Origin of the sequence: Nocardia sp. XZ_19_231 (assembly GCF_015355705.1) — a bacterium.
Lineage (GTDB): Bacteria > Actinomycetota > Actinomycetes > Mycobacteriales > Mycobacteriaceae > Nocardia > Nocardia salmonicida.
The window spans coordinates 863,099-1,320,125 of sequence record NZ_JACUZI010000001.1 but is presented as its reverse complement, the minus strand read 5'-3'; the positions used below and the strand labels follow the sequence as shown (position 1 = coordinate 1,320,125).

The 457,027-nt window shown below is 67.9% G+C and carries 429 protein-coding genes and 7 pseudogenes (1 of these 436 only partly in view); 181 read left to right on the top strand and 255 right to left on the bottom strand.

The genetic code is table 11. The features are described from left to right. Window positions 1–770, bottom strand: partial view of an NAD-dependent protein deacetylase gene (locus IBJ82_RS05950; protein WP_194824864.1) — the 5' portion only. Its footprint begins 73 nt before the window's first position; only the first 770 of its 843 coding nucleotides appear in the window; the start codon lies at window positions 768–770; its stop codon lies off the left edge, out of view. 133 nt (window positions 771–903) lie between these two features. Here IBJ82_RS05950 and IBJ82_RS05945 point away from each other — a divergent pair, with 133 nt between their 5' ends. Beyond that, window positions 904–1,359, top strand: a complete 456-nt coding sequence (locus tag IBJ82_RS05945) for a hypothetical protein (RefSeq protein ID WP_194824863.1) — start codon at window positions 904–906, stop codon at window positions 1,357–1,359. 78 nt (window positions 1,360–1,437) lie between these two features. Here the strand turns inward: IBJ82_RS05945 and IBJ82_RS05940 are convergent, their stop codons facing one another. The 5 genes from IBJ82_RS05940 to IBJ82_RS05920 form a co-directional block, all read right to left on the bottom strand. After that, window positions 1,438–2,280 carry an acyl-CoA thioesterase domain-containing protein gene (locus tag IBJ82_RS05940; RefSeq protein ID WP_228536455.1) on the bottom strand — a complete coding sequence of 281 codons (843 nt, stop codon included), beginning with the start codon at window positions 2,278–2,280 and terminating at the stop codon, window positions 1,438–1,440. A gap of 91 nt (window positions 2,281–2,371) precedes the next feature. Beyond that, window positions 2,372–6,010 (bottom strand): cobaltochelatase subunit CobN, encoded by a 3,639-nt coding sequence (gene cobN / locus IBJ82_RS05935; RefSeq protein WP_194824862.1) that lies wholly within the window; start codon window positions 6,008–6,010, stop codon window positions 2,372–2,374. Between the two features lie 250 nt (window positions 6,011–6,260). Next, the gene (locus IBJ82_RS05930; protein ID WP_194824861.1) at window positions 6,261–6,743 is read right to left on the bottom strand and encodes a hypothetical protein; all 483 of its coding nucleotides are present in this window, start codon (window positions 6,741–6,743) and stop codon (window positions 6,261–6,263) included. After that, window positions 6,740–8,131: a MerR family transcriptional regulator gene (locus tag IBJ82_RS05925; protein WP_194824860.1), complete on the bottom strand. Its 1,392-nt coding sequence runs from the start codon at window positions 8,129–8,131 to the stop codon at window positions 6,740–6,742. The genes IBJ82_RS05930 and IBJ82_RS05925 overlap by 4 nt, the downstream gene beginning before the upstream one ends. Window positions 8,132–8,176: 45 nt before the next feature. Then, window positions 8,177–8,839 (bottom strand): hypothetical protein, encoded by a 663-nt coding sequence (locus IBJ82_RS05920; RefSeq protein ID WP_194824859.1) that lies wholly within the window; start codon window positions 8,837–8,839, stop codon window positions 8,177–8,179. 207 nt (window positions 8,840–9,046) lie between these two features. Here IBJ82_RS05920 and cobG point away from each other — a divergent pair, with 207 nt between their 5' ends. Then, a complete protein-coding gene (cobG, locus tag IBJ82_RS05915) occupies window positions 9,047–10,276 on the top strand; it encodes a precorrin-3B synthase (protein ID WP_194824858.1) in 1,230 nt (409 codons plus the stop codon). A gap of 83 nt (window positions 10,277–10,359) precedes the next feature. Continuing rightward, window positions 10,360–11,451, top strand: a complete 1,092-nt coding sequence (locus tag IBJ82_RS05910; RefSeq protein WP_194824857.1) for an RNA ligase (ATP) — start codon at window positions 10,360–10,362, stop codon at window positions 11,449–11,451. 17 nt (window positions 11,452–11,468) lie between these two features. Here the strand turns inward: IBJ82_RS05910 and ddaH are convergent, their stop codons facing one another. Beyond that, entirely contained in the window at window positions 11,469–12,332 is an 864-nt protein-coding gene (gene ddaH, locus IBJ82_RS05905) for a dimethylargininase (protein ID WP_194824856.1), read from the bottom strand. Between the two features lie 95 nt (window positions 12,333–12,427). On the opposite strand from ddaH, the gene IBJ82_RS05900 reads away from it, so the two are divergent. The 5 genes from IBJ82_RS05900 to IBJ82_RS05880 all read left to right on the top strand — a co-directional run bounded on the left by IBJ82_RS05900 (window position 12,428) and on the right by IBJ82_RS05880 (window position 16,629). Next, window positions 12,428–12,901: an Lrp/AsnC family transcriptional regulator gene (locus tag IBJ82_RS05900; RefSeq protein ID WP_370585163.1), complete on the top strand. Its 474-nt coding sequence runs from the start codon at window positions 12,428–12,430 to the stop codon at window positions 12,899–12,901. Between the two features lie 43 nt (window positions 12,902–12,944). Continuing rightward, complete coding sequence (locus tag IBJ82_RS05895) at window positions 12,945–13,580, top strand: precorrin-8X methylmutase (RefSeq protein WP_194824854.1); 636 nt, start codon at window positions 12,945–12,947, stop codon at window positions 13,578–13,580. 5 nt (window positions 13,581–13,585) lie between these two features. Continuing rightward, entirely contained in the window at window positions 13,586–15,163 is a 1,578-nt protein-coding gene (cobJ, locus tag IBJ82_RS05890) for a precorrin-3B C(17)-methyltransferase (protein WP_194825201.1), read from the top strand. Window positions 15,164–15,439: 276 nt separating this feature from the next. Then, window positions 15,440–15,928 (top strand): ubiquitin-like domain-containing protein, encoded by a 489-nt coding sequence (locus IBJ82_RS05885; RefSeq protein WP_194824853.1) that lies wholly within the window; start codon window positions 15,440–15,442, stop codon window positions 15,926–15,928. Between the two features lie 158 nt (window positions 15,929–16,086). Next, a complete protein-coding gene (locus IBJ82_RS05880) occupies window positions 16,087–16,629 on the top strand; it encodes a PadR family transcriptional regulator (protein ID WP_056809840.1) in 543 nt (180 codons plus the stop codon). Window positions 16,630–16,635: 6 nt separating this feature from the next. Here IBJ82_RS05880 and IBJ82_RS05875 read toward each other — a convergent pair whose 3' ends face one another. The 3 genes from IBJ82_RS05875 to IBJ82_RS05865 all read right to left on the bottom strand — a co-directional run bounded on the left by IBJ82_RS05875 (window position 16,636) and on the right by IBJ82_RS05865 (window position 19,621). Further along, on the bottom strand, window positions 16,636–17,388 hold the full coding sequence (locus IBJ82_RS05875; RefSeq protein WP_194825200.1) for a cobalt-precorrin-6A reductase: 753 nt from the start codon (window positions 17,386–17,388) through the stop codon (window positions 16,636–16,638). 221 nt (window positions 17,389–17,609) lie between these two features. Further along, on the bottom strand, window positions 17,610–18,890 hold the full coding sequence (gene cbiE / locus IBJ82_RS05870) for a precorrin-6y C5,15-methyltransferase (decarboxylating) subunit CbiE (protein ID WP_194825199.1): 1,281 nt from the start codon (window positions 18,888–18,890) through the stop codon (window positions 17,610–17,612). After that, window positions 18,869–19,621 (bottom strand): SDR family NAD(P)-dependent oxidoreductase, encoded by a 753-nt coding sequence (locus IBJ82_RS05865; RefSeq protein ID WP_194824852.1) that lies wholly within the window; start codon window positions 19,619–19,621, stop codon window positions 18,869–18,871. The genes cbiE and IBJ82_RS05865 overlap by 22 nt, the downstream gene beginning before the upstream one ends. A gap of 119 nt (window positions 19,622–19,740) precedes the next feature. On the opposite strand from IBJ82_RS05865, the gene IBJ82_RS05860 reads away from it, so the two are divergent. After that, window positions 19,741–20,139 carry a TIGR03618 family F420-dependent PPOX class oxidoreductase gene (locus IBJ82_RS05860; protein WP_194824851.1) on the top strand — a complete coding sequence of 133 codons (399 nt, stop codon included), beginning with the start codon at window positions 19,741–19,743 and terminating at the stop codon, window positions 20,137–20,139. A 10-nt stretch (window positions 20,140–20,149) separates the two neighbouring features. Here the strand turns inward: IBJ82_RS05860 and IBJ82_RS05855 are convergent, their stop codons facing one another. Then, a complete protein-coding gene (locus tag IBJ82_RS05855) occupies window positions 20,150–21,277 on the bottom strand; it encodes a Xaa-Pro peptidase family protein (protein ID WP_194824850.1) in 1,128 nt (375 codons plus the stop codon). Window positions 21,278–21,374: 97 nt separating this feature from the next. Between IBJ82_RS05855 and IBJ82_RS05850 the strand changes: the two genes are divergently transcribed. Next, window positions 21,375–22,349: a 5'-3' exonuclease gene (locus IBJ82_RS05850; RefSeq protein ID WP_194824849.1), complete on the top strand. Its 975-nt coding sequence runs from the start codon at window positions 21,375–21,377 to the stop codon at window positions 22,347–22,349. Window positions 22,350–22,436: 87 nt separating this feature from the next. Here the strand turns inward: IBJ82_RS05850 and IBJ82_RS05845 are convergent, their stop codons facing one another. The 7 genes from IBJ82_RS05845 to IBJ82_RS05815 form a co-directional block, all read right to left on the bottom strand. Further along, a complete protein-coding gene (locus tag IBJ82_RS05845; RefSeq protein WP_194824848.1) occupies window positions 22,437–23,198 on the bottom strand; it encodes a DUF4333 domain-containing protein in 762 nt (253 codons plus the stop codon). Window positions 23,199–23,318: 120 nt separating this feature from the next. Beyond that, entirely contained in the window at window positions 23,319–26,018 is a 2,700-nt protein-coding gene (locus IBJ82_RS05840) for an RNA helicase (protein ID WP_194824847.1), read from the bottom strand. A 3-nt stretch (window positions 26,019–26,021) separates the two neighbouring features. Further along, window positions 26,022–26,975, bottom strand: coding sequence for a twin-arginine translocase subunit TatC (gene tatC / locus IBJ82_RS05835; protein ID WP_194824846.1), 954 nt, complete (start codon window positions 26,973–26,975; stop codon window positions 26,022–26,024). A 110-nt stretch (window positions 26,976–27,085) separates the two neighbouring features. After that, complete coding sequence (tatA, locus tag IBJ82_RS05830; RefSeq protein WP_062983426.1) at window positions 27,086–27,358, bottom strand: Sec-independent protein translocase subunit TatA; 273 nt, start codon at window positions 27,356–27,358, stop codon at window positions 27,086–27,088. Between the two features lie 92 nt (window positions 27,359–27,450). Beyond that, window positions 27,451–28,479 carry a 2-dehydropantoate 2-reductase gene (locus IBJ82_RS05825; protein ID WP_194824845.1) on the bottom strand — a complete coding sequence of 343 codons (1,029 nt, stop codon included), beginning with the start codon at window positions 28,477–28,479 and terminating at the stop codon, window positions 27,451–27,453. Continuing rightward, complete coding sequence (locus IBJ82_RS05820; protein WP_194824844.1) at window positions 28,476–29,459, bottom strand: YafY family protein; 984 nt, start codon at window positions 29,457–29,459, stop codon at window positions 28,476–28,478. Before IBJ82_RS05820 ends, IBJ82_RS05825 begins: the two co-directional genes overlap by 4 nt. Beyond that, window positions 29,456–30,451 (bottom strand): YafY family protein, encoded by a 996-nt coding sequence (locus tag IBJ82_RS05815; RefSeq protein ID WP_194824843.1) that lies wholly within the window; start codon window positions 30,449–30,451, stop codon window positions 29,456–29,458. Before IBJ82_RS05815 ends, IBJ82_RS05820 begins: the two co-directional genes overlap by 4 nt. A 100-nt stretch (window positions 30,452–30,551) precedes the next feature. Here IBJ82_RS05815 and IBJ82_RS05810 point away from each other — a divergent pair, with 100 nt between their 5' ends. The 3 genes from IBJ82_RS05810 to IBJ82_RS05800 are packed head-to-tail and all read left to right on the top strand — an operon-like array spanning window position 30,552 to window position 32,084. Next, window positions 30,552–30,857, top strand: coding sequence for a thiamine-binding protein (locus IBJ82_RS05810; protein ID WP_194824842.1), 306 nt, complete (start codon window positions 30,552–30,554; stop codon window positions 30,855–30,857). A gap of 29 nt (window positions 30,858–30,886) precedes the next feature. Beyond that, a complete protein-coding gene (locus IBJ82_RS05805) occupies window positions 30,887–31,687 on the top strand; it encodes an AraC family transcriptional regulator (protein WP_194824841.1) in 801 nt (266 codons plus the stop codon). A gap of 10 nt (window positions 31,688–31,697) precedes the next feature. Beyond that, complete coding sequence (locus IBJ82_RS05800; RefSeq protein WP_194824840.1) at window positions 31,698–32,084, top strand: VOC family protein; 387 nt, start codon at window positions 31,698–31,700, stop codon at window positions 32,082–32,084. Here IBJ82_RS05800 and IBJ82_RS05795 read toward each other — a convergent pair whose 3' ends face one another. Genes IBJ82_RS05795 through IBJ82_RS35310 form a run of 6 tightly spaced genes read right to left on the bottom strand, consistent with a single transcriptional unit; the run spans window position 32,085 to window position 38,337 of the window. After that, the gene (locus tag IBJ82_RS05795; RefSeq protein WP_194824839.1) at window positions 32,085–32,540 is read right to left on the bottom strand and encodes a MaoC family dehydratase; all 456 of its coding nucleotides are present in this window, start codon (window positions 32,538–32,540) and stop codon (window positions 32,085–32,087) included. After that, window positions 32,537–34,030: a long-chain fatty acid--CoA ligase gene (locus tag IBJ82_RS05790; RefSeq protein WP_194824838.1), complete on the bottom strand. Its 1,494-nt coding sequence runs from the start codon at window positions 34,028–34,030 to the stop codon at window positions 32,537–32,539. Before IBJ82_RS05790 ends, IBJ82_RS05795 begins: the two co-directional genes overlap by 4 nt. A 7-nt stretch (window positions 34,031–34,037) precedes the next feature. Then, window positions 34,038–35,246 (bottom strand): 3-oxoadipyl-CoA thiolase, encoded by a 1,209-nt coding sequence (gene pcaF / locus IBJ82_RS05785; RefSeq protein ID WP_194824837.1) that lies wholly within the window; start codon window positions 35,244–35,246, stop codon window positions 34,038–34,040. Beyond that, window positions 35,243–36,400 (bottom strand): acyl-CoA dehydrogenase family protein, encoded by a 1,158-nt coding sequence (locus IBJ82_RS05780; protein ID WP_194824836.1) that lies wholly within the window; start codon window positions 36,398–36,400, stop codon window positions 35,243–35,245. Before IBJ82_RS05780 ends, pcaF begins: the two co-directional genes overlap by 4 nt. Before the next feature lie 16 nt (window positions 36,401–36,416). Further along, complete coding sequence (gene fabG / locus IBJ82_RS05775) at window positions 36,417–37,169, bottom strand: 3-oxoacyl-ACP reductase FabG (RefSeq protein WP_194824835.1); 753 nt, start codon at window positions 37,167–37,169, stop codon at window positions 36,417–36,419. A 16-nt stretch (window positions 37,170–37,185) separates the two neighbouring features. Continuing rightward, window positions 37,186–38,337, bottom strand: coding sequence for an acyl-CoA dehydrogenase family protein (locus tag IBJ82_RS35310; RefSeq protein WP_194824834.1), 1,152 nt, complete (start codon window positions 38,335–38,337; stop codon window positions 37,186–37,188). Between the two features lie 129 nt (window positions 38,338–38,466). Between IBJ82_RS35310 and IBJ82_RS05765 the strand changes: the two genes are divergently transcribed. Further along, window positions 38,467–39,102 (top strand): TetR/AcrR family transcriptional regulator, encoded by a 636-nt coding sequence (locus IBJ82_RS05765; protein WP_194824833.1) that lies wholly within the window; start codon window positions 38,467–38,469, stop codon window positions 39,100–39,102. Between the two features lie 92 nt (window positions 39,103–39,194). On the opposite strand, the gene pafA is transcribed toward IBJ82_RS05765, so the two are convergent. From pafA to dop, 5 genes are all read right to left on the bottom strand, one after another. Beyond that, window positions 39,195–40,553, bottom strand: coding sequence for a Pup--protein ligase (gene pafA, locus IBJ82_RS05760; protein WP_194824832.1), 1,359 nt, complete (start codon window positions 40,551–40,553; stop codon window positions 39,195–39,197). A gap of 165 nt (window positions 40,554–40,718) precedes the next feature. After that, window positions 40,719–41,492: a proteasome subunit alpha gene (gene prcA / locus IBJ82_RS05755; RefSeq protein WP_194824831.1), complete on the bottom strand. Its 774-nt coding sequence runs from the start codon at window positions 41,490–41,492 to the stop codon at window positions 40,719–40,721. Further along, window positions 41,489–42,334, bottom strand: coding sequence for a proteasome subunit beta (gene prcB, locus IBJ82_RS05750; protein ID WP_194824830.1), 846 nt, complete (start codon window positions 42,332–42,334; stop codon window positions 41,489–41,491). The genes prcA and prcB overlap by 4 nt, the downstream gene beginning before the upstream one ends. Next, complete coding sequence (locus IBJ82_RS05745) at window positions 42,331–42,525, bottom strand: ubiquitin-like protein Pup (protein WP_019047503.1); 195 nt, start codon at window positions 42,523–42,525, stop codon at window positions 42,331–42,333. The genes prcB and IBJ82_RS05745 overlap by 4 nt, the downstream gene beginning before the upstream one ends. A gap of 119 nt (window positions 42,526–42,644) precedes the next feature. Continuing rightward, the gene (gene dop, locus IBJ82_RS05740; RefSeq protein WP_194824829.1) at window positions 42,645–44,144 is read right to left on the bottom strand and encodes a depupylase/deamidase Dop; all 1,500 of its coding nucleotides are present in this window, start codon (window positions 44,142–44,144) and stop codon (window positions 42,645–42,647) included. 149 nt (window positions 44,145–44,293) lie between these two features. Between dop and IBJ82_RS05735 the strand changes: the two genes are divergently transcribed. Beyond that, window positions 44,294–45,475: a DUF418 domain-containing protein gene (locus tag IBJ82_RS05735; RefSeq protein WP_194824828.1), complete on the top strand. Its 1,182-nt coding sequence runs from the start codon at window positions 44,294–44,296 to the stop codon at window positions 45,473–45,475. Window position 45,476: 1 nt separating this feature from the next. Here IBJ82_RS05735 and IBJ82_RS05730 read toward each other — a convergent pair whose 3' ends face one another. After that, window positions 45,477–46,202 carry a TetR/AcrR family transcriptional regulator gene (locus IBJ82_RS05730; protein WP_370585162.1) on the bottom strand — a complete coding sequence of 242 codons (726 nt, stop codon included), beginning with the start codon at window positions 46,200–46,202 and terminating at the stop codon, window positions 45,477–45,479. Window positions 46,203–46,312: 110 nt separating this feature from the next. On the opposite strand from IBJ82_RS05730, the gene IBJ82_RS05725 reads away from it, so the two are divergent. From IBJ82_RS05725 to IBJ82_RS05705, 5 genes are all read left to right on the top strand, one after another. Continuing rightward, the gene (locus IBJ82_RS05725) at window positions 46,313–47,206 is read left to right on the top strand and encodes a diiron oxygenase (protein WP_194824827.1); all 894 of its coding nucleotides are present in this window, start codon (window positions 46,313–46,315) and stop codon (window positions 47,204–47,206) included. Further along, entirely contained in the window at window positions 47,203–48,207 is a 1,005-nt protein-coding gene (locus IBJ82_RS35305; protein WP_194824826.1) for a DUF4873 domain-containing protein, read from the top strand. The genes IBJ82_RS05725 and IBJ82_RS35305 overlap by 4 nt, the downstream gene beginning before the upstream one ends. 38 nt (window positions 48,208–48,245) lie before the next feature. Continuing rightward, complete coding sequence (locus tag IBJ82_RS05715) at window positions 48,246–48,545, top strand: DUF6412 domain-containing protein (RefSeq protein ID WP_228536452.1); 300 nt, start codon at window positions 48,246–48,248, stop codon at window positions 48,543–48,545. 94 nt (window positions 48,546–48,639) lie between these two features. Continuing rightward, window positions 48,640–49,524, top strand: coding sequence for a membrane protein insertase YidC (gene yidC / locus IBJ82_RS05710; RefSeq protein ID WP_194824824.1), 885 nt, complete (start codon window positions 48,640–48,642; stop codon window positions 49,522–49,524). 39 nt (window positions 49,525–49,563) lie between these two features. Continuing rightward, window positions 49,564–50,124, top strand: a complete 561-nt coding sequence (locus IBJ82_RS05705; protein ID WP_194824823.1) for an NUDIX domain-containing protein — start codon at window positions 49,564–49,566, stop codon at window positions 50,122–50,124. Window positions 50,125–50,160: 36 nt separating this feature from the next. Here the strand turns inward: IBJ82_RS05705 and IBJ82_RS05700 are convergent, their stop codons facing one another. Continuing rightward, a complete protein-coding gene (locus IBJ82_RS05700) occupies window positions 50,161–50,529 on the bottom strand; it encodes an arsenate reductase family protein (RefSeq protein WP_194824822.1) in 369 nt (122 codons plus the stop codon). A gap of 58 nt (window positions 50,530–50,587) precedes the next feature. Between IBJ82_RS05700 and IBJ82_RS05695 the strand changes: the two genes are divergently transcribed. After that, complete coding sequence (locus tag IBJ82_RS05695) at window positions 50,588–51,091, top strand: nitroreductase/quinone reductase family protein (RefSeq protein ID WP_194824821.1); 504 nt, start codon at window positions 50,588–50,590, stop codon at window positions 51,089–51,091. A 2-nt stretch (window positions 51,092–51,093) separates the two neighbouring features. On the opposite strand, the gene IBJ82_RS05690 is transcribed toward IBJ82_RS05695, so the two are convergent. The 7 genes from IBJ82_RS05690 to IBJ82_RS05660 form a co-directional block, all read right to left on the bottom strand. Beyond that, entirely contained in the window at window positions 51,094–52,236 is a 1,143-nt protein-coding gene (locus IBJ82_RS05690; protein ID WP_194824820.1) for an ABC transporter substrate-binding protein, read from the bottom strand. 13 nt (window positions 52,237–52,249) lie between these two features. After that, the gene (locus IBJ82_RS05685; protein ID WP_194824819.1) at window positions 52,250–53,014 is read right to left on the bottom strand and encodes an ABC transporter permease; all 765 of its coding nucleotides are present in this window, start codon (window positions 53,012–53,014) and stop codon (window positions 52,250–52,252) included. After that, window positions 53,011–53,865: an ABC transporter ATP-binding protein gene (locus tag IBJ82_RS05680; protein WP_228536451.1), complete on the bottom strand. Its 855-nt coding sequence runs from the start codon at window positions 53,863–53,865 to the stop codon at window positions 53,011–53,013. The genes IBJ82_RS05685 and IBJ82_RS05680 overlap by 4 nt, the downstream gene beginning before the upstream one ends. Further along, window positions 53,865–54,806, bottom strand: a complete 942-nt coding sequence (locus IBJ82_RS05675; protein ID WP_370585161.1) for an ABC transporter permease — start codon at window positions 54,804–54,806, stop codon at window positions 53,865–53,867. The genes IBJ82_RS05680 and IBJ82_RS05675 overlap by 1 nt, the downstream gene beginning before the upstream one ends. Window positions 54,807–54,885: 79 nt before the next feature. Next, window positions 54,886–55,929, bottom strand: a complete 1,044-nt coding sequence (locus tag IBJ82_RS05670) for a TIGR03842 family LLM class F420-dependent oxidoreductase (RefSeq protein WP_194824817.1) — start codon at window positions 55,927–55,929, stop codon at window positions 54,886–54,888. Between the two features lie 28 nt (window positions 55,930–55,957). Further along, window positions 55,958–57,376 (bottom strand): dihydropyrimidinase, encoded by a 1,419-nt coding sequence (hydA, locus tag IBJ82_RS05665; RefSeq protein WP_370585160.1) that lies wholly within the window; start codon window positions 57,374–57,376, stop codon window positions 55,958–55,960. Further along, window positions 57,376–58,215 carry a nitrilase-related carbon-nitrogen hydrolase gene (locus tag IBJ82_RS05660; RefSeq protein ID WP_194824816.1) on the bottom strand — a complete coding sequence of 280 codons (840 nt, stop codon included), beginning with the start codon at window positions 58,213–58,215 and terminating at the stop codon, window positions 57,376–57,378. Before IBJ82_RS05660 ends, hydA begins: the two co-directional genes overlap by 1 nt. Window positions 58,216–58,337: 122 nt before the next feature. Between IBJ82_RS05660 and IBJ82_RS05655 the strand changes: the two genes are divergently transcribed. Beyond that, window positions 58,338–59,732: a PLP-dependent aminotransferase family protein gene (locus tag IBJ82_RS05655; RefSeq protein ID WP_194824815.1), complete on the top strand. Its 1,395-nt coding sequence runs from the start codon at window positions 58,338–58,340 to the stop codon at window positions 59,730–59,732. 14 nt (window positions 59,733–59,746) lie between these two features. On the opposite strand, the gene IBJ82_RS05650 is transcribed toward IBJ82_RS05655, so the two are convergent. Together IBJ82_RS05650 and IBJ82_RS05645 are read right to left on the bottom strand one after the other, a co-directional pair. Next, on the bottom strand, window positions 59,747–61,252 hold the full coding sequence (locus IBJ82_RS05650; RefSeq protein WP_194824814.1) for a glycosyltransferase family 39 protein: 1,506 nt from the start codon (window positions 61,250–61,252) through the stop codon (window positions 59,747–59,749). Continuing rightward, the gene (locus IBJ82_RS05645) at window positions 61,249–61,887 is read right to left on the bottom strand and encodes a TetR/AcrR family transcriptional regulator (protein WP_194824813.1); all 639 of its coding nucleotides are present in this window, start codon (window positions 61,885–61,887) and stop codon (window positions 61,249–61,251) included. Before IBJ82_RS05645 ends, IBJ82_RS05650 begins: the two co-directional genes overlap by 4 nt. A gap of 233 nt (window positions 61,888–62,120) precedes the next feature. Between IBJ82_RS05645 and IBJ82_RS05640 the strand changes: the two genes are divergently transcribed. Continuing rightward, window positions 62,121–63,242 carry a class I SAM-dependent methyltransferase gene (locus IBJ82_RS05640; protein WP_194824812.1) on the top strand — a complete coding sequence of 374 codons (1,122 nt, stop codon included), beginning with the start codon at window positions 62,121–62,123 and terminating at the stop codon, window positions 63,240–63,242. 164 nt (window positions 63,243–63,406) lie between these two features. Further along, window positions 63,407–64,087 carry a peptidylprolyl isomerase gene (locus tag IBJ82_RS05635; RefSeq protein ID WP_370585159.1) on the top strand — a complete coding sequence of 227 codons (681 nt, stop codon included), beginning with the start codon at window positions 63,407–63,409 and terminating at the stop codon, window positions 64,085–64,087. 295 nt (window positions 64,088–64,382) lie between these two features. On the opposite strand, the gene arc is transcribed toward IBJ82_RS05635, so the two are convergent. After that, the gene (arc, locus tag IBJ82_RS05630; RefSeq protein WP_194824810.1) at window positions 64,383–66,143 is read right to left on the bottom strand and encodes a proteasome ATPase; all 1,761 of its coding nucleotides are present in this window, start codon (window positions 66,141–66,143) and stop codon (window positions 64,383–64,385) included. Between the two features lie 186 nt (window positions 66,144–66,329). On the opposite strand from arc, the gene IBJ82_RS05625 reads away from it, so the two are divergent. Then, the gene (locus IBJ82_RS05625) at window positions 66,330–66,860 is read left to right on the top strand and encodes a hypothetical protein (RefSeq protein WP_194824809.1); all 531 of its coding nucleotides are present in this window, start codon (window positions 66,330–66,332) and stop codon (window positions 66,858–66,860) included. 202 nt (window positions 66,861–67,062) lie between these two features. Then, window positions 67,063–68,382, top strand: a complete 1,320-nt coding sequence (locus IBJ82_RS05620; protein WP_194824808.1) for an acyltransferase family protein — start codon at window positions 67,063–67,065, stop codon at window positions 68,380–68,382. On the opposite strand, the gene IBJ82_RS05615 is transcribed toward IBJ82_RS05620, so the two are convergent. Together IBJ82_RS05615 and IBJ82_RS05610 are read right to left on the bottom strand one after the other, a co-directional pair. Continuing rightward, window positions 68,345–69,178 carry a tRNA (adenine-N1)-methyltransferase gene (locus IBJ82_RS05615; RefSeq protein ID WP_194824807.1) on the bottom strand — a complete coding sequence of 278 codons (834 nt, stop codon included), beginning with the start codon at window positions 69,176–69,178 and terminating at the stop codon, window positions 68,345–68,347. The two genes, IBJ82_RS05620 and IBJ82_RS05615, sit on opposite strands and share 38 nt — an antisense overlap. A 77-nt stretch (window positions 69,179–69,255) precedes the next feature. Next, entirely contained in the window at window positions 69,256–70,431 is a 1,176-nt protein-coding gene (locus IBJ82_RS05610; protein ID WP_194824806.1) for a hypothetical protein, read from the bottom strand. 107 nt (window positions 70,432–70,538) lie between these two features. Between IBJ82_RS05610 and IBJ82_RS05605 the strand changes: the two genes are divergently transcribed. Next, window positions 70,539–71,438, top strand: coding sequence for a PD-(D/E)XK nuclease family protein (locus IBJ82_RS05605; protein ID WP_194824805.1), 900 nt, complete (start codon window positions 70,539–70,541; stop codon window positions 71,436–71,438). 85 nt (window positions 71,439–71,523) lie between these two features. After that, on the top strand, window positions 71,524–71,925 hold the full coding sequence (locus IBJ82_RS05600; RefSeq protein ID WP_194824804.1) for a nuclear transport factor 2 family protein: 402 nt from the start codon (window positions 71,524–71,526) through the stop codon (window positions 71,923–71,925). A gap of 19 nt (window positions 71,926–71,944) precedes the next feature. Here the strand turns inward: IBJ82_RS05600 and IBJ82_RS05595 are convergent, their stop codons facing one another. Both IBJ82_RS05595 and IBJ82_RS35030 read right to left on the bottom strand, forming a co-directional pair. Beyond that, window positions 71,945–73,072, bottom strand: coding sequence for a YeiH family protein (locus IBJ82_RS05595; RefSeq protein WP_194824803.1), 1,128 nt, complete (start codon window positions 73,070–73,072; stop codon window positions 71,945–71,947). After that, window positions 73,072–73,206 carry a hypothetical protein gene (locus IBJ82_RS35030; protein WP_255532827.1) on the bottom strand — a complete coding sequence of 45 codons (135 nt, stop codon included), beginning with the start codon at window positions 73,204–73,206 and terminating at the stop codon, window positions 73,072–73,074. The genes IBJ82_RS05595 and IBJ82_RS35030 overlap by 1 nt, the downstream gene beginning before the upstream one ends. A 332-nt stretch (window positions 73,207–73,538) precedes the next feature. Between IBJ82_RS35030 and IBJ82_RS05590 the strand changes: the two genes are divergently transcribed. From IBJ82_RS05590 to IBJ82_RS35300, 4 genes and pseudogenes are all read left to right on the top strand, one after another. Next, on the top strand, window positions 73,539–73,742 hold the full coding sequence (locus IBJ82_RS05590) for a hypothetical protein (RefSeq protein ID WP_194824802.1): 204 nt from the start codon (window positions 73,539–73,541) through the stop codon (window positions 73,740–73,742). A gap of 107 nt (window positions 73,743–73,849) precedes the next feature. Then, the gene (locus IBJ82_RS05585) at window positions 73,850–74,236 is read left to right on the top strand and encodes a hypothetical protein (RefSeq protein WP_194824801.1); all 387 of its coding nucleotides are present in this window, start codon (window positions 73,850–73,852) and stop codon (window positions 74,234–74,236) included. A gap of 24 nt (window positions 74,237–74,260) precedes the next feature. Beyond that, entirely contained in the window at window positions 74,261–74,878 is a 618-nt protein-coding gene (locus IBJ82_RS05580; RefSeq protein WP_194824800.1) for a hypothetical protein, read from the top strand. A gap of 3 nt (window positions 74,879–74,881) precedes the next feature. Beyond that, a pseudogene (locus tag IBJ82_RS35300) lies at window positions 74,882–77,959 on the top strand (putative T7SS-secreted protein); the annotation flags it as partial. 33 nt (window positions 77,960–77,992) lie between these two features. Here IBJ82_RS35300 and IBJ82_RS35295 read toward each other — a convergent pair. Continuing rightward, window positions 77,993–78,145, bottom strand: a pseudogene (locus IBJ82_RS35295) (hypothetical protein); the annotation flags it as partial. Between the two features lie 171 nt (window positions 78,146–78,316). On the opposite strand from IBJ82_RS35295, the gene IBJ82_RS35290 reads away from it, so the two are divergent. Together IBJ82_RS35290 and IBJ82_RS05570 are read left to right on the top strand one after the other, a co-directional pair. Continuing rightward, window positions 78,317–81,424, top strand: coding sequence for an RHS repeat-associated core domain-containing protein (locus tag IBJ82_RS35290; RefSeq protein WP_370585205.1), 3,108 nt, complete (start codon window positions 78,317–78,319; stop codon window positions 81,422–81,424). Next, entirely contained in the window at window positions 81,421–81,843 is a 423-nt protein-coding gene (locus tag IBJ82_RS05570) for a hypothetical protein (protein ID WP_194824798.1), read from the top strand. The genes IBJ82_RS35290 and IBJ82_RS05570 overlap by 4 nt, the downstream gene beginning before the upstream one ends. A 60-nt stretch (window positions 81,844–81,903) precedes the next feature. Here the strand turns inward: IBJ82_RS05570 and hisG are convergent, their stop codons facing one another. The 8 genes from hisG to metH form a co-directional block, all read right to left on the bottom strand. Then, window positions 81,904–82,755 (bottom strand): ATP phosphoribosyltransferase, encoded by an 852-nt coding sequence (gene hisG, locus IBJ82_RS05565; RefSeq protein WP_194824797.1) that lies wholly within the window; start codon window positions 82,753–82,755, stop codon window positions 81,904–81,906. 55 nt (window positions 82,756–82,810) lie between these two features. Further along, window positions 82,811–83,092, bottom strand: a complete 282-nt coding sequence (locus IBJ82_RS05560) for a phosphoribosyl-ATP diphosphatase (RefSeq protein ID WP_194824796.1) — start codon at window positions 83,090–83,092, stop codon at window positions 82,811–82,813. 55 nt (window positions 83,093–83,147) lie between these two features. Further along, the gene (locus tag IBJ82_RS05555) at window positions 83,148–84,968 is read right to left on the bottom strand and encodes a choline/carnitine O-acyltransferase (RefSeq protein WP_194824795.1); all 1,821 of its coding nucleotides are present in this window, start codon (window positions 84,966–84,968) and stop codon (window positions 83,148–83,150) included. Between the two features lie 9 nt (window positions 84,969–84,977). Next, window positions 84,978–85,793 (bottom strand): class I SAM-dependent methyltransferase, encoded by an 816-nt coding sequence (locus tag IBJ82_RS05550; RefSeq protein WP_194824794.1) that lies wholly within the window; start codon window positions 85,791–85,793, stop codon window positions 84,978–84,980. 12 nt (window positions 85,794–85,805) lie between these two features. After that, window positions 85,806–86,669, bottom strand: a complete 864-nt coding sequence (locus IBJ82_RS05545; RefSeq protein ID WP_194824793.1) for an arpA protein — start codon at window positions 86,667–86,669, stop codon at window positions 85,806–85,808. A 180-nt stretch (window positions 86,670–86,849) separates the two neighbouring features. Beyond that, the gene (locus tag IBJ82_RS05540) at window positions 86,850–87,521 is read right to left on the bottom strand and encodes an HAD family hydrolase (protein WP_370585158.1); all 672 of its coding nucleotides are present in this window, start codon (window positions 87,519–87,521) and stop codon (window positions 86,850–86,852) included. Between the two features lie 80 nt (window positions 87,522–87,601). After that, entirely contained in the window at window positions 87,602–89,548 is a 1,947-nt protein-coding gene (locus tag IBJ82_RS05535; protein WP_194824792.1) for a serine/threonine-protein kinase, read from the bottom strand. A gap of 230 nt (window positions 89,549–89,778) precedes the next feature. Continuing rightward, window positions 89,779–93,375: a methionine synthase gene (gene metH, locus IBJ82_RS05530; protein ID WP_194824791.1), complete on the bottom strand. Its 3,597-nt coding sequence runs from the start codon at window positions 93,373–93,375 to the stop codon at window positions 89,779–89,781. A 192-nt stretch (window positions 93,376–93,567) separates the two neighbouring features. Here metH and IBJ82_RS05525 point away from each other — a divergent pair, with 192 nt between their 5' ends. Beyond that, window positions 93,568–94,398, top strand: coding sequence for a PAC2 family protein (locus IBJ82_RS05525; RefSeq protein WP_228536731.1), 831 nt, complete (start codon window positions 93,568–93,570; stop codon window positions 94,396–94,398). Window positions 94,399–94,722: 324 nt separating this feature from the next. On the opposite strand, the gene IBJ82_RS05520 is transcribed toward IBJ82_RS05525, so the two are convergent. Further along, on the bottom strand, window positions 94,723–95,028 hold the full coding sequence (locus tag IBJ82_RS05520; RefSeq protein ID WP_056809962.1) for a hypothetical protein: 306 nt from the start codon (window positions 95,026–95,028) through the stop codon (window positions 94,723–94,725). 348 nt (window positions 95,029–95,376) lie between these two features. Here IBJ82_RS05520 and IBJ82_RS05515 point away from each other — a divergent pair, with 348 nt between their 5' ends. The 4 genes from IBJ82_RS05515 (at window position 95,377) to IBJ82_RS05500 (ending at window position 103,891) form a co-directional block, all read left to right on the top strand. Further along, window positions 95,377–96,516 (top strand): XRE family transcriptional regulator, encoded by a 1,140-nt coding sequence (locus IBJ82_RS05515; protein ID WP_194824789.1) that lies wholly within the window; start codon window positions 95,377–95,379, stop codon window positions 96,514–96,516. A gap of 132 nt (window positions 96,517–96,648) precedes the next feature. Further along, window positions 96,649–98,154 carry a TIGR02677 family protein gene (locus IBJ82_RS05510; RefSeq protein WP_194825195.1) on the top strand — a complete coding sequence of 502 codons (1,506 nt, stop codon included), beginning with the start codon at window positions 96,649–96,651 and terminating at the stop codon, window positions 98,152–98,154. Then, complete coding sequence (locus tag IBJ82_RS05505) at window positions 98,151–99,530, top strand: DUF2398 family protein (RefSeq protein WP_194824788.1); 1,380 nt, start codon at window positions 98,151–98,153, stop codon at window positions 99,528–99,530. The genes IBJ82_RS05510 and IBJ82_RS05505 overlap by 4 nt, the downstream gene beginning before the upstream one ends. A 2-nt stretch (window positions 99,531–99,532) precedes the next feature. Further along, a complete protein-coding gene (locus IBJ82_RS05500) occupies window positions 99,533–103,891 on the top strand; it encodes a TIGR02680 family protein (RefSeq protein ID WP_194824787.1) in 4,359 nt (1,452 codons plus the stop codon). A gap of 11 nt (window positions 103,892–103,902) precedes the next feature. On the opposite strand, the gene IBJ82_RS05495 is transcribed toward IBJ82_RS05500, so the two are convergent. Further along, window positions 103,903–104,883, bottom strand: a complete 981-nt coding sequence (locus tag IBJ82_RS05495; RefSeq protein ID WP_194824786.1) for a YafY family protein — start codon at window positions 104,881–104,883, stop codon at window positions 103,903–103,905. A gap of 63 nt (window positions 104,884–104,946) precedes the next feature. On the opposite strand from IBJ82_RS05495, the gene IBJ82_RS05490 reads away from it, so the two are divergent. Continuing rightward, on the top strand, window positions 104,947–105,375 hold the full coding sequence (locus tag IBJ82_RS05490; RefSeq protein WP_194824785.1) for a RidA family protein: 429 nt from the start codon (window positions 104,947–104,949) through the stop codon (window positions 105,373–105,375). 86 nt (window positions 105,376–105,461) lie between these two features. Here IBJ82_RS05490 and IBJ82_RS05485 read toward each other — a convergent pair whose 3' ends face one another. Both IBJ82_RS05485 and IBJ82_RS05480 read right to left on the bottom strand, forming a co-directional pair. Further along, window positions 105,462–106,241: a hypothetical protein gene (locus tag IBJ82_RS05485; RefSeq protein ID WP_194824784.1), complete on the bottom strand. Its 780-nt coding sequence runs from the start codon at window positions 106,239–106,241 to the stop codon at window positions 105,462–105,464. Between the two features lie 142 nt (window positions 106,242–106,383). Beyond that, window positions 106,384–107,349 carry a YafY family protein gene (locus IBJ82_RS05480; RefSeq protein ID WP_194824783.1) on the bottom strand — a complete coding sequence of 322 codons (966 nt, stop codon included), beginning with the start codon at window positions 107,347–107,349 and terminating at the stop codon, window positions 106,384–106,386. Between the two features lie 85 nt (window positions 107,350–107,434). On the opposite strand from IBJ82_RS05480, the gene IBJ82_RS05475 reads away from it, so the two are divergent. Next, complete coding sequence (locus IBJ82_RS05475) at window positions 107,435–108,574, top strand: epoxide hydrolase family protein (protein WP_194824782.1); 1,140 nt, start codon at window positions 107,435–107,437, stop codon at window positions 108,572–108,574. A gap of 11 nt (window positions 108,575–108,585) precedes the next feature. Here the strand turns inward: IBJ82_RS05475 and IBJ82_RS05470 are convergent, their stop codons facing one another. From IBJ82_RS05470 to IBJ82_RS05460, 3 genes are all read right to left on the bottom strand, one after another. After that, complete coding sequence (locus IBJ82_RS05470; protein ID WP_228536449.1) at window positions 108,586–109,095, bottom strand: M15 family metallopeptidase; 510 nt, start codon at window positions 109,093–109,095, stop codon at window positions 108,586–108,588. Between the two features lie 9 nt (window positions 109,096–109,104). After that, a complete protein-coding gene (locus IBJ82_RS05465; RefSeq protein ID WP_194825193.1) occupies window positions 109,105–110,421 on the bottom strand; it encodes an AarF/ABC1/UbiB kinase family protein in 1,317 nt (438 codons plus the stop codon). Between the two features lie 203 nt (window positions 110,422–110,624). Then, window positions 110,625–112,301 carry a fumarate hydratase gene (locus IBJ82_RS05460; protein WP_194824781.1) on the bottom strand — a complete coding sequence of 559 codons (1,677 nt, stop codon included), beginning with the start codon at window positions 112,299–112,301 and terminating at the stop codon, window positions 110,625–110,627. 257 nt (window positions 112,302–112,558) lie between these two features. Between IBJ82_RS05460 and IBJ82_RS05455 the strand changes: the two genes are divergently transcribed. Further along, window positions 112,559–113,068, top strand: coding sequence for a MarR family winged helix-turn-helix transcriptional regulator (locus IBJ82_RS05455; RefSeq protein WP_194824780.1), 510 nt, complete (start codon window positions 112,559–112,561; stop codon window positions 113,066–113,068). On the opposite strand, the gene IBJ82_RS05450 is transcribed toward IBJ82_RS05455, so the two are convergent. Continuing rightward, window positions 113,065–113,334, bottom strand: a complete 270-nt coding sequence (locus IBJ82_RS05450) for a hypothetical protein (RefSeq protein WP_194824779.1) — start codon at window positions 113,332–113,334, stop codon at window positions 113,065–113,067. The genes IBJ82_RS05455 and IBJ82_RS05450 overlap by 4 nt on opposite strands. On the opposite strand from IBJ82_RS05450, the gene IBJ82_RS05445 reads away from it, so the two are divergent. After that, window positions 113,327–113,521: a hypothetical protein gene (locus IBJ82_RS05445; RefSeq protein ID WP_194824778.1), complete on the top strand. Its 195-nt coding sequence runs from the start codon at window positions 113,327–113,329 to the stop codon at window positions 113,519–113,521. The two genes, IBJ82_RS05450 and IBJ82_RS05445, sit on opposite strands and share 8 nt — an antisense overlap. A gap of 99 nt (window positions 113,522–113,620) precedes the next feature. Here IBJ82_RS05445 and mftD read toward each other — a convergent pair whose 3' ends face one another. Next, complete coding sequence (mftD, locus tag IBJ82_RS05440) at window positions 113,621–114,865, bottom strand: pre-mycofactocin synthase MftD (RefSeq protein ID WP_228536448.1); 1,245 nt, start codon at window positions 114,863–114,865, stop codon at window positions 113,621–113,623. Continuing rightward, window positions 114,862–115,563, bottom strand: a complete 702-nt coding sequence (gene mftE / locus IBJ82_RS05435) for a mycofactocin biosynthesis peptidyl-dipeptidase MftE (RefSeq protein ID WP_194824777.1) — start codon at window positions 115,561–115,563, stop codon at window positions 114,862–114,864. The genes mftD and mftE overlap by 4 nt, the downstream gene beginning before the upstream one ends. A gap of 81 nt (window positions 115,564–115,644) precedes the next feature. Between mftE and mftR the strand changes: the two genes are divergently transcribed. The 6 genes from mftR (at window position 115,645) to IBJ82_RS05405 (ending at window position 121,158) form a co-directional block, all read left to right on the top strand. Continuing rightward, window positions 115,645–116,271 carry a mycofactocin system transcriptional regulator gene (mftR, locus tag IBJ82_RS05430; protein WP_228536447.1) on the top strand — a complete coding sequence of 209 codons (627 nt, stop codon included), beginning with the start codon at window positions 115,645–115,647 and terminating at the stop codon, window positions 116,269–116,271. Window positions 116,272–116,381: 110 nt separating this feature from the next. Beyond that, entirely contained in the window at window positions 116,382–117,287 is a 906-nt protein-coding gene (locus IBJ82_RS05425) for an STAS domain-containing protein (RefSeq protein WP_056809988.1), read from the top strand. A gap of 10 nt (window positions 117,288–117,297) precedes the next feature. Then, the gene (locus IBJ82_RS05420; protein WP_056809990.1) at window positions 117,298–117,678 is read left to right on the top strand and encodes an STAS domain-containing protein; all 381 of its coding nucleotides are present in this window, start codon (window positions 117,298–117,300) and stop codon (window positions 117,676–117,678) included. Continuing rightward, window positions 117,668–118,081, top strand: coding sequence for an ATP-binding protein (locus IBJ82_RS05415; protein ID WP_056809992.1), 414 nt, complete (start codon window positions 117,668–117,670; stop codon window positions 118,079–118,081). Before IBJ82_RS05420 ends, IBJ82_RS05415 begins: the two co-directional genes overlap by 11 nt. Window positions 118,082–118,100: 19 nt before the next feature. Further along, a complete protein-coding gene (locus IBJ82_RS05410; RefSeq protein ID WP_165610319.1) occupies window positions 118,101–118,694 on the top strand; it encodes a SpoIIE family protein phosphatase in 594 nt (197 codons plus the stop codon). A gap of 106 nt (window positions 118,695–118,800) precedes the next feature. Further along, on the top strand, window positions 118,801–121,158 hold the full coding sequence (locus IBJ82_RS05405) for a SpoIIE family protein phosphatase (protein ID WP_194824776.1): 2,358 nt from the start codon (window positions 118,801–118,803) through the stop codon (window positions 121,156–121,158). On the opposite strand, the gene IBJ82_RS05400 is transcribed toward IBJ82_RS05405, so the two are convergent. From IBJ82_RS05400 to hutC, 15 genes are all read right to left on the bottom strand, one after another. After that, complete coding sequence (locus IBJ82_RS05400) at window positions 121,150–122,622, bottom strand: NAD(P)/FAD-dependent oxidoreductase (RefSeq protein WP_194824775.1); 1,473 nt, start codon at window positions 122,620–122,622, stop codon at window positions 121,150–121,152. The two genes, IBJ82_RS05405 and IBJ82_RS05400, sit on opposite strands and share 9 nt — an antisense overlap. Continuing rightward, a complete protein-coding gene (locus IBJ82_RS05395) occupies window positions 122,619–124,100 on the bottom strand; it encodes an NAD(P)/FAD-dependent oxidoreductase (RefSeq protein WP_194824774.1) in 1,482 nt (493 codons plus the stop codon). Before IBJ82_RS05395 ends, IBJ82_RS05400 begins: the two co-directional genes overlap by 4 nt. A gap of 9 nt (window positions 124,101–124,109) precedes the next feature. Then, complete coding sequence (locus IBJ82_RS05390; protein WP_194824773.1) at window positions 124,110–125,282, bottom strand: hydroxymethylglutaryl-CoA synthase; 1,173 nt, start codon at window positions 125,280–125,282, stop codon at window positions 124,110–124,112. Next, the gene (locus tag IBJ82_RS05385) at window positions 125,279–126,337 is read right to left on the bottom strand and encodes a hydroxymethylglutaryl-CoA reductase (protein WP_228536446.1); all 1,059 of its coding nucleotides are present in this window, start codon (window positions 126,335–126,337) and stop codon (window positions 125,279–125,281) included. The genes IBJ82_RS05390 and IBJ82_RS05385 overlap by 4 nt, the downstream gene beginning before the upstream one ends. Then, complete coding sequence (gene fni, locus IBJ82_RS05380; protein WP_194824772.1) at window positions 126,330–127,427, bottom strand: type 2 isopentenyl-diphosphate Delta-isomerase; 1,098 nt, start codon at window positions 127,425–127,427, stop codon at window positions 126,330–126,332. Before fni ends, IBJ82_RS05385 begins: the two co-directional genes overlap by 8 nt. After that, window positions 127,424–128,506 carry a phosphomevalonate kinase gene (locus IBJ82_RS05375; RefSeq protein ID WP_194824771.1) on the bottom strand — a complete coding sequence of 361 codons (1,083 nt, stop codon included), beginning with the start codon at window positions 128,504–128,506 and terminating at the stop codon, window positions 127,424–127,426. The genes fni and IBJ82_RS05375 overlap by 4 nt, the downstream gene beginning before the upstream one ends. Then, a complete protein-coding gene (gene mvaD, locus IBJ82_RS05370; protein WP_194824770.1) occupies window positions 128,503–129,558 on the bottom strand; it encodes a diphosphomevalonate decarboxylase in 1,056 nt (351 codons plus the stop codon). The genes IBJ82_RS05375 and mvaD overlap by 4 nt, the downstream gene beginning before the upstream one ends. Then, window positions 129,555–130,601 carry a mevalonate kinase gene (mvk, locus tag IBJ82_RS05365; RefSeq protein WP_194824769.1) on the bottom strand — a complete coding sequence of 349 codons (1,047 nt, stop codon included), beginning with the start codon at window positions 130,599–130,601 and terminating at the stop codon, window positions 129,555–129,557. The genes mvaD and mvk overlap by 4 nt, the downstream gene beginning before the upstream one ends. Window positions 130,602–130,637: 36 nt before the next feature. Next, window positions 130,638–131,435 (bottom strand): isoprenylcysteine carboxylmethyltransferase family protein, encoded by a 798-nt coding sequence (locus IBJ82_RS05360; RefSeq protein ID WP_194824768.1) that lies wholly within the window; start codon window positions 131,433–131,435, stop codon window positions 130,638–130,640. After that, window positions 131,426–132,421, bottom strand: coding sequence for a fatty acid desaturase (locus IBJ82_RS05355; RefSeq protein ID WP_194824767.1), 996 nt, complete (start codon window positions 132,419–132,421; stop codon window positions 131,426–131,428). Before IBJ82_RS05355 ends, IBJ82_RS05360 begins: the two co-directional genes overlap by 10 nt. Window positions 132,422–132,471: 50 nt before the next feature. Beyond that, on the bottom strand, window positions 132,472–133,734 hold the full coding sequence (locus IBJ82_RS05350; RefSeq protein WP_194824766.1) for a hypothetical protein: 1,263 nt from the start codon (window positions 133,732–133,734) through the stop codon (window positions 132,472–132,474). Further along, window positions 133,731–134,780: a polyprenyl synthetase family protein gene (locus tag IBJ82_RS05345; RefSeq protein WP_228536445.1), complete on the bottom strand. Its 1,050-nt coding sequence runs from the start codon at window positions 134,778–134,780 to the stop codon at window positions 133,731–133,733. The genes IBJ82_RS05350 and IBJ82_RS05345 overlap by 4 nt, the downstream gene beginning before the upstream one ends. A gap of 751 nt (window positions 134,781–135,531) precedes the next feature. Continuing rightward, window positions 135,532–136,128 carry a hypothetical protein gene (locus IBJ82_RS05340; protein WP_194824764.1) on the bottom strand — a complete coding sequence of 199 codons (597 nt, stop codon included), beginning with the start codon at window positions 136,126–136,128 and terminating at the stop codon, window positions 135,532–135,534. Between the two features lie 11 nt (window positions 136,129–136,139). Beyond that, on the bottom strand, window positions 136,140–136,472 hold the full coding sequence (locus tag IBJ82_RS05335) for a hypothetical protein (RefSeq protein WP_194824763.1): 333 nt from the start codon (window positions 136,470–136,472) through the stop codon (window positions 136,140–136,142). 456 nt (window positions 136,473–136,928) lie between these two features. Further along, window positions 136,929–137,684, bottom strand: a complete 756-nt coding sequence (gene hutC / locus IBJ82_RS05330) for a histidine utilization repressor (RefSeq protein WP_194824762.1) — start codon at window positions 137,682–137,684, stop codon at window positions 136,929–136,931. 85 nt (window positions 137,685–137,769) lie between these two features. Here hutC and hutU point away from each other — a divergent pair, with 85 nt between their 5' ends. Further along, a complete protein-coding gene (gene hutU, locus IBJ82_RS05325) occupies window positions 137,770–139,446 on the top strand; it encodes a urocanate hydratase (protein WP_194824761.1) in 1,677 nt (558 codons plus the stop codon). A 141-nt stretch (window positions 139,447–139,587) separates the two neighbouring features. Continuing rightward, window positions 139,588–141,780 carry an RNA polymerase recycling motor ATPase HelR gene (helR, locus tag IBJ82_RS05320; RefSeq protein ID WP_194824760.1) on the top strand — a complete coding sequence of 731 codons (2,193 nt, stop codon included), beginning with the start codon at window positions 139,588–139,590 and terminating at the stop codon, window positions 141,778–141,780. Between the two features lie 31 nt (window positions 141,781–141,811). On the opposite strand, the gene hutH is transcribed toward helR, so the two are convergent. Next, entirely contained in the window at window positions 141,812–143,371 is a 1,560-nt protein-coding gene (hutH, locus tag IBJ82_RS05315; RefSeq protein ID WP_370585157.1) for a histidine ammonia-lyase, read from the bottom strand. Window positions 143,372–143,576: 205 nt separating this feature from the next. Between hutH and hutI the strand changes: the two genes are divergently transcribed. Both hutI and hutG read left to right on the top strand, forming a co-directional pair. Continuing rightward, entirely contained in the window at window positions 143,577–144,767 is a 1,191-nt protein-coding gene (gene hutI, locus IBJ82_RS05310) for an imidazolonepropionase (protein WP_194824759.1), read from the top strand. Beyond that, entirely contained in the window at window positions 144,764–145,717 is a 954-nt protein-coding gene (gene hutG, locus IBJ82_RS05305; RefSeq protein WP_370585156.1) for a formimidoylglutamase, read from the top strand. The genes hutI and hutG overlap by 4 nt, the downstream gene beginning before the upstream one ends. A gap of 74 nt (window positions 145,718–145,791) precedes the next feature. On the opposite strand, the pseudogene IBJ82_RS05300 reads toward hutG, so the two are convergent. Then, window positions 145,792–146,025, bottom strand: a pseudogene (locus tag IBJ82_RS05300) (SLC13 family permease); the annotation flags it as partial. Between IBJ82_RS05300 and IBJ82_RS34515 the strand changes: the two are divergent. Then, window positions 145,991–146,098, top strand: a pseudogene (locus tag IBJ82_RS34515) (LuxR C-terminal-related transcriptional regulator); the annotation flags it as partial. The pseudogenes IBJ82_RS05300 and IBJ82_RS34515 overlap by 35 nt on opposite strands. 47 nt (window positions 146,099–146,145) lie before the next feature. Here the strand turns inward: IBJ82_RS34515 and IBJ82_RS05295 are convergent. From IBJ82_RS05295 to IBJ82_RS05285, 3 genes are read right to left on the bottom strand one after another with little or no spacing between them, the layout of a single operon-like run. After that, window positions 146,146–147,339, bottom strand: a complete 1,194-nt coding sequence (locus IBJ82_RS05295) for a cation:proton antiporter (RefSeq protein ID WP_194825189.1) — start codon at window positions 147,337–147,339, stop codon at window positions 146,146–146,148. A 10-nt stretch (window positions 147,340–147,349) separates the two neighbouring features. Beyond that, a complete protein-coding gene (locus tag IBJ82_RS05290) occupies window positions 147,350–147,832 on the bottom strand; it encodes a cation:proton antiporter regulatory subunit (protein WP_194824757.1) in 483 nt (160 codons plus the stop codon). 59 nt (window positions 147,833–147,891) lie between these two features. Beyond that, complete coding sequence (locus IBJ82_RS05285; protein WP_370585155.1) at window positions 147,892–148,371, bottom strand: cation:proton antiporter regulatory subunit; 480 nt, start codon at window positions 148,369–148,371, stop codon at window positions 147,892–147,894. Between the two features lie 143 nt (window positions 148,372–148,514). On the opposite strand from IBJ82_RS05285, the gene IBJ82_RS05280 reads away from it, so the two are divergent. Both IBJ82_RS05280 and IBJ82_RS05275 read left to right on the top strand, forming a co-directional pair. Further along, the gene (locus IBJ82_RS05280) at window positions 148,515–150,014 is read left to right on the top strand and encodes a SulP family inorganic anion transporter (protein WP_194824755.1); all 1,500 of its coding nucleotides are present in this window, start codon (window positions 148,515–148,517) and stop codon (window positions 150,012–150,014) included. A 123-nt stretch (window positions 150,015–150,137) separates the two neighbouring features. Next, window positions 150,138–150,473 (top strand): STAS domain-containing protein, encoded by a 336-nt coding sequence (locus IBJ82_RS05275; RefSeq protein ID WP_062983277.1) that lies wholly within the window; start codon window positions 150,138–150,140, stop codon window positions 150,471–150,473. A 64-nt stretch (window positions 150,474–150,537) separates the two neighbouring features. On the opposite strand, the gene IBJ82_RS05270 is transcribed toward IBJ82_RS05275, so the two are convergent. Beyond that, on the bottom strand, window positions 150,538–151,575 hold the full coding sequence (locus IBJ82_RS05270) for an LLM class F420-dependent oxidoreductase (RefSeq protein ID WP_194824754.1): 1,038 nt from the start codon (window positions 151,573–151,575) through the stop codon (window positions 150,538–150,540). A 149-nt stretch (window positions 151,576–151,724) separates the two neighbouring features. On the opposite strand from IBJ82_RS05270, the gene IBJ82_RS05265 reads away from it, so the two are divergent. Next, window positions 151,725–152,384, top strand: coding sequence for a cyclodeaminase/cyclohydrolase family protein (locus IBJ82_RS05265; RefSeq protein ID WP_194824753.1), 660 nt, complete (start codon window positions 151,725–151,727; stop codon window positions 152,382–152,384). A gap of 1 nt (window position 152,385) precedes the next feature. On the opposite strand, the gene IBJ82_RS05260 is transcribed toward IBJ82_RS05265, so the two are convergent. After that, window positions 152,386–153,270 (bottom strand): NADP-dependent oxidoreductase, encoded by an 885-nt coding sequence (locus tag IBJ82_RS05260; protein ID WP_228536444.1) that lies wholly within the window; start codon window positions 153,268–153,270, stop codon window positions 152,386–152,388. Window positions 153,271–153,345: 75 nt separating this feature from the next. On the opposite strand from IBJ82_RS05260, the gene IBJ82_RS05255 reads away from it, so the two are divergent. The 3 genes and pseudogenes from IBJ82_RS05255 (at window position 153,346) to IBJ82_RS05245 (ending at window position 155,808) form a co-directional block, all read left to right on the top strand. Continuing rightward, entirely contained in the window at window positions 153,346–153,786 is a 441-nt protein-coding gene (locus IBJ82_RS05255) for a helix-turn-helix domain-containing protein (protein ID WP_194824751.1), read from the top strand. 231 nt (window positions 153,787–154,017) lie between these two features. Further along, window positions 154,018–154,434 (top strand): annotated as a pseudogene (locus tag IBJ82_RS05250) (L,D-transpeptidase); the annotation flags it as partial. Between the two features lie 111 nt (window positions 154,435–154,545). Continuing rightward, window positions 154,546–155,808, top strand: coding sequence for a hypothetical protein (locus IBJ82_RS05245; RefSeq protein WP_194824749.1), 1,263 nt, complete (start codon window positions 154,546–154,548; stop codon window positions 155,806–155,808). Window positions 155,809–156,004: 196 nt separating this feature from the next. Here IBJ82_RS05245 and IBJ82_RS05240 read toward each other — a convergent pair whose 3' ends face one another. Beyond that, a complete protein-coding gene (locus IBJ82_RS05240) occupies window positions 156,005–156,856 on the bottom strand; it encodes a bifunctional 5,10-methylenetetrahydrofolate dehydrogenase/5,10-methenyltetrahydrofolate cyclohydrolase (RefSeq protein WP_194824748.1) in 852 nt (283 codons plus the stop codon). A gap of 163 nt (window positions 156,857–157,019) precedes the next feature. On the opposite strand from IBJ82_RS05240, the gene IBJ82_RS05235 reads away from it, so the two are divergent. Beyond that, window positions 157,020–157,892 (top strand): YdcF family protein, encoded by an 873-nt coding sequence (locus IBJ82_RS05235; protein WP_194824747.1) that lies wholly within the window; start codon window positions 157,020–157,022, stop codon window positions 157,890–157,892. Window positions 157,893–157,956: 64 nt separating this feature from the next. After that, window positions 157,957–158,763: a putative protein N(5)-glutamine methyltransferase gene (locus IBJ82_RS05230; protein ID WP_194824746.1), complete on the top strand. Its 807-nt coding sequence runs from the start codon at window positions 157,957–157,959 to the stop codon at window positions 158,761–158,763. An 89-nt stretch (window positions 158,764–158,852) separates the two neighbouring features. Here IBJ82_RS05230 and IBJ82_RS05225 read toward each other — a convergent pair whose 3' ends face one another. Beyond that, on the bottom strand, window positions 158,853–159,680 hold the full coding sequence (locus tag IBJ82_RS05225; protein ID WP_194824745.1) for an SDR family NAD(P)-dependent oxidoreductase: 828 nt from the start codon (window positions 159,678–159,680) through the stop codon (window positions 158,853–158,855). Between the two features lie 29 nt (window positions 159,681–159,709). Further along, window positions 159,710–161,284 (bottom strand): succinic semialdehyde dehydrogenase, encoded by a 1,575-nt coding sequence (locus IBJ82_RS05220; protein ID WP_194824744.1) that lies wholly within the window; start codon window positions 161,282–161,284, stop codon window positions 159,710–159,712. A 147-nt stretch (window positions 161,285–161,431) separates the two neighbouring features. Between IBJ82_RS05220 and IBJ82_RS05215 the strand changes: the two genes are divergently transcribed. The 4 genes from IBJ82_RS05215 (at window position 161,432) to IBJ82_RS05200 (ending at window position 166,327) form a co-directional block, all read left to right on the top strand. After that, window positions 161,432–162,112, top strand: a complete 681-nt coding sequence (locus IBJ82_RS05215; protein WP_194824743.1) for a TetR/AcrR family transcriptional regulator — start codon at window positions 161,432–161,434, stop codon at window positions 162,110–162,112. Between the two features lie 91 nt (window positions 162,113–162,203). Further along, window positions 162,204–162,905 (top strand): response regulator transcription factor, encoded by a 702-nt coding sequence (locus IBJ82_RS05210; RefSeq protein WP_194824742.1) that lies wholly within the window; start codon window positions 162,204–162,206, stop codon window positions 162,903–162,905. Beyond that, window positions 162,902–163,939: an ATP-binding protein gene (locus IBJ82_RS05205; protein WP_194824741.1), complete on the top strand. Its 1,038-nt coding sequence runs from the start codon at window positions 162,902–162,904 to the stop codon at window positions 163,937–163,939. The genes IBJ82_RS05210 and IBJ82_RS05205 overlap by 4 nt, the downstream gene beginning before the upstream one ends. A gap of 72 nt (window positions 163,940–164,011) precedes the next feature. Then, on the top strand, window positions 164,012–166,327 hold the full coding sequence (locus IBJ82_RS05200) for a DUF4153 domain-containing protein (protein WP_228536443.1): 2,316 nt from the start codon (window positions 164,012–164,014) through the stop codon (window positions 166,325–166,327). Window positions 166,328–166,408: 81 nt separating this feature from the next. Here IBJ82_RS05200 and recD read toward each other — a convergent pair whose 3' ends face one another. From recD to recC, 3 genes are read right to left on the bottom strand one after another with little or no spacing between them, the layout of a single operon-like run. Continuing rightward, complete coding sequence (recD, locus tag IBJ82_RS05195; RefSeq protein WP_194824740.1) at window positions 166,409–168,340, bottom strand: exodeoxyribonuclease V subunit alpha; 1,932 nt, start codon at window positions 168,338–168,340, stop codon at window positions 166,409–166,411. Beyond that, complete coding sequence (locus IBJ82_RS05190; protein WP_370585154.1) at window positions 168,337–171,699, bottom strand: UvrD-helicase domain-containing protein; 3,363 nt, start codon at window positions 171,697–171,699, stop codon at window positions 168,337–168,339. The genes recD and IBJ82_RS05190 overlap by 4 nt, the downstream gene beginning before the upstream one ends. Beyond that, window positions 171,696–175,085 (bottom strand): exodeoxyribonuclease V subunit gamma, encoded by a 3,390-nt coding sequence (gene recC, locus IBJ82_RS05185; RefSeq protein ID WP_194824738.1) that lies wholly within the window; start codon window positions 175,083–175,085, stop codon window positions 171,696–171,698. Before recC ends, IBJ82_RS05190 begins: the two co-directional genes overlap by 4 nt. Window positions 175,086–175,274: 189 nt before the next feature. On the opposite strand from recC, the gene IBJ82_RS05180 reads away from it, so the two are divergent. From IBJ82_RS05180 to IBJ82_RS05165, 4 genes are all read left to right on the top strand, one after another. After that, window positions 175,275–175,481, top strand: coding sequence for a hypothetical protein (locus IBJ82_RS05180; protein WP_056810106.1), 207 nt, complete (start codon window positions 175,275–175,277; stop codon window positions 175,479–175,481). A gap of 265 nt (window positions 175,482–175,746) precedes the next feature. Further along, window positions 175,747–176,463: a tat pathway signal sequence gene (locus tag IBJ82_RS05175; RefSeq protein ID WP_228536716.1), complete on the top strand. Its 717-nt coding sequence runs from the start codon at window positions 175,747–175,749 to the stop codon at window positions 176,461–176,463. A 157-nt stretch (window positions 176,464–176,620) separates the two neighbouring features. After that, complete coding sequence (locus IBJ82_RS05170) at window positions 176,621–178,042, top strand: NAD(P)/FAD-dependent oxidoreductase (protein WP_194824737.1); 1,422 nt, start codon at window positions 176,621–176,623, stop codon at window positions 178,040–178,042. A 209-nt stretch (window positions 178,043–178,251) separates the two neighbouring features. Then, window positions 178,252–179,031 (top strand): hypothetical protein, encoded by a 780-nt coding sequence (locus tag IBJ82_RS05165; RefSeq protein WP_228536442.1) that lies wholly within the window; start codon window positions 178,252–178,254, stop codon window positions 179,029–179,031. 59 nt (window positions 179,032–179,090) lie between these two features. On the opposite strand, the gene IBJ82_RS05160 is transcribed toward IBJ82_RS05165, so the two are convergent. The 4 genes from IBJ82_RS05160 to IBJ82_RS05145 form a co-directional block, all read right to left on the bottom strand. Continuing rightward, window positions 179,091–179,759 (bottom strand): urease accessory protein UreD, encoded by a 669-nt coding sequence (locus IBJ82_RS05160; RefSeq protein ID WP_194824736.1) that lies wholly within the window; start codon window positions 179,757–179,759, stop codon window positions 179,091–179,093. Further along, entirely contained in the window at window positions 179,749–180,456 is a 708-nt protein-coding gene (gene ureG, locus IBJ82_RS05155) for an urease accessory protein UreG (protein ID WP_194824735.1), read from the bottom strand. The genes IBJ82_RS05160 and ureG overlap by 11 nt, the downstream gene beginning before the upstream one ends. Window positions 180,457–180,480: 24 nt before the next feature. Then, entirely contained in the window at window positions 180,481–181,131 is a 651-nt protein-coding gene (locus IBJ82_RS05150) for an urease accessory protein UreF (RefSeq protein WP_194824734.1), read from the bottom strand. Window positions 181,132–181,253: 122 nt separating this feature from the next. Beyond that, window positions 181,254–182,741, bottom strand: a complete 1,488-nt coding sequence (locus tag IBJ82_RS05145) for an MFS transporter (protein ID WP_194824733.1) — start codon at window positions 182,739–182,741, stop codon at window positions 181,254–181,256. Between the two features lie 91 nt (window positions 182,742–182,832). Here IBJ82_RS05145 and IBJ82_RS05140 point away from each other — a divergent pair, with 91 nt between their 5' ends. The 3 genes from IBJ82_RS05140 (at window position 182,833) to IBJ82_RS05130 (ending at window position 185,388) form a co-directional block, all read left to right on the top strand. Next, window positions 182,833–183,540: a TetR/AcrR family transcriptional regulator gene (locus IBJ82_RS05140; RefSeq protein ID WP_194824732.1), complete on the top strand. Its 708-nt coding sequence runs from the start codon at window positions 182,833–182,835 to the stop codon at window positions 183,538–183,540. A gap of 60 nt (window positions 183,541–183,600) precedes the next feature. Continuing rightward, window positions 183,601–184,572, top strand: coding sequence for a zinc-binding dehydrogenase (locus tag IBJ82_RS05135; protein ID WP_194824731.1), 972 nt, complete (start codon window positions 183,601–183,603; stop codon window positions 184,570–184,572). 141 nt (window positions 184,573–184,713) lie between these two features. Beyond that, window positions 184,714–185,388, top strand: a complete 675-nt coding sequence (locus IBJ82_RS05130; RefSeq protein WP_194824730.1) for a bifunctional 2-polyprenyl-6-hydroxyphenol methylase/3-demethylubiquinol 3-O-methyltransferase UbiG — start codon at window positions 184,714–184,716, stop codon at window positions 185,386–185,388. On the opposite strand, the gene IBJ82_RS35285 is transcribed toward IBJ82_RS05130, so the two are convergent. Both IBJ82_RS35285 and IBJ82_RS05120 read right to left on the bottom strand, forming a co-directional pair. After that, window positions 185,339–186,529, bottom strand: coding sequence for a DUF418 domain-containing protein (locus IBJ82_RS35285; protein ID WP_194824729.1), 1,191 nt, complete (start codon window positions 186,527–186,529; stop codon window positions 185,339–185,341). The two genes, IBJ82_RS05130 and IBJ82_RS35285, sit on opposite strands and share 50 nt — an antisense overlap. Window positions 186,530–186,583: 54 nt before the next feature. Next, window positions 186,584–187,777, bottom strand: a complete 1,194-nt coding sequence (locus IBJ82_RS05120) for a DUF418 domain-containing protein (RefSeq protein ID WP_194824728.1) — start codon at window positions 187,775–187,777, stop codon at window positions 186,584–186,586. A gap of 241 nt (window positions 187,778–188,018) precedes the next feature. On the opposite strand from IBJ82_RS05120, the gene IBJ82_RS05115 reads away from it, so the two are divergent. From IBJ82_RS05115 to IBJ82_RS05075, 9 genes are all read left to right on the top strand, one after another. Beyond that, complete coding sequence (locus IBJ82_RS05115) at window positions 188,019–189,005, top strand: zinc-binding dehydrogenase (RefSeq protein ID WP_194824727.1); 987 nt, start codon at window positions 188,019–188,021, stop codon at window positions 189,003–189,005. A gap of 181 nt (window positions 189,006–189,186) precedes the next feature. Continuing rightward, window positions 189,187–189,630 (top strand): PaaI family thioesterase, encoded by a 444-nt coding sequence (locus IBJ82_RS05110; protein WP_194824726.1) that lies wholly within the window; start codon window positions 189,187–189,189, stop codon window positions 189,628–189,630. Between the two features lie 21 nt (window positions 189,631–189,651). Then, complete coding sequence (locus IBJ82_RS05105; protein WP_194824725.1) at window positions 189,652–190,503, top strand: alpha/beta fold hydrolase; 852 nt, start codon at window positions 189,652–189,654, stop codon at window positions 190,501–190,503. Between the two features lie 102 nt (window positions 190,504–190,605). After that, complete coding sequence (locus IBJ82_RS05100; protein ID WP_194824724.1) at window positions 190,606–191,829, top strand: cytochrome P450; 1,224 nt, start codon at window positions 190,606–190,608, stop codon at window positions 191,827–191,829. Between the two features lie 139 nt (window positions 191,830–191,968). Next, complete coding sequence (locus IBJ82_RS05095; RefSeq protein ID WP_194824723.1) at window positions 191,969–193,090, top strand: ABC transporter ATP-binding protein; 1,122 nt, start codon at window positions 191,969–191,971, stop codon at window positions 193,088–193,090. A gap of 31 nt (window positions 193,091–193,121) precedes the next feature. Beyond that, entirely contained in the window at window positions 193,122–194,492 is a 1,371-nt protein-coding gene (locus IBJ82_RS05090) for an ABC transporter substrate-binding protein (protein WP_194824722.1), read from the top strand. Then, window positions 194,489–195,346, top strand: a complete 858-nt coding sequence (locus tag IBJ82_RS05085; protein ID WP_194824721.1) for a metallophosphoesterase — start codon at window positions 194,489–194,491, stop codon at window positions 195,344–195,346. The genes IBJ82_RS05090 and IBJ82_RS05085 overlap by 4 nt, the downstream gene beginning before the upstream one ends. Continuing rightward, on the top strand, window positions 195,347–196,294 hold the full coding sequence (locus IBJ82_RS05080) for a carbohydrate ABC transporter permease (protein WP_194824720.1): 948 nt from the start codon (window positions 195,347–195,349) through the stop codon (window positions 196,292–196,294). Then, a complete protein-coding gene (locus IBJ82_RS05075; RefSeq protein ID WP_194824719.1) occupies window positions 196,284–197,096 on the top strand; it encodes a carbohydrate ABC transporter permease in 813 nt (270 codons plus the stop codon). The genes IBJ82_RS05080 and IBJ82_RS05075 overlap by 11 nt, the downstream gene beginning before the upstream one ends. Before the next feature lie 9 nt (window positions 197,097–197,105). On the opposite strand, the gene IBJ82_RS05070 is transcribed toward IBJ82_RS05075, so the two are convergent. The 8 genes from IBJ82_RS05070 to IBJ82_RS05035 form a co-directional block, all read right to left on the bottom strand. Beyond that, window positions 197,106–198,035: a LysR family transcriptional regulator gene (locus tag IBJ82_RS05070; protein WP_194824718.1), complete on the bottom strand. Its 930-nt coding sequence runs from the start codon at window positions 198,033–198,035 to the stop codon at window positions 197,106–197,108. Between the two features lie 107 nt (window positions 198,036–198,142). Continuing rightward, complete coding sequence (locus IBJ82_RS05065) at window positions 198,143–198,814, bottom strand: O-methyltransferase (protein ID WP_194824717.1); 672 nt, start codon at window positions 198,812–198,814, stop codon at window positions 198,143–198,145. 57 nt (window positions 198,815–198,871) lie between these two features. Further along, entirely contained in the window at window positions 198,872–199,852 is a 981-nt protein-coding gene (locus IBJ82_RS05060) for a WXG100 family type VII secretion target (RefSeq protein WP_194824716.1), read from the bottom strand. Between the two features lie 2 nt (window positions 199,853–199,854). After that, complete coding sequence (locus IBJ82_RS05055) at window positions 199,855–200,184, bottom strand: type VII secretion target (protein ID WP_194824715.1); 330 nt, start codon at window positions 200,182–200,184, stop codon at window positions 199,855–199,857. Between the two features lie 108 nt (window positions 200,185–200,292). After that, the gene (locus tag IBJ82_RS05050) at window positions 200,293–200,838 is read right to left on the bottom strand and encodes a YbaB/EbfC family nucleoid-associated protein (protein ID WP_194824714.1); all 546 of its coding nucleotides are present in this window, start codon (window positions 200,836–200,838) and stop codon (window positions 200,293–200,295) included. Between the two features lie 102 nt (window positions 200,839–200,940). Continuing rightward, window positions 200,941–202,662 (bottom strand): urease subunit alpha, encoded by a 1,722-nt coding sequence (locus IBJ82_RS05045; protein ID WP_194824713.1) that lies wholly within the window; start codon window positions 202,660–202,662, stop codon window positions 200,941–200,943. Continuing rightward, window positions 202,659–203,003: an urease subunit beta gene (locus IBJ82_RS05040; protein WP_056810174.1), complete on the bottom strand. Its 345-nt coding sequence runs from the start codon at window positions 203,001–203,003 to the stop codon at window positions 202,659–202,661. Before IBJ82_RS05040 ends, IBJ82_RS05045 begins: the two co-directional genes overlap by 4 nt. A gap of 9 nt (window positions 203,004–203,012) precedes the next feature. Beyond that, window positions 203,013–203,315 carry an urease subunit gamma gene (locus tag IBJ82_RS05035; RefSeq protein ID WP_194824712.1) on the bottom strand — a complete coding sequence of 101 codons (303 nt, stop codon included), beginning with the start codon at window positions 203,313–203,315 and terminating at the stop codon, window positions 203,013–203,015. A gap of 238 nt (window positions 203,316–203,553) precedes the next feature. On the opposite strand from IBJ82_RS05035, the gene IBJ82_RS05030 reads away from it, so the two are divergent. Then, on the top strand, window positions 203,554–204,126 hold the full coding sequence (locus IBJ82_RS05030; protein WP_194824711.1) for a 3'-5' exonuclease: 573 nt from the start codon (window positions 203,554–203,556) through the stop codon (window positions 204,124–204,126). A 30-nt stretch (window positions 204,127–204,156) separates the two neighbouring features. On the opposite strand, the gene IBJ82_RS05025 is transcribed toward IBJ82_RS05030, so the two are convergent. Further along, window positions 204,157–204,540, bottom strand: a complete 384-nt coding sequence (locus IBJ82_RS05025; RefSeq protein ID WP_228536713.1) for a PaaI family thioesterase — start codon at window positions 204,538–204,540, stop codon at window positions 204,157–204,159. A 504-nt stretch (window positions 204,541–205,044) separates the two neighbouring features. Between IBJ82_RS05025 and IBJ82_RS05020 the strand changes: the two genes are divergently transcribed. Further along, window positions 205,045–205,557, top strand: a complete 513-nt coding sequence (locus tag IBJ82_RS05020; protein WP_370585153.1) for a L,D-transpeptidase — start codon at window positions 205,045–205,047, stop codon at window positions 205,555–205,557. On the opposite strand, the gene IBJ82_RS05015 is transcribed toward IBJ82_RS05020, so the two are convergent. Further along, the gene (locus IBJ82_RS05015; protein ID WP_194824709.1) at window positions 205,512–206,507 is read right to left on the bottom strand and encodes a MerR family transcriptional regulator; all 996 of its coding nucleotides are present in this window, start codon (window positions 206,505–206,507) and stop codon (window positions 205,512–205,514) included. The two genes, IBJ82_RS05020 and IBJ82_RS05015, sit on opposite strands and share 46 nt — an antisense overlap. Window positions 206,508–206,577: 70 nt before the next feature. Here IBJ82_RS05015 and IBJ82_RS05010 point away from each other — a divergent pair, with 70 nt between their 5' ends. Next, a complete protein-coding gene (locus tag IBJ82_RS05010; protein WP_194824708.1) occupies window positions 206,578–207,192 on the top strand; it encodes a maleylpyruvate isomerase family mycothiol-dependent enzyme in 615 nt (204 codons plus the stop codon). A 95-nt stretch (window positions 207,193–207,287) separates the two neighbouring features. Here IBJ82_RS05010 and IBJ82_RS05005 read toward each other — a convergent pair whose 3' ends face one another. Further along, window positions 207,288–208,865, bottom strand: coding sequence for an MFS transporter (locus tag IBJ82_RS05005; protein ID WP_194824707.1), 1,578 nt, complete (start codon window positions 208,863–208,865; stop codon window positions 207,288–207,290). A 182-nt stretch (window positions 208,866–209,047) separates the two neighbouring features. Here IBJ82_RS05005 and IBJ82_RS05000 point away from each other — a divergent pair, with 182 nt between their 5' ends. From IBJ82_RS05000 to IBJ82_RS04985, 4 genes are all read left to right on the top strand, one after another. Then, window positions 209,048–212,272 carry a BTAD domain-containing putative transcriptional regulator gene (locus IBJ82_RS05000; protein ID WP_194824706.1) on the top strand — a complete coding sequence of 1,075 codons (3,225 nt, stop codon included), beginning with the start codon at window positions 209,048–209,050 and terminating at the stop codon, window positions 212,270–212,272. Window positions 212,273–212,306: 34 nt separating this feature from the next. Next, entirely contained in the window at window positions 212,307–212,525 is a 219-nt protein-coding gene (locus IBJ82_RS04995) for a hypothetical protein (protein ID WP_228536441.1), read from the top strand. Beyond that, on the top strand, window positions 212,522–213,037 hold the full coding sequence (locus IBJ82_RS04990; RefSeq protein ID WP_194824705.1) for a pyridoxamine 5'-phosphate oxidase family protein: 516 nt from the start codon (window positions 212,522–212,524) through the stop codon (window positions 213,035–213,037). The genes IBJ82_RS04995 and IBJ82_RS04990 overlap by 4 nt, the downstream gene beginning before the upstream one ends. A gap of 175 nt (window positions 213,038–213,212) precedes the next feature. Continuing rightward, on the top strand, window positions 213,213–214,241 hold the full coding sequence (locus IBJ82_RS04985) for an alpha/beta hydrolase family protein (protein ID WP_228536440.1): 1,029 nt from the start codon (window positions 213,213–213,215) through the stop codon (window positions 214,239–214,241). A 35-nt stretch (window positions 214,242–214,276) separates the two neighbouring features. On the opposite strand, the gene IBJ82_RS04980 is transcribed toward IBJ82_RS04985, so the two are convergent. After that, window positions 214,277–214,975: a hypothetical protein gene (locus tag IBJ82_RS04980; RefSeq protein WP_194824704.1), complete on the bottom strand. Its 699-nt coding sequence runs from the start codon at window positions 214,973–214,975 to the stop codon at window positions 214,277–214,279. Window positions 214,976–215,085: 110 nt separating this feature from the next. Between IBJ82_RS04980 and IBJ82_RS04975 the strand changes: the two genes are divergently transcribed. From IBJ82_RS04975 to IBJ82_RS04920, 12 genes are all read left to right on the top strand, one after another. Further along, window positions 215,086–216,132: an iron ABC transporter permease gene (locus IBJ82_RS04975; protein WP_194824703.1), complete on the top strand. Its 1,047-nt coding sequence runs from the start codon at window positions 215,086–215,088 to the stop codon at window positions 216,130–216,132. Next, window positions 216,129–217,289 (top strand): FecCD family ABC transporter permease, encoded by a 1,161-nt coding sequence (locus IBJ82_RS04970; protein WP_370585151.1) that lies wholly within the window; start codon window positions 216,129–216,131, stop codon window positions 217,287–217,289. The genes IBJ82_RS04975 and IBJ82_RS04970 overlap by 4 nt, the downstream gene beginning before the upstream one ends. Before the next feature lie 52 nt (window positions 217,290–217,341). Beyond that, a complete protein-coding gene (locus IBJ82_RS04965) occupies window positions 217,342–218,166 on the top strand; it encodes an ABC transporter ATP-binding protein (protein WP_194824702.1) in 825 nt (274 codons plus the stop codon). A gap of 62 nt (window positions 218,167–218,228) precedes the next feature. Continuing rightward, window positions 218,229–218,618, top strand: coding sequence for a BlaI/MecI/CopY family transcriptional regulator (locus IBJ82_RS04960; RefSeq protein WP_281220972.1), 390 nt, complete (start codon window positions 218,229–218,231; stop codon window positions 218,616–218,618). A 64-nt stretch (window positions 218,619–218,682) separates the two neighbouring features. Next, window positions 218,683–219,621 (top strand): M56 family metallopeptidase, encoded by a 939-nt coding sequence (locus IBJ82_RS04955; protein ID WP_194824701.1) that lies wholly within the window; start codon window positions 218,683–218,685, stop codon window positions 219,619–219,621. Between the two features lie 255 nt (window positions 219,622–219,876). After that, entirely contained in the window at window positions 219,877–221,340 is a 1,464-nt protein-coding gene (locus IBJ82_RS04950; protein WP_370585150.1) for a DEAD/DEAH box helicase, read from the top strand. 121 nt (window positions 221,341–221,461) lie between these two features. Continuing rightward, a complete protein-coding gene (locus IBJ82_RS04945; protein ID WP_194824700.1) occupies window positions 221,462–222,322 on the top strand; it encodes a DMT family transporter in 861 nt (286 codons plus the stop codon). Window positions 222,323–222,374: 52 nt separating this feature from the next. After that, complete coding sequence (locus tag IBJ82_RS04940) at window positions 222,375–223,811, top strand: GuaB1 family IMP dehydrogenase-related protein (RefSeq protein ID WP_194824699.1); 1,437 nt, start codon at window positions 222,375–222,377, stop codon at window positions 223,809–223,811. 280 nt (window positions 223,812–224,091) lie between these two features. Continuing rightward, the gene (locus IBJ82_RS04935) at window positions 224,092–225,447 is read left to right on the top strand and encodes a hemolysin family protein (protein ID WP_194824698.1); all 1,356 of its coding nucleotides are present in this window, start codon (window positions 224,092–224,094) and stop codon (window positions 225,445–225,447) included. Further along, window positions 225,440–226,504: a hemolysin family protein gene (locus IBJ82_RS04930; RefSeq protein WP_194824697.1), complete on the top strand. Its 1,065-nt coding sequence runs from the start codon at window positions 225,440–225,442 to the stop codon at window positions 226,502–226,504. The genes IBJ82_RS04935 and IBJ82_RS04930 overlap by 8 nt, the downstream gene beginning before the upstream one ends. Before the next feature lie 169 nt (window positions 226,505–226,673). Beyond that, window positions 226,674–227,039 carry a helix-turn-helix transcriptional regulator gene (locus IBJ82_RS04925; protein ID WP_194824696.1) on the top strand — a complete coding sequence of 122 codons (366 nt, stop codon included), beginning with the start codon at window positions 226,674–226,676 and terminating at the stop codon, window positions 227,037–227,039. After that, window positions 227,036–227,560 carry an SRPBCC family protein gene (locus IBJ82_RS04920; protein ID WP_194824695.1) on the top strand — a complete coding sequence of 175 codons (525 nt, stop codon included), beginning with the start codon at window positions 227,036–227,038 and terminating at the stop codon, window positions 227,558–227,560. The genes IBJ82_RS04925 and IBJ82_RS04920 overlap by 4 nt, the downstream gene beginning before the upstream one ends. 31 nt (window positions 227,561–227,591) lie before the next feature. On the opposite strand, the gene IBJ82_RS04915 is transcribed toward IBJ82_RS04920, so the two are convergent. The 3 genes from IBJ82_RS04915 to IBJ82_RS04905 all read right to left on the bottom strand — a co-directional run bounded on the left by IBJ82_RS04915 (window position 227,592) and on the right by IBJ82_RS04905 (window position 230,342). Further along, a complete protein-coding gene (locus tag IBJ82_RS04915) occupies window positions 227,592–228,242 on the bottom strand; it encodes a TetR/AcrR family transcriptional regulator (RefSeq protein ID WP_194824694.1) in 651 nt (216 codons plus the stop codon). Window positions 228,243–228,348: 106 nt separating this feature from the next. Then, a complete protein-coding gene (locus tag IBJ82_RS04910) occupies window positions 228,349–229,458 on the bottom strand; it encodes a hypothetical protein (protein WP_194824693.1) in 1,110 nt (369 codons plus the stop codon). Next, window positions 229,455–230,342, bottom strand: coding sequence for an SDR family oxidoreductase (locus IBJ82_RS04905; protein WP_194824692.1), 888 nt, complete (start codon window positions 230,340–230,342; stop codon window positions 229,455–229,457). The genes IBJ82_RS04910 and IBJ82_RS04905 overlap by 4 nt, the downstream gene beginning before the upstream one ends. A gap of 86 nt (window positions 230,343–230,428) precedes the next feature. On the opposite strand from IBJ82_RS04905, the gene IBJ82_RS04900 reads away from it, so the two are divergent. Next, a complete protein-coding gene (locus IBJ82_RS04900; protein WP_194824691.1) occupies window positions 230,429–231,403 on the top strand; it encodes an alpha/beta hydrolase in 975 nt (324 codons plus the stop codon). Window positions 231,404–231,425: 22 nt separating this feature from the next. Here IBJ82_RS04900 and IBJ82_RS04895 read toward each other — a convergent pair whose 3' ends face one another. From IBJ82_RS04895 to IBJ82_RS04885, 3 genes are all read right to left on the bottom strand, one after another. Next, window positions 231,426–233,078, bottom strand: a complete 1,653-nt coding sequence (locus IBJ82_RS04895; RefSeq protein ID WP_194824690.1) for an FAD-binding protein — start codon at window positions 233,076–233,078, stop codon at window positions 231,426–231,428. An 84-nt stretch (window positions 233,079–233,162) separates the two neighbouring features. Then, window positions 233,163–234,224, bottom strand: coding sequence for a diacylglycerol kinase (locus tag IBJ82_RS04890; protein WP_194824689.1), 1,062 nt, complete (start codon window positions 234,222–234,224; stop codon window positions 233,163–233,165). A 25-nt stretch (window positions 234,225–234,249) separates the two neighbouring features. Next, entirely contained in the window at window positions 234,250–235,038 is a 789-nt protein-coding gene (locus IBJ82_RS04885) for an SDR family oxidoreductase (RefSeq protein ID WP_194824688.1), read from the bottom strand. 121 nt (window positions 235,039–235,159) lie between these two features. On the opposite strand from IBJ82_RS04885, the gene IBJ82_RS35280 reads away from it, so the two are divergent. After that, window positions 235,160–235,828 carry a TetR/AcrR family transcriptional regulator gene (locus IBJ82_RS35280; RefSeq protein ID WP_194824687.1) on the top strand — a complete coding sequence of 223 codons (669 nt, stop codon included), beginning with the start codon at window positions 235,160–235,162 and terminating at the stop codon, window positions 235,826–235,828. Beyond that, window positions 235,813–236,241, top strand: coding sequence for an alternative ribosome rescue aminoacyl-tRNA hydrolase ArfB (gene arfB, locus IBJ82_RS04875; RefSeq protein WP_194824686.1), 429 nt, complete (start codon window positions 235,813–235,815; stop codon window positions 236,239–236,241). The genes IBJ82_RS35280 and arfB overlap by 16 nt, the downstream gene beginning before the upstream one ends. 37 nt (window positions 236,242–236,278) lie before the next feature. On the opposite strand, the gene IBJ82_RS04870 is transcribed toward arfB, so the two are convergent. Beyond that, window positions 236,279–237,088 carry an ABC transporter permease gene (locus IBJ82_RS04870; RefSeq protein WP_194824685.1) on the bottom strand — a complete coding sequence of 270 codons (810 nt, stop codon included), beginning with the start codon at window positions 237,086–237,088 and terminating at the stop codon, window positions 236,279–236,281. Next, a complete protein-coding gene (locus IBJ82_RS04865; RefSeq protein WP_194824684.1) occupies window positions 237,085–238,041 on the bottom strand; it encodes an ATP-binding cassette domain-containing protein in 957 nt (318 codons plus the stop codon). The genes IBJ82_RS04870 and IBJ82_RS04865 overlap by 4 nt, the downstream gene beginning before the upstream one ends. A 95-nt stretch (window positions 238,042–238,136) precedes the next feature. Here IBJ82_RS04865 and IBJ82_RS04860 point away from each other — a divergent pair, with 95 nt between their 5' ends. Next, a complete protein-coding gene (locus IBJ82_RS04860) occupies window positions 238,137–238,817 on the top strand; it encodes a TetR/AcrR family transcriptional regulator (RefSeq protein WP_228536439.1) in 681 nt (226 codons plus the stop codon). Window positions 238,818–238,883: 66 nt separating this feature from the next. On the opposite strand, the gene IBJ82_RS04855 is transcribed toward IBJ82_RS04860, so the two are convergent. From IBJ82_RS04855 to IBJ82_RS04840, 4 genes are all read right to left on the bottom strand, one after another. Continuing rightward, on the bottom strand, window positions 238,884–239,366 hold the full coding sequence (locus tag IBJ82_RS04855; protein ID WP_194824682.1) for a hypothetical protein: 483 nt from the start codon (window positions 239,364–239,366) through the stop codon (window positions 238,884–238,886). A gap of 100 nt (window positions 239,367–239,466) precedes the next feature. Next, the gene (locus IBJ82_RS04850) at window positions 239,467–239,919 is read right to left on the bottom strand and encodes a MarR family winged helix-turn-helix transcriptional regulator (protein WP_194824681.1); all 453 of its coding nucleotides are present in this window, start codon (window positions 239,917–239,919) and stop codon (window positions 239,467–239,469) included. Between the two features lie 189 nt (window positions 239,920–240,108). Then, on the bottom strand, window positions 240,109–240,600 hold the full coding sequence (locus tag IBJ82_RS04845) for a hypothetical protein (protein WP_194824680.1): 492 nt from the start codon (window positions 240,598–240,600) through the stop codon (window positions 240,109–240,111). After that, complete coding sequence (locus IBJ82_RS04840) at window positions 240,600–242,351, bottom strand: GMC family oxidoreductase (RefSeq protein WP_194824679.1); 1,752 nt, start codon at window positions 242,349–242,351, stop codon at window positions 240,600–240,602. The genes IBJ82_RS04845 and IBJ82_RS04840 overlap by 1 nt, the downstream gene beginning before the upstream one ends. Before the next feature lie 124 nt (window positions 242,352–242,475). Here IBJ82_RS04840 and IBJ82_RS04835 point away from each other — a divergent pair, with 124 nt between their 5' ends. Further along, a complete protein-coding gene (locus IBJ82_RS04835; protein WP_194824678.1) occupies window positions 242,476–243,516 on the top strand; it encodes an AraC family transcriptional regulator in 1,041 nt (346 codons plus the stop codon). Between the two features lie 90 nt (window positions 243,517–243,606). Further along, on the top strand, window positions 243,607–244,527 hold the full coding sequence (locus IBJ82_RS04830) for a 3-methyladenine DNA glycosylase (protein ID WP_370585149.1): 921 nt from the start codon (window positions 243,607–243,609) through the stop codon (window positions 244,525–244,527). Here the strand turns inward: IBJ82_RS04830 and IBJ82_RS04825 are convergent. Next, complete coding sequence (locus tag IBJ82_RS04825) at window positions 244,524–246,272, bottom strand: BCCT family transporter (protein ID WP_194824677.1); 1,749 nt, start codon at window positions 246,270–246,272, stop codon at window positions 244,524–244,526. The two genes, IBJ82_RS04830 and IBJ82_RS04825, sit on opposite strands and share 4 nt — an antisense overlap. A gap of 230 nt (window positions 246,273–246,502) precedes the next feature. Here IBJ82_RS04825 and IBJ82_RS04820 point away from each other — a divergent pair, with 230 nt between their 5' ends. Together IBJ82_RS04820 and IBJ82_RS04815 are read left to right on the top strand one after the other, a co-directional pair. Next, window positions 246,503–248,158 carry an LVIVD repeat-containing protein gene (locus IBJ82_RS04820; protein ID WP_228536438.1) on the top strand — a complete coding sequence of 552 codons (1,656 nt, stop codon included), beginning with the start codon at window positions 246,503–246,505 and terminating at the stop codon, window positions 248,156–248,158. Continuing rightward, the gene (locus tag IBJ82_RS04815) at window positions 248,155–248,781 is read left to right on the top strand and encodes a DUF305 domain-containing protein (protein ID WP_194824676.1); all 627 of its coding nucleotides are present in this window, start codon (window positions 248,155–248,157) and stop codon (window positions 248,779–248,781) included. Before IBJ82_RS04820 ends, IBJ82_RS04815 begins: the two co-directional genes overlap by 4 nt. A gap of 27 nt (window positions 248,782–248,808) precedes the next feature. Here IBJ82_RS04815 and IBJ82_RS04810 read toward each other — a convergent pair whose 3' ends face one another. The 4 genes from IBJ82_RS04810 to IBJ82_RS04795 all read right to left on the bottom strand — a co-directional run bounded on the left by IBJ82_RS04810 (window position 248,809) and on the right by IBJ82_RS04795 (window position 251,880). Next, window positions 248,809–249,663, bottom strand: coding sequence for an isocitrate lyase/phosphoenolpyruvate mutase family protein (locus tag IBJ82_RS04810; protein ID WP_370585148.1), 855 nt, complete (start codon window positions 249,661–249,663; stop codon window positions 248,809–248,811). Between the two features lie 73 nt (window positions 249,664–249,736). After that, on the bottom strand, window positions 249,737–250,393 hold the full coding sequence (locus tag IBJ82_RS04805) for a GntR family transcriptional regulator (protein ID WP_194824674.1): 657 nt from the start codon (window positions 250,391–250,393) through the stop codon (window positions 249,737–249,739). Next, window positions 250,380–251,111 carry an aspartate/glutamate racemase family protein gene (locus tag IBJ82_RS04800; RefSeq protein WP_194824673.1) on the bottom strand — a complete coding sequence of 244 codons (732 nt, stop codon included), beginning with the start codon at window positions 251,109–251,111 and terminating at the stop codon, window positions 250,380–250,382. The genes IBJ82_RS04805 and IBJ82_RS04800 overlap by 14 nt, the downstream gene beginning before the upstream one ends. A 28-nt stretch (window positions 251,112–251,139) precedes the next feature. Further along, entirely contained in the window at window positions 251,140–251,880 is a 741-nt protein-coding gene (locus IBJ82_RS04795) for an Asp/Glu/hydantoin racemase (protein WP_194824672.1), read from the bottom strand. 86 nt (window positions 251,881–251,966) lie between these two features. Here IBJ82_RS04795 and IBJ82_RS04790 point away from each other — a divergent pair, with 86 nt between their 5' ends. Together IBJ82_RS04790 and IBJ82_RS04785 are read left to right on the top strand one after the other, a co-directional pair. Beyond that, window positions 251,967–252,932, top strand: coding sequence for a D-2-hydroxyacid dehydrogenase (locus tag IBJ82_RS04790; protein ID WP_194824671.1), 966 nt, complete (start codon window positions 251,967–251,969; stop codon window positions 252,930–252,932). A gap of 12 nt (window positions 252,933–252,944) precedes the next feature. Next, a complete protein-coding gene (locus IBJ82_RS04785; protein ID WP_194824670.1) occupies window positions 252,945–254,345 on the top strand; it encodes an amidase in 1,401 nt (466 codons plus the stop codon). A gap of 77 nt (window positions 254,346–254,422) precedes the next feature. Here IBJ82_RS04785 and IBJ82_RS04780 read toward each other — a convergent pair whose 3' ends face one another. Next, window positions 254,423–254,917, bottom strand: coding sequence for a DUF3830 family protein (locus IBJ82_RS04780; RefSeq protein WP_194824669.1), 495 nt, complete (start codon window positions 254,915–254,917; stop codon window positions 254,423–254,425). A gap of 80 nt (window positions 254,918–254,997) precedes the next feature. After that, window positions 254,998–256,239, bottom strand: coding sequence for an aspartate aminotransferase family protein (locus IBJ82_RS04775; RefSeq protein WP_194824668.1), 1,242 nt, complete (start codon window positions 256,237–256,239; stop codon window positions 254,998–255,000). 107 nt (window positions 256,240–256,346) lie between these two features. Here IBJ82_RS04775 and IBJ82_RS04770 point away from each other — a divergent pair, with 107 nt between their 5' ends. The 3 genes from IBJ82_RS04770 to IBJ82_RS04760 all read left to right on the top strand — a co-directional run bounded on the left by IBJ82_RS04770 (window position 256,347) and on the right by IBJ82_RS04760 (window position 260,423). Further along, window positions 256,347–257,864, top strand: coding sequence for an NAD-dependent succinate-semialdehyde dehydrogenase (locus IBJ82_RS04770; RefSeq protein WP_194824667.1), 1,518 nt, complete (start codon window positions 256,347–256,349; stop codon window positions 257,862–257,864). A 9-nt stretch (window positions 257,865–257,873) separates the two neighbouring features. After that, window positions 257,874–258,947: a tartrate dehydrogenase gene (locus IBJ82_RS04765; RefSeq protein ID WP_194824666.1), complete on the top strand. Its 1,074-nt coding sequence runs from the start codon at window positions 257,874–257,876 to the stop codon at window positions 258,945–258,947. A 267-nt stretch (window positions 258,948–259,214) separates the two neighbouring features. Next, on the top strand, window positions 259,215–260,423 hold the full coding sequence (locus tag IBJ82_RS04760; RefSeq protein ID WP_370585147.1) for a molybdopterin-binding protein: 1,209 nt from the start codon (window positions 259,215–259,217) through the stop codon (window positions 260,421–260,423). Between the two features lie 67 nt (window positions 260,424–260,490). Here the strand turns inward: IBJ82_RS04760 and IBJ82_RS04755 are convergent, their stop codons facing one another. Together IBJ82_RS04755 and IBJ82_RS04750 are read right to left on the bottom strand one after the other, a co-directional pair. Then, window positions 260,491–261,735: an SPFH domain-containing protein gene (locus tag IBJ82_RS04755; RefSeq protein WP_194824664.1), complete on the bottom strand. Its 1,245-nt coding sequence runs from the start codon at window positions 261,733–261,735 to the stop codon at window positions 260,491–260,493. Window positions 261,736–261,738: 3 nt separating this feature from the next. Continuing rightward, a complete protein-coding gene (locus IBJ82_RS04750; RefSeq protein ID WP_194824663.1) occupies window positions 261,739–262,170 on the bottom strand; it encodes an NfeD family protein in 432 nt (143 codons plus the stop codon). A gap of 106 nt (window positions 262,171–262,276) precedes the next feature. Between IBJ82_RS04750 and IBJ82_RS04745 the strand changes: the two genes are divergently transcribed. Both IBJ82_RS04745 and IBJ82_RS04740 read left to right on the top strand, forming a co-directional pair. Next, window positions 262,277–263,101 (top strand): DUF3097 domain-containing protein, encoded by an 825-nt coding sequence (locus IBJ82_RS04745; RefSeq protein ID WP_194824662.1) that lies wholly within the window; start codon window positions 262,277–262,279, stop codon window positions 263,099–263,101. A gap of 112 nt (window positions 263,102–263,213) precedes the next feature. Further along, window positions 263,214–264,026, top strand: coding sequence for a hypothetical protein (locus tag IBJ82_RS04740; RefSeq protein ID WP_194824661.1), 813 nt, complete (start codon window positions 263,214–263,216; stop codon window positions 264,024–264,026). Between the two features lie 39 nt (window positions 264,027–264,065). On the opposite strand, the gene IBJ82_RS04735 is transcribed toward IBJ82_RS04740, so the two are convergent. The 10 genes from IBJ82_RS04735 to IBJ82_RS04690 all read right to left on the bottom strand — a co-directional run bounded on the left by IBJ82_RS04735 (window position 264,066) and on the right by IBJ82_RS04690 (window position 273,510). After that, window positions 264,066–264,566 (bottom strand): hypothetical protein, encoded by a 501-nt coding sequence (locus IBJ82_RS04735; RefSeq protein WP_194824660.1) that lies wholly within the window; start codon window positions 264,564–264,566, stop codon window positions 264,066–264,068. Between the two features lie 90 nt (window positions 264,567–264,656). Continuing rightward, window positions 264,657–265,052, bottom strand: coding sequence for a hypothetical protein (locus IBJ82_RS04730; protein WP_194824659.1), 396 nt, complete (start codon window positions 265,050–265,052; stop codon window positions 264,657–264,659). 86 nt (window positions 265,053–265,138) lie between these two features. Next, a complete protein-coding gene (locus IBJ82_RS04725) occupies window positions 265,139–266,188 on the bottom strand; it encodes a ferrochelatase (protein ID WP_194824658.1) in 1,050 nt (349 codons plus the stop codon). Further along, entirely contained in the window at window positions 266,188–267,024 is an 837-nt protein-coding gene (gene inhA, locus IBJ82_RS04720; RefSeq protein WP_056810305.1) for an NADH-dependent enoyl-ACP reductase InhA, read from the bottom strand. Before inhA ends, IBJ82_RS04725 begins: the two co-directional genes overlap by 1 nt. A 127-nt stretch (window positions 267,025–267,151) precedes the next feature. Then, complete coding sequence (gene fabG1, locus IBJ82_RS04715; RefSeq protein ID WP_194824657.1) at window positions 267,152–267,868, bottom strand: 3-oxoacyl-ACP reductase FabG1; 717 nt, start codon at window positions 267,866–267,868, stop codon at window positions 267,152–267,154. Window positions 267,869–267,953: 85 nt separating this feature from the next. Further along, on the bottom strand, window positions 267,954–268,958 hold the full coding sequence (locus IBJ82_RS04710; RefSeq protein WP_062983157.1) for a VWA domain-containing protein: 1,005 nt from the start codon (window positions 268,956–268,958) through the stop codon (window positions 267,954–267,956). Next, entirely contained in the window at window positions 268,955–269,911 is a 957-nt protein-coding gene (locus tag IBJ82_RS04705) for a DUF58 domain-containing protein (protein ID WP_056810314.1), read from the bottom strand. The genes IBJ82_RS04710 and IBJ82_RS04705 overlap by 4 nt, the downstream gene beginning before the upstream one ends. 23 nt (window positions 269,912–269,934) lie before the next feature. Continuing rightward, complete coding sequence (locus tag IBJ82_RS04700; RefSeq protein WP_194824656.1) at window positions 269,935–271,095, bottom strand: MoxR family ATPase; 1,161 nt, start codon at window positions 271,093–271,095, stop codon at window positions 269,935–269,937. 176 nt (window positions 271,096–271,271) lie between these two features. Beyond that, on the bottom strand, window positions 271,272–272,711 hold the full coding sequence (locus IBJ82_RS04695; RefSeq protein WP_194824655.1) for an NlpC/P60 family protein: 1,440 nt from the start codon (window positions 272,709–272,711) through the stop codon (window positions 271,272–271,274). 250 nt (window positions 272,712–272,961) lie between these two features. Beyond that, complete coding sequence (locus tag IBJ82_RS04690) at window positions 272,962–273,510, bottom strand: DUF6676 family protein (protein ID WP_194824654.1); 549 nt, start codon at window positions 273,508–273,510, stop codon at window positions 272,962–272,964. Between the two features lie 298 nt (window positions 273,511–273,808). Between IBJ82_RS04690 and acnA the strand changes: the two genes are divergently transcribed. Then, window positions 273,809–276,607, top strand: a complete 2,799-nt coding sequence (gene acnA, locus IBJ82_RS04685; RefSeq protein ID WP_370585146.1) for an aconitate hydratase AcnA — start codon at window positions 273,809–273,811, stop codon at window positions 276,605–276,607. Window positions 276,608–276,738: 131 nt separating this feature from the next. Then, window positions 276,739–277,308, top strand: a complete 570-nt coding sequence (locus IBJ82_RS04680) for a TetR/AcrR family transcriptional regulator (RefSeq protein WP_056810327.1) — start codon at window positions 276,739–276,741, stop codon at window positions 277,306–277,308. A 106-nt stretch (window positions 277,309–277,414) separates the two neighbouring features. On the opposite strand, the gene IBJ82_RS04675 is transcribed toward IBJ82_RS04680, so the two are convergent. Continuing rightward, complete coding sequence (locus IBJ82_RS04675) at window positions 277,415–277,915, bottom strand: MarR family winged helix-turn-helix transcriptional regulator (protein WP_194824652.1); 501 nt, start codon at window positions 277,913–277,915, stop codon at window positions 277,415–277,417. Between the two features lie 65 nt (window positions 277,916–277,980). On the opposite strand from IBJ82_RS04675, the gene IBJ82_RS04670 reads away from it, so the two are divergent. The 4 genes from IBJ82_RS04670 (at window position 277,981) to IBJ82_RS04655 (ending at window position 280,665) form a co-directional block, all read left to right on the top strand. After that, window positions 277,981–278,475: a cupin domain-containing protein gene (locus IBJ82_RS04670; RefSeq protein ID WP_370585145.1), complete on the top strand. Its 495-nt coding sequence runs from the start codon at window positions 277,981–277,983 to the stop codon at window positions 278,473–278,475. Between the two features lie 86 nt (window positions 278,476–278,561). Next, window positions 278,562–278,981, top strand: a complete 420-nt coding sequence (locus tag IBJ82_RS04665; protein ID WP_194824651.1) for a thioesterase family protein — start codon at window positions 278,562–278,564, stop codon at window positions 278,979–278,981. A gap of 289 nt (window positions 278,982–279,270) precedes the next feature. Continuing rightward, complete coding sequence (locus tag IBJ82_RS04660; RefSeq protein WP_194824650.1) at window positions 279,271–279,690, top strand: hypothetical protein; 420 nt, start codon at window positions 279,271–279,273, stop codon at window positions 279,688–279,690. Window positions 279,691–279,705: 15 nt separating this feature from the next. After that, window positions 279,706–280,665, top strand: coding sequence for an MvdC/MvdD family ATP grasp protein (locus IBJ82_RS04655; RefSeq protein ID WP_194824649.1), 960 nt, complete (start codon window positions 279,706–279,708; stop codon window positions 280,663–280,665). A 23-nt stretch (window positions 280,666–280,688) separates the two neighbouring features. On the opposite strand, the gene IBJ82_RS04650 is transcribed toward IBJ82_RS04655, so the two are convergent. Together IBJ82_RS04650 and IBJ82_RS04645 are read right to left on the bottom strand one after the other, a co-directional pair. Continuing rightward, a complete protein-coding gene (locus tag IBJ82_RS04650; RefSeq protein WP_056815384.1) occupies window positions 280,689–280,961 on the bottom strand; it encodes a helix-turn-helix domain-containing protein in 273 nt (90 codons plus the stop codon). Between the two features lie 211 nt (window positions 280,962–281,172). Further along, window positions 281,173–282,804, bottom strand: coding sequence for an ABC-F family ATP-binding cassette domain-containing protein (locus IBJ82_RS04645; RefSeq protein ID WP_194824648.1), 1,632 nt, complete (start codon window positions 282,802–282,804; stop codon window positions 281,173–281,175). Window positions 282,805–282,927: 123 nt separating this feature from the next. Here IBJ82_RS04645 and IBJ82_RS04640 point away from each other — a divergent pair, with 123 nt between their 5' ends. Then, window positions 282,928–283,692, top strand: a complete 765-nt coding sequence (locus IBJ82_RS04640; protein WP_194824647.1) for an SDR family oxidoreductase — start codon at window positions 282,928–282,930, stop codon at window positions 283,690–283,692. 68 nt (window positions 283,693–283,760) lie between these two features. On the opposite strand, the gene IBJ82_RS04635 is transcribed toward IBJ82_RS04640, so the two are convergent. Both IBJ82_RS04635 and IBJ82_RS04630 read right to left on the bottom strand, forming a co-directional pair. Beyond that, window positions 283,761–286,145: an MMPL family transporter gene (locus IBJ82_RS04635; RefSeq protein ID WP_194824646.1), complete on the bottom strand. Its 2,385-nt coding sequence runs from the start codon at window positions 286,143–286,145 to the stop codon at window positions 283,761–283,763. A 247-nt stretch (window positions 286,146–286,392) separates the two neighbouring features. After that, window positions 286,393–287,460, bottom strand: coding sequence for a lycopene cyclase family protein (locus tag IBJ82_RS04630; protein ID WP_370585143.1), 1,068 nt, complete (start codon window positions 287,458–287,460; stop codon window positions 286,393–286,395). Between the two features lie 110 nt (window positions 287,461–287,570). Here IBJ82_RS04630 and IBJ82_RS04625 point away from each other — a divergent pair, with 110 nt between their 5' ends. The 5 genes from IBJ82_RS04625 to IBJ82_RS04605 all read left to right on the top strand — a co-directional run bounded on the left by IBJ82_RS04625 (window position 287,571) and on the right by IBJ82_RS04605 (window position 291,736). Further along, window positions 287,571–288,482: a Ku protein gene (locus IBJ82_RS04625; RefSeq protein WP_194824645.1), complete on the top strand. Its 912-nt coding sequence runs from the start codon at window positions 287,571–287,573 to the stop codon at window positions 288,480–288,482. Between the two features lie 15 nt (window positions 288,483–288,497). Further along, window positions 288,498–289,031 (top strand): GNAT family N-acetyltransferase, encoded by a 534-nt coding sequence (locus tag IBJ82_RS04620; RefSeq protein ID WP_194824644.1) that lies wholly within the window; start codon window positions 288,498–288,500, stop codon window positions 289,029–289,031. 163 nt (window positions 289,032–289,194) lie between these two features. Next, window positions 289,195–290,064: a MetQ/NlpA family ABC transporter substrate-binding protein gene (locus IBJ82_RS04615; RefSeq protein ID WP_194824643.1), complete on the top strand. Its 870-nt coding sequence runs from the start codon at window positions 289,195–289,197 to the stop codon at window positions 290,062–290,064. Then, the gene (locus tag IBJ82_RS04610; RefSeq protein WP_194824642.1) at window positions 290,061–291,074 is read left to right on the top strand and encodes a methionine ABC transporter ATP-binding protein; all 1,014 of its coding nucleotides are present in this window, start codon (window positions 290,061–290,063) and stop codon (window positions 291,072–291,074) included. The genes IBJ82_RS04615 and IBJ82_RS04610 overlap by 4 nt, the downstream gene beginning before the upstream one ends. Then, window positions 291,074–291,736, top strand: coding sequence for a methionine ABC transporter permease (locus IBJ82_RS04605; protein WP_194824641.1), 663 nt, complete (start codon window positions 291,074–291,076; stop codon window positions 291,734–291,736). Before IBJ82_RS04610 ends, IBJ82_RS04605 begins: the two co-directional genes overlap by 1 nt. A 53-nt stretch (window positions 291,737–291,789) precedes the next feature. Here IBJ82_RS04605 and IBJ82_RS04600 read toward each other — a convergent pair whose 3' ends face one another. The 3 genes from IBJ82_RS04600 to IBJ82_RS04590 form a co-directional block, all read right to left on the bottom strand. Continuing rightward, on the bottom strand, window positions 291,790–292,281 hold the full coding sequence (locus IBJ82_RS04600) for a DUF4189 domain-containing protein (RefSeq protein WP_194824640.1): 492 nt from the start codon (window positions 292,279–292,281) through the stop codon (window positions 291,790–291,792). Window positions 292,282–292,525: 244 nt separating this feature from the next. Then, window positions 292,526–293,080 (bottom strand): NADAR family protein, encoded by a 555-nt coding sequence (locus IBJ82_RS04595; RefSeq protein WP_194824639.1) that lies wholly within the window; start codon window positions 293,078–293,080, stop codon window positions 292,526–292,528. Between the two features lie 68 nt (window positions 293,081–293,148). Next, window positions 293,149–294,435, bottom strand: a complete 1,287-nt coding sequence (locus IBJ82_RS04590) for a CdaR family transcriptional regulator (RefSeq protein ID WP_194824638.1) — start codon at window positions 294,433–294,435, stop codon at window positions 293,149–293,151. Between the two features lie 156 nt (window positions 294,436–294,591). Between IBJ82_RS04590 and IBJ82_RS04585 the strand changes: the two genes are divergently transcribed. Then, window positions 294,592–295,215 (top strand): TetR/AcrR family transcriptional regulator, encoded by a 624-nt coding sequence (locus tag IBJ82_RS04585; RefSeq protein ID WP_194824637.1) that lies wholly within the window; start codon window positions 294,592–294,594, stop codon window positions 295,213–295,215. A 60-nt stretch (window positions 295,216–295,275) separates the two neighbouring features. Here the strand turns inward: IBJ82_RS04585 and IBJ82_RS04580 are convergent, their stop codons facing one another. The 9 genes from IBJ82_RS04580 to IBJ82_RS04540 form a co-directional block, all read right to left on the bottom strand. Further along, window positions 295,276–295,752: a DUF4189 domain-containing protein gene (locus IBJ82_RS04580; protein WP_228536435.1), complete on the bottom strand. Its 477-nt coding sequence runs from the start codon at window positions 295,750–295,752 to the stop codon at window positions 295,276–295,278. Window positions 295,753–295,885: 133 nt separating this feature from the next. Further along, complete coding sequence (locus tag IBJ82_RS04575) at window positions 295,886–296,434, bottom strand: DUF4189 domain-containing protein (protein WP_370585204.1); 549 nt, start codon at window positions 296,432–296,434, stop codon at window positions 295,886–295,888. Window positions 296,435–296,489: 55 nt separating this feature from the next. Further along, window positions 296,490–296,906 (bottom strand): metal-sulfur cluster assembly factor, encoded by a 417-nt coding sequence (locus IBJ82_RS04570; protein WP_228536433.1) that lies wholly within the window; start codon window positions 296,904–296,906, stop codon window positions 296,490–296,492. Then, window positions 296,903–297,385: a Fe-S cluster assembly sulfur transfer protein SufU gene (sufU, locus tag IBJ82_RS04565; RefSeq protein WP_056810385.1), complete on the bottom strand. Its 483-nt coding sequence runs from the start codon at window positions 297,383–297,385 to the stop codon at window positions 296,903–296,905. Before sufU ends, IBJ82_RS04570 begins: the two co-directional genes overlap by 4 nt. Before the next feature lie 3 nt (window positions 297,386–297,388). Next, a complete protein-coding gene (locus IBJ82_RS04560; RefSeq protein WP_194824636.1) occupies window positions 297,389–298,642 on the bottom strand; it encodes a cysteine desulfurase in 1,254 nt (417 codons plus the stop codon). 1 nt (window position 298,643) lies between these two features. Beyond that, window positions 298,644–299,411 (bottom strand): Fe-S cluster assembly ATPase SufC, encoded by a 768-nt coding sequence (sufC, locus tag IBJ82_RS04555; RefSeq protein WP_194824635.1) that lies wholly within the window; start codon window positions 299,409–299,411, stop codon window positions 298,644–298,646. Window positions 299,412–299,443: 32 nt separating this feature from the next. Then, window positions 299,444–300,622, bottom strand: a complete 1,179-nt coding sequence (gene sufD / locus IBJ82_RS04550) for a Fe-S cluster assembly protein SufD (protein ID WP_194824634.1) — start codon at window positions 300,620–300,622, stop codon at window positions 299,444–299,446. After that, entirely contained in the window at window positions 300,622–302,058 is a 1,437-nt protein-coding gene (sufB, locus tag IBJ82_RS04545; protein ID WP_194824633.1) for a Fe-S cluster assembly protein SufB, read from the bottom strand. The genes sufD and sufB overlap by 1 nt, the downstream gene beginning before the upstream one ends. Further along, window positions 302,055–302,849, bottom strand: coding sequence for a metalloregulator ArsR/SmtB family transcription factor (locus IBJ82_RS04540; protein ID WP_194824632.1), 795 nt, complete (start codon window positions 302,847–302,849; stop codon window positions 302,055–302,057). The genes sufB and IBJ82_RS04540 overlap by 4 nt, the downstream gene beginning before the upstream one ends. A gap of 315 nt (window positions 302,850–303,164) precedes the next feature. On the opposite strand from IBJ82_RS04540, the gene IBJ82_RS04535 reads away from it, so the two are divergent. The 5 genes from IBJ82_RS04535 (at window position 303,165) to IBJ82_RS04515 (ending at window position 308,651) form a co-directional block, all read left to right on the top strand. Then, complete coding sequence (locus IBJ82_RS04535; RefSeq protein ID WP_194824631.1) at window positions 303,165–304,115, top strand: rhomboid family intramembrane serine protease; 951 nt, start codon at window positions 303,165–303,167, stop codon at window positions 304,113–304,115. A gap of 69 nt (window positions 304,116–304,184) precedes the next feature. Next, entirely contained in the window at window positions 304,185–305,903 is a 1,719-nt protein-coding gene (mptB, locus tag IBJ82_RS04530; RefSeq protein ID WP_194824630.1) for a polyprenol phosphomannose-dependent alpha 1,6 mannosyltransferase MptB, read from the top strand. Further along, window positions 305,900–306,832, top strand: a complete 933-nt coding sequence (locus IBJ82_RS04525; protein ID WP_194824629.1) for an ABC transporter ATP-binding protein — start codon at window positions 305,900–305,902, stop codon at window positions 306,830–306,832. Before mptB ends, IBJ82_RS04525 begins: the two co-directional genes overlap by 4 nt. Further along, window positions 306,829–307,611 carry an ABC transporter permease gene (locus tag IBJ82_RS04520; protein WP_194824628.1) on the top strand — a complete coding sequence of 261 codons (783 nt, stop codon included), beginning with the start codon at window positions 306,829–306,831 and terminating at the stop codon, window positions 307,609–307,611. The genes IBJ82_RS04525 and IBJ82_RS04520 overlap by 4 nt, the downstream gene beginning before the upstream one ends. 68 nt (window positions 307,612–307,679) lie before the next feature. After that, window positions 307,680–308,651, top strand: coding sequence for a heme A synthase (locus tag IBJ82_RS04515; RefSeq protein ID WP_194824627.1), 972 nt, complete (start codon window positions 307,680–307,682; stop codon window positions 308,649–308,651). Window positions 308,652–308,723: 72 nt separating this feature from the next. Here the strand turns inward: IBJ82_RS04515 and IBJ82_RS04510 are convergent, their stop codons facing one another. After that, window positions 308,724–309,089, bottom strand: a complete 366-nt coding sequence (locus tag IBJ82_RS04510; RefSeq protein WP_194824626.1) for a hypothetical protein — start codon at window positions 309,087–309,089, stop codon at window positions 308,724–308,726. A gap of 76 nt (window positions 309,090–309,165) precedes the next feature. Between IBJ82_RS04510 and IBJ82_RS04505 the strand changes: the two genes are divergently transcribed. Continuing rightward, a complete protein-coding gene (locus IBJ82_RS04505; RefSeq protein ID WP_194824625.1) occupies window positions 309,166–310,131 on the top strand; it encodes a quinone oxidoreductase in 966 nt (321 codons plus the stop codon). A 42-nt stretch (window positions 310,132–310,173) separates the two neighbouring features. Here IBJ82_RS04505 and IBJ82_RS04500 read toward each other — a convergent pair whose 3' ends face one another. After that, window positions 310,174–310,776, bottom strand: coding sequence for a TetR/AcrR family transcriptional regulator (locus IBJ82_RS04500; RefSeq protein ID WP_194824624.1), 603 nt, complete (start codon window positions 310,774–310,776; stop codon window positions 310,174–310,176). 96 nt (window positions 310,777–310,872) lie between these two features. Here IBJ82_RS04500 and IBJ82_RS34505 point away from each other — a divergent pair, with 96 nt between their 5' ends. Together IBJ82_RS34505 and IBJ82_RS34500 are read left to right on the top strand one after the other, a co-directional pair. Further along, window positions 310,873–311,511 (top strand): FAD-dependent monooxygenase, encoded by a 639-nt coding sequence (locus tag IBJ82_RS34505; protein ID WP_228536431.1) that lies wholly within the window; start codon window positions 310,873–310,875, stop codon window positions 311,509–311,511. Then, window positions 311,508–312,353, top strand: a complete 846-nt coding sequence (locus tag IBJ82_RS34500) for an FAD-dependent monooxygenase (RefSeq protein ID WP_228536430.1) — start codon at window positions 311,508–311,510, stop codon at window positions 312,351–312,353. The genes IBJ82_RS34505 and IBJ82_RS34500 overlap by 4 nt, the downstream gene beginning before the upstream one ends. A 103-nt stretch (window positions 312,354–312,456) precedes the next feature. Here IBJ82_RS34500 and IBJ82_RS04490 read toward each other — a convergent pair whose 3' ends face one another. After that, window positions 312,457–313,392, bottom strand: coding sequence for a heme o synthase (locus IBJ82_RS04490; protein WP_228536685.1), 936 nt, complete (start codon window positions 313,390–313,392; stop codon window positions 312,457–312,459). A gap of 503 nt (window positions 313,393–313,895) precedes the next feature. Here IBJ82_RS04490 and tkt point away from each other — a divergent pair. The 5 genes from tkt to pgl are packed head-to-tail and all read left to right on the top strand — an operon-like array spanning window position 313,896 to window position 320,434. Next, a complete protein-coding gene (tkt, locus tag IBJ82_RS04485) occupies window positions 313,896–316,037 on the top strand; it encodes a transketolase (protein ID WP_194824622.1) in 2,142 nt (713 codons plus the stop codon). Window positions 316,038–316,041: 4 nt separating this feature from the next. Further along, window positions 316,042–317,175, top strand: a complete 1,134-nt coding sequence (gene tal / locus IBJ82_RS04480) for a transaldolase (protein WP_194824621.1) — start codon at window positions 316,042–316,044, stop codon at window positions 317,173–317,175. Window positions 317,176–317,179: 4 nt separating this feature from the next. Further along, the gene (gene zwf, locus IBJ82_RS04475; RefSeq protein WP_194824620.1) at window positions 317,180–318,751 is read left to right on the top strand and encodes a glucose-6-phosphate dehydrogenase; all 1,572 of its coding nucleotides are present in this window, start codon (window positions 317,180–317,182) and stop codon (window positions 318,749–318,751) included. After that, entirely contained in the window at window positions 318,748–319,656 is a 909-nt protein-coding gene (gene opcA, locus IBJ82_RS04470; protein ID WP_174555374.1) for a glucose-6-phosphate dehydrogenase assembly protein OpcA, read from the top strand. Before zwf ends, opcA begins: the two co-directional genes overlap by 4 nt. Next, a complete protein-coding gene (pgl, locus tag IBJ82_RS04465) occupies window positions 319,649–320,434 on the top strand; it encodes a 6-phosphogluconolactonase (RefSeq protein ID WP_194824619.1) in 786 nt (261 codons plus the stop codon). The genes opcA and pgl overlap by 8 nt, the downstream gene beginning before the upstream one ends. A gap of 132 nt (window positions 320,435–320,566) precedes the next feature. On the opposite strand, the gene IBJ82_RS04460 is transcribed toward pgl, so the two are convergent. Genes IBJ82_RS04460 through IBJ82_RS04450 form a run of 3 tightly spaced genes read right to left on the bottom strand, consistent with a single transcriptional unit; the run spans window position 320,567 to window position 322,338 of the window. Next, window positions 320,567–320,962 carry a hypothetical protein gene (locus IBJ82_RS04460; protein WP_194824618.1) on the bottom strand — a complete coding sequence of 132 codons (396 nt, stop codon included), beginning with the start codon at window positions 320,960–320,962 and terminating at the stop codon, window positions 320,567–320,569. A 30-nt stretch (window positions 320,963–320,992) separates the two neighbouring features. Further along, window positions 320,993–322,030, bottom strand: a complete 1,038-nt coding sequence (locus tag IBJ82_RS04455; RefSeq protein WP_194824617.1) for a WXG100 family type VII secretion target — start codon at window positions 322,028–322,030, stop codon at window positions 320,993–320,995. Beyond that, the gene (locus IBJ82_RS04450; protein WP_194824616.1) at window positions 322,027–322,338 is read right to left on the bottom strand and encodes a hypothetical protein; all 312 of its coding nucleotides are present in this window, start codon (window positions 322,336–322,338) and stop codon (window positions 322,027–322,029) included. The genes IBJ82_RS04455 and IBJ82_RS04450 overlap by 4 nt, the downstream gene beginning before the upstream one ends. Window positions 322,339–322,542: 204 nt before the next feature. Here IBJ82_RS04450 and IBJ82_RS04445 point away from each other — a divergent pair, with 204 nt between their 5' ends. Continuing rightward, on the top strand, window positions 322,543–323,334 hold the full coding sequence (locus IBJ82_RS04445) for a YbaB/EbfC family nucleoid-associated protein (RefSeq protein WP_194824615.1): 792 nt from the start codon (window positions 322,543–322,545) through the stop codon (window positions 323,332–323,334). A gap of 19 nt (window positions 323,335–323,353) precedes the next feature. Here the strand turns inward: IBJ82_RS04445 and IBJ82_RS04440 are convergent, their stop codons facing one another. From IBJ82_RS04440 to IBJ82_RS04430, 3 genes are read right to left on the bottom strand one after another with little or no spacing between them, the layout of a single operon-like run. Continuing rightward, on the bottom strand, window positions 323,354–325,063 hold the full coding sequence (locus tag IBJ82_RS04440; RefSeq protein ID WP_194824614.1) for an ABC transporter ATP-binding protein: 1,710 nt from the start codon (window positions 325,061–325,063) through the stop codon (window positions 323,354–323,356). Then, window positions 325,060–326,832 carry an ABC transporter ATP-binding protein gene (locus IBJ82_RS04435; protein WP_194824613.1) on the bottom strand — a complete coding sequence of 591 codons (1,773 nt, stop codon included), beginning with the start codon at window positions 326,830–326,832 and terminating at the stop codon, window positions 325,060–325,062. Before IBJ82_RS04435 ends, IBJ82_RS04440 begins: the two co-directional genes overlap by 4 nt. Then, window positions 326,829–327,794 (bottom strand): alpha/beta hydrolase, encoded by a 966-nt coding sequence (locus IBJ82_RS04430; protein ID WP_194824612.1) that lies wholly within the window; start codon window positions 327,792–327,794, stop codon window positions 326,829–326,831. The genes IBJ82_RS04435 and IBJ82_RS04430 overlap by 4 nt, the downstream gene beginning before the upstream one ends. 317 nt (window positions 327,795–328,111) lie before the next feature. On the opposite strand from IBJ82_RS04430, the gene IBJ82_RS04425 reads away from it, so the two are divergent. Both IBJ82_RS04425 and IBJ82_RS04420 read left to right on the top strand, forming a co-directional pair. After that, complete coding sequence (locus tag IBJ82_RS04425) at window positions 328,112–328,831, top strand: hypothetical protein (RefSeq protein ID WP_194824611.1); 720 nt, start codon at window positions 328,112–328,114, stop codon at window positions 328,829–328,831. A 246-nt stretch (window positions 328,832–329,077) separates the two neighbouring features. Beyond that, complete coding sequence (locus IBJ82_RS04420) at window positions 329,078–331,246, top strand: thiamine pyrophosphate-dependent enzyme (RefSeq protein WP_228536683.1); 2,169 nt, start codon at window positions 329,078–329,080, stop codon at window positions 331,244–331,246. On the opposite strand, the gene IBJ82_RS04415 is transcribed toward IBJ82_RS04420, so the two are convergent. From IBJ82_RS04415 to IBJ82_RS04405, 3 genes are read right to left on the bottom strand one after another with little or no spacing between them, the layout of a single operon-like run. Beyond that, complete coding sequence (locus tag IBJ82_RS04415) at window positions 331,243–331,824, bottom strand: hypothetical protein (RefSeq protein ID WP_194824609.1); 582 nt, start codon at window positions 331,822–331,824, stop codon at window positions 331,243–331,245. The two genes, IBJ82_RS04420 and IBJ82_RS04415, sit on opposite strands and share 4 nt — an antisense overlap. A 57-nt stretch (window positions 331,825–331,881) precedes the next feature. Next, window positions 331,882–332,115 (bottom strand): preprotein translocase subunit SecG, encoded by a 234-nt coding sequence (gene secG, locus IBJ82_RS04410; protein WP_056815392.1) that lies wholly within the window; start codon window positions 332,113–332,115, stop codon window positions 331,882–331,884. A 34-nt stretch (window positions 332,116–332,149) separates the two neighbouring features. Next, window positions 332,150–333,745, bottom strand: a complete 1,596-nt coding sequence (locus IBJ82_RS04405; RefSeq protein WP_370585142.1) for an MFS transporter — start codon at window positions 333,743–333,745, stop codon at window positions 332,150–332,152. Between the two features lie 234 nt (window positions 333,746–333,979). On the opposite strand from IBJ82_RS04405, the gene IBJ82_RS04400 reads away from it, so the two are divergent. Together IBJ82_RS04400 and IBJ82_RS04395 are read left to right on the top strand one after the other, a co-directional pair. Continuing rightward, on the top strand, window positions 333,980–334,495 hold the full coding sequence (locus IBJ82_RS04400; protein ID WP_194824608.1) for an MmpS family transport accessory protein: 516 nt from the start codon (window positions 333,980–333,982) through the stop codon (window positions 334,493–334,495). 68 nt (window positions 334,496–334,563) lie between these two features. Further along, a complete protein-coding gene (locus IBJ82_RS04395) occupies window positions 334,564–335,349 on the top strand; it encodes an META domain-containing protein (RefSeq protein WP_194824607.1) in 786 nt (261 codons plus the stop codon). A gap of 70 nt (window positions 335,350–335,419) precedes the next feature. Here IBJ82_RS04395 and tpiA read toward each other — a convergent pair whose 3' ends face one another. The 7 genes from tpiA to uvrC form a co-directional block, all read right to left on the bottom strand. Continuing rightward, window positions 335,420–336,208 carry a triose-phosphate isomerase gene (tpiA, locus tag IBJ82_RS04390; RefSeq protein WP_194824606.1) on the bottom strand — a complete coding sequence of 263 codons (789 nt, stop codon included), beginning with the start codon at window positions 336,206–336,208 and terminating at the stop codon, window positions 335,420–335,422. 3 nt (window positions 336,209–336,211) lie between these two features. Then, window positions 336,212–337,426, bottom strand: a complete 1,215-nt coding sequence (gene pgk / locus IBJ82_RS04385) for a phosphoglycerate kinase (RefSeq protein ID WP_194824605.1) — start codon at window positions 337,424–337,426, stop codon at window positions 336,212–336,214. A gap of 5 nt (window positions 337,427–337,431) precedes the next feature. Further along, complete coding sequence (gap, locus tag IBJ82_RS04380; protein WP_056810475.1) at window positions 337,432–338,448, bottom strand: type I glyceraldehyde-3-phosphate dehydrogenase; 1,017 nt, start codon at window positions 338,446–338,448, stop codon at window positions 337,432–337,434. 218 nt (window positions 338,449–338,666) lie between these two features. Next, complete coding sequence (whiA, locus tag IBJ82_RS04375; RefSeq protein WP_056810477.1) at window positions 338,667–339,650, bottom strand: DNA-binding protein WhiA; 984 nt, start codon at window positions 339,648–339,650, stop codon at window positions 338,667–338,669. Continuing rightward, window positions 339,641–340,687, bottom strand: a complete 1,047-nt coding sequence (gene yvcK / locus IBJ82_RS04370) for a uridine diphosphate-N-acetylglucosamine-binding protein YvcK (RefSeq protein WP_194824604.1) — start codon at window positions 340,685–340,687, stop codon at window positions 339,641–339,643. The genes whiA and yvcK overlap by 10 nt, the downstream gene beginning before the upstream one ends. Next, a complete protein-coding gene (rapZ, locus tag IBJ82_RS04365) occupies window positions 340,684–341,640 on the bottom strand; it encodes an RNase adapter RapZ (RefSeq protein WP_228536429.1) in 957 nt (318 codons plus the stop codon). Before rapZ ends, yvcK begins: the two co-directional genes overlap by 4 nt. 119 nt (window positions 341,641–341,759) lie before the next feature. Next, window positions 341,760–343,745 carry an excinuclease ABC subunit UvrC gene (gene uvrC, locus IBJ82_RS04360; protein ID WP_194824603.1) on the bottom strand — a complete coding sequence of 662 codons (1,986 nt, stop codon included), beginning with the start codon at window positions 343,743–343,745 and terminating at the stop codon, window positions 341,760–341,762. 374 nt (window positions 343,746–344,119) lie between these two features. Between uvrC and IBJ82_RS04355 the strand changes: the two genes are divergently transcribed. Beyond that, complete coding sequence (locus IBJ82_RS04355) at window positions 344,120–344,533, top strand: hypothetical protein (RefSeq protein ID WP_194824602.1); 414 nt, start codon at window positions 344,120–344,122, stop codon at window positions 344,531–344,533. Between the two features lie 109 nt (window positions 344,534–344,642). Here IBJ82_RS04355 and IBJ82_RS04350 read toward each other — a convergent pair whose 3' ends face one another. Further along, window positions 344,643–345,335, bottom strand: coding sequence for an HAD family hydrolase (locus IBJ82_RS04350; protein ID WP_194824601.1), 693 nt, complete (start codon window positions 345,333–345,335; stop codon window positions 344,643–344,645). Between the two features lie 83 nt (window positions 345,336–345,418). On the opposite strand from IBJ82_RS04350, the gene ggt reads away from it, so the two are divergent. Continuing rightward, a complete protein-coding gene (gene ggt / locus IBJ82_RS04345; RefSeq protein WP_194824600.1) occupies window positions 345,419–347,371 on the top strand; it encodes a gamma-glutamyltransferase in 1,953 nt (650 codons plus the stop codon). A 71-nt stretch (window positions 347,372–347,442) separates the two neighbouring features. On the opposite strand, the gene IBJ82_RS04340 is transcribed toward ggt, so the two are convergent. The 4 genes from IBJ82_RS04340 to IBJ82_RS04325 all read right to left on the bottom strand — a co-directional run bounded on the left by IBJ82_RS04340 (window position 347,443) and on the right by IBJ82_RS04325 (window position 350,506). Continuing rightward, window positions 347,443–347,928 carry a PH domain-containing protein gene (locus IBJ82_RS04340; RefSeq protein ID WP_370585203.1) on the bottom strand — a complete coding sequence of 162 codons (486 nt, stop codon included), beginning with the start codon at window positions 347,926–347,928 and terminating at the stop codon, window positions 347,443–347,445. A 2-nt stretch (window positions 347,929–347,930) separates the two neighbouring features. Further along, the gene (ribH, locus tag IBJ82_RS04335; RefSeq protein ID WP_194824598.1) at window positions 347,931–348,407 is read right to left on the bottom strand and encodes a 6,7-dimethyl-8-ribityllumazine synthase; all 477 of its coding nucleotides are present in this window, start codon (window positions 348,405–348,407) and stop codon (window positions 347,931–347,933) included. A gap of 25 nt (window positions 348,408–348,432) precedes the next feature. Next, the gene (locus tag IBJ82_RS04330; protein ID WP_194824597.1) at window positions 348,433–349,677 is read right to left on the bottom strand and encodes a bifunctional 3,4-dihydroxy-2-butanone-4-phosphate synthase/GTP cyclohydrolase II; all 1,245 of its coding nucleotides are present in this window, start codon (window positions 349,675–349,677) and stop codon (window positions 348,433–348,435) included. Between the two features lie 205 nt (window positions 349,678–349,882). After that, entirely contained in the window at window positions 349,883–350,506 is a 624-nt protein-coding gene (locus IBJ82_RS04325) for a riboflavin synthase (protein WP_194824596.1), read from the bottom strand. Window positions 350,507–351,058: 552 nt separating this feature from the next. Here IBJ82_RS04325 and IBJ82_RS04320 point away from each other — a divergent pair. Continuing rightward, window positions 351,059–351,529 (top strand): hypothetical protein, encoded by a 471-nt coding sequence (locus tag IBJ82_RS04320; RefSeq protein WP_194824595.1) that lies wholly within the window; start codon window positions 351,059–351,061, stop codon window positions 351,527–351,529. On the opposite strand, the gene rpe is transcribed toward IBJ82_RS04320, so the two are convergent. After that, complete coding sequence (gene rpe, locus IBJ82_RS04315; protein WP_194825172.1) at window positions 351,530–352,186, bottom strand: ribulose-phosphate 3-epimerase; 657 nt, start codon at window positions 352,184–352,186, stop codon at window positions 351,530–351,532. A gap of 99 nt (window positions 352,187–352,285) precedes the next feature. Here rpe and IBJ82_RS04310 point away from each other — a divergent pair, with 99 nt between their 5' ends. Then, window positions 352,286–352,708 carry an anti-sigma factor gene (locus IBJ82_RS04310; RefSeq protein WP_056810513.1) on the top strand — a complete coding sequence of 141 codons (423 nt, stop codon included), beginning with the start codon at window positions 352,286–352,288 and terminating at the stop codon, window positions 352,706–352,708. Further along, window positions 352,708–353,616: an RNA polymerase sigma factor SigF gene (locus tag IBJ82_RS04305; protein ID WP_194824594.1), complete on the top strand. Its 909-nt coding sequence runs from the start codon at window positions 352,708–352,710 to the stop codon at window positions 353,614–353,616. The genes IBJ82_RS04310 and IBJ82_RS04305 overlap by 1 nt, the downstream gene beginning before the upstream one ends. Before the next feature lie 23 nt (window positions 353,617–353,639). Here the strand turns inward: IBJ82_RS04305 and IBJ82_RS04300 are convergent, their stop codons facing one another. From IBJ82_RS04300 to IBJ82_RS04275, 6 genes are all read right to left on the bottom strand, one after another. Further along, window positions 353,640–353,984 (bottom strand): MmcQ/YjbR family DNA-binding protein, encoded by a 345-nt coding sequence (locus tag IBJ82_RS04300; protein WP_194824593.1) that lies wholly within the window; start codon window positions 353,982–353,984, stop codon window positions 353,640–353,642. 94 nt (window positions 353,985–354,078) lie between these two features. Then, a complete protein-coding gene (locus IBJ82_RS04295; protein WP_370585202.1) occupies window positions 354,079–355,404 on the bottom strand; it encodes an RsmB/NOP family class I SAM-dependent RNA methyltransferase in 1,326 nt (441 codons plus the stop codon). 761 nt (window positions 355,405–356,165) lie between these two features. Beyond that, complete coding sequence (gene fmt, locus IBJ82_RS04290) at window positions 356,166–357,089, bottom strand: methionyl-tRNA formyltransferase (protein ID WP_194824592.1); 924 nt, start codon at window positions 357,087–357,089, stop codon at window positions 356,166–356,168. Continuing rightward, window positions 357,089–357,628, bottom strand: a complete 540-nt coding sequence (gene def / locus IBJ82_RS04285; RefSeq protein WP_194824591.1) for a peptide deformylase — start codon at window positions 357,626–357,628, stop codon at window positions 357,089–357,091. Before def ends, fmt begins: the two co-directional genes overlap by 1 nt. A gap of 75 nt (window positions 357,629–357,703) precedes the next feature. After that, window positions 357,704–358,723 carry an esterase/lipase family protein gene (locus IBJ82_RS04280; protein WP_370585141.1) on the bottom strand — a complete coding sequence of 340 codons (1,020 nt, stop codon included), beginning with the start codon at window positions 358,721–358,723 and terminating at the stop codon, window positions 357,704–357,706. A 62-nt stretch (window positions 358,724–358,785) separates the two neighbouring features. Continuing rightward, window positions 358,786–359,463, bottom strand: coding sequence for a PadR family transcriptional regulator (locus IBJ82_RS04275; RefSeq protein WP_194824590.1), 678 nt, complete (start codon window positions 359,461–359,463; stop codon window positions 358,786–358,788). Between the two features lie 89 nt (window positions 359,464–359,552). On the opposite strand from IBJ82_RS04275, the gene IBJ82_RS04270 reads away from it, so the two are divergent. Then, a complete protein-coding gene (locus IBJ82_RS04270) occupies window positions 359,553–361,127 on the top strand; it encodes an HD domain-containing phosphohydrolase (protein WP_194824589.1) in 1,575 nt (524 codons plus the stop codon). A gap of 42 nt (window positions 361,128–361,169) precedes the next feature. Beyond that, window positions 361,170–361,571 (top strand): nuclear transport factor 2 family protein, encoded by a 402-nt coding sequence (locus tag IBJ82_RS04265; protein ID WP_194824588.1) that lies wholly within the window; start codon window positions 361,170–361,172, stop codon window positions 361,569–361,571. 64 nt (window positions 361,572–361,635) lie between these two features. Here IBJ82_RS04265 and IBJ82_RS04260 read toward each other — a convergent pair whose 3' ends face one another. After that, on the bottom strand, window positions 361,636–362,223 hold the full coding sequence (locus IBJ82_RS04260; protein ID WP_194824587.1) for a TetR/AcrR family transcriptional regulator: 588 nt from the start codon (window positions 362,221–362,223) through the stop codon (window positions 361,636–361,638). Window positions 362,224–362,303: 80 nt separating this feature from the next. Here IBJ82_RS04260 and IBJ82_RS04255 point away from each other — a divergent pair, with 80 nt between their 5' ends. Further along, window positions 362,304–363,149 (top strand): SDR family oxidoreductase, encoded by an 846-nt coding sequence (locus IBJ82_RS04255; protein WP_194824586.1) that lies wholly within the window; start codon window positions 362,304–362,306, stop codon window positions 363,147–363,149. 21 nt (window positions 363,150–363,170) lie between these two features. Here the strand turns inward: IBJ82_RS04255 and IBJ82_RS04250 are convergent, their stop codons facing one another. From IBJ82_RS04250 to IBJ82_RS04220, 7 genes are all read right to left on the bottom strand, one after another. Beyond that, complete coding sequence (locus IBJ82_RS04250) at window positions 363,171–365,363, bottom strand: primosomal protein N' (RefSeq protein ID WP_370585140.1); 2,193 nt, start codon at window positions 365,361–365,363, stop codon at window positions 363,171–363,173. Between the two features lie 14 nt (window positions 365,364–365,377). Further along, window positions 365,378–366,589, bottom strand: coding sequence for a methionine adenosyltransferase (gene metK / locus IBJ82_RS04245; RefSeq protein WP_082844160.1), 1,212 nt, complete (start codon window positions 366,587–366,589; stop codon window positions 365,378–365,380). A 215-nt stretch (window positions 366,590–366,804) separates the two neighbouring features. Beyond that, entirely contained in the window at window positions 366,805–368,022 is a 1,218-nt protein-coding gene (gene coaBC / locus IBJ82_RS04240; RefSeq protein WP_194824585.1) for a bifunctional phosphopantothenoylcysteine decarboxylase/phosphopantothenate--cysteine ligase CoaBC, read from the bottom strand. A 28-nt stretch (window positions 368,023–368,050) separates the two neighbouring features. Beyond that, window positions 368,051–368,329, bottom strand: coding sequence for a DNA-directed RNA polymerase subunit omega (rpoZ, locus tag IBJ82_RS04235; RefSeq protein ID WP_056810542.1), 279 nt, complete (start codon window positions 368,327–368,329; stop codon window positions 368,051–368,053). Window positions 368,330–368,356: 27 nt separating this feature from the next. Continuing rightward, window positions 368,357–368,941 carry a guanylate kinase gene (gene gmk, locus IBJ82_RS04230; protein WP_056810544.1) on the bottom strand — a complete coding sequence of 195 codons (585 nt, stop codon included), beginning with the start codon at window positions 368,939–368,941 and terminating at the stop codon, window positions 368,357–368,359. Between the two features lie 6 nt (window positions 368,942–368,947). Then, on the bottom strand, window positions 368,948–369,268 hold the full coding sequence (gene mihF, locus IBJ82_RS04225; RefSeq protein WP_194825168.1) for an integration host factor, actinobacterial type: 321 nt from the start codon (window positions 369,266–369,268) through the stop codon (window positions 368,948–368,950). 348 nt (window positions 369,269–369,616) lie between these two features. After that, window positions 369,617–370,207: a TetR/AcrR family transcriptional regulator gene (locus IBJ82_RS04220; protein WP_194824584.1), complete on the bottom strand. Its 591-nt coding sequence runs from the start codon at window positions 370,205–370,207 to the stop codon at window positions 369,617–369,619. A 30-nt stretch (window positions 370,208–370,237) separates the two neighbouring features. Here IBJ82_RS04220 and IBJ82_RS04215 point away from each other — a divergent pair, with 30 nt between their 5' ends. After that, window positions 370,238–370,582: a DUF6463 family protein gene (locus IBJ82_RS04215; RefSeq protein ID WP_228536427.1), complete on the top strand. Its 345-nt coding sequence runs from the start codon at window positions 370,238–370,240 to the stop codon at window positions 370,580–370,582. A gap of 4 nt (window positions 370,583–370,586) precedes the next feature. Here IBJ82_RS04215 and IBJ82_RS04210 read toward each other — a convergent pair whose 3' ends face one another. After that, a complete protein-coding gene (locus IBJ82_RS04210) occupies window positions 370,587–370,727 on the bottom strand; it encodes a hypothetical protein (protein WP_194824582.1) in 141 nt (46 codons plus the stop codon). Between the two features lie 300 nt (window positions 370,728–371,027). Here IBJ82_RS04210 and IBJ82_RS35275 point away from each other — a divergent pair, with 300 nt between their 5' ends. Next, a complete protein-coding gene (locus IBJ82_RS35275) occupies window positions 371,028–371,351 on the top strand; it encodes a serine hydrolase (protein ID WP_370585139.1) in 324 nt (107 codons plus the stop codon). Window positions 371,352–371,502: 151 nt separating this feature from the next. Here the strand turns inward: IBJ82_RS35275 and pyrF are convergent, their stop codons facing one another. The 8 genes from pyrF to IBJ82_RS04165 all read right to left on the bottom strand — a co-directional run bounded on the left by pyrF (window position 371,503) and on the right by IBJ82_RS04165 (window position 381,513). Next, entirely contained in the window at window positions 371,503–372,324 is an 822-nt protein-coding gene (pyrF, locus tag IBJ82_RS04200; protein WP_056810566.1) for an orotidine-5'-phosphate decarboxylase, read from the bottom strand. A gap of 1 nt (window position 372,325) precedes the next feature. Further along, window positions 372,326–375,688 (bottom strand): carbamoyl-phosphate synthase large subunit, encoded by a 3,363-nt coding sequence (gene carB, locus IBJ82_RS04195; RefSeq protein ID WP_194824581.1) that lies wholly within the window; start codon window positions 375,686–375,688, stop codon window positions 372,326–372,328. Continuing rightward, a complete protein-coding gene (gene carA, locus IBJ82_RS04190; RefSeq protein ID WP_194824580.1) occupies window positions 375,688–376,803 on the bottom strand; it encodes a glutamine-hydrolyzing carbamoyl-phosphate synthase small subunit in 1,116 nt (371 codons plus the stop codon). Before carA ends, carB begins: the two co-directional genes overlap by 1 nt. After that, on the bottom strand, window positions 376,800–377,306 hold the full coding sequence (locus tag IBJ82_RS04185) for a transporter (protein WP_194824579.1): 507 nt from the start codon (window positions 377,304–377,306) through the stop codon (window positions 376,800–376,802). The genes carA and IBJ82_RS04185 overlap by 4 nt, the downstream gene beginning before the upstream one ends. A 12-nt stretch (window positions 377,307–377,318) precedes the next feature. Continuing rightward, on the bottom strand, window positions 377,319–378,617 hold the full coding sequence (locus IBJ82_RS04180) for a dihydroorotase (RefSeq protein WP_194824578.1): 1,299 nt from the start codon (window positions 378,615–378,617) through the stop codon (window positions 377,319–377,321). Next, window positions 378,614–379,567: an aspartate carbamoyltransferase catalytic subunit gene (locus tag IBJ82_RS04175; RefSeq protein WP_194824577.1), complete on the bottom strand. Its 954-nt coding sequence runs from the start codon at window positions 379,565–379,567 to the stop codon at window positions 378,614–378,616. Before IBJ82_RS04175 ends, IBJ82_RS04180 begins: the two co-directional genes overlap by 4 nt. Window positions 379,568–379,643: 76 nt before the next feature. Next, entirely contained in the window at window positions 379,644–380,246 is a 603-nt protein-coding gene (gene pyrR, locus IBJ82_RS04170; protein WP_228536426.1) for a bifunctional pyr operon transcriptional regulator/uracil phosphoribosyltransferase PyrR, read from the bottom strand. A gap of 418 nt (window positions 380,247–380,664) precedes the next feature. Further along, a complete protein-coding gene (locus tag IBJ82_RS04165; protein WP_194824576.1) occupies window positions 380,665–381,513 on the bottom strand; it encodes an SAM-dependent methyltransferase in 849 nt (282 codons plus the stop codon). A 100-nt stretch (window positions 381,514–381,613) separates the two neighbouring features. Between IBJ82_RS04165 and IBJ82_RS04160 the strand changes: the two genes are divergently transcribed. The 3 genes from IBJ82_RS04160 to IBJ82_RS04150 all read left to right on the top strand — a co-directional run bounded on the left by IBJ82_RS04160 (window position 381,614) and on the right by IBJ82_RS04150 (window position 383,308). Continuing rightward, complete coding sequence (locus tag IBJ82_RS04160; protein WP_370585138.1) at window positions 381,614–382,171, top strand: TetR/AcrR family transcriptional regulator; 558 nt, start codon at window positions 381,614–381,616, stop codon at window positions 382,169–382,171. Window positions 382,172–382,224: 53 nt separating this feature from the next. After that, window positions 382,225–382,860 (top strand): GNAT family N-acetyltransferase, encoded by a 636-nt coding sequence (locus tag IBJ82_RS04155; protein ID WP_194824575.1) that lies wholly within the window; start codon window positions 382,225–382,227, stop codon window positions 382,858–382,860. Between the two features lie 157 nt (window positions 382,861–383,017). Continuing rightward, window positions 383,018–383,308: a hypothetical protein gene (locus tag IBJ82_RS04150; RefSeq protein WP_194824574.1), complete on the top strand. Its 291-nt coding sequence runs from the start codon at window positions 383,018–383,020 to the stop codon at window positions 383,306–383,308. Between the two features lies 1 nt (window position 383,309). On the opposite strand, the gene IBJ82_RS04145 is transcribed toward IBJ82_RS04150, so the two are convergent. The 5 genes from IBJ82_RS04145 to IBJ82_RS04125 all read right to left on the bottom strand — a co-directional run bounded on the left by IBJ82_RS04145 (window position 383,310) and on the right by IBJ82_RS04125 (window position 388,308). Beyond that, window positions 383,310–383,774, bottom strand: a complete 465-nt coding sequence (locus tag IBJ82_RS04145; RefSeq protein ID WP_228536425.1) for an HIT family protein — start codon at window positions 383,772–383,774, stop codon at window positions 383,310–383,312. 101 nt (window positions 383,775–383,875) lie between these two features. Then, window positions 383,876–384,811, bottom strand: coding sequence for a MerR family transcriptional regulator (locus IBJ82_RS04140; protein WP_194824573.1), 936 nt, complete (start codon window positions 384,809–384,811; stop codon window positions 383,876–383,878). Between the two features lie 100 nt (window positions 384,812–384,911). Continuing rightward, the gene (locus IBJ82_RS04135; RefSeq protein ID WP_194824572.1) at window positions 384,912–385,823 is read right to left on the bottom strand and encodes a DMT family transporter; all 912 of its coding nucleotides are present in this window, start codon (window positions 385,821–385,823) and stop codon (window positions 384,912–384,914) included. A gap of 177 nt (window positions 385,824–386,000) precedes the next feature. Further along, complete coding sequence (locus IBJ82_RS04130) at window positions 386,001–387,521, bottom strand: FAD-dependent monooxygenase (RefSeq protein ID WP_194824571.1); 1,521 nt, start codon at window positions 387,519–387,521, stop codon at window positions 386,001–386,003. Window positions 387,522–387,672: 151 nt separating this feature from the next. Continuing rightward, on the bottom strand, window positions 387,673–388,308 hold the full coding sequence (locus IBJ82_RS04125; RefSeq protein ID WP_194824570.1) for a LysE family translocator: 636 nt from the start codon (window positions 388,306–388,308) through the stop codon (window positions 387,673–387,675). A 285-nt stretch (window positions 388,309–388,593) separates the two neighbouring features. Between IBJ82_RS04125 and IBJ82_RS04120 the strand changes: the two genes are divergently transcribed. Further along, window positions 388,594–389,265: an HD domain-containing protein gene (locus tag IBJ82_RS04120; protein WP_194824569.1), complete on the top strand. Its 672-nt coding sequence runs from the start codon at window positions 388,594–388,596 to the stop codon at window positions 389,263–389,265. A 45-nt stretch (window positions 389,266–389,310) separates the two neighbouring features. Here IBJ82_RS04120 and IBJ82_RS04115 read toward each other — a convergent pair whose 3' ends face one another. Next, a complete protein-coding gene (locus IBJ82_RS04115) occupies window positions 389,311–389,718 on the bottom strand; it encodes a DUF4440 domain-containing protein (protein ID WP_194824568.1) in 408 nt (135 codons plus the stop codon). A 39-nt stretch (window positions 389,719–389,757) separates the two neighbouring features. Here IBJ82_RS04115 and IBJ82_RS04110 point away from each other — a divergent pair, with 39 nt between their 5' ends. Then, window positions 389,758–390,138 (top strand): winged helix-turn-helix transcriptional regulator, encoded by a 381-nt coding sequence (locus IBJ82_RS04110; protein WP_370585137.1) that lies wholly within the window; start codon window positions 389,758–389,760, stop codon window positions 390,136–390,138. Window positions 390,139–390,189: 51 nt separating this feature from the next. Then, entirely contained in the window at window positions 390,190–390,813 is a 624-nt protein-coding gene (locus IBJ82_RS04105; protein ID WP_194824566.1) for an alpha-ketoglutarate-dependent dioxygenase AlkB, read from the top strand. 16 nt (window positions 390,814–390,829) lie between these two features. Here the strand turns inward: IBJ82_RS04105 and IBJ82_RS04100 are convergent, their stop codons facing one another. Both IBJ82_RS04100 and IBJ82_RS35270 read right to left on the bottom strand, forming a co-directional pair. Continuing rightward, complete coding sequence (locus IBJ82_RS04100) at window positions 390,830–391,216, bottom strand: DUF6817 domain-containing protein (RefSeq protein ID WP_194825235.1); 387 nt, start codon at window positions 391,214–391,216, stop codon at window positions 390,830–390,832. Next, window positions 391,098–392,063: an alpha/beta hydrolase family protein gene (locus tag IBJ82_RS35270; RefSeq protein WP_194824565.1), complete on the bottom strand. Its 966-nt coding sequence runs from the start codon at window positions 392,061–392,063 to the stop codon at window positions 391,098–391,100. Before IBJ82_RS35270 ends, IBJ82_RS04100 begins: the two co-directional genes overlap by 119 nt. A 698-nt stretch (window positions 392,064–392,761) precedes the next feature. On the opposite strand from IBJ82_RS35270, the gene IBJ82_RS04090 reads away from it, so the two are divergent. Then, window positions 392,762–395,008 (top strand): nuclease-related domain-containing protein, encoded by a 2,247-nt coding sequence (locus IBJ82_RS04090; RefSeq protein WP_194824564.1) that lies wholly within the window; start codon window positions 392,762–392,764, stop codon window positions 395,006–395,008. Between the two features lie 187 nt (window positions 395,009–395,195). Continuing rightward, the gene (locus tag IBJ82_RS04085) at window positions 395,196–395,855 is read left to right on the top strand and encodes a hypothetical protein (protein WP_194824563.1); all 660 of its coding nucleotides are present in this window, start codon (window positions 395,196–395,198) and stop codon (window positions 395,853–395,855) included. Between the two features lie 80 nt (window positions 395,856–395,935). Here the strand turns inward: IBJ82_RS04085 and IBJ82_RS04080 are convergent, their stop codons facing one another. From IBJ82_RS04080 to IBJ82_RS04065, 4 genes are all read right to left on the bottom strand, one after another. After that, window positions 395,936–396,202: a YciI family protein gene (locus IBJ82_RS04080; RefSeq protein ID WP_056810614.1), complete on the bottom strand. Its 267-nt coding sequence runs from the start codon at window positions 396,200–396,202 to the stop codon at window positions 395,936–395,938. 2 nt (window positions 396,203–396,204) lie between these two features. Further along, window positions 396,205–396,723 carry a transcription antitermination factor NusB gene (gene nusB / locus IBJ82_RS04075; protein WP_056810618.1) on the bottom strand — a complete coding sequence of 173 codons (519 nt, stop codon included), beginning with the start codon at window positions 396,721–396,723 and terminating at the stop codon, window positions 396,205–396,207. A gap of 2 nt (window positions 396,724–396,725) precedes the next feature. Continuing rightward, the gene (gene efp / locus IBJ82_RS04070; protein WP_056810621.1) at window positions 396,726–397,289 is read right to left on the bottom strand and encodes an elongation factor P; all 564 of its coding nucleotides are present in this window, start codon (window positions 397,287–397,289) and stop codon (window positions 396,726–396,728) included. Window positions 397,290–397,353: 64 nt separating this feature from the next. Further along, entirely contained in the window at window positions 397,354–398,475 is a 1,122-nt protein-coding gene (locus IBJ82_RS04065) for a Xaa-Pro peptidase family protein (protein WP_056810624.1), read from the bottom strand. Window positions 398,476–398,634: 159 nt separating this feature from the next. Between IBJ82_RS04065 and IBJ82_RS04060 the strand changes: the two genes are divergently transcribed. The 4 genes and pseudogenes from IBJ82_RS04060 (at window position 398,635) to aroB (ending at window position 403,074) form a co-directional block, all read left to right on the top strand. Next, on the top strand, window positions 398,635–399,108 hold the full coding sequence (locus IBJ82_RS04060; protein WP_194824562.1) for an A24 family peptidase: 474 nt from the start codon (window positions 398,635–398,637) through the stop codon (window positions 399,106–399,108). Window positions 399,109–399,290: 182 nt separating this feature from the next. After that, the gene (gene aroC / locus IBJ82_RS04055) at window positions 399,291–400,499 is read left to right on the top strand and encodes a chorismate synthase (protein ID WP_194825164.1); all 1,209 of its coding nucleotides are present in this window, start codon (window positions 399,291–399,293) and stop codon (window positions 400,497–400,499) included. Window positions 400,500–400,597: 98 nt separating this feature from the next. Continuing rightward, window positions 400,598–401,107 (top strand): annotated as a pseudogene (locus tag IBJ82_RS34485) (shikimate kinase); the annotation flags it as partial. Window positions 401,108–401,955: 848 nt separating this feature from the next. Then, window positions 401,956–403,074, top strand: a complete 1,119-nt coding sequence (gene aroB / locus IBJ82_RS04045; RefSeq protein WP_194824561.1) for a 3-dehydroquinate synthase — start codon at window positions 401,956–401,958, stop codon at window positions 403,072–403,074. A 79-nt stretch (window positions 403,075–403,153) separates the two neighbouring features. On the opposite strand, the gene IBJ82_RS04040 is transcribed toward aroB, so the two are convergent. From IBJ82_RS04040 to IBJ82_RS04015, 6 genes are all read right to left on the bottom strand, one after another. Beyond that, entirely contained in the window at window positions 403,154–403,597 is a 444-nt protein-coding gene (locus IBJ82_RS04040; protein WP_228536423.1) for a B-4DMT family transporter, read from the bottom strand. Window positions 403,598–403,677: 80 nt separating this feature from the next. Continuing rightward, window positions 403,678–404,484: a shikimate dehydrogenase gene (locus IBJ82_RS04035; protein ID WP_194824559.1), complete on the bottom strand. Its 807-nt coding sequence runs from the start codon at window positions 404,482–404,484 to the stop codon at window positions 403,678–403,680. Then, window positions 404,477–405,982 (bottom strand): endolytic transglycosylase MltG, encoded by a 1,506-nt coding sequence (gene mltG / locus IBJ82_RS04030; protein ID WP_194824558.1) that lies wholly within the window; start codon window positions 405,980–405,982, stop codon window positions 404,477–404,479. Before mltG ends, IBJ82_RS04035 begins: the two co-directional genes overlap by 8 nt. Further along, window positions 405,979–406,530 carry a Holliday junction resolvase RuvX gene (gene ruvX / locus IBJ82_RS04025; RefSeq protein WP_056810643.1) on the bottom strand — a complete coding sequence of 184 codons (552 nt, stop codon included), beginning with the start codon at window positions 406,528–406,530 and terminating at the stop codon, window positions 405,979–405,981. Before ruvX ends, mltG begins: the two co-directional genes overlap by 4 nt. Further along, window positions 406,530–409,193, bottom strand: a complete 2,664-nt coding sequence (alaS, locus tag IBJ82_RS04020) for an alanine--tRNA ligase (RefSeq protein ID WP_194824557.1) — start codon at window positions 409,191–409,193, stop codon at window positions 406,530–406,532. Before alaS ends, ruvX begins: the two co-directional genes overlap by 1 nt. Before the next feature lie 83 nt (window positions 409,194–409,276). Next, on the bottom strand, window positions 409,277–410,623 hold the full coding sequence (locus IBJ82_RS04015) for a replication-associated recombination protein A (protein WP_370585136.1): 1,347 nt from the start codon (window positions 410,621–410,623) through the stop codon (window positions 409,277–409,279). 164 nt (window positions 410,624–410,787) lie between these two features. Here IBJ82_RS04015 and IBJ82_RS04010 point away from each other — a divergent pair, with 164 nt between their 5' ends. The 3 genes from IBJ82_RS04010 to IBJ82_RS04000 all read left to right on the top strand — a co-directional run bounded on the left by IBJ82_RS04010 (window position 410,788) and on the right by IBJ82_RS04000 (window position 414,189). Beyond that, a complete protein-coding gene (locus IBJ82_RS04010) occupies window positions 410,788–412,452 on the top strand; it encodes an alkaline phosphatase (protein WP_370585135.1) in 1,665 nt (554 codons plus the stop codon). A gap of 133 nt (window positions 412,453–412,585) precedes the next feature. After that, on the top strand, window positions 412,586–412,939 hold the full coding sequence (locus tag IBJ82_RS04005; protein WP_194824555.1) for a YciI family protein: 354 nt from the start codon (window positions 412,586–412,588) through the stop codon (window positions 412,937–412,939). After that, window positions 412,936–414,189 (top strand): sigma-70 family RNA polymerase sigma factor, encoded by a 1,254-nt coding sequence (locus IBJ82_RS04000; RefSeq protein ID WP_194824554.1) that lies wholly within the window; start codon window positions 412,936–412,938, stop codon window positions 414,187–414,189. Before IBJ82_RS04005 ends, IBJ82_RS04000 begins: the two co-directional genes overlap by 4 nt. 6 nt (window positions 414,190–414,195) lie before the next feature. On the opposite strand, the gene IBJ82_RS03995 is transcribed toward IBJ82_RS04000, so the two are convergent. Further along, on the bottom strand, window positions 414,196–415,017 hold the full coding sequence (locus tag IBJ82_RS03995; protein WP_194824553.1) for a siderophore-interacting protein: 822 nt from the start codon (window positions 415,015–415,017) through the stop codon (window positions 414,196–414,198). A 76-nt stretch (window positions 415,018–415,093) separates the two neighbouring features. After that, window positions 415,094–416,263: a kinase gene (locus IBJ82_RS03990; protein WP_194824552.1), complete on the bottom strand. Its 1,170-nt coding sequence runs from the start codon at window positions 416,261–416,263 to the stop codon at window positions 415,094–415,096. A 340-nt stretch (window positions 416,264–416,603) separates the two neighbouring features. Between IBJ82_RS03990 and IBJ82_RS03985 the strand changes: the two genes are divergently transcribed. After that, complete coding sequence (locus IBJ82_RS03985; RefSeq protein WP_228536422.1) at window positions 416,604–417,476, top strand: hypothetical protein; 873 nt, start codon at window positions 416,604–416,606, stop codon at window positions 417,474–417,476. Between the two features lie 3 nt (window positions 417,477–417,479). Here the strand turns inward: IBJ82_RS03985 and IBJ82_RS03980 are convergent, their stop codons facing one another. Both IBJ82_RS03980 and aspS read right to left on the bottom strand, forming a co-directional pair. After that, window positions 417,480–418,448, bottom strand: a complete 969-nt coding sequence (locus IBJ82_RS03980) for a DUF389 domain-containing protein (protein ID WP_194824550.1) — start codon at window positions 418,446–418,448, stop codon at window positions 417,480–417,482. Between the two features lie 74 nt (window positions 418,449–418,522). Further along, window positions 418,523–420,337: an aspartate--tRNA ligase gene (gene aspS, locus IBJ82_RS03975; protein WP_194824549.1), complete on the bottom strand. Its 1,815-nt coding sequence runs from the start codon at window positions 420,335–420,337 to the stop codon at window positions 418,523–418,525. 210 nt (window positions 420,338–420,547) lie between these two features. On the opposite strand from aspS, the gene IBJ82_RS03970 reads away from it, so the two are divergent. Beyond that, window positions 420,548–421,474 (top strand): neutral zinc metallopeptidase, encoded by a 927-nt coding sequence (locus IBJ82_RS03970; RefSeq protein WP_194824548.1) that lies wholly within the window; start codon window positions 420,548–420,550, stop codon window positions 421,472–421,474. Between the two features lie 48 nt (window positions 421,475–421,522). Next, window positions 421,523–422,017, top strand: coding sequence for a hypothetical protein (locus IBJ82_RS03965; RefSeq protein WP_194824547.1), 495 nt, complete (start codon window positions 421,523–421,525; stop codon window positions 422,015–422,017). A gap of 57 nt (window positions 422,018–422,074) precedes the next feature. On the opposite strand, the gene IBJ82_RS03960 is transcribed toward IBJ82_RS03965, so the two are convergent. Then, window positions 422,075–423,709 carry a hypothetical protein gene (locus tag IBJ82_RS03960; RefSeq protein ID WP_194824546.1) on the bottom strand — a complete coding sequence of 545 codons (1,635 nt, stop codon included), beginning with the start codon at window positions 423,707–423,709 and terminating at the stop codon, window positions 422,075–422,077. Continuing rightward, window positions 423,706–424,035 carry a type VII secretion target gene (locus tag IBJ82_RS03955; RefSeq protein ID WP_056810684.1) on the bottom strand — a complete coding sequence of 110 codons (330 nt, stop codon included), beginning with the start codon at window positions 424,033–424,035 and terminating at the stop codon, window positions 423,706–423,708. The genes IBJ82_RS03960 and IBJ82_RS03955 overlap by 4 nt, the downstream gene beginning before the upstream one ends. A gap of 192 nt (window positions 424,036–424,227) precedes the next feature. Between IBJ82_RS03955 and IBJ82_RS03950 the strand changes: the two genes are divergently transcribed. Next, window positions 424,228–425,202 carry an NAD-dependent epimerase/dehydratase family protein gene (locus IBJ82_RS03950; RefSeq protein ID WP_194824545.1) on the top strand — a complete coding sequence of 325 codons (975 nt, stop codon included), beginning with the start codon at window positions 424,228–424,230 and terminating at the stop codon, window positions 425,200–425,202. Window positions 425,203–425,233: 31 nt separating this feature from the next. Then, window positions 425,234–426,247, top strand: a complete 1,014-nt coding sequence (locus IBJ82_RS03945; RefSeq protein WP_194824544.1) for an Rv2578c family radical SAM protein — start codon at window positions 425,234–425,236, stop codon at window positions 426,245–426,247. Between the two features lie 42 nt (window positions 426,248–426,289). Here IBJ82_RS03945 and IBJ82_RS03940 read toward each other — a convergent pair whose 3' ends face one another. Both IBJ82_RS03940 and hisS read right to left on the bottom strand, forming a co-directional pair. After that, the gene (locus IBJ82_RS03940; protein ID WP_370585134.1) at window positions 426,290–426,937 is read right to left on the bottom strand and encodes a hypothetical protein; all 648 of its coding nucleotides are present in this window, start codon (window positions 426,935–426,937) and stop codon (window positions 426,290–426,292) included. A 79-nt stretch (window positions 426,938–427,016) separates the two neighbouring features. Continuing rightward, complete coding sequence (gene hisS / locus IBJ82_RS03935; protein WP_194824542.1) at window positions 427,017–428,288, bottom strand: histidine--tRNA ligase; 1,272 nt, start codon at window positions 428,286–428,288, stop codon at window positions 427,017–427,019. Between the two features lie 85 nt (window positions 428,289–428,373). Between hisS and IBJ82_RS03930 the strand changes: the two genes are divergently transcribed. Both IBJ82_RS03930 and IBJ82_RS03925 read left to right on the top strand, forming a co-directional pair. Next, a complete protein-coding gene (locus IBJ82_RS03930) occupies window positions 428,374–429,270 on the top strand; it encodes a peptidylprolyl isomerase (RefSeq protein WP_194824541.1) in 897 nt (298 codons plus the stop codon). 241 nt (window positions 429,271–429,511) lie between these two features. Next, a complete protein-coding gene (locus tag IBJ82_RS03925) occupies window positions 429,512–430,099 on the top strand; it encodes a hypothetical protein (RefSeq protein WP_194824540.1) in 588 nt (195 codons plus the stop codon). A gap of 44 nt (window positions 430,100–430,143) precedes the next feature. Here the strand turns inward: IBJ82_RS03925 and IBJ82_RS03920 are convergent, their stop codons facing one another. The 18 genes from IBJ82_RS03920 to IBJ82_RS03835 all read right to left on the bottom strand — a co-directional run bounded on the left by IBJ82_RS03920 (window position 430,144) and on the right by IBJ82_RS03835 (window position 450,839). Beyond that, the gene (locus IBJ82_RS03920) at window positions 430,144–430,560 is read right to left on the bottom strand and encodes a DUF4913 domain-containing protein (protein ID WP_056810698.1); all 417 of its coding nucleotides are present in this window, start codon (window positions 430,558–430,560) and stop codon (window positions 430,144–430,146) included. Beyond that, complete coding sequence (locus IBJ82_RS03915; protein WP_194824539.1) at window positions 430,557–432,383, bottom strand: type IV secretory system conjugative DNA transfer family protein; 1,827 nt, start codon at window positions 432,381–432,383, stop codon at window positions 430,557–430,559. Before IBJ82_RS03915 ends, IBJ82_RS03920 begins: the two co-directional genes overlap by 4 nt. A gap of 31 nt (window positions 432,384–432,414) precedes the next feature. Then, entirely contained in the window at window positions 432,415–432,981 is a 567-nt protein-coding gene (locus tag IBJ82_RS03910) for a hypothetical protein (protein ID WP_370585133.1), read from the bottom strand. Next, a complete protein-coding gene (locus IBJ82_RS03905) occupies window positions 432,978–434,633 on the bottom strand; it encodes a peptidoglycan DD-metalloendopeptidase family protein (protein WP_194824538.1) in 1,656 nt (551 codons plus the stop codon). The genes IBJ82_RS03910 and IBJ82_RS03905 overlap by 4 nt, the downstream gene beginning before the upstream one ends. A gap of 61 nt (window positions 434,634–434,694) precedes the next feature. Continuing rightward, window positions 434,695–435,003, bottom strand: a complete 309-nt coding sequence (locus tag IBJ82_RS03900) for a transposase (protein ID WP_062982964.1) — start codon at window positions 435,001–435,003, stop codon at window positions 434,695–434,697. Beyond that, entirely contained in the window at window positions 435,000–437,357 is a 2,358-nt protein-coding gene (locus tag IBJ82_RS03895) for a hypothetical protein (protein WP_194824537.1), read from the bottom strand. The genes IBJ82_RS03900 and IBJ82_RS03895 overlap by 4 nt, the downstream gene beginning before the upstream one ends. Before the next feature lie 7 nt (window positions 437,358–437,364). Further along, on the bottom strand, window positions 437,365–438,861 hold the full coding sequence (locus tag IBJ82_RS03890; protein WP_194824536.1) for an SCO6880 family protein: 1,497 nt from the start codon (window positions 438,859–438,861) through the stop codon (window positions 437,365–437,367). After that, window positions 438,858–440,315: a hypothetical protein gene (locus IBJ82_RS03885; RefSeq protein WP_194825160.1), complete on the bottom strand. Its 1,458-nt coding sequence runs from the start codon at window positions 440,313–440,315 to the stop codon at window positions 438,858–438,860. Before IBJ82_RS03885 ends, IBJ82_RS03890 begins: the two co-directional genes overlap by 4 nt. A gap of 56 nt (window positions 440,316–440,371) precedes the next feature. Continuing rightward, a complete protein-coding gene (locus IBJ82_RS03880; RefSeq protein WP_194824535.1) occupies window positions 440,372–441,187 on the bottom strand; it encodes a hypothetical protein in 816 nt (271 codons plus the stop codon). Then, entirely contained in the window at window positions 441,184–441,780 is a 597-nt protein-coding gene (locus IBJ82_RS03875; RefSeq protein WP_194824534.1) for a hypothetical protein, read from the bottom strand. The genes IBJ82_RS03880 and IBJ82_RS03875 overlap by 4 nt, the downstream gene beginning before the upstream one ends. Window positions 441,781–441,788: 8 nt before the next feature. Continuing rightward, window positions 441,789–442,043, bottom strand: a complete 255-nt coding sequence (locus IBJ82_RS03870) for a hypothetical protein (RefSeq protein WP_056810720.1) — start codon at window positions 442,041–442,043, stop codon at window positions 441,789–441,791. After that, window positions 442,043–442,336: a hypothetical protein gene (locus IBJ82_RS03865; RefSeq protein ID WP_056815437.1), complete on the bottom strand. Its 294-nt coding sequence runs from the start codon at window positions 442,334–442,336 to the stop codon at window positions 442,043–442,045. The genes IBJ82_RS03870 and IBJ82_RS03865 overlap by 1 nt, the downstream gene beginning before the upstream one ends. 94 nt (window positions 442,337–442,430) lie before the next feature. Beyond that, entirely contained in the window at window positions 442,431–443,072 is a 642-nt protein-coding gene (locus IBJ82_RS03860; protein ID WP_194824533.1) for a hypothetical protein, read from the bottom strand. Then, window positions 443,069–443,923: a hypothetical protein gene (locus IBJ82_RS03855; RefSeq protein ID WP_194824532.1), complete on the bottom strand. Its 855-nt coding sequence runs from the start codon at window positions 443,921–443,923 to the stop codon at window positions 443,069–443,071. The genes IBJ82_RS03860 and IBJ82_RS03855 overlap by 4 nt, the downstream gene beginning before the upstream one ends. A 9-nt stretch (window positions 443,924–443,932) precedes the next feature. Beyond that, window positions 443,933–445,231 (bottom strand): hypothetical protein, encoded by a 1,299-nt coding sequence (locus IBJ82_RS03850; protein ID WP_194824531.1) that lies wholly within the window; start codon window positions 445,229–445,231, stop codon window positions 443,933–443,935. 55 nt (window positions 445,232–445,286) lie between these two features. Further along, window positions 445,287–446,936 carry a cutinase family protein gene (locus IBJ82_RS03845; RefSeq protein ID WP_228536419.1) on the bottom strand — a complete coding sequence of 550 codons (1,650 nt, stop codon included), beginning with the start codon at window positions 446,934–446,936 and terminating at the stop codon, window positions 445,287–445,289. Between the two features lie 201 nt (window positions 446,937–447,137). Next, complete coding sequence (locus IBJ82_RS03840; protein WP_194824530.1) at window positions 447,138–449,510, bottom strand: bifunctional (p)ppGpp synthetase/guanosine-3',5'-bis(diphosphate) 3'-pyrophosphohydrolase; 2,373 nt, start codon at window positions 449,508–449,510, stop codon at window positions 447,138–447,140. A gap of 312 nt (window positions 449,511–449,822) precedes the next feature. Continuing rightward, the gene (locus IBJ82_RS03835; RefSeq protein WP_194824529.1) at window positions 449,823–450,839 is read right to left on the bottom strand and encodes an alkaline phosphatase family protein; all 1,017 of its coding nucleotides are present in this window, start codon (window positions 450,837–450,839) and stop codon (window positions 449,823–449,825) included. Between the two features lie 124 nt (window positions 450,840–450,963). Between IBJ82_RS03835 and IBJ82_RS34480 the strand changes: the two are divergent. After that, window positions 450,964–451,107: pseudogene (locus IBJ82_RS34480) on the top strand (metallophosphoesterase); the annotation flags it as partial. Between the two features lie 18 nt (window positions 451,108–451,125). Here IBJ82_RS34480 and IBJ82_RS03830 read toward each other — a convergent pair. The 4 genes from IBJ82_RS03830 to IBJ82_RS03815 all read right to left on the bottom strand — a co-directional run bounded on the left by IBJ82_RS03830 (window position 451,126) and on the right by IBJ82_RS03815 (window position 454,696). Continuing rightward, window positions 451,126–451,755, bottom strand: coding sequence for an NUDIX hydrolase (locus tag IBJ82_RS03830; RefSeq protein WP_194824528.1), 630 nt, complete (start codon window positions 451,753–451,755; stop codon window positions 451,126–451,128). A 68-nt stretch (window positions 451,756–451,823) separates the two neighbouring features. Further along, on the bottom strand, window positions 451,824–453,140 hold the full coding sequence (locus tag IBJ82_RS03825) for an adenylosuccinate synthetase (protein WP_194824527.1): 1,317 nt from the start codon (window positions 453,138–453,140) through the stop codon (window positions 451,824–451,826). Beyond that, on the bottom strand, window positions 453,137–454,084 hold the full coding sequence (locus tag IBJ82_RS03820) for a hypothetical protein (RefSeq protein WP_194824526.1): 948 nt from the start codon (window positions 454,082–454,084) through the stop codon (window positions 453,137–453,139). The genes IBJ82_RS03825 and IBJ82_RS03820 overlap by 4 nt, the downstream gene beginning before the upstream one ends. 96 nt (window positions 454,085–454,180) lie before the next feature. Further along, a complete protein-coding gene (locus IBJ82_RS03815) occupies window positions 454,181–454,696 on the bottom strand; it encodes a helix-turn-helix domain-containing protein (protein WP_194824525.1) in 516 nt (171 codons plus the stop codon). A 71-nt stretch (window positions 454,697–454,767) separates the two neighbouring features. Between IBJ82_RS03815 and IBJ82_RS03810 the strand changes: the two genes are divergently transcribed. Continuing rightward, the gene (locus IBJ82_RS03810; protein WP_228536418.1) at window positions 454,768–455,232 is read left to right on the top strand and encodes a nuclear transport factor 2 family protein; all 465 of its coding nucleotides are present in this window, start codon (window positions 454,768–454,770) and stop codon (window positions 455,230–455,232) included. Here the strand turns inward: IBJ82_RS03810 and IBJ82_RS03805 are convergent. After that, the gene (locus IBJ82_RS03805; protein ID WP_194824524.1) at window positions 455,150–456,820 is read right to left on the bottom strand and encodes an ABC-F family ATP-binding cassette domain-containing protein; all 1,671 of its coding nucleotides are present in this window, start codon (window positions 456,818–456,820) and stop codon (window positions 455,150–455,152) included. The two genes, IBJ82_RS03810 and IBJ82_RS03805, sit on opposite strands and share 83 nt — an antisense overlap. Between the last annotated feature and the right edge of the window lie 207 nt (window positions 456,821–457,027).

The window sequence follows — 457,027 nt, the reverse complement described above, 5'->3', positions numbered from 1 at the left end:
TCGCCGCGAGTGCGCCCGCGATTCACGATCACCACTGGCACACCGTTTTTCGCGGCTCTGCGCACGAACCGCAGGCCCGACATCACCGTCAGCGAGGAACCGGCCACCAGTATCGCCCGAGCCTGTTCGACCATATCGAAAGCGGCTTCCACCCGGTCGGGCGGAACGTTCTCGCCGAAATACACGATGTCGGGTTTCAGCATTCCGCCACACGCCATACAGTCGACCATCCGGAATCGGTCGGTATCGGTCACCACGGCGTCCGCGTCGGGTGCCACTTCGATACCGGTCGCCCCCGCCGAAACATTCTCCGCGAAACCGGGATTGGCGGCTTCGAGGTGTTGCGCGAGCGTCATTCGCGAGATCAGATTCGCACAATTCAGGCACCGCACTCGCGCGTAAGTTCCGTGCAGATCGATCACCCGCCGCGCCCCCGCCTTCATGTGTAGCAGGTCCACATTCTGGGTGATCACTCCCGACACCGCACCTGCCCGCTCCAACCGCGCGAGGGCGTGATGACCGGGGTTGGGCCGAGCGGCGTCCATCCGCCGCCAGCCGATGTGGTTGCGTGCCCAATACCGTTGCCGAAAGACTGGGTCACCGACGAACTGCTGATAGGTCATCGGCGTACGCGGTGGCGAGTCGGGGCCGCGGTAGTCGGGAATACCGCTGTCGGTGCTCAGGCCGGCTCCGGAGATCACCACGGTGCGGCGCCCGCTCAGTAGCTCGGCCGCGCGTTCCACCGCGTCGGTGGTGTCGTCGTCCACCATGGGATCCACTCTACGAGCGGGGCGGCGCCGTGTTGCGCGGGGGACGAACACGCCGGGGCCGAGTTGCGTGTGGTGGGCGCGCGGCGACATGATGTTTCATCCGCCCGGCATCGACCGCTGCAGAGGAAAACCTATGTCCGACACCGATGAGTACGACCGCACCGCGCTCAATGCCGCGGTCGACGGGACCATCGTCACCGTCCGCCGGATGTTCTATGTCCTGGGTGACGAGGTCGACCGCACCGAGGGTCCGATCGAATTCACCTTCCACAACGGTTCGACTCTGCTCTTCGACGCCGGTACCGACGGTGCGGAACTACGCATCGGTGGAGCGCCGTGGCGGGACCCGTTCGAGCCGCTGGTGGATCCGGTCAATATCGAATACGTCGCCAACTCCGGCAAGTACACCGCCTTCGACGTCACCGACGAGGCACCCTACGACGAGCTCGCGGGCCGCCGCGTCGACGCGGTCTCGGTCGTGCCACTGGCCGACGGCCGCCCCCGTGCGGCAACCCTGTACCTGGGCACGGGCATGGTGAAGGCGGAGTCGATCGCCGACGAACTCATCGTGACATTGATTTCCGCGTGAGCGCCTCGCCGAGCCATCTACCGACGTCGAGCGAGGAGGCCACGTCGTTCGAGCCTCGGACACGACCGCCCGCCGTGCCTACTGCCTGACCGCCTCCGCCACGAACGACTCCGACAGCTCGTCGATGACGTCGCCGCGGATCTGCCTGCGCTCGTTGGCGAGCGCGGTGGTCGTGCAGATGCCGAACGCGCCCTGCTCGTCGTAGAGCACCGCGGCACCCGCCGCGATCCCGTCGTCGCTGAGGTGACTCTCCGCCTCGATCCCCATCTCGCCACCGACGGGCATGCGCGAGAACGTGATCGACACATCGGTGTTGATGAAACCGATTCCCTCGGTGCCCCAGTTGGTGACCAGGCTGGTCTGCTCGCCGGTCATCGCGGCATAGCAGAACGGGGACGACTCCTCCCCCGCGACAACGGGGATATTGCGTACCCACTTGCGTTTGCGGGTGTCGTTCTGATGTTCGGTCATATTCGCCGACCAGCCCTGCCCGTCACTGCCGAACAGGTGCATCACCTCGTCGAGGGTGGCGAGCACGTTCGGCGGCGGCACCGGGCGATCGCGGTCGTGGCGCCATACCTCGCCCGGCGGCTGGGTCGAACGCTTCAGCAGCAGCGCGCTTCCGCGGGCGACGATCTCGCCGTCGGCACGGGCGACGATCGTCGCCGAACGGACCCGGTTCCCGTCGCGCACCAGTTCGCTGGCGACCGTCAACGGCACGGCGGGCACCGCACGGTGCAGGTCGATGGTCAGGCGCGCCGGGACGAACCCCTCGGAGCAGTAGCGCGCTTCCACTTCGCGCGCCATCAACCCGCACACCGGTGGCCCGGACAGCGTGCTGGACGACCACAGGCTCAGCGAGTACCGCATCGGCGTGTAGACGCCGTCCGCGTGCGTGAAATAGCCAGGGGAGGTACTCATCGTGCCCCTTTCCTCCGCGGGCGCCGGGCGGGATCGCGGCGGCACACCATGCCTCAGACTAGAACGTGTTGCAGTTTTGCGGCAAGTCGCGTCACTCCAGCTCGCCCTCGGTTTCCAGGTAGACCTGGCGCAGCTTGTCCAGCGTTTCCTGTTCGGGGTGCTCCCACAGCTTGCGCTCGGCCGCTTCCAGGAGCCGTTCGGCGATGCCGTGCAGGGCCCATGGGTTGGACTGCTCCATGAACTTGCGGTTCACGTCGTCGAAAACGTAACTCTCGGAGAGCTTTTCGTACATCCAGTCGGCGACCACATTGGTGGTGGCGTCGTAGCCGAACAGGTAGTCGACCGTGGCGGCCATCTCGAAGGCGCCCTTGTAGCCGTGGCGACGCATCGCCTCGAGCCAGCGCGGGTTCACCACGCGGGCGCGGAAGACGCGGGCGGTCTCCTCCGAGAGCGTGCGGGTGCGCACGGCGTCGGGGCGGGTGGAGTCGCCGATGTAGGCCTCGGGGTTCTTGCCGGTCAGCGCGCGGACGGTGGCGACCATGCCGCCGTGGTACTGGAAGTAGTCGTCGGAGTCGGCGATGTCGTGTTCGCGGGTGTCGGTGTTCTTGGCGGCGACCGCGATGCGCTTGTAGGCGGTGCGCATGTCGTCGGCCGCGGGGGCACCGTCGAGGTCGCGGCCGTAGGCGTAGCCGCCCCACGTGGTGTAGACCTGCGCGAGGTCGTCGTCGGTGCGCCAGCTCTTGGAGTCGATGAGCTGCAGCAGGCCCGCGCCGTAGGTGCCGGGCTTGGAACCGAAGATGCGGGTGGTGGCGCGGCGGGTGTCGCCGTGTTCGGCCAGATCCGACTGGGCGTGTGCGCGAATGTAATTCGACTCGGCCGGCTCGTCGAGATCGGCGACGAGGCGGACCGCGTCGTCGAGCAGGGCCAGCACGTGCGGGAACGCGTCACGGAAGAAGCCGGAGATACGGACGGTGACGTCGATGCGCGGGCGGGCGAGTTCGTCGAGGGAGATCACCTCGAGCGACGTGACGCGCCGGCTCGCCTCGTCCCACACCGGCCGAACACCCAGCAGGGCGAAGACTTCGGCGATGTCGTCGCCGGAGGTGCGCATCGCCGAGGTGCCCCACACCGACAGACCGACCGACTTCGGGTACTCGCCGTGGTCGGCCAGATACCGGGCGAGCAGCGATTCCGCCATCGCCTGACCGGTCTCCCAGGCCAGCCGCGAGGGCACGGCCTTGGGGTCGACGGAGTAGAAGTTGCGACCGGTGGGCAGCACATTGATCAGACCGCGCAGCGGCGACCCACTGGGGCCCGCGGGAATGAAACCGCCGTTGAGGGCGTGCAGGACACGGGCGATCTCGATGCGAGTTTCACGCAGGCGCGGCACTACTTCGGTCGCCGCGAATCGAAGGACGGTCGTCACCGCGTCGAGGCGGGCGGCTTCGTCGGCCGCATCGCTCACTCCCCCGGCGAGAATCGCGGTGGCGAAGTCCTTCACCAGTGTCTCGACCGCGTCCGCCGACCAGTCCGTCGCCTGCAGTGCGCCGAGGAGTTCGCGGGCGCGGGCTTCCACCACGTCGACGCGTTCACGGGATTCGTCCCCGGCTTCGCTCAGGCCCAACGCTTCTCGCAGGCCGGGCACGTTCTGTTCCCCGCCCCACAACTGGCGGGCACGCAGCATGGCCAGCACCAGGTCGAGTTCCATGTCGCCGGCGGGGGCCTGGCCGAGGATGTGCAGACCGTCGCGGATCTGGACGTCCTTGATCTCGCACAGCCAGCCGTCGACATGCAGGAGCATGTCGTCGAAGACGTCTTCCTCGGGGCGTTCGGCGAGGCCGAGGTCGTGGTCCATCTTGGCCGCGCGCATCAGGGTCCAGATCTGCTGGCGGATGGCGGGCAGTTTGGCCGGGTCGAGGGCGGAGATGTTGGCGTGCTCGTCGAGCAGTTGTTCCAGCCGGGAGATGTCGCCGTAGGTCTCGGCACGCGCCATCGGCGGGATCAGGTGATCGACGAGGGTGGCGTGGGCGCGGCGCTTGGCCTGGGTGCCCTCGCCGGGGTCGTTGACCAGGAAGGGGTAGATCAGCGGCAGATCGCCCAGCGCCGCGTCGGTGCCACAGGAGGCGGACATGCCGAGGGTCTTGCCGGGCAGCCACTCCAGGTTGCCGTGCTTGCCCAGGTGCACCATCGCGTCGGCGCCGAAACCGTCGGGCGCGGACAACCAGCGGTAGGCGGCGAGATAGTGGTGGCTGGGCGGCAGGTCGGGATCGTGATAGATGGCGACGGGGTTCTCGCCGAACCCGCGAGGCGGCTGCACCATCAGCACCACATTGCCGAAACGCAGTGCGGCGATGACGATTTCACCCTTGGGGTCGGCCGACCGGTCGACGTAGAGTTCGCCCGGCGGGGGCCCCCACGCCTCGACCACGGCCTCGCGCAGATCCTCGGGCAGGGACTCGAACCAGCGGGTGTAGGTGGTGGCGCCGATGCGAATCGGATTGCCTTCCAACTGTTCCGCGCTCAGCCACTCCGGGTCCTGGCCGCCTGCGGCGATGAGCGCGTGGATCAGCGCATCGCCGTCGCGTTCCACCAGGCCGGGGATCTCGTCGATATCGCCGAGATCGTAACCGGCGGTGTGCAATTCGGTGAGCAGGCGGATCGCGCTCGCGGGGGTGTCGAGGCCGACGGCGTTGCCGATGCGGGCGTGCTTGGTGGGATAGGCCGAGAGCATGATCACGATCCGCTTGTCGGCGGCGGGGATGTGGCGCAGGCGGGCGTGGCGCACGGCGATCCCCGCCACGCGCGCGCAGCGTTCGGGATCGGGGACGTAGGCGGACAGCCCGTCGGCGTCGAATTCCTTGAAGGAGAACGGCACCGTGATGATGCGCCCGTCGAATTCGGGCACCGCGACCTGCGTGGCCACATCGAGCGGTGACAGGCCGTCGTCGTTGGCCTCCCACTGCGCGCGGCCGCTGGTCAGGCACAGGCCCTGCAGGATCGGCACGTCGAGGGCGGCGAGCGCGGAGACGTCCCAGGCTTCGTCGCCACCACCGGCCGAGGCGGTCGCGGGCTTGCTGCCGCCCGCCGCGAGAACGGTCACCACGAGAGCGTCGGCGCGGCCGAGCAGGGTGAGGAGTTCGGGTTCGGCGGTGCGCAGCGAGGCCGCGTACACCGGCAGCGGGCGTGCGCCTTTGGACTCGATCGCCTTGCACAGCGCCTCGATGTAGGCGGTGTTGCCCGCGAGGTGTTGGGCGCGGTAGTAGACGACGGCCACGGTCGGGGCGTGCGGTTCGAGGATCCGTGGGGACCGGTCGAGTTCGCCCCAGGTGGGCAGTTGTGCGGGAGGTTCGAAGCCGTGGCCGGTCAGCAACACCGTGTCGGACAGGAAGTTGTGCAGCTGGAGCAGGTTCTCGGCCCCGCCCGCGGCGAGGTAGTTGTGCGCGTCGGCCGCGACACCGACCGGCACCGTCGAGCATTCCATCAGCTCGGCGTCGGGCGCGATCTCGCCGCCGAGCGCCACCATCGGCACCCCGCTCGCCCGAATCGCGTCGAGGCCCTCTTCCCAGGCGCGCTTGCCGCCGAGGATTCGCACGATCACCAGGTCCGCGCCGTCGAGCAGGTCCGGCAGATCCTCGACCAGCAGCCGGGCGGGATTGCCCCAGCGGTACTCGGCGCCGCTCGCGCGGGCACTCAGCAGGTCGGTGTCGGAGGTGGACAGCAGCAGGATCACAGGGTGAGACCTTCCTCGGGTTACGCGCCCATCGGGTTGCGGTGCTCGCCGGAGAGGGTCTGGCTGTTCACAGTGGCGCGACCGCACCGGATTTCCACCGGTTTCCTCGACGCCCGCCGAGCAAGACGATGCTACTGGGCCCGCCCCACCCACAACTTTCCAGGCCGCCCCCTGACGCTGGACGATTGATCAGCAGGCGATGGCGCGAGCATCGTCCGAGAGCGTTGCCGCGGTGTGATGGAGGCTGGTGTCAGTGCGTGGGTCGGCGGGTGGTGTCCTCGGCCGCGATCGCCGCCGCGACCCCCGCGCAGGCGCCTCGGATCAGCGCGCCGTAGTCGTCGTCCGGGAGGATGTCGAGGCGTTCGCGGGCTGCTTCGATGTGGCGGGTGGCGGCGGGGAACGCGCCGAGGCGGCGGAAGTTGTCGGCGAGGTTCAGATGCAGCGAGGGGTAGAAACCGGCGACCTGGAGGCCCGTGTGGAAGTCGTTCAGACGGGTGTCGGTGAGGGTGTCGGCGGCGTCGAGGGCCCGGACATCCCAGACGAGCGCTTCGGCCGGGTCGTCGTAGGTGTCGGCCAGGTAGTGGGCCAGGCTGCAACGGTGCAGGGGGTCACCGGCGGGGCCGATGTCTGCCCAGACCTCGAGCAGGCCGGCGCGGGCGCGATCGGGGTCGCCGGTGCGGAAGTCGCTGACGCCCTGGGTGATTCGGGTCATGATCGGGTCGGCGGTGGTCATCGGGAGATCTCCTCGGTGGGTTCGGGTTTGCACGGCATGGCCAAGGTCGACAGGTCTCCGTCGTCGGCGGAGCGGATCAGAACGGGCTGGTCGGGGGCGATGAGGTCGAGCATCACGTCGGGTCCGATGGCGGTGGCGACGGCCGGGTAGAGGGTGGTAACGGCGAAATGGATCGTCATGGCAGGGCCGGTGGCTATCGCGTGCGGGATGTGCCGCACCGCGCCCCGTTCCGATGCCTCGCGCGCAGCGGCCGCGGCGCTCGAACTCGCTTGCGCGACAGGGTCACCCGTCGTGGGCGTGCCTGTCGGTGGGGCGTGCTCCGTCCGCAAGCTAGAGGTCGTCACGGAGACGGCGCCGGTGGAGGTCGTGTGCAGGACCACGGTGGGCGAGTCGAGGTGTTCCATGGCGTCGAGCAGCGCCGCACGAGTGAGCACGACGCGGGTTCGCACCGGGGCAAGCGCGGCCAGCATCGCTCGGTAGTCGGGGAAGTCGTGCGTCGATCGGCGGCAGCTGCGTCGCGTGTCGTCCGGTCGGGCAGCGGGCCATACCGTCGGCTCGCCGCCTGCCTCGGCGTGGGCATCGTCGATCGAATCCGTTGTAGCCATGTGGAATTCGATGCGTTCGTGATGTGGGCGGATCGCGACAGCGTGTTGGCGACGCAACCAGGACGCCGCTGCACGGAGGTCGGCGGCGTCAACCGTGGCATCCCACACCGCGGTACCGACTCGCGTCGGACGGACGGTGCGGGTGGCCAGGCGGAAGCGGTCCGTCGCGGTGAGGATCAGCTGCTGCCCGTCGGTCTCGAACAGGATCGTGTCGAGTACCGCCAGATCTGAATCGGCGACAGTGGCCGTCGCGACCTGGTCGATCGCCGCCGCCAGCACCGGTCCGCTCACCCACACGTCGTCGCGGGTCCCGGGCGAACCTCGCTCCGACTCCGGGCCTTGCCCGGTGCCGAGCGGCGATCGAGCGCTGCCTCGATCGCCGCTCGGCACCGAGACCTGGTCGCGATGCCCGTCCCCGCTGAATCCGGACGCCGATCCGTGGGTGGCCAGAAGGACGCCGAGGGCGGCCGCGGCGGCGGCGCGGACCTCGCCCTGGTGCCGGTCCAGGTCCGCGAGGTGCTCGTCGAGGAGGGTGAGCGCGCGGGCGGGGTCGGGCTCGGCGAGCAGGGCGGTCACGGCAGGCAGCGGCATGTCGATAGCGCGCAGGTGACGCAGCAGGCGGGCGGGAGCGGACTGCTCCGGGGCGTAGTAGCGGTAGCCGGTGACCTCGTCGACGACGACGGGGGCGAGGACGCCCGCGTCGGCGTAGAAGCGCAGGGCGCTGGTGCTCAGGCCGCAGGCGCGGGCGAAGGCTCCGATGGTGATCAGTTCGGTGTCGGGCACCGATTCATGATCGGGGTTCGAGTGAGTCGAAGGTCAAGTCGTCGATCAGTCGGTGCCCGCGGCGACCATTTCCGGGGAGCCGGTGCCGAGATGGCGGTACACGTTCGCGATCACCAGTTGACCGAGTGCGTTGTTGCCGACGCCACCGATGACCGCGCCGATACCCGCGGGGACAAGGGTGCCGAACAGCAGCAGAGTGCGTTTGACCAGGTAGTTGACGATGAAGCGTTTGGCCGGGGAATCAGGCATGCTCGCCAGACCGGGAATGTGGTCGGTGACGACCGCGAGCCACTGGCCCTTCTTGTGGCCTGCGGTCTGGTCGAGCACCTTCGTGCCCGCCTCGCCGAGCACGACCTTCGACACCAGATGCGCCTGCCGCGAGTCGTCCGGATCGAGGCCGTACGCCGCGGCGGCGCCGACGGACAGCACCGACGACGCCTCGAGGAACACGAGCGTGTCCACACCGGTCGCGGCGAGTCCGATCAGGGTGCCCACCCCGGGCACCGCGGCGGTGAGCCCGACGGCGACGCCGCTGGCGGTGACAACGACCAGGTACTGGCGCGACAACCGCTGCACGGTCTCCACCGGCGCGTCCTCGGGGTGTCGGCGGCCCATCCAGTCGACGTAACGGTGCACCACGGGCGCCTGTGCCTGCGCGACTCTGTCGAGTGCGGGAACGACACGCTTGTCCACGAATTCACGCAACATGTGGCGGCTCTCCTGTCAGTGCTCGGCTGGCGAAGGATCCGCCACTCACCCTAGGCGAATACCCCCGAACCGCCCCGTCACGCGGGTCGGCCTCGTCACACCGACGAAGCCCGGCCGGGGCCGGTCGACAGCGACGCTCGGCGCAGGGAGGGGGCCGATCACGGGCGAGGTTCGGGGCACAGTCGGCGCGTCGTAGGCTGGAACATCATGACCAGGAGCGCACCCGATTCTTGTCCAGGGGTTCTGCGGTTGCATCAGGCTGCCGACGGGCCACTGGCGCGGATTCGTGTGCCGGGCGGACGGTTGGAATCAGCGCAGTTGCAGGCGCTGGCCGATGCGGCACGCGATCTCGGCAACGGGAACCTCGAGCTGACCTCGCGGGGAAACATTCAGCTGCGCCAGGTCCGTGACGCCTCCGAACTCGCGCTGCGATTGGGTGCGGCGGGACTGCTGCCCAGCGAGACCCATGAACGGGTACGCAATATCGTGGCCTCGCCGCTGTCCGGACGAGTCGGCGGGTTCGCCGACGTCCACGGGCTCGCCGTCGACCTCGACACGGGATTGCTGAGCGACCCGCTGCTGGCGGAGCTGCCGGGGCGAGTGCTGTTCACCCTCGACGACGGACGCGGCGATGTGAGCACGCTGCACGGCGACATCGGCATTCACGCGGTGGGTGAGGACGAGTTCGCCCTGCTGCTGGCGGGCGCCGACACCGGACTTCGGGTCACCGCGGGCGAGGCGGTCGACGTGATGCTCGACGCCGCGCGCGGCTTCCTCGATCTGCGGGGAACCGCCGATTCGGGACAGTGGCGACTGCACGAGATTCCGGGCGGGGTCGAATCGGTGGTCGAGACGCTGGACCGCTCCCCCGTCGGCGAACCTCTCGAACTCGGTGCGACACACGCTATTCCGATCGGATGGCTCGACCAGGAGAACGGCCTCGTCACGCTCGGCGCCGGGGTACCGCTGGGCACCTTGTCGGCCAGAACCACCGAATTCCTGGCCGCCATCGAACGGCCCGTCTTCGTCACCCCGTGGCGCAGCCTGGTGATCACCGACCTCGACGAGGGGCCCGCCGAGACCGTGGTGCGGGTGCTCGCGCCGATGGGGCTGATCTTCGACGCGAATTCCCCGTGGCTGCAGGTCAGTGCCTGCGCCGGACGCCCCGGCTGCGCGAAATCACGCACCGACGTCCGCGCCGACTTGGCCGCCGCCATCGAATCCGATCGCGTCCTGCCCGCCGCAGCCGAGGCTTCCGAGCATCGGCCGCTCGTGCGGAACGAACTCGTCGCGGCCGAAGCCGTCACCGTGGCGGGTCGCCAGCACTGGTCCGGATGCGACCGTTGCTGCGGTCGCCCGCGCGGACCCGTGACCGATGTCGTGGCCACCGACCACGGCTATCGCATCGAGGTCGACGACGCGGCAACCGCTCCCTGAGTCGCTTCGGCGGCCGAGCGAAACTCGATCGACGATCCCGAAACCTTCTCGTACCCTTGCCTTCTCACTATGAGGGGGTTCCCATGTCCACACTGCAGGTGACGGCCGAGCGGCTCGTCGTCGTCGCACATCCGAATGCCGATCGGCTCGAGTTGGCCCAGGTCGGGTTGTACCGGGCCGTGGTCGCCAAGGGTCAGTTCTCGACGGGGGATCACGCGGTCTACATTCCGGAACAGTCGGTGCTGCCCGACGAGCTGATCGCCGAGCTCGGCTTGACCGGGAAACTCGCGGGCTCGCTGCGCAATCGGGTGAAGGCGGTGCGGTTGCGTGGCGAGGTGTCGCAGGGCATCGTGTGCACGCCGACCACGCTGGGCGGAGTGGACCTCGCGACGGCCGCGCGCGAGCGGACCGACTTCGCCGAGTCGCTGGGGATCGTGAAATGGGTTCCACCGGTACCGGTCTCGATGTCGGGACAGGTCGAGTCGGCGCCGGATCTGCTGCCATGGGTCGATGTCGAGAACATCAAACGCTTTCCCGACATCTTCACCGCCGGGGAGCCGGTGGTGGCGACGGAGAAGATCCACGGCACCGCCTGCCTGCTCACCCACGTTCGAGACGGTGACCGAATCCTGGTGTCGTCCAAGGGTGTCGGTAGTCGGGCACTGTCACTGACCGAGGCCGACGGCAACCTGTACTGGCGCGCCATTCGCGCCCACAAGCTCGACGAGGCCGCTCGCAAGCTCGCCGCCGTGCTCGACGCCGACCGGATCGGTCTGTTCGGTGAGGTGTACGGCGCGGGCGTGCAGGACCTGCACTACGGCGCGTCCGCCGCGCACGACGAATCGCTCGGCTTCGGCCTGTTCGATATCGCGGTGGACACTGGCGCGGCGCCGGTTCGCTGGCTCGACCATCACGAGATCGGCGCCCTGTTCGACGATCTCGGCCTCACCGTGCCGCGGGTGCCGGTCCTCTACGAGGGCGCCTACGACGCCGAGTTGCTGCTGGAAACGGCCGAGGGCGGCGAAACCGTCAGCGGCGCCGGCGCCAATATTCGCGAGGGTCTGGTGGTGCGGCCTGCCGTCGAGCGGCAGTCGCCGATTCTCGGTGGCCGGGCGATCGGCAAGATCATCTCCGCCGCGTACCTGCTGCGCGACGGCGGCACCGAGTACGAGTGAGCCCGGCGCCCGCTCGGCTAGCCCACGGTCGTGTCGCGGCGGGTGTGCAGCTCGAGCACGCAGCACTTCACGCCGCCGCCGCCCTTGCGCAGTTCGGACATGTCGACCGGGACCGGAACGAATCCGCGCTCGCGCAGCTGGGCGATGAGTCCGGTGGCGCCGGGGTCGAGGAAGACGTGTTCACCGTCGCTGAGTCCGTTCAAACCGAAGCAGAGCGCGTCGTTGTCGTCGGCGAGGATCGCGGCCGGGTAGAGCGCGGTCAGCACATCGCGAGCGGCGGGGCTGAACGCGGCCGGGTAGTAGGCGATGGTGGTGTCGTCTAGAACCATCAGTGCGGTGTCGAGGTGATAGAAGCGCGGGTCGACCAGTTCGAGGGACACCACCGGCACATCGAAATACCGCTCCACCTCCGCGTGCGCGGACAACGAACAGCGGTACCCGACGCCGGCCAGAATCCGCTGCCCGGCGAACGCGAAGTCGCCCTCTCCCTCATTGGTTTCGGCCGCGGCGGCCAGTGCACGCAGTTCGCGGGCGGCGAACCACTGATGGAAGGCAGGGCCCTCGGCGGCACGTTCGGGGTGGGCGAATCGTGCCGAGAGTGCGTGTCCACCGATCACGATGCCGCTGTTGGCCGCGAAGACCATATCCGGCAGGCCGGGTTCGCCGGGCACTGTTTCCACCGTGTGCCCGTGTGCTTCCAGCCTCGCGCGCAGGATCTCCCACTGGGCGAGTGCGCGTGCCCGATCGACCGGGGCGGCCGGGTCCATCCACGGGTTGATCGCGTAGGTGACCTCGAAATGGTCGGGGCGGCACAGCACGTAGCGGCGCGGCGAGGCGGTCCGCGCCGGTGCTGATACACGAAGGGGGCTAGCGGCGGTCATCAGGACTCCTGGTGGCTGCGCGGATGGTTTCTACGACCGTAATCGCCGTTCCGTTGCGCGGGGAACACCGTTTCGTTGTGCATATCAGTGCAAGAATGGGGAATCGTTGCGTGAACAATCGAAGGAGCGACGTGAACGATATCGATCGGCGCATTCTCGCGGAGCTGCTCGTCCACGCCCGCGCCTCGTTCCAGGAAATCGGTTCGGTGGTCGGCCTCTCGGCGCCCGCCGTGAAGCGACGGGTGGACAAGATGGTCGCGAGCGGGCAGATCACGGGGTTCACCGCCCAGGTCAACCCGGCCGCACTCGGCTGGAAGACCGAGGCATACGTCGAGGTCTACTACCGCGACAACATCTCCCCGGCCGAGCTGCGCCGCACCCTGGAACCGATTCCGCAGGTCGTCGGGGTGTGGACGATCGCGGGCGAGGCCGACGCGCTCGTGCACGTGATGGCCACCGATATGGCCGAGATCGAGGTGACGGTCGAACGGATCAGGGAGAACGCGCGCGTCGGGCGCACCCGCAGCTCGCTGGTGATGTCACGCATTCTCGAACGCCCCCGCACCTGAGCCGCCGGACACCACGTCAGACCCAGGTTCTAGGGTTACCGGCATGTCCGACGTGCGTGCCAACTACCTCACCGACGGGGCCGAGATCTATCGGCGCTCGTTCGCGACGATCCGCGCCGAGGCCGATCTCGCCGGTTTCCCCGCCGATGTCGAGCGGGTGGCGGTGCGGATGATCCACGGCTGCGGGCAGGTCGACCTGGCTCCCGACATCGCCTACTCCCCCGGCGTGGTCGCCGCCGCGCGCGCCGCGCTGCACGCGGGTAAGCCGATCATCTGCGATGCCAATATGGTGGCCTCGGGGGTGACCCGTAAGCGCCTGCCCGCCGACAACGCGGTGCTGTGCCACCTCACCGATCCTCGGGTGCCCGCACTCGCCGCGCGACTGGACAACACCCGCTCGGTGGCGGCCCTGGAACTCCTGCGCGACCAGCTCGACGGCGCGGTGGTGGCCATCGGCAACGCACCGACCGCGCTGTTCCACCTGCTCGACATGCTCGACGCCGGTGCGCCGCGACCCGCCGCGATCATCGGCATTCCGGTGGGGTTCATCGGGGCCGCCGAATCCAAGCAGGCGCTGATCGACTTCGGCGGTATCGAATATCTGACCGTGCGCGGTAGGCGGGGCGGCAGCGCGATCACCGCATCGGCACTGAATGCGATTGCGAGCGAACAGGAGTGAGTGAGATCAGCACCGGCAAATTGTGGGGTATCGGCCTCGGCCCCGGCGACCCGGAACTGGTGACGGTGAAGGCCGCCCGGCTCATCGCCGAAGCCGATGTGGTCGCGTTCCACAGCGCCAAGCACGGGCGCAGCATCTCCCGCGCCATCGCGGCGCCGTACCTGCGCGCCGGACAGATCGAGGAGCACCTCGTCTACCCGGTGACGGTGGAGACCACCGATCATCCCGGTGGGTATCAGGGCGCGATCGACGAGTTCTACGAGCAGGCGGCCGCACGGCTGGCCGCCCACCTGGACGCGGGGCGCACCGTCGCGCTACTCGCCGCCGGTGATCCGCTGTTCTACTCCTCCTATATGCACATGCACCGGCGGCTGGCCGATCGGTTCGATGCCGAGATCGTTCCCGGCATCACCTCGGTCAGTGCGGCGTCGGCGGCGCTGGGCACTCCTCTCGTAGAGGGCGAGCAGGTGCTCACGGTGCTGCCCGGCACGATGCCCGTCGACGAGCTGACCCAGCGCCTGCGCGAGACCGACGCCGCCGCGATCATGAAGCTGGGTCGCACGTTTCCCGGTGTGCGCCAGGCGCTGTCGGATTCCGGTCGTCTGAAGGACGCGTACTACGTCGAACGCGCGAGCAGCACCCGTCAGCGGGTACTCGCCGCGGCCGATGTCGACGAGGCGGACGTGCCGTACTTCTCGATCACGCTCGTCCCCGGTCCGACACCCACCACCCCGATTCCCGCTCGCGGCGCGAATTTCCACGAGCGGCCCGTGGCCATCGATGCGGCCGCGGCGTCCGATGGCGCTACTACTGCGCCCGATGTCGAAGCCGGCGAAGTGGTGGTCGTCGGCCTCGGTCCAGGTGATGCCGATTGGACGACGCCGCAGGTCAGCGCCGCGTTGGCCGCGGCGACCGACCTCGTCGGGTACACCACCTACATCAATCGGGTGCCCGAGCGAGCCGGTCAGCGCAGGCACGCCAGCGACAACAAGGTCGAATCCGAGCGGGCCGCGATGGCACTCGACCTCGCCAAGCGCGGCGCTCGCGTCGCTGTCGTCTCCTCCGGCGACCCCGGCGTCTTCGCCATGGCGGCGGCCGTGCTCGAGGTATCGGCCGAACCACAGTTCAAGGATGTCCCCGTGCGGGTGCTGCCCGGACTGACAGCCGCCAACGCGGTGGCGAGCCGCGTCGGCGCCCCGCTCGGGCACGACTACGCCATGATCTCGCTGTCGGACCGACTCAAGCCGTGGGAGGTTGTCGCACAACGCCTTTCGGCGGTAGCCGCGGCCGACATGGCCATCGCGATCTACAACCCGGCCTCCTCGCAACGCCGCTGGCAGGTCGGCGCCATGCGCGAGGTGCTGCTCGAACATCGCCCGCCGCAGACGCCGGTGGTGCTCGGCCGCGATGTCGGCGGGCCGACCGAATCGGTTCGGGTGACCACCCTGGGCGAGCTCGACCCGGACGAGGTGGACATGCGCACCTTGCTGATCATCGGATCGTCGACCACCACCACCTTCGACACGCCGGAAGGCACCCGCGTTTTCACCTCACGCAGGTACGGGTCGGTAGAGAGCCGGTAGTCCGCACCGGACAATCAGCAAACCGCACGGTCGGTACCCCGCACCACCCGCGCCGAGCAGCCGACGAATCCGCACGGCGGCCACTCCGGCGACCCCACGGCCGACCGCGACCACCGCGATCCTCGGCGACCCGCTCGGTCTGCGAGGCCAGACGAGACGCACGTGCGATGGCACACTGGTTCCGCGGGCTTGCCCGTAAGCACAAGAGTATGACAGCTCGTTTCCTGGTTCGATTCCCCAACGCGTCCCCCGTGGACGATGAAAGGATTCACCACGATGAGAGTTCAGCACCACGCACAGAACGCCCTCGGTACCCGATTACGACGCGGCGTGACGGTCGGCCTGATAGCCGCCGCCATGGCGGTTCCCGTCGCCGGGATCGCGTCGGCCCAGCCGGCCCCACCGGCCCCGCCCGCTGCGCCCGCGGCACCCGCCGCTCCCGAAGCGCCGGCCGCACCTGCGGCACCCGCCGCACCCGCGGCGCCCGGATTGCCCGGCCTGCCGGGTCTGCCAGGGCTTCCGCTCGCCGAGAACGCGACCAGCATCACTTTGACGGTCAACGGCCTGGACGGCGAGCCCATCGCGGTCGATGTCGACACCACGGCGACCGTCAAGGACCTGAAGGCGCTCATCCAGGAACAGACCGGTGTTCCGGCGGCCGAGCAGCAGCTCGTCACCGAGAGCGAGGTCAAGCTCGAGGACTCCAATACCCTGGCGTCCTACGAACTGGCCGACGGTGACGTCGTGAACCTCGCTTTGGCCTGAGCCTGACGGGTCGATCACCGCGGCGGTGGTGCTCAGCGCGCGAGCACCACCGCCGCGCCCCCGGTCCGGCGAACACACCGCAACACCGGCACTATTGGTGGACCGCCCACTCAGGCGTAACATTCCACTTAGGAATGTAGTTCGAAGGGAGTTGACCGTTGACCGACATCGCGACACGACGCCGCCCGCTGAACTCCACCGCGGCCTCGCTACTCGGGTTCCTGCACGAGGGTCCGAAGTCGGGCTGGGATCTCGCCACGCAGGCCCAGCAACGCATCGGCGACTTCTGGACGATCACGCAGAGCCAGGTCTACCGCGAACTGTCCACGATGGACGCCGCAGGCCTGGTGACCAAGGGCGAACGCGGCGCCAGGGAACGCACGCCGTACCGGATCACCGATATCGGGCGCGACGCGTTCGCCGAGTGGATCGGGCGCGATCCGGGCGCCGAGACCATCCGGGTGCCGCTGCTGCTCACGCTGTCCTTCGGTGAGCACCTGGATCCGGCTCATCGCGATCGAATCATCGCGGCCAACAAGAACATTCATCAGGATCGCCTCGACCGCTACCTCGACGAGGACGAAACCGCCCTGGCACCGCACCAGCGAGCGACCCTCGAGTTCGGTATCGCCTACGAGCGAGCGGTTCTGCACTGGTTCGACCAGTTGCCGACGATCTTCACACCGCCCCAGCCCCACTGACCGGGTTCAGCGCACCCGGTGCGAGGCGGACTGGCGCAACCACTCGACGGCGTCCCCGACCTCGGCCACGGTGGCCGCGCCCGAGGGCAGCGGCGGCCGGTCGACCATGATCACCGGTAGACCCGCGGTACGGGCGGCGAAGATCTTCGCCTCGGTCTGCTCACCACCACTGTTCTTGGTGACCAGCACATCGATGCGATGACGCGACATCAGCACGAGTTCTTCATCGAAAGTGAACGGCCCACGCGCCAGCAGCAGTTTGGAGCGCGGCGGCAGCGGGACTTGGGGGGCGTCGATGGAGCGGATGACGAAGCCGTGCCCCGTGCACCCGACGAACGCGCCGACCCCCTGGCGGCCGATGGTCAGCAGCACCTGTTCGTCGCGGGCGGTCAGCGCCGCGGCCGCCGACGCGAGATCGGGCACTCTGGTCCACAGGTCACCGCGCCGCTGCACCCACTCCGGGCGGCGCAGATGCAGCGCGGGGATGTCCAGGTCGGCCGCGGCCGTGGCCGCGTGCGCGCTCACCTGCGCGGCGAAGGGATGGGTGGCGTCCACGACAGCGTCGATCGCATTCTCGCGTAGCCACGTTCGGAGGCCCTCGACACCACCGAACCCACCCACACGGACCGCTCCGACCGGCAGCCGCGGGTTGGCGACACGACCCGCGAGGGAGGACACGATGTCGAGTCCACGCTCGCCGGACGCTCTGCGCGCCAACTCCCTGGCCTCACCGGTGCCGCCGAGGATCAGAACTCTCAGGACAACCCTCCGAAATCATCGGCACCTGCATCGCCATCGAACTTCGAGTACTTCATGTAACTCTCCATCGTGGAAAAGCGAACCGGGGGGATTACCCGGAACGGCAACGACCCTACCCCCGAGCCGAGGGTTCTACACGTTCGGTCCGAAACTTTTACGGCGCGCGGACCCTGCGACAACGGATTCATCGTGATCTGCGCGTGATCTGATCGTGATCGGGACTACGGGTCCACACTCCGGCGACCAGCGGGTTTTCGGACAATCCACTGGGCGACCGGCAGGTGTGGTCGCCAGGCCGTGAACCCGCCGAGCGGTTCGCCTCGATAGATCTGGAATTTGCGCAGGGTCCCGCCGAACCCGGCAGACCAGTCGAGCAGCAGCGCTTCCGATTCCGCGGTGACCGCGTTGGCGACCAGGCGGCCGCCGGGGCGCAGGTATTGCCAGCACCGCTCGAACATGCCGTCCTGGGTGAGGCCGCCACCGAGAAATATGGCGTCGGGCGTCGTGATCGTTTCTTCGGCTAACTCTGAGCGCACTTCGCCGCGGATCGTTATTCCCGGCACCCCGAGGGCATCGATATTGGTCGCGATTTGTTCGCGACGAGCAGGCAGTCGTTCGAACGTGACCGCGCGGCACAGTGGATGCGTGCGACACCATTCGATGGCGATGCTGCCCGAGCCGCCGCCGATATCCCACAGCATTTCCCCCGGTGCGGGGGCGAGAGCGGTGACGGTGAGCGCGCGGACCTCGGATTTGGTGAGTTGGCCGTCACCGGCGAAGGCAGTGTCGGCCAAGCCGGGCAGGCGCGTGTCGCGGCGTGTGTCGGGATCGGCACGGCAGTCGATGGCGACGATGTTGAGTGAGTCGCCGCAGGAGTGTGGCCACGCGGCCGCGGGACCGGCGCGCAGGTGCTCGGCGGGGCCGCCGAGTTGTTCGAGGACGGTCAACGTCGAGGCGCCGAACCCGTTGTCGCGCAGCAATTCCGCGATTCTGCTCGGCGTGGTCTCGTCTTCGCTCAGGACGAGAATCCTTCGACCTTCGGACAATTCGGGCAGGACGGTGGGCAATGGCCGGGCAACCACGCTCACCACCGGAGTTTCGGCCAGTGGCCACCCGAGCCGGGCGCACGCCAGCGAGGCCGAGGACGGCTGCGGGAACACACGCAGTGCCGCCGGGCCGAACCGGCGGGCCAGGGTGACGCCGATACCGTAGAACATGGGATCACCGCTGGCCAGGACGCCGATGCGTCGATCCACGTTGCGCGCGAACAACTCCGGTAGCGCGGGCAACAGGGGCGTCGGCCACGGCACGCGTTCGATATCGCTCGCCGGGAGCAGCGCCAGTTGACGTGGGGATCCCAACACCACGTCGCAGTCGCTGACCGCCTGTCGGGCCGCCTGCCCCAGCCCGGACCAGCCATCGGCGCCGATGCCGGCCACGATGATCGGCTCGCCGGTCCAGCCGACGGCTTCCGTCTCGGTCACCGTGGCATCCGGCGCCAGACGGATTGCGGGATCAGGCCCATCACGAAGAATGCCAGCGACAGCCGACCGGGTACCACCACTCGGGTCGCACCCTTGCCGAGGCCGCGGACGACGGCGTCGGCGACCTGGCCGGGAGTGCTGGACATGGGGGCGGGGTCCATGCCGGTGGTCATTCGGCCGATCACGAAGCCCGAGCGCACCAGCAGCAGTTGCACACCGGTGCCGTGCAGGGCGTCACCGAGGCCGCCGGCGAAGCCGTGCAGGCCCGCTTTGGCCGAACCGTAGACGTAGTTCGCCCGGCGCACGCGGACGCCCGCGATGGAGCCGAAGACGACGATCTGGCCGGATCCCTGCGCGCGCATCAGGTTGGCAAGGGTGGTCAGGACGCTGACCTGGGCGACGTAGTCGGTGTGCACGACGGCCACCGCGTGCGCCGGGTCGTGTTCGGCACGGTCCTGATCGCCGAGAACGCCGAACGCGAGCACCGCGGTCGCGATGCCGCCGTGCTCGGCCGCGAGCTTGTCGAGCAGCGGCGCGTGGGTGGCCGTCTCGTCGGCGTCGAATTCCACAGTGTGCACGGCGGTCGCGCCCGCCGCGCGCACCTGCTCGGTCTCGGCGTCCAACGCGTCGGCGCGACGGGCCGCCAGGATCACCACCCGTCCGGGTGCCAGCCTGGTCGCCACCTCGAGGCCGATCTCACTGCGCCCGCCCAGGACCAGCACCGGCCCATCGTTCTGCTGCATTCCCATGGCGCCAGTCTGTCATCCGGCCGAGGTTGTCGGATTCGGCCCGCCCCGATGGCGCGCAGATGCCCGACGGCCGAAACCCGAGGGGGTCACCGCTGGTCGGCCCGGCTACCGTTTCCGGTATGCCGACCACCACCGCACAGCTGTCCCCCGCCGCCATCGAGTTCGTCACCGAGCGGCACCTGGCCACGCTCACCACGCTGCGCGCCAACGGCACCCCCCACGTGGTCGCGGTGGGATTCACCTGGGATCCCGAGAGCGGGATCGCCCGCGTGATCACCGACGGCGCGTCGGTGAAGGCGCGCAATGCCGGACGCAACGGCTACGCGGCGGTGAGCCAGGTCGAGGGGCCGCGCTGGCTCACCCTCGAAGGACCGGCGACGGTGCTCGACGACAGCGCCGACGTCGCCGAGGCCGTGCGCCGCTACACCGAGCGCTACCGGGTGCCGCGCGAGAATCCGACGCGCGTCGTCGTCGCGATCCAGGTGCGCCGGGTGCTGTCGTCGAGCACGCTGAAATAGCCGGTGCCGCTTACAACACCGTCAGACCGTGCGGCCGGTTGTTCATCGACTCCACACCGTTGTCGGTGACGACCACGATGTCCTCGATCCGCGCGCCCCATTCGCCGCGGAAGTAGATGCCCGGTTCGATGCTGAACGCCATGCCCGGTTCGAGCACCAGGTCGTTGCCCGCCACGATGTAGGGCTCCTCGTGCACCGACAGGCCGATGCCGTGCCCGGTGCGGTGGATGAAGGCCTCGGCGAGGCCCGCGTCGGCGAGCACGGCGCGGGCGGCGGCGTCGATGGACTCCGCGCTCACCCCTGGCCGCACCGCCGCCACCGCCGCGGCCTGGGCGGCCTCGAGGACCGCCATCTGCTCGACGATCCGCGGGCTCGGGGTTCCGAGCACGTAGGTGCGGGTCGAGTCGGAGTAGTAGCCGGGCTCGACCGGGCCGCCGATATCGATGACGACCACGTCGCCCTGTTCGATGACGCGTTCGGATACCTCGTGGTGCGGGTCGGCGCCGTGCGGGCCACTGCCGACGATGACGAAGGCCGCCTCGGTATGGCCTTCCTCGACGATCGCGGCGGTGATGTCGGCACTCACCTCGGCCTCGGTGCGACCCGCCCGCAGGAATTCGCCCATCCGCGCGTGCACGCGGTCGATGGCCGCGCCCGCTCGGCGCAGCGCGTCGATCTCGGCCTCGTCCTTGATCATTCGTGACTCACGCAGCACCGGCGTCGCCGAGGCGGGCAGCCCGGTCGTCGATTCGGCGAGCGGGATCAGGTGCAGTGCGGGCATGGCATCGGCGACCGCGATGCGGGAGCCGGCGTGCAGGATCGAGCGGACCAGTTGATACGGGTCGACGCCGTCGACCCAGTCGAGCACCCGCAGGCCGAGTTCGCCCGCGGCGGAATCGCCGAGGGAGGCCAACTCGAGTTTCGGGATGACCACCGACGGTGTCGAGCCGTCGGCCGGGATCACCAGGCAGGTGAGTCGCTCGAAGGATTCCGCGGCCGAACCGATCAGGTAGCGCAGATCGGGCCCCGGGGTGATCAGCAGGGCGTCCAGATGCGCCGCACGCATCAACTCGACCGCCCGCTCCAGACGCTGACCGTAGACCTTCGCCGCGAACCTGGCATCCGTGTGCGCGCTCATAGGATCCGACGTTACCCGCCCCGAGCCGACGCCAGCCACCGAAGCCCGTCGGCACGGCTACGGGCACGGTGTCGGTGGTTCGGGGCACAATCAGCGGGTGACCGCTGACGAGAGCACCCGTGGACCCCTGTTGATCCTCGACGGCGCCAGCCTCTGGTTCCGCGCCTATTACGCCATCCCCGACAAGCTCAGGGGCGCGGACGGCCGCTCGGTGAACGCGCTGCGCGGATTCACCGACATGGTGGCCTCGCTGGTCACCAAGCATCGCCCGAGCAGGCTCGTCGTCGGGCTCGATCTCGATTGGCGGCCCCCGTTCCGGGTGGCTCTCGTGCCCTCGTACAAGGCGCATCGGCTCGATACGAGCACCAGTGCGGCGCCCGGCGCGGAGGAGGTGCCCGACACCCTCACCCCGCAGGTCGAGATGATCCTCGAGGTGCTGGCTGCGGCGGGCATCGCCACCGGCGGCGCGGAAGGCCTCGAAGCCGACGATGTACTCGGCACGCTCGCGAGCAGGGAGCGCACCGATCCGGTTGTCGTCGTCAGCGGTGACCGCGATCTGCTGCAGTTGGTGCGCGACGAGCCCGCCCCACCGGTTCGTGTGCTCTACGTCGGCCGCGGCCTGGCCAAGGCCGAACTGTTCGGCCCCGCGGAGTTGTCGGCGAGATACGGTGTGCCCGAACAGAATGCGGGCCCGGCCTACGCCGACATGGCGACGTTGCGCGGCGACGCCTCCGACGGCCTGCCCGGAGTGGCGGGCATCGGTGACAAGTCCGCCGCCCAACTGATCACGAAGTTCGGTTCGCTCGACGCGCTCATGGATGCCGTCGCCGATCCGGGTTCCGATATCGCCAAGGGTGTGCGCGCGAAACTCGTTGCCGCGCAGGATTATCTGAAGGTCGCCGCACCGGTGGTGCGGGTGGTCCGCGACGCCGAGGTCAACCTGTCGCGTCCGGATGTGTTGCCCGCCACCCCCGTCGACCCCGACCGGCTGCTCGCGTTGGCTACCGAGTACAACGCCGAGAGCCCCATCACCCGCCTGGTCACCGCCTTGACCGCGGCACACGCCGACTGACCCGGCGGCGGAACCACCGTCGACCCTGTCAACGACACCGGGCCGCCCGCGTAGTCGCGGACGGCCCGGAAAACGTAGTGCGAGCGCCTAGTTCGGGCGGCCGACCTCGTAGGTGCCATCGTCCTTGGTGATCTTGACGGTGACCTTCTTCGCCTCACCGCTGACCTTCAGGTCGCAGGTGAAGGTCGCGTCGACCTCCACCGCCTGACCGGAGGGGCAGCTGACATCGGAGACGTCGGCGATGCCGTAGGAATCCTTCAGCACGCGCGAGACACCGTCCTGCACGGCCACGTTGTCGAGTTCGTCGGAGGAGAACACGACCAGGAGCAGGCCGATGACCGCGGCGACCACGAGCACGCCCGCGATCACGAGCCCGATGATCAGACCCTTGCTCTTGCCACCGGAGGACTGCTGCGGCTGCTGGCCCCACGGCTGCTGCGGTGCCGGCTGCTGCCCCCACTGCTGCTGCGGCGGGGGCTGCTGGCCCCACTGCTGCTGCGGGTTGGCGGCGGGGTTGTTCCAGTCCTGCGGAGGCGGCTGGGTCTGACCCCACTGCTGCTGCGGTCCGGTCGGTTGCTGCGGCGGCACGCCACCCTGCTGCGGCTGCTGACCCCACGGCTGCTGCGGCTGCTGGGGCTGTTGTCCCCACTGCTGCTGCGGCTGCTGGGGCTGCTGCTGGCTCGGGTCTCCCCACTGCTGGGTGGGCTGGGCGCCCTGTTGCGGCGGCTGTTGCGCGCCACCCCAGTGCTGAGTGGGACCGGCGCCACCGGCCCCCTGCTGACCCCCCCAGTGCTGGGTGGGATCGTTATTCCCCTCCCCGGGGTTGTTCGGTCCGTAAGGGCCGCTCATCCACTCGCCTCCACTCGCATTATTAGTCCATACGGTAGCCCCCCGCGCCGGGCCTGCCGCATTCGCACGACATCCGCCTCACGGTCGGTACGCGAAGAAATCAAATCACAGACGTCCCGACTACGCGGCGTCCACGGCGACGACACCCCGCCGCACGGCGCGCACCGCCTTGGCCGCGGTGGACGCGACCTCGGGGTCGTCGGCGGTGTTGTGGATCTGATCGAGCAGGTCGATCACCTGCCTGCACCACCGCACGAAATCGCCCGCCGACATCGTGGTGCCCTGGTCGCCACTGGCCAGCAACGCCTCGGCCAACGCGTCACCACGCGCCCATTTGTACACCCCGGTGACGAACCCCAGATCGGGTTCGCGGGTGGGCGGAAGTTTGTGCCGCGCCTCGTCGGAGCGCAGGTCCGACCACACTTCGATGGTGGCCGCGATCGCCCGGCGGATCGGATCGGTCGGCCCCGCAGGCGTCAGCAGGCCGGCCTCCTGGCGCGATTCGTAGACCAGCGTCGATACCACCGCGGCGAGCTCGGCCGGCCCGAGTCCGCGCCACAGACCCTGACGCAAGGCCTCGGCGACCACGAGATCGCTTTCGGCATAGATCCGGGCCAGTCGTCTGCCGTCGGCGGTCACCTCACCGTGGGCGACGAACCCGCGTTCCTCGAGCAGCCCGACGATCCGATCGAAGGTGCGCGCCAGCGAGTTCGTGGTGGCGGCAACCTTCTGGCGCATCGTCTCGGTTTCGCGGGCGAGCCGCGAATACCGCTCGCCGGTGCGGCTCAGTTGCTCGCGATCGGGACGATCGTGCGCGGGATGGGATCGCAGGCTGCGGCGCAGCGTCGAGAGTTGACGATCTTCGCCGCCACGAACACGATCGTTGCGCTTACCCCTGCGCGGAGCTGAGATACCGGTGCCGCGCAACGCCGAGGCCAGATCGCGGCGGATGCGGGCGGTTCGGTGGTCGACCCGGCGCGGCAGATCCATCCGCCCGAGCGCTTCGGCGGGCTCCGGGAAATCGGCCGCGGACACGCGCCCGGCCCAATGGTCCTCGGTCAGCACCAGTGGACGCGGGTCGCCGGGCGTCTGGTCGGGTTCGAGGATCACCGCGAGCCCGGAACGTTTGCCCACCGGGATCGACACCACGTCGCCGCGACGCAAGCCGATCAGCGCTTTCACCGCCGCGCCGCGCCGATCGGCTCGGCCCTGCTGCTGGATATCGCGCTCACGCTGCTTGATCCGGTCGCGCAGCGACAGGTACTCCATGAAATCGCCGCCGACACCCCCGAGCTGACTCTCCAGCTTGCGCAGCGCGCCCTCATTGCGTTCGATGCCACGGACCAGCCCCACCACCGACCGGTCGGCCTGGAACTGGGCGAACGACCGTTCGAGCAGGGTTCGAGCCTCCTGGGCGCCCATGCGATCGATCAGGTTGATCGACATGTTGTAGCCGGGTCGGAACGAGCTGCGCAGCGGAAAGGTGCGGGTGGAGGCGAGGCCCGCGACCGCACTGGTGTCGACCTCGGGCTGCCACAGCACTACCGCGTGGCCCTCGACGTCGATGCCGCGCCGGCCCGCGCGACCGGTGAGCTGGGTGTATTCGCCGGGGGTGAGCTCGGCGTGGGTTTCACCGTTGAACTTCACCAGGCGCTCGAGGACCACGGTGCGGGCGGGCATATTGATGCCGAGCGCCAGGGTTTCGGTGGCGAACACCGCGCGCACCATTCCCTTGACGAACAGTTCCTCGACGGTGTGCCGGAAGGCGGGCAGCATGCCGGCGTGATGGGCGGCAAGGCCGCGGTGCAGCGCCTCGCGCCACTCCCAGTAGCCGAGCACCTCCAGATCGCCCTTGGGCAGATCGCCGGTGTGCTTCTCGATGATCTCGTCGATCTGCGCGATCTCACCGCGGCGACTCAGATCGAGCCGGGCGCGCAGGCACTGGGCCAGCGCGCCGTCACAGCCCGCGCGGCTGAAGATGAACGTGATCGCGGGCAGGAGATTTTCCTCGTCGAGTCGAGCGAGGACGTCCGGTCGGGGCAGCGGACGGAAGTTGCCACCGCGACCGCCACGACCGCGTGGCCCGCCGTAGCCGTGCATCCGGTCGGCGCTCTCCCGCTGACGGATGAACCGTACGAGGTCTTCGTCGACGACGACCTTGCGATCGCTGGACTTGGTGTCGAACAGGTCGAACATCCGCCTGCCGACCATCACGTGCTGCCACAGCGGCACCGGCCTGGTCTCGTCGACCACCACCGCGGTGTCGCCGCGCACGGTTTCCATCCACGCGCCGAATTCCTCGGCATTGGACACCGTCGCCGACAGGCTCACCAGTCGCACGTCCGGCGGCAGGTGCAGGATCACTTCCTCCCACACCGCGCCGCGGAATCGGTCGGCCAGGTAGTGCACCTCGTCCATCACCACATAGGACAGTCCGTGCAGCGAGTCCGAGGACGCGTAGAGCATGTTGCGCAGCACCTCGGTGGTCATCACGACCACCGGCGCGCCGGGGTTGATCGACTGGTCACCGGTGAGCAGGCCGACACTGTCGCGGCCGTAGCGGGCGGTGAGATCGGCGAACTTCTGATTCGACAGCGCCTTGATCGGCGTGGTGTAGAAGCACTTTCCGCCCGAGGCGAGTGCCATGTGCACGGCGAACTCGCCGACGATCGTCTTGCCCGCACCGGTGGGAGCGCACACGAGCACGCTGTGCCCGTTTTCCAACGCCGCGCACGCGGTGCTCTGGAAGGGGTCCAGATCGAACGAGATTTCACCGGCGAATTTCGCCAGTTCGCTGGGCAGCCCCGGAGTGTCGGTCACCCCTCAGAGCGTATCGGAGTAGTCCGACACCGGGCGCGTGGTTTTCTCCGGCTCGCCCACCGGATCGGTGGTCGCCACGGGTTCGGGGTTCTCCAGTGGTGAGGCTTGTTCGTCGTCGAGCGGGCCCCAGCCCTCCTTCGCCTCCCTGCGCGCCTTGCGGGCATCGCTGAACCGCGAGAACTGCACCGCGAACTCGAACAGCACGGTCAGCGCGATCGCCAGCGCGAGCATGGAGAACGGGTCCTGCGGGGTGACGATCGCGGCGAAGACGAACAGGCCGAAGATCATCCCGCGCCGCCAGGCCTTGAGCTTGGTGTAGGGCAGCACCCCGACCAGGTTCAGCCCGATGATGATCAACGGCGTCTCGAAACTGACGCCGAAGATGATCAGCAACTGGATGATGAACCCGAAGTACTGATTACCGCTGAGCGCCGTGATCTGGACGTTGTCACCGATGGTCATCAGGAACGACAACGCGTGCGAGACAACCACATAGGCCAGCACAGCGCCCGCCACGAACAGCACCGAGCCCGTGACCACGAACCCGACCGCGTACCTGCGTTCCTTGGCATACAGCCCCGGGGTGATGAACGCCCACAGCTGATACAGCCAGAACGGCGTCGCGATCACCACACCGGCGGTGAACCCGACCTTCAACCGGAGCATGAACTGGTCGAAAGGTCCGGTAGCGAGCAGTCGACAGGCGCCGTCGGGAGTCAGGGTCGCCCGCGCCGATGCGGGCAGCGCGCAGTAGGGGCCACGCAAGATTTCGCCCAGGCTCTCCATCCCGAAGAGAGTGTGCGCGTACCAGAAGAAGCCGATCAGGGTGGTCACCGCGATCGCGGCCAGGGCGAGCAGCAGCCGGGTGCGCAGTTCCTGCAGGTGCTCGACCAACGACATGGTGCCGTCGGGATTCGTCCTGCGCTTGGTGCGCCGGGGATCGAACGGGATGCGCATGGTGGGTGGTGGCCTCTAACCCTCGGTTCGGCGGATGCTCGGCGACAACTTTTGACGAGACAGCACTTCGCCCCGGGGCGGTGACAACCGCCCCGGGGTGATGGCCGAGGTCAGAGGGTTTTGTGGCCCTGCTGCGGTTCGACGATCGGGGTCTGCGCCTGCGGGGCCGACGCGGACAACTGCTGCGGCGGCGCGGGGGTGGACGTGGTGGTCTGCGGTGCGTCGGACGTCGCCGACTCCGCCTGCATCTGTCCGACCTCGCTCTTGAAGATGCGCAGCGAGCGGCCCAGACCGCGTGCCGCGTCGGGAAGCCGCTTCGCGCCGAAGAGCAGAACGAACAGCAACGCGATGATCAGCAGGTGCGTCCAGCTGAACGTGCCCATTATCAGATACCTCCAAAGACTGTGGTGATTACCGATGCTACCTGTCGTCGGACCGCGATGATCGGCCAGCCGCGACGGTGTTCGCCACGCGTTCAATCCGAGACAGCGGCCGCCGCCCCGGTCAGCTCCGCGAACAATCGGGTTCCGGTGAACCGTGCGGTGTCGCCGGCCTCGGCGATCCTGATCAGTTCCGTCAACCGCCGGTTGACCGGCGTCGGGTGTCCCACCATCTCGCCGAGGCGCACGATTTCCCCGCACAGCCACGCGATTTCGGTGCGTCGGCCGAGTGCGAGGTCATCGGCCATCGACGAGCGCGCGAGCGGGTCGATGGCGAGCACCCGGCCGAACACCCGCCGGAAGACGGAGTCGGGAACACGAAGTAGATGCACCATCAACTCGGGCGGAACGGGGGTGAGCTGTGCGGGCCGAATTCGCGCAGTGTTCATCACGGCGAGGGCTTCGGACTGGGTGAGTGCGAGGCAGCGGCGGAAGTCGCGCTCGGCGAGCTCCTCGCGCAGCGGCCTGCCCGACAGCGCGTTGATCGGGTTGTTCAGATTGAGCAGAAGTTTGGCCCATTGCACCGGACGCAGGTCGCGGTGGCGGCGCAGGGGCAGGCCCGCCGCGCGGAACCGTTCGGCGAAGCGGTCGACGACCTGGTCGTCCTGGATCGCGAGGTCGCCGTCGCTGGCGCGGTGGAAACACCCGCGACCGCGATGCACCACGTTGAACATCACCATCCCGGCCAGCGCGATGCTGGTCGGCAGGATCTCTCTGATCACAGAGTCGTTGCCGATGCCGTTCTGCAGGCTCACCACCGGCGTGCCGGGGCGTAATCGCCCCGCGACGGCACGGACCGCGGCGGCGGTGTCGGCCGATTTCACGGTGACCAGGACCAGGTCGGCCAGTTCGGGTTCGTCGGGTTCGAGCGCGAGGCCGAACCGGTCGGGTGCGACCTCGGTCGAACCGCCGTCCAGATCGGTCAGGCGCAGGCCGTGCTCGGCGATGTCGTCGAGGATGCGCTGACGGCCGACGAAGATCACTTCCATGCCCGCGGCGGCCAGGTGACCGCCGATGAAGACCCCGACGCTGCCCGCACCGAGGACCAGTACTCGCTGACTCACGCGGGTTCGGTCTCCCCCACCAGTCCGGCGGCCGCGTAGGCGGCCAGGGCTGCGTCGGCGCGCATGCGCACGGCCGCCACCAGTTCCGGTGGCCCGAGCACGGAGACGCCGGTACCGAAGCCGAGCAGCAACCGGGCCATCCAGTCCGGCGAGGCGAAGCGCATACCCGCCTCGATGCTGCCGTCGGCGCGTGATTCGATGCGGTGCATGGGGTACTGGTCGAGCACCCACGCGTAATCGGCGCGGATCCGCAGCCGGGCCAGCGGCACGTCGGGGTCGTCCTGGAACAGGTCGAGCGCGGCGGCGTCGGTGGCGGCGTGGCTCGGCGCGTGGGCCGGTTCGTCGAGTTCGGTGGCGTCCTCGATCCGATCGAACCGGAACAGGCGAACGCCTTCGGCCTGCCTGCACCAGGCCTGCAGGTAGCTGTTGTTGTCGACCAGCACCACCCGAATCGGGTCGACGATGCGTTCGGACACCTCGTCGCGACTGGCGGAGTAATAGACCAGGCGCAGGGCCCGCGCGTCGGCCAGCGCGGCGCGCACGGTCGCGACCACCGGCTTCTCGACGGGGACCTCGACCGGTTTGCCCGCGACCACCGCGTCGCTGCTGGCGATCGCCGATTCGATCTTGGCGATGGCGGCGTGCGCGGCGGTCGGGTCGACCATGCCCGGCATCTCCACGATCGAGCGAAGTGCCACCAGCAGTGCGGTGGCCTCGGTGGAGGTCAACCGCAGCGGCCGTTCGATCCCGGCTGAGAAGGTGACCTCGATGCTCTCCTCGGAGAACGACAGGTCGATCAGATCGCCGGGGCCGTAGCCGGGCAAACCGCACATCCACAGCTGGTTGAGGTCGCTCATCAGCTGTTTGGTGGTGACACCCAGTTCCGCGGCGGCCTCGGCCGCGCTGATACCCGGGTGCGCGAGTAAGTACGGCACCATGTTCAGCAGGCGCGAAAGTCGTAGGGAAAGGCGCGAACTCACGACGTGACCTCCGTGTGGTCGAGTACCGACCGTAGCCGGTCCATCACGTCGGCGCGCAGTTCCGGTGGTTCGAGAACGAGGACGTCGGGGCCGAGGCCGGTGATCAACCGGGCCACCCAGTCCTTGGATCGGACCGGCACCTCGAGCACCGAGCCGGGGCGACCGCCCAGATCGCGGGTCTCTACTTCGGTGCCGATGCGGCGCAATTCGCGCCCACGGCCCTTGGCCACCCACACGGTGGCCGACCCGGTGACGGGAGCATCGCCGGTGACCCGGTCGACGATCGCGCGCAGGTCGGTGTGCGCGGGCTTGTGCACCGCGTCGACCGGACCGTACGGCCGCACCTGCCCGCCGATCCGCGACAGCCGGAACGTGCGAACCGCGTCGCGTTCGCGGTCGTGCCCGACGAGGTACCAGCGCCCGTGCCGAGTCACCACACCCCACGGTTCGACATCGCGGGTCACGAACGGATCGGTGACGGCGCTGTGGTGGCCGAAACGCACCGCCTGCCCCGCGTCGATCGCCGCAAGCAGCTCCCGCAGCACCGGCTCCGACCCACGGGTGCGTGCTGGCACCGCGGGAACCGACACTCCGACGTTGTCGGTCTCGACGGTGACCCCGGCCGCGCGCAACTTCAACAGCGCGCCCTCGGCCGCCCCGGCCAATTCCGGCGAGGCCCACATCTGCACCGCGACGGCGACCGCTGCGGCTTCCTCGCTGGACAGGTCGATATCGGGCAGCTCGTAGGCGTCCCGGTTGATCCGATACCCCTCGAGTGTCGAGAACCTTCCCACCGGACCGACTTCCAAGGGGATGCCCAGATCGCGCAATTCGTTCTTGTCACGCTCGAACATCCGGCTGAACGCCTCGTCGGTCGCGGAGTCCTCGTAACCGGCCACACTGGCGCGAATACGTTCCGCGCTCAGGAACTGCCTGGTCGACAGCAGCGCGATGACCAGATTCATCAGCCGCTCGACCTTGGATATCGCCACCCGATAGAGGGTAATGGTCGCGCCCCCTCCCCCGCGCGTCGGCGCACAGTTGCGCCGCGGCCGGGGACCATGGACAGCGCCCCCACCGAAAGGACCCACGATGCTCGTCGCCTTCTCCGTCGCCCCCAGCGGTTCCGCCCACGCCGACGGCTCGGTCGGCGAAGCTGTCGCCGCGGCCGTTCGCGTGGTCCGCGATTCCGGCCTCCCGAACCGCACCGACGCGATGTTCACCACCATCGAAGGCGAATGGGACGAGGTGATGGCGGTGATCAAGGCCGCCACCGACGCCATCCTGGCCACCGCCCCGCGCTGCAGTCTGGTCCTCAAGGCCGACATCCGTCCCGGCGTCACGGATGCGCTGAACACCAAGGTCGAAACCGTCGAGCGCCTTCTCGCCGACGGCTAGTTCTGGCCGGTGGATGCGACAATGTGACGGTGGACCTACGTCTGACCTGCCGTGCCGCGGGCATCGGCGTGGTGGCGGTCAGCGAGCACGTCGGTCGCGCTCGTCCCCACCGGGCCGTTCCCACGCTGTCCGCGCGGTTGGTCGTCAGCCTCGGCGCCCCGATCGAGGTCGACTACGACGGACGGACCCTCAACGCCCAGGCGGTGGTGGCCGGATTGATGCGGCCCGGGATCGCGACACCGGTCACGACCCTGCGGCCGCGGCAGCCGACGGCCTATGTCGAGTTGTCGGCCGCGGCCTTGCGCAGGCTGATCGGGATGCCGCTGAGCGAGGTGGACGCGGGCGGTGTGATCGCCGATGCTGTTCTGCCGTGGGTGAACTCGCTGTGCGAGGAGTTGGCGGACCATCCCGTCGGTCACCGCGAGACACTCCTGCGAATCCGGCTTCTCGACCAGCTGTACCGGGCCGATCCCGACACCCGAGCCGACGACGCCTACCGCGCGCTGGACCTGATCCGAGCCGGTAGCGGGACGGCTTCGGTCGACGACCTCGCGCGCGAGGTGCACCTGAGCCCCCGGCGACTGCGACACGTGATGCGACGCTCGCTGGGGATCACCCCGAAGTTCGCCTCCCGCGTGGCCCGTGTGGAGTCCGCGGTGGGCCGTGCGGGCACAGGTGCTGCCTCGTGGGCCCAGGTGGCAGCCGAGTCGGGCTACCACGACCAGAGCCACCTCGTGCACGACTTCCGCGACCTCATGAACACCACGCCCACCGAGTGGCTCGACGAAGAGGGCCGAAATCTACAAGGCCGACAACGCCCCGCTCGGTGAGCATGGAGGCATGAACAACCACCTGGTCCCGAAGCTGCTGGTCTCCGATGCGCAGGCAGCGATCACCTTCTACACCGAGGCGCTCGGAGCCGAGGTGAGTCTTCGAGTCGCCGATGACAACGGCGTGGTGAACCATGCCGAACTCACGCTCGGCGCGGTCGTCTTCGCTCTGGCGCAGAGTGTCGAGGAATGGGGGTGGTCCGATCCACGTTCGGTGGGCGGCTCGCCCGTGCTGCTCGTGCTCACCGTTGCCGACCCGGAGGCCGTAGCGCACCGGATGGTGCGCTACGGCGCCGAGCTCGTGATCCCCGTCGAGAACCGCCCTTACGGCAAGCGCCAGGGCAGGGTGGCGGACCCGTTCGGCCACCTCTGGGTCATCAGCGGAGAACTCCGATAGTCAGCGGAGGAAGCGGGCGATGGAATCGGCCACACACGCCGGGCGGGGCGCGTTTTCGAGTTCGACGGTGACGTGGCGATGGATTTGGACGCCGCCGGGAACTTCGGTGACCTCGGTGAGGGTGAGGTGGGCGCGGATGCGGCTGTCGACGGGGACAGGGGTGAGGAAACGGACTCGGTCGAAGCCGTAGTTGATGCCTACCTTCGCGGCGCTGACGCTCATGATCTGTTGGGTCATCGGCACGATCAGCGACAGGGTGAGGAGTCCGTGGGCGATGGTGGTGCCGTAGGTGCCCGCGGCGGCGCGTTCGGCGTCGACATGGATCCACTGGTGGTCGCCGGTGGCCTCGGCGAACAGGTCGATGCGGCGCTGGTCGACGGTGACCCACTCGCTGGGGCCCAGTTCGGTTCCGACCGCGGCGCGCACGGCGTCGAAATCGGCGAAATCCGTTGTCATGCCGCTCCTCCGAAACGTTGGCGCAGTTCGCGCTTGAGAACCTTGTGGGTGGGACCGAGCGGTAGCTCGGTGACGAATTCGACGCGGCGCGGGTACTTGTACTTCGCGACCTGAACCTTGGCGAAGTCGATCACTTCCTGCTCGGTCAGCGCGCCGTCCGGCACGACAACCGCCACGACCTCCTCACCGTAATGCTCGTCGGGCACGCCGATCACCGCGACCTGCGCGATGTGCGGGTGCCGCATGAGGGCCGCTTCCACCTCGGTCGGATAGACGTTGAAACCACCGCGCAGGATCATCTCCTTGATCCGGTCGACGATGCGCACCCGGCCGGTTTCGTCGCGGGTACCGAGATCGCCGGTCCGGAACCACCCGTCGATCACGGCCGCCGCGGTCGCCTCCGGCCTGCCGGTGTAGCCGCTGAACACGTTGTGCCCACGCACCACCACCTCCCCCACGGCGCCGATGGGCAGCAATTCGATGCGATCGGCGATCGCGGGATCGGCGATCTCCACATCGACTCCCCACACCGAATGCCCCACGGTGCCCGGCTCGGTGCCGAAGCACGGCTGGTTCACCGCGGCGGTCGGCGAGGTCTCCGACAGCCCGTATCCCTCGAGCACCGGCGCGTGGAAGACGCGCTCGAATTCCTCGAGCACGGCCACGGGCAGTGCGGCGCCACCGCTGATGCACAGTTTCAGCTCCGGCAGTCGCGGTGCCGATGCCGCCGCCTCGATCAGCGACAGATACATGGTGGGCACACCGTGGAACAGGTTGACCCGCTCAGCCTCCATCAGCGCAATAGCCGCGGCCGCATCGAATCTCGGCATCAGCACCAGGGTGCCGCCGACCCGCCAGTGCGAATTCATCGACACCGTCTGCCCGAACACGTGGAACAGCGGCAGCGCGCCGAGTGCGATGTCGTCGCGGTGGATCTCGTTGGCGTCGAAGGTGTTCACCGTCGCGCACATCACCATATTGAGATGGCTGAGTTCGGCGCCCTTGGGCGTTCCGGTGGTGCCGCTGGTGTAGAAGACGACGGCGGTATCGAGGGGACCACGCGAGACGAAGTTCGGAATCACTTCGCCGACAAGCTCTTCGGGTGCCACGATATCGATGCCGGCGTTGCGAGCGGCTTCGGCACCCGTGGCCGCGACCATCGGATGACAGATCAGCGACGAGGCGCCGCTGTCGCGCAGCACGTACTCCATTTCCGGCGCGGTGAGCAGCAGATGCACGGGCACCACCGTCGCGCCCGCGGCCAGGATGGCGAAGTAGGCGCGCGGGAAGTCGGCGGTGTTCGGACACAGCAGCCCGACCCGGTCACCGGGTTTCACACCACGCGCGATCAGGGCACCGGCTTGTTCGCGGGCCTGGCGCCACAGCTCGGCGAAGGTGATGCGGGTGTCGCCTTCGATCAGGGCGAGGTGGTTCGGTCGGCGACGGGCCGGTTCGGCGAGGATGCTCGCCAGGGAAAGAGTGGCGTTCATGGTGTTCCTAGTGTTCGAAGCGATGGAGGTGGACAGCGAGGCCTTGTCCCACGCCGACGCACAGGGTGGCGATCGCGTGGCGCGCGTCGCGTTCGACGAGTTCGAGTGCCGCGGTGAGCGCCAGCCGCGCACCACTGGCGCCGAGCGGATGTCCGAGCGCGATCGCACCACCGTTGGGATTGACGTGATCGGCGTCGTCGGGCAGGCCGAGCCCGCGCAACACCGCAAGGGCTTGCGCGGCGAAGGCTTCGTTGAGCTCGATGACGTCGATCTCACCGATCCCCAAACCTGTTCGGGCGAGCAGTTTTTCGACGGCAGGCACCGGCCCGATACCCATGGTTCGCGGCGCGACGCCGGCCGCGGCCACCGCCCCGACCCGTGCCAGCGGGGTGAGACCGTACCGACGAACCGCGTCCTCGGAGGCGAGCAGCAGCGCAGCGGCGCCGTCATTGATCCCCGAGGAGTTGCCCGCGGTGATCGATCCGCCGGGCCCCACGGCCCGCAACGCCGCCAGCGACTCCGCACTGGTCTCGCGCGGATGTTCGTCCCGATCGACGAGCACCGGTTCACCGCGCCGCCGCGGCACCGGCACCGCGGTGATCTCGCGCGCCAGCCTGCCCCGGTCGATCGCCGCCGCCGCCCGCTGCTGCGAGCGCAACGCGAACGCGTCCTGATCGGCACGCGCGATGCCGTACTCGTCGGCGATGTTCTGCGCGGTTTCGGGCATCGTGTCCGTGCCGTACCGTTCACGCATCCGGGGATTCACGAACCGCCAGCCGATCGTGGTGTCGGTTAGTTGCGCCGAACGATCCCATGGCGCACCACTTTTCGGCAGCACATATGGCGAGCGGGTCATCGATTCCACCCCACCGGCGATCACCAGGTCCGCGTCACCGGACCGGATCGCCCTGGCCGCGGAGCCCACGGCATCCAGACCGGACGAGCACAGCCGGTTCACGGTGAGACCGGGCACGGTCACCGGCAACCCGGAAAGCAGGGCCGCCATCCGCGCGACATTGCGATTGTCCTCGCCCGCCTGGTTCACGCAGCCGAACACCACATCGTCGACGGCGCCGAAATCCACGCTCGGCAGGCGCGCTACCAGCGCCGCGATCGCGTGCGCGGCAAGGTCGTCGGGGCGCACGTCGGCCAACGCGCCCCCGTACCGGCCGAACGGCGTCCGCACACCGTCGACCAGATACGCGGCGCCCGTCACAAGCCCATGTCCTTGGCGATGATCATCTTCATCACCTCGCTGGTGCCGCCGTAGATCCGGTTGACCCGGTTGTCGGCGTACAGGCGGGCCACCGGGTACTCGTTGATGTAGCCGTAGCCACCGTGCAGCTGCAGGCAGCGGTCGATCACCCGCGAGGCCACCTCGGAGCAGAACAGTTTGGCCGAGGCCGCGTCGGCGGCGGTGAGCTCATCGCGGTCGAGGGCCTCCAGCGCCCGGTCCACGACCGCCTCGGCGGCGTCGACCTCGGCCTGACAGGCGGCCAGTTCGAACTTGGTGTTCTGAAACTGCGCGACCGGCTGGCCGAAAACGTTACGGCCCCTTGTGTATTCGAGGGTGAACCGAATCGCCGACTTGGCCTGGGCGTAGGCGCCGAGCGCGATCGAGAGCCGTTCCTGCGGCAGATTCTGGCCCAGGTAGCTGAAACCCTTGTTCGCCTCGCCCAGCAGATCCGAGACCGGCACCCGCACGTCGGTGAACGACAGCTCGGCCGTGTCGGACACCTTCAGACCCAGCTTGTCCAGCTTGCGGCCCACCGCGTATCCCGGCGAGTTCGTGTCGACGACGAGCAGCGAGATCCCGTGACGCCGATCGGTGTCCGAGGCAGGGGCCGTCCGCGCGCAGACGATCACCCGATCGGCGTGCACACCACCGGTGATGAACGTCTTGGAACCGTTGAGCACGTAGTGCGTGCCGTCCTCGGAAAGCTGCGCGGTGGTCCGCATTCCGGCGAGGTCGGAGCCGGTGCCGGGCTCGGTCATCGCGATCGCGAACATGATCTCGCCCGAGACGAACCCCGGCAGCCAGCGCTGCTTCTGTTCTTCGCTCGCGAGATTCTTCAGATACGGCAGGCACAGGCCCACGTGCACGCCCGAACCACCGAAAGACACACCGGCGCGGGTGGTTTCCTCCAGCAGGATCGCCTGGAACTTGAACGACTCGATGCCGGCGCCACCGTATTCCTCCGGCACCTCGATCCCGAACACACCGAGATCGGCCAGCTTGCCGTAGAACTCGCGCGGCACGATGCCCGCCTCGTACCACTGGTCGTAGACCGGTGCGACCTGCGATTCGATGAACGCGCGCACGGTCTTACGGAATGCCTCGTGCTCGTCGTTGAAAACTGTTCTCTGCATGATGGTTCTCCGAAATCTAGAGACGACGTCCGCCGTCGACGTACACGGTCTGTCCGGTGACGAACCCGGCATCGTCGGAGGCGAGGAAGGCGACCACATTCGCGATGTCGGCGGGCAGGCCGACCCGGCGCAGCGGGGTGATCTCGGCGGTCTTCGCCTGCAGTTCCTCGGCGCTCATGCCCCTGCGCGCCGCGGTGGCCGCGGTCATCTCGGTGGCGATGAAGCCGGGTGCCACAGCATTGACGCGAATCCCGAACGGGCCGAGTTCCATGGCCAGCGTGCGGGTCAGGCCCTGGATGCCGGCTTTCGCCGCCGCGTAGTTGGCCTGACCACGGGTGCCGAGCGCCGAAACGCTCGAGGTGTTGACGATGGCGCCGCCGCCGTTGTCCACCATGTGTTTCTGCGCGGCCTTGCAGCACAGGAACGCACCGCGCAGGTGCACCGCCATCACGGTGTCCCAGTCCTCCACCGACATCTTGAACAGCAGGTTGTCGCGCAGCACGCCCGCGTTGTTCACGAGGACGTCGAGCGAGCCGAAATCTGCCACAGTGCGCGCGACGGCGGCGGCTACCTGCGCCTCGTCGGCGACATCGCAGCCGAGGCCGATCGCGGTGCCGCCCGCCGCGTTGATCTGCCCGGCGGCCAGTACCGCGGCGTCGGCGTCGAGATCGAGGACGGCCACGGCGAATCCGTCGTCGGCCAGGCGGGCGGCGGTCGCCGCGCCGATACCGCGGGCCGCCCCGGTGACGAGGGCTGTTCTGTGGATCATGGGTCGTACTCCTGTGTCAGACAATGGCATTCACGCCGGTGAGGGCGCGCCCGATGAGCAGTTTCTGGATCTGGGTGGTGCCCTCGTAGAGGGTCAGCACGCGGGCGTCGCGCAGGTACTTGGCGACGGGGTATTCATCGATGTAGCCGTAGCCGCCGAACACCTGGATCGCGTTGTTGGCTGCGGAGACCGCCGCCTCGGAGGCGAACAACTTCGCCATCGACGCGGCGGTGCCGAAAGGTTCGCCGCGGTCGGCGAGATCGGCTGCGCGCCAGGCGAGTAGCCGTGCGGCGTCGGTGTCGACGGCGATATCGGACAGGAGTTCCTGCACCAGCTGGTAGCCGGCGATCGGCTTGCCGAACTGTTCACGCTCACCGGCGTAACGCACCGCGGCTTCGAGGCAGGCACGAGCCAGCCCGACACACCCGGACGCGACCCCGATGCGGCCCTTGTCCAGCGCGGACATCGCGATCCGGAAGCCCTGCCCCTCCTCGCCGAGGCGCAGCGCGTCGGGCACCCGAACCCCGTCGAGGACGAGTTCGGCGGTGGCCTGGCCGCGCAGACCGAGCTTGCCCTTGATCTCGGTCCGGCCGAAACCCGGTGCGTCCGTCGGCACCACGAACGCCGTGACCCCCTTGGGCCCGGGGCCGCCGGTCCGCGCGAATACCAGCGCGTGATCTGCCCAGGTGCCGTTGGTGATGAAGATCTTGGTGCCGGACAGGACCCAGTCCGAACCGTCACGTGTCGCCCGGGTGTCGAGGTTCGCCGCATCCGAGCCGGTGCCGGGTTCGGTCAGCGCGAAACAACCGAGCTGCTCCCCCGCGCAGATTCCCGGCAGGAACCGCTGCTTCTGCTCCTCGGTGCCGTACGCGGCGATCGACTTGCCGAACAGGCCCAGCGAGACCGACACGATGCCGCGCACCGCGCTGTCACCGCGCCCGAGCTCCTCGAGCAGCAGGCAGTAGTCGAAGGTGTCGCCTCCGGAGCCACCGTATTCCTCCGCGATCCCGATGCCGAGGAAGCCAAGCGCACCGAGCTTGCCGACGATCTTCGGATCCACCGATTCGTCGCGATCCCACTGGGCGGCATACGGCACGACTTCCTTGTCCACCCAAGTACGGGCGAGTTCGCGCAGGTCGGACTGCGCGGGGGTGAGCTGGAAATCCACGGAACCACTCCTGAACCAAACGGCGTTAGGTTTACTCGGGCACCGTATCCTAACGCCGTTCGGTTAATCAAGAGTCGTTTTCGACATCGGTGATACCGTTCGATTCCCCGACGAGAGATGGAGGAGCGCATGGCGAGGCCGCGCGTACCGCTGTTGAGCCGCGAGCGAATTCGCGACGCCGCGCTGGTCCTGATCGACCGCGACGGGCTCGCCGAGGTCTCCATGCGCAAGCTGGGCGCCGAACTCGGCGTGCAGGCCGCCTCGCTCTACGGCCACTACCCGAACAAGGACGAGCTGTTCGACGACATCGCCACCGGCATCATGAGCCTCGTCGACACCTCGACCTTCGACACGGTGAGCTGGGATCGAGCACTCGCGGACTGGGCACGCAGCTATCGCGCGGCACTGGCAACCCACCCGAATTTCGTGCCGTACCTGGCCACGGGCCCGGGGCGCCGCGCCGAGAATCTCCGCGCCGCCGACGCCGTGCACGGCGGTCTGGTCGGTGCGGGCTGGCCACCGCGCTACGCCACCATGATCGGCGCGGCCACTCGCTACCTGGTCATGGGTTCGACGGTCGGCTCGTTCGCCGGGGGGTTCGCCGACGACGTGCAGGTCTACCGCGACCGGTACCCGCACCTGAACCAGGCCCACCTGCTGCGCGCGATCGCCGACGAAATCGATGACGACAGTTTCGAATTGGCGCTCACCGCGTTCGTCGCCGGGCTCAACGCCACCTACGCGACGGTCGTCACCGCGGACTGAGCCGCCCTACACACGAGGGAACCGGTGGCGCCTACGCAATCGCTCCCATGCGCCACCGGTTCCGTCGTGGTCCCCCCGTCTGAGGGGTTCGCCTACATCGAGGCGATCAGCCGGTCGACGCGCTCGTCGACCGATCGGAACGGATCCTTGCACAGCACCGTGCGCTGCGCCTGGTCGTTCAGCTTGAGGTGCACCCAGTCGACGGTGAAATCGCGGCCGGCCTCCTGAGCGGCGGTGATGAAGTCGCCGCGCAGCTTGGCCCGCGTGGTCTGCGGCGGGGTGTCCACCGCGGCGTCGACGGCGTCGTCCTCGGTGATCCGCTTGGCCAGACCCTTGCGCTGGAGCAGGTCGAACACACCGCGACCACGCTTGATGTCGTGATAGGCCAGATCCAGCTGGGCGATCTTGGGATCCGACATCTCCATGCTGTAGCGGTCCTGGTAGCGCTGGAACAGCTTGCGCTTGATCACCCAGTCGATCTCGGTGTCGACCTTGGCGAAGTCCTGCGCCTCGACCGCGTCGAGGGTGCGACCCCACAGATCCACCACCGCGTCGACCTGCGGATCGCGGTCGCGGTTGCGCAGGTGCTCGACCGCGCGGGCGTAGTACTCGCGCTGGATCTCGAGGGCGCTGGCCTGACGTCCGCCGGCCAGGCGCACGGGACGACGACCGGTGAGATCGTGGCTGACCTCGCGAATGGCCCGTATCGGGTTGTCGAGGGCGAAATCGCGGAACGACACCCCCGCCTCGATCATCTCCAGCACCAGCGACGCCGTACCCACCTTGAGCATGGTGGTCGGTTCGGCCATGTTGGAGTCGCCGACGATCACGTGCAGGCGCCGGTACTTCTCGGCGTCGGCATGCGGCTCGTCGCGGGTATTGATGATCGGGCGCGAGCGAGTGGTCGCCGAGGAGACGCCCTCCCAGATGTGCTCGGCACGCTGCGACAGGCAGAACGTGGCCGCCTTCGGCGTCTGCAACACCTTGCCTGCCCCACAGATGAGCTGGCGGGTGACCAGGAACGGGAGCAGCACATCGGAGATCCGGGAGAACTCACCCGCGCGGACCACGAGGAAGTTCTCGTGGCAGCCGTAGGAGTTGCCCGCGGAGTCGGTGTTGTTCTTGAACAGGTAGATGTCGCCGCCGATGCCTTCCTCGGCGAGGCGCTGTTCGGCGTCTATGAGCAGGTCTTCCAGTACCCGCTCGCCTGCCCGGTCGTGGGTGACCAACTGCACCAGGCTGTCGCATTCGGCGGTGGCGTACTCGGGATGCGATCCGACGTCGAGGTACAACCTGGCACCGTTGCGAAGGAAGACATTGGAGCTACGGCCCCAGGACACCACCCGGCGGAACAAGTACCGGGCTACCTCGTCGGGGGACAGCCGACGGTGACCGTGGAAGGTGCATGTCACACCGAACTCGGTCTCGATCCCCATGATTCGTCGCTGCACACTATCGACACTACAGCCATGACCAGTGCCCGCGCGGCGCTCCTGACATCCCATTCGCATACGTGTTCACAACGATTCGGACAGCGAACGACCGCCGCGCACACGACGAGATCGGGCCTGCGAACCAGAGTGATTCGCAGGCCCGATCATGATCGTGACGGTGGGTTATTTCCCCGCGTCGTCGTCGGGTTCTGGCAGTTTCGCCTCTTTGACCGGCTTCGGCTTGGGCTTCGACGCGGCGAGCGCCGACTCCAAGGCCGGGCCCTGCAGCCTGCGGAACGCCCGACGCGGCCGCTGCTGCTCGAGCGTGGCCACCTCGAGGGAGGCCTCACCGAGCGAACGCTTGTCCTTGTCGGCTTCGGGCTGACCGGCCAGCAGTGCGCCGATCGCCACCTTCAACGCGTCGTCCAGGGACAGACCCGGCTTGTAGGTGGCTTTGAGCTGGGTCAGGATCGGCTCGGTGGTGCCGCCCATGACGACGTACTCGCGTTCGTCGACGATGGACCCGTCGAAGGTGATCCGGTACAGCACCGAGGTCGGTGACTGTTCGGGATAACCCACCTCGGCGACGCAGATCTCCACCTCGTAGGGCTTGAGCTGATCGGTGAAGATCGACCCAAGGGTCTGCGCGTACAGGTTGGCCAGCCCACGCCCGGTGACATCGCGCCGGTCGTACTGGTAACCCTTGAGGTCGGCCTGCAGGATGCCGCCGCGGCGCAGGGCCTCGAACTCGTTGTACTTACCGACCGCGGAGAATCCGATGCGGTCGTAGAGCTCGCTGACCTTGTGCAACGTCGCCGAGGGGTTCTCGGCGACAAACAGCACGCCGTCGGCGTAGACCAGCACGATCACGCTGCGACCGCGACCGATGCCCTTACGGGCGAGCTCGGTCTTGTCGCGCATGATCTGCTCGGCCGAGGCGTAATACGGCAGCGTCATAGGACGGCGCCCCCTTCTTCCGCGGCTTCCCGGTCGGCGATCACACCGCGGGCGATCTCGGCGAGACGATCCTCACCGATCTCGTCCGCACCGTCGGCGCCGATCACCACCGCTGTCGGGAAGATCCCGCGCAGCATGTCGGGACCACCGGTGGCGGTGTCGTCGTCGGCGGCGTCGAACAGCGATTCCACCGCGATCCGCAGGGCCCGATCCTGATCGATGCCGCGCTGGTAGAGCTTCTTCAGCGACGACTTCGCGAACATCGAACCCGAGCCGACGGCGGTGTAGCCGAACCGCTCCTCGCTGCGCCCGCCGACCACGTCGTAGGACACGATGCGACCGGACCGGTCGAGGTCGAGGATCTGGTCGTCGAAACCGACCAGCAGCGGGATCGCGGCCAAACCCTGCATGGCGGCAGGCAGATTGTCGCGAACCATCTTCGACAGCTTGTTGGCTTTACCGTCGAAGGTGAGCGGTACGCCTTCGATCTTCTCGTAGTACTCCAGCTCCACCGCGAACAGCCGAACCATTTCGATCGCGATGCCCGCGGTGCCCGCGATGCCTGCCGCCGAGAAGGTGTCGGTGATATACACCTTCTCGGTGTCGCGGCTGGCGAGCAGGTTGCCCATGGTCGCCCTGCGGTCGCCCGCGATCAGTACGCCGCCACGGTAGGTGACCGCGACGATGGTGGTGCCGTGCGGCGCCAGGTCCTTCGTCGCGGTCAGATCCGAGGTCGGAAACCTGTTGGCGGGCAACAGGTCCGGAGCGTGCATGCGGAGATGTTCGGTGAACGAGGAGAGAGCCCGCCCCGCGTGGAGGCGCAAGGGGTCACCTGGGGTCACTGGCCGCCCTTCTGCACATATGCCCGCACGAAGTCTTCGGCGTTCTCTTCGAGCACGTCATCGATTTCATCGAGCAAGTCGTCGGTTTCCTCCGCGAGCTTCTCGCGGCGTTCCTGCCCTGCCGCGTCGACGCCCTCGGGGCCCTCGTCCTCGTCGCCACCCCCGGCGCGCTTGGTCTGCTCTTGTGCCATGGCAGCCGACCTCCTCTTCCTCATCACGATGATCGTGTGTGTCCCACAACCCTACCGAGCCGATCCGACAAGGTGGTCGATAGCGATCGGATTGTCGCGCGGTCGTGCCCCGCGACGCGTCAGTGGGTGAGCTGCTCGACCAGTTCCGCGGCCGTGCGCGAGGCGTCGAGCAGCTTTCCTACGTGCGCTTTCGTGCCCCGGCGCGGTTCCAGCGTCGGAATCCGCACCAGCGAATCACCCCCGAGATCGAAGATCACCGAATCCCAACTGGCGGCGGCGATATCGGCGCCGAACCGGCGCAGGCACTCACCGCGGAAGTAGGCGCGGGTGTCGGTGGGCGGGTTGGTCATCGCGTCGAGCACCTGCTGCTCGCTGACGAGCCGCTTCATCGACCCGCGCGCGACCAGTCGGTTGTAGAGCCCCTTGTCCAGGCGCACATCGGAGTACTGCAGGTCCATCAGGTGCAGTTTCGGCGCGGCCCAGCCCAGCCCTTCCCTGGTGCGCATGCCCTCGAGCAGACGCAGTTTGGCCGGCCAGTCGAGCAGGTGCGCGGCCTCCATCGGATCGCGCTCGAGCAGGTCCAGGACCATCGCCCAGTTGTCGAGGATGTCGAGCACGCGCGGGTCGTCGTTGCCTTCGCGGTGGACGAACTTGGCGGCCCGCTCGTGGTAGAGCCGTTGCAGCGCAAGGCCGGTCAGCTCGCGACCGTCGGCAAGGGCGACGGTGGCGCGCAGCGTCGGGTCATGGCTGATCTGGTGCACGGCGGTGACCGGGCGGGCGAGCTGGAACTCCGAGAGGTCCTCGCCCCCCTCGATCATGTCGAGCACCAGCGCGGTGGTGCCGACCTTGAGGTAGGTCGACATCTCGGCGAGGTTGGCGTCGCCGATGATCACGTGCAGTCGCCGGTACTTGTCGGCGTCGGCGTGCGGCTCGTCGCGGGTGTTGATGATGCCGCGCTTGAGCGTGGTCTCCAGGCCGACCTCGACCTCGATGTAGTCGGCGCGCTGGGACAGCTGGAAACCGGCGTGGTCACCGGACTGGCCGATGCCGACCCGGCCCGCACCGCAGATCACCTGGCGGGAGACGAAGAACGGCGTCAGGCCCGCGATGATGTGGCTGAACGGGGTGTCGCGGCTCATCAGGTAGTTCTCGTGGGTGCCGTAGGAAGCGCCCTTGCCGTCGACGTTGTTCTTGTACAGCTGCAGCCGGGGCGCGCCCGGCACGCTCGAGGCATGCCGGGCGGCCGCCTCCATCACCCGCTCGCCCGCTTTGTCCCAGATGACCGCGTCGAGCGGATCCACGACCTCGGGTGCGGAGTACTCCGGGTGGGCGTGGTCGACGTAGAGCCGGGCGCCGTTGGTGAGGATCATGTTCGCCGCGCCGACCTCGTCGGCGTCGATGACCGGGGCGGGCCCGCTCATCCGGCTCAGATCGAATCCACGCGCGTCACGCAGCGGGGATTCCACCTCGTAGTCCCACCGGGTCCGCTTGGCTCGCGGCAATCCCGCGGCGGCGGCATAGGCGAGAACGGCCTGCGTGGAGGTGAGGATCGGGTTGGCCGTCGGCTCCGTGGGGGTCGAGATGCCGTATTCGACCTCGATTCCGATGATGCGCTGCATGCAGACGAGCCTAGGCGACGGGTCCGACCCGCACCCGCATCTCGGCCCAGCGGGGCCGTGGGAGGCCGGGAACGTCCCCCAAGAGGGGGACTACGGAATCGTCCTCGTGAGCGATCCGCTGAGCCGGTGGTCGCGCTGATACTCGGTGCATGACCGACGCCGTCGCACCCGCCGCCGCAGCGCCCGCCGCGCCAGGGCCCGCTCGCCTGATCGCGCTGGATGTGCTGCGCGGCATCGCGATCCTGGGCACTCTCGGTACCAATATCTGGATCTTCACCGATGCGGCGGGCATGGTCGGCTACCTCGACGAGCTCGGCGCGACCCCCGAGAACGCCTGGATGTGGTCCGAACGGGTGCTCCAGCAGCTCGCGCAGGGCAAATTCCTCGGCCTGCTCACGGTGATGTTCGGGATCGGGCTCGCCATCCAGCAGGGGTCGGCGCAGCGTGGCGGGCGGCCGTGGCCCGGCAGATACCCCTACCGCGCGGGACTGCTGTTCCTCGACGGTCTACTGAACTTTCTGTTCGTGGCGGAGTTCGACGTACTGATGGGTTATGCGCTGACCGGCCTGGTGGTCGCGTACATACTCGCGACAAGTGAACGAGCACAACGCCGTTGGCTGGTCATCGCCGCCTCGGTCCACGTGACGATGTTGACGTTGTTCGCAGCCGCCTGGACCTTCGCGCCACCACAGGAGAGCGCCGACTCGGCACCGCTCGACCCGAATCCCTATGCGGACGGCTCCTTCTGGGATCTGGTGCTGTTCCGTATCGACAACGCCCTGATCTTCCGGCTCGAGACGATCTTCGTGTTCCCGATGTCGATCGCGCTGTTCCTGGTCGGCGCGCGACTGTTCCGTGCGGGCGTCTTCCGGCCCGAGGGCGCGCGAATTCGCCGCAGGCTCATGGTGATCGGGTTCGTGATCGCCGCGCCGCTGGATCTGGGGGTCGGCATCGTGGGCGGTGGCAACTTCATCTTCTTCACGCGGTACGGGACGGCGCCGTTCGTCGCCCTCGCGATCTTGGCGGCGGTCGCCGAGTTCTACCTGCGCAGGCCCCGCATCGGCTTCGCGGGCACACGATTGAGCGAGGTCGGCCGCACCGCCCTCAGCTGCTACATCCTGCAGAACCTGATCGCCGGAATCCTCTGCTACGGCTGGGGTTTCGGCCTGGCGGCACGGGTATCCGACTCGGCGAGGGTGCCGTTCACCGTGGCGATCTACCTGCTCGTCGCCGCCGCGATCATCACCTTCGCCCACCTGTGGTTGCGCCGATTCGAGCGCGGCCCCGTGGAGTGGCTGTGGAATCGAACCTATCGCGCGCTGGCCGGTTGAGTCAGCGCAGTCGCTCACCGGGCGGCGGGGCCGCGTCCGGCGCGATGAGCAGGTCGGCGATGAGCGAATCCCGTTGCAGCGGAACACCGAGACTGCGCGCGTTGCCCTCGAACAGCGACAGCACCGACTCGGTCAGAATGCCCTGCACCTGCTCGGTGGTGAGGACCGGTTCCGATTCCGCGCGCCAACTCGCCACCACACCGTCGACGAGACCGACCATGCCGAATGCCATCGGCCGACCACGCGCCGGGTCGATACCGAACCGGGCCAGGGTGGCCGCGAAGATGTCGGCAAGCTGTCCACCCACCGCGCGGCCCGCGCCGCTCAGACTCGGCGCGCCCTGCGGTGCCGCGTCGCCGAGGAAGCGGTGCAGATTCGGGTGGCGTTCGATCCAGCCGAGGTAGGTGCCGATGGCACCGCGGACGGCTTCTTTGAGCGAGCCCTCGGACTGCAGGGCGGGCAGCAGCTCCGCGAGCAGCAGCTCCAGGATCCGCTGCCGCGACAGCGCGTCGAGTTCGGCCCGCCCACCGACATGGCGGTAGACCACCGGTCGAGGCAGTGCCAGATGTTCGGCGATCAACTGCACCGAGATCTCGAGACCGTGTTCCTCGATCACCTCGATGGCGGCGTCGATCATCTCCGCGCGGCGGCGCTCTTTGTGGCCGTGCCAGCGGGTGGCGCGACCGTCGCCGGCGGTCTGATCGGCGTGCGCGGATGGTGCAGTCACAGTGGCAACGATACCCGTGCCGATATTGACCGTGACATGGCGTTCCACTAACCTTGGTGATACACGCTGTAACACCTAGCGTGGCACGTTACGCCGAGAGTGAGCCCGCGATGCCCAACGCTACCGCCTCCCCGCGCGATTCCTTCGCCCAGCGCCTGCTGATCGGCTCGGTGCGAAGATCCTATGACCCGGTGGTCGACATCGACTGGGCCGAACCTCTCGACCCGGCGAAGCTGTTCCTGCCCCCGCGCGTCATCTCGCTCTACGGCACCGAACTGTGGGACGCGATGACACCCGACCAGCAGCGCGAGCTCTCCCGCCAGGAACTGGCCAATGTGCTCTCGGTCGGCATCTGGTTCGAGAACCTGCTCAACCGACTGCTGCTGCGCGAACTGCTCCGCGGCGACCCCACCTCCGCGACCTCGCACTACACGCTCACCGAGATGGCCGACGAGTGCAGGCACATGATGATGTTCGGCAAACTCATCGAGCGCATCGAGGCCCGCCCGTACTGGCCGCGTCCGGCGGCGCGGCTCGCAATCACCGCACTGCCCGCCGTGCTGCACGGCCCGATGGTGTGGGTGGCGGCGCTGGTCGGTGAGGAGATCTTCGACGCGCTGCAGCGGCGGATGCTCGACGATCCCCAGTTGCAGCCGATCGTCGCGCGGGCCATGCGCGTCCACGTCACCGAGGAGGCACGCCACATCGGCTTCGCCAGGGACGCGCTGGCTCGGCGTGTGCCCGCGATGTCGGCGGGTGAGCGAGCCTATATCCGCCTGTGCGTGGCGGTGGCCGGACCGCTGTTCGTCTCGCTGGTCACCAACCGGCATCTGTACATTCGCGCCGGACTCGACGGTCGACAGGCACGCAGGGCCGCACTGCGTAATCCGAGGGCGCGGGAATCCAGGGCGGCCGGGGCGGCGGAACTGGTGACGTTCCTCGGTCAGCACGGGCTGATCGGATCGGTCGGACGTAGGCGGTGGCGGGCGGTGGGTCTGCTGTGAGCGTCGCTGTCATCGGCGCCGAATCCGCGGCGATCGTGCGCGCGCTGCGGGCGGCCGGTATCGCCGAAGTGAGTGTCTACGAACCGGTTCCAGCAGGTGATCCGTCTCGATCTCCGGTCGGCGGACAGCGCCGGACGCCTTGGACGTCACGGCACAGGTGGCTGTCTCGCGAGGATCGGCCGCTCCCCCGGCGCCTGGTCGATGTCAACGAACTCGTTTTCGACGAGAACGAGGACCACTGGCTGATCCACCTGGTCGGGGACGAGCCCGCCCAGGCGAGGGTGGTGATTCTGACCGCCGACACCACCCGGCGACTCCGCGTCGACTCCGCACCTGAAACCGCGGACCGTCCCGTCGGCGCCCGGACCGAGGGGGTCCGACTGCCGGTCACCGGACGCGAGGCCCGCACACTCGACGCGGCGTGGTCGCCCGCTCCGGTCACCTTTCGCGGCATCGCGACCCATGGCTTTCCGAACCTGTTCTTCGTCGGCGGTACCGAACCCGCCGTCCAGGAACCGTTGGCCGCACAGTCGGTCCGAGTCGATCTCGTCGCCACCTGGGTCCACGCGCTGCAGCGGCAATCGGGCACCCGGATCGAAGTGCGGGCCAGCATCCAGCACGAATACCACCGGCGGCTCGACCTGACGCCGAGCAAGCGTCGCCCGGGCCGGCCGAAACCCCACCATTTCGACATCACCGTCGCCGCCGACCGGCATCCGGATCACGACTACGCCGGACCGGCCCTCCTCGATCTACCCGGAGCCGAATACTCCGTCGTGGCCACCCTCACCGGCCACCTCGACCCGATCGACGGCCGCTACCACTGGTACGGCCGCCTCGATCCCACCGAGACCACCACCCTCCCCGAACCGACGCGCGCATCCGCCTTCCTCGTCCTACCCGGCCGCGAACCCGCGGCGGCGCACCTCACCGAACGTGACCCATGGGGCAATCTCCGGGTCACCGGCATCGGCACCCCACCCTTCGCGCTCGAGGCATAGCAGCAGCCCGCACTCACACCGTCGGTATGCTCGGTGACATGCAGGCACGGGCGATGGTGATGGCGTACGCGGTTCTCGCGTGCGTGCTGCCCGCCTTCGTGCTCATCTCCACGCCCGGCGGTGAGGCCACGCGCATGCTCGCGTTCGGCGCCGTCGCCGCCGCGATGGTGTGCGCGCTGGTCGCGGTCACCGGCCGCAGTCAGCTACCTGTTCGGGTCGCGTGCGCGGGCCCGCCGCGGTCGGCACAGCGCCGGTTGCGCGGTTCGTTTCTGCGACAGAGCAATCCGGATGCCGCCGGTCGTCCACGTCCACGAGCGCCGGGGATCGATCACTACTGACAGGTGCCGCGCCGTCGGCGCCGCCTGTCGGATTTCGTGATCCCACTCCCCTTTTCGTGCGTTCGCGCACGCTTCACGGACAGGTCGTCCCGTCATGCTCGATGTCGTCTATTTTCCCGTGTCCGCGGTCCTGTGGTGCTGGCACCAACTCTTCGCGATTCCGCTCGGCCCGGCCAGTGGTCTCGCGTGGCTGCTGGCCGTGGTCGCGCTGGTGGTCACCGTCCGCGCGCTACTCGTACGCACCGCGCTCCGGCAAGCCCGCTCCCAGCAAGTCCTGCGTTCCCTCCAACCGCAGATGGAGGCCATCCGCCGCACCCATCGCGACGACCCGCGCGCCCAGGCCGAGAAGATCCGGCTGCTCCATCGCGAACACGGCGTCAGCATGTTCGCCGGATTCGTCCCGCTGATCGCCCAGGGGCTGGTCTTCCTCGGCCTGTTCCATGTGTTGCGCTCGTTCGATCGGACCGGCACCTACGCGGTCGGCCCGTTCAGTTCGACGGACAGCCCACTGCCGGTGGAGGTCAACAGCGCCACCGCGAACTACCTGTTCGGCGCACCCGAGGTCCGCGCGTTCCTCGATGCCAGGCTGTTCGGCGCACCACTGTCGGCGACCCTCAGCGGCGCGGGCGAGGTTTTCGTCGCGGTCGCCGTCCTCGCCGTCCCGCTGGTGCTGATCGCCGCCCTCGCCACGCACTTCACAGCCCGACTCACCCCGGCGGTCGGAGACGGCGGCACGGCCGCGATCATGCGCACCCTGTCACTGTGGGTGTTCCCGGCGGGCGCGCTCCTCGGCGGCGCCATCCTGCCGGTCGTCGTGCTCACCTATTTCGCCACCAATGCCCTGTGGACCTGCGGCCAGCAGTATCTGATCCGGCGCACCCTCGCCGCCGAGGAATCCGCGAAGAAGGCGCTGGTCACCGCGGCGGCCCGCGCCGCCGCTCCACGACCGGGGGTGAAGCCACAGCGCCGGAAACGATGAATCACGGGGTGGACACTCGCGGCGGTTACCCTCGGGCGGGTGTCAGCGAATCCGGAGGCCGAACTGCTCGCCGTCTACGATGCCGAGGGGCTGGTGATCGGCGAGGCCGATCGCGGCACCGTCTACCGTGAGGGACTCTGGCACGCCAGCGCGGGCGTGCTGGTCCGGTCTGCCGACGGCGCTCGGGTGTACGTCCATCGGCGCACCGACACCAAACTCGTCTTCGCCGGCATGCACGACTGCCTCGCGGGCGGCGTGGTCGACGCGGGCGAGCACCCGTCCGACACCGCGATCCGCGAACTGCGCGAGGAACTGGGCATCGCTGTTCCCCCGGGCACAGTGCTTCCGTTGCGCGCCACCGCGTCCTGGGACGGTGACTGGGCGGGCCGCGCACTGCGCTGCCACCTGTTCGCGTACGAGTACCGCTCCGACGGTCCGATCGTCCACCAGCCGTCCGAGATCGTGGACGGCTGGTGGTGGACCGATGCCGAACTGCGTGCGCACCTGCGTAATCCGGCGTGGCCCTTCGTTCCCGACACGCGGGTCGTCCTGGACGGCCTGCTCACCGGAGGCGACGTGCCCCCGCCGCTCACCCGGTAGACGGAACCAGGTTCGGCAACTCGCCGATCGCCGCGATCAGTCCAGCGTGCGCAGGGATTCCTCGTCGCGAGCCACCACCGCGCCACCGTCCGCGGTGAGCACGATCGGCCGCTGGATCAGCTTCGGATGCTGGGCCAGCGCGGTCAGCCACTGCTCCCGATCCGCCTCGGCGCGACCCCATTGCGCCATCCCGAGGTCCTTGGCGATCTGCTCGCCGGTGCGGGTGATGTCCCACGGCTCGGCACCGAGGCGCGTCAGCACCGCCCGCAACTCCTCGACCGTCGGCGGATCGTCGAGGTAGCGGCGCACGGTGTACTCCACCCCGGCCGCATCGAGGTGCGCGGTGGCATTGCGGCTCTTCGTGCAGCGTGGGTTGTGCCAGATCTCGGTCTGCCCAGATGTCATATCGGCAGCGTAGTCAGGGGCCCTGCGGGCACGGCCGCACGTGGCGATACTGGAAACCATGAGCGACACCGCCTCCCCCGAGAATCCTTACGGCACACCGACGACCACCGGCCCGGAACCGCTGCGCTCCTATCAGGCCAAGCTCAACACCCTCATCCGCAGCCTGCTGAAGGTGCCGGTACTGTCCGGCGTCGTCGGCAAGCGGCTGGCCACCCTGCATGTGGTCGGCCGCAAGTCCGGCGCCGTCTACGACGTCCCGGTCGCCTACACCGTGCACGACGGCGCCTTGCTGATCGGCACCGCGCTGCGCCCGTGGGTGAAGAATCTGCAGGGCGGCGCGCAGGTGCGTGTGTCGCGTGGCGGCGCGCCCGAAACCTTCACCGCCACTGTCTACACCGACGAAAGCGACGTCATCGAACTGTTCGCGGTCATCGCGCGCGACAACAAGCAGAACGCGAAATTCAACGGCATCGGCTATCTCGCCGACGGCGAACCGTCCGAGGCCGACATCTACCAGACCTGGCAGCAGGGTGGCGTGGTCATCGGACTGACCCCGCACTGAGGCTACTTTCCGCCCTCGGTCGGGGTGACCTGAGCAGGTTGGTAGCCCGCGCCCGTGACGTCGACGCCCGCGGCTTTCAACTGGTCGAGAGCCTTGGTGACGTACTCGGTGGTGTAGGCGTCGGCGTCGGGGTCCTTGCTGAGAACCGTTGCGCCCTCGGCATTCTTGGTGTTCTTCGCGATCGAGACCGTGCGATCCCATGCGGTCTCGTCGATGGCGCCGATGCCAGCGGGTGCGGGCCAGATCAGCTTGTTCACCTCGTTGATCTGCCACTGCTGGTGTCCCGCGCCGAGCGTGGCGCCCGCGGCGACGGTGATGTCGCGGCACTTGTCGAGATTGTCACGGCAGAACGCCCAACCTTTCAGCGAGGCGACCAGGAACTTGACCGTCTGATCCTGGTACTCGCTGTCCTTCAGCTTCTCGGTGTTGGCCCACAGGGCGTCCTGCAGCATGGCTACACCCTCGTCGTTCCAGTCGATGGTGGTGAAATCGTCTGGGGTGTAAAGCTTTCCGGTGGCCGGATTCTTGGTTTCGAGCAGCTGGGCGTACTCGTTGTAGGACATGGCCTGGGCGGCGGCGATGTCCTTGGCGAGGAAGGCGTTCATGTCGAACTGCTGCTGGACCAGTTTCACGTCCTTGGCAGGGTCGATGCCGACCTTGGTCATTCCGGCGAAGAGTTCGAATTCGTTGCCGTAGCCCCAGTTTCCGACGGTCTTGCCGCGCAGCGCGGCGGGCCCGGCGATATTCTCGGATTTGAACGAGACCTGTTTGGTGCCCGATTTCTGGAAGATCTGCGCGATCTCGGTGATCCCGGCGCCCGCCTCCCGCGATGCGAGGGCCTTGGGCACCCACGCGACCGCGTAGTCGGCCTGGCCCTGGGCGAGCACCGTCTGCGGGACGATGTCGGTGCCGCCGTCGAGGATCTCGACCGACAGGCCCTGTTCCTTGTAGAACCCCTGGTCGACGGCGGCCAGGTAGCCCGCGAACTGCCCCTGCTTGAACCATTGCAGCTGCAAGGTCACCTTGGTGAGGCCGTCGGCGGTGGTCTCGGAACCACTGTCGGTGGTACTACAGCCGGTCAGCGCGGCGGCGGCCACGGCGGCCAGCGCCACCGCGGTACGCAACCGGAGTGCGGTCTTGCTCATGGACGGATCTCCCTCATCGGATCGTGGACAGCAGTGGGGTTCGGGGTCGGCGGGTGAGTTGTTCGAGCAGCAGGACGGCGGCCAGGAACACGAGGCCGACGCACATCGCACCGACGACGTAGGCCCACGCCCGCGGATAGGCGGTATTGGCGGCGGCGGAGGTGATCCGGCTACCGAGCCCGTTCTGCAGGCCGCCGAAGTATTCGGCGATGATGGCCGCGATCACCGCGCCGGGCGCGGCGATCCGCAAACCCGTGAACAGGTGCGGCAGCGCGGCGGGCACCCGCACGGTGCGGGTGATCTGCCAGCCCGACGCGGCGTAGGACCTCATCAGGTCGGCCTGCACCTTCGGCACCTGACGCAGCCCCCGCGCGGTGCTGACGAAGACCGGGAAGAACACGACGATGGTGACGACGAGCCGTCGCGGTGTCTCGGTGGTCGTGGAGTACATCGAGTTCAGCAGCGGTGCCAGCGCCACGATCGGCACCGCGGCGGCGGCTGCGGCCAACGGCGTGAGCAGCCCGTCGATCAGCTGGAACCGCACTGCGAGGACGGCGGCGGCCAGGCCGAGAAGTGTTCCCGCGACGAACCCGATCAGCGCGTTCGTGCCGGTGGCCAGGGAGGCATCCAGGATGCGGCCCGCGTTCTCGGCGAACTGCGCGGCGATCGCGCTGGGCGCGGGCAGCAGGAACGACGGCACGCCCGCCACCACGGTGAGCACCTGCCACAACGCCAGGACGACGACACCGACCACCAGTGGTGGCAGCCAGGTCTTCATCGCAGATCCTGTCCGTCGGCGGTCGTGTCGTCGTGCTCGCCGCGCAGTGCCGCGCGTACCGCGGCGACAGCGGCGAAGAACTCGCCGGAGGCGCGAACATCGTTGCCCGCCTGTCGATCCCAGCCACCGGTGGCCACGATGTCGCTGATCCGGCCTGGTCGTGCGGACAGCACCACCACCCGGTCCGACAGGTACACCGCCTCCGGAATCGAGTGGGTGACGAACACGACGGCGGCGCCGGTCTCCCCCGCGATGCGCAGCAGCTCGCCCTGCATGTGTTCTCTGGTCATCTCGTCGAGCGCACCGAACGGTTCGTCCATCAGCAGCAGCGACGGTTTGCGGGCCAGCGCGCGGGCGATCGCGACGCGCTGCTGCATGCCGCCGGACAGTTCGGCCGGGTACCGGTCGGCGAATTCGCTGAGCCCGGCCATGGCGAGCAGTTCGGCGCTGCGTGCCTTGCGTTGGGCTTTGGCTACCCGGTGCAATTCGAGGGGCAGTTCGATATTGGCGGCGACCGTGCGCCATTCGAGCAGGCCGGCCTGCTGGAACGCGATGCCGTAGTCCTGGTCGATCCGGGCCTGACGCGCGGACTTGCCGTGCACGGTGACAGTGCCGCTGCTCGGCGTCTCGAGGTCGGCGATGATTCGCAGCAGGGTGGACTTGCCGCAGCCCGAAGGCCCGATGAGCGAGACGAACTCGCCCGCCGCGACAGTGAGCGAGACATCGGACAGCGCTGTCACCGCCCCCGCGGCGAAGGTCTTGCCGAGGTCGCTCAGTTCGACCGCGGCAGCGACCGGTGACACCGGAGAGCCGGGATCGGTGACCGAGGTAGTCATGGGTACTTCACTCATCAGCCCTCGCTCGATGTGTCGGTGCCGGGCGGGTGGCTGTAGCGGCGCAGTGCCAGCTCCATCAGTCCGACCAGCGCGGTGAGGACGACGCCGAGCAGTGCGGCGGCCAGGACAGCGGCGTAGAGCCGGGCCGAATCACCGGTGGCCTGCTGGGAGAACACGATGATCTGGCGCCCGATCCCGCCCGCGGTACCGGTCGAGATCTCGGCGACGACCGCGCCGATCACCGCGGCCGCGACGGCCAGTCGTAGCGCCGGAATCAACGACGGAACCGCGGCGGGAAACCGCAAGCGCGTCAACGTCGCCCACCAACCGGCCGAGCAACAGCGCATCAATTCGACCGAAGCCGCCGACGGTGCCTGCAGCCCGCGCAGCATCCCGATGGCGATCGGGAAGAAGGCGAGGTAGGCCGCGATCACCACGATGCTCATCCACGGCCGCCACGGCTCGCCGCCGATGGACAGTTTGCCGCCCCATGCCACCACCAGCGGCGCGAGCGCGATCAGCGGAACCGTCTGCGAGAGGACCACATACGGCAGTAGTCCTCGTTCGAGCCAACCGAACCGCTGCATCGCGACCGCCAGGGCCACGCCGACCACAGCACCGAGCAACAGCGCCAGCAACGACAGACCCAGCGTGAACATCGCTGTGCGCAAGAGTGTTTCGCCGACGGTACTCTTGCCGTCCGCGTCGCCGAGCACGGTGAACACCGCCCAGACGTGTGGGAGAGCGCCGTCGCTGGTGCGAGGGAGTACGCGGGTGTCCGCGATGCTCACCCCGTCGGCGGGCACCAGCACCTTCACCAGCTCCCAGATCACCGCCACGAGTACGAACGCGCTCACCGCGTAGACCAAACGCAGCAACCGGGTTCGACCAGGGGTGGATGCTCGGATCTTTTGCGGCACAACGGCTGTCGCCGGATCGATGGTTACCGTGCTCACCGATGCACTCCCACCGGCCATCGTCCGGCGATACCGTGCGCGCCGGTGTTCGACGCCCGCACCAGCGTGAGATCGGCCATCACGACAGACCGGCCGCTTCTATCGCGGTGACCTGCTGATTCAGCCGCGGCAGCACCTGCTCGCCATAGGCCTCCAAAGTGGACGTTTTGGCATCGTGCTGCAGATACACCGCGAATTGGCCGACGCCGAGCTTCTCGAGCTCCCACAACCGGGCGAGCTGCTCGTCGGGGGACCCGATCAGGCAGAACCGGTCCACGATCTCGTCGGGCACGAAGGCGGCATGCGTATTGCCCGCGCGCCCGTGCTGGTTGTAGTCATAGCCCTGCCTGCCTGCGATGTAGTCGGTCAGCGCCGTCGGAACATCGCCGCCCGTACCGTATTTCGCGACGATGTCGGCGACGTGGTTGCCGACCATGCCGCCGAACCAGCGACACTGATCGCGGGCATGTTCCAGTCCGGCCTGCGATCCATCGGTGACATAGGCCGGCGCGGCGACGCAGATCTTCACCGACAGCGGATCTCGGCCTGCCGCCGCGGCCGCGGCACGCACCTTGCCGATGGTCCATGCGGTGATGTCGGGGTCGGCGAGTTGCAGGATGAACCCGTCGGCGACCTGCCCGGTGAGCGCGAGGGCCTTCGGTCCGTATCCGGCCACCCACACCTCGAGCCGCGAATCGCCGGCCCACGGGAACCGCACCTCGAGGTCACCGACGCGGGCACTGCGGCCGTTGCCGAGTTCCCTGATCACCTCGACCGATTCGCGCAGGGCGGCCAATGTCGTCGGCTTGTCGCCGACCGTGCGGACCGCCGAGTCGCCGCGTCCGATACCGCAGATCGTGCGGTTGCCGTACATCTCGTTGAGCGTGGCGAAGACGGACGCGGTCACCGTCTGGTCCCGGGTGGCCGGATTGGTGACCATGGGCCCGACGATCACCTTGCGGGTGGCGGCCAGGATCTGGCTGTAGATCACGTAGGGCTCCTGCCAGAGCAGGTGCGAGTCGAAGGTCCACACATGCGAGAACCCGTGGGTCTCGGCCACTCTGGCCAGTTCGATCACCCGCGACGAGGGTGGTGTGCACTGCAGGACGACTCCGATGTCCATCGGCACTCTCCGTTTCGGCAGTTGGTTTCTACAGCAGGTTCTGTGACAGGCCGCGACGGACGAACCGGCCGTGCCCGGCGCGACCGTGGTAGGCACCGTCGTCGACGATCACCCGGCCGCGGGACAGGACCGTGTCGACGTGTCCGTCGATCTCGAAGCCCTCCCACGCGGAGTGATCCATGTTCATGTGGTGGGTCTTGCCGAGCCCGATGCTGGTGTGGCCGTTGGGGTCGTAGATCACCACATCGGCGTCGGCACCCGGACTGATCACGCCCTTGCGCGGATACATGCCGAACATCCGGGCCGGGTTGGTGCAGCAGACCTCCACCCACCGTTCGAGCGAGATCCGCCCGTCCTTGACGCCCTGGAACAGCAGATCCATCCGGTGCTCGACCCCGCCGATCCCGTTCGGGATCTTGCTGAAATCGCCCACGCCGAGCTCTTTCTGGTCCTTCATGCAGAACGGGCAGTGGTCGGTGCTCACCGCGGTGACGTCACCGGTGCGGATGAACCGCCACAGCTCGTCCTGGTGCCCCTCGGCGCGCGAGCGCAGCGGCGTCGAGCAGACCCACTTGGCGCCCTCGAAACCCGGCGCGCCCAACTGTTCTTCGAGCGAGAGGTACAGGTACTGCGGACAGGTCTCGGCGAAGACGTTCTGCCCGTTGTCGCGCGCCGTCGCGATCTGTTCCATCGCCTGCTTGGCCGATACGTGCACCACATACAGGGGGGCACCGGTCAACTGCGCCAGCATGATCGCGCGATGGGTGGCTTCCTCTTCCATCTGCCACGGGCGGCTGGTGCCGTGGAAGTAGGGCGAGGTGTTCCCGCGGGCGAGGGACTGTTCGACGAGGACGTCGATGGCGATGCCGTTCTCCGCGTGCATCATCATCAGCGCACCGAGGTCGCCCGCGGACTGCATGGCGCGCAGGATCTGGCCGTCGTCGGAGTAGAAGACGCCCGGGTAGGCCATGAACAGTTTGAAGCTGGTGACGCCCTCGTTGACGAGTTCGCTCATCCCCTTGAGGGATTCGTCGTTGACGTCGCCGATGATCTGATGGAACCCGTAGTCGATCGCGCACTGTCCGGCCGCCTTGCCGTGCCAGTCGGCGAGGGTGTCCTGCACCCGCTGGCCCGGTTTCTGCACGGCGAAGTCGACGATCGTGGTGGTGCCGCCCCAGGCCGCGGCCCTTGTCCCGGTTTCGAAGGTGTCGCTGGCCTCGGTGCCGCCGAACGGCAGCTGCATGTGCGTGTGCCCGTCGACGCCACCGGGGATCACGTACTTGCCGGTCGCGTCGATCACCGTCTCGGCGTCGGCGGCCGGATCGGCGCCGAGCGCGGTCGAACCCGGTTGCAGGACTGCGACAATCGTCTCGTCTTCGATCAGCACGTCGAGCAACTGGGACCCGGTGGCACTCACCACCGTCCCGCCGTGGATGAAAGTGCGCATCAGGGGTTCACCAACGGTCCGTAGGCATCCGGGCGACGATCGCGATAGAACGCCCATCTCTCGCGAACGATCTTGATCAGATCCATATCGAGATCACGAACAACCAATTCCGGCGAAGTATCGGAGGCGACCTCGCCGACGAACTTCCCCTCGGGGTCGACGAAATAGCTCGTACCGTAGAAGTCGTTGTCGCCGTATTCGCTCTCGATACCGACTCGGTTGATCGCGCCGACGTAATACTCGTTGGCCACCGCCGAGGCGGGCTGCTCGAGTTTCCACAGATAACTGGAAAGCCCTCTCGACGTCGCCGACGGATTGAACACGATTTCCGCGCCCGCGAGGCCGAGCGCCCGCCAGCCCTCCGGGAAATGGCGGTCGTAACAGATATAGACGCCGACCTTGCCGACCGCGGTGTCGAAAACCGGCCACCCGAGGTTGCCCGGCCGGAAGTAGAACTTCTCCCAGAAGCCGGTCACCTGCGGTATGTGGTGTTTGCGGTATTTGCCCAGATAGGAACCATCGGCATCGATCACCACCGCCGTGTTGTAGAGCAGCCCGTCCATCTCGCGCTCGTACACCGGCGCCACGATCACCAAGTTCAGTTCGGCGGCCAGGGCGGCGATTCGCTCGGTGGTCGGGCCCGGTACCGATTCGGCGTATTCGTAGAACTCAGTGTCCTGTACCTGGCAGAAATACGGGCCGTAGAACAACTCCTGGAAGCAGATCACCTGCGCTCCCTGCGCCGCCGCTTCCCTGGCGTAGTCCTCGTGAACTTTGATCATTGATTCTTTGTCACCAGTCCAGCTGGTCTGGACGAGCGCCGCTCTGACGATTCCCATGCTTTGTTATACTGCACCTCCAACTGATTCTGTTGTGTTACAAGAGCGCGGAAACAGTTTCGGTGCCGTAAACGTTGGCGGTGCGCCCCGGATCGGCCGCGCACGACCCGCAGAATGAGCCGATGACCGAAGCCTCGCCGACCGCACTGCCCGCGGACTTCGCCGGGGACCTCGACGAACGAACAGCCGCCGGAATCGCCGCCGCCCTCGGCCGCCGCATCCGCTCCGGCGCGCTCGCACCGGGCACCCGACTGCCCACGGTGCGTGCGGTGGCCCGCGAACTCCGGGTCTCCCCCGCCACCGTCAGCCAGGCGTGGCGGGCGTTGGCCGCGACCGGCGCGATCACCGCGCGCGGTCGGGCGGGCACCTTCGTCGGGGAGAGGCAGGAGGCGCCGATCGGCCGGTATCAGCGCCTGCACTCGCCCTCCGACAATGCCTTTCGTGTCGACCTGTCCCGTGGCACCCCTGACCCGGCGCTACTGCCCGACCTCGCTGCCGCGTTGCACGCGCTCTCGCGCGATACCGCGCCGGGCGATCTGTCGGCGCACTATCTCGGCGAGGCGGTGCTGCCCGCTCTCGCCGCCACGCTGCGCGCGGACTGGCCGTGGCCGTGCGAACGGCTGACCGTCCTCGACGGCGCCCTCGATGCCGTGGACCGGCTGCTCGCGGCACACGTGCGTTTCGGCGATCCGGTGATCGTCGAGGACCCGTGTTTCCCACCGTTCCTCGATCTGCTCGCCCGCCTCGGCGCGCGCCCGGTCGCCGTCCGTCTCGACGAATCCGGTTTCCGGCCAGAGGAATTCGCCCGTGCCTTCGACGGCCCCGCACCGCGCGCGGTGATCCTGCAGCCGCGCGCCAACAACCCGACCGGCGCCTCCCTCGGCGCCGCCAGAGTGCGCGAGCTGACCGCTTTACTCGGCCCGCAGCCTGCGCTGATCATCGAGGACGACCACTCGGCGGGTATCGCCACCACCGCGCTGCGGTCGCTCGCCGCGCACTTCCCCGATCGCGGTGTCTACATCCGCTCCTACTCCAAGTCCCACGGCGCCGATCTGCGGCTGGCCGTCGCGGGCGGGCCCGCGGCACTGCTCGATCCGGTGGTCGAACGCCGGATGCTCGGGCCGGGGTGGTCCAGCCGGCTATTGCAGCGCGTGCTGTCGACGATGCTCCATGATCCCGATGCCCGCGCCACCGTCGCGAGTGCGCGAGTCGAATACCGCAGGCGCGCTACCGTTTTGCGTCGCGCACTCGCCCGGCACGACGTGATCGTGGCCGCGGGCGACGGCATCAATGTCTGGCTCCCGGTCTCCGACGAGAACGCCGCCATGATCAGCCTCGCCGCGGCGGGCATCAAGGCCGCGCCCGGCGGACCGTTCGAAGCGGGCGAGCGACCCGCCACCGACCATCTGCGGCTGACGCTGGGCGGCCTCGGCGATACCGACATCGCTTGGCTGGCCGCCGAACTCGCCGCCGCGGCCGCCGCCACCCCGACCTATCGGCGCATCCGCCGATCCTGACCCCTCACCGCGCGCTACATCGTGCGTAGGTCGAGCCACAGCTGCGACCACGGTCGAACCGGCTGGTCGCACCGCCAGATCGTCACATCACGGGTGGCGCCCTCGTAGCCGAGCCGGGCGTCGGATCGCCCGACCGGCGTCACCGACCCGAAGCTCTCGCGCAGTTCCTCGAGCTCCCCGCCGACGTAGAGAATCGTCGTCGCCGAGTCCGGCGGTGTGCCCAGGTAGCCGTACCCGCGATTGGGGCTGTACACCGCAGGCCAGCCGTACTGCTGTCGATAGGTGTCGAGAGCCCCTGCCTGCCAATAGGATTGGGCGACGATCACCACACGTGCCCGCTCGTCCTCGGGCAGCGCCCGGTAGGCGAGGTCGGTCGACGCGGCCAGGTCGGACCAGCCGAACTTGCCGTGCAGCAGCAGATCCACGCCACCGGTACTCGGCGGGATCGAGGATTCCGGCTGCCACGGCAGCGACAACGCCGCGAGGACCACCGACAGCCCGATCACCGGAACCGCGGCGATCCGCTGCCAGGTGACCCTGGCCTCGACCAGCCCGACGGCCCCGGCCGCCATCGCGACCGGATAGATGCCGACCGCGTAGTACGACCGCCCACCGGTCGCCAGGAACGCGACCACGAGCAATAAGACAACCAGGCCGAAGAACCGGTAGGGCCGCAGCGATTCGGCGCGGAACAACCGCACCGTGCCGTAGACCAGCAGGATCGCACCGAGCAACCCGGCCGCGAGCAGGGCGAGAGGCACGAAGGCCAACCGGCCACCGATCGCCTCCTGCTCCGCACTCACCACCGCTCCCATCTCGAGCTGCGGCCACCCGTTCGCCGCCTGCCACAGCAAGCTGGGCACCATCGCGACCGCGGTGATCGCGGCGCCGATCCACAGTGCGGGCCTGCGCAACAGATCGCGGGGTCCGTAGACGAGCACGCTGATCCCGACGCAGATCCAGAAGAAGGGAATGAGCCATTTGACCTGCATGTCGATCGCGGTGACGACCCCAGCCATGATCAGCAGCACATCGGCGCGAGTCCGGACCCAGCGCACGAGCAGCCAGGTGATGAGTACCCACAGCGGCCCGTCGATCGCATTGGTGGAGAGCTGGCTGCCCTGCACGAACAGAAACGGTGACGTCGCGTACGCGGCCGCGCTGATCAGCTGCGCACCGCGTCCGCCGCCGAATTCCCGCGCGATCGCCGCGGCGAGCACGATGCCCGCCACCGTGACGAGCAGTGCCGGAAGTCGCAGCGCCACCAGCGAACCGGGTGCGATCGAATCCATCAGCGCAGCGATCAGCGGCAGCAGCGGGCCCTGGTCTGCGTAGCTGACCGCCAGGTGGTGCCCGCCCGCCGCGAGGAAGTACAGCTCGTCGCCGAAGAAGCCGTACTGCCCGAGCACGGCGAACAGTCCGATCGCGGACACCAGCGCGATCGCGCCGACACCGAGCACCGCGAAGGGCGGAACCTCCCGTGTCGCACCGGGTTCCGTCGATTCCGTTGTCGTTGTCATCGGTCGTCGTCCTTACTCGTCACCGCGTCGTACATCCGGATGAGGTGCGTGCGGTAGTGGCGCACATCGAAATCAGGTTCCCGCACCGCCCGGTTCGCGATGCCGTCGATCGAGTCCCGGATCAGACGCGCGAGCACGGTCGGGTCGAAGTCGCCGAACTCGCCGGCGCGCTGCCCCTCGGCCAGCGCCGAGACCAGCGGCGCGATCATCTCCCGGTCACCGTCGGGGGTGTCGAATCGCAGCGAACCGTCCGGGCCGCGCAGGTTGAGCACGATGTCGCCGACTGCGGCGACGTAGCTCTTGTTGTCGTCGATGAATTGCAGATTCGACGACAGGTAGGCGTGCAGGACGGCGCGATAGCCGTCGGCGATCGCCGCGCTGACGAACGGCGACATGAACTCGGCACCGGAGACGAACAGCTGGATCACGACCTGTGACATCAGCTCGTCCTTGCCCTCGAAATGGTAGGAGATCACGCCCTTGGAGATCCCCGCGTGCTCGGCGATCCGGGCCAGGGACGCATTGCTGTACCCGACCTCGGAGATCACCTCGACGGTGGACGCGATGATCTGCCGCCGTCGCGCCTCTTCGATGAACGAGCGCTGTTGTCCATCCGGCTTGTTTTCTGGCCGCATGGTCAGAATTTAGCACGTACGGCCTGGAACCGCGCCCTAGATGACGTCAGCCTGGGCCGATACGGCAGAATGAGGGACCCCTCCCCCGGAAAGGCAGCAGTGGTGACGCTCGACATGGCACTCGGCGACGCAGTCGCGCGCATTTCGACGCCGTAGCGACCGACCGAGAGTCGGCGTCGCGTCCGACGTCGGCGTAGTCGAGTCACCAGTACCGTCGATCACCGGGAGCAGCCATGTCCACCATCGCATGGACCGAAGACCACAGTCAGTACACCGCCGTCTGGCATTCGGAGAACGGCGCGCCCGCACCGCGCATCGTCACCACCGCCGACGACCGGCTGTCGGCCGATCACGCGTATCGCCGCATCAGGGCGGGTGAGGCGCTGCTGTGGCAGGGCGATTACAACAATGGTCGCCAACTGTTACAGGCGCTGGGCCGACGCGCCGATCGCAAGCCGGCGAAGAAGCCCGCTACCGGCGATCTCGGCGCGCTCTACGAGCACGAACGGATCAAAAGGCGGACGCGGGCGGGCATTCTCGGCAGTCTGCTGATCCGCCTCGGCCCGGGCTACGACCTCGACCTGCGCCGGGCGCCCGACGTGGCGGCGGCGTGTACGGCGGCGTACGGCCCGGCAGCCGCCGAACGCGTGGTCACCTTCACCGAACTGCTCGGTGTGGTGAGCGCGTACCGCTGGCAACAGCAGGGTGTCGAAGTGCCCGCGCTCGGCGCGCGCGTGTACCCCGGCTACGGCGTATTCTCGCCCACCCGAAGCGAATACGTCGATCTCGTCGCCGACGCGCCACTCGATCCCGAGATCCGCACCGCGTTCGATCTCGGCACCGGCACCGGCGTGCTGGCCGCGCTGCTCGCCTCCCGCGGCGTCCCCGAGATCGTCGCCACCGATATCAACCCGCGGGCGTTGCGGTGCGCCAAGGACAACGCCGAACGGCTCGGCTTCGGCCGGACGATCGCCGTGACCGGGCCCGCCCTGTACCCACCCGGCCGCGCCGATCTCGTGGTGTGCAATCCGCCCTGGCTGCCCGGCGTGCCGACCTCGGACCTGGAACGTGGTGTCTACGACCAGGATCAGTCGATGCTCACCGAGTTCGCCCGTGACCTGCGCGCGCACCTCACTCCCCATGGCGAGGGCTGGCTGGTGCTGTCCGACCTGGCCGAACTGCTCGGCCTGCGCCCCGCCGACTACATTCCGCGCCTGCTCGACGACTCGGGTCTCTACGTGCTCGGCAAGCTCACCACACGTCCACGTCATCCCCGCGCGACCGATCGCGACGATCCCCTCGCCGCGGCTCGCACCGCCGAGACGACCACGCTGTGGCGATTGCGGGCCCGCTAGCGAACTCCTCTCGCCCGCCGATCGGCCCGAAAGCACAGAATTCTGTGTCGATCACACGACGAGCGGACCGGATCCGGTGGTCTCTCCCCACACGGGCCGGTGCGGCTGGCAGGATGCGCGGTACATCGTCCGGTAGCACCCGCTCTCGAGGAGATCCCGCCAAGGTGACCAGCATTTCGCAGGACCGACCCTTCATTCGCGCGCTCTTCGGTATCGGCATCGCCGCGGCCGCTCTGGTGGCCCTGGCCCCCGCCGCGCAGACCGTACCGAATCATCAGGCCGTGATCCCCGGCTGCGCACCTGCCGCGGCGGGTCAGCCCAACGGCAAGCAGTGGCCCACCGAACCGGCGCTCACCATCGACACCGCCGCGAGCCACACCGCCACCCTCGAGACCACCTGCGGCACCGTCACGATCGCACTCGACGCCGCCGCCGCTCCGCGCACGGTGAACTCGTTCGCCTTCCTCGCGAGCGAGGGCTACTTCGACCACACCCGCTGCCACCGGCTCACCACTCAGGGCATCTTCGTGCTCCAGTGCGGCGACCCCACCGCCACCGGCATGGGCGGCCCCGGCTACAAGTTCACCGACGAGAACCTCGCGGGCGCTGTCTACCCGGCGGGCACCGTCGCGATGGCCAACGCGGGCCCCGCCACCAACGGCAGCCAGTTCTTCCTGGTCTACCGCGACACCCAGTTGCCCCCGAACTACACGCCCTTCGGCACGATCACCGAGGGCCTGGACGCGCTGACCAATGTCGCCAACGCGGGCGTAGCGGGCGGCGGCGCCGACGGCACCCCCGTGGCCGACGTGGTCTTCGATGCCGTGACCACCACACAGGGCTGATCAACGACCGAGGGCCGCGTCTCCGGAATTCGGAGACGCGGCCCTCGTCGTGGGGCTGGTCGATCAGCCGGCGCTGATCGAACTGAACAGGTTCTGAATGGTCTGCAGGATGATCTCGGTCAGCAATTCAGCGGCGGAACCGGCCATGTCAACGCTCCTCGTATGTCCTCATCAGGTGAAACGAACAAGTGAAGCGTGCCCTATTCACTTACCGTCGCGCAGCGTTTCGGTGAAAATAGGTGAACAGAAACGCGAAGGCCGCGCCCCACCGGGACGCGGCCTTCGCAGATCGTGACTACAGGTACTGACCGGTGTTGGACTCGGTGTCGATCGCCCGGCTGGCCGAGGCGTTCTTGCCCGTGACGAGCGTGCGGATGTAGACGATCCGCTCGCCCTTCTTACCCGAGATCCGTGCCCAGTCATCAGGATTGGTGGTGTTGGGCAGGTCTTCGTTCTCGGCGAACTCGTCGACGATCGAGTCGAACAGGTGCTGGATCCGCAGACCCGGGTTGCCCGTGTCGAGCACCGACTTGATCGCGTACTTCTTCGCCCGGTCCACGATGTTCTGGATCATCGCGCCGGAGTTGAAGTCCTTGAAGTACAGGACCTCCTTGTCACCGTTGGCGTAGGTGACCTCCAGGAACCGGTTGTCGTCGCTCTCGGCGTACATCCGCTCGACGACCTTCTCGATCATCGCCTCGACGCACGCCTGCTTGTCGCCGTCGAACTCGCGCAGATCGCTCTCGTGCAGCGGCAGCGTCTCGGTGAGGTACTTCGAGAAGATGTCCTGTGCCGATTCCGCGTCGGGGCGCTCGATCTTGATCTTCACATCGAGACGGCCCGGCCGCAGGATCGCGGGGTCGATCATGTCCTCGCGGTTGGACGCACCGATCACGATGACGTTCTCCAGCCCCTCCACGCCGTCGATCTCCGAAAGCAGCTGCGGCACAACGGTGGTCTCCACATCGGAGGAGACACCGGAACCGCGGGTGCGGAAGATCGAGTCCATCTCGTCGAAGAACACGATCACCGGAGTGCCCTCGGAGGCCTTCTCGCGCGCCCGCTGGAAGATGATGCGAATGTGGCGCTCGGTCTCGCCGACGAACTTGTTGAGCAGCTCGGGGCCCTTGATGTTGAGGAAGAACGACTTGGCTTCCTTGGCATCCTGACCACGCGATTCGGCGATCTTCTTGGCGAGGGAGTTGGCCACCGCCTTGGCGATCAGCGTCTTACCGCACCCGGGCGGACCGTAGAGCAGCACACCCTTGGGCGGGCGAAGCGCGTACTCGCGGAACAGATCCTTGTGCAGGAACGGCAGTTCCACCGCGTCGCGGATCTGCTCGATCTGACGGCCGAGTCCACCGATGTCGGTGTAGTCGACGTCGGGAACCTCTTCCAGCACAAGGTCTTCGACCTCGGCCTTGGGAACCCGCTCGAACGCGAAGCCCGCTTTGGAATCGACCAGCAGCGAATCACCGGGCCGCAGTTTGCGAATCGGGTAGTCGGGGTCAGCCATGTCGTCGTACTCGGCGATCTTGGACAGCGGACCCGACAGCCACACCACCCGCTCTTCGTCGGCGTGGCCGACCACGAGGGCGCGCCTGCCGTCGTCGAGAATCTCACGCAGCGTGCCGATTTCGCCGATTGCGTCGAAATTCCCGGCCTCTACGACGGTGAGTGCCTCGTTGAGGCGCACGGTCTGGCCGTATTCCAGTGCGTCAGCGTCGATGTTGGGCGAGCAGGTCAACCGCATCTTGCGTCCGGAGGTGAAGACGTCGACCGTCTGATCCTCGTAGGCGTGGATGACGATGCCGTAGCCGCTCGGCGGCTGGCCGAGACGATCGACTTCTTCCCGCAAGGCGATCAGCTGCTGGCGCGCTTCTTTGAGCGTGTCCATCAACTTGCCGTTGCGGATGGTCAGCGAATCGATCCTGGCTTCCAATTCGCGTGCGCGATCCGGCGAATCGGCGAGTTGCCTGCGAAGAGCAGCCGACTCGGCGCGTACCGCCTCGAGCTCTCGCCAGGCCGCCGAATCCGAATTCTCGTTGGGGCTCATGATGCTGCTCCTCCCAGTCCCGGTCTATCAACGCTACCGGGCGCGGTCCGTTCTCGCTTTCCGACATGGTTTCGTCGTGATCACATCTTGTACGGTCGGTACGACATCAACCACACATTTGCACCTGTTAGGCTCCCCTAACACCCCGTACGGGGCACTCGCCAACGAGTCGAAAGGTTGCTGAACATGCTCCTTCCTCCCCGCACGATCCGTGTCGCCGTCGCCACCGCCGCGGCGGCGCTCGCCGTCACGGTCGGACTGACCGGTTGCGGCGACTCCGACGATTCCTCGACGAATGCCACCACGAGCAGTACCAGTATCTCGGCCGCTCCGTCCAGCGTTTCGGCAACTCCGGCACCTTCGGGTGACAACGCCGCCGCCCCCACCGCCGATTCCCTGAAGGCGACGCTGATCAAGTTCGCCGATCCCGGGCTGTCCACCGACGACAAGGCGAAACTGATCGTCAACGGCGATTCGCACAAGTCCAACATCGATCAGATGAACGGCATGCTGGCCGGCTACACCCTGACTTTCGCCGTCGACAACGTCGCGACCAGTGGTGACACCGCCACCGCCGATGTGACGATCACCTCCCCCCACGGCACGGCGCCCGCGTTCCCGGTCACCTGGCAGAAGGACGGCGGCACCTGGAAGCTGTCCGACGCCAGCGGCTGCTTGCTGCTCGGCTTCGCGCAGGCTCCCTGCACGCCCGCCTGATCGATCGGCATGCCCGGATGACCGCGAAGTACCTCCGGGACCGCGTGGACGCCCTGCAAGCCGAGTAGGCCGCCAAGATCACTCACGGTGAGCGTCCCGCGGGTACGGCTTCCGGGCGGGGGCGCACGCTCGAGTAGTTCCACCCGGCGAACGGGTAGTTCCGCGCTGTGCCCGCGGGATGGTTTCCTGCGATCGTCTTGCCATGAGTGTTGTACCCAGCGTCGCGGTGGTCGCCGCGAACACCCCGGCCGATCGTGATCGGTTCCTGGACCTGCTGCGCATTTCGTCGCTGGTGGTGGTCGTCGCAGGCCATTGCCTGATGTTGACCGTGACGGTGTCGGGCACCGAGGTGCACTTCGGCAATGTGCTCGCCGACCTGCCGATGCTGCAGCCGCTCACCTGGGTTCTGCAGGTACTTCCGCTGTTCTTCTTCGCGGGGGTCGCCGCAGGTGCGCGCGGCCTCGGGCCCGGGACATCGTGGGGTGCTTGGCTTTTCCGGCGCACCCAACGGCTGGTGCGACCGCTCGGATACTTCGTCGGCGCCTCGGCGGTGCTGCTGGTGGTGGCCGATCTGGTGCTCGCGCCGGGATGGCACCGTCCACTCGCGGTGACGAGCGTGCAGCTGCTGTGGTTTCTCGGGATGTATCTGGTGGTGCTGGCGTGTGTGCCGTTGCTCGCGGCACAGGTCACCAGTGGTCGCCGGATGTTCGCTGTAGTCGCGGTGATCGTGGTGATCACCGCGGCCGTCGACGCGGTGCGGCTCACCGGTGGGCCGATGGAGCTCGGCTACCTGAATCTGATCGTCTGGCTGGTGCCCGCGGCGCTCGGGATCGGCTATCTGCGCGATCTCCTGTCCCGCCGGACCGCGGCGGTGCTGGCCTGCGTGGTCCTGGCAGCCGATGTGCTGCTGGTAGTGATCGGCCCGTACGAGACGAGCCTGGTCACCGTGCCGGGCCAGCGACTGTCGAATCTGGCGCCGCCCTCGCTGCTGCTGGCCGGGCACGCGGTGGTGCTGTGCTGCGCCGCCGTCGCGATAGCGCCCTGGTTGCGCAGTATCGCCGCGCGCCCTCGGGTCTGGTGGTTGACCGTCATCGGCAACACCGGGGCTATGACTCTCTACCTGTGGCACATGCCAGCCCTGCTCACCGTGCTCGTGCTCAGCCACCTGGCTGGAGTCGATCGCACCGCGCCGACCGAGTCCGGGTTCTGGCTGCTCACAACGGTGCAGCTCGTCGCGACGGCCGCGCTCACCGGCGCCTTGTTCCTCGCCCTGCGCGGCCTGGAGAACACTCCCCTGCGCTGGTGGGACGGGCCGGTTGCCGCGGTGCGTGGTGTCCGCTCGGCCGCCACCGTATTCGCCGTGATCGCGGCCGGGCTCGCGATCCTGCAGGCCACCCGATGGGGCCTCACCGTGGACGGGTGGAGCTGGTTCGCAGGCGCGGCGGCAGCGTTGCTGGCCGCCCGCCTGCTCACCCGTGCGTGGATCAGCCCTTGGACGGGCGCCGCTGCGGCTTGGGCGTGACGGTGCCCTCGGCCAGGCGCCGCGCGCTCACCAGGAACGCGGTGTGGCCCTGCATGCGATGCTCAGGGCGCACGGCCAGACCGACGACGTGCCAGCCACGGACCATCGACTCCCACGAGCGCGGTTCGGTCCAGCATTCCTGCTCGCGCAGCGCCTCGACCACCTTGGACAGCTGGGTGACGGTGGCGACGTAGACCACGAGCACCCCTCCGGGAACCAGCGCCTTCGACACCGCGGGCAACGCGTCCCACGGCGCGAGCATGTCGAGCACCACCCGGTCGACCTGCGGGCCCTCGTACTCGGCCACGTCGGCGATGGTGATCGACCAGTTCGGCGGGCGCTCACCGAAGAAGGTCTCCACATTGCGCACGGCGTGTTCGGCATGGTCGTCGCGGATCTCGTAGGAGATCACCTCGCCCTCGAGCCCGACCGCGCGCAACAGCGAGCAGGTCAGCGCACCGGAACCGGCGCCGGCTTCCAGCACTCGCGCACCCGGGAACACATCACCCTCGTGCACGATCTGGGCGGCGTCCTTGGGATAGATGACAGCGGCGCCGCGCGGCATCGACAGCACGTAGTCGGTGAGCAGCGGGCGAAGGGCCAGATAAGGGGTGCCGTTGACCGACTTCACGACGGTGCCCTCGTCGTTGCCGATGAGGTCGTCGTGCTTGATGCCGCCGCGATGGGTATGGAATTCCTTACCCTCTTCGAGCACCACCGTGAAGAGGCGACCCTTGCCGTCGGTCAGCTGCACGCGGTCCCCGATAGCGAATGGGCCCGTTCGTCTGGCCGTCAATGTATCTCCGTTCTCCGTTGGAGTAACCAGCCTGCCAGGTCCGACGACCCCGACCCGAACAGGGTGAGGGCTCCGAGCTACTTCGCGGCAGCCAGAACCCGCTGCTGCTCGCGTGCCGCCGCATGAGTCTCGTCCTGGGTCTTGCCCCAGACCTCCGCGACGTAGCGTCCACCGGTCACCACGCAGACCCAGGCGTTGGCGTTGCTGTTGCCGTCGGTCAGGCAGGTAGCACCCGGGACGTCCGCAGGCGCGGGCGCGACGGACTTGGTCCACGCCGCGGCGATCGCGGCCGAGGTAGCGGCGGCAAGCCTCGCCGCACCCGCGGCGTCCCCGGTGCGGTAGACGGTGGTTCCCTTGTTCGCCATCGCGACGACCCCTACCTCGCGGTACAGCGCCACCGCCGCCTGCTGGTCCTCGGCGAACAGCAGCGCGCCGTGCTGTCGGTAGGCGCCCCGGCCGGAACTGTTGTCACCGACCGACAGCTCGAAGATTCCGTCCGGATCGTAGGGCAGTGTCGCCAGCTCGCGCTCCGGCGTCGGAGTGAACGAATCCAGCAGTGGCCGTTGCTGTTCCAGTGCCTTGGTGATCGTCCGTTCGATGTCGGGCCGACCACCCGCGCGCACCTTGGTGAACACGACGAACCCGCCCTGCGGCGTGAACCCCATACCGGTGAGCCTGCCACGGTCCTCGAGCAGGACGAGCCGCGTGGAAGGCGAGCCGGGAACTGTGGCGGGAGTCCACTCTCCGGATTGCAGCAGGCCGCGTTCCTCGGTGGCGGCTACCGCGAAATCGGCCGCCGCCGCTGTAGCGGTCGCCGCATCGCGAAACCGCATCACACCGTGGGTGAGCCAGTCGGTGTCGGCGGTCCCGCTGCCGCCGTTGGAACGCTCGGAGACGAACCCGGTGATCAGACCGTGCCGGTCGGCAACGGCGGCGATCGCGTTGTGATGCCCGGCCGACACCTTCAATCGCGCGGAGTGGAGCACATTCGAGTTGCCGTGGCGGCGATAGGCGGGGTCGATGTCGGTGGGCAGCGCCAACACCTCCGCGATCCGCATGCCCTCGGCGAGTTTGCCCATGGCCAGCCGCTGATCGTCGGTCTGCGCAATCGTCGACGTGGTCGGCGTCGCCGCTGTCGTCGACGCGGCCGCGGTTGCGCTGACCGGAACCCGGACCACCTTCCCCGGATCCTCGCACGCGCTCACCATGATCACCGCGGCCAGAACCGCCCCCACCCGGAACACCAGTTGCATGCCGCGATCCTGGCAGAACCAGCCCACAACCGCCGAATCCCGAGTCCGCCACCGCGCCTGAGCCGAATCGGGCAATCCTGTCAGTGGCTGCCGTTAACCTGCGAAATATGTCAGCGCCCTTGTCCGTGCCCCTCACCGATGTCACCGCCGCCGCGCCGGTGCATCGGTCGCGTCCGGCGTTGTCGCCTTCGCGGGCAAGCGATTTCAAGCAGTGCCCGCTGAAATACCGGTTGCGGGCGATCGATCGAGTACCCGAACCGCCGTCGCGCGCGGCGGTGCGCGGGACCGTGGTGCACGCGGTCCTCGAGGATCTGTTCGGGTTGCCCGCGGCCGAGCGTCAGCCGGAACGGGCGGCGGAGTTGGTTCCCGACGCCTGGGAGCGGGTGCGCGCGGAGCGGGACGGAGTGGACGAGCTCGTCGCCGACGGCGGACCGCAGGCGCTGTTCGACGAGGTGCGCAAGCTGGTCGCAAGCTACTACGAGCTCGAAGACCCGCGGCGATTCGAGCCACATGCGCTGGAGGAGCGGGTCGAGGTCGACCTCGACGGCGATATCCCGCTGCGCGGTTTCGTCGACCGGATCGACGTGGCGCCCAACGGCCTGTTGCGGGTGGTCGACTACAAGACCGGTCGCTCGCCCGGGCCGATGCACGAAGCGCGCGCGCTGTTCCAGCTCAAGTTCTACGCGCTGATGATCCTGCGCACCCGCGACATCGTCCCGGCCCAACTTCGCCTGATCTATCTGGCCGACAAGAACATCCTCACCTACACGCCCGAGCGCGAGGAATTGGACCGCTTCCAACGCATTCTCACCGCACTCTGGCAAGCCATCATCGACGCGGGCAAGACCGGGGACTTCCCGCCCACGCGCAATTCGATGTGCAAGTTCTGCGACTTCAAACCGCTGTGCCCCGAGTACGGCGGCACCCCGCCGCCGTATCCGGGTTGGCCGGTCCAGACCCCGATCCCTGCCGACCTGGTGACAGAACGCCTCCCCGAAGACGTGTGAGCGCGATCGGCCGCATCGGCTCGGGTCGTCCGGGTTAAGCTGCGAACACCCTATGCAACTCGTTGAATATGAGGTGAGCTGACAGATGCATCCTTTCCGCGCGGCGGTCGAAGCACGAGACGTTGCGGCCATCGAGGCACTGCTGGCCGAGAATGTGGTCTTCACCAGCCCCGTCGCCTTCCAGCCCTATCCCGGCAAAGCCATCACCGCGGCCATCTTGCGCGCGGTGATCCGCGTGTTCGAAGACTTCCGCTACGTGCGCGAGATCGGCGAGGGGCGCGATCACGCCCTGATGTTCGAGGCGACCGTGGACGGCAAGCAACTCACCGGGTGCGATTTCGTCCACCTCGACGAGGACGGCAAGATCGACGAATTGATGGTGATGGTCCGGCCACTGTCGGCCGCGAACGCCCTGGCCGCGCGGATGGGCGCGCAGTTCGAACAGATCAAGGCCGAGGCGACCGCGAGCAGCCGGGCTGATTCCTGAGGCTGCCCGCGGCGGGCACTCAGACCGCGAAGTCGCGGAACAGCAGCACCGAAAGACCGAGGCCGACAGCGAGATTCACGATCACCGCCGATCCGAAGACCACGATCGGCCGCCAGCCGGCTTCGCGCAGCCCACGCAGCGAGAACTCCAGGCCGATGGAGACGAAGGCCAGGATCAGGAACCAGGTGCGCAGGTCGTTGATGACGGCGATGTGCGCGGCGCCGGTCAACTTGTCGACCGATTGCAGATACAGCGTCCCGATGATCGAGGCGGCGATGAACCCGAGCACGAATTTCGGGAACCTGGCCCAGAATTCGCCGATGCTCGGACGAGCGGCGCCCTCGGTGCGATCCACGCGGAACGCGAACCAGGCGGTGAGCGCGATCGCCACCAGACCGATGAGTGCGTTCTGAGTGGTCTTGACGATCGTCGCGATCTGCAACGACTGCTCACCCGCCAGCGCACCCGCGGCAGCCACCGCGGCCGTGGTGTCGATATTGCCACCGATCCACGCGCCTGCCACCGCATCGGAGAGCCCGAAAACATCAGCGAGCCAAGGCAACAGGAAGATCGACGGCAGGGCGAAGATGATCACCAGCGACGCCGCGTAGGCGATCTGCTCGCGCCGCGCCTGCACCGCACCCGCCGCCGCGATGGCCGCGCTCACCCCGCAGATCGACACCGCCGACGACAGCAGCGCCCGCAGCTTGTCGTCGAGCCCGAGCACCCCACCGAACCACCAGGTGAACCCGAAAACGATGGTGATCAACGCCAACGCCTGCACGATCGACGGCGCGGCGGCGGTCACCAGGATCTTCAGATTGATCGACGCGCCGAGCAGCACCACGCCGGTCTTGATGAAGAACTCGGTACGGAACCCGGCCGAAAGCCGTTCTCGCAGACCCAGTTTGTTCAAGACCACATTGCCGATCAACCCGATCACGATCGCGTAGACCGGGTACTCGACTGTCTTCGCGACCCGCCTCAACGGCGTATCCGCCGCCCACTGCGGAACATGGGTGTCGAAGAACCGCGTCAACGCGCCCAGCACGAGCACGAGGGCGATCCCTGCCACGACATCGGCCACCGCGGGCCGCGAATTCCCCTGCAACGCCGCGGTTTCCGACGTCGTCCGTGTCTCCCCCATCACGGCACCAGCCAATCCGGGATCGCCCCGACCAGCACAAGGCCGATCAGAACGAGCCCGACGACGGTAGCCAACCAGTCTTCGTTCCAGCTGAATGCGCTGCCCGGCCGCGGCTCGGGCTCTGTCTGCGACACGGTGACTCCTTGCGTTCCTGTCGAGAAACGCAAGGTAGCAATGGGATAGCGCGAATACACCGATTGCACTCGCGCTGAATCAATCGTCGAGATCGCGACCGAGGCGCCGCGCGGAAACTACCGCAGGCGGCGTTCCTCTTCGCCCGATCATGGATTGCCCGGACAAATCTGCCGTCCAGCCTACTCGCGGCGGAGCGCGCCGCCGCGGGCTCGACCCGGCACCCACGGTGGCGGGTCGAGCCCCGATATTCCGGGTCTCCCGGTAGCACCTCGCCCCCCGTAAAATGCAGGTCGCGGGCCTACATCGAATCCCGCACGGCGAGGAGAAACCAATGAACCGCAGCCTGTCCCGGACCGTCGCGGCCGCCGGTATCGCGCTGGCGATGGCAACCTTCCCAGCCATCGCCTCAGCGAGCTCAGCCACAGTGCCGACCGTCGCCCAGCCCATCGTCAACGGCGCGCCGACACCACCGTTCGACCCGATCTGCCCGCTGTGTTTCGTGCGTGAGGCGCTCGAGAGTCTCTCCGCGCAGTAAACGCACAGCCGCCCCGAGTTCCTTATGACTTTCCGAGGGCAGAAACGTGCCCGTATGATGCCGTTCGAGGGTGAAAGTGATGGCGGCACAGCGGGGGAGGTCAATTGATGTCCGATGGCGACGGACGCGACCGACTACGCGCTGAGATTGCCGACTTCTATGCGGGATTCGGACAGCCTGCCGCATTGCTTGCCGCGTTCCGGCAGGCTGCGCTGCTCGTCCCACTGACGGCGGATGATCGCGTCTTCTTCTCGCCGCTGGGCGGCGTCGACTGGTTGTGCACCTTCACCAGCATCGAGGAGTACGCCCGATTCATGGTGGCTCGCGGTCATCTGCAGGACGGTGGCGTCGACCTGGCCCGGGAATACCGCCACCACTGGCTGTTCGGATGGCGACTGCAGGATTATGTCGAGGCCCGCGACGAGCCCGCCGGAATCACGATCGACATCGTGGGTTCGGCACCCATGGCGTTTCCGCCGGATGTCTCCGGGTAATCGACACATGGGGAGGGGTATGCGATGACGAGGCTCGAGATCGATCCAGCGGTCCTGCAGCAAGCCGCGAAAGGTATCGAGGACACCATCGGTCAACTGTCGGACATGGGGATCGGCGAGACAGGCAATATGGGTCGAGGCTTCGCGCTGCTCACGCTCTCGACGCTCGAAGCAGGCAAGCACACGGTGCAGAAGACCTTCGAGGAGTTCACCGAACGGTGGTCCTGGGGTGTGCGTGCGCTGGTCCAAGGGGGCAACTCGATCGCCCGGACGCTCGGTTTGGCCGCGGGCCGGTACGACGAAATGGATGCCAAGGCCCATGGCACGCTCAAGAAGATGTGGACGCACCTGGCAGGAAACCCACATCTGTCCGACGAGGAAATCACCAAGCGTTCCTGGGGCGATACCTTCTCCGACAACTCCTTCAACCACATCCGCAACGCGGATTACAGCGTGAAGTCTTTTCAGGACGCCAACCAGACCATTCAGAACAATATGAAGGTGATCGAGACGGTCGGCCCGCAAGCACTGGCGAATGTGAGCCCGGTGAGCGGCCTCGTCACCGGTGAATCACCCGGTTGGAACACCGGCGCCGCCCAGCAGGCAGCCGATATCATGAAACAGGGGCAAGGGGGGCATTAGTCAGTGGGACTCGGCGATTTCATCGACAAAGTCGGCAGCGCGATCGAGGACGGTGTCGAGGATCTCACCGAGGGCGCCGGGCAGGTCATCGATGACGGCCTGGATATGGTCGGAGACGCGGCCGGGTATGTCGGCCTGGACAGTGTCGACGACGCGCTCGACGATCTGGGCGACAACATCGCCTCCGCTACCGGCGGCGATGTCGAAGAGGAAGAACTCGGCCAGACCGAGGACCCCAAAGAACTGATCCTGGGTGAGCCGTCCGAAATCGGTTCCGCTGCAGAGACATTGAAGAAGATGGCCGAGGCGATCGAGTCGACGGGTCAGGCGCTGCAGAAGATCGACGCCGCCGATTGGACGGGCGAGGGCGCTGACGCGTTCAACCAGGTGTACGACAAGCAGCCGAAACTCTGGTTCGAGGGCGGCGATGCCATGACGGCGGCGGCCGGTGCCATGGAAGCCTGGCAGAACGAGGTGAAAGCCGCACAGGACAAGGCCGCGACCGCCATCGAGCGATGGAAGGCCGCCCACGCGGAGGAAGTCAGGCAGAAGAACTGGTGGAACTCGCTGACCGGTAAGGAGCAACAGCAGAATCCGCTGGTCGATACCTGGACGTCCCTTCGCAACGACGCGCGAGAGATCCTGCGGGGCGCACGAGTTCAGCGTGACAACGGCGCATCGATCGCCAACGGAGCGTTGTCCGCGGCTACCGAGAAGGCTCCGAAAGAACCTCCTTTCACCGAACGTTGGATTGCCAACATCTCCGACCTCGGTGGAGTCCTCGAGCACGGAGCGTTGAATTTCTCCGCCGGTTTGCTCACCAGTCTCACGGGGCTCGTGCAGTTCGTGCGCCAGGTGAATCCGACCGATATCTACAACATCACCCACCCCGCGGACTACGCGAAAGGGTTGTCCGACCTCAGCACCGGACTGGTTGTCGCCGTGGCGGATCCCGGCGCCGCGGTCTCGGCGATCTTGAAGGACGCTCGGGCCAACCCGTTCGAGTTCGTCGGTGCGCTTACCGGCGATGCCCTGCTCACGGCCGCCACCGGTGGTGGGGGTAGTGCGAAAGTCGCCATCAGTGCCTTGAAGAAGGTCACCGATGCGGGCAGACGACTTCCCGGTTCCGGCCCGAGCCCGAGCCCGCACAGCCCGAACCCGAGCGCGCACAGCCCGAACCCGAACCCGCACAGCCCGAGCCCGACCAGGGAAGTCGACCCGACCAGAGCGACCTCCCCGCCTGGGCCGGAAGGCCAACGCCAAGGCGCCGGCCTTCCGACTTCCGATCGAGGGCCGACACCGGAAGGACGTCCGGTCGAGGGGGCACCGCAACGCGAAGCACCGACCCAGCGAACCGAGGACACCGGAGACGGTTACTCGCCGACACCGGAACACACCGAGCCACGGCACTCCGAACCGCAGGCCCAGACCGACCGCGACCAGCCGTCACCCACTACCGAACCCACCGGCAACGCACCCGATCCCGAACCCATCCGACAGCCCGAACCCACTCAGGCGCCGGATCCCACCCCCGACGCCGACCCGCAAACGAGTCGACCGGAACCGCGCCCGGAAGCGGCAGGCACATCGACCCCCGACTCGACGCCCACCCAACGCGCAGATCAAACACCCGCCCAACAGACCGACGACACGCCAACCCAACGCACCGACCCGACGCCCACCCAGCAAACCGACCACACGCCAACCCAACGCACCGACTCGACGCCCACCCAACAGACCGACCACACACCGACGCAACGCACCGACCCGACCCCCACTCAACAAACCGACCACACACCGAACCAACGCACCGACCCAGCGTCGACTCACCACACGAATCCCGATTCACCAGCGACACCGCACGGGGACTCGCCCCGCTCGCAGGCGGATCCCGACACGACATCGCACAGTGATCAGGACACCGCACCGACTCAGCACAGCGATCCCGACCGAACATCCCGCGAGGACGGCTCGGCCTCGGAAACCCGGGTGAACCCCATCGCTGATCGAGCGCCGCACACCAACGACGCCCCATCCGACGTCGACTCCCGACCGACTGCGCACACGGATCCGACGCCACAGACCTCGAGCCCCACGACACCTGCCGCAGGCTGGCAACCCGGCCACAGCATCAATCCCGACAACGGCCCCGCACACCGACCGACTCCCGACGCACACCCAGCGCGCACCCAGCCCGGCGCCACCCAGGCCGGGCCATCCCCTACGCCGCACTCACCCCGCGTCGATTCGACACCACAACGGCCACAACACGATCCAGGCACCGGACCCCAGAAGGCCCCCGTCTCCCCGCGCGCCGGCACGGCGCCCGACCCGGCCGGACGCGCGAACGGGCATTCGCCACTGACCGCCGGACCCCATCCGGATTCCCCGACCAGGTCGACACCAGGGCACACGCCGACACGCGCAGATGCCGAACCGCCATCCCGCGCACACCCCGATTCCGACGGCCGAGGACCGGACCACGACCCGGACAAACCCCGCGACCGCGCTGACGGACGCTCCCCCGAGCATGAACCGGCGCCGAAAGATCGCACGCCTGACCGAGGGCCGAACGATTCGGCCACTCCACGTGACCGCACCCCTGACCGCGACCCCGACACGCACCCCGACCGCGACTCCCCCACCGATCGCACCCCGGATCGCGACCGGGACAGCGCCTCACCCACCAAGCGAAACCCCGAGCGTGATCACGACCCCGACTCCCCCAGAGATCGCACCCCCGACCGTGATCACGAAACGGACCGCGACGCTGATCCTGACCGCCGGACGGCGCAGGATCGCGCCGATGCCGATCGCAGCGCGCACGAGCACGCGCGGGAGTCCGGTGCGGAATCCGATCGAACACCGGACCAGAAGACCTGTTCCGAAGACCCCGTCGACATCGGCACCGGCGAGTTCCTGCTTCCCGAAACAGATCTCGATCTACCTGCTGTCCTGCCGATGACGCTGCAGCGGGCGCACCATTCGAACTACCGGTTCGGTCGCTGGTTCGGCCCGTCTTGGTCCAGCACATTGGACGCGCGGATCGTCGTCGAGGACGCAGGTGTCACCTTCATCGGCGAGAACGCGATGATGCTCGCCTACCCACACTCCGAGGTCGGCGTTGCGACACCGCCGCTCACCGAAGGGCAACAGTGGTCGTTGACCCGCACCGACACCGGCGGATATCGCGTGTGGGATAAGCGGCGAGAGGTGATCTGGCACTTCGCACCGGAACCGGGACACGACGGTCTCGAAGCGCGACATGGCAACTACGCGATCTCGGCCATCACCGACCGGCACCACAACCGCCTTCGTTTCCACTACGACGCCGATGGGGTACCGGTCGAGGTCACACACTCGGGCGGATATCGGGTCCGCATCGACTCGGACCGTACGCGGATCACCGGACTCTCGCTGATCTCGGACGATCCCGATATGGGCGAGTTCGCCACGCCGGTACTGGAATTCACCTACGCCGACGCGGATCTGATCGCCGTCACCGACGCCGTGGGAGCAACGACCCGCTACACCTACGACGGCGAACATCGGATGACGTCGTGGACCGACTCCAACGGCAATCAGATGGTCAATTCCTACGACGAGTTCGGTCGAGTCGCCTTCCAGCGCGGAACCGCGGGAATGCTGAACTGCGACTACCTCTATCGGCTACTTCCTGACGGCGCCGGCCGCCTCACCGCCGTCACCGATTCGCTCGGCGCCACCACCTCCCACGGTTTCGACCGCGAACTGCAACTGCGCGATCTCGTGGACCCCGTCGGCGGCCATACCCACATCGATTACAACGCCGACCGCAGGCCACTGACCATTACCGGACCGGATGGAGCAACCACCCAGTACCGATACAACGGCGCGGGCGACCCGACGACAATCATTCGACCCGACGGATACTCCACCGAGATCGACTATCTCTGGCGCAACCGTCCCACCACGATCACCTCCCCCGACGGTTCGATCTCGCGCCAGGAATGGTCGGCCACCGGCGACCTCACTGCCATCGTCGGCGCCACCGACGACGATCGCACCGAATTCACCTACCACCCGAATGGCGCGCTGGCCACCGTTGTCGAGCCCAACGGCGCCCGAACTACCATCGAGGTGGACGCCGCCGGTCTCGTCGCCCAAGTCACCGAACCGGACGGCGCGGTAACCCACTTCCGACGCGACGCCGCCGGCCGACCTACCCAGATCACCGATTCCCTCGGTGCGGTGACCCGCTACGACTGGACTCCCACCGGAAATCTGCTCCGCAGAACAGATCCCGACGGCCACGACGAAACGTGGACCTATGACGGCGAAGGAAACACGCTCACACACACCGACCGCGTCGGTGGCCTCACCCGATTCTCCTACGGGACTTTCGATCTCCTGCACTCCCGCATCGATCCCGACGGCTCGATCACCCGGTACACCTGGGACACCGAACGCCGCCTGATCGCCGTTCACAACCCGATCGGCCAACGCTGGACCTACGAATACGACAGCGCCGGAAGACTTGTCGCGGAAAGCGACTACAACGAGGCGACTACCCGATACGCCCTCGACCGTGCCGGACGACTCGCAGCGATCACTCCCGCCACCGGCACGACTCGCCATTTCCGCCACGACCTTCTCGGCCGCGTCAACGAGATCACCACCGACGACGGCTGGATCCGCTACACCCACGATCCCGCGGGACGTGTCCTGTCCGCCGTCAACGGTGTCGGTGCGACGACCACCCATGCACTCGAATTCGCCTACGACGCAGCGGGGAGTCTCGCCTCGCAGCGACTCGACGACCAACCGCCGATGCTGTTCGAACACGATGACCGCGGTCACCGGATCCGCCGAACCACGCCCTCGGGCGCGGTGTCGAGGTGGCATCACGATTTCGTCGGTCGCATGGACCGTCTCAGTGCCGACGGCCACGACATCACCTTCGGCTACGACCCCCTGGGGCGCCTCACCAGCTGGCGGATCGGCGAACTGGCGATAACCCGCGGACACTCCGGCCTCGGCCAGTTGGCCGACCAGGAGGTTACCGCGTTTCCGGCGCAAGCGGTTTCGCTCGATTCGGGCTCGACCACCAGGCCCGCACCGCACCGGCTCCGCCGCGACGAATTCACCTATCGCCCGGACGGCTACCTCACCACCCACACCATCGCCCGTGCACAGACCGACCTCGTCCACCGCGACTACAGCCTCGACGCGGTCGGCCGAATCACCACTGTGTCCACCGACGGCGCCCCCACCGAACGCTATGCCTACGACGCACTCAGCAATATCGTCAGCTCGTCCACTCCTTCGGCCGGGACTTCGCAGGCGTCCGCGCCGCGTACCCCACCTGCCGACGACGACCGTCGCGAATATCGCGACAATCTCCTCGTCCGCGACGGCCGGACGCGCTTCCACTACGACCCCGCCGGACGCCTGATTCGCAAGACCACCGTCCGGCTTTCTCGCAAACCCGACGTCTGGCACTACCGATACAACGCTTTCGACCAGCTCACCGACGTCTGGACCCCTGACCATCAGTGGTGGCACTACACCTACGACGCCCTCGGCCGCCGCACCACGAAACAGCAGCTGACGAACGGCGGTGCCGTCCTCGAACGCGTCGACTACGTGTGGGACGGTCTACATCTCATCGAGCAGGCCACCCGCGACGCCACCACTCGCTGGCAATACCAGCCCGGTTCGCACGCCCCACTCACGCAGTCGACCGACGGGGCCGCGATCGACCGCGAGTTCTACGCGATCATCACCGACCTGGTCGGCGCCCCGACCGAACTGATCGATCCCGGTACCGCTCACCCCGCGGCCACCGCGGGCGCCGACCTCTGGGGCCGAACCACCTGGCACGGAAAGGCAAGCTCACCGCTGCGCTTTCCCGGACAGATCCACGACCCCGAAACCGGGTTGCACTACAACATGTTCCGGTACTACAACCCGGACACCGGCCAGTACCTCACAGCGGACCCACTCGGTCTGTCCCCAGCACCCAATCCCTACGCCTACACCACCAACCCGCTCAGGTTCATCGACCCACTCGGGCTCACACCGACCGCGTGCGAACGGTTCGAGAATTTCCGTAGACAGGTCACACCCGACGAGCTCTCCAACGCGCCTGCCCCTTACGAGGGCGGCCGACCTGGGCATGCCTGGGATAAACACATGGTCAGCCGCGAGGTTCAGGCATCCATCCTCAACAACCCGGATCGGATCTTCAGCGGGACCTACCACGGAACGAACCATATAACCGGCGAGTCCTATACCCGCCAGGTCGACATCTACTTCCGGGCGGGCCAGAACGATACGACGAACAACTTGGGCTCGGTGGTGATCACGGAAGCCGGTAACAAGCGCTCGGTCGTCACGGCCTATGGTTTGATCGACAAAACCCCGGGTCACCGGAAGCGAGCCGTCGACGCGAACAAGACTTGGGCGCATAACCCGGAATTCGTCGAGATTCGCCGCCGCGGCGATGACATCGACGAAGTGGTATTTCCCGACCGGGCGAGCTGGGAAGGAAACAACTGGCAGTGACGACCGACAGTGGCCAAGAGCACGATTCACCCTCCGGCGGAGCCGACTCGACTATCGACCTCCTCGCTGCTTCCTTTGCCGTGCATCTCGGCCAGCAGGTCACCATCGTCGACTCCAGCGGGATGACACCGGATGGGTTCTCGTGCTTCATCCGAAGCCCTGCGCCCACTGGGCCGACGCTCCAGGTGGCATGGGAGGGAGTTCTCGGGATGAAGTTCATCGACGGACGGCCCGACGTCAGCGTGTCGCTGTTCCTGTTCAGCCGGGGCCGGCGTCTGCGACTCGACGATCATCATCCCGGCAGCTATCTGGAAATCGTCTACGAGGGCCCACTCGACGGCTCGGGAAGTTGGCGTGACCTGGGCTGGCTGCACGACGGTTTCGGCGAGTTCGAAGCATACGACCGTTACGGCGAATAGGTACGCGCCCCGATCGCCACGCAGAAAAGGGGCGGGCCCTTGATGGGCCCGCCCTTTAGCTCAGAAGGCTCGGCAGGAGCGGATGTCGGTGGCGAGGATGGCCTTGGCGCCGAGGTCGGCGAGTTGGTCCATCAGTTCGTTGCCCTGCTTGCGGGGGACGAGCGCACGCACGGCGACCCAGTCGGGGTCGGTGAGGGGCGAAACGGTCGGCGACTCGAGGCCGGGGGTGATCGCGACGGCCTGGTCGAACAGCGACTTGGGGCAGTCGTAGTCGAGCATCAGGTACTGCTGGGCGAAGACGACGCCCTGGATGCGGTTGATGAGCTGATTGCGGGCGCGGTCGTCACGGTCGGAACCGGTGCGTTCGATCAGGACGCCCTCGGAGTCGCACAGGGACTCTCCGAACGCGATCAGGTTGTGCTGACGCAGGGTGCGGCCGGAGCCGACCACGTCGGCGATGGCATCGGCGACGCCGAGCTGGATCGAGATCTCGACCGCGCCGTCGAGGCGGATCACCTCGGCCTCGATGCCGAAGCGGGCGAGGTCGGCGCGCACCAGGTTCGGGTAGGAGGTGGCGATGCGCTTGCCCGCCAGATCCTCGACCTTCCAGTCCTCGCCGGCCGGGGCCGCGTAGCGGAAGCTGGAGCGGCCGAAACCGAGCGAGAGCCGCTCGCTGACCGGGGAGCCGGAGTCCAGGGCCAGGTCGCGACCGGTGATGCCGAGGTCGAGCTCGCCGGAGCCGACGTAGATGGCGATGTCCTTGGGACGCAAAAAGAAGAATTCGACCTGGTTCGTGAGGTCGAGGACGGTGAGATCACGGGAATCGGTCCGCTTGCGGTATCCGGCCTCGCTCAGGATGGAGGTGGCGGATTCCGAGAGCGAGCCTTTGTTGGGAACGGCGACGCGCAACATGGGATGGGGTCCTTTCGGGGAAGTGAGAAACGTGTCGATCGGGACGGATCAGCCGTCACAGATGTCGGTACACGTCCTCGAGCTTCAGCCCACGACCCAGCATCATCACCTGGAGCCAGTACAGCAGCTGGGAGATCTCCTCGGCGAGCGCATCGTCACTCTCGTGCTCGGCGGCCAGCCAGATCTCGCCTGCCTCCTCCAGGACCTTCTTGCCCTGGAAATGAACGCCTGCGTCCAGCGCGGCCACGGTGCCTGACCCCTCGGGACGGGTCTGGGCACGCTCGGTCAGCTCGGCGAACAGGGATTCGAAGTTCTTCACGAGTAGAGATTGTTTCATACCCGACCCAGCGGTTTTCCCGGCGCACCGCGAGGTGCGGCACGCCGGGAAACGATCACACCGGTTCGGCGAGCAGTTCGCGCAGGTCGGCGACAGCGGTGCGCAGGTGGTCGGCGAAGGCGTACATCTGGTCGGCCACCGACTTCGGCGTGGCCAGGTAGATGTTCCACCGATCCGGCAGCAGCACGTAGGCGATGCCGATGCAGCGCGGACTGGTCGAGCCGAAGCCGAAGTAGCGGATGTACTTCGACGGCGCCGAGCTGGTCGAGAGGTAGTCGTCGCGCATGACCGTCCAGCCGGGGCTGTCGAACAGCGCGATCCGCTCATCGGCGACACCGAGCTGTTCGCCGCGACGACGCTGGATCCACTCCAGTTCCCACAGGTGCTGCTCGGGCGCCTGCCCGGCCTGGCATTCCTTCGCCCGCGCGACGTGGGCGGACGCGGCGGTGCGCGCCGCGGCCAGCTTGGTCTCGGTGTCGGCCTCCGCGGACACCATCGCCTCGACGAACGACACCATCTCCGGGGTCACCACGCGCATGGCCTCGGTGCGACCGTTGCGGAACTGCCGGGTGGCGATGGATTCGTAGGTCGCGCCGGTCAGGCCCTTGCTGCGCCGGTGGGCGAGCTGGTAGCTGAGCTGAGCGAAGGCATCGGGTGAGATGCCCAGCTTCTTGGCCTCGCCGGTGCCGAAGTCGTCGAACGACACCAGCGAGGTGGCCGTGTCGGCGACGAAGCGGGCGAAGTCGGCGCCCGCCGCGGCGATGTCGGCGCGGGCGGCCGAGTCGAGCACGAACTCGATCGGTTCCACCGAGGGCAGCCCCTGCGATTGCGCCCCGCTGGTCGCCGCGTGGTCCTGGGTGGTCCGCTCGAGCAGCGCGTCGACGAACGACAGCACGGTGGTGCCGTCGAGCCCGCAGTGCTCGATATTGATGCCTGCCTGACCGTCGGCGAAGACGATGAACGACACCGACTTGTCGAAGTAGCGGTTGCCACTGTCGCCGTGCAGCAGCTGATCGCTGGCGTGCAGTTCGTCGCGGGGCGCGAAGTCCTCCAGGCACACCGCGAACAACGCCGTCTCCACCGCGTCGAACGCCACGACATTGGCGGGCTCGGTGCGCAGCACTTCCCGGCTCCGTGCCCATGCCGCACGGGCTTTCGTGGTGAGATGCCCGACCGAGGTGTCGGTCGCGGCGGGCTTGGTGCCGCCCTTGATCACCGCGCGCAGCCCGTCGACCACGTCGTCGAACGCGTACGGCGCACCGTCGGGTCCGATGACGTCCATCCGGAAGATGTTGCCGCGGTAGAAGACCGCGATATGGCGCGCGTCCGAGGGACCCGGCCGTTCCGGGCTGTAGGGCTTGCGGACGCTGTCCTGGATCTCGCCCGGAATCCGGGTCTCGGAGAACAGGTACTTGTTCTGCCACATCGACAGCGCCTGCCCGCGCTGGGTCACCGGCGCGATCTTCTCCGCGTCCAGCGCCAGCTTGTAATCGACAGCCGCGCCGATGATCGCGGCTGCCCGCTCGGTCTGCCCGGCGACGGTCGACGCCGCGAGGGGAGTGTCGTCACGGAACAGGAACATGAAGTTGGCGTTGACCGCGATCCGGTCCCGACGGCCCAGATACCGTGACGGCCAGAATTCGTCGAGCCAGCTGCCGACGCCGGGGGTGGCGTCGTATTCGGCCAGCGCGGCATGCAGGGCGCGCCCCGCCCCACCGGGGCGCAGCAGCTCGGCTACCGCGCCCTCGGTGGTGGCGTATTCCTCGGCGCCGAGCAATGGCTGACACCACTGCAGGAACCGCGCGCAACTGTCATCCAGTGTCGGCAGCGGTACCCGGGGCAGCGTGTCTTCGGCGGCGAACGTGGGTTGGTTCAATCCAAGTCCTCAGGTCTCGATGGGATGCGGGCGGGACAGGAACAGGTTGGCGTAGAGCCAGCCTTCGGCTTCGTGGTCGGTGGTGTCGATTCCCTTGGCCGCCAACGCATCCAGCACCTGTTCGCGTTCCTGTGCCGAGGCGAACCTCCGCTGCTGGAACATACCGGGACGCTGCTCGCTGCGATAGCCGAGCGCGGCCAGTTCCTCGGCGATGGGACCGAAATCGAACATCCGCAACACGAAATGTGCCATCCACGGCCGCTTGCGCGGATCGGCTTGGGCGACCCTGGACAGGGTTTTCTCGGTGATGTAGCCGACGCATCCGGTGGAGATCACCAGATCGGCCGAGGCCAGCACACGCCGCTGCGCCTCGGTGGGCTCGGTGGCCTCGAGGTCGGCGTGCACGTAATCGTGCAGGAGTCCGGCGGCGTGGGCGTAGGTCAGCGCCGGGCGTGCGGCGTCCATCCCGATGAAGCGTACGTCGGGCATGAGATCACCGCGCAACCGCTCCCGGTCCGCCGCGATCAGTCCGATCTTGTCGGTGTCGGCGTGATCGCGGTAGTGCCCGGCCAATTCTTCGACGGTGGTGTCGCTGCGCAGCAGTGCCGCGTTCACCCCGTAGGAGCACCCGAGGTCGAGGACGGTCGGAATCCGATCCGGCCGTGCGGTCCGCAGCTGACGCAGCTGTTCGGCGAAGTGCGGCTTTGCCAGTTCCGGGATCCGGTAGTCCAGATCATTCATCCGCTCGAAATATGCTCGCGGATCTGGACTTTCGTAGATGTCGTCGAAGGATGCTTTGCCGGTGGTGTGCAACGGAACGGACATGGGCGGTTCCTCTCAGTCGAGCAGTCGGTCACCTCGGACGGCGTCGGCCGCGGCGGCCACATGGTCGGGCAGGACACGGCCGAACAACTGCCTGGTGCGTTCGACCGTGCCGATCACCCCTGGTCGGTCCGTGTAGGCGAAAATCGCCGAGTGTCGTTGTCCCGCACCGGCTACCTCGGTAACTCGATGCAGGGAGAAGCGGCCCTTGAACAGCTGCAGGTCGCCGGGGCGCAGTTCCAGCGACCGGATGAGCCGCGCGCCGTCACCGGTGAGCACGGCGCGCACATCGTCGAGATGCTCGGCGTGCGGGTCGCGGATATTGGGGCAGTACTCGAACACGCCGCCGGCTTCGGGCTTGCGGGTGAGCATGCTGACGGTGAATTCGTTGGTGTCGAAATGCCACGGATGCGACATCCCCGGCTCGACCACGTTCAGGCACAAACCGGCCAGCGGGTCGGCGAATTCGTGCAGATCGTCGAGTTCGAAGCAGTCGGCGACGAACCGCTGGAACACCGGATCGGTGTAGAGACGCTGGATCAGCGCCTCGGCGGGGATCCGGTCGCGGGCCACGAAGGCATTGCCGCGGTCGAGCACGATCCGCGCCGGATGGTCGGCGGGCAGGTCGGCGTCGAGGGGGATGTTGTAGGCGTTGACCCGCTCTACTTTGTAGTGGGCGTGCGGTGCGATCGCCTCCCCCTCGGTGCGCAGCGTCTCGAGCAGCTGCGGCCGGATGAACTCACGCAGGACCGTGCAGCCGTCCTCGGCCAGCTCGGCACGGGCCGCCTCGATGGCCGCCTGCCTGCCCGAACCACCGAGATCGGTGAGTGGATACCGTGCGATGTCGACGATTTCGTCAAGCCCCCGCGTGCCCGTCATGTACTCAGTTTGCGGGAATATTCGGGCGCGCGCCCGTGGTTTCGACAAATCGGGCATATCCCGGGAAGATCACAATCGTGCGAATTCAACTGTGCGGCAACAGTTTTCGCAGATTCCACCTAGGTTTCGGTCTTATCACGGTAGGCTATTACGCCCTATCACGGTGAGCCCTCATCATTTTCAGACGCGGGCGTCGAGCGCGGCGCGCAGATCCGCTACCGACAGGCCGACCAGCGACTCCCGAAACACCCGCCCCGGCGCCTCGGGAACCGCGATCTCGCACGGAATCACGATCAGACCGCAGCCCGCGCCCTGCGCGGCGAGCGAACCGGTCGGCGAATCCTCGATCGCGACACAGTCACTCGGGTCGACCCCCAGCAGTTCCGCGGCGCGGCGGTAGATGGCCGGATCGGGCTTGCCGTGCGCCACCTCGTCGCCGCAGACGGAGGTGTCGAAGTAGTCGCGGCCGAGGGTGTCGAGACCGTATTCGGTGAGCGAGCGCTTGGTGTTGGTGACCAGCGCGCACCGCATCCCCGCCTCGCGCACCATCGCCAGCGCGTCCTTGGCGCCGGGACGCCACGGGATCGGGCCGAGCATCAACTCGGTGACCCGGCGCTCGAGGAACTCCCCCGCCTCGACGATCGTCTCCGGCGTCGGCACCACACCGATACCGTCGAAGAGCATGCGCAGCGCGTTCGGGCCGGAGGCGCCGATCAGGGCGTGGCGGACCTCGTCGGTCAGCTCGCGGCCGTGCTCGCGGGCCAGTTCACGAACCGCTATGTCCCACAGCTTCTCCGAATCGAGCAGCGTGCCGTCCATGTCCCACAGCACCGCGGCCGGTCGCGCGCTCACCTGTTCACTCGCCTCGTTCTCATCACATATCACCCGGTGACCGGCAGTCGCCGAGCCCCGTTCAGCGTAACGGGTTCGCCTCAGACGCCCGATCCGGCGATCTGCAGGTTGCCCGCGTCGCCTGCGACCTGGATCCAGCGGTTCTCCGAGGTCACGGAGCCATTGGCGAGCTGGTAGGTGAGGGTGACGACCGCGCGGTTGGGCCCACTGGGGGTGATCGAGCCGACACTCACCGACCGCACCGACGACCAGAACGACGAGTACTGCCCGAACCCGCCGGTCTGCGCCTGGTACCCGGGAGCGAGCTGCGCCCACGCTCCGCCGATATTGCCGGGCAGCATGCCGTAGTACCCGGCGATGAACTGGTTGATCCGCTCCGGGGTCGGCGGGCCGACCGGCGTGGTGGTGACGGACGTGCTGGTCGGTTTCGGGGTGGTGGGGGTGGGCTTGGCCGAGATGCTGGTCGGGGTCGCACCGGTGGTCGTCGCACCGCCCGGCACGGCCGCGGGCGGGGCCGACACGGTGATCGTTTCCTGCTCTGGCACGATGACGACGGTGCTCACCTTGCCGTCGACCATCGTCGTCACGGTGACCGGCGATGCCGGGGCCTGTGCCTGCTGATCGGGCTCGCCGCCCCGGTCGCGGGTGACCACCAGCACGACGAGCATGACCGTGAAGGCAGCGACGGCCGCCGCCAACAGCAACACGGCGCGACTGTTGTTCGCGCGGTCGGTGCGCGACGGTGGGATGGGGAACGCCGGATGCAGGCCGGAACCGTCCGTCGGCCCAGCTGCCGCTCGGGCTCGCAGCTGCGCCTCGGCACCGGCGCGTTCGACACCGTCCCCGTTGGAGGGCGCGGCGTCGCGCGGCCGTACGAGGCCGGGATCGCCTGCCGCCGCCTGGCCGACCGCGTCTACCCGGCCGCCCCCGTTTGCCTGGCCTGCCGCCGCCGGACCGACGGCGCCGGACGCCGACTGCGCGACCCGCCCCGACCCCTGCTGCGGGCCCTCGCCAGCCTCTGTCGAATTTCGTCCCGAGATGGCCGAGCGCGCCGCCTTGGCCATGGCGCGCCCACCGCCGAACAACGCGGCCGCACCCGACTTCGCCGCCGCTCCCCCGTTCGCGGGGGCGCCGGGCTGCGGGATCAGGGTCGTCGTCGCCTCTCCCACCGGCAGGATCTTCGTCGCGGAGGCTGGCAGTGCCGGAACCCGGCCCGCGGCAACGTCTTCCAGCGCGATGCGGGCCTGCGCCATCGTCGGCCGGTCATCGGCGGACGCGGTCAGCAGCCACATCAGGACCGGCGCGAGCGGACCCGCGTTCTTCGGTTCGGGCACCACACCGCGCGCGACGGCGTGCAGCACGGCGAGCGGGTTGTCGCCCTCGCCGAACGGCGGCGCGCCTTCGGAGGCCGCGTACAGCGTCGAGCCGAGGGCGAACACATCGGCGGCGGGCTTCGGGCTGTCACCGCGCGCGATCTCGGGCGCCAGGTACGCGGGGGTGCCCGCGAGGAACCCGGTGGCGGTGACGGTGACGTCCCCGGTCGCGTGCGAGATCCCGAAGTCGGTGAGCTTGACCGTGCCGTCGTCGCCGACGAGCAAGTTGGCCGGTTTCACGTCGCGGTGCATGATCCCGGCGTCGTGTGCCGCCGATAGCGCCGCGGCGGCCTGGGCGCCGATCCCCGCCACCTCGATCGGGGGCAGCGTCACTCCGCCTGCCAGCTTCGCCGCCAGGCTCGGCGCGTTCATGTACTCCATGACCAGCCACGGCTGGCCGTCCTCTTCGGCGACGTCGAAGACGGTGATGGCGTTCGGGTGGTGCAGGCGGGCCGCGATCCGGCCCTCTCGCATCGCACGCAGTTTGCCTTCCAGCGCCTGCGTACCGGTGAGACCGGGCGCGAGCAGGACCTGCTTCACCGCGACGGTGCGCCGCAGCCGGACGTCGGTGGCGCGCCACACGACCCCCATCGCACCCGTGCCGATCGGGTCGGTGAGTCGATAGCGTCCCGCGATCAACCGATCCGATGTCATATCTGTGCCCCTCCTGCTTGCCGCTGAGTCGTCTCGCCCTCCGCGCCACAGCGGGATGAAACTTTTCGAAGATTCTACGTGCTGAACTGCTTCGATCCTGTTGCGAGACAGCCCGGCCCGTGGACCCGGCGCCCCATCGTGACCATACTCACAAGCGCCACAACGACAATCGGATCGGCCCGCGGGACCGATCCGATCTGCCGACGCCTCTTTCTCGTGCCTGCAGTGTGTCAGGCGTTGAAGTATTTCGCCTCCGGATGCAGCAGTACGAACGCGTCCGTCGACTGCTCGGGATGCAATTGCAGCTCCTCCGACAGCGTCACCCCGACCCGGCCCGCGTCGAGCAGGTCGACCAGCTTGGCACGATCTTCCAGGTCAGGGCAGGCACCGTAACCGAAGGAGTAGCGCGCCCCCCGGTAACCGAGCTTGAAGTAGTCCTGCACATCGGCGGGATCCTCGGCCGCCACAGACTTGCCGTCGACGGTCAGTTCCTCGCGCACCCGGCGATGCCAGTACTCGGCCAGCGCCTCGGTGAGCTGCACACCGACACCGTGCACCTCGAGGTAGTCGCGGTAGTTGTCGGCGGCGAACAGCGCGTTCGCGAAGTCGGCGATCGGCTGACCCATCGTGACCAGCTGGAACGGCAACACATCGACCTGTCCGGTCGCACGGGCCTTCTCCCGCGAACGGATGAAGTCCGAGATGCACAGGAACCGGTCGCGCTGCTGACGCGGGAAGGTGAACCGATACCGTTCCGGCGCATCAGGATTCGGCTCGGTCAACACGATGACCTCGTCGCCCTCGGACACCGCGGGGAAGTACCCGTAGACCAGAGCCGCGTGCTGGAGCACTCCCTCGGTGGCGAGTCGCTCGAGCCAGGCACGCAACCGCGGACGACCCTCGGTCTCCACCAGGTCCTCATAGGTCGGCCCTTCGCCGGCCTTCTGACCACGCAGACCCCACTGGCCAAGGAACAGCGCCCGCTCGTCGAGCAGACCCGAATACTCCGCCAGCGGCAGACCTTTCACCACCCGTGTGCCCCAGAACGGCGGCGTCGGCACCGGCAGGTCCGCGGCGACGTCGGAACGCTCGGGCACCACGATCGGCACCTCGGCGGCCTTGCGCTCGGCGGCGATCCGCTTGGACCGTTCGTGGCGGGCTTTACGCTCGGCGGCCTTCTCCTTGGCCGCGATGGCGGCGGGGCTGTCGGGATCGAGGCCACCGCCGCGCTTGACGGTCATGATCTCGTCCATCAACCGCAGGCCCTCGAACGCGTCGCGGGCGTAGTACACGTCGCCGTCATAGACCTCGGTCAGGTCGTTCTCCACGTAGGAACGGGTCAGCGCCGCACCACCGAGCAGCACCGGGAACTGTTCGGCGACGCCCTTGGTGTTGAGTTCGCCGAGGTTCTCCTTCATCACCACCGTCGACTTCACCAGCAGCCCGGACATGCCGATCACGTCGGCCTTCTTGTCCTGGGCGGCATCGAGGATGGTCGCGATCGGCTGCTTGATGCCCAGGTTCACGACCTCGTAGCCGTTGTTGGACAAGATGATGTCGACCAGGTTCTTGCCGATGTCGTGGACATCGCCCTTCACCGTGGCCAGCACGATGCGGCCCTTGCCTGCGTCGTCGGTGGCTTCCATGTGCGGTTCCAGATGCGCGACAGCGGTTTTCATCACCTCGGCCGACTGCAGCACGAACGGCAACTGCATCTGCCCTGACCCGAACAGCTCACCGACGGTCTTCATGCCAGAGAGCAGGGTTTCGTTGATGATCTGCAGCGGCGGCACCGTCTGCATCGCCTCGTCGAGATCGTCGCCGAGACCGTTGCGTTCACCGTCGACAATGCGCCGTTCGAGGCGCTCGAACAGCGGCAGCAGCGCCATCTCCTCCGCGCGCGAAGCCCGCGACGACGCCGTCGAGACGCCCTCGAACAGCGCCATCAGCGTCTGCAGCGGGTCGTAGTCCTCCGTGCGGCGGTCATAGATCAGGTCGAGGGCGACCTGCTGGTGCTCCTCGGGGATCCGGCTCATCGGCAGGATCTTCGAGGCGTGCACGATCGCCGAGTCCAGACCCGCCTGCACGCATTCGTGCATGAACACCGAGTTCAGCACCTGCCGGGCGGCCGGGTTCAGACCGAAGGAAATATTCGACAGACCCAGGGTGGTCTGCACCTGCGGGCGGCGGCGCTTGAGCTCGCGGATGGCCTTGATCGTCTCCTCACCATCCTTGCGCGACTCCTCCTGCCCGGTGCCGAGGGTGAAGGTCAGGGTGTCGATGATGATGTCGGACTCGGCCAGGCCCCAGTTGCCGGTGATGTCGTCGATGAGCCGCTCGGCGATCGCGACCTTGTGATCGGCGGTGCGCGCCTGACCCTCTTCGTCGATGGTCAACGCGACCACAGCGGCACCGTGCTCGGAGACCAGCCGCATGATCTGCTGGAACCGCGAATCCGGGCCCGCGCCGTCCTCGTAGTTCACCGAGTTCACCGCGCACCGACCGCCCAGATGCTGCAGACCGGCCTGCAACACCGGCACTTCGGTGGAGTCGAGCATGATCGGCAACGTCGAGGCGGTCGCCAGCCGCGAGGCCAGCTCGTTCATGTCCTCGGCACCGTCACGGCCCACGTAGTCGACGCACAGGTCGAGCATGTGCGCGCCGTCGCGGGTCTGGTCCTTGGCGATCTCGAGGCAGCGCTGCCAGTCGGCGGCCAGCATCGCGTCACGGAAAGCCTTGGAGCCGTTGGCATTGGTGCGCTCACCGATCATCATGATCGACGCGTCCTGCTCGAACGGGACAGCGGTGTACATGCTCGACACGGCAGGCTCGTGCTCGGGGTGGCGGCGATCGGTGATCGGGGGCAGCGTCTTCTCGACCTCGCGCACCGCCTCGGCGACCTGACGGATGTGCTCGGGGGTGGTGCCACAGCAACCACCGACCAGCGACAGCCCGAACTCGGAGACGAACCCGCTCAGCGCGACGGCGAGCTCTTCGGGGTCGAGTGGGTACTCGGCGCCGTTGGCACCGAGCACCGGCAGACCCGCGTTCGGCATCACCGACACCGGGATGTTGGCGTGCCGCGACAGGTGCCGCAGGTGCTCGCTCATCTCCGCGGGCCCGGTCGCGCAGTTCAGACCGATCATGTCGATACCGAGGGGTTCCAGCGCGGTCAGCGCCGCGCCGATCTCACTGCCGACCAGCATGGTGCCGGTGGTCTCCACGGTGACGTGGGTGATGATCGGGATCCGGCGACCGGCGGCGATCATCGCCCGGCGGCTGCCGGTGATCGCGGCCTTGACCTGCAGCAGGTCCTGGCAGGTCTCGATGAGGATGGCGTCGGCGCCGCCGTCGAGCATGCCGAGCGCCGCTTCGGTGTAGGCATCACGCAGCGACACGAACGGCGCGTGACCCAGGGTCGGCAGCTTGGTTCCCGGGCCCATCGAGCCCAGGACATAACGCGGAGTACCGTCGGCCGAGGGGCCCATCTCGTCGGCGACATCGCGGGCGATGCGGGTGCCGCGCTCGGACAGGTCACGAATCCGGTCCTGGATGTCGTAGTCGGCGAGGTTGGGCAGATTGCAGCCGAAGGTGTTGGTCTCCACCGCGTCCGCGCCTGCGGCGAAGTAGGCACGGTGGATCTCGGCGAGCACATCCGGGCGGGTGTCGTTGAGGATCTCGTTGCAACCCTCGAGGCCACGGAAGTCGTCGAGCGACAGATCCGCGGCCTGCAACATCGTGCCCATCGCGCCGTCACCGATGACGACACGCCGCCGCAGCGTGTCGAGGAGCGTGGTATCGAACCCGGTGGGCAAGGACGCAGACATGATTCAAGACTAGAGGGCGCCTCCGACGAACAAGACCACTGTGGGTGAATCGAGTGGCCTGCGCCACTGTCCGCGGCGGAAACACGCAACAGCGTCGGTCACCGCAAAACAATTCGAACGAGACACTAGGCTGACCGGGTGGATGCCAGTGAGACCCCCGAGACGGAACTGCCGACGTTGCGCAATCCCGTCATGGTTGCCGCCTTCGAGGGCTGGAACGACGCCGGCGATGCCGCCAGTGGCGCCATCGAGCATCTGGAGTTGATCTGGGATGCCGAGCCGCTGGCCGAGCTCGATTCCGAGGACTACTACGACTACCAGGTGAACCGGCCGACGGTCCGCCAGGTCGACGGCGTGACCAGGGAGATCCAGTGGCCCTCGACGATGCTGTCGGTGTGTTCCCCGCCCGGTAGCGACCGTGACGTGGTGCTGCTGCGTGGCATCGAACCGAATATGAAATGGCGCAGTTTCTGCGACGATCTGCTCGAATTCATCGAGCAACTGGGTGTGGAGACCGTGGTCATCCTCGGCGCGCTGCTGGCCGATACCCCGCATACCCGGCCGGTGCCGGTGACCGGTTCGGCCTACAGTCCCGAGGCCGCCGAGCGGTTCAGTCTGGAACAGACCAGGTACGAGGGCCCGACCGGGATCACCGGTGTGTTGCAGGACCAGTGCGTGAAGGCCGGTGTGCCCGCGGTGTCGTTCTGGGCCGCGGTCCCGCACTACGTGTCGCAACCGCCGAACCCGAAGGCGACCATCGCGCTGCTGCACCGGGTCGAAGACGTCCTCGATATCGAGGTCCCGCTCGGCGAGCTGCCGAAACAGGCCGAGGAGTGGGAAGTCGCGGTCAACGAGATGACCCTCGGCGACGAGGAGATCAGCGAGTACGTGCGCTCGCTCGAGGAGCGCGGCGACGCGGCGATCGACCTCAACGAGACCATGTCCAAGATCGACGGCGACGCCATCGCGGCGGAATTCGAGAAATACCTGCGCAGGCGCGGTCCGGGCAGCTTCGGCCTCTAGTCCTCGTATGGTCGGCCGAACCGAGGCCGCTGCCCGAATGGCCTACCTACCACCGGAATCGGCGGTCGAATACCCTCACGGCATCGAAATCCTCATTCCGGGCGGGCATTTCACCCTGATACCGCCTCGACGACGGCGCGGCGAGGCACCCGGCTCAGAGCGGCGGCACTCCCCGATCGACATCGACTGCGATATCGATCGGGTGCACGCCGCGACGGCTGCGCGGCGGATCGCCGAGGTGTCGGGACTGCCTGCCGGGTATCTCGGCAGGCCTGCCCAACCGCTACCGAGATGGCGGATCGGTGCATGCGTCGGATCCCATGGCTAACGCTCCAGGGTCAGTACCTGAGCGGCCGCCTCGTGCGCCAGCTTCGCGATCAGCAGGTCACGCGGAATCGTCTGGCCGGCAAGGTGATCGAGTGACGGCACCACCACGTGGTGGGCGTCGGCCCGCTTCAGCTCCTGGGTGAGTTCGGCGAACGCCGCACCGTCACCCGCGGGTGCTTCGTGGAACGTCGCGGCGAAACACATGCCCGCGGTGCGCGCGAGGCTGCGTAGCGCATCCTCCAATTGGTCGCTCTGGCCATCGGCCAAATCGTCCCGCAAGTATCCATAGATCAACGCTTCCACCCGAACCTCCGTTGGATTGGGATCGCTGTTCTGTTGTCGGACCTGTTGTTTACCGGTCCCCCCGCGTCGCGCGGTGCGCCACGCGGGGGTACTGCGTTGCCCTGCAAGCTCTCCTGCAAAGCGGGAACCCGGTTGTCGTGCCGAGCACCTGCTTACATCATGAACAGTCGCGGCCCCCGGCAGCAGATGTCAATACGATGACATCTACATGCCCTATCCGGGACGCCGAACGTTAACTGGTGGAATACTACCGCCGTGACCGCAACTGATGATCGACCCGTATGGGCTGTTCGGATGCGCTCGGAACGTGACGCGAGGGGGTGGTCGCAAGGCGATGCAGTTCGCGCGATGCGGGCCAAGTCCTCCCACAACCTGCCGACGGACAGTACCTTGCTGCGCAACTGGCGCCGCTGGGAATCCGGGGAATCGCGACCTGACGAGTTCTACGCGCCGATCATCGCGGCCGCGTTCGACACCGTCCCCGCCGCCTTCTTCCCGAAGTCCCGTCCCAACCGCGATGACGAGCTGTTATCGGCAACCGGTATGGACACTTTGGAGTTCATCGGACGACTCAGGATGTCCGACGTCAACAGCGCCACACTGGACGCGGTGCGGATCACCGCCGAACGGTTGTGCTGCGAATACGCCTATGCCGACCCACATGCGCTGCACACCGAGGGGACCGCGTGGCTGCGCCGGATCACCTCGCTGCTCGACGGCAGACTGACGCTGAGCCAGCATCGAGAGATCCTCGTGCTGGCAGGCTGGGTGGCGTTGCTGGTCGGTTGCGTCGACTACGACCTCGGCCGCAGAGGCGGTGCCGAAGCCACGCGCCGGGCCGCCGATTCCCTCGGTCGGGAAGCGGGCAATCCGGAGATCGTCGGGTGGGCCGCGGAGATGTCGGCGTGGTTCGCGTTGACACAGGGCAACTTTCGTGGCGCGATCGATGTCTCGGAGAAGGCGATGGCCGGTACCACGTCGTCGAGTGTCGGGGTGCAGTTGGCCGCGCAGCGCGCCAAGGGCTGGGCTCGACTCGGTGACCGTCGCGCGATGCAGACCGCGCTCGACGAGGGCAAGGCGATTCTGTCGCGGATGGGTCACCCGGCCGATCTGGACAACCACTTCGTCGTCGACGCCACCAAATTCGACTTCTACGCGATGGACTGCTGCCGGGTGGCCGGCCAAGATCGACTGGCCGAGCGCTACGCCCGGCAGGTGATCAGCGATTCGACCCGACCGGACGGTTCGGTCCGCAATCCCATGCGGGTCTCCGAGGCGCGGCTGACCCTGGCTGTCGTCGCGGTGCGCGACCGCGATCTCGAGCGCGCGGTCGAAGAGGGCGTCGCGGCGTTCTCCGCGGGACGCAAGTCGCTGCCGTCGCTGGCGTGGATCGCGGGCGAGGCGGCCAGGGAGATCATCGAACGCTACCCAGGAGATCCGCGCACCCAAACGTTCCTCGAGCAGCTGCGATCGCTCAATGTCGGATGAGTTCGCCCGGCGATGCCACGCCGATCGGGGACGGGTCCGGCGGAGCACGGGAAGGCCACCACTAACCTGTCTACGGTGACCGACTCCGCCGACGGCCTGCCCAGCGCCGTACCCGCCCTGTGGGACGAACGTCTGCGGTTGTTCTCGTTCGCGACCGCCGAGAAGCGCGCCGACTACCTGCGGGTGCTGCGCGCCTTCGACAGCGCTCGTGCCGCCTACGTGGTGTTGTTGCACGCCGACGACGTCGCGGAGTGGATTTCCCGGGTCGAGGCGGGTGGCCGGGTCGAGGCGGCCGCGGGTGTCCCACTGCCCGCGGTCGAGATCGGCCCGCTGCTCGAGCAGTTGCATCGCTGGGGTGTGCTCGAACGCAGCTACGACGGCACCCGGGCGGCGACGCTGGCCGAGTACCGCAACCGGCACTACGTCTATCAGTTCGCGCAGGCCGGTTTCCAGGCCTACCGGGCGGTGGCCGGGGTGCTCGCGGCCCGCATGGAGGACGCGGCGCTGTCGCGGCTCGTGCTCCCCGAGTTGCTCGCCGACCTGCGCACGCTCGCCGCCGCCAACCGCGACGGCGATGCCGAGCGGGTCTACACCACCCTGCGCAGGCTCGACGCCGCGCTCACCGACATGGCCGCGCGGGCCGCGCATTTCTACCTGTCGCTGGGCGATCTGGTGCGCACGACCGAGATCACCCCGGAATCCTTTCTCGCGCACAAGGACGCGTTGCTGGCGCACATGCGGGAGTTCAGCATGGATCTGGCCCGGTTCGCGCCGCGGCTGGCGGCGGCGATCGGCGAGGTCGAGGAGACCGGGGTCGAGCAACTGATCGGTCGCGCGGCCGGGTGTGACGAGCGGGTGTTGTTGAGCTTCGCCGAGCGCGAAGCGGATTGGCGTTCACGGTGGGACGGTTTGCGCACCTGGTTCGTCGCCGCGGGCACCGAGTCGTCGGAAACGTGTGAGGCCGACCGGCTGCGCGAGGCGACGATGAGCGCGATCGCGGCAGTGCTGTCGCTGTTGCGGCGGGTCACCGAGACCCGCCGTGGCGGCATCAGTCGGGAATCGGCGTTGCGGCACCTGGCCGAATGGTTCGTCGCCACTCCCACCGCGGGCGGTGCGCACGCGCTCTACGACGCGGTGTTCGGGCTCGGCAAGCCGCGTCATCTGTCGCTGGAACATCCCGATGCGGAGCTGATCCCGACCAGCCGTTCCTGGTGGGAAGCACCGCCGTTGGAGATCTCGCGAACCCTCGCCGAGACCGGGCGCGCACCCACCGCGGGCGCCCCCGCCCGGATCGCGCGCAACGACGCGGGCGTGCGGCGGTTGCGCGAGGCCCAACTGGCGGCGCAGCGGGACCGGGCCGCGGCCGCCGCCTCACTGTCGAAGGGCAATGTGCACGAGCGGGTCCTGGATCAGCGCGAGACGGAGGTGCTGTTGCGCCTGCTCGACGCGGCTTCCACCGCCTGGGTGCCGGTGAGCGGAAATGTCGACGGCACAACAGGTTCCGACAACGGTGTGACATTGACGGTGCGGCCGTGCGACGGGTCGACGGTGATCCGCACCGCGGTGGGGCTGCTGCATCTGAACAATCGCCGCCTCGAGGTGCGCAGCGGTTCGGCGCGACGGGGAGTCGCGCGATGAAGCGGCAACGGATCGACGCGCTGGCACTGGACAGCTATCAGCGGGCGGCGCGGGTGATGCTGGCCAATCACCTGGTCACCCGCGTTTACCCCGACCGGATCGCGTTGCCGTTGATCCGTCGCTGGGCGACCGAGCTCCGCGAGGACTTGGCCGATTTGTTCGGCTACCGACTGGAAGTCACCGAGACCACGGCCCGGCTCTACCCGGTCCACGATCGACTCGACGACGCCCGGCCCGCCCGCAGCGTCAACGATCGCGTCTTCGACCGTCGCCGCTATGCCTACCTGTCGTTGGCGCTGGCCGCCCTCGGCCGGGCAGGCGACCAGATCACCCTCTCGGAATTGGCCGAGCACGTCGCCGATTACGCGAGCCGGATCGAGGGCCTCGACCTGTCGACCGAGCGGGCCGCCGATCGCGATGCCTTCGTCGACGCCGTCGGCTGGCTCGGCGCGCGTGGCGCGCTGACGTTGGCCGACGGCGACGCGGGGGGCTGGGCCAGCGACCCGGAGGCGGGCGAGGCGCTCTACGACATCGACCGACCGGTGGTGTTCGCCCTGTTCCGGCCGCCGCGCGCACTCCAACACCTGCACAGCGTGCGCGGTTTGCTGGCCGACGACGCCGACCAGGCATCGCCCGATCAGGCCCGCCGGGTTCGCCGGGCACTGGTCGAGCGCCCGGTCGTCTATCTCGACGAACTGTCGGACGCCGAGCGCGCGCTGCTGGGCCAGGACCGTCTGGTCGGCGAGGTCGAATACTGCACCGGCCTGCGGGCCGAACGCCGGGCCGAGGGCGTGGCGTTGATCGACACCTCGGGTCGGCTGTCCGATACCCGCTTCCCCGGCACCGGCACCCTGGCGCAGGTGGCACTGCTGCTGATCGGTGAGATCGCCGACGTGGTTCTCGATATCGACAACCCGGTCGCCCGGCGTCCCGGCGCGCTCACTCCCGATGACGCGTTGCTCGAGCAACTCGATGCGTCCATTCCCACCGCGGGCGTGTTCGCCCCACTCGCCGACGACATCGAAATAACGACTGCCGCAACAGATTTCGACGGCGATGAGACCAACTCCCCCGAACCGGTCACCTATCCGTTCCTGGACGACACCTGGGTGCGCGCCACGGTCATCGCGCTCACCGACCGCTACGGCGCGACCTTCGCCGCGCAATGGCAGGCCGATGTCGGCGGGCTCACCACCGAGGTGCTCGCGCTGCTCGCCAAGCTGCGGCTGATCCGGCCGGTCGACGACGGGCTGCTGGTCTTGCCCGCGCTGGCCAGATATCGGGGCGCGGTGGTCACCGTGCGAGTGCGCAAGGCCGAGGAATTGTTCGTCACCGCCGCCGATACCGACGGCAGCACCGGAGAGGCAGGGGTCTGAGCATGTCACTCATTCACGGCGGAGTGCGGTTCGTCCCGACCCGGGCGGGAATCGTCAATCTGTGGGACTACCGCGACCAGGAGTTCAGTTTCGCCGACGGCCGTCTGGTGCTGCGCGGACCCAACGGTTCCGGTAAGACCAAGGCGCTCGAGGTGCTGTTCCCGTTCGTGCTGGACGGGCGGATCGAACCGCGCAGGCTGAACCCGTTCGCCGGTGAAGAACGCACCATGAAGTCGAATCTGCTGTACCGCAAGCAGGAATCGGCCTACTCGTATGTGTGGATGGAGTTCGCGCGCGGCAGCTGGGACGATCCAGAAACCGTCACTGTCGGCATCGGCATGCGCGCCACCCGCTCCTCGGACAAGGTGACCCGCTGGTACTTCGTCGCCGACGGCCGCGCCGGGGTGGACTTCTCCCTCATCGGCCCCGACGACCGTCCGCTCACCCGTAAGCAACTGGCCGAGCAGATCGGCAGCGATGCCATCGTCGACCGTCCCGTCGAGTACCGCGCGGCGATCGACGCACGCATGTTCGGGCTCGGCGTGCAGCGCTACGACCAGCTGATCAACCTGATTCTCACCCTGCGAAGGCCCCAACTCGCCAAGAACCTCGACCCCCGTGGGCTCTCCCAGGCACTCACCGACGGCCTTCGCCCCCTCGACGAGCAGTTGATCCTCGACGCCGCTCGCTCGTTCAGCGATATGGAAGAGGTCGGCCAGACCCTCGACGGCCTCGTCCAAGCCGACACCGCGACCCGCCGTTTCGTCGACGTGTACCGCAAATACCTTGCGGTACAGGCGAAAACCGACGTCGACCAACTGCGCACCCGCCTCGACGCCGTCACCAACGCCTCCACCGCGCTCTTCGCCGCGACGGCCCTGCGCACCCGTCGCGAAACCGACCGCACCGAAGCCGAGACCAGAGCCGAAAACGCCGATCACGCCTACGAACAGGCCATCGCCGACCGCGAGAACCTCCAACGCTCCAGCGCCTACGAGGGCAAACAGCAACTCGACGACCTGGCCGACGCCGTGCGCCGCCTCGAAACCTCCGCCGCGGCCCACCGCGACAAGGCCGCCGAAGCGGCACATACCCTGCAACGCCGTGCCGAAGAAGCCTCCCGGGCCACCGAAGCGGTGCGCACCGCGGCAGCCGCCCTCGTTCGCGGCGAAGACGCGGTCCGCGCCGCCGCCGAAGAAGCGGGCATCGAATGGACTCCGCCCAGCGCCGAAGGCCGCGGCGACCAGTTCACCGCGGCGGTCCGCGGTCACGCCGAAGAGCGCGACGCCGATGTCCGTGCCGTTCGAAAGGCACTGGGCAAGTGGGAAACCGCCGCCGCGGACCGCACCCGTTCCGAACGCCTCGCCGAACGCGCGATCGAACTGCGTGACTCCGCCGCCGCGGAAGTGGCCCACGCCGAAGCGGCGGTTACCCTGGCCCGCAGCGAATCCGCGGCCGCCCTGCGCACCTGGTGGAACACCAACACCGAGGTTTTCGCACCGGTCTCCGAACTCGAAGGTGTGCCCACGGAAGGCGCCGGTAGCGCGCCGGACACCAGCGGGCCTGCCGACCGAGGTCGTGCCGCGGGCTTGTTCGAGGCGCTCGACGCTGCCTTGGCCGGCGCGGGAGTGGCCGACATTCCCTCGGCATCAGAGGTTTTGGCCGAGCGATGCGAGCCGCTGCAGGAACAGATTCGCACCCGCCGCCAAGAAGCCCGGTCCCACGCGAGCGCTGCCGCCGCGCGCCGCGACGCACTGACTGCCGAACGTCAACAGATCGCCGCCCAGCGCGACGACGCTCCCCCACCGCACGCCACCAGAACCGGTGTCCGAGAAGGACTTCCGGGTGCTCCACTCTGGCAGCTGGTGCGGTTCGCCGACTCGGTGTCCGCGCAGGACGCGGCCGGTATCGAAGCGGCGCTGCAGTCCGGCGGCCTGCTCGACAGCTGGATCTGCGGCCCGACCCTGCCCGCCGACATCGACTCCGACCACTTCCTGCTCCCTTTGCCGGTCGACCAGCGTCCAGCCGGCCGCACGCTCGCCGATGTCCTTGTCGTCGAAGAGGATTCCGGCGCGCTCACGGTTCCCACCGAGACGGTCGCCGCCGTGCTGGCCTCCATCGCTGTCCACGACGCCGCACAGCCGCACAGCCCGGACCCGACGACGCGCGTCGCAGCGTCGTGCACCGGGACCACGCTCACCGCACTGACCAGTGCCGACACCCCACAAGTCGTGGTCGGCCTCGCCGGATCCTTCCGACAGGGCGTTCTCGTCGGCCACCACCATAAGCCCGAGGCCGAGTTCATCGGGACGACCGCGCGAGCTCGAAGGCGTGAGTCCCGGCTCGCCGAGATCGAGGCAGCGATCGAGGCCGCCGCTGCCGAGCACGACGCCGCGCGGGCCGAAGATACTTCGGCCACTGCGCAATTGGCCACGCTGTCGGCGGCTGCCAAGGCTCTGCCGCGCCCGTCGGCGGTGACCTCCGCCTTGCGTGCCGTAGCCGAGACCGCCGGTCTGATGCGTTCGCGTGTGGAGGCCGCGACGCAGGCCGAGCGCGAACTCGACCAGGCCGTCGCCGAAGTCGCGGCCCTGGACAAGAAGGTTCGTGCCGCCGCCGCGGCACACCGAACCCCCCGCGAGGCGCGCGAACTCGAGGCGCTGGCCGCCGCTATCCGCCATTTCGAGAACACCGGCACCGGACTGCTCCGTCTGCGCGCCGAGCACGAGCGGGAACGTGAACGCGAACGTGAGGGCGCCGACCGGCACGACGAAGCGCGGGCACTGGCCGAGGCGTTCGCCGAAGAGGCCGAGGCGGCGCGGCTCGGCTATACCGAACAGCACCGCAAACTCGAAACGCTGCGAGAGGCATTGGGCGCCAGTGCCGCCGACATCGATCGTGACCTCGACCTGGCCCGTGGTGCCATCGAGGCCGCCAAGGCCGAACAGCGGGCCGCGCGCAAGGCCGCCAATGCCGCCATCGAAGCGGTCGGCGACGCCGAGGCCGCCTATCGCACCGCCAACGAGGCGCTCGCCACCGCGCTCACCGAGGTGCTCGGCGAGGTGCGTTCGCTGGCCCCCTACGCCCGACCCGACCTGCTGAGCTTGTTGGGCGCCTCGGTCGAACATCGGTGGCCCAGTAGCGATGCCGCGTGGTCCACCCCGGAACAGTTGCAGTACCGCATCGTGGCCGCGGGCCCGGAGACCGACCCGGTGGTGCTGCCCGACGAGGTGGCAGCCCTGTTCGCTGACCTCGACACCGCTACCAGCCAGGTCCGCGCCACCGAGGCCGGTCGCAAGTCCACCCGGTCCGCGGTGACCAGCGCACTCCAGGAATTCGACGCCGCGCTCACCGCATCCGGTCGCGACTATCGTCTGAACTGGGACGCCGCCGACGGACTCACCGTCGTCGCCGTCCACGACGAGAACGGCCAGGCCGCCCTCGCCGACTTCGCCGCCCGCATCGACGCCGCCCGCCGCGACCAGGAACTACTGCTCACCGACGCCGAACGCCGCATCCTCGAAGACGCGCTGCTCACCGGCCTGGCCCAGCAGATCCACGAACGCACCACCGACGCGCGCGAACTCATCTCCCGCATGGGCGCGGAGATGAAGCAGCGGCGGATGTCGTCGGGCAACACCATCGGCGTGCACTGGATCCTCGCCGACGGTCTGTCGGAGTCCGCGCGCTCGATGTGCAAACTCCTCGACCGCGACACCACCGCTCTCAGCTCGGAAGACCTCGGCTCGGTCCGCGCCCATTTCGCCGCCGAGATCCGCGCCGCCCGCACCGCACACCCGGAACGCTCGTACCCCGAAATCCTCGCCGCCACCCTCGATTACCGCACCTGGCGAGTCTTCTCCTTCACCCTCATCTCCGGCGACGGCACCGAGGACAAACTCACCGTCGCCCGCCACAGCGCCCTCTCCGGCGGCGAACAGTCGGTCTCTCTGCACCTTCCCCTCTTCGCCGCCGCCCACGTGATGCTCGACTCGGCCGATCCTCAGGCTCCCCGCCTGCTGGCCCTCGACGAAGCCTTCGCCGGTGTCGACGACAACGGTCGCAGCGAATTGCTCAGCCTCAGCGTGCAATTCGACCTCGACCTGTTCATGACCGGTTACGACCTGTGGATCACCTACGCCCACGTCCCCGGCTGCGCGCACTACGACCTGGCCCACTCCACCGCCGAAAATACTGTCAGCGCGACACTTCTCGTCTGGGACAGCGGTGAGCTCCTCGCCGAACACGACGGCGGCGACCTCACCACGGCGCTGGGCTCCCCCAACCGTCGTCGCGTTGCCAACACCATCGAGGGCGGGTTGACGCTGGAGGGCATGCCCGGCGAACCGGCATCGGTGGGCTGAACTGGCACCCATCAACTGCCAGATGACGTTTCGTAGCACGTGACGAGCGCGGCGGCACGCTTGCGTAGAGAGGCGCGCAACCACGGTGGGGCCAGCACCTCGGCGTCGGTGGCGAGCTGCCACATCGCCCATTCGGCATGTCGGGAATCCTGGAAGGTGACCTCCAGCCGCAGCACGCCGTCGTCGTCCGCTTCCTCGCTGTGGACGGCCAGCGCGGTGCCGACCAGTTCCTCGCGCCGCGTCGGGTTCACCCGAACCTGCACGGTGACCAGATCGCCACCGGCACGAAACCGCGCGCTGCGTTGCTGCCATGCCTGATCCAGATCGACCCGGTCCGGTCGCTGTGCGGGTTCGTCGAGCTCCTCGGCGGCCACGATCCGCGACAGTCGGTAGGTGCGGTCCGCGCCGGATCTCGTCGCGAGCAAATAGCCTTGGCGTCGGACGGTGACCAGGCCGATCGGGTCCACCGTGCGCCATTCGGCGCCGTGGCCGACGGCCGCGTAGTTGATGCGCAGCTTGTGTCCGGCGAGCACCGCGCGCCGGACCTCGGTCACGATCGTGTCGGACAGGTCCTCGGTGTCCAGCCGCCGAGACAGGAGGTCGGTCTCCGGGTCGATGAGCAATCGCTCGGCGGCGTCGCTCGCGATCTCCCGATAGTTCTCGGGCAGCGCGTCGACCACCTTGAGCATGGCCGACGCGAGCGCCGAGCCGAGCCCGAACGCCTGTGCGCCACGCCGTGATCCAGCGATCAGCAACGCCAGCGCCTCGTCGTGATTCAGCCCGGTGAGCTCGGTCCGGAACCCGGGCAACAACGCGAAACCACCGTGCCTGCCGCGTTCGGCATAGACAGGGACGCCGGCGGTGGACAGCGCCTCGATGTCGCGCAGCACGGTGCGGGTGGACACCTCCAGCTCGCGCGCGAGGGTTTCGGCCGACAGCCGACCGTGGCGACGCAGCAGGAGCACCAGGGAGACCAACCGGTCAGCTCGCATAGGAAAAACTATGCCAGGAATACACGACACAGGATGTCGTGTATTCCTGGCAGATTCATCAGCATGACAAACACCGAGCACGCACCCCGCCCGACCCACACCGTCGTCAACCCCGACGGCCTGCACGATCCGACCCCCTTCGGCTACAGCCACACCGCCGTCGTCCCCGCGGGAACGGAGCTGGTTCTCGTCTCGGGTCAGTACGGATCCCGACCCGACGGCGCGGTCGTCTCCCCCGACTTCACCGACCAGGTCGACCAGACCTTCCGCAACATCGCCACCGCCCTGGCCGCCCACGGCCTCGACCTCGGCCACGTCGTCCAACTCCGCACCTATGTCGTGAATCACGACGTCAGCAAACTCGGCCCCATCGCCGCCGCTGTACAGGCGAACTGGGGCACGACCCCACCCACCCAGACCCTCATCGGCGTCGCGAGCCTCGCCACTCCCGATGTGCTGTTCGAGGTCGAAGCCGTCGCCGCCCGTCCCTGATCCGGTGTGGGTCCCATAGCGCGGTAAGCGCGTGACCGGACACCCGAGCCGCTCGGTCAGAAGCCGCCTCGTAGGCACACGGCCGCCTACGAGGCGCGGGCGACCGGTCGAGCCCGGTCGAGGACATCGTGGGTCTCGGCGAGCATGTCGAGCAGGTCGGGATCCTCGGTCCGGTCGAATGCCGCGGTCACCGCTTCCATGGCGGGCCCGTTGCCGAGCCACCTGACCAGTTCGTCGTACGCGACCCAGCCGCGGTCCCAGTAGGAGTTCGTCGGAATCACCCTGCCGTCCTCGATCCGGCATCCGCGCACGACGAACTCGTGCAGATTCCGCACCGACAGCGCTGAATCCAGCAGCTCCCACTCCTCGAGCCGTGCGGCGATCGTAGACTCCGCCGCACCCAGTGCGCAGAGGACGACGGCGATGCCCGTTCGTGGATACGCAGCGGTGAACATGCTGTGCCACAACGCGTCCAGCACCTCGGCGATCGCGTCGGCCTGCGGCCACGATTGCCAGCCGACGCTGCCGAGTTTGCGATACACGACCTCCATATCGGGCATGTGCGGATCGTCGGTGTGGAGCAGTTGCAGGATGCGACCGGTCAGGTATCGCAAATCCGCCTCCGACCCCACCGTGCCCAACACACGAAAGGCGTAGCCGCCCAGCTCAGTTCCGGTGAGCTGATGGCGCGGCTTGTTCAGCAGTACCGCGTAGTCCGCCGGATTCCGGCAGCACGAGCAGGCCTCGATCGCGGTCGGCGGACCTACCGCTGCGAACGCATCATCGAGTGCGAGCAGCGCTCCTGCGAGCGCGCGATCGACCCCGATGTAAGTCGACCTGTACGGCATTCGCGAGTCGTCGACCACCCGCCTCACACTACAAGCGGTTCGGGTTGGCCCAGAGACAATTTCGGCAGGCCAGGAGCCAGCCGTACACAGTCGTGCGCAACGACTCGAATGCAGGTTGTTCCAGATGGGCCGGCTCGGCGATGACGCGATCGTGGCCGGGTTACCCGGTCGGCAAGGCGGCGGTCAGGCGGTGCACGAGGATGCGCAGACTCGCGGCCAATTCTGGCGAATTGTGTACGCGGAAGGGGACACCGAGGGTGGTCAGCTGGGTGGCGAGCCACGCAGGGTCGTCGTCTCGGGTGGCGGTGAGGCGGCACGTGGCGGCGCCGGCGGCGTGCAGGGTGTTCGGTTCTTCGCCGAGGCGGCCCGCGATGCGGCCGTGTGGTGCTTCGATGGTGACGTCGACGTGGTATTCGGTTGTGGCCCAGTCGGTTCGGTGGCCTGCGACGTAGTCGGCCGGGTCGGCGGCGGGGAGGTCGCGGGGGGTGATGCGGGCGCCGGTGGGGTGGGGGGTTTCGATGCGGTCGGCGCGGTAACTGCGCCAGGCGTCGCGGTCGAGGTCGTAGGCGACGAGGTACCAGCGGCGGCCCGCTGCGGCGACACCGGCGGGTTCGGTGTGGCGGCGGGATTCGGTGCCGGTGGCGTCGCGGTAGGTGAAGCGCAGGCGTTCTCGGTTGGTGACGGCGGCGGCGAGGGTGGTGAGCACCTCGGGGTCGACGGTGGGGCCCTCGCCCGCGCGGACCGTGACCGCCGAACCGACTACGCGCACCCGTCTGCGCAGTGTGGTCGGCAGGACTTGCTCGAGTTTGGTCAAGGCCCGTACCGAGGCGTCCTCGATGCCCGCGACCGCTTGTCCCGCAGCGACTCTCAGCCCGACAGCCACCGCGACCGCCTCGTCCGCGTCGAGGATCAACGGCGGCAGCGCCGAACCCGCGGTGAGCCGGTATCCACCGGCCGCACCCATCGCCGCGACCACCGGGTACCCGAGCTCGCGCAGCCGGTCGACATCGCGTCGTACGGTCCGATCGGTGACGCCGAGCCGATCGGCCAGTTCGCTGCCGGGCCACTCCCGTGGCATCTGCAACAGGGAGAGCAAACGGAGCAGGCGGGCGGCGGTGTCGGTCATGTTCTCGATTCTGCCGGATATCTAGGACCGATCCTGTCCTAGATGATTTGTAGCGTCGAAATCACACCGACAACGAGGAGTTCCGATGAGCACCATTCGCCCGTTCCGCATCGACATCCCCCAGGCCGACCTCGACGACCTGCACGACCGGCTGACCAGGGCGCGCTGGGCGGCTCCGCTGCCGGGCGAGGGCTGGGAGCGCGGCATCCCCACCGAGTACCTGCGTGAGCTCGCCCGGTACTGGGTGAACGAATTCGATTGGCGGGCAAAAGAAGCCGCGCTGAACACGTTTCCCCAGTTCATCACCGAGATCGACGGCCTCGGCGTCCATTTCGTGCATGTTCGCTCCCCCGAGCCCGACGCGGTGCCGCTGCTGCTGACCCACGGCTGGCCCAACTCGTTCGTGGAGTTCACCCGCACTATCGGCCCGCTCACCGATCCGCGCGCCCACGGCCTCGATCCCGCACTCGCCTTCGACGTGGTGATCCCGTCCGTCCCCGGCTTCGCCTTCTCGGCGGCGCCGCGCGAACCCGGAATGACCACCGCACGGGTCGCCGCGATGTGGGCCACTCTGATGGACCGCCTCGGCTATGACCGCTACGGCACGCAGGGCGGTGACCTCGGCGCCTACATCGCGCCGGAGATGGCGCTCGCCGCCCCGGAATACGTGATCGGCGTGCATCTCGACGGCGGGATCGGCATGCCGACCGAGGCCGACGTGCCCGCGATGTCGGCCGAGGATCGCGCGCAGTGGGCGGAAATGCAGCAGTGGATGACCGGCGGCGTCGACCACCACGCCCTGTTGCGGGCGGCGCCGCAAACCTTCGCCCTCGGCTGGAACGATTCGCCGGTCGCACTGCTGGCATGGATGATGCAGAAGTTCCAGGAGTTCGCCTACATGGCCGACCGCGCCGAAGACGTGATCGAGCGCGACCATCTGCTGACCAATATCGCCCTGTACTGGTTCACCCAGACCACCGGCACCTCGTCCTGGCCGATGTACGACGGACTGCGCGACGGCGGCGGTTTCGGTTGGCCCACCGACCAGAACCTGGTGCCCACCGGCGTCTACGGTGGCGGTTCACCGCTCATGCGCAAATTCGCCGACCACGGCAACAAGATCACCCACTGGCCGTCGGGAAATCCGGGCAACCATTTCGTCGCGATGGAGGAACCTGTCGCACACGTCGCCGACATCCGGACATTCTTCGCCGAGCTGCGCTGAACTGTTCAGCTCTAGCGATGACTCGCGTCCGGCACCCGAGGCGGACACGGTGTGCCGGGCGCGGTGACCAACTCGAAATGCCACCACTCGTTGTCGAAGGTGCGGCACAGCCCCCACCGGTAGCCGTTGATCTCGAGCCACTGCGCCCCCACCTGCGGGCCGACATCGACGGCACGGCCGGAGACATGGGTGGATTCCTCCGGCGGCAGCACCCAGCGACGTGCCTCTTCGGGGCTGCCGTAGGTGGCGAGGCCGTCCTGCCAGAGCCATTGCTGCTGCTCGTAGGTGCGATGGCCGGAGGTGATCGACAGTGGCACATCCTCGGCATGGGCCTGCTGCTCGGCGAGGGTGTAGGCGGCGGCGAGCGGCGGGTCGAGGCCTTCGGCGCCCGCTGCCGATTGGAACTGTTCGCGCGGCTCGGGCTGGGCGCCGACGGCGCCGATGCCGACGGCGGTCACCGCGGCGGCGGCCGTCATCGTCACCAGGATCCGGTCGGCCGCGCGGCCGAGCACAGTTTTCATAGACGGATTCTATCGACCCGACCGGTCGCCGAGACCGAGGCGCCACTGCTCGATCACCCGGCCGGTTTCGGTCTGCGGGGGTTCGCCGTAGAGCCACTCGCGGGCGAGCTGATGCCAGTTGGCGGTGGCGCGCAGCTGGCCGAGGGTGGCGAAGGTGAACAGGTCGGCGCGGCGGGAGAACACGTGCTCGGGGGGCAACAGCTGTTTGTGCATGCCCTGGAAGTCCGAGGAGCGCGGATCGATCGCGAGAAGCAGTGCGCCGGTGGCCAATTCCGGGGTGATCGTGACGGCCTCGTCGAGCAGGTGCCAGCCGGTGGCGGCCCAGACGTAGGCCAGACTCTCCTCGGCGGTAACCGCGGAATCGGGGTCGATGATCCCGCGGCCCACCCACGCCGCGAACAGATCCTCGCCCCGGCCTTCCGCGGCGGCCCGCAGGACGTCACGCTCGAATTCGACGTGGTCGGGGTCCATCTCCTTGTAGAGACCGAAGTCGACGAAGGCGAGTTTGCCGTCAGCGGCCAGCAGCACATTGCCCGGATGCGGATCGCCACAGAACTCGTTGTCGGCGAACAGGCCGGCGATATAGAAGCGATAGATCAGCTCACCGAGCCGGTCACGTTCGGCCGCGGGCAGGGTCTGGATATGCGAAAAGGGATGCCCCTCGACGAATTCGGTGACCAGCACATTGTGCGTACAGAATTCTTCGATGCTGTCGGGCACGGTGATGAAGGGATGGCCGCGATAGCGTTGCGCGACCCGATGCTGGGTTCGAGCCTCACGCTCGTAGTCGAGTTCGCTGCGCAGATTGCTGGCGACCTCCTCCAGCACACCCGTATCGGCCAAGCTCGGCAGCGCTGTTCTCGCCATCTTGCCCAGGAACTCGAGATTGCTGATATCGGCGTGGACGGCGCGTTCCACCCCGGGATACTTCACCTTGACCGCGACGACGCGCCCGTCGTGCAGTCGTGCCCGGTGCACCTGGCCGATCGACGCCGCCGCGATCGACGTCTCACCGAACTCGGCGAAGGTCCGCGACAACGGACCGAGATCGTCCTCGATCACCTGCCGCATCGTCGAGAACGGCATCGCGGGCGCCCGGTCCTGCAGGGACGCGAGCTGGGCGCGGAACTGCTCTCGATGGGCTTCGGGCACGAAGTCGAGATCGAGCACCGACCCCATCTGCCCGAGTTTCATCGCCGAGCCCTTCATGCTCCCCAGCACCGCGACGATCTGCTGCGCCTTCATCATCGCCGACCGCTCGGCCAGTACCTCCCGCGCCTCGTCGGTGCGGCCTATCATCGACAGCCGCCGCCCGACTTCCCGCATGGCCTGACCGGCAGCGAACTGCCCCAACTTCGCGCTGCGCGTCGCCCGCCCCCTCGGCACTGAACCGCTCGCCAATCCGCACCCCTGTCCGCCGTATGTCGGGCGTCACATTACACCGGGGTGACAGGCGCCGCCGGGCCCGTGAAACAGACGAAACCCCGGCACCCGCCGAAGCGGATACCGGGGTTATCGGAGCCGGATGACTACACGCGTTCCTTGGAACGGGTGCGCACGCGCAGGGCGATGGGCTTGGAGGTCTCGGCGAAGAAGTCGTTGCCCTTGTCGTCGACGACGATGAAGGCGGGGAAGTCTTCGACGTCGATCTTCCAGACGGCTTCCATGCCGAGTTCGGCGTATTCCAGGACCTCGACGTTCTTGATGCAGTCGAGGGCGAGGCGGGCGGCGGGGCCACCGATGGAACCGAGGTAGAAGCCGCCGTGTTCGTGGCACGCCTTGGTGACCTGGGCGGAACGGTTGCCCTTGGCGAGCATGACCATGGAGCCGCCCGCCGCCTGGAACTGGTCGACGTAGGAGTCCATCCGACCGGCGGTGGTGGGACCGAAGGATCCCGAGGCATAGCCCTCGGGGGTCTTGGCGGGGCCCGCGTAGTAGACGGCCATGTCGCGCAGGTACTGCGGCATGGGTTCGCCCGCGTCGAGGCGTTCCTTGATCTTGGCGTGGGCAATGTCGCGGGCCACGACCAACGGACCGGTCAGCGAAAGACGGGTCTTCACCGGGTATTTCGACAACTCGGCGCGGATCTCGTCCATCGGGCGATTGAGATCGATCTTCACGACGTCGCCACCGAGGATGTCGGAGGTCTGCTCCGGAAGATACTGGGCCGGTTCGGTTTCCAGCTGCTCCAGGAAGATGCCGTCCTTGGTGATCTTGGCCAGCGCCTGGCGATCGGCCGAGCAGGAGACAGCGATCGCGACGGGGCAGGACGCGCCGTGGCGGGGCAGGCGGACCACGCGCACGTCGTGGCAGAAGTACTTGCCGCCGAACTGCGCGCCGATGCCGAACTCGCGGGTGAGCTGGAAGACCTCTTCTTCGAGCTCGACGTCCCGGAAGGCGTGACCGGTGATGGAGCCCTCGGTGGGCAGGTTGTCCAGGTAGTGCGCCGAGGCGTATTTCGCTGTCTTCAAAGCGAATTCGGCGCTGGTGCCACCGATGACCACCGCGAGGTGGTACGGCGGGCAGGCCGCGGTGCCCAGCGAGCGGATCTTCTCGTCGAGGAACTCGAGCATGCGCTCGGGGTTCAGGACGGCCTTGGTCTCCTGGTACAAGAACGACTTGTTCGCCGAACCCCCACCCTTGGCCATGAACAGGAACTTGTACACCGGGTTGTCGGCGTCGCCCTCGGTCGAATACAGCTCGATCTGGGCGGGCAGGTTGGTGCCGGTGTTCTTCTCGTCCCACATGGTGATCGGGGCGAGCTGGGAGTAGCGCAGGTTCAGCTTGGTGTAGGCGTCGAAGATGCCGCGGCTGAGCCACTCGGCGTCGTCGACACCGGTGAGCACGCCCTCGCTCTTCTTGCCCATCACGATCGCGGTGCCGGTGTCCTGGCACATCGGCAGCACGCCACCGGCGGAGATGTTGAGGTTCTTGAGCAGGTCGAGCGCGACGAAGCGGTCGTTGCCCGAGGACTCGGGGTCGTCGATGATCTTGCGCAGCTGGCGCAGGTGCGCGGGGCGCAGGTAGTGGCTGATGTCGTGGATCGCCGTCTCGGTCAGCAGCCGCAACGCCTCGGGCTCGACCTGCAAGAAGGTGCGCCCGTTGTGCTCGAAGGTGCTGACCCCCTCGCTGGTGAGCAGGCGGTAGGGCGTCTCGTCGGCGCCGATCGGAAGCAGATCGGAATAGCGGAACTCCGGCGCGGTCACGGATCGCACTCCTTCGGGCAGGGCGGGCACCGCAACACTGCGGAGCACCAGGCAGGGCTGGTCACAAAGCAATCCGCAGCCTAACGACCACCCACACCCGCACGGCGGTTAGGCAACCCTATGTGAGGTTCCTGACTGACCCTAACTAATATCGAGGTTGCACGTTCAACCCAAACGGTGCTACCCATTCTCCCGGGCGGTGGCGGGAGTGCACCGTTCAATCCGAAGCCTGCACCTTCAGAATCTGGAGCTCGATCGTGACCGATCCACAGTGGCTCGATGATGTCGAAATGCGTGCCTGGCTGGGCTATGTCCGGACCCGCGACCTGATCGCCGCGGCGATCGGACGTGACGCAGGCAGGGCAGCCAACCTGAGTTATGTCGAGTATTCCGTCATGGTCTACCTAGCCGACGCACCGGGGCAGCGGCTCACCTTCGCCGATCTGGCCTGCGCGCTCGAATGGTCGCAGAGCAGGCTCTCGCACCAGATCACCCGCATGCAGAAACGCGGGCTGGTCTCACGCGAGACGATGCCGCACGACCAGCGCCGCACCGTGGCCAAGCTGACCACGACCGGCGGGCAACTGCTCACCACGGCCGCGCCCGCGCATGTGCGCAGCGTGCGCAAACATATGATCGACGTGTTGGATCGCGACCAGCTCGCCACCCTCGCGGAGATCTACGACGTGCTCGTCGACCATCACCGCGGCGCGAAGGCCGACGATCCGGTCGGTCGACTGCAAACCACCCCACCCGGCGAGGACTAGGACCCGGCGCTGCCGCCGCCGCCGGAGGAATCGGGACGGGCCTTGCCCAGACCACCGCGCGCGACGGTGCCGCCCTTGGTCGGTGCGCCGCGATCGAAGACCTCGCCGGTGCTCGGGCGCAGGAAACTGCCCGCCGCCAGCGCGACGGCGACGCCGATCGCCGGGTACACGAAGGTATCGGTGTGCTGGTACCAGAAGCGCGAGTACCTGGCGCTCGCGGTGTCGCACTGATCGTCGGCGACCCGCACGTTGGTGGTCGTGTCCACACAGACACCGACGGACGCCGGTTTGGCGGCGGCCGCGGTCGTCATGGTCGTCCGCGACGTCGTCGTAGTCGGGGGCTTCGAGGTGGTCGTGAGCGTGGCCGACGCCGCGCGCGGTGCCGGTTTCGGGGTGGCGGTGCCACATCCGGCCGAGACCAGTGCCACCGCCACCACGGCGGGCAGCGTGTAGGACACGCTGCGCGACATCATGATTCGACGACGCGAACCCTCGATATCCGAAACCACACTCACGAAATCCCCCTCCGGCGGTACTGCCCAACCGCCGATACTAACGAGACGCGGCGCCGTTGACGACTGTTACGTCGGTCGTGAAATCCCCGTTGCCGGAATGGTTTTGCCCCGAACCCACCCCCAACGCGCGTTCGAAACCGGCCGGGATCACGATGTCGTCGCGCGTCAGGTCGGTGATCGAGGTCTTGCGCAGACCCAGCAGCGCGGAATCGATGCCGCCGCGCAGGACGTCGAGAACGTTCTCGACACCGGCCTGACCGTTGGCTGCCAGGCCCCAGAGGTACGCGCGCCCGATCAGCACCGCACGCGCACCGAGCGCCACCGCCTTCACGACATCGCTGCCGCGCCGGATGCCGCCGTCGAGGAGCACCTCGATCTGGTCGCCCACCGCGTCGGCGAGCACCGGGAGCGCGCGGATGGCGGCGGGGGTGCCGTCGAGGTTGTTGCCGCCGTGGTTGGACACCGAGATGCCCGCGACGCCCGCGTCGACGGCGCGCAGGGCGTCGTCCACCCGCATCACGCCCTTGAGCAGCACCGGGCCGTCCCATTGCGCGCAGATCCAGGCGACATCGTCCCAGTCGGGCGCCGGTGTCTGCATCCATTCGCCGTAGGCGCCGAAGAACCCGGGTGCCGCGCCGCCGCCGACCGCCATATTGGGTGCGGTGAGGTCGGGGATGCTGCCCGAGCGCAGGTAGGTCGCGAGCCAGCGCGGGCGCGCGAGGGTCTGCGGCGCGAATTTCATCATCGTGCGCAGGTTCAGCGATTCCGGGATCACCGGGCTGCCCCAGTCGCGGCCGTGTGAGAACGACCAGTCCAGGGTGAGGATCAGGCCCACCGCGCCCGCCTTCTTCGCCCTGGCCATCCGCTCGAGGATCTGGTCTCTGTTGCCACACCAGTACAGCTGGAACAGGGTCGACGGGTTGGCCGCGATGACCTCCTCGACGGGCTTGCTCGCGAAAGAGCTGAGCCCCATGGCGATTCCGCGTGCCGCCGCGGCGCGCGCGACCGCGACCTCACCGTCGGGGTGCACCGCCTGCACACCGGTCGGCGAGATCAGCACCGGCATGGAGACCTGCTGGCCCAGCACGATGGTCGATTGGTCACGTTCGCCGATCGGGCCCGCGCAGTGCGGGGCGAAACCGAGTTCGGTGAACGCGGTCTGATTGTCTTCGATGGTCTGTCCGCGTTCCGAACCCGCGATCAGCGCGCCGTACACCGACTTCGGCAGGCGCTTGCGGGCGCGCCGTTGCGCCTCGGCAACGGTCTCGAACCAGGGATTCATCGGGGTCCTTCCTCATGGTCCTGCGGCCACCATCGGCGCAGGTCTTCCAGCAATGCGGTCGTGGCGACCCGCAGTAGGTCGGCGCCTTCGTCGGCACTCGATCCGGTGGGGTCGCCGAGGATTCCATTGGGACTGGCTGCCCGCACTCCGCCCGCGCGCAGCAGCGGCAGCAGTTCGGCCAGCGGGCGGCAGTCCCCCGGCTCGGCCAGTTCGGTGCGCACCAACTCGGGACTCAGCGCGAGCTGGATCGAGGTTTCGGTGCGCCCGGCGTGCGGGTCGCCGCCGTAGCCGGGCGAGAACACCCGCACGTCGCGTGACTCCGACCGCAGCAAGGCGACGGCTCGGCGCAGCGTTTCCACATTGCCGCCGTGTCCGTTGACCAGCACGATGCGTGAGAACGTGTCCGTCGCGGAGCGACACAGTTCGACGACGAGCAGTTCCAGCGCCGCCTGTCCGATCGACAGGGTGCCCGCGAACCCCGCGTGCTCGCCGCTTGCCCCGTAGGACACGGCGGGCGCGATGAGCACGTCGCAACGCTCGGCCGCGGCCCGGCGGCACACCGCCGACGCGATATCGCTGTCGGTCGACAGAGGCAGATGCGGGCCGTGCTGCTCGGTCGCACCGAGGGGAATGACCAGGATCACTCCCGCGGCGGCGCGCACACCTGCCTCGGGCGATGTGAGGTGCGCCACGAACATGGCGCCAACATTAACGTCAGTCACTGACATAATCAATAGCTCGTGCAGGTCGAAAGCCCGCCGAGTCCCTATCCTGTATCCATGTCCGCCCCGCCGCCGCGCGCCCCGATGTCGATTCCGAAGCCGTCGGGGCACCGCGGGCGTCCGCCGCGCACCACCCGTCGCGAGCTGGAGGTGATCGCGATGAAGCTGTTCGCCGAACACGGGTTCGACGACGTCACCGTCGAACGCATCGCCGCCGAGGCCGGGGTGAGCGAGCGAACCTTCTTCCGCTACTTCCCCACCAAGGCCGAGGTGCTGTGGCACCAGTTCGACAACGAGGTCGACGACCTTCGCGCCGCGTTCGCCGCCGTCCCGGACGACGAGCCGATGATGGCGGCGGTACGCCGAATCGTGGTGGCGGCCAACAGATATCGCGCCGAGGACATCCCCGAATTGCGCACCAGGATGCGGCTGGTCTCCGGGGTCCCCGCCCTCTCGGCGGGCGCGGGGGCGCACTACGACGCGTGGGAGCACGCCGTCGGCGAGTTCGCCGCGAGCCGCCTCGGCGCGGGCGCGGGTGACCTGATTCCCCTCGCCATCGGGCGCACCACCCTGGCAGCCGCGCGTGCCGCGTTCGACGCGTGGCTCGAGCGCGGTGATACCGATCTCACCGTGTATCTGAATCAGGCGCTCCGCGCACTGGAACGCGGGTTCGCCCCGGAATAGCCGGGCGCGCCACGTTTGGGCAGCACCACGGAGGGGGTATGAGTAGGCTCAGGTTCAACGCGCACTGTGCGCACCGCAAACGTCCGTAGTCGAAAGGGGCAGGGGTTTCCATGTCCGAGGTGTCCACGAGTCTTTCGGCGGATTCGCTGCCGGCGCAACCGCTCGACAACCTGCTCCCGCAGTTGGTCGAGCACCTGCGGCAGAACCGCACCGGGCTGCGGGAAGAGTGGGCACGGCGTATCACCGAGGCCGAACTGCTGACCGCGATGACCCCGGAGGAGATCTTCTCCGAGGCGACGTCGATGTACGACAACTACGTCGAGGTGCTCGTCACCGGTAGCGTCGAGGCACTGCAGGCCTATGCCCGCGACCTGTCCGAGCGCATCATTCCGCGAGGCGTCGAGACCGACGAGGTCATCGGCATCGTGCTGCTGCTGCGCGATGTGTTGGCGCGCAGCCTCTTCGAGAAGTACCAGTCCAACTTCGAGTTGCTCAACCGCGTGCTCGACGCCTACGAACCGGCCGCCAACCGCATCGCCAACACCGTGGCCGTGTCGTTCGTGCAGGAGCGCGAGCGCGTCATCAGCCGCCAGCAAGAGGCCATCCGCGAGCTGTCCACCCCGGTGCTGCAGGTGCGTGAGCAGCTGCTCATCCTGCCGATCATCGGTGTGCTCGACTCCCAGCGCGCCCGCCAGCTCACCGAACAGCTGCTGCGCGCCATCCGCGCCAATCGCGCCAAGGTGGTCGTCATCGACATCACCGGTGTGCCCGCGATCGACTCCGTGGTGGCCAACCACCTCGTGCAGACCGTCGACGCGTCCGGCCTGATGGGCGCCAGCGTGATCATCACCGGCCTGTCCTCGGAGATCGCACTGACCCTGGTGACCATCGGCCTCGATCTGTCCAAGATGAATGCCGTCGGCGACCTGCAGGGCGGTATCGAAGAGGCCGAGCGTCTACTCGGGTACGAGGTCTCCCGAGTCACCGAACGCTTGAGCGAGCGGGACGGGCGCTGACCAAGCCACCATGCCGGTACCTATTCTCAAACAGGGCACGTACCTGATCGCGTCCGTACAGTCGGCGTTGACCGATGCCGACACCGAGCGGTTACAGGACGACCTGATGAAGCAGGTCAGTCGCTACCGCGCGACCGGCATCATCGTCGACGTCACCGCCATCGACGTGATGGATTCCTTCGCCGCGCGCTCGTTGCGCACCATCGCGCACATGACTCAGTTGCGCGGCGCGGAAACCGTCATCGTCGGGCTGCAGCCCGAGGTGGCCTTCGCCATGGTGCAACTGGGCCTTACATTCGAAGACATGCACACCGCGCTGGATCTCGAGGAAGGCCTCTCCTGGCTGAATCGGCACCCGCGGCGACGAGACGGTCGCGACAGTGGCCGCTGAGCAGGTGGCGATCGCGGTCAAGGTGTCCGAGGACATCGTCACCGCCCGGCAGGCCGGGAGCGAGTTGGCCGGTGACCTCGGTTTCACCCTCACCGACCGCACGATGATCTCCACCGCCATCTCCGAAATCGCCCGCAACATCACCAGTTACGCGGGCAGCGGCGAGATCAGGTTGCTCATCGACTTGCGCGAGGGTCGCCGCGCGCTCGTCATCCAAGCCGAGGACCAGGGCCCCGGCATCCGTGACATTCCCCGCGCGCTGGAAGACGGCTATTCCACCGGCCGCGGACTCGGACTCGGACTGCCCGGCGCGCGCAGACTGATGGACCGCCTCACCATCGATTCCGCCCCGGGCCGCGGGACGTTGATCGAGATGTGGAAGTGGGTACCCGACGTTGCATGAGGACGGGATCATCGGGCGCATGGAGTGGTCGACGGCCGGCCGGGCACTGCCCGGCCAGGACGTCTCCGGTGACCGCGCGCTCGTGCTCGACACCGGCGCCGGCGTGCTGTTCGCCGTGCTCGACGGGCTCGGTCACGGTGCGCCCGCGGCCGAGGCCGCCGATCGTGCGATGGCCATCCTCACCGAGAACTGCGGCGAACCGCTGGACGTGCTGATGGTGCTCTGCCATCGCGCGATGGTCGAAACCCGTGGCGCCGCAGTGTCATTGGCGCTGATCGAGCCGGGCGAGACGCTGCAATGGCTCGGCGTGGGCAATGTCGATTCGCGATTGCTCACCCTCGGCCCGGCCGGTCCGGAGCTCCGGGCGACGATGCTGCTCACCGGCGGGATCGTCGGGTACCGGTTGCCCTCGCACCTACAGCCGCAGACCCTGCCGATCCGCCCCGGCGATCTGCTGCTGATGGCGACCGACGGGATCGTCGCGGTCGGCCCGGAATCGCTCGACCTGGCCAAAACCGCCACTGCCATCGCGGGCGATCTGCTCGCGCGCGATGCGAAGGACACCGACGACGCACTGGTGCTCGCGGCACGTTTTCGTGGGCCGTGCCCGTGAGGCCCCGACATCGCACCAATGCGTGCGCCCCAGCTCCGTGGACCTCTTTCCCGAGGCCACGACACCGCGGCCTGTTCCCCCGGACCCGGCCGATGAGAGGTTGCCGATGAGCGCGGTCCTGGTCGCATTTCTCGACGACTATTCGGCGGCGATGCGCCGCCACGTCGCCGCGCCAGGCCAGGCCGGCCTCTCGGAGGGTTACGACCTCGGCAGACGGGCCCTCGTCGAAGACATCAGCCTGCTCGATCTCACCGAGCATCATTTCCGCGCTGTTGCCCGAGACACCGAAACGCAGGCCGATCCGCGCCGCGCCGAGGTAGCGCTGGAATTCCTGCTGCAGACCATGGCGGCGCTCGACATCGCCACCCGCGGCTACCTCGACGGCACCCGCCGCTACGAGCAGCAGCGTTCCCGCGCCGAGGATCTCGAAGGCCGCGACGCTTTTCGCACAGCGCTGGTCGAATCGTTGCAGGACGGGTTCTTCGTCGCCGACGACGACGGCACCATCGTCGAGGTGAACTCCGCGTTCGGGGTGCTCACCGGATACGGCGCCACCGAGGTCCCGTTCCGGCTGCCCCATCCGTGGGCACTGACCGATCGCGCCGGATATCCCCAGATCGGCACGGAGGCTTCACGATTCGTGATGCCGGTGCGTCATCGCGACGGCCGCGAACGCTGGCTGGCGGTGAGTGCCAGCTCGCTGGTGAAGCAGGAGAACGACGAACGGATCTTCGTCGGCACCGTGCGCGATGTCACCGCCGAACACGACGCGCAGGCCCGCGACCAGGCCGCCTCCCGCCTGGCCACCGCCGTCGGCGCGGCGACGAGCATGGTGGAGGTCCTCGCGGTCGGACTCGACGAACTGCGCCGGACCATGGGCGCCGAGACCGCGCTGGTCGCGATCTGGCCGAGCCGGACCGGACGCCCCGATGTCTACTCCTGCGGCGTGACACCGTCGAGCAAAGAAGCGGAGCCCTCCCCCGAAACCATCGGTATCACACCACAATTCACCGCGGCGCCGATGCGACAGAGCGGCCCGCGCGCCGACGGCCCCGTCGTGCTCGACGACGACACCCAGGCCCTGCTCGACCGCTCACGCAGGCAGTCCGCCCGTGGGCTCTCGGCCATCACCGGCGACGAGGGCGGGGTCGACGCGGTTGTCGCACCGCTCGGCGAGACCGGTGACGCGGCGCTGTGGGTGCGCTTCGGTGCGCCACGCGCGGTCAGCGCCGCCGACTGGGCCCTGTACTCACTGCTCGTCGGTCACCTCAGCGTCGCGCTCCAGCGCGCCCGCAACTTCGACCAGGCCCGCGCCACCTCGCTCACCCTGCAGCGGGCGATGCTCGGGCCGATCGAACTGCCGCCCAGGTTCTCGGTGCACTATGAGCCCGCCTTGCCGCCGCTGGAGATCGGTGGCGACTGGTACGACGTGGTGCCTTTGCGCGACGGCACGATCGGCGTCGTTGTCGGCGACTGTGTCGGCCGTGGTCTGTCCGCCGCCGTGGTGATGGGCCAATTGCGTACCGCGGCAAGGGCTTTGCTGCTGCGTGGGGCCGGACCGGCGCAGTTGCTCGCCGAACTCGACGCCGTGGCCTCGCGGATTCCGGGCGCCATGTGTACGACCGTCTGCGCGGCCGTGCTCGATCCCGAGCGCGGGATGGTGCGGTACTCGAACGCGGGCCACATGCCGCCGGTCCTCGCACCGCCCGGCGGTCCCGGCCGAATCCTCGAGGGTGGGCGCGCGGTTCCCCTTGCCACCTTCGATACCCCGCGCAGGCCGGAGGCCACCACGGCGCTGCCGCCGGGCGCCACCCTGGTGTTGTTCACCGATGGGCTCGTCGAGCAACGCGGGTACGACATCGCCGAGGGCTTCGTCAAGATCGCCGATGTGCTGAGCGAAACCGGTGCCGCACTCCCCCGCGATGTCGCCGACGCGGTGCTGTCACGGCTGTGCCCGCCCGCGGGCTACGACGACGACGTCGCGATGGTCGTCTACCGGCAGCCCCCGGAGCCGCTGAGCCTCGACTTTCCAGCTGCCGCAACCGAATTGGCCGGCGTGCGCCGTGGCCTCTACCGCTGGTTCGCCACCGCCGCGGTCCCGCACGACCTGGCCGCCGACCTCGTCGCCGCGGCGAACGAGGCCTGCAGCAACAGCGTCGAACACGCCTACCGCGACTCCGAACCGGGCCGCGTGAACCTCACGGCACGCTGCGACGGCGACCGGGTGGTCCTGGACATCATCGACAACGGCGCCTGGATCCCCACGCCGACCGATCCCGGCTATCGCGGTCGCGGTGTCGAGATGATGCGGGTGCTCACCGAGGACCTCTCCTTCGACCACGACGAGAACGGCACCCGGGTTCGCATGTGGGTGACCCTGCCCTCGATCACCTTCCCCACCGCGAACCCGCTGCGCGCGTCCTCGCGTCCGCCGACGGTCAGCTCGCGGCAGAACTCATTCTGACCGGGTGGTCTCGTAGGCCTCGACGTCGAAGGTCTTCAGCATCCGGCGGAACCGGAAGCTGAAGTCCGGCCACAGGGTGGCGTTGTGGCTGTTCTCGTCGACGAACCAGCTGGTGCAGTCGCCCGCGGTCCAGACAGTGCCGTCGAACTTCTTCTGCAGGTCGCGGTTGTAGGTGGTCTGCGCGTGCTCGCGGACCTCGACTGAGCGCAGGCCACGCGCGTCCATGGTGGTGATCGCATCGATGAGGTAGGTGATCTGGGATTCGATGGTGAAGATCGCCGAGGTGTAGCTCAGGACGGAGTTCGGGCCGATCATCAGGAACAGATTCGGGAAGTCGGCGACGGTCGTTCCCTTGTATCCGCACAGACCCCCGGCACCGAACACCTCCGCCAGCGTGCGCCCGTCGCGACCGCTGATCAGATCGAAGGTGGGCGAATCATCGATCCGGAAGCCCGTCGCCAACACGATGGCGTCCACCTCGCGCTCGGTGCCGTCATCGGCGACGATCGACCGTTCCCGGATCTCGGCGATGCCGTCGATCACGACCTCGACATTGTCGCGGGCCAACGCCGGGTAATAGACGTTCGAGATCAGCATGCGTTTGCACCCGAGGCGATGGTCGGGCGTCACCTTGCGGCGCAGCTCACGATCACGGATCGCCCACCACAGCCTCACTCGCGCACCGAACGAGAAGAAGTCGGCCAGCGGTGGGTACTTGGACTGCCACAACACCATGGTCTCGCGCGCCCAATACACGCCCGCGCGGGCCAGCCACTGCGCACCGGGCACATGCCGGTAATAGCGGCGCTCCAGCCAGGAGTACCTGCGGCCCATTCGCGGAAGCACCCACGGCGCACTGCGCTGGTACAGGTCGAGTCGGCCGACCTCGCCCGCGATGGACGGCACGATCTGGATCGCGGAAGCGCCGGTGCCGATGACGGCGACCCGCTTGCCCGCGCGATCGAACTCGTGATCCCAGCGGGCGGAATGGAAGACCGGGCCACGAAAGGTATTGATGCCCTTGATGTCCGGCAGTCGTGGCGCGCTCAGCGGACCGCCGGCCGATACCAGGATGTCGGCGGTGTAGGCACCCCGACCGGTCTGGATCTCCCAGCGCGCGATGTCGTCGTTCCAGCGCGCGCAGGTTACCTCGCAGTCGAAGACGATCGCCTCACGCACGCCGTGCCGGTCGACCACATCGTGCACATACCGCTGAATCTGTGGCTGTGTCGAGAAAGAATGCGTCCAGTGCGGATTGCGGGCGAACGAATACGAATACAGCTGCGAGGGCACATCGCAGCCCGCTCCCGGATAGGTGTTGTCCCGCCAGGTACCACCGAGGTCGTCGGCGCGCTCGAAGACGACGAAGTCGTCGATACCCTGCTGGCGCAATCGAATCGCCACACCCAGCCCGGCGAAACCCGCGCCGATGATTGCGACGCGGGTGTGGGGCGGGGCGGTCACGGCGTATTCGGCCTGGTCTCGTAGGCCTCGATATCGAATTTCCGGACCAGCCGCCGGTATTTGAAGCTGAAGTCCGGCCACAGCGCCGAGTTGTTGCCGTGCTTGTCGAGGAACCAACTGGTGCATCCGCCGTCGGCCCACACGGCGCGGGCCAGCTTCGGCTGCAGCTGCCGGTTGTATGCGACCTGGGCGTCCACCTTCACCTCGAACGAGCGCAGGTTCTGCTGCTCCATCGTCTCGATCGCGTCGACGAGGTAGTTGATCTGGGATTCGATGATGTAGATCAGCGATGTGTAGTTCAACCCGGAATTGGCGCCGAGCATGAAGAACATGTTCGGGAAATTGGCGACGGTGGTGCCCTTGTACATCTGGAAGCCCTCGTCGTCGGCGGCCTCGGACAACGTCCGGCCGTCGCGCCCGGTGTACAGGTTGAAGGTCGGTGAATCGGCGACGTGGAACCCGGTGGCCAGCACGATGGCATCGACCTCCCGTTCCGTGCCGTCCTCGGACACGATCGAACCGGGGCGCACCTCGGCGATGCCGTCGGTGACGACATCGACATTGTCGCGATCGAGCGCACCGTAGAACTTGTTCGACACGAGCATGCGCTTGCAGCCGATACGGTGCTCGGGCACCATCTTTCGCCGCAGCTCCGGATCCCGGATCTCCAAGCGCATCTTGACCCGGCCGACGGTTTCCAGCACGATGCCGGTCCATGGGTACTTCACCTGGGTGACCACGTAGAACTCACGCTGCAGGTAGATCAGCGCGCGCATCAGGCGTTGCAGACCGGGGATGCGCTTGAAGGCGAAACGTTCCAACGCCAGGTACGGTCGCGACACCTGTGGCATCACCCAGGTGGCGGTGCGCTGGTAGACGTCGAGGTGCTCCACGTCGGGCGCGATCGACGGAACGATCTGCACCGCCGAGGATCCGGTGCCGATGACGGCGACCTTCTTGCCGGTCAGCGTGGCATCGTGGTTCCAGCGCGCGGAGTGGAAGAGCTCACCTTCGAAACTCGAAATGCCTTTGATATCAGGCAGATTCGGCTCGGCGAGCACGCCTGCCGCCGAGACGACGAAATCGGCGGTGAAGGCGCCCTTGCTGGTCTCGATCTCCCACCGGCCGTCGGCGTCGTTCCAGCGGGTGGCGGTCATCGCGCAGTCGAAGAGGTGCTTGTCGCGAACGCCGTAGCGCTCGGACACGGTGCGCAGGTACTGCTCGATCTCCGGCTGCGGCGAGAACGTGCGGGACCAGTCGGGATTGAGCGCGAACGAATACGAGTACAGGTGCGAGGGCACATCGCAGCCCGCACCGGGATAGGTGTTGTCGCGCCAGGTTCCCCCGACATCGGGGCCACGTTCGATGACCACGAAGTCGGACATGCCACGCTGGCTCAGCCGGATGGCGGCACCGAGGCCGGACAGGCCGCTGCCCACGATCATGACTCGGACGTGGCGAGTGTTGTTACTGCTCATGCGGTGACCTCAGCGGGATTCGTAGATGCGTTTGTGGCCGGAGACGGCGGCCAACCGGAACGGGCGGCGAGTTTCCTCGACCATGGCGTGGTAGGCGCCGTCGCTGGGCGAAGTGGCCTCGTGCAGTTCCCGGTAGCGCTCGTAACCGAGCAGCTCACGCGAGCTGATCGCCGCCAGATTCGCCTCGGTCCGCAGATGCTCACGGTAGCCGGACTGCACAGTGCCACTGAAGAATTCGGCGACGCTACCCGACCCGTAGCTGATCATCGCCAGCGCCTTGTCGGTGAGGTCCGCCGAATGGTCGAGCAGCGAGGCCAGGCCGAGATAGAGCGAGGCGGTGTAGCTGTTGCCGACCGTGCGGTTGTAGGTGGTCGTGGCACCGAGGGCGGCCTCGATGGCGTCGGCATCGGCGGTGTGGCCCTGGCTCTCAAGCAGGTGGCGGTGTGCCTTGTAGGCCATCTTGGTGAAGGGCTGGTGATAGCAGAACGCAGCGAACTCACCGAGTTCGCGCCCACCCTGGCGGCGGTAATCGCTCCACGCTTCCTGGGCGGCCTTCTGGTAGGCGTTGACCGAGGTCTTGCCGTCCACGATGGCTTCGGAGCGGTAGTTCGGGCGCCAGAAGTCCATGATGTCGGCGCTGTAGAGGCCCGAGACCGGATCGAGTGCCAGGATCGCCGGGTCCGCGGTGACCAGCATCGCGACGGCGGCGGCGCCCTGGGTCGGCTCCCCCGGGGTGTCGAGTTCGTACTTCGCGATATCGGCGGCGATCACCAGCACCCGCTGCGACGGGTCGCGGGCGATCAGGCCCGCCGCGAACTGCAGCCCGGCGGTGCCGCCGTAGCAGGCCTGCTTGAGCTCGACGACACGGGCGGCGTTGGGCAGCCCGATCAGCGAATGCAGATACAGCGCAGCGGCTTTGGACTGATCGACACCGGTCTCGGTGGCCAGCAGCACGGTGCGGATGTTGTCGGTGCCGTGCCGTTCCAGGATCGGCTTGGCGGCGGCCGCGGCGATGGTGACGATGTCCTCGTCGGCGGCGGCGACGCTCATCTTCTCCTGGCCGATGCCGAGGTAGAACTTGTCGCGATCCACGCCGAGTCGCTCGGCGAGGACGGCGTGATCGAGAGCGTAATGGGTGGTGGCGAACGAAAGGTCGTGGATACCGACCGGCGTAGTTGTCATCGTGGGATTCCGTTGCTCGTGGTGGACCGCTCGAATTGGGTATGGGCACGCATCAATTCACCGCGATTGGTCTGTGCCGCCATCAGCGACAGCTCCCCGCACAGCACGGTGGCCGCTCCGATCACCGCGAGGCGTCGGGCGTTCTCGCCGGGCTGCCGGTCTTCGCGGCAACCGAGGCGTTCCAGGTTCTCGTCGACGAAACTCGCGTGCTTGCCGTTGCCGACCGTGCCCACGATCAGGTTGGGCAGGGTGCACGAGAAGTAGAGGTCGCCGTCGCGATCCTCGGCATGGGTGATGCCCTGGGATCCTTCGACGATATTGGCGGCGTCCTGACCGGTGGCCAGATAGAACGCGAGCAGCATGTTGGCGTAATGCGCGTTGGCGGAACGGATTCCGCCCGCCAGCAGGGTGCCGATCAGGTTCTTGCGGATATTGAGCTGCACCACCTGCGCCGCGGTGGTGTGCAGCCGCTGCTCGACCACCTCGCGCGGGACGATCAGTTCGGTGATCACGTTCTTACCGCGACCCAGGATGCCGTTGACCGCGGTGGCCTTCTTGTCGGTGCAGTAGTTGCCCGAGATCGAGCCGTAGCGAACACCGGGCATGGTCGACAGGATGTGATCCATCAGGTGATCGCTGGCCAAAGTCGCCATGTTGTGGCCCGACGCGTCACCGGTGGTGAATTCGAAGCGCAGGAACAGCAGGTTGCCGGTGATCTGATGGTGCAGGTCGATGAGCCGGGCGAAACGACTACTGCCCGAGACCACCTCCTGGAGTTCGGCCATGCGGCCTTCTAATTGCTGGACCGTGGTGTAGGCGGTGTACGCGTCGTCGGCTTCCAACAGGATCGAGCGCGTCATCCGCTCGTCGATCAGCGTCGCGACGATGCCCTTCTCCGCCAGGGTGCTGATCCGCGCGCCGCGCCCGACCGAAGGCCACAGCGGGGTCTCGTAGGTGGCGAGAGGAACGTCGACGACATCGTCGACGACATTTCCGGTAATGCGCACAGGTCCCACCCACTGCATCGGCACCGCCGCGTACGACATGTCATTCATGGGTGACTCCTTCTCGATGTTCGGATTCACGCCACCAGGGGCTCCGGTGGGCGAGTACTGCGGCGTCGATACCGCGAAGTTGGCAGAAGCTCGCGACCTCGCCGGTGACGAGCAGGTCGGCGCCGACCAGATCCGCCGGCGTGCGGGCTCCGAGCACGGTGAGGATGGTGCGCAGTTGGTCGAGCCAGGTCCCGATCTTGTCGACCAGGGCGGCGGTGTCGTGGCTCACCAGGGTTTCCAGGAACGCACCCGCGACACCGGTCGCGTTGGCGCCCAACGCGAGTGCGCGCGCGATGTCCAGTGGCGAGCGGATGCCGCCGGACGCGGCGATATCGATGCCGGGGAGATCGGCGCAGTCGAGCAGGCAGTTCGGGGTGGACTGGCCCCAGCTCTCGATGAACCCGAAGTCGCCGCCTACCCGCCGATCGTTCTCGATGCGAGCGAAATTGGTACCGCCGCGCCCGCCGACGTCGGCCACGGACACGCCCGCGTCGCGCAACCAGGTGACGGTCTGCCTGCTCAGTCCGAACCCGACTTCTTTGACGAAGACCGGCACGGCGGTAGCGGCGACGATTTCCTCGATCCGACGCGGCCACGACCCGAACGAGCGGTCGCCCTCTGGCATGACCACTTCCTGCACGGCATTGAGGTGGATCTGTAGCGCGTCGGCTTCGAGGAGGTCGACGGCGCTGCGCACCTGGTCGACGGTCGCGTTCGCATTCACATTGGCCATCACGAATCCGTGCGGATTCTCCTGCCGCAGCACGCGATAGGTGCCCGCGACCGACGGATCACGGAAGTAGGCGCTCATCGATCCGGAGGCGATCGGGATACCGGTCTCGCGGGCGGCGATGGCGAGTTGGCGGTTGATCTCGCCGGTTTTGGTACTGCCACCGGTCATCGCGTTGACGAACAGTGGGGTGGCCCACTGCTTTCCAGCGATGTCTACCGCGAGGGAGACCTCGTCGGCGTCGATGCCCGCGAGGGCGTGGTGAACGAAAGTGACGGAGTCGAAGTCACTGCTACCGGTGGCCTGGCGTTGGTGGTTCACCGCGTGGCGGACGTGGTCGTCCTTGCGATCGGCGATCATCGATGGTCCCCTTCGACTGGGTGGGTTCGCAGGGGCAGCGGGCGGATTCCGGCGGTGATCCAACGGCCGGTGAGTTCGGCGATCGCGGCGGGACGGGTGCGCTCGATGAGCGCGATTCCACAGTCCCCACCACCGGCACCCGAGGGTTTCGCGGCAGCGCCGACCGCGGCGCCCGCGTCGCACAACGCGTGCAGACGAGGCGTCATGATGCCGAGGCCCGACATCGCGTCGAGGTCGACGAGCAGTGCTCGCGCGCTGTCGATTTCGAGGCGCACGGTCTGGGAGTCGTCGGCCTCGATGGCGGCGACGAGTCGCTCGACGCACTCGTTGCTGTGCGCCCGGAAGGTGGTGCGGTCACCGTCGAGTCCGGCGACCAGGGCAGGCGTGGAGGCCGGGTTTCCGGTCCAGCCGACCTGCAAGGTGAGCTCGGTGGGGGTGGGCAGCGGTCGAACCGACAGGCCTGGCCACGGTGCGCGCAGGGTGGCCTCGACGCCGTCGCGGGCCACCGATGCCGCCACCTGCGCACGGTCCGGGGACCGGTAGGCGAGCCAGCCGCCCCAGGTGCTCACGGCGACGTCGCCGCCCGAGGCGCGGGGGTTGACCGCGATGGTGGCGAGCATGGCCAGCCGGTAGCGATCCATCGGATCGAGGCCGAGGGCGAAGTGTTGCCCGAGGGCGGCGACAGTGGCCACCGTGACGGCCGCGCTGGAACCCAAGCCGAACTTGCGACCGTCGGCGTCGCCGAGGTCGGCGGTGACGCTCAGATGGAACGACGATACGGGGATCGCCCGCTCCACGAGCAGCCGGTGAACTACCGAAACTGCCGCGAAAACGTAGGAAAACGCCTCTGGCACAACAGAATCGGGAGTTGGTACCAATTCGTCACCGTGACGACGGCAGGACAGTGCGATGCCGCCGTCCAGATCCGAATACAGGGTGATGTCCTGGTCGGAATCCACTCCGGTCACCGTGGCGGTGGCGTAGCGATCGACCGCCGTGAGCACCGCGAGGTGTCCCGGCTCGACCACGGCGTATTCACCGGCGATGAAGAGCTTGCCGGGAGCGCGACAACTGATCATCGATCACCACCCGCACCGGGCACCGTCAGGGACGCGCCGGGGCCGATGTGCGCGGTCCGGGTGGTGACGAAGTCCCCGAGGCCGTCCAATACGGCGTCGACCTGCGGCGCGTCGGCACGGGTGCACAGCACTTTGACGTTCGGGCCCGCATCGATCGTGGCGTACGCCATGATCCCGTCGGCACGCAGCGCGAGTACCGCGTCGAGGATGGCGATCGAATGCGGTGACAGGTACCGGATTCCGGGGCGGGCGGTGAGCATGGTGGCGTGCATGCCGAGGGCATTGCGCTCGGCGATCTCCCCGATCGCGGGAAGGTCCTGCCGCGCAACAGCTTTACGCATCTCCGCCAGATCGAGCACCGACGATTCCGCCCACGGGCGATAGAACGGTGACGTGGCGGTGGTCTGCCGCATCGCGACACGGCTCGAGACAGCCTTCGCGCTCTGGTTCACCACGGCGACCACCAGGGCCGGGTCCAGCTCGTCGCCGCCGATGGGCTCCGCGTACGAACTCAGGTCCCCCGCTTCGCCTTCCCCCTCGCCGGCATGCCAGACGACGAATCCACCGAAGATCGAGCGCGAGGCGGAACCGGAGCCGCGACGGGCCAGTCGCGACAGGGCGCGTGCATCGTCGTCGAGCGCATAGGCGGCCGCAGCGGCGGTGGCCAGTGCCGCGAACCCGCTCGCCGAGGAGGCCAGACCGGCGCCGGTCGGCCCGGCGTTGGCGGTCACCACCATCGCACGGTCGTCGCGACCCGCCTTGGCACGCACCAGATCCAGGAATGTTTCGATGCGGGCGCGGGCGGCACCGGTCGCCGTGACACCGTTGAACTCGACGACATCGGCCGGTCCGTCGATCAGCCGCACCGAGGTGGTGGTCGGGAAGATGTCGAGGGTCATCGACAGGCTGCCCGTGACGGGCAGGAAAAGCTCTTCGTCCCGCTTACCCCAGTACTTCACCAGGGCGATATTCGGATACGCGACCGCCTCGGCGGACGACCCGGCCACGGCGCCACGTTCGGTGGCCGCGGGTGATGCGGGAGTGAAAGTCATTGTTTGGCACCGTGTTCCGATGTCGAGGCGGATAGGGACTGCGCGCCGGAACGCAGGCTGCGGGTGGGGACCGTCCAGGTCTGTACCGCGCCGGCGCGCCGCAACGCGGCGCTGACGGTGCGCGCGTCGCCGGTCTCGGTGAGCGCGAGGACACAGCCGCCGAGGCCGGCGCCGGTGAGTTTGGCGCCGTACGCGCCCGCGTCGAGCGCCGCGGCGACCAGGGTGTCGATGTGCGGGGTGCTCACACCGAGTTCGGCGAGCAGGTCCTGGAAGTCGAGCATCGCTCGCCCCAGCGAGGTGGCGTGCCCGGCCGAGAGGTCTACCGCGGCACCGCCGATCAGCTCGCCCGCCCTCGCCAGTAGCCGGCGCGCGGACCGCGGATCGCGCTCGAACGTGCGGCGCACCCCCGCGACCGCGTGTTGAGTGGACCCGGGCACCCCGGTATCGGCGATCACCAGGGCGGCGTCGAGACCGATGTCGAGCGCGGTGGCGGTTCCTTCGTGGAACCGGATCGGGCCGTCGGCCAGCACCGCGCTCGCGTCGATACCGCTGGCCCTGCCGTGTGCGACCTGTTCACCACACTGCACGAGTTCGTAAAGTGTGACGGGATCGACGGTCCGGCCGTGCAGATCGGCAACCGCGCGCACCGCAGCACCCGCGCAGGCCGCACTGGATCCGAGCCCACGAGCGAGCGGAATATCGCACTCCATCACCACATCGGCGATGTGACCGGTCAGGCCCCAGCGCCGCAACGCCTCCTCGACCGCGACGCGCGGACCGGACAGCGAGTTCTCCGCGGCGTTCGGGTTGCCTGCGACGAACCCGAAATGTCCTTCGGGAACCTCGATGACCGCACCCGGCGTGCCGGGACGCGCGACGGCCCGCACCGACAGGGTCGGCAGCGGGAACGCGATGGCGGGCGTCCCGTGTACCACGGTGTGCTCACCCAGCAGGATCGCCTTGGCGTGGGCCCGACCCACGCCACGGACCGGGCCGGTCGCTGTGGAGCTGTGTTCAGCACGTTCTCGAACGGGACTGTTCACGACGATTCCTCTCCAGACTCGGCCCGGCCGTGCCGGTTACCGAGACGATCGGCCGAAAATGGCGCGCACGGACGGGAAGAACGCGGGCACCTGCGCGGCGTAGGCGCGATAGGACGCACCGAACCGAGCAATGAGATCGCGCTCCTCCAGGTAGGTTCCGAGCAGGATGTAGCCGGTCAGCCCGAGAGCCCACACCAGATGCCCGACGGTGAACTCACTGGCGAACCAGAACGACACCAGCAAACCGGTCATCAGCGGATGACGAACCAGTTTGTAGACGCCGTTCACCTGCAGGCGGTCGACCGTCGCGTCCGGTACCTGGATGACGTACTGGCGGTAGGCCTGACTGATGCCGAGCAGGTGAAAGTGGTTCAGCAACAGGGTAGCCGCGTAGACCAAGACGAAACCGATCCAGAACCCGGTGTCGAGTGCCACCCCGACCGCACCGTCGGCCGACCACAGCACCTGCGGCACCGGCTGCCACGCCAGCATGATCACCCACATCACCAGACACACGCCGATGATGTAGACGGTCCGCTCGAGCGCCTCGGGCACCCAGCGGGTGATGAATGCCTTGAACGAGGGCCGAGCCATTCCCGAGTGCTGCAGCGCGAACAGCGCGAGCAGCACGAGGTCGATCGCGATCGCCGGGACCGCGGACAGGTGCGGTCCCTTGTCCACCGTCTTCGGCAACCACCAGCCGCCCGCGAACAGCAGCATCAGCGGCACCGTGATCCCGGCGAAACCGTAGACGGCGAAGGAGAACAGGAACGGGACGAGCCGCGAGGGGGTTCTCACCACGCCCCGAACCTGCTGCGGTGTCATCAGATCCATGCGAACCACGGCAGGAAACGCGAACGAACGGTGCCCGCCTCCAAACGCGTCTCCAGACGCGCCTTCCACTTGTTGCCGTAACCCTCGTTGAGGAAGCCGCCGGGCACGACCAGACGCCAACCCGACTGCGCCACCATCCAATACGGCACGATGACGCCGGGGTTCACGTCGCGCATGTAGTCGAGCTTGTCGGGGATCTGGCTCCAGTGGATGCCGGGGTAGCGGTGGTGCACGCTGTGGTAGCCCTGGTTGAAGATCAGGAAGTTGAGGATGTTGCCCGCGTTGTTCAGCGAGGTGCTCGGCTCGTCGGTGAATCCGCGCGCGGGGGCGTGGCTCAGCCAGGCGAAGTAGCCCGCGTTGACCTGGGTGATGAGGAACGGCACCCAGTAGAAGAGCACGAACTTCTCGAAGCCGGCGACGTACCAGACCGAGCCGATCACGACCGCGTACACGGCCAGGTCGAAGATGAACTGGTGGCGCGTCTTCCGGCGACGCGGCGCCGGGTCCGCGGCGAAAACCGTACGCACCGTGTGGATCTTGACAACCATGCCGTAGCGGACCCAGTACCAGAGGGCACCGATGCCCTTGTCCATTCCGGTGGTCGCGGTGACGTCACCCGGGCCGTCGTTGAACCGGTGATGGTTGAGGACGTGCACCTCGCGCATCTCGGCCGCGGTCAGGTTGCCGGGCAGGCAGCACAGGATGTCGACCACCCGGTTGGGGAACTTGGACACGAACAGCGGACGATGGGTGTGCATGTGCATCACGCCGATGGTCAGCGAGAGGTTCAGCAGCGAGAGCACGATGATCAGTGGCACCGCGAGGTACCAGGCCGAGGTGCCTGGCACGAACAGCGCGGCCGAGGTCATGCCCATCCACAACGCGACGTGGAGCAGCGGGCCGACGTTGGATGCGTGCTCGAGTTTGAACACGCGCCGGCTGAACGGCGGTTTCTCTGTGGGCGCGACGGGCGTTCCGGTGCTCATAGGAGAGCTCCTTCGCTAGTAGTGACGATCATCGAGGAGGTGTTCCTCGATTACTGGTGGCTGCTGTTGTCGAGAGCGGCGAGCTGCAGCCGTGTGGCCAGCGCCCGGATCGCGTCGGGTTCGTGGCTCGGCACCCGCTCCATGGCACCGAAAGCCAGGTGATCGGCGATCATCATGGTGCGGATCGCCGAATCGGAGAGTTCACCGGTCAAGCGGCCTTCGGGCAGCGTGTGCACCAGCGCGAAGGTGGTATCGACGATCAACGGCATCAGCGAGGTTTCCGGCGAGGCGAGATCGCCCGCACCGAGCACCTGCGATGCCGACGCCGAGCCGGTGGTGAAATCCGGTGAGGCATCGAGCATTTGATGAATCGCGGCGTCACCACTGCGACGCACACGCTCGAGCATCCTGGTCCAGTACACCGGCGAGACGGCGGCCAGCGTGGCCGCGGCGACCGGGCGCCGGAACGCCGGTGGCGCGTCGACGGCCCCGCACAGGAACGCGGAGGTGGTGATCGTCATGTACGCCATCGCCGCGCGTGCGCCCAGGCTCGGGGTGCCGGGACCGAGCTTGGCCAGCAGCGCGAAGCCGCCGAGCGCGGGGGTGAGCTGGCGCAGCATCACCATCCGCGTGAGTTCCTCACGGTCGGCGGCGCCGTAGATCGCGAGTTCGTTGTCACGCAGGTCGTTGGCCGACTGGGCGATCACGGCGACACAGCCGGTGAGCTCGCGCAGATCCGCTTCGGGTAGAACATCTTCGGCGACCAGGGCGCACGCGTAGTGGGTGATCCGGCCGAGCACGCCCTCGCTGTAGGCGACGCGGGTCAGCGGTGCGTCGATATTGCGGGCCATGACCCGGCCGACATCGGTGAGCACGTGGCCGACGCGCTCGCGGCCCTGCTCGGACAACGCCGTGAGCAGTGCCCTGATGTCGGCGATGCGCTCGGCGAGCACCCGGTCGACGGCTTCGCTGTCGCGGATCTTGCCCTCGAGCGCGGGCAGCGGCGGCGGGAGGGTGTCGCTGACGCCGTTGAGGTAATCCGCCGCCGCCAGCACGGCACCGCCGGCCACCGCGCGATCGCTGAGATCTTCGAAGGCGTCGAGCACGCGACAGGCGAGCAGCGCGGCGGTGGCTTCGGCGCGCAGGCTCGCCGGCAGCAGGCCGACGGCGATGCCCAGGTTGCGACCCGCGGGGATCAGGGCGAGCGCGGCCAGCTCCTGAGGTGTCCGCGCGGCCCGCAGCGCCGCCAGATCCGGTGCGCGACGCAGGTGCCGCAGTCCGCGGATCAGGAGGGGAACTCGTGCTGTGCTCATCGGGATATCACCTGCTGGAGGAGTTCGCGCAGGTCGTCGCACGCGAGGGACGAGGGGAAGACGTCCAGGGCGCGGGTGGCCTTCTCGGTGGCGTCCATCGCGACCAGCCGGGCGGCTTTGGTCGCGCCGCTGTCGACCAGGTCTTCTTGCAGCGTCGCGCTGGATATCTCCGCGTCGAGCCACATTTCCCTGGCGCCGGGGCGCGTGCCGAGCCATTCGATGACCGGCCAGGTCGGCACGCGGCGCTCGAGGTCACCGCCCGCGTCCTTGCCGAGCCCGGGTCCGCCTTCGATGTCGCGCACGTCGTCCATGATCTGGAAGGCGAGCGCGAGCTGGTCGGCGTACTCCATCAGGGCATGGAGCCGATCGAGATCGACGCCACCCGCGGTGCCGCCGTAGGAACACGAGAGGCGGAACAGGGTGCCGGTCTTGGCCCCGGCCACGAGTTCGTAGTGGCGGCGCAGCGCCACCTCGTCGATCGAGGGGGGCAGGGTCTCGATGAGCTGACCGTAGGACAGGTCGGAGAGCCGATCCGCGTAGGTGATGCCGGGCGCCTCACCGACCCGCGCGAAGACCTCGGGATTGTCGGTCAGCACCCGGGCGACGACCTGCATCGAGGCGCCTGCCAGGTGAAACCCGGCGCGGGCACTGGTACGGACACCGAACGCGGCAGGCACCGACGGTGCATCACGGCGCAGCAGCGAGCCGTCGCAGATGTCGTCGTGGACCAGCGAGGATTCGTGCAGCATCTCCATCGCGCAGGCCAGGTCGACGGCGTCGCGCAGCGGGGCCGCGGTCTCGACGGCATCGGGTAGCAGGCCGGCGCAGGCCAGGACGAGCCGTGCCCGCACGCGTTTGCCGGGCGCGGCCAGGATGTGGGTGTAGATCGCGTCGAAGTCTTCACCGGTGATGAGCAGTTCCCGCAGCCGTTCGGTGACGAGCGCCAGTTGCTCGGCCGGTCCGGCCGGCCTGGGCATGACCACCACTCGGTCGCCGGAGTGCTGGTCACCGGAGTGTTGTGCTGCGGGTAGCGCGGGATTATCCATAGCGCTGAGCTCCTTTGGTGTGGTCACGATGCGGAGAGGTTCACCGGCGACTGCCGGACACGGGTTTACGGACATTTCCGGTGGGGCAGTCGTAGGGAGTCACCTCTCGCAGCCGACGGGGTCGAGCGTCCCGTTCGCTGGCTACCGACGGGTAGTTTTGTGGAGGAAGCTCGAGATGTCAAGCATTCCAATATGTTCCATGTTTAGATCCGCCAATTGTGCTGTACCACAATGCTTTACAGCGTTTATGGGCGGGGAACACAGCAGTTGTGAACGGTCGCCGTTCTCCTTGATGCGGCGTAATCGCCTGCACGACAAAGGCTTCCGCGCCCATCGCGGGCATCCGAAGAGGAGACACCTCGGATTGGTCCGCCGATGCACGGGTCGACCGGTACGCGGTCGCTTCGGAGCCACAACGTCAATGTTGTTGGCACACAGGGGTTTCAGACCAGAGTGACACGAACTGTCAGGTCGTCAACGGCTCCGGCGACGGGGGCAGCTCTGCCTGAACCATACAATCCGAAGTGCCTTCCCGCGAGCCGAGAAGCGATCGGGATCCGACTCGGAGGGCACGCGACGATCCGATGTCACGGCGGCCGTCACATTGAAATGCACTGCCGCACTGTTAGTTTCGCTAGCAAGGCATCAGACCACGGATGTACCGAAGTGAAAAGGCGCGAAACGTGGCAATCCGCCGCCGACCGCGCGTAGGATCGGATACCGCTGTCGCGCGGTCACGCGACAGGAACGGTCAGCGGGCGGCGGTGCTGCCCAAGTTGCCGAGGACCAGTTGGTCCGGCGTCGGGTGGTCCACGAGCGGAGCCGTGGACCGGGCCGGGGGACGCATGATCGTGCAGCGGCGAGCCAGCAGCGTGCCGCAGGTTTTGACGGCGGTGGTGATCATGTCTTCGGCCAGAGGAAGGTCGTCTTCGCGGTAGGCGTACACCGAGAAGCGCACCGTGTGTTGATCGTTGAGCGGGTCAGCCTGCTGAACCGCTTCGGCGGGGCAGCTCGACAGGAGCATCACCGCCGCGGCGAGGTCGGCGCAGGGATCACCGCCGACCAGCGAACCCGAGGCGAAGGCGGCGAACAGCGTACGCAGGCACGGCTGTTCGGGCCGTTGCTGGGAGTCCTGGATCTGCGACCAACGGCGCAGGGCCGGGTGATCGGCGATATCGGGTCTACCCTGCCAGCGCCGGCGCGCGCAGTCGAGCAAGCGGGCGGCGGTCGAGCCCCACAGGTCGGGCGCATCGATCCGGGCGACGATCCGCAGGCGGCGGTATTCGTCGGCAGCGGTGGCTGCGGGCGGTTCGATGAGCGGCGTCGCCGCTTGTCGTTGCGTCTGCATGTGTCGACCTCCTACCGCGCGAGAGAAGAACCGAACGGGTGTTGCTGTGCGGCGGCGGCGGAACCGCGCAGCCACGCCAGGCGAAATGCCCACACCGAGGCCAGTGCCGACATGACGACGACGGCCGCGATCGCCCCGAAGATCACCCCACCGGACCAGCCGACACCGTTATTTCGCGCGATCAACGCCAACGCGAGAATCGGCCCCGCCGTGATGAACACGGGAATCAGCAAGATCAACCCGAGAGTCACTAGACCCGACGGCGTCATCGCTGTTTTCGCTGCGGAGAAATCACGTCGGGAGATCATGGTGTGCGGCCCCGACGGCTGCGTGACTGTAGCCATTTCCGCCCTCTCCGTTACCTGAATGGAACCCAGCGAAACTCTCGAGTCCCAAACGTACAGCCCCGATCCGGCATAGCGCGTACTTCGTCACGAAACAGTGATAACCCGAAATTGAACCCGGTCGAACTATCCGACATATACCCAGTTCAGACGCTATTTCTTCGATTGCTTCTGATTTGCTACAGTCAGATTTCATTCAGATCGGATAACAATTCCGGAGAACGATTGCGCACCTGTCACCGTTCTCATAGAGCAGGTCGAAGCCCATCGAGAATGGACTCGACAACGGCCGGCGTTGCGGCGATACCATTGCCGCCGACAAGTTGCCGGTAATACAACCGCACCGAGAACAGTTCGACTATCTCCCTGATCAGAATTTTAGTGCGCAATTACCCAGAGGCTCCGGTGATTTCGAGTCGGGCGCGTTTCTTCTGCGAGCTTTCGGCGCTCGATCGGTCAGCTCGGTTCGCTACCGAAGCTGCCTTCCAAGCGATTTCGCGAACCGGGATGCACGAGCCGCGCCACGCTGACCAGCCCGCCCGACGACCAGGTGCGGCGCCGGATCAGCAGGCACGGCTCGTCGGCGTCGATGCCGAGCAGGGCGCATTCCTCATGGGCTGCCCGCACCGCCTCGACGACATGCTCGCCACGCAGCAGCGGCGCGACCTCGCTGAGGTAGACGTTCGGGGTGACGGTGGTGAAGTCCTGGGCGAGATAGTCGGGGGCCTGCGCCGGACTGACGTAGCGGTCCTCGAGCTGGATCGGCACGTCGTCCTCGAAATGCACGAGCAGAGAATGGAATACCTTGCCGCCCATCGCATTCGCGAGTTCCTGATCGCCCGGCACTTCCGACCGTACGAACACCACCTCGGTGCGATGGCGGTGCCCGCGGCCGGTGATCTCGTCGGCGATATTGCGGACCTCGAACAGTGGCGAGGTGGCCTTGCTCGCCGCGACGAAGGTCCCGACACCCATCACCCGGGTGAGCGCACCGTCGGCGGTAAGGTCACGCAGGGCGCGATTGATCGTCATCCGGGACAGTCCGAGGGCGGCGACGAACTGGTTCTCCGACGGGATCTGCTCCCCCGCGTTCCACCGACGCGCCCTGATCTGCGCCATGATCAGCTGCTTGACCCGCTCATACGCCGCGAATTCGCTACCGAGCTCGCCGTACAGCGCGGCCAGCTCCGTATCGACTACCTCGATCGCCACCACCGAATATCTCCTCGCCTCGACCAGAGAATACGTTGCGCCCGAACACCTTCGTCACTTGTATATACAGGACTATACTGGCCCCATGGACGACGTGACACCGCCTGTCTCCGGCCCACGCCCCGTGTCCGCGCCGCGCGGCACCGAGCTGCACACCCTCGGTTGGCAGCAGGAGGGCGCACTGCGGATGCTGATGAACAACCTCGATCCCGAGGTCGCCGAACGCCCCGACGACCTGGTCGTCTACGGCGGGACCGGGCGCGCGGTGCGTAGTTGGGCGGCGTTCGACGCGATCGTGCGGACGCTCGAGACCCTCGGCTCGGACGAGACGCTGCTGGTGCAGTCGGGTAAGCCGGTCGGGGTGTTCCGCACCAACGAGTGGGCGCCGCGGGTGCTGCTGGCGAACTCCAATCTCGTCGGCGACTGGGCCACCTGGGAGGATTTCCGCAAGCTCGAGCAGTTGGGGCTGACGATGTACGGGCAGATGACGGCCGGGTCGTGGATCTACATCGGCAGCCAGGGCATTCTGCAGGGCACCTACGAGACCTTCGGCGCGGTGGCGCGCAAGCGTTTCGGTGGTTCCCTCGCCGGCACGATCACACTCACGGCGGGAGTCGGTGGAATGGGCGGTGCGCAACCGCTCGCGGTGACGATGAACGACGGCGTAGCGCTGTGCGTGGACTGTGATCCGGCGCGGATCGATCGGCGGATCGCGCACGGCTACCTCGATACCAAGGCCGAATCGTCCAGGCAGGCATTGGATCTCGCCGTCGCCGCGCGGGATGGGCGCAAGCCGCTCTCGATCGGCCTGGTCGGCAACGCGGCCGAGGTGTTCCCGAAACTGCTGGCCATGGGCGCGCCGATCGATATCGTCACCGATCAGACCTCGGCGCATGATCCGTTGTCCTACTTACCGATCGGGGTCGCACTCGAAGACTGGCACACCCTCGCCGAGAAGGACCCGGTCTGGTTCACGACCCAGGCGCGGGCGTCGATGGCCGAGCAGGTCGAGGCGATGGTCGGGTTCATGGACGCCGGCGCCGAGGTGTTCGACTACGGGAACTCGATTCGCGACGAGGCCCGAAAGGGCGGCTACGACCGGGCTTTCGCGTTTCCCGGCTTCGTTCCCGCCTATATCCGCCCGCTCTTCGAAGAGGGTCGCGGGCCGTTCCGCTGGGCCGCGCTCTCGGGCGACCCGGCCGATATCGCCGCCACCGACCGCGCGATCCTGGAGTTGTTCCCCGACAACGAACATTTGCGCCGCTGGATCACCATGGCGGGCGAGAAGGTGAAGTTCGAAGGTCTGCCCGCGCGGATCTGCTGGCTCGGCTACGGCGAACGCCACCGCGCGGGCCTGAAGTTCAACGAGATGGTCGCCTCGGGCGAGCTGTCGGCTCCCCTGGCCATCGGCCGCGACCACCTCGACTCCGGCTCGGTGGCCTCCCCCTACCGCGAAACCGAGGCGATGGCCGACGGCTCCGACGCGATCGCGGACTGGCCGCTGCTCAACGCACTGCTCAATACCGCGTCCGGGGCGAGCTGGGTGTCGATCCATCACGGTGGCGGAGTCGGGATGGGCCGCTCGATCCACGCGGGCCAGGTGTGTATCGCCGACGGCACCGCCCTGGCCGCGCAGAAGCTGGAGCGGGTGCTGACCAATGACCCGGGCACCGGGGTGATGCGCCACGTCGACGCGGGTTACGAGCACGCGGCCGACGTGGCTCGCGAACGCGGAGTGCGCATTCCCATGCGGGAAGGCTGACGAGCCCGGAAATAACGAGAGCCCCGGCATTGCCGGGGCTCTTTCCACTTTCAATATATAGCGCATGTGGGGACTTGCGGCAAGGCCCCGTGGGTGCTGCACAATCATCCGGTCGCACCGGAAAAGTACAGTTAGGGGCCTATGTCAGCGCACGGGTACGAAGAGGAACGCCGGTCCGAGCGGAGCTATGTCGCCGGGTTGTACTCGCGCCTCGATGCCGAGCGGGCACGGGTGAAGGGCCGCTACGGCGCGGCCTTGCGCTCCAAGGGCGACTCCCCCATGGAGCGCGACAACGAGGTGCGGGCGCTGGGCAAAGAAGTACAGCGCCTCGACGTGGCCGACAACGGACTGTGTTTCGGCCGACTCGACGCGGCATCGGGCGAGCGGTCCTATATCGGTCGGATCGGGCTGTTCGACGAGTCGAACGAGCTCGAACAGCTGCTGCTGGACTGGCGGGCCCCCGCGGCGCGCGCGTTCTACGTCGCTACCGCGGCCAATCCGGAGGGCATGCGCAGGCGTCGTCAGTTCCATACTCGCGGCCGTCAGGTCGTCGATTTCACCGACGAGGTGCTCGGCCGACCGGACGGGAGCGAGGGCGGCGCGGACGCCGCCCTGCTCGCCGCCGTCGACGCGCCCCGCGGGGACGGGATGCGCGATATCGTCGCGACGATCCAGGCCGAACAGGACGAGATCATCCGCCTCGAGCATCCCGGCGTGACTGTGATCGAGGGCGGTCCCGGGACCGGCAAGACCGTGGTGGCCCTGCACCGCGTCGCCTACCTGCTCTACACCCAGCGCAGGCGGATGGAGCGCCAGGGTGTGCTGGTGGTAGGCCCGAACCCGGCCTTCCTGAACCACATCGCCCATGTACTGCCCTCGCTGGGCGAGACGAATGTCGTGTTCGCGACCACCGCCGACCTCGTGCCCGGGTTGCACGCGAGCGCGGAGGACGCCCCCGAAGCCGCCCGTCTCAAGGGCTCGCTGCCGATCCTGGACATCCTGGCGGCGACGATCGCGGATCGACAGCGCCTGCCCGAGGCCCCGCTGACGATCGCGCTCACCGACGTGACGGTGCGGATCGACGCCGCGACCGCGGAGTGGGCCAGACAGGAAGCGCGAGAGAGCGGCCGTCCGCACAACGAGGCGCGCGCGGTGTTCACCGAGATCATCACCTACGTCCTCACCGAACGCGCGATCGCGCGGATCGGCGAGAGGTGGCTGACTCGTGAGGACACCGAGGCGTGGGAACAACTGCGGGCCGACCTGCTCCGCGAACTCGCCGAGACCGACGAGTTCACCGCGGCGATCGATCAGTGCTGGCCGATACTGCGCCCGGAAACCGTGCTGTCCGAGCTGTATTCGTCGCACGATCGGTTGCGCGCGGCGGGCGCGGACGAGGCGCTGTGGCGGGCCGACGGTGGCGCGTGGACGGTGTCGGACGTGCCGCTGCTCGACGAACTGGTGGACCTGCTCGGCCGCGACAAGGCCGCCGACGACTCCGCCGAGCGAGAACGCAAAGCCGAGGCCGAGTACGCGGCGGGCGTGCTGGACACCCTCATCAGCCGCGAAGACCTGATGGACGACGAAGACCATCTGCTCGCCCAGGACATGCTCTTCGGCGAAGACCTCGCCGAACGCTTCCTCGAGCGCGACACCCGTGAACTCGCTGACCGTGCCGCGGCGGACCGTGATTGGACCTACGGGCACGTGGTGGTCGACGAGGCGCAGGAACTGTCGGAGATGGATTGGCGGGTGCTGATGCGGCGCTGCCCGAGCCGCTCGTTCACGATCGTGGGCGATCTCGCGCAACGCCGGTCCGCGGCGGGCGCGACCTCGTGGGCCACGATGATGGAGCCCTACGTCCCCGGCCGGTGGATCTACCGCTCCCTGACGGTGAACTACCGCACCCCGGCCGAGATCATGGCGGTGGCCGCCGACGTGCTCGCCGAGTTCGCACCCGATGTTCGACCGCCGGATTCCGTGCGGTCCTGCGGTGCGCCACCCTGGTCCCGCCGGATCACCGCCGACGAATTGCCCTCTGCGATCGAGGAATTCGTGCGCAACGAGGCGGGCCGCGAGGGGACGAGCATCGTGATCGGCCCGCCGGGTGTACCCGGCACCGTGCCCGCGTCGGAGACGAAAGGCCTCGAGTTCGACGCCGTGCTCGTCGTGGATCCGCAGCGAATCCTCGCCGACGGACCCCGGGGCGCCGCCGAACTCTATGTCGCGCTCACTCGCGCCACCCAACGTCTCGGCGTCTTGCACCAGAGCCCGTTGCCCGAGTCGCTGCGCGGACTCACCGAGGTCCGACCGGCAGAACAGCTGCGGGCATAGGTCCCACGCCGGAGCTGCGGGGAGCACGCCTTCAGCCGAGGGGTCCGATCACCGCTTCGGCGGCGGCCAGTAATGCCCCGGATCTCACCAGACGAACCGCTGCCTCGATGTCCGAGGCGAGGTAGCGGTCCGGGCCGGGGCCGGGGACTTCGGTTCGCAGGACGGTCACGACGGCCGCTGTCGCGGGAGCCGGGGCGAGTGGCGCCCGCAGATCCAATCCGCGGGCGGCCGTCAAAGCTTCGATGGCCAGGACTCGGGTCAGGCCGTCGAGGGCGCGGCGGAGTTTGCGGCCGGCGGACCAGCCCATCGAGACGTGGTCTTCCTGCATGGCCGAGGACGGGATCGAGTCGACCGAGGCGGGGGCGGCCAGGCGTTTGAGGTCGGAGACGATGGCGGCCTGGGTGTACTGGGCGATCATGTGGCCGCTGTCGACACCGGGGTCGTCGGCCAGGAACGGGGACAGGCCGTGGTTGCGGGCCTTGTCGAGGAAACGGTCGGTGCGGCGTTCGCTCATCGAGGCGACGTCGGCGATCACGATGGCCAGGAAGTCCAGCACATAGGCGATCGGGGCGCCGTGGAAGTTGCCGTTGGATTCGACGCGGCCGTCGAGGGTGACGACGGGATTGTCCACGGCACTGGCCAATTCGTAGCCCGCGACCCGTTCGGCGTGGTCGAGGGTGTCGCGGGCGGCCCCGGCGACCTGGGGTGCGCAGCGTAACGAGTACGCGTCTTGCACGACGGTGCAGTCCGGGGTGGCATGACTGGCGACGATCGGCGAATCGGCCAGCACCCGAACCATATTCGCGGCCGCGATCGCCTGGCCCGGTTGCGGGCGCAGTGCCTGCAGATCGGCGGCGAAGACCTTGTCGGTGCCGAGCAGACCCTCCACACTCATCGCCGCGGTCACATCGGCCAGGCGCAGCAGAGCGCGCAGGTCGTGACAGGCGAGCACCAGCATGCCGAGCATGCCGTCGGTGCCGTTGATCAGCGCGAGGCCTTCCTTCTCCGCGAGCTCCACCGGGGCGATCCCGGCGGCGGCCATGGCCTCGGCGGCCGGCCGCAGGTCGCCGTTCGCGTCCCGCGCGCAGCCTTCCCCGATCACGGACAGGGCGACGTGGGACAGCGGCGCGAGATCGCCGGAACAGCCGAGACTGCCGTACTCGTAGACCACCGGGGTGATCCCCGCCGACAGCAGCGCGGCATAGGTCTGGGCGACCACCGGGCGCACACCGGTGCGGCCGGTGGCCATGGTCGACAGGCGAAGCAACATCAACGCGCGCACGACTTCCCGCTCCACCTCGGCGCCCGACCCGGCCGCGTGCGAACGGATCAGACTCCGCTGCAACTGCTTTCGTGACCGCGGTGGAATGTGCCGGACGGCGAGCGCACCGAACCCGGTCGACACGCCGTACACCGGCCTCGGGTCCGCGGCCAGTGCCTCGATTCGCGCACGACTCGCCCCGATGGCGGCGACGGCCTCGTCCGACACCACCACCGCGGCACCCTCCCTGGCGACCCGCACCACATCCGGTGGCGCTACCGGACCCGTACCGACGACGACCGGTCCGGACCGGTCCGAGTCGATGCTCACGATGCTTCTCCCTTCCCTGCGGTCGAGCGATCCTGCGCAGACAGCAATGCCGACAGGCGGCGCAGCGGCCCACCGCTTGACGACCTTGTCTATACAGGTCTATACCTAGAGTACGTGACCTGGCGCACATCCACCGGGCCCGCGCTCCACGGCGTCACCGCAGCAAGACGGGCCGCTCGATAGCCGCAGCTAGGAGGACTCTCCTGTGCCCACCACCGTGCTGAGCAATATCGGCACCCTCGTCACCAACGATCCGACGCGGGGTGACGGCCCGCTGGGGCTGCGGCGCGAGGCCGCGCTCGTCATCGACGACGGGCGGGTGGTGTGGGTCGGTGACAGTGCCGACGCACCCGCCGCCGACACCGGATTCGATCTCGCCGGACGCGCGGTGCTGCCCGGATTCGTCGAGTCGCACGCACACCTGGTCTTCGCGGGCGATCGCGCCGAGGAGTTCGCGGCAAGGATGGCGGGACGGCCCTACGCGGCCGGCGGCATCCGCACCACCATCGAGGCGACGCGGTCGGCGAGCGACGAGCAGCTCGCGGCGAATGTGCGCGCGCTGCTGGACGAATCGTTGCGCGCGGGCAGCACCACGGTCGAATGCAAGAGCGGCTACGGGCAGACCGTGGCGGACGAACTGCGCAGCGTCCGGATCGCGGCACGCTTCACCGACGAGGTGACACTGCTGGCCGCGCATGTGCTGCCACCCGAATACGCCGGGCGCGCCGACGAATACGTGACGATGGTGTGCGAGGAGATGATCCCGCGGTGCGCGCCGTATGCGAGGTGGATCGATGTGTTCTGTGAACAGGGCGCTTTCGACCGCGATCAGGCGGCTGCCGTGCTGAGAGCCGGAATCGCGCACGGGCTGGTGCCACGGGTACACGGCAATCAATTGCGTCAGGGGCCCGGCGTGCGGCTCGCTGTCGAACTCGGCGCCGCATCGGTCGACCACGTCGCACACGTGAACAGTGCCGATATCGACGCGCTCGCGAGCAGCGAGACGGTGGCCACGCTGCTGCCGGGCGCCGATTTCTGCACGCGCAACAGCTATCCCGATGCCAGGGCACTGTTGGACGCGGGCGTCACCGTCGCGCTCGGAGCGGACTGCAACCCGGGCACGAGCTATACGACGAGCCTGCCGTTCTGCATCGCCCTGGCGGTGCGGGAGCTGCACATGACACCCGATGAAGCGGTCTGGGCGGCGACTGCGGGCGGCGCGAAAGCTTTGCGCCGCAGCGATATCGGCGCGCTCTCCCCCGGCTTCCGTGCCGACGTGGTCGTACTCGACGCCCCCTCGCACCTGCATCTCGCCTACCGACCCGGTGTCCCGCTGGTCAGTCAGGTATGGCGAGAGGGTGTGCTCGTCGTGACGAATCGAGTTGTGTCGCAGTGACTTCCGAATCAGCCTGGACCGGCCGTACCGATGGCACGACGCCGGAGCAGCTGCGCTGGCACCGAGCCGTCGAGCCGTACGAGGCGGGCGACGATCCCGGCGCGTGCGTGTTCGTCGGCTTCGCGAGCGACGAGGGCGTGCGACGCAACAAGGGCCGCCGGGGCGCCGCCGAGGGCCCGGATGCACTGCGGCGCGCCCTGTCCCCCATGGCATTGCCCGCCCCGCTGCGCGCGTTCGACGCGGGAACGATCGCCGTCACCGACGAGCGTCTCGAAGACGGCCAGCGACGCCTCGGCGAGACCGTGTCCGCGCTGCTGAACGCCGGTGCGTTTCCGGTCGTGCTCGGCGGCGGCCACGAGGTCGCCTACGGAACTCACCTCGGCCTCGCAGGTTCGAGGGCGGCGAACCCAGCATCGACAGGGCCAAACCCGGTCGCTTCGAAACCCACGGTGGGAATCCTCAATCTGGACGCCCATTTCGACCTTCGCTCCGACCGCATCGCCAGCTCCGGCACCCCCTTCCGGCAGATCCTCGAATCCGACGACACTGTGCACTACGCGGTGATCGGCATCAGCCAACCCAGCAATACCACCGCCCTGTTCGACACCGCGCACCGATTCGGCGTGCGCTACCTCGTCGACGACGACTGCGAGCCCGCTCGAGTCACCGCCTTCGTCGATGACTTCCTGGCCGACATCGACCTCCTCCACCTGACCATCGACCTCGATGTCCTGCCCGCCGCGGTAGCCCCTGGCGTGAGTGCCCCTGCGGCATATGGCGTTGCGCTGTCCACGATCCAGTCCGTCTGCGACCGTGTCACCGCGAGCGGCACACTCGCGATTGTCGACATCGCCGAACTCAACCCACATTTCGACATCGACAACCGGACCGCCCGCACCGCCGCCCGTCTGATCCACCGCATCGTCACCCAGCATGTGCGCGTCGTATGAGATCTGTTGCGGGACAACGATTCAGAAGTAGCAGATCCACACGCAGATCCAGGCGATGAAGCTACTGAGCATCGTGACCAGATCGCCAGGTAGTCGAGCAGGCCGGTCTGCTCGATGACACCGACGATGATCATCATCCCGAGCAGCAGGAAGATGACATTCCAGTCGATGCCCTCGTGGGCGGAATAGAAGACTTCGTCGCCGGGAATCAGGCCGAGCAGGGCCATCGCACCCGCGGCGATCAGTACGGTCTTGACCTTGTCGGCTTTCTCCAGCGCGAAGACCGTCGACCGGCATCGCGCCGATATCTTGCAGAAACTGGGCCTGCGCGACCGGCTCGACCTGACCAGGTACGCGATTCGCGCCGGATTGATCGAGCCTCGAGAACAACGAAGGCCCCCGCATCGAACGGGGGCCTCGACGCGCCGTCATTCCGCGAGCGGATCCACCTTCACCGGCTGTTTGCGACCGACCACCAGCCGCATGACCGGCTCGACGATACGGGCACCGATCGGTCCGATGATGGCCATCAGGAGCACGTAAGTGGTAGCGAGGGCGGCGAATTCGGCGGGCACCGCGCCCGCTGCCACGGCCAAGCCGGCGATGACGATCGAGAATTCGCCGCGCGCGACCAGGGCGGTACCAGCGCGGGCTCGGCCGAGCTGCGACGCCCCGGCCTGTTTGGCCGCCCACCACCCGGTGGCGATCTTGGTGACCGTCGTGACCACCGCCAGCAACACCGCCCAGCCGAGCACCGGCGGGATCGTCGACGGGTCGGTACTCAAACCGAACAGCACGAAGAACATCGCCGCGAACAGATCGCGCAGCGGTTCGAGGATCTTGGTGGCGTCGTGCGCGGTCGAATCCGAGATCGCGATACCGAGCAGGAACGCGCCGACCGCCGCCGACACCTGCACCGCCGAGGCGATACCCGCCACCAGCAGCGCCGAACCGAGCAGCTTGAGCAGGAAGATCTCACGATCCTCACTGGCCACGATCGCCGAGACATACCTGCCGTAGCGCAGCGCGACGACGAGCACCAGGGTCACCGCGACCAGCGCGATTCCCACGGTGGTCATCCCGGCCACGAACCCGAGACCGGCCAGCACCGCGGTGAGCACCGGCAGATAGACCGCCATCGCCAAGTCCTCGAACACCAGGATCGACAGAATCGTCGGCGTCTCCCGGTTACCCAGCCGACCCAGGTCGTTGAGCACCTTGGCGACGATGCCCGACGAGGAGATGTAGGTGACACCGGCCATCGCGATCGCCCCGGTCGGCCCGAGGCCGAGCATCAGCGCCACGATCACGCCGGGTGTCGCATTGAGCACCAGGTCGAGCAGACCCGCGGGCCACGATTTACGCATGCCGGTGACCAATTCACCGGCGGTGTATTCCAACCCGAGCAGCAACAGCAGCAGCACGACGCCGATCTCGCTGGCGATGTGGATGAAGTCCTCCACTTCGTGCAGCTCGATCAGTCCACCGGTACCGAAGACCAAACCACCGAGCAGGTAGAGCGGAATCGGCGAGAGGCCGATGCGAGCCGCGATTCGCCCGAGTACACCCAACCCGAAGAACACAGCCCCCAGCTGGATCAGAGCCAGCGCGGTTCCACTGATCTCCACGGGCTCAGCCGTCGGTCAGGATCGAAGCGGCGGCGTCCAACCCGGCATTCGTGCCGACCACGACGACCATATCGCCACTGGCGAACACGAACTCCGGTCCCGGCGAGGCCAGGACCTGCCCCGCGCGCAGGACCGCCACGATCGAGGCGCGCGTCTTGGTCCGCATCTCGGTATCGCCCAACCGCCGCGACGCGTACGGCGAATTCGGCGGAACCAACATCGATCGCGTGCTCACGCCGTCGAGTTCGCGATGTTCTTCGCGCAGTTGCGCGACCAACTGGGGTGCGCCGAGCAGGCTCGCCAACGTGCGGGCCTCGACAGCGGACAGTGGAATCTGGACGGTCGAATCGGGGTCGCCGACCTTGGTGAAAATCAGGTCGGTACCACCATCGCGGTGGTCGACGATGCCGATTCGGCGGTCCACCTTCGACAGTGAAAACTCTTTGCGGACACCGATTCCCGGCAGGGACGTCACTTCTACATTCATGGGATCACCTAACCTCAGCTAGGGATACCTTACCTGCCCTTTACTATCCGTATGGATTCTCAGCCCGCGCCGAGCAGCCTTCCGGCCGCGTCGAGGCCCTCGTCGGTGCCGACCACGACGACCAGGTCACCGGGGATGAAGGTGAAATCGGTCCCCGGCGAAGGCGTCACCTCACCCGCGCGCACCACCGCGACGACCGAGGCCTTGGTGCGTGTGCGCATCTCGGTGGCACGCAGGGGGCGACCGTCGAAGGGGCTGCCGCGGTCGATCGCGAACTGCCTGGTCGACAACTCGCCCGCACTGTGGGTCTCCCGCGTCTTCTGCACCACCCGGGGCGCGCCGAGTAACCCGGCGAGCACGCCGATCTCGGTGTCCGACAAGGGAATCGAAGTCGTCGAGTCGTAGTCACCGGCGCGCGAGACAACCAGGTCGACGGAGCCGTCGCGATGCTCGATCACGCCGATCCGGCGACGCGCCTCCGCCAGCGGAAAGTCCTTGCATACGCCGATTCCCGGTAAAGGCGTCACATCGATGTTCACGCCCTCACAGTACGACGACATCGGAATAACACCAGCCCCTACCCTGCACACCCGAGTACATCCAGCCACGTCCCCGACCTGACGCAAAGTTAAGGTTAGCGATTGCCGGATCACCCGGCACCTGTCATGGAACGGAGTTCGGGATGGCCGCGACGGCACCTCGATCACATCGGGACGACATCTCGGTGCTCGCGGCGCTGCGCAGCCCGAGACGCTTACGGACCGAAGTGCTGGGCGGGCTGATCGTCGCGCTGGCGCTGATACCCGAGGCGATCTCGTTCTCGATCATCGCCGGGGTGGATCCCCGGGTGGGGCTGTTCGCCTCGTTCACCATGGCGGTGACCATCGCGTTCACCGGCGGCAGGCCCGCGATGATCTCGGCCGCGACGGGCGCGGTGGCGCTGGTGATCGCGCCGGTGGTGCGTGAGTACGGGATCGACTATCTGATCGCGACGGTGCTGCTGGCAGGGGTGTTCCAGATCGTGCTGAGCGTGGTCGGGGTGGCCAGGTTGATGCGCTTCATTCCGCGCAGCGTGATGGTCGGGTTCGTCAACGCGCTGGCCATCTCGGTCTTCCTGACCCAGCTCCCGTACCTGATCGGAGTGCCGTGGCTGGTGTATCCGATGCTGGTGGTGAGCCTGGCGATTCTGGTGTTGCTGCCGAAACTGACCACCGCGGTGCCCGCACCGCTGGTGGCGATCGTGGCGCTCACCGCGGTGACGATGGCCTTGTCCCTGGATGTCCCGAATGTCGGCGACGAGGGCGCGCTACCGAAGAGTCTGCCCTCGCTGGGGATACCGGACGTGCCGTGGAATCTGGACACACTGCGGATCATCGCGCCGTTCGCGCTCGCGATGGCGCTGGTCGGGCTGCTCGAATCGCTGATGACGGCCAAGCTCGTCGACGACATCACCGATTCGCATTCGGACAAGACCCGCGAGGGCTGGGGCCAGGGCGTGGCCAATCTCGTCACCGGGTTCTTCGGCGGGATGGGCGGGTGCGCGATGATCGGCCAGACCATGATCAACGTCAAGGTCTCCGGAGCGCGGACCCGGATCTCGACGTTCCTGGCCGGGGTGTTCCTGCTCGGGTTGGTCGTCGGACTCGGCGGACTGGTGGCGCAGATCCCGATGGCGGTGCTGGTCGCGGTGATGATCATGGTGTCGGTCGGGACCTTCGATTGGCATTCCATCGCCCCGAAGACCTTGCGGCGCATGCCCGTCGCGGAGACCACGGTGATGCTGGTGACCGTGCTCGTCACCGTCGTCACGCACAATCTGGCCTACGGCGTGATCGTCGGGGTGCTGGTCGCGATGGTGGCGTTCGCGCATCGGGTCGCGCACTTCACCGAGGTCGTGCCGGTGCCCACCGCCGACGACATCCGCGTCTACAAGGTGCGCGGCGAGCTGTTCTTCGCCTCCAGCAACGATCTCGTCTACCAGTTCGACTATGTCGACGATCCGGCGAACATCGTGATCGATCTGTCCGAGAGCCACATCTGGGACGCCTCCACCGTCGCCGCGCTCGACGCCATCACCACCAAGTACGCGAGCAAGGGCAAGCAGGTGGAGATCATCGGGCTCAACGCCGCTTCCGAAGCGCGCCACGTTCGCCTGTCCGGCCTCGGCGGCGGCGAGGCCTGAGAACCCGACGCCGACCAGGCGATCGAGCGGCGAGCACCCCTGCGGCTTGCGTATTCGGGCGAAGTTGTGTGTTGTTGAACAGTGACCAACTCTTCCGGAGACGCGTATCCACTCACGGACACGATGACCACCACGACGGCGGTACACGACGGCGTCACGGTGCTGACGGTGACCGGCGAGGTCGACCTGGCGACCGCACCCGCCCTCGATGCCACCATCGAGGCCATCTTGGCCGATAAACCGGCGGCGCTGGTGATCGACCTGACCGCGGTCGGGTTCCTGGCGTCGGCGGGCATGGCGACACTGGTCGCCGCGCATCAGCGGGCAGGCGAGACCACCTCGATCGCGGTCGTGGCCGACGGACCTGCCACCAGTCGTCAGCTGAAGATGACGAGCCTGGACCAGGTGTTCGCCATGCACACCACCCTGGACGCCGCATTGGCGTCGTTCACGTCCTGACAGAGCAGAACGCGCCGCCGCCCGGAGAATCTCCGGACGGCGGCGCGTTTGTCGTCGGTGGGTGTCAGCAGAGCGAGCGCAGCTGCTCGATCAGCTTGACGCGGCCCGCGGCGTCCTCGGCGATCGGCGTGACATTGAGCGTGGTGACGCCCGCCTCGGCCATCGCCGCGATGCGCTCCTTCACGAAGCTCTCCGGACCGATCAGCGACACGTCGCGCACCAGCTCGTCGGGCACGGCCTGGGTAGCGGCCTGCTTGTCACCGGCCAGGTACAGCTCCTGGATGCGGTCGGCGGCTTCGCCGTAGCCGTACTTGGTGGCGAGGGTGTGATAGAAGTTCTTGCCCTTGGCGCCCATGCCGCCGATGTAGAGCGCCAGGTGCGGCTTCACGAACTCGAGCAGCGGGGTGACGTTCTCACCGATCGCCAGTGCGGGACCGGCGAAGATGTCGAGCTCGCCCAGCGCCGGATCACGCTTGGCCTTGCCCGCGGCGAGCGCGTCGCCCCACACGTCGTTCGCCTTCTCCGGCAGGAAGAAGATCGGCTGCCAGCCGTTGGCGACCTCGGCGGCCAGCTCCACGTTCTTCGGACCCAGCGCGGCCAGCAGCACCGGAATGTCCTCGCGCACCGGGTGATTGATCAGCTTGAGCTCTTTGCCGAGGCCGGTGCCGCGGTCGGCGGGCAGCGGGATCTGGTAGAACTTGCCCTGGTAGTTGAGCTTCTCGCGGCGCCACACCTTGCGGCAGATCTCGAGCAGCTCGCGGGTGCGCCCGATCGGAGCGTCGTAGGGCACGCCGTGGAAGCCCTCGATGACCTGCGGACCGGAGGCGCCGATGCCGAGGATGAAACGGCCGTCGGAGACGTAGTCAAGGCCCGCCGCGGTCATCGCCGTGAGACTGGGGGTCCGGGTGTAGAGCTGCAGGATGCCCGAGGCCAGCTGCACGCGCTCGGCGCGGGCGGCCAGGAAACCCAGCGCGCTCACCGCGTCGAACGAGTACGCCTCCGGCACGAAGACGATGTCGAGGCCCGCGCGTTCCAGGTCGGCGACTTCGGCCGCCGTCTCCTTGAAACCGCCCGAATAGTTGATGCTCAATCCGATCCGCATGCACTCAACATAGCCTCGGGCGACCCGAGCACCCCGACCGGTCGGTCCGTCGGCGCAGGTGCTGGTCGAGCGGGGTGCGTGGGCGGGCACGCGGTAGCGTTGAGACAAGATTCCACGTACTTCTCGCCGCATCGAAAGGCCACCCCGTCGTGTCGCAGCCCACCGTGTCGCCGCAGCAGATCGCCCCCTCCTTCGGTTCGGTGACCTTGGAGCACTATCTGTCGGAGCTGGCGGCGAAGGTACCCGCCCCCGGTGGCGGGGCCGTCGCCGCGCTGCACGCCGCGCAGGCCGCCGCGCTGGTGGCGATGGTGGCGCGCTACACCACTCGGGCCAAGGACGCGGACAACCGGCCGGTGATCGACCAGATCATCCTGGCCGCCGATGCCGCGGTGGCCAGGTCGCTCACTCTCGCCGATGCCGACGCGGCCGCGTTCACCGCGGTCGGCGCCGCCTACAAGCTGCCCAAGGACACCGACGCCGAGATCGCCGCCCGCACCGCGGCGATCAACGCCGCCCTCGTCGAAGCCGCGCGCGTACCCGCCGCCGTGGTCGACGAGGCCGACGAGATCCTCTCCCTGGCCGCCGAACTGCTGCCGATCGGCAATCCGAACGTGGTCACCGATATCGGCGCCGCCGCCGACGCCGCCCGCGCCGCGGCGATGAGCTCGCAGCTCAATATCGAGATCAACGTCGGTTCCCTGCCCGCCGACCTCGGCGACCCGTTCGCCGCTGCCCTGCTGCGCGTCGAGACCATCGCGGCCCGCGCCGACGCCCTGCACGGCGACGTGCTGCACGCCGTACGCGGCTGAGTCAGCGGTCCGCGGTGAGCACGATCTTGCCGCGGACACGGCCGGATTCGCTGCGCCGATGCGCGGCGGCGAGTTCGGTGATCGGCAGGATCTCAGCGATGTCGACGGTCAGCTCGCCGCGGTCGACCGCCGCCGCGAGCTCGTCGAGCGCGGCGGTCGTCGGTTCGACATAGAGCCGGTGCACTCGCGAATCCGGATGTGTCTGCGGACCTTCGGCGGCCACCACCCGACCGATATCGCTCAGCACGGTCAACGACCGGTCCGTGTAGTCGCCGCCGATCAGATCCAGCACCAGGTCGACCTCGCGCACCGCGGTGGTGAAATCGGTGGTCAGGTAATCGATCGGTTCGCTGACGCCGAGCCCACGCAGATAGGCATGGTTGCCGCTCCGCGCGGTGGCCGCGATCCACGCGCCACGCCGCGCGGCGATCTGCACTGCCAGGTGCCCGACCCCGCCGGCCGCCGCGTGCACGAGGACCCGCTCCCCCGACCGCACCGAGGACAGCGCCTGCCAGGCGGTGACCCCGGCCACCGGAAGCGCGGCCGCGTGGACCGGGTCGATCGAGGCGGGGACGCGCGCCAGCCGACTCTCCTGCGCCACCACGTATTCCGCGTTGGCGCCACCGAAGACCATGCCGTACACCGCTTCTCCCGGCGCGAACAGCGTCGCGTCGTCGCCCACCTCCGCGACCACGCCGGACACATCGAGTCCGAGCACGAGCGGCGGCTCACCCAGGCTCCGGATCAGGCCGCTGCGCACCTTCCAGTCCGCAGCGTTGAGGCTGGTCGCCACGACCCGCACCAACACCTCCCCCGGACCCGGCGTCGGGCGCGGCGCCTGTGCGCGCTCGAAGACGTCGGGTCCGCCGAATGATCTCTGCACCATCTGCCACATGCCGTCGAGTCTGCGCCGACCGGTGTCCCAGCGGTAGTAGGCACCTTTCGGATACCGTGGTACCTCATGGATACCGTGGGCGAGCAGAGTTCGGTCGAAGCGTTCCTTCGCGACTGCCCCGCGCGGCAATTGCTGTCGGTACTCGCCGACAAATGGGTCCTGCTGGTACTCGGCAGCCTGCGCGAGGCGGGCGGGCCGGTCCGTTTCAACGAACTGCGCAGACGCCTGGACGGCATCACCCAGAAGGTGCTCACCCGCACCCTGCGCGACCTGGAACGTGACGGCCTGGTCCGGCGCGAGGTGTTCCCCACCATGCCGCCCCGAGTGGAATACGGCATCACCGCGCTCGGGGCGGATCTGGGGCGGATCAGCCAGGCGATGGGCGCCTGGGTGGTCGAACACCACGCGGAGATCACCGTCGCCAGAGCCGAATTCGATGCCGCGCGCAGCGCCGAGCCGGGCCCGGTGCCGCAACCGGGGCGCTCAGCATCGCCGATCTCGAAGTGAGAACGTTTTATCGGTACCCCGACCTGCGCGAACGCAAGACGACACACCGGTGGACCCGACGGCCGTTACCACTTCGATAGGTCGAGTTGATCATGGCGGCCTAGACTTGGAATCCGCCTACGAGTGAGTGAAGGGGTGGCGTTTATGAGGAGCGCATTTCGTTTCCTGTTCGTCGCGATCATGGCGGCAATACTGGCCGCATCCTGGTCGGGAGCCGCGTCCGCGGATCTGATCGGAGGCCAGCGCACCCAGTACGGCGGTGGCACCTACGCGGAGGCGAATCTGTCGACGCACACCTTCACCGTGAGCCAGGGTGGACAGGTTGTGCGGGTGATGCCCGCGTCGATGGGCAAGCCCGGTTTCGAGACGCCCACCGGTACCTTCAGCGTGCTCGAGAAGGATCGGTCGGTGGTGTTCGACTCGCGCACGATCGGCATTCCGCTCGATGATCCGGAGGGCTACATCATCGACGGTGAATACGCCGTGCGCCTCACCTGGGGTGGCGTGATGGTGCACTCGGCGCCGTGGTCGGTGGACTCGCAGGGCAGCGCCAATGTGAGCCACGGCTGCATCAATCTCGCACCCGATGACGCCGCCTGGTACTACGAGAATGTCGGCATCGGCGACGAGGTCTATATCCACTGGTAAACATTTTCCCTCGTGGCATTCGGCGAACGCGCCGTCAGGGCAGTATCGTGCCCGTAACGAAATCGTTGCGGGACATACCCTGACGGCGACGAGCCTGATGAAGGTGGGGCGATGGATCGACCGGATGCGCACAGACCGATCGGGGCTCGACAGCACGACCCGGGATCGGCAGGTGCTCCGCTCGCGGCTGTCACCCCGATCCGGCGCTCACGCGACCTCGGCGCGCCGCGGCCTCGTCGGCTGAGCGAGCAGCCGACGAGCGGTGCACGTCATCGCATCGAAGGTGGACCGACGACACCGGCCGGTATTCCGGTCGTTTCGGCGGCCGCCATCCGAGACGCCGAGACCAGCAGGGTCGTTCCGACGGACGCCACCGTCACCGATCGGCTGCCTGTTGTCGGCGGAAAATTCGATCCCGGTGCGCGTCATCGCCTCTCGGACACCCCGTTCTCGATCGGTGACAACGGACCCGACACCGATCGACTGCCGATCATCACCACGCCGACCCCTGGGTGGGCGAGGCTCGAACATCCCAAACCCAGCTACGGCGCTGCGGTGACCCAGCATTCGCGTTCCACACCCGAGGACCGCGGCTCCGACACCTTCCCACCGCGCCCGGCATCCGGTTACCCCGGTACGGACACCTTCCCGCCGCGCCCGGCGTCCGGTTACCCCGGTACGGACACCTTCCCACCGCGGCCCGCGCCCGATTACCCCGACACGGACGCCTTTTCGGCACACGCCACACCCGAGGACCGCGGTGCGGAGGACGAACCTTCGCGGACCGCACCCGATTACAACGGTGACGACGAAGTCTTCGCGCGGATGATCGATCGGTCCAAGCGACGGCGCGTGCCCCGATGGGTCGCACCGCTGGTCGCCTCGGTGGCTGGCGCCGTCCTCCTCGGCGGCACCTACGTCCAACTGCGCGGGCCCGCACCGGCATCCACGGCGGCGAGCACTCCCCTCGCGCCGAGTTCGGTGAGCCCGGTGACGGCCGAGTGCCCCACCGAACAGATCGGCGTCCTGTCCCGGGGCAACGGCGCAGGCGGCACCGAGTCCGGCGTCGCGGCGATCCTGGCCTTCCAATACGCCTATTACGTGGCGCGGTCCGGTGATCAGGCGCGGACCCTCGTGGCCGCCGATGCCGTCGCACCCTCCGCGGCTGCCATCCAGGCCGGGATCGACTCCACTCCGGTGGGCACCACGCACTGTGTGGAGATCACCCCGGGCGCCTTCGCCGATCAGTACCTCGTCAAGATCACCGCGTTCCGACCGGATTCGGCGCCGAGCACCTACACACCGCAGTTGGTGGGGACCGCCGAAGTCGGCAACAAGACGTTGATCACCTCGTTCGGAGCGGCACCGCGCTAGACCTGAACGAGGGCCCGTCTCACGACGCGGCCTCGGCACCGACAAGGCCTTCTCCGCCGATCCCAGGCGCGCAGGGCGGTTCGTGGTCTACCGCGGTGTAGACAGGCCGACCGGTCTCGGCGCGCTCTCGCGCCGAGACCACGACAGCCGAACTCTCAGCGGCGGGGCGGTGCCGCAGCTCGATCGCGAAAAGTGTTCAGGCGCGCGCTTTTTCGGCCGCGACGACCACATGGCGCATGAGCAGCGCGGTGGTCACCGGGCCGACACCACCGGGAACGGGGCTCAGCGCCGCCGCCTTGCCGATGACCGACGCCGCGTCGACATCGCCCACGATGCCGCCGTCTTCGGCTTCATTGGTACCCACGTCGATCACCACCGCACCCTCGCCGATGTGCTTGCCGGTGACCAGGCCGACCCGGCCCGCCGCGGCGACCACGATATCCGCGGGGGTGGTGACCGCGGCCAGGTCGGCGGTACGTGAGTGCGCGACCGTGACGGTCGCGTTCTCGGCGAGCAGCAGCTGAGCCAGCGGCTTGCCGACGATATTGGAGCGGCCGACCACGGTGACGAGACGACCCTGCAGCGCGATGCCGTGATGCTTCAGCAGCTCGACGACGGCCTCGGAGGTGGCGGGAACGAAACCGTCGAGGCCGGAGGCGAGCAGGCCGAGCGACAGCGGGCTGACGCCGTCGACGTCCTTGGTCGCGACGATCGCGGAACTCACGTCGTCGAGGTTCACGTCGGCAGGCAGCGGGGTCTGCAGCATGATCGCGTCGGTGGCCGGGTCGGTGCTGCGCGCGCTCAGTTCGGCGCGAATCGTCTCGGCGCTCGCGTCGGCACCGAGATCGATGCGCTCGCAGGCGATTCCGAGTCGTTCGGCCGCCTTGCGCAGGGAGTTCACGTACCAGATGCTCGCCGGGTCGTCATTGGCGACGATCAGCGCCAGCGTCGGCGCGGTGCCCGCGGCGGTGAGCGCGGCCGCGCGCTCCTTCGAGTCGGCGTTGATGGCGGCGGCGAGTTCCTTGCCGGTCAGCGAAGCGGTATCCACGGTGAGTCACCTTATCCGCCGCCGGCCCGACGGCCTGCCGCCGGGCCGCGACGCGCGCAAGCTGGTCGAGGTCCGCCGGGCGCCGGACGGACGGTCGTAGGGTGTCGGCAGCTCTGCTCTGCCAGCACGTACCGAACCGTTCGCGGGAAGGGTTGCGACTGTCTTGAAGATCTCGAGGAACTGGAAACAACTGGCCGCCGCCGTCCTGGCGACCGCCGCATTGACGGGCGTCACCGTCGGCCCAGCCGCCGCGGAAGCCGATGTGACAGCGCTCTACAACTCGGCGCAACGGCATTTCACCGACGGTGACGACGCCGCCGGACGTGCCGACCTCCGCGCCCTCATCGCCGCCGATCCACATGATGCCGACGCGCTCGCCCTCCAGGCGATCTGGTCGCACTACGCGGGCGATCCGGCCGCGGTCGGTGACGCCCTGACCCGGCTCGGCGGAATCGACGCCGGCATGGCGGCACGCACCAACCACGTGCTGCACGCGGTGACGGCCGCCGCCGCCACCCTGCCCAACCCGCTGCCCGCGCTGGTCGGTCCGCAGACCGGCATCGTGGTCCTGGGCTACGGCCTGCTGCCCGACGGCGCGCTACGACCGGAGCTGGAGAACCGGCTCACCGCGGCGTGGATGCAGGCGATCGCCGCGCCGTTCTCACCGGTGATCGTGACCGGCGGCAATCCGCAGAACGGCATCTCCGAGGCCGAGGCGATGCGGCGCTGGCTGATCGCGCGCGGGCTGCCCGGCGATCGGATCCATGTGGAGGATCGGGCCGGGTCGACGGTGCAGAACGCGCTGTTCAGCACCCGGCTGCTGCGTGATCTCGGTGCGACCAGCGCGGTGGTGGTGACCTCCCCGAACCACATTCGCCGCGCGGTCGCCGACTTCATCGTGGCGGGAACGCATGTAGTCGGGGCGATGACCTCGCTCGAACAGCTGGTTTCCCAGTTGCCCCCGCCCGCGCGCAACGCCCAGCGCGGGATCTACCTCGACGCGACCCGCACCTTCGAACTGGACAGTTCGCGCTGAGCCGTTGCGCCGCGACCACCGTCTGCGGTGAAAATTCGTTTGCCAGGTCAGGAACAATCGGCGCATGAGCGGTTCCGGTTTTCCCGAGGTGGTCGTGACGTTGCGGCGTGCGGGATGCGTATTCGCCGAGGACGAGGCCACGCTGTTGATCGAGGCGGCCGCAGGCGATCCTCGGCGGCTCGATGCGTTGGTGGGACAGCGGGTCTCGGGGACTCCGCTCGAATATCTGCTCGGTTGGGTGGAATTCCGGGGACTGCGGGTCGGCGTGCGGCCGGGGGTTTTCGTGCCGCGTCAGCGCACCGCGTTCCTGGTGGAGCAGGCGGTCGACGGTGTCGAGCCCGGCACGAAACAAGCCTGTGTGGTCGACCTGTGTTGTGGCTGTGGGGCGCTCGGGCTGAGCGCGGCGACCGAGCTCACCGCGCGGGGGTGCGACGTCGAGCTCGTCGCCGCTGATATCGACCCCGTGGCCGTCGCCTGCGCCCGGGAGAATCTCGCGCCGATGAGCGCACCGGTGTTCGGCGGCGATCTGTTCGACGCGCTGCCGGGTGACCTACGCGGGCGCATCGACATCCTGCTCGCGAACACACCGTATGTGCCCAGCGCCCGGGTCGCGGACCTGCCGCCGGAGGCACGCGAGCACGAGCCGCTGGCCGCGCTCGACGGTGGCGTGGACGGCCTCGACGTGTTCCGGCGGGTCGCCGAGGATGCGGCCGAGTGGCTGGCGCCGGGCGGCACCGTGCTGGTGGAAACCGGTGCGGGACAAATCGATATCGCGTGCTCGGTGCTCACCGCGCACGGTCTCGCACCCCGCGTGGCGGAGTCCGAGGAGTACTACGCCACCGTGGTCGTCGGCACCCGAGATCCTCGCTGATCACGACCCCACCGCCGCCCGAAAACGACGATGCCCCCGTCGAACGATCGTCTTCGCGAACGGTCGACGGGGGCACCCGCACCGAATGCCTACTTGCGCCCGGTGAACTGATCCATCGAGTGGTACACACCCACCGCGTTCAGGTAGAGGTCGCGAACCTTGATCGGCAGCAGACCGGTCAGTGCCCGGTTCATCCGCGAGGTCCACGGCATCACCACCAGGGCACCGCCCTTCTTCATCTCCGACCACGAGGTGTCGACGACATCGTGCTGCTCGAGCATCGGCGTGAACAGAATGCCCTTCGCGCCGTCGAACATGCCCGTGTTGATGTAGGTCGGACAGACCGTGGTGACCTTCACGTGGTCGTGGCCCGCCTGCTCGAGCTCGAGGCGCACCGAATCCGACCAGCCCACCGCCGCCCACTTCGACCCCGCGTACACGGCCATGCGCGGGTTCGCGACCAGACCGGCCGACGACGCGATATTGAGCACGCGCGCCTGGCCCGCACCGGCGACCATGCCTGCCAGGAACTCCAGGGTGACGTACATCGGGGCCAACGAGTTGATCGCCATCGTCTTGTCGATGTCGGCGCGATTCTCGGTTTCCCAGAAGTAGGTGTTGCCACGCACGATGCCCGCGTTGTTGACGAGGATGTCGATGCCGCCGACCTCCTTGCGCACCGCCTCGCCCGCCTCGCGGATCGAGTCCTGCGAGGACACATCCACCACATAGTGGTGCACCTTGCCGCCCGCGGCGGTCAGCTGCGCCGCGGTCTCACGCAGCGCAAGCTCATTGATGTCCCACAGCACCACCGCGTCGGCGCCTTCGGCAACGGCCTTCTCGGCGAACAACTTCCCGAGCCCCATCGCCGCGCCAGTGATGAGAACCCGCTTGCCTGCGACCGTTTCCAGCTTCATTTCTCGCTACCTACCCTGCTCGTGTTCCGCTACTTCTGGCGCAGTGTCTTCATGACACCGAAAACCACCGTCATCGTCTTGGCCCACATCTGCTCGGACATGCCGGGCAGCGGCGCGATCGGCAGCAACCGCTGGACCGCGATGGTCTGGGTGTCGATGTACTTCAGCAGGCCTTCCGGGCCGTGGCGACGCCCCTGACCGGAGATGCCGAGACCACCCGAGGGCGCGTCGACGCTGCCCCAGGCGGCGCTGAAGCCCTCGTTCACGTTCACCGAACCGGCGTTGATCCGGGCGGCGACTTCCTTGCCACGGTTCACGTCCCGGCTCCACACACTGGCGTTGAGGCCGTAGGCGGTGTCGTTGGCTGCCTCGACGGCGGCTTCGTCGGAGTCGACCTTGTACACCGAGACGACCGGTCCGAAGGTCTCCTCGCGGAAGACCGTCATGCCGGGCGCCACGTCCGCGAGCACGGTGGGCTCGTAGAAGTACGGGCCGAGATCTGGGCGGGCCCGGCCGCCGGCGAGCACCTTGGCGCCCTTGGCGACCGCGTCGTCGACGTGCGAGCTGACGGTGTCGAGCTGACGCTGGAAGGTCAGCGAACCCATGTCCCGGCTGTAGTCGAGTTCGCCGCCGAGCGACATGTTCTTGACGTTGCCGACGAATTCCGCGACGAACTGGTCGTAGACCGAGGCGTCGACGTAGATGCGTTCCATCGACTCGCAGAGCTGACCGGCCGACGAGAAGCACGCGCGCACAGCCAGTTTCGCCGCCTTGGAGACATCGGCGTCGGCCAGCACGAGCAGCGGGTTCTTGCCGCCGAGTTCCAGGGAGTAGCCGATCAGGCGTTCACCGGCCTGCTGGGCGATGGTCCGGCCGGTCGCGCTGGAACCGGTGTAGTCGACGTAGTCGGCGCGCGCGATCACGTCGCCGCCGATCTCGCGGCCACGGCCGAGCACCGCCTGCCACAGACCGCGCGGCAGCCCGGCCCGCTCGGCGGCGTCGATGGCCCACAGCGCGGTGAGCGCCGTCTGGTTGTCGGGACGCGCGATGACCGCGTTACCCGCGAGCAGGGCGGGCAGCGCGTCGGAGGCCGCCAGCGCGAGGGGGTAGTTCCACGGCGAGATGACCGCGACAACGCCCTTGGGCCGGTTGTGCACCTCGACCGAGGTGAGCACCGGCAGCACGCCGCGCGGCTTGCGCTCGGCGAGCAGTTTGGGGGCGACGGTGGCGTAGTAGCGCGCGTTCAGCGCCACGTCGGCGATCTCGTCGAAGGCGTGCGGGCGGGACTTGCCGGTCTCGGTCTGCACGATGTCGAGGATGGTGTCCTGCTCGGCGAGCACGATGTCGTGGAAGCGGCGCACGATCTCGGCGCGCTGCTTGACGCCCACCTTGGCCCAGTCGCGCTGCGCGTGCCTGGCGACGGCGAAAGCGCGCTCGATATCGGCGACGGAGGACTGCGGCAGGTCGCCGATCTTGTGGCCGGTAGCCGGCGCGAAGACCGGAACCGACGGGGCGCCGCCGGCGACTCCGCGTTCGAACAGGGGCTTGACCAGCGCGGCGGGCAGCGCGGTGGGTTCGGCGGTCAGCTCTGGGGCTGTCGTCATTGTCGGCCCTTCTCCTCAACAGATGGATCGCGCGGAACAGGTCGCGCACGTTCAGGTTATTTACTGAACACTAGTGTTAGATTAATGCCAGCGCCAGGGTTCGTGTCAAGCTTTCAGGGTGTGTTCACCAGCGGTGAGGGAGGTGCGATGACCGAGGAATCGACGGCGGTGCGTCGCGGGCGCCCGCCGCAGACCCAAGAGCAGGCCGAGGAAGTGCGCGCCAGGATCGTCGAGGCGACCGCCGCGGTATTCGCGCGCAACGGCTCGCGCGGGTTGAGCGTCGCCCAGATCATCGAAGAGGCCGGGCTGGCCAGGCCCACCTTCTACCGCTATTTCGGCAACGCCTCCGAGCCGCTGCACGCGGTGCTCGACGCGTCCAACGACGGCCTCGTCGGCGGTATCCGCGAGGCACTCGTCGGTACCGACGAGCCGGTTCAGCTGGGCATCCGGCTGATCGACGCGTATGTGGACTGGGCCCGCGGGCACGGCCCGATGCTGCGACCCTTGTTCGCCGAGCTACACGATCCCGGCTCGGTCGTCTCGGGCTACCGCGAACGCGCGCTCGACGATATCCGCGATCTGGTGCGCAAGACCTTCGGCGAACTCGGACGCCCGATACCCGCACCGCTCGATTTGGACGCGGCGCTGCACGTGTGCGAATACATCGTCTACCGGCTCACCGCGGGCAGCGAACCGGGCAGCGATCCCGATCCGGCGCTGGCGTCCGAGGCCAGGGTGACCATGATCCGTGTCCTGCTGGTCACCCTCGGCACCCGCGACGATCTCGCCTACGCGATGGAACTGCCCGGTCTCTTCCCGGATCCGTAGCGTCTCGGGTTCCGCGGCAGCGGGTGCACTCCACACAGAATCTCCACATTTGGCGACGCAACCCTCCACACCCGCTCGCTAGGGTCGCACCATGGACAACAGTGGGGGCGGGACAGGACAGGCGGCACGCCGGGTCCTGGTGGTCGATGACGAGGTGACGATCGCCGAGTCCGTGGCTGCCAGGTTGCGGGCCGAAGGGTTCACCGTCGACCTGGCACACGACGGGCCCGCCGCGGTGGCGGCGGCGCTTTCGGGGGAACCCGATCTGGTGGTCCTCGACGTGATGTTGCCGGGGTTCGACGGGCTGGAGGTGTGCCGCCGGATTCAGGCCGAGCGCCCTGTGCCCGTCCTCATGCTCACCGCGCGCACCGACGAGACCGATCAGCTCATCGGGCTCGGTGTCGGCGCCGACGACTATCTCACCAAGCCGTTCTCGATGCGGGTACTCACCGCCCGCGTGCACGCGCTGTTGCGGCGCGTGGACCGGGCCGCCGAGCGCGGCGACAACAGCATCGTCGTCGGCGATCTGCGCATAGATCTCGCCGAACGCCGGGTGTGGCGCGGCGACACCGAGGCACGGCTCACCCCACTGGAATTCGACTTGTTGACGCGACTCGCGCAACGTCCGCGAGCGGTACTCGCCAGGGAACGACTGCTCGAAGACATCTGGGACTGGTCCGACGCGGCGGGCACACGGGCGGTGGATTCGCATGTGAAAGCGTTGCGGCGCAAGCTCGGTGCCGATCTCATCCGCACCGTGCACGGTGTCGGGTATGCCCTGGACGCCCGATGACGGCGCCGGAACGCACCGCGGCGTTGATGGACCGGATCGCCGATGTACTGCCTCGGCCATTGGACCGACTGCGGTCGATCAAGCTCAAACTGGCCGTGTTGATGTTGTGTTCGGGCGGTGTGGCGTTCGGGTACTTCCGGCTGAAGATCGGCTGGCTGCCGCCGCGCACCACCGTGGCGGCGATCGGGATCGCGCTGCTCACCTCACAGTTCCTCGCGCACGGGATCACCCGCCCGCTGCGCGAGATGACCGCAGCAGCGCGGCGAATGGCTCAGGGCGACTACACCTTTCGCGTGCGGGCTACCTCGCAGGACGAAGTGGGTCAGCTGGCGACGGCGTTCAACCAGATGGCCGCCGACCTGGCCGCCGCCGACCGACAACGTCGTGACCTCATCGCCAATGTGTCCCATGAGCTGCGCACCCCGGTGACCGCACTGCACGCCGTCCTGGAGAATTTGGTCGACGGGGTGAGCGAACCCGACCCGGCGACACTGCGCACCGCGCTGGCCCAGACCGAACGCCTCGGTTTGCTCGTCTCCGAACTCCTCGACCTGTCCAGCATCGAGGCGGGTGCGTTCACGCTGGATCGCGAAATCCTGCCGCTGACACCGCTGTTGGCGGAGGTGATCGCCGAAGCCGAGGTGATGACCGCCGCGCTCGGCCGCGGTGTCCGGTTCACCACCTCGATCGAACCCGCTGACGCGACCGTGTTCGCCGACCGGGCGCGCCTGCACCAGGTGCTGTTCAACCTGCTCGACAACGCGGCCAGGCACGGCCCGTCCGGCGGTGAGGTCCGGGTCTCGGCGTCGACCGGACCCGAGGGGACGGTCCTCGAAATCCAGGACGACGGCCCCGGCATCCCGGAAGCCGAGCGCGCCACCGTCTTCGACCGCTTCACCCGTGGCGGGCGCACCGACGGCGGCGGCACCGGCCTCGGCCTCGCCATCGCCCGCTGGGTGATCGACCTGCACGGCGGCTCCATCGCCGTCGCCGACCCCGGCTCCCGCATGCGCGTCGTCCTCCCCACGGACTGACCCCCACATCCAGATCACCCTCCCGACACCTCGGTGCCGGGACGAATCCGCACACCTCCAGGAGGAGAAACCATGTCAGACAACCCGATACCCGAGGGTCCGATCCCGGCTGACAGCCAAAGTGCCGCTACCCATGCCGTTGCCGGTCAGCCCGGCACCGAGACGACCGCGACAGTTCTGCCCCGCAGCGGCAAGGCCGTGACTGGCAGCGGCACAACGGGATCCGGGACATCCGCCGACGACGCAGCGAACGAGGCGATCGAGCCCGACTCCGGTAGCGCATCCGATGCCGTGAGTGGTCCGCAGGTGGGCGGCGGTGCGACAAGCCCCGGTACCCAGTCGACAACTGTGCTCACCAAGACCGCGGCGCCGGTGCCGGGCAAGGAATCGCCTGCGACGCAGAGCCCCGCCGACTCGGTACCGTTCGCGACCCTGCTCGCTTCGAGCCGCACAACCGTTCGTCCCGGGCCCGACGCCGCACGAGCCGCCGCATGGCAGACCATGTCGCCGGTTGTCGCCATGCCACCGCCCATTCCGCCTGTTCCCCCACGCTGGCAGCGCGTAGCGCGCCCACCCGGTGCCCTCCCGGCCGCGGCCCTCGCCGGAATCGTCGGCGCCACCGTGATCCCGCTCGACCGCCCTGGCATCGGCTGGCTGCTCACGGGTGCCGCCATCACCGGAGCCCTCTGCGCGGTCGACTATCGCGCACGGACGCGCGCAACGCCAGAGGAGGGCTCGTCGGATTCGGCTCCGACGGCCGGAGGACCACCTGCGACCACTCCGCCCACGGTGGGGCCGACCACGGCCGAAGGTACCAGCGCGAAAGCTACTGAACCACTGGCACTTTCAGCATCCGATGATCTCGCAGCGCCGAGCGCCGAGGGAGCCTCGGCAGCCAATGAAGGTACCGAATCGGGCCGCACCGTGACCACCGGCACGGGCGACAATGCCGTGCCTGCGAACGCCGCGACGAGCGACGACCACACGCCCATCGATCGATCGGCCGATCCCACGGGCGACCGACCCACGGTTGAGGTCGGCGCTGCCGACAACGGCGTGAAGTCCGCGAGGATCGCTGCGAAGACTGCTGATTCGGCTGCGGCCGACGACCCGTCTGCCGCGACGGCACCTGCCACCGACCGCACAACGCCGTCGAACGAGGTTGCTTCCCACTCCGTTTCGATCGGTGATCGAGCGTGGTGGGCGACAGCGGCGATTGTGCTGCTGGGGGTGGGGACGGTCCGGGCGGCGGGATGGCTGTTCGTGCTGTGTGTGATCGCGGCGTGTGTCGCCGGGTCGATGGCGGTGTTGGGACGACGCAGTGTGCGTGGCATCGTGCACGACATGTTCGCGGTGCCGTTGGCGTCGTTCGGCGCTGTGCCGTGGGCGTTCTCGGGGTTGCGGGAGTCGCGGTCGGTAGGGACCTCCAGCGTCCGTCGATACGGGGTTTCGGTGGCCGCGACGGCGGCGCTGCTGGTGGTGTTCGTGCCCCTGCTCGGCGGGGCGGACGCGACGTTCGCGGAGCTGTTGAACGGGCTCGTCCCGACCGTGGACGGTCCGGCGGCGTGGCAGTGGATCTTCCTGTTCGTGGTCGTCACGGTGGGCGTGCTGGCGGCGCTGTATCTGCTCGCGGGGCCGCCTGCGCACGCGGCGGATTCGGTGCGGCCGGTGCGACTGTGGTCGCGCAGTGAGTGGATGCTGCCGGTCGGGGCGTTGATCGTGTTGTTCGCGGTGTTCGTCGGCGCGCAGTTCGTCGCGCTGTTCGGCGGCGACGATTACGTGCAGCGCACCGCGGGTCTGACCTACGCCGAGTACGCGCGCAGCGGATTCTGGCAGTTGTCGGCGGTGAGCATTCTGACGCTGGCCGTGATTCTGGCCGTCTTGCACTGGTCGGCGCAGGAAACCGCCGCCGACCGCCGATCGCTGCGCATCCTACTGAGCGCGGTGAGCGTGCTGGCGCTGGTGATCGTGTGCTCCGCGCTCGGCCGGATGTGGACCTATCAGCAGGCCTACGGGTTCACCGTGCTGCGACTGCTGGTGACGACGTGCGAGCTCTGGGTCGGCCTCGTCTACGTCCTCGTGCTGATCGCCATCGCGCGACTGCGCTGGAGCTGGGTGCCGCGCGCCGCGATCGGCACCGCACTCGGCACCCTCATCGCACTGGCGCTACTCAACCCGGAACACCTTGTCGCCGAACGCAATATCGACCGTTGGCAAACCAGCGGCCGCTTGGACGCGGACTACCTGAGCAACCTCTCGCCCGACATCCTTCCGGCCCTCGACCCGCTGCCCGACAACCTCCGCACCCAGATCGAAACCCCCGTCCTCGACGACCTCGACGACGACCAGTGGTGGTCCTGGAACTGGTCGCGCAGCTCAGCTCGCTGACGCATCGGGATGCGGTCGCTCACCACGGGCGACCGCGCCCCGCGACTTCGAACAACACGTCCAGGCCCGGCGCGCCAGCGATTATTCCTGTGGCGCAACGGTTCTGGACAGGCCACTTGCTCGCAGGACACGACGACCGATCGCGGCGCGGATGGAATCCTCGGTGCCGATGATGCGGACGTGAGTACGGGCCCTGGTGATGGCCGTATAGAGGAGTTCCCTGGTGAGCAGCGTGGATTCGGGTTCGGGGAGCACGACCGAGACGGTGTCGTACTGGCTGCCCTGGCTGCGGTGGATGGTCATGGCGAAAACCGTGACCACGGCGGGGAATTGGGTCGGGTGGACCAGATAGGGCTCGCTGCCGCGTTGGAGGGCCGCGCGCAGCGAGCCGTCGGGGCGGCGGATGATGACGCCGGTGTCACCGTTGTAGATCCGGGCCTCGTGGTCGTTGGCGGTGACCAGCAGCGGCTGACCCGGGTACCAGACCGATTGCGGCCCTTCGGGTCCCGCGCCACCGGCCGCGGCCCACTCGGCCGCCATCCGGTCCCAGCGTTCCACGCCGAAGGGGCCCTGGCGATGGGCGCAGAGCAACCGGTGCGACTCCAGTGCGGTCAGCGCCCCGCTCGCGTCGCCCGCCTCGGCGGCGGCCGTGACGGCGAGGGCGGCGGTGGTCACATCCGTCCGAACAGCGCGGGTCTCATCGGGGGCGCACAGCGACACGTCGTCCCCGCCCGCCCGCAGAATGGCCAGCGCCGTGTCCGCGTCGCCCGCGCGAACGGCCACGGCCAGGTCGGCGATGCGCCCGCCGAACCGTCTGCCCCTGGTCAATCGAACGATCCCGCCTTGCAGACGCCGCTGTTCGAGATCGGTGAGCGAGGGTGCCTGCGCACCGGCCGCCGAACTCGGGTCGACCACCTCGGGCACGCCCGGCAGCTCCACCTCGCCCAGCACCTCACGCAGCGCCTCGTTCGGCGCACCGCTGACCGGCCCGGCCACGAGGTCGGCCAGCACCGCACCCGCATCGACCGAGGCGAGCTGGTCGGGATCGCCGACGAGCACCAGGCGGGTATCGGGGCGCAGGGCGGAGAACAGGTGGCTCATCATCGTCAGCGACACCATCGAGGTCTCGTCGACCACGACGACGTCGTAGGGCAGACGATTGTGTTCGTGGTGGCGGAATCGGGTGGTGCGGCCACGTTGCCAGCCCAGCAGACGGTGCAGGGTCGAGGCGGTGAGTTCGGGCAGGCCGAGGACGGCGGCTTGTTCGCGCACCGCCTCCTGCAGCCGGGCCGCCGCTTTGCCCGTGGGTGCGGCGAGGGCGATACGCAGGGCGGGCAACTTCGGCGAGGCGCCGCGGTGCGCGGTGAGCAGGGCCAGGATGCGGGCGATGGTGTGGGTTTTGCCGGTGCCGGGGCCACCGGCGACGACGGTGGTCCAGTGGGTCGCGGCGAGGGCCGCGGCCAGGCGTTGCCGGTCGGGGCCGTCGCCGAGGGGGTCAGCGAAGAGCCGATCCAGTTGTGCGCGGACGAGTTCGGTATCGATCGCGGGGTGGTCGGCACTGCGTTCGGTGAGCACTCGTCGCAGGGTTTGTTCCTGCTGGTAGTACCGGTCGAGGTAGAGCAGCGCGCCGCCCTCGGCGTCGGCTTCGACGATCCGCAACGGGCGTAGTGGACCGGACTGCCCACCGCAGATCAGCGGACTGCGACGCAGGGCGGTGAGCACCCGATCGATGTCCGGCCACGGCAGCGTCGCCGGGTCGATTCCCGTGGCGCCGTCGCGAGTTTCGTCGGCGTCGATGCCGATCTCACGTATCCGAGCCAGCTCGAGGCACACCGATCCGGAGCGCACCGCGCGCACGGCCAGGGCCGCCACGAACAGCACGTCCTCGCTGTCCTCCCGCCCCATCCGACCCAACCGCACCGCTACGTGCACGTCGGCGGCGGACAGGACGCCCGCTTCGTTGAACACCCGCAGCAGCCCGGTTCCCCGCTGCGCCACCTGAATAGAGGTCATCGCTCCCCCGCGAGCAGATCCGACAGCGCGACAACAAGTTGCGCGGACGGGTACCAATCGAAAACGCCGTGGCCCGGCGGTGTCGAGGTGCCGATCATGCCGCGCACGAACAGATACCTGGCCCCACCCAGATGGCGGGCAGGATCGTAGTCCGGCAGCCGCCAGCGCAGATAACGGTGCAGCGCAACGGCATACAGCAGCGCCTGCAGCGGATAGTGCGAACGGATCATCTCCGCGACCATGTGGTCGCGACGGTAGTGCTCGACGGTGAGGTCGCCCGTGCCGAGCCGGTTGGTCTTGTAGTCGACGATGAGATAGCGGAGCCCACCCGTTCCGTCGGGCACCCGCAGGACTGCGTCGATGCTGCCGGTGAGATAACCGCGCAGCACCGTATCGGGCAGTGCGGCAACATGATCGGCGTACCCGGCGAGGTCGTCGTCGGCGGGCAGGTGGGTGCGCAGCAGCGCGGCGATGGCGTGCATCCCCGCCGAGCGCGCACCGGGGGTATCGCCGCCACCGAGCGGCAGCTCGAATTCCAGTTCGTTGAGCCGGTCCCGGGTCGCGACCGCTGCCAGGGAACCGAAATCGGCCGGGGTGCGCAGGACTTCGAGCAACGCTGACGACAGGAGGTCGACGTCGAGCTCAGCCATCGTGTGCTCGACGGCCTCGACACACCGTTGGTGGACCTCGGCGGCGAGGTCGGGCACCGAGGTATCAACCGTTTCGAGCACGCCGTGGACCAGCGTGCCGAACTCGGCGCCATAGGGCAGATCGTTCATCAACGACGGGGCGGCCGTGCTGCCGGTGAGGGCGTCGACCGGCGCCTCGGTCGGCTCGTCGTCAGGACCCGGGCCGTCCTCGGGCTCCTCGTCGTTCACCCCTGGCGCGTCGTGCGCACCGGCGGTGAGCGCCGAATACGAGGTGCGCCGCCACTGCTGGTCGAGCGCACGGGTGAACCCCGCGGCCGCCAGCTCACCGGTCGGCAGCTCGGAGCGCACCCGCCGCGGCGCCACATCCTCGGGGCGATCGACCATCGTCACCGAGATCACGTCCGTAGCCGAGGCGGCCCACTCGGAAATCCTCTGCGCCGCAGCGGTATCGGCCGGTATCTCCGCCCGGCGCGGTACCTGCGCCGACCCCGGCCGCCGACCCAGCATCATTCGATGCAGCGGCGCGGCGCCGGTGGTCACCGCGGGCGCCCACCACGCGACGACCTGACACATCGCCCGGGTCAGCGCCACATACAGCAGCCGCAGTTCCTCCCCCGATTCCTCGGCCTCGCACCGCAATTGGCGCTCGCCGTAGCCGGGGGCCTCCTTGCCGCCGATATCGAGGACCCTGGTGCCGTTGTCGTCGTGGAACAGCAGCGTCGCGGGATAGGGGTTCTTGGCACTGTCCCAGGTGAAAGGCAGGTAGACGATGGGGAATTCGAGGCCCTTGCTGGCGTGCACGGTGGCGATCTGCACTGCCGCCGCGTCCCGATCGAGCCTGCGGCTGCGACCGCTGATACTGCCGGCCTCCGGATCACGCACACGGTCGGCGAGCCAGCGGGTGAGCGCGGTCAGGCCGAGCCCCTCGGCCAGCGCGACCTCGTCGAGCAGCTGCGCGAGATGGCGCAGATCGGTGAGTTCGCGTTCGCCGTTGTCCACCGCGAGCAGGCGCGGCGCGAGATCGGTTTCGGTGGCGAGCTTGTCGAACACGGCGGCGAATCCGGCGCGCGCGAACAATCGCGCGGCATCGCGCAACTGAGTCGACACCCGGCCGACGAGATCCGCACCGCCCGAGTCGATCTCGGCAGCGGTCACCCCGAGGATCGGTGTGCACGCAGCCAGCCGCACCCGGTCACCGCGATGCGGTTGTTCCAGAGCCCGCAGCACCCACAGCCAGTCGGTCGCGGCGACGGTCGCGAAGACACTGGTGCCACCGGCGAGAACGGAGGCGACCCCGACCCGGTCCAACGCCGCACGCACCACATCGATCTGGGATCGAGTGCGCACCAGCACCGCGATATCGCCGGGCCCGATCGGCCTGCGCACCCGGCCGTCGCCGACCTCACTGAGCGAATGATCCCCGCCGCGTAGGGGTTTGGCGTCGATGGCGGTACCGGATTCGAGCAGGGTGACGATGTCGGCGGCCAGGTCGTCGGCGACCTTGGCGCGCTGTCTGCCCACCGACGGGAACCCCGACCGATTGCGCGGACCGGCCCCGGTCCGAGGCAGCACCCGCAGTCGCAGCGGGCTGATCGTCTCGGGTTCACCGTGCAGTCGGGTCGTCGGGCGGGTCGGCGTGACCGGATACACGCTGATCTCGGGGTGGCCCAATTCCGCACCGCCACACAGGTGGTCGATAGCGCGCAGCAGTCCGGCGTCGCTGCGCCAGTTGCGGGTGAGCTCGCTGCGGCGGTCCGCCAGTGCCACGGCGTCGAGGTAGCTGAGCACCTCGGCGCCGCGGAAGGCGTAGATGGCCTGCTTCGGGTCGCCGACCAGCACGAGGGTGGCGTGCTGGTGGAAGGCCAGGCGCAGGATGTCCCACTGCAGGGGATCGGTGTCCTGGAATTCGTCGACCAGTGCCACCCGGTACCGCTGCCTGATCCTGGCGCAGGCGCGTGGGCCGTGTTGCGGGTCGGCCAGCACATCGTGCAGCAGGACGAGCAGATCGTCGAAATCACGCAGTCCCGCACGGCGTTTGCGGCGTTCGGTTTCGGCGCGCACGGCGGTCGCGAAGGCGACACGCTCCCCCGCCGCGCCATCGGTGCGCGGCGCGAGGTCGGCGTGGCGGTCGTGGACCGCCGCCAGCGCCAGGGTGTGGGCATCGCGCAACGTGAAGGGGGCGCGGTCGCGGGCGTAGCGGGCCAGATACAGGTCGTCGGCGACGGTGGCGACGAGTTCGTCCACCGATTCGACCAGCCGGGCGCCCGGATCGTGTTCACCGGCCAGACCGAGTTCGTCGAGCATCCGCTGACAGAACGAGTGGGTGGTGGCGATGGTGCCCGCGTCGAAATCAGCGAGGGCGGTGAGCAATCGGTGCCTGCGCAGACGCACGGTCGCGGGGTCGGTATCGGCCATCGCCCGGACGAGCTCGTCCTGGTGGTGACGTGCCGTGTCGGGCTCGGCCAGTGCGGTCGCCACCGTGACGAAACGATCCCTGGTCCGTTCACGCAGTTCCTGGGTGGCCGCCCGGCTGAACGTGACCAGGAGCAATTCGGTGATCGCGATACCCGCCTCGGCGACGTAGCGCACCGCGAGCCCCACGATGGCGTGCGTTTTGCCGGTGCCGGCGCTGGCCTCGAGCACGGTGGTGCCCTGGGGCAGCGGACCCGTGGCGTCGAACGCGGTCGGCGCCGATACGGTCCCCGTCACGGCTGTCCCTGACTCTCGGCAGCGAGTAGCGGCGCCCACCAGCGGCGCGCGAGGGCACCGAAGTGGGTGCTCTCCGGCTCGCCCGGTCGGCTGGGTTCGGTGGCGAGACCGGCGAATCGGGGTGCGCGGCCCCACACATAGCGCAGGTAGCGGTCGGTGTGGTCACCGAACTTGTCGGGCCCGTTGGGGCCGCCGTCGAAGGAGTGTTCGGCCGCGAGCAGGGCGTCGGCGACGCTGTCACCGCGGAATCGGCGCTCGGCATAGGCGGCGGTGGCGGCGGGCGCGCAGGGCAGCGGTTCGCACAGCCCTTCGTCGCGCAACCGGACCAGGTCGCGCAGGATCGCCAGTGCGGCAGGCGCTTCGGGTGCGGTGATCACCGATCTCGCCACCGGTCTGCTGCGGAATTGACCTCGTCCCGTACTGATCGCCTGCCACGATCGGTCCTCGGTGGCGGCGAGGGCCAGCAGCGAAACCCAGGACGCGAGCCGGTGTTTCGGCGCCAGGCGCGAGTAGGTGGTGCGCACCAGAGTTTCCCCACGAACCTCGGGCACGGTGCCCGCGAGGGTGCGGCCGTTGCCGAGGTCGATAGCGATGTCGACGGCACGTGGTGGCGCTTCGTAGTCGGGCAGTGCGGTGCGGACGAGAGTATCGACCGTGCCCTCCACTTCGTCGAGCACCTTGGCCCCGAAACCGAAGGGGGGCAACGTTCCCCGACGCCATTCGGCGGCGCGCAGCCCCGCCGGGTCGGCGCCGGTGAGCCGAGCGGTCAGCATTCGTTCGCCGAGGTCCCACTTCGCCAGGCCGTCGAGTTCGATCGGGAGCTGATCGGCGATGTCCTCGGATTCCTCGGGCACCCGCAGGCCGAGCCGCTGCCACAGGAACGCGCGCACCGGATGCTCGGCGAACGAGATCAGTTCCGCCAGTGCGACATCCGTGGCGGGAGCGGGCGGTAACGGCGCGGTGAGCAGCGGTGGCCGCGGCTGTGACGGGCGGGCGGCGGCGCGCGCACCGGCCAGGGCGACGGTGTCGAAGCTGCGCGGGTTCTCGGGGGCGAAATTGCGGCGGTCGAAGGCCTGCAGGGGGTGACGGATGTGAACGGCGTCCATGGCCGTCGGTCCCACGTGGCCGGCGAGCACGTCGAGGAGTTCGGCGACCGGGACGGCGGGCGGACGCGCGGCGCCGGTGACCGGGTCCGCGCCGGTGTGCAGGACCAGCAGTGTCTCGCCTGCCGCCATGACGGCGTCGAGGAGGAGTTGGCGGTCTTCGCTGCGCGCGTCGCGTTCGCCGACCAGTGGGTCGCGGGCCAGCAGGTCGTCGCCGTCGACACTGCCGGGACGCGGGAAGACGTCGTCGTCGAGGCCGAGCAGCACCACCACGCGGTGCGGCACCGACCGCATCGGCACGAGGGTGCACACGGTGAGTTCGCCGGTGCGGAAGTTCGCGCGGCCGGGGCCGCCCGCCAGACGACTGGTCAGCAGGACCGCCACGTCGGCCAGACGCAGCGGGGTGTCGCCCGCGTGTTCGGTGGCGGCGACGATCTCGCGGCGCGCTTCGGTGCGGATCCACGCATGCGCGTCGGGCACGTCGGTGAGCAGTTCGACGGCCCGCAGCAGCACGGCGGTCCATTCGACGGCCGGGCGTGGACCGCGCAGGTCGCGCAGGCAGACCGCGAGTCGGTCGATGAACTCGGCGAAGCGGCCCGCGAGGTCGACGTCGTTGGAGTCGACATCGTCGAGCGGCAGTGCCAGATCGAGCCAGTCGTCGCCGGATTCGTCGGCGGTGACGCCGAGCAGGATGCGGTCGACCGCCGCGTTGAGGGTGTTCTGGGCGAAATCGGCAAGGCCGAACGCCTCGCGTTGACGCTGCCCGATCCCCCACCGCGCGCCCGACTCGGCCGCCCACTCGCGCAGCCGTTCGATGTCGTCGTCGTCGAACCCGCAACGGCGGCGCACGGTTTCGCTCGCCGCCAAGTCGAGCACCTGCGTCACCGTGACGCGACCGTCGGCAAGGTCGAGTAGCTCGATCACCACGGCCAGCATCGGGTTGGTCACCGCCCGCCCGCGATCGGCGAGCCGCACCCGCAACTGGTGCGCCGGATGTTCGCCCTCGACCGGCAGGTCCACGCCGGTGCCGCGCTGCCCGAACGCCGCTCGCACCAGCGGCGCGAACGCCTCCACGTCCGGGCACATGATCAGCACTTCACGCGGCTCGAGCGTCGGATCCGCCGCGAACGTCGTGAGCAGCAGATCCCGCAGCACTTCCACCTGCCGCGCCGGGCCGTGACACGCGTGGACCTCGACACTTCCGTCTGGCGTCGCGCCCGGCTCGGGGGCTCGGTCGGCACGCACGGCAGCCTGTACGACACCGAGCAGTGAATGTGTGGCCGCCTCACCGGGAAGGTGAGTGTCGCTGTCCAACAAAGGATTCAGGCGCTGTTCCAGCTCTCGGACGTCGCGGGCCAGTCCTGACAGCAGGGGGTGGGAGACCAGATCGGCGGTGTGGTCGGCGGCGCGCGGACGCACCGTGGCACCGACTCCACTGCCGACCGCCCCCTCGTAGTTCGCCTCGACGTCGGCGATCGCCCGAGTATCGGTGAGCGCGGTCCACATGGCCGGGCTCGGGTGCGCCATCCAGAGGTGGACGTCGCGGTGAGCGGCGAGAGCGGTGACGACGGCCAGTTGGTCGGCGGGCAGCCTGGTCAGGCCGAAAAGGGAGAGTCGCTCGGGCAGGTCGATCGAGTCCGGTTCGGCGCGGAGCCGGGCGCAGGCGTCGGCGAGTCGTTCGGCCGGGCTCGGAGCATCGACCGCTGTGCGCAGTGCGCGCCACAGTTGCGGCTGCCACGCGAGATCGTCGGGCACCGGCCCGCCCGCACCGTCGGTGTCCGCGCCCGCGGTCCAGTCGAGCAGCACCTGCGGGCGTTGGGCGGCGTAGGAGTCGAACAGCGCGGCGAGGTGGGCGGCGGTGGCGTAGCGCCTGCCGACTCGGTGATCGGTCCCGGGAAGGCCGAGATGACGCGCCAGCACCGCGGCCCACGGCTGGTCGGCGACCTCGTCGATCACCCGCAACAGGGTCCACACCAGTCGCTGACCGGCCCACGGATCGTCGGCGGGCGCGATCCCGCTCGCACCGGCCAGTACCTCGGCCACCAGCGCGGTAGGCGCGGGGAAGGCGATATTCGCGGCTATCCCGTCACCGACCGGGCCACGCCCGGCATCCACCACACCGAGCACACCCGACAACCGTTGCGCCAACCAGCGCTCCACCCCTTTGGCGGGCACCGCGACCACATCCGCGACGAAAGGATCGGCGGGTACTGCCCCCAGCAAACGCCCCAGTCCGTCGGCCAGCGCGTCGGCGCGTTCGGCGCGATGGAGGTGCAACGGCATCCGTTGTTTATACGCCCAGCGACCGACCCGCAATCGCGCGACCCCGCCACCACCACTGGACCGGGCTAGTGAAATACGCCACACCGCAAGACGTCCCGGCCCCGCCTGCGGCACCCTCGACGCCGACCGTGGGATCGTTGCCGTTCGGGTGGGACAGTACGGCCGCGGGCGAAAGGCTGGTTTCGTTTCATGATCGCGCAGGTGTTTCCCCTGGTTCCCGGCGGCGGCTTCGTCGTCCGCCGAGTGGGCGCGCGCTGGGAGTTGGTCAATTCCCGGCGCTACGGGCCTGATCAGGTACTGCATTCGTGGCCGCTGGACCGGCACGGCGAAGCGTTCGAGCACTGCCATCGCCTCAACGGCTGCACCATCGCCACACCGCACGCCGCGCATCACTGAAACGCAATTCCCGTGCGCCGCAACAGCGCTGTCGCCGGGGGCCGGATTCGGGGCGAAGTAGTGCGCTCGGGCGTTCGGTGTGCGAGTGTGGTCCATCGTGCGTGACCGTTCTCCTTCCCCTCGTGCCGTTTCTCGAGTAGCAGCAACTGCCTGTCTCCTCGCCGCCGCCGCCGTCCTCACTCCGGGCGTCCCCATACTCCTCGCTCCGGCCTATGCCGCGCCACCCGCGTTGACCCAGGTGTCGGTGCCGGGGTTCGACGCCGACATGAGCTCCCGGATCGCGCGGGCCGACGCCTATCTAGCCGGTCGCCCCGGTGCCGTCGGCTACGTGCTGCGCGACCGTAAGACCGGCGGCATCTACGCCAACGAACATGCCGAGAACCAGGTCTGGACCGCCTCCACGATCAAGCTGGCCATCGCCGCCGACCTGCTCAACCGGGCCCGCGTCGGCGCCATCGGCCTGTCCCCCGACGACCGCTTCAACATCGAAGCGATGCTGGCCACCTCCAACGACCACGCCACCGACGTGCTGTGGCAGAAGTACATCGGCTTCGACCGGATGGCCTACAACAACGCGTTCCGCGCCTACGGCATGGTCAGCCTGATCCCGCAGCCGACCACGACTGCGCTGTTCCCGGACTGGTCGTTCCAGAAGTGCACGGCCGCCGACCTGGATCGGCTGATGAACACCATCCTCGACACCATGCACCCCGACGATCTCGCCTACCTGCTCGACCGGATGCGCTCGGTCGACTCCAATCAGCACTGGGGCGTGTGGGGCGCGGGTTCGTCGATGCGGCCCGGCCTGAAGAACGGCTGGTCGGCCGAAGCCGATGGTTGGGTGGTCAACTCGGTCGGCGTCGCCGGGGCGGGCGAGCGGTACACGCTCTCGATCATGAACGCACTCGGCGGAGCGGGCGGCTACACCGACGGCGCCGAGACCGACACCCGGGTCGCCGAGCTCCTTCTCGCAGGTCGCTGAGTCGGCGCGTCCCGTATTGTCGATCTTGTCGTTCGATGAGACACCGCATCACACGCCGCGATCGAGTTCTTGTTGCGACGTCACAACCGGAGCCGACTACGGTTAACCCTGTCACCACCACCGCGGGGCCCGCCCCAGTCTGTCGAGGAGCGCGACGATGAGCACTGAGTCTGTCGAGAAGCGGCACCACGTTGTGGTGATCGGTTCCGGGTTCGGCGGTTTGTTCGGTACCCGGCATCTGCGCCGTGCCGATGTCGACATCACGCTCATCTCCAAGACGTCGACCCACCTGTTCCAGCCGCTGCTCTACCAGGTGGCCACCGGCATCCTCTCGACCGGCGAGATCGCCCCGGCCACGCGCCTGGTGCTGCGCAAGCAGAAGAACGCGCAGGTGCTGCTCGGTGACGTCGTCGACGTGGACCTGGCGAACAAGAAGGTCACCTCGCGACTACTCAACCGCGACACCGTGACCGACTACGACAGCCTGATCGTCGCCACCGGAGCCCAGCAGTCGTACTTCGGCAACGACCACTTCGCCACCTACGCGCCCGGCATGAAGACCATCGACGACGCGCTCGAATTGCGCGCGCGCATCCTCGGCTCCTTCGAACAGGCGGAGCTGGCGACCACCCAGGAAGAGCGCGACCGGCTGATGACCTTCATCGTCGTCGGCGCGGGTCCCACCGGCGTGGAGTTGGCCGGGCAGATCGCCGAACTCGCCGACCGCACCCTCGACGGGACCTTCCGCACCATCGATCCCCGCGACGCACGCGTCATCCTGCTCGAAGGCGCGGGCGCGGTGCTCGGCCCGATGGGGCCCAAACTGGGCGCCAAGGCGGCCAAGCGGCTCGAGAAGATGGGCGTGGAGATCCAGCTCAACGCGATGGTGACCGATGTCGACGCGCACGGCGTCATCGTCAAGGACGCCGACGGCAGCACTCGCCGGATCGAGGCCGTGTGCAAGGTGTGGTCGGCCGGCGTGCAGGCCAGCCCGCTGGGCAAGATGATCGCCGAGCGGTCCGAGGGCACCGAGGTCGACCGGGCCGGACGCGTCATCGTGGAGCCCGACCTCACCGTCAAGGGTCATCCGAACGTGTTCGTGGTCGGCGACCTGATGTCGGTGCCCGGCGTGCCGGGGCAGGCACAGGGCGCCATCCAGGGGTCGACGTATGCGGCCAAGGCGATCAAGGCCGGACTGCACGGTCAGACCCCGGAGCAACGCAAGCCGTTCAAGTACTTCAACAAGGGCTCGATGGCCACGATCTCGCGGTTCGACGCCGTCTGCCAGATCGGCAAACTCGAGTTCAGCGGGTTCCTGGCCTGGCTCGCCTGGCTGGCCCTGCACCTGTACTACCTGGTCGGCTACCGCAGCCGGATCGTCACGGTGATCGGCTGGTTCGTGTCGTTCCTCGGTCGCAACCGCGGTCAGATGGCGGCGACCGAACAGTGGATCTTCGCGCGGCTCGCGATCGAGGAGGTCAACGCCGATCAGGCCGAGGCCAGGGCACTCGCGGCCGATGTGGGCGCGCCGCCCGCCGCCGCCGAACCGCTCACCGCGGATCAGCGCAAGATCGGCTGACACAGCTCGTGCGTTGGCCGGGTGGTTCCGTCGAACCACCCGGCCTTCGTCGTGCCGATTACCTTTCCGCGTACCGATATTGCGGGCTGCCGACGTTTCGGACCCATCCGAGTCGAGCACCGGTCCGAATGTCGGAGGTCATATATGTGTGACCAAATCCCCAGGATGAAAGGTGATCTATGGCGACGGGGAAACACAGGGCGCCGAGTATGCAGCGACAGAAGGTAGGTTCGGTCGTCGCAGCCGGAGCGGTACCCCTGGTCATGGCCCTGATCGGCACGGGCACCGCGAATGCCGATCCCGCGCAAGCGGCGGTGACACAGCCCGAGCATCAGGCCGGACCGGAGTTCGACGCGGTGGCGCCCAACGCCACCCCCTACGTGGGCCAGCCGATGCCCGCGAACACCCGCAGCTCGCTGCAGTGGTCGCGGACGGGGCCGGAAATGGACTACCTGTCCCCGGTGGGACCGCTGCACGCACCGACCGCGGTCGCGCCGGTGCCGCCGATCCTGCCGCCGCCGGGCCAGTTCCGCTTCGGTGACCAGCAGATTCCGGTACCGGACTTCGTGCCGGTGGACACCTCCATCCAGATCAACGACGTCGCGGCCAATACCGAGGCCAACCTGGCGACGTTCCTTGACTCGGTCGGGCTCGAGCGCAGCCGCTCGGACCGGATCGCCGCCGAGACCCTGGGTTCTGCTGCCAGGGGCGCGGCGGTCGGTTCCACCGTGGCGATGCCGTTCGCGATGATGGCCAGCACGGGCGGTGCGTTGGCCGGGCTCGTCGCCGGACTCCCGTTGTTCCCGGTCGGCTTGGTCGCGGGCCCGATCCTCGGTGGCATGGCCGCGTACATGGCCGTGTCGATCCCCATCACCGTTGTCGGCGCCGGTATCGGTGCGGCGGTAGGTGCGGCAAGTGGTTTCCTCGCCCCGCCGCGTGCGGGGACCCCCGAAGCCGTCGATACGGAAGCCGAGATCGTCACCGCTTGATCGAATTCCCAGCGGTGGGAGTCGGGCCATCGGCTCGGCTCCCACCGCCCTTTCCTCGGCTAGGCGTTGGCGATCGCGAGCGCGCGCAATCGGCTGGTCGTCCGGGTGGCGAGTGAACCACCCGCGGCCAGCGGGAGCCGAACCTCGTCCACACTGCCCGACCAGACCGGACGGTCATCCGGATAGACCAGCTCGCTGTCGAGCGCACGCGGTGCGGTGAGTCGATCATCGGTCGACGCACCCGCGCCGAGTTCGAGCCGGTGCCGCAGCAACGGCACCTCGCCGACATCGGCGAGCAGATCACCGCGCCACCCGCCGCCGTCCTCGCCGCTGCGGCCCACTTGCACGCGCTCCCGCAACCGCAGCCGCGCATCGGGTGCCACCCGCACCGTGGTCACTGTGTGATGGTGTGCGCCCCCGGCCACGATCGTCGGTTCCGGATCGAAGTCGAGTTCGGCGCCTTCGCCGATGTCGAAGCGCCAGTGCGCGTTCGACAACATGGTGGCCACGCCCGGCAGGGCGATCGTCGCCGCCACCGAACGGACCACCAGCCGCGCACCGGGGCGCACGACGATGGTGATGTCGAGTTCGTCGCCCCCGAGCGGGGTGGCCGCGGTACCGATCAGGTGCACGGTGTCGACGCCGGTGTGCCGCCCGGCCAGGCCGCCGACCGCGTCGATGCGGGGCAGCCTGCCCGGCGCGGCGACAATGCTCAGTTCAGTGCGCAACGCCGGCGGCCGCGTCCTGTTCGGCGGCGACCCGCAGTTGCTCGCGCACCCAGGCCAGGACCGGGGTGGCGGCCGGGTCGTCGGTCAGCGAGACCAGCGCGGTGGGGCGGCCGTCGCGGACCTTGGCGGCGTCACGCTCCATCACGCCCAGGTCGGCGCCGACCAGCGGGGCGAGGTCGGTCTTGTTCACCACGAGCAGGTCGGAGAACGTGACGCCGGGGCCGCCCTTGCGCGGCACCTTGTCGCCACCGGCCACATCGACGACGAAGATCTGCACGTCGATCAGGCCGGAAGAGAAAGTGGCCGTGAGGTTGTCGCCGCCGGATTCCACCAGGATCAGATCCAGCGGCGGGTTGGCGGCGACGAGGTCGTCGATGGCGTCGAGGTTGGCGGTGATGTCGTCGCGGATGGCGGTGTGCGGGCAACCACCGGTCTGCACGGCGGTGATCCGCTCATCGGGCAGCACGGCGTGGCGACGCAGGAAGTCCGCGTCCTCGGTGGTGTAGATGTCGTTGGTCAGCACCGCGAGGGACAGTTCGTCGCGCAGTTGCCTGCACAGGGCGGCGACCAGCGCGGTTTTGCCGGAGCCGACCGGGCCACCGATGCCGATGCGCAGTGCCTCACCCGCGGCGCGGTCGCGCTTGGGGCGGTCGTGGCTGTGATCGTGTGGTTCGCCATCGATCAGATGGGGAGGCATGGGGGCTCCTTCTCGGGTTCGGGGTCAGGATGCGAACAACGGCATGTCGCGGCGGAGGTGACGTTCGGCGAGCGCGTCCTGCAGTGGATCGGACAGTGCGGCGAGCCCGGTGGCGGCCTCGGCGGCGATCCGGTCGCACAGCGGTGCCAGGCGCAGGGTGCTTTCGGCGATGGCGGCGGGATCGAGGGCGAGCAGTCGTTGCGCGGCGGTGGCGGCGCCGGTGAGCGTCGTGTAGACGACAACGCCGGCCAACTGGTCGGTGCTCGCTCCACTCGCGGCGCCGACCATGCCGAACACCGTCGACAGATGGGGGCGCGGGCCTGCCGCGGCCCAATCATGGTGCGGCCACAGCTGTTTGGCGAGGCGGAGCAGCCCACGGCCCTGCGCGCGCGACGCCGTGCGCGCGGCGGGCGACGGCGTACGAGCGTCCGACTCGAGCTCGGCGCGTTCGGGCGTGAGCGACCCGCCACACACCGCGGCGGCCAGCGATGCCGTGACGAGTCCGGACGTGGAGATCCGGCGCCGCAGATACAGCTCCACGCTCGCCTTGTCGCGCAGCAACCCCGACGACACAGCTTCCTCGACACCGCCGGAGTGCACGTGTCCACCGATGGGCAGGCGCGAATCGGCCAGGGCGAGCAATGTCGCCAGTCCCGCCGCACCCTCGTTTCGCATCCGACGATCCTATGCAACGAACCTGGACGTCTGCCCGGTGAGGCCGTCCAGCACGGCGCACCGTGGCGGCGATCACCCCGACCGGTGGTCGTGCTCGACCCGCTGATCGGCCGTTGGACGATTCAGCGCGACTCGACGGTCACCGTCTCGGTGCGGGTCGAGCGCCAGGCCAGCACCGCCATCGCGATCAGCAACAGCGCGCCGCAGGTGGTCGCGACGTGCATTCCGCTGACGAAGGATTCGCGGGCCGCGTGGATGAGCCCGTCGTCACCGGATGACTGCAGGAGGGTGTCGCCCAGGGTCTCGCCGAAGTCGCCGCCGGAGCGGAACACCAACGCGGCCACCGAGCCGAGCAGGGCGAGACCGAGCGCATTGCCGAGTTCGAAACTCGTCTCGGAGATCCCGACCGCCGAACCCGCCCGCTCGGCGGGTACCGCCGACACCGCGACATCCGAGACCAGCGTGAACGAGAAGCCGTAACCGATACCGGCGATCACCGAGCCCGCGATATACCAGCCGAGGCCGCCGTCGACACCGACGCCGAGCAGCATCAGGTTGCCGATCGCCGACAGCATCAGCGCGAGGGTGAAGGTGGCCCGCACGCCGAGCCGCAGCCCGAGGCGCGCGCCGCTCATCGAGCACACGAACACCGCGATCGCCATCGGAACGCCGAGCAGCGCGGCGGCCAACGGGTCGCGACCGGTGACCGACTGCAGGTAGATGCTGGTCAGGTAGCTCAGCGCGGCCAGCGACATCATGCCCGCCATGCTCGCCCCGATCGCCACCCGGAACAGCGGCCGCGTGAACAACGACAGGTCGAGCAGCGGTTCGGCGAGATGACGCTGCCTGCGCACGAACAGCACGAGCAGTCCGACGCCGATCACGGCGATCACCAACGACACCGCGTCCAGCCCTTCGGCGGCGATGTGTTTGATCCCGTAGATCAACGGCAGGATGCCGCCGATGGACAGCGCGACGCTGGGCAGATCGATCGGCCCCAGCGCGGCGGAACGATGTTCGGGCAGCAGGATCGGCCCGAAGATCAGCAGAATCGCCAGCACCGGAATGTTGATCAGGAACACCGAGCCCCACCAGAAGTGGTGCAGCAGTACACCGCCGATGATCGGCCCGACCGCCGAACCACCGGCGAAGAACGCGGTCCAGATGCCGATCGCGGTGGCCCGTTGGCGGGTGTCGGGGAACAGGGTGGAGATCAGTGCCAGGCTCGACGGCAGCAGGGTCGCACCGCCGATGCCCATCAGGACGCGAGCCGCGATGAGGATCGGCGCGGTGGGCGCGAACGCGGCGAGCACTGACGCGACGCCGAAGATGGCGGCCCCGACGAGCAGGATATTGCGCCGGCCGATCCGGTCGCCGAGGTTGCCCATCGTGATGAGCAGACCCGCCAGCATGAACCCGTAGATGTCGAGGATCCAGAGCTGCTGCGAGGCAGTGGGATCCAGGTCGGCCGTGAGGGTCGGCATGGCAAGGAAGAGAACCGAGATGTCCATCGACACCAGCAGCACCGGCAGCAGCAGCACGCCCAATCCGAGCCATGCGCGGCGTCCACCGGCGACTGCGGTGGGCACCGCCGGTTCCAGCTTCGTCATTTCCGACATCCTTCCACGGTTTGCGTACGCCGTACGCGGGAGCTGGGTACAGTGTACGCATGAAGGTTGTATTACGAAAGCGAGTCATGGGATGACCGAGGCGAAGCTCACCCGCACCGCGATCGTCGACGCCGCGATCACCCTCGCCGACGCCGACGGACTCGACGCGGTGTCGATGCGCCGCATCGCCGACCGCCTCGAGGTGGGCACCATGTCGCTGTACCGGCACGTGGCGAACAAGGACGAACTCATCGCGGCCATGACCGACGAGATCGCCGCCCGCCACCCCTACCCCGATCCGGTCGGTCGAGGGTGGACGTGGCGCGACCGGGTACGCATCGCCGCCGAGGTCGATTGGCAGCTCTACCAGCAGCATCCCTGGGTGCTGCTCACCTTCGCCGTCCCCCGCTACAGCTTCGGCCCGCAGGGCCTGGCGAGCCTGGCCTGGCTGGTCGAGGGCCTGCGCGAACTCGACGTGACCGCCCGCGAGGCCACCACGATGGGGTTCACCGTCTGGAACTACATCTCCGGCGCCAGCTTGCCGGTGGTCGGCGGTGCGCTACTCGCCGAGAAGCGCACCGCCACCGACGACACCAATGGACTGCGCGACCTCCTAGAGGGCACACCCTCCTTCCCCGTGCCGCCGGCGCTGGCCGAGCTCGAAGGCGCGGGGGTGAGCGAACTCACCTCCGAGGACCTCCTGTTCCTCGGCCTCGACGCGCTGTGCGACGGCTTCGCCGCGCGCGCGGCCCGTCGAGCCGCCGATTCCCCTCCCCGACCGATATCGACCGAGGGATAGACCCCGGAGTCGCCGAACCGGTCTTGACCTCGAGCACCGTTCAGGTTGAACACTCAGTTCATGCATGCGATCCAGCTCCACGAATTCGGTCCCGCCGACAACCTCCGCCACGAGTCGATTCCCGATCCGGAACCGGGCCGAGGCCAGGTGCGCATCGCGGTAGCCGCCGCGGGTGTCCATCTGGTCGACACCGCGTTGCGCCGCGGTGAGCCGGGCCCGTTCCCGGTACCCGAGCTGCCGACCGTCCCCGGCCGCGAGGTCGCCGGGGTGGTGGACCGGGTCGGCGACGGTGTCGACGCCAGTCTGCTCGGCACACGGGTAGTCGCTCATCTGGGCACCGCACCGGGTGGCTACGCCGAGCTCACCGTCACCGAAGCCGAACGGCTGCTCGCTGTTCCGGAGGGCGTGAGCTTCGCCGCGGCGGTCGCGATGGTCGGCACCGGGCGCACCACGCTCGGCATCCTCCAGTTCACCGAACTCGATGCCGACAGCGTCGCGGTGGTGACCGCGGCGGCCGGGGGGATCGGCACGCTGCTGGTCCAGTACGCCGCTGCCGTCGGAGCGACAGTGGTCGGGCTGGCCGGTGGACCGGACAAGGTGGCGATGGTGCGCGACAACGGCGCCGATATCGCGGTCGACTACACGCTGGCGGATTGGCCGGAGAAGGTCCGGGCGCAGCTCGGCGGACGGACCGCGACCGTCGTCTTCGACGGTGTCGGCGGCCAGGTCGCCGACGCAGCCGTCGACCGGCTCGGCCCCGGCGGCACCCACCTGGTCTTCGGCTGGTCCGCCGGTGCCCCGACGCAAGTGGACACCGCCGCTCGCGGCATCACCTCCCCGAGCGTGCTCGGCCCTGCGATGGTCGAGCGCGCGGGTGGTGACCTGCGCATCCTGTCCGAACGCGCGCTCACCGCCGCGGGCACCGGCCTGTTCCGCCCCGCACTGACCGAATTCCCCCTCGCCGAGGCCGCCGCCGCCCACCAGGCCCTCGAATCCCGTGCCACCACAGGCAAAGTCGTGTTGATCCCCTGAAGGCTTCGGGCTCTGGTGGTGCGGACTTGGCCGCGGTTCCACCACCAGGGCCTGGTGATCAATCGACCAGATCGCTCACCGTCGGGCGAGTCTGGCGAATGTCGGACGACACGGTGGTCGTCGGTGGTGAAGACTGGACCTATGACCGACGCGCAGCCGTCCGCCGATCGTCGCCTCGCCGCTCAGGCACTGGCCGCGAACGATCCGACCGGATGGTTCGAACCGCTCTACGCCGAGGCCGCGGCGGGGACCTCGGTCGTTCCGTGGGACCGTGCCGAGCCCAATCCGCTGCTGGTCGACTGGCTGCGCAGTGCCTCCCTACCCCAGGGCGCGAGGGGCTTGGTGATCGGCTGCGGTTACGGCACCGACGCGGAATTCGTTGCTGCCCAAGGTATCCGAACCACCGCCTTCGACGTCTCCCCCAGCGCTATCCGCGGCGCCCGCGTCCGGTTCCCGCATTCGCCCGTCACCTACAAGGTCGCCGATCTGCTCAACCCACCACCGTCATGGCGCCACGCCTTCGACCTGGTCATCGAGTCGATCACCGTCCAATCCCTGCCTACGGACGTCCGTGCCCTCGCCATCACCGGCATCCGGGACCTCCTGGCCCCCGGCGCGACCCTGCTCGTCATCGCCGACATCAGCGAGACCCCCGCCACCGTCGGCCCACCATGGCCACTCACCCGCGCCGACGTCGACTCGTTCACCGCCCCCGAACTGACCCAGGTCCGCGTGGAAACCGTCCCTCGCGCCGACACGTCGGGCCTCAACCGCTGGCGGGCCGAATTCCACCGCCCGGCGCAGGCGGTCGACTGACACTCGCCGACGGCTTCCGCCAGGCCGGAACGGTCCAGTACGTCGCCGCCCGCAGCACCCATTCCACCGGCCCGTACGGATGGCGACTCAGCCACCGGGCGCTGAGCCAGAGCTGGGCGGCGAAGGTGACCACCCCGACCGCGATCACCACTGCGAGCGACACATCGTCGGCGAGGGCGAGGCCGTAGCCGGTGTAGACGAGCATCAGCACAATCGATTGCCCGATGTAGTTCGAGGCCGCCATCTTGCCCGCGGGTGCGAACACAACGCAGTAGCGACCGATCCGCACCGCCGGCACCACCGCGGCGAGGTACGCGAAGGTCATCAGCGGATTCACCAGTGCCTGGAGCACCACCAGAAACGGCGGCGGTGTCCACCACCGCATCGTTGCCGCGAAGGTGAGCGCTGAAACGGGCAGTCCCACACACAGTCCCACGACGAAGGTTCGTACAGCCCAGGTGCGCACCGTGTTCGACTGCTCGAGCAGGTTCAGCTTGCCTGCGGCCATTCCGAGAAGAAACATGGCCAGGCTCGGCACCGCCCCGGCCGACCACACCAGCAACAGCGCGGTGGGCGCGACGGCGAGTTGAGCGGAGAAGGTTTCCGCGGCAGTTCCGGTATAGGCGGCCCCCACCTCTGGCATCACGAGTCCGTCGCCGGGCAACAGCCCTGGCCGCACAGCCCCGATCAGCAACAGCATCGCACCCGCTAGGGCGGCCGTGCGCGGACCGAGCGCGCGAACCGCGATCAGGATCAGACCGAGAGCCGCATACAGCGTGAGAATGTCACCGTCCCAGAGGAACAGGACGTGCGCGAGACCGACCGCCATCAGCGCGGCGCAGCGCCGCAGTAGCCGTGCCGTGGGCGAGACACCGGCCCGGATCGCGGCTGTGACCTGCAGAGTGAACGCATATCCGAACAGAAACGCGAACAACGGATAGAACCGAGCGGACAACAGCGCGTCCACTGTCGCCAGGACCAGGCGATCGCCGCTCGAATTCACCCGGTCCGGCGCCCATTGGCTGACGGCGGCGACCGCATTGCAGAGCAGAATCCCGAACAGCGCGAGCCCACGCACGGTGTCGAGCTCGACTATGCGATGCACAGATTGTGCTGCGGGCGGATCCGATACGTCGAGCACCGGTACACGGTAGAGCGCCGAATCGGCGCCCTACGCGCCGGGCGGAGCGGGCCGTTAGGCACGCCGCCACGGCGGGATGGTCAGGTAGGTCGCGGCACGGAGCAACCACTCCACCGGCCCGTAGGGGTGATCGCGTAACCACCAGGCGCTCAACGACAGTTGGGCGGCGAAGGTGAGCACAGCGATCGCGATGACCGCCGGTGGGGCGAGGTCGTCGGCGAGGGCGAGGCCGTAGCCGGTGTAGACGAGCATCAGCACGATCGACTGACCGATGTAGTTGGTGGCGGCCATGCGCCCGGCTGGGGCGAGTAGGGCGGTGTAGCGGCCGAGGCGGGCGGACTGTGCTGCCAGCAGGATCGCGGCGACGTAGGCGAATGTCATGGCCGGGTTCACCAGTATTTGGAGGCCGTGGATCACGGCGGGGCCATGCCACCAGGTCATCGACTCGGCGAAGGTCATCGCCGAGATCGGCAGTCCGAGGCCGAAGCCGATCACGAGTGCGCGAAGAGACCAGCGGCGCAGCGTATCCGGGTCCGCGAACAGGTTTCGTTTGCCCGCCGCCATGCCGATCAGGAACATCGCCAGGCTCGGCACGCCCTGGCTGAACCAGATCAGCAGCAGGAAGACCGGCGCGAGAGCGGTCTGCGCGGCGAACGTCGAGGCGAAGTCGCCGGTGTAGTCGGCGGAGATCGCGGGCAGGTCGACGAACTCGCCGAACGCGAGAAGACTGTTTTCTCCCGGTAGAAAGCTCCACGCCGACCAGGTCACGTACAGCGCCACCCCGACGATCACCGCCGTTCGCGGCCGCAATTTCCGCAGCGCGACGAGGGTCAGGCACAGGAACGCGTACAGGGTGAGGATGTCCCCGATCCACAGCAGGTAGACGTGCACGAGACCGATCGCCATCAGCGCGGCGCACCGTCGGAGCAACCGCCGTACCGGCGAAGCCCCCGCACGGTGGGCCGCCGCGATCTGCAACGTGAACGAGTATCCGAACAGGAAGGCGAACAGCAGGTAGAACCGCCCGGTGAACAACGCGTCGACGGTGGCGCGCACCAGCAGATCGACGGTGCCCCCGAAGCGCAGAACGGGGTCCTCGCGAGTGCCGACCACCGACCACAGCGAGGTCGCCACGACCACATTGGTGATCAGAATCCCGAACAGGGCGAACCCGCGCAGAATGTCGACCTCGGCGATACGCGATCCGGATCGCACTGCGGGCGAGCGTGTTCCGAGTGCGTCTGCCATGAACCGAGCGTACGCACGCCGACCGGTGACATTCGTCCACCGTACGAGCTATTTTCGCCCCCGTACCGGAGTGATCCGCTGTCAGCCCTGCGACGTATTGACAGCCGGGCCCGCGCATGGAGCAATCCCTTGAAGCCGCTCCCGGCGGCGAACGACCACCTGAGCGGCCCACGACCGCCACGGTGCCACAATGGAGCACGATCACGCTCGGCAGGGACTCGCAACCACCACGGAGGCGGACATGCAGGCAGTTGTCATCGATGAATTCGGCGAACCGAAGGACGTGCTCACCACACAGCAAGCGCCGACCCCCGAACCAGGGGAGGGTGAGGTGCGGATCGCGATGTCGCTGTCGCCGATCCACAACCACGATCTGGCGATCATCCGCGGCGTGTACGGCTACCGGCCGCCGCTGCCCGCGATCCCGGGGACCGAGGCCGCCGGTGTCGTCGACGCGATCGGCCCCGGTGTCGACACACTCCAGGTCGGACAGCGGGTAGCGATCGCAGGCGTGCGTGGGGCCTGGGCGGATTCCTTCGTCGCCCGCGCCGCACAGGCGGTGCCGATGCCGGATTCCGTGCCCGACGAGACCGCCTGCCAACTGCTGGCCATGCCGCTGAGCGCGCTGATGCTGCTCGACGACCTGCAGGTGACGTCCGGTCAGTGGATCGTGGTGAACGCCGCCAACGGCGCGGTCGGTCGACTGCTCAATCTGTTCGCGAAGGAGCGCGGCGTGCAGGTGCTGAGCCTGGTCCGCGGCCAGTCCTCGGTGCAGTCGCTCGAACAGCTCGGCTACGGTCCCGTGCTCGATACCGAGTCGGTGGGCTGGCTCGCCGCGGGCGCCGACATCACCGGTGGTGAACCGATCGTGCGGGCCGTCGACCAGGTCAGTGGCCCCGCCGCGGGTGACCTGATGGCGCTGCTCGCCCCGCGTGGTGAGCTGATCTCCTTCGGTGCGCTGTCGGGCAAGCCGCTGATCATCGACACCGGCGCCGTGATCTTCAAACAGGCTGTGGTGAAAGGGTTCTGGGGCCAGCAGCGCAGCTCCGACATCGACCGCGCCGATTACGCCCGGTTGATCACCGAACTCGTCACCCTCGCCGCCGACGGCACCCTGCGCCTCGATGTCCAGGCCGATTTCGCGCTCGATCAGGCCGCCCAGGCCGCCGTGGTCTCCGAAACCCCCGGTCGCAACGGCAAAGTGGTCCTGCACGCCGGAACTCGTTGAGCTCTCGGCCGGGCGATGCGACGAGGCCGCTCTCGCTCGCCCCGCCCGGCCGGACTCTTTCCAGACCCCCAACAGCAGGCGAAATCTCCGCGATCGGCTGTTCCCGCGCGGCGTCAGCGGGCAGGATTCGCCGCATGAGGAGCAGCGACGGTCCACCGCTGCCGAGCAGAGGACTGAGCCGATGACCGCACAGGCACCCAATCCCGACTTCGCACAGCTGGTTCCCAGCGTGGTGTTGTCCATGCCCGCCGCCGCCCACCTGGGTTTCCACTTCAGCAAGGTCGAGCTCGGCGATGTCGAGATCGTGCAACCGCACCGCCGCGAACTCACCCAGCACGACGGCTTCTTCCAGGGCGGAGTTCTCGGCTCGCTCGCCGATTTCGCCGCCGGTTCGGCCGCGGGCACGCTGTTGCCTGTCGGCTGGGTGAACATGACCATCGACTACACCGTGAAGATCCTCGCGCCCGCCAAAGGCCCGACCGTGGTCGCTCGCGGGCGGGTGATCAAGCCCGGCGCACTGCTCACGATCGCCGCCGCCGACGTGTTCTCGGTGGAGGAATCCGGCGAAATCCTGTGTGCCACAGCACTGGTGACGATGCGCAACGTGCGTCTCGCCGCGGCCTGAGCACCGGAAGCGAGTGATCTCATGCCGATCATCCACGTCGCCGGTGTTCCGATCGCCGTCACCGACACCGGCGTTCCCGCGGGTCGACCCGATGCCGCCACCGTGGTCTTCGGCCACGGATTGTTGTTCGGCGGCTGGATGTTTCGCGCCCAACTCGAGGCACTGCAACGCGACTATCGGTGCGTCACCCTCGACTGGCGCGGTCAGGGCGATACCCCACCCACCGCCGACGGCTACGACATGGACACGCTCACCGCCGACGCGGCGGGTGTGATCCGCGCTCTCGACGCCGGACCCGTGCACTGGGTCGGCCTGTCCATGGGCGGCTTCGTCGGCCAGCGACTCGCCGCCAGGCACGGTGACCTGCTGCGGTCGCTGACCCTCCTCGATACCAGCGCGCAAGCCGAGGACCCCACCAAGATCGGCGAATACCACCGTCTCGCGTGGGCACTGCGCTGGTTCGGCATCCGCCCTATCGCGGGCAAGGTGGCCCCTCACATGTTCGGCCCCGCCTTCCGGGCTTCCGACACCGGCAAGGAGGTCGTCCGCGAGTGGTCGCGTCGCCTGGCCGAGATCGACCGCGTCGGTCTGCGCCACGCCGTCCACGGTGTCACCGAACGCCGCGCCGTCGACGACGAACTTCCAGCGATCACCGTCCCCACCCAGATCATCGTCGGCGCCGATGACGCGGCCACCCCGGTTCCACATGCCCACCACATCGCTTCGCTCATCCCCCACGCCCAGCTCCACACGATCCCCGCGTGTGGGCATTCGAGTTCCCTCGAACAACCACAGGCCGTCACCGACCTGCTCCACAGCTTTCTGACATCGATGGAGTCGAGCACGTCGACGACGGAGCCGCACACCACCTGACACCCGGTCCGCGCCACGAATTCGCGCTTGCCACAGGGTGTTCCGTGCTGTCGTTGTCCGCTGTCGGTGCGCATCCCGCCCGGCGCGAGTACCGTCGATTCGATGGCCGACCTCACCGCTTCCGCCCCTGTCGAGTCCATCGGCGCCGATTTCTTCGACGATCCGCACGCGCAATACCGCCGGTGGCGCGCCGAGGGTCCCGTCCATCGGGTTCGCTTCCCCGACGACGTCGTCCGCTGGGTGGTCGTCGGCTATGCCGAAGCCAAGATCGCGCTCGCCGACCCGCGATTCCGCAAGGATGTCGTCCGGATCGACGCGATCCTGCACAGCAAGCGCGACACCACGGCGACGGACCCGAACATCGTGGCGCTGCTGAGCCATATGCTCGGCACCGACCCACCCGCGCACACCCGCCTGCGCAAGCTCGTGAACAAGGCTTTCACCAGCCGCCAGGTCGCGTTGCTGCGCCCACGCATCGAACAGATCACCGAGTCGCTGCTGGACGCGATGAGCGAGCGCGACGAGGTCGATCTGATGAGCGAGTTCGCCAATCCCCTTCCGGTGACGGTGATCTGCGAGCTGCTGGGCGTCCCGTTCGAGGATCGCGAGGACTTCCAGGCCTGGACGAAGGCTTTGGTCACCGTGGTCGGTGAGGGCGAGGAGGACGAGCGGCCGGCCGCGTCGGCCGCGATGGTCGGCTATCTCGCGAAACTGGTGCGCACCAAACAATCCGAGCCCGCCGAGGATCTACTGTCCCAGCTGGTGCTCGCCGATGACGAGGGCGATCGGCTCACCGATCATGAACTGGTGTCGATGGCGTTCCTGCTGCTGGTCGCCGGCCACGAGACCACCGTGAACCTCATCGGCAACGGGGTGCTCGCCCTGCTCCGCAACCCCGAACAGTGGCATGCCTTGCGCGCCGACCCGGCCGGCGTGCCCGCCGCTGTCGAGGAGTTCCTGCGCTTCGACGGCCCCGTCGACATGTCCACCGCCCGCTTCACCGCGGAACCGGTCACCCTGGGCGAGGTCGAGATCCCCGAAGGCGAAATCGTCTACGTCGCCCTCTCGGCAGCCAACCGCGACCCCGCCCGCTTCCCCACCCCCGACACCCTCGCCACCGACACCCCCACCGCGGGCCACCTCGCCTTCGGCCACGGCATCCACTTCTGCGTCGGCGCCCCCTTGGCCCGCGTAGAAGCCGAAATAGCCTTCACCGCCCTCCTCCACCGCTTCCCCCACCTGACCCTGTCCCCCACCGCCGACCTCCACTGGCAGACCAGCACCCTCATCCGTGGCCTCCTCGAGCTACCGGTCCGCCTGCGCTGAAGCGGTCCGCACTGCTGGACACCAATCGCAGCCGGCACCGACGGCGCCGTTCGCGTCTCGGTAGTGCCTAGACGACTGGACCGATCGACGTTCACTATCGCACCGGCGCGCGCGCCGTAGCGGGCTCGACACTGGGCGCATGGCACGACTGCAGATCGAAGCGGTGTCGAAGAAGTTCGATGCCGAGTACGCGGTGCGCGAGGTGAGTCTCGACATCGCCGATGGTGAATTCATGGTGTTGCTCGGCCCGAGTGGCTGCGGCAAATCCACGCTGTTGCGGATGATCGCGGGGCTGGAGGAGCCGAGCGCGGGGCGGATTCTGGTGGGTGGCACCGATGTGACGGACGCGGCGCCGCAGCGGCGGGATCTGGCGATGGTGTTCCAGAGCTATGCGCTGTATCCGCATCTTTCGGTGGCCAAGAACATCGGGTTTCCGTTGCGGGCCAGACGCAGGCCGCGGGCGGAGATCGCGCAGCGGGTGGCCGAGGTGTCGACGACGCTGGAGATCTCGGCGCTGCTCGAGCGGCGCCCGGTCGCGCTGTCGGGCGGGCAGCGGCAGCGAGTCGCGTTGGCGCGCGCCATGGTTCGCGATCCGGGTGCGTTCCTGATGGACGAACCGCTGTCGAACCTCGACGCGAAACTGCGCAGCGCCACCCGCGCCGAACTGATCGCGCTGCACCAGCGCCTCGGTGCGACATTCCTCTACGTCACCCACGACCAGGTCGAGGCGATGACGATGGCGACGCGCATCGCACTGCTCAACCAGGGCCGCATCGAACAGTGCGGTACCCCCGAGGAGCTCTACGACCGCCCGCGTTCGACCTTCGTCGCCGGCTTCCTCGGCTCGCCCCCGATGAACCTGTTCCCCGCCGTCGTCACCTCGAGCGACGGCCACATGAAGGTGATGGCCGACGGCATCGACGCCGGGCTGGACATCGCCGAGGATTCCGGCGGCGCCACCGCCGTCGTCGCCGGAATCCGTCCGGAACGCCTGCGGATCGACGACACCTCGACCGATGTCCGCGGCCGGGTACGGATGGTGGAGAACCTCGGCAGCGAAGAACTCGTGCACCTCGACTCCGGTCTGTGCGTGCGCGCGGCACGTCCGGCCGGTGTCCGGGTGGGCGAGGACATCGCCTGCCGCGTCGACCCCGCCGACATCCACCTGTTCGACCCCGACACCGGCCTTCGGCTCACTTGGCAAGCACCCCAGCCCCATTCGGACGCCGCCATCGACGCGGCCGCTGTTCCCGTCCCCTGATTTCGGCACCACCCCGATGAGGAGTTCCATCATGAAACGCACACTGCCCGCGCTGGGCGTGGCGCTCACCACCGCCCTCGTTCTCACCGGCTGCGGCCTCGGCACCACCGGGTCCACCGACACCACGTCCACCGCGCAGATCCCCGAATTGGGTGCCGACCAGCAGGTTTCGATCGTGTTCGAGTCCTACAGCTACGGCGTGGCAGGCGCCTGGACCGACACGTTCAACGCCCTGATCGCCGACTTCAGCGCCAAGCACCCCAATATCAAGGTCACCGCGCAGAAGCCGCAGGGCAACAGCCCCAACCCGGCGACCGACACCGTCTCCAGCATCCAGAACCAGATGGTGGCAGGCACCCCGCCCGATGTCGCCCAGCTCGGCTTCTCCGACCTGGACTTCACCATCAACCAGCTCAAGGCCAAGCCCCTCGACCAACTGGTCGGCGCGCCGGCGGTGAAGCAGAACTTCGACGGTGCCCGCCACGCCTACGCACCGCGCGCCCGCACGCTCGACGACTGGGACGGTCACACCTACGGCGTTCCGTTCGTCTTCTCCACGCCCGTGCTGTACCTGAACGCCTCGCTGTTCACCGAGGCCGGTCTCGATCCCGCCAAGCCCCCGACCACCTGGGACGAGGTCACCACCGCCGCGAAGGCGATCGCCGACCGCACCGGCAAGGGTGGGGTCTACATCGACTGCCTGACCAAGACCGCCAAGGACTGGTGCTTCCAGTCGCTGGTGCGCTCGAACGGTGGTCGCGTGATCTCCGAAGACCGCAACTCCCTCACCTTCGCCGACGCGCCCGCCGTCGAGGTCACCAAGATGGCACAGAACCTGGTGAACACCGGCAGCATGCCCAAGCTCAACCAGAAGCAGGGCTACGAGGCGTTCGGTCGCGGCGAGATCGGCATGATGCTCGAAACCAGCGCGCTGCAGAGCATTTTCGTCACCGGATCCAAGGGTAAGTGGGACCTGCGTTCGGCGCCGATGCCCGGCTTCGGCACCAAGCAGGCCGTTCCCACCAATTCCGGTGCGGGCCTGCACATCCTGTCCAACGATCCGGCCAAGCAGCGGGCCGCGTGGGAACTGATCAAGCACCTCACCAGCGAGGATTCCTACAAGAAGATCGCGCAGAACATCGGCTACCTGCCGCTGCGGACCGGCCTGCTCGAGGAGGCCGGTGGGCTGAAGGAATGGGCCGATCAGAACCCGCTGCTGCGCCCGAACGTGGCGCAGCTGGCCAACATGGAGCCGTGGGTTTCCATGCCCGGCAACAACTATCTGCAGATGCGTGACGGCATGATGGACGCCGTCGAAGCCGTCGTGTTCCAGGGCGCCGACCCGCAGTCGACGCTCACCGCGGCCCGCACCGCGGGCACCGAACTCATGCCGAAGTCATGAGCGAACTCACGATCGTCCAGATCACCGACACCCACCTGCGTCCCGAGGGCGAACTGCTCCACGGCGTCGACACCGCCGCCAACCTGACGGCGGTGCTCGACCGGCTGCGCGAATTCGGGCAGCACATCGACGTGCTGATCTTCTCCGGCGATCTCAGCGACAACGGATCACCCGAGGCCTACCGGCGGCTGCGGGCCGCCGTCGAGCCAGTCGCCGCCGATCTCGGTGCCGAGATCGTCTATGCGATGGGCAATCACGACGAACGCACGGCCTTCGGCATCGAATTGCTCGACCGCGACACCGTGGACCCTGATCTTCCGCACGACCAATGCGTCGAGGTCGCGGGAGTACGGATCATCGTGCTGGACAGCACCACGCCGTTCCAGCACGACGGCAAGCTCGAGCCGGAGCAACTGGCCTGGCTGGCAGGCATTCTGCGCACCCCCGCCCCGCACGGCACCGTGCTGGTGGTGCACCATCCGCCGCTGCGCTCCCCGCTGGCCACCCTCGACTTCCTGCGGCTCAAGGATGCCGAACAGCTGGCCGAGGTCGTCGCGGGCACCGATGTCCGGATGATCCTGTGCGGACACAACCACCTCACCGGCGCGTCGGCGCTGGCCGGGATTCCGGTGTGGATCGGTCCCGCGATGGCCTACCGGGTGGACGCGATGGCACCGGCGGGCAGGCATCGTGGATTCGTCGGATTCGGGTACAGCCGCATCGACGTCATGGAGTCGACGGTGCTGGCCACCGCGATCGACGCCGCCCCGGCGCCCACGGTCTACGACCGGCCGGAATCGGAGATGCTCGAGCAGATCGCCGCGATCGTCGCCGCCAGGGCGGCGGTGAGGTAGATGTTCGTCATCGATGCGCCGGCCCCGCCGACACCGCCGATCGAGGCGAAGCCGGTGCGCCGCCCACTCACCCGACGCCGGGTGGCCCGGTTCGTCGCGCCGTATCTCTACCTGAGTCCGGCGCTGTTCCTGCTGGTCGTGTGGACCTATCAACCGCTGGTGCAGGCCCTGCAACTGTCCACGTACTCGTGGAACCTGCTGCCGACGGCTCCGATGACACCGGTCGGTACCGCGAATTACGAACGGCTACTGGATCTTCCGGCGTTCTGGGGCGCTCTCGGGCGCACCGGGACACTGATCCTGGGCCTGCTGCCGTTCACGGTGGTCCTGCCGGTCGTCATCGCGATGGCGAGCAGGCGGGTCACCGGCCGGGCGCGCACGGTCTACCAGGCACTGGTGTTCGCGCCGTTCCTGGTCGCGCCGGTCGCGGCGGCCGCGGTGTGGCGCTGGTTGCTGCATCCGGGGACGGGTTTCCTCGCCCAGGTCACCGGTTCCGACCGCAACTGGGTGTACGAGACCGCGACCGCGCAGGGCGTGATCATCGCGATCACCGCCTGGCACCTGATCGGCTTCGCGGTCCTCGTGGTGTGGGCGGGGCTGGCCGGCATCAGCGGCGACTACGACGAAGCGGCCAGGGTCGACGGCGCCTCACCCGGTCAGATCCGGCGCTGGATCACGCTGCCGCTGCTCTCGCCCACCGTGCTGTTCCTGGTCCTCACGACCGTATTGCTCAGTCCCACCCTGACTTTCCCGCTCATCGACTCGATGACCCAGGGCGGTCCGGCGCAGGCCACCACCAACATCTACTACCTGCTCTGGGACTACGCCTTCCACAGTTTCGATGCCGGTCTGAGCGCTGCGGCCGGTGTGCTGCTGTTCTTCGGCTTCGGTCTGGTGGCCGCACTGCTGGTCTGGATTTCGGAAAAGGTTGCTGTCCATGACGATTGAACGACTGCGCGGGGTGGGCAGCCATCTGCTGCTCGCCGCGACGGCACTGGTGTGCGTGTTCCCGATCTACTGGCTGTTCGCGACGTCGCTGCGCAGACCAGAAGACGTCACCTCGCTCTCCCCGATCCCGTGGCCGCTGTCGACGGCCAACTACCTCGACGCGGCGCAGAAGGTCGACATCGCCGGTCTGATCGCCAATACGTTCTTCGTCGCGGTGCTCTCGGCGGCAGGCCAGCTCCTCATCGCGCTGCTGGCCTCCTACGCGTTCGCCATCTACACGTTCCCGCTGCAGAACCTGCTGTATCTGGCGTTCGTCGGGGTGTGGCTGGTGCCGTTCCAGGTGACGATGCTGCCCAACTACATCCTGCTCAACCAGCTGGGCCTGATCAACACCCTGATCGGCGTCGTGCTGCCGACACTGTGTTCGGCGCTGGCGGTGCTGCTGCTGCGCCAGCACATGTCGGCGTTCCCGAAGGAACTCATCGCGGCCGCGAAGATCGACGGGCGCTCGTCGTGGTCGATCCTGTGGACCGTGGTGGTTCCGAATCTGCGCCCCGCACTCGCCGCGCTCGGCATCCTGCTGTTCATCAACGCGTGGAACGAGTACTTCTGGCCCGCGGTCGTGCTGCGTCAGTCCAACAGTGTCCTCCAGCTCGGACTGCGCAGTTTCATGGGCAGCGAAGGCGATCAGTGGGGGCCGATGATGGCGCTGGCCGGACTCGCCTGCCTGCCGGTGCTGCTGCTGTACCTGGTGCTGCAACGCCACATCGTCAACGCGTTCGTGCGGTCGGGATTGAAGTGACCGACGATCTCAGCCCGTCAGAACCTGGTCGTCGTCCAGGGCGGGCGCCGTGGACGCGAGGCAATCCAGAAACATCGCCACCGCCGGATTCTGTTCGTCGGCCCGCCACACCACGTGCAGATCAAGGGTCGGCACCGGATCGACCAGTTTCAGTGCCACCGCGTCGGTGCCCGAGGAGCCCATACCCGCCGACACCGCCCGTGGCAGCGAGGCGAACCCGACCAGCGGGCGCACCGACACGATGTGGGCGGTGGCGCCCGGATCATCGGCGATATGGGTGATGTTCAACGAGATCCGGGTCTGCGCGGCCGATCGCAGGATCGTGTCGTACATCGACGGGCACTGATCACGCGCGAACAGCACGCACTCCTGATCGCGCAGTTCGGCGAACGGCACGTGCGAGCGGTGGGCCCAGCGGTGCTGTCGGCCGACCACCGCCACCAGCGGGATCCGGTGCAGCAGACGGCGGTACCGGAAATCGGCGGTGCTCGGGTGGCCGTAGACCATGGCCAGGTCGAGGGATCCGTCGGCCAGGGCAGCCAGCTGCGGCCCGGTTCGCTTCTCCCACAACGACACCGAGATACCGGGGTGGCGGTCGGTCAGCTGGGCCAGCGCGTCGGGCAGCACGTGTTTGCTGGCGGGCAGGTTGTAGCCGATGTTCAGGCTGCCCGCGCGCCCGGCGGCGGTGGCCTTCGCCGCCTTGGCGGCCCGGTCGAGCTGGGCGACGATCTGGCGGGCCTGCAGCTCGAACTCCCGGCCCGCGGGCGTCAGGCGCACCTCGTGCGAGTTGCGCGCGACCAGCTGCACTTCCAGGGATTTCTCCAGCTTCTGCAACTGGGCGCTCAGGCTCGGCTGGGTCAGATGCAGACGTTGCGCCGCGCGCCCGAAATGCAATTCTTCGGCGAGCGCGATGAACGAGACGAGATGACGGAATTCCATGACGGCGGCTCCTGAAGTCGAACACTCCCACGCTAGCGGCAGCGAACAACCCCTTGATGAATCCCGGGCGCCCGGCAATGACCATCCGCATTGCCGGGCGGTGAAGATCAGGAATTCGGACCGTTCACCACGGCGTAGGCGAAGCCGTCCCAGCCTTTCGCGCCGACGGTCTGGATGACGGTCGCATCGAGGCTCGGTTCGGCGGCGAGCAATTCGATCAGGTCGCGGCTGGCCCGCGCGTTCGGGTCCTCGGTCTGCTCGTCGGCCACCGCGCCCGCGCGCACCACGTTGTCGACGATAATCACCGAGCCCGGATGGGTCAGGCGCAGTGCCCACTGGACGTAGTTGGAGTTGTTGACCTTGTCGGCGTCGATGAAGACCAGATCGAACGGCTCGGTCAGATCCTCGGCGACGCCGGGCAAGGTGTCCAGAGCCGCGCCGACCAGGATCTCGACACGATCGCCCACCCCGGCACGGTCCAGGTTTTCGCGCGCGACCTTCGCGTGGCGTGGTTCGAATTCGAGGGTGACGACGAGGCCGCCGTCGCCGACCGCCCGCGCCAGCCACTCGGTGCTGTACCCGCCGAGCGTGCCGATCTCGAGCACCCGGCGCGCTTTCGCGGTGCGGGCCAACAGGTTCAGCAATTTGCCCTGGGGTGGGGAGACATCGATGGCGGGCAGTCCCGCGTCGGCGTTGGCGGTGAGCGCGGGCACGCCTTCGTCACCCACGAGGGTGGTGACGATATAGCTGTCGACATCGGTCCAATCGTTGGTCGTCATATCGGCAGTCTGCCACCGAGCGCGGGCCGACACCGGCTTGCGCGACGAGTCCGGCCGCTACTTCGCGGTCTCGACCTCGGTGACGCCCTGGATGATCTTCACCGCACTCTTGGCCAGCATCTTCGCGTCGATCAATGCCTGCGCCAGTTCCATCAGCATCTGCGAGACCGTCATCGTGGCCAGCGAGATGTCGAACAGCGCCCGAGCGATGAGTGCGGGGGTGGCCGTACCCGCGGAGGCGATCAGCAGCGCGGTCATCTCGGCGAGCATGCCGGCGAGATTACTCAGGATCTCGACCACGATCTCCCGCACCGTCTCGACGATGCTCTTCATCGCCTTGTTGCACTCCGCCAGTACCTCGGCGACGGCGGCTTTCTCGGCGATCTTGCCCGTCAGTTCCGTCGCGGTGGCCCGGTAAGCGTCGGCGGTCTCGCCTGCCCAGGCACCGATTCCGCTGTCGAGCGCGGCGGCCCACTGCTCCGCGGTCGTCGTCAGATGCTTGGCGATCTCAGCCCACGAATCCGAATACGCCTGCACCATCTCCGGGCTGCCGGTGATCGATTCCAGCGACTTACGCACCGGTTCGACGTGCTCGAGCATCCAGCTCATCAGTTGCGCGCCGATGAAGTTGAACGGATCGAACTTCGCCAGCGTGGAGGTGCCCTTGATCGCCTTGCTGAACATCGACACCGTCGACGCCCAATCACCCGCGGTACCGGCCGCTTTGGAGATGGCGCCGACCTTGTCCATGACCGCTCCGTCGCCGGTCATCGCCTGGTAGAGCCCGAGGCCGTTCTCCCAGGTGTCACCCTGGAGCGTGCCTTTCATGAACCCGGCGTTGGGCTCGTCCCCACCCGTCGGTAGGCCCACATTCTGGAAAAGGAAGTTGCCTTCCTGGTAATAGGTGTCCCGGTAGTCGACGCCCTCTGTGAGCAGGTCGTTCTTCGGTGCTTCGCCGTCGTCGAAGGTACTCACCGTGCCCGGCAGGACCGTGTTCTCGTTGAGGAACTTGCCCGCCGCGTTGGGTCCGTCGGCCATGGTCAGACGTTCCTTTCGATCTCGGCGGTCTTGCCCGTCAGCTCGCCCGCCCTGGTGGCATCACACGTTTCGAAAGTGTCGGCGGCGGTGCGTAGTTTGCCGGGCATCTCCGCGGTCAGGGTCTCGAGCTGTGCCAGCGCCTCGGTGATCTCGTCGTGGAGCGAGTTCAGGGTGCTCACCGCGTACGGCTTCACGAGCAGGCCGTAACCGTCGTCGGCATGGGCGAGATAGTTGGCCGCCTCGAGCGCCTTGGCGACCCCGCCGGACACACCGTCCACCGAGCAGGCTTGCGCCCTGATCGCATCCAGATTCACATTCACCAGACTGGTCACGCGGATCCCTCCTCCGGCGAACTCGGTCGAGTCCGCAGCTCTCGATCTAGTTGGACGCGCCCCGACCCCGTTCGGTTCCCTCGGATGTGTGCCGGGTTGTTGCGGTGCTTATTGCAACCAGGATTTGCGCTGGTAGAACAAGTCCTCGTCGGTCGGCTCCTCGGGTGCCACCACCCGGTCACGGTCGGGTTTGCGGGTCGCGGGAGCATCGGGCTCGGACGGCCACGGCGTCGCGGGGGCGGCCGGCGCGGTGGGCGGTGCCGGCGGCGGGACCGGTGCCGACGAGGTCGGATCGAGGTCGGGGAACCGGTCGCTGTACTGGCCGACGATGGCTTCCCCTGCCTCGTCGGTGCCGACCGTGTCGTGGACCAAGCCGGCGACCTGGTCACGCAAGCGCGCCTGGGCACGATGCGTGCAGGCCATGAGCTCGGCCGCCACGGCGGTGGGATCCATGCCGCGCACCGCGGCGGCCAGGGTGATGGCGGTAGTCGATCCGTTGGCGTCGACGGTGACGCTGATCCGGCCGTCAGCCGAGGTATCGGTGACGCTCACCGAGGTCATCTTGGCGTGCAGCTCCTGGTAGCGCTGCGCTTTCTGTTCCAGGTCCTCCGCCCAGCGCGAGAGCTCCGCGGCGGCGTTGTTCAGGTCGTCCATGCTGTGTTTTCCCCTCCCGCCGGATCCCCGGCGCTCTGCGGCGGAAGGCGTGCCGACGCCCCCGCTCGGATCGCGACGAGCCTAGCCCACCCCGGCGCCGACTCAGAAAAGGAAGTAGCGCTGGGCCATCGGGAGTTCGGTGGCGGGTTGTTCGGCCCAGACTTCACCGTCGATGCGGACAGTGAAGGTGTCGGGGTCTACTTCGATGTGGGGCATGGCGTCGTTGTGGGGCATGTCGGCCTTGGTGACGCGGCGAGCGTTCTTGACCGGCACCAGCTTTCGGCGCACGTTCAAGCGGTTCGCGAGGCCGTCGTCGATGGCCTGCTCGGAGACGAAGTGCAGCGAGGTGGCCGCGGCGGCGGGGGCCGCGGCGCCGAACATGGGGCGCGGAAGTACGGGCTGCGGGGTGGGGATCGAGGCGTTGGCGTCGCCCATCGCGGCCCAGGCGATCATGCCGCCCTTGAGGACGGCGTGCGGGCGGACGCCGAAGAACGCGGGCTCCCACAGCACCAGATCGGCGAGTTTGCCGACTTCGATCGAACCGATCTCGTCGTCGAGCCCGTGCGAAACCGCCGGGCAGATGGTGTATTTGGCGATATAGCGCTGCACGCGGGCATTGTCGGCCGCGCCGTCGCCGGGCAGAGCGCCACGGCGGCGCTTCATCACGTGGGCGGTCTGCCAGGTGCGCATCACCACCTCGCCGATGCGGCCCATCGCCTGGGAGTCCGAGCCGATCATGGAGATGGCGCCGAGGTCGTGCAGGAGGTCTTCGGCGGCGATGGTGGACGGGCGGATCCGCGATTCGGCGAAGGCCAGGTCCTCGGGGATCGACGGACTCAGGTGGTGACACACCATCAGCATGTCGAGGTGCTCGTCGAGGGTGTTGACGGTGTGCGGCCTGGTGGGGTTGGTGGAGCTGGGCAGTACGTTCAGATGTGAAGCGACAGTGATGATGTCGGGCGCGTGGCCGCCGCCCGCACCCTCGGTGTGGTAGGCGTGGATGCCGCGGCCCGCGATGGCGGCGAGGGTGTCCTCGACGAAGCCTGCCTCGTTCAGCGTGTCCGAGTGCAGCGCCACCTGCACGCCCGCCGCATCGGCGACAGTGAGACAGGCATCGATCGCGGCGGGGGTGGAACCCCAGTCCTCGTGCAGCTTGAAACCCGATGCGCCGCCGCGCAATTGCTCCCACATCGATTCCTGGCTGACCGTGTTGCCCTTGCCGAGCAGCACGATGTTCATCGGCCAGTGATCCAGCGATTCCAGCATCCGCGCCAGATGCCAGGAGCCCGGCGTGACGGTGGTGGCCTTGGAACCCTCGGCGGGGCCGGTGCCGCCGCCGATGAGAGTGGTGATGCCGCCGCCGAGCGCTTCGTCCATCAGTTGCGGGCAGATGAAGTGGACGTGGCAGTCGATGGCGCCCGCGGTGAGAATGCGGCCGTTACCCGCGATGATCTCGGTCGACGGGCCGACGACCAGGTCCGGGTGCACGCCCGACATCGTGTCGGGATTGCCGGCCTTGCCGATGCCGCAGATCCGGCCGTCGCGGATGCCCACGTCGGCCTTGATGATGCCCCAGTGGTCGATGATGACGACACCGGTGATGACGGTGTCGGGGGCGCCGTCGGCACGAGTGGCGCGCGACTGCCCCATCGACTCGCGCAGTACTTTGCCGCCGCCGAACACCGCTTCCTCACCGGCGAGACCCGGTCCGCCACTGCGGTCTTCGGTGATCTCGATGAGCAGGTCGGTGTCGGCCAGGCGAATACGGTCGCCGGTGGTCGGCCCGAACAGTTCGGCGTAGCGGGCGCGGCTCAGTTCGGTCATCGACTCTCTTCCGGACGTCGCGGTGAATTATCTGCATCCAACTGCCCTGGCGGGTTCATGCTGATGCCGTGGACCTCACGGGTCCCGCCGAGCGGAACCAGCGAAATCCGCTGCGGCAGACCGGGTTCGAAACGCACCGCGGTACCTGCCGGAATATCGAGCCGGTGCCCGTAGGCGGCCTCGCGGTCGAATTCCAGCGCGGCGTTGGACTGCGGGAAATGCACATGACTGCCCACCTGAACGGGACGGTCACCGGTATTGACCACCTCGAGCTCGACGCGCACCGCGCCCGCGTTCAGCTCGATCGTGCCCTCGGCACAGAGATATTCACCGGGAATCATGCGCGTCGCCTATCCGATCGGGTGGTGCACGGTGACGAGCTTGGTCCCATCGGGAAAAGTCGCCTCGACCTGCACGTCGTGAATCATCTCGGGCACCCCGTCCATCACGTCGGCACGGGTGAGCACCGACCGCCCCGAAGACATCAGTTCCGCCACGGTCCGCCCGTCCCGCGCCCCCTCGAGCACATGATCGGAGATCAACGCGATCGACTCGGGATGGTTCAGCTTCAGCCCCCGCGCCTGCCTCCGGCGCGCCAGCTCGGCCGCATAACTCAGCAGCAACCGTTCCTGCTCGTGCGGCGACAGGCGCATACGTTCTCTCCTCGGCGGGTCGTGGTCGGTGAGCGACATTCTGGCACGTCCCGCGTCCGCACGGCGACCGCCGCCGAGCGCGACCGGGCACGACCCCGAGGCGGTTAACGAGATGTTAACGAAGGGCCCATCACTCGGCCAGGAAGCGGCCGCGCGGCAGTCGCACCCGCTCCGCCGGACCCACGTCTCCGCGAATATCCGCTGGAGCGTGCCATCGCGCGCCCGTACCGTCGCACCCATGAACGAATGGACCGGCCTGCTCAACGTGGTCGATGTGGAAGCCACCTGCTGGGCAGGCGATCCACCGGCCGGGCAGACCAACGAGATCATCGAGATCGGGATCACCGTGGTCGATCTCGCTACCCGAAGCAGGGTGAGCAAACACGGGATCATGGTGCGTCCGACCCGGTCCACGGTGAGCGAATTCTGCACCGAGCTCACCACTCTCACTCAGGAACAGGTCGATCAGGGTGTCGAGTTCGGCGAGGCGTGCCGCCTATTGGGGAGCGAGTTCGCGGCGGGTGCGCGGCCGTGGGCGAGCTGGGGCGATTACGACCGCAAGCAGTTCCGCACCCAATGCGCGGCGACCGGCGTCGAGTACCCCTTCGGCCCCGAGCACACCAACGCCAAACAGGTGTTCGCCGAGTCCTACGACCTGCGTCGACGACCGGGCATGGACCACGCACTCAGAATCGCCGACATCCCCCTCGAAGGCACACACCACCGCGGCGACGACGACGCGTGGAATATCGGCGCGCTGGTCGTGGATGTACTCGGCCGTGGTGGGTGGCGGGTCACGGCCGTCGACTGACGGGCAACCTCCCCCTATTCGACGGGACTGCTATGCCGCGAGGTTCTGGAGGCGGACCTGGCCACGGGCGACGGTGCGGCCGTCGGCGTCGGTGATGACGACGACCCAGAGTTGCTGGCTGCGGCCGCGGTGGATCGGGGTGGCCTCGCCGGTGAGGACGCCCTCACGGACGGCGCGCAGGAAATCGGTGTTGTTGTTGACGCCGACAACAGATCCACGCTCGCCGAACCAGACCCCGCCGCCGACGCTGGCGAGGGTTTCGATGATGGTGCAGTAGACGCCGCCGTTCTGGATGCCTGCGGGCTGGTGCAGCTCGGGGCGCACTGTCCATTCACCGCGTACCCGGTCGGGGGTGACCTCGGTGTAGCGCAGGCCGATGAAGTCGGTGAAGGTGCCTTCGCTGGCCTTGGTCATCAACTCGGGGGTGACATCGGCCAGGGACAGGGGCGTTTCGCTCATACGGTCCGGTTTACACCATCCGAAAACGTGCGCGGCAGCCGGTAAGACGTAGCGGCGGGCTCCGCTCGAAAACGGAGCCCGCCGCGGCAGGATGGCGGAGTCGACCGCAGCCCTCGGGACCACCGGCTCATCCGTACGCCAAGATCAGAGTAGGTCAGGCTTACCTAAGTAGTCAAGTCTCTGCCGTTCCGCGCCCGACGATTCGTCCGCGAACAACATCACCGGGTCACTGAGCACGCCCGGCGCGCACCGTCACTGAAGAGTCGGACCGCGCCGCGGTGGCATGAATCGATCCTCGGCATGTGACGCGCCGGTAGCCGCGCCCAGGGTTTGCTCAACACGATCGTAATACTCCATGATCGCTGTACCTCTATGTTCCGAGGCTTGTGTCGATGGTGAAAGCTCATGTTCTGGGCGTACGACGACCAGGGGTGGGCGCGGCGAGAGAGGCAAGATTTCGTGAGTAGTAGTCGTATTCCCCGGTGGGCCGTGCAGGCGGCGATGTGTGTGGCCGTGGTCGGGGCCGCGGTCGCAGCACCCGTACAGGCCGAACCACTGTGGCCCGGCGGGCCCGATGTGCCCGGCGTGCCCGCCATCGTTCCCGCGCCGCCGCCGGAGCCCGTGGTGGCCCCGTGCAGCGAGAAAGCGCGTGCGTGCCTGCAACTGTCGACCAACAACGCGTGGTTGATGGACAACGGCAAGGTCACCTTCGGGCCGAGCGCGATGTCACACGGCCGTCCCGGCTACGAAACGCCCCCCGGAGTGTTCAAGGTGGCGTTCAAGAAGCCGTTCCACTGGAGCACTCTGCACAACGCCCCCATGGAATACGCGGTCTTCTTCAACGGCGACATCGCCTATCACATCGGACCCACCGAGGAGCAGTCCCACGGTTGTATCCGACTGACCCCGGAAGGCGCGAAGGCGCACTACGAGTGGCTGGAACCGGGCGACATCGTCGAAGTTGTTCCCTGAGTTCTGTGTCGAAAACGGGGAGGCCGGTCATCGGCCTCCCCTTTTCGCGTCACCGAGGTGGTCAGGGCGTCGAAGAGCCAGAGTTGGGCGGCACCGGTCGTGACGGCGGCGCCGGTGAACGTTGTTGTCAGGTGCCAATATCGGCGGACTCGGTGGTCCGCGCCCGCGGCGTCGGTGAGGAGTTGGCGACGGAAGGTCGGGGTGTCGCGGCGGCCGCGGGCGGCGGCGTGGATGTCGACGTAGTGGTCGAGTTCCGCGCCGGGGTGGGGTGGGCGGCCTGCGGCGACGAGGGGCGCGACGGCCACGCAGGCATCGGCTACGCCGAACAGTAGGCGGCGTTCGTCGCGGATTCCGGGGGTACCGCGGTGACGGATGGTGTCGTACATGGCGGTGGCGATGTCCGGGTTCGAGACGGCGGCAATCAGTTCCGCGTAGGCGATGAGGTGTTCGGGGTGGGCGTCGGCGGTCAGCTCGGGGACGTTCATACCGAGGAAGCCGTCGATGGCCGAGGTCGGTAGCGGCGCGAGTTGGCGGCGCCAGAACGCGACGAGCACGTCGTGGGCGGCACGCGGATCGACTACGGCGGCAAGCAGATTCAAGTGTTCGCGGTGCCTGTCGGGGGCTGCCGATTCGACGGCGCGCAGTAGCGCCCGGCGACGGTTCAGTGCGTCGAGTTCGTCGTCGACAGCGACCCGTTCGGCAGCGATCACCTCCGCGATGGACCGGGTGCCGTCCAGAACGTCTTCGATCGCCGCGAGTCCGATGCCGAAGGAACGCAACCGGCGCAACAGCGCGAGTCGATCGACCGCACCGGGTTCGAACACCCGGTGGCCGGTGGGCGAGCGCGCCGCGTCCAGGAGGCCCGCATCGCAGTAGTACCGGACCGTTCGCACCGCGACGCCGGTGCGGGCGGCGAGCTCGCCGATCGTCAGATATGTGATGTGGGTCACTTTTGCTGGCACCTCCACCTCGGTGGAACTCCTACGGTACCGAGGACACCCACGCGAAGGAGACTCGACGATGACCGGACACGACACGATGAACGACACGATCTGGCAGGCGGTGGCCGAGGAGCGCACCACGCTGGTCGCAATGCTGTGCGAGCTGCCCGAATCGGCGTGGGACACCGAGACGCTGTGCGTGGGGTGGCGGGTTCGTGACGTCGTGGCCCATCTCGTGTTGGCCACCCGGGTCACGATCGCCTCCCTGGTGGTGAACCTGATCCGCGCTCGCGGCAATACCGACCGTCTCATCCACGACACCGCCGTCCGGCTCGCCGATCGAACATCGACCGCCGAGTTGCTCGCCGCACTGCACGCAACGATCGACTCCAGAGTCATCCCGATCGGCACCTCACCGATCGACCGGCTGATGGATCTGCTGGTACACGGGCAGGACATCGCGGTCCCGCTCGGCATCGAGCGGGTGATGCCGACGGCGGCGGCGCAGCTGTCGCTGGAGCGGGTCTGGACGAGGGGGGCACCGTTTCACGCGCGGACTCGACTCACCGGGTACGCCCTCTCCGCGACCGATACCGGCTGGACGGCCGGTGCGGGAACGGCGGTCAGCGGCACGGCGGCTGAATTACTAATGATCGTCACCGGCCGCGCCGCTCCCGGAAACAACCACCACTGAAATACACTGCGGTGCAATCAAACTCGGAAATTACACCAGCAATCCACAGCACCGAGAGGCGCTGCGGATCGCTGGTCCGGGAATCCCGCAGGAGGTCAGGCGGGGACGGTGCCACGCTCAGCGACACCATCGCCGACCAAGACATTTACTCCCTCTTCGGGTTCCGGAACAGCAGTGGCACCGGCCGGGATCCGGCGCAGTAGCGCCACCGCCAGCACCGCACCCGCCGCGGAGAGCACGGCGGCTGTCCAGGCTGCGGCGTTCAGGCCGTTGGTGAACGCCTCGCGGCCGGCTGCCACGACGGACTCGGCGACCTCGGCGGGCAGGGACTCGGCCGAACTCAGTGCGCCGGGCAGGGTTTCCGCGGCAGCGCCCGCTTCACCCGACATTCCGGCGCGGTAGACCGCCGCGCCCATACTGCCGAGCAGGGCGACACCCAGCGCCACACCCAGGTCGCTGGCGGTGCTGTCCACCGCCGACGCCGCGCCCGCCTTCTCCGCGGGTGCCGCACCGATGACCAGCCCGGGGATCAGCGCCATGGCCGGGGCGATGCCCGGGTACAGAATGTAGAAGCCGACGATGAGCAGCGGCAATCCCGCCACACTCTCGACCTGGGTGAGTGCCAGGTAGCCGACGGTCGACAGCGCAAGCCCTGCGGCGATGACATACGCGGGACGGACACGACGAGCGATGGCCGGGGTCACGGTGGAAACGATGACCAGTGCGATCGCGGCGGGCAGGATCCACAGTCCGGCCTGCAGCGGCGACTGCGCGGCGACCAACTGCAGGTACTGGGTGAACAGCAGATACACCCCGCCCAGCGCGATGGCGGCGAGCATGTACACGCCGAGTGAGCCGCTGAAGGTCCGGTTCGCGAACAGACGCACATCGAGCAGCGGGTCAGACAGCCGCAACTGCCTGCGCACGAAGACCACCGCGAACACCACACCGGCAAGCACGGTGAGCACCGGTTCGGCGGCGAACCCGGTCTCGGCCAGCGTCTTCACGCCGTAGACGAACGGTAGCAGCGCTGCCAGCGACAAGGCGACGCTGATCGGGTCGAGCCGACCCGCCTCGGGCGCACGGTATTCCGGAATCAGCACCGGCACCGCGAGCACGACGAGCGCCATCACCGGCACACCGATCAGCATGGACGCACCCCACCACAGCGAGTCGAGCAGCAGACCGCCGAGCAGTGGGCCCAGTGCCACACCGGCCGACACCGATGCCGCCCACAGACCGATGGCGGTGGCGCGCTGCCGGTCGTCGCGGAACATCGTGGTGATCAGCGACAACGTGGCGGGCATGACGGCGGCCGCGCCGAGACCCATCAGCGCACGCGCCGCGATCAGCAAGTCGGGGCCGGGAGCGAACGCGGCAAGAACCGAGGCGACGCCGAACAGCGCGGCACCGGCCAGCAGCAGCCTGCGACGGCCGAGCCGGTCACCGAGGGTGCCCATGGTGACGAGGAACCCCGCCATCACGAACCCGTAGATGTCGTTGATCCACAACAGCTGGCCGCTACTGGGCGACAGGTCGGCCGCGATATAGGGGGTGGCCAGGAACAGCACGGTCATGCTGAGAAACAGCAGCACCGTGGGCAGGAGCAGGACCGCAAGTCCCAGCCATTGGCGGGTACCTGCCCGCTCGGGGATATCGGTGAACGTGGACATCAGGAGTTTCCCTTCGAGGACGATTCGACTGGGACCGACAGTGCCGGGCCGCACTTCGGGAACCCTTCGGGCCGACTCCAGACGACCTCGAGCTGCGTCGCCACGGCACCGTGTTCGAGGCTCGGCGTAGCCCGCTGCCGCGCATCGCCGCACCCGTGCCGGGGCCGTTTAGGGTGGGTGACATGCGTTTCGGAGTGCTCGGCCCGTTGGCGGTCTGGACCGACGAGGGACAAGCCGTCCGGGTTCCAGAACTCAAGGTGCGAGTTCTGCTCGGTGCGCTGTTGGTCGAACCAGGTCGGATCGTGCCCGCCGACCGACTCGTCGAGGATCTGTGGGGTACGGCGTTGCCCGCCAACCCGGCGGGTTCCCTGCAGACTCGGGCCTCGCAATTGCGTCGGGTCCTCGGCGACGCCGAAGCGGGCGGGCGGGAGTTGCTGGTATCGCGCTCCCCCGGCTATCTCCTCGAGGTCACCGAGGCCACGGTGGACTCCCAGGTGTTCCAGCAGTTGCTCCACCAGGCGCGCGCCGCCGCCGATACTGCTACTCGGGCAACGCTTCTCGCTGAGGCACTCGCGTTGTGGCGCGGCGAGGTGCTGGCCGACCTCGCCGATCACGACTTCGCGCGGATTCCGGTGCTGCGGCTCGAGGAACAGCGACTCACAGCCGTCGAGGAACTCGCGCAGGCGAGGATCACGCTCGGCGAACACGATCAGGTCGCCGACGAACTCGGTGAGCTCACCGCACTGCATCCGCTCCGCGAACGGCTGCGCGCGGCGCACATGCTGGCGCTGTACCGGTCGGGGCGACACGGTGAGGCCCTGGATTCCTATCGGCGCCTGCGCGAACACCTCGCCGAGGAACTCGGTCTCGACCCGAGCCCCGAGCTCGCCGCCCTGCATCGCGCTGTGCTGGAACAGGATCCGTCCCTCGGTGCGCCGGTTCGGCCCGCACCCGCAGCACCCGTGACACCGCGCCCCGCACTGCCGGTCCCCGTGACCTCGCTCATCGGGCGCGAAGACGACCTGGCCGCGATCGACGCGCTGATCCGTGCCGAACGGCTGGTGACCCTCACCGGACCGGGTGGAGTGGGCAAGACCCGGCTCGCGTTGGCGACCGCGGCCGAGCATTCCGCGCGTGACGGCGTCTTGTTCGTCGAGCTCGCCGGGCTGTGCCTCGGGGAAGATCCGGACAGCGCGTTGACGACACTCACCGAGGTCGTGGCGGCCGCCTTCGAGGTCCGTGACGATTCCGCGGGTTCGAGCCCGTTTCCGGTGCCCGGCAACGGAACTCAGCTCGCTCATCTTGCCGAGGCGGTGCGCGGCAAGCAATTGCTGCTCGTGCTGGACAACGGTGAGCACGTCGCCGACGCCGCCGCCACCGTCGTGTCGCGGCTACTGGCCGCCGCTCCCGAGCTCCGAATACTGGTCACCAGTCAGGTGCCGCTGAACATCGCGGGCGAATACATCTGGCACGTGACACCGTTGGCTGTTCCCACCCCGGGCGACATGGAATCAGCAGAAACATCAGCTGCTGCACAGCTTTTCGTCGAACGTGCTCGGTCGAGCGCACCCGGCTTCACCGTCACCGACGACAATGCCGCCGCGATCGCCACCATCGTCACCCGTCTCGACGGCCTCCCGTTGGCACTGGAACTGGCGGCGACCCGGGTCCGCGCACTCGGCGTGCACACCCTCGCCGAACGGATCGAGGACCGCTTCACCCTGCTGTCGTCCGGTTATCGGGACGCACCGGATCGGCAGCGCACCCTGCGTGCGGTGATCGATTGGAGCTGGGAACTCCTCGACGAGCCCGAACGTGCGGTGCTGCGGCGACTTTCGACTCACGCCGACGGAGCCACGCTGGAGTCGGCCGAGGCGGTCTGCGCGGGTGGTGCCATCGCGGGTGCCGAGGTCGCGGAGTTGCTGGCCCGCTTGGTCGATCGTTCCCTGATCATCACGCCCACCGCCGATGTCCGCCCGCGCTACCGCCTGCTGAAATCCATCGCCGCCTATGGTGCCGAACAGCTGCGCGACAGCGGCGAGGAATCCGACACGCGGCTGCGCCATCTCGCCTACTACCTCGCGTTCGCCGAACGCGCCGACCGGCACCTGCGCACCGGAGACCAGCGTCGCTGGCTGTCGCGGCTCGACGCCGAATCCGCCGATCTGCGCCGGGCGCTCGACACTGCCCGTACCGCGGGCAGATCCGTGGACGCGCTGCGGCTGGTCAACGCGCTCGCCTGGTACTGGGTGATGCGGGGACGCCTCGCCGAGGGCATCCGGTCGCTGGGAACCGCCCTCGCGGTGCCCGGCGAGACCGACCCGGCCGCGCGGCGGGTGGCGCTGCTGTGGCGCGATGCGCTCGAAGTCGGGGTCGGCCGCACTGTCGACACCCTGCCCGCCGTGACCGAACGACCGACACCGGCGGAACTGCGCGCCCGCTGGTATCTCGCCCACGTGTACTCCGGATTCGCCGCCCACCAGGGCATGGACGACCTGGCCGCCCTGCGAAATGCCTTCGCCGACAATGCCGATGACTGGGGTGTCGCGGCGGCCTCGGTATCACTGGCCAGGGAGGCGTTCGCCCGCGGCGACCTGGCCGGACTGTGCGAGCACGCCGAACGGAGCCGGGATCTGTTCGCGAGGGTGGGTGATCGCTGGGGTCAGGCCATCGCGGGATTCCTGCTCGGCAGCCATGCCGAGGTGACCGGCGACCTCGATGCCGCCCGCGACTACCACCGGAGCTCGCTGGCCACCGCCGAAGAACTCGGCCTGTGGACCGAAGTCGGCGAGCGGCTCACCTCGCTCGGCCGGATCGCCTTGCTGCGCGGCGAGCTCGACCGCAGCGCCGAGCTGCACGAGCGAGCCCGTCGGGTGGCGGTCGACCAGGGACACCTCGTCGGCGAGGAATCCGCGGTACTGGGGCTCGGCCTCGTCGCCCGGCGCCGCGGTGACCTGGCCGCGGCCCGCGAGTATCTGGGCACCTGGCTGGACTGGCATCTGCGGGCCGGGTCGCATTTCGGCGCCGCCCTGATCCTCGCCGAGCTCGGCTTCACCGCCGAACTCGCCGGTGACGCCGACGAAGCCGAACAGCGCCACCTACGCGGACTCGACTCCGCCCTGCGCACCGGCGATCCCCGGGCCCACGCGCTCGCGCTGGAGGGTCTCGCCGGATCCCGTTCGCTCGCAGGGTATTCCGCGCACGCCGCCCAATTGCTCGGAGCCGCCGACACACTCCGCCGGTCCACCGGTGCTCCGCTGCCCGAGGCCGAACGCGGGGATGTCGACCGCATCGAGGCACGCATCGTCGCCGACATCGGCGCCGACCGGTGCTCCACCGAACTCGACGTGGGCCGGACTGCCGACCCCCACACGCTGCACACCGAGCGGGCCCGAAGTCGATCCTGAGTCCGTCCGAAGGCCGTCGGTGCACGGTGAACCCATGACTCACACCGTGACCGACAGCCCCGATCCCTCGGTGACCGACCATCTCCGCCACTACCTCGCCACCGACGGGCGTGACGGGTTCCTCGAAGGCGGCACCACCAACCTCTTCCTCACCACCACCGGCCGCCGCAGCGGCGTCTACCGGCACGACGCCCGACCGGCCGCGCAGCCGATTCCGGTCGTCGTGCTCGATCGCATCGAGGAGCAGCAGTGAGCAACCGCACGCGCGCCCACGTTCGCGCCTTCGCTGATCTCCAGCCCGATTTCGACGCCATCGTCGGCGCCGTCAACTACGCGACCATGACCACCGTCGACAACCTGGGCAGGCCGCGGTCGCGCGTCCTGATTCCGGTCTGGGAAAAAACCGACGGCGAGCACCCAGTCGGTTGGCTCGGGACCTACCGCACCCCGGTAAAGGCCGCCCACATCGCGGGAAATCCGCACGTGACGTTCTCCTATTGGAGCCCGGCACAGAACACCGTCGCCGTCGACGCGGTCGCCGAATGGACCGACGATCCCGGCGAGCGAGCACACGTGTGGGACCTGTATCGGCACGGCAGTCCGCCCGGCGCGGGCTACGACCCCGCGCAGTTCTGGCAGGGACCCGACGACCCGGCCTTCCAGGTACTTCGCCTCGACCCGTGGCGGATCCAAGTGCTGCGGCGCCGCGATCTGGTCAGCGGAATTCCGGCGCGTATCTGGCGCAGCCGAACTGAGGAGGATTGACCGCTTCGACAGAATCTCGGACCGAATTGCGCGGAGATACGTCACTCGGACGCAGCCCAGAAGAGTGAAACATCAGCTTGCCACACTTCCCCGGGGGGAGATAAGTTACCGGCATCACATCCGATACCGCTGGTAATGACCACCCGAACAGGCACGCAACACCATGAAGAACGAAATGCTCCGCGCAATCATGTCGGCCGTCTGTGCCGTGGCAGTCGCCTCGACGCCGGCCTTCGTCGACGCCGCGCAGGCCTCGGCAGCGCCCGGCGCGCGACTGGTGAGCCGGACGCAGACCGACCGGGTCGCCGACATCAGCGTCTACTCCCCCGCGATGGATCGCACGATCGCGTTGCGGGTGCTGCGGCCGAGCGACACCTCGGCGCCCGCACCGACGCTGTATCTGCTCAACGGCGCCGGCGGCGGCGAGGATTCGGCCAATTGGCCGGGTCAGACCGATGCCGGCGGGTTCTTCGCCGACAAGCATGTCAACGTCGTCGTCCCGATGGAAGGCGCGTTCTCCTATTACACCGACTGGCGGCGACCGGACGCCGGCCTGGCGAAGAACCTCGACAACAACGGCAACAACATGTGGACGACGTTCCTCACCGAGGAGCTGCCGCCCGTGATCGACGCGGCCTTCGGCACGAACGGCGTCAATTCCCTGGCCGGTATCTCGATGGCGGGAACCTCGGTCCTCGATCTCGCGATCCAGGCGCCCGCGCTGTACCGCAGCGTCTCCGCCTACAGCGGCTGCGCGATGACCAGCGATCCGATCGGCCGAGCCTTCGTCTCCCTGGTGGTGCGGATGGGCGGCGGGAACACCGAGAACATGTGGGGTCCGGAGACCGACGCCGCATGGCGCGAGCACGATCCCTACGTGCAAGCTCATCGTTTGCCGAATATTCCGATCTACATCTCCGCGGGCAGCGGATTGCCGGGACCACACGACACTCTGTCCAATCCGCGCGTGCACATCAGCGGCAAGAATCCGACGTCGATTCTGACGAATCAAATGCTCGTCGGCGGTGGCATCGAAGCAGCGACGGCATATTGCACGGCGAATCTGGCACAGCGGACGCGAGAACTCGGCCGCACGAATATCACCTACAACATCCGCCCGACCGGTACCCACTCATGGGGCTACTGGGAGGACGACCTCCACGCCTCATGGCCGATGATGGCCACAGCCCTCGGCCAACCCTGAAACCCTGGTGATCGCTTGTCCGCGTAGAGCTCTCGTCAGCGCTGCAGGCAACTGCTGCGGCGAACCGGGAGGCCGCGTTCCTCGAACGCGCCGAGCAGGAGTTGGCCACGGCGCGCCCCCGCGGACACGTCGGCGCGCGCCAGGTCGGGGACGTAAGTCGCTGCGCCGATGATGGATTCACCGACCAGGGTCCAGAAACGGCGAGCGAGCAGACCGGAGCAACGGGTGAGAACCGACTGCAGCGGAATCAGCGAGGAGGCACAGCGGTGGGCGAGCCAGACCGCCATGGCGGCTTCGCAGGGGAAGGCGACCGCACCGGGTTCGGGGTCGCAGTCGACGACGCGAATCCTGGTGTCGGTCAACCCGGCCCAGTCGATGCCGCCGTCGTTGTCGTGGTGGATCCACAGGTTGTCGCGGCCGGGGTCCCAGGCCTGCGCATCCATGACGAACAGGGCGGTGACCCGACCCGCTACGGCGTGAATGAGCGCGGTGGCAACAACTTCGGCGGCGATGTCGTCGTTGATCATCTCCGCGGCGTGACGCCGGTACATCAGTTCGACGCGGCCCTCCGAGAGCCCGTTGGGCACATGCCACCATCGCCGTTTGCCCTGCCCGCTCATCGCCGCGACGGCATACACCCGCGGATGCTCGGGTTGCAGCGATTGCAACCTGGCACAAGCGCGGTCGAACACGGCGGTGGTGCGGGAAGTGGCGGTGGTGACGGGCTCGGACATCGAACCTCCTCGAACGTTGGTTCCCGTGACGATGATGTCTCGGAACATAGGTTAGGCTTACCAGACTTCACAAGTCATGTCCGGTTTCGAGGCAGGAGAAGTTCGTCGCCGTGATCCACCCTGGCACCGTCAGACGTCGTCGTCTGACCGGGCTTCTGCTGCTCGTTGTCTTGCTCACCGTGGCGGTGGTGGCGAGCATTGCCATCGGCACCCGCTCGCTCGCACCCACCACGGTGTTCGACGCCGTCACACACGCCCTCGGCTGCGACGGCGGCCCGTTCCGATGCCCGGCCCGCTCCACCGCCGAGGAAATCGTGCGTGAGCTACGTCTGCCGCGCACCGCGTTGGCCCTGTTCGCCGGAGTGGCGTTGGGCATCGCGGGCGCGCTCATCCAGGGGTATACCCGGAATCCGCTCGCTGATGCCGGATTGTTAGGACTGAATGCGGGAGCCGGTTTTCTCGCGGCGCTGAGCATCTTCCTGTTCGGGTTCACCGCACCCGCGCAATACATCTGGTTCGCCTTCGCCGGGTCGGCGATCGCGGGGGTGATCGTGTTCGGGGTCTCCTCGATCGGCGGGGGCAAAGCGAGTCCGCTGAGCCTGATCCTGGCCGGCGCGGCGGTGACCGCCTTCCTCCAGGCGATGACGAACGCGATCATCGTGCTCGACAACGCGGCGCTCGATACCTACCGGTTCTGGGTGGTCGGCAATGTGGCCGGGCGCGAAGCGGAAGTGTTCTGGGAGGTCCTGCCGTTCCTGGTGGTCGGCGTCGGCATGGCCGTGGCCGCGGCACCCAGCCTGAATCTGCTGAGCCTCGGTGACGATGTCGCCCGCGGACTCGGCGTCGACGTCACCCGGGCGCGGGCCTTCGGTCTGATCGCGGTGGTGCTGCTCAGCGGCGGGGCGACCGCGGCGATCGGGCCGATCGTGTTTTTGGGGCTGGTGGTTCCGCACATGGCGCGGACCATCACCGGACCGGACAACAAGTGGCTGATCCCCTACTCCGGACTGCTCGGCGGGCTGCTACTGCTCGTCGCCGACGTCGCCGGACGGGTGATCGCCCGGCCCGGTGAACTCCAGGTCGGGGTGATGTTGGCCGCGATCGGCGCGCCGTTCTTCATCGCCTTGGTGCGTCGTAAGAAGTTGGTGTCGCTGTGAGTGAGGTCGAGATGGGCAAGGCCGCCGACCGGGTAGCCGCCGAGCCCCCGCACGCCGACCGAACGGATCGAGCGGTGACCCAGCTGCGCAGGGTGCGTCCCGCGTTGCGGGTCGGGCCGGTGTCACTGGTGCTGCGGCCGTTCGTGTTCGGCATGGTGCTGGCGCTGGCGGTCGCGGTGTTCGCACTGTTCTGCCTGGACATCGCGGTGGGCGATACCCACATTCCACTGGGTCGCGTACTCGACGTGCTCGGCGGCGGCGGCACCCGATCACAGCGCTTCATCATCATCGAATCGCGATTGCCGCGTGCGCTGACAGCCGTGGTGGTCGGGGCCGCGCTCGGATTGTCGGGCGCGCTGATGCAGTCGATCCTGCACAACCCACTGGCCGGGCCGGACGTGCTCGGCATCACCACCGGCGCGAGCGTCGGCGCCGTCGCGGTGCTGGTCGGCAGCGGTGGTGCGAGCACCGGACTGCTCGCGACCGTCGGAGCCCCGATCGCCGCGCTGGCCGGCGGCCTGCTGACCGCGGTCGTCATCTATCTCCTGGCCTGGCGCCGCGGGGGCAGTGGCGAACACGGTGTCACCGGATTCCGGCTCGTGCTCATCGGCATCGGCGTGAACGCGGTCCTGCTGTCGGTGATCAGCTGGCTGCTCACCCGCGCCAGCCTGACCGATGCCGCCCGTGCCCAGCTCTGGCTCACCGGCTCGCTCAACGGAGCCGACATGTCGAGGGTCGTGCCCGCCGTCATCGCCCTGTCGGTGGTGACCGTGGTGTCGCTGGTGTCGGCGCGCACGCTGGCCGCGCTGCGCCTCGGCGAGGACTCGACCCGGGTGCTCGGTGTGCGGATCCAGGCGCAGCAGGCACTGCTCATCGGCGCGTCGGTCGTGGCCGCCTCGGTGGCGACCGCCGCCGTGGGGCCGGTCGGATTCGTCGCCCTCGCCGCACCGCAGATCGCGAGAATGGCGCTGCGGACCGCGGGCGAGCCCCTGATCGCCTCGGCACTGACCGGCGCCGCCCTGGTCGCGGGCGCCGACGTCGTCTCACGCGCGCTCCTGCCCGTCGACCTGCCGGTCGGTATCGTCACAGCCGCGCTGGGTGGACCGTTCCTGCTCTACCTGCTCGTCCGCATGAATCGGAAGGCCACGCTCTCATGACCAGCCCCGTATCAACGAGCTCGTCCACGTGAAATCGGAAAGCCACTCTCAGATGACCAGCTGGGCGCATCGCCTCGCCGCCGACGCCGTGTCCCTCGGCTACGGCGAACGGGTGATCGTCGACGAGCTCAGCCTCGACATCGCGCCCGGGGTGGTCACCACAGTCATCGGACCCAACGGCTGCGGCAAGTCGACACTGTTGAAGTCACTGGGCCGCCTGCTTCGCCCGCGCGAGGGCCAGGTGGTGCTCGACGGCAAGGCGATCTCGTCGATGAAGACCAAGGACGTGGCCAGGGTGATCGGCATGCTGCCGCAGACACCGGTCGCGCCCGAAGGGCTCACGGTCGCCGACCTGGTCGCGCGCGGACGGCATCCGCATCAGTCCTGGTTGCGGCAGTGGTCGGCCGACGACGAGACCGAGGTCGCCGCCGCGCTGGCCCAGACCGGCATCGCCGACCTGGCCGACCGCACCCTCGACGAACTCTCCGGCGGCCAACGTCAGCGCGCCTGGATCTCCATGGCGCTGGCTCAGGGCACCGACATCCTGCTGCTCGACGAACCGACCACCTACCTCGATCTCGCGCACTCGCTCGAGGTCCTCGACCTCGTCGACCGGCTGCACGCCGAGTACGGGCGCACGGTGGTGATGGTGCTGCACGATCTCAATCTCGCCATCCGCTACAGCGACGAGCTCGTGGTCATGCGCGCGGGCAGGATCGTCGCGCGGGGCAAACCGGCCGACATCGTCACTGCCGACCTGCTGGCCGAGGTGTTCGGGCTCGAGGCCACGGTGCTCACGGATCCGGTCTCGGGGCGGCCGATGATCGTACCGATCGGCACCCGACATGTGCACGGCGCGGCCGACTATGACGAATAACACACAGCAAACACTCCGTTACGACAATCTGTAGTACGCATGTTTGTCGTTGAGGCCGTAAAATCGGTGGGATGGCAGGTCTCGGCGAACTCGAAAAAGCGGTCATGGACCAGTTGTGGTCGGCCGATGAGCCACTCACGGTGCGGCAGGTACACGAAGCGCTGGCCGCGCGGCGCGAGCTCGCGTACACCACGGTGATGACGGTGCTCCAACGACTGGCGAAGAAAGATCTGGTCGTGCAGCGACGCGACGATCGCGCCCATCGATACGCACCGGTTCACACCCGCGACGAACTCGTGGCGAGCCTGATGGTCGACGCCTTGCAACAGGCCGACGCCGCAGGTAGTCGCGCCGCGGCGCTGGTGCATTTCGTGGAGCAGGTCGGCAAGGACGAGGCGGATGCCCTGCGCGAGGCGCTCGCCAAGCTCGAATCCGACGAAAACAGCGGCTAGACTCCCTGGCGGCTCTCACAATGGAGTGAGCGCCCCTGGCCCCACAACGCAGTGAGCAGAGTCGATGAACGCAACCGCGGCAGTCTTTGCTGGTCTTGCCCTGCTTCTCGCAGGGCCGGTACCAGCGCTGCTCAGTCGCGCTTCCTGGGTGCACCGCAGCCCGCGCGCGGCACTGGTGTTGTGGCAGGCGATCGCCTTGGCCGCCGTGCTCAGCGCCTTCGGATCCGGGCTGGCCATCGCCAGCTTGCTGCTCGTACCCGGTCCCGACGGTAGGCCGACCACCTCGCCCACCCAGGAGATCGACGCGCTCGGTCTGCCCCTGTGGTCGCTGTATGTGCTGGTCTTCGCGCTGACTTTGATGGTCGGCGCCCGGCTGATGTTCTCGATCGTGCGTGTCGGTGTGCACACCCGGCGCCGCCGTTCCCGCCATCGCATGCTGGTCGATCTGCTCGATCAGAGCGGCCCGGTGCGCCGCGCCGCCGATATCCGAGTGCTGGCCGCCACCGAACCCATCGCCTACTGCCTGCCCGGCCTACGCCAGCGGGTCGTGATCAGCGAAGGCACGCTCACCAACCTCGACGACTCCGAGGTCACCGCCATCGTGAGCCATGAACGCTCGCATCTGCGCGCACGCCACGACCTGGTACTCGAGGCGTTCACCGCCGTCCACGAGGCCTTTCCCCGGGTGGTCCGCAGCAAGGCCGCGCTCGGCCAGGTGAAACTGCTGATCGAACTGCTCGCCGACGATTCCGCCGTGAAGGTGACCGGCCCCAAACCCCTCGCCCGCGCTCTCATCGCCTGCGCCAAGTCCACCGCACCGCAGGGCGCGCTCGCCGCGGGCGGACCGAGCACGCTCATCCGCATCCAACGGCTCGCGAGCACCACCGGAGACGTGAGAGTCGCCACCGCCGCCTACCTCGGCTCGGCCGCGATTCTGGTCGTGCCGACACTGGCCGTCGCGGTGCCGTGGCTGCAGGAACTCAACCGGCTCTTCCACGGCTGACCTGGCGATCCGCCACCTCCGCCGCTCCGCGTTCGCGGCGCGACGACCGCACTGTCTGTCGGTGTCTCGCGGCGGCACAAACGTTGCCACAACCGCCGACCTGACCAGCCTGTTTACCCACCCGAGGCCGAACACGCCTATCCTGGGAGACCGGTCCTTCCTGCTGGGCCGCACCCCGCTCACGCCGAAGCGCGTATTCGGGTAATCGGCGCCGATCATCGTTCGGCGCGATTCGCAGCCCAACGAAAGGCCACCTTGACCAACTCTGCCGTGCCCAACGAACCGACCTTCGCCGAACTCGGCCTGCCCGTCGAACTGGTGCAGACCCTGCGCAACGCGGGCATCGACAAGCCCTTCCCCATCCAGGCCGCCACGATCGGCGACGCCCTCTCCGGGCGCGATGTGCTCGGTCGCGGCCCGACCGGCTCGGGCAAGACCCTGGCCTTCGGCCTGCCGATGCTGACCCGCCTGGCCCAGGGTTCGCCCTCCAAGCCGGGCCGCCCGCGCGGTCTCGTGCTGGTGCCGACCCGTGAACTCGCGACCCAGATCGAGAAGGCCCTCGAAGAGGCAGCCCGCTCGCTGGGCCTTCGCGTGGCCTCCGTCGTCGGTGGAGCGCCGATCAAGCGTCAGGCCGATCGCCTTGCCCGCGGTGTCGACCTGCTCATCGCGACCCCCGGCCGCCTCGACGACCTGATCAAGCAGCGCAACGCCGACCTGTCGGACGTGTCGATCACCGCGCTCGACGAGGCCGACCACATGGCCGACATGGGCTTCCTGCCCCAGGTCACCCGCCTGCTCGACCGCACCCCCAAGCAGGGTCAGCGCCTGCTGTTCTCGGCCACCCTCGACGGTGACGTGGACAAGCTGGTCAAGCGCTACATGCACAACCCGGTGACCCACTCGACCGCGCCCGCCGAGGCGTCGGTCAGCACCATGACCCACCACCTGCTCTACGTGCGCGACAAGAACATCAAGCGCACCGTGGCCACCGAGATCGCCGCGCGTGAGGGCCTGACCATCATGTTCGTGCGCACCAAGCACGGCGCCGACCGCCTGGCCAAGCAGCTGCGCGGCGCCGGTGTCGACGCGGGCTCGCTGCACGGCGGCAAGGCCCAGAACAACCGTGTGCGCACGCTGGCGGCCTTCGCCGACAAGTCGGTGCCGGTGCTGGTCACCACCGATGTCGCCGCGCGCGGCATCCACATCGACGGTATCTCGCTGGTCGTGCACTTCGACCCGCCCGCCGAACACAAGGCCTACCTGCACCGCGCGGGCCGCACCGCGCGCGCCGGTGAAGACGGCGTCGTGGTCACCCTCGTCACCGACGAGGAGCGCAAGGAAGTCGCCGCGATGACCCGTAAGGCGGGCGTGCGGACCGACGGTGTCGACGTGCGCCCCGGCGACCGGAACCTGGTGGAGATCACCGGCGCCCGCAAGCCCAGCGGTATCGCACTGGCCGCCCCGGCCGCACCCGCGCAGCCGACCCGGTCGGCGACCGGTGGCGGGCGCACCCGTCGTCCGCGCTCCGGTGGCGCACCTGCCGCCGAGGCGGGACGTGGCGGTGCTCCGCGCCGCGAGCGTCCGGCACACGAGTCGCGTACTCGTCAGCCCGCGGGGGCCGGTGGACACGCCCGCAGTGGCGACACGCCGACGAATTCTCGTCGTCGCGCCGCGCGTCCGGCCTCTCCCGCCGTGACCCGCAACCGCACGGCAAACTGAGTCATCGCGTGGCCGAACCGATTACGGTTCGGCCACGCGTCTGTTTCCAGGTGCGGCGAACACCGCGACTTTCCGTTCGTAGATCAGTGCCGACGAGGACCGGATCCCGCACACTGAGCCCGTGACGAACCATGAGATCGCCACCATCGTGTGCGCGCTGATCGCGGCCATGTTGATCGCGTTGGGCGCCGTAGCGCAGCAGCGGGCGGCCGCGGCGGTGCCAGAAGGCGCGTCCCTCGTCGGCGGTCTGCTCCGCAGCCCACGCTGGTGGTCCGGAATCGTCGGCGACGTCGGTGGTTACGGCATGCAGGTTCTCGCGCTGACATTCGGCGCGGTGCTGGTGGTGCAACCGATTCTGGTGAGCGCCTTGGTGTTCGCGCTCCCGCTGTCGGCGCGGCTGAACGGGCAGCGGATCACCGCGCGTGCCGCCACCATCGCCCTGATCCTCGTCGCGGCGCTCACGCTGTTCCTGATCGTGGGCGATCCGACCGCAGGCGAGGACACCGCACCCTTTCGAGAGTGGTTGGTGCCCTTGGCGATCGTGCTCGGCGTCGTCGTGGCCGCGACCGTCACCGGGCTGCTGATCAGCAGCCGATCGGGGCAGGCGCTCGCTCTCGGTCTCGCCGGTGGCGCCCTGTTCGGCACGGCCGCCGCACTCACCGACCGCGTGGTCACCCTGTTCGGCGACGGGATCGGCGCGGTGCTCGGCGGGTGGCAGACCTGGACGCTGGTCGCCGCGGGACTGCTCGGCGTGTACCTGCAACAGCGCGCGTTCCAGGCCGGACCGCTGTCGGCCTCACTGCCCGCGGCGACCATCGCCGAACCGCTGGCCGCCGCGTTCCTCGGTCTCACCGCTCTCGACGAACACCTGCGCACCAACGGTTTCGGCCTGGTCGTCGTCGGCGCCTGCGTCGTCGTGATGTGCGCGGCGACCGTGGCCCTGTGCCAGACCAGAGCGGTCGCCGCCGAGCCCGCGCGCTGACACATCGCCGAGATTTGCACACCGCGGTGCTCACAGGGCTACTATCAATCAAGTGCGATTTCTTCCGGGACCCCAGCCGCCGTATGACCTGACCTACGACGACCTGTTCCTGGTCCCGAACCGGACCGAGGTCGCGTCCCGGTTCGATGTGGACCTGGCCAGTGTCGACGGGTCCGGTACCACCATCCCCCTCGTGGTCGCGAACATGACCGCGGTCGCGGGCAAGCGGATGGCCGAGACCGTCGCCCGCCGCGGCGGCATCGTGGTACTCCCCCAGGACCTGCCGATCCCGGCGGCCGCCGACACCATCGCGTTCGTCAAGAGCCGCTCGCTCACCGCCGACACCCCTGTCACCCTCGACCCTGATCGTTCGGTGTCCGACGCGGTGGCGCTGATGCACAAGCGTGCGCACGGTGCCGTCGTGGTCGTCGAGGGCGGTAAGCCGGTCGGTGTGGTCACCGAGGCCGCCTGCGCCGATGTCGACCGGTTCGCGCGCCTGCGTGAGGTCGCGTTCACCGACTTCGTCCAGGTACCCGTCGAGGCGTCCCCGCGCGACATCTTCGACCGTCTCGCCGAAGCCCACGCACAGCTCGCCGTGCTCACCAACTCCGACGGCACGCTCGCCGGCGTGATGACGCGCACCGGCACCGTCCGCGCGGGTATCTACACCCCCGCCGTCGACGAAGCAGGCAAGCTGCGCGTCGCCGCCGCCGTCGGCATCAACGGTGACGTCGCCGTCAAGGCGAAGGCACTGGCCGAGGCGGGTGCCGACGTGCTCGTGCTCGATACCGCGCACGGCCACCAGACCAAGATGCTCGAATCGTTGCGCACCGTCGCCGATCTCGGCCTCGGGTTGCCCCTGGTCGCGGGCAACGTGGTCTCCGCCGAAGGCACCCGTGATCTGGCCGAGGCGGGCGCGACCATCATCAAGGTCGGCGTCGGCCCCGGCGCCATGTGCACCACCCGCATGATGACCGGCGTCGGTCGCCCGCAGTTCTCCGCCGTGGCCGAATGTGCCGCCGCCGCAAAGGAACTCGGCGTGCACGTCTGGGCCGACGGTGGCGTTCGGCATCCCCGCGACGTAGCCCTCGCGCTGGCCGCGGGTGCGTCGAACGTGATGATCGGTTCCTGGTTCGCCGGCACCTACGAGTCCCCCGGCGACCTGCGCGTGGACCGCGACGGCAACAAGTACAAGGAAAGCTTTGGCATGGCGTCCAAGCGCGCCGTCGCCGCCCGCACCGCCGCCGACAGCAGCTTCGATCGCGCCCGCAAGGCGCTGTTCGAAGAGGGCATCTCCAGCTCGCGGATGCGTCTGGATCCCGAGCGCCCCGGCGTCGAGGACCTCATCGACCACATCTGCTCGGGTGTGCGCAGTTCCTGCACCTACGCCGGTGCTCGCTCACTGCCGGAATTCCACGACAAGGCCGTGCTCGGCGTGCAGTCCGCGGCAGGCTTCGCCGAAGGTCGGCCGCTGCCCAGCGGCTGGTGAACCCCTCGCACGGCGGCCGATCGAACCCTCGATCGGCCGCCTCGCCGTGTCCGGCGCCGCGCCGCTGACACATCATGGGTGGGCACGGATTACTATGGAGTAGCCGATCACGGCACATGCTCGACTCCCGCCCCGAAAGGATCCAGTTGTCACCCGCGTCTCAGGGCGCCACACAGGAGGGCTCCTCTACGGAGCCGGGTGACAAACCCGGCGTCCTCCTTTCCGCAGCGTCCGTTCGATCTCCCGGTCTCCCTGTCGCACCCCTCGGGTGGTGCTGAGGATGTCCATCGTCCTGACCGTGCTCAGCCTGCTCGGCTTCGTCGCCCTCACCCTCGGAACGGCCCTGTTCGTCGCCGCCGAGTTCTCTCTCACCGCACTCGAACGCAGCACCGTCGAAGCGGCCGCCCGCGAAGGTGACACCCAGTCACGGCTGGTGAAACAGGCTCATCACACCCTGTCCTTCCAACTCTCCGGCGCCCAGCTCGGCATCACCATCACCACCCTGATCACCGGCTTCATCGCCGAACCCGTGCTGGCCCGACTGCTCGATCCGCTGCTGGACGGCATCGGGTTGAGCGAAAGCGCTTCGCACGGCGTCGCGTTGGCGCTGGCCTTGATCATCGCGACATCGCTGTCGATGATCTACGGCGAACTGGTGCCCAAGAACATCGCGATCGCCGAGCCGATGAAGGTGGCCCGGGTCACCTCGGGTCCGATGATCGGGTTCTCCGCCCTGTTCAAATGGCTCATCCGCTTTCTCAACGGCGCCGCCAACTGGGTTGTTCGCAGGCTGGGCATCGAACCCGCCGAAGAACTGCGCTCGGCCCGCTCGCCCCAGGAACTCGGTTCGCTGGTGCGTACCTCCGCCATGCGCGGCGCGATGGATCAGCGCACCGCGCAGGTGATGGACCGCTCGCTGGAATTCGGTGAGCGCAGCGCCGAGGATCTGATGACGCCACGGGTGAAGGTCGAATCGCTGGACCGCGACGACACCATCGCCGATCTCATCGCCGCCGCCGCGCGCACCGGCTATTCCCGGTTCCCGGTGGTCGACGGCGACCTCGACAACACCCTCGGCGTGGTGCACGTCAAGCAGGCGTTCACCCATCCGGGCGAGCTGCGCAAGCAGATCCCACTCAGCAAGCTGGCTGTCGCGGTGCCGATCGTGCCCGCCAGTTTGGACGGCGACGAAGTCCTGGAGCGGGTCCGCGCCGACGGCATGCAGGTGGCACTGGTCGTCGACGAATACGGCGGCACCGCGGGCATGGTGACCATGGAGGACCTGATCGAGGAGATCCTCGGCGACGTGCGCGACGAGCACGACGAGGAGGAGCGCGATGTGCGCCGGGTCTCCGACGGCTGGGACTGCTCAGGCCTGATGCGCATCGACGAGGTGTCGCGCGCGACCGGCTACGACGCACCCGAGGGCGAATACGAAACCCTCGGCGGACTGGTTCTGGCCCAGCTCGGCCGTATCCCGGTGACCGGTGACGAAGTGGTGCTGCCAGAATCCCGCGGTTCCGGCGGCGGCTGGATCGCCCGCGTGGAACGCATGGACGGACGGCGCATCGACCGGATTCGATTGATCCCCGTCGACGCGGCCAACCTCTCGGCACGGGAGCAGACTCATGGGTGACCTGTTCGGAATCTTTCTGACCGTCGTGCTCCTGGCAGGCAACGCGTTCTTCGTCGCTGCCGAGTTCGCGCTCATCTCGGCCCGCCGAGACCGCCTCGAAGCCCTTGTCGCACAAGGCAAGAAGAAGGCCCAGACGGTCATCGAAGCAGGCGAGAACCTGTCGATCATGCTGGCCGCGGCCCAACTCGGCATCACCATCTGTTCGATCCTGCTCGGCCGAGTGGGCGAACCAGCGATCGCGCACCTGATCGAGCGTCCGTTCGAATTGCTCGGTCTGCCGGAGCAATTGCTGCATCCGGTGGGCTTCACGCTGGCGCTGACCATCGTGGTGATCCTGCACATCCTGCTCGGCGAGATGGTGCCGAAGAACATCGCCCTCGCGGGCCCGGAACGGTCGGCGCTGCTGCTGGTGCCGATCCATCTGATGTGGTTGCGGATCGCCCGACCGCTGATCGCGCTGTACAACCTCGCCGCGAATATGACGCTGCGGATGCTGCGGATCGAGCCCAAGGACGAGCTCGACGCCACGGTCTCGGCGCTGGAACTGGCCGAGATGATCGGCGAATCCCGCTCCGAGGGACTGCTCGACGAGGAAGAACACCGCAGGCTCACCCAGGCGCTGGGCACCTCCGAACAGATCGTCGGCGATGTGATGGTCCCGTTGGCCCAAGCCAGATCGGTACCCCTGATCGGCAACGGAACCACCCTCGGCGAGGTGGAAGCGGCGGTCTCCGAAACCGGCTTCTCCCGCTATCCGGTCGCCGCCTCCGACGGCTCCCTGGTGGGCTACCTACACATCAAGGACGTCCTCGACGAGGTCGCCGACGACAACGCCGGTCCTGACACCGTCATCCCCCGCACCGACATCCGCCCGCTGCCCACCGTCAGCACCGGAACTCCGCTGTACGAAGCGTTGGCCCGGTTGCGCCGCACCAGCAGTCACCTGGGACGGGTGGTCGACAGTCGCGGCAACACCGTCGGCGTGGTCGCGTTGGAGGACCTGATCGAGGAGTTCGTCGGCACCGTGCGCGACGGCACCCACCGCCTCGCCGAATAGGGCCTGCACCAACCGATCTCGCGCACGACACTGCGTCGTGACAAGTTCACACACAGGCACACCGGGACACGGCTCGACCAACTGGTCGGGCCGTGTCCTTTGCTGTCAGTCGGCCACCGCCCGAGGTTGGCGCTTGACTATTGGTAACCAATCGGTTACCAATTAAGAGATGGACGTATTCGAGGCTTTGGCCGACTCCGTGCGCCGAGACCTACTCGAGCGCCTCGCGGGCGCACCGGCCCGGGTTGTCGATCTCGCCGCGGAATACCCCATCAGCAGGCCGGCGATCAGCAAGCATCTGCGGGTACTCGCCGATGCGGGTCTGGTCTGCGCCGAACAGCACGGTCGCGAACGCCACTATCGCCTCGCCCCCGCGGGGCTCGCACCGTTGCACCACTATCTGGAGCAGCTGCAGCGGACCCGGCCGCCGATTCCGGAGCACGCGCTCGACGGTCTCGACCTCGAAGTACGCCGTACCACTCGGGAACGCCGGGGCACGACCAGCACCGACAGCGACAAGGAGCAGACCGCATGACCATCCCCACAGCGACCGGACACCGCCGCGACCTCGCCGACGGCACCTACTGCGAATGGACCCGAACCTTCCGCGCGCCGATCGAAGACGTCTGGGCCGCCGTCACCGAGCCGCAGCGACTCGCGCGCTGGCTCGGCACCTGGACCGGCGACCCGGCGACCGGCGAAGTGAAGTTCCAGATGCTCTTCGAGGGCGAGATGCCCGCCGAGCGATTTCGGATCGACGAATGCGACGCCCCGCACCGGCTGCGGGTCACCACCTCCATGCCCTACGACGGGGAGAACCCCGAACACTGGCAGCTGCGCCTCGATCTCGCCGAGGAAGGCGGGATCACGACCCTGACCTTCGCCCAGATCGTGCCCGACCCCGCCATGGCGGAGAACGTCGGACCGGGCTGGGACTACTACCTCGACCGGCTGGTCGCCGCCGAGGCCGACCGCGACCCGGCCACGGTGAACTTCGAGGACTACTACCCCGCACTGTCCGAGCACTACCGCAAGGAATTCGGACGCAACCACTGAGCCGGATTCGCTTGTCCCACAAGGTGCTCGACTACGACTGTTCGGCGGGTAGGGGATCGAGGGTCCCGAGGCCGTGGATCAGGATGCTCACGGCGACGTCGATCAGATCGTCGAGCGGCAGCGGTGTGTCGGCCAGCGTCCAGTCCACCATCAGCTCGGTCATGCCGCCGGCGAACAGCATCGCCGCGATCGCCAGACGCTCGGTGGCGGGAATATGGAAATAGGCCTCGGCGAAACCGGCTATCAGCTGGGCGAATTCGTGCATGACCGCGCGGCGGTGCACCTCGAGCGCGGAGCTGACGCCGACAACCTCGATGAAGATGACACGGGCGCGACGAGGGTCCGCGGCCACGGTCCGGACGAAGGCCTCGACACTGGCGTGCGCCTGCGGAGCCAGCTCGGGTTCAGCGTTCGCGAGCGCCGCCAGGGTGGCGGTGCGGACCTGTTCGATCTCACCGTCGTAGACCGCGCTCAGCAGTGCCTCGCGATGGGTGAAGGACTCGTAGAAGTACCGTTCGGTCAAGCCCGCTCGATCGCAGATCTTCTTGACCGAGGACGCCTGATAGCCGATGGTGCCGAAAAGTTCCAGGCCGGCCGCCAGGAGAGCGGCTCGACGCTCAGCGCTTCGACTCGCCTTGTCCCGCCCGCCGTAACGGCGCGACGCGGTCTCGGTCTCGGTCACAATCCTCCCGCATCCGTCTACCCGACTTCCGGAGTCTCCATCCTATCCAGTCGCCCGATTCTGACATGAACCCTTATCAGAATCGGGCGAGGCAGGGCGAGCTGGGTCAGACGGTGGCGCGCGGCGGTATCGTGATCGTCCCGTAGTCGAGTCCACCGTGGGTGAAGGTCGGCACGACCGGCCACTGACGCTTCCAATTCGCGCATTCCGACGACGGAACAACTTGCAGCCAGCGCGAATCGCGCGGCGACCGGGAAGCCATGGTCTTCTCCTTGACCATGGAATCGTACTGATCCAGCGAGTCCTCGAGAGTATTCGCGTTGAGCACGACTTCGCGGCCGTAGAACGCGGCCTGCTGCCGGACCCCGGGGATCTTGGACAATTCCGGCTGCCAGCTGTCGGCCGCCATCCCGTTCTCCGAAGACACCCAGACGCCGTCGGGCGTATTCACACACAGCGAGTGATTTCCGTCGGTGTGCCCGGGCGTCCACAGCAGGCTGACCCCGACACCCAGTTCGACGTCACCGTCGAGGACTTGCAGCCGCTCGGCGGGCACGCCATCCATGCCGCCGTCGACGTACCATGCCCACTGCATCGGGTGCACCGATTCCAGCGTGCCGAGTTCCTTGCGCTGCACGAGCATCCGCGCGTTCGGGAACAGCGAGTCACGCGGGCCCGCCTCACCGTCGATCGTCCGGTCGCTACCCATGATCATGCGGACGTCCTGCACGTGCAGATGGTCGAAACTGACGTAATCGACATCCTCGTCGCGCAAACCGAGTCGGGGCAGCACCGCCTCGGGATCGTTGTAGTACTTGACGAACAGCGAGTCCGCGCGCAGAGTGCGCGAGAGTTTCTGCAGCTTCGCGTAGAACGGGGCCTTGCCCGACCCGGCCGCGACGGTGGGCTCCCAGACCAGTGTCCGCAGCGCGCCGTCGAATCCCTCGAATTGGACCACGAACATCCGGTTGATGATCGAGATCATCGGGTTGGGGCCGATCGAATAGCCCTGGAACGCGAACCGCTGCGGATACGGGGCGGCGGCGATGTCGAAGCTCTTGATCGCGCGCACCTGCCCCTGTCGGAGGAACCGCTCGCGGTAGCGGCGTGCGGCCTCGCGCACGGCTTCGAGGCGGTCACCGCGCGGCCACACGTCGTGGACACCGGCGAACTCCGGAATCGGCCGGACATCGCCGCGAGCATCGGTTGTCGTCATCGCAAATTTCCTGACGTAGGAGTGGAGGCAGGTTCGTAGACCCTGTGTTCATAATCGGACCGGCTCGACGAATCATGAACGGCAGCAACCTGATCCGGCACCATGGCGAGCAGGATACGGTCCCGCAGGAAGGCCGGGAGCACGTTGACCACGCGCAGTAGCGGTCCGATGTAGCCGGGGACGGTCACCTCGAATCGGGGGCGCTCGATCGCCCGCACGACGGCGCGAGCGACGTCGGCGGGCTGGAGCAGTGCCACCCCGCCGTTGTCGGTGCCCGTCGCCAATTCGGTGTCCACCACGGTCGGCATGATCACCGAGAGGTCGACGCCACTGTCGCGCAATTCAGCGCGCACCCCGGTCAGGTAGCCGAGAATCGCGTGCTTGGTGGCGGCATAGGAAGACTCACCGGGCGGGGCGAGCTTCGACGCGGCGGAGGCCACGGTGACGATGTGCCCGGCGCCGCGGGCGCGCATGGCCGGTGCGGCGAGGGTCACCCCGTTGATGACGCCGTGCACATTCACGTCGAACTGTCGCCGCCGCACCGCCTCGGGTTCCCGGTCGAACGGGCCGACCCACATGACCCCGGCATTGTTGACGAGCACATCGAGCGGACCCCACCCCTGCTCGGCCGCGGCCAGAAACGCCGCGAACGACGCCCGTTCGGCGACATCGAGGTCGAATCCCCGCACCTTCGCACCCAGTTCGGCGGCGGTGGCGCGGGCCGCCGATCCGTCGATATCGCCGATCGCGACGCGCGCGCCCGCCCGTGCGAGCTGCGCGGCGATCTCTCTTCCGATCCCACGGGCACCGCCGGTCACCGCGATGACCCGCCCTGTCAATGGCCGTCGCACGTCAGCGATACCTCCGTGTTCGCAATTTGACATGGTGTCATGTCAGCAACCTACAGGATCTCGGAAGTTTTGACATGACTTCTTGTCAGTTGCCCTGTTGTCCGCGCATGATGTGCGCCATGGATCGATATCTCGACGCGACACCGTCGCGCGCCAGCCGGGCCGTGGCCGCGGTCATGCTGCTGACGGTGCGCCGATTGGGCTCGCTGCTTCCCGCGACTCGGGCAGGCACCCGTATCGGACGATCGGCGATGCACGGACTGCGCCTGGTCATGCCGTCATGGACAGTGGCACGCTTTCCCGTCCACGAACGGGCAGACACCGACGTCGCGGTGCGCGGCGAGTGGGTGAACGCACTACCCGAACTGCGGGAACCGATCATCTACTACCTGCACGGCAGTGCGTACTTCTCCTGTTCGCCGGGCACCCATCGCGGTCTGATCTCGCGGGTGGGTCGCGCGTGCGGACGCCCCGTTTTCGCCGTGCGCTACCGGCTCGCACCCGAACACCCTTTCCCCGCGGCACATCAGGACGCGCTGCGGGGCTACCTCTGGCTGCTCGCCCGCGGACATCGACCCGCCGATATCGTCGTCGCGGGAGATTCCGCCGGCGGACACCTGGCGCTGGCCCTCGTCGGCGAGCTCGCCCGGCGGGGACTTCCACAACCGTCGGGGCTGGTGCTGTTCTCGCCGCTGGCCGACCTCACCATGGGACTGGCCGCCACGAAGGAACCGGCCCTGCGCGACCCGTACGCCTCGGCCACCACCGCCCACCGGCTGATCGGCATGTATCTCGCCGGAGCCGATCTCACCGATCCCCGCCTGGACGTCGCGGCCGGAATCGTCCCCGGATTTCCGCCGATGCTCATCCAAGTCGGCGGCCTCGAGATCTTGCAGGCCGACGCCGAACACCTCGCGGCGACCGCCCGCCGCGTCGGTGTGCGCTGTGACCTACAGGTCTGGGCAGGCCAAGTGCACGTCTTCCAGGCGGGATACCTGGCCGTCCCGGAAGCTGTCGCCGCCTTGGCGCAGGTGAGCGCGTTCGTCACCGCTCTCGATCGCGCCGGCGGGGCGCAGCATCGGACGCTCGCGTGATCACCGACGCCGGGCCCCGCCCTTACCCGAGAGTGTTCACCCGCGTGGAAGCGGCTGGGGCGCTGTGTAATCCCGCCCGCCGCCCCGAGAAGACGCAGTCGGAAATCGACAGTCCACTGACGTAGGAGTTCGAACAGATGCCGACCGCCGCGCGCCCTGCGGCGAAGAGCCCAGGAACGACTCCCCCGGCCTCGAGCCGCACAGCGCCGGTGTCCTCGTCCACCAGCAGACCACCGAGGGTGAGCATGGGCATGGGGTAGGTCAGCCGCGCCTTGAACGAGATGTCGAGCAGGGCGAACGGTCCGGTACGAATCGGACGACGGATGTCGTCGGGCTTGCCCAACGGATCGGGCTGGTCCTGCTCGATCGCCCGGTTGTGCGCGTCGAGGGTTTCACGCAGCGCCGACTGGTCGATCCCGGCACGGGCGGCCACCTCCTCCACGGTGCTACCGGAGACGCGCCCGATCCGGAGCAAACGCTCGGTCTGCATCCGCTGGAACCACACCGACTGGGGGCCGATCTGCCTGCGAGCCTCGGCCTCGAGTTCGGAGTCCACGAGCAACCAGGCGCGGTGGCCCGGACTGGCGGCGATGGCCGCGCCCAGCGCCGCGCCGTAGCGGGACTCGTCGATCATGCGCTTGCCGAGGGAATTCACCGCGACAGCGCCGAAGAAGGCGCTGGGCGGCGCGATGAAACGCCACGTCGACAGCGCGTCCATCTTGCCGCTCGCCGCGCCGATGTCGAGTGCCATGGTGATGCCGCTGCCGTCGTCGCCCGCGCTGCCCAGCGGCAGTCCTTGCGACCACGGATACTCGGGGGCGTGCCGAGCGACCATCTCGCCATTGGCGATGAAGCCGCCCGTGGTGAGCACGACACCGGATCTCGCCTGGATCCTGACCGGCCGTCCATGCTTGCGCTCGATCCGGGCCAGCAGCATTTCCACCGCCCGGCGTAAACCCTGGTGGTACACACCGGGTTTGGCCGAGATCCGAGCGAGCGCGGCGAATCGGCGCCGCACCGCCGCGGGCGCACCGTCGATCGTGATCGCCTCGACGCCGGTCACCCGACCCTCCTCGACGACGAGCCGGGCCGCCCTGGTGCCGGTCCGGACTCGGACGCCGTGCGCGGCCGCCGACTCGGCCAACGGCGCGAACAGCGCTTTGCCCGACACTCCGGGACCGTGGACGCGGTGACCACGCTGGCGCGGCTTCGCGAGATCCCGGTAGCGGCCCGAGTTTTCGCTGCCCGAGAAGTACAGGTAGTAGTCGTCGGTGGGGTACGACGTCTTGTACGGGCACACCGACGCCTGGAAGGGCACGCCGTGCTCGGTCAGCCAGTCGATCATCGCCGCGGACTGTTCGCAGAATCGGCGCAGTGTCGAGGCGCTCACCGCGTCGCCGACCTCGGCCTCCAGATACGCGACCATGTTGTCGACGTCGTCATCGATGCCCGCTTCGCGCTGCACCCACGTGCCGCCGCCCGCGTACACGATGCCACCCGACAGCGTCGTGGCGCCGCCACCCAGGTACCGGTCGAGGGCCAGGACCTCGGCGCCGGATTCCCGCGCGGCCAGCGCCGCGACCACTCCCGCACCGCCGTATCCGACGACCACGACATCGGCTGCATCGTCCCAGGCCCGCACTTGTCTCACCTTCCGAGCAGAGGCCGACCGCATCGCCGCCGCCTATAACGTGTTCTAGAAAACGAACTATAACGTGTTCTAGATTACAGCGCGGCGAGTCACCGATCCGAGCCCCCGCTACATCAGTCCGCGGCCGGTGGTGAGGGGAAGATCGGTGGCGGTCAGCAGGCCGGGGCGGGCTTCGACCACGGCGGCGACGGCGCTGACCAGGCGGGCGGCGGTACCGACCACACCGGCGAGCGCGTGGTCGCCGTTGCTGGAGAGCTGTAGATCCAGCTGATAGTCGGGTTCGCCCTGGATTTCGACCCGGTAGCAACCCGTTCCGGTCGGCTGTGGCCAATCGGGAGCCAGGTCGGGGTGCAAGCGGGTGACGTGCTCGAGGGTCAGTACCTCGCGATCGGCACGGATGCCGTGCACCTGGAAGCGCAGGGCCGCGGCGGCGCCCGGCGCGATGGTGCGGTCGCCCACGGTGAGTTCCTCGGTGGCCGGCAGTCGTTCGAAATGTTGTGTCACGGAGTCGAGTTCGATATCGAGAGCAGCGGCGAGCTGTCGGACGACACTGCCCCAGGCGAGGGTGAGGACGCCGGGTTGCAGCAGCATGGGCAGGGCGTCGAGATCGCTGCCGAAACCCATGATGTCGAAGACGACCTTGGGATTGTCGTAGGTGGAGTAGTCCATGATCTCCGAGCAGATGATGCGGTCGATCCGCTCGGAACCGCTGGAGAGCAGCAGCGGAAGCCAGTCGTTGGCCCAGCCGGGATCGATGCCGTTGACCCACAGGGACGCGCCGCCCTCCTCGGCGGCCGCGATGATCGGGGCGATCGCCTCGTCAGGGAGGGTTCCGTACGGGTACTGCAGGAAGACGGGACTACTGGAGACCACGTTGATGCCGGCGCGCAGGAACCGTTTCAGGTCCTCGACCGATTCCATGAGCCGGTCGTCGGCCATGGCGGTGTGCACGATGCAGTCGGGTTTCATGGCCACCAGGGCATCGGCATCGGTGGTGGCGGTAATGCCGGTTTCGAGAGACAGCCCGGCGAGTTCGCCCGCGTCCTTACCCGCTTTGGCGGAGCTCGATACCCAGACGCCGACGAGTTCCAGTTCGGGCCGGGCGATGATGGAACGCAATGCTCGCGCACCGACATTCCCGGTGCTCCATTGGATTACACGGTAGGTCATGTCAGATCCTTTGTACGGGTGCGGATCACAGGTCGGGCAGGCCGAGTTCGAAATTGGGGCTTTCGATGCCGCCGTCTATCTCCAGAATCTTGCCGGTGATGTAGCCGCCCGCGCGTGAACTGAGGTAGACGGTGGCAGCCCCGATTTCCCAGGGTTCGCCGAGTCGACCCAGCGGGGTCGCGCCTTCCATGGCAGCTTTGATTTCCGGTTGCCGCGCAATGACATCCAGCGCGGAGGTGAGTACCGAACCGACCGCGATGGCATTGACGCGGATGCGTGGGGACAGGTCCGTGGCGGCCAGCCGGGTCCAATGCGCGAGGGCGGCTTTGGCGGTGCCGTAGGCGAGGAAGCCACGGCCGGCGGTGCGCCCCATCATCGAGGAGATGCTGACGACCGATGCGGCGTCCGACTCCAGCAGGTACGGCACCGCGGCCTGGGTGAGGGCATGCGCGGTGGACACATTGAAGCGGAAGGCCTCCTCCAGAAATTCCGGGGAGGTGGTCATGAAGGTATTGGGCATGGTGCCGCCGACATTGTTGACCACGATGTCGATGCGGCCGAGTTCGGCGGCGGCGGTATCGGCGAAGGCTTTCACCGCGGCCAGGTCGGACAGGTCCGCCGACACGGTGACGGCACGGCGGCCCAGGGCGCGGATCTTCGCCGCGACCTCGTCGAGTTGCTCGGTGGTGCGCGCGGCGATGGCGACGTCGGCACCGGCTTCGGCGAGCGCGAGCGCGGTGGCCGCGCCGATACCGCGGCCCGCTCCGGTGACGATGGCAACGCGACCGTCGAGCCGGAAGGCATCCAGGATCATGTCGAAAGCTCCTCTCCGATATGGCCGCGTGTGGTCGCGGTCACAGGCAGTTTTAAGAACTATCGCTTAACTGTCAAGTACTAGTTCTCATTCGTGCTGGTGAGCGACTATTGTGCGAACTGTGGCAGGGACATCAGCGCGGGAACGCATCATCGTCGCGGCGGAGCGTCTGATCGCGGAGAACGGGCGGGCGGTGCCGCTGCGCGATATCGCCGCTGCCGCAGGTCAGCGGAACAATTCAGCGATCCAGTATCACTTCGGATCCCGCGACGGGCTGATCGAAGCGGTGGTCGAGTTCCGGCTGGCGACGCTGGAGGTGCGGCGGCTGGAATTGCTCGCCGAACAAGCGGGTTCGGGTCGCCCGCCAGGGTTGCACGGGCTACTCGAAGCCCTTGTGGTGCCGATGTTCGAGCTCGGCGAGCGGCACGGTATTCGGCATTACGCGCGATTCCTCGAGCAGATCCACCCGCATCCGGCGGTCTCCGATGCGACCAATCTCGATAGTGCCGAACGCACTTCGGTGCGCGTGATCATGCAGGGCCTCGACCGGGAGCTCACCACCTTGCCACCGCGGTTGCGGGTGCGGCGGTTGCGGGCGCTGACCACCATGCTTTTCGCGCTCCTGGCCGATCACGAACGCGCGGCGGAAGTCGGGGATGCGCGGGCAGGCGATGCGCGGGCATGGGGCGAAATCATCGACATGCTCGCCGGATCACTCGCCGCTCCCGTCAGTGCGCCCGGTGTGGCGTCGCGCGGAAGAAGCGGCGTCGAATCATGGCAGAGGACCTGACCGTCACTCGGGCGCTGGTGATCCCCGCGTCCGAGTTGCGCGAGCGGTTCTCCCGGTCGTCGGGTCCGGGAGGCCAGCACGTCAACACCACCGACAGCCGGGTAGAGCTGTCGTTCGACCTCGCCAACTCGCCCTCGGTGCCGGAGTGGCTGCGCACCCGGATGCTGGAGCGCCTGTCCGCCCGCCTGGTCAACGGGGTGCTCACGATCGCCGCATCGGAGCAACGCGCACAGCTGCAGAACCGCGCCACCGCCCGCGAGCGCCTGGCCTCGCTACTACGTGACGCCGCTGCCGCCCCGCCGCCGGTTCGCCGACCCACCAAGCCCTCGCGCGGCGCGAAGGAGCGTCGCATCTCCGAGAAGAAGCGGCGCGGCGTCACCAAACGCAACCGCCGCGCCTCCCCCGACGACTGACCAGTGACCAGGCGTCGCCGGTACGACAGCGGCGCGATCAGACCTCTGCCGCGTAACGGCGGATCGTGATCGGGACCGCGACGGCGAACAGCACGGCGATCCAGGCGGTCGCCGCCGCGACCGGATGCTGCATGGGCCAGGCGCCACCGGCCGCGTCGGGCAGGTCGGCGCCGAGCAGCTCGCGCAGCGCGGCGACGATGGCGCTCATCGGATTCCACTCCGCGATCGCCGCCACCACCGGCGGCATGGTCGCGGTCGGGACGAAGACATTCGAGAACATGATCGTGCCGAAGATCAGCGGCGCCGTCTGCTGGAGCATCTGCTCATCACGGATCGCCGCGCCCAGCGCGATGCCCAGCCACGACAGCGCGCAGCGGAAGGCGAGCAGTAGCGCGATCGCCACCGCCACGTCGCCGAGCGTGGCGTCGACCCGCCAGCCGAGCAGGTATCCGATGCCCGACATCAGCGCGAGCGCGACGACGCCGATCACCGTTTCGGCCATGGCGAATCCGGCCGGTGCGGCCGCGGGTGGGAGCGGCAACGCGCGAAGGCGATCGGTGAATCCGCTGTGCAGGTCGGCATTCGCGGTCGACGCGGTCGAGGTCAGGCCCATGGCCGCGACCAGGACCAGCACGCCGGGCACCAGATAGGCGCGGTAGGCCGTGGCATCGCTGCCGCCGGCGAGCGCGCCACCGAAGACGAAACCGAACAGCAGCATCATGCCCAGTGGCGCGGCCAAGGTGATCGCGAACAGGCCGGGCGAGTTGCGGTAGTTCTGCAGCACGCGGCCGAACAGCACCGCCGCACCGGTGAACACGGACACCGATCGGGTGTCGACGGCACTCATGCCCGCACCTCCCGCTCACGACCGGTGAGTGCGAGAAAGGCATCGTCGAGCGTCGTCGCGCGGGTGCCGATATCGCGCACGGCGATCTCGGCGGCGTCGAGTGCGCGCAGGACCGCGAGCAGGCCGGGCGCCTCCCCGGCGAAGGTGAACGACAGCTCCATCGGCGAATGCCGCTGTGCCGGTGGGAAGTCCGACGGCGAGCCGCCGAATCCGGCCAGCACCGCGGCGACCTCGTCGTAGCGAAGCGGATCGTCGACGACCAGGTCGAGCCCGGCGGGCACGACCGCCAGGATCTGTTCGGGCGTGCCCGCCGCGACGACTCGACCCGCTTCCAGGATCGTGATCGCGTCGGCCAGGCGCTGCGCCTCGTCGAGATACTGGGTGGTGAGTAGCACGGTGGTCCCCTTGTCGACGAAATCGCGGATATAGCTGTAGATCTCGTTGCGGCTGTGCGGGTCGAGCGCGGTCGTCGGCTCGTCGAGAAACAGCACGGCGGGGCGCACGATCATGCCCGCGACGATGTCGAGCCTGCGCCGCATACCGCCCGAGAAGGTGCGGACCACACGATCGGCGGCATCGGCCAGGTCGAACCGGTCGAGCAGCTCACCCGCGTGCCGCCGGGCCTCGGCGGTGCGAAAGCCGTTGAGACGGGCCAGCAACACCAGATTCTGCCGTCCGGTCAGCCGCGGGTCGACGGCGTGGAACTGACCGACCAGGCCGAGTTGGCGTTTCGCGCTGTCGGCCTGGCGAACGGTGTCGAAACCGCGGATCGCGGCGCGGCCCGAGGTGGGCCGCGCCAGGGTCGCCAACATGCGCACGGTGGTGGTCTTGCCCGAGCCGTTCGGGCCGAGCAAGGCGTGCACCTGACCGGGCGGAACCAGCAGATCCACCCCGTCCACCACGGTGTCCTTGCCATAGGTCCTGGTCAGTGCAGCGGCTTCGATGGCATGCACGGCAATCTCCCTTCATTGAGAACAGTGTTCGCAATTACACGATACGCATCTGCTAACACTGTTCGCAACTAGGCAGGTGGGGCATGCTGGCAGGTATGACGCACACCGGATCCTCGCTGTGGTCGCGCGGCACGACGTCGCGGCCGGGACCGCGCCCGGCCTACACGCTCGATCAGCTCGCCGACACCTGTGTGCGGCGCGCCGATGCGGGTGGACTGCGCGCCGTGTCGATGCGTGGGGTGGCCGACGACCTCGGCACCGCGGCCGCCTCGCTGTATCGCTATGTCGACGGCAAGGACGACCTGATCGCCCTCATGGTCGACCGGGTCGCGGGGGAATACCGGTATCCGGAACCGACCGGCGACGTCCACGCCGACGTCCTCGCGCTGGCGCAGCAGTCCCGCGCACTACACCGCAGGCACCCGTGGCTGGTCGAGGCGACACCGTCGAGCATGGGCCCGAATTCGGTGCGCTACATGGACCGGATGGCGGGCGCGCTGGCGCCTGCCGGACTCGACGCGCGCGCCGTCATGATGGGTGTGGCGATGCTCTCGGGCTGGGGCGCGAGCTTCGCCGCCCAGGAAACCGCGGGCCTGTCCGCCGGCGATCTCGGTGGCGCATTGGTGGCCTCGACCAGCGATCCGGCGCGCGACTATCCGAACCTGACCACGCTGTTCGGTGCGGCTCCCGCTGGGGCGAGCGTCTCGGTCGACAACGACGCGGTGTTCGTCGCGGGCATCGATGCGCTGCTGTTCGGCATCCTGCCGCGCGCGTAATCGCCTTACAGGCTGCGAACACCCCAAGGCCCGATTCGTGGCGAATCCGTCACCTTCTGTGGCCCTTTAATCGAGATACGCTTCGGCGATAGCCGAGGTGGTCATCGCAAGCACCTCGAGCATCCACTCGACCCCGCTCGCCAGGTTCGAGCTGTCGCCGATCGTCCAACCGCCGATGATTACGCTCGCGCCGGATTCGAATCCTTCGTGCACAGCGGCCAGGACATTGTCGATCGGTACGCCTTCTCGCGCCCATTCCAAAGCTGCCCTGCGAATTCGCTGCGTCATTTCCGCAGCATCCCCGCCATCGATCATGCTTGTGACCAGCTCGCGGCAGATGTGGGCTATCTCGACCGGGTCGCTAGGTGGATGAGCGGGAAGAGATCCGAATGGAGCGCTGTTCCGAACCGAGCGTTTGAGGCGTTGCTCAGCAATGCTGAGCACATTTTCCCTCGGGTCCGACTTCGTTCCATCAGATACCGTCAGCGTCGGTCCGCCCAGTTCGAGGTCTGCCAGCGGACCATTGCGTACATCGTCGGTGTTCACCATGTAGGACCACTCATTTCATGGACATCCAGGTCTGACCAGGTGGCCGGTCTCGGCCAGTGGCAGGACTTCGATGCCGTCGACTCGACCCCGCTCGGTGTCCTCATCTCGGGTTGCGTGATTTGAGGTGGCGTGCGAGGTCAGCGGTCATGGCCGCGAACTGGCGCGTGAGTTCAGGTGTTGACAAGGCATCGAGGAGCAGCTGACGCACAACGCTGATGTAATGCGGTACCGCGTCGGTAAATGCGTCGAGACCGGCGTCGGTAAGCTCGACGTACCTGCCGGTATCGTTGCCGCGGGTTACCAGTCCAGCACGCTCGAGTTTGGCGACGACGTGCGACATTCGCGAGATCGACGCATCGGTTGCTTCTGCTAACAGGATCATGCGCTGGCGTCGTCCAGGTCGGGCGTACAGCAGTTCCAGAACACGATATTGGAAGTGGTTGAGCCCGCACTTTCGTCGCAGCCGCGTTTCGAGCTCAGGTGCCATCAATGCCACTACGCTGGCCAAGGAATTCCAGGCGTCGACTTCGTCGTCTGTGAGGCGCTGGCTCATCGCAGCGCGATCTCGAAGCGAACGGCAACCCTGTCCGACATGTCTTCCGCTCCAGCCGAACTGCGGGGCTGCCAGGATCCGCGATGCCCTTTGAGGTGACGCCGGGCATGCCGAGTGGATGCCCGACGCCGATTCCGTGCAGGTTCGACGAGCATCACGAGAACACCTGGCACCACTGCACGGAAACCGTCATGAATCAGCCGATTCGCGACGGTGGAGGACAAACGGCGCGCCGCTGGACGGGCCACCCGGGATTCCGAATGTCAGACCCAGCAGACCGCGGGAGCTGAAAGGACGGAGTTCGTCGGTGACGCGGTTCCAGGGAAACCGTGCGGTCGCCGGGTAGCTGACGATCAACGCTGGCTCGCCGTCGACGCGTGAGGCGCCGATCCGCGCGGTGATCGGGATCGATGGCTCGATGGTGCCGCGACGGCGTACGAGGTTCACGCCGCGCAGGTAGGCGTCGGAATCGTCCGGCTCGGTGAAGGACTTACCGCACCAGCCTCGCATTCCGCTCACCGCTACGGTCAACGGTCCGCAACCGCGCAACCAGAGCGGTCCGGCGAATTGTCCTTCGTGATCGCCGACAAGGTCGGACAGCCTTGGTTCGGGGGCGGCGCGGAACGCGGCATACACAGTGTGCAGTTTGCCGCGGGCGTTCACATCGGGGGACGTAGACATCAGTTCTGCTCCTGGTGACAAGGGGACTTGCCGCCGACTGCGGTGATGGGCAGTCGCAGCGCGGCGGGCGAATGCGCCGGCACGGTCGCAGCGGTGGGGGTCACCGCGGCGACCCGCCGGTAAGGCGAGCCGAGGTGCGGGCGGCTGTCGGTCTCACCTTTGTTGGGCCACAACGACATCGCGCGTTCGGCCTGGGCGGTAATGGTCAATGACGGATTGACGCCGATGTTCGCCGACACCGCCGCACCGTCCACCACATGCAGACCGGGATGGCCGTAGACGCGGTGATAGGGGTCGATGACGCCGGCTTCGGGAGACTCGCCGATGACACAGCCGCCGAGAAAATGGGCCGTGACTGGAACGTCGAAGATCTCACCGACCGTGCCCATCGGAAACCCGTCGATCTTTTCGGCCGCGCGTCGCATCACTTCGTTGGCGACCGGAATCCAAGTCGGGTTCGGTTCGCCGTGGCCTTGGCGCGACGTTACCCGGGTCCGCCCGAAGCGCATTTTGGTGTAGAGCGTCAGAGAGTTGTCGTGGGTCTGCATGACCAGCGCGATGATCGAACGTTCCGACATGTGGCGGATCCCGAGATAGAGCGAGGCGAGGTGGCCTGGGTGACGCAGGACCTGTCCGATCCAGGTCACCCAGCGAGGGAATCGGCCACCTCCGTCGGTCATCACTGTCGCCATCAATCCCACGGCGTTGGAGCCTTTGGCGTAGCGATTGGGTTCGATGTGCGTGTGCTCGTCCGGGTGGATGGACGAGGTGATCGTGACGCCTCGGGTGAAGTCGTACTTCTTCCGATTGCGCATCTTGGTCGTCACACCGACGAGCGCTTCGGAATTGGTACGGGTCAGAATCCCCAGACGATCCGAGATTCCCGGCAGCGTTCCATCGGCCTTGAGACGGTGCAGCAATTGTTGTGTGCCCCAGGTGCCCGCGGCGAAGATCACCTGATCCGCGGTGAACGTGATGGCAGTGCGATCGGAAAACCACGCACCGGTTTCCACGGCGGTCACTTCATAGCCGCCCTGGGGCAAGGGCTTTACACGGGTCACGGTCCGTTCCGCGTACACCGCGGCCCCAGCTCGCTCGGCGAGGTAGAGATAATTCTTGACGAGGGTGTTCTTGGCGCCGTAGCGGCACCCGGTGAGGCAGCCTCCGCATTCGATACAGCCGGTTCGAGCGGGTCCGGCGCCGCCGAAATACGGATCCGCGACCGTCACCGATGGTTCTTTCGCGTCACCGCGACCGAAGAACACCCCGAGCGGTGCCATGGAGAAGGTATCGCCGACGCCCATGTCGTCGGCGACCTCTCGCATCAGCTCGTCGGCGGGTGTGAGCGTGGGATTCGGCCGGACGCCGAGCATGCGCTCGGCCTGGTCGTAATAGGGGGCGAGTTCCGCGCGCCAGTCGGTGATGTGCGCCCACTGGAGGTCATCGTAGAAGTTGCTCGACTTGGGCTCGTAGAGGGTGTTCGCGTAGACGAGCGAACCACCGCCGACACCGGACCCGGCCAAAACGACGACATCGGGCAGCACATGGACACGTTGGATCCCTTTACACCCGAGCTTGGGCGCCCACAGAAATTTGCGGATATCCCACGATGTCCGAGGGAAATCCTCGTCGGCAAATCGGCGTCCCGCCTCGAGTACCGCGACCCGGTATCCCTTCTCGGTCAACCTCAGCGCCGAGACACTGCCACCGAAACCACTGCCGATGACAACGACGTCGTAGTCGGAACTCATGTGATGGAAGGCTCCTGCCGTGATATGCGCGAGCTCACCACGTTACGAAGGCGGTGACGTCGACGACAGCGCTATCGCCGCCATGTGGTTGTCATTTTCTGCCACCTGTGGGTAGGTTCGCCGCGTGGCGAGTTTCGAGTTCGGTCAGCACCTGCCGATCAGCGCGGCCAGTGTTCAGCTGATGGTCCAACTCGCCGCGCGTCGTGGCTGGTCCGCGGACGAGTGCCTCGACGGTTCGGGCATCGACCCCGGTGTGCTCGATGATCCGTTCGCTGAGATCACCGCCCGTCAAGAATTCGACGTGATGCGCAATCTCGACGAGTTACGTTGCGGGGAGCCCGGATTCTGGGTCGAGGTGGGGACGAACTATCACGCGGGGATGCACGGCTCGTGGGGAATGGCACTGCTCACCAGCCGGTCGCTGCGGGATGTCATCGAGTTGACCGCGGAGTTCGTCGAACTCGCCTGGGTGTTCACCACGATCACCGTCACCGAATATGTGGACACCGACGAGGTCGGCATCTACATCGACGACGGCGACCTACCACCGGATATCGCTTCTATTCTGGTGGAACGGATTTCGGCGGCGATCACGTCGATCCTGCGCGACCTGACGAACACCGACGTGCCGGCGTCCTCGGTGCGCTTCCGGCACTCCGCGCCATCGAACACCGGCCGCTACGTCGACGCGTTCGGAACAGAACCGGATTTCGATGCCGATCGCAACGAGTTGGTCGGCGACTCGGCCTGGCTCGATACTCCCTTGCCGCAGGCCAATGACCTGGTTCGGCGTGGCTATGAGGCCGCGTGTCGCGACCTGCTCGGCAAGCGCCGTGCCCGAACCGGTTTCGCCGGTGCGGTGCGCGATGTCCTGACGCGCGAACCCGGCCGGATCCCCCCACTCGCCGAGGTGGCCGCTGTACTGAATGTGAGTCCACGCACGCTTGCACGGCGCCTCGCCGACGAAGGCGCGTCATATCGCGCACTGGTCGATGAGCTGCGTCAGGCGTTGGCCGAGGAAATGCTGCGGAACTCACCGCTGACCACAGCCCAGATCGCGAATCGTCTCGGGTACACGGATTCGGCGAACTTCATCCGGGCGTTCAAGCGATGGCGAGATATGACACCGCGATCGTTTCGGTCGACGTCCCCTACGCGGTGCTGAAAAGCGCTTGTCGACCCAGGTGGAGTGGCCACCGCAACACCCGATCGAGGGCGAATCCACCGAGCAAAACCGGTGCGCGAGAATAGCAGGGTGAGCGCGCGCGACAATCTCGACCACGCTCTCGACCTGCGGGTATTGTCGTCGGTCGAGTGGCGGGCCGCCGCGCGCGCACACCGTGATCGGCTCGATCGACTGGTCGGTCCCTATCTCGAACGCCGTGCGGCAGGAACCACCCATCCGGTCGTGGACTTTCTCTTCACGTACTACGGCAACAAGCCTGCGCAGTTGCGGCGGTGGCATCCGGGGTTCGGGATCGGGCTGCGTGATGCGGGCGATTACCGGGGGGCGCGGGGATACCACGAGGTTGCGCACGATCGGGGTGTGTTCACGGCCGATCCGGCCTATCTGTCCAAGCGTCGGGACACGATCGAGTTCGTTTCGAGGCTGCTCACCGCGACCGCGCGGCGCCCGGCGCACTTGTCGTGCTTCGGACTGCACGAGTGGGCCATGGTCTATCGCACCGACGAGGTGCGCCACCAGCAGGTTCCGCTGCGTCTGGGCCACGCGGGCACCGACGAGGTGGTGGAGTCGATGCCGTTGCGGTGCACGCATTTCGACGCGTTCCGGTTCTTCACTCCGGAGGCGGTGGGTCGCAATGCCGAACCGCTCACCCGCGCGGACCAGGTGGAACGCGAACAGCCCGGTTGCCTGCACGCCAACATGGATTTGTACAAGTGGGGCTTCAAACTCGCCCCACTGATCTCCTCTGATCTACTGCTCGACTGTTTCGAACTCGCCTGCACCGCACGCGAACTCGACATGCGAGCCAGCCCCTACGACCTGTCCGATTTCGGCTACGAGCCGGTCCGCATCGAAACCCCCACCGGCCGAGCCGATTACGTGCGCGCTCAGGCCGCGATCGCCGAATCCGCCGACGCGCTGCGGGGCCGCATGCGACTGGCCTGCGCCGAGTTGTCCTCGGCGCAGGCCAGATCAGACGCTACGGGCTAGCCTCGATCGTCGGAGACGATGCGGCGCTCGTTCTTGTCGAGGACCGGAGGCTCGTCCACCGCCGGTTCGGTGACCAACGCGAAATCGCCTTCGTGCAGTTCGGTGCCCTGGTCGACGGCGCCCTCGACCAGTTCGACGCCACGGTCCATCCGCAGAATCAGCGGGTCATCGCTCAGGTCCTTGTACAGCGACACGCACATCGCCACCATCACCACCAGGAACGGCAGCGACACGACCGTGGTCAAGGCTTGCAGGCCCGTGAGCGCGCCGCCGAGATTGTCGGAATCGGCGATGGCCAGCATGATCGCGGCGACGGCGCCGGTAGCCGCGCCCCAGAAGATGACGACCCACTTCGACGGTTCGATACTGCCGCGTTCGGACAGGGTGCCCATCACGATGGAGGCCGCGTCGGCGCCGGAGACGAAGAAGATCGCGACGAGGATCATCACGACGACCGTGGTCACCGAGGTGATCGGGTACTGGTCGAGCAGGTGGAACAGGGCGAAGTTGGAGTCGACCGAGCCGTCGGGTTCGGTGAGGTCACCGTTCTCCGCCTGCTCGAAGATGCCCGCTCCACCGAAGATCGCGAACCACACCAGGCTGACCACGCTCGGCACCAGCAGCACGCCGGTGACGAACTGGCGGATGGTGCGGCCGCGACTGATCCGCGCGATGAACATGCCGACGAACGGCGTCCACGAGATCCACCAGGCCCAGTAGAAGATCGTCCAGCTCGACAGCCAGGCCTGCATCTCCTCGTCGCCCGCACCGGTACGCGAGGCCATGGTCGGCAGGGCCTCGATGTAGTCACCGATCGAGGTGGGCAGCATATTGAGGATGAACAGCGTCGGGCCCGCGATGAACACGAACGCCGCGATAGCCAGGGCCAGCACCATATTGATGTTGGACAGCCACTGGATGCCGCGTGCCACCCCGGAGACCGCCGACAAGACGAAGGCGACGGTCAGGGCCGAGATGATCGCCACCAGCCCGAGCTTGCCGATCCCGTCGATCCACCCGTTGAACTCCATGCCCGCGCCGATCTGCAGGGCGCCCAAGCCGAGGGAGGCCGCTGATCCGAACAGGGTCGCGAAGATCGCCATCATGTCGATGACGCGACCACCGATACCGTCGGCGTGGTGGCCGAGCAGCGGCCGGAACACCGAGGAGATCAACTGCGAGCGGCCTTTTCGGAACGTGCCGTAGGCGATGGCCAGGCCGGCGACGGCGTAGATCGCCCACGGGTGCAGTGTCCAGTGGAACAGTGTGGTGGCCATGGCGATCTCGGCGGCCGCCGGTGAGCCGGGCGCGGCAGTGTGCGGCGGCGGATTCACGAAGTGCGACAGCGGTTCCGCCACACCCCAGAACATCAGACCGATGCCCATGCCCGCGCTGAACATCATCGCGATCCACGACACGGTGCGGAATTCGGGTCTCTCGTCGTCGGCGCCCAGCGGGATCCGGCCGTAGCGGCTGACCGCCAGCCAGATCACGAAGACGACGAACGCTGTCGCGGTGAGCACGAACAACCAGCCGGTATTGGTGATGACCCACTTCTGGGCGGTGCTCGCCGCGGAGGCGAGACTCTCGTCGTCGAGGACGCCCCAGGCGACGAAGGCGAGCGCGCCGATCGCGGTGGCGCAGAAGATGAGCAGATCCAGCCTGGGCTTGCCCGGCGATCCACCGGCTACCACTCCGCCGGGCGGCGGTGCGGCGCCGGAACTTCCTACGACATCGTTCGACATGGATCCGAGTCCTCTCCGATCGCGGAAACTCCCCGCCTTTACAGACGCGCTTGTCGTGCAGAGCAACCGTACAGCGTATCGGCGACAGCCCGAGGTAAGCACGAACGCCGCCCAAACCCCTATTCCCCGAAACACCCTTCCGCAACCATTCTTACGGCCTACTATTCGTGATGCGGCACAACTGTCTGAGCCAGTTGCGTTGTCCGCATCATTGATTGGGGAGGGCAACGATGCCACCAGGTCCGCACACCGACACGCGACCCATCGCCGAGCCCGAGTTCGGGCCGAGCAATGCCGGGACGGGCCCACCGCAGTCGATTCACCGGCGACATTCGCCGCTGCGGTACGTGGCGGCGGCCGCGATCACCGCACTCGTGGCACTCGGCCTGCCGTCGGGTGCGTCAGCGGATTTCGGCGCCGACCTGACCGGCACGGTGCAGGAATTCCTCGATGTGGGTCGAACGGCGGTGGCGCGAGCCGATTGTGGGCCCGGTTCGCTGCCGGAAACCGGCTTGCAGGGCGATGTGTCCGCCAGTGACCGAGACAGTGGGCGCAGCACGCGGGGCTATCGCTGCAATATGTCGATGATCGGCGGCTACGGCGGACGCGGAGCGGGCATCACCTCCACCAGTTTCGAGCACTGCGCCTACATGGGCACGTTCTTCCCCGGCAATATGCTCAGCGAGCACCCCGGCGTTCAGGTACTCGATGTCTCCGATCCCGCGAATCCACGACTGACCGCGACCCTCGCCGAACCCGCGATGCTGGCCGGGACCTGGGAGACGTTGAAGGTCAACACCACTCGCAAACTGCTCGTCGGGACGGGTGTGCCGGTGGGCATCGGGGCCGGATACCTCTCGGTGTACGACATCTCCGATTGCGCGCATCCACGTCTGCTCAATCCGGGAACCGGCTCGAATCTGCTGATGCCACTGCCGATCACGACGCACGAGGGCGGCTTCTCCCCTGATGGTCGCACGTACTGGGCGTCGGGCCTGGTGCCCGGATTCCTCAGCGCGATCGATCTCACCGATCCGGCGAATCCCCGAGTGATCTGGCAGGGGCTGACGGGGATCGAGGCGCACGGACTCGGCGTGAGTCCCGACGGCAACCGGCTCTACACCTCCGCGCTCAGTGGATTCACCGTGCTCGATGTGAGCGCGGTGCAGCGGCGCGATCCGAATCCACAGGTGCCGCATCTCGGTCGGACGTTCTGGACCGACGGCTGGGCCACCCAGCACAGCGTGCCGGTGACCTATGACGGCGTGCCCCATCTGTTCACCGTCGACGAGGGCGGTTCCGGTGGAGTGAAACTCATCGACGTGTCCGACGACAGTGCGCCGCGCATCACCGCGAAGATCAAACTCGAGATCAACCTGCCCGACAATATCGACGCGGGTGTCGGTTCCTCCATGGGTGGTTCGGCGTTCTCCTACGAATCGCACTACTGCGCCGCCGACCGTCCCGACAACCCGACCGCCCTGGCCTGCGGCTGGATCTCCTCCGGTATCCGGGTGTTCGACGTCCGCGATCCCGGTGAGATCCGCGAGATCGCCTATTTCAATCCGCCTGCCCGCACCGGCCGCAACCTCGAGATCTGGAACTCGCCCCATGCCTTGGCCTCGATCATCGGCATTCCGGTGATGAGCGCGCCGGCGGCGCTGCGGTCGATGGCCGAGGGGCTGTTCGATCCGGCGCAGGTGCTCACCGCTCGGGCCGGTGATATCGCGTTCGGTGACCTGTCCACGGACTGGTGCCTTTCCCCGCCGGAGTGGCGGGGCGACCAGCTCTATGTCACCTGCTCCGACAACGGGTTCATGGTGTTGCAGCTCGACAACGAGGTGTACACACCGCCCGCGAATCAGCAGTCCACGGTCGGGTCGTGACCGTGGGTCGGGTGATCAGGCTGGCGTTCGCCGGTGCGGCCGCGCTGTTCCTGCTGGCACTCGGCGCGGCCCTGCGACCGCTCTTCGTCACCGAGACAGCCGCGCCCGCACCGGTTCTCACCGCGACGGAGCTGGGCTTCGTCCAGGACATGACCGCCCACCACCAGCAGGCGCTCATCCTCACCGAACGCCTCGACCCGGCCGCCGATCCCACCGTGCGCAGGCTGGCCGACCAGATCGCCGACACCCAGCGCGTGGAAATAGGCACGCTGCTCGGCTGGACCCAGCTCATCGGCGCGGCCCCCACCGCCGACGTGCCGATGAGCTGGATGGCGCGAACCCACCACCACTCGACCGCCGGGCCGACCACGATGCCCGGCATGGCGACCACCGCCGACCTCGACGCCCTCGCCGCGGCGCGCGCGGCCGACGCCGAAACCCTCTTCCTGCAACTGATGTACCGCCACCACGCGGGCGGAATCACGATGGCCCGCGCCGCCGATACCCTGCTCACCTCGGGCCCGGTGAAACAGGCCGCCCGGGCGATGGCCCAGTCGCAGAGCCAGGAACTGGGCTACCTCGGCATGCTCCTCGACCTTCGAGGCGCCCGACCCGCCTCTTGATCGAGGTGAACGAGGCGCGTGCACCCGTCAGGCGGGGTCGGCGAAATGTGTGTTGAGAGCCGATTGGGTGAGTTGGGTGTCGCCGTAGGTGAAAGTGCCGTGTTCGGCGAGCTCGGTCGCCGCGTCGAGGAGGTGGCGGTAGAGCAGGCGGGCGATGCTGCCGCCTACCGTGACCCGGCGGACGCCGAGGTCGGCGAGTTCGGCCATCGACAGGGCACCACCGGTCAGCCCCATCACGACGTTGAGTGGGCCGTCGAGCGCTTCGACCAGGGTGGCGATAGTGGTGGCGTCGGCGGCCCCGGGGACGAAGGCGCAGTCCGCGCCCGCGGCGAGGTAGGAGTTGGCGCGGCGAATCGCTTCGTCGAGACCCGCGTCCACGAGCAGCGCGTCGGTGCGACCGACGAGTACGAACGGCTCACCGCTGGCAGCCACGGCCGCGCGCGCCGCGCGGACCCGGTCCACCGCGTGTACCTCGTCGAACAGCGGGGTGGTGCGGTCGCCGGTGAAGTCCTCGATATTGCCGCCCGCCGCACCGGCATCGATCGCGAGGGAGATCGTGGTCGCCACTTCCTGGGCGTCCGGCCCGTACCCCTCCTCGAGGTCGGCACTGACCGGCACCCGCACGGCGCCGGTGATCTCGTGGATCCGCCGCATCATCGTCGAGCGATCCACGCGCCCGTGCGCACCGTGCTCGGTGAAGAAGTCGTGATCAGGACGACCGAAGGAGAACGCGACGCCCGCGCTGGTGGTGGCGATGGCCGGAAATCCCACCGACTCGAGAATCCGCGCACTGCCCGCATCCCAGGCATTCGGCAACAGGAAGCAACCCGCGCGGTGTAGATCGACAAAAGCCTGCGCGCGTGTCCGCTGTTCGCTGTCCACGAGATCTCCTGGTGCGAGTCGAGGTATCCGTACCGGGTCCATTCTGCCCCGAGGCGCACCCCGCGCACCTCCCCTAGCGGTCGCCCAGGCGGCGGACCGCGTCGTCCATGTGTTCCACGAGAAGAGCGCGCGCACGCTCGGGCGAGCCGGTGCCGATCGCCTCGTGGAGTTCGACGTGTTCGCGGGCTTGTTCGCGCAGGTCGGGGTAGGTGGTCTGGAGGGCGCCGAGGCACATGCGGGTTTCGATGAGCAGGGTGCGCGCGGCGCGGACCAGGCGGGGGCTGTCGGCGGCGGTGACGAGGGCTTCGTGGAAGGCCTGGTCGGCGTCGGAGACACCGGGTGCGTCACCAGCTTCGGCGGCGAGTCGCATGGCGGCGACGCTGGATTGCAGTGCGGCATAGGCGATCTCGCGGCGACCGTCGAGGATGAGGTCGAGCGCGCCGCCTTCCAGCGCGGTGCGGGCGCGGTAGATGTCGACGACGTCGTCGGTGGTGAGTTCGATGACGAAGATGCCGCGGTTACGGATGCTGAACAGCAGACCTTCCTGGACGAGGCGTTGCATGGCCTCGCGCACGGGTCCGCGGGAGACGCCGAAACTGGTCGCCAGATCGGCCTCACCGAGTTGGTCGCCGGGGCCGAGCGCTCCGCGCAGGATCGCTTCGCGCAGCCGGTCGGCGATCATCTCCGCGGTGGACTGCTGGTTGACCGGCTCGAAATCAATGATCGACATGCCGACTCCCCTCCGCGAACAACGCGCCGAGCGCGGGGACGACCGCGGTGACCCCGGCCAGCCGCAACCCTTCCCAGATGGTGACCTGGTTCGCCGTCAGCACCGGCTTGCCGAGCGCGGCTTCGAGTGTCGGAAGCACCTCGAGAGTATGCATCGCCGTATCCGGGATGAGCAGCGCCTGGGCGTCGGGGTGGTCGTTGGTGACGGCCAGGGTCAGGACCTGGTTCGCCGTGAGAGTGCCGACCTCCGCGGCGGTGTCGATGCCCGCGCTCGACATCGACACCACCTCGATCCCCGCGTCGGCGAGGAACTCGACGAACAACTTCGCCACGTCCTCGGGGTAACTCGCGACGACGGCCACCCGCCGCACACCGAGCGCCCGCGCCGCTTCGACGAACGCGAAACTCGTACTGGAAGCGGGCACTCCGGCCGCCTCGGCAAGGCGCTCGACCTGACCACGGGCGCCTTCGGGCCCGTAGACGAAACTGCCCGAGGTGCACGCCCAGACGACGGCGGCCGGCGCCTCGGGGGCGAGCAACGCGGCGCCGTGGCTCAGCTTCTCCGGGTTGCCAAGGTCGAGCAGTTCGGCGACGGCGTGCAGGTCGGTGCCGTAGATGTGGGCCACCGGCAAGGCGGCGTCGAGCAGGGCCGCCGCACGGGGGTAGTCGTCTTCGGCGGCGTGGTCGGGGTAGATGAATCCGATTGTCGGCGTGTGCATCTCGCTCCGTTCAGAAGACATCGAGCCGTCAGAAGACATTGACGAGCCATTTCCCCGGACCCATCATGGGCAGTTTCATCCGGCCGAGGCAGGCCCACATGGTCAGTTGATTGGCGGTGAGGACGGGTTTGCCGAGCGCCTGTTCGAGTGGCTCGATCACGTCGTAGGTCGGCAGGTTGGTGCAGCTGACGAAGATCGCTTCGGAGCGGGGGTCGTCGGCGCCGAGAATCCGCTCGGCGACGGTGCGGTAGTTGACCTTCCAGATACCGCCGCCGAGCCCGAGATGATCGGACTTGATCGTGGTGCAACCCGCTTCGTCGAGGAACTCGTGCAGTTTGCCGGTGAGGATCTCGTCGTAGGGCGTGATCACCGACATGCGGGTGATGTTGAGGTGCTTGATCGCTTCCACCAGGGCGCCGGAGGTGGTCACCGCGTCGGGTGCGCCTGCCAGGCAGATCGTTTCCCGCAGGGACCGTTCGTAGGCGAGGCCGTTGATGAAGCTGCCCGACGTACACAGGTAGGCGACGACTTCCGGCTCCACGTGCAGCACGTCGTGCGTCGCCGCGGTGAGGTGCAGCGGATTGGACACCAGTTCGGCCATGGCCAGCGACACCGGCACCGGCTCATAGGGGGTGCGGGCCAAGTGCAAGCTCACCTCCAGGGGAGCCCACCGCCATAATTCCCGTTCGAGGGCAAGGTCGAACGGCGCGATCACGCCGATGCCTCGTTGGGCCACCGGCCCCTCGATGTCCGGGAAGCTGAACTCCACTGCGGCCCCTCTCGCGCTCAGCCGGGCAGACCTCCGAACACGATCGGATTGTTGACAATCATACGATCTGATCGTACGGTGTCAATGTGGAAAACGGGCCGATTGTCACCGTCCTACATCGTGACAGCGTGCCCGAATCGGACCTCATGGCCCCCGTTGCCGAGCGCGCCGCAGTGCGCTACACCGAGGCCGACGGGCTCGCCGATGCGCTGCGCGGCGCCGATGTGCTGTTCGTCTACGACTTCCAGACTCGCGCCGTACCCGGTGCGTGGCACAGCGCCGATCGCCTGCGCTGGCTGCACATGGGCGGCGTCGGCGTGGACCCGGTGATGTTCCCGCAACTGCGCGCATCCGATGTGATGGTCACCAATACCCGCAATGTCTTCGACACCGCGATCGCCGAATATGTTCTCGGACAGATCATTTCGTTCGCGAAGGACCTGCCGGGGTCGATCCGGCTGCAGCAGCGGCACGAGTGGCGCCACCGCGAATCCGAGCGCGTGGCCGGGGCGACGGCGCTGATCGTCGGCACCGGTTCGATCGGCCGGACCATCGCGCGATTGTTGCGCGCCACCGGGATGACGGTGCGCGCGGTAGGACGCCGCGCTCGCACCGGCGATCCGGATTTCGGCACCGTCAGCGACGATCTGCATGCCGAACTGCCCGGTGCCGACTACGTGATCGCGATCGCGCCGCTCACCGACCGGACCAGGCACATGTTCGATGCCGCCGCGTTCGCGGCGATGAAACCGCATGCGAGGTTTGTCAATGTCGGGCGCGGGGAACTAGTGGTTACCGACGATCTCGTCGCCGCGCTCGGCAACGGTTCGATCGCCGCGGCCGCTCTGGACGTGGTCGACCCGGAGCCGCTACCTGCCGGTCATCCGCTGTGGGATCTGCCGAACGTGGTGCTCACGCCCCACAATTCGGGCGATTTCCGCGGCTGGCGCACCGAGATCGTCCGCGCATTCACCGACAATTTCGGCAGGTGGGCAGCCGGTCTGCCACTGGACAACGTTGTCGACAAGACGCTCGGGTACGTGCCCGGCTGAAGGAGCCCCGCCATGACGCAGCCCGACCCCGATCTTCCCACCGATCCCACCGCGATGACCGCGGTGCAGCTGGTCTCGGCCTACACGGCCAGGCAACTCTCCCCCGTCGAGGCCACGCAAGCCTGCTTGGACGCCATCGCCACCCGCGACGGCGCGCTCAACGCCTTCTGCCTGGTCGATCCGGATCGGGCGCTGGTGCAGGCCAAGGACTCCGAGGCGCGCTGGCAGTCCGGCAATCCGCGCGGGTTACTCGACGGTGTGCCGATATCCATCAAGGACATCTTCCTGACCGAGGGGTGGCCGACCCTGCGCGGTTCCACCTGTGTCGACGCGAGCGGGCCGTGGTCGGTGGACAGTCCGGTCGCCGCGCGGCTGCGCGCGGACGGGATGGTGTTCGTCGGGAAGACGACCACGCCGGAGATCGCCTGGAAGGGTGTCACCGACAGTCCGCTGACCGGAATCACCCGCAATCCCGCCGATCCCACGACGACGGCGGGCGGGTCGTCCGGGGGCAGCGCGGCAGCGGTCGCGGGTGGGATGACGCCGGTGTCGGTCGGCACCGACGGGGGTGGCAGCATCCGGATTCCGGCGTCGTTCTGCGGGATCGTCGGTTTCAAACCGACGCACGGGCGGATTCCGCTCTTCCCGGCCAGCCCGTTCGGCCCCCTCGCGCACGCCGGGCCGATGACGCGCACTGTCGAGGACGCGGCGCTGCTGATGGACATCCTCTCGCTGCCCGATCCGCGTGACCCGACGGCGCTGGCGCCCACCTTCACGACCTTCCGCAGTCAGATGCAGCGCGATGTGCGTGGGCTGTCGGTCGGCTACTCCGCCACGCTCGGATACGCCCAGGTCGATCCCGAGGTCGCCGAGATCGTCGAGCGCGCGGTGGCGCGGTTGGCCGAGGCCGATCTGACCATCGACGCCGTCGATCCCGGATTCGCCGACCCGCGCGCGGCTTTCGAAACGCTGTGGGCCGCGGGTGCGGCGACCATGCTGTCGAAGTTCCCGGCCGGCTCCCGCGAGAAGGTGGATGCCGGTTTGGGGCAGGCGTGGGCTCGAGGTGAATCCGTCAGCGCCGTCGACTATCTCGACGCCCGCCACGTCGCCGCCGAGGTCGGCATCACGATGGGCAACTTCCACATGTCCTACGACGTGCTGATCACCCCGACCATGCCGATCACCGCGTTCGAAGCCGGACACGATGTGCCGCCGGGCAGCGGGCTCGACGGCTGGCCCGACTGGACCCCGTTCACCTACCCGTTCAACATGACTCAGCAGCCCGCCATCAGCATTCCGGTCGGCACGACTCGTGCCGGGATGCCGGTGGGCATGCAGATCGTCGGACCACGGCACTCCGACGACTTGATTCTCGCGGTCGCCAGGCACGCCGAGTTCGTACTGAACTCCTGACATAGGTAGTCACCGCTGCGACGCCGCCGGATCGTGCAGACGGCGTAGCAGCGACTATGCCGAATGGTCGTGTCTGTTCATGCGCGGGCGAAAGCCAACGTCTCGCCCTCGACGCCGCGCAACCACAGCCCGTTGCAGGCTGCCGCCAAGTCCGCGAGGCCGTCCTCGATGGAGGCGAAGACGCTGCCGGGCACCCAGCCGAGGTCGCCGTTGATCAGCAGGTTGTTGCGGCCGTAGAACAGCGCCAGATCGGTGGCGCCCTGGGCGTGGTGCGCGGCGGAGCCGGGTTCGTAGCCGTAGGCGGGGTTGCCGATTTCCCACGGTTCGAAGTCGAAGAGGCAGACGTCACCGGGAATCGGGGTGACGGTGGGGTTCTCGCGATGTGGCGCCGCGGTGATGCGCGGCACCAGCGTGTAGACCTCGTTGCGGGCGTACTTGGCGTGGAAGGCGTCGCCCTCCTGGGGCAGCGCATCCCAGACGGCGGCACACGTGCGCGGGGCTTCGTCGTCGAGGAGGCGAGCGCGGCAGGTGACGCCGGCTTTGGTGAGGGTGATGCTCATGTAGCGGGCCATCGGTCCTGCTTCCTGTGCGGTGCGAGCGGAGCTGCGTCGGTGCGTGGTCCCGCTCGACGCCCGAGCGGGACCACGGCGGACTACAGCTCGGCGAGAACCTCCGACCAGATGGCCAGGGCGTCCTCGACTTGACTGTCGGTGACGATCAGCGGCGGGATCATGCGCACGACATTCATGTGCGCGCCGCAGGTGAGCAGCAGCAGCCCCTTGTCCACGGCCGACTTCTGCGCGGCCGTCGCGGTCGCGGTATCGGGTTCACCTGTCGCCGTGGTGAATTCGGCGCCGACGAGCAGGCCGAGGCCGCGGACATCACCGATCGCCTCGGTGGCGAGCCCTCGGACACCGGCGAGCAACTGCGTGCCGCGCATGGCGGCGTTGTCGACCAGCCCCTCGGTCTGGATCACCTGGAGAGTCGCCACGGCGGCGGCACAGGCCACCGCGTTTCCGCCGTACGTCCCGCCCTGGGACCCCGGCCAGGCCTTCGCCATCAACTCCCGCGACGCCGCGATGCCCGACAGCGGGAAGCCGCTGGCCAGACCCTTCGCGATGGTGATCACGTCGGGGCGCACGTCGAAGTGCTGGTGGCCGAAGAACTTTCCGGTCCGTCCAAACCCGGTTTGGATCTCGTCGAAGACCAGCAGGATCCCGTGCCGGTCGGCGCGTTCGCGCAAGCCCTGGAAGAACCGGGTGTTGCCGGGGATGTAGCCGCCCTCGCCGAGCACCGGCTCGACGATGAACGCGGCGGTTTCCACGGGCGAGGTGAGGGTGGCGAGCAGATAGTCGAGCTCACGCAGGGCGAAGTCGGTGGCTTCCTCCTCGCTCCAGCCGTAGCGGAAAGCGGTCGGGAACGGGGCCACGTGCACACCCGACATCAGCGGGCTGAATCCCGCCGAGAACCGGGTCCCCGAAGTGGTCATGGTCGCGGCGGCGACGGTACGGCCGTGGAATCCGCCGTGGAAGACGATCACGTTCGGGCGTCCGGTGGCCTGGCGGACCAGGCGCAGCGCCGCCTCGACCGCCTCGCTGCCGGAGTTGGCGAAGAACAGCGCGTCCAGCCCCTCTGGCAGCACGGCGCCGAGGCGCTCGGTGAGTTCCAGCAGCGGTCGGTGCAGCACCGTCGTGTACTGCCCGTGGATCAGCTTGGCGACCTGGGCTTGCGCGGCCGCCACCACGGTGGGATGGCAGTGGCCGGTGCTGGTGACGCCGATCCCGGCGGTGAAGTCCAGGTAGCGGCGACCGTCGGTGTCGTAGAGGTAGCAGCCTGCGCCGTGATCGACGTGAACGGGCGTGGCCTGCTTCAGGACGGGAGACAGCTCGGTCATCAAGGACTCCCCGGATTGTCTATTGTCGGATTGTTGACAATATGCATAACATGGCGGCAGGGGTCACAGCAATGGTTGATCCACCGCGTCGGGAGGCAGGGCACCGAATGAGCGAGGAACGAGGGCTCCTCACACACGAGTCCGGGGGCAGCGCACAGCTGCTCGACAACCTGAGCGCCGCCGAGCGCGCCGCGATCGACAGTGTCCCGAAAGGGTTGTTCATCGGCGGCCGATGGCGCGACTCCCCCGCCGCACTGCCCGTCCTCGATCCCTCGACCGGCGTGCGGCTGTGCGCGGTGGCCGATGCGACCCCGGCCGACGGACTCGACGCACTCACCGCCGCGGCCGAGGCGCAGGCGGACTGGGCGAACACCCCGTCACGCACTCGCAGCGACATCCTGATGCGCGCGCACCGCGCACTTCTCGCCGACACCGAACGCCTCGCCCTGATCATGACTCTCGAGATGGGCAAGCCGGTGACCGAGGCGCGCGGCGAAGTCGCCTACGCCGCGGAGTTCTTCCGCTGGTTCGCCGAGGAAGCCGTCCGCCTCGACGGCGGGTACATGCCCGCGCCGACGGGGGGCTCACGGTTTCTGGTGACGAAGCAACCGGTGGGGCCGAGCCTGCTCATCACGCCGTGGAACTTCCCGATGGCCATGGGTGCCCGCAAGATCGCGCCCGCCTTGGCCGCCGGATGCACCTGCGTCGTGAAACCCGCCGAACAGACGCCTCTTTCGATGCTGGCGCTCGCGGCGATTCTGGCCGACGCGGGCGTGCCCGCCGGTGTGGTCAATGTGGTGACCACCGCCGACCCCGGCGCGGTGATGACACCGATCATCGCCGATCCCCGCTCCCGCAAACTCTCCTTCACGGGGTCGACCGCCATCGGGAAACTCCTGCTGGAACAGTGCGCCCGCACCGTCATGCGCACCTCTATGGAACTCGGCGGCAACGCACCGCTGCTGGTGTTCGACGATGCCGATCTCGACGAAGCGGTCGAGGGCGCGCTGGCGGCCAAGATGCGCAATATCGGCCAGGCCTGTACGGCCGCGAACCGAATTCTGGTGCAGCGCGGCATCGCCGACGAGTTCGCCGAACGACTGGCCGCACGGATGGCGGCGTTGCCGATGGGCCGCGGTACCGAGCCGGGCGTTGTTGTCGGGCCGCTCATCGACGCCGACGCCGTCGCCAAGGTCGAACATCTCGTGGCCGACGCACGCCGACGCGGTGCGAAGGCGCTGCTTGGTGGCACGGCGATCGACAGACCTGGCACGTTCTACCCGGCGACCGTGCTCACCGACGTCCCCGACGAGGCCGAGTTGTGCCACACCGAGATCTTCGGTCCGGTCGCCGCGATCGGCGTCTTCGACACCGAGGACGAAGCGATCACCCGTGCCAACGACACCCCCTACGGGCTGGTCGCGTACGTGTTCACCGAGAACCTGCGGCGTGGGCTACGCGTCTGCGAAGCTCTCGAGACGGGGATGGTCGGCCTGAATCAGGGCGTGGTCTCCAATCCGGCCGCACCGTTCGGCGGGGTGAAGGAATCAGGGCTCGGACGCGAGGGCGGGTCCACCGGGATCGACGAATTCCTCGAGACCAAATACATCGGCGTCAAGGTTTAGGGAGACAGCGTGCGCACATACCGGATCGCGACCATTCCGGGTGACGGGATCGGCGTCGACGTGACCATCGAGGCGGTGAAGGTGCTCGACCGGGTCCTGCCGGGGATCAGCTGGACCGAGTTCGACTGGTCCTGTGAGAACTATCTGCGAACCGGGGCGATGATGCCGCCCGATGGGCCCGAGCAGCTCGCGCAGTTCGATGCGATCCTGTTGGGCGCCGTCGGATTCCCCGGGGTGCCCGACCATATCTCGCTGTGGGGCTTGCTGATTCCGCTGCGGCGCGCCTTCGCTCAGTACGTCAACCTGCGGCCGGTGCGGCTACTGCCCGGCACGGAATCGGCACTGCGCGACCGTACTGCCGACGACCTCGACATTCTCATCGTGCGCGAGAACTCCGAGGGTGAGTACTCCGAGATCGGCGGCATCCACAACCCGGGCAGGCCGGACGAATTCGTCCTGCAGGAATCGGTGTTTACCCGGACCGGCTGCGAACGGATCATCCGCTACGCCTTCGACCGTGCCGCCGAACGCTCGGGAAAGCTCTGCTCGGCGACGAAGTCGAACGGCCTGATCCACTCGATGCCCTATTGGGACAGCGTTTTCGAGCGCATCGCGGCCGAGTATCCGGCGGTGCGGACGCGACAGATGCACGTCGACGCGCTCGCCGCCGAAATCGTGCTCCACCCCGACCGCCTCGATGTGATCGTCGGCTCGAACCTGTTCGGCGACATCCTCTCCGACCTCGCCGCGGCCGTCACCGGCGGACTCGGGCTCGCTCCCTCGGGCAATATCAACCCCGCGGCGGACGCACCGTCGATGTTCGAGGCCGTGCACGGCAGCGCGCCCGACATCGCGGGCCTGGGCATCGCCGACCCGGTCGCCCAGATCCTCGCCGGTGCCATGCTGCTGTCGCACCTCGGTGAGCACGCCGCGGCCGCTGCCGTCGACCGGGCGGTCTGCGATGTGCTCGCCGAGGGCACGGTCCGCACACCGGACCTGGGCGGCACCGCGACCACCGCCGAACTGGGCACTGCCATCGCCGACCGTGCCGCCGAACTCGCGAAGGCCCTCACCGAGGCGTGACCCGGACACCACCGGCGGCGAGGCAGCTGTCCGGCGCCCGAACACGCAGGTCGCTTCGCCACCCCCGCGTCTGAGCGCCCGGAACCCATTCCGCACGCGACGCGACACCGGCGGGCGCTTACCTGACGCCGAACTACGCACCGAGCGGCATCCGCGTGCGTGAGCACAACGTCATCGCGAGGCAACTGTCCAGAAAATCGCAGGCAACCGGTGGTGCGCACCATGAGTTCGCAGTGTCGGTGTTGGGTCCTCGGAAGGCGAGACGTGGTGACGAGCGCACGGGTGGGCGTAGTTCCGGCAGTGCAGTGTGGGCTGGGTCGGGTGCGCGCGCAGATAGCCGCGGACCTCGAACCGATCGCGGTGCGAGAGCGACCAGTGGCCGAGGCGGTCGGGGCGACCCTCGCCATGGCCTTGGCCGCGGGCACTCCCCTGCCGCGCGTGGACAGCGCCGCCATGGACGGCTACGCGGTCGCGGGCCCGGGTCCGTGGTGGCGGCTGCACCAGCAGGTCAGCTACGCCGGACGTGGCTGCTCGGTGGTGCTGGCGCCCGGCGAGGCGGTGCGGATCGCCACCGGCGCCGCGACCCCGCTCGGCACCACGGCGACCCTGCGCGACGAACACATCGTGACCACGACGGTGTCCGGTAAGCCGGTAGTGATGCGAGCGCCCGGTGCGCCGGTGCGCGACGACACCCGCCGCCAGGGCGAACACTGGAGCAGCGGAACCGAATTGGCTCGTCCGGGCGCCCGCGTCTCGGCGGCGCTGGCTTCGGCAGCGCTCAGCGCCGAGGCCGAAACCGTGACCGTGCGTGGACCTTTGCGCGCCGATGTGGTGATGACCGGCGACGAGATCCGTGCCGTCGGCCCGCTCGGCCCCGGCGAAACCCGCGACTCGCTCGGCCCGGTGCTGCCGGAGTTCCTGCGCTGCTGCGATATCGAGAGCACCGGCCTGTGGCACCTCGCCGACAGCCGGGACCTGCTGCGCAGCTGGCTCACCCTGAAATCCCACGCCGACCTGGTCGTGATGGTCGGCGCCACCGGCCGCGGCGCCGCCGACCACCTGCGCACCCTGCTCGCCGACCTCGGCGCCCGCATCATCGTCGAACGCATCGCGATCCGCCCCGGCGGCTCCACCCTCGTCGCCCAACTCCCCGACGGCCGAGTCCTACTCGGCCTACCCGGCAACCCCTTCGCCGCCGTCGCCGCCCTCTTGGCCGTCGGTCCGGCCATCGTCGACGCCCTCACCCTGCGCTCCCCCGGCCCCACGATGTGGGGCCGCCTCTCCGACGCGGGCGTCATGGAAGGCGAAGCCACCCGCATAGTCGGCGTCCAACAACACCCCGGCGGCGTCTGGCGCAGCACCGGCCCCGCACACACTCCCCACCTGGCCGGCCTCATCGCCTGCCAAGCCCTGGCCATCCTCCCACCCGGCACCGGCCGAGGCTCCCTCGTCGAACTCCTCCCACTCCCCCACTGAGCACAACAGCAGCGGGCCCCGATGCGGTACTCCACACCGGGGCCGTGATCTGCTGGATCCGACTGGATCAGCCGTGATGGGGCGGCTGCCAAGGGCGACCGTACGGGTCGTCGGGGCGAGGCGCCGGCTGTTCCTGCGGGGCGATCGGGGGTGGGGTCGGCAGCTCCGGGTCGGCGGACTTGGCCACCGAGGTCTTCGGGCGCGGCACCGGTGTATCGAAACCTTCGACGGGGGTGCGCGCGGTGGCTTCCGCGGCGCGGACGGCCTCGGCGATCTTCGGGTCGGAGGCGGTTTCGAACCAGTCGGCCACGTCGGAATCGTCCTCGATCTTCACCGGGGCTTCGTCGGTGGACGGCTCGTAGCGGAAGACGCCGTCCTCGCCCTTGGTGGCGAAGTTCTGGGCGAAACCTTCCAGGGCCTTGCCGAAATCGCTGGGGACCAGCCAGACCTTGTTCGCGTCGCCCTTGGCCACCATCGGCAGGGTCTGCATGTATTGGTAGGCAAGCAGTTCCGGCGTCGGCTTGCCGTTCTTGATAGCGGCGAAGACCTTCTCGATCGCCTTCGCCTGACCCTGCGCCTGCAGGTAGGAGGCGGCGCGTTCACCCTGCGCGCGCAGGATGCGGCTCTGGCGTTCGCCCTCGGCCGACAGGATCGAGGACTGCTTGCCGCCCTCGGCGGTCAGGATCGCCGCCTGCTTGGCGCCCTCGGCGGTCTTGATCTGCGCTTCGCGGTTGCCTTCGGCGGTGAGGATCGTCGCGCGCTTCTCCCGATCGGCCTTCATCTGCTTCTCCATCGATTCCTGGATCGACGGCGGCGGATCGATGGATTTGAGCTCCACGCGGGCCACCCGAAGGCCCCAGCGGCCGGTGGCCTCGTCGAGCACGCCGCGCAGCTGGTTGTTGATCTGATCGCGCGAGGTCAGCGTCTCTTCCAGGGTCATGCCACCGACGACATTGCGCAGGGTGGTGACGGTGAGCTGCTCGACCGCGGCGATGTAGTTGCTGATCTCGTAGACGGCGGCCTGCGGACTGGTGACCTGGAAATACACCACCGAGTCGATCTGCAGGGTGAGGTTGTCCTGGGTGATCACCGGCTGCGGCGGGAACGATACGACCCGCTCACGCAGGTCGACCTTCGCGCGGACACGATCGGCGAACGGGACGAGGAACGTCAGCTGACCGGACACGGTGCGCGAATACCGCCCGAGCCGTTCGATCACCGCCGCCTCGGCCTGTGGGACGAGCGCGATCGATTTGAAAACCACCACCACGACCAACAGGACGAGGACGGCGGCCACGATCAAGGCAACCATGTTCTAGGGACCCTTCCAGACGACGGCTGTCGCGCCATCGATCTTCATCACATAGACAGTCACACCGGCTTCGTACACTTCAGTCGGGTCGAGCGGACGCGCGGTCCAGACTTCGCCACCGAGCTTGACCTGACCCGAATACTCCGCGACCTGCTCGAGCACCAGGGCCGACTTGCCCGGCAGCGCATCGGCGTTCGTCGGAGTGGGTGGCGGGGTACCGAACTTGCGGCGCAGTAGCGGGCGCACCCCGAGGAACAGCACACCGGCCATCGCGGCGAACACCAGCGCGTCGCCCCACACGGGTAGGTCGGTGGCGGCGCTGACGCCCGCCGTGCCGAGTGCGGCCACGCCCAGCGTGAGCAGCGTGAGATCCCCGGTGAGCATTTCCGCCGCCGCGAGAACGATGCCCGCGATCAGCCAGACTATTGCGGCCACACTGCCAGCCTAGCCCCGATGACCGGTTTGCGGGCGGCCTCGCGTGATCGGTTGGACCGGTGCGGCGGTGCAGCGCACTGCGTTGCGTGCGCGGTAGTTTCGGGGCGTGAGTGCAGGAGACAGTTACGGCGATATCTATTCCGGACACGATCGGACCAAGAAGAAGCCGGTGCCGACAGTGCGTGCCGAGCGCGACCTGGTGGTGGAGGACGCGGCGAGCGGATTCTGCGGTGCCGTAGTCGGTTTCGATCGCAGCTACGACGGCGAGTTCGTGAAGCTGGAGGACGCGCGCGGTGCGGTGCGGTTGTTCGCGATGCGGGAAGCGGCCTTCCTGATCGACGGAAAACCGGTGACGCTGACCAAGCCCACCGCCGCCGCGCCCAAACAGCCCACCCGGTCGGCGTCGGGTTCCACCCGCGTCGACGGCCTGCGCGCACGGGTCGCGCGGACCAGCCGGATCTGGGTGGAAGGCGTGCACGACGCGGCGCTCGTAGAGCGGGTGTGGGGCCACGATCTGCGGGTGGAGGGCGTGGTCGTCGAGCATCTGGAGGGTCTCGACAATCTCGGCACCCGGCTCACCGAATTCGAACCGGGTCCCGGCGCACGGGTGGGGGTGCTGGTCGACCACCTGGTGACCGGCTCCAAGGAGACGCACCTGACCACCGGGCTCGGACCGCATGTGCTGGTGACCGGCCATCCGTACATCGATGTCTGGCAGGCGGTCCGACCCGCCGCACTCGGCATCGACGCCTGGCCGACCGTGCCGCGCGGCGAGGATTGGAAGACCGGAATCTGCGCGCGCCTCGGCTGGGGAACACCGCAGCAGGGGTGGCGCCGTGTCTACGATGCGGTCGACTCGTTCCGGGATCTGGAAGCACCGCTCATCGGGGCCGTCGAACGGCTCATCGACTTCGTGACCGAGCCCGAGTGAACGCATAGCAGGTCAGGAGGGTCCTCGCGCCGAATACCGCGACCTGCGTACGCAACATCGACGAGCTCGGTGCGCGCACGCGATTGTCGTAGAACCTTTATGCTCGATGATTATGTGCTCTCCCAGTGCCACGCTGACGCTGTGGGCCGGCTCCTGGCTGGCCGGTACCAGCGCGCCCGACGACGTGCTGGAGGCACTGCATGCCTGGGCGCCGCGCCACACCATCGCGGCGGGCGACCCGGTCACCGGCGGACGCACGGATCTGCCGTGGACCTCACGCGGCGAAGCGGGCACCGGTGCCATGCCGCTGCTCAAGGTGATCCGCGAGGCGATGGCGCCGACCGGGGCGCAGTTGCGCCTTGTCCTGCCCGCTGCGGGTGATGTGCGCGGGCTGCCCGTCGGCACTGCGTTCGCGGCCGACGCGATCGACGCCGAGGAAGGCCTGCTGCTCGGTGTTCCCGGCGAGCCGGGCACCGGCCTGATCCCACAGTGGGACGACGACGAAACCCTGCAGTGGACCGTCTACGGCGTCGACCTCCCCCGCATCGCGGGTCACGACATGTCGCTCGGTGAGGCCGAGTACACGATGCGCGAATCGGTCCGCGACGCCGCCGACGCCCTCATGCAACTGCACACGACCTCGGTCGGCAACGGCGACGAAGATCCGCGCGAGCAGATCGAGGCTCAGCTCGCGGCCTACTCGCGCCACGCCTATCCCGACTCGATCCCACTGCGCGCCAAGCGAATTCTCGATACCGCCGATCACGTGGCCGCGATTCTCACCGTCGCTCAGCACGAACCGGCGTCCTCCCCCACCTCGGCCACCGCGATCGGCGCGCACGAATCCCTGCTGCGCCCGCTGTGGAACACGATCCGAGAGGCACGCCTGGTCGCGGTCCACGCCGCCGCCCGCCGCGACGGCTAGACCTACCGCATCCGCCGACGTCCGGCGGAGCCTGATTCGTCAGCGTCGGTAGGGCTGCTGATACTGCGGCTGCTGTTGCGGATACGGCATCTGCTGGGGGTACGGGTACGCCTGCTGCTGCGGGTACGGCATCGGTTGCTGTTGCGGGTACGGCTGGGGGTAGTGACCCTGCGGATACTGCGGCGGGTACTGGGCCTGCGGGTAGCCGGGGCCGGACGGGTGCTGCTGCGGGTAGGGCTGCTGATACTGGGCCGGGTAGGCCTGGGGCGGCATCTGCCGCTGTGGCGGCATCTGTTGTGGCGCAGCCTGATTCGAGGAACCACTGAACGCGCGGATCACCACGATCAACACGATGAGCACGACCACGGCGATGATCAGATACCAGACCCACTCCGGGACCCCGCCGCCCCCGACGCTCACGCTGCTACCGCCCCCACGACGGGCCAGCACCGCCTCCGCATCGCCCGCGAGGAAGCGATCGCCTGCGCGAAGACCACCTCCCCGCGCCAGTGCGGTCACCGTCATCTCGGCACAGTTCATCGGGCCCTCCCCGTAACGTCACGCAGACCTCCGGGCGAAGGTCTGTCGGCGATGCTAACGCAGAGCCGACGCGAAGTGCGAAGTGCCAGTTCAGAATCCGCCGAGGGCGACCTTCAAATCGGGGACATCGAGCGACTTCAGCGTGGCGTCGCGCACCTGCGGACAGGTGCGGATGGTGACAGTGTCGACGATGCGGCGATTGTAGGCGATGGCGGCATTGGCCACGGTGTCGTTCACTGTCCACAACCTCACCGCGCCGGTGAACGCCACCCGCGCGACCGGCGGGCCCAGCGCCTTCCACGTGCCCTTCTGTCCATCGAGGATGCCGCACAGTTCCTGCACCGAGGCCTGCGAAATCGTGGGTTCGGTGGGCTGTGGGGGCTGGGTTTGATAGCCGGAGTCGTTGCCACACCCGGTCAGGCCGAGCGCGGCCGCGGTCAGCACCAGGGCGAGCCCGGCGGCGCGGCGCGGCGGTGTCGAAATCATCGGAAATCCTCCGATCAGTCGAGCGCAACTGTGAAAAGGCTACTCCTCGAACCGGGGGCTACCGGTGAATGGTTATCCGGTTGTGTTCAGCGACGAGCCGGGCGCGCGGGCAGTTCGCAGCAACCGGGCGCGCAGAGGGCACCGTCGACGGTGCAGCCGTAACCAGGGACTTCGCCGATTTCACGCACCGGACCACCACTCACCCGTTCGGCGATCAGTTCGACGATCATCCGGGAGAACCGCGGGTCGGTGCCGGGAGTCCCCGCACGGGCGAAAGCCATCCCGAGTTCGTCGGCCCTGGCCGACGCTTCGTTGTCGAGGTCCCAGATCACCTCGAGGTGATCGGAGACGAAACCGACCGGGCACACCACCACCGCGTCGACTCCCTTGCCGTGCAGCACATCCAGGTGGTCGACGATGTCGGGTTCGAGCCACGGCACCTGCGGTGGGCCCGAACGCGATTGCCACACCACGTCGTACTCGGCGAAACCGGTTGCCGCGGCACACAATCGGGCGGCTTCGGCGACCTGCCTGCTGTAGAGGCGGCCACCGTCGGCAGGTGGGCCCGCCGTCGTGTCGGCGGAGACGGGAATGGAGTGCGCGGTGAAAACCAGGCGCGCACCGCTGCGACGATCGGCCGGAATCTGTTGCACCGCAGCGGTAATCGCGTCGGCGAAGGACTCGATCAGCAGCGGGTGGTCGAAGTACTGGCGCAGTTTCACCAGCTCCGGGGCACCATCACCGACGGCCGCGCGGGCACGGGCGATGTCCTCGTCGTACTGGCGGCAACCGGAATACCCGCCCCACGCGGAGGTGGTGAAGACCAGCGCCGAGCGCACGCCGTCGGCGGTCATCCGCGCGACGGTGTCCTCGACCATGGGATGCCAGTTGCGATTGCCGAAGTAGACCGGCAGATCCAGCCCGGCATCGGCGAGGTCGGCCTCCAGCGCGGCGATGATGTGCCGATTCAACGCGTTGATCGGCGAGATCCCGCCGAAATGCAGGTAGTGCTGCGCGACCTCGGCGAGGCGTTCCGGAGGCACCCCGCGGCCCCGAGTGACGTTCTCCAGGAAGGGGATCACGTCCTCGGGACCTTCGGGGCCACCGAAGGACAGCAGCAACAGGGCGTCCGGCATCAGCTCAGGGACATGTTCTCCGGGAACCACATGTTGTGGCTGGCGCCGCCGTCGACGTAGATGATCGAGCCGGTGGTGGCGGGCAGCCAATCCGAGAGCAGCGCCACGATCGACTTGCCGACCGCGCGCGGGTCGTTGCCGTCCCAGCCGATCGGCGACGCGCCGTCCCAGTACTCGTCGAGCTGGACGAGCTGCTTGGCATCGTCGGTGGCGGTACCCGCGATGGCCTTGGCGGCGAGGGTCTTGATCGGGCCCGCGGCGATCAGGTTGGAACGGATCTTCTTGGCGGCACCCACCTCACGCGCCACGTAGCGGTTCACCGACTCGAGCGCGGCCTTGGACACGCCCATCCAGTTGTAGTACGGCATGGCCACGCGCGGATCGAAGTCCATGCCGACGATCGAGCCGCCCTCGTTCATGACGGGGAGCACGGCGCGAGCCAGCGAGGCGTAGCTCCAGGCCGAGATCTCGAACGACTTGGAGACGTCGGGGCCGGGACCCTCGAGGAACGGCAGCGCGCCGGGGCCCATGATCGAACGGGGCGCGAACGCGATCGAGTGCAGCACGCCGTCGACGCCCTCGGGCGCGATCTCACGCAGCTTCTCGGTGAGGGCGGCCAGGTCCTCTTCGTTGGTCACGTCGAGGCCGATGGCAGGCGGCACCTCCTGCGGCAGCCGCTTGGCGATGCGGTCGATGAGCCGCAGGCGGTCGGGAATACCGGTGATGATCACCCTCGCGCCCTGCTCCTGCGCGATCGCGGCCGCGTGGAACGCGATCGACGAGTCGGTGATGATGCCGGTGACCAGGATGGTCTTGCCTTCGAGCAGTCCGCCCATGAGTTTTAGGTTCTCCTGAAATCAGTATGGTTGCCGCCACCTTGTCGGTGGCGCGGGGCGATCCGTTAGCGGATCAGTGACCCATGCAATAGCGGCCGTCGACGTGGATGACGGCGCCTTTGTCGGATCAGTGACCCATGCCCATGCCGCCGTCGACGGGAATAACCGCACCGGAGACGTAGCGGGAGTCCTCAGAAGCGAGGAAGCTGACCACAGCGGCGATGTCTTCCGGCTGGCCGAGACGCTGCAGCGGAATGTACTTCTTCGCCATGGTCTTCAGATCTTCGGGCAGGTCCGCGGTCATATCGGTCTCGATGAAGCCCGGGGCGACCACGTTGGAGGTGATCGAACGCGAGCCCAGCTCCCGAGTGAGCGACCGCGCCATGCCGATGACGCCGGCCTTGGACGCAGCGTAGTTGAGCTGACCGGCCTGGCCGGCCATGCCGACCACCGAGCCGAGGAAGATCAGCCGGCCCCAGCGACCCTTGAGCATGGCGCGGTTGGCCCGCTTGGCACAGCGGAACGCGCCGGTGAGGTTGGCGTCGATGACCCGTTCGAACTGGTCCTCGGTCATGCGCATCAGCAGCGTGTCATCGGTGATGCCCGCATTGGCGACCAGCACCTCGACCGGACCCTGGTGCTCCTCCACCTCGGTGAACGCACGATCGACCGATTCACTGTCGGTGACATCGCACTTCACACCGAAAAGACCTTCGGGCACCCCCGATCCGCGATGGGTGACGGCGACCTTGTGGCCGTCGGCCTGCAGGCGCTGCGCGACAGCGAGACCGATACCGCGGTTACCGCCGGTGACCAGGACCGACCGGGATGTGACGTTCGACATAGGGTTCAACCTATCTGTTCCGATTCGTGCGCCCCGCGTCAGGGTCGCGCCATTGCGACAGCTCACAACGCGGGGGCGGTGGGAGCTAGGGCAGACGTTGACGATAGAGCAAACTGACCACGACGCCCGCCGCGATGGCCAGCATGCCGAGCAGCAGCCACGGCCTGCTCGCATCGCCACGTGTTGTCTCGTAGCCGATCTGTTCCTCGAGGGTGTCGTAGACCGCGGTGAGTTCGGCCAGCGACGAGGCGGTGTAGAAGTCACCGCCCGACAGCTCGGCGATCTCGCGCAACGAGTCGTTGTCCACGGGCACCTTCACCCGCTGCGAACCCTTGCCGTCGGAGTCCGGGATCTCGACCGTGCCCCACTCGGTGCCGAAGGAGATCGTCGAGACCGGGATGCCCTTGTTCTTGGCCAGGCGCGCGGCGGTGAAACCGTGCCGCGGGTTGTCGACGTCCTTGTCGTCGGGCACGGTCTGCTTGCCGTCCGACATCAGCACCACGCGCGCGGGCGGGGGCGTCTCGGCGCCACCGAGCACGGCGGCCAGGGTGTCGATCGACTGCAGCGCGGTGAGGACGCCCTCGCCGGTGGCGGTGCGCTCGGCCAGCTTGATGTTGTCGATCGAGTGCTTGACCGCCTCGCGGTTGGTCGTCGGCGACACCATCACCGAGGCCGTGCCCGCGAACGTGACGAAACCGAGGTTGATGCCCGGCGTCAGACCGTCGACGAAATCCTTACCGGCCTTCTGCGCGACCTGCAGCCGGTTCGGCGGCACGTCGGTGGCCTCCATCGACAGCGAGACATCCATCACCAGAACAACTGTCGCGCGGTTGCGCGGCACCTTCTGCACAGCGGTCGGGCCGGCTGCGGCAATGGTCAGCAGCACCAGGCCGACCAGGATGAGCGCGATCGGCGCATGGCGCATGGGACTCGGGCGCGACGGTGCGACCCGCTCCAGGATGGCCATGTTGCCGAACTGCAGCATCCGCTTGTGCCGGGCGCGCTGCACCAGCACGTAGCCGAGCACGAGCAGGGCGACGACCGCGAGGAAACCGAGCCAGACAACGGCCGTGAAATGCGAAATACTCACTGGCGAGGCACCCGCCCGCTCGGGGCGCCGAGGCTGTGGCGCCGGGTGGACACGAACCGGACCACGTCGGCGATCCAGTCCCGATCGGTCTGCAGGGTGAGCACCGGCGCGCCGCAGCTGCGCAGCGCCTGCGCCACCTGCTCACGCTGGGCTCCGGCCGCGGCCGCGAAATCGGCACGCAGCGTGGGGGTCACGCTGAACTCGCGGGTGCGGCCCGATTCGGGATCGTGCAGCACCACGTCGCCGCCGTCGGGCAGCGCGATGTCCAGGGGGTCGAGCACTTCCACGGCCAGCAGGTCGTGGCGAGCGGAGATCGCGCGCAGGGAGCGCTGCCAGTCGACGTCACCGAGGAAATCGCTGATCACCACGGCCAGACCGCGTTTGCGTTGCGGACGGCGCAGCGATTCGATCCCGGCCTTGAGATCACCGCGCACACCGTCGCGGGCGTGCGGGGTGGTCGCGATGCCGCGCAGCAGGGTCTGGGCGTGCATGCGTCCGCTGCGGGCGGGGATGCGCACCAGGTCCTGACCGGTCGCCACGACGGCGCCGATCCGGTTGCCGCCGCCCGAGGTGAGGTGGGTGATCGCCGCGGCCGCCGCGATCGCGAGATCGCGCTTGTGTACCCGCCCGGTACCGAAGTCCAGGCTCGACGACAGGTCGACGACGAGCCAGGTCTCCAGCTCGCGGTCGGCGATCATCTGCCGCACGTGCGGATGGGTGGTGCGGGCGGTGACCGACCAATCCATCTGTCGCACATCGTCACCCGGCTGGTACAGCCGCGCCTCCCCCGGTTCCGAACCCGGACCGGGGATCAGCCCCTGATGATCACCGTGCAGCACGCCGTCGAGGCGGCGCCGCACGGTCAACTCGAGGGTCTTGAGCGCGGCCGACAGCTTCGGGTCGGTCAGTTCACCGGCACGGAACGACGGCGGAGCGTGAGACGAGGTGGGCACGCGGACAACGGGTTCCGGCGCACTCACTGGGGCGCGACGGAGCCGGCGGGCTGGGACTGCTGCCCGTTCACCGCCTGCGGCACAGGCTGGGGCTGGGGCGGCTGGGGCACCGGCGGCTGCTGCGGGGCAGCCTGACCGTTGGCCTGCGGGGCGACCTGCGGCAGACCGACGGTCTGCAGCACGCGCTTGATGACGTCCTCGGGCGAAACCTCGTCGGCCAGCGCGTCGTACGACAGCACCAGACGGTGACGCAGCACATCCGGGATCACCTCGACGACGTCCTGGGGCACCACGTAGTCACGGCCACGGATCAGCGCCACCGAGCGGGCCGCGGCGATGATGCCGAGGCTCGCGCGCGGGGAAGCGCCGTAGGAGATCCAGCTCGCCACATCGTCCATGCCGAAGTCGGCGGGCGTGCGGGTCGCGGTGATCACGCGGACCACGTAGTCGACGAGCGCGTGGTGCACGAAGACGTTTGCGGCCACCTTCTGCAGGCGGATGATGTCTTCGGGGTCGAGAATCTGGTTCGGCTCGGGCGCGCTCACACCCATCCGGTAGATGATCTCGCGCTCTTCCTCGACCGAGGGGTAGTCCACGACGACCTTGAACAGGAAGCGGTCGCGCTGCGCCTCGGGCAGCGGGTACACGCCTTCGCTCTCGATCGGGTTCTGGGTCGCCATGACCAGGAACGGATCGGGCATCGGGTAGGTCTTGCCGCCGATCGACAGCTTGCGCTCGGCCATCACCTCGAGCAGTGCCGACTGCACCTTGGCCGGTGCGCGGTTGATCTCGTCGGCGAGCACGAAGTTCGCGACGACCGGGCCGAGCTCGGTGTCGAACTCTTCGCGGCCCTGCCGGTAGATGCGGGTACCGATGAGGTCAGTGGGGACGAGGTCCGGGGTGAACTGCACCCGGGAGAACGAGCCGCCGATGACCTTGGCGAAGGTTTCCACCGCAAGAGTCTTCGCGACGCCCGGCACACCTTCGAGCAGCACGTGTCCGCGTGCCAGAACGGCGACGAGCAAACGCTCGACGAGCCTGTCCTGACCGACGATAACCCGCTTGACCTCGTAGATCGCCTTCTCGAGAGTCTGGACGTCACGCTCCAGGGTGCTCGGCGCAGCCGTACCGGCGTCCTTCGCCAGCTTCGGCCCGCTCACACCTTCCGTCGAAGTCACCAACATCCCCGCTTTCGCTTTGGTCCTGTGCGTGCGGCACCAACTATTCCATTGAATCGCCCGGTGCGCCGCAACCGGCCAGTACTAGACGGGGATTCGTCATCCTCGTGACGGCACTCACGTGCGGCGGCCGGTGTGGCGCACGCCGCACCGATTTCGCCCCTACCAGCGGCGATACGCATTCAGTCGGTGACGATGCGCACCGCGTACGGCATGATGCCGTCTTCACGGACCGGGGAAATCTTCACGACATCCCCGGATTCAGGGGCCTCGATCATCTTGCCGTTACCCAGATACATCGCCACGTGCACGCTGCCGCCGGGGCCCCAGAACAGCATGTCGCCGCGTTCGCGATCCGCGACGTCGACCCGGGTGCCCGCGTTGTACTGGTAGCCGCTGTAGTGCGGCAGCGAGACGCCGATACCGGCGAAGGCGTAGAGCATCAAGCCCGAGCAGTCGAAGCCGACCTTGTCGAAGTCGCCGTGGGCGTCACCGGTGCCGCCGTCGCGGATGCCGAGGGTGGGTCCGTCCTCGTCGCCGCCGCCCCAGGCGTAGGTGACGCCGAGCTGCGACATCGCGCGGTCGACCACGGTTTCGATCGCCGCCGAACCGGTTACCTGAGGTTGCGACGGGCGCGGCTTGGTTTTGCGTGGCGAGGCCGGGGTCGACTCGAGGTCGGCGTGCGGGCGCTGGCCCTCGTTGAGCTGGGCGGCCCGGTCGCGGGCGGCCTTGTCGGCGGCGGCACGTGAGGCGGCGGCGTTGGCCGCGGCCAGCAGCGCGAGCACCTCGGCTTCGCGTTGGTCGTCCCAGGTCAGGAAGATCTCGCGTTGGCTCTGGAGCCCGGCGACGGTCGAGCGGGCTACGTCGAGGGCGGATTGGGCGGCACTGCGGTCGCGGCTCAGGGTGTCGCGGGCCACGGCCTGGGTGTCGAACTCGGATTTCGCGATGTTCACCGCGGTCTGGGCGGCGTCGCGCTTCTGTTCCGCGCCCGCCGCGGCGGTATCGGCGTCGACCTTGGCCTGGCGGGCGGCGGAATTCTGATTGGCCTGGGCGACCTGGGCGCGGCGCAGACCGTCGAGCACCTGTCGCTGGTTCTTCGACACCATGCCGAGCACCTGGGCCCGGTCCATCGCGGCATCGGGGGTCGAAGAGGCGAGGTAGGTGACGACGGAACTGTTGGCGGGGCGCACGTAGGCCTGGGTAGCGACCTGATCGAAATCCTGGCGTGCCGCACCGACTCTCACGCCCGCGTCGACCAGTTGTGTCTGGCTGTCGGAGACGGCGGCCGCGGCCGTGTCGGCGGCGTCGCGTGCGATCTGCAGGTCGACGAGTGCCTGGTTGACCGCTTCGCGTTTGCCCGCGAGTTGGTCGTCGAGTTCGCGCAACTGCTGATCGACCGCGGCGACGCGATTGATCAGCACGCCGATCTCGCTGACCCGCGCGTCGACCTGGGCGCCCGCGCCGGCGATCTCACCGTCGGACGGATTAGGTGGAGGGGGTGGCACAGCAGCGACCGGTCCCGCGGCGAGCAGCACTGCCACCACCGCCAGCAAACCGATCGCTATTCGTAATAGACCTGGTTCGTCCCGCCTGCCCGCACTGCGCACGGTACCTCCGAGCATCTCGACTCGACATACGCCACCGGCGCATCAGTCGAAACACCGACCACAAGAGTCGACCAATGCCCCCTGTACCACTGCATTCACGATCGCGTTCACCGCAACCGTACGACACATGGTTCCCAAAGGAAACATCCGTCACAGTGGCGCGCGGCAACAATTCATCGATTGCTCGGAATTTGCGAGACGCGGGACAGTTTTGTACCGCAGAGAACAGACCGCTGGTCCGGAAATGTGGCTGGAGTGAAACCAGTTAGTTGGTGGAACTCGCATCGACGCGTGGTGACACGACGGCCGGTGCGTCCGCATCGGGACCGCGGCGGACCTTCACCAGGTACAGCCCGGCGATCACCAGCACCATGAGGCTGATCAACACCGCGGTGATGGCGCCCCAGGAGACGCCCTCCGGCTGCTCGAGCCGGTCGACGAAGGCCTGCACGGCCTCTTCGGGATGGTTGCCCTTGTACTTGGCCGAGTCCTCGGCCCACTCGAGCCGAACCCGGCTGATGCTGTCGCTGTAGGTACCGAGCCAATCGTCGCTGAATACCGCGACGGTGCCGTGCGTACTCTCGCCGACCTCGGTGGCCAGATCACGTAGGCTCGAGTCGTGGCCGGGATTACCGGGAACGATGACGACGCTGAGCGGGATCCCCTCGGATCGCGCCTGCGCGACGATCGCCGCCAGTTTCTCCTGATCCTGACCTTTGGGGGCCGCGACGTGATTGTCGGCGAGGTCGGACGCGACGCTGCTCAGCACGGTGTTCGGCGGCAGTTCGGCCGCCATCGGCGCAAAAGTGGTCATCTTCCATCCGGTCTGTCGAGCCACAGTCGCCGGTGTCGCGACGGGCGTCCAACACTGCCAAGGTGAGCGTCACTGCGTCTTCCCCGACTTCGCTCGTCAGGCACAGTACGCGACGCGGCGCTCGACTACGCCTGCACGGCACCACCGACGGCCCCCGCGTATTTCATAGGACAAGCGTACTGTTAGGCTCGTACGGCGAGGAATTCGGCATCTCACGGCGCCGGATACCCCCTCCGAAGACGCGAGTCGCCGGCACAGCCCCGCCGGCGGCACACCCTCACACATGAGTGGAGCTGACGTGACGAAGATTGATACCTTCGGCGCCAAAGGCACGCTCGAGGTCGGAAGTAACTCCTACGAGATCTTCCGTCTCTCGGCTGTTCCCGGCACCGAGAAGCTGCCCTACGCCCTGAAGGTGCTGGCAGAGAACCTGCTGCGCACCGAGGACGGCGCGAACATCACTGCCGACCACATCCGCGAGATCGCGAACTGGGACCCCTCGGCCCAGCCGAGCGTCGAGATCCAGTTCACCCCCGCGCGCGTGATCATGCAGGACTTCACCGGCGTGCCCTGCATCGTCGACCTCGCCACCATGCGTGAGGCCGTCACCGTCCTCGGTGGCGATCCGAGCAAGGTCAACCCGCTCTCGCCCGCCGACATGGTCATCGACCACTCGGTGATCCTCGACGTCTTCGGCCGCGCCGACGCGCTGGAGCGCAACGTCGACCTCGAATACGAGCGCAACGGCGAGCGTTACCAGTTCCTGCGCTGGGGCCAGGGCGCCTTCGACGACTTCAAGGTCGTCCCCCCGGGCATGGGCATCGTCCACCAGGTCAACATCGAGTACCTGGCCCCCACGGTCATGGTCCGCAACGGCCAGGCCTACCCCGACACCTGTGTCGGCACCGACTCGCACACCACCATGGTCAACGGCCTCGGTGTGCTCGGCTGGGGCGTCGGCGGCATCGAGGCCGAGGCCGCGATGCTCGGCCAGCCCGTCTCCATGCTGATCCCGCGCGTGGTCGGCTTCAAGCTGACCGGCGAGATCAAGCCGGGCGTGACCGCCACCGACGTGGTGCTCACCGTCACCGAGCAGCTGCGCAAGCACGGCGTCGTCGGCAAGTTCGTCGAGTTCTACGGCAAGGGCGTCACCGAGGTCCCCCTCGCGAACCGCGCCACCCTGGGCAACATGAGCCCCGAATTCGGTTCCACCGCGGCGATCTTCCCGATCGACGGCGAGACCATCAACTACCTGCGCCTGACCGGCCGCAGCGACGAGCAGCTCGCGCTCGTCGAGGCGTACGCCAAGGAACAGGGCATGTGGCACGACCCCGAGCGCGAGCCGGTCTACTCGGAGTACCTCGAGCTCGACCTGAGCACCGTGGTGCCCTCGATCGCAGGCCCGAAGCGCCCGCAGGACCGCATCCTGCTGTCGGAGTCCAAGTCCGCTTTCCGCTCCGACATTCTGACCTACGTCGGCGAAGGTGACTTCACCATGCTCGACGAGGGCGTCGACGAGACCTTCCCGGCGTCGGACCCCGTCTCCGTGTCGGCCAACGGTGCCAACGACGACTACGCCCCGGCCCACTCGGCCGCCGAGGGCGCCAACGGCCGTCCGTCCAAGCCGGTCGAGGTCGTCGGCGAGGACGGCAACAAGTTCGTCCTAGATCACGGTGCCGTTGTCGTCGCGGGTATCACTTCCTGCACCAACACCTCCAACCCGTCGGTCATGCTGGGCGCCGCCCTGCTCGCCCGCAACGCGGTGGAGAAGGGTCTGTCGACCAAGCCGTGGGTGAAGACCAACATGGCGCCGGGTTCGCAGGTCGTCACCGATTACTACGAGAAGGCCGGTCTGTGGCCCTACCTGGAGAAGCTGGGCTTCTTCGTCGGTGGCTACGGCTGCACCACGTGCATCGGTAACACCGGTCCGCTGCCCGAGGCGATCTCGGCCGCGATCAACGACAACGACCTCTCGGTCACCGCCGTGCTCTCCGGTAACCGCAACTTCGAGGGTCGCATCTCCCCCGACGTGAAGATGAACTACCTGGCCTCCCCGCCGCTGGTCATCGCCTACGCGCTCGCGGGCACGATGGACTTCGACTTCGAGACCGACCCGCTCGGCCAGGACACCGACGGCAACGATGTCTTCCTGAAGGACATCTGGCCCTCGGCCCAGGAGATCGACGACACCATCAAGTCGTCGATCAGCCAGGACATGTTCCGCAACTCCTACGCCACCATCTTCGACGGTGACAAGCGTTGGCAGGGTCTGGCGACCCCGGAGGGCGACACCTTCGCGTGGGACGAGAAGTCGACCTACGTGCGCAAGGCGCCGTACTTCGACGGCATGTCGATGGATCCCTCCCCCGTCACCGACATCTCCGGCGCTCGTGTGCTGGCGCTGCTGGGCGACTCGGTCACCACCGACCACATCTCCCCGGCGGGCCCGATCAAGCCCGGCACCCCCGCCGCGCAGTACCTCGACGCCAACGGTGTGGCCCGCAAGGACTACAACTCGCTGGGCTCGCGTCGCGGTAACCACGAGGTCATGATCCGTGGCACCTTCGCCAACATCCGGCTGCGCAACCAGCTGCTCGACGACGTCTCGGGTGGTTACACCCGCGACTTCACCCAGGACGGTGGCCCGCAGGCGTTCATCTACGACGCCTCGCAGAACTACCAGGCCGCGGGCATCCCGCTGGTCGTGCTCGGTGGCAAGGAATACGGTTCGGGCTCCTCGCGTGACTGGGCCGCCAAGGGCACCAGCCTGCTGGGCGTGAAGGCCGTCATCACCGAGTCGTTCGAGCGCATCCACCGCTCCAACCTGATCGGCATGGGCGTTGTGCCGCTGCAGTTCCCGGCCGGGCAGTCCGCCGCGTCGCTGGGCCTGACCGGCACCGAGACCTTCGACATCGCGGGGATCACCGCCCTCAACGAGGGTGTCACCCCCGAGACCGTCAAGGTCACCGCCACCGCGGAAGACGGCAAGGTCACCGAGTTCGACGCGGTCGTCCGCATCGACACCCCCGGTGAGGCCGACTACTACCGCAACGGCGGCATCCTGCAGTACGTGCTGCGCAACATGATCCGCGGCTGATTTTCGACCCCGGTGGCGCAACACCGTAAGGTGTTGCGCCACAAGGGCATTCGCTTGCCCATGAATAATGCGACAGCCCCCGTCTCGGTTCGCCGGGGCGGGGGTCCGTGTATCCGCTAGCTGGAGGAATCATGCCCAAGGTCAGCGACGACCACCTCGCCGCCCGCCGCAGCCAGATCCTCGACGGTGCACGACGCTGCTTCGCCGAATACGGCTATGACGGCGCGACCGTGCGCCGCCTGGAAGAGGCCATCGGCCTGTCCCGCGGCGCGATCTTCCACCATTTCCGCGACAAGGACGCCCTCTTCTTCGCCCTGGCCAAAGACGACGCCGAACGCATGGCCGAAGTCGCCGCCAACCAGGGCCTCGTCCAGGTGATGCGCGATATGCTCGCCCGCCCGGAGGAATTCAACTGGCTGGGCACCCGCCTGGAGATCGCGCGCAGAGTCCGCACCGACCCCGAATTCCGCGCAGGCTGGACCCAACGCTCGGCCGAGCTGACCGCCGCGACCTTGGCCCGCCTAGAGCGCCGCAAAGCAGCGGGCGCCCTCCGAGACGATGTCCCCACCGATGTCCTACTCGGCTACCTCGACTTGGTCCTCGACGGGTTGATCGCCCGCATCGCCTCGGGTCACACCAACGAAAACCTTTCCGCCGTACTGGATCTCGTCGAAGCCTCGGTGCGACGCAAGGAATCCTGAGTCAGGCTCGACGCGGCCATGGAGTAGCCCATGGCCGCCGAACTCTCGCCGATTGCGCGCGGCGGGAACTTCCTCGGAGGTCATTTCCCCGACCGGGATCGGCGGGTCAGCTCGCCCAGCCACTGAGCAAGGTTCGCGAGATACGGTCCAGGGCGACACGATCGGTCGGATTCAGTACTGCCAGCATCGCCGTCTCGTTCTCGGTGTGCGCCACGACCACCGTGTCGACGAGCGCCCTGCCCTGCCCGGTGAGCGCCACCCGCACGGCGCGTCGATCCCCGCGATCGGCGACGCGGCGAACCAGGCCCGCCGTTTCGAGTCGGTCGATACGTCCGGTCATCCCCGCCCGCGACAGCATCAGGGTATCGGCGAGCACCGATGGGTTGAGCTCGAAGGGTGCGCCCGAACGGCGCAGTGCCGCAAGCACATCGAACTCGCCGCGCTGCAAACCGTGTGCGGTGAACACACTTTCGATCCGCGCCGTGGCGATGTTCATCAGCCGGCCGAGCCTGCCGAAGACCGCCATCGCCTCCAGTTCCAGATCGGGTCGCTCCCGCTGCCACTGCGCCGTGATCGCATCGACCACATCCGGTTCACATTCATCCATGGACATCATTCTATTCGCTGAGATATAGTTCGGTAGCGAATTATCAACTGACGAACGGAATGGCCATGACGAACACCCGCGACATCGCCCTCTGCCTGCCGGAGGATGCCGAGACCCTGGGTACCGAGAATGTGCGCATGCGCCTGCTCACCGACGCGAACGCCAGCGACGGCGCGGTCAGCACGCTCGAAGTCACCATGACCCAGGGCGCCGACGGCGCCGCCCCACACTTCCACACCCGCTCCGACGAGCTGTTCTACGTCGCCGACGGCGAGCTCCAGGTCATGGCAGGCGACCGCATCCGCACCGTCGGCGCAGGCGGCTCCCTCGTCGTCCCACGGCAGATGCCGCACGCCTTCGGCGCCACCCCGGACAGCGGCGCGCGGATCCTGATCGCGCTGATGCCCGGCGTACAACGCTTCGAGTACTTCCGCCTGCTCGACCGGCTCATCCACGGCGACGCCACCCATGACGAATTCGTCGCCGCCCAAGAGGAATTCGACAACCACTTCGTCGACGCGCCCGCCTGGTGGGCCGAGCGCAACGCCCAACGCGGCTGATCCGTCATGCGGTTCCCGGTCGCACTGTGGCCGAGATTGCACGCCGATCGGGAACAACGAGTCGGAAGCCGCCGGTTATACGCCGTATGACGTTCTCCGTACCGGTCCTCGTCCGAGGCTACGAGCTCGACACCCAGGGCCACCTCAATCACGCCGTCTACCACCAGTACGGCGAGCACGCCCGGTGGGAGCTACTGCGTGCGGCGGGGATCGCGCAGGACAAGTTCATCGCCAGCGGCGTCGGCGCGGTGGTGCTCGAGTCGACCATCAAGTACAAGCGCGAGCTGCGCGGTGGCGACGAGGTCACCGTGACCTGTGCGTTCGACTGGAAGGAAGGCGAGAAGGTATTCCGCTTCCACCACCAGATCATCAAGCTCGACGGTACGGTCGCCGCAGAGATCACCGTGGTGGCAGGCGCGATGGATCTGACGACCCGTCGGCTCGTCGCGAAACCGGCCGAACACTTCCGCGAACTCGCCGAGAATCCCGAACTGCTCGGACTCTAGAGACCACATACGGCGCGGCAGGCACCCTCCGGCACAGACCCGGGGGCGCCGGCCGCGCCGTTGTCATATATGTTTGCTGTCAGATTGCCCGTGAGAACACGGTTGCAACATCCGAGTTGTCCGAAATTCTTTCCCGGCAAGGCGATCACGCGCCGCTCGGCGGTTTGTCCGGCGCTCCGCAAATCTCGCGAACCCGCTCGGCGGGCCACCTGTTCACGCTATGATCCGAAGCACCTTTTGGGGTCCTGGCAAATCGCGAGCAGACGAGAAAAGATCGGAGTGAGCGCCCATGACCGACGCCATCCACCTCCCCGCTACCGCGTCGTCCCGAGATCGGGGCCCCTCCTTGCGCGGATTGCTGGTGGCCGAGTCCGATCGCGACATCTCGGTGCGCGTCGACGGTGGAACCTGGACTTTCGACCGCAACGACGTCGTGCGACTCACCGAAGATCGCATGGGCGCGGGTGAACGTCAGGTACTGGTCGATATCCGCCCCGGCGCCACCGCCGATTTCACCCGACGGATGCGCGTCGATCTGGTCGACCGACCGATCACCCTCGCACCGGAACCGTCGGAAGCGCTGGGTGACGAGCAGCTGGCCCGCGCCACCCGCAGCTGGGCGACGAAACTGCGCATCGCCGAACGAGGTGGTGCCACCGGGGCGACGTTCACCTTCCGCGACGGCATCAACTGCGACAGCCTCGACTGAAACGGCGCGGAAGTCATGGAAGGCGCGACCGACGCCGTGCTCATCGTCTCCGAAACCGACGACCTGCACGCCGATGCGCTGGCGTCGACCTTGCGAGAACACCACGGCCTCGACCCGATCCGACTCGACTTGCGCGACTTTCCCTCCGAGACAGGGAGTTTCCGGCTCGACAAAGCGGGCACCAACCGCGCGATGTCGCACATTCACGGTCTCGACGACGTGCGCGCGGTGTGGTGGCGCAGGCCGCACCCGTGCACAGTTCCCACCGGCGTGCGTGCCGCCGACGACGAGTTCCGCCAGGCCGAGTGCGACGGATTCATGCAGGGCATGCTGTGGTCGATCCCGGCGTACTGGGTCAACGATCCGGCCGCCGAACGCACCGCCTCGCGCAAGATCGTGCAGCTCGAAACCGCGCAGCGGGCGGGTTTCACGATCCCGGAGACGCTGATCACCAACGACCCGGACGAGGCGCGCAGTTTCGTCGAATCCCGGTGTGGTCCAGTGGTGTACAAACGCACCGGCACCGGGCGTGGCGAGTTCTCCGAGACGAGGATCGTCACCGGATCCGAGCTGAACCGGCTCGACTCGATCCGCTCGACGCCGACCACGTTCCAGGATTACGTGGAGGCCGGCTGCGATCTGCGGGTGGTGTGGGTCGACGGTGTCGAGTGGAGTGTGCGCATCGACTCGCAGTCGGGGGTGGGCCGCATCGACTCCCGTCTCGACACCTCCGTCGCCTTCGCACCGGATCGGCTACCCGCGTCGGTGAGCAAGTCCCTCGCGACCCTGATGGGCGCGCTCGGACTCAGCTTCGGCGTGGTCGACCTACGCCTTGGCAGCGATGGCGAGTACTACTTCCTCGAGGTGAACCCACAGGGGCAGTTCGCGTACCTCGAGATCAAGACTGGGCTGCCGCTGTTCGCCAGCCTGGCGAATCTGCTGGTCCGCGGCGACGGAGCCGTCGCAGGCTGGTAGCGGCTCCGTCGACGACGCCCCGCTCAGTCGGCCGGATTCTTGCGCCGATTGGCGCCGCCGCGCCCACGCAGTTCGACGTGTGACTCGACCAGCACATTGTGGATGAAGCCGTACGAGCGGCCGGTGGACCTGGCCAGGGAGCGAATGGACGCGCCCGCCTCGTACTGCTTCTTCAACTGGGACTGCAACCGGTCGCGGGACTTGCCCGTTACCCGGGTTCCCTTGCCCAGCGCGGCCTTGCCGATCGTCGATTTACCTTTGGCCGACCTAGCGGCCTGTCTGGAACTGTCGCTCATGGCTTCCTCCGAGTCGCCGAGCACTTCCTCCAGGCTAGACACTCCACACTCGGTGATCAACGAAAACAGTGATCGAACTCACGCGATCCCCGCGAGTTCCTCCCCGACACCGCGATTCATGCGCGACACACCGCCTATGCCATGCCTGATCTTCGCCTGACTCCGGGGCCCTGCGTGGTGACGCTGCGCTACCGCCTCGGGCCCTGACGGATCAGGCGAGATCGATGAGCTCCGCGTACTCCGCCGACCAGTGGTCCTCGGTGCCGTCAGGCAGCAGAATGACCCGCTCCGGGTTGAGCGCCTCGGCGGCGCCGGGATCGTGCGTCACCAGCACCACGGCGCCCGCGTAGGTGCGCAGCGCCTCGAGGACCTGCTCACGCGAGACCGGGTCGAGGTTGTTGGTCGGCTCGTCGAGCAGCAGCACGTTCGCCGCCGAGGACACCAGCCCGGCCAGCGCCAGTCGGGTCTTCTCACCGCCGGACAGCGTGCCTGCCGGCTGATCGAGCTGCGGACCGGTGAACATGAACGCACCGAGCAGACTGCGCAGCTCCTGCTCCCCCGCGTCCGGGGAGGCATGGCGGATGTTCTCCCACACCGAGGCCTGGTCGTCGAGGGTGTCGTGCTCCTGGGCGAAGTAGCCGACCTTGAGCCCGCGCCCCTGCTCGACGCCACCCGCGGTCGGCGTCTCGACACCGGCGAGCAGTTTCAGCATGGTCGTCTTACCTGCGCCGTTGAGCCCGAGCACCACCACGCGACTGCCCTTGTCGACGGCGAAGTTCACGCCGGTGAAGATCTCGAGCGAACCGTAGAGCTTGGTCAGGTCCTTGACCATCAGCGGAGTCTTGCTGCAGGCCGCGGGCTCGGGGAACCGGATGCGGGCGACCTTGTCGCTCACGCGCACGTCGTCGAGGTCGTTGATCAACCGTTCGGCGCGACGCACCATCTGGTGTGCCGCAGCGGCTTTGGTGGCCTTCGCGCCGAGCTTGGCGGCCTGCTGACGCAGCGCGCCCGCCTTCTTCTCGGCATTGGCGCGCTCGCGGACACGGCGCTGCTCGTCGGTGGCCCGCGCGTCGAGGTACTTCTTCCAGCCCATGTTGTAGACGTCGGGCTCACCGCGCACGGCGTCGAGGAACCACACCTTGTTGACCACGTCGCCGAGCAGTTCCACGTCGTGGCTGATCACGATCAGGCCGCCGTCGTGGCTCTGCAGGAACCCGCGCAGCCAGGTGATGGAGTCGGCGTCGAGGTGGTTGGTCGGCTCGTCGAGCAGCAGGATGCGGTCGGAGCGCCCGCCCGAGCCGTCGGAGGCGGAGAACAGGATGCGAGCCAGCTCGATGCGGCGACGCTGACCACCGGAGAGGGTGCGCAGCTGCTGATCGAGGACGCGGTCGGGCAGCCCGAGGCTGTTGCAGATGCGGGCCGCCTCGCTTTCGGCGACGTAGCCACCGAGCGAAGAGAACTGGTCCTCGAGGCGCCCGTACCGGCGAATCGCCTTGTCGCGGGCGGCATCGTCGGCGACCTCGGCCATTTCGACCTGGGCCTTCTCCATATCGCGCAGCAGGACATCGAGCCCGCGCGCCGAGAGCACCCGATCTTTGGCGATCACATCGAGATCGCCTTCCTTCGGGTCCTGCGGCAGGTAACCGATATCGGTGGAACGAGTGATCTTTCCGGCGTACGGCTCACCCTCACCCGCGAGGATGCGCAGGGTGGTGGTCTTGCCCGCACCGTTTCGACCGACCAGTCCGATCCGGTCGCCGGACTGCACCCGCAGCGCCGGCCCAGGAGCAGACAGTAGGGTGCGGACTCCGGCCCGGACCTCCAGGTCGGTCGCCGTGATCACAGAGTTCTCCTCAGAGTAAGACAAACGGGAAAGGCATATCGGCAAGAACCACTTATTTTACCGTCGACGTCCTCAGAAGCCGCACCCGGCGCTGCCCGATGTGAGCGTGGTTACTCTCATGCCATGACTACCGATCTACTTGGCCGTACCGCACTCGTCACCGGAGCCAGTCGCGGCATCGGCCTCGCGACCGCGGCCGAACTGATGCGCCGGGGCGCGAACGTGCTGATCACCGCACGTAAACCCGAACCACTGGAGGCCGCGGCCACCGAGCTGCGCGCGCTGGGCCACAAGGGCCAGGTCAGCTTTATCGCCGGCAACTCGGGCGATGCCGACGCGCGCGCGGAGGCCGTGGCAAGGGCCGTCACCGAGTACGGCTCGCTCGACATCCTGATCAACAACACCGGCATCAACCCCGTCTACGGTCCGCTGATGGACGCCGATCTGGGTGGCGTCAGCAAGATCTTCGATGTGAACGTGGTGGCCTCGCTGGGCTATGTGCAGCAGGCCTACCGCGCGTGGATGGCCGAGCACGGCGGCGCCGTGGTGAACGTGGCCAGCGTCGCGGGTATCCGGTCGTCCGGGGTCATCTCGGCCTACGGCGCGTCGAAGGCGGCGCTGATCCGCCTCACCGAGGAGCTGGCCTGGCAGCTGGGCCCCAAGATCCGCGTCAACGCGGTGGCGCCGGGCGTGGTCAAGACCAAGTTCGCCGATGCGCTGTATTCCGACGACGAGGAGCGTGCCGCGAGCGTGTACCCGATGAAGCGACTCGGCGTGCCCGAGGACGTGGCCCGGCTGATCGCCTTCCTGGTGTCCGACGAGGCCGCGTGGATCACCGGCGATTGTGTGCGGGTCGACGGCGGGTTCCTGTCCACCGGCGGCATCTGAAACCCACCGCGTCTGAAACTCGCAGGGGCGGGCAGCGGTTTCGCGTTGCCCGCCCCTGCGATGTCGTGTCAGACCGAGGTCTTGCGGCTTCCCGTCGAGACCGAAATGCTCTCCTGCCCCCGCGAGTTCTCCCGCGCACCGTCCTCGGCCCGCGCCGCGTCGGCCTCGGCTCTGGCCGCTTCCGCCCGCGCCGCCTCCGCCCGCGCGAGTGGATCCACGACGACGATCTCCTCGGGCCTGGCGGCGGCGAGCGGATCACGCACCACCACTTCACGTTTCGGCGAGCGCGCCGCACCGCTGTCGTCCAGGCCCCACCGGTCGTGCAGGCGACGCAGGAATTCCGGTGCGTACCAGTTCGCGTCGCCGAGCACCTTCATCGCGGCGGGCAACAGGAATCCGCGCACGAGGGTGGCGTCGACGATCACCGCCAACGGCAGGCCGATGCCGAACGCCTTCATGAAGGTGATGTCGGAGGCCAGGAAGCCGAGGAACACCAGCGAGATGAGGATCGCGGCGGCGGTGACGATGCGCCCGATCCGTTCCAGGCCGAGCGCGACCGCTGTCTCGTTCTTGCCGGTGCGGTCGTATTCCTCCCGAATCCGCGACAGCAGGAACACCTGGTAGTCCATCGCGAGCCCGAAGGCGGCGGCGAACAACATCACCGGGACCGTGGCGGACAGGTCCCCGGTGACGGTGAAGCCGAGCACCCCGGACAGGTGCCCGTCCTGGAAGATCCACACCAGCGCACCGAAGGTCGCGGTCAGGCTCAGCGCGCTGAGGATCACCGCCAGCACCGGCAACACCACGCTGCCGGTGAGTGCGAACAGCACGATCAGCATCATGATCACCACGAAGCCGAGCGCCCACGGCAGTTCGTTCTCGATGGCCGCGACCGAGTCGGCATTGGCCGCGGCCACACCGCCGACCAGCAGTTCGCTCGGCGTCCGCACCGCGCGCACCTGCTCGACCAGGTCGGCGAGGGCATCGCTGTCGCCGGTGCTCGGCACGATCGACAGGTAGACAGCCTTCTCGACCCGGAATCGCGAGTTCACCGCGGTGGGCTCGAGCAGCAGCCCGCCCTGGGCGTAGCTGCCGGTGGCGGTGTCGACCCGACGGACGTTGCCCAGGTCGGACATATCCCGGGCGATCGTGTCGAGTCCCGCGGCGCTGTAAGCGCTGTCGGGAAGCACCGCGACGAGTGTGTGCTGGTCGCTTTCGCCGAAGTCGCGCGCCACGATCTCGGTGACCTGACGGGAGTTCATCGATTCCGGCAGCGTGCGTTCGTCCGGGAAACCGAGATTCACGCCGAGGAACGGCGCGCCGAGCAGGAGCAGTAGTGCGGTGACCGCGAGCCCGATCGAGATCGGCTTGCGCATCACGGCGGTGGCGAGCTTGTGCCAGGCGCCCTCACCCGGCGCGGGGCGCGGGGCGCGCAGGAACCACCAGCCGAACTGACCCTTGTCGATGCGCGTGCCGATCAGCAACAGCGCCGCGGGCAGCACGGTGAGCGAGACCAGCGCGGCCAGCGCCGCAACGACGATGCCCGCGTAACCCATCGACCGGATCGCCAGCAACGGGAAGAACAGCAACCCGGCCAGCGCCACCGCGACGGTGAGCGCGGAGAACGCGACGGTGCGGCCCGCGGTGCGCAGGGTGGTGGCCACCGCACCGGCCGGGGTGCGGCCTTCGGCGAGTTCGTCGCGGTAGCGGTTGACGATCAACAGGCTGTAATCGATGGCAAGACCGAGGCCGAGCAGCGTCGCCACATTGGCGGCGGTCACCGACAGCGGGGTGACCAGGGTGAGCAACCACAGCGCGCCCATGGTGGTGAGCACGGTGCCGATCGCGACGAGCAGCGGCAGGCTCGCGGCGACCAGACCGCCGAAGACGAACAGCAGCGCGATCAGCGTGAGCGGGAAGGCGATGGCCTCTCCCTTGGCGATATCGGTCTTGCTCTGTTGCACCGTCTCGTGCATGAGCATGGCGAAGCCGCCCGCCCTGACCTGCAACGATCCCTGTTCGCCCGTCAGCTCTTCGGAGATGGCGGTGACGCGTTCGTCGATCTCGCGTTCGGTGCCGAGCACACTCGCGACGATCAGCCCCTGCTTGCCGTCGACGCTGCGCAGCGCGGGCTGGTGGGAGGTCCAGTACGACATCACCCCGGTGACACCGTCGCGTTCCTGCAGGTTGGCGACCAATGCCGTTGCCGCCGCCGTGGATTCAGGGTCCTCGACCGAGGACTCGGTTTCCACCAGCAACAGCAGGTTCGGCGGCGCCTGCCCGAACTCCTCGCGCAACACCTCGAGCGCACGGCTGGATTCACTGCCGGAGTCGGTGTATCCGCCGCCCTCCACCCGCTCGAACAGCGTGGCTCCCAGCGCACCGAGCACCACCGCGAGCACCGCGAAAACGCCGAGCACCCAGCAGCTGCGCCGCCTGGTGAATTCGAACACCGGATTGTCCCCTAACTCGTCACGCCATTGTGCGGCACGCACATCGACGTGTGGGAGCTGGAAAGACTTCCGGCCGGTCCGCCTCGTCGGCCCGATCCTGTTGGCGGGTCGGCGCGTTCGCTGAGCGATCGTAGCAACTTCGTGGCGGTACCGCCGGGCCTCCGTCACACCCTTGTTCGTCCCGGTCAGCTACCGGTCTCGACCACCGCGCCACGACGACGATCCCGATCGCTCCAGCAGGCTTCGACTACCGGCCGACCGCCCCGACGACCGAGGTCATAACAGTGCGGCGCAGGGTCGGAGGCAGGTCGGCGAACAGCGCGCGCATCGCGGCGAGGGTGCCGCGAAGGTCGCCGTGGCCCGACAGATAGGAACGCTGAAGTGGGGCGGGCAACCCGAAGAACACCTCGAAGAACACCGGGACCTCGTGGGGCGGGAGAGCCAGCAGCGCACGCAATCCCGCGCGACGCAGGGCAGCGACGGCCCGTGCTTGCGGAGTCCACACCGTGCCACCCGCGACCACGGTGTCCGCCGCGGCGAGTGCCGCGGCGACGCTGTACCCGGTCGCGGGATGGGTCAGACCACCGGCGGCGCCGAATCGACCACCTCCCGGCGTGCCTCCCTGCACCGGAAAGCGCACTCGCTCAACAGGTTCTGCTCCCGTGAGCGCGATCCCCCGCGCATGTAACCGATGTTCGAGTCGGCGCCGCAACACCTCCGGTGCGAGCGCTGGTCGGCCCGCGAGGCAGGTCTCCTCGAGCAGCACGGTGTCGGCACCGAGCGGGATGGCGTACAGAAACGACGGTGGGTCGACGGGGTCGGCACCGTTGTCGAGACGCCAGTCCATGAACAGCGTCGGCTCGAGTCCCGTCCGGGCCACGACCACGCCGTAAGCGGTCTGCTCTGCCCGGCGCGACGACCGAGCCAATCCCCGCGCATCGACCACCTGACCGGTACGGGTCAGTCCACCCGCCGTCCGCACCGATCGCGCCTCCACCTCGACGACCCGATCCGCGATCACGGTGGCACCGTCGAGCGTCAACGACGACTGCAGTGCCGCCGTATCGAACACCTGATAGACGCGATCGATCCGATGCTCGCCCACCGCCCACGCCGTCGGGGCGTCCACTGTCGCCGCCACTACGGCGGGATCGAGCCACCCGGGCAATTCATCGGCCCATGCCGCATAGGTCGGCGTCCACACCCGATCCGGGTGCGGATCGATCACCGTGACAGCGTGCCCCGCCGCCAGCGCACGATGAGCAACAGCCCGTCCCGCCGGACCGAGCCCACAGACGATCACTTCCACACCCACCCGATAATTTGATCAGACGTGCCGATTTCAAGCACCGCCGGATCACGGGCCTGCACCTATTCGGGAGCGCTTTCTCACCCGGGCGCTACCTATCGACAATGATGGGTTGCATGAGGTCGATCTGGAAGGGCTCGATCGCTTTCGGGCTGGTGAATGTCCCGGTCAAGGTTTATACCGCGACCGAGGACCACGACATTCGGTTCCATCAGGTCCACGCCAAGGACGGGGGCCGGATCAAATATGACCGGGTCTGTCAGGTGTGCGGCAATTCCGTGCAGTTCGCCGATATCGACAAGGCCTATACCTCGCCGGATGGCGAGCAGGTGGTGCTCACCGACGCCGATTTCTCGAAACTGCCCGCCGCGGAGAAGCACGAGATTCCGGTGCTGGAATTCGTGCCGTCCGATCAGATCGACCCGGTGCTGTTCGAGAAGAGCTACTACCTCGAACCGGATTCCACGACGCCGAAGGCCTATCAGTTGCTGGCGGCGACCCTCGAACGCATCGACAAGACCGCGCTCGTGCATTTCACGCTGCGCCAGAAGACTCGGCTGGCCGCATTGCGCGTGCGTGACGGCGTGCTGGTCCTGCAGACGCTGCTGTGGCCCGACGAGGTACGCGCCGTGGAATTCCCCTCGCTCGACGAAGCGCCTGCCCCACGCCCGCAGGAACTGAAGATGGCCGAAACTCTCGTGGAGTCGATGTCGGGCGATTTCGACCCTTCCGAATACACCGACGAATACCAGATCGAACTACAGAAGCTTCTCGACGAGGCCATTGCCAGCGGCACCGGCAAGGTCGAGCCCGCCGCCGAAACCGAGCCCGCCGAGCAGGCCGACGCCGAAGTCGTGGATCTGGTCGCCGCGCTGCAACGCAGCCTCGAGGCCAGCGGTCGCCGGGAAGCCGCCCCGGCGAAGCCAGCGAAAAAGGCCGCGAAAAAGGCCGCGAAGAAAGCCGCGCCGCGCAAGGCCGCCACGAGCAAATCCACCGAGTCCAAGACCGCGACCCGCAAGGGCGCGTAGGGCACACTGACGACCATGGACACCGCCATCGCTGTCGTGCCGATGGGATTGGGACACCTGCGTCAAGTCCTCGACCTCGGCCATCAGGTCTTCGACACCACCATCAAGCCGTACACGTCGTGGTCGCTCACGGCCGTCGCCGAGCACCTCGACAGCCCCGACAACGCCTGCTGGGTGGCCCTGGATTCCGACCGGGTGGTCGGGTTCGTCCTCGGGTCGATGGAGTTCGAGCATCGCGACGACTGGGCGTATCTGGAATGGATCGCGGTCGCCCCCGATATGCAGGGCCACGGGATCGCGCGGCGGCTGGTGAACGTGTGCTCGGAGGCGCTGTTCGCGCGCGGCGCCCGCCATATCGTCACCGATGTCGAGGACCGCAACAGCGCCTCGGCCGCACTGATGACCAGCAGCGGGTTCGTGCCCGCCGCGACCGTCACCCTGCTGGTGCGGCCCAACCCCGCCGCCCCGGACGACGCCACGCTGCCGCCGATCACCAAACGCGACCTCGTCCGCCGCGGGAGACTCTCGATAGAACACCCGCTGCGCTGATCCCCGGGCCGGACACGGCGCCGGATTCACATTGTCCGCAAGTTAGACGGGCGTGCCACTATTTGCGAGGATTTCGCTCATGGCAAGTCAAACCGTTGTCGACGGGTAGTGCCGGCAGCTTGGATGACCGAGTTCATCTTCTGCGAGCGATTCGGGAGTACAAGTGAAATTCCGTCGGACACTGGCGATCCCAGTGCTGATAGCAACCGCGGCCCTCACCCTGACCGCGTGCGGTGCCGATGACGAGTCGGGCACGGTCGTGCGGATCGGCACGACCGACAAGGACAAGGCTTTCGAAGTCTTCGAACAGAAGGCGAAAGAGCAGGGCATCACGCTGAAGGTCACCAACTTCTCCGATTACAAGCAGCCGAATACGGCGCTGTCGCAGAAACAGGTCGACCTCAACCTGTTCCAGCATCTGCAGTTCCTCGGCCAGTACAACGTCGCGAGCTCGGATACGCTCACCCCGATCGGCTCGACCTACATCGTTCCGCTGGGTCTGTACTCGAAGAAGCACAAGGCCCTCGCCGACATCCCGGCCGGCGGCGAGATCGCGATCCCCAACGATCCGACCAACCAGGCGCGTGCGCTGTTCGTGCTGCAGGCCGCCGGGTTGCTGAAGATCACCGGCACCTCGGTCCAGCCGACTCCCGCCGACATCGACAAGGCGGCCTCCAAGGTGCGCGTCACCCCGGTCGACGCCGCCCAGACCGCGCTGTCGCTGCCCTCCGTGGACGGCTCGGTGATCAACAACACCTTCCTCGACCGGTCGGGTGTCGACCCGAAATCGGCGCTGTACAAAGATGATCCGAACAATCCCGCGGCGGAGCCGTATATCAATGTGATCGTCAGCCGCGCCGAGGACAAGACGAATCCGACGTATCTGAAGCTGGTCGAGATCTGGAAGGACCCGGCCGTGGCCACCGCCCACGCCGAGGTCACCAAGGGCACCGCGGTCGCGGTGAACCGGCCCGGCGCCGAGCTCGAACAGATCCTGGACCGGGTGCAGCAGGGCATCCGCACGACCAAGTGAGTGCGCAACCCGCCGCCGTCGAATTTCGTTCCGTCACCAAGGTTTTCGGCAGCGGCGGCGATCGGCACACCGCACTCGAGAATATCGACCTGCGGATCGAACCGGGTGAGATCTTCGGCGTCATCGGCTATTCCGGGGCGGGCAAGTCCACCCTGGTACGGCTGATCAACGCGCTGGACAAGCCGACTTCGGGCACCGTCACGATTTCCGGCACCCCCATCACCGGGGTGCCGGAGTCGGCGGTGCGCAAGCTTCGCCGCGATATCGGCATGGTGTTCCAGCAGTTCAACTTGTTCCGATCATGCACTGCCGCAGGCAATATCGAATATCCGCTGAAGGTGGCGGGCTGGAAGCGTGCGGAGCGCAAGGCGCGCGTGGCCGAGCTGCTCGACTTCGTCGGGCTCACCGACAAGGCGCGCGCCTACCCCGATCAGCTCTCCGGCGGGCAGAAGCAGCGGGTCGGGATCGCCAGGGCGCTGGCCACCTCGCCCTCGCTGTTGCTGGCCGACGAGGCCACCTCCGCGCTCGACCCGGAAACCACCGGCGAGGTGCTGCGACTACTGAAGAAGATCAACGCCGAACTCGGGGTGACCATCGTGGTGATCACTCACGAGATGGATGTGATCCGCGCGGTCGCCGACCGAGTGGCGGTGCTCGCCGAAGGCCGGATCGTCGAATTGGCCTCCACCTTCGATGTTTTCGCCGCACCACAGGCCGCGCCGACGCGCTCGTTCGTGGCGACGGTGCTGCACAACCGGCCCGATGCGGCGGAACTGGATCGCTTGCGGGAGCTGCACGGCGGCCGATTGGTGACTGTCGACATCGACGATCACAGCGGAATCGGGGCGGCATTGGCCGCCGCTACCGCGGCCGACGTGCGTTTCGAGATCGTCTACGGCGGGGTGAGCACGTTGCAGGACAAGACTTTCGGCAGCGTCACCCTGGCGCTGCACGGGCCCGATGCCGCGCTGGATCGCGTGGTCGCCGACCTGGAACGGAAGGCGGGCTGATGGAGACCAACTGGGAGAAGTTGCGGCCCACGCTGTTCGAGGCGATCGGGACCACGATCTACCTGGTCGGCGTGACATTCGTGGTCGCGGGCGTGATCGGGCTGGTGCTCGGGACCGCGCTCTACACCACCCGCAAGGGTGGGCTGCTGGCGAACGCGCCGATCTACTTCGTGCTCAATGTGTTCGTCAATGTGGTGCGCCCGATTCCGTTCATCATCCTGCTGGCCGCGCTCGGCCCGGTCACCCTGGAGGTGGTCGGCACCACGATCGGCTCCGAGGCGGCGCTGTTCGTGATGATCGTCGCGGCCTCGTTCGGGATCGCCCGAATCGTGGAGCAGAACCTCGTGACGGTCGATCCCGGCGTGATCGAGGCCGCGCGTGCGGTCGGTGCGGGACCGCTGCGGATCATTCTCACGCTGCTCATCCCGGAAGCGTTGGGGCCGTTGATCCTCGGCTACACCTTCGTGGTGATCTCGATTGTCGATATCTCGGCGATGGCGGGCACTGTGGGTGGCGGCGGACTCGGTGATTTCGCCATCGTCTACGGGTATCAGCAGTTCCAGTGGCAGGTCACGATCGTGGCGGTGCTGATCATCATCGTCGGCGTGCAGGGTGTGCAGTTCTTCGGCAATTGGCTCGCCAGGAAGGTGCTACGCCGCTGAAATCAGTAGTGGCACGGACCGATCCGGTCCGTGCCACTACTTTCGGAGATTTCCTAGATGTTGGCCGTGCAGGCCGACAGGATGACGCTCGCCGCACGCGGTGAGGCCGAGCCCGGATCCGGGAACGGCGCCGCGCTGATGCCGAGTACATCCACCGCCGAGCGCTCGGCCGCGGCCAGGGAGTGATCCCACGACCAGCCGAAGCGGTAGTCCGCGCCTTGCGCCACCGCACCGCAGGCATTGCGGAACTCGACGACGATCTGGCAGTCGCGCACACCGCACTCGTCGAGCGCGGCCTGGCTCGCCGCCGCCCAGCTGCCGTAGTTCACCGCCGAGGCCACCACGGCCTGGCCCGCCGACAAGGCAAGCGCCCCATAGAGGTCGCCCGCCGCGGCCTGGAAACCACCATCGCGCGACACCGCCGTGTACCCCGGCACCTCAGCGATCGCCACCCCGCTGGCCCCCGCGGAAGCAGCCCCCGCGTTCACCACGGTGAACGCAGCCACCGCGGCCACACCGAGGGCATATTTGCCCACAACAGACATCAGAGATTCTCCCCGTCGAAATTTCGACTCCGCACCTCGAAGCCGAACCAATCATGAACGGCCCACTCACTCCCCCGGAAATAGCTTTCCGGCATCGCGACGACCATTCGGCGAAACCGGTCATAGCGCCGAGACATATCCGGCGACAACAGTTCTCGCGTGTCGTAACGCCCGATTCCTCCCGAACCGCGCGTCCGCCACAGCGTAACAACGCCCTCCGACAAGTAGCGGCGGACCGAAACCCCTACTGGCGAACCAGCTCCTCCCTCGCCCGCATCAAGGCGAATCCGAGCAGGTTGAGTCCCCGCCACCGCAGCGGATCTGTCGCACCCGGATCGTCGGCGGCCAACCCGATCCCCCAGATCCGGTCCACCGGACTGGCTTCGACGAGCACTCGCGAGCCGGTGCCGACCAGATATCGCCGCAGCGCGTCATCCTGGCCGAACTTGGCCACGTTCCCCGCGACCACGATGTCGAACCGCGCGCGCTCCCACACAGTGTCGTCGAAGTTCCGAATCTGCCTGCCGAGCTTCTTCGCCTGGCTCGGATGAGCGACCCCGAGGACCTTCGCCGCGGTCGCCGGATCGTCGAACAGCATCGCCTTGCGCCACATCATGTAGTGCTCGGCGCCGGCGAATTCCACACCGTCGACGGTGAACGTCGCAGGCCACCACTGGCTCAGGCTGCTCGACCCGATCGTCCCGTCACGACGTGGGCTGTGCCCCCAGAACGCCAGGTATTTCGGCGAAATACCCTGCGCGATCGTTTGACACAACTGCTCCACAGATTCGACAGCCATCACCCCTCCTAGTTTTGGTCTATGTAACCATAGATCGCAACCAGGCGCTGTCCACTCGGGTGGTCGGGTCAGGCCGAGCGGATGCCGTCCAAGTCGGGGTAGGGATGAGGGGCGGGGCGGCGGGGGATTCTGGTTTCGGCGACGGTGGATCGGTCACCGGGGCCGGTGTGGAAGCTGCGTGCGATCATCGAGGAGCGCAGTTGCCACAGGCCCGAGGACTGGGCCGGGTCGAGGCCGGTGAGTTGGGCTACTCGGCGCAGGCGGTAATCGACGGTGTTGGTGTGGATGTGCAGCAGGCGAGCGGTGCGCTGACGGTTCATGTTGTTGGCGATGTGCACGCGCAGGGTTTCGTAGAGCTCGGGGTGGTTGTCGAGGGGTGCCAGCAGCTCGCCGAGACGGGCGCGGCCGGGGCCGGGGCGAGTGAGCTGGTATTCCAAGGCCAGGTCACCGAAGCGGTAGAGGCCGGGGGCGCTGTCGAGACGCTCCACCATGTCCAGCAGTTCGTGTGCCCGCTGGGCCGCGTCGGGGATCTCCTCGGTGGTGGCGGGGACCAGCGCCGCCGTGACGTCGACGTGCGCGGCCCGCGACAACACCTCGACCAGCGCGTCGAGCTGCCCGTCGACCAACAGATCGGCCGGGATCAGCAGGGTGCCGCCGTCGACCGACAGCAGTGACAACACCTGCTCACCACACCGGTGCGCCAGCGCCGTTTGCACCCGCCGCAGCTTGCGCCGCGCCACCACCGCGCCGTTCACGCGCGGATCGTGCTCGTCGGGATGCGCACCGATCGACAGGGCGAGCACCGAATACGCGCCGGCGACGGTGATCCCGACCTCGCGCGCCATGGTGACGGTCGACTGACCGGCCAGCAGCGCCGAGGTGAGAGTATGCACGGCCGTGTGATGTTCACCGACGGCCTCGCGGTGCTCGCGGATGTAGGAACGAGTCACGGTGGTACACAACAGGTCCGAGATCCCGACCACCCGCCGGAAGCCGTGGATCAGGCTCGCGCGGTCGGCGTCGGCTGCCTCGTCGTACACCGCGTCGAAGGAGAGCCTGAAACCCTCGTGGAAGGCGTGCAGGATCGTGTCGATCGGCACGCCTTCGCGCGCCCACCCCGCCGCCGCCACCGCGAGCCGGTTCAGTTTCACTTCCTCGTCGCGGCCGTCCAGCATTCCGCCGACGATTTCCAGACACATCCGGGTGACCGAGGTGACATCGCCGGCGATCACATCGCCGGGTAGCGTCCGGCAGGTCGCGACATTGTCGACGAAGTGGCCCACCAATCGGCTGGTCATCGTCCGTACATCACGCAAGGGCTGCCACAGGGCCGTCTCGTCCAGTGAGATCGTCATCGTCGACTCCTCCTTCTACACCCCGGCGCCGCCGGTAGTGGTTGTGCCTCCGCCGTATTGGCCCATGTGATGACCCGCACTTCGGTTTCTCTGTGATCATGACTGTAGGGTGAGCAACAGCTCACCTTCTACTCTTCTTTCCGTCGAGGTCCGACAATGCCCCAGCAAGCCGATAAGCAGCGCAAACGACCCAAGCAAGACCGGGCGAAGGAAACCAGAACCCGCATTCTCACGGTGTCCGCTCATCTTTTCGGCACCCGCGGGATCGGCAATACTTCGACGAATCGGATCGCGACCGAAGCGGGCATGAGCATCGGCACGCTGTACCGGTACTTCAACGATCGCGACGAGATCGTCAAAGAACTCAACGAAAGCCTGTTTCTGCAGGTAGAGGAGCGCTACAGCCAGCTGCTGACCTCCAGCGCGAACCAATCCCCGCGCGATGCCGTGGTCGACCTGATCCGCTCCGCGGTCGACATCCTCGTCGCGAACGGACCCCTCGTGCGCGCCCTCGTCGCCGATCTGCAGTTCCACGGCAGTGGCATCCCCGAATTCGAACCCCGACTGCGGATGCTCGTCAAGCTCTACATCCTCCAGATCATCGGCCCGATCAAGCACGTCGACATCGACGTGATGGCCTTCGTCGTACTCAACGCGGGTTTCGCCACCGCGTTGCGGTCGGTCGAGCTGCACGACGCCGAACTCGAGGCCATCATCGCCGGCACCGCCGACATGATCAGCGCCTGGATCGACACCGTCGCCGCGGCCGAAAACGCTTAGCGCACAACGAAACGAGCCCGAATCCTTGGAGAGGATTCGGGCCCGTTCACTACACGATGATCAGCGCGCGTTCGCCGTGCAGATGACGTCGACGATCTTGGCGCCGCTGAGGTTCGCAGAACCCGTGTTGGCCAGAATCGCGGTGGGCGTCACCGTCGACAGCTTCTCGTACGCGAGGCGCTCAGCCTCTGCCCGGTTAGCGGCGACTGCCCACGCGAAGGCGTCGTTGCTCTGAATGAGCGCGCCGCAACCGTTGGCCCAGGTGGCGATCACTTCGCAGTCGGCATAGTAGCAATCGGCCAGCGCGACAGCTTCGGCCGACGCGTCATCGACTTCGTTGGCGCTGGTGCCGTAGATCAGTTCGCCTTTGCTCACCGCTATCGACGCCCACTGATTGCCCGCCGCACTCGCCGAACCGGCGCCCAGCACCGACCCGGCCGCAAGACCCAGCGCCATGACGGCGAAGCCGGCCTTACCCATGAAACTCATTCGAAAGATCTCCTCTTGAAAGCTGTTCCGGAAGTCCGGAACCTTCAAGATCATCACTGACTGCCCGGTCATAGCCAACCGAAACGAGAAAGATCACACTGCGACGTACCAGCGCATGATCACGCCGAAACACCAAGGGCCCGGATCCAACCAGGATCCGGGCCCTACCGCTACGCGGTGATCAGCGTGCGTTCGCCGTGCAGACGACCTTCACAACCTCGGCGCCGCTGAGGTTCGCCGACCCGACGTTGGCCAACAGAGCGGTCGGGGTGATCTCGGCGAGCCGCAGCAACGCCGCATTCGTCGCGTCCGCTGTCGTTGCGCCCGCTCCGGCGGCGACGCCCTGCTCACTTTCCACGATCGCGCCACAGCCATCGGTCCAGGAGATCATGATCTCGCAATCCGCGGCATCGCAGATCTCCATCGCCTCGTTGTACGCATCGTCGTATCGCGACTCGTTGACGCTGTACGCGTAAGCCCACTGGTCGGGGCTGAAGGCGATCACGCCGTGCAGACTGGCCGCACTCGCCGAACCGGCACCGAACACCGACCCGGCCGCAAGACCCAGCGCCGCAACGGCGAAGCCGGCCTTACCCATGAAACTCATTCGAAAGATCTCCTCTGGAAACAGCTCCGAAAGTCCGGAACCTCCAAGATCATCATCGATCGCCCGGTGATAGCCAACCTCGCGGTGAAAGATCACACCACCGCCGTCGACGCATGAGCGCACCGAACGCAAAAGGGCCCGGATCCATCAAGGATCCGGGCCCGAAAGCGCAGTACTACTACACCGTGAAGCCGAGGGCGCGCAGCTGTTCGCGACCGTCATCGGTGATCTTGTCCGGGCCCCACGGGGGAATCCAGACCCAGTTCATCTTCAGATCCTCGACCAGACCGCTGCGCACCAGCGCGTTGCGGGACTGGTCCTCGATGACGTCGGTCAGCGGACAGGCCGCCGAGGTGAGCGTCATGTCGAGGGTGCAGATGTTGTCCTCGTCGACCGAAAGGCCGTAGACTAGGCCGAGATCGACGACATTGATGCCGAGTTCGGGGTCGACGACGTCGCGCATCGCCTCTTCGAGGTCTTCGATGTGCTGGATCTGTTCGGCCGTCAACTCGACCTCGACGGCCTCGACATTTTTGTCGACCTCGACTGCCTCGGCGGCGTCCGGGATCTGTGCGGTATCGGTGCTCTCACTCATGTGGCAGACTCCCCATTTCCCATCGGTGCCTTGGTTTCCTCGGCCGAACTGATCTGTACGACAGCGTCTTTGAACGCCATCCACCCGAGCAGCGCGCACTTGACCCGCGCCGGGTATTTGCTGACACCGGCGAGGGCGATGCCGTCGCCGATCATGTCCTCGTCGCCTTCGACGGTGCCGCGGCTGGAGATCATCTCGCTGAACGAGTCGACGACCTTCAGCGCCTGCTGCACCGGCAGCCCGATCACCTGATCGGTGAGGATCGAGGTGGCGGCCTGGCTGATCGAGCAGCCCTGGCCGTCGTAGGAGACGTCGGCGACCTCGCCGGCGTCGTCGATCTGCACACGCATCGTCACTTCGTCACCGCAGGTCGGGTTCACGTGGTGCACCTGCGCACCGAACGGTTCCCGCAGCCCGCGGTGGTGCGGGTGCTTGTAGTGATCCAGGATCACTTCCTGGTACATCTGTTCCATACGCATGATCTAGGCAACTCCGAAGAAGGTCTTGGCCTTCCGCACGGCCGCAACCAGCGCGTCGACCTCATCGAGGGTGTTGTAGACGGCGAACGAGGCACGCGCGGTAGCGGCGACACCGAACTTGCGGTGCAGCGGCCAGGCGCAGTGGTGTCCGACCCGGATGGCGACACCCTGGTCGTCGAGGATCTGGCCCACGTCGTGGGCGTGGATCCCGTCGACCACGAACGACACCGCGCCACCGCGATCGATGTTCTCGACGGGCCCGACGATCCGCACACCGTCGATCCCGGACAGACCCTCGAGCGCGGCACCGGTGAGCGCGTGCTCGTGGGCCGCGATCGCGTCCATGCCGAGTTCCTCGAGATAGCGCACCGCGGCGGCCAGCCCGACGACCTGCGAGGTCATCGGCGTGCCCGCCTCGAAGCGCTGCGGCGGCGGCGCGTAGGTGGTCTTCTCCATGGTGACGGTCTCGATCATCGACCCACCGGTGATGAACGGCGGAGTCTCCTCGAGCAGCGCGCGCCGACCGTACAGTCCGCCCACGCCCATCGGGCCGAGCATCTTGTGACCGGAGAACGCGGCGAAGTCGACACCGAGCTCGTGGAAGTCCACCGCCATGTGCGGCACCGACTGGCAGGCGTCGAGCACGACGAGCGCACCGACAGCCTTCGCCCGGCGGATCAGTTCGTCCACCGGAGCGACGGCACCGGTCACGTTCGACTGATGACTGAACGCGAGAACCTTCGTCGCGGACGACAGTTCGAGCGAATCCAGATCGATGCGGCCGTCGTCGGTGATGCCGTACCACTTGAGGGTGGCACCGGTGCGACGTGCGAGCTCCTGCCACGGAACGAGATTCGCGTGGTGTTCGAGCTCGGTGATGACGATCTCGTCGCCGGGGCCGACCTTGTAGGGGAACCGGTCGTCACCGAAGGCGTTGGCCACCAGGTTCAGCGACTCGGTCGCGTTCTTGGTGAACACGATCTCGCCGGGATCCGCGCCGACGAAGCGGGCGATGTCGGCGCGCGCCTGCTCGTAGGAGTCGGTCGCCTCCTCCGCCAGCTGGTGCGCTCCGCGGTGCACCGCGGAGTTCCTGGTGAGCAAGAACTCGCGCTCGGCGTCCAGCACCTGCAGCGGACGCTGCGAGGTCGCACCGGAATCCAGGTACACCAACGGTTTCCCGTCCCGCACCGTGCGGTGCAGGATCGGGAAGTCGGCTCGGATCCGGGCTACGTCGAGAGCTGGCACCGTAGCGGTCATATCAGGCTCCAGCGGTCGCGGACGTGAAGCGCTCGTACCCGTTCGCGTCGAGTTCGTCGGCCAGCTCGGAGCCACCCTCGGCAACGATCTTGCCGTTGACGAACACATGCACGAAGTCGGGCTTGATGTAGCGCAGGATGCGGGTGTAGTGGGTGATCAGCAGCACGCCGCCGTCCGTACGCTCCTTGTAGCGGTTGACGCCCTCGGAGACGATGCGCAGCGCGTCGACGTCCAGACCGGAGTCGGTCTCGTCGAGGATCGCGATCTTCGGCTTGAGCAGACCCAGCTGCAGGACCTCGTGACGCTTCTTCTCGCCGCCGGAGAAGCCCTCGTTCACCGAGCGGTCGGCGAAGGCCGAGTCGATATCGAGCTCCTTCATCGACTCCTTCACCTCCTTGACCCAGGTGCGCAGCTTGGGGGCCTCGCCGCGGATGGAGGTGGCGGCGGTGCGCAGGAAGTTCGACATCGAGACGCCGGGGACCTCGACCGGGTACTGCATGGCCAGGAACAGGCCGGCGCGGGCGCGCTCGTCGACCGACATGTCGAGGACGTTCTCACCGTCGAGGGTGATGGTGCCCTGGGTGACGGTGTACTTCGGGTGGCCCGCGATCACGTAGGACAGCGTGGACTTGCCCGAGCCGTTGGGGCCCATGATGGCGTGCGTCTCGCCCGACTTCACAGTCAGGTCGACGCCGTTGAGGATCTGCTTCGCCTCACCCTCGGGGGTGGTGATCTCGGCGTGCAGGTCCTTGATTTCCAAGGTGGTCATCGAATTCGAATCCTTCGTTGCAGTAAGTGGTGTCAGATACCGACAGTGGCGAGTTCGGCCTCGATGGCCGCCTCGAGCCGCTCCCGGACCTCGGGGACCGTGACCTTCTGGATGATCTCGAAGAAGAAGCCACGCACGACCAGGCGGCGGGCGACGTCTTCGGGAATGCCGCGAGCGCGCAGGTAGAACAGCTGCTCGTCGTCGAAACGGCCGGTGGCACTCGCGTGTCCGGCACCGGCGATCTCGCCGGTCTCGATCTCCAGGTTCGGCACCGAGTCGGCGCGCGCGCCGTCGGTGAGCACCAGGTTGCGGTTCGCCTCGTAGGTGTCGGTGCCCTCGGCGGCCGCGCGGATCAGCACATCGCCGATCCAGACCGTGCGAGCGTCACCCTTGGGCGAGGACGGATCGCCTTGCAGCGCGCCCTTGTACAGCACATTGGACTTGCAGTTGGGCTCGGCGTGATCGATCAGCAGGCGCTGTTCGAAGTGCTGGCCCGCGTCGGCGAAGTACAGGCCGAACAACTCCGCTTCGCCACCCGGACCGGCGTAGCGCACGGTGCCGGACAGTCGAACCAGGTCACCGCCGAGGGTCGCCGACACGTGGCGCAGGTTCGCGTCGCGGCCCAGCTTCAGGTGATGCGCGGTGACGTGCACGGCGTCTTCGTTCCATTCCTGGACCGCGACGACCGTGAGCTTGGCGCTGTCACCGAGCACGAATTCGACGTTCTCGGCGTAGGTTCCGCTGCCGCGCTGGTCGATGACCACGGTGGCGACGGCGAAGTTGTCCAAGCGTACCTGCAGGTGACCGTAGGCGGTCTTGCCCTCACCGGGACCGGTGATGGTGACCGTCACCGGGTCCGACACCTCGGTCTCCGGGCCGACAGTGATCACGGTCGCCTCGGAGAAACCCGAATAGGCCTGAGCGGCGACACGATCGGCGGGGGTACCGGCCTGGCCGAGACGAGAGTCGGTGCGGCCCACCGTTTCCACGGTGACTCCGGCGACCTCGCTCACCTCGACGACTGCCTGACCATCGGCAGCGGCGGTGCCGTCGTGCAGGCCGCGCAGCCGACGCAGCGGGGTGAACCGCCACGCCTCGTCGCGACCCGACGGGATCTCGAACTGGTCGACGTCGAACGAGGTGAAGACCTCGCCCTTGTTGACCGCGTCGCCCGCGCCAGGATTCTGGATCGGCGTCTCGAGCGTCGACATCAGCCCACGGCCCCTTCCATCTGCAGCTCGATGAGCCGGTTCAGTTCCAATGCGTATTCCATCGGCAATTCCTTGGCGATCGGCTCCACGAAGCCACGCACGATCATCGCCATCGCCTCGTCCTCGGAGAGACCGCGGCTCATCAGATAGAACAGCTGCTCCTCGGAGACCTTGGAGACAGTGGCCTCGTGACCCATCGTCACGTCGTCCTCGCGGATGTCGACGTAGGGGTAGGTGTCGGAGCGGCTGATGGTGTCGACCAGCAGCGCGTCACACTTCACGGTCGACTTGGAACCGTGAGCGCCCTTGTTGATCTGAACCAGACCGCGGTACGACGCGCGACCGCCACCACGCGCCACCGACTTCGACACGATGGTCGAGGAGGTGTGCGGGGCCAGGTGCAGCATCTTGGCGCCGGTGTCCTGGTGCTGGCCGGGGCCCGCGAACGCGACCGAGAGGACCTCGCCGTGCGCGTGCTCGCCGGTCATCCAGACCGCCGGGTACTTCATGGTGACCTTGGAGCCGATGTTGCCGTCGACCCACTCCATGGTGGCGCCCGCTTCGGCCTTGGCCCGCTTGGTGACCAGGTTGTACACGTTGTTCGACCAGTTCTGGATGGTCGTGTAGCGGCAGCGGCCGCCCTTCTTCACGATGATCTCCACGACCGCGGAGTGCAGCGAGTCGGACTTGTAGATCGGCGCTGTGCAACCCTCGACATAGTGGACGTAGGCGTCCTCGTCGACGATGATCAGCGTCCGCTCGAACTGGCCCATGTTCTCGGTGTTGATCCGGAAGTAGGCCTGCAGCGGGATGTCGACGTGCACGCCCGGCGGCACGTAGATGAACGAGCCACCCGACCACACGGCGGTGTTGAGCGCGGAGAACTTGTTGTCACCGGCGGGAATCACCGAACCGAAGTACTTGTGAAAGATCTCCGGGTGCTGCTTCAACGCCGTATCGGTGTCAAGGAAGATGACGCCCTGCTTCTCCAGGTCCTCGCGGATGGAGTGATAGACGACCTCGGACTCGTACTGCGCGGCGACACCGGAGACCAGACGCTGCTTCTCCGCTTCCGGGATGCCCAGCTTGTCGTAGGTGTTCTTGATGTCCTCGGGCAGGTCTTCCCAGCTCTCGGCCTGCTTCTCGCTCGAGCGCACGAAGTACTTGATGTTGTCGAAGTCGATGCCCTCGAGGTTGGAACCCCAGTTCGGCATGGGCTTGCGGTCGAAGATGCGCAGCGCCTTGAGGCGCACGTCGAGCATCCATTCCTCTTCGCTCTTCTTCGCCGAGATGTCGCGGACGACGGCCTCCGACAGGCCACGTTGCGCGCTGGCACCGGCTACATCGGAGTCGGACCAGCCGTAACCGTAGGTGCCCAGCGAGGCGATGGTTTCGTCCTGGGTGAGTGGTTGCACCTGGTCGGTCGAGGTCGTCATTCGGCACTCCTTCCGGAGTCGTTCGTTCGTCCCGCTGCGGGCTGTGCAGCGGATGGGATCTTCGGCACCGCGACCAGCGGTACGTGGGTGGTACAGGCGCAATCGCCGTTGGCGATGGTCGCAAGTCGCTGCACGTGGGTGCCGAGCAGGTCGCGGAAAGCGTCCAATTCGGCGGCGCACAACTGCGGGAACTCCTCGGCGACGTGGGCCACCGGGCAGTGGTGCTGACAGATCTGCACACCGGCGCCGACCTGACGGGTGGTGGCGGCGAAACCGGCCTCGGCGAACGCTTCCGCGATCTCCTCCACCTTCGCTTCGATCACCGGTGCGGTGTGGTCGGCGACGGGCTCGATGCCGTCGACGATCACGCGAACCCGCTTGCGCGCGAACTCGGCGATCGCCGCGTCGCCACCGATCTCACCGAGCTGACGAATCGCCGCCCCGGCCAGATCGTCGTAGGCGTGACCGAGATTGCCCCGGCCTGCCGCGGTGAGCTGGTACTGCTTGGCCGGCCTGCCGCGCCCCTTCTGCTGCCACGGCGCCGAGCGGCTCGCCCGAGCCTGGCCCGCGTCGATGAGCGCGTCGAGGTGCCTGCGCACCCCGGCGGGCGCGAGACCGAGTTCGGTGCCGATCGCCGTCGCGGTGATGGGCCCCTGCTCGAGCAGCAACTGGACGATGGCCGCCCTGGTCTGCCCTTCGTGCGCGGTCGCCGCGGGAACAGCAGACGACCGAGCACCGGTCGTCTTACGACCGTCACTTTCCACGTCTGTCCGCAAACCCACGGTTTTCACAACACCAGTGTGGCGGAATTACTTCCTTAAATCTAATAAGGGTCACCTGACAAAGGGTGCCCTGACCTGCGATGAAGATCATCGGGGCACTTGCCCGCCCGGCAAAACCCCAGGTGCGGCCCCTGTGGACCGATCGCCGATGCGCGGTCGGGTGACCCATCGCACAGGTCTTCGACCGCGGCCACCCCGCTCCGCCCCGGGCGCCGCAGAGTGCCGCACCACGCTCTTACGGCGTTGCTCGCCGACAATATTCGCACCACGACGACAGTGATCGACGGTCCAGGTGCGCTGTGGCGAACGAGGCGGGCGGGGGGCGTGGTCTGGCACGATGACAGGGTGTCGAACCCGCTCACACCAACGTGTGTCCGTCATCCCGATCGGCCTACCGGACTCGCGTGTACGCGATGCGGGCGGCCCGCCTGTCCTGAATGCCTGCGCCCGGCCGCGGTCGGGCAGCACTGTGTCGACTGCGTGCGACAGGGGCAGCAGGATGTGCGCCCGGTGCGGACCGTCGGCGGGGCGCGCGCAGGCGCGGCGGTGCCGTATGTGACCTACGGGTTGATCGCGGTCAACGTGCTGCTCTATGTGATCACCGCGGCCCAGGCCGGTAGTCCGATGGACAACTATCGCGGGTCGTCGGTGTTCCGCGAGTTCGTCCTGGTGCCGCTACTGGTCGCCGACGGCGAGTGGTGGCGACTGCTCGGGTCGGGGTTCCTGCACTACGGCGCGATCCATCTGCTGGTCAATATGTTCGCGCTCTATGTCGTGGGGCGCGACCTCGAGCAGGTACTCGGCCGGGTCAGGTACGGGTGCGTCTACCTGGTCTCGCTGCTGGGCGGATCGGCCGCGGTGATGGCGCTGTCGGACTCGGTGACGGCGACCGCGGGCGCCTCCGGTGCGGTGTACGGCCTGTTCGGCGCTGTCACCGTGACGCTGATCCGGTTGCGGCAGAGCCCGACTCCGATGTTGGTGGTCATCGGCGTGAACGTGCTGATCAGCTTCTCGATCCCGGGGATCTCGCTGTGGGGTCACCTCGGCGGTCTGGCCGCGGGCACGTTGAGCGCGCTCGGCATCCTGTTCGTGCCCGGCTGGCTGTCGGCCCGTGATCAGCGGTCCGCGCAGCGCATCGGCTGGGCGGCGCTCGGCGCGATAGTGGTGGTCTGCGTGGCCGTGATCATCGCCTCCGTGCTCTCGCTGCGCTCGCAGCCGGTGTTCGAGGGACCACCGGCCGTGACCGCGCCGACCTCCGTCGAAGCACCGAGGTAATTTCGGTGCCACCCTGCGCGAGGCGACTGCGGGACGCCCTCGGCCCCGTTCCCACTAGGCTCTGAGCTCGTGGCAGTACTGGAGGGCGCGGCGCGCAAGACACTGGCGTTCGGGCGGCGAGCCCTCGGGCTCGACGTGTCGGCGCCCGATCACACCGTCGCGGTGCTGCATCGCGACGAGTCCGAGGTCCCCGGGCTCGACAAGCGCGAACGCGCGCAACTGGACCGGATCCGGCTGATGGGCGCGACCGGCGCGGTGCTCATGGCGATCGCCGCGCTCGGCATCGGCGCCCAACCGGTGCATCAGAATCCTGTCTCGGGCGTACGAGTGCTCGGCATCTTCGCGCGCGCACACACCGGCTCACTGGCGATGTGCATGTTCGGCACCGCACTGGTGATCGGTGCATGGCTGCTGCTGGGGCGCTTCGCCATCGGCGGGCTCGCCGGTTCGCCACTGCACCGGCTGAGCCGCTCGCAGTTGGATCGCACGCTGCTGCTGTGGATCATTCCGCTGTCCGTGGCGCCGCCCATGTTCAGCAACGACGTCTATTCCTATCTGGCACAGAGCGAGATCGCCGCGCGCGGCATCGACCCCTATTCCGAGGGCCCGGTCGCCGGACTCGGAATCGACAATGTGCTGACCAACAACGTGCCGACGATCTGGCGTGATACGCCCGCGCCGTACGGTCCGCTGTTCCTGTGGATCGGGCGCGGTATCGCGGAGCTGACCGGGGACAACATCATCGCCGGGGTGTGGGTGCACCGGTTGTTGGCGCTGGCCGGTGTGGCGCTGATCGTGTGGGCGCTGCCGCGGTTGTCGGTGCGCTGCGGGGTCGCGCCGGTGAGTGCGCTGTGGCTCGGTGCGGCCAATCCGCTGGTGCTGTTCCACCTGGTCGGCGGCGTGCACAACGACGCGCTGATGCTCGGTCTGATGCTGGCCGGTGTAGAGCTCATGCTCCGCGCGATCTACGGCGAAGGCGGCAGACCCGACCGGCTGACGGCCACGAATCTGCCTCCGTTCGATGCCCGCGCCTACGGGCTGCTGATCGGTGGCGCGGTGGTGATCACGCTGTCGTCATCGATCAAACTCACCTCCATCATCGCGCTCGGGTTCGTCGGCATGGCACTGGCCAGGCGCTGGGGCGGCTCGTTCGTCGCCATCGCGAAGGCCGCCGCGCTGCTGGGCGTAATCGCCGTGGCGACAACGCTTTTCATCGGATTGGCCAGTGGTCTCGGCTTCGGCTGGGTCCACACCCTCAGCGTCGCCAACGCCGTCCGGAGTTGGATGTCGCTGCCGACCATCATCGGGATCGTCACCGGATTCGGTGGCGTACTGCTCGGTCTCGGCGATCACACCACCGCGCTGCTCTCGATCACCCGACCGATCGCGGGATTGGTCGCGGTCTTCGTGACCGTCCGCATGCTCGTCGCCACCAGCATGGGCAGGCTGCATCCGGTCGGTGCGATGGGCGTCGCGCTCGCGGCGATCGTGCTGCTGTTTCCGGTGGTCCAGCCCTGGTACCTGCTGTGGGCCATCGTGCCGCTGGCCGCGTGGGCCACCCAGCCGGTGTTCCGCGTGCCCGCTGTCGCGTTCTCGGCGGTGGTCTCGATGTTGGTGATGCCGCGCGGCGCGGAATTCCAGGTCTTCCAGATCATCGGCGCCGCGCTCGCCGCCGTCGTGTGCTTCGCGCTGTTCTTCGCGCTCACCCGGCACACGCTGCCATGGCGGACGCAGGCGGGGGTGTCGGCTCCGTCACAGGAGGGCACGGCTTACCGTGTGACATCGTGACAAGTCGCCCTGGACCCGCCGTTAGCGTCGACGGTGTGGTCAAGCGCTATGGCGAGACCACCGCAGTAGACGGTCTCCGGTTCGACGTAGAGCCCGCCCAGGTGTTCGCTCTGCTCGGCCCCAACGGCGCGGGCAAGACCACCACCGTCGAGATGTGCGAAGGCTTCGTGCGCCCGGACGCGGGCACCGTGCGCGTCCTCGGCCTCGACCCGATCGCCGACTCCGAACAGTTGCGTCCACGCATCGGCGTGATGCTCCAGGGCGGCGGCGCCTATCCCGGCGCCCGCGCCGGCGAGATGCTCGATCTGGTTGCGGCCTACTCGGCCGATCCCATCGACCCCGAGTGGCTGCTGTCGACGCTGGGTCTGCAGGACAATCGCCGCACCCCCTATCGACGCCTGTCCGGTGGTCAGCAACAGCGGCTCGCACTCGCCTGCGCGCTGGTCGGCAGGCCCGAGATCGTCTTCCTCGACGAACCCACCGCCGGCTTGGACGCTCAGGCCAGGCTGATCGTCTGGGAACTGATCGACGCCCTGCGCCGCGACGGCGTGAGCGTCGTGCTCACCACGCACATGATGGACGAGGCCGAGCAGCTCGCCGATCAGCTCGTCATCATCGATCACGGGCAGATCGTCGCCCAGGGCACCCCCGCCGAGGTCACCGCTCATGGCGCGGCAGGCCAGCTGAGGTTCTGCGCCCCACCGAAACTCGACCTGAAACTGCTGACATCGGCCCTCCCGGAAGGCTTTTCGCCGCGAGAGACGACGCCGGGCACCTATCTCGTCGAGGGCGAGATCAACCCGCAGGTGCTGGCAACCGTCACCGCGTGGTGCGCCAGGATGGACGTGCTGGCCACCGACATCCGCATCGACCAGCGTCGCCTCGAAGACGTCTTCCTCGAACTGACCGGACGGGACCTGCGCGGATGAGCGAGACCACCAGCCGTTTCCTGCCCGGCACCTTCACGCCCGACCCGCGTCCCGCCACGCGTGCGGCGATGCTCACGGCGCAGACCGGGCTCGAGCTGAAACTGTTGTTGCGCAACGGCGAACAGCTGCTGCTCACCATGTTCATCCCGATCACCCTGCTCATCGGTCTCACCCTGTTGCCGTTCGGCGACCTCGGCGAGCACCGGGTCGACCGGATCGTGCCGATGGTGATGATGACCGCGGTGATGTCGACCGCGTTCACCGGCCAGGCCATCGCCGTCGGCTTCGACCGCCGCTACGGCGCGCTCAAACGGCTCGGCGCGACACCGCTGCCCCGCTGGGGCGTGATCGCGGGCAAGTGCGCGGCCGTGCTGATCGTGGTGGTGCTGCAGGCGATACTGCTCGGCGCGATCGGCGTCGCGCTGGGATGGCGGCCCGGCATCGGCGGACTCGCCCTCGGCGCGCTGGTGATCGCCCTCGGCACGGCCACCTTCGCGGCGATGGGGCTGCTGCTCGGCGGAACGCTCAAGGCCGAGGTCGTGCTCGCGCTGGCCAACATCTTGTGGTTCATCATGCTCGGCATCGCCAGCCTGGTCCTCGTGAGCGACACCCTGCCCACCGCGCTGACCGTGATCGCGCGACTCATCCCGTCCGGAGCGCTGGCTTTCGCGCTGGACACGGCCTTGTCGGGGTCGATCGACTGGTTCGGGGTGGCGGTGCTCGCGGTGTGGGGCGTGGTGTGCGGGTGGCTCGCGACCCGGCTCTTCCGGTTCAACTGACGTGACCAACGACGCACTGTAGTAGCCCTGGTATCAGCGCCGAATTCTCGGCCGGTACCATTCCTGACGTGCTGTATCGCGCCTTCGTTGGCCTCGTCGACCGGCTGCCGCTCCCCTCGCTGCGGGTGCAGCGGCTCATCGCCGTCGCGGTGATCCTGAGCCAGGCGGGCATCTCGGTGACCGGCGCGATCGTGCGCGTCACCGCCTCCGGCCTCGGCTGCCCGACCTGGCCGCAGTGCTTCCCCGGCAGCTTCACCCCCATCGGGGTGTCGGAAGTGCCGGTCCTGCACCAGACCGTGGAGTTCGGCAACCGGCTGCTCACCTTCGCGGTGACGCTGTGCGCCGCGTTGATCGTGCTGGCCGTCATCCGGGCGCGCCGGCGCAAGGAAGTGCTGGTCTACGCCTGGTTGATGCCCGGCGGCACCGTCGTGCAGGCCGTGATCGGCGGAATCACCGTGCGCACCGGTCTGCTGTGGTGGACCGTGGCGGTGCACCTGCTCGCCTCGATGGCGATGGTATGGCTCGCGGTGGTGCTGTACGCCAAGATCAGCGAACCCGACGACGGCATCGAGACCGTCCAGGTGCCCGCTCCCCTGCGCATGCTCACCGCGCTGTCCGGCGTGGCGCTCGCGGGTGTGCTCATCGCGGGCACCCTGGTCACCGCGGCCGGACCGCATGCCGGTGACAAGAGCATCGACCGACAGGTCGAGCGACTCGAAGTCGAGATCGTCACGCTGGTGCACCTGCACTCGCAGCTGCTGATCGGCTACCTCGCACTGCTGATCGGACTCGCCTTCGGCCTGTACGCCGTCGGGATGTCGGCGGCCATCCGCAAGCGGTTGTTCGTGCTGCTCGGGCTGGTGCTGGCGCAGGCGCTCGTCGGCATCGTCCAGTACTTCACCGATGTACCCGCCGCACTCGTCGCCATCCACGTCGGCGGGGCCGCGGCCTGTACCGCGGCGACCGCCGCGCTGTGGGCCTCGCTGCGTACGCGCGAGAAGATCGACGCGCCTGTCTTGTCGCAGACGTCCCCGCACTGACCTCCGACCGCCTCGAACAACGAAAAAGCCCGCGTCGCAGTGCGATTCGCGGGCTTTTCTCGTCAGTGGCCGTCAGGCGCCGTCGAGCAACTTCGAGTTACGCGCCTTCGGGAACTTGGTCTGACGGGCGACCCAGCCTGCCATCTTCTCCCAGTGCTTCGCGGCCGGGGTGACGATCGAGCCGAGCTCACGGCTCCACTCGTCGGTCTCGGCGAGGCCGTCGATCCGCTCGACGAGCGCCTTCGCGATCGCCATATCGCCGACCACCCGGTCGCCGAGGACGCCGTCGGCGCCGACCAGGGTGATCCGCACACCCTGCTTGCCGAGGTACTGCAGCACGGCCGTTCCCGAACCACCGTGCTGGGCGAGGAACTTCACGATGGACTTCTCGACCTCGGCCGGCACCTTCACGGCCTCGGGGGCGGCGGTTGTACTCATGGCGGTGAGTTTACCGGCAGGTAGTTTCCAGTCCAGCCCCGAGTGGCCCGGAACACGGGGTGTAGAAAGGAGACTCATGCACGCGATTCAGGTTTCCGAGCACGGTGGTCCCGAGGTCCTGCGGTACGTCGAGGTGCCGAACCCGCAGGCCGGGCCAGGTCAGGTGCTGGTCGAGACCCAGGGCGTCGGCGTCAACTACATCGACATCTACTTCCGCACCGGCCAGTACCCGCAGGCGACGCCCTACCTTCCCGGCTCCGAGGGCACGGGCGTCGTGGTGGCGATCGGTTCGGACGTCACCGAGTTCGCCGTCGGCGATCGGGTCGCCTGGGCGTCGGCGCCCGGCAGCTACGCGGACCTGGTCGCCGTCGACGAGGCCGTCGCGGTGAAGGTGCCCGACGATGTCGAACCCACCGTCGCGGCCGCTGCCCTCCTGCAGGGCATGACCGCTCACTACCTGACCGAATCGGTGTTCTCCCCCGAACCCGGCGACCCGGTACTCGTCCACGCGGGCGCGGGCGGCGTCGGTCTGCTGCTCACCCAGATGGCCGTCGCGAAGGGCGCCAGGGTCATCACCACGGTCTCCACCGACGCCAAGGAAAAGCTCTCGCGCGAAGCGGGCGCCACCGAGGTCCTGCGCTACGACGACGACCTCGCCGCCCGCGTCCGCGACCTCACCGACGGCATCGGCGTCGCCGCGGTCTACGACGGCGTCGGCGCCAGCACGTTCGAAGCAAGCCTTGCCTCGCTCCGCGTCCGCGGCACCCTCGCCCTGTTCGGCGCGGCCAGTGGCGCGGTCCCGCCCTTCGACCCCCAACGCCTCAACCCCGCCGGTTCCCTCTGGCTCACCCGTCCGTCGCTGGGCGCCTACACCCGTGATCGCACCGAATTCCTTTGGCGCGCAACCGATGTCTTCGACTGGATCGCCGCGGGAACCCTGAACCTCCGCATCGGCGCCACCTATCCGTTGGCCGATGCTGCCCAGGCACATCGCGACCTGGCCGACCGCAAGACCACCGGCTCGATCGTCCTGCTGCCCTAGCCGACGCCGGCCGGGCACTCCGGTGTCCGGCCCGCGCTCGGTTCAGTAGTCGCGGCCCGTGAGGCCGCGGTAGACGAAATGGGTGATCGACTCGATCGCCTCCTCGTCGGTGAGGATCACCGAGCCGTCTTCGACCATGCGCAACATTCCGTCGACCGCGGCGAACATCATGGCCAGGCTGGCGTCGACGGTTCCCGGCAGGCGCAGCCCGCGTTCCGGGAAGTCGGTCACATGGTCGGCGATATCGGCGCGCTGCTCCGCGCCGAACCCGGCGATGATCCGGGCGAAGTCCGGGCTGACCAGGGCCGCCTGCCCTATCGCGCGCAAGACCGAGGCGTGTTCGCGGGCGAAGGTCCAATAGCCGCGCACGTGGTATCGCACCGCCGCCGGATCAGTGAAGTCGCCGTTGTGCTCGGGATCGGCCGCGCGCTCGTCGCCCGCGACGGCCATGTCGCGCAGAAGCGCTTGCAGCAGTTCCTCTTTGCTCGCGAAGTGGTTGTAGAACGAGCCCGCGGCGCGGCCTGCGGCGGTGGTGATGTCGGTGATCTTCGCGTTCAGGTAGCCGTGTTCGGCGAAGACCTGCCGGGCGGCGTCCTTGAGTGCCTGCTCGGTTTCCGCGGATTTCTCGCGCCTGCTGCCCGCCACCGGACATCACCTCCTTGACAAGCACGGTACCAACACTGAAACTGAATTCATATTCACTGAATGTCAGTTCAGTTATTGTCCCCGGAGGTATTTCCCATGTCAGAACAGGTACTCGTCGCCGGTGCGGGCCCGACCGGTCTCACCCTCGCCATCGACCTCGCTCGGCGCGGTGTGGACGTCCGGATCGTCGATCGGGCCGATTCGCCGTTCCAGGGATCGCGCGGGGACGGCCTGCAACCGCGCACCCTGGAGGTGTTCGACGACCTCGGCGTCGTCGACGCGGTACTGGCGGCCGGGCGCGAGCTCCCGGTGATGCGCGCCTACTTCGCGGGGGTCTTCGTCGGCGAACGTCGCATGGCCGAACCGGTCGAGCCGACACCGGACGTGCCGTATCCGAATGCCTGGGTGCTCGGCCAGTCCGACACCGAGGCGATCCTGCGGGCGCGGCTCGCCGAGCTCGGGGTGACGGTCGAATTCGGCACGGCGCTGGCCGATTTCACCCAGGACGACACCGGCGTCACCGCGACACTGCACCGCGACGGCACACCGGAAACAGTGCGCGCGAGCTACCTGGTCGGTGCCGACGGTGGCGCGAGCGCGGTGCGCAAGCGCCTCGGGATCGCGTTCGACGGCAGCACCGACGACTCGATCAAGATGCTGCTCGGCGATGTCCGCGCCGACTCCCTCGACCACGAGTACGGCTACTGGTTCGCGCCTCGGCCGACCAGCCGATGACCGGCTTCGCCCTGTCCCCGCTACCGGGCGCGCGACGCTTCCAGTTCGCCGCCCCGCTGGCCGACGACCGCTCCCCCGATCTGGCCACGCTGCAGGATCTCGCCGACCGCCACGGCCCCGAGGCAGGTCTGGTGCTGAGTGACCTGTCCTGGATCACGGTGTGGCGCCCCAACATTCGACTAGCCGAACGATTCCGCGACGGCCGGGTGTTCCTCGCGGGCGATGCCGCCCACGTCCACCCGCCCACCGGCGGCCAGGGCTTGAACACCGGCGTCCAGGACGCCTACAACCTGGGCTGGAAACTGGCCGCCGCCCTGGGCGGCGACCCCGCCCCGCTCGACACCTACGAACCCGAACGCCGCACGGTCGCGGCCCGAATCCTCGGCCTGAGCACCGAGCTCCTCGACAAACTCGTCGACGGCGACGAGGACGCGATGCAGCGCGGCCCCGAAACCCGCCAACTCGGCATCACCTATCGCTCCCCCACCGAGCACGGCCCCCTCGTCGCGGGCGACCGAGCACCGGACGCCCCGCTACACGACGAAACCGGCCGACCGATCCGCCTGTTCGACCTCTTCCGCGGCCCGCATGCCACCCTGTTGCGTTTCGCCCCGACGCCCGGGTCTGCTGCGACAGACGCCGCCGCATCCCTCGATGATCCCGACGTCCACACCGTCGAGATCCATCGGTTCGACGCCCCCAGCGACCGATCCGCCGATACCGACCGCCCCACGTTCACGACACTCGTGGACACCGACGGCCACGCCTTCACTGCCTACGCAGCCACCTCCGGCACCGCCGTCCTGATCCGACCGGACGGCCACCTCGCACATCGCTGGTGACGTTCACCCGCCACTCTCCTGATCCGACGAGCGTGACGGCCGCTGGGTCCGGAAACGACAGTGGCCGGGCATCGCTGCCCGGCCACTGTCGCGAAAAAAAGTCTTACAGCCCGACGAGGCTGCCCACCGTGTCCCACCCGAGCACCGAGTCGACGGCCAGACCACAGAACACCACCGCCAGGTAGTTGTTCGACTGCAAGAACAACTTCAGCGGCTTCACCGACTCGCCACGGCGTACCCCGGCGTAGAGCTGGTGCGCCATCAGCAGGAACCAGGCACCGGCCACCAGCGCGACCGCCGCGTAGATGACGCCCGTCGCGGGCACCAACGCCATCGTCGCCAGCACCGTCAACCAGGTGTAGATGACGATCTGCTTGGTGACCACCTGCTCGGTGGCGACCACCGGCAGCATCGGCACGCCGGCCGCGCGGTAGTCCTCCTTGTAGCGCATGGCCAGCGCCCAGGTGTGCGGCGGCGTCCAGAAGAAGATCACCGCGAACAGCACCAGTGCGGGCCAGCCGATATCGCCGGTCACCGCGGACCAGCCGACCAGTGCGGGCATGCACCCGGCCGCGCCGCCCCACACCACATTCTGCGAGGTCCGGCGCTTGAGGCCCTTGGTGTAGACGAAAACGTAGAACAGGATCGTCGCGACGACGAGCGCGCCGCTGAGCAGGTTGGCCTGCCACCACAGCCAGGCGAAGGAGATCGCGCCGAGCACGACGCCGAACACGAGCGCGTGCGAGGTGGGCACCGCATCGCGGGCCAGTGGCCGCCGTGCGGTCCGCTTCATCACCTTGTCGATGTCGGCGTCGGCGACACAGTTGAGGGTGTTGGCGCTGGCCGCGCCCATCCAGCCACCGAACAGGGTGACCAGGATGAGCCGGATGTCGACGGTGCCGCGGTCGGCCAGCAGCATCGTCGGAATGGTCGCGACGAGCAGCAGCTCGATGACGCGTGGCTTGGTGAGCGCGATATAGGCAAGGGGCTTGCGCACGATTCGCGCGGCGAGACTGTCGCCCGCGAGGCGGTCGGCCAGAGCCGTCGACGAAGTTCCGTGCGCACCGTTACTACCCGGCTCGTGACCGATCCGCACTGTTTCTCCTCGCACGCTGTGCTTCGCTTCGCATCCGGTAATGGAACGAGCAGCGCGCGGCTGCGGCGCGGCCACTACTACAGAGGATGGTAGACCCACTCACCTGCCGCTCCGCGCCAGACCCCCGCCACCGTGGGCGCGGTCACTACGCCTCGCGACCGCGTATCCCGGGCCCACGCGGCGGTGAACCCGCATCGACGCGCAGGTGAACGGCACCGCGACGAGCCTCGCGTGCGTCGCGGCGACGGTCGACACCGCACACCGCCGGTACGCGGCGATCCGCACTAGACTCACTGCCAGGGTTCGCGCCAATCCGGTGTCACAGCACCACTAGGGTATTCCTGTACATCGGTACGCACCCCCGGCCGCGTGCGACCCGCTTCGATCATCATCGCCGCAGCCAAGCTATCGCCGTCGACGAAACCTAGGTCAGGAGAACCACGGTCGTGCCAGTCACAGACGACATTCGCGCCCTCACTCAGCGGAACTACCCCAGCGACTGGACGGACCTCGACACCAAGGCCGTCGACACCGCCCGGGTACTCGCTGCCGACGCCGTGCAGAAGGCGGGCAACGGGCATCCCGGCACCGCGATGAGCCTTGCGCCGGTCGCCTACACCCTCTTCCAGCGCACGATGCGCCACAACCCCGCGGACCCGAGCTGGGTCGGTCGCGACCGGTTCGTGCTGTCCTGTGGGCATTCCAGCCTCACCCTCTACATCGAGCTCTACCTGGCCGGTTTCGGCCTGGAGCTCACCGACCTCGAGCAGCTGCGCCAGTGGGGCTCGCTCACCCCGGGCCACCCCGAGTTCCGCCACACCGACGGCGTCGAGATCACCACCGGCCCGCTGGGTCAGGGTCTGGCATCCGCGGTCGGCATGGCGATGGCCGCGCGACGTGAGCGCGGGCTGTTCGATCCGAACGCCCCCGAGGGCACCAGCCCGTTCGACCACTTCATCTACACGATCGCCTCCGACGGCGACCTGCAGGAGGGCGTCACCGCCGAGGCCTCCTCGATCGCGGGCACCCAGCAGCTGGGCAACCTCGTGGTGATCTACGACGACAACGAGATCTCCATCGAGGACGACACCGACATCGCCTTCACCGAAGACGTGGCCAAGCGCTACGAGGCCTACGGCTGGCAGGTGCAGATCGTCGAAGGTGGCGAAGACGTGACGGCCATCGAGAAGGCCCTCGACGCGGCCAGGGCCGAGACGTCCAAGCCCTCGATCATCATCCTGCGCACCATCATCGGCTTCCCTGCCCCGAACAAGATGAACACCGGCGGCGCGCACGGCGCCGCGCTCGGCCCCGACGAGGTCGCCGCGGTGAAGAAGGCGCTCGGCTTCGACCCGGAGAAGTCCTTCCAGGTCGACCCGGCCGTCATCGAGCACACCCGCAGGGCACTGGCCCGCGGCGCGCAGGCACAGGCGCAGTGGCAGCAGGGCTTCGACCAGTGGGCCGAGGCCAACCCGTCGAACAAGGCGCTGTTCGATCGCCTGCAGACCCGCACCCTGCCCAAGGGCTGGACCGAGGCGCTGCCGAACTTCGAGGTCGACCCCAAGGGCATGGCCACCCGCAAGGCATCGGGCAAGTTCCTCGCCGCGGTCGCCGACGAGCTGCCCGAGCTGTGGGGCGGTTCGGCCGACCTGGCCGAGTCCAACAACACCACGATGCCCGGCCAGCCGAGCTTCGGCCCCGAGTCGATCTCCACCGGCGCGTGGAAGGCCAACCCGTACGGGCGCACCCTGCACTTCGGCATCCGTGAGCACGCGATGGGCTCGATCCTCAACGGCATCGCGCTGCACGGCCCCACCCGCCCCTACGGCGGCACCTTCCTCGTGTTCAGCGACTACATGCGCCCGGCCGTCCGCCTGGCCGCGCTGATGCGGGTGCCCGCCATCTACGTGTGGACCCACGACTCCATCGGCCTCGGCGAGGACGGCCCGACCCATCAGCCGGTCGAGCACCTGGCCGCGCTACGCGCGATCCCCGGCCTCAATGTCGTTCGTCCGGGCGACGCCAACGAGACCGTCCACGCCTGGCGCACGATCCTCGAGCGTGACTCCGACGAGCACACCTCGCACTTCCCGGTGTACGAGTCGCCGCAGCAGGACGGCCCGTCCGCACTGGCACTGACCCGCCAGGACGTTCCCACCCTGGAGGGCACCAGCTACGAGGGTGTCAAGAAGGGCGGCTACGTGCTGGCCGAGGCATCCACCGGCACCCCGGAAGTGATCCTCATCGGCACCGGCTCCGAGGTCCACCTCGCGGTCGCCGCGCGCACTACCCTGGAGGAGCAGGGCATCCCGACCCGCGTGGTCTCGATGCCGTGTGTGGAGTGGTTCGACGTGCAGGATCAGGGATACCGCGACGAAGTGCTGCCCCCGTCGGTGCGGGCCAGGGTCGCGGTCGAAGCCGGTATCGCGATGCCGTGGTACCGATTCGTCGGTGACGCGGGTGAAATCGTGTCCATCGATCACTTCGGCGCGTCGGCCGACTACAAGACTCTGTACCGCGAATTCGGTATCACCCCCGATGCCGTCGTCCGCGCGGCACTGCGTTCCACCGACAAGGTGAAGGGGTAAAACCATGGCACAGAACGAGAATCTCGCCGCGCTCTCGGCCGCGGGCGTCTCGGTGTGGCTCGACGATCTCTCGCGTGATCGCATCCAGTCCGGCAACCTCGCCGAACTGATCGCGACCCGCAGCGTCGTCGGCGTCACCACCAACCCGAGCATCTTCCAGGCCGCGCTGAGTGTGGGCCACGCCTACGAGGCGCAGCTCAAAGACCTTGCGTCCCAAGGCGCCGACGCCGACGCGGCGATCCGCACGATGACCACCGACGACGTGCGCGCCGCCTGCGACGTGCTCGCGCCGGTGTTCGAGGCGACCGGTGGCGTGGACGGGCGCGTGTCGATCGAGGTCGACCCGCGCTTCGCCTTCGACGCCGACAAGACCGTCGCCCAGGCGATCGAACTGTGGAAGATCGTCGACCGCAAGAACCTGTTCATCAAGATCCCGGCCACCGAGGCGGGCCTGCCCGCGATCACCTCGGTGATCGGTGAGGGCATCAGCGTGAACGTGACGCTGATCTTCTCGGTGCCGCGCTACCGCGCGGTGATGGGCGCCTACCTCGACGGTCTGCGCAACGCCAAGATCGTCGGCCACGACCTGGCCAAGATCCACTCGGTCGCTTCGTTCTTCGTCTCCCGCGTGGACACCGAGATCGACAAGCGCCTCGAGGCGATCGGCACCCCGGAGGCCCTTGCCCTGCGCGGCAAGGCCGGTGTGGCCAACGCTCGGCTGGCCTACGCCGAGTACCAGGATGTGTTCGACGGTGGCGCGCATACCTCCACCTACAACCACCTGGCCGCACAGGGCGGCAACCGGCAGCGGCCGCTGTGGGCGTCGACCGGGGTGAAGAACCCGGATTATTCCGACACCCTCTACGTCACCGAACTCGTCGGCCCGAACACGGTCAACACCCTGCCGGAGAAGACCCTGCAGGCGTTCGCCGATCACGGCGAGGTGCTGGGCGACACGCTCAGCGGCCGTGGGGCCGAGGGCGCCCAGGTCTTCGCCGACCTGGCAGCGGTCGGTGTCGATCTCGACGATGTGTTCGCGCTGCTCGAGCGCGAAGGCGTCGACAAGTTCGAGAGCGCGTGGGGCGAACTGATCGAGGCGACCACCGGCGCGCTCGGCGTCGCTGCGGAGGGCAACTAACACGATGGCCGGCACAGCATCGACGGATCAGGCGGCGGGGCTGTGGCACAACCCGCTGCGCGACGAACGCGACAAACGGGTCCCCTTCATCGCGGGCCCTTGCTCCATGGTGATCTTCGGCGTCACCGGAGATCTGTCCCGTAAGAAGCTGATGCCGGCCATCTATGACCTGGCGAACCAGGGGTTACTTCCCCCCGGTTTCGCTCTGGTCGGCTTCGCTCGGCGCAACTACGCCGACGAAGACTTCGCCTCGGTGGTCCTCGAGGCCGTGAAGAAGCACGCGCGCACCCCTTTCCGCCAGGAGGTCTGGGACCACCTGTCCGAGGGGCTGCGGTTCGTGCAGGGCAGTTTCGACGACGACGCGGCCTTCGCGACACTCGCCGACACCCTGAAAAATCTCGACCAGATCCGCGGCACCGGCGGCAATTACGCCTTCTACCTGTCGATTCCGCCGAATATGTTCCCCGTGGTGCTCGATCAGCTCTCCGAGCACGATCTGGCCCAGGCCACCCCGGACCCCGACGGGTACACCCCGTGGCGGCGCGTGGTGATCGAGAAGCCGTTCGGCCACGACCTGACCAGCGCCAAGGAACTCAACGCCCTGGTCAACCGGGTCTTCCCCGAAGAGCAGGTCTTCCGCATCGACCACTACCTCGGCAAGGAAACGGTCCAGAACATTCTGGCGCTGCGCTTCGCCAACGAGTTGTTCGAGCCGATCTGGAACGCCAACTATGTCGACAGCGTGCAGATCACCATGGCCGAGGACATCGGATTGGGCGGTCGCGCAGGCTATTACGACGGCATCGGCGCCGCGCGTGACGTCATCCAGAACCACCTGTTGCAGTTGCTCGCGCTGACCGCGATGGAGGAGCCGACCTCCTTCGAACCGATGCAGCTCACCACCGAGAAGATCAAGGCCCTCTCGGCCACCAAACTCGTCGCGCCACTGGACGAGACCACCGCGCGCGGGCAATACACCGAGGGCTGGCAGGGCAGCGAGCACGTGGTCGGCCTGCACCAGGAAGAAGGCTTCGATCCGCAATCGCGGACCGAGACCTACGCCGCGCTCACCCTGCATGTGGAGAACCGCCGCTGGGCGGGTGTGCCGTTCTATCTGCGCACCGGAAAACGCCTCGGCCGCAGGGTGACCGAGATCGCGGTGGTGTTCAAACGCGCGCCGCACCTGCCCTTCGACCAGACCATGACCGAGGAACTCGGCCAGAACGCGCTGGTCATCCGAGTGCAGCCGGACGAGGGCATCACCTTGCGCTTCGGCTCCAAAGTCCCTGGCTCTGGCATGGAAGTGCGCGACGTGAACATGGACTTCAGCTACGGCGAGGCGTTCACCGAGTCCTCCCCCGAGGCCTACGAACGGCTGATCCTCGACGTGCTGCTCGGCGTGCCGTCGCTGTTCCCGGTCAACGCGGAGGTCGAATTGTCTTGGCGCATCCTCGATCCCGTGCTCGCGCACTGGGCCGCGGGCGGCAAACCCGAACCCTACGAGGCCGGTACCTGGGGTCCCACCTCGGCCGATGAGATGCTCGCGCGCAGCGGGCGGGAATGGCGGCGTCCGTGATCGTCGACATGCCCGATACCAACACCGTCGATGTCGGCAAGCGGATGGTGCAGTTGCGCGAGACCAACGGCGTCATCACCCAGGGCCGGGTGCTCACCCTGGTGGTGTGCACCCTGGACTCCTCCGAGGCCGAGGACGCGATCGACGCCGCCAACGACGCCAGCCGCGAACATCCCTGCCGCGTCATCGTGCTGGCCCGCGGTGACCGCGATGCCGAGACCCGCCTCGACGCTCAAATCCGCGTCGGTGGCGACGCCGGTGCGGCCGAGGTGATCGTGCTGCGCCTGCAGGGCGCGCTGGTGAACCACGAGAGCAGCGTCGTGACCCCGTTCCTGCTGCCCGACACCCCGGTGGTGGCGTGGTGGCCGCGTGGCGCGCCGGACTTCCCGTCGATGGATTCGGTGGGCAAGCTGGCCAAGCGCCGCATCACCGATGCCACCTACGCCCGCGATCCGCAGGCCGCGATCAAGAAGCGCCGCTACTCCTACGCGACCGGCGACACCGATCTGGCGTGGAGCCGCATCACCTACTGGCGGGCACTGCTGGCCGCGGCGCTTGACGAGCCGCCGTTCGAACCGGTCATCTCGGTGACCGTGTCCGGCCTCGCCTCCGAACCCGCGCTCGACACGCTGGCCGGTTGGCTGGCGTCCCGTCTGCACTGCCCGGTGATCCGCAAGACCGGGGAGTTGAAGGTGGAGATTCAGCGCGCCACCGATTCGATCGCCATCGAACGCCCGCAACTAGGAAGGACGGCAACGCTGACCCGCACCGGCGAACCCGACCAGCGGATCGCGCTGGCACGCCGGGAAACTCGCGATTGCCTCGCCGAAGAACTGCGTCGGCTCGATGCCGACGAGATCTACGCCGAGGCGCTCGCCGGAATCGAGAAGGTGACCTATGAGTGACCACATAGACGTGCACGACGACCTCGGTGCCGAATTCCCCGCCAACACAATCGAGATCCACGACGACGCCGAGTTTCTCGCCGACGCGGCCGCCGAGCGCTTCGTCGATGTGATCGTCACCGCCCAGGCCGAACGCGGCCATGCGTCGGTCTCTCTCACCGGTGGCGGCGACGGCATCCGCCTGCTCGAGCGAGTCCGCCAGTCCCCCGGCGACATCGACTGGTCCACCCTCTACGTCTACTGGGGCGACGAGCGTTTCGTCCCCGACGGCGACAAGGACCGCAACGAACGCCATGCCCGCGAAGCGCTGCTGGACTTCGTCCCTCTCGACCCGGCGCACGTCTTCCCGATCGCCCCTTCCGACGGCGCCTACGGCTCTCCCGAGGAAGCCGCCGCCGCCTACGCCCAGCTCGTGCACACCGAACTAGACGAGCGCGGCGAGTTCGACCTCACCGTCCTCGGCATGGGCGCCGAAGGCCACATCGACTCCCTGTTCCCGCACTCCCCCGCAGTGCAGGAAACCAAGGATTACGTTGTCGCCGTGCACAATTGCCCGAAGCCCCCGCCGACCAGGATCACGATGACCCTGCCCGCGATCCACCGCTCCCGCCACGTGATGCTCGTGGTCAGCGGCGAAGCCAAGGCCGCCGCGGTGGCCGCCGCCGTCAACGGCGCCTCCCCCGACGACATCCCGTCGGCCGGCGCGGTCGGCATCGAGTCGACCACCTGGGTGATCGACGAACCCGCTGCGACTGGTCTGCTGCTCGACGACGAATAACCCGCCGACGAAGCCGGGCCGCGTGTCCGGGGCCCGGCTTCGTTCAGGTCAGGTGACCGAGTCACGGGTGATTGCTCACCGAATTCGGCGGCGCGTAGTTGTCCCGACAGGCGAACGCATGATAGCCGTCAGCTAATCGTCACGCGGCGCATAGAGCTCGGGATTGAACAGCGAGCGCGCGCCTGAATGCGTGTACAGCTTGCGCTGCAGTGTCCGAAGTACAGCGATGCCCTCGGCGTCGGAAAATGAGCTGACCAAGCGGAATTCCACGCCGGCTCCGAATAGGTCGCTTCCGAAGGCGAGTTCGCTCAGGAACAAAACGCGAGCCGTGTCGACCTCAGACAGTTTCTCGCCAGCAGAGATAGTTCGACGCAACCCGCCCACTTCATCATCGAAATGATCTCGATTCGAATATCCGAGCGCGCGTACAGGTATCGGGGCGCGCGTCGAAATCCCCGTCCAACTCGCAAGACATGCGTCGACGAAGTCGCGCTCTCGAAGACTGAGCGCCGCCATGTCGTATTCCACCGTAGATCCCTTCGATTGAGCCCCGGCCACTTACTTGGCACCAGTCTTTCCGGACTGCGTACCCCCGGTACCGCCAGGAGGTTGCGATCCTGTGCGCGTCCCATCTTTCCCGTCGCCAAGGGATGGGTCCTCGATTTGACCAGTTAGTCGAATAAATTCACTTAACGGGTCTTTGGGCCTGTAGACGGTGCCGTGGTCGGTTGTGTTCGGATCCACGATAACGATGAAACCGTCGTAGCTCATCATCACCGGATCACCCTTATAGTCTTTGCCGAGCCGCTCCATCTGTGAGCCAGAGATGATCAGGTAGACCTTCTCTGCCAAATCATCTTGCGTCATTCCCTTGAAATCGTCATTGTGCTTCGTCCACGCATGCCCGTACGCAATTTCCTGGGCCATACGTCGTGCTGGGTCAGAACTCCATCCCCCGGGCGGCTGAGGCAAACCCGGTACCTGAAATACCACACCAGTGTCAGGGTTCTCGGGGAGTCCGGCGAAGGCTTCCTCGATCGCCGTCTGCGCCGAAGAAGCGGCTGCACCCGCGTTCTCCAACGCCTGCTTTACAGCGGTGGTCGACGCATCCGCATCGACCTGGAGAGCTCCCGCCGCGACCGAATAGGACGTTGCGTCAGGCAACTGTGACAACAGTGCTTGATGAGTACTCGTCGAAATCTTGACAGTACCGTCGTCAGCAACTTCGTACCCATTGGATTCCGCTGACTTCACGGCATTCAGCAGAGCAGTTTTCGCCGCGTCCAGCATGCTCGCACCCGAATGCGCCGCAGTCGCACCGTCCTGCAATGCTGTGATGAAAATCCTAGTGGTAGTTCGGATCTCCTCGTGCCTTGTCCGCATCGCGTCCGCTGCAGTGCCCGTCCAGAAATCCCGGCTGCCGTCCACAGCACGGTACTGCGTGTCATCGAACGCCGTCAGCTTCTGCGCCTGGGCGGACCACGCGTCACCCCGTGCGGCAAGCGTGGCGGGTTCCCAGGCCAGAACCTGTGCAACGGTCAGGGTTTCAGCGTCTGCGGCCTCCGAAATCTGCTCCTCGGTGCCCAGCGTCGTCATGCCAGCGCCGCCTGCTGCGCCGCGATATCGCCCGCGTTCTGCGTGTCCGTGTTCTGAAACTCGGTGACCGCAGTAGATGTCGCCTGCGACAGCGCGTCATAGTCCGCGATCAGCGTCTTGGCCGCCTTGACGACCTTCCCGATTGCCGCTGTCGACACGTCAGGAACCTTTGTTCCCGGCAAAGTCACAGCGGCTTCGCCGGTCTCGCCGGCAAAAACATCGGTCATCTCGGCCTCGACCTTGCCGAGTGTGGTCGCAAGCTCTTGTGTCCGTGTCGGATCAAGTTCCAAATCCGATGCGCCAGCCATGATTCCCCATTCCCCCGTAGTTCCCTTCGGTCGTCACCGTAACGACAGGGACCGGGCCACGCAATGTCAACGGACGCAACGCGTCGACGTACTGGCTCCAGCCCGATACTGTCAGCACGTGACCGGGTGACCGCTGGGTCACGCGAACGAAGCTGCACTGTGATGCCGGCGGCGGAGCGGCAAGTCGGATAGAAGGTTCAACGCATGGGGGACGTCGACCCGGTCTCGGGACATATCGAGAAGCTCCAACGGGCGCTCACCGACGCGAGGGGCCGGGCAGTGAGTGCCGATGGGGCTCTTCGCCTTGAAGCTGGTGCGAACGGCACTATCCACAGCATCGAGTTGGGTGACGGTGGCGCCGATCTCGATGCGGCGGTAGTGGTTTCGTTGATCGTCGAACTACACCGCGAAGCAGTCACCGAGGCCGCCACAACCATGCGGGCGGCAGTGGCGGCGCTGAGCAATGATCCACGGCTGCACGAGGACCGCCAGCAGGTCGTCGACAAACTAGCTCGGCCCCGCACCGACCCTGAATCTGTTGCAGCACCACAGCATCCTTTGCCGCGAACCGACCGCAAAGAACCGGGCCACGCCCTGCCGACAATCCTTCCGACGCCGCGTCGGCGACCCTCCGCGCTGCCGACTCTCTCGGAGTTTGATCCGGTCACCTTTGTACCGCTACCGAGGGCAAGCCGTCCCGCGCCGCCGAATCAGCGTTCTATTCCACCCGACCCTGTCCGCACCGCTTCTGCCACGACCGACGCAGAACCGATCACCGGTGACTCGCGCGACATCGGGGAGCCCGTCCGTGACGATGTCGACCCGGCGAGCAGACCACCGGGTGCCGAGCCGACTCCAGCGGAGACCGACTTCGTCCCCGCCGATCCGTTCGCATCGTGGGGCGAGCCCGGTGGCGGCACTGGAATCGCGCCGGGGAGCTGGCTGCCCGACGACAATCTGATCCTGTCCGATGACTGGGGGGACTGGCCGCGATAACAGCCGAACTCGAGGAAACTCAGGTGACCGGGGTCAGGGAGCTCGCCCAGAAGTCGGCGTAGTGGCCTGCTCGGTGGAGGAGGTCTTCGTGCGTGCCGTCTTCGGCGATGCGGGCGTGGTCGAGGAAGACGATGCGGTCGGCGCGGCGGACGGTGCGTAGGCGGTGGGCCACCATCACGACGGTTCGCCCGGCCATCAGGCGTTCGATGCCCTCGTGGACAGCGGCCTCGTTCAGGGGGTCGAGGGCCGAGGTCACCTCGTCGAGCAGGACGATCGGTGCGTTCTTCAGGAGGGCTCGGGCGATCGAGACTCGTTGGCGCTCACCGCCGGACAGTGCTGTGCCGCCTTCGCCGACGTTCGTTGTCCAGCCGCCGGGGAGTCGGTCGATCACCTCGTCGAGGCGGGCCGCACCGGCCGCGGTTCTCACCTCCTCGTCGGTGGCGTCGGGGCGGCCGAGGCGGATGTTGTCTTCGATCGTGCCGTCGAAGAGGTAGACGTCCTGGAAGACGATGGCGAACTGGGCCATCAGCGTGTCGGTGCTGATGGCGCGCACGTCCACGCCGCCGATGCGTACGGTGCCCGCGTCGACATCGTAGAAGCGGGCGATCAGTTGCAGGAGAGTGGTTTTGCCCGCTCCGGACGGCCCGACCACGGCCAACCGTTGGCCTCGAGGAACCGTCAGCGATACATCGTCGAGCACCGTGCGGCCGCCGTGCCGGAAAGTCACCGCGTCGAAGGACAGGTCGTGGCCTTTCGGCTGAAGCGGAGTCTCGGGTTCGGGCAGGATTTCGGTCCGCAGGAGCGCTTCGAGGCGCACCAGTTCCGATCGGGCGCTGCGGAGTTGGCCGCCGATATCGGCGAGCGACAGGAGCGGGTCGGCGCAGCGGGCGGCGAGGATGAGGATTGCCAAAACTTCTGCGGCACCGATGTTTCCGCTGAGGGCGAGGTAGGTGCCGAGGGCCAGCAGACCGGTGAACACCGTTTGCACCGCGAGTGAGAGGCCGAGGATTCCGGGCAGCGCTGTGAATGCGCGACGGCGCGAGGTACGCGCGACTTCCCGAAGCGAATCGTCGAGCAGGTCGAACCGTTGCGCGGTGCGCCCTCCCGCCCGCAGAACCGGCTGCGCCTGGAGATATTCGATGACACGTTGCGCGGCGTCGTGGTCACGTTCGTGGCGCTGCGCGTCGTCGGCCGCCATCGCGCGCCCCGACCAGACCTGGATCGCCGCCACGATCGGCACAGCGACAGCGGCGGCCGCGCCCATCTGCCAGTCGAACGCGAAGATCACGACGATGATCGTCAACGGCGTCACAGCGGCGGAGATCAGCGGCGCCATCAGGTGTGCGAGCACGCTCAACGCCTGCAGCACACCACGACTGGCGAGCACCGACACCTCACCCACTCGACCCGCTGTGTACCAACCGATGGGCAGGCGGGCCAGATGATCACCGAGCCGGTAGTACACCCCGCGCAGCAGCGTGGTTCCGACGCGGAAGCCGGAGAGGTCACTGCGGTAGCGCAGCAGCGCGTAGACGGCGACGGCGACGCCCAGTGCGATCAGCCATGGGCGCGCGCCTGCGGGATCGTCGCCGAACAGCGACCGCAGCACGGGAACCAGCAGCGCGTAGGACAATCCCTCGGCGACCGCGGTCACGGTCATCAGCGCGACGGTGCGCCGAACCGGTCGGGCGTACTCGGGTCCGAGCACGCGCAACAGCATGCGAATCATCGTGGTTCTCCCTGTAATTCCGCGGTCACCGTTCGGTGCGAGTGCCAGAAGTCGGCGAATTTTCCTTGTTGGGCCAGCAGATCGGCGGGTCGGCCGCGTTCGACGATCGTGCCGTTGTCGAGCATCACGACCATGTCGGCATCGGCGATCGTTTCCAGCCGGTGGGCGATCACGAGGAGGGTCCGGTCGCGACCGAGCGATGTCAACGCCTGCCGCACCGCCTGCTCGGTCTGCGGGTCGGCGAAAGCGGTCGCCTCGTCCAGGACCAACACCGGCGCGTCGGCGAGTAGGGCCCGCGCCAGCGAGATCCGCTGCGCCTCACCACCGGACAACACCGTGTCATCGCCGATCACCGTGTCGTACCCGCGCGGCAACTCGAGAATGCGGTCGTGAATATTCGCCAGATGGGCGGCACGAATCACGTTGTCGCGGTCCGTCTGTGGGACGGCGAGGGCGATATTGTCCGCGACCGACGCGCGCAGCAGTCGCACATCCTGGAAGACGAACGAGACCGTCCGATAGAGCTCGCGGCTGCCGAGTTCGCGCAGATCGATTCCGCCGAGGGAGATGGTGCCCTCGTCCGGATCGAAGAACCGCGGCAGCAACTGGACCAGGGTGGATTTGCCGCTGCCCGACGGCCCGACGAGCGCCGTCACGCTGCCGGGTTCGAGCACAAGGTCGATCCCGCGCAGCACTTCGTGTTCGGCGTCGTAGCCGAACCGGACCCCGCGCATCTCCACCCGGTGCCCCCGCGGCGCCCTCGGCTGGGTCGGCTCGGGCAGCGGCGCCTCGTCGAGAACGTCGCGAATCCGGCCTGCCGCGCGACCAGCGGCCTGGAGATCGTCGAAACCGTGCCCGAGCGCCGCCACCGGTGCGGTCAGGCCGATGCCCAGTAGCAGGAACGGCAGCAGATCGGCCGGGGCCATCCCACCGTTCGTGATCAGCGCCGCACCGCCGATCAACACGACCAGCAGCACGAACGGCGGCGACAACGCCACCTGCATGCCCGCCGCGATCCCGGCCAGGCCACGCACCATCCGCAGGAAGATATCGGCGAAATCGTCGGTGGCGGTGCGGAATCTGCGATGAGCGCGCTCGGATCCGCCGAAGGCCTTCACCACCGCGATGCCCTGGACGAACTCGACGACCGAGCTGGCGATCGCGCCCATCGCGGTGTCGAAATCCCGCTGTTCGCGTAGCCGACTCGGGGTCATCATCAGCGGGACCAGCGCGATGGCCAGCACCACCGGGATCGCGGTGATGAGCGTGAGCCGCCAGTCGACGGTGAACAGGTAGATCAGCGAGACCAACGGCACCACGAACGCCGACACCAATTCGCCGGGCGCGTGGGCGATGAACGGGTGCACAGCGCTCACGTCGTCGCCCACGATCTTGGCCAGCTCGCCGGTGCGACGCCGCGCGAACCAGCCGATCGGCACCCGTCCCAGCTGATCGGCCAGTTGCCGCCGCAGCGACAGCTGGACTCGATCGTCGAGCAGATGCCCGATCGCCGAAGAGGCTGCGGTACAGAGCAATCGGACGAGCAGGCCCACCGCTCCGGCCAGCACGACGAACCACACATGAGCGCGGTCGACCTCGCCGGGCGACAACAGGGTACGACCCAGCTCGACGACTGCCAGCAAGGGAGCCAGCCCCGCCACGGCGCCGACGACCTGCAGGATCACCACAGCGCCGAAGCTGCCGAGATACGGCCGAAGCAGGCTCGTGAGACTCGTTGTTCGAGTCGGCTGTTCGCTGATGGTGGTCATCTACGCACTCCCGAAGGCACAGCCAGGTGGCTTCTAACATGGTCGAGGATCTCCGAGCGGGCGGGTCCGGCGGCCGGGATCAGGCCCTGCATGCTCAAGAAGCCATGTGTCGCTTCGGGATAGCGGGTCAGCGTCACTTCGACGCCGGCCTTTCGTAAACGATCGGCGTAGGCGGGCGATTGATCTTCCAGCGGATCCAGTCCAGCGGACAGGATGAGGGTGGGGGCCGAACCGGCGAGCTCGTCGTGGAACATCGGCGATATCGTCCGCGCATCGAAGCCTTCGGGCAGTGCGATACGTTGCACCGCACGGCAATTGGCCGGTGTCGCGGTGGGGCTGTCCGCGTTCTCGGTGAACGAGGGATACTCGAACACCCTGTCGGTCCAATCGAGTTGAGGGTTGATCAAGACCTGCGTCCGCAGCGCACGCGTCTCGAAGGCGGTCAACACCGCGAGCGACGCGCCCGCACTGCTTCCGAGCAGCGCAAGTCGAGTTCCGTCCGCACCCCACTGCCCCGCCTGGGCGACGAGTTCGGGCACCGCGTCGCGGGCATCCTCGACAGCGGCGGGAATCGGATGCTCCGGCGCGAGCCGATAGTCGACCGAAGCGACCACCGCCGGGCACTCGGCAGCCAGGTGGGTCAGCAGCCAATCATCCTGCTCCGGAACGCCACTGATGAATCCGCCACCGTGGAACGCGACGATCAAAGGCAGCCCCGAACCCTCGCGCACCGGTCGATGCACCCGAACATTTACGGTACGACCGGGCAGTTCGAGCGTGTGCGTAGTGCTGCGCGCACCCCGGTCCGGCTTACCGGTGATGAACGTCCCGATGTCGGACCGACGCAGCTTCTCCTGCGCCCCTCGTGCCTCGATAATCTCGGCCGGCGTGATCGAATCCCAATCCGGCCCACCATTGAGCGCGGACAACACCCGCATCCGTAGGGGAACTCTGCCTCGCATGATGTGCCTCCTGGCGCTCGCTCACCACCCGTTCTCGCGGCGGCGTAGAGCAACCCTGGCAGGAAGGCCCACCGGTCCGCTTTCGGAAACATGCGGTCCGTCACGAGGCGAATCGGCCTTGTCGCCCTTCCACATACCGCCCTGCCGTTTCCGCGACAGGGCCCGGTTAAAATGTCGGGCGATCGGTGTGGCGGGGGGACGAGTTGCCAACCGGGAACATCATGGGTTGCCGACCTGTGGTGCTGCCGTGCCCCGTGCGCCGAGGTAGCGCTCGGGTCGGATGCGAGGTGCCGGCATGGGAAGGGAAAGGGTGATGGGTGGCTTTCACAGGACCACGGGAGGACGAGAGTTCGGGGTCGCCGTTCGGTCCGCCACTGGACGCACTCGGGCCTGATCCGGCCGCGATTGTGCCGGGGTACGCGCCGACTTCGTGGCGACCGGCCGATCCGGAGCCGATGATTTTGCCGCCGTCCCCGCAGAACACGGGGCGCAACAGGATCGGCATCGTCGTTCTGGGTTCGGTGGCAACGATCGCGGTCGGCGTGGCGGCGCTCACCTACGTCGTCGTGGCAGGTAGAGACAGCGAACCAGAAGAAGCCGTGCTCATCGCCGCCACCAGCCCGCCGACCACCAGGAAGACTGCTGGACCACTGCCCTGTGTCGACGAACAGCGCGGCAGCCTGACCATCGGCCGCGGTCCGGGTGACCACAACTCCGGTCCCGGCGTGATCCTCGGCTTCGAGCACGCGTTCTACAGCGACCGCAACGGTGAAAAGGCGCGGTCGTATGTGGCGCCCGACGCCGACACCGTCGGTTCGGCCCCGACCATTCAGCGCGGCATCGACGAGCACGTCCCGCTCGGAACCACCTACTGCGCCCAGATCAATCAGATCAGTCCGGACAACTACGAACTCGACCTGACCGAACGCCGCCCCGGCGGCACGTCGGCAGAAGACCTGCTCTACACCCAACTCATCACCACCACCGTCCGCGACGGGCAAGCGATGATCACAGCGATTGTCGTACGGGGACAGTGAGATTCGGCTCGGCCCCCTGAAACTGTCAGCCCAGGACCGCGCGCGGATCCGGGAGGTACATGCCGACCTCACCGCGCACGGTGTAACACGGTTGCGCGCTTTCTGGCGGGAATTGCCCGTCGTTCATCGAGGATCGCAGTAGCTTTCTTGGCATGCCGACGGTTCGGACGTCGACTCGACTGCGGGCGAGGAGTTGTGGCGATGGCACTGGGTTCGCTTGACCTCGATGGGGCATTTCGGGCCGCGATGGACAGTCTCGCTGTGCCCGACCGGATCGAGCCGATCGATGCCGCGTTCGGGATCGAATTGTTCGAATCGCAGGTTGCCAGTCGGCATCTCGATCTGGCGGCTCGGCGATTGGGGGCTGCTCGACAGGGGTTCTACAGCATCGGGTCATCCGGGCATGAGGGGAATGCGGCGGTGGCCGCCGCGTCGCGCGTCGATGATCCGGCGTTGTTGCACTACCGGTCGGCGGCCTTTTTCGTGCAGCGATGCAAGCAGATTCCGGGGCTGGATCCGATTCGGGATGTGCTGCTCGGGGTTGTGGCCGCGGCCGCTGATCCGATTTCCGGTGGTCGGCACAAGGTGATCGGGAGTGCGGCGGCGTCGATCATTCCGCAGACCTCGACCATCGCTTCGCATCTGCCGCGAGCGGTGGGGTTGGCCTTCGCGTTGGATCGGGCCGCGAAGCAAGGGGTTTCGTGTCCGTGGCCCGCTGACGCGGTGGTGGTGTGCAGTTTCGGCGATGCGTCGGCCAATCATTCGACGGCGGTCGGTGCCGTCAACGCCGCCCTGCATGCCGCCCATCAGGGCGTGCCGATGCCGCTGGTATTCGTCTGCGAGGACAACGGCCTCGGCATCAGCGTGCCGACCGCCCCGGACTGGATCGAACGTGCCTACGGCCCGCGGCCGGGGCTCACCTACCTCGCAGCCGACGGTTGCGACCTGCCCGACGTTCTCGGTGCCGCCGAAGACGCGGTACACCTGGCCCGGACCTGGCGGGTGCCGGTTTTCCTGCACCTGCGCACGGTCCGACTCGGTGGCCACGCGGGGTCTGATGTCGAGTCCGCCTATCGCGGTCGGACCGATATCGCCGCCGATCTCGCCCGCGATCCCCTTCTCGGCACCGCCCGCTACCTGATCGCGGCGGGTGCCGCCGATGCGGGCGATCTCCTCGATCGCTACGAGCGGATCGGTGCGCGCGTGCGCGAGACCGCCGACGAGGTGGTTCACGAAGCTCGGCTCGATTCCGCCGCGGCCGTGATCGCGCCGCTCGCGCCGACTCATCCCACCGCGATCCGCGACGATGTCACCCGCTTCGGTCCGTCGATGCCCTCGCCACAGTCGTCGGCTGACGAACGGCCTCGTGAATCGTCGCCCCGGCCTCCCGATCCCTCCGGGACAACCGACCTCCGGATGACACTGGCGCAGGCGATCAATCACACCCTCGGCGCACTCCTCACCAAGGACCCCGATGTCCTGGTATTCGGCGAGGATGTCGGCCGCAAGGGCGGCGTCTACGGCGTCACGAAGGGACTCAGAAAACGTTTCGGAGCGCGCCGGGTCTTCGACACGCTCCTCGATGAACAGTCCGTCCTCGGCACCGCGCTCGGTACCGGATTGGCCGGATTCATCCCGATCCCCGAGATCCAGTACCTGGCCTACGTGCACAACGCGGCCGATCAGATCCGCGGCGAAGCGGCCACACTGCAGTTCTTCTCGAACGGGCAGTACCGCAATCCGATGGTCTTGCGCATCGCCGGCCTCGCCTATCAAAAGGGCTTCGGCGGCCACTTCCACAACGACGATTCCCTGGCGGCGCTGCGCGATATCCCCGGCGTCGTCGTCGCGGTGCCCGCGCGCGCCGACGACGCGGCCGCGATGCTGCGCACCTGCGTGTCAGCGGCCCGAGTCGACGGCCGAGTATGTGTATTCGTAGAGCCGATCGCGCTGTACCACACCAAAGATCTCCATCCTGGAGACGAAGCCTGGCTGGCCTCCCCCACCACCGAACACATCCCGATCGGCGATGCCCGCACCTACGGCGAAGGTACCGATCTCACCATCGTCACCTTCGGCAACGGCGTTCCGATGAGTCTGCGCACGATGAATCGCCTTGCTGCCCAAGGAATTCACGCACGAGTGCTCGACCTCCGCTGGCTCAATCCCCTACCGGTCGCCGACCTGATCCACCATGCCGAAGCCACCGGAAAGGTGTTGGTCGCCGATGAAACCCGTAGCACCGGTGGAGTTTCCGAATCGGTGTACGCGGCGCTGATCGACACGGGCTACCGTGGCGCACTCGCCCGAGTCACCAGCGAGGACAGCTTCGTTCCACTCGGTCCCGCCGCGGACGCTGTGCTGCTGAGCGAGTCGGCGATCGAGACCGCCGCACGGCGTCTGATACTGGGCTAGGTCGAGAACCGGTACCAGGACCCGTCGAGATGGGTGTACTGCTCGTCGTATTCTCCCCGCGCAGCCGGTGGTTCACCCGCGGGCATGTAGGCGAACCCGGCAGGAGACACCAGGCCCATCCCCGACACGGTCAGCAGACAGCCGTTGTCCCGCGTGCTGACGCGGCCGACCGAGTACACACCGATTCGCCGGTCACCATCGGCAGGATCGCAGGTCTGGGCGGCCTGCGTCATCGCGGATTCCGACAGCCACCACCCGAGCCGGTCCGGTAGCCCACTCCAGCTGATGCCCATGGTGACGACCACGACCCCCGGGGCGACCAGACTGATCCACCCGACCCGATAGACGACAAGTCCTGTCATCGACCACACCGCCCACAGCAAGCCGGTGAAGGCCAACGAAAGCAACAACCCCAGCGTCAGATCGAGGTCGGCCTTACTGATGCCCGTCCATAGCAAACCCAGGCAGCACAACACGACCACACCGATGATCACGCTGGATGCCAGTGGCCACCAGCTCGGCGTCCCCCGATCCGCTGGTTCGACGACCGGGACCGGCGCAGCTCCCCCGTAGCTCATGGAAATACCCTACCGACATGCTGTGCGCTGGTCGGCAGGGCAGAACGTAGAGCGAACTCAGGCGAACTTGATCTCGAGGCCGATGCCGAGGATCGCGATGAACCAGACGACGCCGACGAAGATGGTGATGCGGTCGAGGTTCTTCTCGACGACGGTGGAGCCGGACAGGCTCGACTGCACGCCGCCACCGAAGAGGCTGGACAAGCCGCCGCCCTTGGCGCGGTGCAACAGCACCAGCAGCACCAACAGCAAGCTGGTGATCACAAGGAGGATATCGAGGAACAGCGACATGACGTTCATCCTAGGTGGTGCGGGACCGACTGGTCTAACCAGGCTCGACGGCGACCAGGTGTGAGACCGACTGGGGGCCCGCAGAATACTCGATGACGGCCTGTTCTATCTCCCGATCACGGGCGGTCAGACGCACCTGATGCTGGTGCATGTGCTCGGCCCACGACCGCACCACGAAGGCTTCGACGAAGCGGTCGACGGTGCCGACATCGCGGTAGAGCCGCCATTCCATCGCGCCCGTACGCTGCCGGGATCGCCCGACCAGCGCCATCGATTCGGTGAAGGCGGCAACGTCGCCGGGTGGCACGTCGTAGCCGCGCATCACCAGGACGGGGCCGTCCTCGGGTTCGGGCTCGACGACGAGTTGCGGCTCGGGCCAGTACGCCGCCGGGGAGAGGTCGATCTCCTCGACGTTGTGCCGGATCGGCCACCACAGGGTGCTCACGGCGCAGCATGCCAGCATCGCCGCCGCGATCAGCAGCGCCGTCACGGCACCGCAGGCGCCGGCGACCAGGCCCCAAACCAGCGACCCGATCGCCTGCCCACCCATGAACACCAGCATGTACACCGACAGACCGCGGGCGCGGACCCAGGCGGGCAGGAGCAACTGCATGGTCGAGTTCAGCGTCGACATCGCCAGCAGCCACGCCAGCCCGGCCCCGACCAGCAGCACGAGGACCAGCACCACATTCTGGACCAGCGCGGTGGCGACCGCGCCGACGCCGAACAGGACCGCGGCGAGCGCGAGTCGCTGGGTGGGGGTGAACAGGACCCGCAGGCGCGACAATCCGAGCGCGCCACACACCGCGCCGAGCCCGAGCGCCCCGAGCAGCAGACCGTAGCCGGACGACGAGAGTCCGAGGCGGTCGTGCGCGATCACCGGCAGCAGCGACCACACCGCGCTGGCGGGGGCGATGAACAGGCTCGCACGGAACAGCACCCTCCTGATCGCGGGCGCGGCGCGGATGAACCGGGTGCCTGCCTGCAACGCCGCGAGCGGCCGTTCACTGGGCAGCGGGCTCGTTCGCGTCGGCCACTTCGATGCCAGCAGCACCACGACGATGCCGATGAACGAGACCGTGTTGAACCCGAACACCACGGTCGGCCCCGCCACCGACACGATCACACCCGCCACCGCGGGCCCGACGGCTCGACCGATATTGACGCTCATACTGCCCAGCGCCGCCACCGAGGTGATCTGGTCGCGCGGCACCAGCTCGGGTTGTATCGCCTGCCAGGCGGGAGCGGTGAGCGCCTGCCCACAGCCGAGCAGGAACAGCAGGCTGAGCAGGACCGCCGGAGTGGTGTGGCCGGTGGCGGTGAACACGGTGAGGGTGAGCGAGGCGAGGGCCATGCCCGCCTGCGCGCCGATCAGCAACCTGCGCCGGTCGACCAGGTCGGCCAGGACTCCGGACGGAATCGACAGCAACATCACCGGCAGGGTGAGCGCGGTCTGCACGAACGACACCAGCGCCGCCGCATTCGGTTGATCCACGAGAATCCACTGCGCGCCGACCGTCTGCATCCAAGTGCCCAGATTGGACACGAGCTGCGCGATCCACAGCGCCCTGAACACCGGCGAACGCAACGGCGCCCAGGTCGATATCCGCTCCGCCGCGACACTGCCCACGCGTCGAGCATATCCCTGGCGACCGCCGTGCCCCGGTATGCGCTCTCCGCCGCGACAACGGTGCGCTCCCGACACCGCCTTCTGCGACGGATCACTCTGAACCACCAGATGCCTTGTGCTCCAAGCCGATATCCCTGCGATTCTTCGATGCGGTGTTACCTTCTGGTCGCCTTCGAGCGATCAGTACAGAGCTCCCGTTTCGTCGGAGAGCCCGCACGACACGGAGGAAACCGCATGACTGTCCCACCCGGCCACCCGCAGCAGCCCTATGGCCAGCAACCGCCGCCGTACGGCCAGCAACCACCCGGCGGTGGCTACCCACAGCAGGGCGGCTACCCGCAGCCGCCGCGCAAGAAGAAGGTGTGGCCGTGGGTGCTCGGTGGCGTTCTGGTGGTCCTGCTGCTGATCGTCGGCGGTTGTGTCGCGCTCGTCGGCACCGTCGCCAATGAGATCGAGAACGAGGTCAGCCGGGAAGTCACCGTCTCCTATCAGGCCGGTGGCACCGGGACCTCGACGGTGACCTATTCCGACGGAAGTCTGGACGTCGCACAGGAATCCGATGTGACGCTGCCGTGGTCCAAGGAGGTCACGGTCACCGGGCTGGTGAAGTTCGTTTCGCTGAGCGTGCTCTCCGGGGCCGACGGCGGAACGGTCTCCTGCAAGATCACCGTCGGCGGCACAGTGATCGCCGAAGACCAGGCCAGCGGCCAATTCGCGAGCGCCATCTGCTCGGGCGACGCGGCCGGGTAGGTAACGAGTTCACGAACCGCCCCGAACACCGCGCTGCGGCGTTCGGGGTGGTCCGTACCATCGGCTCCATGCGGATATCACCTCGTCCTCTGGCTGTTCTGCTCGCACTGGTCGGCACGGTGGCGGCCGGGTGCGGGTCAGCCGACAAGGAACCGGTGGACGACACCGCCACGCCGATGGGCCACACCTACGTCTCCACCGAGGTGAGCGGCGACCAGATCCCGGGCGGCGGTCCGATGACGCTCACCTTCACCGACGGCCGGATCTCGGCGAACTCCGGCTGCAACTCCGCGGGCGGCACCGTCGACCTGAGCAACCACATCGTGCACACCTCGCCGCTGGCGAGCACCCTGATGGCGTGCACCGATGGCCGTGACGGCGCCGACGCCTGGCAGAACACCTTCCTGGAATCCGACCCCACCTGGAGCCTCGACGGTGATCGGCTGACGCTGACGGGCAAGTCCGCCACCGTCCATCTCACCGACAAGAAGATCGTGAGCCCGGACAAGCCACTGACCGGTACCACCTGGGTGGTCACCACCATGCTCACCCCGGACGCGCAGATCCGCTCGACCACCCTCGACCAGGTGAGCCCGAATCTCACCATCGGTGACGGCGGCACCGTCAACGGCACCGCGGGCTGCAATCGGATCACCGGAACCGCGGGCGTGGGCCCCGGCGACGCGGTGAACTTCGCCGTCGCCACCACCAGAATGATGTGCCCGCCGGAGGTGATGGAGGTCGAGCAGAACGTGCTGCGCGCGCTGGACGGCCGAACCACCGCCACCATCGACGCAGCCACGCTCACCCTGCGCAACGACAACGGCTACGGCCTCATCCTGCACGCGCAGTAGCCTCGCAGCGCACGAAAAGCGAAGGGCCGGAAACCCATCGGTTTCCGGCCCTTCGGCGTTCAGTACCCGATCAGGGCAGCGGACCGCCCGCGGCGATCGCCGACAGGGTGGCGAACTCGTCACCCTTGAGCGAGGCACCGCCGACCAACGCGCCGTCGATGTCGGGCTGACGGATCAGCTCGCCGATATTCTTGGCGTTCACCGAGCCGCCGTAGAGCACGCGCACACCGGCGGCGATCTCCGGGGAGGCCAGCTTCTCCAGCTCGCCACGGATCGCGCCACACACTTCCTGCGCGTCGCCCGCCGAGGCGACCTTGCCGGTGCCGATGGCCCAGACCGGCTCGTAGGCGATGACGACCTGCGAAATCTGTTCCGCCGTCAGACCCTCGAGCGAACCACGCAGCTGCTCGAGGTTGTACTCGACGTGCGTACCCGCCTCGCGGACGCCGAGACCCTCACCGATGCAGACGATCGGGGTGATCTCGTACTTCAGCGCCTGCTTGGCCTTGGCCAGCACGGTCGCGTCGTCCTCGTGGTGGTACTGACGACGCTCCGAGTGCCCGACCACCACGAAGGAGGCGCCCAGCTTCGCCAGCATCGCCGCGCTGATCTCACCGGTGTAGGCACCGGAGTCGTGCGCCGAGACGTCCTGCGCACCGTAGGTGATCAGCAGCTTGTCGCCGTCGACGATCGACTGCACACTGCGCAGATCGGTGAACGGCGGAATCACCGTCACGTCGACCTTCGCGAAGTACTTCTCCGGCAGCGCGAACGCCACCTTCTGCACCAGGGAGATGGCCTCGAGGTGGTTGAGGTTCATCTTCCAGTTGCCCGCGATGAGCGGTTTACGTGATGCCATCGCTCAGCCCTCCAGCACCGAAATACCGGGCAGCTCTTTGCCTTCCAGGTATTCGAGAGACGCGCCACCACCGGTGGAGATGTGCGAGAAGCCGTCGTCGGGCAGTCCGAGGGAGCGCACGGCAGCAGCCGAGTCCCCACCGCCGACCACGGTGAACGCACCCTTGGAGGTGGCGGTCACGATGGCTTCGGCGACGCCACGGGTACCCGCGGCGAACGCGTCGAACTCGAACACGCCCATCGGGCCGTTCCAGAACACCGTCTTGGCCTCGGTCAGCAGCGCGGAGAACCGCGACACCGACTCGGGGCCGATGTCGAGGCCCAGCCAGCCGTCGGGGATCTCGGTCGAGGCGACAGTCTTGACGTCGGCGTCGGCCGCGAACTTGTCCGCCACCACGATGTCGACCGGCAGATGCAGCACGTCGCCGAAGCGCTCGAGCAGCGACTTGCAGGTGTCGATCATCTCGGTCTGCAGCAGCGAGCCGCCGACCGGAAGTCCTTGCGCCGCAAGGAAGGTGAAGCACATGCCGCCGCCGATCACCAGGGTGTCGACCTTGGGGGCCAGCGCCTCGATCACCGCGAGCTTGTCCGACACCTTGGAGCCGCCGAGCACCACCGCGTACGGACGGGCCGGGTCCTCGGTGAGCTTGCGCAGCACCTCGACCTCGGCCGCGACCAGGGTGCCCGCGTAATGCGGCAGCACCTGTGCCACGTCGTAGACCGACGCCTGCTTGCGGTGCACCACGCCGAAACCGTCGGAGACGAACGCGCCGTCGTCGCCGACCAGCTCGACGAACGCCGCGGCCAGCTTGGCCCGCTCCGACTCGTCCTTGCTGGTTTCGCGCGGGTCGAAGCGCACGTTCTCGAGCAGCAGCACGTCGCCGTCGGTGAGGCCTTCCGAGCGCGAGAGCGCGTCGTAGCCCACCACGTCACCGGCCAACTGGACGTTGCGGCCCAGCAGCTCGGCCAGCTTCGCCGCCACGGGAGCGAGCGAGAACTTGGCGTCGGGCTCGCCCTTGGGGCGGCCAAGGTGCGCCATCACGACCACCTTGGCGCCGGCATCGACCAGCGCCTGGATGGTCGGCACCGAGGCGATGATGCGGCCCGGGTCGGTGATCTGGCCGTTGTCGTCGAGGGGAACGTTCAGGTCGGAGCGCACGAGCACGCCCCGGCCTTCGACACCCTCGGTCAGGAGATCCTGAAGTGTCTGCACTGTCATCGCGGTCAGAGCGACTTGCCGACGAGATCGACCAGGTTGGCCAGGCGGTTCGAGTAGCCCCACTCGTTGTCGTACCAGGACACGACCTTGACCTGGTTGTCGATGACCTTGGTCAGCGGCGCGTCGTAGATCGACGAGTGCGGGTCGGTGACGATGTCGCTGGAGACGATCGGGTCCTCGTTGTACTTGAGGATGCCCTTCATCGGGCCCTCGGCGGCGGCCTTCATCGCGGCGTTGATCTCCTCGATGGTGGCAGGCTTGGCCAGGGTCGCGGTCAGGTCGGTGACCGAGCCCGTCGGGACCGGAACCCGCAGCGCGTAGCCGTCGAGCTTGCCCTGCAGCTCGGGCAGCACCAGGCCGATGGCCTTGGCGGCGCCGGTGCCGGTGGGCACGATGTTCAGGGCCGCGGCGCGGGCGCGACGCAGGTCCTTGTGCGGCGCGTCCTGCAGGTTCTGGTCCTGGGTGTAGGCGTGGATGGTGGTCATCAGACCGTTCACGATGCCGAACGAGTCGTTGAGCACCTTGGCGATCGGGCCGAGGCAGTTCGTGGTGCAGGACGCGTTGGAGATGATGTTCTGGCTGCCGTCGTACTTGTCGTCGTTGACGCCCATCACGATGGTGATGTCGTCGCCGGTGGCGGGCGCGGAGATGATGACCTTCTTGGCGCCGGCGGACAGGTGACCCTTGGCCTTCTCGGCGGCGGTGAAGATGCCGGTCGACTCGACGACCACGTCGACGTTCAGGTCGGCCCACGGCAGCGCCGAGGGGCCTTCCTTGATCGCGAGCGCCTTGATGCGCTGCTCGCCGACCACGATGGTGTCGCCCTCGACGGAGACGTCCTGCGGCAGACGACCCAGAATCGAGTCGTACTTCAGCAGGGTGGCGAGGGTGTTGATGTCGGTGAGGTCGTTGACCGCGACGATCTCGATATCGGTCTCGCCGACGGCCTTCAGCGCCTCCACCGCTCGGAAGAAATTACGTCCGATACGACCGAAGCCGTTGATACCTACCCGGACAGTCACGTTATCGCTCCTCAGCTTTCAAGCGGATTCATTCCGACGGTAACCACAGTAGTAGCCGGGCCAGCGTTTCACGACAGCCACCTGTGAGTTGTGAGCTCCCCGGCCTCAGGCCTGCGGAGGCCCCCAGAATAGAGGGCAGAGCGGTCATCGATGACCGCTCTGCCTTAATCGTCGGATTCGCCACACCTTTCGGCGTGCGGAGTCTGTCGATGTTCCTATTACGCGTCGTCGAGCAGTTCCGCAGTCACCGCGGACTCGGTATCGGGGATGCCGAGATCCTTGGCGCGACGGTCGGCCATCGACAGCAAGCGCCGGATCCGACCGGCGACAGCGTCTTTGGTCATCGGGGGCTCGGCCAGCTGACCGAGCTCCTCGAGCGAGGCCTGCCGGTGCTGTACCCGCAGCCTGCCCGCCGCGGCGAGATGCTCGGGAACATCGTCGGCGAGGATCTCGAGCGCCCGTTCCACCCGAGCCGCCGCCGCGACGGCCGCACGCGCCGAACGACGCAGGTTCGCGTCGTCGAAGTTGGCGAGCCGGTTGGCGGTGGCCCGCACCTCACGGCGCATCCGCCGTTCTTCCCAGGTGAGCCGGGTGTCCTGCGCACCCATGCGGGTGAGCAGGGCGCCGATCGCCTCGCCGTCGCGCACCACGACCCGATCCGTGCCGCGCACCTCGCGCGCCTTCGCGGTGATGCCGAGCCTGCGCGCCGCGCCGACCAGCGCCAATGCCGCCTCCGGACCGGGGCAGCTCACCTCGAGCGCCGAGGAACGACCCGGCTCGGTGAGCGAACCGTGTGCGAGAAACGCGCCACGCCATGCCGCTTCGGCATCACCGATGCTGCCACCGACCACCTGCGCGGGCAGCCCGCGAACGGGACGTCCGCGCACGTCGAGCAACCCGGTCTGGCGCGCCAGCGCCTCGCCTTCCTTCGACACCCGCACGACGTAGCGGGAGGTCTTACGCAACCCGCCCGCGCCGAGCACATGCACGTCGGAGCCGTATCCGTACAGCTCGAAAATCTCTCTGCGCAGTCGCCGGGCGATGGACCCCATGTCCACCTCGGCTTCCACGATCACCCTTCCCCCCACGATGTGCAGACCGCCGGCAAACCGCAGCAACGCCGACAGTTCCGCTTTGCGCGAGCTGACCTGCGATACCACGAGCCTGCTCAGCTCGTCCTTCACCTCGGCTGTCATCGCCACGAGACGCGCTCCTTTCCCACCGACCCGGAACGCACATCTGAGACACTGTGTCGTCCCTCGACTCGAAGCCCTGCCAGTTGCGACCGCGGCGACCGGATCAGCTGATCCAGTGCGGCGGCAAGTTTTCCGGGATGATGCCGATCCGTTCCCGGCTCGGCGACATCGCAGAACGTTACCCGTGCACGCAACTGTTCGGCGGCTCTTGCCACATGTTCCCGTTGCCGCCCCTCGGGCACCGACGCCGAGTCGACGAGCACATCGTCGACCGCGAAATCCGGTGCGTGCTGGGACAATACATGCAGATGACGCTCTGCGGAAAAGCCGGCGGTCTCGCCGGGCTCGGCCGCCAGATTCAGAACGAGCACTTTGCGTGCCTCGGTGCGTACCAGCGCCGCGTGCAATTGCGGCACGAGGACATGCGGAATGACGCTGGTGAACCACGAACCAGGTCCCAGCACAACAACATCCGCGTCTTCGATGGCCGCGGTCGCCTCGGGGCTGGCAGGCGGATCGGACGGAATCAGCCGCACCCGCCGGACATTACCCGGCGTGGTCGCCACCGCAACCTGACCGCGTACACACCGGCCGATCCGCGGATCCGACTCGAGGCCCGACACTTCGGCCTCGATGTCGAGCGGAATCGGCGACATCGGCAGCACCCGGCCGGTGATCCGCAGCAGGCGGCCCACCTCGTCGAGCGCGGCCACCGGGTCACCGAGGATGTCGGTGAGTCCGGCCAGGATCAGATTGCCCACCGAGTGCCCGGCGAGCGCGCCGGTGCCGCCGAAGCGGTGCTGCACCGTCGTGGTCCATACGTCGTCGGCGTCCTCGGACAGCGCCGCCAGGGCCATCCGCAGATCTCCCGGCGGGAGCATGCCCAGCTCGGCGCGTAGCCGACCGGACGACCCGCCGTCGTCGGCGACGGTGACCACGGCGGTGATCCGCCGCGTCAGCCTGCGCACCGCTGTCAATGTCGCGTACAGCCCATGTCCACCGCCCATCGCGACAACGGCTGGGTCGGCTTCGGTTCCACTCATTCGCGCCCCAGATCCCGGTGCACGACGCGAACGACGTCCACCGCCGCGTGCCCGGTGTCGGCGCTGATGCGCTCACCCAGTGCCTCGGCGATAGCGACACTGCGATGTTTACCGCCGGTGCACCCCACTGCCACGGTCATGTATCGCTTCCCCTCTTGGCGGTATCCGGTCGTCGTCAAGTCGACCAGGTGTTTGCCGGTCTGTAGGTAGTCCCGCGCACCGGGCCTGGACAGCACGTAATCGCTGACCACCGACTCCTGTCCTGTGTGTTCCCGCAATTCCGGAATCCAATGCGGGTTGGGTAGGAATCGCACGTCCAACACCATGTCGGCGTCGAGGGGAACACCGTACTTGAAGCCGAACGATTGCACGGTCAGTTGCAGTGCGGCTGGCGCGCCCGCGCCGTATGCCTCCTCCAGCTTGCGGTGCAGCTGGTGGATCGACAGCTCGGTGGTGTCGATGACGAGGTCGGCGGCGCCCTTGACCGGCGCCAGCCTGGCTCGTTCGGCGGTGAGACCGGCCGAGAGCGTCCCGTCGGGGCTGTCGCTCTGCAGCGGATGACGGCGTCGGGCGAAGCCGAATCGCCGGATCAGCACATCGTCGGACGCCTCGAGAAACAGCACTCTGGTGCGGATGCCCGCGCCGCGCAACTGCTCGGTGACGCCGGACAGCTCACCGGTGAAGAATCGGCTGCGCACGTCCATGACCAGCGCGAGCCGACGGATCGGCGGGTCGGCGGCGGCGCCTAGTTCGATCATCCGCCCGATCAGTTCGGGCGGTAGGTTGTCGGTCACGTACCAGCCCAGGTCCTCCAGCACGCGCGCGGCAGTGCCGCGGCCCGCGCCGGACAAGCCGGTCACGATGACCACTTCTACTGGTTGCTGTGTGTCGGTGACCGTCCCGGATTGACCGGGTGCCGCCCCCGCATTGTTATTCGATTCGACGCGTGTCATGTCCTACCGGATCCGTTTCTGGGTGCCTTTCGATCATCCCGCACCGGTTCGGGTATCGGGCGCAGACACACAACGTACGGCACACGCAATCTTGCGTCCTGCGATCCCGGCCGTCGCGGTTACGGACTGTTGAGTGCCGCGAGCACTGCTTTCGCCGTCGATACCCCGATTCCGGGCACAGAGGTGATTTCCTCGACAGTCGCGTCCTTGATCCTGGCGACCGAGCCGAAGTGGGTGACCAGGGCCGTTCGCCTCGTCTCGCCGAGGCCCGGGACCGAGTCGAGTGCCGATGCCGTCATCCGACGGGATCGTTTGCTGCGGTGAAAGGTGATGGCGAAACGGTGGGCCTCGTCGCGCACGCGTTGCAGCAGGAACAGCGCCTCGCTGTTGCGCGGCATGATCACCGGGTCGGCTTCGCCGGGCACCCAGACCTCTTCGAGGCGTTTGGCCAGGCCGATCACCGCCACGTCGGTGATGCCGAGTTCGTCGAGGACCTCGGCGGCGGCGGCGACCTGGGGTGCGCCGCCGTCGACGACGTAGAGGTTGGGCGGGTAGGCGAAGCGGCGTGGTCGGCCCGTGGTGGGGTCGATGCCGGGGCGGGAGGCGGGTTCGTCGACCTCGTCGGGCTCGATCTCGACGGGTTGTTCGCGGTCGCGCGCCAGGCGGGCGAAGCGGCGGCGGGTCACCTCGGCGATGCTGCCGACATCGTCGGAGCGGCCGTCGCCCGCGGCCTCCTTGATCGCGTAGTGGCGGTAGTCGGACTTGCGCGCCAGGCCGTCTTCGAAGACCACCAGCGAGGCGACCACGTCGGTGCCCTGCACGTGGCTGATGTCGACGCACTCGATCCGCAGCGGGGCGCTGTCGAGTTCGAGTGCGTCCTGAATGTCTTGCAGCGCTTGTGATCTCGAAGTGAGGTCACCGGCGCGGCGGAGCTTGTGTTGGGCCAGTGCCTCGGCGGCGTTGCGCTGCACCATCTCGGCGAGCGCCTTCTTGTCGCCGCGTTGCGGGATGCGCAGCGAGACCGCCGAGCCGCGCATCTCGCTGAGCCACTCGCCGATCTCCTCGGCGTCGGCGGGCAGTTCGGGCACCAGCACCTCGCGCGGGACGACGATGGCCGCGTCGCCGTTCTGGTCCGCCATGGAGGCCTGCTCGCCGTAGAACTGGGTGAGGAACTGTTCGACCAGCGCGGCCAGTTCGGTGCCCGACTCCGCGACATCGAGCGCGTCGCCGGATTTGTCGACGACCCAGCCGCGTTGGCCGCGCACGCGTCCGTCGCGGACGTGGAAGATCTGGACCGCGGCTTCGAGCGCGTCGGTGGCGAAGGCGATCACGTCGGCGTCGGTGCCGGTGCCGAGCACCACGGCCTGCTTCTCCAGCGCGCGGCGCAGCGCCTGCACGTCGTCGCGCAGGCGTGCGGCGTTCTCGAAGTCGAGGTCTTCGGCGGCCTCGTGCATGCGGCGTTCGAGTGCGCGCACCATCCTGTCGGTCTTGCCGGAGAGGAAGTCGCAGAAGTCCTCGACGATCTGGCGGTGCTCGTCGGCGCTGACCCGGCCCACGCAGGGCGCCGAGCATTTGTCGATGTAGCCGAGCAGGCAGGGGCGCCCGATCTGGTTGTGCCGCTTGAAGACTCCGTTGGAGCAGGTGCGCGCGGGGAAGACCCGCAGCAGCAGGTCGAGGGTCTCGCGAATCGCCCAGGCGTGGGCGTAGGGGCCGAAGTACCGGACGCCCTTCTTGCGTGCCCCGCGGTAGACGAACAGCCGCGGATACTCCTCGTTGAGGGTCACCGCGAGCACCGGGTAGGTCTTGTCGTCGCGGTAGCGCACATTGAACCGCGGATCGTATTCCTTGATCCAGTTGTACTCGAGCTGCAGCGCCTCCACCTCGGTGGACACCACGGTCCACTCGACGGCGGCCGCCGTGGTGACCATCTGCTTGGTCCGCGGATGCAGCGAGTACACATCGGCGAAGTAGGAATTCAGCCGACTCCGCAGGCTCTTGGCCTTGCCGACATAGATGACCCGCCCGTGCACGTCCCGGAACTTGTACACACCGGGTTCGACGGGGATCGTGCCCGGCGCCGGCCGGTACGTCGCGGGATCTGCCACCCATCCAGCCTAGCGAGGGGCTCCGACAGGTCCGCACCGCCGAGGTGCCGACTGGCGCGGGCAGCCGTTGCCCTTCCCGAAACACATACTGGCACAACATATTCCGCGTTCGATGACGCCGTACGGACTCAGCCCTACCCTGCGCGACGAAACCGTCCCAACCTGCAGCAGGAGATCCAGGACCACGGTCATCGTGGTCAGCAGGTTGACGGCTTTGTGTGAGCTCGACTCGGTGGCGAGTCGGTCGACCCCCGGTTTGTTCGGGATGCTGATCGGCAGGGCCGTTGCGATGCTGCTCGCGAGGTCGCCGGGGTGAGCTGTGCGCCCGCCTGTGTAGCGTGAGTGCTCGGATTATGTGCCCGAAAGGACGTCCGATGAGCAATGCCGCCGCCCTGCCGCAAACCGGCGATGACCTGTACGACGACGAGGCCTCCCCGCACGGAGTCATGCCGGGGACGGTGCGCGGAGCGCGGCTGATCGCCGCGGTCGCCACCGCCGTCGGTGTGGTGCTGATCGCGATCACGGTGGCGCTGGGCGGTTCGCTCGGCGCGCTGCTCGCCGGGTATCTGCCGTCCTTCGCGCTGGTTCCGCTGGTGCTGTTGTTCCGGCAGGGTGGCGATCTGGTGCGCAAGGCGGCGATCGGGGTCGCGGTGCTGGCGTGTCTGGTGTCGTCGACGGGCATCCTCACCGGGCTGCCGCCGGGGGTGGTCGGCGTCGTCGCCAATGGTGCGGTCGCGGGAATGCTCCTTCGACCCTCGGCCCGGACCTGGTTCACCCGCGATCGCTGACGCGCGCCTCGGCTGGTTCGCACGACTGTGCGCGTCCGCAGGGGTCTCGACCAAGGCATAGGAGTCGGTTGCGGGCACGACTATCGGCCGACGAGTCACCCGTATGCGGTCAGTCGGCAGTTCGGATGCCGTGTTCGGCGAGTGCGTCGATGAGGGCGCGGGGGCGATCGATGGTGGGGACCGCGTCGACGAGGGCGAAGCGGGCACCGAGGAAGGTGGCGCCGCCGTCGGCTTCGGTGCTGTCGCCGATCATGAGGACACGTTCGGGGTCGACGCCGAGGCGGTCGGTGGCGTCGCGGAAGATCTGGGCGTTCGGTTTGATGGCGCCTACTTCGTAGGACAGGGTCATCGCACCGATCAGATCCGTCCAGCCGTGCTTCGCGAAGGCGGGGCGGATGTCGAAGGCGATATTGCTGACGATGCCGACCGGGATTCCTTGGGCGGCAAGCGATTTCAGCACCGTGCCGGTATCGGGGTACGGAGTCCAGGTGAGTGGGTCGATGAGGCGTTCGTAGAGACGCGTCGCCTGGGTGTCGGGAACGCCGGAACCGCGCAACACCTCCAGATAGGCGTGGCGGTGCAGGGCGGGGTCGAGATCGCGGTTGTCCCAGGCATGTTGGCCCGTCGCGTCGAAGGTCATGAACTGCTCGACCGGAGCCGTCATCCGCCGCAGCACTTCGGCTTTCGCCGCGATGTCGAAGGGTGTTCCGTCGTCGCCGACGAGTTCGTCGGCCCAGGTCCGGTCGTCTTCCAAACGAAAGACCGTGCCCGAGTAGTCGAATAGCACCGCGTCGATATCCATGTCAGCCAGGGTAGCCAGACGGCGAGTACGGCTCCGGCGGAAAAAGCTCGAATGGTGTCGGACCGGCGCGTTACGCTGCTTCTATGACGCCAAGGCGACGGACGTGGATCGGGGCCACGACGGCCGCAGTGCTCGCGGTGGGGGTACTGGTCGGTTGTTCGACAGATGAGAAGACGGCTGCCGAGTGTACGAGCACGCCCAACGGCACTCCGGTGTCCGCGGCGCCCGCGACCGGTGGGGGTGCGCCGACCTCACAGAACCTCAGTACCAACCCGGAGATCTCGTCGGGATACCGCTCGGACATGACGGCGGTGCGCACCAGCACCTACGCGGTGTCGACCGCCAATCCGATTGCCACGGAGGCCGCGTGCCGGGTGCTGCGCGCGGGTGGCACCGCCGCCGACGCGCTGGTCACCGCGCAGGCGGTGCTCGGGCTCGTCGAACCGCAGGCCTCCGGAATCGGCGGCGGCGCGTTCCTCGTGCACTACGACGCGAAGTCGCGCACCGTCGACACCTACGACGGCCGCGAGACCGCGCCCGCCGCGGCGACCGAGAACTATCTGCGCTGGGTCAGCGATACCGACCGCACCGAACCCGCGCCGAATACCCGCGCCAGCGGTCGCTCGATCGGTGTTCCCGGAGTGCTGCGGATGCTCGAACTCGCGCACCAGGAGCACGGGATGAGCGCCTGGAAGGAACTGTTCGATCCCGCGATCAGTCTGTCCGACAGCGGTTTCGAGATCAGTCCGCGGCTGGCCGGGCAGATCGCCGAGTCCGCGAAGGACCTGGCCGCCGACGAAGCCGCGCGCGGTTACTTCCTCGAACCCGACGGTGCGCCCAAGAAGTCCGGCACCGTCCTCACCAATCCGGCGCTGGCGAAAACGCTGTCGGCGATCGCGACCGACGGCGCGAAAGCCTTCTACAGTGGCGCCATCGCCCAGGACATCGTCGAGGCGGCGGGCAGCACGGCGGGTGGTCGCACCCCGAGTGCGCTGACTACTTCCGACCTGGCGAACTACGAGGCCAAGAAGCGCACGGCGCTGTGCACCGGGTACCGCAAATACGAACTGTGCGGCATGCCCGCGCCGTCCTCCGGTGGCAGCACTGTCGCCGCGACGCTGGGCATCCTCGCCAACTTCGACCTCCCCGCGCTGCGCCCCCAAGAGCTCGACGCCAACGGCGGACGCCCCGACGCGCAGGCCGTGCACCTGATCTCCGAGGCGGAGCGGCTGGCCTACGCCGACCGCAACAAGTACGTCGCCGACCCGGATTTCGTTCCGCTGCCGGGTAATTCGGCCCTCTCGCTGGTTCACCCGCAGTACCTCAAGGAGCGGTCGACGCTGATCGACCCGCAGCGCAGCATGGGGACCGCCAAGCCGGGCAACCTCGGCCCGGTCCCCCTCGGCAACGGCCCACAGCCGCCCGAACACGGCACCAGCCACATCTCCGTCATCGACAAGTACGGCAACGCCGCCGCGATGACCACGACGGTCGAATCGGCGTTCGGGTCGTTCCATCTCGTCGACGGATTCGTCCTCAACAATCAGCTCACCGACTTCGCCGCCGACCCCGTCGACCCCGACGGCACCCCGGTGGCCAACCGCCTCCAGCCGAACAAGCGCCCGCGCAGTTCGATGGCTCCGACCCTGGTGTTCGATCGTGACGACAAGGGCGACCGTGGCGAACTGAAGCTCGTCACGGGTTCACCGGGCGGTTCGGTGATCATCCAGTTCGTCGTGAAAACGCTGGTCAACGTTCTGGATTGGGGCCTCGACCCGCAACAGGCGGTCTCCGGGGTGTCGTTCGGCGCGGGCAATACGCCGGTCACCGGCGTAGGGGGTGAGCACCCCGATATCAATGCCACCGACAACGGTGACCACGATCCGCTGGTCGAGAAGCTGCGGGCGATGGGCCATCAGGTCTCCGTGGCGCCGCAGTCCAGCGGACTCAGCGCCCTGCAACACAACGGCAAGGACGGCTGGGTCGGCGGTGCGGATCCGCGCCGCGAGGGAGCAGTTCTCGGCGACACCCGCTGACGCGTCGGCCTGTGCGTCACCAGGTGGCGCACAGGCGGTTGCCGGCACCCAGTGCCGACGATCGGCGAAGTTCAGTCCTGCGGGGCGTAGCGGGCGCCGAGTTCGCGGACGCGCTCGATGGCGTCGGCGGCGTGGGTCTTGTCGTTGGAACGGATCGCCAGCATCGGGACGTAATCGTCATCGGCCAGTTCGAGGCGGGCCCACGCCTTGCGGTCCGGGAAGGACGCGCCGCGGATGTAGGCCCACGGGTACACCTGCTCGCCCAGGATGTTGCGTACCCCGATACCCTGGCTACCCACGCGGACTCGCGGCCGGGTGAGCATCAGTACCGCGCCCGCACCGACCACGCCGATCAGGATCATCGCGACCTGATCGGCGACCCGGAAGTTCACCCCGGTCGACCCGGTGCGCAGCAGCAGCCCACCCGCGGTGAAGGCGACGAGGATGACGATCGCGACCACGATGGCGGTGCGGATCGCCCGGCGCGGACGCACCTCGAACTCCCAGCCCGTATCGGGCTCGGGAGCACCGCGACGCCACGTCCGCACCACCGGCACGGTCACACCGATCGCAGCGCGCGCAACGTGAGCGCGGCATCGAGGGCAGCGGCACACGCCTGCTCGCCCTTGTCCTCCGACGAACCGGGCAGCCCGGCCCGATCGCGCGCCTGCTCCTCGTCGTTCGTGGTGAGCACGCCGTTGGTGACGGGGGTGGCCGCGTCCAGCGACACCCGGGTCAGCCCGGCCGTCACCGCATCACAGACATACTCGAAATGCGGTGTGCCACCACGGATCACGACGCCGAGCGCCACGACAGCGTCGTGGGTGCGCGCCAGTTCCTGCGCGACGACCGGCAACTCCATCGCACCGGCGCAACGCACCACGGTCACATGTTCGACGCCGGCGTCCTTGGCCACCCGTTCGGCATTCGCCACCAGGGTGTCGCAGATCTCGGTGTGCCAGCGCGAGGCGACGATGCCGAGTTTGACGTCTTTGGCCTGCGCCAAAGCGAAGGACGGAACACCCGTGCCGCTCATCGTTACTGCCTTTCCGAAGTGGTGATCACTGCGCGGTTTCCCCGAGGTCGAGATCGTCGAGGCCGACCAGGTCGTGGCCCATGCGATCGCGCTTGGTGCGCAGGTAGTGCAGGTTCTCGGCATTGGCGCGCAACGGCATCGGAACGCGCTCGGTGATCGCGAGGCCGTAGCCGTCGAGGCCGACCCGCTTGGCCGGGTTGTTGGTGAGCAGGCGCATCGAGCGGATACCGAGGTCGACCAGGATCTGCGCGCCGGTGCCGTAGTCACGAGCGTCGGCGGGCAGGCCGAGATCGAGGTTGGCGTCGACGGTGTCGCGACCGGTGTCCTGCAACTGGTAGGCCTGCAACTTGTGCATCAGGCCGATGCCACGGCCCTCGTGCCCGCGCATGTAGAGGACGACGCCGCGCCCCTCCTGATCGACCATCTCGAGCGCCGCGTCCAGCTGCGGACCGCAATCGCAACGCAGCGAACCGAAGACGTCGCCGGTCAGGCACTCCGAGTGCACGCGCACCAGCACGTCCTCGCCGTCGCCGATGTCGCCGCGCACCAGCGCGACGTGCTCGGCGTCGTCGAAGATGCTCTGGTAACCCACGGCCTTGAAGTCGCCGTGCGCGGTGGGGATCCGGGCCTCGGCCACCCGCACGACATGCTTCTCGTGCTTGCGCCGCCAGGCGATCATGTCGGCGATCGAGATCATCGCCAGGTTGTGCTCGTCGGCGAACACGCGCAGTTCGTCGGTGCGGGCCATGTGCCCGTCGTCCTTCTGACTGACGATCTCGCAGATCACGCCCGCGGGACGCAGTCCAGCCATCCGGGAGAGATCGACCGCGGCCTCGGTGTGACCGGGCCTGCGCAGCACGCCGCCGTCCTTGGCGCGCAGCGGCACCACGTGGCCCGGGCGGGTGAATTCGTCGGCCTTGGCCTCGGCACTGGCCAGCAAGCGCATGGTGACGGCCCGGTCGGCGCCGGAGATGCCGGTGGTGATGCCCTCACGCGCGTCCACCGAGACGGTGTAGGCGGTGCCGTGCTTGTCCTGGTTCATCGCGTACGCGGGCGGCAGGCCGAGGCGGTCGCAGTCGTCGGCGGTCAGCGGCACGCAGATGTAGCCGGAGGTGTAGCGGATCATGAACGCGACCAGCTCCGGGGTGGCCTTCTCGGCCGCGAAGATGAGATCGCCTTCGTTCTCCCGGTCCTCGTCGTCGATGACGACAACAGCCTTGCCGGCCGCGATATCGGCGACCGCGCGCTCGATGCTGTCCAACCTGGTCACGTCTGCTTGCTCCGTATATTTGGCGGCCGGGGCCGCGGGTTTCTCGGCCCGGTGGGCCTCGATCTTCCCTCCCGGCGGGCACTCCTTCGTCGCACCCTCTGGTCAGTCCAGATCGAGGCGGCCGAGAAGCTGTCCCGGGATGGCAATGACTCTTACATTACGGTGTGGTCCCGGCGTGTTCGGTGAGGCCTGGCGCCGATCGGTGTCAGCCTCGTTGGGCGAGGCGTTCTACGTACTTCGCGATGACGTCCACCTCGAGGTTGACGGTGGCGCCGACGGGGGCGGTGCCGAGGACGGTCAGGGCGAGGGTGGTCGGGATCAGGGAGACCTCGAACCAATCACGGCTTCCGTCGGCACCGGGTTCGTCGTCGATACCGAGAGCCGAGACGGTGAGGGAGACGCCGTCGACGGTGATCGAGCCCTTCTCCACCACATAGCGCGCGATGGAATCCGGCAGCGAGATCCGCACGACCTCCCAGTTCTCCGACGGACTGCGGCGCAGCACCGTGCCGGTGCCGTCGACGTGGCCCTGCACGAGGTGGCCGCCGAGGCGGCTGTTCAGCGCGGCCGCGCGCTCGAGGTTGACCGGCGATCCGGTGACGAGGCCGCCGATGCTCGAGCGCTTCAACGTCTCGTCCATGACGTCGACGGTGAAGCTGTCGCCGTCGACCACGTCGACCACGGTGAGGCAGACGCCGTTGACGGCGATCGAATCGCCGTGTCCGGCATCGGAAGTCACCAGCTTGCCGCGGATCGTCAACCGGGCGGCGTCGGTCAGCGCTTCGGTGGCCACGACCTCGCCGAGCTCCTCGACGATCCCTGTGAACATGCCTGAACTCCCTTGTCGCGTCATCCGTACCCGTTGGGCCCAACAGCAGGTGGGTGGCCGCTATTCCCACGCGTCCGCCCAGCTCGTCGCACAGCCTAGTAGCGCGGCCGGTGAGCCCGGGCCGGGGGCCGAACCCGACCGGGGGCAGCACTCGGCCACCGGAACCGATCGACAGGGCATCGATTCGGCGGCGAAGGTGTATCGACATGACGCAACACCGCCGTTAATCATCCCGGCGGTTGTCGTTCAATCCAATTTTCGGTGAACCGGCCCCCTGCATTCATCCGGCGGCCTTAACCTGGCAATACCCCGCCATCACGAACTGGAAACACGGTGAGTGGAATGCTTGCGCCCCCCGCACCATTGACGCAATATTGTTACGTCAATGATTCCTGCTGTTCAACCAGATGTCGGGGCCTGGAACTGCGGGTTCTCCCCGACATCATCGCCCGGAGCGCCGTTGCCACCGGGTGTTCGCCCCAGGGATAGTCCACCACTCCAGGAAGACAACACTGTGGGTTACAACAGGTTCGCGATATGTGGGGGTGCCGCATGAGCACATTGATCGATTCGACGCTGGAAATGCGCTGCGTGCGTTATCGGCGCGAGTTGCATCTGCCGGCCAAGATCGATTTCGATTCCCGCCGCATTCTGCTCCAGATCGGCGCGCACTACGGCGCGGTGACCATGCCCGGCGACCTGGGCGAGCGAGTGCAGGCCAAGCTGCGCGAGGCCGCGATCGCGGGTCCGGTCGTCGATCACCCCCGTGCCCGGCGCTGGACGTTCCTCACCGGCCCGTGCCGACCCGACTCCGTCACCGCGACCGCCTCGGCCGAACTGTTCCGCCTCTACGCGACCGTCGCCTGCGCGGGCAGCCAGATCGTGTTGCCCTCCCCCGACGACGAGCGCACCGGCTACCGCACCTGGGTGCAGGAACCCGAATCCGGCGACCACCGGCCGCCGGTGCAGGCCGTCATCGACGCGGCGCGTGCGCTGGGCACCCGCAAACTCCGCGCCCTGTAGCTAGGGCAGCCAGACCGACGCGGCCAGGTTGCGCAGCGTCTGCACGGCGGCACCGGGATCGGCGGTGTTGTAGACCGCCGACCCAGCCACGAAACAGTCGATACCGGCCGCGGCGGCCTGCTCGATGGTGTCGTCGTTGATGCCGCCGTCGATTTCGACGACCAGGTGCAGCTCACCCGAGTCCACCAGGTTGCGCACGATCCGCGCCTTCTCCAGCACGCCGGGAAGGAACGACTGCCCGCCGAATCCGGGTTCCACGCTCATCACCAGCAGGGTGTCGAATTCGCGCAGGATTTCCAGGTACGGCTCGATCGGGGTGTTCGGCTTCACCGACAGCCCGGCCCGGCCGCCCGCGGCGCGGATATCACGCGCCACCGCGATCGGATCATCGGTGGCCTCGGCGTGGATGGTGACGTTGTAGGCGCCCGCCTCGGCGTAGCTCGGCGCCCAGCGGCCCGGATCGTCGATCATCAGGTGGCAGTCGAACGGGATGTCGGTGGCCTTCAGCAGGCTCTGCACGATCGGCAGACCCAATGTGAGGTTCGGCACGAAGTGGCCGTCCATGACGTCGACGTGGAGCCAATCGCATCCTTCGACAGCCGCGGCCTCGGCGGCCAGGTTCGCGAAGTCCGCGGACAGGATTGACGGGGCGATCATCGGCTTGGACGGACGGGAGAACGTCGGAGTGGACACAGCGCGCCAGTGTAGCGACGGCGATGGTGATTGCCCTGCCGGGATATGGGTAGCCTTCTGAGGGTGACCAATTTTTCGGCGGAACATGGGCCCTTCGGCGCCCCGGTGGAGATTCGTGTGGCAGCCCAGCTGACGCAGCTGCCAATCGTGCGCGGACTGGCCGAAACACTGGTACTACTCAGTGATTTCACCCTCGACGAGGTAGCCGACGTGCGACTGGCCGTAGACGAGGTGTGCTCGACCCTGATCGCGATCGCCGCCCCCGATACGCTACTCACCTGCGAATTCCTCGTCGGTGACACCGAATTGCAGGTCCGCGTCGACGGTGTCGCGGGATCGCAGGGCATGCCGGATCAGCGCAGCTTCGGGTGGCATGTGCTGCGCACGCTGTGCGACGAGGTGACTGCCGAGCAGCAGGATTTCGACGCCGGCGTGTCCGGGTACCCGACGACGGTTCGATTTCGACGGGTCCGGGGGAAGGCGTAGTGCACGGCGAGGACAACAAGCCCGACCAGCACAGTCTCAGCGAACCCGACAAAGCCGACTCCCCTGCCGCGGAATCGGACAAGGCCGCTGAACCGGACAAAGAAGTCCTCGAGCAGGAACCGCTCGAGGACGAGACCGAAACTCCCGAGCCGGTATCCGGGTACGACGACGTCAGCGCCCTGTTCGAGCGTCTCGCGGCGACCGAGCCGGGCAGCGTGGCGCACGTGGTGGCGCGTGACGCGCTGATCAACCGCTGCATCCCGCTGGCCGACCACATCGCGCGCAAGTTCAGCGGGCGCGGTGAGCCGTTCGACGATCTGTCGCAGGTGGCGCGGGTCGGTCTGGTGCACGCGGTGGATCGGTTCGATCTGAGCAGGGGCTCGAACTTCCTGTCCTTCGCGGTGCCGACGATCATGGGCGAGGTCCGGCGGTATTTCCGGGACAACACCTGGGCGATGCGGGTTCCGCGGCGCGTCAAGGAGACCCACCTGCGCATCGGCGCGGCGGTGGATCAGCTCTCGCAGCGACTGGGGCGCTCCCCCACCGCCAAGGAGATCGCCGCCGAACTCGATGTCGACCCCGACGAGGTCACCCAGGCGGTCATCGCGGGCAACGCCTATCAGCCGACGTCGATCGACGCCGCCTCGATCGGGCGCGACAGCGATGCGTCGCTGCTCGACACCCTCGGCGAGGAGGAATCGCAGTTCGACCGGGTCGAGGAGTACATCGCGGTGCGCCCGCTCCTGGCGGGCCTGCCCGAACGTGAGCGCCGCATTCTCACCATGCGGTTCTTCGAGTCCATGACGCAGACACAGATCGCTTCGCAGCTGGGGATCTCGCAGATGCACGTATCGCGGATTCTCGCGAAAACCCTTGCACGCCTGCGTGAATTGTCCGAACGGGACTGACGCCGGCGGGACAACGGAGTCCCCTACGCGCCCTGCCTTGCACGCCGAAGCTTCGCGGGTGCGCGCAGCCACCAGGCGCTATCGATCAGCTCGGCGAGCTGTCGCGGATCGACCGCGGCGAGGTCGACGAGAACGAACGGGTGCCCGTCGTAGTGCGGGGTCGTGTAGAACGCCGGATCGCCGGAGGCGAGCAGCGCTTGCTTCTCCGTGAGCTCGCAGAGCAACGCCAAGCCGCCTTCCGCTTCAACACGTAACCGTGCGAAGCCCTTTCCGCTCACCTTCAGGCCGGGACTGCGCCACCAGGTGTCTTCCTCCACACCCGGCAGCGCCGTCGCCACCGCGACCACCTGCTCCCATGTCATCGCCATACGTCGATTCTGCACCGCGGCGATCGTCACCCGCTTGGACGAATGGAACGGCGCCGCTCCCGGTGTGGGAACGGCGCCGTGTGTTCGCGCGGGGCTACTTCTTGCGCAGGGTCGCCAGGAACATGGCGTCGGTACCGTGGCGGTGCGGCCAGAGCTGCGCGGACGGGCCGTCGCCGAGATCGGTGACGCCGGGCAGGAACTCGCGGCTGTCGAGTTCTTCGGCGCCGGTGCGACGGACGAAATCGGCGACCACCGACACCGTTTCCGCGAGGTGCGGTGAGCAGGTCGAATACACGACGACACCGCCCGGACGCACCAGATCCCACGCGGCGATGAGAAGTTCACGCTGCAAGGTGACCAGTTCGGCCACGTCGGCCGGGGTGCGACGCCAGCGCGCCTCCGGGCGCCGGCGCAGCGCACCGAGGCCGGTGCACGGCGCGTCGACCAGAACGCGGTCGTAGCCGGGGGTCAGCCCGCTGTCGCGGCCGTCGACGACGTGCACGGTGACGGGCAGGTTCCTGGTGGATTTGCGGACCAGCTCGGCGCGGTGCTCGGTGGGTTCCACGGCGTCGACGGTGAACAGGTCGATCGCGGCGAGTGCGCCGAGCAAGGCCGCCTTCCCGCCGGGTCCTGCGCAGAGGTCGAGCCAGCGACCCTTGTCCTCGCCTTCCAGCGGCGCGCGGGTGAGGGCGAGCGCGACCAATTGGCTGCCCTCGTCCTGGACCGAGGCGATGCCGTCGCGGACCGGTTCCAGCAGGCCGGGATCACCACCGTCGAGATACACCGCGTACGGCGACCAGCGGCCCTCTTCGCCGCCGGTGACCAGCGCCAGCTCTTCGGAGGTGATCTCGCCGGGCCGGGCGACCAGGTGCACGACCGGCCGCTCGTCGTCGGCTGCCAGGAGTTCGTCCAGCTCGCCCGCCTGCGCGCCGAGCGCGTCGGCGAAGGACTGGGCGATCCACTTGGGGTGCGCGTGTTCGAAGGCGAGCTTGCCGACCGGGTCGGCCGGGGCCAACTCGGTGATCCACTGCTCGGCGGTCTTCTCCCCCACCCGACGCAGGACGGCATTGACGAAACCGGCACGGCCCTGGCCGAATTCGGCACTGGCCAGGTCGACGGAGGTGTCGACGGCGGCGTGCGCGCTGGTACGGGTTCGCAGCAGCTGGTAGACCCCGAGGCGCAGGATATCGAGGATGGGGCCGTCGATCTCGTCGACCGGGCGGCCCGCGCATGCCGAGATCACCGCGTCGAGCTGCCCCTGCGAACGGCTCGCGCCGTAGGTGAGCTCGGTCGCGTACGCGGCGTCGCGCCCACTGATCTTGCGCTCGCGCAACAGCTTCGGCAGCGCGAGGTTCGCATAGGCGTCGCGCTCACGCACCGCCCGCAGTACGTCGAGGGCGACCTCACGCGCCGGATCCACCGGCTCGCCGCGCCGCTTGCGCGGACTGGGCACGCTGGGATCGGGCCGCTCGGGACGACGCTGAGTAGCGGCCTTGGCCGCCGGTCCCGCACCAGCATCGCGACTGCCTGCGCCTCGGCTTCGCGCATCTCCTTCACGCGCACCGCGGTCGGGACGGGAGGTGCCGCGGTCGGCACGTCCCGCGCCGGAGCGTCCGGCACGATCACCACGTTGGTCAGCCGTGTCACGACCCTGCGCCCGGTCGTTCGCGCCGCCGAAACCAGGACGGTCGTCCTCGCGGCGAGGGGCACCGGAGCGCGGAGCGTCCTCGCGCCGGCTGCCGGCGTCACGGCCTTGCGCACGGTCGTTCGCGCCACGGCCGAAACCCGGACGGTCGTCTTCGCGGCGGGGCGCGCCGGAGCGCGGGGCGTCGCCGCGTTGGTTGCCGGCGTCACGGCCCTGCGCGCCGCGGGTGAAACCGGGGCGGTCGTCCGCGCGGCGGGGTGTGCCGGAGCGATAGCCGCCGTCGTCGCGACGGGGTCGATCGGAGCCGCCGCGGTCGTCGCGGCCGGTCCAACGGTCGCCGTCCGCGCGCGGGGTGGTGGTGCCCTTCGCGGCGCGGGCGGCCCAGCCGCCGTCGACGTTCTTGCCGGTGATCTTGCGGTCGTCGCGGGGGCTGCTGCCCCGCTGCTCACCCGTTTTTCCGGTGGGCTTGCGATCGTCGCGGGACGTGATGCCCTTCGCCGCGTCGGCGTCGCGACGTCGGCGGCGGTCGGAGGCGCTCATCCGATCACCGTGCCGGGAGTCAGGCGGGCGCCGCGGGCCCAGTCGAGGGCATTCATCATCTTCTTGCCGGGCGGTTGGACCTGCCCCAGGCGGACCGCTGTGGTCGATGTACCGACGAATACGCCGGACTTGCGCACCTCGATCTCGCGTTCGGGCAAGGTTTCCTCCACCATTTCCACCGGGCCGAGTTTGAGGCGCAGCCCGTTCACCTCGGTCCACGCACCGGGCGCCGGGGTGACGGCGCGGATGTGGCGGTGGATGGCGAGGGCGGGTTCGTCGAATCCGATCCGCCCTGCCTCCACGGTCACCTTCGGTGCGTAGGACACGCCGTCGTGAGATTGCGGAATCGCTTGCAGCGAACCGTCTTCCACTCCGTCCAGGGTCTTCTCCAGCAACACGGCGCCCGCATCGGCCAGCCGGGCGAGCAGCTCGCCCGCGGTGTCGGTGAGCCCGATCTTCTCGGTCATCACTCCGTACACCGGGCCGGTGTCGAGGCCCGCCTCGATCAAGAAGGTCGACGCGCCGGTCATGTCGTCACCCGCGTCGATGGCCGCCTGCACGGGCGCCGCCCCACGCCAGGAGGGCAGCAGCGAGAAGTGCAGATTGATCCAGCCGTGCGCGGGGATATCGAGCACCTGCTGCGGCAGCAGCGCACCGTAGGCGACGACCGGGCAACAGTCCGGCGCGAGCTCGGTGAGCGCGGCGACGAATTCGGGCTCGGACGGCTTATGCGGCGTGAACACCGGAATGCCGTGTTCGTCGGCGAGCAGGCCCACGGGCGAGCGCATGATCTTGCGGCCACGGCCCGCGACCGCGTCGGGCCGGGTGACCACCGCGACGACCTCGTGGCCTTCGCTCTCGATCAGCCTGCGCAGTGACGGCACCGCGGGTTCGGGCGTGCCCGCGAAAACGAGGCGCATCAGCGACCACCGCCGACGCCGCTGGATTCGCGCACAGTGATTCCGCCGCGGAACCAGTCGGATTCGCGGATGGTGCGCATCGCGTCCTTACGGTCGGCCGGTTCGAGCCGGTTGATGAACAGCACGCCGTCGAGGTGGTCGTGTTCGTGCTGTACGCAACGCGCGAGCAGACCCTCGGCCTCGAATTCCACCGGCGCACCGGTGATGTCGACGCCGGTGACCCGAACGCGCGATGCCCGGCGCACGTCGTAACGCACGCCGGGAATCGACAGGCAGCCCTCCGGGCCGACCTGTTCGTCGGCCCCGACGGCCGACCATTCCGGATTCACCACGTGCCCCGCGGCGTCGCCGGTGTCGTAGACGAACACCCGCAGCCCGACCCCGATCTGCGGCGCGGCCATCCCGACCCCGCCGTCGTCGTGCATGGTCTCGGTGAGGTCGGCGACCAAGCTGGCGAGGTCGGGACCGAACTCGGTGACCGCGTCGGCACGCGAGCGCAGGATCGGGTCGCCGAACAGGCGAACGGGCTGAATGGTCACGGTGGCTCCCGGGGAGGACGAATGCGGTCGTCCCAGTCTAGTGACCCCGCCAGGCGCTTCCGTCCAGCCCGGCCGTCAGGAGTTGCCCGCGATGATCACCTCGGGGATGCCGGTGCCGAGCGGGACCGGCGCGCAGACCGGAGCGGGTGCCCGGACGGGGTCGAGGACGCGCTGGAGCAGTTGCTGCACGAAGGGGTCGTAGACCAGGTGGAAGTGGCCGGTCAGGTTGTCGGCGCACAGGTCCTGGAGGACGAGGTTCTCCGCACCCGCGCCGCGCAAGGCGATGTTCGAGAACGGCTGGATCATCTCGTCGACCCGACTGCCGACGGTGACGTAACGGACACCGGGCACGGTGTCGCCGCCCGCGTTGAGCTCCACCATGAGCGGTTCGCCCTGTGCCTGCTGGACCGCGGCCGTCGAGGTGACCTTCGCGAAGACATCCATCATGCCGGGAATCGCCTGCCCCACCGGAACCAGTCCGTACATGACCCCGCCGTAGCTGGGTGAGGCGAGGCCGACCCAGGTCCCGACCTTCGGCGCGCCCCCGAGCTTGTTGACGTAGAACCGGCTGACGGTGGCCCCCTGCGAGAATCCGACCAGATCGACCTTGGTCGCCTTGGTCGCGACCAGGACATCGTCGACGAACCCGGCCAGCTGGGTGAAACTGATCCGCATGTCCTCGGTGCCGTAGGTGTCGGCGCCCGGCGCCCCGCCGTAGTTCAGCGCGAAGACGCAGTAGCCCGCCGACACCAGTTGCGGTCCGATTCCCGCCCAGTCGGAGTACGCACTCGAATCGGTGCCGTGCACCAACACGATGGGCCGCGGATGCTCGGCGGTGGGTGTACACCCGAAGTTGTTGAGCCCCACCGGAACCGAGTTCGGATGGGCCTTGATGTAATGGGCGGCGTCCAGATGATCGGCCTGCGACGGACCCGCCTCCATCGGAATGACAGCCGGCCGAAAATTCGCCGGTTCAGCGGCGGCGATCGGCGCGAACGACACACCGATCACCGCCGTGCAGGCGAGTGCCGTGACCGACACCGCTCCGCGCAATAGTGATGTTCCCCAACCCCACAACGTTCCCAGTTGTTCCATGCCCCAAACAATTACTCCATGGGCTCGACAACCGCACGCCGGGAAGGGCGTTCACGACGCCCTCACTTCTCGGGGGTTGCGTCGCCCTCGGAAATGACATCGTCTTCGGCGAGGATCCGGTACAGCGCCCGACGGGTTTCGGCGAGCACCTCGGCCGCCTTCGCCGCCTGCTGCGCCGTGCCGACCTGGGCCACCTGACCGACCGCGCCCATCACCTGTCCGACCAGACCGCGCAGGTCCAGCGCCTGAGCGCCGACATCCTGCTTGACCTCGGCCCACGGGTCACCGAGATCCTCCCGATGAGTCTCGACATAGGCCTTGCCCTCGTCGGTGAGCTGCGCGGTTTTGCGACCGGCAACCTTCTCGATGAGCACCAGGCCCTCGTCCTCGAGCTGGGCCAATGCCGGGTAGATGGACCCTGGGCTCGGGCGCCAGACATCGTCGCTGCGATCGCGGATCTGCTGGATCAGCTCGTAGCCGTGCATGGGGCGCCCGACGAGCAGCAGCAGCACCGCGGCCCGCACGTCACCGCGCCTGCCACGACCACCGCGGCCGCGTCCACGACCGAAGCCGGGGCCGAAACCTGGCCCGAAACCTGGGCCGAAGCCCGGTCCGAACTCGGGGCCGTGCCCATGTCGCCCGCCGTGGCGGAACCGCTGCCGGTCGGGACCGAATTCCCGGGGGCCCGGTCCACGACCGCGCCGGAAGTGTCCGGATTCTCGTTGTTCTTGGTTATGCATGACAGCCTCCTGTGGCTCTCTCGTTTATCTTGACACTATCGACGATATATCGGCAATGCATCGAACGCAAGGAGTAATCTGAATTCACCATGACGGACCCGTCCCGGCCTCTTCGGCTCGCCGAACTGGTCGCCTCGCTGTCACTGGCCACCGACCTCGGGCTCGGCCAGCCGCAGGAACACGTCCTGCGTCAGACCGTTCTCGCCGTCCGACTGGCGGAGGCCGCAGGACTGTCTCAGGCCGATCGGGCAGCCGCCTACTACGTCTCACTACTGGCCTGGGTCGGCTGTGTCGCGGACTCCCCCGAGATGGCGCGCTGGTTCGGCGACGACCTGCGGATCCGGGCCGACAGCTACGACATCGACAAGACCGGGTTGCCGATGATGGCGTTCCTGCTCGGGCATCTCGCCGAAGGCGCGTCTCCGTTGCGACGGATCTCGGTGACCGGCCGCTTCCTCGCGGGCGGCGTGCGCGACACGATGGACTCGTTCCTCACCCACTGCCGTACCGCCGCCGACATCGCCGAACGGCTCGACCTGCCCGACGCAGTCAAGTCGGCGCTGCCGCAAGCCTTCGAACGGTGGGACGGCCACGGCGTTCCCGGCGGTTTGTGCGGCGACGCGATCATCCCGGTGATGCGCGTGGTGCACATCGCCGACGACGCCGAAGTCCATGCCCGGGTCGGCGGTGTCGACGCCGCGCTGCGAATGTTGCGGTCGCGCAGTGGAACCGAGTTCGATCCGACCCTGGTCGAACTGTGCACCCGCGACGACGGGGCACTGCTCGACGGACTCGACCGCGTCGATGCCTGGCAGCAGGTGATCGACGGCTGCGCGGCACTCGACAGACCGATCGCGGACGACGAACTCACCGACGTCCTCACCGTCTTCGCCGACTACTCCGACGCGAAAGCCACCTGGTTCCTCGGTCATTCGCGCGCCGTCGCCGACCTGGCCGCCGCCGCGGCGCGCGAGTACGGCCTGCCCGCCGATCAGGCGGACACGGTGCGGCGGGCGGCCCTGGTATGTCGCCTCGGCACCATCGGCGTCTCGACGGGGATCTGGAACAAACCGGGACCACTGACCGCATCCGAACGCGAACGGGTGCGGATGGTTCCGTATCTGACCGAGCGGGTGCTGGCACGCAGTCCGCACCTGGCCGCGCTCGCCGGACCGGCGTCGATGGTCTACGAACGGATGGACGGATCCGGTTATCCGCGCGGACTCACCGGGTCGATGCTGCCGCCCGGCGCGCGCATTCTCGCCGCCGCGCAGATGTTTCGCGCGCTCGGCGAGCAGCGGCCACACCGACCAGCCATCGATCCCGACGAACGAGCCGAGATCCTGCGGGCCGAAGTGACCGCGGGCAGGCTGGACGGTGACGCCGTGGCCGCGGTCCTGGCCGCGGCACAGGGCCGACGTCCACGCAAACGCGCGCAGATCGCCGGCCTCACCGCCCGTGAACTCGATGTGCTGGCCCTGCTCGTGCGCGGTCGGTCGACCCGCGAGATCGCCCAGGCCCTCGGTATCAGCCCGCGCACGGCGGGCAGCCATGTCGAGCACATCTACACCAAAATCGGCGTGCACAGCCGCGGCTCGGCCGCGGTCTTCGCGATGCGCCACGGGCTGCTCCCCGACGAGGATCAGACCGCAAAGATCGGGTGATCACCCGATGTTCGATATCCGCGCAGGTCGCAGACTTTTCCCATGACTACTTCGACCCCCACCCCGCAGACGACCGCCTCGGTCGCCGACCTGTTTCTCGCCGCGCTGATCCAGCGCGACTTCGCCACCATGACGACCTACCTCGCCCCCGAGGTCACGCTGCGCGGCCTGATCCCGCCCGGCCCGTTCACCGCGACCGGCCCCGATCCGACGATCGAGCGCTTCCGCGGCTGGTTCGGCGGTCCCGACGATTTCGCCGTCGTCGATTCCGGCCGCGAACGACGCATCGGCGACAAGCTCGCGATGCACTGGCTGGTCCGCATGCGACCCGCCAACGGCGCCACCCGCGTCGCCGAGCAGCGCGTTTTCCTCACCACCGACAACGGCACGATCACCGGCATCGACCTGTTGTGCTCGGGCTGGCAGCCCGGCGATTGCGCCTGAGACCGCCGCATACCCGAGTCGACGCCCGGGCGCGCACCGGCCGGGCGCCGCGACGCCACCGCGCCTACCGCGCACCCAGCTCGTCGATCCACCGCGCCAGCCGCGCGCCCTCGGTGACCATCAGCTCCGGGTCGCGGAAGGTGTTGGTGAGCAGGGAGATTCCCTGATAGGCAGCAACGAACGCGATCGCGAGCTCGGCGGCATCGGCGCGCCCCAGCTCGGCGAACTGCGTGCGTGCCCAGTCCACGAGCAGGCCCATCACGCGCGCAGGCTCGCCGCGGAAGGCGTCCTCCCGCTTGTCGAGCTCGGCGGCCAACGAGCCGAACGGGCACCCGTATCGCGCCGCCATCTCCCGCTGGTCGACCCAGCTGCGCACCATCGCCTTCAATCGCTCGGCGGGCCCCGGCAGCTCGGCGAACTCGGTGACAGCTCCGGTCAGCACCTGCGCGTGCAGCTCGATGACCGCGGCGACGAACTGGTCCTTGGTCTTGAAGTAGTAGTAGACATTGCCGACCGGTACGTCGGCCTCGCGCGCGATATCGGCGATCGTCGTCTTCTCGATGCCCTGCTGGTAGAACACCCGCATCGCCGCCTGGACCAGCCGTTCCTGCTTCCCGATCTTGGGGCTGACCTGCGCGTCCGATTTAGTCATGCAACTAACTATAGACAGCTGATGCCCGATGGGATACGTTCTGTTCAGCAAGTAAGTCAGCTAACTAACTAAGGATTCACATGATCGTCGTCACCGGAGCGACCGGCAACATCGGCAGCACCCTGGTCGGACTACTCGCTGACGCGGGTGAGCAGGTCAGGGCCGTCTCCCGAGGTACTCGTCCCGTCGACCTGCCCGCAGGCGTCGAACACGCGGTCGCCGACCTGGGCGATCTCGACAGCCTCTCCCCCGCGCTACTCGGCGCCGACGCGCTGTTCCTGCTGATCACCGGGGAGCAGCTCATGACCGGCCCCGACCCGGCGCTGCTGCTGAAGACCGCCGCGGACGCCGGCGTGCGCCGAGTCGTCTTCGTGTCCTCGCAAGGCGCGGTGACCCGCCCCCGCTCCGACGGCTACGCCAGAACGATCGCCTTCGAACAGGCACTCGCCGAGTCCGGCCTGGAGTGGACGGCGCTGCGACCCGGCGCGTTCTTCTCCAACACCTTCGCGTGGATCGAGCCGATCCGCACCCGGCGTATCGTCCCGGCGCCCTTCGGCGATGTCGGCCTTCCCGCCGTAGACCCCGCCGATATCGCGGCCGTAGCCGCGGCCGCCCTCCGCGAAGACGGCCACCACGCCCGCGCCTACACCCTGACCGGTCCCGCCGTGGTCACCCCTCGCGACCAAGCGGCGGCACTCGCCGAAGCGATCGACATCCCGATCGCCTTCATCGAACTCACCTCCGACCAAGCCAAACAGAACATGCTCCGCTTCATGCCAGAGCCGGTCGCCGACCACACCCTGACCATCCTCGGCACGCCGACACCGGATGAGCTGCGGGTCAGCGACGATATCGAGAGGGTTCTCGGCCGACCGGCCACCGCCTACACGCAGTGGGCGCGGGGCCATCGAGCGATGTACGCCTGACCGAGGTGCCGGGCGCCCCGGTCAGCCGATGTCGACAGGGTCGATCTGGACGCGAAGGGGAGCATCGGAGCGGTGAGAGCTGCGAACCGCTTGGGCGGCGGTGAGTGCGCGGGCGAGGGGCGCGCCATCCGAGCGGGGCACGCGCAGGAGCATGCGCTCGACCTCAGCGGGAGAGTCGGCGCCGGAGAACGGTTTGCGGGCCGTGGGCGGCAGGGGGACGGGGCCGAGAACCTCGGTACCGTCGGGAAGGGTTGTGGCGTCGAGTAATTCGGCGATCGAGGCGGTGGTGCCGTCGACGGCGGCGAGGCGGACCGCGGGCGGGAAGCCGACCTCGGCGCGGGCTTCGAGTTCGGCGGCGGCGTGGTTGACGGGGTCCCACCGGACCAGCGCCTGGACGGTGGGCAGGGAGGGTTCGGCCATCACGATGACCTGCCCGCGAGGCCGCACCAGGGCCGCCGCGCCCATCCAGCGGCGCAAGGTGTCCTCGCTCGCGCGCAGGTCGGCGCGGCCGAGCAGCGCCCATCCGTCGAGCAGCAGGGCCACGCCGTAACCGCCCTGCACGAGCGGTTCGGCCCCGACGGTGGCGACGACCACCTGAGCGCCCGGTTCGACGGTGTCGAGCACCTCCCCGCCCCCCGAGGTGCGGATCGGTACCCCGGCGAAGGCGCGACCGAGTTCTTCGGCGGTCCGGGCCGCGCCGATCACCGTCGCCCGCAGAGCTCGCGCACCGCACGCCTGGCAGCGGAACGCGGCTTCGGTGATCCCGCACCACTTGCAATGGGGGCTCGCCGCTTCACCGTTGGCCGACTGCGGCAGCGCCAACGGACCGTTGCAGTGCCGACAGCGGGCAGGCGTGCGACATTTCGCGCAGGCCAGCGACGGAACGTACCCGCGCCGAGGCACCTGCACCAGCACCGCCACGTTCTCCTTGATCGCGGAGCGCGCGGCCGCGAACGCGACACCGGGCATCCGCACCGACCGCGCCAGCGCGTCGCGCTCCAGCGCGAAATCGCTGTCACCGGGCGCGCTGATCCGCGGCGTCACCTCGCGCAATACCTGACGTTCGGCGAGAAGATCACGTGCCCAACCGGATTCGACCACCGCTTGGATCTCGGCGGTCCGCGCGAAACCTGCGGCGACGAACGCCGCACCCGTCTCGTGCGCCCGCAGCATCGCCACTTCACGAGCATGCGGATACGGGGACCGCGGTTCGGCGTAGGTGTCGTCGCCGTCGTCCCAGATCGCGATCAGTCCGAGGTCCCGCGCTGGGGCGAACACCGCCGCCCGCGTCCCTACCACGATCCGCGCCTGCCCACGCAATACCGCCAGCCACCGCCGATACCGCGCCGCGGGACCCAGCCCCGCCGACAGCCCGACGGCCGAATCACCGACCAGCGCAACACATTCGGCGAGCAATCGATCGAGATCGCGCTGATCCGGCACCATCAACACGGCACTGCGCCCACTCGCCACGACCGTCGCCGCCAACTCCGCCAGCCGCGCCGCCCAGTCCTCCCCCGGCAATGCCTGCCATGCCGCCCTCGCACCCTTGCCGTGCGCCAGCGCGTCGACAAAGGCCAGGCCGTGCACATATCGGCCCCACGCCGAAGCATCGACCTCGACGCGCGATTGGGCTGCGGGCTTTTCGGGTGTCGAATCGAGCCGAACCTCCGCAGTCGGCGCATCCGGCTGATCCGCTCTAGCCCCGCCCGCTGCTGCGGCCGATTCGCCCGAGCCGTTCCCGCCGGCCTCGGCAAGGACGTCTGACGACGAATCTTCTTCGGCATCAACGACTTCCGTCACAGATGCCGCTTTCGAAGCGGTGTCGGCCTTCTTGGTGCCGCCGGTTTCGGTCCGAGCGTGGCGCGGTGGAATGGCCAGACGAAGGACGTCGGCGCGCGTCCCCGCATAGCGGGCGGCGACGGCGGTGGCCAGGCGCAGAATTTCCGGGGCGAGCACGCGTTCCGGCGAGACGACCCGTTCGAGCGGCATCATCTTGCCGTTGTGATCGCTGCGCGGGAGACGTTCCAGCAGGTATCCGTCGACGAGGCGACCGGCGAAACGGACGCGCACGCGCACGCCGGGTTGGGCGATCTCGTTTAGTTCGGCGGGGACGAGGTAATCGAAGTCGCGGTCGAGGTGGGCAGGCGAAAGCAGCGGGAGCACCCTCGCGATGGGGTGTCCCGCTGCCTTCGATGTTTCGTCCGCTGCCACGCGGTCCGTGGGTATTACAGGCCGACGGCCGCGCGCAGCTTGTCGGCGCGGTCCGTGTGCTCCCAGGGCAGGTCGACATCGGTGCGGCCGAAGTGGCCGTAGGCCGCGGTCGGCGCGTAGATCGGGCGCAGCAGGTCGAGATCGCGGATGATCGCGCCCGGACGCAGGTCGAAGACCTCGGAGATGGCGGTGGAGATGCGCGTCGGGTCGACCTTCTCGGTACCGAAGGTCTCGACGAACAGACCGACCGGGGCCGACTTGCCGATCGCGTACGCGACCTGCACCTCGACGCGATCCGCGAGGCCGGCGGCCACGACGTTCTTGGCGACCCAGCGCATGGCGTAGGCGGCCGAGCGGTCGACCTTCGACGGGTCCTTGCCGGAGAACGCGCCACCACCGTGGCGGGCCATGCCGCCGTAGGTGTCGACGATGATCTTGCGGCCGGTCAGGCCCGCGTCACCCATCGGACCACCGAGGACGAACTTGCCGGTGGGGTTGACCAGCAGTCGGATATCGGAGGTGTCGAGGCTGGGCAGGTTCAGATCGCCGATGACGGCGTCGACGACCTTCTCGCGGATATCGGGGGCGAGCAGGTTGTCGAGGTCGATATCGGCGGCGTGCTGGGTGGAGATGACGACCGTGTCGAGACGGACCGGGCGGTCACCGTCGTATTCGATGGTGACCTGGGTCTTGCCGTCGGGGCGCAGGTAGGGCAGCACACCCGACTTGCGGACCTCGGTGAGCTTGCGCGAGAGCCGGTGCGCGAGCGCGATCGGCAGCGGCATCAGCTCGGGCGTGTCGGTGGTCGCGTAGCCGAACATCAGGCCCTGGTCGCCGGCGCCCTGGCGCTCGATCGCGTCGTCGGAACCGCCGACGCGCGCCTCGTGCGAGGTGTCGACACCCTGGGCGATATCGGGAGACTGGGCACCGATCGCGATGTTGACACCGCAGGAGTTGCCGTCGAATCCCTTTGCGGAGGAGTCGTATCCGATCTCGAGGACCTTCTCGCGCACGATCCGCGGAATGTCGGCGTAGGCGGAGGTGGTGACCTCGCCCGCGACATGGACCTGCCCCGTGGTGACCATGGTTTCCACCGCGACGCGGCTGCCCGGGTCCTCCGCGAGCAATGCGTCGAGGATGGAATCGCTGATCGCGTCACAGATCTTGTCCGGATGACCTTCGGTCACGGACTCACTGGTGAATAGCCGACTACCTGTCGTACGCACAGTTCTTCCCTCTCCCTCAACGGGTTACTCGTTCGGCTTGTGACGGTAACTTCTCGGTGCTACCGCGCAACCCTTCTCATCAAGACTATTCCAAACCACCGACATGGTGGCGAGTAAGCGCCAAGCCACACCGCGAACACCTACTCGGACGGTAAACTGCACGACCCTCGTTGCCGCACAACCGTTTTCGCGCGAAATCTACGCGAATCCCCCGGTCAGGGCAGCAGCGGAATCAGCGCGTCGAGCACCCGGCTGGCCAGCAGCGCCTTCGAGCCGTGATCGAGGGCCTGCTCGGTGCCGTCGGCGCCGAGCAACCAGCCATCGTTGGTGTCGACCTCGAACGCCTTGCCCTCGCCGACCGCGTTGACCACGAGCAGATCGCAACCCTTGCGTGCCAGTTTCGAGCGCGCGTGGGTGAGCACGTCGCCGTTGTCGTCACCGGTCTCGGCGGCGAAACCGACGATCGCGGTACCGGCGAGCCGTCCCTCGGTGCGGGCGTCGACCAAGCCGGCGAGGATGTCCTCGTTCTTGGTCAGCGGGATCACGTCGGGTTCGTCGGCGCCCTTCTTGATCTTCGCAGCGGCCACGTGGGTCGGACGGAAATCGGCGACCGCGGCCGCCATGATCACCGCGTCGGCGCCGAGCGCGTGCTTGTCGACCGCGGTCTTGAGCTGGTCGGCGGTGGTGATGTGGACCAGCTCGACCGCGGCGGGCGGCGCGAGCTCGATCGTGTTGCCCGCGATCAGCGTCACCTGGGCGCCACGCTGGGCGGCGACCCTGGCCAGGGCATAGCCCTGCTTGCCGGAGCTGCGGTTGCCGAGGAAGCGCACCGGGTCGAGGGGTTCCCTCGTACCACCGGCGGTGATCACCACGCGGCGACCGGTCAGGTCACGCGGCAGCGCGTCGGCACGTTCGAGCAGCAGCGAGGCGAGACCGAAGATCTCCTCCGGCTCCGGCAGCCGTCCCGGACCCGTATCGGTGCCGGTGAGCCGGCCCGAGGCGGGTTCCATCACGTTGGCGCCGTGCGCGCGCAGAGTCGCGACATTGGCCACCGTCGCCGGATGCTCCCACATCTCGGTGTGCATCGCGGGCGCGAACAGCACCGGACATCGAGCCGTCAGCAAGGTGGCGGTGAGCAGATCGTCGGCGCGCCCCTGTGCGGCGCGCGCCATCAGATCTGCGGTGGCGGGGGCGATGACGACGAGATCGGCCTCCTGGCCGATCCGGACATGCGGCACCTCGGGCACGTCGGCGAACACCGTGGTGTGCACCGGCTGACCGGACAGCGCCTCGAAGGTCGCCTTACCGATGAACTGGAGAGCCGACTCGGTGGGAATGACCCGCACCTGGTGTCCGGTCTCGGTGAAACGGCGAACGAGGGCACACGCCTTGTAGGCGGCGATGCCCCCGCCGACCCCGACGACGATCCGCATGGTCTTTACGCCTCCGGAGTAGAGATTGTCACTCGCCCTCGGTGTGTTCGAGCAGGTCGGAGTGAATTTCGCGCATAGCGACCGACAGCGGCTTCTCCTGCAGACCCGGCTCGACGAGCGGGCCGACGTACTCGAGGATGCCGTCACCGAGCTGGTTGTAGTAATCGTTGATCTGGCGGGCGCGCTTGGCCGCGTAGATCACCAGGGCGTACTTGGAGGACGTGCGCTCGAGCAGCTCGTCGATCGGGGGGTTGGTGAGGCCGATCGGGGTGTCGTACGCGGGTACTGCGGTGATGTCCGTGCTCACTAGGGGTGGCTCCTGCGGGTTAGTGGGTCAAGAACTCGAATTTGTGCTAACGAACAACGATACCAACTGCTCGCAAGCGGTCGTTACCTCGCTGTTCACGATGACCGTGTCGAACTCGTCACAGGCCGCCAATTCGACCCGGGCCGTCTCGAGCCTTCGCTCGATCACCTCGGGCGTCTCGGTGCCGCGCGAACGCAACCGCGAGACCAGTTCTTCCCAGCTGGGCGGCGCGAGAAACACCAGAAGTGCCTCCGGCATCGCCTGCCGGACCGACCGTGCACCGGCCAGGTCGACTTCGATCAGTACTGAAAGTCCGCTCGCCAGCGCTTCTCGCACCGGGGCGGCGGGGGTGCCCGATCGCTGCAACCCCCCATGGATGTCTGCCCATTCGAGCAGCTCGTCCGCCGCGATCATGGCGTCGAACTCGACTCGGGAAACGAAGCGGTAATCGAGACCGTCGACCTCGCCGGGACGGGGGTCCCGAGTCGTGGCCGACACACTGAAAACCAGTTCGGGCAGGCGTTCCCGCACGCACCGCACGACCGTGGATTTACCCACGGCCGAGGGGCCGACCAGTACTACCAGTCGGCCCTTCCGCGTGTTTTTGTCCACCAGAATTTAGGCGTCGAAGTCGAAGCGGGTGAGCAGCGCGGCGCGCTGCCGGGCACCGAGACCACGGAGACGACGCGTAGGCGCGATCTCCAGCTCGGTCATGATCTCCGCCGCCTTGACCTTGCCTACCTTCGGCAGAGCCTCGAGCAGCGCAGAAACCTTCATCTTGCCGAGAATCTCATCGGACTCGGCGTCGGTGAGGACCTGCTTCAAGTTCGTTCCACCACTCTTCAGGCGCGACTTGAGCTCTGCCCGAGCGCGGCGAGCGGCAGCCGCCTTCTCCAGAGCAGCGGCGCGCTGCTCATCGGTCAGCTGGGGAAGGGCCACGGGTTCCTCCGTCTCATCGTTCATTGCCAGATCTACCGCCGGTTACCCGGACGGTCTGTGCGACCGTACCCACGGTGCGCGCCGATTGCGAACCCGACCCCCAGGTCAGGGCCGGATTACGGATGCCGTATGGCGCGCGCGGACCCGATGCGGTGACGGGTGATTCCTTGGTCACGATCGTACAGTCGAATTATTGAAATGTATCCTCACCTGCGGTTATACCGATATGGGCGATGATAGCCACCAGGTAGCGCGAGGGGCGCGTGCCACCCTGGCAAACCCGGTGGCGCGCGACCAGGGGGTTTCCTGAAAAAGCCCGCGTGTCGCTCGATTTCGTACAGCGTGTCGTCACGATCGGGCCCGAAACTGGTCGAGAACCGCACCCGAGGCGGTCGCCACAACGTCGTCGATCCAGTCCGGAATCGGGGCCGCGCGGGCGATGTAATCGCGGACGAGGCCGTACGGAATCGCCTTCACGGCAGCACCCGCGACGGCCAGCGAGCGGTCGTCGGCGGCGCCGAATTCGGTCACGACGGCGGTCAGCAGGGCGGCGTTCATCTCGTCGTTGACACCCGCGATCGCAGCCCGCAGATCGTCCGGGCCGACGTCGAGAAGTTCGTCGTGATGGAACATCTTCATTGCCCGCGCCTCGGTCGGGTGCGCGCGGCAATAGCGCGGCAGAAACCTGGCGGCGGACAGCAGCGGCGCGGGGCCGGTCAGCGCCGCGACGAAGCCCTCGTGGAACCGGCGGATCGACCGCAGCCACAGGCGGGCGAGCAGTTCGTCACGTGAGGCGAAACGCACATAGATCGACCCGGAGTGCACGCCGGCGGCGGCGCTGATCGCCGTGATGGCGGGACGGGTGACGGCGGGATCGGTGAGCAGGTCTCGGGCCGCGTCGAGCACCTGATCGTCGGTGAAAAGGCGGGGTCTTGCCACCGGATCAGCCTAGTGGCACAGTTTATGAATATGGATTCAAAAACTAGATTTCCGCTCGCCGGCGCGCTGCTCACCTTCATCGGCACCGTGCATACCGCCCTCGGCGTCGCACTGTTCGTCATCGCCGATCAAGACGTCGAGCTCACGTTCTGGTTCACCGAGTTCGGCGTGGTCAGCATCGGTTTCGGCATCGCGATGATCACGCTGGAGCGTGCGTTGGGCTACGTGCCCGGCGCGGTGCTGCTCGCGCTCGGCGCGGTCACGATGTTCGGGCTGGCGTTCATGCCGGTGTCGGGGTTCATGACGGTGCTGCTGCCCCTCGGCGTCGGCGTCTACGGCTGGTGGCGAGCCAGGAACGAGCGGGTCGCGGCCTGAGTGCTCACCCCTGCGCCGCACCCGCCCGCAGGTGCTGCAGGATGGCGAGCACGCAACTTGGTGAAGATCCACCGAGCTGTTCCATCAGCTGTACCGCCCAACCCGCGATGTCGGTCAGTTCGGTCGAATTCCCTGTCGTTTCCATCCTTTCGACGCTAGGTAGGCGGGGGTTCGCGATCAGTAGCGTCGACCAACCGGTCGGTGCGAAGCGACCTCAGGTCGAGGGTGGGGTTTTCCGCACCCCGGTTTCGGGGCGCAGACCATCGCTGCGGGCCGTACGCGGGCCTAGCGTCGAAAGATATGCGACAGAGACTGTTTCGGGCCGTCGTGGTCCTTGTGGGCACCGTGCCGACAGCCACACTGGTGACTGCCCGGGTCCTCGTGACGGCACGATGGCGAGTCGTCAGGGATACGGTCGAGGCCGCGGCGCGCTGGAACGACACCGATGTGCTGTGGCGCGTCTCCGACGGCGAGCAGCGGCGCGAAATGGCACCACGAAGGCAGCGCCGCCCGACAGGCGAGCGCGCCGGGACCGCACAGCAGGTTCCGGATCGGCAGTATCACCAAGACCTTCGTCGCCACCGTCGTGCTGCAACTCGTCGAGGAGGGCAGGGTCGCGCTGGACCGGATGCGTGAGACGGTTCCGATGGGCATGGGTTCCACTACAGCCTCGGCCTGCAGCGTTTCGAACCACCGTGTGGCGCCGACCGCGGTGAACTGCTCGGTTACGTCTCCTACGCGTTCCGATCGACCGACGGCCGCTCGCTGACGATGGTTCGCGGCTCAGCGGCTTCGTCGGACGCACCATCGCTGTTCGTCACGGTCACCGCCGCCTACTGTCTCGCGTGATCCGGCTGTGGCCGCCGACGACAACGAGGCCGGGGCAGCCTGTCGCTGCCCCGGCCCCGCCATGGCGTTCATCAGCGCTGCAGGAAGGCGAACTCCTCCTGCAACTGAGCCGTCTTGTCGCACAGCGCCGTCACCGACGGGCCCGCGTTGAGAACCTCGCGTGACACCGCCGGTACGGCGGCGGCGAAGTTCGCCTCGGTGACCAGGGCGCGGATGGAGTCCGCTCCCCCGCCCTGCGCGCCGACGCCGGGCATCAGGATCGGGCCGTTGAGGGCCGACAGGTCGGGCGCCTCGGTGAGCGTCGCCCCGACGACCACGCCGACGGAGCCGAAACCGGACCCGGCATTGCGGGCCGCGGCCTCGTCGACCATCGTCTGCGCGATGGTGCGCCCGTCCGCGGCGGTGATCCGTTGCAGCTGCGCCCCTTCCGGATTCGAGGTCGCCGAGAGCACGAACACCCCACGGTGATTGTCCTTCGCCAGGCTCAGGGCCGGGTCGAGGGAGCCGAAACCGAGATACGGCGACACCGTCACAGCGTCCGAACCCAGCGGTCCGTCGCCGAGCCAGGCATGGGCGTAGGCATCCATGGTGGAGCCGATGTCGCCACGCTTGGCATCGGCCAGCACCAACGTGCCCGAGGCCCGCAGCACCGAGATGGTGCGCTCGAGCACCGCGATGCCGCCGGACCCGTAGGTCTCGAAGAACGCGACCTGCGGCTTCACCAACGCGACGCGACCGTCGAAGGCCTCGACGCAGATCTCGGCGAAAGCCTCCAGCCCGTCGACGTCTTCGGTGAGCCCCCAAGCCCGCAGCAGGGCGGGATGGGGGTCGATGCCGACGCACACGGGCCCGAACTGCCGCATGGCCTGCTGCAACCGGTGACCGAATGTCATGTCAGCCACGCAGTTTCGAGTGCAGTTCCTGCAGCGAGCGCACCCCGATGCCACCGTTGATGCCCGCCTCGATGCCCTGCACCGCGGCGGCGGCGCCCTGCACGGTGGTGATGCACGGGATGTTCGCGCCCACCGCGGCGGTGCGGATCTCGTAGCCGTCCACGCGAGGGCCCGAGTTGCCGTAGGGGGTGTTGAACACGATGTCGATCTCGCCGTCGCGGATCTGCTCCACGATCGAGGCCTCCGGCATGCCGGTGGTCGGATCGGTGGATTCCGGATCGGAGTGCTTGCGTGCCTGTTCGCAGGGAATGCCGTTGCGGCGCAGGGTTTCCGCGGTGCCCTCGGTGGCGAGGATGCGGAAGCCCAGGTCGTGCAGGCGCTTGATCGGGAACACCATGGCGCGCTTGTCGCGGTTGGCGATCGAGACGAACACGGTGCCCTCGGTCGGCAGCGAGCCGTAGGCGGCAGCCTGGCTCTTGGCGAAGGCGGTGCCGAAGTCGGCGTCGATGCCCATGACCTCACCGGTGGACTTCATCTCCGGCGAGAGCAGCGAGTCGATGCCGGAGCCGTCGGCGCGACGGAACCGGTGGAAGGGCAGCACGGCTTCCTTCACCGCGACCGGCGCGTCCAGCGGCACGTGACCGCCGTCGCCCTCGGGCGGCAGCATGCCTTCCTTGCGCAGGTCGGCGATGGTGGCGCCGAGCATGATCCGCGCGCAGGCCTTGGCCAGCGGTACGGCGGTGGCCTTGGAGACGAACGGAACCGTCCGGCTCGCCCGGGGATTGGCTTCCAGGACGTAGAGCACGTCGTCCTTGAGGGCGTACTGCACATTGAGCAGGCCCTTGACGCCGATGCCCTTGGCCAGCGCGATGGTGGAGCGGCGCACGGCCTCGATGTCGCTGCGGCCCAAGGTGATCGGGGGCAGCGCGCAGGCGGAGTCACCGGAGTGGATACCGGCTTCCTCGATGTGTTCCATCACGCCGCCGAGGTAGACCTCGTCGCCGTCGCACAGCGCGTCGACGTCGATCTCGATGGCGTCTTCGAGGAAGCGGTCGACCAGTACCGGGTGATCCGGGCTGAGTTCGGTCGCGCGGGAGATGTAGCCCTCGAGCGAGGTCTCGTCGTAGACGATCTCCATGCCGCGCCCGCCCAGCACGTAGGACGGGCGGACCAGGACGGGGTAGCCGATCTCATTGGCGATCTTCTTCGCCTGCGCCACGTTCGTGGCGGTGCCGTACTTGGGCGCGGGCAGGCCCGCGGCGATGAGCACGTCACCGAATTCGCCCCGGTCCTCGGCCAGGTCGATCGCGGCCGCGGAGGTGCCGACCACCGGCACACCGGCGTCGGTGAGTCGCTGCGCCAGACCCAGCGGGGTCTGTCCGCCGAGCTGCACGATCACCCCGGCGACGGTGCCCGACTCGGCTTCGGAGTTGTACACCTCGAGGACGTCCTCGAAGGTGAGCGGCTCGAAGTAGAGGCGATCGGCGGTGTCGTAGTCGGTGGAGACGGTCTCGGGGTTGCAGTTGACCATCACGGTCTCGTACCCGGCGGCCGAGAGGGTCTGTGCAGCGTGCACACACGAGTAGTCGAACTCGATGCCCTGACCGATGCGGTTCGGGCCGGAGCCCAGGATGATGACCTTCTCGCGCTCACGCTGCGGCGCGACCTCGGACTCCGCACCGGGATCCAGCTCGTAGGTGCTGTAGTGGTACGGGGTCTTGGCCTCGAACTCCGCGGCGCAGGTGTCGACGGTCTTGTAGACCGGGCGCACCGCGAGCCGATGACGCAGCGAGCGCACACCCGACTCACCGGCCAGCTCGGGCCGCAGCGCGGCGAGCTGACGGTCGGACAGGCCGTAGTGCTTGGCGCGACGCAGCAGATCCTCGTCGAGGACGGGCGCGTCGAGGACTTCGGTCCGCAGCTCCACCAGGCCGAGCACCTCGGCGACGAACCACGGGTCCACACCGGAGGCCTTCGCGACCTCTGCGACGCTCGCGCCGTAGCGCAGTGCGCGTTCGACCTGGTAGATGCGACCTTCGGTGGGCACGCGCAGGTCGGCGAGGATGGCTTCGATCGCCTCGCGCACCGAGGCCGGATCGCTCGGATCCGCCGGGGCCCACTGGCCGTCGTCGGTGGTCCAGAAGCTGGCGGCCTTGGTCTCGAGCGAGCGCAGCACCTTGCCGAGGGCCTCGGAGAAGTTGCGGCCCATCGACATCGCCTCGCCCACCGACTTCATGGTGGTGGTCAGCGTGGCATCGGCGCCGGGGAACTTCTCGAACGCGAACCGCGGCGCCTTCACGACGACGTAGTCCAGCGTCGGCTCGAAGCTCGCCGGGGTCTCGCCGGTGATGTCGTTGACGATCTCGTCGAGGGTGTAGCCGATGGCCAGCTTGGCGGCGATCTTGGCGATCGGGAAGCCGGTGGCCTTCGACGCCAGCGCCGAGGAGCGCGAGACGCGGGGGTTCATCTCGATGACGATCAGGCGACCGTCGGCGGGATCCACCGCGAACTGGATGTTGCAGCCGCCGGTATCGACGCCGACCTCGCGCAGGATCGCGATCCCGAGATCGCGCATCTTCTGGTACTCGCGGTCGGTGAGGGTCATCGCGGGGGCGACGGTGACCGAGTCACCGGTGTGCACACCCATCGGGTCGACGTTCTCGATCGAGCAGACGATGACCACATTGTCGTTGCGGTCGCGCATGAGCTCGAGTTCGAACTCCTTCCAACCGAGGATGGACTCCTCGATCAGGACGTTCGCGGTCGGCGAGGCGGACAGGCCGCCACCGGCGATGCGGTCGAGGTCTTCCTCGTTGTAGGCCATGCCGGAGCCGAGCCCGCCCATGGTGAACGAGGGACGCACGACCACGGGGTAACCGAGGTCGGCGACGGTCTCGCGGACTTCGTCCATGGTGTAACAGACGGCGCTGCGGGCACTCTCGCCGCCGACCTTGGCGACGATGTCCTTGAACTTCTGCCGGTCCTCACCGCGCTGGATGGCGTCGAAGTCGGCGCCGATCAGCTCCACGTTGTACTTCTGCAGCACACCGTTCTCGTGCAGCGCGACCGCGGTGTTGAGCGCGGTCTGCCCACCGAGGGTGGCCAGGATGGCGTCGGGGCGTTCCTTCTCGATGACCTTCTCGACGAACTCCGGGGTGATCGGCTCGACGTAGGTGGCGTCGGCGAACTCCGGGTCGGTCATGATGGTCGCCGGGTTGGAGTTCACCAGCGAAACGCGCAGTCCCTCGGACCGCAGTACCCGGCACGCCTGGGTACCGGAGTAGTCGAATTCGCACGCCTGGCCGATCACGATCGGGCCAGAGCCGATCACCAGGATGTGCTTCAGATCCTCGCGGCGAGGCATCAGGCTCCTTCCATGAGACCGGCGAAACGGTCGAACAGGTATGCGGCGTCGTGCGGGCCTGCGGCGGCCTCGGGATGGTACTGCACCGAGAAGGCGCGGCCGTCGATCAGCCGGACCCCTTCGACGGTGCCGTCGTTGGCGCAGATGTGGGAGACCTCGGCCTTGCCGAACGGGGTGTCGAACACCTCGCCGCGCTCGCCTTCGAGGGCGAAGCCGTGGTTCTGGGCGGTGATGGACACGCGGCCCGTGCCCTCTTCGATCACCGGGATGTTGATGCCCCGGTGGCCGAACTTCATCTTGTAGGTCTTGCGACCCAGTGCCCGGCCCAGGATCTGGTTGCCGAAGCAGATGCCGAACAGCGGGATTCCGCGCTCGAGCACGCCCTGGGTGAGCGCGATGGCGCCGGTTTGGGTGGCCGGGTCGCCGGGACCGTTGGACAGGAACACGCCGTTGGGGTTCAGCGCGAGGATGTCGTCGAGGGAGGTGTTCGACGGCACCACGTGGGTGCGCACGCCGCGCTCGGCGAACATGCGCGGGGTGTTGGTCTTGATGCCGAGGTCGACCGCGACGACGGTGAACTTGTGCTCGCCCACCGGTTCGATCGTGTACATCGCGTCGGTGCTGACCTCTTCGGCGAGGTCGGCGCCCAGCATCGAGGCCTGGCCGTTGACCCGCGCGAGGAGTTCCTCGTCGTCGGCCAGCGCGACGCCGGAGAAGATGCCCGCCTTCATCGAACCGCGGCTGCGCAGGTGGCGGACCACCGCGCGGGTGTCGATGCCCGCGATGCCGACCACGTCCTGTCGGTCGAGCTCGTCGGTCAGCGTGCCGGTGGCGCGCCAGTTGGAGGAGACCCGCGAGGGGTCGCGCACGGCGTAGCCGGCGACCCAGATCTTGGCGGACTCGTCGTCCTCGTCGTTCCAGCCGGTGTTGCCGATCTGCGGGGCCGTGGCCACCACGATCTGGCGGGCGTAGCTGGGGTCGGTCAGGGTTTCCTGGTACCCGGTCATCGCCGTGCAGAACACGGCCTCACCGAGTGTCTGGCCCTGTGCGCCGAAGGCGGTACCGCGGAATACGCGGCCGTCCTCGAGCACCAAGGCTGCCTTTACTGTGCTCATTCATCGTCTCCCGTCGTCACCCTGGTCGCATCCGCAGTCCATGCCGGGTACACCGTCTTGTCGTCGCCCCGGAATCCGGTATCTATCTCGGTTCCGGTCGGCAGTGTCCAGCGAATTACCAGCACACCATTGTCCGTCATCACTTTGCCCGCGTGTCCGCGCTCGGTACGCACGGCTGTCACCGATTCCTGCGGAATCCAGATCACCGTGGCGCCGTCGCGTTCGAGCAGAATTCCGCGTTCGAACCGCGTCAGTTCGGCGGTCGCCCGGAATCCCAGGTCACCGACCGCGATCCGGTCCTGCCAGCTGGGCGCGATGGTGCTGCCCAGGTACATCCCGGTGGTCGGTTCCAGTAGTTGTGCACCCAGTTCGGCCGGCACCGTCGGCAGTTCGCCGATGCGTGCCTGCTGCCGTGTGGCCTTCTTCTGCCAGGCCCGGTACATCAACCACAGGCACAGAACGAAAAAAGCCAGCAGCCCGACAATCCACAGCGTTCTTTCCACTTCCTGGCCTCCCTAGATCCCGACCGCCTTGCCCTCGCGGGCAGTTACCCGGCCGCGCAGCACAGTGGCTGTGACCTCGGCCGGGAACGTCATGTCCTCGAACGGTGTGTTGTTCGAGATACTCGCCAGCTCGGCGCCGCGCACCGTCCACTCGACGTCGGGGTCGATCAGCGTGAGGTTCGCGGGTTCGCCGACCGCGATCGGACGGCCGTGGTCGTCGAGGCCGACGATCGCGGCGGGCTTCTCGCTCATCACCTTCGCGACGCCGCGCCAGTCGAGCAGACCGGGCTGGACCATCGTCTGCACGATGATCGACAGCGCCGTCTCCAGCCCGAGCATGCCGGGGCGGGCGGCCGCGAATTCGCAGCACTTGTCCTGCTCGGCGTGCGGGGCGTGGTCGGTGGCGACGCAGTCGATGATGCCGTCGGCCAGTGCCTGGCGCAGGGCTGCCACGTCGGTGGACTCGCGCAGTGGCGGGTTCACCTTGTTGACCGCGTCGTAGGTCTCCAGACGCGAGTCGTCGAGGAGCAGATGGTGCGGGGTGACCTCGGCGGTGATCGAGATGCCCTGGGACTTGGCCCATTTCACCAGTTCGACGGTGCCTGCGGTCGAAGCGTGGCAGATGTGCACGCGGGCGTTCGCGTCGCGGGCCAGCAGTGCGTCACGCGCGACGATCGACTCCTCGGCGGCGCGCGGCCAGCCGTGCAGCCCGAGGCGCGCGGCGTTGGGGCCTTCGTGCGCGATGGCGTTCTTGGTCAGGCGCGGTTCCTCGGCGTGCTGGGCGATGAGCACGCCCAGGGAGTTCGCGTATTCGAGGGCGCGGCGCATGATCAGCGGGTCGTCGACGCAGTGACCGTCGTCGGAGAACATCCTGACCTGGCCGATACCGGCGGCCATGGTGCCCATCTCGGCGAGCTGCTTACCCTGCAGGCCGACCGTCACGGCACCGACCGGGAACACGTCGACGAGGCCGACCTCCTGGCCGCGGCGCCACACGTGGTCGGTGATGACCACCGAGTCGGCGACCGGGCTGGTGTTGGCCATCGCGAACACCGCGGTGTAGCCGCCCAGCGCGGCGGCGGCGGAACCGGTTTCGATGGTTTCGGTGTCTTCGCGGCCGGGTTCGCGCAGGTGCGTGTGCAGGTCGACGAAGCCGGGCAGCAGGATCTGGCCGTTGCCCTCGATCACCTCGGCGTCGTCGGACGCCGTGAGGCCCGTGCCGATGTCGGCGATGATGGTGTCGCGCACCAGGACGTCGACGGGGTCGCCTTCGCCGTAGGGCTTGACGTTCTTGATCAGCAGCTCACTCATACCGTTTCCTCCTGGCCGACGAGCAGCCGGAACAACACGGCCATCCGCATATGCACTCCGTTCGAGACCTGCTGCAGCACAGCCGATTTCGGCGAATCCGCGACCGCAGAGGCGATTTCCATGCCGCGCAGCATCGGGCCGGGGTGCAGGACAACGGCGTCGTCGCCGAGCAGCGCGAGCCTGCGCTCGGACAGTCCGTAGTTGATCGAATATTCGCGGGCCGACGGGAAGAACCCGCCGTTCATCCGCTCCGCCTGCACGCGCAACATCATCACCGCGTCGGCACCGGGCAGTTCCGCGTCGAGCGAGCTCGAGACCCGGGCGGGCCAGGCCTCCACGCCGACGGGCAGCAGGGTGCGCGGCGCGACCAGCACCACTTCGGCGCCGAGCGTGTTGAGCAGGGAGACATTGGAGCGGGCGACCCGGCTGTGCAGGATGTCGCCGACCAGCACGATCCGCTTGCCCTCGATGTCACCGAGGCGCTGCCGCAGGGTGAGCGCGTCGAGCAGGGCCTGGGTGGGGTGCTGGTGGGTGCCGTCGCCGGCGTTGATGATCGACGGGGCGACGCGGTTCTCCTCGCGCGCCCACTGCTCCATCCAGCGCGCGATCTGGTGCGCGGCGCCCGAAGCGGGGTGGCGCACGATCAGCGCGTCGGCGCCTGCCGCGTGCAGGGTGAGCGCGGTGTCGCGCAGCGATTCACCTTTGGAGACAGAGGAACTCGACGCGCTGACGTTGATCACGTCGGCGCTCATCCACTTGCCCGCGACCTCGAAGGACACCCGGGTGCGCGTGGAGTTCTCGTAGAACACCGTCATCACGGTGCGGCCGCGCAGGGTCGGCAGCTTCTTCACCTCGCGGCCGAGCAGGGCCTGTTCGAAACGCTCGGCTTCGTCGAGGAGTTCGGTGGCGGTGCCGCGATCGAGATCGGCAACCGTCAGCAAGTGCTTCACGCCTCCACCTCGCTGGCGCTCGGCTCCGGCGTGAACCACTGGGTGGTTGTGTTCATGGTTCGGTCGCTACGCTCCCTCACTGCTCTTGACCTTCCTGATGCAGATACACGCCGTCACGGCCGTCGTGCTCGACCATCAGCACCGAGATGTCCTCGGCGCGGGAGGTCGGCACGTTCTTGCCCACGTAGTCGGCACGGATCGGCAGCTCGCGGTGGCCGCGGTCGATGAGGACCGCCAGCTGCACGGCGCGGGGGCGGCCGAGGTCGCGCAGCCCGTCGAGGGCGGAGCGGACCGTCCGACCCGAGAACAGCACGTCGTCGACGAGGACGACCAGGGAATTCTCGATGCCGCCGTCGGGTACCGAGGTGCGTTCGAGCGGACGGTGCGGGCGAGAGCGCAGGTCGTCGCGGTAGAGCGTGATGTCGAGGGAGCCGAGTGCGGGGCGCACACCGGAGAATTCCTCGATCTTGTCCGCCAGCCGGTTCGCCAAAGTAGTGCCGCGGGTGGGGATTCCCATGAGAACCACCCGCGGTGCGTCGGCCTCGCCGGAATCCAGGGCGGTCTTCTCGATGATCTGGTGCGCGATACGCGCTACGGTCCTGGTCACGTCCGATGGCGACAACAGCTCGCGACCGGCTGCCACCCACTCCGGGGTGTGCCGCTGCGATGTTTCGCTCATCTGTCCACCTTGCTGGCGCTCGGCGGACAGATGCGCGATGCGCGCTGCGTTGTTGGTTCGCTCGCACGCTCGCTCACGCCGGTTCTGGCCGCCCGTTCGGGCACAGCCATGCCGACCTCCTTCCCCGCCTCACCGGACGGTCCGTTAAAGGATGCCTAACTTGCCCGTCAGCCTATCAGCGCCGCGAGATGCCTTTGACCAGGTAGGCCCACCTGTGAGCGCGACCACGAACCGCTGACTGACCACCGCTGCCGTGGCGGTGATCACAGGCGCGCCGAAAGTGCAGCGAGCGCGCATATTTCACCGCCACGGAGCGAGTCGACGACCACCCGGCGCGAACCGGTCCGTGATCGCCTTCACGTCGTCGGAACGACCTCGATAACTGCGGCCGCCCCCACGCGACATGATTTACCTTCGGTCACACTCGCTCGGCGAGCACGACGCCGACCTCCGGGTCGTTCACCGCCACGTCTCGACCGAGGGGAACGATCATGTCGTCCCAGGCACGGAACCGGGTGCGCCAGCCGTATTCGACGAGCCACTGTTCCCCGGGACGCCCGGTATCCGGAGGTATCTGCGCGTCGGTGTCGCCTGCGACGAGTCGACGCAGTTCGGCGTAAGGCGGGGCGTCGGGATCGACCGCGAACCGGCTGAGCCCGAATCGGCTCCCGGACGCGGACAGGGCCGTCAGCGTTGCCACCGCGCGGAGGTGATCCTCGGGAGGGAGGTACGGGAGCGCGCCCTCGTCGATCCAGTACGTCGGCTGGTCAGGTCGAAACCCCTGCTCCCGCAACGGGTCAGCCCAGTCTGTTCGTAGGTCGATCGGCAGGACGTGCCGGTGCGCCGTCGGTGTGGCGTCCGCGGCGCGCAGCACCGGTTCTTTGAAGGCGAACAGCTCCGGCAGATCGAGTTCGTAGACGGTGGCGTCGGCTGGCAGACCCATCCGGTAGGCCCGGGTATCCAATCCGGCGCCGAGCAGGACGATCTGGCGACATCCGGCGGCGACCGCCTCGGCCACCCGGTCGTCGACCAACCGAACGCCGACGGATCGGCCCGCGAAGAACTGTTGCGCCAACGCCTCGACTCGCTCCCACCGCGCCGCGCCGCCCTCGATGCGGGCGAAGTCGCGGCGCGCGGCATCGACGAACGCCGAGGCGAGTGGGTCGTTGTAGAGCCGATCCGGCCTGCGCGACTCCTGCTCACGGATCAGCGCGACCCCGATCGCTGTCAGTGCCACCCCGGAGGTCGGCGCGTTCACCTGTGTCATCGTGATCCTCCTCGAAACTAACTTGCCGACCGGCTAGTGATCTCGGTCGTGATCCGACGGTAGGCTCGCCCTAGCCGGTCGTCAAGCAAAGGAAAGCCCCGTGGACGGACGTCGTAGCGACACCAAGGAACGCATTCGCACGGTGGCGATGGAACTGTTCTCCGAGCGCGGCTACGAGAAAACGTCGCTGCGCGAGATCGCCGAGCGACTCGGTGTCACCAAAGCCGCGCTGTACTACCACTTCCGGACCAAGGAAGACATCGTTGTGAGCCTGTCCGACGATCTGCGTCGCGGCATCGACGACATCGTCACCTGGGCCGAGCAGACCCCGCCGGGGCACGAGCGCGCCGAGCAGATCCTGCGCCGCTACAGCGCGCTCCTGCACAGTCTCGGCCGGGACATGGTGCGGTTCTGGCACGAGAACCAGCCCGCGTTCCGTGACCTGGGTTTCGGTGCGGGACTGCGCTACCAATTCCGCGTCCTCGCCGATCTCATGACCGGCCCCGACGCCACCCCGCTCGATGTCTATCACGCCCGGCAAGCGCTGCTCGCGATCAGCTGGAGCCTGTCGATGATGGGCGACCTCGAGCTGACCGACGACCAGATGCACACCGCCGCAACGGATATAGCGATCGATATCCTCGCTCGGATCACCTAGCCGAGCGCCGGAAATGCGTTGCCACGGCGTCGTGGAGTCCGCCATCATCGGTCATGACCATCGGCAGCAGCGCCCATTCCAGGTCGACACCCCCGGAGCGCATCGATCTGGGGGATCTCCTGCTGCGCCGTTGGCGTCGCAGTGACCTGACTCGCCAGTTCGCCGCGTTGAGCGCCTCACACACCCACCTGCACCCGTGGATGTCGTGGGCCGAGCAGCCGCCGACGCTCGCCGGACAACGCCGATCCCTGCAGACCTCGTCGGCGCACTGGCCGACGCCCGACGGCGGCTACCTGTACGGAATCTTTACCGCGCGGGGCGAGGTGGCGGGCGGCATCGGACTCCACGACAGGATCGACCCCGGCGCCCTGGAGATCGGTTACTGGTGCCATGTCGCCCACACCGGCCGGGGAATCATCACCCGCGCCGCCCATGCTCTGACCGCCGCCACGCTCGCTCTCCCCCACACCGTTCGGGTCGAAATCCATTGCGACGCGGCCAATGTCCGTAGCGCGGCAGTCCCGCGGCGGCTCGGATACGACCTGGTCAGCACCGCCCCGCGGCCGCGGACGGCGCCCGCCGACTCCGGCATCGGAATGGTCTGGGCGACAACGGCGCGGGCCGGAGTCACGGCGGATGGGAGCCGAGAAGGTCGCTTGTCGCCCGATGACCCACCGACTAGACTGTGACGCGCACCACATCGCGACGGCTGCTCGGTACCGCCGCCCAGAGCAACCGTGATTCGATCGGAGCGCCGGGTCACGGTGTTCGACCGCGACCCGCCGCCCGTCGGGCCGGGCCTGAAGTCACTCCAACCTCGCTCGACCGTGCAAGGAGATGACCGCCATGACGGTTGCCGTCGAACTCGAATTCACCGGCTCGACTCTCGAACAGTACGACCAAGCCCTCGCGAAGATGGGCTTCAAGCACGGCGGCTCCGGCGGTCCAGGACTCCTGTTCCATCTGGCCAGGAAGACCGACACCGGATTCCACGTCACCGACGTCTGGGAATCCGCCGAGCAATTCCAGAGCTTCGCCGAATCCACCCTCGGCCCCGTTGGCATGGAAGTGGGCATGCCCAACCAGCCCACCATCGAAGTCCACGAAATCTACAACTACCTCGCCCAGGGCAACTGACTCACGACCCCGCCGATCTTTCGCCGAACCACCTCGACAACTTCGAACACAACAACGCCAGCCCCTCGGCGTCCACCCGTTCGCCGCCGGTCCACGAGTCCACGTCGTGCCAAGCGAATTCTTCGGGCATCGATCGGGGACGCACGAACAGGTGTTGGTGAACGTGCGCGACGGACCGACCGGCGATCATCGAGAACACATGTCCCGGTGCGAATTCCGCGTCGAGAGCTCGCGCGCCCCACCACACCGCGCGTGCCAGCGCCTGCGCCTCCTCCCAAGTCAGCTGCGCGATATTTCCGACATGGCGCCGGGGCTCGACGAACAGATAGCCCGGCACAACCCCCGCCCCAGCACCGAGGACACGGTGGGTGACCACTACGAACTCGTCGGCGTACACGACCGGACCCACCAGCGAACCGTGCCCTCGATGCTTGGCGCAGATCAGGCATTCGGTATCCGTGGGCATGCCTACATTCATTCGCTCCGACACCGGAATGTCGAGCGTTCGGCGCGAGACGATTTGCCGGATCGTGCGTTTCCGGGCGGTCGCATCGGGGCGCGGGATGATCAGGGCGTGTGGGCGCGGAGGGCTCGGGCGAACCAGGTGAAGATCGGGGCCAGGTCGGGTTGTTCGGGCCAGGCGTTCACGGTGGCGAGTAGGCGCCAATAGCGTTGTACGCGTGGGTCGTCGGCTACTTCGAGGCGTTCCAGAATCCACACGCGGAGGGCGTTGTCGTCGGGGCGGTTGAAGGTCGTGGAGTAGCGGGTGGTCAGGGCGTCGACGATGGGGGTCGCGGCGGGAGGTTCCGGGGTGATGCCTGTGGCGATGGCGTCGGCGACGAGGGTGCGGACGGCTTCGGTGAGGTCGTGGTGCAGGCCGGTGGTGTCGCCTGCGGCGCGTTCACGGGCCTGGTAGTCGGCCATGCGGCGGACGGCGTCACGGAAGTCGTTGTCCTGTACCAGTTCTGCCAGTTCCATCCAGGCTGTCAACTGGTCGGGGGTCGGGTCGTCGGGCAGGTCGGGCACGCTCGCGCGGACCAGTTCCACCATGGCGGGGTTGGCGGCGTAGCGGCCGAAGGTGTCGTCGACGAAATCCTCGATGAGGCGATGCCTTTCGGCAGCGGACAGGGCCGCGAGTCGGTGCATGAGTTCCATCTCTCGTTGATCGGATTTCTGGGCGGCCACCGCACGCAACACGGCCCGGCGCACACGCAGGGCCCTGATCTCGACGTCGAGCGCGTCCGCGTGCGTGGCAGCGACCGCTGCCATCGAGGTTTCGCGATCGACTACCTCGCGCACGGTGGTCAGGTCCATGCCGAGCGCGCGCAAGGTGCGGACGAGCTCCAGCTGGGCGATCGCGGCGGTGCCGTAGAGGCGGTGGCCGGCCAGGCTGAGCATGGTCGGCGCCACGATGCCACGGTCGGCGTAGAAGCGGATGGCCTTGACCGTGAGCGCGGTGCGCGCGGCCGCCTCCCCGATCGTGCAGAGTGTGTCGTCGTCCATGGATCTCAGCGTGCCGCCTCCCCTCAGGGGAGATGCAACTCCTGTGCCGCCACGCCCGAATGCCGGCTAGTTCATCCTCGAACCTGATCGGGGCGACCGGTCACAGTGGCGCTGGCGGTTCCGGCACGGTCCGACGGGTGGGCAGCGCGCTGATCGTCAAGGCCAGCATGACCAGGGCGATGCCCGCGAGCTCGAACACCGTGGGCCGTTGCGCGAGGGCGATCGCGCCGACGACGGTCGCGGTCGCCGGGAGCAACGCAAGCAGCAAGGCGAAACGCGCACGGCCCACCGCGGTCAGCACCACCTGGTCCAGCGCGTAGGGCACCGCGCTCGACAGCACGCCGACACCGAGACCGAGCAGCCAGGTCTGCGGATCGGCGAACACCGCGGCATCTATCGCCAGCTGCGGGATCAGCACGAACGGGGCCAGCAGCACAGCCGCGGCCGCCATGCCGACAGCAAGGGAATCCTGGCCGTCACCGGTGTCGGCGACGCGCTTGCCGACCAGGATGTAGGCCGCCCACAGGACGGCCGAGGCGAGCGCGAAACCCACACCGACCGGCTCGACATCGAGTTGCACACCGGCCAGCAGCACCACCCCGATCGTCACCAGCGCCACGGCGAGCAGGTCGCGCGCCCGTCGCGAACCCAGTGTGGCGACGGCGACCGGACCGAGAAATTCGATGGCAACGGCGGTGCCGAGCGGAATACGCGCGATGGCCTCGTAGAACACGATGTTCATCGACACGGTGACGATTCCGAAGCCCGCCGCCGTCGCGACGCCCCGCCGCGTCCAGCGGGTCCGCCACGGACGCCGCCATGCCAGCAACGCCACTCCCGCCGCGGCAGCGCGCAACCAGGCGACCGTCGCCGGTTCGGTGGTATCGAAGAGGAATACGCCGAGTGCCGCGCCAACATATTGCGAGGTCGCCGCGACGATGAACACCATCGGCACCGACCAGCCGGGCAACGCGCGCATCGCCGACCGCTCGGTGGTCGAGATCGAATTCATCCCAGGAGTAATCCACAGACGGACACTGATTTCAACGCGAACCCGCCCAGGATCGAATGATCTTGGGCCGGGCCTCTATTCACAGTGATATTGCGTCACGTGGCGGTCAGGTGCGCGGAACCCGCTGCCGGAAAGTCAGCGCCGGAAGCCGAAGACTTTCCGGTGTTCGCGCGATTCCTAGACGCCGAACCACATGGTCAGCGCCGCACGAAGATCAGCTGCGGCGGTGTCCGATGGTTCGTCGAGCTTCCCTGCCCAGGCGATATGACCGTCGGGGCGGATCAGCAGAGCGTCGGCCGGGCGATCGAGGGTCTTGCCCGAGTGAATCTCGACGCGCGGCACCCACTCCCCGACGACCTCGCGCAGGTCCGCGCGGTCGGCCAGGTCGAGGAAGACCGGTCGCGCGGCGTGCATGAGTTCGGCGACACCGGTGGTGCCCTGATCGGTGTGCAGGATCAGATCGGGTGCGAAAGTGCCGGTGAGAGAATGGGTTCCGCTGATCTCGTAGCGCAGATCGGTACCCGCGACGAGGGCTCCCATGCGACGCAACGCGGGTTCGTCGGAGAGGAGTTCCTGGAATACCGCCCGCAGCGCCTCGGCGGCGGGGTCCTGGCCCTGGCGAAGTGCGGCCTGGGCGCGAGTCTGCAGTAGTGCGCGGCCACCGGCGAAGTGGCGTTCGGAGTGGTAGGTGTCGAGCAGGTCTGCCGGTGCCCAACCTCGGACATCGGCGGCCAACTTCCAAGCCAGGTTCACCGAATCGGTCATCCCGAGGTTCATCGCGGCACCGGTGGCGGGCAGCAGATGGGCCGCATCACCGGCCAGGAAAACCCTGCCCACCCGGTAGTTTTCGGCCTGCCGGTCCTGGAATTGGTAGCGCGACAAGCGAGTCGGTGCGCCCAGCGGAACCTCCGCGCCCAGCACACGTCGCACGCTGTCGCCGAGTTCGGGCATGGTCAGTGGTTCATCGCTGTCGTATTCGGCTTCGTCGTTCTCGGTGGTCTGGAAGAACATCATCCGGTCCTCGACGCTGACCCGTCCGAGCGCGAACACCCCGTTGTCGGTGTGGGTGAATCCCGGATCGATCCGGCCGAAACCGGGCACCTCGATCCCGCCGTCGTCGAGCACGGTCACCGACTCGTGCACCGCGACCACCGCCAACCGGTTGACCTCCGGATAGGTGCTGCCGGGGAAGCCGATTCCCGCCAATTCACGGATCCGGCTGCGGCCACCATCGCAGCCGACCAGGTAGCGGGCCCGCACCCGGTAGAGCCCGTCCGGACTGTTCACCTCCGCGATCACCGCGTCGTCGGCCTGGGTCACCGCGACCACCTCGTGTCCGCGCCGGATCTCGGCGCCGAGGTCGACGGCGTCCTCGGCCAGCAGTTCCTCGACCCGTGCCTGCGGAATCGCCATGGCGTGCATCGGCGTTTCGTCGAGCCCGGTGAAGTCCAGGTACACCCCGCCGAAGGGGAAGATCGGCTTCGGACTCGGGTCACCGCTGACCGCGATCATCCGATCGAGCATCCCCCGATACCGCAGCACATCCAGAATCCGCCCACCGAGACCACTGGCCTTCTGCGCGGTGCCCGGCTGTTCCCGACGCTCGAGCACCAACGGCGGCACCCCCGCCCGACCCAGTTCCCCCGCGAGCATCATTCCGGCAGGTCCAGCGCCGACAACGATCACGTCGGTGGTCATCTCTTGCATCTTTGTCACTCCCGAATGTGGCTGGTCCCTGCGTTGCCCAGCGATTCTGCAGCACCACCGGGGCCTTGCCGCAAGCCCCCGGGTGAGCTATAAGTTAGAAGGGGCAACGAGTGAGCACACCTCGGAAAGAGCTCGATATCGGTCAGTGGGTACCGGTCAGCGCCATACCCGCCCCGACTCCGATGATCATCACTCCGCCTGTGCTGCCGACAGTTTCGAGGCGACGCGGAGAACGCACGAACCACGACCGTGCCGTTGCCGCGAGCAATGCCCAACAACCATCCGACAGCGCTTGGATCGTCAGGAAGATCGCTCCCAGGACGAGCAATTGCGCGGGCAGAGCGCCCTGGGCAGGTACCGCGAACTGCGGAAGGACCGCGCCGAAGAAGACGATCGTCTTGGGGTTGGTGGCACCGACGATGAATCCCTGTCCGAGAACCCGACTTCCACCGACGCTCGGGGCATTCGAATGCAAGGCCGCCGCCAACTCCTTGCGATGCCGGATCGTCGCGACGCCCAAATAGATCAGGTACGCGGCTCCGACAACCTTCACGATCAGGAACAACGTCGCCGAGGCCATCAAGACCGCACCGAGGCCCACCGACACCGCGACCAACGGTACGAATGATCCGGCGACGGTGCCCGCGACCGACAGCACAGCGGACCGGCGCCCCAGCGTCAGTGCCCGGCCGATCGCGAACAGCACGTTCGGGCCGGGAATCACGATGATGATCAGAGAGGCGACGGCGAAGGCCGCGGCATGTGACAGCGGAACCATCTGTCGCAGCGTAGTTGCTTAGTAGGCGTAGTCCTGCACCCAGTGGAATCCGCGGCTGCTCGAGGCGAAGGTGTTGGGTCCCGGCGCTCCTGGGCGATCGTGACCGGGCGGCCGTGACGATCTCGGCGGCCCGGATTGCCGAGTCACCTGATCGGATTTCGCGAGCGTCTCGATCGATGACCTTTCCCACAACCTTCAGTCTGGCTGAAACTTGGCGCTATGCTTCAACTAGCCTGAAGGTTGGTGGACGTCACTCGACCGGGCACACCGATAGGAGCAATCCCCATGCCACAGAATGCATCTGGCATCGACTCGCTGGCGCTACCCGCCACGCCACTCGCGAACGAAACCCACCGGCTGATCGCCGAGGCTCTCGAGGCGCCTGTCCGCCATCACAGCATTCGCGGATTCCTGTTCGGGCGCGCCCTCGCCGCCGACCAAGGCCTGGAGCCCGGCGCGGACTACGACGAGGAGCTCATGTACCTCATCTGCGCGCTGCACGACATCGGCCTCTCCGAACGGGCCAATGGCACACAACGATTCGAGATGGACGGTGCGGATTTCGCGGCCGAATTCCTCGAAGCGCAGGGTGTCCGCGATGAGCGCGTCGACATCATCTGGGACGCCATCGCCGCGCACACAACCGGCCTCAGTGACTCACCGGTCTACCGCCGACGACGACCCGCCGCCATCTGGATCGCGGTCACCGGCATCGGCCTCGATGTCGGCGGCGGCCCCGGCGACCTACCCCCTGGCTTCGCGGATCTGGTCCACGCCGCCTATCCACGCCTCGGCGGCACGCGGGCCCTCACCGACGCCATCGAACGTCAGGCTGTCGCCGACCCGCGCAAGGCACCACCGGGTTCACTGCCGGGCGAGATCATCCGGCTGCGCCATCCCGAATTGGTGCCCTACACATGGGACATGATTCTCGACAAGAGCGGCTGGCAGGACTGAGCCGGTCGTCCGGGTGGAGAGGTTGCCGACCACGGGTCGCCGGTTTCAGGCGACACCGAACGGATTGTCGATGACGTAGCGCCAGAAGCCGTCGGCGTCGCGACGGGCGACGTCCGTGGCGGTTCCCGATACGTGGACCGGCTCGCCGTCCGGGCCGGTGCCGTCGATCTCCCAGTCGACGATGAGCAACGCGATATCTCCCGCGACGTATGTGTGGCGCGGACTGACTCGGATAGGCAGGCCCAGAGCGAGAAACTCGGCATTGGCCGCTCGCAACGCGGGCCCGGTGACCTCGCTGCCCGGTTCCGGCACGAATACGGCGTCGTCGGTGTACACCTCGGCGAGCGAGTCCGAGTCGAAGGTGTTGAAGCGGGCCGCGAACACCGCGGGATGTTGCCTCGGGTCGACAGTTAGGGCGACAGTGGGGTTGTGACGAGAACTGGTACGGGTCATAGCGACAGCCAACTCGGCCCGCGCGTAGGCAACCAAACGGTGACCGACACGGACTGGGACGACGAGCTCGTGCCCGACGACCGCGGGCGAACCCGCGCGCCGGAACCGGACTGCCCGGTCGAGGTCACCCTGACCGCGATCTCCGGCCGCTGGACAACCCTGGTATTGCGCGAACTCATGAGTGGGCCGCTCTCGTTCGGTGAATTGCGAGACCGGCTGCCGTCGCTCAGCGCCAAAGTGCTGACCGACCGTCTCCGCGATCTCGAAGCCCGCGCACTGGTCGAGCGACGGACGCACCGCGGCTTCCCTGTGCGCACGAGTTACGCCCTCACCGATCTCGACCGGGCGCTGCGGCCACTTCTGCTCGAGCTCTATCGGACCGGCGACACCTTGGCCGCCTTGCGTCCGCAAAACTCCTGATCGAACACCATCTATCGAACATACATTCGAACGCGTTGTAGACTGTCGCTCATGTCGCTGCCCCTGCAAGGTTCACTGTTCGACGGTGATGCGATTGCCCTGGGTTCCATCGAGGCGATCCAACGCACCCAGCTCGACACCACGAGCTGGGTCGATGTCATACCCGGCTGGCTCAGCGGCGCGAGCCAGCTGTTCGATCGGCTGGCCGAGCGGGTGCCCTGGCATGCCGAACGCAGGCCGATGTACGACCGGGTGGTCGACGTGCCGCGGCTGGTGTCGTTCTTCGGGGAGAACGATCCGCTGCCCGATCACATTCTGGTCGACGCGCGGGCGGCGCTCACCGCGCACTACGCGGCCGAGCTCGGTGAACCGTTCCGGACGGCCGGGCTGTGCTTCTATCGCGACGGCAGCGACAGCGTCGCCTGGCACGGGGACACGATCGGCCGCGGCGCCACCCACGACACGATGGTCGCGATCGTGTCGGTCGGGGCGCCGCGCTCCCTGCTGCTGCGGCCGCGCGGTGGTGGTGCGAGCGTGCGGTTCACGGCGGGGCACGGGGACCTCTTGGTGATGGGTGGTGCGTGTCAGCGCGCCTGGGAGCACGCGGTTCCCAAGACCGCACGTCCCGTCGGACCCCGCATCAGCATCCAGTTCCGCCCGCGGGGCGTCCGGTGAGACCGACCCGCAGTCGCTACGTGGTGGTCGGCAGTCCGCCATCTCGGGGGTTGGCGAGTGCTCGCGCCGCCTCGGTGGGGACGTAGCTCGCCAGCGCGCGGACTAGGTCCCGGATTCCTTCGCGAGTGGATGCCGACAGGCTCGCATGGCGTGCCACATCGAGCTCGTTGACAATCGTCAGGACCGCGAGATCGCGCAAGTCCGCACCCTCGATCGACCTCGACTCACCGGTGAACCGGTCGATCACGGTCAGCGGTCGCTGCCCGAGATCGCGGTATGTCCGCTCACGATCGCAGGCGCCGTAGAGATACACCAGTGCCTCCGCATCCGCCCCGATGACAGCGCGCAGACGCCCGCGATCCTCGGCGGGAAGCAGGGCGTGCGCGAAACCGTCTTGTGCCATATGACGCGTGACAGATCGCAGCCAGCTGGACGCGTGGCGCGGCGTTCCATTCGACCGTTAGGGCGTGCACCCGATGAAGATGCGCGAGCAACGTCCCGCCGGGATGTTCGATGTGTTCGGTCCCGAGAGTGCGTTGGAATTCGAATGCGCCGCGCACGACCTGGTCGGCAGCCAACCAGCTGGGGACGCAGGCCGACACAATGCGGGCCAGTTCCTCTGGGGCTTCCTGCGCCACGAGGTGGCCGACATCCGACAACTCGGTGACGGTGACCCGAGGGTTCGCCGCGCGGAACCGTTCTACATCAGCGGCGCTGAGCGGTGACCGTCCGGCACGCACGAGCAGGATGGGCAGGTCCGACGCCGCGGCCGTCGCCTGCAGTCGCGGGCCCCACGTCAGAGTGTCTTCCACGAGATCGGCCCGGCGATCACCCAGCCCGAGATCGCCGAGCCATGCGCGAACCCGATCCGGATCTGGCCATGCCACGACATCCACGAGAACCAGGCCCACGACACGTTGCGCGACAGTCGGTTCGGCGAGGGCAGCGATGGCGGCCAGCCCGCCGATCGAAGCTCCCACCACCACGATCGGCGTCAACTCTCGCCGCACCATCTCGATCACATCGTCGCGCAGCGCCCGAAGAGTTGTCGCCTGCCCGGTGCTCTCGCCGTGACCGCGCAGGTCGTAGGCCACCGTTCGCAACCCACATGCGACAAGCCGCGCCGAGATCGGTACCCACACACCGCGATTCTCACCACCCGCGTGGAGCAACAGAACCGTCGGTCCCGCGCCGGTGACAGTGGCCCGCAAAGTGACATCGCTCAGGGCGACGCTGACATCGGTGCCCATAGACGCTCCTCATTGAATTCCGGTGCTGAGCGCTGAATCGGACGTGCCTGCATGTGCCCGCAACCATCATCGGCGACACACGACGAACGGGTCAATCCTCGGTTTCCCTTGACCAACCACAGGTCTCAGCATCCTCACCGCTGCGCCGGATCGACCGAATCCGCCATGAGTTCGTGGGGCAGACAGCCGAATCGGCGTTCACTCTGCCGCTACCGTCACCGCGACGATACGCACTGGCGTCGAGCAGGAACGCCCGCAGGGTTCGATCATGTGACAGCAGCAGTTCGTCGCCGTGACGGGGCCAGGGACTATGCCCGGTTGGCGGGTCGTGCGCGATTGAGGGATTACGTCGACATGGCGGATTGTCGGTGGCTGGTCGTAGGATCCTGGGCATGGGGAGTTCACTTCTGCCGCACGTGCGGGCGTCGAATGCGTTGACGGGGCGGTGGTGCGCGACGTTCGGGGGCGCGGACGCGGCGGGGCTGGTCCTGGCGGCAGGTCAGGTCACCGAGCCGCCACGAGAATGGGTTCGGCCGGTCGGCGAAGCATCGGCGGCAGGTCGAAACACGGGGGCGCCGTGGCGAGATCGGTAATCGACATTGCCGAAGGCGTTGCTCAGCAACAGGATTCGGTTTCGATACGGCTAGTGGAGGCCGTATCCTGGTAGAAGTCCGCAGTCAGTTGCACAGGGGGTCGTGGTGATCGTCGTTGTCGCGGACGAGAGCGAACTCGAAGGCGCGGAACAGATCGTCGGCGCGGCCCTCCGCGACCAGGCATTTCGGGCGGGCGGCGTCGCCGTGTTCCGCTGCCATGTGCCGGAGAGCCGGGGCGGGTCGGTCGAGGTCGACGCGCTGGTGTGCACGCCGCAGAGCGTGACCATCGTGGAGGTGAAGGGTTTCACCTCCCGTCAGGAAGGCACTCTCGCCACCCCACCGAACGGGCCGTGGACCATCGACGGCGAGCCCGCCGCGCTCTATCACGCCGTCCGGGTACCGAATCCGTTCGTCCAGGTGCGCCGACAGGTGTTCGCCGCCAAGAGCTTGCTGCAGCAGTCCGGAATCTTCGGCTGGGTGAACGCGGTGATCGCGCTGGTCTCCCAGCCCGGCACCGAGATCACCATCGAGGAAACCAGAATCGCCGACGGGTACCGTGCGGTGCTGATCGATCGTGATGACGTCGGCGCGCTGCACGACCATTTCCAGGCGGAGAGTGGGCGCACCGTCCGGCTCAGTATCGATGACGTCACCCGGGTGTTCGCCGCCCTGAACCTGGGCCACCTGCTGCCGTCTCACGATGAGCTGACAGCACAGGGTTTTCCGGCCGTTCTCGACCCGGCGACCACTTCCCGGCCCGCCGGCCCGACTGCCGTGGAGCTCGGCTCCTCCTCGGGGACAGCAGATTCCGACACCGTATCGAATTCCGCTGCGGCGCCGACCAGTTCGGTACGGGTCGCCCAGGCGGCAACGCCCGCCTTTCTCGCTGCGATCGACAGGCTCGCCCATCGAGCCCCGACGTCGTCTCGCCCCGAGGAGTCCGCGACGCCGTTACCGTCCGAGGAAGTGGCGGAATCACCTTCTTCGAGCAAGGAAAGCGTTGCACACGTGGATGCTTCGGACAGCGAGGCGGCATCGGCCGCCGCGATCGGACAGCCGCCATCCGGGCCCGAACCCACTGATCAGGTGACGAACGAAGCGCCCTCGTCCGAGAACCTGTCACCGGACGACGCCTCTGAACGCGAGTCGGCCGAAGCGGTCACGGCTTCGCACAGCGAAAGCGTCGCACCCGCTGCATCTTTCGACGACCCGGTAGACACGGACTCGTCTGCCCCGGACGAAGCGACCAGGTCAGCGGACAGAGCGCCCGAAGGCGTTGTCTCGCTGACCAAGTCGACCGCTGGAACCGAATCGTCTGCGATCAATGGTCCGTTGGTTGGTGACACCGACGGCGAACGTGCTGCGAGTGAAAGCTCGGCGTACCGCCACGAACCCACACCGGAGGATGCCTCTACGAGCACTCCCGGTCCGGCGGTCGGCGCGGGTGCAGCAGTTGGTACGGCTGCCGCCCTGGGCGCCGCCGCCGCGGTCGGTTCGGCAAGCTCGACCAGCAAGACCGGATCGTGGAGCACCCCCTCGCCGTCGCACGACACCCATGCCGTCGCGCCCGCTTACCGTTCCCCGGAACCGGAAGCACCCCAGCAGAATTCGGAGCACTGGTCGGATTGGGTCGAACGTGACCGCACGAGGCGGCGACCGACTCTGTCGCAAAGGTGGCGGTCGTGGCGTCGGGGGAACGGTTCGTCGCTGATCGACCGGTGGCACAATCGCCCCGTTCGGGAGCGGAGTGCACCGCGGCGAGGACTGCGCGTTGGGCCCGGTGTCGCGTTGCTGCTGTTCATCGCCCTGGTCGGGGCCGGGTTCTTCGCGATCACGGCGGTGCAGGCGAGCCGATTCGAGATGTCGGACTACGACCGGATGTGCGGCGCGGACAAGAAGCCGTTCCCGAACGCCGCGCCCTATCAGCGCGACGGCGCACGGCCGATCTACCTGTCCGGTGAACTCACGGCCATGGTCCACCCGGACGATCCGACCGCGTGGAACCCCGACGACCCGTCGACCGTGCAGCTCATCGCCTGCATGAAGCAGCTGGAACTGCGCGACCTCGTCCAGACCTGCCAGTACGGTCCCTCCCCCGGCGCGCCGGTCGGGCGCACCGTCAACCTCTTCCGCGCCACCTACGAGATCGCGGTCTACGAACTCCACACCGGACGCGAGGTGGCCAAGGCGACCATGCTCGGCGAACGCTATTCCGCCAACCCGTCCAATACCGACCCGGACCGCTGCCGAGCGGCCGCCGACGCCCCCGACTACCTCGGCCGCCGCCTGGGCCAACCTTCGGCGGCCCAGCTCACCGGCTTCCTCGCCCCGTTGGTCCACGCCGACCGCTGAACCCCCCTTGACCTCGAGCGCACTCGAGGTAGCAAGATCACTTCGTGCCCAGCGCACACCCGACACCGCGCCTACCCAGCGTCGGTCGCGCCTCCGCCGGTTTCCTCGTACACCCACCGGCGGAGGCCGTCGGGATCCTCACCTCGGTGATGCGTGAGTTCGATTGCGGCAGTGGCAAGCTGGCAGGGTGGAACAGCCGAATGTCGCGCACGGACAACAGCCCTGGCAGGCGCCGGGACCGGGCGATCAGTGGCGACCGCCCCGCGGTCGTCGCAAGCGGCCGGGTTATCGGGAGCAGCAGGCGCGCAATGCGCGCTTGTTCGGTGGCAGACGAAAATGGCTATTGCTCGCGCTGGCTGCCCTCGTGCCGATCAGTGCGGTCGGCTTGATGGCCTGGGGTCTGCTCTCGCCGCGATCGGATACGGAGCGAACCGGCGATTGCGGGTACTACACAGATCCGGGGCGACCTGGCTGGGACTTCCATCGACGGGCATGTACCGACCCCGACGCCGTGTTGATCATCACCAGCGCATGGAGTACGCAGAAATGCGCGACGGGGGACCTGGACTTCTCCCGGAATTACCGAAAGAGCACCAGAGCGCCCATGAAGTACCTGTGCACTCATCTCAATGCGAAAGTCGGTGAGTGTGTCAACGATCCGGGCAACGTCCACGCTCACTTGGTTCGGCTACGCAAAGTTCCCTGTGGCGCAGGGGCATTCGAGGTCGACACCCGCGTCGATGCCGACGATGCCAAGGTCTGCGACGCATCGCGGAAGCGGTTTCGCGCGACGAAGCCGGTGACGCATACCGCGCCCGCGGTCTCGTTCTGCCTGCACAAGATCTGACCCGGCGGATCAGCCGGTGCCGCCCCCGAACAGCAGAACAGCCGCACGTCCATGTCGGACGTGCGGCTGTCTGGAATGGTTCACGCCGAAATGGTGATTTCCCATTCGTGGATCGTCAGGTCCGAGGCGCCGGTGGTGTGCAGCGGATCGGAGTGCACCAGAGCTGTTGCGGCAGCATGGTTTTCGGCCAACACAACGTAGGCACCGCCGGTGCCGTCGGTGAAGCCACCGCTTTCCTGGAGTCGACCCGCGGCGAGCAGCTCCTGCAGGAAGGTGCGGTGCGGTTCGATCACCGAGGCGTCGAACTTCGGGGTGCGCTCGGCCATCACGAGATACTTGCGCGCCACGGTCAGGACTCCGCCTCGCCGCGGGCGGCCTTCGTGGCGGCCGTAGCCGCGGCGGCGGCGCGAACCTGGGGCGCCACCTGCACGACCTGGCCGAGCACACCGTTCACGAACGACGGGGAGTCGTCGGTGGACAGTTCCTTGGCCAGCTCGACAGCCTCGTCGACCGCGACGACCGGGGGTACGTCGGTGGCGTGGAACAGTTCCCACACCGCGATCCGCAGGATGGCCCGGTCGACGGCGGGCAGCCGCTGCAGGGTCCAGTCCTGGAGGTAGCCCTCGATGGTGCCGTCGACCCGGTCGAGGTCGTCGGCTACGCCCTCGACGAGGGTGGTGGTGTAGGCGTGCACGGGGGCCACGCTCTGGTCGCGGGTCGCGAGGTCAGCGCGATCCGAGAGCAGCACGGAGACGTCGACATCGCGCGCCTCCGCCTCGAACAGCAGGTCCACGGCCCGGCGGCGTGCCTTGTGGCGCGCGCCGAGCTTCTTGAACGAGCCCTTCTTGTCAGCCGGGGAGTCGGTCACGATCAGCCGTTGACGCGGCCGAGGTAGCTGCCGTCGCGCGAGTCGATTTTCAGCTTGTCACCGGTGTTGATGAACAACGGGACGGCCACCTCGGCGCCGGTTTCCAGGGTGGCGGGCTTGGTGCCGCCGGTGGAGCGGTCTCCCTGCAGACCGATATCGGTGTGCTGCACGACCAGCTCGATGGTGACGGGGAGCTCCACGAACAGCGGCGCCTCCTCGTGCACGGCGACCTGCACGCCCATGTTCTCCAGCAGGAAGCGGGCACCGTCACCGATGGTGGCCTCCGGGATGGAGATCTGGTCGTAGGTGTCACCGTCCATGAAGATGTAGTCGGTGCCGTCGTGGTACAGGTAGGTCATGTCGCGACGGTCGACGGTCGCGGTCTCGACCTTGACACCCGCGTTGAAGGTCTTGTCGACGACCTTGCCGGACACGACGTTCTTCAGCTTGGTCCGCACGAAGGCGGGGCCTTTGCCCGGCTTCACGTGCTGGAATTCGATGATCTGCTGGAGCTGACCGTCGATCTTCAGCACAAGGCCGTTCTTGAAGTCGCTGGTGTCCGCCACTGTCCTCGGATCTCCTCGTTCGTAATACTGCGTACTGGGGGTTACTGCGTTCTGCGCGCCGATGTCACTCGACGACGATCAAGTCCTTGCTGGTGCGGGTGAGCAGTTCCGGGCCCGCTTCGCGCACCACGAGCGTGTCCTCGATCCGGACCCCGCCGCGGCCGGGAAGGTATACACCAGGTTCGACGGTCACCGCCACACCAGCCAGAAGTGTACCGGTACTCGTTTTCGCCACTCCGGGTGCTTCATGGATCTGCAGCCCCACCCCGTGACCGAGACCGTGCACGAACTGCGGGCCGTACCCCGCTTCTTCGATGATCGTGCGGGCCGCGGCGTCGACCTCGCTGGTCTGCGCGCCGGGTGTCAGCGCCTCGGTTCCCGCGCGTTGCGACCGGGCGACCAGTTCGTAGATGTCGCGCTGCCAGTCGGCGGGGGTGCCGAGGATCAGGGTGCGGGTCATGTCGGAGTGGTAGCCGTTGACCACCGCGCCGAAATCGAACTTCACGAAGTCGCCTACGGCCAGGACCGCGCCGGTCGGGCGATGATGCGGGATCGCCGAATTGGCGCCGGCGGCGACGATCGTCTCGAAGGAGATCGCCTCGGCGCCGTGCTCGAACATCGCCCATTCGAGGTCGCGGGCAACCTGTCGTTCGGTCCGGCCCGCACGCAGCAGGCCGCGCTCGAGCAGGGTGGCCAGGCCCGCGTCGGCGGCCGCGCACGCCGCGCTCAGTTGGTCCACCTCGTAGGGGTCCTTGACCATGCGTAACTGTTCGACCAGACCCGCGGTGGGAACGAGCTGCAATCCGGTGCGCAGTTCCTGGAACGCGGAGTGCTGATCGACGGTCACCACGTGGCTTTCGAAGCCGACCCGACCCAACTGCCATTCCCCTGACAGCTCGAGGATGCGGCGCGCGGTGGCCCGGCAGATCTCGGCCTGTAGGTCGGGGACCTGCTCGGCGACCTGAGCGGAGTAGCGGCCGTCGGTGCCGATGACGGTGCGGTCCTCGGCACCGCGCATGTCCCACGAGTGCACCAGGACAACGGCATTGGATCCGGTGAAGCCGGTCAGGTAGCGGATGTTGACCAGATCGGTCACCAGCAACGCGTCGACACCGTTTTCCACGAGCAGGCTCCGCAGGGCACCGCGCCGGGCCGCGTAATCGGGAGCCGTGTAGTCAGCACACATGGGTCAACGCTACCGCCCGACGGGCGACATGTCGGCACGTGATGCTCCGGATTCCGTGTCGACGGGCAACTGGATACGGCTTTGTTCACATGCGCGGAAGTTGTCCACATTCTCGGGGAGGACCCACTGTCGGCGGTCGCGGCGCAGCACGATCGATCCATGACCACTGCCGCGTTCTGTTGCCTCATCGCCTGGTGTCTGCTGCTGGGCGTCATCGATGTTCATGCCCGTCGTCTTCCCAACGCGCTGACCGGCATCGGCGCGGCCGCGGTGTTCCTGTTCGCCGCGTCGACCGGAGAATTGGGGACCGCGGTGATCGGTGCCGCGCTGTTGACGATGCCGTATCTGGTTGCCCACCTACTCTCCCCTGCCGCACTCGGGGCCGGTGATGTGAAGCTCGCGGTGGCGCTCGGGGCCGCCGCGGCGATCGCCGGGCCACCCGCCTGGGTGTGGGCCGCCGTGGCCGCACCGCTGCTCACCGCCGCGGCCGCGGTGGTGATGCTCGGCGGCGATCGGCTGCGGGTGGTACTGGGACGTGATTCACGCGAGGTGCGTGCTGCGCCCTCTCGACGCTTGGTTCCCCATGGACCGGCCATGTGCCTGGCCACGGTGACCGCGATGGTGTTGGCATGACCACTGGTGCGACGCGCCGAGACGATCCCGCTGACGAGGTTGTGTCGGCGGTCCGGAGTAGGCCGGTTCGGCCGGATCAGGGCGGCGGCCGCCACCGCTCGGCCCGCCGCGGCGCCGACGTGCCGCTCGTCACGTCGGCCCGCATTCCCTCCCACACGTGTCGACATGGGAAGATGGTCGGCGTGTTGCGCTGGATAACTGCCGGAGAATCCCATGGTCCCGCTCTCGTCGCCCTCCTGGAAGGGATGGTCGCCGGAGTCGAGGTGACATCGGACGATGTCTCCGCACAGCTCGCCCGCCGCCGGCTCGGTTACGGGCGCGGCGCCCGGATGAAGTTCGAGGCCGACAAGGTCACCCTGGTCGGTGGCGTGCGCCACGGCCGCACCATGGGTGGTCCGATCGCGATCGAGATCGCCAACTCCGAGTGGCCCAAGTGGACCGAAGTGATGTCGGCCGATCCGATCGACGAGACCGAGCTCGCGGGAATGGCGCGCAACGCGCCGCTGACCCGCCCTCGCCCCGGCCACGCCGATTACTCCGGAATGCTCAAGTACGGCTTCGACGACGCCCGCCCGGTGCTCGAGCGGGCCAGCGCCCGGGAGACCGCGGCCCGTGTCGCCGCCGGCACCCTCGCGCGCAACTTCCTGCGTCAGGCCTTCGGTGTCGAGGTCATCTCGCATGTGGTGTCGATCGGCGCCGCGGCCAACACCACCGGTGTCTCGCCGGGTCCGACCGATCTCGACGCGATCGATGCCAGCCCCGTGCGCGCGTTCGACGCCGAGGCCGAGGCGGCCATGATCGCCGAGATCGAAGCGGCCAAGAAGGACGGTGACACCCTCGGCGGTGTCGTCGAGGTGATCGTGGACGGGCTGCCCATCGGGCTCGGCTCGTTCGTCAGCGGCGAGCAGCGCCTCGATTCGCGCCTGGCCGCCGCCCTCATGGGCATCCAGGCGATCAAGGGTGTCGAGGTGGGCGACGGGTTCGAGACCGCGCGCCGACGAGGCAGCCTGGCCCACGACGAGATGCGTCCCGGCCCCGACGGTGTGCTGCGCTCGACCAACCGTGCGGGCGGGCTCGAAGGCGGCATGACCAACGGCGAAGCACTGCGGGTACGTGCCGCGATGAAGCCGATCTCGACCGTGCCGCGCGCGCTGTCGACGGTCGACATGTCCAGCGGTGAACAAGCCGTCGCCATCCACCAGCGCTCCGATGTGTGCGCGGTGCCCGCGGCGGCCGTTGTCGCGGAATCGATGGTGGCACTGGTACTGGCGCAGGCCGCGCTGGAGAAGTTCGGCGGCGACTCGCTGGCCGAGACCGTCGACAACATCAACAGTTACGTCAAGCGGATCGGCAGCCGCCCACACGTGCCCGCGGACAGCCGTATCCCGTGACCGAGCAGGGTCAGGAGGGGACCGCGCCGGAGAGCGACGCGGGCCCCTCACCGGCGAGCGTCGAGCCCGGTGCTGCTGACACCGACGCCGACGACCGGATCGCACCGTCTGCGCGGGTGGTGCTGGTCGGGCTGCCGGGCTCGGGGAAGTCGACGATCGGGCGCAAGCTGGCCAGGGAACTCGGGGTGGCGCTCTACGACACCGACGCGGGGATCGAGGACGATACCGGGCGCACCATTCCCGATATCTTCGCCACCGACGGTGAGGTGGAGTTCCGCCGGATCGAAGAAGAGGTGGTGCGCCGCGCCGTGCTCTCCCACGACGGCGTGGTCTCCCTCGGTGGCGGATCGGTGCTGTCCGAGCGGACCAGGGAACTGCTGCGTGACGCGACGGTGGTCTACCTGGAAATCAGTGTGTCCGAAGGGGTTCGGCGCACCGGCGCCAGCAGCACCCGCCCGCTGCTCAACGGGGTCGACCCGGCCGCCAAGTACCGGGATCTGATGCGCGAGCGTCGTCCGCTCTACCGCCAGATCGCCACCGTGCGCGTGCGCACCGACGGGCGGAGTCCGGGTCGGGTGGTGCGGATGATCCTGGCCAAGCTCGGCCTGGAATCGGTACGCACCGATCTCGACGCCGCGCGCTCGAACACCGGAAATGCCGCTGCGACTTCGGGTTCGGGTTCGGTCACCAGCAGACCCGGCGCCGGGAGCAACCGGTCCAAGAACCGGCGACGTGCCAGGGCACGCGCGGCCGCCGTGCGCCGAGGCGGCGCCGAGCAGTCGGGCGTGACGGCCACCGAGCGTCGTAGCGGCGTCGACGACCGGAACCGTTCGGCGCCGACGCCATCCGCGGCCGATGGCGCCACGGTCGACGAGACCACCGGTGCGGCTCGCACCGCTGGTGCGGCGCAGAGCGAGTCGCGTACGGCGGGCAGTCGACGGTCCCGGCGTACCAGGTCGCGCCGAGGAGGCGCCCGCATCCGGCCGGCGACCAGCGCTGCCGCCCGCGAGCCGGACAACTCGTCAGGTGCGGTGTCCGAGCACCCCGAAGGCCGTGCGAGCAACGCCGAGAACCAGCCGGGCAACCGGGAGGCCGCCGGGGGTCGTGCGGGCAACCGCAATGCCCCGGGTAGTCGGGCGAGCGGACGCACTGCGGTCTCCGGCGCCAAGACGAGCAGTCGCGGCGTCGGCCGAGGCAGACGCACGGCCACCCGCGACGCCGGCGCCCCGAAGAGGGTAGGTCACCGTGGTGGCGAGCCCGCGCAACCCTCGGGCTCGGCGACGTCGGACCCGACGAAGGAAGCCCGGACCGGGACGTCGCAACAGGTTCAGCGGGCCGGGCAACCCGGTGAAGCGGATCGCGGCACCGGTACCAACGAACGCAGGCGACGCGGGCAACCGCGGCGGCGTAGCGGGCGACGTAATAACAACGACCAGAAAGAATCGGAGCAGCGCACGTGACAGAGCCGTCCATCATTGAGGTTCGCACCGCCGACCCGTACCCGGTGATCATCGGCCGCGGGCTGCTCGGCGATCTCGTCGGAGCGGTCAACGCGGGCAATGCCGTGCGGACCGTGGCGATCTTCCATCAGCCGCCGCTGGCCGAGACCGCCGAAGCGGTGCGTAAAGCACTGGCCGACACCGGGATCGACGCGCATCGCATCGAGATCCCCGATGCCGAGGACGGCAAGGAACTGGCCGTGGCCGGGTTCTGCTGGGAGGTGCTCGGCCGAATCGGGCTGACCCGCAACGACGCCATCGTGAGTCTCGGTGGCGGCGCCGCCACCGACCTGGCCGGCTTCGTCGCCGCCACCTGGATGCGCGGGGTACGCATCGTGCACGTGCCGACCACGCTGCTGGCGATGGTCGACGCGGCGGTCGGCGGTAAGACCGGCATCAACACCGAGGCGGGCAAGAACCTCGTCGGCAGTTTCCACGAACCCAGCGCCGTGCTGGTCGATCTCGTGACGCTGGAAACGGTGCCGCGCAACGAGATCGTGGCGGGCATGGCCGAGATCATCAAGGCCGGTTTCATCGCCGACCCGGTGATCCTCGACCTCATCGAAGCCGACCCCGAGGCCGCCCTCGACCCCACCGGCGAGGTGCTGCCCGAACTGATCCGCCGCGCCATCCAGGTCAAGGCCGATGTGGTCGCCGCCGACCTCAAGGAATCGAGCCTGCGCGAGATCCTGAACTACGGCCACACCCTCGGCCATGCCGTGGAACGCCGCGAGCGCTACCGCTGGCGTCACGGCGCCGCGGTCTCCGTCGGCCTGGTCTTCGCCGCCGAACTCGGCCGCCTGGCCGGGCGTCTGGACGACGCCACCGCCGACCGGCACCGCACCATTCTGGAAAGTGTCGGCCTGCCTGTCACCTACGACGGCGACGCACTCCCCCACCTGATGGACGCCATGCAAACCGACAAGAAGACCCGTTCCGGGGTCCTGCGTTTCGTGGTCCTCGACGGTCTGGCCAAGCCCGGCCGCCTCGAAGGCCCCGACCCGTCGCTGCTGGCCGCCGCCTACTCGGCGATCGCGCGCGACACCACCCCGGGCACGTCGCCGATCATGCTCTGAGATCCGAGTTGCCGACCTGTGCGCACTCAGTAGAAGCGCTTACAGGTTCGGCGCGGGTTCCGCTGCCGGAGAGGGCGATTCAGCTCGCGGTAGCGAACGCTGGTTCTGTCGCGGGAGTAGCGGATTCGCTCGAACGTCGCGACCGGGTGTGACCGAAGGCGACACCCACCATCGCGGGCAGGAAGACCAGCAGCAGGATGAACGAGGCCGCGGAGGTCAGCTCGTAGAGGAAGCCGGCGTCGCCGAGTTCGATTCCGGGCACCTGATCGAGGACCCAGCACACTGCCGAGCTGGCCAGTCCCGCGCCGAAACCGGCGGCCAGCCAGCGAACAGTGAGGCTGTCGGCGCCCGCACGGGCGTCGCGCAAGCCCCAGACGACGGCCACCGCGATGATCGCCACCAGGCATAGCACGCGCCAGAAGGTGCCGTAGGTGGGCCAGGAGGCCATGGCGAGGCCGAGGAGGACGCGCAAGGCGACGACCAGCGCGCCGAGGACGGTGGCTCGTAACACCCAAGCGGTCATGGACAACACCTTAGCGAGATAAAACTAGAACCGGTATCAATTTCGCGGATCGGGCGACATTCTGTTCCGACAGCGCGGGCCTACTCGACGGCAGCGGCCATCGCGGCGCGCGGCGCCGGCTGGCCGGTGAACAGCTCGACCTGGCCGTAAGCCTGATTCAGCAACATCTGCAGCCCGCTGACCACCGTGTGTCCGGCGGCCTCGACCGCCGTTGCCAACGGGGTCGGCCACGGGTTGTAGATGGCGTCGAGCACCACCGGCGCCGCGGCTACCGCCGAGGCGATCACCGCGGCGGCCTCGGCGGGCACCGTACTGACCACCGCACCGGCCGACGCGCACGCGGCGCGCACCTGCTCCGCGTCGAGCGGCACGACCGTGGCTCGCATCCCGAGTCGATCGGCCAATTCCAGCGAGCTCCGCGCCCGTCCGGCATCGCGGGCGATCACCGTGACCGACTTCGCGCCGAGTTCGGACAGCGCCAGCAATGCGGGCCTGGCTGTTCCACCGGCGCCCAGCACGACGGCCTCGTCGAGCGAGGAGACACCGCCGCCGCGCAGCGCGCCGAGGACGCCGTCGACATCGGTGCAGTCCGCCCGCCATCCGCCCTCGGTCCGCACGAGGGTGTTGGCCGAGCCGACCAGCACCGCGCGTTCGGTGCGCTCGACGGCCACCGCCAGCGCCGCCTCCTTGCCGGGCATGGTCACCGACAGACCGACCCATTCCGGCCCGAGCCCGTCGACAAGGCCGGGCAACTGCTCGGCCGAGCACTCGATGCGTTCGTAGCTCCAGGGCAATCCGAGCGCGCGATAGGCCGCCAGATGCAGTTGTGGCGACCGTGAATGCTCGATCGGCTTGCCGAGCACCGCCGCCTTGCGCACCTCAGCCACCGTAGGGCCGTGAGCTGTCGAGGATGCCACTGCGCTGCGCCTGCGTGACCAGCCGCAGATGCTCGGAGTAGGAGTCGGTGAACTTGGTCGTGCCCTGTTTGTCGACGGTGACGAAGTACAACCACGCACCCGGCTCCGGGTTCTCCATGGCACGCAACGCGCCCACCGACGGCGCGGCGATCGGCGTCTTGGGCAGGCCCTCCATCGCGTAGGTGTTCCAGGGAGTCTCCGCGGCCCGGTCGGCGTCGGTGGTGGCCACCTCGGTGGTGTCGAGCGCGTAGTTCACGGTGGAGTCGAACTGCAGCATCTGACCGACCCGCAGCCGGTTCACGATCACCCGTGCCACCTTGCCCATGTCCTGGGGTTTCGCCTCCCGTTCGACCAGCGAGGCGGCGACGAGCGTTTCGTACGGCGACAGCTTCGTGTCGGCGCCCGACTGGAGCAGTCCGGTGGCTTCGTAGCTCCGCACGCTCGCGGTCACCATCTGCCGCAGGATCTGTTCCGGTGTCCCGCTCGGATCGAAATCCCAGGTCCCGGCGGCGATGAGGCCTTCCAGCTGCCTGGTTCTATCGGGGGTTACCTTGACCGCTTGCATGGCCCATGCGGGCACGCCGAGTGCGTTCGGGTCCATGCTCGCGCCCGCGGCGTCGAGCTGTTCGTAGGTCACACACTTGCGCTCGGGGCCGACGCAGCTGGCCTCCGCGATCTTGCGATAGATGCCGTCGTATCGACCACCGGTGGTCGCGTCGTGCTTGTCGTGCAGCAGCCGACCCTCGGAGATGGTCACATTGCCCACCCGAGATTTCCCGCCGACCAACGCGGTGACAGCGTCGACGGCCGGGCTCTTCGTGCCGATCGCGTAGAAACCGGGCTGGACGCTGTTCATGCTCGAATTCTGTACGGCCGCTTCGTAGAAGGCTTCGGAGCTGGCGACCACGCCCTTCTTGTGCATCTCGTCGGCGATCTGCGTCGCGGTGTCACCGGAATGCACCTGGACCACCACGGGCGCACCGGGCGGACCGGCGAAATCTTCGGCCGGGCTGAGGCTGCCCATCAGTTTGTATCCGGCGAAACCCGCGGCCGAGACGACCAGAACGACGAACACCGCGGCCACGGCCCATAAATTGCGACGGCGCCGCTTACGCTCGGCCGCCTTGCGTGAGGCGATCCGCGACCGCTTGCCGCGTCCCGACGCCCGAGCGCGGCCGCGTTCGGGCGCTGCCGCGCGACCCGACTGCGCCGCGCGCTGCCCGACTCGGCGCGGCGGGGGCGCCGGTTCGGGTTCGGGCTCGGGTTCGGGCTCGTCGTAGATCTCGTCCTCGTAGCGCGGGATGACATCGGTGCCAGCTTCGTCGTCCCACCCGGCAGGGCCTGCCTGCTGCGGCTCGTCGTCGCGCGCCGCACGGGGGTCCAGACCCCAATCGTCGCGTCGGGGATAGCGCCGGTCAGCTTCCCGTGCTCGGTAGCGTTCCTCGGCCCTGGTCCATCGGTCGGTCATGCATCGTCTCCGACCCTCGCCGTATCTGCTGCGTCCTTCAACACCGAACTCCGCTCGTCCAACCATCCTTGCAGAATCGACACGGCTGCCGCCTGATCGATCATCTGCCGCTGGCCACGTGCGCGAACTCCACTGTCGCGCAGCGCACGTGCAGCAGATACCGTAGTCAAACGTTCGTCGGAAAGGCGTATCGGAATCGGGTCGATCACCCGTCGCAACTGCTTGGCAAACTTGCGCGCGATGGCAGCCGCGGTGCCGTTTTCGCCGCGCAGGGTGCGTGGCAGGCCGATGACCACCTCCACCGCTTCGTATTCCCGCACAATGTCGGCAATTCTTGCGATGTCGGCGGGCGGACCGCCGGTGCGCCCACCGGACTTGGCGCGCGCGACGGTCTCGACAGGGGTGGCGAGGATGCCATCGGGGTCGCTCGAGGCGACACCGATGCGCACGCTACCGACGTCGATCGCGATCCGACGGCCCCGACCCGGGTCGGTGCCCGGGTCGGGGCGGTCGGCGGATTCCTCGCTGGACGAACCAGGGGTCGTCATCAGCCGGCGAGTTCGGCCACCCGGGCACGGACCGCGGTCAAACCGGTCGGGATACCCGACGGATCCGAGCCCGCGCCCTGTGCCATCTCCGGCTTGCCACCGCCGCGCCCGGCGATGCTCGGGCCGAAGGCCGCGACCAGATCGCCCGACTTGAAGCCGAGATCCTGGGCCGCCTTGTTCACGGTCACCACGAACGGCGCCTTGCCGTCGACATTGCCGAGCAGCACCACGACAGCGGCCTCGCTGCCGAGCCGGCCACGGATATCGGTGGCCAGGGTGCGCAGGTCACCGGCCGACACGCCCTCGGGCGCCGCGGCGGCCACCAGACGCACCGCACCGACCCGCTCGGCCTGCTCGGCGAACGTGCCCGCCGAGGACAGCACCGCGGCGATCTTGGTGCGTTCCAGTTCCTTCTCGGCCACCTTGAGCCGCTCCACGAGCTGCTCCACGCGACCGGGCACCTCGTCGGAGGGCACCTTCAGCGAGGAGGCGACACCGGCCAGCAGCGCACGCTCCTTGGCCAGGTACTTGTAGGAGTCGAGGCCGACGAAGGCCTCGACGCGGCGCACACCGGAGCCGACCGAGGACTCACCGAGCAGGGTGATCGGGCCGATCTGCGAGGAGTGCTCCACGTGGGTGCCACCGCACAGCTCCATGGAGAACGGACCGCCGATCTCCACGACGCGCACCTCGTCGCCGTAGTTCTCGCCGAACAGCGCCATCGCGCCCATTTCCTTGGCCTTGGGCAAATCGGTGACGAAAGTGTTCACCGGGAAGTCCGAGCCGACAGCGTCATTGGAGACGGCCTCGATATCGGCCTTCTGCTGCTCCGACAGCGCGCCCTGCCAGTTGAAGTCGAAACGCAGGTAGCCGGGCTTGTTCAGCGAACCCGCCTGCACGGCGTTGGGGCCGAGGATCTGACGCAGGGCGGCGTGCACCATGTGCGTGCCGGAGTGACCCTGGGTGGCGCCGCGACGCCAGGCCGGATCCGCTTGGGCGAGAACGACATCGCCCTCGGTGATCTGACCCGCCTCGACGGTGGCCTTGTGGACCCAGACCTTCTTGGCGATCTTCTGCACATCGTTGACCTGAAGTTTCAGGCCCGAGGCGGTGATGGTGCCACGGTCGGCGATCTGACCGCCGGACTCGGCGTACATCGGGCTGCGATCGAGGATGACCTCGATGTCCTGGCCGAGGGTGGCCACCGGGACCCGCACGCCGTCGGCGATCAGGGCCAGCACGTTGGCCTCGGAGGTCAGCTCGTCGAAACCGGTGAACTCGGTGGCGCCGCGGTCGACCAGTTCCTTGTAGACGGTGAGGTCGGCGTGGGCGTGCTTACGGGCCTGCGCGTCGTCCTTGGCGCGCTTGCGCTGCTCGGCCATGAGCGAGCGGAAACCGTCTTCGTCGACGGAAAGGCCTGCCTCGGCGGCCATTTCGAGGGTGAGGTCGATCGGGAAGCCGTAGGTGTCGTGCAGCGCGAACGCGTCGGAACCGGTGATCTGCTTGCCGCCCTTGGACTTCACCGCGGTGGCGGCGTTGTCGAACAGGGTCTCGCCGGTGTTGAGGGTCTTGAGGAACGCCATCTCCTCGCCGACCGACACGGTCTCGATCCGCAAGAAGTCGGTGCCCAGTTCGGGATAGGACGGCGACATCAGGTCGGTGACGACCTTGATCAGCTCGGCCATCACCGGCTTCTCGGCGCCGAGCAGGCGCGCCGAACGCACGATGCGGCGCAGCAGGCGGCGCAGCACGTACCCGCGACCGTCGTTGCCGGGGTTCACGCCGTCGGCGATGAGCATCGCGGCGGTGCGGGCGTGGTCGGCGATTACGCGGAAGCGCACATCGTCGGTGTGCTCGACGCCGTAGGAGCGGCCGGTGAGTTCCTCGGCCTTGTCGATGATCGGGCGCATCAGGTCGGTCTCGTAGACGTTGTCCACGCCCTGGAGCAGGAACGCGACGCGCTCGACGCCCATGCCGGTGTCGATGTTCTGCTTGGGCAGCGGGCCGAGGATCTCGAAGTTGTCCTTGGAGATGCCCGCACCGCGCTCGTTCTGCATGAACACGAGATTCCAGATCTCGATGTAGCGGTCCTCGTCGGCCTCCGGGCCGCCCTCGACACCATATTCGGGGCCGCGGTCGTAGTAGATCTCCGAACACGGGCCACACGGGCCGGGGATGCCCATCGACCAGTAGTTGTCGGCCATGCCGCGGCGCTGGATGCGGTCCGCGGGCACGCCCATCTCGAGCCACATCCGCTCGGCCTCGTCGTCATCGAGGTAGACGGTGACCCATAGGCGCTCGGGATCGAAGCCGTAGCCGCCGTTCTCGACGGTGTCGGTGAGCAGCGTCCAGGCCAGGGTGATGGCCTGGCGCTTGAAGTAGTCGCCGAAGCTGAAATTGCCCGCCATCTGGAAGAACGTGTTGTGGCGAGTGGTGATGCCGACGTTCTCGATGTCGAGGGTGCGCACGCACTTCTGCACGCTGGTCGCGGTAGCCCACGGCGGGGTCTGCTGACCCAGGAAATACGGAACGAACTGGACCATGCCTGCGTTGACGAACAACAGGTTGGGGTCGGCCAGGATCAGCGAAGCACTGGGGACCTCGGTGTGTCCGGCACGGACGAAATGGTCCAGGAACCGTCGTCGAATCTCGTGGGTCTGCACAAATACCCAGACTACCGGTGCGGTGCGCGTGGTTTTTCATCGACCGGGGTGGTCCACGCCACGCAGGTGGCACGACGGATCTTCTATCTTCCGCGGATGATGCGGCGCAGCTTCTCCAGGCGCGGGGCGATCGTGCGTTCGTTGCCGTGGTCGGTGGGCAGGTAGTAGTCGGTGCCGACCAGTTCGTCGGGCGGATACTGCTGGGTGACGACGCCCTCGCGGGATTTGTGCGGGAACTTGTAGCCCTGGGCGTTGCCGAGCAGGGCGGCGCCCGCGTAGTGGCCGTCGCGCAGGTAAGGCGGAACCGCACCGGCCTTGCCGCGGGAGACATCGGCCATGGCCGTGCCGATCGCAGTGGTCACCGCGCCGGATTTGGGGGCGGTGGCGAGATGGATGGTGGCCTGCGCCAGGGCGAGTTTGCACTCGGGAAGGCCGACCAGTTGGACGACCTGCGCGGCGGCGGTGGCGGTCTGCAGGGCCATCGGGTCGGCCATGCCGATGTCTTCGCTGGCGTGGATCATCAGGCGACGCGCGATGAAACGAGGATCTTCGCCCGCGGCGAGCATGCGTGCCAGGTAATGCACGGCCGCGTCGACATCGGAGCCGCGAATGGACTTGATGAAGGCGCTGATCACGTCGTAGTGCTGGTCGCCCGCCCGGTCGTAGCGAACGGCGGCCTTGTCGACGGTAGCCTCGACGGTCTCCAACTCGACGGCGCCGTCGGACGCGGACTCCGCCGACGCCTCCAAGGCGGTGAGCGCGCGGCGGGCGTCGCCACCCGCGATCCGGACGATGTGTTCGATCGCCTCGTCGCTGACGGTGTAGGCGTCGGCGAGACCGCGCGGGTCGGTGATCGCGCGGGCCAGGACCGCGCGGATGTCGTCGGGGGTGAGCGGTTGCAGTTGCAGGACCAGCGAGCGCGACAGCAGCGGGGAGACGACGGAGAACGAGGGGTTCTCGGTGGTCGCGCCGACCAGCAGCACGACCCGGTTCTCGACGGCGGCCAGCAACGCGTCCTGCTGGGTCTTGGAGAAGCGGTGGATCTCGTCGATGAACAGCACGGTCTGCTCGCCCGCGGCGAGTCGGCGTCGGGCGAGGTCGATCACCGCGCGCACTTCCTTGACCCCGGCCGAGAGCGCCGACAGCGCTTCGAACCGTCGACCGGTGGCCTGCGAGAGCAGCGAGGCCAAGGTGGTCTTGCCGGTACCGGGCGGGCCGTAGAGCAGCACCGACGCCGCACCCGACCCTTCGACAAGCCTGCGCAACGGCGAGCCGGGGCCGAGCAGATGCGCCTGACCGATCACCTCGTCCAGGTTCGCGGGGCGCATCCGGACGGCGAGCGGCGCGCCCGAGTCGCGACGGAACACCGCATCGGCGCCGGATTCGGCGGACGCGTGTTCGCCGGGCACGTCGAAAAGGCTGTCGCTCACGGTGTGCAGGGTACCGAGGCCCTCGGACATGTTCTGCGAAGCTCACCAACCGCACTCACCCCTGCCCCGGAATTCGTCTGGAACCTGCCGCAAAGATGGACAGTTGACCAACAATGCTCGCGCGGACTTGCGCGGAACCGATTAGTGGGCTGTGATCGCTGATCGTGGTCGAAAACAACAGCGCCGTAGCGTCCCAGCCGGTCGGGTTCGCCCGCCGCACCTTGTTCGCCGGTTCCACGGCGGTGGCGGCGGTCGCGGTATTGGGCACCGTCGCGCCCGCGCATGCCACGGGCGGCATCTTCCGGCACGGTGTGGCATCCGGTGATCCGCTGCCGGGCGCGATCATCCTGTGGACCAGGGTCACTGTCGCCGAGGACGCCACCCCCGGTTCCGGCATCGGCGACGCGACGCCGGTCCGCTGGGAAATCGCCACCGACGCCGATTTCGGCGCGCTCGCCGCGTCCGGCACCGTCACCGCCTCCGTCGATACCGACCACACTGTCAAGGTCGACGCGACCGGCCTCACCCCCGGTCAGGACTACTTCTACCGCTTCACCTCCCGCGGCGAGACCTCCCCGGTAGGCCGCACCAGGACAGCGCCCGCACCGGACAGCGAGGTCGATCGTCTGCGCCTCGGCCTGGTCTCGTGTGCCAACTGGGAAGCGGGCTGGTTCGGCTCCTACCGGCACCTGGCCGCGCGCACCGATCTCGACGCGATCGTGCATCTCGGCGACTACATCTACGAGTACGGCCGCGGGAAGTACACCGGCCGCAACGGCGCGGTCCGCGCGCACGACCCGGCGAACGAGATCGTCACCCTCACCGACTACCGCACCCGCCACGGCCAGTACAAGACCGATCCCGATCTGATGGCCCTGCATGCCACGGTGCCGTTCATCTGCACCTGGGACGACCACGAGTCGGCCGACAACTCCTGGCGCGAGGGCGCGGAGAACCACGACCCCGCCATCGAAGGCCCGTGGGGTGATCGCAAGGGCGCCTCTGCCCGCGCTTACCTGGAGTGGATGCCGGTGCGGGCGACTCGCGCCGACGGCCAGGTGCAGATCTACCGCCGCTTGCGTTTCGGCACGCTGGCGGAGTTGTCGATGCTGGATCTGCGCAGTTACCGCGACGAGGAGGCCGGGCCGGGCGCGGGGTGGCGGCACGCCGACGACCCGTCCCGCACGATCACCGGGCGCGCCCAAATGGATTGGCTCACCGCCGGACTCGCCTCCTCGCCCACCCGCTGGAAGCTGATCGGCAACTCGGTGATGGTCGCGCCGCTGGTGTTCCCGCCGCTGGAGGCGGCCACGACCCAGGCGATCACCGAGGCGCTCGGCCTCCCGCAGGGCGGCATCACCGTCAACGGCGACCAGTGGGACGGCTACACCGCCGACCGCAACACCCTGTTCCGCACGATCGTCGACAACGAGGTGAGCGACGTCGTGTTCCTCACCGGTGACATCCACACCTCCTGGGCCGCCGACCTGCCGTTGAACGCCGCGAACTACCCGGGCGGACCGACGGTCGGCGCGGAGTTCGTGATCCCGTCGGTCACCTCCTCCAGCGTCGGCGATCTGCTGAGAATGCCCGCCCGCACCGCGTCGGTGCCGGCAGAAGAGGCCATCAAAGCGGCCAACCATCACCTGCGCTACACCGAACTCGACTCACACGGCTTCGGCGTGCTCGAGGTCACCGCGACGCAGACGCAGATGGACTGGTTCTACGTCGTCGACGTCACCGATCCCGCCACCGGTGTGCGGCACGGCGCGTCGTTCGCCGTCGCGACGGGCGGACGGGTCGAACCGCGGCCCGCTCCGGTGCACTGAGCGGGGTTCGTCGCGACGCCGCGGAAATCGGCGCAGAATTCTTCGGACAGGGTTGTCGATTGTGCCCGTGCTCGCTCGTCGAGTGAGTACGGCCACCCGACGAGCGGGCAGCCCCCACCCGAAGGAGCACATCATGAGCCAGTACTTGGTCCTGATCTACGGCGACGAAGCCACCTACGCCGCGTACTCCCCCGCCGAGCTCGACGACATGCTCGCCGCCCATCGCACCTTCCAGCAGATCGCCGGTGACGCCAACGTCGGCGGGCAGGCGTTGCAGCCCACCGCGACCGCCACCACGATCCGCCACGATGCGGGCGGGGAGGTCGTCATCACCGACGGCCCGTTCGCCGAGGCGAAGGAAGCGCTCGGCGGCTACTACCTGCTCGAGGCGCCGGACCTGGACGCCGCGATCGCCATCGCCGCACAGGTGCCGGCCCCCACGGGTGGCGTCGAGGTGCGCCCGATCCAGGTCTACCCGCAGTCGTGACCACGGCGGCGGCTGCGGCCGTCGAGCAGGCGCACCGTCGTGAGTGGGCTTTCGTGCTCGCCGCGACGGTGCGGTCGGTCCGCGATTTCGACCTCGCCGAGGAATGCGTGCAGGACGCCTACGCGACGGCGCTGACGGCCTGGGCGAGCGACGGTGTCCCGGCCAGACCCGGCGCCTGGCTGACGACGGTCGCGCGGCGTCGCGGCCTCGACCTGCTGCGCCGCGACAGCACCTTCCGGCGCGCGCTGCCCCGGCTCGTCGTCGACGAATCGGTGGACGATACCGCCGACCTCGCGCTGGCCGACCTGGACGACCCGGCGATCCCCGACGACCGGCTGCGGCTGATCAGCACCTGCTGCCACCCCGCGCTCGCGCCGCAGGCTCAGGTCGCACTGACGCTGCGGCTGGTCTGCGGTGTCACCACCGCCGAGGTGGCTCGCGCGTTCCTGGTGAGCGAGGCGACCATGGCCGCGCGAATCACCCGCGCCAAGAAGAAGATCGCGGTAGCGGCCATTCCGTATCGAGTGCCCTCGGTGCGCGAGCTGCCGCAGCGGCTCGATTCCATCTGCGCGGTGATCCACCTGCTGTTCACCACCGGCCACACCGCGCCCGCGGGCGAGGTGCTGGTCCGTGCCGATCTCATCGACCGGTCGTTGCAGTTGGCCAGGATGATGCACGCGCTCGTCCCCGACGACCCGTCGGTGACCGGGCTGCTGGCGCTGATCCTGCTCACCGACGCGCGCCGGGCAGCACGCGTCGACGACGAGGGCACGCTGTGCACACTCGAACACCAGGACCGCGACCGCTGGGACAGAGCGGCCATCGCCGAGGGCATCGCGCTGGTGAAACACGCTCTGCCGCATACCGACCGGTATACCTTGCAGGCCGCGATCGCCGCCGTGCACGACGAAGCACCGACCTGGGCCGATACCGACTGGCGGGAGATCATCGGTCTGTACCGGCTGTTGCTGCGCGATGCGCCGTCGCCGGTCGCGCTGCTCAACCACGCCATCGCGGTCGGCCTGGCCGGCGATCCGGCCCAGGCGCTGGCGCTGCTGCATCCGCTCGGCGCGGAACCGGCGCTGGCGACCTACGGCTATCTCGACGCTGCCCGCGCCGCCTTCCTCACCGATCTCGGACGCACCGGCGAAGCGATCGCCGCCTACGAGTCGGCGCTGCTGCTCACCGACAATGCGGTCGAACATGCCCATCTGCGCGGCAAACTCGCCGCGCTGACCCACACTCCATGATCGAAATCAGGCGCCTTCGGCTGCCAGCTCGCGCTTCCATTCACGGAAGCCCTCCTCGGTGCGGCCGCGCCGCCAGTATCCCGAGATCGAAAGCCATTTCGGCGCGACATCGCGTTCCTTGCGCAGGTAAGGGCGCAGCTGACGCATCACGGACTCGGCCTCGCCGTGCACGAACGCCTGCACCTGTCCCGGCAGCCACTCGGCCGCACGCACCGCCGCCACCAGAGGCGAGTGGGCCCCGGCCAGGTCGTCGGTGATCCGGTCCGAGGACACACCGCGATGCACCCAGTGCAGGCGCAGATCAGCGGGAGAAACGAGGGGGATCTCGTCCTCGGTGCCGCCCACCTCGACGAATACGAGCGCGGGCGCGCCCGCCGGCAGTGCTTCGAGGGCGGCCGCGACAGCGGGCAGCGCCGATTCGTCGCCGGCGAGCAGGTACCAGTCGGCCGCCGGGTCGGGTGCGAACGCGCCGCCCGGTCCGTTCAACCAGAACCGCGCGCCCGGCTCCACCGAGCGCGCCCACGGCCCCGCGACGCCCTCGTCACCGTGCACCACGAAGTCGATGCTGATCTCGCGCAGTTCGGGATCGAAGGATCGCACCGTGTAGGTCCGCAGCACGGGCTGGCTCTCCGGGCCGAGCGTCGCGCGCACCGTGTCGAGATCGAACGGCTCGGGATATTCGACGCCCGGCGCCGGAAAGATCAACTTCACATAGGCGTCGGTGAACGCGTTAGGAACGAATCCGTCCGAAACCGTGCCGACCACGCGCACCAGGTGCGGGGTCAACCACTGCTTGCGGACGACTGTGACGGTGACCGGTATCGGCACGGCTGCTCCCAACTCCTCAGATCCCTGCCGACGGTACCCGCGGCGCGGCGAGAAGTGGGGAGCCAGCCCGGTACCGCTACTCCGACCAGCGTTCCTCGAGCATCGCCGAGACCTGTTCGGCGAAGTCGCCGACCGCGTCGTCGCCTGTCATCCTGGCGTCTTCGGCGAGCGCGGACCACCGGTTGATCAGGGCTTCCGAGCGCGGGACCGACAGCCCGTGTTCGCGGGCGGTGGCGATACGGGCGTGGTCGGCGGGCAGGAACCAGTAGGTGGACAGCCAGACCCAGATCAACCGGGCTTCGAGAATCCGTTCGGCCAGGACGGTGTCGTCGGCCAGCGACGGCCAGACGCCGACCACGGCGGAACGCCAGGCCTCGACCATTTCCTTGGCGCGACTGCGCGAGAGTTCGAAATCGCACAGGCAGCCGGGGTAGGAGACGAGCGCGTAGGTGATGTCGAGGGTGGCGTCGCGGAAACCGCCCCACTCGTAATCGAGGAACCGCGCGCCTTCCTCGTTCATGATCACATTGTCGGGGCACAGGTCCGACGGGCTGAACGCGCGGTAGCGGCCACCGGTGAACAGACGGTTGCCGTGCACGATGCGTTCGGCGATCTCGCCGGGCACCTCGATGCCGAACTCGGCCGCGAGCAGACCGGGAACCTCGGCGATGGCGGCCTGGGCCTGCTGGGCGATCCCGTCGACGCGGTGCACCGAGTCGACCCGACGCATCAGGGCGACGAAGTCGGGCTCGCGACCGACGGTCGCGGCGTGCATCCGGCCGAGCGCCTGCGCGAACGCCATCAGCGAGTTGCGGGTACCCGGCTCCACGCGTGCCTGCAGCACCGAGGTCAGTAACGCGTTGTCACCGAGGTCGGAGAGCACGAGGAGCCGGTCGGGGACGCTGTGCGCGATCAGGAAGGCACCGGGACGCTGCTCACGACTCAGCGCGGTGGTGAACTGGTAGGACACCGCCTCGCGCAGGAATGCCGCGTCGATACTGGCGACACCGGGCGCCAAACCACCGGCGCGGCGGTCGGGAGTAGAACCGCGCACCTGCTTGACGATCAGCGTGCGCGGCAACGAAAATGCGTTTTCCGCAACACGCACGCGTAGGACTGTCGTCCTACCACTGCCGCTGAGCTCCATCGGATCACTCAGCTTTACCGGAGCACCCATTCGCTTTGTGAGCAACTGTTGTGCTGCGGACACGACGTCGGCGGCGCGTTCGGCCAATAGTGCGGTCATCGCCTCTCAAGCTACTCGTACCCGGTCACTTCTAGCGAGCGGTTGGACAACCTTTCCGCGTCGTTCGGCGTGTTGGCACCGAGGTTGCGCGTGTGTTCCTGTTGGCTTGACACATCAGCCGGTCGTCGGGTTTTCTCATCGTGAACTGCTGTGCGCCACACCGCAAACCGGTTGAGTCGAAAGGTCTACCACAGTGACCGACACACCGTACGCCGCATCGAGCGATTCACCGGGCGGGTCGCCTGTTCCTGGCGGTGGCGGACAATTCGCCGGACCCGGGGGCAGACACGAGGGAACCGGGCAACCACCGGCTCCCGGTACGGGACCGAGCAGGCACGGAATGGCCGGTGGCGCAGGCTATCCGCAATTCGAGGGCCCCGGCGCCGCCCAGTACGGGCACGAGCCCGTCGAGCCGCCGCCGCCGATTGCCGGCCACGGCGGACAGGCACCGCAGTACGGGCCCGCGGGCACGGGTCCCGGTTACGCGGTGCCCCAGGCGAAACCGGAGAATCCGACCTACCCGCCAGCCCCCGCGTCCGGCGTGTCGACGGGCGGTGGCGGGCAGACGCTCGGTTACTACCATTCGGGAGCACAGGGCCTCGATATCGGCCGTTCGCTGAGCTACGGGTGGGAGCGATTCCGTGCCAATCCCGGTCCGTGGCTCGGGGTCACCGCGGTGGGGGTGTTGATCTATCTCGGCTTCGTCGCCGTCGTCCAGATCGTCGATCCGAAGTCACCGTTCAGCGTGCTGTTCCTGTTCTTGATGGTGATCGTCGCGCTGTGGCTGCTGCAGGCGGCGATGGTGCGCGGGGCGCTCTACGAAACCGACGGGTACCCACCGGCTTTCGGGTCGTTCTTCCGGTTCGTGAACGCGGGCAATGTCCTCCTGACCGCGATGCTCGCGTTCACCGTCACGCTGCTTCTTTCGTCGCTGTGTCTGGCGCCGGGGCTGATCGCCGGGTTCCTGTGCATGTTCTCGCTGCACTTCGTGATCGATCAGGACTACGGCCCGGTGGAAGCGATCAAGGCGAGCGCGCAGCTGGTGCTGGCGAATCTGTGGGCGGCGCTGCTGCTTGCGCTCACCGTCATGCTGGTCACCCTCGTCGGCGCGGCGCTGTGCGGGCTCGGCCTGTTCGTCGCGGGGCCGGTGTGCGTCATCGCGGTGACGTACTCCTACCGGATGATGACCGCGGGGCCGGTCGCCCGCGTCTGAGATTCAGCGTTCGAGGGTGGTCCGCATGCCGATGGCCCGCTTGAACCGGCCGATCGGGCCCCGCTCGTCACCCGCCTTGGGCCGCAGCTCGAGCACCACCACTCCGGCGATCACGATGCCAACCAGGTTCACCGCCAGCTGACCGGCCGACTCGAACGCCCGGTGCCACTGTCCGAGCGTCGCCGCCACCACCGCGTACCCGGCGGCGGGCACGGTCGTCACCGAGATGAAGACACCGATCAGGGCCGCTGATTTCGCGGTGACCAGCGACAACATGCCTGCCGATCCAGCGAGCAACGCCACGACCAACGAGAACGGACCGACCTCGTAGATGAAGTCGACGTTGTGCGCGTCGATGATGCCCTCGGTGGTGATCCAACCGAGGCGCTCCCACACGATCGTCGCGCCCAGCGTGACCACCATCGCGATCGGGAATGCCACCGCCAAGGCGATCATCGAGCGCCGCGCCAGCCGCCAGTTGCGGCGCACCAGCGCCACCGACAAAGCCGCCAGGGGACCGAACTCCGGGCCCACCACCATCGCGCCGACGACGGTGACCGGCGAGTCGGTGGCCACTCCGATCGCGGCCAGCAGGCAGGCGATGGTCAGGAACGCGACGAAGGTGGCGTTGAGCGAGGATTCCTCGCGGGTCTCCTTGAGCAGTTGCTCCCAGATCACCGCGTCGCTCGGATCACCGGGCGCCGCCCGGACCGCGCGGTCCGCGGCGTCGGAGAGCACCGCGTCGACCGGGCCGAGGGTGATCCCGCCGTGCTCGACGATACCGAGCGCCTTCACGTCGGCGAGCACCGTGTTGCCCGCCTCTCGCGCCACGTCCGCCTGGACGAGATCGCCCACGGGGTCGAGCGCAACCCCGCGCATCACCGTGAGGTGGGTGACGCCGGCGTCGGCTTCGAGAATCCGCACCAGTTCATCGGTCTGCTCGGGCGGGCTGATCACTCGAAGATGTAGCACCGGTGTCCTCCTGATCGGTATCGCCGTGGCGATACGGGAACTGACCAGAAGGTACCGGGCTACTCCGATGACCGCTATTTCTCGGCCGCAACAACTTTCGGCGCGTCGGTGGCTTCGCCCTTACCCTTGACCTCGGGCTTGGCGTCGATGCCTGCTTCCTTGCGCTGCTGCGCGGTGATCTGCGCGGGCGCGTCGGTGAGCGGATCGACACCGCCGCCGGTCTTCGGGAACGCGATCACCTCGCGGATCGAGTCCTCACCGGCCAGCAGCGCGGTGATGCGGTCCCAGCCGAAGGCGATGCCGCCGTGCGGCGGGGCGCCATAGGCGAACGCGTCGAGCAGGAAGCCGAACTTGTCCTGGGCTTCGGCATTGTCGATGCCCATCACCGAGAACACGCGTTCCTGCACGTCGCGACGGTGGATACGAATGGAACCGCCACCGATCTCGTTGCCGTTGCAGACGATGTCGTAGGCGTAGGCCAGCGCGGAACCGGGGTCGGTGTCGAAGGTGTCGAGCGACTCGGGCTTGGGCGAGGTGAACGCGTGGTGCACCGCGGTCCAGGCCGAGTGGCCCAGCGCCACGTCACCGCTGGCGGTGGCCTCGGCGGCGGGCTCGAACATCGGGGCGTCGACGATCCAGACGAAAGCCCAGGCGTTGGGGTCGATGAGGTCGCACTTGCGGGCGATCTCGCCGCGCGCGGCCCCCAGCAGGGCACGGCTCGACTTCACCGCACCGGCGGCGAAGAACACGCAGTCGCCCGGCTCGGCGCCGACCTGCTTGGCCAGACCGTCCCGTTCCGCGTCGGTCAGGTTCTTGGCGACCGGGCCGCCCAGGGTGCCGTCTTCGTTGATCAGGATGTAAGCCAGGCCCTTGGCGCCACGCTGCTTCGCCCACTCCTGCCAGGCATCGAGCTGGCGTCGCGGCTGGCTCGCGCCACCGGGCATCACGACCGCGCCGACGTACTCCGACTGGAACACCCGGAAGGTCGTGTCCTTGAAGTAGTCGCTGAGCTCGGTGATCTCGACGCCGAAACGCAGGTCGGGCTTGTCGGAGCCGTAGCGTCGCATCGACTCCGCGTAGGTCATGTGCGAGATCGGGGTGACGATGTCGTGGCCGACCAGCTTCCACAGCGCGGTCAGGATGTCCTCGGCCAGCAGGATCACGTCGTCCTGGCGTACGAAGCTCATCTCGATGTCGAGCTGGGTGAACTCGGGCTGACGATCGGCGCGGAAGTCCTCGTCGCGGTAGCAGCGCGCGATCTGGTAGTAGCGCTCGATGCCACCGACCATGAGCAGCTGCTTGAACAGCTGCGGGCTCTGCGGCAGCGCGTAGAAGCTGCCCGGCTGCAGGCGCGCGGGGACCAGGAAGTCGCGAGCGCCCTCCGGGGTGGAGCGGGTGAGCGTGGGGGTCTCGACCTCGACGAAGTCGTGGCTTGCCAGCACCTCCCGTGCGGCGGCGTTGACCTTGGAGCGCAGGCGGATGGCGTGGCCGGGGCCTTCACGGCGCAGGTCGAGGTAGCGGTACTTGAGGCGGGCCTCGTCGCCGGGGGTCTCGTCGAGCTGGAACGGCAGCGGCGCGCTCTCGTTGAGCACGACCAGTTCCTTGGCGTCGACCTCGATCTGCCCGGTCGGCAGCTCCGGGTTCTCGTTGCCGTCGGGACGCCGTTCCACCACACCGGTGACCTGCACACAGTATTCCGCGCGCAGCTTGTGGGCCTGTTCGGCCGCCTCGCCCTCGCGGAAGACCACCTGCGAGACGCCCGAAGCGTCACGCAGATCGATGAAGGTCACACCACCGTGGTCACGACGCCTCGCCACCCAGCCGGTGAGGGTGACGGTCTGACCGGCGTGCTCGCCTCGCAGCGAACCAGCCAAGTGGGTGCGCAGCACGGTATTCCTTTCGACAGACTTTCACGGACTTGTCCGCACCGGCGCAGATGACCGGGTGCACTGCCATCGTAGTGAGACACGGTGCCCGAGTGAAAACCGATATCTTCCCCACCGTGTCAAGCTTGTGACACCTGTCCGCCGTCGCCGCTCCCGCCGACGGTGAATCATGCTGTGAGGCAGCTGGACAACCGAGCGAAGGCGAGTACCGCGATGACCTTCAACGAAGGTATGCAGATCGATCCCGGCCGGGCATCCTCGGGTGGCGGACCCGGCATGGGCGGCAAACTCGCCCTCGGCGGCGGCGCGGGCGGTCTGATCCTGTTGGTCATCACGCTGCTCCTCGGTGGCGATCCGGGGACGGTGCTCGGCAACTTCACCGGCGCGCAGAGCGGGCAGCAGGCGCAGCCGGGGACCGCGGGAACGCCGGCACACTGCAAGACCGGCGCCGACGCGAACAAGTACGTCGACTGCCGGGTGGTGGCCACCGCGCAGAGCCTCGACGCGGTGTGGTCGGTGCAGCTGCCACAACAGACCGGCAAGAACTACGTCGAGCCCGAGCTGGTGCTGTTCACCGGTGCCGTGAACACCGGGTGCGGCAATGCCACCAGCGACGTCGGACCGTTCTACTGCCCGGCCGACCAGACCGCCTACTTCGACACCGCCTTCTTCCAGGAACTGACCGACCGGTTCGGCGCGAGCGCGGGACCGCTGGCGCAGGAGTACGTGGTCGCCCACGAGGTCGGCCACCATATCCAGAACCAGCTCGGCGATATCGGCAAGGCTCAGCGCGATCCGCAGGGCGCGACCTCCGGCGCGGTGCGCACCGAACTGCAGGCCGACTGCTACGCCGGTATCTGGGCCAACTTCGCCGACAAGCAGCCGTCGCCGGGAGGCGGGCAGCCTTTCCTGAACCCTTTGTCCGACAAAGATATTCGCGACGCGCTGTCGGCCGCCAATGCCGTCGGCGATGACCGCATCCAGCGCTCGGCGGGTCGCGGCGTCAATCCCGAGTCGTGGACGCACGGGTCCTCGGATCAGCGGCAGAAATGGTTCCTCGTCGGCTACCGGACCGGGTCGGTGCAGGCCTGTGACACCTATTCCGCGCGTGACCTGGACAACCCGCCCGGGCTACGCTGACTCCTCGAACGCGATACCCACGCACTGTCTTTCGATCGAGGGGAACCCATGCGCCTGACCATGACCGGACTGCTCGTCTGCGCTCTCGCCCTGCCCGGCGCGAGCGCGATCGCCCATGCCGATCCGGCGCCGCTACCGTTGGTGAGCCTGACCACGATCCCCGACGGCTGGTCACAGCGCACCGACCTGCGCCCGGTCCTGCAGGTCTTCGCCGACGGCGAGGCCGTGCACATGCCCGACGCCGTGAGCAAGGACCGCAAACCCGAGAACGCGCCCAAGAAGGTGACCGGAAACGTTGCCTCCGACGTGATTTCGGCCGCGCGCGAGGAGATCAACGCGCTCAAGGAGATCGATTTCGGAATTCCGGCCGGCGATAACAGGGGCACCCAGATCATCGACCTGATGCCCGACGATCCGGCCGACGAAGTCCACCTGGTCGTCTACTCCCCCGAGGCGTCCGATGGCCTCAATCCGGAGCAGAAGGACGCCCGCAAGCGCTTCACCGACCTCTACAAGAAGCTGGTCGACGCTTTCAAGAGCTGATCGTTCGACGCTGAACCGAAACGGGCTCGCCGGTTTCTACCGGCGAGCCCCTTCGGGTCAGAAGCGATCTGCGGTCGCGTCCTCGTCGCGTTCGTCCTCGTGGACGGCACCGATGACGTCGGGTGTGGATTCGCCCAGTGGACCGGTGAGATCGTCGTTGCCGGTGCGGCTCTGGTAGGGCTGCACGGTACGACCGTGTTCTTCCTCGTTGTTGCCACGGCCAGCGCCGCCGCCAGCTCCCGCGCCGCCGCCCATCATGCCGGAGGTACCGCCGGTGCTCGCGGCCGTGGTGGTGCCGGAGCCCATCGCGTTGACGGTGGGCATCACCCGACCCGCGGGGACCGCCGCACCCGGTACGGCCGCGGTGGTCTTCGGAGTACCCGCACTCGGGGTGCCCGCGGAACTACCGCCCGCACCACCCCGCGCGGTCCCGAGCGCGCCGAGCGAGGCGCCGGAACCGCCGCCACTGCCACCGGAGCCACCGGTGCCGAGGCTCGACGCTGTCGTCGAGCCGGGAGTGGTGGTAGTTCCCGCGGTGGTGCTCGCCGCGGTGGTGGAGGAGTCGCCGCCGCCGGTGAGCGCTTCCTCTGCCTGGGTGAGCAGCGGTTCGCCGATGTTCTCCGAGGCCGCGGAGAGGACTTCCTCGGGCGAGGGCAGGCCGCTCTGACCGGCGAGTTGCCCGACGACGCCGCTGAGTTCGCCGGTGTAGCCCATCAACTGCCCACGGGTGACATTGACGACCGACACCGCTTCACCGAGATGCGTAGTGGCCAAGCCGATCAGGGTGGCCTGGGTCGGCGGCAGCATGATCGTGGGCGCGAGCGCGGTGGCCTGGGCCGCGAAGGTGGTGGCGATGGTGGTGAGCTGCGCGTTGCCGGTCTGCACGACGGTGGCCGCCTGCTGGGTGAGCGCAGAGATGTCGATGCCGCGCTGGCTGGTGTCCTGCCCCTGAGTCTGCGCCTGCTGGCTGGCGGTGGTCGCCGCGTCGGCGGCCTGGCCTTCCCACACCTGCTGAACAGTCTTCACCCCGCCTTGGGCCAGGCTCATCGCCTGTTCGATCACCGCGGAGGAGTTGCTCAGGATCGTGGTCGGGTCCAGCGCGCTGAAAACACCGGTACCGAAGCTGCTGAGCAGGTCGAGGAACGGCTGGAACAGGGTGTCGATGCCGGGCAGCGCGGGCAGCGACAGTCCGCTCATCAGCGCGGCGACCGGATCTTCGGTCAGTGTCGTCGCGGCGGCGGACGTGCTCGCGCCGGAGGTATTCGCAGCACCGGCGCCCGATGTGCCGGTGAGCGCGGACTTGGCCTGGTCGAACGCGGTCAGCGCGGCGGCCGACGCGGGCGCCGCGACCTGAGCCACTGTGCCCTGCAGGCCGCTGAGCGCGGACGAGGCGTCCTCGGCGACGCCGGACAGGATGTCCTGGGGTTGCACGCCGGTGCCGAGGCCGCCGAGCCCACCCAACCCGGCGGGCGACATGCTGCCGTTCTGGGCTTCGTCGGTGATCTTCTGCGCGAGCGTGAAGACCGCTTCCTCGCCGACCGCCACATCCTCGGGCACCTGCATCAGCGACACATCGAGAATCGCCTGCGAGTCGAGCGGTACCGCACCCATCACCGACGCGGTCTCGGCGTCGGCAGCGGCCATGGCGACGTCGGGAGCGATGACGCCGGCGTCGGAACTCAGCGGCTTCACGCAGGGCCCCCGAGCCCAGCAGCCTGACGCGCGAGTTCGGCGGCGTTGTCGATATCGGTCGTCTCGAAGGTCACCGACGACTTGAAGGCCGCGTCCGAGAGCGAGCTGAACTTGGCCGACAGGTCGTTGATGTCCTTGGCCTGCAACGCTTGTGCTGCGGCGAACATCGCCAGGTAATCGGCGCCGATGAGGCCGAACACCGGCGTCGCCGCCGACACGCTGGCGACCAAATCGATATTGCCCGCCGCGGCGACCTGTGCCGCCACCCCGCCATTGGTCGCCGCGAACGCGGCGACCTCTCCGGTTTGCACCGAGAGATCAGTCATGCGAATCCCCCCAACTCGTCGTGAAAAGTCTGCACTACAGAAGGCAACGGCGGACGCGAAACTCCCGACGCGACCGCCCAACTGCGATTGGCGCCAAATATAGCCGAACTCGCCGACAGTTTTCGAGTCGTGCCACCTTCGATCTGGGCGATCGACTATCAAAACTAGAACATGTTCTATATCCTCGGGCACATGAAGGTCGCAGTGACCGGCGCAGCCGGCTACCTCGGTACCAACTTGATCCCCCTGCTCGTCGAGCGCGGCCACGAGGTCGTCGCGATCGACCGCGTGGCCCCGACTACCGCCGATCCGGCCGTGACCTGGGTCGAAGGCGATGTGCTCGACCCCGCGTCGATGCGGGCGGTGCTGGCGGGCGCCGAGGTGGTCTACCACCTCGTCGCGTTGATCACCCTCGCCGAACGCAACGATCTGGCGTGGCGGGTGAACACCGAAGGCGTGCGCGTCACCGCCGAGGCGGCGCTGGAATCGGGTGTGCGCCGGTTCGTCCACACCAGTTCCATCCACGCCTTCGATCAGTACCGCGCGGGTGGGCACATCGACGAGACCTCCGGCCGCTCCGACGATCCCAGCCTGCCGGTGTACGACCGGTCGAAGTGGTCCGGCGAACTGGCGTTGCGTCCGGTGATCGAGCGCGGACTCGACGCGGTGATCGTGAATCCGACCGGCGTCTACGGTCCGGTCGACCATCTGGACCGACTGTCGCGCATCAACTCCGCCGCCGGCCAGGCGATGCGCGGCCGGGTGCCGGTGATGATCGGCGGCGGCTTCGACCTGGTCGACGTGCGCGACGTCGCCCACGGCCTGATCCTGGCGGGCGAGAAGGGCCGCACCGGCGAGAACTACCTGCTCGGCGGCGAGATGACCACGATGGTCGACCTGTGCCGGATGGCCGCGGCCCGCACCGGCGCCAAGGGTCCACGCTTCGTCATCCCGGCGAAGGCGGTCGGCGCGATGATGCCGGTGCTCGAGCCGATCAGCAGGCGCCTCGGCTCCGACATCATGTCCAAAGCCGCGATGGGCGCGCTGATCTCGGCGCCGACCGTCGATCACGGCAAGGCCGAACGCGAACTCGGCTACCGCCCGCGTCCGACCTTGGAGACCGTCAACGACCTCGTCGACTTCCTGCGGGCGTCGCGTCAGGCTTGACACCTGTTCGAACAAATGTTCGACTCGTGGGGTGCGGTGGCAAGCTCAAACCCTGGACGCCGATGACGGCGCGCTGCCCGGCCTGACCAGGGCCGGGCTGGTTCGCTCCGTCCGCACCCCCGAGTTCGACGGCATCACCTTCCACGAGGTGCTGTGCAAGAGCGCGCTGAACAAGATGCCCGAGAGCTCCGCGCTGCCCTTCCGCTGGACGATCAACCCGATGCGCGGCTGCTCGCACGCCTGCCGCTATTGCTTCGCGCGGGGCAGCCACGAATATCTCGGCCTCGACGCGGGCGAGGATTTCGATTCCGAGATCGTGGTGAAGACCAATATCGCCGCGGTGCTCCGCCGTGAGCTCATGCGCCGTTCCTGGCAGCGCGAGGCGGTGGCGCTCGGCACCAACACCGACCCGTATCAACGTGCCGAGGGCCGATACCGCTTGATGCCCGGCATCATCACCGCACTCGCCGATTCGGGCACCCCCTTCTCCATCCTCACCAAGGGCCCGCTGCTGCGCCGCGACCTCCCGCTACTCACCGAGGCGGCCCGGCGAGTCGAGGTGAGCGTCGCGGTGTCGATCGCCATCCTCGATCCCGATCTGCACCACAGCCTCGAACCGGGCACCCCCGAACCGCGCGCCCGCCTCGACCTGGTCCGCGCGCTGGCCGACGCGGGCTTCACCGTCCATGTCATGGCCGCGCCGATCATCCCCTGCCTCACCGACAGCCGAGCCCACCTCGAAGCCCTGTTCGCCGCGATCGCCGACGCGGGCGCGTCCAGCGCCATGGCCTTCCCGATGCACCTGCGCGGCCCCACCCGGGACTGGTTCCTCACCTGGCTCGCCACCGAACACCCCGCGCTCATCCGCCGCTACCGCCAGCTCTATGCCCGCGGCAGCAACGTCACCCCTCTCTACCGCGACTGGTTACGCGACCGGGTGAACCCTCTCCTGACGCACCACGGCCTCCGTCAAACGCAAGGCCGCACAACACCAGCCACTCCCCCGGCCACGCCACAGAGCGCGCAACTCGCTCTCTTCGGCTGACCGCCGCCAGAACTCCGGCATCCGGATCCGAGAGCGGGAGGTTCAGCCGAGCGCGGCGACCTCGGAATCGCTGAGGACTACCGGCGAAACACTGTCCTTGCTGCGCACCGACCGCACCGCGCGATACAGCGGACGTTCCTCGAGACCCGCATCGCGCGCCTCGGCGCGCAGCTGCTGCACCAGCACTTCCGAGATCGCGACGGCGGCGACGAGTTCGCTGGCGGCGAGCGCGTCGGCGAGTTTGCGCAGACCGAGTAGGTGCAGTTCGCGTCCGCTACCGACGTCGGTGTACATCGCCAGGGGCACCAGTTGGGTGTCGCCGCCCGCAGTGACCCGCAAGGCGATGCGACTGAGCCGCGCGGGGTACACCAGCAGGTGCACGCCGGTGGCGTCGGCGAGGTCGAGAGTGTGTTCGCCGAACAGGCGATGTGCGCGGATCACGGTGCCGCTCAACCACATTCGGCGCCGCTGGAACGCGAACACGTAGCCGATGGTCGGGACCGCCACGGCCAGTCCGATCAGGATCGCGTACGGCCAACTCAGCCAGACCGCCGACAGCAGCGTCGCCCCGACGCCGACCCCGAGCGCGGCCAGCGCGAGCCTGCGCAACATCGGCGCGAACATCTCGGGCGCCACCAGGTCGATACCCACCGGTTCCGTCGCCGACGACTGCCCGGATTGCCCGTCCACGATGACCCTCTCCACCCGCCACCGGCCCGCCCGGTGTGGCGCGGTCAGATTACCGCGCCACACCGACCTCGGCAGCCGACTACCCGAGCCCCTCGCGCAGCACCGCGACGACGCCGTCGAGCGGGACGGACCGCTGCTCGCCGGTCGCCATCTCCTTGACGCCGATGGTGTTCTCGGCGAGATCGCGATCACCGAGCACGAGGGTGTACTTCGCCCCCGAACGGTCGGCGCCCTTCATCGCGCCCTTCATCCCGCGTCCGCCGTAGGCCAGGTCGACGCTGATGTCGGCCGCGCGCAGCTCGCCGGCCAGTGCGACCAGCTTCGCCTTGGCGGCGTCACCGAGCGCGACGCCGTAGACCTGGCAGCGCGCCGGATCGGCCGCCGACTTGCCCTCGGCCGCGAGCGCCAGCACGGTCCGGTCGACACCGATGCCGAACCCGATGCCAGACAGCGGCTGCCCGCCGAGTTCGGCCATCAGCCCGTCGTAGCGCCCACCGCCGCCGATGCCCGACTGCGCGCCGAGTTGATCGTGCACGAATTCGAACGTGGTCTTGGTGTAGTAGTCCAGGCCACGCACCATGCGCGGGTTCACCACATACGGCACGCCGAGCGCGTCGAGGTGCCCGAGGACCTGCTCGAAGTGGGCCTTCGCCGACTCCGAGAGGTGGTCGATCATCAACGGCGCGTTCGCGGTCAGCTCGCGCACTTCGGGACGCTTGTCGTCGAGCACGCGCAGCGGGTTGACCTCGGCGCGGCGCTGGGTCTCCTCGTCCAGGGGCAGCCCACGGAGGAACTCCTGCAGCAGTTCGCGGTACTGCGGACGGCACGTCTCGTCGCCGAGCGAGGTGATCTCGAGGCGGAACCCGTCCAGGCCGAGCGAGCGGAACCCGGCGTCGGCGATCGCGATGACCTCCGCGTCGAGGGCGGGATCGTCGATGCCGATCGCCTCGATGCCGACCTGCTGCAACTGCCGGTACCGACCGGCCTGCGGGCGCTCGTACCGGAAGAACGGACCGGCGTAACAGAGCTTCACCGGCAGCTGACCGCTCTTGTCCAGACCGTGCTGGATCACCGCGCGCATCACGCCCGCGGTGCCTTCGGGACGGAGGGTGAAGCTTTCGCCGTTGCGGTCGGCGAAGGTCCACATCTCCTTGCTGACCACATCGGTCGACTCGCCGACACCCCGTGCGAACAGGGCGGTCTGTTCGAATACCGGCAGCTCGACATGCCCGTACCCGGCGAGTCGGGCGGCGTGGATCAAGCCGTCGCGCACGGCGACGAACTCGGCCGAACCGGGCGGCAGATAGTCGGGGACCCCCTTCGGGGCGGTGAAGCTGCTGGTCTTGGTCACGATGGTCCAGTTTTCCCCACGGGCGCCCTCCGCGTCCAACCGGTTACCCTCTAGACGAACCTGACGACACGGGAGGAACGCGGTAGTGCCGAGTAACGAACAGCGACGGGCGGCGGCCAAGCGCAAGCTGGAGCGCCAGCTGGCACGACGGGCCGAGCAGGAGAAGAAGCGCAAGCGCTTGACGATCGCGGGCTCGGTACTGGGTGTGATAGTCGTCGCGGCCGCCGCGACCGGCGTGTATTTCCTCACCAGAGGCGACGACAGCGAGTCGGCGACCGCCGAGTCGTCCTCGGCGGTGCCGACGACCCAGTTCGTCAACACTCCCCTCGACATCCCCGGTCCGCCGCCCCCCGCGGCCAAGCCGGCGACCGTCGACTGCAGCTACCCGGTGGACCAAGAGCCCCCCGCGAAGCCCGTCACCGCGCCCGCCACGACATCGGTCGCCACCGACGGCCCCGAGGTCAAGGTCGCGATCGACTCCACGCAGGGACCGATCGGGTTGTCGCTCAACAGCGCACAGGCACCCTGCACGGTCAACTCGCTGGTGAGCCTGGCCCAGCAGGGCTACTTCGACAAGACCAGCTGCCACCGCATCGTGGCGACGCCGGGCTTCGGCATCCTGCAGTGCGGTGACCCCGCGGCCACCGGCATGGGTGGCCCCGGCTACAGCTTCGACAACGAATACCCGACCGATCTGTTCGCCGCCGGTGACCCGGCGCTCCAGCAGCCGGTGAACTACAAGCGCGGCCTGGTCGCCATGGCCAACGCTGGTACCTCGCCGGAAGGCAAGGGCACCAACGGAAGCCAGTTCTTCCTGGTCTTCGGTGACACGCAGCTGCCGCCGAACTACACCATCTTCGGCACGATCGACGAAGCAGGCCTGGCCACCTTGGACAAGGTCGCGAGCGGCGGCGTCAAGGGCGGCGCCGAGGACGGTGGGCCTGCCATCCCGATCTCGTTCAACACTGTCAAGGTGGGCTGACACCACCTTCTTCGGCGACAGAACGGACCGGACACGCTTGCGTGTCCGGTCCGTTTCCGATTTTCGTGCCCCGACGTGCGAAGAAGATCATCAGAGGCTAGGCAACCCTACGATTCATTCGAGACTCAACCCGCTCACCCGCGTTTTTCCCCACCCCCGGTCGGCCCCGCCGGACATCGCATCGTGTCCTTCGCGCGGTAGGCTCAGATGTCCACTTCCACAGCAGCATCGGGGAGCAGTCATGGCGGAACTCGACGACATCGGCAGCGAAACGGCGTCCATGATGCGCACCATGCTGCAGATGGCCATCCTGGTCGCCGTCAAATCGCGCGAACACGGTCAGAAAGACGCCGAATCTCGCGCGAAGGCGATCGAGGCCAAGATGAAGGAAGCGCGCGAATTGCAGATCCGCGAGGCGCGTGATCTCAAGGCCAAGGATCCGCGCAATGTCGAACTCGTGCAGATGATGTCGGTGGGTTCACGCTCGGTGGAATCGCGTGGTGTCGAATCGCGCAGTGTCGAATCGCGCGGCATCAACCTCAACAAGGAGTCGGGCTCCCCCTTCGCCGCGAGCGCCGCCGGGCACTCGAGCAGCGTGGGACAGGCAGTCGGCTACGACTCCACCGAGCGGCGCGCAGCGATCGCGGCACATCTGCAGCGAGCCGGTGTCGCCCCCGAATTGAGCCAGGTCCGAATGCTGGTCGAGATGGGCCACGGGATCTCACCCGAGGAAGCGATCCGGCTGCGCGACGCGGGAACGCGGAACATGCCCGCGCGGGCACGTGGCCTCGAGCGCGGAATCGAACGCGGGATCGAACGCGGACGCTGATCTCGGCGGCGCCGGGGAGCAGCCCCGCCGAGATCGTGTTCGGCTCAAGCGCCGGGAACAGCGCCCTTGTCCCACAGCCCATTATCCGGCTCGGTCCACTGATCCAGGTCCGGCTTCTCCACCGGCAACGACGTGAGCATCTCTTTGTGCCCGTTGCGCACGCTGCAGTATTTGAACGGACCACGCGGGTCGAACAGCTTGATCATGTGGGGATCGGCGTGTTCGAGGAACCACACGCTGATACCGGGGCCGCCTTTCATCCGATAGTGCTCCCACGCCTGCCATAGCGCGTCCAGGCGCACAGCGGCCTCGGGGTGGCGCCACCACTCCGGGCACCACACCGTATCGCTGATATCGGTGACCTGACGACGGTAGAGCTGGCTCAGGTATTCGCGGACGAACTCGCTCACCCCGGCATAGACCCGCTCCTGCCGGTCCGTATCCGAAAAATCGTTGCTCACAGCGGCTTGACCTCCTCGACTTCACCGATCTCTTCCGGCGGACTGGATTTCGCTAGCGATGGTGACCCGAACTGGTCGTCTATCCGGGTTTTGCGAGTCGGGTCGTTCTGCTCGATCGACTTCTTGACCGCCTCGGAGTATTCCGATTCCCACCACGGCACCGTCCGTACCAGCACGGCAGGCTGACCGGAGGTGAACACGACGGCGCGGCCGCGCGGTAGCGTCGCCAGGCCCTGTGGAGTGAAGGTCACCGAGGAACTGAGCGAACGCGAGTAGCTCTTACTGTTGCCCGACTGCGACATCGACGACGAGATCGAGTCGTACTCGCCGATGGCCTCGGATCGGTCGCGCAGGAAGGCCATGTCGTCGACGCCGCTGCCGAGCACTTTGATATTGGCCGCGGACCACAACGCGCTCATTCCGGCCTCGCCCCAGCAGCGCGCACCCTGTGCCCACGACTGCAGCACGGTCATCACCACGATGCCGCGCGACCCGAAGTGGCTGTACTGCTTGGGCAGATCCTTCCAGCGGACCACGTTGGCGGCCTCGTCGAGCACCGCGAGCAGCGGGATCGGCAACCGCCCACCGGACGACCGCGAAGCCTTGCGCATGGCCACATCGATGACCGCCTCGGTGAGCGCGCTGACCAGCGGTGCCGCCGATCCGCGCCCCTCGAGCGACAGGCAGTACAGCGTGCCGTTGCGTTCGATGAACTCCAACTCGTCGAACTGGGGGCGAACACCGTCGGCCGGCGTGATCCAAGGATGCACGTTCGACAACTGCAAGCAGCGGATCATTTTCTTGGCGGTACCGAAAATGCCACTCCTGGTGCGCTGGTCGGCGTTGTACTGCATGGCCAGACCGGACGCGGTGAAGTGATGTTCGGCGCTGCGCAGGTGTTCGATCGCCTCGGTGTTCTGCGGATTCGTCACCCATTCCCACACCTGGGTGATCGGTTTGCCCGCGATCGCGGCGGCGAGGAAGAACGCGGCAAGCAGGTCCTCGGCCTCGGGATCGAAGAAGTTGTCGCCGTCGTCGGCGCTGCCGCCCGTCTCGGCGTCGGCGAAGTGTCCCGCGAGCCGAGCCGCCCGCATCTCGCACCCCTCGGTGCGGAAGTTGACCCAGCTCAGCGGATCCCAGAACCAGGTCGGTCGTTCACCGGCGACACCTTGAGGATCGAACACGAACGTGCGACTGCCCTTGGCTTCCTGCACATCACGGGTCGCGTCGACCACGTCTCGCTTGTTCGACGTCGCCAGCACGGGCCCGATCGCGGAGAGGATCGCCGGAATGACCCGCGAGGTGGATTTGCCCTGTCGGGGGCCCCAGATGTCGAGATGCAGGTCTTCGTAGGAGCCGTAGAGCGGGGTGCCGTCGGCGACAGCGATGCCGATCGGCACACCGGGTGAGTCGTTGGTGCCCAGCTTCATACCGAGGGCAGCCGCCTTCTCCCTGACTCCGGCCTCGGTGATCGACGCGATCGCACTTCCGCTGCCCATGTGCTCGGCCTTGTCGTCCACCGCCAACCGGCCGACGACCGCACGCTTCTGCAACCGCTTACGGATCACCACATACGCGATGGCCGACGCGATCACCAGCAGCACGATCACCGTCGACGCACGCGGCCACTGCAGCTTGCCTCGCGCCAGATCGGCGACCACCGCGATCGGGTTGATCGGAATGGTCTGCGGCACAACCGCCAGCGCGTTGCCCAGGTGCAGGGCGACAGCGAGGGTGATCAGCGCCGCGAACCCGAACATGATCATGATCAGCGTTGTGTCGGGTCCGACCGCGGCCGGATCCGTCACCTTCTTCTTCGCCACGGGTGCCTCCTTGTGTGGACGTGGTGGGTGGTCAGCGGAACGCTTCGAGGCGCCAGCCTTGCGGCGTCTGCACCACGGTCGCGATGACCGTGCTCGGCGGTAGGGCCTCGGTGCGTCCGTTCGGGTAGACGACCGTTTGTTCGATGCCGATCTTGTACTGCGCCACAGTCGGATCCGCGCTCGCGGGCGCGGGTTCCCCCGAAGCGAAGGTGAATGCCGTCACGTGGGCTTTCGCCTTCGCCCAGTCGGCCCACTGTAGTGACGGTTTCGGCGTCTCGGTCACGCCGATCGAACTGTCCAGCATACGTATCATGCTGGGCCCCAACCATTCTCGCGCGCGCTGCAGCGAGGATCCCGGTTGCTCGGTGACGGGGTTCCAGGTGTAGACCTCGCGCAGGGCGACGACCGCGACCCCGTCGGGAGTGGTCGGGTCGACCGCGGCCTCGAGCAGGCGGGTGGTGGAGGTGGCCTCAGGGCGCGACGGCTCGGCATCGCCACCACAGGCGGGGACCGAGAGCAGGACTACCACGAGCATCACCGCCGGAGTTGTGCGGATTCGTGTTCTCTCCCACCAGGTTATCGCTGGTCGTGCGCTCACAACACCCTCCTCGCCCGTGCGTCGCCGGGCACCGCCACTTCGGCGACACCCCCACCACCGCGGTTGCTCGTCGGCGGGACCGCCTGGATCAGCCGGCCGTTGCCCGCGTAGATCCCGACCTGGGTCGGTCCCTGCCGTCCGAACCCGCTGAACACCAGATCACCGACCGCCGCCTTCGCGATCGGTACCTCCCGGCCCGCCTCCCACTGCTGTTCGGCGGTGCGCGGCAACGTGACCGCGCCCGAGGACGCGGCGAACACCGCCGCGGCGGTCAGGCCCGGCCCGTCGAATCCGCCGCCGCTCGGCCCTTGCGGGCCGCCGCCACCCCACACGTACGGTGTGCCGAGCCAGTCGTGGGCGGCCTCGACGATCTGTTCGCCGTCGGACCCCTGCCCCGGAGTGAATCGGCCCTGCGCGCCGGGCGCCCGGTACTGCGGTTCCATCGACAAGATGTTGGTGACATACGGCCTGGTCTCGGAATAGTGCGCCGCGTACTGATTGGGCATACCTCCCGATGTCAGCACCGCGCCCTCACCGGCGTTGTATCCGGCCAGGGTGAGTGCGGTCAGGTCGCCCGACACGCGCCCCGTGGCGATCCAGCCCGCGATCTTGTGGGCGATCGAGCACATGTAGCGGGCTTGGCCGATGATCGCGTCGCCGTCGTCCCACACGCTGGCGGAACCGTTGCCGTCGGCATCGATGATGTAGGGCTGACCGTCCTCGGGGTTGATACTCGCGGCTGTGCCGGGCAGGAATTGGGCCAGGCCCTGGGCACCCGCGGGCGAGGTGAGACCGCGCCGGAATCCCGACTCCTGCTTGGCCTGCGCGGCCAGCAGCGACGACGAGATCTCCGGGCACACGGTCCCCGCGCGGCGATACCAGATCTCGAGCTCGGCGGGGACCTTTCCATCGGCCAGTGCCCCACCGGCGCTGCCGAATCCGCGCACACAGTTCGGATCGCTCGAAAACGCCCGCGCGCCGCCGACATCCGGGGTGGGTGCGCCGTCGAGCCACGGCATCGGGTCGATCTGACGGCCACCGGTGAACCGGCCGCCGGGCACGATCTCGAAATGCAGGTGCGGGCCACTGGATTCGCCGGCCGAACCGACCATCCCGATCGGCTGACCCGCGGTCACCGTCTGGCCGGTGCGCACCTTGACGCCCGCGTCCCACATGTGGCCGTAGACCGCGGAGTAGGCGCGGCCGTTGGTGTCGACGGAATCCACGACGATCCAGTTGCCGAAACCCGAAGCGGGGCCGGCGGCGACGACTCTGCCGTCGGATACCGAGTAGATCGTGGTCCCATCGGTGGCGGCCATATCGATGCCCTTGTGATCGCCGCCGCGCGAACCGAACACATCGGAGACGGTGAAAGTTCCGATCTCGAGCGGCAACGTGCGGCGCAGCGGACCGACACCCGCGGCCAACACCGGCGTGCCGGTGACCGCCGGATTCGACGTCGGTGCGGCAGCACTGGTCGCGCCCGCGCGATTGTCGGCGCCGAGTTGGGGCAGCGTCGGAACCGACGATCCGACCAGCACATCGCCGGTCTCGCAGGTCTCATCCGAGGACGGCAGCACGATCACCAGGATCAGCGCCACCAACCCGACGACCGAACCGAGCACCGTCATCATGATCGTGCGGACGTTCACCGGCCGCCTCCCCGATTTCCGCGGCGGGCGCCGACTTCGGCAACGTCCGCCGCGGCGACGTTCATGTGCGGCGCCGGGACTCGTTGAGCGTGTCGGCGAGCGTGCGGTTCATCTCCGCGGCGGCGGCCAGCTGTTGTTGCAGCAGCGCCACTTTGCGGCGTAGCGCGGTGGCGTCCAGCCGGTCCAGGCTCGGGTCCTGGGTCGCGCGGACCCAGTTGCGTACCGAATTGGCGTGCACGCCGATCTGTTCGGCGACCATCCGGCACGCCTCGGATTCGCTGCGCAGCTTGTCGGTCAGCGCGACCACCTGGGCGACGGCGGCATTGCGGACCTCCGGTGAGACCCGGCGATAGGACCGGTGCGGCATCATTGCTCACTCCCGTTCGAGTAGTCCGGCGTGCCACGTGGGTTGTCGCCGAACTCGCTGAAGCGCTGATTCGTGTCGTGGATTCCGCTTTCTCGTTCCGACACCGTGAACTCCATGTGGAAAGGGATACCGGGTCGACGATCCTCGCCGACCTTCAGCAAGAACTTTCCGGTGCCGGGCGGCGAGGGCCGCTGCTGGCCGGGCTTGAGCGCCTCACCGGTGAGGGCCTGCGGCGCCGACCAACTGGTCACCATCTCCTGCTCGGCCGAGGTGAACGGCACGGTGGAGTCGAGCCTGCTGATCTCCTCGGCGGGCAACGCGCCGAAGATCTTGGCGCGCGCGCGTTCCAGGAAGCCGATGGCCTTGGCGATCGCGGCGTCCGAGCCCAGCGCCTGCAGGTCCTTGATGGTGTGGCTGATCATGATCAGGGCGGTGGCGAGGCCGCGCTGCAGACGGGTCAACTCGTCGACGCGGTCGACCATGAAGTCGCCGAGACCGAGCACCTGCCACAGCTCGTCCATCACCACCTGGAAGTAGCGCTGCGGGCCGAGGTCTGCGTCGGCCAGCACGTGCGCGGCCTCGACGGAGGCGAAACCGTCTGCCCAGCAGGCCAGCATGACCGCGGCCTTGAGCTTCTTGTCGCCGCTGGGGATGTGCGAGACGTCGATGCACACCGCGACGGCGCTGGTGTCGATGGGAACGCTGGTCTGGCCGTTGAAGATCGCGCCGAACGGGCCCTGGGTGAGCGCGCGCAGCGAACGGCGCAGCCCCTTGATCGCGTTCTGGTATTCGTCGCTGTTGTCGGCGCCCGCGTCGAGCATCATCTCGGCGCCGCCGCCGACGATCACCTCGAGCAGGTTTTCCATGATCGGCGGCTTGTCGGGGGTGAATCCCCCGGGCTGGTAGAGGATGCGCAGCGCGGTGGCGATCAGCGTTTCCTCGAAGTCGGCCACGCGGGCGCCGCGGACCAGTTCCACCAGGCCCGCGATCAGCGTCACCTGCCTGGCCCGCAGATCCTGCAGCACCTGACGTTGCAGTGCGGGTTTGTCTTGCAGGCGTGGCACGACCGAGCCGAGCACGCCCGCCGCCAGTGGGTTCAGCTTGCCGTGCCCGTAGCCGAGGTCGATCACCTGACCGCCGACGAGTTCGACCATCTTGCGGTAGTCGGGTTTCACGTCGGCCAGGATCAGCGGGGTGATGCCCTGGGCGATGCCGCCGAGCACGATCCGGCGCACGAGCGAGGACTTGCCGAAACCGTTGAGACCGAGCACGAACAGGCTGGGCGCGGTGATGAAGCTGCCGCGCATGAACCAGTTCATCGGATCGAAGCAGACCGGGGCGCCGGTGTGCAGATGCGAGCCGAGCGGAGTACCGATCAGCGGCGCGCCGGCCCCGACCGACCACGGCCACAGACCCGCGACCTGGGCGGTGGTGGCCCGATACTCCACCGGGCGACCGACGACATTCATCTTGCCGCCGCCCGCGCCCGAGTAACCGCGGTCGGTCAATTCGGCGGTGGTGCGGTCGAATCCGTCCTTGACGACGGCCTCGCTGCGGGCGTGCGCGTTGTTGCGACGCAGGTCGTCGGTGTGGATCCGGAAGGTCGCCCATGCCGCCCGCAGACCCGACTGCTCACGGGCGATCATCTCGTAGCGGGCGCGGGTGGCGTCGTCGAGCAGCGTCGGGCCGGACTGCGAACGCCGGTCCGGCTTGGTCGATTTCGCGGACCGACCCGAACCCATCGCACGGTCGGCGGCCTCGTCGGGCCGGATCGCGCGAACAGCCTTCGCGGGCCTCGGCTTCTTCTTCGTCAGCTTGGGTTCGGCCTGCTTCGGCCGTCGACGCGGATCGGCCTGGGGACGTTGGTGTTCCAGACGTGGGCCGTGATCCTCGTCGCGCAGCCCACGTTCGGCCCGCGCCCGTGCGGCCCGCTCGGCATCGGGATGCGGACGTCGAGTGCGGCGCTCCCCCGCACCTTCGCGGCCGGGTGCGCGCGGTCCGTCACCGCGACCGCGCATCTCGTCACCACGGGCGCGAACGCGGCCGTCCTCGTCCTCCCTCGGCCTGCGTGGTTCCTCACCACGCGGTCGGGTCGGGCGGCCTCGGTCGGCACGCGGTTCCTCACGCGACCTGCGCTCACCCGACGGACGTTCTTCGGGCACGCGTGATCCCCGCGCCGAGCTTTCGCGCTCGTCGCGTTCGGTGCGCTCGTCGAGGCCGAGCACGTCGTCGCTCACGCGCGGCGCGCTCCCCGCGGGCCGTGGCTCGCGTTCGCCGCGGATGCGCGGCGGCCGGTGGACCGGGCGCAACGCGACGTCGTCGCGATCGCGCACCGGGGGTTCGTAGTCGCGTCCCATAATCGCCTCACCCCGCCAATGCCTTCGGAATGGTTGCGTGTTCGGGCAGGATCACGCCGCAACCGAGAGATGCCGCGAACGCCGCGGACTGGTACCGGTAGCAGCGCCGGATCTTGAGCCGCGCCTGCGTGGAGAGGTCACGGGTGATGGCCTCGATGCGTGGCAGGTCACCGCGCAGCGGTTCGGTGATGGTGACCAGCGCGCCGAAACGGGTGACACCGTGTCCGCGTGCCTGTTCCTCGCGCGCCTGCTGGGTGGCACCCACCCGCAGCGTCGCCGCCGCCGAAACCACACCGCGTTCGCTCTGCTGCGCGACGAGCGCGTTCTTGAAGTCGTCGTCGACGATCTCGGCGGCATCGGCGGCCGAGTGCGGCCGGTAGACGATCGCGATGCGTTTGCGTGGCACTTCCGGATTGGGCGCGAGCAGCCGCTGCAGCACCCGCTCGTCCACCGCGCCCTCGGGCGCCGCGTCCATCTCCCAGGTCACCGAGCGGCCACCGTCGTGGATCAGGTGATCCCACTTCTCGTCGTAGGACACCGGGCCGGCGTCGTCCCAGCCGAGGCCGTGCCCACCGGGATCGGCCGCGGCCACCTCGAGATCGGCCTGCGCGGCCGGGTCGTAGCTGCGGCGGATGAAGGAGATGACCTCCTCCGCCGACATCGGCTGCGCCCGCACACCCGCCTCGGCCAGCGCCGCGCAGATACCGGGCAGCCTGCGCCCGATCTCCACCGCTTCCTCGGCCGGATTCTTGCGCCGCTCGGCCGTGGTCGCCTTGAACGTGATCGCCACCCGCGGCAGCAATTGCACACGCTCCTGCGGCAATTCGGTGGCCAGCTCGTACATCACCTGCTGGGCCAGATCGGGGGCTTCGGGGCGGGTGATCGTGGAAACCTCGTTGAGCAAACGGTTTCCGGTCTCGGGCACCGTGTCGATCACCGGCACCACCGCGACGATGTCGCTGGTCTGGCCGACCGAGGCGAGGAAGGTGCCCCAGGCCGCGACCCAGCGGTCGATCACCGGCTGGTCCACTGCCTCGTGCCCCTGCGGCCAGGCCCGCAACACCACCGTGTACTGCGCGAACGCGGGCAGATGGATCATCCCGAAGTGATAGCCACCGGCGTCGATGCCTTCGTAGAGCTTGGACGGGGCGAGCAGCCCCGGCAATTTCGTGACACCGCCGGGGATCCGGGAGAACCGGCCGCCGCGATACACGTGCTCGCCGTTGTTGCGCGAGCGCCTCCAGTTGAACATCATCAGTCCCGTCTCATAGCCCGAGCGGCCCCCCGTCCGCCACACCAGGGGCACCATTACCAGCGCACCGAGCCCGCCGACGATGAAACCCCATTTGAATCCACCGACCATCGCGCAGATCAGTGCCGTGATCACCACGACGAAACCGATCACGGTCTCTTCCCAGCGCAGGCCGAAAAGGCCCGCGCTGCGCGGTTTCTGCCACAGCCCGTACGAGCGGCGCTCGTAGGTGTCGGTCACCGAGGTCGTCATCGCGGAATCGTGCTCCTGCCGAGGTCGGGTGAACGATTCGCCCAGCGGTCACCGGCGACGTCGCCCATCGATTGATCCGCGCGCGACGCACTGCCCGCCGCGGCCCGCGCGGCGACCACATTGCGTGCCGCCGCCCCCTGAGGCACCGAACCCGAACTGGTCGTCGCGGGCGGCGCGGAACCACCTCCGCGTGGTGGTGGCGCCGGGCGCGGCGCACCGCCACCGCCGCCACTGCCGCCACCGCTCGGCCCGCCCGGCCGCCCACCCGCACCGCCGCCACCGAAGTAGCCTGCCGAGCCAGGTGCCGCCACCGGCCGGGAGGCGACGGCCTTGGTGCCGATCGCACCGAGACCCATTGCGCCGACGGCCACACCACCGGCCATCATCAGACCCGAACCGCCGGTGCCGACCGTGGCGACCGCAGGCGCCACCAGGCGCATCAGCGCGGGCAGCACGAACGCCACGCTGCACAACAGCACCAGCGCGACCAACATCCGCTGCGCGTCCTCACCGCTGGGCAACCCACCGGACGCCGTGGTCTCGTCGACGTGGCCCGCGGTGGTGAACGCGATCATGTACACGATCGCGGCCACCGGTTTGAACAGCATGAACGCGATGATCCAGCCGACCAGCTTCTGATACGACTGCTTACCGGTCCCGGTCGCCGAGGCGGCGGCGGCCAGCGGCAGCACGCCCGCGGCGACCACCAGCAGACCCTGCCGAACGATGGCGAGCACAATCTGGGCAAGCGCGCCGAGCAGTCCGACGATAGCGATGATCAGCACCAGACCCGGCGAAAAGGCTTGCAACTTACTGGTCTTCACCATCAACTCGGCCATGTTCTTGGCATTGCCGCCGGTGGCGTCTTCGATGATCCACTCGGAGAACTTGTCCGAGGCTCGCGTCCCCGCGACGATCACCGCGCCCAGCATCCACGAACTGAACACCACCCTGGCGAACAGGCGGAACGATTCGGCGGCCTCGCTCACGGCCGCCCCGCGTCTGGCCTCGGCCAATCTGCCGCCGGTGATGATCACCGAGGCGATCAACAGCAATATCTGGATCTGATAGGTGTAGTCGTTGATCTTGGTGAACAGTGCCCCCGAGTCGCTCACCGCCTCGTTGGGCACCTTCATCCAGAAGGTCAACGCCAGGATCAGCGCCTCACCGAGGCCCTTCATCAGCGAGTCGACCACCTTGCCGAAGGTCGAATCCCACGCCTTGTCCTTGACCGCGGTGGCCGCGTCGCCGGGATGGGAGGCGGCATTGCCCGCCTTACACACCGCCGATGCCGCGTCGCCGAGCGAGACTCCGGGGATCGCGACGCTGTCGAGGGTGTCGTGCAGTTCGTTGCACGCCTCGTCGAAGCCGTAGGTCTGGCCGTAGGCCACCGTCGGCGTCGCGATCATCACGGTGAAGATCACCGCGAAAATGGTGACGATCCGCCTCAGCATATTTGGCACCCCTCGATGGTCCGCGCGGAATCGATCCGGGCTGTGCTGTCTCTCGATCACCATGTCGTCCACCCCGCCAGCGATTCCACGTACTCGGTCTGGGTATTTGCTGTCGTCGATGGTTTGAGCCGCCAGTCACCGGCGTCCCACACCACGATCATCCGCATCGCGGCGTATAGCTGCTTGCCGTCGATCACCGGGCCGCGCGAGGCGAGCCGCACGATCGCCAGATCGTCGGCGAAGTCGTCGATCTTGAACGCGTCGGAAGCCACGAAGTACTGGGTCACCTTCTTCGGCTGCTGCGCAGGCAGCCTGTCACCCGACAGCGCGGAGTCGTAGGCGGCCAATTGCGCTGTGCTGACCCGCACTTGCGTCACGTACAGGTCGCGGTCGCCCGGGCGGGCGTTGAGCCGGTAGGTGATCTGCGCGGCGGCCAGCGCGGCACCCTGCGGGGTGCGCGCGTAGCCGACGGCGAGTCCGTCTTCGATCCGCGACGGCCCGTCGGAGGTGGAGAACGGCACCGATGCGCCGTAGACACGCTGCCAGCCGTGCGGTTTCGTGGTGCCCCTCGGCGCGCCGATCAGCCAATCCGGGTCCGCGGCGGTACGTTGCGTACCCGGTTCCTGGGCCAGCGGCTGGCCCGCCGGGTTGTTCGGAATGTCGACCCGCCTGCCGAGCAGGTCGACATCGGGTTCGGCGAAACCCGTTCCGCCCGCGGCCTGGGCGGGCGGTGGCGTGTTGTCCACGGCGCTGTCGCCGTCGCGACTGAAGTACACGACGGCGCCGACGACCATGATCAGGGCGAGCAGGGCACCGGAGGCGATCATGCCGAAGGACGCGCGGTCGCGCGTGCCCGGCTCCTTCTCGCTCACTGTGGTGCCTCCAATGTCACGATGTCTTGCGGTAATTCGTCGATCGGGTCGACCGGTCGGTCGACCGAGCGCGGGTCGGGTAACTGCAGTCGCCAGTCTCCGCCGTACCAGCTGACCGTGGTGTGGTTCACCGCCCGTGACCGGTCGGAGTATTCGGTGTAGACGTCGACTGTCGTTCGCTCGTCACGATATTCGGTAATTTTGTAACCCAACAATTTCGGCGCGTACTCCGCCGTGGCGGGTCCGGTGATCGACAGCTGTACTCGGTTGATCGCCCACTCGTCACGTGCCGGTCCCGGGACGAGTTCGGCGTTCACCACCTGGGCCCATTGACTGTCCGGCGCCACCGACAACCGGATGGTGTGGGTCAGCGCCGCCAGCCCGGCCCCGCGCGGGGAATGCTCGAAACCGGTCGCGGCGCCCTGGTCCACCGTTTTCGGGCCCTGGTCGGTATGCGGCATGGAGATACCTTGGTAGTCCTGCCAGCCGATCCCGGTCGGTGCGGCGGTCAGGACGGGGCCGGTATCCTCACCGCCGCCACAGCCGACGGCTGCCGCGAGCAATGCGATACCGACCGCAACCGGTCGTGTCACTGTGGAATTCATGCCGGCAGGAAGGCCAGCGCGATCGCGGACGCGGTACTGGCCACCGAAGCACCGATCAGACTCATCAGGACGCCGTGTGAGGCGTCGTTCACGGCAAGGTCGCTGCGGAACGCGATCCACAATCGACCCGCCGACAGGATCATCCAGGCCAGGCACGACAGCAGGACGAACCAGAGCAGCCAGTTGAGCAACTGCATCATCGGCGCCAACACGTCGGCCGGGATCTGTTTGTAGGCGAGCACGGTGATCACTAACCGATGACCGCACTCATGATCGTGCCCGCGCTGGTCGCGACGACGCCACCGATCATGGCGCCCGCCACCATCTTCGGGGACTCGAGACCACCACCGGTCCAGCGCTCCCACGCGAACTTGCCGCCCGCGTAGGTGATGCCGCAGATGCCCGAAAGCAGGACGAACCAGGTGAGGTAGCGCACCAGCTGCAGAATCTTCTCCGAGCCGGGCGGAGCTTCCGGAGTCGGATTACCGACCTGGGCCAGCACGGTGCCGTACGTGTCCTGCACGGCGAGGAGGAGCATGCTCATCGGGTGCCTTTCTCCCACTGTAAAGGTGTTGTGCCACAAACACTTCGACGACGACACACGTTTGTACACCACCGACCGGCGAACCGCCCGGCGTTCATGATCGACCCTCGCCCGACGTGGGCGGGCCGAGACTGGTGCGGATCGCGGCGACCACATCGGTACCGAGGTCACCGATTTCTACCGGCACTTCGTCGAGCGGGTCGGGGCGGCGTTTCTTGACCGCCACCTCGTCGCCCGGCGACCACACCGGAAGCGCGTCGGACTCCACCAGAGTCCATTCCTCGAACCACGGCACCTGCCAGACGTGCCCGGCCAGTGAGCCGACCACCTCCCGGTAGCGCCGGATCTCCGGCGCCATCCGGCCAGGGCGCGCGGCGACGGTGATCAGGCCGAGAACCAGCGCGGGGCCCGCGAGCCCGGCGTGGTGCTGGCGCAGCAGATCGTGCGCGCGGGTGAGGCCGGAGATGGTTTCCCTGGCGACCAGCACGACATAGGGGGACTCCCGGTCGAACACGCCGGGCCAGCGCCCGCGCGCGTCGGCGGCGGGAGCGAGCACGTGCGCCAGGGTGGTCGCGCCTGCACCTCCGTGCACGCCGAGCAACCACACCAGCGGCGCCCGGCCGACTCCGGGCACCGGTCGCTCCCAGATCTTGGCGCGCAGCGATTCTGGCGGCGCGACTACACCGGCGGGGGCGTCCGGTTCACGACGACGACGAAGATTCATGGCTGCCGTCATGATGCCACCCCCGCGAGCAAGCTCGCATACGCCGAACGCGTCGCCTCGGCGAGCTCGGAGTGGCGGACGAGTTCCCCGCGCGCGAGATGCGGGTCGTAGGGGATCTCGACGACCTCACGCACCCAGCCGGACAGATGCTCGCGCAAATGCTCCGCTACGCGCGAGTCGTCGTGCGAGTACTGGTGCGAGACAACGATGGTGGTGTCGGCCACCACACCGGCGCCGTCGTCACCGTAGTGGTCGTCGAGCCATTCCAGGGTCACTCGCAGCCGGTTGGCGGCGTCGACGCGGGCCGGAATGGCAAGGACCAGTGCGATATCGGCATCGTCGAGCAGGGGGCGCAGTTGCCGTCCGGCAATCGGGTTGCCGCCGTCGTACACCGCCGTGTACCCACCGGTGTCCAGCGCCCGCGCGACAGTGAGAAATGTCGCCCGCCGGCGCAGCGGGGTGGCGTCGCGCCACAGCAGTCCGAAACCGGAGGTGGAACGGGAGAGGCAGTCCTCGAGCGGTGCCGGTTCGTCGTCGCCGCGGCCGTATACCCAGGACTGCAGATTCACCGGGTGCAGGTGTTTGTCGGCGCCGCGCAGGGCGATATCGCTGCCCGCGGCGGTCGCGTCGACCGCCACCGTCGTCGCACCCGCGGTGACCAGTTCCGCGGCCAGACCGAGCACGGTCGTTGTCGTGCCCGCACCGCCGCAGCCACCGACCACCAGGATCGGCCTGCGGGTACCGTCGCGGCGCTCACCGTTGCGACGCCGCAACCGCACCACCGGAGCCGGATCACGCGCCAGGTCATCGGACGGGGCCCCCTCGGGGGCCTCGTCGAGCCATCGGCTCCAGTCGTCTGTCATCGCCTCTCCTTACCCTGCCGCGATGCCCGTGATGAGCGTGCGATCGCCGACCAGCGCTGTTCGCACCGATTGCTTGGTGTAGGTGGCCGGTGCGCCCGCGGGCCGGAACTCGGTGATCTCCACCGTGAACCGGTCGGCCGCGACAGTGGTGATCCGCACGCAGTGGGTGGTTCCCACCGGGATGGTGTCGATACCGCGCTGGATCACGGCGGCCGGCGAGACGTCGGCGTCGGGGGTGGCCACCGCTCTGGCCTGCTCCCCCGATCGGGTCACGTAGTAGGCGTATTGGAAGGCGAGCACGGCGTCGGGGCCCGAGTCGGTGCCACCCGCCTCCGCGCTGCGCACCACGATGTCGGTGCGTTCGGTCGGGCACGAGCCCGCGGTGTCGGCGGTCAGGTTGCCCGCGGTGAAATGCAGCGGTGGGGCGGCATGCCCGGCCGTGTCGCTGTCGCCGCGTCCGAAGAGCAGGAAGAACACACCGGTCGCGGCGATGACGAGCACGAGCAACGAGACCGCGAGAACCACCCAGGCGCGCTGCCGTTTCCGGCTCGCGCGCAGAGCGCCGGAGGGTTCGAGCACGCGGGCGTCGTCGTAGTCGTCGTCGGTGGCCTCGGGCCAGGGGAACTGGACGAGTTCGGCGTCGTAGTCGTCGTCGGGGCCGGGCGCCGGGTCGGCGACCCAGTCCGACCAGCCGCCGGTGAAGTCGCTGCGGCGTCCGGCCAGTTGCGCGGGGGGCGGTGGTACCGGGTCGGGTACGACCGGGTGAGGCCGCTTTCCGTACTCGGGCGGAGCGAAGTCGGCGGATTCAGTTGTCGCGTCATCGAACTCGGTGGCTCGATCGAACGGGTCGACCTTCGCGTTCGACAGGTGCTGAATGGGTCGGCGGTCGTGGTCGTCGGCGACATTCCGCCGCGGCTCGACGTTCGAGCTGTCCCGTTCGTCGACGGCGTTCGACCGCGGCTCGATGTTCCAGCCGTCCAGATTGCCGATTTTCGGCTCGGACTCGGTGTTCGAGCCGTGTGGGTCGCCGACAACTTTCGACTGCTGTCCCGCGGCCCGGCTGTGCGAGTCGCCGGTGACGTTCGACTGATCGTCGAGGTCGAGGCTGAACGGTTCCGGCTGACGCTCCCCTACCGGCGCGTGTTCCGGCGTCGGGGTGGAGTCGGGACTTGTCGAATATCGGTCGATGCTGTCGTCGTCGCCCGCTACCGGTTCGGCGGTGTCCGGGCGCGCAGGGGCACCGGTATCAGACTCGGACTCGGGCTCCAGCGCCGAGTACCAGCGCGACAATTCGTTGTACGACTTCAACATTCCCCCCTTTCCACGGCGCCGGGCACAGTTCGCATCGAAGACCTCTCGGTGATCAGTTCACAGAGAACGGACGGGTGGTGGGTGCGGTGGTTACGGGTGTCGCGGCAGGCGGAGTCTTCGCGCCGCCGGATGAGGCGCCATCGGCTCCTGTCCCGAACGGAAATTGTCCCCCACCGGAGGGTTTGGGTGTCGGAGACGCGCCGTTCGGGCTCTGGAATATTCCCATACCACGCGAGTCGGACCCGCCGACCGGTACCGTTCCCTTCCCCGAAACGTCTGCCGCGTCGCGGGCCAGCGCGGCGAACCACTCGCCCACGTACTGCGTCGGTGTCGCGCCGTTCGCGCCGACGCCCATGCGCGAGTACGCGTCATGGCGTTGCAGCGTGTTCCAGTAGCGCACCCAGGTGGTGACGTCGAGGAGCTCGGCGTTGTCGGTCACGTTCTGCTGGACCGCGGTGAACGCCTCGTTGACCAGCCGCACCCCGGTGGTCGGCGGGACGAGTTGCGGGACCGCGCCCGCCAGTTTCGTCCCGAGCAGCGTCAGCCCGGCCAGTGGATTCGACAGTGTGGCCGTGGCCAATTCGCTGATGGCCGCGGGGCTGATCACCGACTTCACCACGGTGGCGACGGCGTTGAGACCGATCATGCCCACCTTCAGCAGCGCCTGGTACGCGGCGTTCACATCGAGCTTGCTGTTCGGGTCCGAGGCGTCGGACAGTCGCTGCGAGATCGACTTCTTCGGCGAGACCGACACATCGCTCGCGGTGGTGCCGGAGATGTCCTGCTCGACCACCGCGGTGGCGGTTTTGATGGAGGTGAACGCCAGCGCCTGCGCGATCGAGGTCAACGAGCCGATCGGGTCGCCGCCGGAGAGTTTCGTCTGACTCATGAGGTTGGTGACGGCCCGCACGATCGGCGCGCCCTGGGGGGCATCGCACGCGAGATCGCCTGTGGCACAAAAGCTTGCGACGCGACCGGTGAGCTTGCCGAAGTCGTCGGTCTGCTCGCTCTGCGGAGCGAGTCCGCCGCCGGACGCGATACCTTGGCGCACCTCACCGATGGCGGTCAGCGCTTCGCCGGAGGTTCCCGGTGCGGCGAGCGGCGAGGACCGGTCGGGTGCGCCGGGGAACAGCGGCGCGTTCTCGCCGCGGGTCGGGTCGGCGAACAACGCGACCGCGGCGACCTTGTCCGCGGACACCGCACCGGTGCCCGCGCCGACCTCCTGGGCGAACAGCGAGGCGACGTGGGCGCCTTGGGAGTACCCGACGACCGCGATCCGGGAGTTCGGGCAGCGCTGGATCACCTGGGTCGCCATCGAGCGGAGTCGCTCCAACCCACCCGTGACCGATTCCGTGTACGGCACCGCCCCGCCTTGGACCGCGCCACCGAAACCCGCCTCGTAGGGCACATACGCACGATCGACGAGCCCCGCGTCGGCCGCGTTGGCCATCATCGGACGGAACACCGTCGACAGCATCCCGGTATCGGTGCTGGGCGCCGCGTCGGGCGACGACTCGCCCGTGCCCTGAATTCCCAAGGCGTACAGCGCCGGACACGCCGCGATAGATACCTGCGTAGACGGCGTGGTGGGTGTACCGTCTTCCGCGCCGGCCACCCCCGCCGTAACCGACAGCGAAGCGACGGTGAACGCGATCAGCGTCCCCGTGAGTCGTGTCGTGCACCGAGCCATATCGATCCGCATCACAGTCCGTTTCGGCTGACCAGTGGAGCGTTGAAACGCACTAAACCGTAACAGATTCCGGGTAACCCAACCGCTGCCCTAATCGGCCCTTTCACTGCCCCCGGCAAACCCGCTGCGGCCGGCAACTTTTCGGCGATCGCCCGGACAGACAGCGGCCCGGGCACCCTCGCGAGGCGAGAGTGCCCGGGCCGTGGTCGGAGGTCAGGCGGCGGAGGTCACCCGGTATACGTCGTAGACACCTTCGACGTTGCGCACCACATTGAGCAGATGGCCCAGGTGCTTGGGGTCGCCCATCTCGAAGGTGAACTTGCTGATCGCGACGCGGTCGCCGTGGGTGGCCACCGAGGCGGACAGGATGTTGACCTTCTCGTCGGCCAGCACCTTGGTCACGTCCGAGAGCAATCGGGTGCGGTCGAGCGCCTCGATCTGGATGGCGACCAGGAACACCGACGAGGGCGACGGCGCCCATTCGACATCGATGATCCGCTCCGACTGTTCCTGCAGCGAATCGGCGTTGGTGCAGTCGGTACGGTGCACACTCACCGAGCCACCACGGGTGACGAAGCCCATGATCTCGTCGCCCGGCACCGGCGTACAGCACTTGGCCAGCTTGGCGACCGTTCCCGGCGCACCGGGGATGAGCACACCGGCATCACCGGTGACCCGCTGCCTGCTGGGCGTGGTCGACGGCGTCGACCGCTCGGCCAATTCGTTCTCGACATCGCCGATACCGCCGAGCTGGGCCATGAGCCGCTGCACCACATGGTGTGCCGACACCTGGTGCTCGCCGACCGCGCTGTAGAGCGTGGAGATGTCGCTGTAGTGCAGCTCGTGCGCGACCGCGGTCATCGCCTCGACGCTCATCAACCGCTGCAGCGGCAGCCCGACGCGGCGGACCTCCTTGGAGATCTGCTCCTTGCCGCTCTCGAGCGCTTCCTCGCGCCGCTCCTTGGCAAACCATTGGCGAATCTTGGCTTTCGCCCGCGGGGACACCACGAACTTCTGCCAGTCACGGCTGGGTCCGGCATTCTGCGCCTTGGAGGTGAACACCTCGATGACTTCGCCGTTCTCCAACTGCCGCTCCAGCGCCACCAGGCGCCCGTTCACCCGCGCGCCGATGCATTTGTGCCCGACCTCGGTGTGCACGGCGTAGGCGAAGTCGACCGGCGTCGACTTCAGCGGCAGCGTGATCACGTCACCCTTGGGCGTGAACACGAAGATCTCCGGCGACTTCAGGTCGAAGCGCAGCGATTCCAGGAACTCCGCGGGGTCGGCCGCCTCACGCTGCCAGTCGAGCAGCTGACGCATCCACGCCATGTCGTCGACCTCGGCGGCGTCACCGGAGTGCTTGCCCTTGGTCTCCTTGTACCGCCAGTGCGCGGCGATGCCGAACTCGGCGGTCCGGTGCATGTCCTGGGTGCGGATCTGCACTTCCAGCGGCTTGCCGTCGGGCCCTACCACGGTGGTGTGCAGCGACTGGTAGACCCCATAGCGCGGCTGCGCGATGTAGTCCTTGAACCGGCCCGCCATGGGCTGCCACAGCGAGTGCACGACACCGACCGCGGCGTAGCAGTCACGCACTTCCTCGCACAGGATGCGCATGCCGACCAGGTCATGGATGTCGTCGAAGTCTTTGCCCTTGACGATCATCTTCTGATAGATCGACCAGTAGTGCTTGGGCCTGCCCTCGACGATCGCGTTGATCCGCGACGCGGCCAGGGTGTTGGTGATCTCGGCGCGCACCTTCGCCAGGTAGGTGTCGCGCGAGGGCGCGCGGTCGGCGACCAGGCGCACGATCTCGTCGTACTTCTTGGGGTGCAGGATCGCGAAGGCGAGGTCCTCGAGCTCCCATTTGACGGTGGCCATGCCGAGGCGATGCGCCAGCGGCGCGATCACCTCCAGGGTTTCCTTGGCCTTCTTGGCCTGCTTCTCCGGCGGCAGGAAGCGCATGGTGCGCATGTTGTGCAACCGGTCGGCGACCTTGATCACCAGCACGCGCGGGTCTCGCGCCATGGCGATGATCATCTTGCGGATGGTCTCGGCTTCGGCGGCCGCGCCCAGGTTGACCTTGTCGAGTTTGGTGACGCCGTCGACGAGGTGCGCGACTTCCTGGCCGAAGTCCTCCTTGAGCTGCTCGAGGGAGTAGCCGGTGTCCTCGACGGTGTCGTGCAGCAGGGCGGCGACCAGGGTGGTCGTGTCCATGCCGAGTTCGGCGAGGATGTTGGCGACCGCGAGAGGGTGCGTGATGTAGGGGTCGCCGGACTTGCGGAACTGTTTGGCGTGGCGCTCGTCGGCGACGTCGAAGGCGCGCTGGAGCAGCCCGAGGTTGGCCTTGGGGTACAGCTCGCGGTGGACGGTGGCCAGCGGTTCCAGCACCGGCTTGACCGCCGCGATCCCCCGTTGACCCGTCATCCGTCGAGCCAGCCGCGCACGGACGCGCCGGGAGGCCGAACTGGGCACCGAGGCTGTCGGGGACTGCTTGGCGGTTTCGGGGGTCTTCGCCGGTGCACCTTCGCTTGGCGTGGCGCCGGTGGATTCCTGCCCGACCTTCGCCTCGCCGAGTTGTCGAGTCATGCCACCACCTCTCACGCTGCATTCGGACCTGTCGGCCGAGTGCTGCAAACCGCCCGGGTCCTCAACTTTAGTCCCCGCACCGACCTGGTGTTCGAGTCACCGGGGTCACAGGCCTGCGGCTAATCCGCCTCTCTGCGGTTTCTGCCGGTCGTTCCCGGGCAGCGTAGTGAGTTTCCGGGCCTGCGGATAGGGGATCGACAGGTTTTGGACGTCCCCGATGAGTTACCCCTGCCCTAGCGTGATCAGCGGTCTTGTTCCGACCCGAGTCGCGGGATCTCGGCTGAGGTGGAGGGCGTGGGGGCGATGAACCTGTCAGCGCTCGTCGACGTGGGTCGGGCGGGAGCGCAGGGTGTGGCCGTCGAGGCGGCCCGGTGGGGCGGCGAGGAGGTCGAGGACGGTGGGGGTGAGATCTACCAGCGTGTGGGCGCTGGTGACGGTGCCGGGGGTGAAGTCGGGGCCGCGGGCGATGACGAAGTTGGCGGTTTCGGCGGGGGTCTGGCCGCCGTGGCCGCCGGTCGGGAGGTGGCCGTGGTCGGTGGTGACCAGGACGGTCCACTGTTCGCGGGCGAAGGCTTGCGCGCGCCGGTCGACCGCCGCGACGATCTGGCCGACCAGCGCGTCCACCCGGCGAATCGCGGCCAGGTAGGCGCGGGACGCACCGCCGTGCTGGTGGCCTGCCAGGTCGATCTGGTCGAAGTGGGTGAATACCAGATCGGGGCCGGACCGCTCGATCGCCGACACCACTTCGGTCGCGGTCGCGGCATCGGTAGCCGATTCGTCGGGATCGTCGGCGACCGGCCCGGTGGTGAGGGCGACGTCGGCGCGCCGGTCACCGGTGGCGGCGATCGTCGCGATCTGGTGCCAGGTGCCGATGGACACGGTGTGCCGGGCGGGATCGGCCCGTTCGATCCGGGTGAACACACTCGGGTGTGCCAGGAACGGACTCGCGTCGAACTCGTTGTCGGTGATCCCGTGCTCGGTGTCCCACACCCCGGTCAGCGCGCTCGCCCACGACGGCCCGGAGATCGTGATGTGCCCCGCGATGTCACCCTGCGAGAGCAGCCCCTGCGCGGCGAGATGGCGCAACCGCGGCGCCTGCGCCGAGTCGGCCTTGTCGAACATCAACCCGTCGATCCCGATGACGACGACCTTGTTCACCACCTCGCCGACCCCGCGTCGAGGCGCCCCGAACGCGGCGGCCGCGTCGACCGCCGCCCCCACATCGTCGAACGCCGCCACCGATCCCGCCGCTGACCCGACCAGCGGAATCGTCACCAACGCGGTCAGCAGCGCGACAAGCACTTTCGCCGGAGCCGACATCTCGCGCATGCCATCACGATGAGGGATTCGTGCCGCCGCGGTGAGACCGACGCGACGGTGTTCATCGACGTTTCATCGCCTTCGCACCCCTCGGACGCCTCGCTGAACAACCCGCGAACCACAGCATCGAGCCGCGAATTTTGCTCTGCACGGGCACGCCCACGCGGGCACCGAATACGGGCGGACCCCCGGAAACGTTCTCGTCCACAATGTTTCGTACCCGGTCCTGCGCCGCATCTACGCCCTCTACGACCTGGAAACCACCGCTGTGCGCTGAGCCGCGACGGTGAGCCGCTCAGTTCTCGTCGACGTCGAACGCCCACACCACGGCGGGCCTGCCGGTGGCCTTCACCCGGCGACGTTCACCGGTGCGACCGAGTCCGGGAATCGCGGCGAGCGTGCGGTTGAGGTTGGCCGGGTCGGGACGCGTGCCGTGCAGGGAGGTGCTGAGATCGACCGCACGGGTAGCCGGGAACTCGGTGCCCGCCAGCGCTCGGGTGAGCGTCGCGTCCTTCCAGAGGAGTCCGGCCAGCAAGGTACGGCTGGTCTCGACGATGCGGTTGTGGTCGAACGCCAGCGGCGGGACCTCGTCGAAGCCCACCCACTCGGCCGGGCCCTCGTGTTCGGCGACCACCGCCCACATCGCGATGGCCAGCGTCGGACCGCGCGGGTCGCGGTGGGGTTCGTCGAAAGTGACGAGCTGGCCGACCGCGCCGATCGCCTCGGTCGGCACACCGAGTTTGGTGTGGACGGCGCGTCGGGCGGCGTCGACGAGACGTTCGCCGCGGCCGAGCAGCACGCCGGGTAGCGCGAGTTCGCCGGTGAACGGCTCGAACTCGCGGGGGGCGATGCCGAGACGAACGCCGCTGTCGGCGTCCCAGCACCGCAAGGTCACCACATCGATCGACACAACGGATTGCTCCACGTCACCCCATCCTGTCTCGAGCTGCCCTGCTCCGGGCACAGTGCGTTGTCACCGGCCGATACCGCGGTTCACGGTACGCATGCCCCGATTCTTCCCTGCCTGTCGACATCATCGGGCTGCCACCTCCGATCGGCGGGGACAGCCGCGACAGCACGGTCGCGCCGATCCGGACCACGACCGTTCAGCACCACCGGCACCCGCAACCGCTCGGCCAGCCACGCTGCCGGGTCGTCGTCGATCGGCGCGAGAATCGGTGTGGCGTCGACGAGTTGGTCGGTGAGCCGCTGCTGGTGATCGAGATCACGCCACCGTCCGGGGACGAGTTCGGTGACTCTGCCCGCAGGCGTGTCGTATGCCTGTGCGGCACAGACAGTTCCGGGCACGTCGAGGTGGTTGACGACCAACCCGTCGAGCCCGCCACACACCTCGACGGCGTAGCGCAACAGGATCGGATCGAGGTGTCCCTGCCGGAACGCGCCCTGGTAGTGCCCGGTGCCGTTGTGCGGTTCGGGAAATCCGAGCGGCGCCTCGGTCGGCAGCGGGCCCGCGCCGTGCCGGGTCATATAGGTGCGGGTGACGCCGAGCACCGCGGCGGTTCCGCCGATTTCGCGGATCATGGCGCGTGCGTTGCGCGGCTCGACCGTCGACCAGGTGGTGTGCGGGTGCAGGCCCCGCCACTCGTCGAGCAGCACACCCTGGGCACCCTCGAACACCAATCGCCCCTCGCGCGCGGACCGCGCGAGTTCCGACGCATCGGTGATGCGGACGGCGCGCGCGAAATCGCGGTACATCACCACCAGGGCATCGATCGATTCGTATCCGTGCGCGCTGGGCCCGACGAGGCTGTCGTAGTGCGCGGCAAGCCGATCCAGCTTGGCGCGCAGCATGGCCGGCGCCCGGCAGTCGGCCACCGTCGGTGCGTCGTGTTCCAGTGCATACCAGGCTGTTTCACCGATGCCACGACCGCAGGAACCGTGCCGCGAGGCACCCCTCGCGTCTTCGCGCGCACGGTTCGCGGCGACGTGGATCGGTGTGGTCAGCAGGGCGCGACCGTCGACGGCGAGCAGTCCGAGCGGGTCGCGGACACCGAGCGCCGCCAACTGCTCGGATTCGGCGGCGAGCGCGATCGGCTCGACCAGCATGTGCCGCGACAACACGGTCGACACCCCGGAGAAAGTCCCCGAACCGAACTGCGCGAAGGTGTGGTGACGACCGTCGGCCACGACGTTGTGCGCGGCCTGCGCACCGCCGTTGAACCGCACGACGGCCGCCACGCCCAGATCCGCCTCGGGTGAGCACAACCAGTCGACCGTCGCGCCCTTACCGGCATCACCGAAGCCCAGATCGACGACGACGATGTGACGTTCACCGAACATCGGACTCATCGCCCCGGCGGCAGCGCGCGCATCGTCGGCGTGGGCTTCGAACCGAGCGCCCGGCCGACCGCGTCGGCCTCCTCATTCGACCCGACATCGCGCAGATCGGCCAGCCCGGTATCGAGATCGACCCGGTCCTCGCCCAATCCGATGGTCAGCGCGATCAATTCGCAGACCGCGCCGGGGTCGTCGAGTTTCAGGAAGTTCTGCCCGAGCAACCCCCGCCAGTGTTCGGCGATCTCCGGATCCCGGTAGTACGACGACTGATTCGGCAGAATGTAGTACACGTGCCAGCGCTGCTCGAGTTCGCGATAGATCGACTCCACGGACACATCGCGGCGCACATGGTCGCCGACCACCGCTCGGATGTGTCGGGCGGCCAGGCGAGGCTTGTTCAACTCGTCGCCGATCAGGAACAGATACCCCTTCTTGCCGCGCTTGTCCCAGGCGTCCGTCGCGACGTGCTCGGCCATGAAATAGGCGGCCAGCTCATAGCTTTCAGATTTCTGTCCGCCACCGCCGCCTTCGAGCAGGATCGCCCGCAGCTGTTCGTCCATCCGATTGTCGGATTCGAACTGCCCGACCTGCAACGGCACCCGATCGGTATCGGCGTCGCCGATCGCGCCGAACAGGACCTGCGGGTCCTGCGCGTACCCCTTGTTCTTCAGCAGCCCGTGCAGTTTCCCGAGCTTGTCCTGCATGATGCGCGGCACCCGCCCCATCGACCCGGTCACATCGAACAGCACGGCCACCGGCAGCGAGTTCCCGTGCTCGGCCGAGTCCCGGCACTCGCGCTTGCCGACTCCGAACGGATCGAGCAACGGGTGCGCGCACCACGTGTCGTACGGCTTCGCCCGCATCTCGGCCGTATAGCCGAAATCATCCACCCCCTGCCGCGCCCGAAACGTCTTCCCCGCCCGGTAGGCGGTGTCGTCCCAATTCCCGTACCCCATTCGAACCACTCCCTCTCGCCTTGATCGTTGTTTTAGTCTATTCCACCAAAACTATGAACGTCAAGGCGCTGCAGCAGATTCGCCCGGACTCCTCCGCTAGGGGGAACCGCCGTCCGGCAGCGGCGTCAAGCGTGAGCCGACGAGGACGACACCCGGACCGGGCTTGCCGCCGGGCCCGGGATGCCACGTGACGTTGTCCGCGGCGAGGGGAGCCCTACATTCCCGACAGACGACGACACCCTCGGTCACCCGACCGCAGTCGCGGTGAACCACCGACAGCGGTGGCCCGTCGTCACCGGCCAGCCAGCGATCGCCCCAGGCCAGCAGCATGGTCAGGACCGGATAGAGATCGTGACCGCGGTCGGTGAGGACGTACTCGGTGCGGGTCGGGTTCTCCTGATACACCCGGGTTTCCACGATCCCGTGGTCGCGCAGCGTCCGAAGACGGTCGGTCAGCACATTCGACGCGATGCCGAGATCGCGACGCAGGTCCTCGAAGCGGGTGATGCCGAGGAACAGGTCGCGCAGGATCAAGGGAGTCCACCGCTCCCCCACGATGCCTACGGTGCGGGCGATCGAGCACGCGATATCGGCGAGGTCCGTTTTAGCCATAACACCGAGGATAGTCCATTGCTTTTCGCAAGTCAGCTGGTTACGGTCGGGGGACACCTGAAGGATTCGTCATGAAGGAGGGTGTAGTGCCCATGTCCGATGCTCTCGCCGATTCGGTGTCCACCGATCCGGTGGCCCGATTCCGGCACGCGACCACCACCAACGACATCACCGCCCTGCTCGACACCTTGACCGAGGATGCCGAACTCGTCTCACCGGTGTCGGGACGGCTCGTATTCCGTGGTCGAAACGATCTGGCCCCGTTGCTCACCCTCGTCTATCGAGCGGTCAGCGATCTGCGGTGGACCGATACCCTCGGCACCGGTGACACCCGAGTCCTGTTGGGCGAAGCCAGGTTCGGTCCCTTTCGGATGACCGAGGCCATGGTGCTCGACCTCGATACCGACGGCCGGATCCGGCGGATGCGCCCGCATCTGCGGCCCTGGCTCGCGCTCACCGCGGTTGCGGTGTGGTTGGGCCCGAATCTGCTCCGGTATCCAGGAGCGATTCGCCGGGCCGCGCGCTCTGCTCGGTAGGCACCCGACCGTCTTCGACCAGGCCGTCCGGAGTGAGCTCGAGCCTGCGGGTCACCCCGATGTCGTCGAGGAAGCGCTCGTCGTGGCTCACCACGATCAACGCGCCCTCGAAGCTCGCCAGCGCCTGGGTGAGGTGGGCGAGGCTGGGAAGGTCGAGGTTGTTGGTGGGTTCGTCGAGCATCAGCAGCTTCGGGGCGGGTTCGGCGAGCAGCAGGGTCGCCAGGGCTGCGCGCAGGCGTTCTCCGCCCGAGAGCGCGGCCGCGGCGATGTCGGCGTCGGCACCGCGGAACAGGAAGCGCGCGAGCTGACCGCGGATCTGTTCCGGTGTCGCGTGCGGCGCGGCGGCGGCGACATTGTCGAACACCGTCCGCGATTCGTCGAACACGTCGAGACGCTGCGGCAGCAACCGCCACGCCACCTTCGGTTCCTCGGCGACGATCCGGCGCAGCAGGGTGGTCTTGCCCGCCCCGTTCCGCCCGGTCAACGCGATCCGCTCCGGTCCGCTCACGCGCAGGTCGACCACCGGACCGTTGGCCAGTTCGACCTGCTGGAGGTCGAGCACGTCCTGACCCGGATACAGCCGGGTGTCGGGGAGTTCGACCCGGATCTCCCGATCCGCGCGCACCAATTCCTCGGCATGGCCCAGGGTTTCGCGAGCGGAGTCGAGTTTGTCGATGTGGGAGTTGCGCAGCTTGCCCGCCGATACCTCCGCGGCGTTCTTGCGCAGTCCCGCGATGATCTTCGGGACCCGCTTGTTGTCCTGCATCTTCTGGGCGAAGCGCGCCCGCCGGTCCAGTTTCGTACGCGCGTCGACGAGTTCGCGCGCCTGCTTGCGCACATCGGAGCGCGCGTCACGAACGGCAGCGCGCGCCGACTCCTGCTCGGCCTCGATGATCCGCTCGTAATCGCTGAAACCACCACCGAAGGAACGGATTCCACCCGCGCGTAGTTCGGCGATGCCGTCCATCCGGTCGAGCAGATCGCGATCGTGGCTGACCACGATCACGGTGCCCGCGAACTGCCGGATCACCTCGTAGAGGCGACCGCGGGCGACCGCGTCGAGGTTGTTGGTCGGCTCGTCGAGCAACAGCACGTCGGGTTCGCGCAACAGCTCGGCGACCACGCCGAGCAACACGGTTTCGCCGCCGGAGAGGGTGTCGAGGGTGCGGTCCAGGTCGTCGACCGACTCGGCGACGTAGTCGAGCCCGAGCTTGCCGAGCAGAGCGACGGCCTCGTCCTCGACCTGCCAGGCCATGCCGACGGTGTCGAAGTCCGCGGGCTCACCGGTACCGCTTTCGATGCGGTGCAGTGCGTTGCGCACCTCGGCGATGCCGAGCACGGCGTCGACCCGCTGACCGGTTCGCATGCCCAGGTCCTGACGCAGGTACCCGAGGCTGCCCGGCACGGAGATCGACCCGCGCACCGGCTTCAGCTCGCCGGCCACCAGCCGCAACAGCGTGGATTTTCCGGCGCCGTTGCTGCCGACCAGACCGATCTGCCCGGGTCCGACGACAGCATCGAGCCCGTCGAAGACAGCGGTGCCGTCCGGCCAGTGAAAGGTGAGATCGGAAAAAGAAAGAGAGGTCATGCGGATCCCCTGGAGGTGCGACGGATACACGGTGCGCAGAATGCGGACCGTCCGAGAGCGCTACCTCAAGAAATCAACGCGTGACTCCGATCGCCGGGAACAAGACCCTTCATTGATAACACCCCGACGCCGCGGCGCGCCACCCCTTTTCCGGACCTGTGAGCTCGCTCATGTCGCGGCTAGGCTGAATTCGAAAAGCTCAGCCCA

What these genes read in the sequence shown, in the direction of transcription:
- IBJ82_RS05945 (WP_194824863.1), top strand. Translation starts at nt 904, where the DNA reads ATGTCCGACACCGATGAGTACGACCGCACCGCGCTCAATGCCGCGGTC.
- IBJ82_RS05940 (WP_228536455.1), bottom strand. Translation starts at nt 2,280, where the DNA reads ATGAGTACCTCCCCTGGCTATTTCACGCACGCGGACGGCGTCTACACG.
- IBJ82_RS05930 (WP_194824861.1), bottom strand. Translation starts at nt 6,743, where the DNA reads ATGACCACCGCCGACCCGATCATGACCCGAATCACCCAGGGCGTCAGC.
- IBJ82_RS05920 (WP_194824859.1), bottom strand. Translation starts at nt 8,839, where the DNA reads ATGTTGCGTGAATTCGTGGACAAGCGTGTCGTTCCCGCACTCGACAGA.
- cobG (WP_194824858.1), top strand. Translation starts at nt 9,047, where the DNA reads ATGACCAGGAGCGCACCCGATTCTTGTCCAGGGGTTCTGCGGTTGCAT.
- IBJ82_RS05910 (WP_194824857.1), top strand. Translation starts at nt 10,360, where the DNA reads ATGTCCACACTGCAGGTGACGGCCGAGCGGCTCGTCGTCGTCGCACAT.
- ddaH (WP_194824856.1), bottom strand. Translation starts at nt 12,332, where the DNA reads ATGACCGCCGCTAGCCCCCTTCGTGTATCAGCACCGGCGCGGACCGCC.
- IBJ82_RS05900 (WP_370585163.1), top strand. Translation starts at nt 12,428, where the DNA reads ATGGGGAATCGTTGCGTGAACAATCGAAGGAGCGACGTGAACGATATC.
- IBJ82_RS05895 (WP_194824854.1), top strand. Translation starts at nt 12,945, where the DNA reads ATGTCCGACGTGCGTGCCAACTACCTCACCGACGGGGCCGAGATCTAT.
- IBJ82_RS05885 (WP_194824853.1), top strand. Translation starts at nt 15,440, where the DNA reads ATGAGAGTTCAGCACCACGCACAGAACGCCCTCGGTACCCGATTACGA.
- IBJ82_RS05865 (WP_194824852.1), bottom strand. Translation starts at nt 19,621, where the DNA reads ATGGGAATGCAGCAGAACGATGGGCCGGTGCTGGTCCTGGGCGGGCGC.
- IBJ82_RS05860 (WP_194824851.1), top strand. Translation starts at nt 19,741, where the DNA reads ATGCCGACCACCACCGCACAGCTGTCCCCCGCCGCCATCGAGTTCGTC.
- IBJ82_RS05855 (WP_194824850.1), bottom strand. Translation starts at nt 21,277, where the DNA reads ATGAGCGCGCACACGGATGCCAGGTTCGCGGCGAAGGTCTACGGTCAG.
- IBJ82_RS05845 (WP_194824848.1), bottom strand. Translation starts at nt 23,198, where the DNA reads ATGAGCGGCCCTTACGGACCGAACAACCCCGGGGAGGGGAATAACGAT.
- tatC (WP_194824846.1), bottom strand. Translation starts at nt 26,975, where the DNA reads ATGCGCATCCCGTTCGATCCCCGGCGCACCAAGCGCAGGACGAATCCC.
- tatA (WP_062983426.1), bottom strand. Translation starts at nt 27,358, where the DNA reads ATGGGCACGTTCAGCTGGACGCACCTGCTGATCATCGCGTTGCTGTTC.
- IBJ82_RS05810 (WP_194824842.1), top strand. Translation starts at nt 30,552, where the DNA reads ATGCTCGTCGCCTTCTCCGTCGCCCCCAGCGGTTCCGCCCACGCCGAC.
- IBJ82_RS05800 (WP_194824840.1), top strand. Translation starts at nt 31,698, where the DNA reads ATGAACAACCACCTGGTCCCGAAGCTGCTGGTCTCCGATGCGCAGGCA.
- IBJ82_RS05795 (WP_194824839.1), bottom strand. Translation starts at nt 32,540, where the DNA reads ATGACAACGGATTTCGCCGATTTCGACGCCGTGCGCGCCGCGGTCGGA.
- IBJ82_RS05790 (WP_194824838.1), bottom strand. Translation starts at nt 34,030, where the DNA reads ATGAACGCCACTCTTTCCCTGGCGAGCATCCTCGCCGAACCGGCCCGT.
- IBJ82_RS05780 (WP_194824836.1), bottom strand. Translation starts at nt 36,400, where the DNA reads ATGCAGAGAACAGTTTTCAACGACGAGCACGAGGCATTCCGTAAGACC.
- fabG (WP_194824835.1), bottom strand. Translation starts at nt 37,169, where the DNA reads ATGATCCACAGAACAGCCCTCGTCACCGGGGCGGCCCGCGGTATCGGC.
- IBJ82_RS05765 (WP_194824833.1), top strand. Translation starts at nt 38,467, where the DNA reads ATGGCGAGGCCGCGCGTACCGCTGTTGAGCCGCGAGCGAATTCGCGAC.
- prcA (WP_194824831.1), bottom strand. Translation starts at nt 41,492, where the DNA reads ATGACGCTGCCGTATTACGCCTCGGCCGAGCAGATCATGCGCGACAAG.
- IBJ82_RS05745 (WP_019047503.1), bottom strand. Translation starts at nt 42,525, where the DNA reads ATGGCACAAGAGCAGACCAAGCGCGCCGGGGGTGGCGACGAGGACGAG.
- dop (WP_194824829.1), bottom strand. Translation starts at nt 44,144, where the DNA reads ATGCAGCGCATCATCGGAATCGAGGTCGAATACGGCATCTCGACCCCC.
- IBJ82_RS05735 (WP_194824828.1), top strand. Translation starts at nt 44,294, where the DNA reads ATGACCGACGCCGTCGCACCCGCCGCCGCAGCGCCCGCCGCGCCAGGG.
- IBJ82_RS05725 (WP_194824827.1), top strand. Translation starts at nt 46,313, where the DNA reads ATGCCCAACGCTACCGCCTCCCCGCGCGATTCCTTCGCCCAGCGCCTG.
- IBJ82_RS05715 (WP_228536452.1), top strand. Translation starts at nt 48,246, where the DNA reads ATGCAGGCACGGGCGATGGTGATGGCGTACGCGGTTCTCGCGTGCGTG.
- yidC (WP_194824824.1), top strand. Translation starts at nt 48,640, where the DNA reads ATGCTCGATGTCGTCTATTTTCCCGTGTCCGCGGTCCTGTGGTGCTGG.
- IBJ82_RS05700 (WP_194824822.1), bottom strand. Translation starts at nt 50,529, where the DNA reads ATGACATCTGGGCAGACCGAGATCTGGCACAACCCACGCTGCACGAAG.
- IBJ82_RS05695 (WP_194824821.1), top strand. Translation starts at nt 50,588, where the DNA reads ATGAGCGACACCGCCTCCCCCGAGAATCCTTACGGCACACCGACGACC.
- IBJ82_RS05690 (WP_194824820.1), bottom strand. Translation starts at nt 52,236, where the DNA reads ATGAGCAAGACCGCACTCCGGTTGCGTACCGCGGTGGCGCTGGCCGCC.
- IBJ82_RS05685 (WP_194824819.1), bottom strand. Translation starts at nt 53,014, where the DNA reads ATGAAGACCTGGCTGCCACCACTGGTGGTCGGTGTCGTCGTCCTGGCG.
- IBJ82_RS05680 (WP_228536451.1), bottom strand. Translation starts at nt 53,865, where the DNA reads ATGAGTGAAGTACCCATGACTACCTCGGTCACCGATCCCGGCTCTCCG.
- IBJ82_RS05670 (WP_194824817.1), bottom strand. Translation starts at nt 55,929, where the DNA reads ATGGACATCGGAGTCGTCCTGCAGTGCACACCACCCTCGTCGCGGGTG.
- hydA (WP_370585160.1), bottom strand. Translation starts at nt 57,376, where the DNA reads ATGCGCACTTTCATCCACGGCGGGACGGTGGTGAGTGCCACCGGGTCC.
- IBJ82_RS05660 (WP_194824816.1), bottom strand. Translation starts at nt 58,215, where the DNA reads ATGGGAATCGTCAGAGCGGCGCTCGTCCAGACCAGCTGGACTGGTGAC.
- IBJ82_RS05655 (WP_194824815.1), top strand. Translation starts at nt 58,338, where the DNA reads ATGACCGAAGCCTCGCCGACCGCACTGCCCGCGGACTTCGCCGGGGAC.
- IBJ82_RS05650 (WP_194824814.1), bottom strand. Translation starts at nt 61,252, where the DNA reads ATGACAACGACAACGGAATCGACGGAACCCGGTGCGACACGGGAGGTT.
- IBJ82_RS05645 (WP_194824813.1), bottom strand. Translation starts at nt 61,887, where the DNA reads ATGCGGCCAGAAAACAAGCCGGATGGACAACAGCGCTCGTTCATCGAA.
- IBJ82_RS05640 (WP_194824812.1), top strand. Translation starts at nt 62,121, where the DNA reads ATGTCCACCATCGCATGGACCGAAGACCACAGTCAGTACACCGCCGTC.
- arc (WP_194824810.1), bottom strand. Translation starts at nt 66,143, where the DNA reads ATGAGCCCCAACGAGAATTCGGATTCGGCGGCCTGGCGAGAGCTCGAG.
- IBJ82_RS05625 (WP_194824809.1), top strand. Translation starts at nt 66,330, where the DNA reads ATGCTCCTTCCTCCCCGCACGATCCGTGTCGCCGTCGCCACCGCCGCG.
- IBJ82_RS05620 (WP_194824808.1), top strand. Translation starts at nt 67,063, where the DNA reads ATGAGTGTTGTACCCAGCGTCGCGGTGGTCGCCGCGAACACCCCGGCC.
- IBJ82_RS05610 (WP_194824806.1), bottom strand. Translation starts at nt 70,431, where the DNA reads ATGCAACTGGTGTTCCGGGTGGGGGCGGTTCTGGCCGCGGTGATCATG.
- IBJ82_RS05605 (WP_194824805.1), top strand. Translation starts at nt 70,539, where the DNA reads ATGTCAGCGCCCTTGTCCGTGCCCCTCACCGATGTCACCGCCGCCGCG.
- IBJ82_RS05600 (WP_194824804.1), top strand. Translation starts at nt 71,524, where the DNA reads ATGCATCCTTTCCGCGCGGCGGTCGAAGCACGAGACGTTGCGGCCATC.
- IBJ82_RS05595 (WP_194824803.1), bottom strand. Translation starts at nt 73,072, where the DNA reads ATGGGGGAGACACGGACGACGTCGGAAACCGCGGCGTTGCAGGGGAAT.
- IBJ82_RS05590 (WP_194824802.1), top strand. Translation starts at nt 73,539, where the DNA reads ATGAACCGCAGCCTGTCCCGGACCGTCGCGGCCGCCGGTATCGCGCTG.
- IBJ82_RS05585 (WP_194824801.1), top strand. Translation starts at nt 73,850, where the DNA reads ATGTCCGATGGCGACGGACGCGACCGACTACGCGCTGAGATTGCCGAC.
- IBJ82_RS05580 (WP_194824800.1), top strand. Translation starts at nt 74,261, where the DNA reads ATGACGAGGCTCGAGATCGATCCAGCGGTCCTGCAGCAAGCCGCGAAA.
- IBJ82_RS35290 (WP_370585205.1), top strand. Translation starts at nt 78,317, where the DNA reads ATGGGCGAGTTCGCCACGCCGGTACTGGAATTCACCTACGCCGACGCG.
- hisG (WP_194824797.1), bottom strand. Translation starts at nt 82,755, where the DNA reads ATGTTGCGCGTCGCCGTTCCCAACAAAGGCTCGCTCTCGGAATCCGCC.
- IBJ82_RS05560 (WP_194824796.1), bottom strand. Translation starts at nt 83,092, where the DNA reads ATGAAACAATCTCTACTCGTGAAGAACTTCGAATCCCTGTTCGCCGAG.
- IBJ82_RS05550 (WP_194824794.1), bottom strand. Translation starts at nt 85,793, where the DNA reads ATGTCCGTTCCGTTGCACACCACCGGCAAAGCATCCTTCGACGACATC.
- IBJ82_RS05545 (WP_194824793.1), bottom strand. Translation starts at nt 86,669, where the DNA reads ATGACGGGCACGCGGGGGCTTGACGAAATCGTCGACATCGCACGGTAT.
- IBJ82_RS05535 (WP_194824792.1), bottom strand. Translation starts at nt 89,548, where the DNA reads ATGACATCGGATCGGTTGATCGCGGGACGCTATCGACTCACCGACCCG.
- metH (WP_194824791.1), bottom strand. Translation starts at nt 93,375, where the DNA reads ATGTCTGCGTCCTTGCCCACCGGGTTCGATACCACGCTCCTCGACACG.
- IBJ82_RS05525 (WP_228536731.1), top strand. Translation starts at nt 93,568, where the DNA reads ATGGTTGCCGCCTTCGAGGGCTGGAACGACGCCGGCGATGCCGCCAGT.
- IBJ82_RS05515 (WP_194824789.1), top strand. Translation starts at nt 95,377, where the DNA reads ATGCGGGCCAAGTCCTCCCACAACCTGCCGACGGACAGTACCTTGCTG.
- IBJ82_RS05505 (WP_194824788.1), top strand. Translation starts at nt 98,151, where the DNA reads ATGAAGCGGCAACGGATCGACGCGCTGGCACTGGACAGCTATCAGCGG.
- IBJ82_RS05500 (WP_194824787.1), top strand. Translation starts at nt 99,533, where the DNA reads ATGTCACTCATTCACGGCGGAGTGCGGTTCGTCCCGACCCGGGCGGGA.
- IBJ82_RS05495 (WP_194824786.1), bottom strand. Translation starts at nt 104,883, where the DNA reads ATGCGAGCTGACCGGTTGGTCTCCCTGGTGCTCCTGCTGCGTCGCCAC.
- IBJ82_RS05490 (WP_194824785.1), top strand. Translation starts at nt 104,947, where the DNA reads ATGACAAACACCGAGCACGCACCCCGCCCGACCCACACCGTCGTCAAC.
- IBJ82_RS05480 (WP_194824783.1), bottom strand. Translation starts at nt 107,349, where the DNA reads ATGACCGACACCGCCGCCCGCCTGCTCCGTTTGCTCTCCCTGTTGCAG.
- IBJ82_RS05475 (WP_194824782.1), top strand. Translation starts at nt 107,435, where the DNA reads ATGAGCACCATTCGCCCGTTCCGCATCGACATCCCCCAGGCCGACCTC.
- IBJ82_RS05470 (WP_228536449.1), bottom strand. Translation starts at nt 109,095, where the DNA reads ATGAAAACTGTGCTCGGCCGCGCGGCCGACCGGATCCTGGTGACGATG.
- IBJ82_RS05465 (WP_194825193.1), bottom strand. Translation starts at nt 110,421, where the DNA reads ATGCGGGAAGTCGGGCGGCGGCTGTCGATGATAGGCCGCACCGACGAG.
- mftD (WP_228536448.1), bottom strand. Translation starts at nt 114,865, where the DNA reads ATGAATCCCTGGTTCGAGACCGTTGCCGAGGCGCAACGGCGCGCCCGC.
- mftE (WP_194824777.1), bottom strand. Translation starts at nt 115,563, where the DNA reads ATGTTCGTGGCGCACCTCACATCGCCCGAGGCAGGTGTGCGCGCCGCC.
- mftR (WP_228536447.1), top strand. Translation starts at nt 115,645, where the DNA reads ATGTCCGCCCCGCCGCCGCGCGCCCCGATGTCGATTCCGAAGCCGTCG.
- IBJ82_RS05425 (WP_056809988.1), top strand. Translation starts at nt 116,382, where the DNA reads ATGTCCGAGGTGTCCACGAGTCTTTCGGCGGATTCGCTGCCGGCGCAA.
- IBJ82_RS05420 (WP_056809990.1), top strand. Translation starts at nt 117,298, where the DNA reads ATGCCGGTACCTATTCTCAAACAGGGCACGTACCTGATCGCGTCCGTA.
- IBJ82_RS05410 (WP_165610319.1), top strand. Translation starts at nt 118,101, where the DNA reads ATGGAGTGGTCGACGGCCGGCCGGGCACTGCCCGGCCAGGACGTCTCC.
- IBJ82_RS05405 (WP_194824776.1), top strand. Translation starts at nt 118,801, where the DNA reads ATGAGCGCGGTCCTGGTCGCATTTCTCGACGACTATTCGGCGGCGATG.
- IBJ82_RS05395 (WP_194824774.1), bottom strand. Translation starts at nt 124,100, where the DNA reads ATGAGCAGTAACAACACTCGCCACGTCCGAGTCATGATCGTGGGCAGC.
- IBJ82_RS05390 (WP_194824773.1), bottom strand. Translation starts at nt 125,282, where the DNA reads ATGACAACTACGCCGGTCGGTATCCACGACCTTTCGTTCGCCACCACC.
- IBJ82_RS05385 (WP_228536446.1), bottom strand. Translation starts at nt 126,337, where the DNA reads ATGAATGACATGTCGTACGCGGCGGTGCCGATGCAGTGGGTGGGACCT.
- fni (WP_194824772.1), bottom strand. Translation starts at nt 127,427, where the DNA reads ATGATCGCCGATCGCAAGGACGACCACGTCCGCCACGCGGTGAACCAC.
- IBJ82_RS05375 (WP_194824771.1), bottom strand. Translation starts at nt 128,506, where the DNA reads ATGATCAGTTGTCGCGCTCCCGGCAAGCTCTTCATCGCCGGTGAATAC.
- mvaD (WP_194824770.1), bottom strand. Translation starts at nt 129,558, where the DNA reads ATGACTTTCACTCCCGCATCACCCGCGGCCACCGAACGTGGCGCCGTG.
- IBJ82_RS05360 (WP_194824768.1), bottom strand. Translation starts at nt 131,435, where the DNA reads ATGGATCTGATGACACCGCAGCAGGTTCGGGGCGTGGTGAGAACCCCC.
- IBJ82_RS05355 (WP_194824767.1), bottom strand. Translation starts at nt 132,421, where the DNA reads ATGAGCACCGGAACGCCCGTCGCGCCCACAGAGAAACCGCCGTTCAGC.
- IBJ82_RS05350 (WP_194824766.1), bottom strand. Translation starts at nt 133,734, where the DNA reads ATGAGCACAGCACGAGTTCCCCTCCTGATCCGCGGACTGCGGCACCTG.
- IBJ82_RS05345 (WP_228536445.1), bottom strand. Translation starts at nt 134,780, where the DNA reads ATGGATAATCCCGCGCTACCCGCAGCACAACACTCCGGTGACCAGCAC.
- IBJ82_RS05340 (WP_194824764.1), bottom strand. Translation starts at nt 136,128, where the DNA reads ATGCAGACGCAACGACAAGCGGCGACGCCGCTCATCGAACCGCCCGCA.
- IBJ82_RS05335 (WP_194824763.1), bottom strand. Translation starts at nt 136,472, where the DNA reads ATGGCTACAGTCACGCAGCCGTCGGGGCCGCACACCATGATCTCCCGA.
- hutU (WP_194824761.1), top strand. Translation starts at nt 137,770, where the DNA reads ATGGACGACGTGACACCGCCTGTCTCCGGCCCACGCCCCGTGTCCGCG.
- helR (WP_194824760.1), top strand. Translation starts at nt 139,588, where the DNA reads ATGTCAGCGCACGGGTACGAAGAGGAACGCCGGTCCGAGCGGAGCTAT.
- IBJ82_RS05290 (WP_194824757.1), bottom strand. Translation starts at nt 147,832, where the DNA reads ATGAATGTAGAAGTGACGTCCCTGCCGGGAATCGGTGTCCGCAAAGAG.
- IBJ82_RS05280 (WP_194824755.1), top strand. Translation starts at nt 148,515, where the DNA reads ATGGCCGCGACGGCACCTCGATCACATCGGGACGACATCTCGGTGCTC.
- IBJ82_RS05275 (WP_062983277.1), top strand. Translation starts at nt 150,138, where the DNA reads ATGACCACCACGACGGCGGTACACGACGGCGTCACGGTGCTGACGGTG.
- IBJ82_RS05270 (WP_194824754.1), bottom strand. Translation starts at nt 151,575, where the DNA reads ATGCGGATCGGATTGAGCATCAACTATTCGGGCGGTTTCAAGGAGACG.
- IBJ82_RS05260 (WP_228536444.1), bottom strand. Translation starts at nt 153,270, where the DNA reads ATGGTGCAGAGATCATTCGGCGGACCCGACGTCTTCGAGCGCGCACAG.
- IBJ82_RS05255 (WP_194824751.1), top strand. Translation starts at nt 153,346, where the DNA reads ATGGATACCGTGGGCGAGCAGAGTTCGGTCGAAGCGTTCCTTCGCGAC.
- IBJ82_RS05245 (WP_194824749.1), top strand. Translation starts at nt 154,546, where the DNA reads ATGGATCGACCGGATGCGCACAGACCGATCGGGGCTCGACAGCACGAC.
- IBJ82_RS05230 (WP_194824746.1), top strand. Translation starts at nt 157,957, where the DNA reads ATGAGCGGTTCCGGTTTTCCCGAGGTGGTCGTGACGTTGCGGCGTGCG.
- IBJ82_RS05225 (WP_194824745.1), bottom strand. Translation starts at nt 159,680, where the DNA reads ATGAAGCTGGAAACGGTCGCAGGCAAGCGGGTTCTCATCACTGGCGCG.
- IBJ82_RS05220 (WP_194824744.1), bottom strand. Translation starts at nt 161,284, where the DNA reads ATGACGACAGCCCCAGAGCTGACCGCCGAACCCACCGCGCTGCCCGCC.
- IBJ82_RS05215 (WP_194824743.1), top strand. Translation starts at nt 161,432, where the DNA reads ATGACCGAGGAATCGACGGCGGTGCGTCGCGGGCGCCCGCCGCAGACC.
- IBJ82_RS05210 (WP_194824742.1), top strand. Translation starts at nt 162,204, where the DNA reads ATGGACAACAGTGGGGGCGGGACAGGACAGGCGGCACGCCGGGTCCTG.
- IBJ82_RS05205 (WP_194824741.1), top strand. Translation starts at nt 162,902, where the DNA reads ATGACGGCGCCGGAACGCACCGCGGCGTTGATGGACCGGATCGCCGAT.
- IBJ82_RS05200 (WP_228536443.1), top strand. Translation starts at nt 164,012, where the DNA reads ATGTCAGACAACCCGATACCCGAGGGTCCGATCCCGGCTGACAGCCAA.
- recD (WP_194824740.1), bottom strand. Translation starts at nt 168,340, where the DNA reads ATGACCTCTATTCAGGTGGCGCAGCGGGGAACCGGGCTGCTGCGGGTG.
- recC (WP_194824738.1), bottom strand. Translation starts at nt 175,085, where the DNA reads ATGCCGTTGCACCTCCATCGCGCCGAACGCGCCGACGCGCTGGCCGAC.
- IBJ82_RS05180 (WP_056810106.1), top strand. Translation starts at nt 175,275, where the DNA reads ATGATCGCGCAGGTGTTTCCCCTGGTTCCCGGCGGCGGCTTCGTCGTC.
- IBJ82_RS05175 (WP_228536716.1), top strand. Translation starts at nt 175,747, where the DNA reads ATGAGCTCCCGGATCGCGCGGGCCGACGCCTATCTAGCCGGTCGCCCC.
- IBJ82_RS05170 (WP_194824737.1), top strand. Translation starts at nt 176,621, where the DNA reads ATGAGCACTGAGTCTGTCGAGAAGCGGCACCACGTTGTGGTGATCGGT.
- IBJ82_RS05165 (WP_228536442.1), top strand. Translation starts at nt 178,252, where the DNA reads ATGCAGCGACAGAAGGTAGGTTCGGTCGTCGCAGCCGGAGCGGTACCC.
- ureG (WP_194824735.1), bottom strand. Translation starts at nt 180,456, where the DNA reads ATGCCTCCCCATCTGATCGATGGCGAACCACACGATCACAGCCACGAC.
- IBJ82_RS05150 (WP_194824734.1), bottom strand. Translation starts at nt 181,131, where the DNA reads ATGCGAAACGAGGGTGCGGCGGGACTGGCGACATTGCTCGCCCTGGCC.
- IBJ82_RS05145 (WP_194824733.1), bottom strand. Translation starts at nt 182,741, where the DNA reads ATGACGAAGCTGGAACCGGCGGTGCCCACCGCAGTCGCCGGTGGACGC.
- IBJ82_RS05140 (WP_194824732.1), top strand. Translation starts at nt 182,833, where the DNA reads ATGACCGAGGCGAAGCTCACCCGCACCGCGATCGTCGACGCCGCGATC.
- IBJ82_RS05135 (WP_194824731.1), top strand. Translation starts at nt 183,601, where the DNA reads ATGCATGCGATCCAGCTCCACGAATTCGGTCCCGCCGACAACCTCCGC.
- IBJ82_RS05130 (WP_194824730.1), top strand. Translation starts at nt 184,714, where the DNA reads ATGACCGACGCGCAGCCGTCCGCCGATCGTCGCCTCGCCGCTCAGGCA.
- IBJ82_RS05120 (WP_194824728.1), bottom strand. Translation starts at nt 187,777, where the DNA reads ATGGCAGACGCACTCGGAACACGCTCGCCCGCAGTGCGATCCGGATCG.
- IBJ82_RS05115 (WP_194824727.1), top strand. Translation starts at nt 188,019, where the DNA reads ATGCAGGCAGTTGTCATCGATGAATTCGGCGAACCGAAGGACGTGCTC.
- IBJ82_RS05110 (WP_194824726.1), top strand. Translation starts at nt 189,187, where the DNA reads ATGACCGCACAGGCACCCAATCCCGACTTCGCACAGCTGGTTCCCAGC.
- IBJ82_RS05105 (WP_194824725.1), top strand. Translation starts at nt 189,652, where the DNA reads ATGCCGATCATCCACGTCGCCGGTGTTCCGATCGCCGTCACCGACACC.
- IBJ82_RS05100 (WP_194824724.1), top strand. Translation starts at nt 190,606, where the DNA reads ATGGCCGACCTCACCGCTTCCGCCCCTGTCGAGTCCATCGGCGCCGAT.
- IBJ82_RS05095 (WP_194824723.1), top strand. Translation starts at nt 191,969, where the DNA reads ATGGCACGACTGCAGATCGAAGCGGTGTCGAAGAAGTTCGATGCCGAG.
- IBJ82_RS05090 (WP_194824722.1), top strand. Translation starts at nt 193,122, where the DNA reads ATGAAACGCACACTGCCCGCGCTGGGCGTGGCGCTCACCACCGCCCTC.
- IBJ82_RS05085 (WP_194824721.1), top strand. Translation starts at nt 194,489, where the DNA reads ATGAGCGAACTCACGATCGTCCAGATCACCGACACCCACCTGCGTCCC.
- IBJ82_RS05080 (WP_194824720.1), top strand. Translation starts at nt 195,347, where the DNA reads ATGTTCGTCATCGATGCGCCGGCCCCGCCGACACCGCCGATCGAGGCG.
- IBJ82_RS05075 (WP_194824719.1), top strand. Translation starts at nt 196,284, where the DNA reads ATGACGATTGAACGACTGCGCGGGGTGGGCAGCCATCTGCTGCTCGCC.
- IBJ82_RS05070 (WP_194824718.1), bottom strand. Translation starts at nt 198,035, where the DNA reads ATGGAATTCCGTCATCTCGTCTCGTTCATCGCGCTCGCCGAAGAATTG.
- IBJ82_RS05065 (WP_194824717.1), bottom strand. Translation starts at nt 198,814, where the DNA reads ATGACGACCAACGATTGGACCGATGTCGACAGCTATATCGTCACCACC.
- IBJ82_RS05060 (WP_194824716.1), bottom strand. Translation starts at nt 199,852, where the DNA reads ATGGCCGACGGACCCAACGCGGCGGGCAAGTTCCTCAACGAGAACACG.
- IBJ82_RS05050 (WP_194824714.1), bottom strand. Translation starts at nt 200,838, where the DNA reads ATGGACGACCTGAACAACGCCGCCGCGGAGCTCTCGCGCTGGGCGGAG.
- IBJ82_RS05045 (WP_194824713.1), bottom strand. Translation starts at nt 202,662, where the DNA reads ATGACCGAACTGAGCCGCGCCCGCTACGCCGAACTGTTCGGGCCGACC.
- IBJ82_RS05040 (WP_056810174.1), bottom strand. Translation starts at nt 203,003, where the DNA reads ATGATTCCCGGTGAATATCTCTGTGCCGAGGGCACGATCGAGCTGAAC.
- IBJ82_RS05035 (WP_194824712.1), bottom strand. Translation starts at nt 203,315, where the DNA reads ATGCGCCTGTCGCCGCACGAGCAGGAACGGTTGCTGCTGAGTTATGCG.
- IBJ82_RS05030 (WP_194824711.1), top strand. Translation starts at nt 203,554, where the DNA reads ATGAACGAATGGACCGGCCTGCTCAACGTGGTCGATGTGGAAGCCACC.
- IBJ82_RS05025 (WP_228536713.1), bottom strand. Translation starts at nt 204,540, where the DNA reads ATGACCAAGGCCAGCGAAGGCACCTTCACCGACTTCATCGGCCTGCGC.
- IBJ82_RS05010 (WP_194824708.1), top strand. Translation starts at nt 206,578, where the DNA reads ATGACCGGACACGACACGATGAACGACACGATCTGGCAGGCGGTGGCC.
- IBJ82_RS05005 (WP_194824707.1), bottom strand. Translation starts at nt 208,865, where the DNA reads ATGTCCACGTTCACCGATATCCCCGAGCGGGCAGGTACCCGCCAATGG.
- IBJ82_RS05000 (WP_194824706.1), top strand. Translation starts at nt 209,048, where the DNA reads ATGCGTTTCGGAGTGCTCGGCCCGTTGGCGGTCTGGACCGACGAGGGA.
- IBJ82_RS04995 (WP_228536441.1), top strand. Translation starts at nt 212,307, where the DNA reads ATGACTCACACCGTGACCGACAGCCCCGATCCCTCGGTGACCGACCAT.
- IBJ82_RS04985 (WP_228536440.1), top strand. Translation starts at nt 213,213, where the DNA reads ATGCTCCGCGCAATCATGTCGGCCGTCTGTGCCGTGGCAGTCGCCTCG.
- IBJ82_RS04980 (WP_194824704.1), bottom strand. Translation starts at nt 214,975, where the DNA reads ATGTCCGAGCCCGTCACCACCGCCACTTCCCGCACCACCGCCGTGTTC.
- IBJ82_RS04965 (WP_194824702.1), top strand. Translation starts at nt 217,342, where the DNA reads ATGACCAGCTGGGCGCATCGCCTCGCCGCCGACGCCGTGTCCCTCGGC.
- IBJ82_RS04955 (WP_194824701.1), top strand. Translation starts at nt 218,683, where the DNA reads ATGAACGCAACCGCGGCAGTCTTTGCTGGTCTTGCCCTGCTTCTCGCA.
- IBJ82_RS04935 (WP_194824698.1), top strand. Translation starts at nt 224,092, where the DNA reads ATGTCCATCGTCCTGACCGTGCTCAGCCTGCTCGGCTTCGTCGCCCTC.
- IBJ82_RS04930 (WP_194824697.1), top strand. Translation starts at nt 225,440, where the DNA reads ATGGGTGACCTGTTCGGAATCTTTCTGACCGTCGTGCTCCTGGCAGGC.
- IBJ82_RS04925 (WP_194824696.1), top strand. Translation starts at nt 226,674, where the DNA reads ATGGACGTATTCGAGGCTTTGGCCGACTCCGTGCGCCGAGACCTACTC.
- IBJ82_RS04920 (WP_194824695.1), top strand. Translation starts at nt 227,036, where the DNA reads ATGACCATCCCCACAGCGACCGGACACCGCCGCGACCTCGCCGACGGC.
- IBJ82_RS04910 (WP_194824693.1), bottom strand. Translation starts at nt 229,458, where the DNA reads ATGACGACAACCGATGCTCGCGGCGATGTCCGGCCGATTCCGGAGTTC.
- IBJ82_RS04905 (WP_194824692.1), bottom strand. Translation starts at nt 230,342, where the DNA reads ATGTCAAATTGCGAACACGGAGGTATCGCTGACGTGCGACGGCCATTG.
- IBJ82_RS04900 (WP_194824691.1), top strand. Translation starts at nt 230,429, where the DNA reads ATGGATCGATATCTCGACGCGACACCGTCGCGCGCCAGCCGGGCCGTG.
- IBJ82_RS04895 (WP_194824690.1), bottom strand. Translation starts at nt 233,078, where the DNA reads ATGCGGTCGGCCTCTGCTCGGAAGGTGAGACAAGTGCGGGCCTGGGAC.
- IBJ82_RS04890 (WP_194824689.1), bottom strand. Translation starts at nt 234,224, where the DNA reads ATGACCTACCGTGTAATCCAATGGAGCACCGGGAATGTCGGTGCGCGA.
- IBJ82_RS04885 (WP_194824688.1), bottom strand. Translation starts at nt 235,038, where the DNA reads ATGATCCTGGATGCCTTCCGGCTCGACGGTCGCGTTGCCATCGTCACC.
- arfB (WP_194824686.1), top strand. Translation starts at nt 235,813, where the DNA reads ATGGCAGAGGACCTGACCGTCACTCGGGCGCTGGTGATCCCCGCGTCC.
- IBJ82_RS04870 (WP_194824685.1), bottom strand. Translation starts at nt 237,088, where the DNA reads ATGAGTGCCGTCGACACCCGATCGGTGTCCGTGTTCACCGGTGCGGCG.
- IBJ82_RS04860 (WP_228536439.1), top strand. Translation starts at nt 238,137, where the DNA reads ATGACGCACACCGGATCCTCGCTGTGGTCGCGCGGCACGACGTCGCGG.
- IBJ82_RS04855 (WP_194824682.1), bottom strand. Translation starts at nt 239,366, where the DNA reads ATGGTGAACACCGACGATGTACGCAATGGTCCGCTGGCAGACCTCGAA.
- IBJ82_RS04850 (WP_194824681.1), bottom strand. Translation starts at nt 239,919, where the DNA reads ATGAGCCAGCGCCTCACAGACGACGAAGTCGACGCCTGGAATTCCTTG.
- IBJ82_RS04845 (WP_194824680.1), bottom strand. Translation starts at nt 240,600, where the DNA reads ATGTCTACGTCCCCCGATGTGAACGCCCGCGGCAAACTGCACACTGTG.
- IBJ82_RS04840 (WP_194824679.1), bottom strand. Translation starts at nt 242,351, where the DNA reads ATGAGTTCCGACTACGACGTCGTTGTCATCGGCAGTGGTTTCGGTGGC.
- IBJ82_RS04825 (WP_194824677.1), bottom strand. Translation starts at nt 246,272, where the DNA reads ATGTCGAACGATGTCGTAGGAAGTTCCGGCGCCGCACCGCCGCCCGGC.
- IBJ82_RS04820 (WP_228536438.1), top strand. Translation starts at nt 246,503, where the DNA reads ATGCCACCAGGTCCGCACACCGACACGCGACCCATCGCCGAGCCCGAG.
- IBJ82_RS04805 (WP_194824674.1), bottom strand. Translation starts at nt 250,393, where the DNA reads ATGTCGATCATTGATTTCGAGCCGGTCAACCAGCAGTCCACCGCGGAG.
- IBJ82_RS04800 (WP_194824673.1), bottom strand. Translation starts at nt 251,111, where the DNA reads ATGCACACGCCGACAATCGGATTCATCTACCCCGACCACGCCGCCGAA.
- IBJ82_RS04785 (WP_194824670.1), top strand. Translation starts at nt 252,945, where the DNA reads ATGACGCAGCCCGACCCCGATCTTCCCACCGATCCCACCGCGATGACC.
- IBJ82_RS04780 (WP_194824669.1), bottom strand. Translation starts at nt 254,917, where the DNA reads ATGGCCCGCTACATGAGCATCACCCTCACCAAAGCCGGCGTCACCTGC.
- IBJ82_RS04775 (WP_194824668.1), bottom strand. Translation starts at nt 256,239, where the DNA reads ATGACCGAGCTGTCTCCCGTCCTGAAGCAGGCCACGCCCGTTCACGTC.
- IBJ82_RS04770 (WP_194824667.1), top strand. Translation starts at nt 256,347, where the DNA reads ATGAGCGAGGAACGAGGGCTCCTCACACACGAGTCCGGGGGCAGCGCA.
- IBJ82_RS04755 (WP_194824664.1), bottom strand. Translation starts at nt 261,735, where the DNA reads ATGGTTGCCTTGATCGTGGCCGCCGTCCTCGTCCTGTTGGTCGTGGTG.
- IBJ82_RS04740 (WP_194824661.1), top strand. Translation starts at nt 263,214, where the DNA reads ATGTGCTCTCCCAGTGCCACGCTGACGCTGTGGGCCGGCTCCTGGCTG.
- IBJ82_RS04735 (WP_194824660.1), bottom strand. Translation starts at nt 264,566, where the DNA reads ATGAACTGTGCCGAGATGACGGTGACCGCACTGGCGCGGGGAGGTGGT.
- IBJ82_RS04730 (WP_194824659.1), bottom strand. Translation starts at nt 265,052, where the DNA reads ATGATTTCGACACCGCCGCGCCGCGCCGCCGGGCTCGCCCTGGTGCTG.
- IBJ82_RS04725 (WP_194824658.1), bottom strand. Translation starts at nt 266,188, where the DNA reads ATGCCGGACGCCCTGTTGCTGCTGTCCTTCGGTGGCCCCGAAGGTCCC.
- inhA (WP_056810305.1), bottom strand. Translation starts at nt 267,024, where the DNA reads ATGGGCGGACTGCTCGAAGGCAAGACCATCCTGGTCACCGGCATCATC.
- fabG1 (WP_194824657.1), bottom strand. Translation starts at nt 267,868, where the DNA reads ATGTCGAACGTCACATCCCGGTCGGTCCTGGTCACCGGCGGTAACCGC.
- IBJ82_RS04700 (WP_194824656.1), bottom strand. Translation starts at nt 271,095, where the DNA reads ATGTTGGTGACTTCGACGGAAGGTGTGAGCGGGCCGAAGCTGGCGAAG.
- IBJ82_RS04695 (WP_194824655.1), bottom strand. Translation starts at nt 272,711, where the DNA reads ATGCTCGGAGGTACCGTGCGCAGTGCGGGCAGGCGGGACGAACCAGGT.
- IBJ82_RS04690 (WP_194824654.1), bottom strand. Translation starts at nt 273,510, where the DNA reads ATGACCACTTTTGCGCCGATGGCGGCCGAACTGCCGCCGAACACCGTG.
- IBJ82_RS04680 (WP_056810327.1), top strand. Translation starts at nt 276,739, where the DNA reads ATGCCCAAGGTCAGCGACGACCACCTCGCCGCCCGCCGCAGCCAGATC.
- IBJ82_RS04675 (WP_194824652.1), bottom strand. Translation starts at nt 277,915, where the DNA reads ATGGATGAATGTGAACCGGATGTGGTCGATGCGATCACGGCGCAGTGG.
- IBJ82_RS04670 (WP_370585145.1), top strand. Translation starts at nt 277,981, where the DNA reads ATGACGAACACCCGCGACATCGCCCTCTGCCTGCCGGAGGATGCCGAG.
- IBJ82_RS04665 (WP_194824651.1), top strand. Translation starts at nt 278,562, where the DNA reads ATGACGTTCTCCGTACCGGTCCTCGTCCGAGGCTACGAGCTCGACACC.
- IBJ82_RS04660 (WP_194824650.1), top strand. Translation starts at nt 279,271, where the DNA reads ATGACCGACGCCATCCACCTCCCCGCTACCGCGTCGTCCCGAGATCGG.
- IBJ82_RS04655 (WP_194824649.1), top strand. Translation starts at nt 279,706, where the DNA reads ATGGAAGGCGCGACCGACGCCGTGCTCATCGTCTCCGAAACCGACGAC.
- IBJ82_RS04650 (WP_056815384.1), bottom strand. Translation starts at nt 280,961, where the DNA reads ATGAGCGACAGTTCCAGACAGGCCGCTAGGTCGGCCAAAGGTAAATCG.
- IBJ82_RS04640 (WP_194824647.1), top strand. Translation starts at nt 282,928, where the DNA reads ATGACTACCGATCTACTTGGCCGTACCGCACTCGTCACCGGAGCCAGT.
- IBJ82_RS04625 (WP_194824645.1), top strand. Translation starts at nt 287,571, where the DNA reads ATGAGGTCGATCTGGAAGGGCTCGATCGCTTTCGGGCTGGTGAATGTC.
- IBJ82_RS04620 (WP_194824644.1), top strand. Translation starts at nt 288,498, where the DNA reads ATGGACACCGCCATCGCTGTCGTGCCGATGGGATTGGGACACCTGCGT.
- IBJ82_RS04605 (WP_194824641.1), top strand. Translation starts at nt 291,074, where the DNA reads ATGGAGACCAACTGGGAGAAGTTGCGGCCCACGCTGTTCGAGGCGATC.
- IBJ82_RS04600 (WP_194824640.1), bottom strand. Translation starts at nt 292,281, where the DNA reads ATGTCTGTTGTGGGCAAATATGCCCTCGGTGTGGCCGCGGTGGCTGCG.
- IBJ82_RS04595 (WP_194824639.1), bottom strand. Translation starts at nt 293,080, where the DNA reads ATGGCTGTCGAATCTGTGGAGCAGTTGTGTCAAACGATCGCGCAGGGT.
- IBJ82_RS04590 (WP_194824638.1), bottom strand. Translation starts at nt 294,435, where the DNA reads ATGACGATCTCACTGGACGAGACGGCCCTGTGGCAGCCCTTGCGTGAT.
- IBJ82_RS04585 (WP_194824637.1), top strand. Translation starts at nt 294,592, where the DNA reads ATGCCCCAGCAAGCCGATAAGCAGCGCAAACGACCCAAGCAAGACCGG.
- IBJ82_RS04570 (WP_228536433.1), bottom strand. Translation starts at nt 296,906, where the DNA reads ATGAGTGAGAGCACCGATACCGCACAGATCCCGGACGCCGCCGAGGCA.
- sufU (WP_056810385.1), bottom strand. Translation starts at nt 297,385, where the DNA reads ATGCGTATGGAACAGATGTACCAGGAAGTGATCCTGGATCACTACAAG.
- IBJ82_RS04560 (WP_194824636.1), bottom strand. Translation starts at nt 298,642, where the DNA reads ATGACCGCTACGGTGCCAGCTCTCGACGTAGCCCGGATCCGAGCCGAC.
- sufC (WP_194824635.1), bottom strand. Translation starts at nt 299,411, where the DNA reads ATGACCACCTTGGAAATCAAGGACCTGCACGCCGAGATCACCACCCCC.
- sufD (WP_194824634.1), bottom strand. Translation starts at nt 300,622, where the DNA reads ATGTCGACGCTCGAGACGCCGATCCAGAATCCTGGCGCGGGCGACGCG.
- sufB (WP_194824633.1), bottom strand. Translation starts at nt 302,058, where the DNA reads ATGACGACCTCGACCGACCAGGTGCAACCACTCACCCAGGACGAAACC.
- IBJ82_RS04520 (WP_194824628.1), top strand. Translation starts at nt 306,829, where the DNA reads ATGAGCGAGACCACCAGCCGTTTCCTGCCCGGCACCTTCACGCCCGAC.
- IBJ82_RS04510 (WP_194824626.1), bottom strand. Translation starts at nt 309,089, where the DNA reads ATGAGTACAACCGCCGCCCCCGAGGCCGTGAAGGTGCCGGCCGAGGTC.
- IBJ82_RS04505 (WP_194824625.1), top strand. Translation starts at nt 309,166, where the DNA reads ATGCACGCGATTCAGGTTTCCGAGCACGGTGGTCCCGAGGTCCTGCGG.
- IBJ82_RS34505 (WP_228536431.1), top strand. Translation starts at nt 310,873, where the DNA reads ATGTCAGAACAGGTACTCGTCGCCGGTGCGGGCCCGACCGGTCTCACC.
- IBJ82_RS34500 (WP_228536430.1), top strand. Translation starts at nt 311,508, where the DNA reads ATGACCGGCTTCGCCCTGTCCCCGCTACCGGGCGCGCGACGCTTCCAG.
- tal (WP_194824621.1), top strand. Translation starts at nt 316,042, where the DNA reads ATGGCACAGAACGAGAATCTCGCCGCGCTCTCGGCCGCGGGCGTCTCG.
- zwf (WP_194824620.1), top strand. Translation starts at nt 317,180, where the DNA reads ATGGCCGGCACAGCATCGACGGATCAGGCGGCGGGGCTGTGGCACAAC.
- pgl (WP_194824619.1), top strand. Translation starts at nt 319,649, where the DNA reads ATGAGTGACCACATAGACGTGCACGACGACCTCGGTGCCGAATTCCCC.
- IBJ82_RS04455 (WP_194824617.1), bottom strand. Translation starts at nt 322,030, where the DNA reads ATGACGACGCTGGGCACCGAGGAGCAGATTTCGGAGGCCGCAGACGCT.
- IBJ82_RS04450 (WP_194824616.1), bottom strand. Translation starts at nt 322,338, where the DNA reads ATGGCTGGCGCATCGGATTTGGAACTTGATCCGACACGGACACAAGAG.
- IBJ82_RS04445 (WP_194824615.1), top strand. Translation starts at nt 322,543, where the DNA reads ATGGGGGACGTCGACCCGGTCTCGGGACATATCGAGAAGCTCCAACGG.
- IBJ82_RS04440 (WP_194824614.1), bottom strand. Translation starts at nt 325,063, where the DNA reads ATGATTCGCATGCTGTTGCGCGTGCTCGGACCCGAGTACGCCCGACCG.
- IBJ82_RS04435 (WP_194824613.1), bottom strand. Translation starts at nt 326,832, where the DNA reads ATGACCACCATCAGCGAACAGCCGACTCGAACAACGAGTCTCACGAGC.
- IBJ82_RS04430 (WP_194824612.1), bottom strand. Translation starts at nt 327,794, where the DNA reads ATGCGAGGCAGAGTTCCCCTACGGATGCGGGTGTTGTCCGCGCTCAAT.
- IBJ82_RS04420 (WP_228536683.1), top strand. Translation starts at nt 329,078, where the DNA reads ATGGACAGTCTCGCTGTGCCCGACCGGATCGAGCCGATCGATGCCGCG.
- IBJ82_RS04415 (WP_194824609.1), bottom strand. Translation starts at nt 331,824, where the DNA reads ATGAGCTACGGGGGAGCTGCGCCGGTCCCGGTCGTCGAACCAGCGGAT.
- secG (WP_056815392.1), bottom strand. Translation starts at nt 332,115, where the DNA reads ATGTCGCTGTTCCTCGATATCCTCCTTGTGATCACCAGCTTGCTGTTG.
- IBJ82_RS04400 (WP_194824608.1), top strand. Translation starts at nt 333,980, where the DNA reads ATGACTGTCCCACCCGGCCACCCGCAGCAGCCCTATGGCCAGCAACCG.
- IBJ82_RS04395 (WP_194824607.1), top strand. Translation starts at nt 334,564, where the DNA reads ATGCGGATATCACCTCGTCCTCTGGCTGTTCTGCTCGCACTGGTCGGC.
- tpiA (WP_194824606.1), bottom strand. Translation starts at nt 336,208, where the DNA reads ATGGCATCACGTAAACCGCTCATCGCGGGCAACTGGAAGATGAACCTC.
- pgk (WP_194824605.1), bottom strand. Translation starts at nt 337,426, where the DNA reads ATGACAGTGCAGACACTTCAGGATCTCCTGACCGAGGGTGTCGAAGGC.
- yvcK (WP_194824604.1), bottom strand. Translation starts at nt 340,687, where the DNA reads ATGAGTGGAACCGAAGCCGACCCAGCCGTTGTCGCGATGGGCGGTGGA.
- rapZ (WP_228536429.1), bottom strand. Translation starts at nt 341,640, where the DNA reads ATGACACGCGTCGAATCGAATAACAATGCGGGGGCGGCACCCGGTCAA.
- IBJ82_RS04355 (WP_194824602.1), top strand. Translation starts at nt 344,120, where the DNA reads ATGAGCAATGCCGCCGCCCTGCCGCAAACCGGCGATGACCTGTACGAC.
- IBJ82_RS04350 (WP_194824601.1), bottom strand. Translation starts at nt 345,335, where the DNA reads ATGGATATCGACGCGGTGCTATTCGACTACTCGGGCACGGTCTTTCGT.
- ggt (WP_194824600.1), top strand. Translation starts at nt 345,419, where the DNA reads ATGACGCCAAGGCGACGGACGTGGATCGGGGCCACGACGGCCGCAGTG.
- ribH (WP_194824598.1), bottom strand. Translation starts at nt 348,407, where the DNA reads ATGAGCGGCACGGGTGTTCCGTCCTTCGCTTTGGCGCAGGCCAAAGAC.
- IBJ82_RS04325 (WP_194824596.1), bottom strand. Translation starts at nt 350,506, where the DNA reads ATGTTCACAGGGATCGTCGAGGAGCTCGGCGAGGTCGTGGCCACCGAA.
- IBJ82_RS04320 (WP_194824595.1), top strand. Translation starts at nt 351,059, where the DNA reads ATGAGCACATTGATCGATTCGACGCTGGAAATGCGCTGCGTGCGTTAT.
- rpe (WP_194825172.1), bottom strand. Translation starts at nt 352,186, where the DNA reads ATGATCGCCCCGTCAATCCTGTCCGCGGACTTCGCGAACCTGGCCGCC.
- IBJ82_RS04300 (WP_194824593.1), bottom strand. Translation starts at nt 353,984, where the DNA reads ATGGCGATGACATGGGAGCAGGTGGTCGCGGTGGCGACGGCGCTGCCG.
- fmt (WP_194824592.1), bottom strand. Translation starts at nt 357,089, where the DNA reads ATGCGCCTCGTTTTCGCGGGCACGCCCGAACCCGCGGTGCCGTCACTG.
- IBJ82_RS04280 (WP_370585141.1), bottom strand. Translation starts at nt 358,723, where the DNA reads ATGGAACAACTGGGAACGTTGTGGGGTTGGGGAACATCACTATTGCGC.
- IBJ82_RS04275 (WP_194824590.1), bottom strand. Translation starts at nt 359,463, where the DNA reads ATGCATAACCAAGAACAACGAGAATCCGGACACTTCCGGCGCGGTCGT.
- IBJ82_RS04270 (WP_194824589.1), top strand. Translation starts at nt 359,553, where the DNA reads ATGACGGACCCGTCCCGGCCTCTTCGGCTCGCCGAACTGGTCGCCTCG.
- IBJ82_RS04265 (WP_194824588.1), top strand. Translation starts at nt 361,170, where the DNA reads ATGACTACTTCGACCCCCACCCCGCAGACGACCGCCTCGGTCGCCGAC.
- IBJ82_RS04260 (WP_194824587.1), bottom strand. Translation starts at nt 362,223, where the DNA reads ATGACTAAATCGGACGCGCAGGTCAGCCCCAAGATCGGGAAGCAGGAA.
- IBJ82_RS04255 (WP_194824586.1), top strand. Translation starts at nt 362,304, where the DNA reads ATGATCGTCGTCACCGGAGCGACCGGCAACATCGGCAGCACCCTGGTC.
- coaBC (WP_194824585.1), bottom strand. Translation starts at nt 368,022, where the DNA reads ATGCGGATCGTCGTCGGGGTCGGCGGGGGCATCGCCGCCTACAAGGCG.
- IBJ82_RS04215 (WP_228536427.1), top strand. Translation starts at nt 370,238, where the DNA reads ATGGATTCAAAAACTAGATTTCCGCTCGCCGGCGCGCTGCTCACCTTC.
- IBJ82_RS04210 (WP_194824582.1), bottom strand. Translation starts at nt 370,727, where the DNA reads ATGGAAACGACAGGGAATTCGACCGAACTGACCGACATCGCGGGTTGG.
- IBJ82_RS35275 (WP_370585139.1), top strand. Translation starts at nt 371,028, where the DNA reads ATGTGCTGTGGCGCGTCTCCGACGGCGAGCAGCGGCGCGAAATGGCAC.
- pyrF (WP_056810566.1), bottom strand. Translation starts at nt 372,324, where the DNA reads ATGACATTCGGTCACCGGTTGCAGCAGGCCATGCGGCAGTTCGGGCCC.
- carB (WP_194824581.1), bottom strand. Translation starts at nt 375,688, where the DNA reads ATGCCTCGCCGCGAGGATCTGAAGCACATCCTGGTGATCGGCTCTGGC.
- carA (WP_194824580.1), bottom strand. Translation starts at nt 376,803, where the DNA reads ATGAGCACAGTAAAGGCAGCCTTGGTGCTCGAGGACGGCCGCGTATTC.
- IBJ82_RS04180 (WP_194824578.1), bottom strand. Translation starts at nt 378,617, where the DNA reads ATGAGTGAGCTGCTGATCAAGAACGTCAAGCCCTACGGCGAAGGCGAC.
- pyrR (WP_228536426.1), bottom strand. Translation starts at nt 380,246, where the DNA reads ATGAGCGAAACATCGCAGCGGCACACCCCGGAGTGGGTGGCAGCCGGT.
- IBJ82_RS04165 (WP_194824576.1), bottom strand. Translation starts at nt 381,513, where the DNA reads ATGACACAGGTGAACGCGCCGACCTCCGGGGTGGCACTGACAGCGATC.
- IBJ82_RS04155 (WP_194824575.1), top strand. Translation starts at nt 382,225, where the DNA reads ATGACCATCGGCAGCAGCGCCCATTCCAGGTCGACACCCCCGGAGCGC.
- IBJ82_RS04150 (WP_194824574.1), top strand. Translation starts at nt 383,018, where the DNA reads ATGACGGTTGCCGTCGAACTCGAATTCACCGGCTCGACTCTCGAACAG.
- IBJ82_RS04145 (WP_228536425.1), bottom strand. Translation starts at nt 383,774, where the DNA reads ATGCCCACGGATACCGAATGCCTGATCTGCGCCAAGCATCGAGGGCAC.
- IBJ82_RS04140 (WP_194824573.1), bottom strand. Translation starts at nt 384,811, where the DNA reads ATGGACGACGACACACTCTGCACGATCGGGGAGGCGGCCGCGCGCACC.
- IBJ82_RS04135 (WP_194824572.1), bottom strand. Translation starts at nt 385,823, where the DNA reads ATGAATTCGATCTCGACCACCGAGCGGTCGGCGATGCGCGCGTTGCCC.
- IBJ82_RS04130 (WP_194824571.1), bottom strand. Translation starts at nt 387,521, where the DNA reads ATGACCACCGACGTGATCGTTGTCGGCGCTGGACCTGCCGGAATGATG.
- IBJ82_RS04125 (WP_194824570.1), bottom strand. Translation starts at nt 388,308, where the DNA reads ATGGTTCCGCTGTCACATGCCGCGGCCTTCGCCGTCGCCTCTCTGATC.
- IBJ82_RS04120 (WP_194824569.1), top strand. Translation starts at nt 388,594, where the DNA reads ATGCCACAGAATGCATCTGGCATCGACTCGCTGGCGCTACCCGCCACG.
- IBJ82_RS04115 (WP_194824568.1), bottom strand. Translation starts at nt 389,718, where the DNA reads ATGACCCGTACCAGTTCTCGTCACAACCCCACTGTCGCCCTAACTGTC.
- IBJ82_RS04105 (WP_194824566.1), top strand. Translation starts at nt 390,190, where the DNA reads ATGTCGCTGCCCCTGCAAGGTTCACTGTTCGACGGTGATGCGATTGCC.
- IBJ82_RS04100 (WP_194825235.1), bottom strand. Translation starts at nt 391,216, where the DNA reads ATGGCACAAGACGGTTTCGCGCACGCCCTGCTTCCCGCCGAGGATCGC.
- IBJ82_RS35270 (WP_194824565.1), bottom strand. Translation starts at nt 392,063, where the DNA reads ATGGGCACCGATGTCAGCGTCGCCCTGAGCGATGTCACTTTGCGGGCC.
- IBJ82_RS04065 (WP_056810624.1), bottom strand. Translation starts at nt 398,475, where the DNA reads ATGTGTGCTGACTACACGGCTCCCGATTACGCGGCCCGGCGCGGTGCC.
- IBJ82_RS04060 (WP_194824562.1), top strand. Translation starts at nt 398,635, where the DNA reads ATGACCACTGCCGCGTTCTGTTGCCTCATCGCCTGGTGTCTGCTGCTG.
- IBJ82_RS04040 (WP_228536423.1), bottom strand. Translation starts at nt 403,597, where the DNA reads ATGACCGCTTGGGTGTTACGAGCCACCGTCCTCGGCGCGCTGGTCGTC.
- mltG (WP_194824558.1), bottom strand. Translation starts at nt 405,982, where the DNA reads ATGACCGACCGATGGACCAGGGCCGAGGAACGCTACCGAGCACGGGAA.
- ruvX (WP_056810643.1), bottom strand. Translation starts at nt 406,530, where the DNA reads ATGACGACCCCTGGTTCGTCCAGCGAGGAATCCGCCGACCGCCCCGAC.
- IBJ82_RS04005 (WP_194824555.1), top strand. Translation starts at nt 412,586, where the DNA reads ATGAGCCAGTACTTGGTCCTGATCTACGGCGACGAAGCCACCTACGCC.
- IBJ82_RS03990 (WP_194824552.1), bottom strand. Translation starts at nt 416,263, where the DNA reads ATGACCGCACTATTGGCCGAACGCGCCGCCGACGTCGTGTCCGCAGCA.
- IBJ82_RS03985 (WP_228536422.1), top strand. Translation starts at nt 416,604, where the DNA reads ATGGCCGGTGGCGCAGGCTATCCGCAATTCGAGGGCCCCGGCGCCGCC.
- IBJ82_RS03970 (WP_194824548.1), top strand. Translation starts at nt 420,548, where the DNA reads ATGACCTTCAACGAAGGTATGCAGATCGATCCCGGCCGGGCATCCTCG.
- IBJ82_RS03965 (WP_194824547.1), top strand. Translation starts at nt 421,523, where the DNA reads ATGCGCCTGACCATGACCGGACTGCTCGTCTGCGCTCTCGCCCTGCCC.
- IBJ82_RS03955 (WP_056810684.1), bottom strand. Translation starts at nt 424,035, where the DNA reads ATGACTGATCTCTCGGTGCAAACCGGAGAGGTCGCCGCGTTCGCGGCG.
- IBJ82_RS03950 (WP_194824545.1), top strand. Translation starts at nt 424,228, where the DNA reads ATGAAGGTCGCAGTGACCGGCGCAGCCGGCTACCTCGGTACCAACTTG.
- IBJ82_RS03925 (WP_194824540.1), top strand. Translation starts at nt 429,512, where the DNA reads ATGGCGGAACTCGACGACATCGGCAGCGAAACGGCGTCCATGATGCGC.
- IBJ82_RS03900 (WP_062982964.1), bottom strand. Translation starts at nt 435,003, where the DNA reads ATGATGCCGCACCGGTCCTATCGCCGGGTCTCACCGGAGGTCCGCAAT.
- IBJ82_RS03895 (WP_194824537.1), bottom strand. Translation starts at nt 437,357, where the DNA reads ATGGGACGCGACTACGAACCCCCGGTGCGCGATCGCGACGACGTCGCG.
- IBJ82_RS03890 (WP_194824536.1), bottom strand. Translation starts at nt 438,861, where the DNA reads ATGACGACCTCGGTGACCGACACCTACGAGCGCCGCTCGTACGGGCTG.
- IBJ82_RS03885 (WP_194825160.1), bottom strand. Translation starts at nt 440,315, where the DNA reads ATGCTGAGGCGGATCGTCACCATTTTCGCGGTGATCTTCACCGTGATG.
- IBJ82_RS03865 (WP_056815437.1), bottom strand. Translation starts at nt 442,336, where the DNA reads ATGAGCATGCTCCTCCTCGCCGTGCAGGACACGTACGGCACCGTGCTG.
- IBJ82_RS03860 (WP_194824533.1), bottom strand. Translation starts at nt 443,072, where the DNA reads ATGACGGCAGCCATGAATCTTCGTCGTCGTCGTGAACCGGACGCCCCC.
- IBJ82_RS03855 (WP_194824532.1), bottom strand. Translation starts at nt 443,923, where the DNA reads ATGACAGACGACTGGAGCCGATGGCTCGACGAGGCCCCCGAGGGGGCC.
- IBJ82_RS03845 (WP_228536419.1), bottom strand. Translation starts at nt 446,936, where the DNA reads ATGCGGATCGATATGGCTCGGTGCACGACACGACTCACGGGGACGCTG.
- IBJ82_RS03840 (WP_194824530.1), bottom strand. Translation starts at nt 449,510, where the DNA reads ATGACTCGACAACTCGGCGAGGCGAAGGTCGGGCAGGAATCCACCGGC.
- IBJ82_RS03835 (WP_194824529.1), bottom strand. Translation starts at nt 450,839, where the DNA reads ATGCGCGAGATGTCGGCTCCGGCGAAAGTGCTTGTCGCGCTGCTGACC.
- IBJ82_RS03825 (WP_194824527.1), bottom strand. Translation starts at nt 453,140, where the DNA reads ATGAGTCCGATGTTCGGTGAACGTCACATCGTCGTCGTCGATCTGGGC.
- IBJ82_RS03820 (WP_194824526.1), bottom strand. Translation starts at nt 454,084, where the DNA reads ATGGGGTACGGGAATTGGGACGACACCGCCTACCGGGCGGGGAAGACG.
- IBJ82_RS03815 (WP_194824525.1), bottom strand. Translation starts at nt 454,696, where the DNA reads ATGGCTAAAACGGACCTCGCCGATATCGCGTGCTCGATCGCCCGCACC.
- IBJ82_RS03810 (WP_228536418.1), top strand. Translation starts at nt 454,768, where the DNA reads ATGAAGGAGGGTGTAGTGCCCATGTCCGATGCTCTCGCCGATTCGGTG.
- IBJ82_RS03805 (WP_194824524.1), bottom strand. Translation starts at nt 456,820, where the DNA reads ATGACCTCTCTTTCTTTTTCCGATCTCACCTTTCACTGGCCGGACGGC.